General features: G+C 60.5%; 429 protein-coding genes, 7 tRNA genes, 1 other RNA gene and 9 pseudogenes (1 of these 446 running past the window's edge). 157 read left to right on the top strand and 289 right to left on the bottom strand.

Annotated features, from left to right (window positions below):
* The 13 genes and pseudogenes from WIN67_RS10550 to WIN67_RS10490 all read left to right on the top strand — a co-directional run.
* Positions 1–201 carry the 3' portion of a GPO family capsid scaffolding protein gene (locus WIN67_RS10550; protein ID WP_339071190.1) on the top strand. Its footprint begins 678 nt before the window's first position, so only the last 201 of its 879 coding nucleotides appear in the window; its start codon lies off the left edge, out of view; its stop codon occupies positions 199–201.
* 44 nt (positions 202–245) lie between these two features.
* Entirely contained in the window at positions 246–1,253 is a 1,008-nt protein-coding gene (locus tag WIN67_RS10545; protein WP_339071188.1) for a phage major capsid protein, P2 family, read from the top strand.
* Positions 1,254–1,264: 11 nt separating this feature from the next.
* Positions 1,265–1,972, top strand: coding sequence for a terminase endonuclease subunit (locus WIN67_RS10540; protein ID WP_339071187.1), 708 nt, complete (start codon positions 1,265–1,267; stop codon positions 1,970–1,972).
* A gap of 115 nt (positions 1,973–2,087) precedes the next feature.
* Positions 2,088–2,549 (top strand): head completion/stabilization protein, encoded by a 462-nt coding sequence (locus WIN67_RS10535; RefSeq protein ID WP_110596781.1) that lies wholly within the window; start codon positions 2,088–2,090, stop codon positions 2,547–2,549.
* Entirely contained in the window at positions 2,549–2,761 is a 213-nt protein-coding gene (locus tag WIN67_RS10530; protein WP_015634862.1) for a tail protein X, read from the top strand. The genes WIN67_RS10535 and WIN67_RS10530 overlap by 1 nt, the downstream gene beginning before the upstream one ends.
* 45 nt (positions 2,762–2,806) lie before the next feature.
* On the top strand, positions 2,807–3,130 hold the full coding sequence (locus WIN67_RS10525) for a phage holin, lambda family (protein WP_194237263.1): 324 nt from the start codon (positions 2,807–2,809) through the stop codon (positions 3,128–3,130).
* Positions 3,127–3,969, top strand: a complete 843-nt coding sequence (locus WIN67_RS10520; protein ID WP_339071186.1) for an N-acetylmuramidase family protein — start codon at positions 3,127–3,129, stop codon at positions 3,967–3,969. Before WIN67_RS10525 ends, WIN67_RS10520 begins: the two co-directional genes overlap by 4 nt.
* Positions 3,966–4,172: a hypothetical protein gene (locus tag WIN67_RS10515; RefSeq protein WP_194237261.1), complete on the top strand. Its 207-nt coding sequence runs from the start codon at positions 3,966–3,968 to the stop codon at positions 4,170–4,172. Before WIN67_RS10520 ends, WIN67_RS10515 begins: the two co-directional genes overlap by 4 nt.
* Positions 4,169–4,648, top strand: coding sequence for a hypothetical protein (locus tag WIN67_RS10510; RefSeq protein ID WP_339071184.1), 480 nt, complete (start codon positions 4,169–4,171; stop codon positions 4,646–4,648). The genes WIN67_RS10515 and WIN67_RS10510 overlap by 4 nt, the downstream gene beginning before the upstream one ends.
* Positions 4,645–5,088, top strand: a complete 444-nt coding sequence (gene lysB, locus WIN67_RS10505) for an Rz-like lysis system protein LysB (protein ID WP_422394677.1) — start codon at positions 4,645–4,647, stop codon at positions 5,086–5,088. The genes WIN67_RS10510 and lysB overlap by 4 nt, the downstream gene beginning before the upstream one ends.
* Positions 5,003–5,188: pseudogene (gene lysC / locus WIN67_RS10500) on the top strand (Rz1-like lysis system protein LysC); the annotation flags it as partial. The gene lysB and the pseudogene lysC, both read left to right, overlap by 86 nt.
* On the top strand, positions 5,185–5,637 hold the full coding sequence (locus tag WIN67_RS10495) for a phage tail protein (RefSeq protein ID WP_339071182.1): 453 nt from the start codon (positions 5,185–5,187) through the stop codon (positions 5,635–5,637). The pseudogene lysC and the gene WIN67_RS10495, both read left to right, overlap by 4 nt.
* The gene (locus tag WIN67_RS10490) at positions 5,630–6,082 is read left to right on the top strand and encodes a phage virion morphogenesis protein (protein WP_339071181.1); all 453 of its coding nucleotides are present in this window, start codon (positions 5,630–5,632) and stop codon (positions 6,080–6,082) included. Before WIN67_RS10495 ends, WIN67_RS10490 begins: the two co-directional genes overlap by 8 nt.
* Here the strand turns inward: WIN67_RS10490 and WIN67_RS10485 are convergent.
* Positions 6,079–6,834, bottom strand: coding sequence for a DUF2971 domain-containing protein (locus WIN67_RS10485; protein WP_339071180.1), 756 nt, complete (start codon positions 6,832–6,834; stop codon positions 6,079–6,081). The genes WIN67_RS10490 and WIN67_RS10485 overlap by 4 nt on opposite strands.
* Before the next feature lie 54 nt (positions 6,835–6,888).
* On the opposite strand from WIN67_RS10485, the gene WIN67_RS10480 reads away from it, so the two are divergent.
* The 13 genes from WIN67_RS10480 (at position 6,889) to WIN67_RS10420 (ending at position 18,399) form a co-directional block, all read left to right on the top strand.
* Entirely contained in the window at positions 6,889–7,461 is a 573-nt protein-coding gene (locus WIN67_RS10480; RefSeq protein ID WP_339071179.1) for a phage baseplate assembly protein V, read from the top strand.
* Positions 7,458–7,802 (top strand): GPW/gp25 family protein, encoded by a 345-nt coding sequence (locus WIN67_RS10475; RefSeq protein ID WP_339071178.1) that lies wholly within the window; start codon positions 7,458–7,460, stop codon positions 7,800–7,802. Before WIN67_RS10480 ends, WIN67_RS10475 begins: the two co-directional genes overlap by 4 nt.
* Positions 7,799–8,710, top strand: coding sequence for a baseplate J/gp47 family protein (locus WIN67_RS10470; RefSeq protein ID WP_339071177.1), 912 nt, complete (start codon positions 7,799–7,801; stop codon positions 8,708–8,710). The genes WIN67_RS10475 and WIN67_RS10470 overlap by 4 nt, the downstream gene beginning before the upstream one ends.
* Positions 8,710–9,333 carry a phage tail protein I gene (locus tag WIN67_RS10465; protein ID WP_339071176.1) on the top strand — a complete coding sequence of 208 codons (624 nt, stop codon included), beginning with the start codon at positions 8,710–8,712 and terminating at the stop codon, positions 9,331–9,333. The genes WIN67_RS10470 and WIN67_RS10465 overlap by 1 nt, the downstream gene beginning before the upstream one ends.
* A complete protein-coding gene (locus tag WIN67_RS10460) occupies positions 9,326–11,122 on the top strand; it encodes a phage tail protein (RefSeq protein ID WP_339071174.1) in 1,797 nt (598 codons plus the stop codon). Before WIN67_RS10465 ends, WIN67_RS10460 begins: the two co-directional genes overlap by 8 nt.
* Positions 11,123–11,132: 10 nt before the next feature.
* Positions 11,133–11,552, top strand: a complete 420-nt coding sequence (locus WIN67_RS10455) for a phage tail assembly chaperone (RefSeq protein WP_339071173.1) — start codon at positions 11,133–11,135, stop codon at positions 11,550–11,552.
* Positions 11,553–11,669: 117 nt separating this feature from the next.
* A complete protein-coding gene (locus tag WIN67_RS10450; protein WP_339071172.1) occupies positions 11,670–12,839 on the top strand; it encodes a phage tail sheath protein in 1,170 nt (389 codons plus the stop codon).
* Between the two features lie 57 nt (positions 12,840–12,896).
* The gene (locus WIN67_RS10445) at positions 12,897–13,412 is read left to right on the top strand and encodes a phage major tail tube protein (protein WP_339071171.1); all 516 of its coding nucleotides are present in this window, start codon (positions 12,897–12,899) and stop codon (positions 13,410–13,412) included.
* Positions 13,413–13,465: 53 nt separating this feature from the next.
* Positions 13,466–13,795, top strand: a complete 330-nt coding sequence (locus tag WIN67_RS10440; protein ID WP_339071170.1) for a phage tail assembly protein — start codon at positions 13,466–13,468, stop codon at positions 13,793–13,795.
* Between the two features lie 8 nt (positions 13,796–13,803).
* Entirely contained in the window at positions 13,804–13,923 is a 120-nt protein-coding gene (locus tag WIN67_RS10435; protein WP_081002092.1) for a GpE family phage tail protein, read from the top strand.
* On the top strand, positions 13,913–16,651 hold the full coding sequence (locus WIN67_RS10430; protein WP_339071169.1) for a phage tail tape measure protein: 2,739 nt from the start codon (positions 13,913–13,915) through the stop codon (positions 16,649–16,651). The genes WIN67_RS10435 and WIN67_RS10430 overlap by 11 nt, the downstream gene beginning before the upstream one ends.
* A gap of 6 nt (positions 16,652–16,657) precedes the next feature.
* Positions 16,658–17,098 carry a phage tail protein gene (locus WIN67_RS10425; RefSeq protein ID WP_339071168.1) on the top strand — a complete coding sequence of 147 codons (441 nt, stop codon included), beginning with the start codon at positions 16,658–16,660 and terminating at the stop codon, positions 17,096–17,098.
* The gene (locus WIN67_RS10420) at positions 17,095–18,399 is read left to right on the top strand and encodes a phage late control D family protein (RefSeq protein WP_339071167.1); all 1,305 of its coding nucleotides are present in this window, start codon (positions 17,095–17,097) and stop codon (positions 18,397–18,399) included. The genes WIN67_RS10425 and WIN67_RS10420 overlap by 4 nt, the downstream gene beginning before the upstream one ends.
* A 9-nt stretch (positions 18,400–18,408) precedes the next feature.
* Here WIN67_RS10420 and WIN67_RS10415 read toward each other — a convergent pair whose 3' ends face one another.
* Both WIN67_RS10415 and WIN67_RS10410 read right to left on the bottom strand, forming a co-directional pair.
* On the bottom strand, positions 18,409–18,867 hold the full coding sequence (locus tag WIN67_RS10415) for a hypothetical protein (protein WP_339071166.1): 459 nt from the start codon (positions 18,865–18,867) through the stop codon (positions 18,409–18,411).
* Between the two features lie 83 nt (positions 18,868–18,950).
* Complete coding sequence (locus WIN67_RS10410; RefSeq protein ID WP_053157208.1) at positions 18,951–19,358, bottom strand: helix-turn-helix domain-containing protein; 408 nt, start codon at positions 19,356–19,358, stop codon at positions 18,951–18,953.
* Between the two features lie 101 nt (positions 19,359–19,459).
* Between WIN67_RS10410 and WIN67_RS10405 the strand changes: the two genes are divergently transcribed.
* Positions 19,460–19,708, top strand: a complete 249-nt coding sequence (locus tag WIN67_RS10405) for a hypothetical protein (RefSeq protein WP_339071699.1) — start codon at positions 19,460–19,462, stop codon at positions 19,706–19,708.
* Positions 19,709–19,748: 40 nt separating this feature from the next.
* Positions 19,749–20,222, top strand: coding sequence for a YmfL family putative regulatory protein (locus WIN67_RS10400; protein WP_339071165.1), 474 nt, complete (start codon positions 19,749–19,751; stop codon positions 20,220–20,222).
* A gap of 13 nt (positions 20,223–20,235) precedes the next feature.
* Here WIN67_RS10400 and WIN67_RS10395 read toward each other — a convergent pair whose 3' ends face one another.
* Complete coding sequence (locus tag WIN67_RS10395) at positions 20,236–20,457, bottom strand: hypothetical protein (protein WP_053157205.1); 222 nt, start codon at positions 20,455–20,457, stop codon at positions 20,236–20,238.
* On the opposite strand from WIN67_RS10395, the gene WIN67_RS10390 reads away from it, so the two are divergent.
* The 12 genes from WIN67_RS10390 to WIN67_RS10335 all read left to right on the top strand — a co-directional run bounded on the left by WIN67_RS10390 (position 20,456) and on the right by WIN67_RS10335 (position 27,683).
* Positions 20,456–20,647: a hypothetical protein gene (locus WIN67_RS10390; RefSeq protein ID WP_339071164.1), complete on the top strand. Its 192-nt coding sequence runs from the start codon at positions 20,456–20,458 to the stop codon at positions 20,645–20,647. The genes WIN67_RS10395 and WIN67_RS10390 overlap by 2 nt on opposite strands.
* Positions 20,648–20,649: 2 nt before the next feature.
* Positions 20,650–20,940 carry an ogr/Delta-like zinc finger family protein gene (locus WIN67_RS10385; protein ID WP_339071163.1) on the top strand — a complete coding sequence of 97 codons (291 nt, stop codon included), beginning with the start codon at positions 20,650–20,652 and terminating at the stop codon, positions 20,938–20,940.
* Complete coding sequence (locus tag WIN67_RS10380; protein ID WP_339071162.1) at positions 20,937–21,308, top strand: hypothetical protein; 372 nt, start codon at positions 20,937–20,939, stop codon at positions 21,306–21,308. The genes WIN67_RS10385 and WIN67_RS10380 overlap by 4 nt, the downstream gene beginning before the upstream one ends.
* Before the next feature lie 76 nt (positions 21,309–21,384).
* A complete protein-coding gene (locus tag WIN67_RS10375; RefSeq protein ID WP_339071161.1) occupies positions 21,385–21,618 on the top strand; it encodes a hypothetical protein in 234 nt (77 codons plus the stop codon).
* 12 nt (positions 21,619–21,630) lie between these two features.
* Complete coding sequence (locus tag WIN67_RS10370; RefSeq protein WP_339071160.1) at positions 21,631–24,351, top strand: bifunctional DNA primase/helicase; 2,721 nt, start codon at positions 21,631–21,633, stop codon at positions 24,349–24,351.
* 51 nt (positions 24,352–24,402) lie between these two features.
* Complete coding sequence (locus WIN67_RS10365) at positions 24,403–24,531, top strand: hypothetical protein (RefSeq protein WP_256674751.1); 129 nt, start codon at positions 24,403–24,405, stop codon at positions 24,529–24,531.
* 51 nt (positions 24,532–24,582) lie between these two features.
* A complete protein-coding gene (locus WIN67_RS10360) occupies positions 24,583–24,879 on the top strand; it encodes a hypothetical protein (protein WP_339071158.1) in 297 nt (98 codons plus the stop codon).
* Positions 24,880–24,948: 69 nt separating this feature from the next.
* Positions 24,949–25,536 (top strand): hypothetical protein, encoded by a 588-nt coding sequence (locus tag WIN67_RS10355; protein ID WP_339071157.1) that lies wholly within the window; start codon positions 24,949–24,951, stop codon positions 25,534–25,536.
* Positions 25,533–26,522: a phosphoadenosine phosphosulfate reductase family protein gene (locus WIN67_RS10350; protein WP_339071156.1), complete on the top strand. Its 990-nt coding sequence runs from the start codon at positions 25,533–25,535 to the stop codon at positions 26,520–26,522. The genes WIN67_RS10355 and WIN67_RS10350 overlap by 4 nt, the downstream gene beginning before the upstream one ends.
* Complete coding sequence (locus tag WIN67_RS10345) at positions 26,519–26,770, top strand: hypothetical protein (RefSeq protein WP_339071155.1); 252 nt, start codon at positions 26,519–26,521, stop codon at positions 26,768–26,770. Before WIN67_RS10350 ends, WIN67_RS10345 begins: the two co-directional genes overlap by 4 nt.
* A gap of 14 nt (positions 26,771–26,784) precedes the next feature.
* Complete coding sequence (locus WIN67_RS10340) at positions 26,785–27,411, top strand: hypothetical protein (RefSeq protein WP_339071154.1); 627 nt, start codon at positions 26,785–26,787, stop codon at positions 27,409–27,411.
* On the top strand, positions 27,408–27,683 hold the full coding sequence (locus WIN67_RS10335) for a pyocin activator PrtN family protein (RefSeq protein WP_339071153.1): 276 nt from the start codon (positions 27,408–27,410) through the stop codon (positions 27,681–27,683). Before WIN67_RS10340 ends, WIN67_RS10335 begins: the two co-directional genes overlap by 4 nt.
* Here WIN67_RS10335 and WIN67_RS10330 read toward each other — a convergent pair.
* On the bottom strand, positions 27,658–28,809 hold the full coding sequence (locus WIN67_RS10330; RefSeq protein WP_339071152.1) for a site-specific integrase: 1,152 nt from the start codon (positions 28,807–28,809) through the stop codon (positions 27,658–27,660). The two genes, WIN67_RS10335 and WIN67_RS10330, sit on opposite strands and share 26 nt — an antisense overlap.
* Positions 28,810–28,912: 103 nt before the next feature.
* On the opposite strand from WIN67_RS10330, the gene dusA reads away from it, so the two are divergent.
* Both dusA and tal read left to right on the top strand, forming a co-directional pair.
* Positions 28,913–29,923 carry a tRNA dihydrouridine(20/20a) synthase DusA gene (gene dusA / locus WIN67_RS10325; protein WP_339071151.1) on the top strand — a complete coding sequence of 337 codons (1,011 nt, stop codon included), beginning with the start codon at positions 28,913–28,915 and terminating at the stop codon, positions 29,921–29,923.
* 178 nt (positions 29,924–30,101) lie between these two features.
* Positions 30,102–31,028, top strand: a complete 927-nt coding sequence (tal, locus tag WIN67_RS10320) for a transaldolase (protein WP_102863751.1) — start codon at positions 30,102–30,104, stop codon at positions 31,026–31,028.
* 72 nt (positions 31,029–31,100) lie between these two features.
* Here the strand turns inward: tal and rssC are convergent, their stop codons facing one another.
* Both rssC and rssB read right to left on the bottom strand, forming a co-directional pair.
* The gene (gene rssC, locus WIN67_RS10315) at positions 31,101–31,583 is read right to left on the bottom strand and encodes an anti-sigma factor antagonist RssC (protein WP_102863752.1); all 483 of its coding nucleotides are present in this window, start codon (positions 31,581–31,583) and stop codon (positions 31,101–31,103) included.
* Positions 31,583–32,764, bottom strand: coding sequence for a two-component system response regulator RssB (rssB, locus tag WIN67_RS10310; protein ID WP_102864100.1), 1,182 nt, complete (start codon positions 32,762–32,764; stop codon positions 31,583–31,585). Before rssB ends, rssC begins: the two co-directional genes overlap by 1 nt.
* Positions 32,765–33,039: 275 nt before the next feature.
* Here rssB and WIN67_RS10305 point away from each other — a divergent pair, with 275 nt between their 5' ends.
* The gene (locus tag WIN67_RS10305) at positions 33,040–33,339 is read left to right on the top strand and encodes a PilZ domain-containing protein (protein ID WP_110652579.1); all 300 of its coding nucleotides are present in this window, start codon (positions 33,040–33,042) and stop codon (positions 33,337–33,339) included.
* Positions 33,340–33,405: 66 nt separating this feature from the next.
* On the opposite strand, the gene WIN67_RS10300 is transcribed toward WIN67_RS10305, so the two are convergent.
* Entirely contained in the window at positions 33,406–34,092 is a 687-nt protein-coding gene (locus tag WIN67_RS10300) for a VacJ family lipoprotein (protein ID WP_339071150.1), read from the bottom strand.
* A 204-nt stretch (positions 34,093–34,296) separates the two neighbouring features.
* Between WIN67_RS10300 and WIN67_RS10295 the strand changes: the two genes are divergently transcribed.
* Together WIN67_RS10295 and WIN67_RS10290 are read left to right on the top strand one after the other, a co-directional pair.
* Positions 34,297–34,917: a phosphatase gene (locus WIN67_RS10295; RefSeq protein ID WP_102879032.1), complete on the top strand. Its 621-nt coding sequence runs from the start codon at positions 34,297–34,299 to the stop codon at positions 34,915–34,917.
* A 122-nt stretch (positions 34,918–35,039) separates the two neighbouring features.
* Positions 35,040–35,303, top strand: coding sequence for a DUF4404 family protein (locus tag WIN67_RS10290; protein ID WP_102863756.1), 264 nt, complete (start codon positions 35,040–35,042; stop codon positions 35,301–35,303).
* 60 nt (positions 35,304–35,363) lie between these two features.
* Here the strand turns inward: WIN67_RS10290 and queF are convergent, their stop codons facing one another.
* Together queF and WIN67_RS10280 are read right to left on the bottom strand one after the other, a co-directional pair.
* Complete coding sequence (gene queF, locus WIN67_RS10285; protein ID WP_110596750.1) at positions 35,364–36,194, bottom strand: NADPH-dependent 7-cyano-7-deazaguanine reductase QueF; 831 nt, start codon at positions 36,192–36,194, stop codon at positions 35,364–35,366.
* 68 nt (positions 36,195–36,262) lie between these two features.
* The gene (locus WIN67_RS10280) at positions 36,263–36,814 is read right to left on the bottom strand and encodes a cupredoxin domain-containing protein (RefSeq protein ID WP_110652577.1); all 552 of its coding nucleotides are present in this window, start codon (positions 36,812–36,814) and stop codon (positions 36,263–36,265) included.
* A gap of 157 nt (positions 36,815–36,971) precedes the next feature.
* Between WIN67_RS10280 and WIN67_RS10275 the strand changes: the two genes are divergently transcribed.
* Complete coding sequence (locus tag WIN67_RS10275; RefSeq protein ID WP_102879031.1) at positions 36,972–37,652, top strand: heavy metal response regulator transcription factor; 681 nt, start codon at positions 36,972–36,974, stop codon at positions 37,650–37,652.
* Positions 37,652–39,013, top strand: a complete 1,362-nt coding sequence (locus WIN67_RS10270) for a heavy metal sensor histidine kinase (protein WP_339071149.1) — start codon at positions 37,652–37,654, stop codon at positions 39,011–39,013. Before WIN67_RS10275 ends, WIN67_RS10270 begins: the two co-directional genes overlap by 1 nt.
* A 70-nt stretch (positions 39,014–39,083) precedes the next feature.
* Here the strand turns inward: WIN67_RS10270 and WIN67_RS10265 are convergent, their stop codons facing one another.
* The 3 genes from WIN67_RS10265 to WIN67_RS10255 form a co-directional block, all read right to left on the bottom strand.
* Positions 39,084–40,328, bottom strand: coding sequence for a lipoprotein-releasing ABC transporter permease subunit (locus tag WIN67_RS10265; protein WP_102863761.1), 1,245 nt, complete (start codon positions 40,326–40,328; stop codon positions 39,084–39,086).
* Between the two features lie 71 nt (positions 40,329–40,399).
* On the bottom strand, positions 40,400–41,083 hold the full coding sequence (lolD, locus tag WIN67_RS10260) for a lipoprotein-releasing ABC transporter ATP-binding protein LolD (protein WP_162884123.1): 684 nt from the start codon (positions 41,081–41,083) through the stop codon (positions 40,400–40,402).
* Between the two features lie 7 nt (positions 41,084–41,090).
* Positions 41,091–42,341 (bottom strand): lipoprotein-releasing ABC transporter permease subunit, encoded by a 1,251-nt coding sequence (locus tag WIN67_RS10255; protein WP_102863763.1) that lies wholly within the window; start codon positions 42,339–42,341, stop codon positions 41,091–41,093.
* Positions 42,342–42,435: 94 nt separating this feature from the next.
* Between WIN67_RS10255 and WIN67_RS10250 the strand changes: the two genes are divergently transcribed.
* Entirely contained in the window at positions 42,436–43,023 is a 588-nt protein-coding gene (locus WIN67_RS10250; RefSeq protein WP_102879029.1) for a PilZ domain-containing protein, read from the top strand.
* Between the two features lie 50 nt (positions 43,024–43,073).
* Positions 43,074–43,796, top strand: coding sequence for a glycerophosphodiester phosphodiesterase (locus tag WIN67_RS10245; RefSeq protein WP_016967735.1), 723 nt, complete (start codon positions 43,074–43,076; stop codon positions 43,794–43,796).
* A gap of 42 nt (positions 43,797–43,838) precedes the next feature.
* Here the strand turns inward: WIN67_RS10245 and sthA are convergent, their stop codons facing one another.
* Together sthA and WIN67_RS10235 are read right to left on the bottom strand one after the other, a co-directional pair.
* Positions 43,839–45,233 (bottom strand): Si-specific NAD(P)(+) transhydrogenase, encoded by a 1,395-nt coding sequence (sthA, locus tag WIN67_RS10240; protein WP_016967736.1) that lies wholly within the window; start codon positions 45,231–45,233, stop codon positions 43,839–43,841.
* Between the two features lie 201 nt (positions 45,234–45,434).
* On the bottom strand, positions 45,435–46,412 hold the full coding sequence (locus WIN67_RS10235) for an FAD:protein FMN transferase (RefSeq protein WP_110652575.1): 978 nt from the start codon (positions 46,410–46,412) through the stop codon (positions 45,435–45,437).
* A gap of 322 nt (positions 46,413–46,734) precedes the next feature.
* Here WIN67_RS10235 and WIN67_RS10230 point away from each other — a divergent pair, with 322 nt between their 5' ends.
* Entirely contained in the window at positions 46,735–48,027 is a 1,293-nt protein-coding gene (locus WIN67_RS10230; RefSeq protein ID WP_339071147.1) for an MFS transporter, read from the top strand.
* A 110-nt stretch (positions 48,028–48,137) separates the two neighbouring features.
* On the opposite strand, the gene WIN67_RS10225 is transcribed toward WIN67_RS10230, so the two are convergent.
* Positions 48,138–49,601, bottom strand: a complete 1,464-nt coding sequence (locus WIN67_RS10225) for a glyceraldehyde-3-phosphate dehydrogenase (protein WP_102863767.1) — start codon at positions 49,599–49,601, stop codon at positions 48,138–48,140.
* Positions 49,602–49,955: 354 nt separating this feature from the next.
* Here WIN67_RS10225 and mfd point away from each other — a divergent pair, with 354 nt between their 5' ends.
* The 3 genes from mfd to WIN67_RS10210 are packed head-to-tail and all read left to right on the top strand — an operon-like array spanning position 49,956 to position 56,684.
* On the top strand, positions 49,956–53,405 hold the full coding sequence (mfd, locus tag WIN67_RS10220) for a transcription-repair coupling factor (RefSeq protein ID WP_213665007.1): 3,450 nt from the start codon (positions 49,956–49,958) through the stop codon (positions 53,403–53,405).
* 10 nt (positions 53,406–53,415) lie between these two features.
* Positions 53,416–53,982 carry a CsiV family protein gene (locus WIN67_RS10215; RefSeq protein WP_339071146.1) on the top strand — a complete coding sequence of 189 codons (567 nt, stop codon included), beginning with the start codon at positions 53,416–53,418 and terminating at the stop codon, positions 53,980–53,982.
* An 11-nt stretch (positions 53,983–53,993) separates the two neighbouring features.
* Positions 53,994–56,684, top strand: coding sequence for a DEAD/DEAH box helicase (locus tag WIN67_RS10210; protein ID WP_253084528.1), 2,691 nt, complete (start codon positions 53,994–53,996; stop codon positions 56,682–56,684).
* Between the two features lie 51 nt (positions 56,685–56,735).
* On the opposite strand, the gene nagZ is transcribed toward WIN67_RS10210, so the two are convergent.
* Positions 56,736–57,734, bottom strand: coding sequence for a beta-N-acetylhexosaminidase (nagZ, locus tag WIN67_RS10205; RefSeq protein WP_339071698.1), 999 nt, complete (start codon positions 57,732–57,734; stop codon positions 56,736–56,738).
* Between the two features lie 199 nt (positions 57,735–57,933).
* Entirely contained in the window at positions 57,934–58,641 is a 708-nt protein-coding gene (locus WIN67_RS10200; protein ID WP_339071145.1) for a TetR/AcrR family transcriptional regulator, read from the bottom strand.
* 251 nt (positions 58,642–58,892) lie between these two features.
* Here WIN67_RS10200 and lexA point away from each other — a divergent pair, with 251 nt between their 5' ends.
* A complete protein-coding gene (lexA, locus tag WIN67_RS10195; RefSeq protein WP_102863772.1) occupies positions 58,893–59,498 on the top strand; it encodes a transcriptional repressor LexA in 606 nt (201 codons plus the stop codon).
* 10 nt (positions 59,499–59,508) lie between these two features.
* Entirely contained in the window at positions 59,509–59,982 is a 474-nt protein-coding gene (gene sulA / locus WIN67_RS10190) for an SOS-induced cell division inhibitor SulA (protein ID WP_102863773.1), read from the top strand.
* Positions 59,983–60,088: 106 nt separating this feature from the next.
* Here the strand turns inward: sulA and WIN67_RS10185 are convergent, their stop codons facing one another.
* The 10 genes from WIN67_RS10185 to WIN67_RS10140 all read right to left on the bottom strand — a co-directional run bounded on the left by WIN67_RS10185 (position 60,089) and on the right by WIN67_RS10140 (position 71,249).
* Positions 60,089–60,322 carry a hypothetical protein gene (locus WIN67_RS10185; protein ID WP_102864101.1) on the bottom strand — a complete coding sequence of 78 codons (234 nt, stop codon included), beginning with the start codon at positions 60,320–60,322 and terminating at the stop codon, positions 60,089–60,091.
* A gap of 157 nt (positions 60,323–60,479) precedes the next feature.
* Entirely contained in the window at positions 60,480–61,037 is a 558-nt protein-coding gene (locus tag WIN67_RS10180) for a LemA family protein (protein WP_339071144.1), read from the bottom strand.
* 3 nt (positions 61,038–61,040) lie between these two features.
* A complete protein-coding gene (locus WIN67_RS10175; RefSeq protein WP_339071143.1) occupies positions 61,041–62,057 on the bottom strand; it encodes a hypothetical protein in 1,017 nt (338 codons plus the stop codon).
* On the bottom strand, positions 62,057–63,100 hold the full coding sequence (locus tag WIN67_RS10170; RefSeq protein ID WP_339071142.1) for a hypothetical protein: 1,044 nt from the start codon (positions 63,098–63,100) through the stop codon (positions 62,057–62,059). Before WIN67_RS10170 ends, WIN67_RS10175 begins: the two co-directional genes overlap by 1 nt.
* 50 nt (positions 63,101–63,150) lie before the next feature.
* Positions 63,151–63,675 carry a DUF6586 family protein gene (locus WIN67_RS10165; RefSeq protein WP_102879018.1) on the bottom strand — a complete coding sequence of 175 codons (525 nt, stop codon included), beginning with the start codon at positions 63,673–63,675 and terminating at the stop codon, positions 63,151–63,153.
* A gap of 165 nt (positions 63,676–63,840) precedes the next feature.
* Positions 63,841–66,453, bottom strand: coding sequence for a type I DNA topoisomerase (gene topA / locus WIN67_RS10160; RefSeq protein WP_339071141.1), 2,613 nt, complete (start codon positions 66,451–66,453; stop codon positions 63,841–63,843).
* A 114-nt stretch (positions 66,454–66,567) separates the two neighbouring features.
* Complete coding sequence (locus WIN67_RS10155; RefSeq protein ID WP_102864102.1) at positions 66,568–66,804, bottom strand: DUF1653 domain-containing protein; 237 nt, start codon at positions 66,802–66,804, stop codon at positions 66,568–66,570.
* Positions 66,805–66,903: 99 nt separating this feature from the next.
* Positions 66,904–68,079, bottom strand: coding sequence for an acetyl-CoA C-acyltransferase FadA (gene fadA, locus WIN67_RS10150; protein WP_102879017.1), 1,176 nt, complete (start codon positions 68,077–68,079; stop codon positions 66,904–66,906).
* Positions 68,080–68,107: 28 nt separating this feature from the next.
* The gene (fadB, locus tag WIN67_RS10145; protein WP_339071140.1) at positions 68,108–70,255 is read right to left on the bottom strand and encodes a fatty acid oxidation complex subunit alpha FadB; all 2,148 of its coding nucleotides are present in this window, start codon (positions 70,253–70,255) and stop codon (positions 68,108–68,110) included.
* 556 nt (positions 70,256–70,811) lie between these two features.
* Positions 70,812–71,249 carry a hypothetical protein gene (locus WIN67_RS10140; RefSeq protein WP_102879015.1) on the bottom strand — a complete coding sequence of 146 codons (438 nt, stop codon included), beginning with the start codon at positions 71,247–71,249 and terminating at the stop codon, positions 70,812–70,814.
* A gap of 101 nt (positions 71,250–71,350) precedes the next feature.
* Between WIN67_RS10140 and WIN67_RS10135 the strand changes: the two genes are divergently transcribed.
* Positions 71,351–71,788: a universal stress protein gene (locus WIN67_RS10135; protein ID WP_047302975.1), complete on the top strand. Its 438-nt coding sequence runs from the start codon at positions 71,351–71,353 to the stop codon at positions 71,786–71,788.
* Between the two features lie 87 nt (positions 71,789–71,875).
* Here WIN67_RS10135 and WIN67_RS10130 read toward each other — a convergent pair whose 3' ends face one another.
* Positions 71,876–73,795, bottom strand: coding sequence for an ATP-binding cassette domain-containing protein (locus WIN67_RS10130; RefSeq protein ID WP_102863783.1), 1,920 nt, complete (start codon positions 73,793–73,795; stop codon positions 71,876–71,878).
* Positions 73,796–74,008: 213 nt separating this feature from the next.
* Between WIN67_RS10130 and WIN67_RS10125 the strand changes: the two genes are divergently transcribed.
* On the top strand, positions 74,009–75,937 hold the full coding sequence (locus WIN67_RS10125) for a transglycosylase SLT domain-containing protein (protein WP_110596935.1): 1,929 nt from the start codon (positions 74,009–74,011) through the stop codon (positions 75,935–75,937).
* Positions 75,938–76,072: 135 nt separating this feature from the next.
* Here the strand turns inward: WIN67_RS10125 and WIN67_RS10120 are convergent, their stop codons facing one another.
* Positions 76,073–77,851 carry an ABC transporter transmembrane domain-containing protein gene (locus tag WIN67_RS10120; protein ID WP_273924317.1) on the bottom strand — a complete coding sequence of 593 codons (1,779 nt, stop codon included), beginning with the start codon at positions 77,849–77,851 and terminating at the stop codon, positions 76,073–76,075.
* Between the two features lie 259 nt (positions 77,852–78,110).
* Between WIN67_RS10120 and WIN67_RS10115 the strand changes: the two genes are divergently transcribed.
* A complete protein-coding gene (locus WIN67_RS10115) occupies positions 78,111–78,290 on the top strand; it encodes a PA1571 family protein (protein WP_102863786.1) in 180 nt (59 codons plus the stop codon).
* Between the two features lie 75 nt (positions 78,291–78,365).
* Here the strand turns inward: WIN67_RS10115 and pdxB are convergent, their stop codons facing one another.
* Entirely contained in the window at positions 78,366–79,508 is a 1,143-nt protein-coding gene (gene pdxB / locus WIN67_RS10110; RefSeq protein ID WP_306398594.1) for a 4-phosphoerythronate dehydrogenase PdxB, read from the bottom strand.
* 188 nt (positions 79,509–79,696) lie between these two features.
* Between pdxB and WIN67_RS10105 the strand changes: the two genes are divergently transcribed.
* The gene (locus WIN67_RS10105) at positions 79,697–81,106 is read left to right on the top strand and encodes an MATE family efflux transporter (protein WP_102879011.1); all 1,410 of its coding nucleotides are present in this window, start codon (positions 79,697–79,699) and stop codon (positions 81,104–81,106) included.
* On the opposite strand, the gene tusA is transcribed toward WIN67_RS10105, so the two are convergent.
* Together tusA and rlmM are read right to left on the bottom strand one after the other, a co-directional pair.
* Positions 81,103–81,354, bottom strand: a complete 252-nt coding sequence (gene tusA, locus WIN67_RS10100; protein WP_047302965.1) for a sulfurtransferase TusA — start codon at positions 81,352–81,354, stop codon at positions 81,103–81,105. The two genes, WIN67_RS10105 and tusA, sit on opposite strands and share 4 nt — an antisense overlap.
* A 194-nt stretch (positions 81,355–81,548) precedes the next feature.
* A complete protein-coding gene (gene rlmM / locus WIN67_RS10095) occupies positions 81,549–82,622 on the bottom strand; it encodes a 23S rRNA (cytidine(2498)-2'-O)-methyltransferase RlmM (protein WP_265074432.1) in 1,074 nt (357 codons plus the stop codon).
* A 208-nt stretch (positions 82,623–82,830) separates the two neighbouring features.
* Between rlmM and acnA the strand changes: the two genes are divergently transcribed.
* Positions 82,831–85,572 (top strand): aconitate hydratase AcnA, encoded by a 2,742-nt coding sequence (gene acnA, locus WIN67_RS10090; protein WP_339071137.1) that lies wholly within the window; start codon positions 82,831–82,833, stop codon positions 85,570–85,572.
* Between the two features lie 64 nt (positions 85,573–85,636).
* Here acnA and WIN67_RS10085 read toward each other — a convergent pair.
* From WIN67_RS10085 to WIN67_RS09980, 22 genes and pseudogenes are all read right to left on the bottom strand, one after another.
* Positions 85,637–86,206, bottom strand: a pseudogene (locus WIN67_RS10085) (IS256 family transposase); the annotation flags it as partial.
* 46 nt (positions 86,207–86,252) lie between these two features.
* Positions 86,253–87,764 (bottom strand): annotated as a pseudogene (tnpC, locus tag WIN67_RS10080) (IS66 family transposase).
* Positions 87,765–87,782: 18 nt separating this feature from the next.
* Positions 87,783–88,142 carry an IS66 family insertion sequence element accessory protein TnpB gene (tnpB, locus tag WIN67_RS10075; protein ID WP_339071136.1) on the bottom strand — a complete coding sequence of 120 codons (360 nt, stop codon included), beginning with the start codon at positions 88,140–88,142 and terminating at the stop codon, positions 87,783–87,785.
* A gap of 80 nt (positions 88,143–88,222) precedes the next feature.
* Positions 88,223–88,678: pseudogene (locus WIN67_RS10070) on the bottom strand (transposase); the annotation flags it as partial.
* Positions 88,679–89,305: 627 nt separating this feature from the next.
* Entirely contained in the window at positions 89,306–90,412 is a 1,107-nt protein-coding gene (locus WIN67_RS10065) for a glycosyltransferase (protein ID WP_339071135.1), read from the bottom strand.
* Between the two features lie 83 nt (positions 90,413–90,495).
* Positions 90,496–90,939 (bottom strand): hypothetical protein, encoded by a 444-nt coding sequence (locus WIN67_RS10060; RefSeq protein WP_339071134.1) that lies wholly within the window; start codon positions 90,937–90,939, stop codon positions 90,496–90,498.
* A 1-nt stretch (position 90,940) separates the two neighbouring features.
* Positions 90,941–92,128 carry a glycosyltransferase family 1 protein gene (locus WIN67_RS10055; RefSeq protein WP_339071133.1) on the bottom strand — a complete coding sequence of 396 codons (1,188 nt, stop codon included), beginning with the start codon at positions 92,126–92,128 and terminating at the stop codon, positions 90,941–90,943.
* 8 nt (positions 92,129–92,136) lie between these two features.
* On the bottom strand, positions 92,137–93,093 hold the full coding sequence (locus WIN67_RS10050) for a GDP-mannose 4,6-dehydratase (RefSeq protein ID WP_339071132.1): 957 nt from the start codon (positions 93,091–93,093) through the stop codon (positions 92,137–92,139).
* Positions 93,094–93,188: 95 nt separating this feature from the next.
* A complete protein-coding gene (gene gmd / locus WIN67_RS10045) occupies positions 93,189–94,223 on the bottom strand; it encodes a GDP-mannose 4,6-dehydratase (protein ID WP_339071131.1) in 1,035 nt (344 codons plus the stop codon).
* Between the two features lie 25 nt (positions 94,224–94,248).
* A complete protein-coding gene (locus tag WIN67_RS10040) occupies positions 94,249–95,610 on the bottom strand; it encodes a hypothetical protein (RefSeq protein WP_339071129.1) in 1,362 nt (453 codons plus the stop codon).
* An 11-nt stretch (positions 95,611–95,621) separates the two neighbouring features.
* On the bottom strand, positions 95,622–97,220 hold the full coding sequence (gene yidC, locus WIN67_RS10035) for a membrane protein insertase YidC (RefSeq protein WP_339071128.1): 1,599 nt from the start codon (positions 97,218–97,220) through the stop codon (positions 95,622–95,624).
* Between the two features lie 127 nt (positions 97,221–97,347).
* Positions 97,348–97,584 carry a hypothetical protein gene (locus tag WIN67_RS10030; RefSeq protein ID WP_339071127.1) on the bottom strand — a complete coding sequence of 79 codons (237 nt, stop codon included), beginning with the start codon at positions 97,582–97,584 and terminating at the stop codon, positions 97,348–97,350.
* Positions 97,585–97,599: 15 nt separating this feature from the next.
* A complete protein-coding gene (locus WIN67_RS10025; protein ID WP_339071126.1) occupies positions 97,600–98,748 on the bottom strand; it encodes a CDP-glycerol glycerophosphotransferase family protein in 1,149 nt (382 codons plus the stop codon).
* A 2-nt stretch (positions 98,749–98,750) separates the two neighbouring features.
* The gene (locus WIN67_RS10020) at positions 98,751–99,530 is read right to left on the bottom strand and encodes a phosphocholine cytidylyltransferase family protein (protein WP_339071125.1); all 780 of its coding nucleotides are present in this window, start codon (positions 99,528–99,530) and stop codon (positions 98,751–98,753) included.
* Positions 99,530–100,168: a gamma-glutamyl-gamma-aminobutyrate hydrolase family protein gene (locus WIN67_RS10015; RefSeq protein ID WP_339071124.1), complete on the bottom strand. Its 639-nt coding sequence runs from the start codon at positions 100,166–100,168 to the stop codon at positions 99,530–99,532. Before WIN67_RS10015 ends, WIN67_RS10020 begins: the two co-directional genes overlap by 1 nt.
* Complete coding sequence (locus WIN67_RS10010; protein WP_339071123.1) at positions 100,168–103,143, bottom strand: PEP-utilizing enzyme; 2,976 nt, start codon at positions 103,141–103,143, stop codon at positions 100,168–100,170. Before WIN67_RS10010 ends, WIN67_RS10015 begins: the two co-directional genes overlap by 1 nt.
* Positions 103,144–103,232: 89 nt before the next feature.
* Positions 103,233–105,407 (bottom strand): sulfatase-like hydrolase/transferase, encoded by a 2,175-nt coding sequence (locus tag WIN67_RS10005; RefSeq protein WP_339071122.1) that lies wholly within the window; start codon positions 105,405–105,407, stop codon positions 103,233–103,235.
* A 62-nt stretch (positions 105,408–105,469) separates the two neighbouring features.
* On the bottom strand, positions 105,470–109,480 hold the full coding sequence (locus WIN67_RS10000; RefSeq protein WP_339071121.1) for a glycosyltransferase: 4,011 nt from the start codon (positions 109,478–109,480) through the stop codon (positions 105,470–105,472).
* Between the two features lie 7 nt (positions 109,481–109,487).
* Positions 109,488–111,689: a methyltransferase domain-containing protein gene (locus tag WIN67_RS31085; protein WP_422394673.1), complete on the bottom strand. Its 2,202-nt coding sequence runs from the start codon at positions 111,687–111,689 to the stop codon at positions 109,488–109,490.
* A complete protein-coding gene (locus WIN67_RS09990; protein WP_339071120.1) occupies positions 111,686–112,903 on the bottom strand; it encodes an ABC transporter ATP-binding protein in 1,218 nt (405 codons plus the stop codon). Before WIN67_RS09990 ends, WIN67_RS31085 begins: the two co-directional genes overlap by 4 nt.
* Positions 112,900–113,694, bottom strand: a complete 795-nt coding sequence (locus tag WIN67_RS09985) for an ABC transporter permease (RefSeq protein WP_339071119.1) — start codon at positions 113,692–113,694, stop codon at positions 112,900–112,902. The genes WIN67_RS09990 and WIN67_RS09985 overlap by 4 nt, the downstream gene beginning before the upstream one ends.
* 132 nt (positions 113,695–113,826) lie before the next feature.
* Positions 113,827–115,263, bottom strand: a complete 1,437-nt coding sequence (locus WIN67_RS09980) for a mannose-1-phosphate guanylyltransferase/mannose-6-phosphate isomerase (RefSeq protein WP_339071117.1) — start codon at positions 115,261–115,263, stop codon at positions 113,827–113,829.
* Positions 115,264–115,880: 617 nt separating this feature from the next.
* On the opposite strand from WIN67_RS09980, the gene WIN67_RS09975 reads away from it, so the two are divergent.
* On the top strand, positions 115,881–116,672 hold the full coding sequence (locus WIN67_RS09975; protein ID WP_110652567.1) for a CPBP family intramembrane glutamic endopeptidase: 792 nt from the start codon (positions 115,881–115,883) through the stop codon (positions 116,670–116,672).
* 218 nt (positions 116,673–116,890) lie between these two features.
* On the top strand, positions 116,891–118,456 hold the full coding sequence (locus WIN67_RS09970) for a methyl-accepting chemotaxis protein (protein WP_102863792.1): 1,566 nt from the start codon (positions 116,891–116,893) through the stop codon (positions 118,454–118,456).
* Positions 118,457–118,623: 167 nt separating this feature from the next.
* On the opposite strand, the gene WIN67_RS09965 is transcribed toward WIN67_RS09970, so the two are convergent.
* Positions 118,624–119,319, bottom strand: coding sequence for an alpha/beta family hydrolase (locus WIN67_RS09965; protein WP_339071115.1), 696 nt, complete (start codon positions 119,317–119,319; stop codon positions 118,624–118,626).
* 99 nt (positions 119,320–119,418) lie between these two features.
* On the opposite strand from WIN67_RS09965, the gene ccoN (WIN67_RS09960) reads away from it, so the two are divergent.
* The 14 genes from ccoN (WIN67_RS09960) to hemN all read left to right on the top strand — a co-directional run bounded on the left by ccoN (WIN67_RS09960) (position 119,419) and on the right by hemN (position 133,726).
* The gene (gene ccoN / locus WIN67_RS09960) at positions 119,419–120,843 is read left to right on the top strand and encodes a cytochrome-c oxidase, cbb3-type subunit I (RefSeq protein ID WP_102863794.1); all 1,425 of its coding nucleotides are present in this window, start codon (positions 119,419–119,421) and stop codon (positions 120,841–120,843) included.
* Between the two features lie 10 nt (positions 120,844–120,853).
* Positions 120,854–121,462, top strand: a complete 609-nt coding sequence (ccoO, locus tag WIN67_RS09955; RefSeq protein ID WP_102863795.1) for a cytochrome-c oxidase, cbb3-type subunit II — start codon at positions 120,854–120,856, stop codon at positions 121,460–121,462.
* A gap of 3 nt (positions 121,463–121,465) precedes the next feature.
* Positions 121,466–121,696 (top strand): cbb3-type cytochrome oxidase subunit 3, encoded by a 231-nt coding sequence (locus tag WIN67_RS09950; protein ID WP_102879007.1) that lies wholly within the window; start codon positions 121,466–121,468, stop codon positions 121,694–121,696.
* Positions 121,693–122,640 carry a cytochrome-c oxidase, cbb3-type subunit III gene (gene ccoP / locus WIN67_RS09945; protein ID WP_339071112.1) on the top strand — a complete coding sequence of 316 codons (948 nt, stop codon included), beginning with the start codon at positions 121,693–121,695 and terminating at the stop codon, positions 122,638–122,640. The genes WIN67_RS09950 and ccoP (WIN67_RS09945) overlap by 4 nt, the downstream gene beginning before the upstream one ends.
* 496 nt (positions 122,641–123,136) lie before the next feature.
* Entirely contained in the window at positions 123,137–124,579 is a 1,443-nt protein-coding gene (gene ccoN, locus WIN67_RS09940) for a cytochrome-c oxidase, cbb3-type subunit I (RefSeq protein WP_102863797.1), read from the top strand.
* Positions 124,579–125,187 carry a cytochrome-c oxidase, cbb3-type subunit II gene (ccoO, locus tag WIN67_RS09935; protein ID WP_102863798.1) on the top strand — a complete coding sequence of 203 codons (609 nt, stop codon included), beginning with the start codon at positions 124,579–124,581 and terminating at the stop codon, positions 125,185–125,187. The genes ccoN (WIN67_RS09940) and ccoO (WIN67_RS09935) overlap by 1 nt, the downstream gene beginning before the upstream one ends.
* A 5-nt stretch (positions 125,188–125,192) precedes the next feature.
* The gene (locus tag WIN67_RS09930; RefSeq protein WP_011060239.1) at positions 125,193–125,378 is read left to right on the top strand and encodes a CcoQ/FixQ family Cbb3-type cytochrome c oxidase assembly chaperone; all 186 of its coding nucleotides are present in this window, start codon (positions 125,193–125,195) and stop codon (positions 125,376–125,378) included.
* Entirely contained in the window at positions 125,375–126,352 is a 978-nt protein-coding gene (ccoP, locus tag WIN67_RS09925) for a cytochrome-c oxidase, cbb3-type subunit III (RefSeq protein WP_102863799.1), read from the top strand. The genes WIN67_RS09930 and ccoP (WIN67_RS09925) overlap by 4 nt, the downstream gene beginning before the upstream one ends.
* Before the next feature lie 393 nt (positions 126,353–126,745).
* Complete coding sequence (gene ccoG, locus WIN67_RS09920) at positions 126,746–128,161, top strand: cytochrome c oxidase accessory protein CcoG (protein WP_102879006.1); 1,416 nt, start codon at positions 126,746–126,748, stop codon at positions 128,159–128,161.
* An 18-nt stretch (positions 128,162–128,179) separates the two neighbouring features.
* Entirely contained in the window at positions 128,180–128,716 is a 537-nt protein-coding gene (locus WIN67_RS09915) for a FixH family protein (protein ID WP_102863801.1), read from the top strand.
* 100 nt (positions 128,717–128,816) lie between these two features.
* The gene (locus tag WIN67_RS09910; protein WP_213665000.1) at positions 128,817–131,267 is read left to right on the top strand and encodes a heavy metal translocating P-type ATPase; all 2,451 of its coding nucleotides are present in this window, start codon (positions 128,817–128,819) and stop codon (positions 131,265–131,267) included.
* A 21-nt stretch (positions 131,268–131,288) separates the two neighbouring features.
* A complete protein-coding gene (gene ccoS / locus WIN67_RS09905; RefSeq protein ID WP_102863803.1) occupies positions 131,289–131,519 on the top strand; it encodes a cbb3-type cytochrome oxidase assembly protein CcoS in 231 nt (76 codons plus the stop codon).
* Positions 131,512–132,195, top strand: a complete 684-nt coding sequence (locus WIN67_RS09900) for a sulfite exporter TauE/SafE family protein (protein ID WP_102863804.1) — start codon at positions 131,512–131,514, stop codon at positions 132,193–132,195. The genes ccoS and WIN67_RS09900 overlap by 8 nt, the downstream gene beginning before the upstream one ends.
* A gap of 148 nt (positions 132,196–132,343) precedes the next feature.
* Positions 132,344–133,726, top strand: a complete 1,383-nt coding sequence (gene hemN / locus WIN67_RS09895) for an oxygen-independent coproporphyrinogen III oxidase (RefSeq protein WP_102879004.1) — start codon at positions 132,344–132,346, stop codon at positions 133,724–133,726.
* Here the strand turns inward: hemN and WIN67_RS09890 are convergent.
* Positions 133,723–134,202, bottom strand: coding sequence for a hypothetical protein (locus tag WIN67_RS09890; protein WP_339071111.1), 480 nt, complete (start codon positions 134,200–134,202; stop codon positions 133,723–133,725). The two genes, hemN and WIN67_RS09890, sit on opposite strands and share 4 nt — an antisense overlap.
* 153 nt (positions 134,203–134,355) lie before the next feature.
* On the opposite strand from WIN67_RS09890, the gene fnr reads away from it, so the two are divergent.
* A complete protein-coding gene (fnr, locus tag WIN67_RS09885; protein ID WP_102863807.1) occupies positions 134,356–135,090 on the top strand; it encodes a fumarate/nitrate reduction transcriptional regulator Fnr in 735 nt (244 codons plus the stop codon).
* 81 nt (positions 135,091–135,171) lie between these two features.
* The gene (locus WIN67_RS09880) at positions 135,172–135,720 is read left to right on the top strand and encodes an adenine phosphoribosyltransferase (RefSeq protein WP_339071110.1); all 549 of its coding nucleotides are present in this window, start codon (positions 135,172–135,174) and stop codon (positions 135,718–135,720) included.
* Positions 135,721–135,753: 33 nt separating this feature from the next.
* Here WIN67_RS09880 and WIN67_RS09875 read toward each other — a convergent pair whose 3' ends face one another.
* The 5 genes from WIN67_RS09875 to dnaX form a co-directional block, all read right to left on the bottom strand.
* Positions 135,754–136,902 (bottom strand): acyl-CoA dehydrogenase family protein, encoded by a 1,149-nt coding sequence (locus tag WIN67_RS09875; protein WP_102879002.1) that lies wholly within the window; start codon positions 136,900–136,902, stop codon positions 135,754–135,756.
* Positions 136,903–137,004: 102 nt separating this feature from the next.
* Entirely contained in the window at positions 137,005–137,607 is a 603-nt protein-coding gene (recR, locus tag WIN67_RS09870) for a recombination mediator RecR (protein WP_102863810.1), read from the bottom strand.
* Positions 137,608–137,664: 57 nt separating this feature from the next.
* Positions 137,665–138,708, bottom strand: a complete 1,044-nt coding sequence (locus WIN67_RS09865; RefSeq protein ID WP_102879001.1) for an NADP-dependent oxidoreductase — start codon at positions 138,706–138,708, stop codon at positions 137,665–137,667.
* Positions 138,709–138,916: 208 nt separating this feature from the next.
* Positions 138,917–139,255, bottom strand: a complete 339-nt coding sequence (locus tag WIN67_RS09860; RefSeq protein ID WP_015634779.1) for a YbaB/EbfC family nucleoid-associated protein — start codon at positions 139,253–139,255, stop codon at positions 138,917–138,919.
* A 66-nt stretch (positions 139,256–139,321) separates the two neighbouring features.
* The gene (gene dnaX, locus WIN67_RS09855) at positions 139,322–141,433 is read right to left on the bottom strand and encodes a DNA polymerase III subunit gamma/tau (protein ID WP_253084515.1); all 2,112 of its coding nucleotides are present in this window, start codon (positions 141,431–141,433) and stop codon (positions 139,322–139,324) included.
* Positions 141,434–141,572: 139 nt separating this feature from the next.
* Here dnaX and WIN67_RS09850 point away from each other — a divergent pair, with 139 nt between their 5' ends.
* A complete protein-coding gene (locus WIN67_RS09850; RefSeq protein WP_110652561.1) occupies positions 141,573–142,343 on the top strand; it encodes a substrate-binding periplasmic protein in 771 nt (256 codons plus the stop codon).
* On the opposite strand, the gene WIN67_RS09845 is transcribed toward WIN67_RS09850, so the two are convergent.
* Positions 142,316–144,034 (bottom strand): putative bifunctional diguanylate cyclase/phosphodiesterase, encoded by a 1,719-nt coding sequence (locus WIN67_RS09845; RefSeq protein WP_339071107.1) that lies wholly within the window; start codon positions 144,032–144,034, stop codon positions 142,316–142,318. The genes WIN67_RS09850 and WIN67_RS09845 overlap by 28 nt on opposite strands.
* A gap of 18 nt (positions 144,035–144,052) precedes the next feature.
* Positions 144,053–145,618: a methyl-accepting chemotaxis protein gene (locus WIN67_RS09840; protein ID WP_102863815.1), complete on the bottom strand. Its 1,566-nt coding sequence runs from the start codon at positions 145,616–145,618 to the stop codon at positions 144,053–144,055.
* A 445-nt stretch (positions 145,619–146,063) separates the two neighbouring features.
* On the opposite strand from WIN67_RS09840, the gene WIN67_RS09835 reads away from it, so the two are divergent.
* From WIN67_RS09835 to WIN67_RS09825, 3 genes are all read left to right on the top strand, one after another.
* Positions 146,064–146,378: a helix-turn-helix domain-containing protein gene (locus tag WIN67_RS09835; protein WP_011060220.1), complete on the top strand. Its 315-nt coding sequence runs from the start codon at positions 146,064–146,066 to the stop codon at positions 146,376–146,378.
* 146 nt (positions 146,379–146,524) lie between these two features.
* Positions 146,525–146,896: a VOC family protein gene (locus WIN67_RS09830; protein ID WP_339071106.1), complete on the top strand. Its 372-nt coding sequence runs from the start codon at positions 146,525–146,527 to the stop codon at positions 146,894–146,896.
* A 136-nt stretch (positions 146,897–147,032) separates the two neighbouring features.
* Entirely contained in the window at positions 147,033–147,926 is an 894-nt protein-coding gene (locus WIN67_RS09825; protein WP_265074425.1) for a DUF2167 domain-containing protein, read from the top strand.
* Positions 147,927–147,972: 46 nt separating this feature from the next.
* Here the strand turns inward: WIN67_RS09825 and WIN67_RS09820 are convergent, their stop codons facing one another.
* Positions 147,973–148,899 carry a DMT family transporter gene (locus WIN67_RS09820; protein ID WP_123392359.1) on the bottom strand — a complete coding sequence of 309 codons (927 nt, stop codon included), beginning with the start codon at positions 148,897–148,899 and terminating at the stop codon, positions 147,973–147,975.
* Positions 148,900–148,999: 100 nt separating this feature from the next.
* On the opposite strand from WIN67_RS09820, the gene WIN67_RS09815 reads away from it, so the two are divergent.
* The 3 genes from WIN67_RS09815 to WIN67_RS09805 all read left to right on the top strand — a co-directional run bounded on the left by WIN67_RS09815 (position 149,000) and on the right by WIN67_RS09805 (position 151,361).
* Complete coding sequence (locus WIN67_RS09815; RefSeq protein ID WP_339071105.1) at positions 149,000–149,866, top strand: LysR family transcriptional regulator; 867 nt, start codon at positions 149,000–149,002, stop codon at positions 149,864–149,866.
* Positions 149,867–149,985: 119 nt separating this feature from the next.
* Positions 149,986–150,537 carry a kinase inhibitor gene (locus WIN67_RS09810; RefSeq protein ID WP_110652557.1) on the top strand — a complete coding sequence of 184 codons (552 nt, stop codon included), beginning with the start codon at positions 149,986–149,988 and terminating at the stop codon, positions 150,535–150,537.
* 5 nt (positions 150,538–150,542) lie between these two features.
* Positions 150,543–151,361: a helix-turn-helix transcriptional regulator gene (locus WIN67_RS09805; protein ID WP_102878992.1), complete on the top strand. Its 819-nt coding sequence runs from the start codon at positions 150,543–150,545 to the stop codon at positions 151,359–151,361.
* 10 nt (positions 151,362–151,371) lie between these two features.
* Here WIN67_RS09805 and WIN67_RS09800 read toward each other — a convergent pair whose 3' ends face one another.
* From WIN67_RS09800 to WIN67_RS09770, 7 genes are all read right to left on the bottom strand, one after another.
* Entirely contained in the window at positions 151,372–151,875 is a 504-nt protein-coding gene (locus WIN67_RS09800; protein ID WP_339071104.1) for a GrpB family protein, read from the bottom strand.
* 200 nt (positions 151,876–152,075) lie between these two features.
* An RNA gene (ffs, locus tag WIN67_RS09795) (signal recognition particle sRNA small type) lies at positions 152,076–152,172 on the bottom strand.
* A 162-nt stretch (positions 152,173–152,334) separates the two neighbouring features.
* Positions 152,335–153,501, bottom strand: a complete 1,167-nt coding sequence (locus WIN67_RS09790) for a zinc-binding metallopeptidase family protein (RefSeq protein WP_339071103.1) — start codon at positions 153,499–153,501, stop codon at positions 152,335–152,337.
* 118 nt (positions 153,502–153,619) lie between these two features.
* Complete coding sequence (gene ligA, locus WIN67_RS09785; protein WP_115581944.1) at positions 153,620–155,992, bottom strand: NAD-dependent DNA ligase LigA; 2,373 nt, start codon at positions 155,990–155,992, stop codon at positions 153,620–153,622.
* A 124-nt stretch (positions 155,993–156,116) separates the two neighbouring features.
* Complete coding sequence (zipA, locus tag WIN67_RS09780) at positions 156,117–156,971, bottom strand: cell division protein ZipA (protein WP_102878987.1); 855 nt, start codon at positions 156,969–156,971, stop codon at positions 156,117–156,119.
* A gap of 257 nt (positions 156,972–157,228) precedes the next feature.
* Entirely contained in the window at positions 157,229–160,717 is a 3,489-nt protein-coding gene (smc, locus tag WIN67_RS09775; RefSeq protein WP_110596957.1) for a chromosome segregation protein SMC, read from the bottom strand.
* 2 nt (positions 160,718–160,719) lie between these two features.
* Positions 160,720–161,379 (bottom strand): GntR family transcriptional regulator, encoded by a 660-nt coding sequence (locus tag WIN67_RS09770; protein ID WP_102863827.1) that lies wholly within the window; start codon positions 161,377–161,379, stop codon positions 160,720–160,722.
* A 266-nt stretch (positions 161,380–161,645) separates the two neighbouring features.
* Between WIN67_RS09770 and xdhA the strand changes: the two genes are divergently transcribed.
* The 4 genes from xdhA (at position 161,646) to guaD (ending at position 167,759) form a co-directional block, all read left to right on the top strand.
* Positions 161,646–163,100, top strand: coding sequence for a xanthine dehydrogenase small subunit (gene xdhA, locus WIN67_RS09765; RefSeq protein ID WP_102863828.1), 1,455 nt, complete (start codon positions 161,646–161,648; stop codon positions 163,098–163,100).
* On the top strand, positions 163,093–165,492 hold the full coding sequence (gene xdhB / locus WIN67_RS09760) for a xanthine dehydrogenase molybdopterin binding subunit (protein WP_123392345.1): 2,400 nt from the start codon (positions 163,093–163,095) through the stop codon (positions 165,490–165,492). Before xdhA ends, xdhB begins: the two co-directional genes overlap by 8 nt.
* Positions 165,493–165,588: 96 nt before the next feature.
* Entirely contained in the window at positions 165,589–166,431 is an 843-nt protein-coding gene (gene xdhC / locus WIN67_RS09755; RefSeq protein WP_102878984.1) for a xanthine dehydrogenase accessory protein XdhC, read from the top strand.
* Between the two features lie 23 nt (positions 166,432–166,454).
* Positions 166,455–167,759 carry a guanine deaminase gene (guaD, locus tag WIN67_RS09750; RefSeq protein WP_102878983.1) on the top strand — a complete coding sequence of 435 codons (1,305 nt, stop codon included), beginning with the start codon at positions 166,455–166,457 and terminating at the stop codon, positions 167,757–167,759.
* Between the two features lie 82 nt (positions 167,760–167,841).
* On the opposite strand, the gene WIN67_RS09745 is transcribed toward guaD, so the two are convergent.
* The 3 genes from WIN67_RS09745 to WIN67_RS09735 form a co-directional block, all read right to left on the bottom strand.
* Positions 167,842–168,675 (bottom strand): nucleoside-binding protein, encoded by an 834-nt coding sequence (locus WIN67_RS09745; protein WP_102878982.1) that lies wholly within the window; start codon positions 168,673–168,675, stop codon positions 167,842–167,844.
* 148 nt (positions 168,676–168,823) lie between these two features.
* On the bottom strand, positions 168,824–169,774 hold the full coding sequence (locus tag WIN67_RS09740) for a LysR family transcriptional regulator (protein WP_102878981.1): 951 nt from the start codon (positions 169,772–169,774) through the stop codon (positions 168,824–168,826).
* A gap of 187 nt (positions 169,775–169,961) precedes the next feature.
* Complete coding sequence (locus WIN67_RS09735; protein WP_025128787.1) at positions 169,962–170,726, bottom strand: GntR family transcriptional regulator; 765 nt, start codon at positions 170,724–170,726, stop codon at positions 169,962–169,964.
* Positions 170,727–171,044: 318 nt separating this feature from the next.
* Here WIN67_RS09735 and WIN67_RS09730 point away from each other — a divergent pair, with 318 nt between their 5' ends.
* Positions 171,045–172,235: a benzoate/H(+) symporter BenE family transporter gene (locus tag WIN67_RS09730; RefSeq protein ID WP_123392323.1), complete on the top strand. Its 1,191-nt coding sequence runs from the start codon at positions 171,045–171,047 to the stop codon at positions 172,233–172,235.
* Between the two features lie 182 nt (positions 172,236–172,417).
* Here WIN67_RS09730 and WIN67_RS09725 read toward each other — a convergent pair whose 3' ends face one another.
* Complete coding sequence (locus WIN67_RS09725; protein WP_102863834.1) at positions 172,418–172,762, bottom strand: YggL family protein; 345 nt, start codon at positions 172,760–172,762, stop codon at positions 172,418–172,420.
* A gap of 234 nt (positions 172,763–172,996) precedes the next feature.
* Between WIN67_RS09725 and dacB the strand changes: the two genes are divergently transcribed.
* Complete coding sequence (gene dacB, locus WIN67_RS09720) at positions 172,997–174,457, top strand: D-alanyl-D-alanine carboxypeptidase/D-alanyl-D-alanine endopeptidase (RefSeq protein WP_102863835.1); 1,461 nt, start codon at positions 172,997–172,999, stop codon at positions 174,455–174,457.
* A 45-nt stretch (positions 174,458–174,502) separates the two neighbouring features.
* Here the strand turns inward: dacB and WIN67_RS09715 are convergent, their stop codons facing one another.
* Both WIN67_RS09715 and rlmKL read right to left on the bottom strand, forming a co-directional pair.
* Positions 174,503–176,902 carry a sensor domain-containing diguanylate cyclase gene (locus WIN67_RS09715; RefSeq protein WP_300245249.1) on the bottom strand — a complete coding sequence of 800 codons (2,400 nt, stop codon included), beginning with the start codon at positions 176,900–176,902 and terminating at the stop codon, positions 174,503–174,505.
* 136 nt (positions 176,903–177,038) lie between these two features.
* On the bottom strand, positions 177,039–179,303 hold the full coding sequence (gene rlmKL / locus WIN67_RS09710; protein WP_102878978.1) for a bifunctional 23S rRNA (guanine(2069)-N(7))-methyltransferase RlmK/23S rRNA (guanine(2445)-N(2))-methyltransferase RlmL: 2,265 nt from the start codon (positions 179,301–179,303) through the stop codon (positions 177,039–177,041).
* 546 nt (positions 179,304–179,849) lie between these two features.
* Between rlmKL and rmf the strand changes: the two genes are divergently transcribed.
* The gene (gene rmf, locus WIN67_RS09705) at positions 179,850–180,065 is read left to right on the top strand and encodes a ribosome modulation factor (protein WP_016965693.1); all 216 of its coding nucleotides are present in this window, start codon (positions 179,850–179,852) and stop codon (positions 180,063–180,065) included.
* Between the two features lie 131 nt (positions 180,066–180,196).
* On the opposite strand, the gene WIN67_RS09700 is transcribed toward rmf, so the two are convergent.
* Positions 180,197–181,219 carry a quinone-dependent dihydroorotate dehydrogenase gene (locus tag WIN67_RS09700; protein ID WP_102863838.1) on the bottom strand — a complete coding sequence of 341 codons (1,023 nt, stop codon included), beginning with the start codon at positions 181,217–181,219 and terminating at the stop codon, positions 180,197–180,199.
* Between the two features lie 229 nt (positions 181,220–181,448).
* Here WIN67_RS09700 and WIN67_RS09695 point away from each other — a divergent pair, with 229 nt between their 5' ends.
* The 8 genes from WIN67_RS09695 (at position 181,449) to cobA (ending at position 193,176) form a co-directional block, all read left to right on the top strand.
* Positions 181,449–182,660: a CmpA/NrtA family ABC transporter substrate-binding protein gene (locus tag WIN67_RS09695; protein ID WP_339071101.1), complete on the top strand. Its 1,212-nt coding sequence runs from the start codon at positions 181,449–181,451 to the stop codon at positions 182,658–182,660.
* A gap of 15 nt (positions 182,661–182,675) precedes the next feature.
* Entirely contained in the window at positions 182,676–183,251 is a 576-nt protein-coding gene (locus WIN67_RS09690) for an ANTAR domain-containing response regulator (RefSeq protein WP_102863840.1), read from the top strand.
* Between the two features lie 343 nt (positions 183,252–183,594).
* Positions 183,595–184,806, top strand: a complete 1,212-nt coding sequence (locus WIN67_RS09685) for a nitrate/nitrite transporter (RefSeq protein ID WP_339071100.1) — start codon at positions 183,595–183,597, stop codon at positions 184,804–184,806.
* A 7-nt stretch (positions 184,807–184,813) separates the two neighbouring features.
* Positions 184,814–186,484 (top strand): bifunctional protein-serine/threonine kinase/phosphatase, encoded by a 1,671-nt coding sequence (locus WIN67_RS09680; RefSeq protein ID WP_339071099.1) that lies wholly within the window; start codon positions 184,814–184,816, stop codon positions 186,482–186,484.
* Positions 186,485–186,938: 454 nt separating this feature from the next.
* The gene (gene nirB, locus WIN67_RS09675; RefSeq protein WP_306382695.1) at positions 186,939–189,392 is read left to right on the top strand and encodes a nitrite reductase large subunit NirB; all 2,454 of its coding nucleotides are present in this window, start codon (positions 186,939–186,941) and stop codon (positions 189,390–189,392) included.
* Positions 189,389–189,706 carry a nitrite reductase small subunit NirD gene (gene nirD / locus WIN67_RS09670; protein WP_102863844.1) on the top strand — a complete coding sequence of 106 codons (318 nt, stop codon included), beginning with the start codon at positions 189,389–189,391 and terminating at the stop codon, positions 189,704–189,706. The genes nirB and nirD overlap by 4 nt, the downstream gene beginning before the upstream one ends.
* Positions 189,706–192,426 (top strand): molybdopterin-dependent oxidoreductase, encoded by a 2,721-nt coding sequence (locus WIN67_RS09665; RefSeq protein WP_339071098.1) that lies wholly within the window; start codon positions 189,706–189,708, stop codon positions 192,424–192,426. Before nirD ends, WIN67_RS09665 begins: the two co-directional genes overlap by 1 nt.
* A 9-nt stretch (positions 192,427–192,435) precedes the next feature.
* The gene (gene cobA / locus WIN67_RS09660) at positions 192,436–193,176 is read left to right on the top strand and encodes a uroporphyrinogen-III C-methyltransferase (protein ID WP_339071097.1); all 741 of its coding nucleotides are present in this window, start codon (positions 192,436–192,438) and stop codon (positions 193,174–193,176) included.
* Positions 193,177–193,254: 78 nt separating this feature from the next.
* Here the strand turns inward: cobA and WIN67_RS09655 are convergent, their stop codons facing one another.
* The 8 genes from WIN67_RS09655 to ppsA all read right to left on the bottom strand — a co-directional run bounded on the left by WIN67_RS09655 (position 193,255) and on the right by ppsA (position 201,389).
* A complete protein-coding gene (locus WIN67_RS09655; protein WP_025128772.1) occupies positions 193,255–194,232 on the bottom strand; it encodes an OmpA family protein in 978 nt (325 codons plus the stop codon).
* 107 nt (positions 194,233–194,339) lie between these two features.
* Positions 194,340–194,930: an RNA polymerase sigma factor SigX gene (gene sigX / locus WIN67_RS09650; protein WP_011060195.1), complete on the bottom strand. Its 591-nt coding sequence runs from the start codon at positions 194,928–194,930 to the stop codon at positions 194,340–194,342.
* An 87-nt stretch (positions 194,931–195,017) separates the two neighbouring features.
* Positions 195,018–195,842: a mechanosensitive ion channel family protein gene (locus WIN67_RS09645; RefSeq protein WP_016964357.1), complete on the bottom strand. Its 825-nt coding sequence runs from the start codon at positions 195,840–195,842 to the stop codon at positions 195,018–195,020.
* Positions 195,843–195,844: 2 nt separating this feature from the next.
* The gene (locus WIN67_RS09640) at positions 195,845–196,090 is read right to left on the bottom strand and encodes a hypothetical protein (RefSeq protein ID WP_011060193.1); all 246 of its coding nucleotides are present in this window, start codon (positions 196,088–196,090) and stop codon (positions 195,845–195,847) included.
* 63 nt (positions 196,091–196,153) lie between these two features.
* Positions 196,154–197,149, bottom strand: a complete 996-nt coding sequence (locus tag WIN67_RS09635; protein WP_102863847.1) for a zinc transporter ZntB — start codon at positions 197,147–197,149, stop codon at positions 196,154–196,156.
* Between the two features lie 25 nt (positions 197,150–197,174).
* On the bottom strand, positions 197,175–197,666 hold the full coding sequence (gene rraA / locus WIN67_RS09630; protein ID WP_102863848.1) for a ribonuclease E activity regulator RraA: 492 nt from the start codon (positions 197,664–197,666) through the stop codon (positions 197,175–197,177).
* Between the two features lie 255 nt (positions 197,667–197,921).
* Positions 197,922–198,911, bottom strand: coding sequence for an alpha/beta fold hydrolase (locus tag WIN67_RS09625; RefSeq protein ID WP_102878971.1), 990 nt, complete (start codon positions 198,909–198,911; stop codon positions 197,922–197,924).
* Positions 198,912–199,013: 102 nt separating this feature from the next.
* Complete coding sequence (ppsA, locus tag WIN67_RS09620) at positions 199,014–201,389, bottom strand: phosphoenolpyruvate synthase (RefSeq protein ID WP_102878970.1); 2,376 nt, start codon at positions 201,387–201,389, stop codon at positions 199,014–199,016.
* 174 nt (positions 201,390–201,563) lie between these two features.
* Between ppsA and ppsR the strand changes: the two genes are divergently transcribed.
* Entirely contained in the window at positions 201,564–202,382 is an 819-nt protein-coding gene (ppsR, locus tag WIN67_RS09615) for a posphoenolpyruvate synthetase regulatory kinase/phosphorylase PpsR (RefSeq protein WP_102863851.1), read from the top strand.
* Positions 202,383–202,455: 73 nt separating this feature from the next.
* Here the strand turns inward: ppsR and WIN67_RS09610 are convergent, their stop codons facing one another.
* Positions 202,456–203,877: a PLP-dependent aminotransferase family protein gene (locus WIN67_RS09610; protein ID WP_339071096.1), complete on the bottom strand. Its 1,422-nt coding sequence runs from the start codon at positions 203,875–203,877 to the stop codon at positions 202,456–202,458.
* Positions 203,878–203,970: 93 nt separating this feature from the next.
* On the opposite strand from WIN67_RS09610, the gene WIN67_RS09605 reads away from it, so the two are divergent.
* A complete protein-coding gene (locus WIN67_RS09605; RefSeq protein ID WP_170003335.1) occupies positions 203,971–204,924 on the top strand; it encodes a DMT family transporter in 954 nt (317 codons plus the stop codon).
* 124 nt (positions 204,925–205,048) lie between these two features.
* Here WIN67_RS09605 and prpD read toward each other — a convergent pair whose 3' ends face one another.
* The 6 genes from prpD to WIN67_RS09575 form a co-directional block, all read right to left on the bottom strand.
* Positions 205,049–206,533 (bottom strand): 2-methylcitrate dehydratase, encoded by a 1,485-nt coding sequence (gene prpD, locus WIN67_RS09600; RefSeq protein WP_339071095.1) that lies wholly within the window; start codon positions 206,531–206,533, stop codon positions 205,049–205,051.
* Between the two features lie 164 nt (positions 206,534–206,697).
* Entirely contained in the window at positions 206,698–207,888 is a 1,191-nt protein-coding gene (gene prpF / locus WIN67_RS09595; RefSeq protein ID WP_110652110.1) for a 2-methylaconitate cis-trans isomerase PrpF, read from the bottom strand.
* A 61-nt stretch (positions 207,889–207,949) separates the two neighbouring features.
* A complete protein-coding gene (acnD, locus tag WIN67_RS09590; protein WP_339071093.1) occupies positions 207,950–210,544 on the bottom strand; it encodes a Fe/S-dependent 2-methylisocitrate dehydratase AcnD in 2,595 nt (864 codons plus the stop codon).
* Between the two features lie 202 nt (positions 210,545–210,746).
* The gene (gene prpC / locus WIN67_RS09585; RefSeq protein ID WP_213664979.1) at positions 210,747–211,874 is read right to left on the bottom strand and encodes a bifunctional 2-methylcitrate synthase/citrate synthase; all 1,128 of its coding nucleotides are present in this window, start codon (positions 211,872–211,874) and stop codon (positions 210,747–210,749) included.
* 69 nt (positions 211,875–211,943) lie between these two features.
* Positions 211,944–212,837, bottom strand: coding sequence for a methylisocitrate lyase (gene prpB / locus WIN67_RS09580; RefSeq protein WP_011060181.1), 894 nt, complete (start codon positions 212,835–212,837; stop codon positions 211,944–211,946).
* Positions 212,834–213,556, bottom strand: coding sequence for a GntR family transcriptional regulator (locus WIN67_RS09575; protein ID WP_102863858.1), 723 nt, complete (start codon positions 213,554–213,556; stop codon positions 212,834–212,836). Before WIN67_RS09575 ends, prpB begins: the two co-directional genes overlap by 4 nt.
* A 267-nt stretch (positions 213,557–213,823) precedes the next feature.
* On the opposite strand from WIN67_RS09575, the gene WIN67_RS09570 reads away from it, so the two are divergent.
* The 4 genes from WIN67_RS09570 (at position 213,824) to pabB (ending at position 218,391) form a co-directional block, all read left to right on the top strand.
* Positions 213,824–214,360: an ATP-dependent zinc protease gene (locus WIN67_RS09570; protein WP_102863859.1), complete on the top strand. Its 537-nt coding sequence runs from the start codon at positions 213,824–213,826 to the stop codon at positions 214,358–214,360.
* A gap of 5 nt (positions 214,361–214,365) precedes the next feature.
* Positions 214,366–215,898, top strand: a complete 1,533-nt coding sequence (locus WIN67_RS09565; protein ID WP_102863860.1) for an inactive transglutaminase family protein — start codon at positions 214,366–214,368, stop codon at positions 215,896–215,898.
* Positions 215,898–216,884: an alpha-L-glutamate ligase-like protein gene (locus WIN67_RS09560; RefSeq protein ID WP_102878964.1), complete on the top strand. Its 987-nt coding sequence runs from the start codon at positions 215,898–215,900 to the stop codon at positions 216,882–216,884. The genes WIN67_RS09565 and WIN67_RS09560 overlap by 1 nt, the downstream gene beginning before the upstream one ends.
* Before the next feature lie 163 nt (positions 216,885–217,047).
* Positions 217,048–218,391, top strand: coding sequence for an aminodeoxychorismate synthase component I (gene pabB, locus WIN67_RS09555; protein ID WP_339071092.1), 1,344 nt, complete (start codon positions 217,048–217,050; stop codon positions 218,389–218,391).
* 114 nt (positions 218,392–218,505) lie between these two features.
* Here pabB and thrH read toward each other — a convergent pair whose 3' ends face one another.
* The gene (gene thrH / locus WIN67_RS09550; protein WP_015634738.1) at positions 218,506–219,123 is read right to left on the bottom strand and encodes a bifunctional phosphoserine phosphatase/homoserine phosphotransferase ThrH; all 618 of its coding nucleotides are present in this window, start codon (positions 219,121–219,123) and stop codon (positions 218,506–218,508) included.
* 175 nt (positions 219,124–219,298) lie between these two features.
* Between thrH and WIN67_RS09545 the strand changes: the two genes are divergently transcribed.
* From WIN67_RS09545 to WIN67_RS09535, 3 genes are all read left to right on the top strand, one after another.
* Positions 219,299–220,033, top strand: coding sequence for a phosphoadenylyl-sulfate reductase (locus tag WIN67_RS09545; RefSeq protein ID WP_102863863.1), 735 nt, complete (start codon positions 219,299–219,301; stop codon positions 220,031–220,033).
* Between the two features lie 526 nt (positions 220,034–220,559).
* Positions 220,560–222,107, top strand: coding sequence for an NCS1 family nucleobase:cation symporter-1 (locus WIN67_RS09540; RefSeq protein ID WP_339071091.1), 1,548 nt, complete (start codon positions 220,560–220,562; stop codon positions 222,105–222,107).
* A 55-nt stretch (positions 222,108–222,162) separates the two neighbouring features.
* Positions 222,163–222,891 carry an aspartate/glutamate racemase family protein gene (locus WIN67_RS09535; protein ID WP_016964340.1) on the top strand — a complete coding sequence of 243 codons (729 nt, stop codon included), beginning with the start codon at positions 222,163–222,165 and terminating at the stop codon, positions 222,889–222,891.
* A 36-nt stretch (positions 222,892–222,927) separates the two neighbouring features.
* Here the strand turns inward: WIN67_RS09535 and WIN67_RS09530 are convergent, their stop codons facing one another.
* Positions 222,928–223,851 carry a LysR family transcriptional regulator gene (locus tag WIN67_RS09530; protein WP_110595224.1) on the bottom strand — a complete coding sequence of 308 codons (924 nt, stop codon included), beginning with the start codon at positions 223,849–223,851 and terminating at the stop codon, positions 222,928–222,930.
* A 126-nt stretch (positions 223,852–223,977) separates the two neighbouring features.
* On the opposite strand from WIN67_RS09530, the gene WIN67_RS09525 reads away from it, so the two are divergent.
* Entirely contained in the window at positions 223,978–224,724 is a 747-nt protein-coding gene (locus WIN67_RS09525; RefSeq protein ID WP_110595223.1) for a 3-oxoacyl-ACP reductase family protein, read from the top strand.
* Between the two features lie 133 nt (positions 224,725–224,857).
* On the opposite strand, the gene WIN67_RS09520 is transcribed toward WIN67_RS09525, so the two are convergent.
* The 4 genes from WIN67_RS09520 to WIN67_RS09505 form a co-directional block, all read right to left on the bottom strand.
* Entirely contained in the window at positions 224,858–225,553 is a 696-nt protein-coding gene (locus WIN67_RS09520; RefSeq protein ID WP_339071090.1) for an HAD-IA family hydrolase, read from the bottom strand.
* A gap of 159 nt (positions 225,554–225,712) precedes the next feature.
* Positions 225,713–225,874, bottom strand: coding sequence for a hypothetical protein (locus WIN67_RS09515; RefSeq protein ID WP_339071089.1), 162 nt, complete (start codon positions 225,872–225,874; stop codon positions 225,713–225,715).
* A 109-nt stretch (positions 225,875–225,983) separates the two neighbouring features.
* Positions 225,984–226,349 carry a glycine zipper domain-containing protein gene (locus WIN67_RS09510; RefSeq protein WP_102863869.1) on the bottom strand — a complete coding sequence of 122 codons (366 nt, stop codon included), beginning with the start codon at positions 226,347–226,349 and terminating at the stop codon, positions 225,984–225,986.
* A gap of 397 nt (positions 226,350–226,746) precedes the next feature.
* Positions 226,747–227,211: a hypothetical protein gene (locus WIN67_RS09505; protein ID WP_422394670.1), complete on the bottom strand. Its 465-nt coding sequence runs from the start codon at positions 227,209–227,211 to the stop codon at positions 226,747–226,749.
* A gap of 1,186 nt (positions 227,212–228,397) precedes the next feature.
* On the opposite strand from WIN67_RS09505, the gene WIN67_RS09500 reads away from it, so the two are divergent.
* Complete coding sequence (locus WIN67_RS09500) at positions 228,398–228,667, top strand: hypothetical protein (protein WP_339071088.1); 270 nt, start codon at positions 228,398–228,400, stop codon at positions 228,665–228,667.
* Positions 228,668–229,105: 438 nt separating this feature from the next.
* On the opposite strand, the gene WIN67_RS09495 is transcribed toward WIN67_RS09500, so the two are convergent.
* Positions 229,106–229,195 (bottom strand) — tRNA-Ser (locus tag WIN67_RS09495).
* A 319-nt stretch (positions 229,196–229,514) separates the two neighbouring features.
* Here WIN67_RS09495 and WIN67_RS09490 point away from each other — a divergent pair.
* The 3 genes from WIN67_RS09490 to WIN67_RS09480 all read left to right on the top strand — a co-directional run bounded on the left by WIN67_RS09490 (position 229,515) and on the right by WIN67_RS09480 (position 232,269).
* On the top strand, positions 229,515–230,204 hold the full coding sequence (locus tag WIN67_RS09490; protein WP_339071087.1) for a crotonase/enoyl-CoA hydratase family protein: 690 nt from the start codon (positions 229,515–229,517) through the stop codon (positions 230,202–230,204).
* A 212-nt stretch (positions 230,205–230,416) separates the two neighbouring features.
* The gene (locus WIN67_RS09485) at positions 230,417–231,139 is read left to right on the top strand and encodes a lysophospholipid acyltransferase family protein (protein WP_102878955.1); all 723 of its coding nucleotides are present in this window, start codon (positions 230,417–230,419) and stop codon (positions 231,137–231,139) included.
* A 158-nt stretch (positions 231,140–231,297) separates the two neighbouring features.
* Positions 231,298–232,269, top strand: coding sequence for a magnesium and cobalt transport protein CorA (locus tag WIN67_RS09480; protein WP_102878954.1), 972 nt, complete (start codon positions 231,298–231,300; stop codon positions 232,267–232,269).
* Between the two features lie 41 nt (positions 232,270–232,310).
* Here the strand turns inward: WIN67_RS09480 and WIN67_RS09475 are convergent, their stop codons facing one another.
* The 3 genes from WIN67_RS09475 to WIN67_RS09465 all read right to left on the bottom strand — a co-directional run bounded on the left by WIN67_RS09475 (position 232,311) and on the right by WIN67_RS09465 (position 236,514).
* A complete protein-coding gene (locus WIN67_RS09475) occupies positions 232,311–233,033 on the bottom strand; it encodes an amidotransferase (protein ID WP_102878953.1) in 723 nt (240 codons plus the stop codon).
* A gap of 105 nt (positions 233,034–233,138) precedes the next feature.
* A complete protein-coding gene (locus WIN67_RS09470; protein ID WP_339071086.1) occupies positions 233,139–235,283 on the bottom strand; it encodes a 3-hydroxyacyl-CoA dehydrogenase NAD-binding domain-containing protein in 2,145 nt (714 codons plus the stop codon).
* 25 nt (positions 235,284–235,308) lie between these two features.
* Positions 235,309–236,514: an acetyl-CoA C-acetyltransferase gene (locus WIN67_RS09465; RefSeq protein ID WP_102863878.1), complete on the bottom strand. Its 1,206-nt coding sequence runs from the start codon at positions 236,512–236,514 to the stop codon at positions 235,309–235,311.
* Positions 236,515–237,183: 669 nt separating this feature from the next.
* On the opposite strand from WIN67_RS09465, the gene WIN67_RS09460 reads away from it, so the two are divergent.
* Positions 237,184–237,375 carry a hypothetical protein gene (locus WIN67_RS09460; protein WP_339071084.1) on the top strand — a complete coding sequence of 64 codons (192 nt, stop codon included), beginning with the start codon at positions 237,184–237,186 and terminating at the stop codon, positions 237,373–237,375.
* Positions 237,372–238,178 carry a cytochrome c gene (locus WIN67_RS09455; RefSeq protein WP_339071083.1) on the top strand — a complete coding sequence of 269 codons (807 nt, stop codon included), beginning with the start codon at positions 237,372–237,374 and terminating at the stop codon, positions 238,176–238,178. Before WIN67_RS09460 ends, WIN67_RS09455 begins: the two co-directional genes overlap by 4 nt.
* 29 nt (positions 238,179–238,207) lie before the next feature.
* Here the strand turns inward: WIN67_RS09455 and WIN67_RS09450 are convergent.
* The 15 genes and pseudogenes from WIN67_RS09450 to WIN67_RS09380 all read right to left on the bottom strand — a co-directional run.
* A pseudogene (locus tag WIN67_RS09450) lies at positions 238,208–238,538 on the bottom strand (transglutaminase N-terminal domain-containing protein); the annotation flags it as partial.
* Entirely contained in the window at positions 238,535–239,485 is a 951-nt protein-coding gene (locus WIN67_RS09445) for an alpha-E domain-containing protein (RefSeq protein ID WP_123392214.1), read from the bottom strand. The pseudogene WIN67_RS09450 and the gene WIN67_RS09445, both read right to left, overlap by 4 nt.
* Before the next feature lie 11 nt (positions 239,486–239,496).
* Positions 239,497–239,604 (bottom strand): annotated as a pseudogene (locus WIN67_RS09440) (hypothetical protein); the annotation flags it as partial.
* A gap of 385 nt (positions 239,605–239,989) precedes the next feature.
* Positions 239,990–240,331 (bottom strand): ribonuclease E inhibitor RraB, encoded by a 342-nt coding sequence (locus WIN67_RS09435; protein ID WP_102878950.1) that lies wholly within the window; start codon positions 240,329–240,331, stop codon positions 239,990–239,992.
* A 214-nt stretch (positions 240,332–240,545) separates the two neighbouring features.
* Positions 240,546–240,779 carry a hypothetical protein gene (locus WIN67_RS09430; RefSeq protein WP_102878949.1) on the bottom strand — a complete coding sequence of 78 codons (234 nt, stop codon included), beginning with the start codon at positions 240,777–240,779 and terminating at the stop codon, positions 240,546–240,548.
* A 145-nt stretch (positions 240,780–240,924) separates the two neighbouring features.
* Positions 240,925–241,533, bottom strand: coding sequence for an START domain-containing protein (locus tag WIN67_RS09425; RefSeq protein WP_339071082.1), 609 nt, complete (start codon positions 241,531–241,533; stop codon positions 240,925–240,927).
* Positions 241,534–241,571: 38 nt separating this feature from the next.
* A complete protein-coding gene (locus WIN67_RS09420; RefSeq protein ID WP_102863885.1) occupies positions 241,572–241,826 on the bottom strand; it encodes a YkgJ family cysteine cluster protein in 255 nt (84 codons plus the stop codon).
* A gap of 169 nt (positions 241,827–241,995) precedes the next feature.
* Positions 241,996–242,499 (bottom strand): translation initiation factor 2, encoded by a 504-nt coding sequence (locus tag WIN67_RS09415; RefSeq protein ID WP_123392209.1) that lies wholly within the window; start codon positions 242,497–242,499, stop codon positions 241,996–241,998.
* Between the two features lie 76 nt (positions 242,500–242,575).
* Positions 242,576–244,015, bottom strand: a complete 1,440-nt coding sequence (locus WIN67_RS09410) for a PLP-dependent aminotransferase family protein (RefSeq protein WP_110652120.1) — start codon at positions 244,013–244,015, stop codon at positions 242,576–242,578.
* A 205-nt stretch (positions 244,016–244,220) separates the two neighbouring features.
* Positions 244,221–245,033 (bottom strand): OmpA family protein, encoded by an 813-nt coding sequence (locus tag WIN67_RS09405; protein ID WP_102863888.1) that lies wholly within the window; start codon positions 245,031–245,033, stop codon positions 244,221–244,223.
* The gene (locus WIN67_RS09400; protein WP_102863889.1) at positions 245,030–245,386 is read right to left on the bottom strand and encodes a DUF4398 domain-containing protein; all 357 of its coding nucleotides are present in this window, start codon (positions 245,384–245,386) and stop codon (positions 245,030–245,032) included. Before WIN67_RS09400 ends, WIN67_RS09405 begins: the two co-directional genes overlap by 4 nt.
* A 9-nt stretch (positions 245,387–245,395) precedes the next feature.
* The gene (locus WIN67_RS09395; RefSeq protein ID WP_339071081.1) at positions 245,396–246,220 is read right to left on the bottom strand and encodes a substrate-binding periplasmic protein; all 825 of its coding nucleotides are present in this window, start codon (positions 246,218–246,220) and stop codon (positions 245,396–245,398) included.
* 79 nt (positions 246,221–246,299) lie between these two features.
* Entirely contained in the window at positions 246,300–247,229 is a 930-nt protein-coding gene (locus tag WIN67_RS09390; protein ID WP_025128724.1) for an electron transfer flavoprotein subunit alpha/FixB family protein, read from the bottom strand.
* Between the two features lie 2 nt (positions 247,230–247,231).
* On the bottom strand, positions 247,232–247,981 hold the full coding sequence (locus WIN67_RS09385; RefSeq protein WP_015634720.1) for an electron transfer flavoprotein subunit beta/FixA family protein: 750 nt from the start codon (positions 247,979–247,981) through the stop codon (positions 247,232–247,234).
* A gap of 257 nt (positions 247,982–248,238) precedes the next feature.
* Positions 248,239–248,430 carry a hypothetical protein gene (locus tag WIN67_RS09380; protein ID WP_102863892.1) on the bottom strand — a complete coding sequence of 64 codons (192 nt, stop codon included), beginning with the start codon at positions 248,428–248,430 and terminating at the stop codon, positions 248,239–248,241.
* A gap of 99 nt (positions 248,431–248,529) precedes the next feature.
* On the opposite strand from WIN67_RS09380, the gene WIN67_RS09375 reads away from it, so the two are divergent.
* On the top strand, positions 248,530–250,194 hold the full coding sequence (locus tag WIN67_RS09375) for an electron transfer flavoprotein-ubiquinone oxidoreductase (protein ID WP_110652122.1): 1,665 nt from the start codon (positions 248,530–248,532) through the stop codon (positions 250,192–250,194).
* 147 nt (positions 250,195–250,341) lie between these two features.
* Here WIN67_RS09375 and WIN67_RS09370 read toward each other — a convergent pair whose 3' ends face one another.
* Complete coding sequence (locus WIN67_RS09370; protein ID WP_102878943.1) at positions 250,342–251,238, bottom strand: AraC family transcriptional regulator; 897 nt, start codon at positions 251,236–251,238, stop codon at positions 250,342–250,344.
* 180 nt (positions 251,239–251,418) lie between these two features.
* Between WIN67_RS09370 and WIN67_RS09365 the strand changes: the two genes are divergently transcribed.
* Positions 251,419–252,471, top strand: a complete 1,053-nt coding sequence (locus tag WIN67_RS09365; protein WP_339071080.1) for an NAD(P)-dependent alcohol dehydrogenase — start codon at positions 251,419–251,421, stop codon at positions 252,469–252,471.
* 87 nt (positions 252,472–252,558) lie between these two features.
* On the opposite strand, the gene WIN67_RS09360 is transcribed toward WIN67_RS09365, so the two are convergent.
* From WIN67_RS09360 to WIN67_RS09315, 10 genes are all read right to left on the bottom strand, one after another.
* The gene (locus tag WIN67_RS09360) at positions 252,559–253,032 is read right to left on the bottom strand and encodes a RidA family protein (RefSeq protein WP_339071079.1); all 474 of its coding nucleotides are present in this window, start codon (positions 253,030–253,032) and stop codon (positions 252,559–252,561) included.
* Positions 253,033–253,113: 81 nt separating this feature from the next.
* A complete protein-coding gene (locus WIN67_RS09355) occupies positions 253,114–256,302 on the bottom strand; it encodes a multidrug efflux RND transporter permease subunit (protein ID WP_339071078.1) in 3,189 nt (1,062 codons plus the stop codon).
* A 23-nt stretch (positions 256,303–256,325) separates the two neighbouring features.
* Positions 256,326–257,561 (bottom strand): efflux RND transporter periplasmic adaptor subunit, encoded by a 1,236-nt coding sequence (locus WIN67_RS09350; RefSeq protein WP_339071076.1) that lies wholly within the window; start codon positions 257,559–257,561, stop codon positions 256,326–256,328.
* Between the two features lie 72 nt (positions 257,562–257,633).
* Positions 257,634–258,296: a hypothetical protein gene (locus tag WIN67_RS09345; protein ID WP_339071075.1), complete on the bottom strand. Its 663-nt coding sequence runs from the start codon at positions 258,294–258,296 to the stop codon at positions 257,634–257,636.
* A gap of 24 nt (positions 258,297–258,320) precedes the next feature.
* Positions 258,321–258,863 carry a DUF2165 family protein gene (locus WIN67_RS09340; protein WP_339071074.1) on the bottom strand — a complete coding sequence of 181 codons (543 nt, stop codon included), beginning with the start codon at positions 258,861–258,863 and terminating at the stop codon, positions 258,321–258,323.
* 14 nt (positions 258,864–258,877) lie between these two features.
* Positions 258,878–259,561 carry an HAD family hydrolase gene (locus WIN67_RS09335; RefSeq protein WP_306403960.1) on the bottom strand — a complete coding sequence of 228 codons (684 nt, stop codon included), beginning with the start codon at positions 259,559–259,561 and terminating at the stop codon, positions 258,878–258,880.
* 65 nt (positions 259,562–259,626) lie between these two features.
* A complete protein-coding gene (locus tag WIN67_RS09330; RefSeq protein WP_339071072.1) occupies positions 259,627–260,451 on the bottom strand; it encodes an AfsA-related hotdog domain-containing protein in 825 nt (274 codons plus the stop codon).
* A gap of 117 nt (positions 260,452–260,568) precedes the next feature.
* A complete protein-coding gene (locus WIN67_RS09325) occupies positions 260,569–261,783 on the bottom strand; it encodes an MFS transporter (protein ID WP_339071071.1) in 1,215 nt (404 codons plus the stop codon).
* A 67-nt stretch (positions 261,784–261,850) separates the two neighbouring features.
* Entirely contained in the window at positions 261,851–262,345 is a 495-nt protein-coding gene (locus WIN67_RS09320) for a MarR family winged helix-turn-helix transcriptional regulator (RefSeq protein ID WP_306403957.1), read from the bottom strand.
* Positions 262,346–262,499: 154 nt separating this feature from the next.
* A complete protein-coding gene (locus WIN67_RS09315; protein WP_016964463.1) occupies positions 262,500–262,979 on the bottom strand; it encodes a GNAT family N-acetyltransferase in 480 nt (159 codons plus the stop codon).
* A gap of 128 nt (positions 262,980–263,107) precedes the next feature.
* On the opposite strand from WIN67_RS09315, the gene WIN67_RS09310 reads away from it, so the two are divergent.
* The 3 genes and pseudogenes from WIN67_RS09310 (at position 263,108) to WIN67_RS09300 (ending at position 264,623) form a co-directional block, all read left to right on the top strand.
* Positions 263,108–263,749: an HD domain-containing protein gene (locus WIN67_RS09310; protein WP_199009519.1), complete on the top strand. Its 642-nt coding sequence runs from the start codon at positions 263,108–263,110 to the stop codon at positions 263,747–263,749.
* A gap of 115 nt (positions 263,750–263,864) precedes the next feature.
* Positions 263,865–264,062 (top strand): annotated as a pseudogene (locus WIN67_RS09305) (MFS transporter); the annotation flags it as partial.
* Positions 264,063–264,299: 237 nt separating this feature from the next.
* Positions 264,300–264,623: a hypothetical protein gene (locus WIN67_RS09300; RefSeq protein WP_339071067.1), complete on the top strand. Its 324-nt coding sequence runs from the start codon at positions 264,300–264,302 to the stop codon at positions 264,621–264,623.
* Positions 264,624–264,697: 74 nt separating this feature from the next.
* Here WIN67_RS09300 and WIN67_RS09295 read toward each other — a convergent pair whose 3' ends face one another.
* The 20 genes from WIN67_RS09295 to WIN67_RS09200 all read right to left on the bottom strand — a co-directional run bounded on the left by WIN67_RS09295 (position 264,698) and on the right by WIN67_RS09200 (position 282,670).
* Entirely contained in the window at positions 264,698–265,627 is a 930-nt protein-coding gene (locus WIN67_RS09295) for a PfkB family carbohydrate kinase (protein ID WP_339071064.1), read from the bottom strand.
* The gene (locus WIN67_RS09290) at positions 265,620–267,086 is read right to left on the bottom strand and encodes a purine-cytosine permease family protein (protein ID WP_339071062.1); all 1,467 of its coding nucleotides are present in this window, start codon (positions 267,084–267,086) and stop codon (positions 265,620–265,622) included. The genes WIN67_RS09295 and WIN67_RS09290 overlap by 8 nt, the downstream gene beginning before the upstream one ends.
* A 123-nt stretch (positions 267,087–267,209) precedes the next feature.
* On the bottom strand, positions 267,210–268,208 hold the full coding sequence (locus WIN67_RS09285; RefSeq protein ID WP_339071060.1) for an ADP-ribosylglycohydrolase family protein: 999 nt from the start codon (positions 268,206–268,208) through the stop codon (positions 267,210–267,212).
* The gene (locus WIN67_RS09280; RefSeq protein WP_102864106.1) at positions 268,205–268,918 is read right to left on the bottom strand and encodes a GntR family transcriptional regulator; all 714 of its coding nucleotides are present in this window, start codon (positions 268,916–268,918) and stop codon (positions 268,205–268,207) included. The genes WIN67_RS09285 and WIN67_RS09280 overlap by 4 nt, the downstream gene beginning before the upstream one ends.
* Positions 268,919–268,988: 70 nt before the next feature.
* The gene (locus WIN67_RS09275) at positions 268,989–269,552 is read right to left on the bottom strand and encodes a DUF1285 domain-containing protein (protein ID WP_102878938.1); all 564 of its coding nucleotides are present in this window, start codon (positions 269,550–269,552) and stop codon (positions 268,989–268,991) included.
* An 18-nt stretch (positions 269,553–269,570) separates the two neighbouring features.
* The gene (locus WIN67_RS09270) at positions 269,571–270,173 is read right to left on the bottom strand and encodes a DUF4823 domain-containing protein (protein WP_102863903.1); all 603 of its coding nucleotides are present in this window, start codon (positions 270,171–270,173) and stop codon (positions 269,571–269,573) included.
* Positions 270,174–270,273: 100 nt separating this feature from the next.
* A complete protein-coding gene (locus WIN67_RS09265) occupies positions 270,274–271,242 on the bottom strand; it encodes a GTP 3',8-cyclase MoaA (protein WP_102878937.1) in 969 nt (322 codons plus the stop codon).
* A gap of 138 nt (positions 271,243–271,380) precedes the next feature.
* A complete protein-coding gene (locus tag WIN67_RS09260) occupies positions 271,381–272,019 on the bottom strand; it encodes a TetR/AcrR family transcriptional regulator (RefSeq protein WP_011060125.1) in 639 nt (212 codons plus the stop codon).
* Between the two features lie 802 nt (positions 272,020–272,821).
* Positions 272,822–273,613, bottom strand: coding sequence for a TatD family hydrolase (locus tag WIN67_RS09255; RefSeq protein WP_102878936.1), 792 nt, complete (start codon positions 273,611–273,613; stop codon positions 272,822–272,824).
* An 84-nt stretch (positions 273,614–273,697) separates the two neighbouring features.
* Positions 273,698–274,684: a DNA polymerase III subunit delta' gene (locus WIN67_RS09250; protein WP_102878935.1), complete on the bottom strand. Its 987-nt coding sequence runs from the start codon at positions 274,682–274,684 to the stop codon at positions 273,698–273,700.
* The gene (tmk, locus tag WIN67_RS09245) at positions 274,677–275,309 is read right to left on the bottom strand and encodes a dTMP kinase (RefSeq protein WP_102863907.1); all 633 of its coding nucleotides are present in this window, start codon (positions 275,307–275,309) and stop codon (positions 274,677–274,679) included. Before tmk ends, WIN67_RS09250 begins: the two co-directional genes overlap by 8 nt.
* A gap of 19 nt (positions 275,310–275,328) precedes the next feature.
* On the bottom strand, positions 275,329–276,504 hold the full coding sequence (gene mltG / locus WIN67_RS09240) for an endolytic transglycosylase MltG (protein ID WP_339071052.1): 1,176 nt from the start codon (positions 276,502–276,504) through the stop codon (positions 275,329–275,331).
* Between the two features lie 3 nt (positions 276,505–276,507).
* Positions 276,508–277,323 carry an aminodeoxychorismate lyase gene (pabC, locus tag WIN67_RS09235; protein WP_339071050.1) on the bottom strand — a complete coding sequence of 272 codons (816 nt, stop codon included), beginning with the start codon at positions 277,321–277,323 and terminating at the stop codon, positions 276,508–276,510.
* Positions 277,323–278,567, bottom strand: coding sequence for a beta-ketoacyl-ACP synthase II (fabF, locus tag WIN67_RS09230; RefSeq protein ID WP_102863910.1), 1,245 nt, complete (start codon positions 278,565–278,567; stop codon positions 277,323–277,325). The genes pabC and fabF overlap by 1 nt, the downstream gene beginning before the upstream one ends.
* 110 nt (positions 278,568–278,677) lie before the next feature.
* Positions 278,678–278,914 carry an acyl carrier protein gene (gene acpP, locus WIN67_RS09225; RefSeq protein ID WP_003175607.1) on the bottom strand — a complete coding sequence of 79 codons (237 nt, stop codon included), beginning with the start codon at positions 278,912–278,914 and terminating at the stop codon, positions 278,678–278,680.
* Positions 278,915–279,110: 196 nt separating this feature from the next.
* Positions 279,111–279,851 carry a 3-oxoacyl-ACP reductase FabG gene (gene fabG / locus WIN67_RS09220; protein ID WP_011060118.1) on the bottom strand — a complete coding sequence of 247 codons (741 nt, stop codon included), beginning with the start codon at positions 279,849–279,851 and terminating at the stop codon, positions 279,111–279,113.
* 16 nt (positions 279,852–279,867) lie between these two features.
* The gene (fabD, locus tag WIN67_RS09215) at positions 279,868–280,806 is read right to left on the bottom strand and encodes an ACP S-malonyltransferase (protein ID WP_102863911.1); all 939 of its coding nucleotides are present in this window, start codon (positions 280,804–280,806) and stop codon (positions 279,868–279,870) included.
* A gap of 126 nt (positions 280,807–280,932) precedes the next feature.
* Positions 280,933–281,943, bottom strand: a complete 1,011-nt coding sequence (plsX, locus tag WIN67_RS09210; protein WP_102863912.1) for a phosphate acyltransferase PlsX — start codon at positions 281,941–281,943, stop codon at positions 280,933–280,935.
* A gap of 3 nt (positions 281,944–281,946) precedes the next feature.
* A complete protein-coding gene (rpmF, locus tag WIN67_RS09205) occupies positions 281,947–282,129 on the bottom strand; it encodes a 50S ribosomal protein L32 (RefSeq protein WP_003179396.1) in 183 nt (60 codons plus the stop codon).
* 13 nt (positions 282,130–282,142) lie between these two features.
* Positions 282,143–282,670, bottom strand: a complete 528-nt coding sequence (locus WIN67_RS09200; RefSeq protein WP_011060115.1) for a YceD family protein — start codon at positions 282,668–282,670, stop codon at positions 282,143–282,145.
* A 105-nt stretch (positions 282,671–282,775) separates the two neighbouring features.
* Between WIN67_RS09200 and WIN67_RS09195 the strand changes: the two genes are divergently transcribed.
* A complete protein-coding gene (locus WIN67_RS09195) occupies positions 282,776–283,354 on the top strand; it encodes a Maf family protein (protein ID WP_102878931.1) in 579 nt (192 codons plus the stop codon).
* A gap of 51 nt (positions 283,355–283,405) precedes the next feature.
* Here the strand turns inward: WIN67_RS09195 and sppA are convergent, their stop codons facing one another.
* The 3 genes from sppA to rluC are packed head-to-tail and all read right to left on the bottom strand — an operon-like array spanning position 283,406 to position 286,025.
* Positions 283,406–284,395 carry a signal peptide peptidase SppA gene (gene sppA, locus WIN67_RS09190; RefSeq protein WP_102863914.1) on the bottom strand — a complete coding sequence of 330 codons (990 nt, stop codon included), beginning with the start codon at positions 284,393–284,395 and terminating at the stop codon, positions 283,406–283,408.
* Between the two features lie 21 nt (positions 284,396–284,416).
* Entirely contained in the window at positions 284,417–285,079 is a 663-nt protein-coding gene (locus WIN67_RS09185; RefSeq protein ID WP_110652130.1) for an HAD-IA family hydrolase, read from the bottom strand.
* Entirely contained in the window at positions 285,069–286,025 is a 957-nt protein-coding gene (gene rluC / locus WIN67_RS09180) for a 23S rRNA pseudouridine(955/2504/2580) synthase RluC (RefSeq protein WP_102863916.1), read from the bottom strand. The genes WIN67_RS09185 and rluC overlap by 11 nt, the downstream gene beginning before the upstream one ends.
* A 715-nt stretch (positions 286,026–286,740) precedes the next feature.
* On the opposite strand from rluC, the gene rne reads away from it, so the two are divergent.
* On the top strand, positions 286,741–289,977 hold the full coding sequence (gene rne / locus WIN67_RS09175; RefSeq protein ID WP_339071042.1) for a ribonuclease E: 3,237 nt from the start codon (positions 286,741–286,743) through the stop codon (positions 289,975–289,977).
* Positions 289,978–290,039: 62 nt separating this feature from the next.
* Here the strand turns inward: rne and WIN67_RS09170 are convergent, their stop codons facing one another.
* The 12 genes from WIN67_RS09170 to WIN67_RS09115 form a co-directional block, all read right to left on the bottom strand.
* Entirely contained in the window at positions 290,040–290,636 is a 597-nt protein-coding gene (locus tag WIN67_RS09170) for a nucleotidyltransferase family protein (protein WP_170003429.1), read from the bottom strand.
* On the bottom strand, positions 290,633–291,628 hold the full coding sequence (locus WIN67_RS09165) for an XdhC family protein (protein ID WP_102863919.1): 996 nt from the start codon (positions 291,626–291,628) through the stop codon (positions 290,633–290,635). Before WIN67_RS09165 ends, WIN67_RS09170 begins: the two co-directional genes overlap by 4 nt.
* On the bottom strand, positions 291,628–293,943 hold the full coding sequence (locus WIN67_RS09160) for a xanthine dehydrogenase family protein molybdopterin-binding subunit (protein ID WP_339071039.1): 2,316 nt from the start codon (positions 293,941–293,943) through the stop codon (positions 291,628–291,630). Before WIN67_RS09160 ends, WIN67_RS09165 begins: the two co-directional genes overlap by 1 nt.
* Complete coding sequence (locus WIN67_RS09155) at positions 293,940–294,410, bottom strand: (2Fe-2S)-binding protein (protein WP_102878924.1); 471 nt, start codon at positions 294,408–294,410, stop codon at positions 293,940–293,942. Before WIN67_RS09155 ends, WIN67_RS09160 begins: the two co-directional genes overlap by 4 nt.
* A 251-nt stretch (positions 294,411–294,661) precedes the next feature.
* Positions 294,662–295,681, bottom strand: coding sequence for a UDP-N-acetylmuramate dehydrogenase (gene murB, locus WIN67_RS09150; protein WP_102878923.1), 1,020 nt, complete (start codon positions 295,679–295,681; stop codon positions 294,662–294,664).
* The gene (locus WIN67_RS09145; protein ID WP_110595198.1) at positions 295,678–296,142 is read right to left on the bottom strand and encodes a low molecular weight protein-tyrosine-phosphatase; all 465 of its coding nucleotides are present in this window, start codon (positions 296,140–296,142) and stop codon (positions 295,678–295,680) included. Before WIN67_RS09145 ends, murB begins: the two co-directional genes overlap by 4 nt.
* On the bottom strand, positions 296,142–296,906 hold the full coding sequence (kdsB, locus tag WIN67_RS09140; protein WP_170003433.1) for a 3-deoxy-manno-octulosonate cytidylyltransferase: 765 nt from the start codon (positions 296,904–296,906) through the stop codon (positions 296,142–296,144). Before kdsB ends, WIN67_RS09145 begins: the two co-directional genes overlap by 1 nt.
* The gene (locus tag WIN67_RS09135) at positions 296,903–297,088 is read right to left on the bottom strand and encodes a Trm112 family protein (protein WP_011060103.1); all 186 of its coding nucleotides are present in this window, start codon (positions 297,086–297,088) and stop codon (positions 296,903–296,905) included. The genes kdsB and WIN67_RS09135 overlap by 4 nt, the downstream gene beginning before the upstream one ends.
* A 23-nt stretch (positions 297,089–297,111) precedes the next feature.
* Entirely contained in the window at positions 297,112–298,122 is a 1,011-nt protein-coding gene (gene lpxK / locus WIN67_RS09130; RefSeq protein WP_102878921.1) for a tetraacyldisaccharide 4'-kinase, read from the bottom strand.
* Positions 298,122–298,550, bottom strand: coding sequence for an ExbD/TolR family protein (locus WIN67_RS09125; RefSeq protein ID WP_102863926.1), 429 nt, complete (start codon positions 298,548–298,550; stop codon positions 298,122–298,124). The genes lpxK and WIN67_RS09125 overlap by 1 nt, the downstream gene beginning before the upstream one ends.
* Positions 298,547–299,182, bottom strand: coding sequence for a MotA/TolQ/ExbB proton channel family protein (locus WIN67_RS09120; protein ID WP_162884118.1), 636 nt, complete (start codon positions 299,180–299,182; stop codon positions 298,547–298,549). The genes WIN67_RS09125 and WIN67_RS09120 overlap by 4 nt, the downstream gene beginning before the upstream one ends.
* A 102-nt stretch (positions 299,183–299,284) precedes the next feature.
* Positions 299,285–301,516 carry a DNA internalization-related competence protein ComEC/Rec2 gene (locus WIN67_RS09115; protein WP_123392183.1) on the bottom strand — a complete coding sequence of 744 codons (2,232 nt, stop codon included), beginning with the start codon at positions 301,514–301,516 and terminating at the stop codon, positions 299,285–299,287.
* 139 nt (positions 301,517–301,655) lie between these two features.
* Between WIN67_RS09115 and WIN67_RS09110 the strand changes: the two genes are divergently transcribed.
* Positions 301,656–302,171, top strand: coding sequence for a DUF2062 domain-containing protein (locus WIN67_RS09110; RefSeq protein WP_102863929.1), 516 nt, complete (start codon positions 301,656–301,658; stop codon positions 302,169–302,171).
* Positions 302,172–302,224: 53 nt separating this feature from the next.
* Here WIN67_RS09110 and WIN67_RS09105 read toward each other — a convergent pair whose 3' ends face one another.
* From WIN67_RS09105 to WIN67_RS09090, 4 genes are all read right to left on the bottom strand, one after another.
* A complete protein-coding gene (locus tag WIN67_RS09105) occupies positions 302,225–303,004 on the bottom strand; it encodes an ABC transporter permease (RefSeq protein ID WP_102863930.1) in 780 nt (259 codons plus the stop codon).
* Complete coding sequence (locus WIN67_RS09100; RefSeq protein ID WP_102863931.1) at positions 303,001–303,933, bottom strand: ABC transporter ATP-binding protein; 933 nt, start codon at positions 303,931–303,933, stop codon at positions 303,001–303,003. The genes WIN67_RS09105 and WIN67_RS09100 overlap by 4 nt, the downstream gene beginning before the upstream one ends.
* A 132-nt stretch (positions 303,934–304,065) precedes the next feature.
* A complete protein-coding gene (locus tag WIN67_RS09095) occupies positions 304,066–304,689 on the bottom strand; it encodes a glutathione S-transferase family protein (protein WP_273924412.1) in 624 nt (207 codons plus the stop codon).
* Positions 304,690–304,731: 42 nt separating this feature from the next.
* Positions 304,732–305,391 (bottom strand): transglutaminase-like domain-containing protein, encoded by a 660-nt coding sequence (locus WIN67_RS09090; protein WP_110595193.1) that lies wholly within the window; start codon positions 305,389–305,391, stop codon positions 304,732–304,734.
* Between the two features lie 228 nt (positions 305,392–305,619).
* On the opposite strand from WIN67_RS09090, the gene WIN67_RS09085 reads away from it, so the two are divergent.
* Both WIN67_RS09085 and WIN67_RS09080 read left to right on the top strand, forming a co-directional pair.
* Positions 305,620–308,067: an acyl-CoA dehydrogenase gene (locus tag WIN67_RS09085; protein ID WP_253084465.1), complete on the top strand. Its 2,448-nt coding sequence runs from the start codon at positions 305,620–305,622 to the stop codon at positions 308,065–308,067.
* Between the two features lie 85 nt (positions 308,068–308,152).
* Positions 308,153–308,560, top strand: a complete 408-nt coding sequence (locus tag WIN67_RS09080; protein ID WP_016968255.1) for a PA2817 family protein — start codon at positions 308,153–308,155, stop codon at positions 308,558–308,560.
* Between the two features lie 161 nt (positions 308,561–308,721).
* On the opposite strand, the gene WIN67_RS09075 is transcribed toward WIN67_RS09080, so the two are convergent.
* Positions 308,722–309,675: a LysR family transcriptional regulator gene (locus WIN67_RS09075; protein ID WP_102863935.1), complete on the bottom strand. Its 954-nt coding sequence runs from the start codon at positions 309,673–309,675 to the stop codon at positions 308,722–308,724.
* Between the two features lie 89 nt (positions 309,676–309,764).
* Here WIN67_RS09075 and WIN67_RS09070 point away from each other — a divergent pair, with 89 nt between their 5' ends.
* Together WIN67_RS09070 and WIN67_RS09065 are read left to right on the top strand one after the other, a co-directional pair.
* The gene (locus WIN67_RS09070; protein WP_170003439.1) at positions 309,765–310,391 is read left to right on the top strand and encodes an alanyl-tRNA editing protein; all 627 of its coding nucleotides are present in this window, start codon (positions 309,765–309,767) and stop codon (positions 310,389–310,391) included.
* Between the two features lie 43 nt (positions 310,392–310,434).
* The gene (locus WIN67_RS09065; protein ID WP_102863937.1) at positions 310,435–311,067 is read left to right on the top strand and encodes a LysE family translocator; all 633 of its coding nucleotides are present in this window, start codon (positions 310,435–310,437) and stop codon (positions 311,065–311,067) included.
* A gap of 123 nt (positions 311,068–311,190) precedes the next feature.
* Here WIN67_RS09065 and WIN67_RS09060 read toward each other — a convergent pair.
* From WIN67_RS09060 to WIN67_RS09035, 6 genes are all read right to left on the bottom strand, one after another.
* Positions 311,191–311,266 (bottom strand) — tRNA-Gly (locus tag WIN67_RS09060).
* 3 nt (positions 311,267–311,269) lie between these two features.
* Positions 311,270–311,345: transfer RNA gene (locus tag WIN67_RS09055), tRNA-Glu, on the bottom strand.
* Between the two features lie 104 nt (positions 311,346–311,449).
* A tRNA-Gly gene (locus tag WIN67_RS09050) sits at positions 311,450–311,525 on the bottom strand.
* A 3-nt stretch (positions 311,526–311,528) separates the two neighbouring features.
* Positions 311,529–311,604 (bottom strand) — tRNA-Glu (locus tag WIN67_RS09045).
* A gap of 104 nt (positions 311,605–311,708) precedes the next feature.
* A tRNA-Gly gene (locus WIN67_RS09040) sits at positions 311,709–311,784 on the bottom strand.
* 2 nt (positions 311,785–311,786) lie between these two features.
* Positions 311,787–311,862, bottom strand: a tRNA-Glu gene (locus tag WIN67_RS09035).
* Positions 311,863–312,241: 379 nt separating this feature from the next.
* Between WIN67_RS09035 and WIN67_RS09030 the strand changes: the two genes are divergently transcribed.
* Positions 312,242–313,000 carry a hypothetical protein gene (locus tag WIN67_RS09030; protein ID WP_170001250.1) on the top strand — a complete coding sequence of 253 codons (759 nt, stop codon included), beginning with the start codon at positions 312,242–312,244 and terminating at the stop codon, positions 312,998–313,000.
* 69 nt (positions 313,001–313,069) lie between these two features.
* Here the strand turns inward: WIN67_RS09030 and WIN67_RS31080 are convergent, their stop codons facing one another.
* From WIN67_RS31080 to WIN67_RS09020, 3 genes and pseudogenes are all read right to left on the bottom strand, one after another.
* Entirely contained in the window at positions 313,070–313,933 is an 864-nt protein-coding gene (locus WIN67_RS31080) for a methyl-accepting chemotaxis protein (RefSeq protein WP_422394723.1), read from the bottom strand.
* Positions 313,931–314,155, bottom strand: a pseudogene (locus WIN67_RS31075) (HAMP domain-containing protein); the annotation flags it as partial. The pseudogene WIN67_RS31075 and the gene WIN67_RS31080, both read right to left, overlap by 3 nt.
* 1,082 nt (positions 314,156–315,237) lie before the next feature.
* Positions 315,238–315,999, bottom strand: a complete 762-nt coding sequence (locus WIN67_RS09020) for an SDR family oxidoreductase (protein WP_102863940.1) — start codon at positions 315,997–315,999, stop codon at positions 315,238–315,240.
* A 237-nt stretch (positions 316,000–316,236) separates the two neighbouring features.
* On the opposite strand from WIN67_RS09020, the gene WIN67_RS09015 reads away from it, so the two are divergent.
* On the top strand, positions 316,237–317,241 hold the full coding sequence (locus WIN67_RS09015) for an NADP-dependent oxidoreductase (RefSeq protein ID WP_123392174.1): 1,005 nt from the start codon (positions 316,237–316,239) through the stop codon (positions 317,239–317,241).
* A gap of 42 nt (positions 317,242–317,283) precedes the next feature.
* Here the strand turns inward: WIN67_RS09015 and pyrF are convergent, their stop codons facing one another.
* Positions 317,284–317,985: an orotidine-5'-phosphate decarboxylase gene (gene pyrF / locus WIN67_RS09010; protein WP_162884117.1), complete on the bottom strand. Its 702-nt coding sequence runs from the start codon at positions 317,983–317,985 to the stop codon at positions 317,284–317,286.
* Between the two features lie 316 nt (positions 317,986–318,301).
* On the opposite strand from pyrF, the gene WIN67_RS09005 reads away from it, so the two are divergent.
* Both WIN67_RS09005 and WIN67_RS09000 read left to right on the top strand, forming a co-directional pair.
* Complete coding sequence (locus WIN67_RS09005) at positions 318,302–319,063, top strand: response regulator (protein ID WP_102878909.1); 762 nt, start codon at positions 318,302–318,304, stop codon at positions 319,061–319,063.
* Entirely contained in the window at positions 319,063–320,112 is a 1,050-nt protein-coding gene (locus tag WIN67_RS09000; protein WP_102878908.1) for a sensor histidine kinase, read from the top strand. The genes WIN67_RS09005 and WIN67_RS09000 overlap by 1 nt, the downstream gene beginning before the upstream one ends.
* Before the next feature lie 197 nt (positions 320,113–320,309).
* Here the strand turns inward: WIN67_RS09000 and WIN67_RS08995 are convergent, their stop codons facing one another.
* The 10 genes from WIN67_RS08995 to WIN67_RS08950 all read right to left on the bottom strand — a co-directional run bounded on the left by WIN67_RS08995 (position 320,310) and on the right by WIN67_RS08950 (position 328,880).
* Positions 320,310–321,362, bottom strand: a complete 1,053-nt coding sequence (locus WIN67_RS08995) for an AI-2E family transporter (protein WP_102863944.1) — start codon at positions 321,360–321,362, stop codon at positions 320,310–320,312.
* A 69-nt stretch (positions 321,363–321,431) separates the two neighbouring features.
* Entirely contained in the window at positions 321,432–322,235 is an 804-nt protein-coding gene (locus tag WIN67_RS08990) for a DUF4892 domain-containing protein (protein WP_180988369.1), read from the bottom strand.
* Between the two features lie 8 nt (positions 322,236–322,243).
* Positions 322,244–322,903 (bottom strand): glutathione S-transferase family protein, encoded by a 660-nt coding sequence (locus WIN67_RS08985; RefSeq protein WP_102878906.1) that lies wholly within the window; start codon positions 322,901–322,903, stop codon positions 322,244–322,246.
* A gap of 50 nt (positions 322,904–322,953) precedes the next feature.
* A complete protein-coding gene (locus WIN67_RS08980) occupies positions 322,954–323,808 on the bottom strand; it encodes an alpha/beta hydrolase (protein WP_339071018.1) in 855 nt (284 codons plus the stop codon).
* Entirely contained in the window at positions 323,805–324,611 is an 807-nt protein-coding gene (locus tag WIN67_RS08975; protein WP_102863948.1) for an alpha/beta fold hydrolase, read from the bottom strand. Before WIN67_RS08975 ends, WIN67_RS08980 begins: the two co-directional genes overlap by 4 nt.
* Before the next feature lie 114 nt (positions 324,612–324,725).
* Positions 324,726–325,169: a hotdog fold thioesterase gene (locus WIN67_RS08970; protein WP_102863949.1), complete on the bottom strand. Its 444-nt coding sequence runs from the start codon at positions 325,167–325,169 to the stop codon at positions 324,726–324,728.
* Between the two features lie 33 nt (positions 325,170–325,202).
* Complete coding sequence (locus tag WIN67_RS08965) at positions 325,203–326,870, bottom strand: AMP-binding protein (RefSeq protein WP_110652143.1); 1,668 nt, start codon at positions 326,868–326,870, stop codon at positions 325,203–325,205.
* Between the two features lie 172 nt (positions 326,871–327,042).
* Positions 327,043–327,492: a phosphohistidine phosphatase SixA gene (gene sixA, locus WIN67_RS08960; RefSeq protein ID WP_170001254.1), complete on the bottom strand. Its 450-nt coding sequence runs from the start codon at positions 327,490–327,492 to the stop codon at positions 327,043–327,045.
* Positions 327,489–327,836: a DUF4389 domain-containing protein gene (locus tag WIN67_RS08955; RefSeq protein WP_110652144.1), complete on the bottom strand. Its 348-nt coding sequence runs from the start codon at positions 327,834–327,836 to the stop codon at positions 327,489–327,491. The genes sixA and WIN67_RS08955 overlap by 4 nt, the downstream gene beginning before the upstream one ends.
* An 18-nt stretch (positions 327,837–327,854) precedes the next feature.
* Positions 327,855–328,880, bottom strand: coding sequence for an NAD(P)H-dependent glycerol-3-phosphate dehydrogenase (locus tag WIN67_RS08950; RefSeq protein ID WP_102878901.1), 1,026 nt, complete (start codon positions 328,878–328,880; stop codon positions 327,855–327,857).
* A gap of 195 nt (positions 328,881–329,075) precedes the next feature.
* On the opposite strand from WIN67_RS08950, the gene WIN67_RS08945 reads away from it, so the two are divergent.
* From WIN67_RS08945 to fabB, 5 genes are all read left to right on the top strand, one after another.
* A complete protein-coding gene (locus tag WIN67_RS08945) occupies positions 329,076–331,202 on the top strand; it encodes a TonB-dependent receptor plug domain-containing protein (RefSeq protein ID WP_207167277.1) in 2,127 nt (708 codons plus the stop codon).
* A 1-nt stretch (position 331,203) separates the two neighbouring features.
* The gene (locus WIN67_RS08940; RefSeq protein WP_123392167.1) at positions 331,204–332,133 is read left to right on the top strand and encodes an ABC transporter substrate-binding protein; all 930 of its coding nucleotides are present in this window, start codon (positions 331,204–331,206) and stop codon (positions 332,131–332,133) included.
* Positions 332,130–334,031 carry an ATP-binding protein gene (locus WIN67_RS08935; protein ID WP_102878898.1) on the top strand — a complete coding sequence of 634 codons (1,902 nt, stop codon included), beginning with the start codon at positions 332,130–332,132 and terminating at the stop codon, positions 334,029–334,031. The genes WIN67_RS08940 and WIN67_RS08935 overlap by 4 nt, the downstream gene beginning before the upstream one ends.
* A gap of 246 nt (positions 334,032–334,277) precedes the next feature.
* Complete coding sequence (gene fabA / locus WIN67_RS08930; RefSeq protein WP_011060067.1) at positions 334,278–334,793, top strand: 3-hydroxyacyl-[acyl-carrier-protein] dehydratase FabA; 516 nt, start codon at positions 334,278–334,280, stop codon at positions 334,791–334,793.
* A gap of 11 nt (positions 334,794–334,804) precedes the next feature.
* A complete protein-coding gene (fabB, locus tag WIN67_RS08925) occupies positions 334,805–336,025 on the top strand; it encodes a beta-ketoacyl-ACP synthase I (protein WP_047302756.1) in 1,221 nt (406 codons plus the stop codon).
* A gap of 120 nt (positions 336,026–336,145) precedes the next feature.
* Here the strand turns inward: fabB and WIN67_RS31070 are convergent, their stop codons facing one another.
* The 4 genes and pseudogenes from WIN67_RS31070 to WIN67_RS08910 form a co-directional block, all read right to left on the bottom strand.
* Positions 336,146–337,009 carry a methyl-accepting chemotaxis protein gene (locus WIN67_RS31070; protein WP_372342471.1) on the bottom strand — a complete coding sequence of 288 codons (864 nt, stop codon included), beginning with the start codon at positions 337,007–337,009 and terminating at the stop codon, positions 336,146–336,148.
* Positions 337,001–337,771 (bottom strand): annotated as a pseudogene (locus WIN67_RS31065) (MCP four helix bundle domain-containing protein); the annotation flags it as partial. The gene WIN67_RS31070 and the pseudogene WIN67_RS31065, both read right to left, overlap by 9 nt.
* Before the next feature lie 139 nt (positions 337,772–337,910).
* A complete protein-coding gene (locus tag WIN67_RS08915; protein ID WP_102863958.1) occupies positions 337,911–338,375 on the bottom strand; it encodes a DUF3859 domain-containing protein in 465 nt (154 codons plus the stop codon).
* Between the two features lie 72 nt (positions 338,376–338,447).
* Entirely contained in the window at positions 338,448–339,425 is a 978-nt protein-coding gene (locus WIN67_RS08910; protein ID WP_110595180.1) for an amidohydrolase family protein, read from the bottom strand.
* A gap of 193 nt (positions 339,426–339,618) precedes the next feature.
* Here WIN67_RS08910 and WIN67_RS08905 point away from each other — a divergent pair, with 193 nt between their 5' ends.
* Positions 339,619–340,035, top strand: a complete 417-nt coding sequence (locus WIN67_RS08905; RefSeq protein WP_102878895.1) for an OsmC family protein — start codon at positions 339,619–339,621, stop codon at positions 340,033–340,035.
* A 62-nt stretch (positions 340,036–340,097) separates the two neighbouring features.
* Positions 340,098–340,970, top strand: a complete 873-nt coding sequence (locus tag WIN67_RS08900) for a pirin family protein (RefSeq protein WP_110595179.1) — start codon at positions 340,098–340,100, stop codon at positions 340,968–340,970.
* 103 nt (positions 340,971–341,073) lie between these two features.
* Here WIN67_RS08900 and WIN67_RS08895 read toward each other — a convergent pair whose 3' ends face one another.
* The 4 genes from WIN67_RS08895 to WIN67_RS08880 form a co-directional block, all read right to left on the bottom strand.
* Positions 341,074–341,802, bottom strand: a complete 729-nt coding sequence (locus WIN67_RS08895; protein ID WP_339071003.1) for a dienelactone hydrolase family protein — start codon at positions 341,800–341,802, stop codon at positions 341,074–341,076.
* A gap of 71 nt (positions 341,803–341,873) precedes the next feature.
* Positions 341,874–343,778 (bottom strand): molecular chaperone HtpG, encoded by a 1,905-nt coding sequence (gene htpG, locus WIN67_RS08890; protein WP_102879089.1) that lies wholly within the window; start codon positions 343,776–343,778, stop codon positions 341,874–341,876.
* A gap of 90 nt (positions 343,779–343,868) precedes the next feature.
* Positions 343,869–344,321, bottom strand: coding sequence for a PaaI family thioesterase (locus WIN67_RS08885; protein WP_102878892.1), 453 nt, complete (start codon positions 344,319–344,321; stop codon positions 343,869–343,871).
* Entirely contained in the window at positions 344,318–344,794 is a 477-nt protein-coding gene (locus tag WIN67_RS08880; protein WP_102863964.1) for a PaaI family thioesterase, read from the bottom strand. Before WIN67_RS08880 ends, WIN67_RS08885 begins: the two co-directional genes overlap by 4 nt.
* A 158-nt stretch (positions 344,795–344,952) precedes the next feature.
* On the opposite strand from WIN67_RS08880, the gene WIN67_RS08875 reads away from it, so the two are divergent.
* On the top strand, positions 344,953–345,204 hold the full coding sequence (locus WIN67_RS08875) for a hypothetical protein (RefSeq protein ID WP_016968094.1): 252 nt from the start codon (positions 344,953–344,955) through the stop codon (positions 345,202–345,204).
* 115 nt (positions 345,205–345,319) lie between these two features.
* On the opposite strand, the gene WIN67_RS08870 is transcribed toward WIN67_RS08875, so the two are convergent.
* The 12 genes from WIN67_RS08870 to sdhC form a co-directional block, all read right to left on the bottom strand.
* Complete coding sequence (locus WIN67_RS08870) at positions 345,320–345,790, bottom strand: hypothetical protein (RefSeq protein WP_339070999.1); 471 nt, start codon at positions 345,788–345,790, stop codon at positions 345,320–345,322.
* A 51-nt stretch (positions 345,791–345,841) separates the two neighbouring features.
* Positions 345,842–346,579, bottom strand: a complete 738-nt coding sequence (locus tag WIN67_RS08865) for a DUF599 domain-containing protein (RefSeq protein ID WP_102878890.1) — start codon at positions 346,577–346,579, stop codon at positions 345,842–345,844.
* A 169-nt stretch (positions 346,580–346,748) separates the two neighbouring features.
* Complete coding sequence (brnQ, locus tag WIN67_RS08860) at positions 346,749–348,062, bottom strand: branched-chain amino acid transport system II carrier protein (RefSeq protein WP_102878889.1); 1,314 nt, start codon at positions 348,060–348,062, stop codon at positions 346,749–346,751.
* Positions 348,063–348,525: 463 nt separating this feature from the next.
* Positions 348,526–349,407, bottom strand: a complete 882-nt coding sequence (sucD, locus tag WIN67_RS08855; protein ID WP_068587916.1) for a succinate--CoA ligase subunit alpha — start codon at positions 349,405–349,407, stop codon at positions 348,526–348,528.
* Entirely contained in the window at positions 349,407–350,573 is a 1,167-nt protein-coding gene (sucC, locus tag WIN67_RS08850; RefSeq protein ID WP_009047768.1) for an ADP-forming succinate--CoA ligase subunit beta, read from the bottom strand. The genes sucD and sucC overlap by 1 nt, the downstream gene beginning before the upstream one ends.
* Positions 350,574–350,802: 229 nt before the next feature.
* Positions 350,803–352,239 carry a dihydrolipoyl dehydrogenase gene (gene lpdA / locus WIN67_RS08845; protein WP_102878888.1) on the bottom strand — a complete coding sequence of 479 codons (1,437 nt, stop codon included), beginning with the start codon at positions 352,237–352,239 and terminating at the stop codon, positions 350,803–350,805.
* 103 nt (positions 352,240–352,342) lie between these two features.
* Entirely contained in the window at positions 352,343–353,560 is a 1,218-nt protein-coding gene (gene odhB, locus WIN67_RS08840) for a 2-oxoglutarate dehydrogenase complex dihydrolipoyllysine-residue succinyltransferase (protein WP_253084453.1), read from the bottom strand.
* Positions 353,561–353,602: 42 nt separating this feature from the next.
* Positions 353,603–356,434, bottom strand: coding sequence for a 2-oxoglutarate dehydrogenase E1 component (locus WIN67_RS08835; RefSeq protein ID WP_339070990.1), 2,832 nt, complete (start codon positions 356,432–356,434; stop codon positions 353,603–353,605).
* Positions 356,435–356,697: 263 nt separating this feature from the next.
* Positions 356,698–357,402, bottom strand: a complete 705-nt coding sequence (locus WIN67_RS08830; RefSeq protein WP_011060051.1) for a succinate dehydrogenase iron-sulfur subunit — start codon at positions 357,400–357,402, stop codon at positions 356,698–356,700.
* A 12-nt stretch (positions 357,403–357,414) separates the two neighbouring features.
* Complete coding sequence (sdhA, locus tag WIN67_RS08825) at positions 357,415–359,187, bottom strand: succinate dehydrogenase flavoprotein subunit (RefSeq protein ID WP_102878886.1); 1,773 nt, start codon at positions 359,185–359,187, stop codon at positions 357,415–357,417.
* A 3-nt stretch (positions 359,188–359,190) separates the two neighbouring features.
* Positions 359,191–359,559 carry a succinate dehydrogenase, hydrophobic membrane anchor protein gene (gene sdhD, locus WIN67_RS08820; protein WP_011060049.1) on the bottom strand — a complete coding sequence of 123 codons (369 nt, stop codon included), beginning with the start codon at positions 359,557–359,559 and terminating at the stop codon, positions 359,191–359,193.
* The gene (gene sdhC / locus WIN67_RS08815) at positions 359,553–359,939 is read right to left on the bottom strand and encodes a succinate dehydrogenase, cytochrome b556 subunit (RefSeq protein ID WP_015634665.1); all 387 of its coding nucleotides are present in this window, start codon (positions 359,937–359,939) and stop codon (positions 359,553–359,555) included. The genes sdhD and sdhC overlap by 7 nt, the downstream gene beginning before the upstream one ends.
* Before the next feature lie 350 nt (positions 359,940–360,289).
* Between sdhC and gltA the strand changes: the two genes are divergently transcribed.
* Positions 360,290–361,579, top strand: a complete 1,290-nt coding sequence (gltA, locus tag WIN67_RS08810; protein ID WP_011060047.1) for a citrate synthase — start codon at positions 360,290–360,292, stop codon at positions 361,577–361,579.
* A gap of 309 nt (positions 361,580–361,888) precedes the next feature.
* Here the strand turns inward: gltA and WIN67_RS08805 are convergent, their stop codons facing one another.
* The 3 genes from WIN67_RS08805 to WIN67_RS08795 form a co-directional block, all read right to left on the bottom strand.
* Positions 361,889–363,547 (bottom strand): cation acetate symporter, encoded by a 1,659-nt coding sequence (locus WIN67_RS08805; protein ID WP_102878885.1) that lies wholly within the window; start codon positions 363,545–363,547, stop codon positions 361,889–361,891.
* Entirely contained in the window at positions 363,544–363,855 is a 312-nt protein-coding gene (locus tag WIN67_RS08800) for a DUF485 domain-containing protein (protein ID WP_102863973.1), read from the bottom strand. The genes WIN67_RS08805 and WIN67_RS08800 overlap by 4 nt, the downstream gene beginning before the upstream one ends.
* A gap of 191 nt (positions 363,856–364,046) precedes the next feature.
* A complete protein-coding gene (locus WIN67_RS08795; protein ID WP_102863974.1) occupies positions 364,047–364,898 on the bottom strand; it encodes a glycine betaine ABC transporter substrate-binding protein in 852 nt (283 codons plus the stop codon).
* A gap of 330 nt (positions 364,899–365,228) precedes the next feature.
* Between WIN67_RS08795 and WIN67_RS08790 the strand changes: the two genes are divergently transcribed.
* On the top strand, positions 365,229–366,782 hold the full coding sequence (locus tag WIN67_RS08790; protein WP_339070984.1) for a beta (1-6) glucans synthase: 1,554 nt from the start codon (positions 365,229–365,231) through the stop codon (positions 366,780–366,782).
* A 31-nt stretch (positions 366,783–366,813) separates the two neighbouring features.
* Here the strand turns inward: WIN67_RS08790 and WIN67_RS08785 are convergent, their stop codons facing one another.
* Positions 366,814–367,179 carry a hypothetical protein gene (locus WIN67_RS08785; protein WP_102863975.1) on the bottom strand — a complete coding sequence of 122 codons (366 nt, stop codon included), beginning with the start codon at positions 367,177–367,179 and terminating at the stop codon, positions 366,814–366,816.
* A 234-nt stretch (positions 367,180–367,413) separates the two neighbouring features.
* Here WIN67_RS08785 and WIN67_RS08780 point away from each other — a divergent pair, with 234 nt between their 5' ends.
* Together WIN67_RS08780 and WIN67_RS08775 are read left to right on the top strand one after the other, a co-directional pair.
* Complete coding sequence (locus tag WIN67_RS08780; protein WP_102863976.1) at positions 367,414–368,712, top strand: serine/threonine protein kinase; 1,299 nt, start codon at positions 367,414–367,416, stop codon at positions 368,710–368,712.
* Entirely contained in the window at positions 368,705–369,493 is a 789-nt protein-coding gene (locus WIN67_RS08775) for an MlaA family lipoprotein (protein WP_102878883.1), read from the top strand. Before WIN67_RS08780 ends, WIN67_RS08775 begins: the two co-directional genes overlap by 8 nt.
* A 51-nt stretch (positions 369,494–369,544) precedes the next feature.
* Here WIN67_RS08775 and WIN67_RS08770 read toward each other — a convergent pair whose 3' ends face one another.
* Positions 369,545–370,468: a DUF808 domain-containing protein gene (locus WIN67_RS08770; protein ID WP_110595173.1), complete on the bottom strand. Its 924-nt coding sequence runs from the start codon at positions 370,466–370,468 to the stop codon at positions 369,545–369,547.
* A gap of 168 nt (positions 370,469–370,636) precedes the next feature.
* Between WIN67_RS08770 and WIN67_RS08765 the strand changes: the two genes are divergently transcribed.
* On the top strand, positions 370,637–371,245 hold the full coding sequence (locus WIN67_RS08765; protein WP_123392155.1) for a TetR/AcrR family transcriptional regulator: 609 nt from the start codon (positions 370,637–370,639) through the stop codon (positions 371,243–371,245).
* Positions 371,246–371,396: 151 nt separating this feature from the next.
* Here WIN67_RS08765 and WIN67_RS08760 read toward each other — a convergent pair whose 3' ends face one another.
* A complete protein-coding gene (locus tag WIN67_RS08760; RefSeq protein ID WP_102863980.1) occupies positions 371,397–371,837 on the bottom strand; it encodes a GlcG/HbpS family heme-binding protein in 441 nt (146 codons plus the stop codon).
* 268 nt (positions 371,838–372,105) lie between these two features.
* Between WIN67_RS08760 and gcl the strand changes: the two genes are divergently transcribed.
* The 8 genes from gcl to WIN67_RS08720 all read left to right on the top strand — a co-directional run bounded on the left by gcl (position 372,106) and on the right by WIN67_RS08720 (position 381,614).
* Positions 372,106–373,881, top strand: coding sequence for a glyoxylate carboligase (gene gcl, locus WIN67_RS08755; protein WP_102863981.1), 1,776 nt, complete (start codon positions 372,106–372,108; stop codon positions 373,879–373,881).
* Between the two features lie 147 nt (positions 373,882–374,028).
* Positions 374,029–374,811 (top strand): hydroxypyruvate isomerase, encoded by a 783-nt coding sequence (gene hyi / locus WIN67_RS08750; RefSeq protein WP_110595172.1) that lies wholly within the window; start codon positions 374,029–374,031, stop codon positions 374,809–374,811.
* 111 nt (positions 374,812–374,922) lie between these two features.
* Positions 374,923–375,816 (top strand): 2-hydroxy-3-oxopropionate reductase, encoded by an 894-nt coding sequence (locus WIN67_RS08745; protein ID WP_102878880.1) that lies wholly within the window; start codon positions 374,923–374,925, stop codon positions 375,814–375,816.
* 153 nt (positions 375,817–375,969) lie between these two features.
* The gene (locus WIN67_RS08740; RefSeq protein ID WP_102878879.1) at positions 375,970–377,250 is read left to right on the top strand and encodes a glycerate kinase type-2 family protein; all 1,281 of its coding nucleotides are present in this window, start codon (positions 375,970–375,972) and stop codon (positions 377,248–377,250) included.
* Positions 377,240–378,655 carry a pyruvate kinase gene (gene pyk / locus WIN67_RS08735; RefSeq protein WP_102878878.1) on the top strand — a complete coding sequence of 472 codons (1,416 nt, stop codon included), beginning with the start codon at positions 377,240–377,242 and terminating at the stop codon, positions 378,653–378,655. The genes WIN67_RS08740 and pyk overlap by 11 nt, the downstream gene beginning before the upstream one ends.
* A gap of 100 nt (positions 378,656–378,755) precedes the next feature.
* Positions 378,756–379,676 carry an urea transporter gene (locus tag WIN67_RS08730; protein ID WP_339070976.1) on the top strand — a complete coding sequence of 307 codons (921 nt, stop codon included), beginning with the start codon at positions 378,756–378,758 and terminating at the stop codon, positions 379,674–379,676.
* 21 nt (positions 379,677–379,697) lie between these two features.
* Complete coding sequence (locus WIN67_RS08725) at positions 379,698–380,522, top strand: ion transporter (protein ID WP_102878876.1); 825 nt, start codon at positions 379,698–379,700, stop codon at positions 380,520–380,522.
* A gap of 90 nt (positions 380,523–380,612) precedes the next feature.
* Complete coding sequence (locus tag WIN67_RS08720) at positions 380,613–381,614, top strand: sulfate ABC transporter substrate-binding protein (RefSeq protein WP_058433729.1); 1,002 nt, start codon at positions 380,613–380,615, stop codon at positions 381,612–381,614.
* Positions 381,615–381,678: 64 nt separating this feature from the next.
* Here WIN67_RS08720 and WIN67_RS08715 read toward each other — a convergent pair whose 3' ends face one another.
* Positions 381,679–382,128: a RidA family protein gene (locus WIN67_RS08715; protein WP_102863988.1), complete on the bottom strand. Its 450-nt coding sequence runs from the start codon at positions 382,126–382,128 to the stop codon at positions 381,679–381,681.
* Positions 382,129–382,474: 346 nt separating this feature from the next.
* Between WIN67_RS08715 and WIN67_RS08710 the strand changes: the two genes are divergently transcribed.
* Positions 382,475–383,683: an MFS transporter gene (locus WIN67_RS08710; RefSeq protein WP_306382656.1), complete on the top strand. Its 1,209-nt coding sequence runs from the start codon at positions 382,475–382,477 to the stop codon at positions 383,681–383,683.
* A gap of 78 nt (positions 383,684–383,761) precedes the next feature.
* Entirely contained in the window at positions 383,762–384,646 is an 885-nt protein-coding gene (locus tag WIN67_RS08705; protein ID WP_102863990.1) for a LysR family transcriptional regulator, read from the top strand.
* Between the two features lie 10 nt (positions 384,647–384,656).
* Here WIN67_RS08705 and WIN67_RS08700 read toward each other — a convergent pair whose 3' ends face one another.
* From WIN67_RS08700 to ccmA, 11 genes are all read right to left on the bottom strand, one after another.
* Positions 384,657–385,799 (bottom strand): hypothetical protein, encoded by a 1,143-nt coding sequence (locus tag WIN67_RS08700; RefSeq protein WP_110652159.1) that lies wholly within the window; start codon positions 385,797–385,799, stop codon positions 384,657–384,659.
* A 138-nt stretch (positions 385,800–385,937) separates the two neighbouring features.
* Positions 385,938–386,345 (bottom strand): hypothetical protein, encoded by a 408-nt coding sequence (locus WIN67_RS08695; protein ID WP_102863992.1) that lies wholly within the window; start codon positions 386,343–386,345, stop codon positions 385,938–385,940.
* A 14-nt stretch (positions 386,346–386,359) separates the two neighbouring features.
* A complete protein-coding gene (ccmI, locus tag WIN67_RS08690) occupies positions 386,360–387,565 on the bottom strand; it encodes a c-type cytochrome biogenesis protein CcmI (RefSeq protein ID WP_102863993.1) in 1,206 nt (401 codons plus the stop codon).
* Positions 387,558–388,031 carry a cytochrome c-type biogenesis protein gene (locus WIN67_RS08685; RefSeq protein ID WP_102863994.1) on the bottom strand — a complete coding sequence of 158 codons (474 nt, stop codon included), beginning with the start codon at positions 388,029–388,031 and terminating at the stop codon, positions 387,558–387,560. The genes ccmI and WIN67_RS08685 overlap by 8 nt, the downstream gene beginning before the upstream one ends.
* The gene (locus tag WIN67_RS08680) at positions 388,028–388,564 is read right to left on the bottom strand and encodes a DsbE family thiol:disulfide interchange protein (RefSeq protein WP_060838164.1); all 537 of its coding nucleotides are present in this window, start codon (positions 388,562–388,564) and stop codon (positions 388,028–388,030) included. Before WIN67_RS08680 ends, WIN67_RS08685 begins: the two co-directional genes overlap by 4 nt.
* Complete coding sequence (locus WIN67_RS08675) at positions 388,561–390,549, bottom strand: heme lyase CcmF/NrfE family subunit (RefSeq protein WP_110595165.1); 1,989 nt, start codon at positions 390,547–390,549, stop codon at positions 388,561–388,563. The genes WIN67_RS08680 and WIN67_RS08675 overlap by 4 nt, the downstream gene beginning before the upstream one ends.
* A 3-nt stretch (positions 390,550–390,552) precedes the next feature.
* Positions 390,553–391,008 (bottom strand): cytochrome c maturation protein CcmE, encoded by a 456-nt coding sequence (ccmE, locus tag WIN67_RS08670; RefSeq protein ID WP_102863996.1) that lies wholly within the window; start codon positions 391,006–391,008, stop codon positions 390,553–390,555.
* Positions 391,005–391,181 (bottom strand): heme exporter protein CcmD, encoded by a 177-nt coding sequence (ccmD, locus tag WIN67_RS08665; protein WP_011060018.1) that lies wholly within the window; start codon positions 391,179–391,181, stop codon positions 391,005–391,007. The genes ccmE and ccmD overlap by 4 nt, the downstream gene beginning before the upstream one ends.
* Positions 391,178–391,933 carry a heme ABC transporter permease gene (locus WIN67_RS08660; protein ID WP_102863997.1) on the bottom strand — a complete coding sequence of 252 codons (756 nt, stop codon included), beginning with the start codon at positions 391,931–391,933 and terminating at the stop codon, positions 391,178–391,180. Before WIN67_RS08660 ends, ccmD begins: the two co-directional genes overlap by 4 nt.
* A gap of 78 nt (positions 391,934–392,011) precedes the next feature.
* Entirely contained in the window at positions 392,012–392,680 is a 669-nt protein-coding gene (gene ccmB, locus WIN67_RS08655; protein ID WP_102864110.1) for a heme exporter protein CcmB, read from the bottom strand.
* Complete coding sequence (gene ccmA / locus WIN67_RS08650) at positions 392,677–393,312, bottom strand: cytochrome c biogenesis heme-transporting ATPase CcmA (protein ID WP_102878871.1); 636 nt, start codon at positions 393,310–393,312, stop codon at positions 392,677–392,679. The genes ccmB and ccmA overlap by 4 nt, the downstream gene beginning before the upstream one ends.
* Before the next feature lie 196 nt (positions 393,313–393,508).
* Here ccmA and WIN67_RS08645 point away from each other — a divergent pair, with 196 nt between their 5' ends.
* Both WIN67_RS08645 and WIN67_RS08640 read left to right on the top strand, forming a co-directional pair.
* The gene (locus WIN67_RS08645) at positions 393,509–395,092 is read left to right on the top strand and encodes a flagellar hook-length control protein FliK (protein ID WP_102878870.1); all 1,584 of its coding nucleotides are present in this window, start codon (positions 393,509–393,511) and stop codon (positions 395,090–395,092) included.
* Positions 395,089–395,418, top strand: coding sequence for an EscU/YscU/HrcU family type III secretion system export apparatus switch protein (locus WIN67_RS08640; RefSeq protein WP_102878869.1), 330 nt, complete (start codon positions 395,089–395,091; stop codon positions 395,416–395,418). The genes WIN67_RS08645 and WIN67_RS08640 overlap by 4 nt, the downstream gene beginning before the upstream one ends.
* A 59-nt stretch (positions 395,419–395,477) precedes the next feature.
* Here the strand turns inward: WIN67_RS08640 and WIN67_RS08635 are convergent, their stop codons facing one another.
* From WIN67_RS08635 to flgH, 61 genes are all read right to left on the bottom strand, one after another.
* Positions 395,478–395,870, bottom strand: coding sequence for a DUF2802 domain-containing protein (locus WIN67_RS08635; RefSeq protein WP_102864001.1), 393 nt, complete (start codon positions 395,868–395,870; stop codon positions 395,478–395,480).
* Entirely contained in the window at positions 395,871–396,353 is a 483-nt protein-coding gene (locus WIN67_RS08630) for a chemotaxis protein CheW (RefSeq protein ID WP_011060011.1), read from the bottom strand.
* Positions 396,354–396,432: 79 nt separating this feature from the next.
* Positions 396,433–397,317, bottom strand: coding sequence for a CheW domain-containing protein (locus WIN67_RS08625; RefSeq protein ID WP_170001269.1), 885 nt, complete (start codon positions 397,315–397,317; stop codon positions 396,433–396,435).
* Positions 397,318–397,401: 84 nt separating this feature from the next.
* Positions 397,402–398,190 carry a ParA family protein gene (locus tag WIN67_RS08620; protein ID WP_102864003.1) on the bottom strand — a complete coding sequence of 263 codons (789 nt, stop codon included), beginning with the start codon at positions 398,188–398,190 and terminating at the stop codon, positions 397,402–397,404.
* A gap of 50 nt (positions 398,191–398,240) precedes the next feature.
* On the bottom strand, positions 398,241–399,128 hold the full coding sequence (gene motD, locus WIN67_RS08615; RefSeq protein ID WP_371826159.1) for a flagellar motor protein MotD: 888 nt from the start codon (positions 399,126–399,128) through the stop codon (positions 398,241–398,243).
* On the bottom strand, positions 399,128–399,868 hold the full coding sequence (locus WIN67_RS08610) for a flagellar motor protein (RefSeq protein WP_102864005.1): 741 nt from the start codon (positions 399,866–399,868) through the stop codon (positions 399,128–399,130). Before WIN67_RS08610 ends, motD begins: the two co-directional genes overlap by 1 nt.
* A complete protein-coding gene (locus tag WIN67_RS08605; protein WP_102864006.1) occupies positions 399,868–400,983 on the bottom strand; it encodes a protein-glutamate methylesterase/protein-glutamine glutaminase in 1,116 nt (371 codons plus the stop codon). Before WIN67_RS08605 ends, WIN67_RS08610 begins: the two co-directional genes overlap by 1 nt.
* Before the next feature lie 47 nt (positions 400,984–401,030).
* Positions 401,031–403,298, bottom strand: a complete 2,268-nt coding sequence (locus WIN67_RS08600; RefSeq protein ID WP_110595162.1) for a chemotaxis protein CheA — start codon at positions 403,296–403,298, stop codon at positions 401,031–401,033.
* 12 nt (positions 403,299–403,310) lie between these two features.
* Positions 403,311–404,099 (bottom strand): protein phosphatase CheZ, encoded by a 789-nt coding sequence (locus WIN67_RS08595; protein WP_102864008.1) that lies wholly within the window; start codon positions 404,097–404,099, stop codon positions 403,311–403,313.
* A gap of 30 nt (positions 404,100–404,129) precedes the next feature.
* The gene (locus WIN67_RS08590; protein ID WP_003183998.1) at positions 404,130–404,501 is read right to left on the bottom strand and encodes a chemotaxis response regulator CheY; all 372 of its coding nucleotides are present in this window, start codon (positions 404,499–404,501) and stop codon (positions 404,130–404,132) included.
* Between the two features lie 165 nt (positions 404,502–404,666).
* The gene (fliA, locus tag WIN67_RS08585; protein WP_011060003.1) at positions 404,667–405,407 is read right to left on the bottom strand and encodes an RNA polymerase sigma factor FliA; all 741 of its coding nucleotides are present in this window, start codon (positions 405,405–405,407) and stop codon (positions 404,667–404,669) included.
* Positions 405,404–406,234 carry a flagellar synthesis regulator FleN gene (fleN, locus tag WIN67_RS08580; RefSeq protein WP_016963180.1) on the bottom strand — a complete coding sequence of 277 codons (831 nt, stop codon included), beginning with the start codon at positions 406,232–406,234 and terminating at the stop codon, positions 405,404–405,406. The genes fliA and fleN overlap by 4 nt, the downstream gene beginning before the upstream one ends.
* A gap of 118 nt (positions 406,235–406,352) precedes the next feature.
* Positions 406,353–407,675: a flagellar biosynthesis protein FlhF gene (flhF, locus tag WIN67_RS08575; RefSeq protein WP_102864009.1), complete on the bottom strand. Its 1,323-nt coding sequence runs from the start codon at positions 407,673–407,675 to the stop codon at positions 406,353–406,355.
* An 11-nt stretch (positions 407,676–407,686) separates the two neighbouring features.
* On the bottom strand, positions 407,687–409,816 hold the full coding sequence (flhA, locus tag WIN67_RS08570; RefSeq protein WP_102864010.1) for a flagellar biosynthesis protein FlhA: 2,130 nt from the start codon (positions 409,814–409,816) through the stop codon (positions 407,687–407,689).
* A 282-nt stretch (positions 409,817–410,098) separates the two neighbouring features.
* Complete coding sequence (flhB, locus tag WIN67_RS08565) at positions 410,099–411,274, bottom strand: flagellar biosynthesis protein FlhB (RefSeq protein ID WP_110595161.1); 1,176 nt, start codon at positions 411,272–411,274, stop codon at positions 410,099–410,101.
* A gap of 3 nt (positions 411,275–411,277) precedes the next feature.
* A complete protein-coding gene (gene fliR / locus WIN67_RS08560) occupies positions 411,278–412,060 on the bottom strand; it encodes a flagellar biosynthetic protein FliR (RefSeq protein WP_102878865.1) in 783 nt (260 codons plus the stop codon).
* A gap of 4 nt (positions 412,061–412,064) precedes the next feature.
* Complete coding sequence (fliQ, locus tag WIN67_RS08555) at positions 412,065–412,334, bottom strand: flagellar biosynthesis protein FliQ (protein WP_102864013.1); 270 nt, start codon at positions 412,332–412,334, stop codon at positions 412,065–412,067.
* Between the two features lie 24 nt (positions 412,335–412,358).
* Positions 412,359–413,108: a flagellar type III secretion system pore protein FliP gene (gene fliP / locus WIN67_RS08550; RefSeq protein WP_102864014.1), complete on the bottom strand. Its 750-nt coding sequence runs from the start codon at positions 413,106–413,108 to the stop codon at positions 412,359–412,361.
* A complete protein-coding gene (fliO, locus tag WIN67_RS08545; RefSeq protein WP_102878864.1) occupies positions 413,108–413,548 on the bottom strand; it encodes a flagellar biosynthetic protein FliO in 441 nt (146 codons plus the stop codon). Before fliO ends, fliP begins: the two co-directional genes overlap by 1 nt.
* The gene (gene fliN, locus WIN67_RS08540) at positions 413,549–414,010 is read right to left on the bottom strand and encodes a flagellar motor switch protein FliN (protein WP_102864016.1); all 462 of its coding nucleotides are present in this window, start codon (positions 414,008–414,010) and stop codon (positions 413,549–413,551) included.
* 55 nt (positions 414,011–414,065) lie between these two features.
* Positions 414,066–415,034, bottom strand: a complete 969-nt coding sequence (gene fliM, locus WIN67_RS08535) for a flagellar motor switch protein FliM (RefSeq protein ID WP_011059984.1) — start codon at positions 415,032–415,034, stop codon at positions 414,066–414,068.
* Positions 415,035–415,043: 9 nt separating this feature from the next.
* Complete coding sequence (fliL, locus tag WIN67_RS08530) at positions 415,044–415,544, bottom strand: flagellar basal body-associated protein FliL (protein WP_102864017.1); 501 nt, start codon at positions 415,542–415,544, stop codon at positions 415,044–415,046.
* Positions 415,545–415,699: 155 nt separating this feature from the next.
* Complete coding sequence (locus WIN67_RS08525) at positions 415,700–417,103, bottom strand: flagellar hook-length control protein FliK (RefSeq protein ID WP_300245033.1); 1,404 nt, start codon at positions 417,101–417,103, stop codon at positions 415,700–415,702.
* A gap of 98 nt (positions 417,104–417,201) precedes the next feature.
* Positions 417,202–417,546, bottom strand: a complete 345-nt coding sequence (locus WIN67_RS08520) for an Hpt domain-containing protein (protein ID WP_102864019.1) — start codon at positions 417,544–417,546, stop codon at positions 417,202–417,204.
* 30 nt (positions 417,547–417,576) lie between these two features.
* Positions 417,577–419,283 carry an ATP-binding SpoIIE family protein phosphatase gene (locus WIN67_RS08515; RefSeq protein ID WP_110595159.1) on the bottom strand — a complete coding sequence of 569 codons (1,707 nt, stop codon included), beginning with the start codon at positions 419,281–419,283 and terminating at the stop codon, positions 417,577–417,579.
* A gap of 5 nt (positions 419,284–419,288) precedes the next feature.
* Complete coding sequence (locus WIN67_RS08510; protein ID WP_011059979.1) at positions 419,289–419,594, bottom strand: STAS domain-containing protein; 306 nt, start codon at positions 419,592–419,594, stop codon at positions 419,289–419,291.
* Positions 419,595–419,681: 87 nt separating this feature from the next.
* Positions 419,682–420,131 (bottom strand): flagellar export protein FliJ, encoded by a 450-nt coding sequence (fliJ, locus tag WIN67_RS08505; RefSeq protein ID WP_102864021.1) that lies wholly within the window; start codon positions 420,129–420,131, stop codon positions 419,682–419,684.
* Positions 420,132–420,137: 6 nt separating this feature from the next.
* A complete protein-coding gene (gene fliI / locus WIN67_RS08500) occupies positions 420,138–421,496 on the bottom strand; it encodes a flagellar protein export ATPase FliI (protein WP_102878860.1) in 1,359 nt (452 codons plus the stop codon).
* Positions 421,486–422,322, bottom strand: a complete 837-nt coding sequence (fliH, locus tag WIN67_RS08495; RefSeq protein ID WP_102864023.1) for a flagellar assembly protein FliH — start codon at positions 422,320–422,322, stop codon at positions 421,486–421,488. Before fliH ends, fliI begins: the two co-directional genes overlap by 11 nt.
* Positions 422,323–422,331: 9 nt before the next feature.
* Positions 422,332–423,351: a flagellar motor switch protein FliG gene (gene fliG, locus WIN67_RS08490; protein WP_011059975.1), complete on the bottom strand. Its 1,020-nt coding sequence runs from the start codon at positions 423,349–423,351 to the stop codon at positions 422,332–422,334.
* A complete protein-coding gene (gene fliF, locus WIN67_RS08485; RefSeq protein ID WP_102864024.1) occupies positions 423,344–425,131 on the bottom strand; it encodes a flagellar basal-body MS-ring/collar protein FliF in 1,788 nt (595 codons plus the stop codon). Before fliF ends, fliG begins: the two co-directional genes overlap by 8 nt.
* Before the next feature lie 15 nt (positions 425,132–425,146).
* Positions 425,147–425,473, bottom strand: a complete 327-nt coding sequence (gene fliE, locus WIN67_RS08480) for a flagellar hook-basal body complex protein FliE (RefSeq protein ID WP_102864025.1) — start codon at positions 425,471–425,473, stop codon at positions 425,147–425,149.
* 129 nt (positions 425,474–425,602) lie between these two features.
* The gene (locus WIN67_RS08475) at positions 425,603–427,009 is read right to left on the bottom strand and encodes a sigma-54-dependent transcriptional regulator (protein ID WP_102878859.1); all 1,407 of its coding nucleotides are present in this window, start codon (positions 427,007–427,009) and stop codon (positions 425,603–425,605) included.
* A gap of 5 nt (positions 427,010–427,014) precedes the next feature.
* On the bottom strand, positions 427,015–428,208 hold the full coding sequence (locus WIN67_RS08470) for a sensor histidine kinase (RefSeq protein ID WP_170001274.1): 1,194 nt from the start codon (positions 428,206–428,208) through the stop codon (positions 427,015–427,017).
* A 128-nt stretch (positions 428,209–428,336) separates the two neighbouring features.
* The gene (locus WIN67_RS08465) at positions 428,337–429,815 is read right to left on the bottom strand and encodes a sigma-54 dependent transcriptional regulator (RefSeq protein ID WP_339070937.1); all 1,479 of its coding nucleotides are present in this window, start codon (positions 429,813–429,815) and stop codon (positions 428,337–428,339) included.
* A 170-nt stretch (positions 429,816–429,985) separates the two neighbouring features.
* On the bottom strand, positions 429,986–430,282 hold the full coding sequence (locus WIN67_RS08460; RefSeq protein ID WP_102864028.1) for a flagellar protein FliT: 297 nt from the start codon (positions 430,280–430,282) through the stop codon (positions 429,986–429,988).
* Positions 430,283–430,293: 11 nt separating this feature from the next.
* Positions 430,294–430,689, bottom strand: coding sequence for a flagellar export chaperone FliS (gene fliS, locus WIN67_RS08455; RefSeq protein ID WP_102878857.1), 396 nt, complete (start codon positions 430,687–430,689; stop codon positions 430,294–430,296).
* A 129-nt stretch (positions 430,690–430,818) separates the two neighbouring features.
* Positions 430,819–432,279 (bottom strand): flagellar filament capping protein FliD, encoded by a 1,461-nt coding sequence (fliD, locus tag WIN67_RS08450; RefSeq protein WP_273924445.1) that lies wholly within the window; start codon positions 432,277–432,279, stop codon positions 430,819–430,821.
* An 82-nt stretch (positions 432,280–432,361) separates the two neighbouring features.
* Positions 432,362–432,733: a flagellar protein FlaG gene (locus WIN67_RS08445; RefSeq protein ID WP_273924446.1), complete on the bottom strand. Its 372-nt coding sequence runs from the start codon at positions 432,731–432,733 to the stop codon at positions 432,362–432,364.
* 73 nt (positions 432,734–432,806) lie between these two features.
* Complete coding sequence (locus WIN67_RS08440; RefSeq protein WP_273924447.1) at positions 432,807–433,658, bottom strand: flagellin domain-containing protein; 852 nt, start codon at positions 433,656–433,658, stop codon at positions 432,807–432,809.
* 243 nt (positions 433,659–433,901) lie between these two features.
* A complete protein-coding gene (locus tag WIN67_RS08435) occupies positions 433,902–434,171 on the bottom strand; it encodes a hypothetical protein (RefSeq protein WP_102878854.1) in 270 nt (89 codons plus the stop codon).
* A complete protein-coding gene (locus WIN67_RS08430) occupies positions 434,168–435,457 on the bottom strand; it encodes a motility associated factor glycosyltransferase family protein (protein WP_339070933.1) in 1,290 nt (429 codons plus the stop codon). Before WIN67_RS08430 ends, WIN67_RS08435 begins: the two co-directional genes overlap by 4 nt.
* 82 nt (positions 435,458–435,539) lie before the next feature.
* Positions 435,540–436,466 carry a ketoacyl-ACP synthase III gene (locus WIN67_RS08425; protein ID WP_102864035.1) on the bottom strand — a complete coding sequence of 309 codons (927 nt, stop codon included), beginning with the start codon at positions 436,464–436,466 and terminating at the stop codon, positions 435,540–435,542.
* 231 nt (positions 436,467–436,697) lie between these two features.
* Positions 436,698–437,750: a pseudaminic acid synthase gene (pseI, locus tag WIN67_RS08420; protein ID WP_339070932.1), complete on the bottom strand. Its 1,053-nt coding sequence runs from the start codon at positions 437,748–437,750 to the stop codon at positions 436,698–436,700.
* Positions 437,743–439,248 carry a UDP-2,4-diacetamido-2,4,6-trideoxy-beta-L-altropyranose hydrolase gene (gene pseG, locus WIN67_RS08415; protein ID WP_339070931.1) on the bottom strand — a complete coding sequence of 502 codons (1,506 nt, stop codon included), beginning with the start codon at positions 439,246–439,248 and terminating at the stop codon, positions 437,743–437,745. Before pseG ends, pseI begins: the two co-directional genes overlap by 8 nt.
* Positions 439,245–439,952 carry a pseudaminic acid cytidylyltransferase gene (gene pseF, locus WIN67_RS08410; protein WP_221808991.1) on the bottom strand — a complete coding sequence of 236 codons (708 nt, stop codon included), beginning with the start codon at positions 439,950–439,952 and terminating at the stop codon, positions 439,245–439,247. The genes pseG and pseF overlap by 4 nt, the downstream gene beginning before the upstream one ends.
* A gap of 110 nt (positions 439,953–440,062) precedes the next feature.
* Positions 440,063–441,232: a UDP-4-amino-4,6-dideoxy-N-acetyl-beta-L-altrosamine transaminase gene (gene pseC, locus WIN67_RS08405; RefSeq protein WP_339070929.1), complete on the bottom strand. Its 1,170-nt coding sequence runs from the start codon at positions 441,230–441,232 to the stop codon at positions 440,063–440,065.
* Positions 441,233–441,326: 94 nt separating this feature from the next.
* On the bottom strand, positions 441,327–444,263 hold the full coding sequence (locus WIN67_RS08400; RefSeq protein ID WP_339070928.1) for a TIGR00180 family glycosyltransferase: 2,937 nt from the start codon (positions 444,261–444,263) through the stop codon (positions 441,327–441,329).
* Positions 444,264–444,314: 51 nt separating this feature from the next.
* Positions 444,315–445,052 carry a cephalosporin hydroxylase family protein gene (locus WIN67_RS08395; RefSeq protein ID WP_102878847.1) on the bottom strand — a complete coding sequence of 246 codons (738 nt, stop codon included), beginning with the start codon at positions 445,050–445,052 and terminating at the stop codon, positions 444,315–444,317.
* A 20-nt stretch (positions 445,053–445,072) separates the two neighbouring features.
* On the bottom strand, positions 445,073–446,143 hold the full coding sequence (locus WIN67_RS08390) for a class I SAM-dependent methyltransferase (protein ID WP_339070927.1): 1,071 nt from the start codon (positions 446,141–446,143) through the stop codon (positions 445,073–445,075).
* Positions 446,133–446,990, bottom strand: coding sequence for an NAD-dependent epimerase/dehydratase family protein (locus WIN67_RS08385; RefSeq protein ID WP_110595248.1), 858 nt, complete (start codon positions 446,988–446,990; stop codon positions 446,133–446,135). The genes WIN67_RS08390 and WIN67_RS08385 overlap by 11 nt, the downstream gene beginning before the upstream one ends.
* Before the next feature lie 5 nt (positions 446,991–446,995).
* Positions 446,996–448,222: a class I SAM-dependent methyltransferase gene (locus WIN67_RS08380; protein WP_102878845.1), complete on the bottom strand. Its 1,227-nt coding sequence runs from the start codon at positions 448,220–448,222 to the stop codon at positions 446,996–446,998.
* Positions 448,219–448,779, bottom strand: coding sequence for a dTDP-4-dehydrorhamnose 3,5-epimerase family protein (locus WIN67_RS08375; protein ID WP_102878844.1), 561 nt, complete (start codon positions 448,777–448,779; stop codon positions 448,219–448,221). Before WIN67_RS08375 ends, WIN67_RS08380 begins: the two co-directional genes overlap by 4 nt.
* Positions 448,776–449,858, bottom strand: a complete 1,083-nt coding sequence (rfbG, locus tag WIN67_RS08370; protein WP_102864046.1) for a CDP-glucose 4,6-dehydratase — start codon at positions 449,856–449,858, stop codon at positions 448,776–448,778. Before rfbG ends, WIN67_RS08375 begins: the two co-directional genes overlap by 4 nt.
* Positions 449,840–450,613, bottom strand: a complete 774-nt coding sequence (gene rfbF, locus WIN67_RS08365) for a glucose-1-phosphate cytidylyltransferase (RefSeq protein ID WP_221808997.1) — start codon at positions 450,611–450,613, stop codon at positions 449,840–449,842. The genes rfbG and rfbF overlap by 19 nt, the downstream gene beginning before the upstream one ends.
* 269 nt (positions 450,614–450,882) lie before the next feature.
* Positions 450,883–454,452: a glycosyltransferase gene (locus tag WIN67_RS08360; protein WP_339070926.1), complete on the bottom strand. Its 3,570-nt coding sequence runs from the start codon at positions 454,450–454,452 to the stop codon at positions 450,883–450,885.
* A gap of 121 nt (positions 454,453–454,573) precedes the next feature.
* Complete coding sequence (locus WIN67_RS08355) at positions 454,574–456,142, bottom strand: flagellar hook-associated protein 3 (protein WP_339070925.1); 1,569 nt, start codon at positions 456,140–456,142, stop codon at positions 454,574–454,576.
* A gap of 13 nt (positions 456,143–456,155) precedes the next feature.
* Positions 456,156–458,207, bottom strand: a complete 2,052-nt coding sequence (gene flgK / locus WIN67_RS08350) for a flagellar hook-associated protein FlgK (RefSeq protein WP_339070923.1) — start codon at positions 458,205–458,207, stop codon at positions 456,156–456,158.
* A gap of 10 nt (positions 458,208–458,217) precedes the next feature.
* Entirely contained in the window at positions 458,218–459,483 is a 1,266-nt protein-coding gene (flgJ, locus tag WIN67_RS08345) for a flagellar assembly peptidoglycan hydrolase FlgJ (protein ID WP_339070922.1), read from the bottom strand.
* 10 nt (positions 459,484–459,493) lie between these two features.
* Positions 459,494–460,603, bottom strand: coding sequence for a flagellar basal body P-ring protein FlgI (locus tag WIN67_RS08340; protein ID WP_016963126.1), 1,110 nt, complete (start codon positions 460,601–460,603; stop codon positions 459,494–459,496).
* 15 nt (positions 460,604–460,618) lie between these two features.
* Complete coding sequence (gene flgH / locus WIN67_RS08335) at positions 460,619–461,314, bottom strand: flagellar basal body L-ring protein FlgH (protein ID WP_102864052.1); 696 nt, start codon at positions 461,312–461,314, stop codon at positions 460,619–460,621.
* Between the last annotated feature and the right edge of the window lie 59 nt (positions 461,315–461,373).

Here is a 461,373-nt window from a genome sequence, read left to right as displayed (position 1 = left end):
GTCGCCGGCCAGGGCCAGGCCTTCGCCGCCGAGAAAGCTGCCCGCGAAAGCCTGCTGGCCAAGCACGAGAAACTGGCTGCCGACTTTTCGGCGCTGGTGGAAAAACTCGAAAAGACGCCGGCCGGTACCAGCCAGCAACCGCAGTTCACCGCTCGCCCCGCGGCTACGGGTGGTGACGGGGCTCTCGTCACCGACTGCTGATCCCAACACGGACAACACCAAGCCAAGGAACATCGGAGAACACCATGCGTAACGATACCCGCGTCCTTTTCAACGCCTACCTGCAACAACTTGCGCAGCTGCACGGCGTGAGCGACGTCACCACCAAATTCACGGCCGCCCCCAGCGTTGCCCAGACCCTGGAAACCCGCATTCAGGAGTCCAGCGCGTTCCTCAGTGCCATCAACGTTTACGGCGTCTCAGAACAGTCGGGCGAGAAGATCGGCATCGGCATCGACGGGACCATTGCCAGCACCACCGACACCACCGTCAAGGACCGCGAGCCCCGAGACCCGAGCGGCCTGGATAACCGCGGGTACACCTGCACTCAGACCAACTTCGACACTGGGATTCGCTACCAGAAGCTCGACCAGTGGGCCAAGTTCAAGGACTTTCAGGCGCGCATTCGTGACGCCATCATCAAGGCCCAGGCCCTCAACCGGATCATGATCGGCTGGAACGGCACCAGCCGCGCCGCGACCTCCAACCCATCCACCAACCCGCTGTTGCAGGACGTGAACATTGGCTGGCTGCAGAAAATGCGTCTGGAAAACGCCGCTCGCGTGTTGCAAGAAGTGGTCGACGGCAGCGGCAAGATCCAGATCGGCGCGGGCAAGGATTTCGAAAACATCGACGCCCTGGTCGTCAGCATGGTCAACGAGTTCATTGAGCCCTGGTACCAGGAAGATACCGAGCTGGTGGTGATCTGCGGTCGCCAACTTCTGGCCGACAAGTACTTCCCGATCATCAACAAAACCCAGGCGCCGACCGAGATGCTCGCGGCCGACATCGTCACCAGCCAGAAGCGCTTGGGCAACCTGCCAGCCGTCCGGGTACCGCACTTCCCGGCCAACGGCCTGATGGTGACCCGACTCGACAACCTGTCGCTGTACTGGCAGGAAGGCACCCGCCGCCGAACCGTCGTCGACAACGCCAAACGCGACCGCATCGAGAACTTCGAATCGGTCAATGAAAGCTATGTGATCGAAGACCTGGGCTGCGCTGCCATGGCCGAAAACATCACCCTGAGCTGAGGCCGGCGATCATGACCAATCCCTGCCGCCGTCACTTCCAGCGCGTTACAGCAGCCGTTGCAGCGGCTGCTGTCGCCGGGCCGACCCTGACCATGGAAGGCGCCACCATTTACGAGCTGCACCTCGCCAAGCTCCAACAGGACTACCTGCGGCTGAAACAGGTGCAGTCCACCGAGGGCAAGGCAGAGCTCAAGCGACAATTGCTGCCGGAGTACGAGCCCTACGTCGAAGGCATGCTCGCCGAGGGCAAAGGCGCCCAAGACCAGGTGCTGACCACCCTCATGGTCTGGCGCATGGACGCCGGCGACTTCAAAGGTGCCCTGGACATCGCCGCCTACGTGATCGAGCACCAGCTGCTGATGCCGGATCGCTTCGAGCGCACCAACGGCACCATCGTCGCCGAAGAGATCGCCGAAGCCGCGTTGAAGGCCCAGAAATCCGGCGGCAGCTTTGACCTGGAATTGCTGCTGCGCACCGAGCAGATCACCACCAAAGAAGACATGCCGGACCAGGCCCGGGCCAAGCTGCACCTGGCCATCGGCAAGGCGCTTTCTGCTCAGATCGCTGATGACGCCCCCGCAGACACTGCCCTGCAGCCCCTGGAGCAGGCCAAGACACACCTGGCCCGCGCCATCCAACTGCACAGCAACTGCGGCGGCAAAAAGGATCTGGAGCGCGTCGAGCGCCTCCTCAAGAAACACACTGCGCCCGCCCCTTAAAGGCACGCAGTTAACCGAGCGTCCCCACGCACCCCGCCGGCTCGGGGCGGATCGGCCAGACCGCTCCGCCTGAACGTGAAGCCCCGACCACCGGCGACTTATTGAGCGCAGCACCATGAGCGGATTCGTAGCCGGCGGCACAACGCCAAGTGGCCACATCAACACCGACCCATTCTGGCCCTCGATCGATCTGGACCAGCTGCGCGCCACCTTGCGCATCGACAGCAGCGTCACCCCGGCTCGTTTGGAAACAGCGGTGATCAACGCCGCGATCAGCGTCAACCGGGAGCTCGATGACTGGCGCATAGCCCAGCAAGCTGCCGGCTATGCCGAACTGAAAGACGTCCCCAGCCCCCTGGTCAAGGATGAATCCGCCCAGGTCCACCTGTACCGCCGAGCGATCGAGGCCGGCGTTGGCGCTGAGGTCTGTGAACGCTACCGCTCCTATGACAGCACCAACACGGGCAACCGCAAGGCCGAAGAACTGGCCCCGAACATCGATGACTACCACCGCGACCAGCGCTGGGCCATCCGCGATTTCCTGGGTACCAAGCGCACCACCGTGGAGCTGATCTGATGGCCGTCACCCTTCGCGCCCTGCAAAACGACACCGTAGACGCCCTCTGCTGGCGTCACTACGGCCGCACCGCCGGCGTCACCGAGGCGGTGCTTGAAGCCAACCCCGGGCTGGCTGATCACGGCCCCACCCTGCCGCAAGGCCTCGCCGTTCAAATGCCCGAAGCCCAGACCACAGCCCCGCAGCGGCAGATGGTGAACCTATGGGACTGATCCACTTGAGCCGCCTCCTTGAGACCTACCACCCTGGACCCTGGAATGAAGCGAATGCCTGACCGTCCCGACACCTGGGCCTGGCTCGCCGCCTGGCTCGAACAGAACTGGCCGACCCTGTATGCCGGCCTCTTGGCGCTGATCATTGCTGCCCTGCGGATCATCTACGGCGGTGGTACCTGGCGCCGAATGCTGGTCGAGGCGCCGCTCTGCGGGGCACTGGCCTTGGCCGGCAGCCATGGTCTGGCGTTGCTCGGCATCCCGGCATCGACCGCCCCGTTTTTCGGTGGCGTGATCGGCCTGCTCGGCGTCGAGGGCACCCGCGCCGCGGCGCGCAAGTTTTTCAACCGCAAGGTAGAGCAGCTATGAACACACTCCGGCACGGCGATCGCTCGCAGATGGTTCGCATCCTGCAGAAGAACCTCAACAATCACGGCATTACCGTGGCAGTAGACGGCGACTACGGCGACGCCACCGAAATGGCCGTTCGCGCCTACCAGCTCAAGGCCGGCCTGGTGGTGGACGGCATCGCCGGCGAGAAAACCCAAACCAGCCTGGCCGGAGGCGATTGCGCTCTGCTGCTGAAGAACGCCGACCTGGTCAGCGCCGCCCAGCGCCTGGATCTGCCCCTCGCCAGTGTCTACGCGGTCAATGAGGTCGAATCGAACGGCAAGGGCTTCTTCGCCAACGGCAAGCCGGCGATCCTGTTTGAACGGCACATCATGTACCGCCAGTTGCAGACACCACGCCACCCAGGCGACGACCCGGCAGAACTGAAGCGTCACGCCGACGAGCTCGCGGCGCAGTACCCGGCCATCATCAATCCGAACCCCGGTGGCTATGCCGGCGGCCCTGCTGAGCATCAGCGCCTGGCCACGGCCCGCCTCATCGATGACACAGCGGCCCTCGAATCCGCTTCCTGGGGCGCCTTCCAGATCATGGGCTTTCACTGGAAGCGCCTGGGCTATGCCAGCGTGCAGGACTTCGTGACGGCCATGAGCGCGAGCGAGTCCCGCCAGTTCGACACCTTCGTCCGCTTCATCGAGACCGATCCGGCCCTCCACAAAGCGCTGAAGGCCCGCAAGTGGGCCGACTTCGCCAGGCAGTACAACGGGCCGAACTACCAGCGCAACCTGTACGACACCAAGCTCCAGCGCGCCTATGAGCGGCACAGCGCCTGCAGCTGCGGTCAGGAGGTGCCGGCATGATCGATCTCGAAGCGGTGCACAAGCTGAAGGTAGAGGACGGTGACGTGCTGGTCGTGCCTGAAAACACCGAGCCAGAAGCCATGGAGCTGCTGGCCGAGGCGCTGCAATTTGTCGATCCTGGTTGTCGGGCGATTGTGATTCGCGGCCCGCTCGAACACCTGGACGTCGGCGCCATGAACAAACTGGGCTGGTACCGCGCATGACCGCCAAGATCGCCTACCTCGAAATCTCCGGTCGCCAGACAGGGAAGACCACCCGCCTGGTGAAAATCGCAAACGACCTCACCGCCCAGGGGGAGACGGTGATTTTCGTCACCCTGCAAGCAGAGGATTTACTCGGGCGCCTGCCAGGGGTCGTCGTACTTTCGGACCATCAGGCCCCTCCTGATGACCTCGACCTGGAACAAGCTATCTGGATCTACGACGAGCTCGACTGGCTCAAGTCGGCCAAGGTCCGCAACGGTGGGTACTACGCAACAACGGCGAGCCGAGTCCGCGACTTGGGGATCGATACCCCGGAAACGGATCTGCTGTTGCAACTGATCGAGCTCAACGGCGGCAGCTATCAGCGCCATCTTCTGACACCGGGGGTAATCGATGAGGCCTACTTCAATGAGGCCCGCGCGTTCTATACCGACGAGCAGTACCGCCAGATGGTCCTGGGGGAGTTCCTCAAATGAGCACCATCCGCCAGATCCTGCTGGGCCTGGCCCTGGTCGGCGTGCTGGGCCTGCTGGCCTGGAATCAGGAACAACGCATTGAGGTCGCCGACAAGAACCGAGCACTGGCAGAGAAAAACACCCAGGACGCGCTGGCCGCGGCCGGACGCAGCGAGGGCAAAGCCAACGCCCTGGAGGCTGCTCTTTCCAGCGAACGCGAGGCCCAAGCCCGTCTGCGCACCGAACAGGACCTGCTACGCCAGGGGCTCGCCAAACGACAACTCACCATCGAGGGGCTGAAACGTGAAAACGCTGATTTGCGCGCTTGGGCTGACCAACCCTTGCCTGATATTGCTCGCCGGTTGCGCGAGCGCCCCGCCCTCACCGGCGCCGACGCTTATCGTCAGTGGCTGTCCGACCGTGGTGCCCTGCAGCCTGCCGGCGACCAGCCCCAGCAATAACGGCGACCTGATCACCGACCAGGATCGTAGCGAGGCCGCCTGGGCCGAATGCGCGGGCCAGGTCGACATGATCTACCGCTACCAGCAGGCCAAACCATGAACAAACCCGACAGCCTGCGGGTGTTCCTGCTGGAACGGGTCCCGGAACTGCGCCACAGCCCCGACCGGCTGCTGATCTTCATCGATAACGGCAAGGTCCGCTGCACCGCGGCCCCCAGCCTCTCGTTCGAATACAGCTACGACCTGCAGGTGATCCTGACCGACTTCGCCGGCCATCCGGACAGTGTCATGCTGCCGCTGCTGGAGTGGCTCCGCGTGAACCAGTCCGAGCTACTGGAGAACCTCGACAAGTCCGCCGACGGCATTAAGTTCGAGGCCGACCTCATCGACAAGAGCAAGGTCGACATGAGCTTGACCCTTCCCCTCACCGAGCGCGTGGTCGTTCGTACCGATGATGCGGGCAACACCACCATCAGCCACCCAGGTGAGCCACAGCGCAACCCCACATGGCCCGAGAGAGGCCCGGAATGGATAGTGCCCAATGGCTGATCTTGAAGCGCTGGAGGACTGGGCCGCAGGCCTGCTGGGGCAGTTGCAGCCCGCTGCACGCAATCAGCTTGCCCGAAGCATCGGCCAAGCCCTGCGCCGCAGCCAGCAACAGCGGATCATTGCCCAGCGCAACCCGGACGGGAGCAAGTACGCCCCTCGCAAACAGCGGAACCTGCGGGGCAAACAGGGACGCATCAAGCGCAAGGTGAATATGTTCAAGAAGCTGCGCACAGCGAGCTTCTTGAAGGTTCAGGGGGATGGCAATGCGATCAGCGTTGGGTTTACTGGGCGGGTAGCCCGTATTGCGCGCGTGCATCAATACGGGCTGAAGGATCGGGCCGAGCGTGGGGCGCCGGAGGTGCAGTATGAACAGCGAGAGATTCTTGGTTTTACAGAGTCGGACATTTCACTCATCAAAGATTTTTTACTAAGCCACTTAGCTTAACCATCTAAATCCCCTATCAAATCCTCATAAACCTTAAGTGGCTTAGGCGACTTATACAGAACAGACCTCACGACTTGACCTTCAAATCCAATTTTTTCTTTAAAGTAAAACTTGAATGCCTCAACTAGCTCTTCTGGCGCACGAGGGTCAAGTAATATCCGATCAACCAACGCATGTGGATCAATCGGAATCGAAATCCCCTTTTTTTTAACTGTTCTCTTTTGATCTGGGCAAAATATGGTTGCTCGCCATTCATTTTCATGACGAAACGCCTCTCGCTTCATGTAGATTGCATCAATAGCTCGCGAGATCTCGAACTTCTCACTAAGCTCAGTTCTGATTTTCCTAGCCTCAGAATTGAAATCAGTTTGAGAAAGGTAGTCAACTTCACCGACACGAAAATGGTAACCCGCTTTTTCAGCAGCCAACTTAAGAGCTTGCCTAAGTTTTCTAGTCGTAGTAGAGAGCCTAACTCCCATTCCGTTATTTGAGTAAATTCGCCACATAGCATCAGAGATTCCATGCTGACACCAACATTGCGAATAGATCGCATGATCTCGCGCGTGGCTTATTCTTCGCTCATAGGGGTCATCCCACGAAGCAGGGCTTGCAAAGTACAGTTCCCTTTTTTCAAAAATTTGAACTGCCCGAGAAAAGTCTAATATCCGATACAACGGTTTAGGCTTAAAACTTAGTTCCATAAAAATCCCTTTAGATTTGAGCAGATGTAGTAAATCACTTGTGGCGCTCAAGCATACAAACACCCGAGGCTGCACGCACGCACTCGTAGCTCCAACATCGGGGCCATGAAAGACTTAGCCACCCTCGCCCGCCTGATTGAAAACCTCATCCGCTTCGGCGTTGTCGCCCAAGTCCAGATGACGCCCCCGCGCGTGCGTGTGAAAACCGGTGAACTGACCACCACCTGGCTGCCATGGCTGACCCTACGGGCCGGATCCGACAAGGAGTGGGACCCGCCCACCACCGGCGAGCAGGTCCTGCTGATCAGCCCCTCCGGTCAGCTGGGCAACGGCGTAGCCTTGACCGGCCTGTTCAGCGACAGCGCCCCGGCCAACGGTGACCGCGCAGGCCTCCACCGCCGCACCTACAGCGACGGCACGGTGATCGAGTACGACAGCGTCGCCCATCACCTGAATGCCACCCTGGCCCCTGGCGGCACCACCAATTTGGTCAGCGACGGCGGTATCACTATCGTCGGCCCGATCACCCACCAGGGCGACTACACCCAGACCGGCAATCAGACCATAACCGGCAAGGTCACCGTTTCAGATGACGTTGTCGCGGCCGGCATCAGCCTGATCAAACACCTGCATGGCGGCGTGCTGCCTGGTGGAGCCAAGACGGGAGTTCCGGAATGAACCGAGAAACCGGCGCCGCGCTCAGCACCGAAGAACATATCGTCCAGTCCTGCACCGATATCCTGACCACGCGCCTCGGTACCCGGGTGATGCGCCGTGAATACGGCAGCGTCCTGGCCGAGCTGGTGGACCACCCGTTCAACGACGCGACCCGCCTTCGCGCTTACGCGGCCACCGTGATGGCCCTGATGCGCTGGGAGCCACGGATTACCCTGAGCCGAGTGAAGTTCGTCGGCGCGACGCTCCAGGGCCAGTCGGTGATGGACATTGAATGCAGCCGCGTTGACACCAACGAGCCGCTGAACCTGAGCGTACCGCTGCAACTGGGGGCAAACGTATGAGCACCTTTGTCGCTATCGACCTGGGCCAGCTGCCAGCGCCGCAGATCGTCGAGCAGATCGATTACGAGCAGATCCTCGCCGAACGCAAGGCCTACGCCATCAGCCTCTGGCCTGCGGAGGAGCAAGCCGAGATCGCCGCCCGCCTGGCGCTGGAATCCGAGCCGCTGACCAAGCTGCTGCAGGAGAACGCCTACCGGGAAACCATCTGGCGTCATCGGGTCAATGAGGCCTCTGTCGCCAACATGCTGGCCCTGGCCAAGAACTCCGACCTGGACAACCTCGCGGCAAACTACAACGTCGCCCGCCTGGTGGTGCAAGAAGCCAACCCCGCGGCCGTGCCACCGATTGCCCGCATCATGGAGAACGACGACAGCCTCCGCGAGCGTGCCCAGATGGCCTGGGAAGGCCTGAGCACCGCGGGGCCGCGCAACAGCTACATCTTTCACGCGCGCTCCGCTGATGGCCAGGTTGCCGACGCCACGGCAGAAAGCCCGGCGCCGGCCGAGGCCGTGATCACCGTGCAATCCCTGCTCGGCGACGGTACGGCCTCAACAGCCCTGCTCGCAGCGGTCAAGACCTACCTCAGCGACGACGACCGCCGGCCCGTCGCCGACCGGCTGACCGTCCAGGGCGCCGAGATCATCAATTATCAGGTCAATGCCACGCTCTACATGCTAAGCAATGGCCCTGAAAACGAACTGGCTCTCGCCGCCGCCCAGGCCAACCTTCAGGCATTTGTGCACCAGCGCCGGCGGCTGGGCCTTGAAGTGTCCGAATCGGTGGTGCATGCCCGGCTGCATGTTGAAGGCGTGCGCAAAGTCGTGCTGCAGGACTGGGCGGATATTGTTGCAACGCCCTATCAGGCGCCGTTCTGCACCGCCATCACCCTGGCGCTGGGGGTTGAGTGATGACCGACCAACCCCTGCTGCCGCGCAATTCCACGCCGCTGGAACGTCAGGCCGCCCAGGCCCTGGCCCAGATCCAGCGCGTACCGATTCCACTGCGCCAGCTGTACAACCCGGATCTGTGCCCGGCTCACCTGCTGCCGTACCTGGCCTGGGCCTTCTCTGTCGATCGCTGGTCCAGCCAGTGGACGGAAGCAGCCAAGCGCGCTGCGATCCGTGCGGCGTACTACATCCATTCACGCAAGGGCACCATCGGCGCCCTGCGCCGGGTGGTGGAGCCGCTGGGCTACCTGATCGAGGTTGTTGAGTGGTGGCAGAAGGTGCCCAACGGACCGAGGGCGACCTTTGCACTCAAGGTCGGCGTGCTCGACACCGGTATCACCGAGGAGATGCACCAGGAGCTGACCTGGCTGATCGACGATGCCAAGCCCCTCACCCGCCACCTGATCGGCCTCGATATCACCCTTGAAACCCGCCTGAACGCCTACACCGGCGTCACCGTTTTCGACGGTGACGAGATCGACGCCTACCCCTGGACCAACCCGGACCTCGACATCGTGATCCAGGGCTATAACGGCGTCAGCGAATACACCCTCGACGAACTGGACGTGTACCCCCATGGTTAATCAGAACTCCATTTTCGGCGGCATGCTCACCAGCCTCGGCGCCGCCAAGAAAACCAACTGCGACGCCCTGGGTATCCCGTGGGAGCCCAGCTACATGCTCATCGGTGACGCCAATGACACCGACCCGGTGCCAAGCCCTGGGCAAACGCAGCTGATCCGCCAGGTCTACCGTGCGCCGCTCAATGCGCTGTACGTCTCGCCGACCGATGACAAGGTGCTGATCGCCGAGCTCGTGCTACCGCCGGAAGTCGGCGGCTGGTGGATTCGGGAGCTGGCGATCGAGGACAAGGACGGCGTGTTCTGTGCGGTCGCCAACGTGGCCCCCAGCTACAAGCCGCTGCTCGCCCAGGGCTCCGGGCGGAATCAGGTCGTGCGGATGCACATCATCACCAACAGCACGACCAACATTCAGTTGAAGATTGACCCGAGCGTGGTCCTGGCGACGCGCTCCTACGTCGATCAGCGCATTTTGGAAGAGCTGAACAAGCAGGACTTCAAGCATTCGGTGCTGGTTGCAACTACAGGAGTCATTACCCTCAGTGGCCTGCAGACGGTTGACTCTGTAGCACTGGCCGCCGGCAACCGTGTCCTGGTCAAGAACCAGGCCCAGGCCAAGGATAACGGACTCTACGTTGCAGCTGCGGGCGCATGGTCGCGAACTCAAGACGCCGATACCAGCCTTGAAGTTACCCCCGGGCTGTTCGTCAGCATCGAGACCGGCACGGTCAATGGCGACAGCGTCTGGCAGTTGGTCACCGACGGGCCGATTGTCCTGGGTACTACACCGCTGGCCTTCGAGATGGCGACGGGGCGAAGCGGTGTCAGTGCCGGCTCCTATACCAATGTCACGGTCGACAAGTACGGCCGGGTGATCGCCGGGACCAACCCTAGCACCTTGGCCGGGCATGGCATTACTGATACGTACACCAAGCCCGAAACCGCTGCCGCGATCCAGCAGGCAATAGCAAGTTTGGTGGCATCGTCACCTGCGGCGCTCGACACGCTGAAGGAGCTGGCCGACGCGCTGGGCAATGATCCGAATTTCGCTACCACGATGACCAATGCGCTTGCCGGTAAAGCCGGCAAGGCGACCACTCTTGCCGGCTATGGCATCGCAGATGCCTTCACCAAGCCCGAAACCACTGCTGCGATTCAGCAAGCAATAGCAAGCTTGGTAGCGTCGTCACCTGCAGCACTCGACACGTTGAAGGAGCTGGCTGCTGCGCTGGGCAATGATCCGAATTTCGCTACCACGATGACCAATGCGCTTGCCGGTAAAGCCGGCAAGGCGACCACTCTGGGCGGCTATAACATCAATGACGCTTACACGAAGGTCGAGGTTGAAGCGATTGTTAAGGCTCAAGCTACAGAAACAGTCCGCGGCGCGGTAAGGATCGGAACAATAGATGATGTGAATGCTGGAAACGATGACACTGCTGCAGTCACGTCGAAGAAGCTCCGCTGGGGGATTACGCTAATTCTTGGTCCTAATGGCGCTGTGGCTTTCCCGTCCTGGCTGGGCGGCTTGGTGATTCAGTGGGGGACCGTATCCGGCATCGCTCCCGATACTTCGCTGAACGTTTCTTTTCCGATGGCGTTCACCACGGCTTGCTACTCATTAACGTCCTCTGTGCGCAACGCGCCCGGGACTACATGGATTGACGAGCACAGCACTTTGCAATGGCGATCAGTGACAAATTCGGGGTTCCTCGCCTGCAGACAGCAAATCAATGATGCAGGGTCCGCTGCAGCGAACTGGGCCGCGAATTACATCGCCATCGGCAAATGAGGGCCACGACATGAAGGCAGTTTTTCAAAATGATGTTCAGCGTTGGGCGTTCGGCTTGGACGGCCCTGGAGCTATTGAACTCACGAAAGAGGAATATGCAGCACTGCTGGCTGCGCCGTCCCGAGGCATGGAAGTTTCAGCGGGGCCGGATGGTCGCCCGGTCCTTGTCGCGCCTGTCCAGTCGCTGCCAGAGCGTCTTCAGGATAACGAGCGCGCTTGGCGTGATCAGGCGCTTGCAATTGCTTCGGGCATCCGCGACAGGCACCGGGATGAGCTTGAGCTTGAGCGGCCCACGACGCTGACGGGGGAGCAGTTCAAGGAGCTGCTTGTGTACGTCCAGGCGCTCCGGGATTGGCCGCAGTCACCAGACTTTCCCAATACCCAGCACCGCCCCAATGCTCCAGAGTGGATTGCAGAGCAAGTCGAGTAGCCCGGCTCCGCACGTTCTCCCTGTATCTCTATCCCCTACAACCCGCCGTGCTCGCCGATCCGGCGCGCGCGCGGCAGCCTGTGCACTGTCACCCCATTCACTGCGCAGGCAAAACCCATGGCCGATTATCTACACGGCGTGCGGGTCCTCGAACTCAACGACGGCACCCGCCCCATTCGCACCATCCCCACCGCTGTTATCGGACTGGTCTGCACTGCCGACGACGCTGATCCGCTGGCTTTCCCGCTTGATACCCCGGTCCTGCTGACCAACGTTCAGACCGCGGTCGGTAAAGCCGGCACCAAGGGCACCCTGGGTGCCAGCCTGCAGGCCATTGCTGACCAGACCAAGCCCTACGTCATCGTTGTACGCGTCAAGGCCGGCGAAACCGAAGCCGCAACCACCAGCGCCCTGATCGGCACCACCACCGCCGACGGCAAATACACCGGCATGAAAGCCCTGCTCGCCGCCAAGGCCCGCGTTGGAATGGTGCCGCGCATTCTTGGCGTACCAGGCCTCGACAGCCTGCCGGTGGCCACCGCCCTGGTCTCCATCGGCCAGCAGTTGCGGGCGTTCTGCTATGTCAGCGCCTGGGACAGCAAGACCAAAGAGGAAGCCGTCGCCTACCGTGAAAACTTCGGCGCTCGGGAGGCAATGGTGATCTGGCCAGACTTCCAAAACTGGGACACCACCACCAACGCAACAGCGAAAGCATCCGCCGTCGCTCGCGCCCTGGGCCTGCGGGCAAAGATCGATCAGGAAACGGGTTGGCACAAGACCCTGTCCAACGTCGCGGTCAACGGGGTTACCGGCATCAGCGCCGACGTGTTCTGGGACCTGCAGAACCCAGCCACCGACGCCAACTACCTCAACTCCAACGAGGTGACCACCCTGATCAACGAGGGCGGGTTCCGCTTCTGGGGCAGCCGGACTTGCAGCGACGATCCGCTATTCGCCTTCGAGAACTACACCCGTACCGCGCAGATCCTCGCCGACACCATGGCCGAGGCGCACATGTGGGCCGTGGACAGGCCGATGACTCCGTCCCTGGTCAAAGACATCATCAACGGGGTCAACGCCAAGTTTCGCGAGATGGTCACGGCCGGCTACCTGATTGGGGGTAGTTGCTGGTACCAGGAAGACGCCAACGACAAGGACACCCTCAAGGCCGGCAAGCTGTTCCTTGACTACGACTACACGCCGGTACCACCGCTGGAAGACCTCACCCTGCGGCAGCGGATCACCGACCGCTACCTCATGGAATTCGCCAGCAAGATCAACAGCTAACCAGGGGCTCCCCCGCGAAGGGAGTCACCCAGCGCCAGGACACCGGAGAACACCGCCATGGCCATGCCTCGCAAACTGAAAAACCTCAACTTGTTCAATGACGGCAACAGCTACCTGGGCGTGGTCAAGTCGGTCACCCTGCCGCCCCTCGGCCGCAAGATGGAGTCCTACCGGGGCGGCGGCATGAACGGCTCGGTCAAGGCAGACCTGGGCTTCTCCGACGACGGCATCCAGTTCGAGTGGAAGACCGGCGGCCTGGATCTGATCGCCCTGCGCCAGTTCGGCTCGGTGAATGCCTCCGGGATCATGCTGCGCTTCTCCGGCGCTTTTCAGCAGGACGACACCGGCGACGTCAGCACCGTCGAGGTGGTGGTGCGTGGTCGGCACGAGTCCATCGAAATGGGCGACGCCAAGCCCGGTGAAGACACCGAACACAGCATCAAAACTACTTGCAGCTACTACAAGCTCACCGTGGACAACGAAGAGATCGTCGAAATCGACCTGCTCAACTTCATCGAGAAGGTCAACGGCGTCGACATGCTGGAAAAACAGCGCCAAGCCCTGGGCATCTGACCTGCTCAACGCTTGATCACCGAGCAAATTAACATCCTCACTTGGAATACATCATGAGCACTGAAGAAACTCTCGAAACCCCAATCGCCGCCGACGACAACAGCGTAACCCTCGACAGCCCGATCAAGCGCGGCAAAACCGAGATTACCCAGATCAGCCTGCGCAAACCTCAGTCCGGCGAGCTTCGCGGTGTGCAGTTGATCGAACTGCTGAACATGGATGTCGCCAGCCTGATCAAGGTCATTCCACGCATCAGTACCCCCAGTATCACCGCTCCTGAAGCCGCAGCAATGGACCCGGCCGACCTGTTGGCGTGCGGCAGCAAGATCACCGATTTTTTGTTGCAGAAGTCGGTGAAGAAGGAAGCATCCCTCATTGCGTAGAAGACGCCATGGCCGATCTGGCTGTGGTTTTTCACTGGGCGCCGGCTGACATGGACCAGTTGGGCCTGCAAGAACTGATGGACTGGCGCGAGCGCGCCAGGGTAAGGAGCTCCGCCGATGTCGAATGATTTGAAACTGCGGGTTTTGCTCAATGCCATCGACAAGGCCAGCGGGCCTCTGAAGAAGATCAGCGCGGGCGGCTTGGAGAGCGCACGCGCGCTCAAGACCGCACGCGATCGCCTGAAGGAGCTCAACGCCCAACAGAAAGATGTCAGCGCCTGGCGCGCCCAACGCACCGCTGCCGATCAGACCAAGCAGTCTCTCGATGCCGCTCGGGAACGGGTCAAGGCCCTAAGCCAACAGTTTGCGTCCACCGGCGTTCCGACCAAAGCCATGACCCGGGACTTTCGTGCAGCCGTGCGCGAAGCCCAGCGGCTGAAGCAAGAGCATCAGCAACAAGGAGTACAGCTGCAGGGGCTGCGCTCGAAGCTCCACAGTGCCGGGATCAGCACGAAGAATCTCAGTAGTCACGAGCGCCAACTGCGCGAGCAAATTGGCGCCACCAACACCACCATCAACGACCAGACCCGGCGTCTTCGACTTCTCAGCGCACAACAGGCACACGCCGCCAAATCACGGGCCGCACTCAAACAAACCTATGACCGCCGTAAACAGTTTGCCGGCGACGCCGCAATGAGCGGCGCAACAGGCATGGGTGTCAGCTATGGGATAGGTCGTGGTCTGTATGCCCCCTTGCAAGAGGGCAAACACTTCGCGTTGGAGGAACAGCGCGTCGCGGCTTTGGGGCTTGGCAAAGAAGACACCAGCAAGGCAATCCAGTTTGCCAAGGAGATGAAAACCTACGGCACCAGCGTGACCGAGAACCTGACCCTTGTTCGGGATGCCATGACCGTGTTCGCGGATGAACATGAAGCCGAGATGGTTACCCCAACCCTGGCGAAAATGAAGTTCGCCAACCACGCCATGTACGGCGAAGAACAAGGATCTGACAACGAACGCAAGTTCATGGACATGCTCAAGGTGATTGAGCTGCGCGGTGGACTCGCCAGCAAGGAAGCCTTCATCAATCAGGCCGACATCGTGCAACGTGTGCTCACGGCCACCGGGGGCCGCGTCGGCCCGAACGAATGGCTGAACGTGATCAAGACCGGTGGTGTAGCGGCCAAAGGCATCAAAGACGATGCGTTTTATTACCAACTGGAACCGCTCGTACAGGAGATGGGCGGGCACCGTGTCGGTACGGCGATGATGAGCGCCTACTCCAACATCTACCAGGGGCGCACCACCAAGCGCGCGGCCAACAACCTGGAGAAACTGGGGCTGGTAGATCCGACGAAGGTCAAACACGACAAGGCCGGTCAGATTGCCTTTCTCGATGTCGGTGCGATCAAGGGCAGCAAGATTTTCCGGGAGAACCAGTTCGAGTGGCTGGAAAAAGTGCTGCTGCCACAGCTGAAAGCCAAAGGCATCACCGAGAAAAGCCAGGTGCTGGACACCATCGGCAGCATCTTCTCCAACCGCACAGCCTCGAACCTGTTCGCCCAGATGTACCTGCAGCGTGAGCAGATCCATAAAAACGCCAAACTCAACGCCGGCGCGGACGGCATTGATCAGCTGTATGCAAAAGGCCTAGATAGCACCCAAGGACAGGAATTGGAACTGCTGGCACAGCGGGCAAACGCTTACAGAGAAATGAGCGCTGCGATTCTGCCAACCTATGTCGCGGCACTGAAAACCATCACCAATGCGATAAAGGAAATCACTGCCTGGATGAAGGAAAATCCGGCTGCAGCGTCCGCCATGATGAAAACCCTGATGGTGGTCGGAGTGCTGGCGGCGACCTTCGGGGCGCTGGCTCTGACATTGGCCAGCTTGATCGGCCCATTTGCAGTCATCAATTATGGCCTGGGCTTGTTCGGGCTCAAGGCTGCTGGTACCGGTGGCGTCATTCAACGACTTTTTCCAACGCTGGCCGGGCTCGCTCGCAACGCCCTACCGATGCTGGGCCAAGGTATAAGAGTGCTCGCCAGCCTGATGGGCGGCGTGCTGATGACAGCGATACGCACTGTTGGCATCGCGCTGTGGGGGCTCGCTGCCAACCCAATAGCGCTGGCCATCGCTGCTGTAGTGGTTGCTCTGGCTGGAGCCGCGTACCTGATCTACAAAAACTGGGATGCAGTGAAGCTGTATGTCATTGGCCTTTGGAACGAAATCAAAGCGGGGTTCTCTGGCGGGATCGGTGGCATCGTTACGGTGCTGACCAACTTCACCCCTATCGGCATCCTCTATCGAGCCTTCGCCGAGGTGTTGAATTACCTGGGGCTCGACTTGCCCACTCGATTTACCGAGTTCGGCAGCATGATCATCAACGGCCTGGTGAACGGGCTTTATGCCGGCATGGGACAAATCAAAACAGCCATCACCTCGATCGGCGACTCCACCATCAACTGGTTCAAGGAAAAGCTGGACATCCATAGTCCCTCGCGAGTTTTTGCCGAACTTGGGAGCTTCACTATGGCCGGCCTAACACTGGGCCTGGAAGGCGGTGCAAAAGGGCCGATCAGCGCGATGACCAGCACGGCAAAACAACTCACTGCTGCCGGGAGCCTAGCCCGGGGCTCAACATCAACCTCCGCTCTGACCGTGGACAGCAGAGGCCCGATCAGCGGCAGTGCACCGGTGATCTACGACAGCCACGACCAATACGTCATCAACATTCCCACTGCCCCTGGTATGGACTCGCAGGCGGTAGCCAGAGCTGTGCGCGCCGAGATGGCTCGAATCCAGAGTGAAAAAAGCGCCCGCCAGCGCAGCAAACTGTCCGATCTGGAGTAACTGGCCATGATGCTTGCCCTTGGCATGTTCGTTTTCAGCCTGCACACGCTGGCCTACCAGGAGCTGCAACGCCAGACCGACTGGCGTCACGCCAGCAACAATCGTTTCGGCGCACCACCCGCCCGGCAATTCCTCGGACGCGGAGAGGACACCATCACCCTTCCGGGGATACTGCTTCCTGAGCTGGCCGGCACGGTGCTCAGCCTCGACGCACTAAGGCACATGGCAAATACGGGCAAGGCATGGCCGGTGATTGAGGGCAGCGGACGAATCTACGGCCTCTGGATCATTGAAAGTCTGAGTGAAACCAAGACCATTTTCTTCAGCGACGGTACACCGCGGCGAATTGAGTTCAGCCTCACGCTCAAGCGTATCGACGATGACCGGATCGACCTGTTGGGCGCAGCTACCAGCACGGGCGTCAACATTCTCCGAGCTCTCCTATGATCGATGCTGCGATTGCCCGCGTAACGGCTTACCTTCGAGATACCACCGAGCAGTACCAGCGCGACGCGATCTATGCCGTTCCTGCGTTCCGCATGACCGTGAACGGCAATGACATTGCTCAGCTGATCAGTCCCCGACTGTTGAGCCTGGACCTGACCGACAACCGAGGAATCGAAGCCGATCAACTCAGCATCACCCTCAGCGATCACGACGGTCTATTAGCGATCCCCCCAAAAGGCGCAGTGGTGCGCCTCTGGCTTGGCTGGAGCGACACAGGCCTGGTTGACAAAGGTACCTACACCGTCGACGAAACCGAACACAGCGGCGCCCCGGATGTACTGAGCATCCGCGCTCGATCAGCGGACCTGCGCAAAGGGCTGAAGACCAAGCGCGAGCGCAGCTGGAGCAACAAAACCCTGGGGGATATCCTCGGCGATATCGCCGTAGGCAACGGCCTTACAGCGACAATCGCCGGCGCACTCGATGGACTCCCCATCCCTCACCTGATTCAAGCCAATGAGTCCGACGCCAACTTGATCAGCCGCCTGGGTGAAGACTTCGACGCGGTGATCAGCGTCAAGGCCGGCTGCCTGCTGTGCATTCCAGCGGGTGGAGGCAAGACAGCCAGCGGCCTGGATCTGCCACACATCACGCTGACTCGCTCCGACGGAGACTCACATCGTTATCTGCAAGCCGAACGCGACAGCTATGACGGGGTTCGGGCGTACTTCTACGACGTGAACAGCGCGAAAAAACAGGAAGCCATTGCCGGAGGAGGTGAAAACCTAAAGGATCTCCGTCACACCTACAGCGACAGGCAATCCGCGCTACGTGCTGCCCGAGCCGAGCTCAATCGACTGCAACGCGGAAGCGCAACACTCAGCTACACCCTGGCCAGAGGTAGGCCGGATCTGATACCCGAACTCACCTACACCCTCCAGGGCGTGAAAGCCGAAATTGACGAAATCATCTGGTATGGCGGCAACGTGCAGCACACCCTCAGCGCAGACAGTGGCTACACCGTGAGCCTGGACCTGGAAAGCAAGCTGCCAGAGGACACGGTCGAAGGCTTGGCCGAAGAAAACCAACAGGACTACACAGGAATCATCGCCTACTACCGCGACGAGAAAACCGGAAAAGAGAAGACCAGGACGGCCGGTGACCAGAAGAAACCCAAGCGTCTGCTGTGGCTTTACGCCAACAAATACACTGCAAAACGTGCAGTTGATCGGGAGTGGAAGCGGCTGCAGGCGGCGAAAGAGGAATCAAAAAAACCCGCAAAAGGCGGGTCCGCGTCTTAGACAACTGCGTTATTCGGCGAACACAGAAATGGTCGTGCTGCCCCCGTCACGGACGAATGCCTGACATTCAAGAGCGAGATCGTCTTCCTCGATCGTTGCAATTTCCCCATCGTCCTTGAGGGCCCTACTACGGCATTGCTTCGATGCTTTGACGATACCAGTGGCAGACCGAGAGGAAACCAGACTGCCAGCCCGACCGACCAGGTCGTAATACTGCGAATCAGGTTCGGGACCATCCCAAGTGATCGCGAGGTTAGGTTTTCCGACACCACAGCTAACTGACAGGGTAATGTTCGGGCCGTCCCGATATTCAGTAGTGCGATTGCCTTCGGTTTGCCTGACTTGGGTCAGGTGACGTTCTTGCTTGAGCGCCACCAGGATACTGTCACAGGTAGCCGCGGATGCAGATGCAGAGAAAGTCAGCACCGCCAGACAGACGCCCGCATTTAAAAAAAGACTCACTTTCATAACCGTCCTTAGCTTTATCGCCGACTGCTGCAACTGGTGCCCCGAGCGTCCCCTCTGACTGATCCGAACTTAATGGATGCAGACTATGCCGGCCGTTTAGTGTCAGCAAGAGATTCAGTCAATTCCTTGAGGCGCTGCTCGACATCCATTAAACGTTTCTTTTCCTCAGCAGCGCTTTGTATCTCTCTTTTTCCGGCCTCTCCAAGCGAACGAAACAGCTCGAGAATGGCCTCCTCCTGCATGGTCGTGGTTTGAACGCCAGATGCCTCACCACCTTGGCCCGGGAACATTGACCCCTCCCCAGTAAGCAGCCAGTCAAGACTTATACCCAAATGAGTGCGAAACGCTGTCATAGCCTTTGCATTGGGCTCGCGCTCGTCCAAAAGATAGTTTTGGAGCGTCCTGTAAGGGATGCCTACGACCTGAGAAGCCTCCTTTATGGAGAGGCCTTTCTCGTCGAGAACATTGCGCAGGCGCTTAGCTATACTCATTTTTTCATATAATCCGTTTGACATACCCATTTAGGTGCATATACTGCGAACAAACAGGTACATCTTAACCAACTAGGAACACTCCAACCATGAGCGAAGCCATGGAAAAGCGCCAGATTCAGGCACGACTGATCGAGCGAGGCAGCAACTTCCGCCAGTTCGCCCTCAGCCATGGCTACGAGGTGCGAACCGTGACGCAAGTAGTTCAACGCTGGGCGGGCCACAAAACGTTGCCTCGTGGACGGCTGACCTTCCAGATACTGCGGGACCTGTCCCGAGTGATTGGCAAAGAGGTTTTACCCGGAATCCTCGCTGAAAACGCCGAACCCCCCTCCGTACCGGCTCTGTAAATGCACTGTAGGGGCGATGACTTCAAGGAGAAACCAGAAGATGAAACGCCCGGTTCTAGTGACCAAACGACAGGTGATGAGTGCGGTGATCTGCGATTACCCCGGCGGTCGTGAGTGTGCAGCCGCACGTCTCGGCTACGAACTCAAGAAGTTCGACAACCACGTTTACGAGAACGCCGGCAGCCGTCCGCTCAGCGATGAACAGATACACCTGCTGGAACAAGACTCCCGCACTACTCATCTGCCCGAGTACATCGCAAGCCTCTACGGCGGCATGTTTGTGCCCCTAGCCAAGCCCGAAACTCTGGACAACATCGACCTTTACAGCCGCTCCGTGAATGCCGCTGCCAAGCGCGGCTATGTCGACCAGATCATCGCCAAGGCCCTGGACGACGGCGTTATCGAGCCTGGGGAGGCCGAGGCCATCCTAGCCGCACATCAGCGCTATATGTCGGCACGACATGCCGAGGTGCTGGCCACGATTCAACTACACAGCAAGGCAGGTGCACGTTGAAGACGGTAAGGCATCAGCCCTTTCCCAACTGGGATTTGATTTCCTTCAAAGCGGTAGACACATCGTCGACAGCGAAACGTATGTCTTGGCCCTTAATGGCCCGTCCGGGTTCGGAGCCAGTCAAAGTGGTGTGTGTTGCCTCTCGGAAGCCTTTCATGACTTTCAACAGAGCCTCACACCGCTCGTTCAATCGACGCTCCAGCTCTTCAACTGTCCTGTTTGGATGAATTGCCATGAATGATCTCCTTGAAAATGAACGTGAAAATCTGCTCCAGCTTTTGGCAAAAGCCCAGCAGCGGCTAGACACCCTAAAGGAAACCGTAAAGACGGCCAACGGAGGCCTTGCGGGTACGGAAATCCGTATCGCAATTGGCGACGCAATCACACCGTTGAGTGTTGCCTTCGAAATTGCCGAGCCCCTCTGAGCATGAGCACCTACAAGCTTGTCTGCCCGCACTGCCTCAGCCGCATGCGCATTCGTACCAGCGAGGGCACCCACATTTTCCTGCGGGTGGCCTACCTGCAGTGCACCAACGAGGCCTGTGGTTGGTCAGTACGCGCTGAATTCGAGATGACCCACGAGATGAGCCCCAGCGGCATGGCTAACCCATCCGTGCACCTTCCCGTCGCCGACATCGCCTTACGCCGTGCGGCAATGAAGACGGCCAACGATCAACCCGATCTGCTCGACCAAATGGAAATGGAGTGTGCGCCATGAATCACGAACACCTACCCCATGACTACCGCAGCAGCATGCAACGTGCGGCGTTTGCCTATCTACAACGACATGAAGCGCAGTACCTGGTGGATTCCGACAGGCTCTACGACAACTGTGTCCGACACCTGACGACCGCCCTGGAAGTGCCGCTATTCATGGCTGAACAGCTGGTGCACAACGCCTGGACTGAGCTGCAGGTAATCAAGCAGCGCAAATGGATTGGTGTCGATTGGGGCTCCGTTCCTGGCTGCAAGGTCGTGCATCTGATCGATACCCGAGCCGATCTGCGCTACCCAGTCCCGGCAAGGCTTCTGCCACAGACTCTGCTCACCCAGCGCGACTCTGCTCTCAAGCCGCACCCTCGATAACGCCCTTTTAAAACACCCCGCCCAGCCCCGTTTCCCGTGGGTTTGGGTGAGCTTTGCCCGAAATCTGAGGTGGACCATGGAAATCGACATCGCCATCACCGCAAAACTGCCCCGCGACCAGGCGGAAGCCCTGCTTCAAGCGCTCCGAGCTGACTATAGCGCCCAGTTCAACGAGCACTGGTATGACGACCGCTTTCGCATGATCCCCGAAGGCCTGCGGCACGGCTCGCTGCTCGTGGCCTTTCCGGTCATGGCTGCGCAAAAACGCCTGATTGGCGCCCTGAAACATAGTCTCGACGAAGCGAAGTAAGCCACGATGGAAATGGAACATAGGCTGCGAGCCGAAGTCATCCAGCGCATTGAGCGGGATTACCAGCTCAAGCACATGCCCGGCACCAACTACATGCGCAAGGGTGTTTGCCCTGCGCCAAGTTGCGGCCAGAAGACCCTGTACACCTTCTACGACTCGCCCTGGACGTTGATATGCGGACGGCCAGAAAAGTGCGACCACCGCGTCCACGTAAAGGACATCTACGACGATCTGTTCAACGACTGGAGCAAGACCGCTCCGTCGACACCGGATAACCCGATTGCGACGGCACGCGCCTACCTTGAGTTTGCACGGGGCTTTAAGTTTGAGCTGATCGCCGGTTGGTTCACTCAAGAAAACTACTGGGACAGCCGCCTCAACATCGGCAGCGCCACAGTGCGCTTCCCACTTGAGAAGGGCGGCTACTGGGAGCGCCTGATCGATCGGCCTGAACGATTCGGCAAGATGAAGGCGCGCTTCCGCCCCACCGGCGAGGGCCAGCCAGGTTATAAGGGCGTCTGGTGGTGCCCACCAAACCTGGATCTGCTGGAAGTCGACGAGCTCTGGATTAACGAAGGGATATTTGACGCCATTGCCCTGGGACACAACGACGTCTCGGCCGTGTCCATGATGTCCAGCGCCCCCTGCCCTATCGATTCCCTCAAGGCGTTGGTCAAACTGCGCCGCGACGCTGACAGACCCCTTCCGCGCCTAGTGTGGGCGCTCGATAACGAGCCAGTCGCCAAGGCCAACATGCGCCGCTGGGCGAAGGATGCGCGCGACCTGGGCTTCACCTGTAAGGCAGCAGTGATCCCCCAGCCCAATGGCAAAAAAGTCGATTGGAACGACCTGCACCTGCGCTGGAAATCTATCGAGGGTGAGGACGAACGAGCCGAACGTATCCAGCAAGACCTGGAAGAGGCCCTTCACCAGGGCGACCTGCTGCTTGCCGATTCCGCTGAAGAAAAGGGCTTTCTCATCTACCTGCGCGACGAGCGCAAGGAATTCCACTTTTCGTTCCGCAAGCGCCTGTATTGGTTTCGTCTGGACCTTGAGCGGTATGACCGCGCCATGAGCGATCTGGAGAGTTCAGAGCGCCATGAAGACCAGTTGCTCAGTGATCAACAGCGTCGCTACAAGGCGCTGCGCCAGTCTGGCTCCGTGACCAGCATCGCCAACTGCAATTTCCAAGCGCTGTACTACATGCGCAACGACCTTACCGATGAGGCCTGGTACTACTTCCGCATCGAGCGCCCTCAAGGGGCAGTCATCAAAAGCACTTTCACGGCCAAGCAGCTCACCTCAGCGCCTGAGTTCGCCAATCGCCTGCTCAACGTCTCCAACGGTGCAATGTTTGAGGGCAGCGCCCAACAGCTGAAGCGGATTCTCGCGCCCCAGCTCGATTGCCTGAAAACCGTGAACACCATCGAATGGATCGGCTACAGCCGCGAGCACGGAGCCTACGTCTTCAACGACCTCGCCTTCTTCGGCGGAAAGATCCAGATGCGCAACAAGGAAGACTTTTTCGACCTCGGAAAGTTGAGCATCAAGTCCCAGAGCCAGTCGCCGGTGCTGCACATCAATACCGACCTCAACACCTACAACGAAGGTTGGTTCGATATCTACTGGCGCTGCTTTGGCGTGCAGGGTCTGGTAGTGCTGGCCTGGTGGCTGGGAGCCTTGCACGCCGAGCAGATCCGCCAGATCCATAAATCACTGATGTTCTTGGAGCTGGTAGGGGAAGCCGGTTCGGGTAAAACCACCCTGGTGGAGCTGTTGTGGAAACTGGTCGGCCGTACCGACTACGAAGGTTTCGACCCATCCAAAGCGACCGCCGCAAGCCGTGCGCGCAACTTCTCGCAGGTCAGCAACTTACCGGTAGTGCTGATTGAGTCAGAGCGTGAGCAAAAGGAAGGCCAGCCAGTGAAGCACTTCGACTGGGACGAACTGAAAACCGCCTACAACGGCCGCAGCGTTCGCTCTACCGGCGTCAAAAACAACGGCAACGACACCCACGAACCGCCCTTCCGCGCCGCCCTGCTGATCGCGCAGAACAACCCGGTGAACGCTTCGGAGCCGATCCTGCAGCGACTCTGCCACGTCCACCTGACCCGGGAGCACCACACCCCGGAAACCAAGCAGTTCGCCGAGCAACTGGAGCGCATGCCGATGGAAAACATCAGCGGCTTCCTGATCAAGGCACTGCAACGCGAAGCCAACACCATGCGCCTGATGGAGGAAAACACCTCCGGCTACGAGCAAGAACTGCTGGCCCAGCCCGGCGTCCGTACCGTTCGTATCGCAAAGAACCACGCCCAACTGCGCAGCCTGGTGGATGCATTGGCAGACGTGGTGCCCCTCGGCGAACACCGGAAGGCCCTAGCACACGCCGAGGTCAACCGCATGGCCCTGGAGCGCCAGCAGGCCATCAACGCCGATCACCCGACCGTGCGCGAGTTTTGGGACCTGTACGACTTCCTCAACGGCATGGATGAGAAAGGCGCGCTCAACCATGCGCGCAAGGACGGGTTAATCGCCGTGAACCTCAATGAATTCGTCGAGATGGCTGCCAACAAGCGCCAGCAGGTGCCTGCGCTCAGCGATCTGAAGCGCCTGCTGAAAACGAGCAAGTCACCCAAGTTTCTGGAGTCGAACAAGGGCGTCAACTCAGCCCGGTTGCTGGACGCGTTCGACAAACCGAAAACCGTTCGCTGCTGGGTATTCCAGCCCTGAACCCCATCACCGAAGCGCTGCAACGCTTCGGCACCCCAAAGGAGAAGCACCATGCAAGACGACAACGAACCGACCTTGAGTGACAACGCGATCACGTTGACCTGCAGCGCCGCGGCGCTGGCTGTCCTGATCGTCCTGGGCAACCTCGCGCCGGACGTACTGCTGGCCATCGTCCGCTAACCCAACCGCCCAGGTGCTGCAACGCCTGGGCACCCCCAAAGGAGAAGCACCATGCATATCAAGGTCATCAAAGGCGCTAGGGCGACGGGAAAGACCCGCCAACTAAGGCAGATCGAGGAGCAGCGAAACGCGCAAGGAAAGCCCACCAGCATCATCCACGCGGATGCATACGCCCAGGCGGGCCTGCTTTCGATCATGGAAGTAAGGATTGAGCGCGGAGAACGCACATTGCTCGTGGATGACTGCTCCCGCCAGCAAATCGACGAAGTATTGAAGTGGCAGACAGCTCACGACGAGAACGATGGATTGAAGGACCTGGAAATTTTCCTTGTTCGCATCGCCGGCTGAATTATTTCGAAAGAGTGGTGCCGAGGGGCTGCAACCCCTCGACACCGACCACCCCAAAGGAGAAGCACCATGCAAGTGAATCAACCCGAAGGCGGCACCGCAGAGGCTACCACACCGCGCTACGACACCATCGTCATCTGTCGATCCACTGGTCAAACCATCCCGCAGGAAGTCGAGGGCGGTGAAGTAGTCGCCTGGAGCCTTGGTCACGGCCTGGCAGCCATGGATGCCCTGGAGGAGTTCGTCGATGACCTGGCGGCCGGCAATTGTCGCCAACCTGCGCACCTCACCCAGGGCGCCGCCGACGCACTTAATCTAATGCGTCGCCGGCGTGCCATTGGCTGGGAGGCTGACGAACCTAACAAACAGTCGCCAGCAGACTGGCGTGCAGCCGTAGCTCTAGCAGAAGCGACAGCCCGCAGGGTGTTCGGCGAAAACAACGACGACACAATGCAGGCCATCGACTACATGGCAGGACTGCTGCTGGCATGTGAGCCGCAAGCACAAACGACAGTGCAACAGAAGCCGTTCATGTTCACTCAAATGCAGGCTGGCGACGTGCTGGATTGGACACAAGACGCGGACCTGGCCGAAGCATGGGAGCAAGAAGGCCATACGGTTGCCAAGCTCTACATTAGCCAGGGAGGTGCAGCATGACCACCCACAACATCGTCAGCCTCAGCGGTGGCAAAGACAGCACCGCGACCCTGCTTGTCGCGATTGCCCTAGAGACGCCAAACCTCCAAGCAGTGTTTGCTGACACCGGCAACGAGCATGAGTTGACCTATGCGTATCTGGACTACCTGGAAAAAGCCACGGGAATCAGGCTCACTCGGGTTCGGGCCGACTTTACCAAGCGCATCGAGGGCAAGCGTCGTTTCATCGAAACCAAATGGCGCGAGCAAGGCATTTCAGAAAGCGTTGTCCTGGCGGCTCTTGACGTGCTCCAACCCACTGGAAACCCTTTCCTAGATCTGTGCATCTGGAAAGGCCGCTTCCCGAGCCGCAAGGCCCAATTCTGCACTATGGAACTGAAGCGGGACCCGATGCTTGAACAGGTCATCATGCCCCTGATGGGCAAGGGGGACATGCTCATAAGCTGGCAAGGGGTACGTGCGGACGAATCGCTAAACCGCCGCTACCTGCCCGAGTGCGACGAAGTGGGAGGCGGTCTCTTCAACTACCGACCGATTTTGAAGTGGGACATCCCAGCAGTATTCGAAGCCCATCGATACATGGGCATCAAACCAAACCCGCTGTACTCCCAGGGTATGGGACGAGTTGGCTGCATGCCCTGCATAAACTGCCGCAAGGATGAACTTCGCGAGATCGCCTTGCGGTTCCCCGAGGTGATAGACCGCATTGAGCGGTGGGAGAGCATCACGCAACTAGCCAGCAAATACGGTGCGGCAACCTTCTTTGCTGGATCAAACGCAAAGCACCCCAGGGGCTCGATCGCGGGACTGAGCGCTGCCGAGATAATGGAAATTGCCTGCATCCGCCAGGCCGTGGAGTGGTCCAAGACGGCCCGAGGCGGAATCCAATTTGATCTGCTCATAGAAACCGATTCATCCGCCTGCTCCAGCGCCTACGGGCTCTGCGAGTCCACCTGGGAACCCGTCAACATTAAGGGGGCCGCATGAACGTCTTCCTTTTGCTGTACCTGTGCACCAGTGCCGCCCGCACGGATTGTCAGGTGATCCCGGTTCAACGCTGGATTGGGCCTGACTCCTATCAGCAGTGCGGCACCGCCGCCGGACAACTTACGGCCAGCCTCACCGACAAGAACCGCAAACGGCTCTATTTCATATGTGACATCCAGGATGCTGGCGACGTGGGTGCAGCTCAACGAATCGAACTGCGGCTGACACGCCAATCGTTTCTGCTTTGAACTGGAGGCCCACAATGTCTGATCTTTTCTATCTACAGGACAGCCGCAGCAACGTCGGCAGCCGCGCCATGTTCTGGAAGTCCGGCGGCGGATACACCTCGAACCTGGACGAAGCCGAGCAATTCACTAGCGAGCGCGCGGTGAAGCAGTTCGAGAGCCGCGACACCGACCTGCCCTGGCCCGCAGCGTATGTTCGGGCACGGGCGGAAATCGGAGTTGACTGCCAGTACCTGACCCGGTCTGAAGCCGAGGCCTACCGTAACGATGACGGCCGTGTGTATGTGGCCTACGCACGCACCTGGGACGGGAACGACCTCGTCTGGCTCGGCGGGAAAGGGCCAACCGCCGACCTGGAACAGGCGATTCACCCAGGGGCATCAGATGCTGTCGGGTATCGGTCGAAGGAATTTGAGCTATGGCCATGCGGCTACATAGTTGAGCGTTCGCGCCCCGTCGTTCGGGCCTCGCTGCTCGATCACAAACAGGCGCTCCGGGCTGCTGGCCTGCGGTTGCCCAAGATCAAGGTCCAGCGCACAAGGAAATACAGCAACCTCACCAACTGCGACGGCTGCGGCCGCTTCCTCAGCGAGGATCAGCGATTCGACGACTGCCCGAACTGCGGTGCGAGGAATGCACCATGAACACAGCCTTTATTCTGATGGCCCAATACGACGGTCAAGCGATAATCTCGCTGGAACAGGTTTGCCGGGATTACTTCACACACCTAACGCCGGAAATGTTCCAGCGCAAGGTGCTGAATGGTCAGATCAAACTACCAATCACCCGCCTAGAACCGAGCCAGAAGTCGGCCAAGGGCATCCACCTCACCGACCTCGCCGCTTACCTAGATCTACAGCGCGCGGCCGCGGTTAAAGAGCACAACCAGCTCAACGGGATAAAACCCGCCTACTGAGCCACTTCATTGATGCGGCGCCCAGTTGGACGGGCGCCCTCAACATCTTCTCGTGCCATTCCCATCCCACATAACGATCACCCTTCCCGCGCAGGTGGGTGTAGCGCCTCATCGAGTTCCAATCCCTATGCCCTGAAACGCTCGCAACACGTGGGATATCCCAGTCCATTTCGAAAAGACGACTGATGCCTTCGTGGCGAAGGTCATGGAAGTGCAGATCTGCGATGTTCAAGAACTTGCAGGCTTTGGTCCAGGAAGTGGAGATAGATTCAGGGCTGTAGGGGAATATGTCGTCGCCGGCCTTTGGCATCGTCTGGAGAATCTGCCACGCCTCGTCCGGCAGGTAACACCAGACATCGTTGCCGATCTTCTGCCCGGGGTTCTTCATGTCGCGCACCAAAACTCGCTGACCATGCTCGTCGACGTCGGCCCAGCGAATACGGGTTATTTCATCCAGCCGGCGCGTAGAGAACAGGGCAAAGCCCACGACTTTCAGCATATTGATGACAGTTGGGCGCCTCGCCTGCATGTCTTGGTAGTGCGTCAGCACCCTTCCCAACTCGTCCAAAGTCGGCCGGCGGTCGCGCTCACGGCTTTTCAGGTTGTAGCCCAGCTTGCGTAATACGCGCCGGGCGCCGCCCATGGCGAGCGGGTCTACTTGGTACCCCCACGCATCCTTGGCAATTGCCAGAACAGCGCCGAGGTGCGCCAGGTCATTGCCGGCGGTTTGAGGTTGAACCCCACCGCCCTCCTTGCTCATCCGCCACAGTGCGAAATCGACCAAGCACTGGGTATTGATGTCCGTGTCGGTCAGCCCGCCGAGGTACGTCTCACCGATGGCATTGAGGGTCGCGCGCTTGGTCTTACCCAACGGCCGGGCTTTCTCGACCTCTACCAGGTAGCGTTCGGTCATATCTTTGAGCGTGGCGCCCTTGCGGCTTGCCCGCTCGATCGCGCCAGGTTCATCGAGCTCCGACTCGCGCTTACGCGCCCAGGCCTGAGCGGCCTGTTTTCGGGCGAAGGTCTGGCTCTCTTGGTAAACTTGCACTCCGTCGCGCTTGATGCGGATCTGAGCCGTGTAGCTCACACTCCCATCTGCCAGTTTTCTTGCCCTGATAGTCGCCATATCGAAAGTGGTACGCGTCAGTTTTTGAGTGGTACATCGTACCACCGAGCCTTAAAAAACGCCTGAAAACGCCCGAAAAAACGCCTTAAACACGTAGAGCAAAATGGTCCAGAATTCAGCTACAGCCCCAGTAAACTCAAGCCCTACGCTGTCTCGGCGGTTTAGCGTTGCACCTATGATGGATTGGACTGACCGTCACTGCCGATTCTTCCTGCGTCTACTGTCCAAACACACCCTGCTCTACACCGAGATGGTTACCACCGGTGCGTTGCTCAACGGTGATCATGAACGCTTCCTGCGCTATCACCAGTCCGAACATCCTCTGGCGCTGCAACTGGGCGGCAGTACTCCAGCGGATCTGGCGGCCTGCGCGCGCATGGCCCAGGAGCACGGTTATGACGAGGTCAACCTGAATGTCGGTTGCCCCAGCGATCGGGTGCAGAACAATATGATCGGCGCCTGCCTGATGGGGCATCCGGCGCTGGTGGCCGATTGCGTGAAGGCCATGCGCGATGCGGTGTCGATTCCGGTGACGGTCAAGCATCGAATCGGGATCAACGGTCGCGACAGTTATGCCGAACTGTGTGATTTCGTCGGCCAGGTCCAGGATGCCGGCTGCACCAGTTTTACCGTGCATGCGCGGATCGCGATTCTCGAAGGGCTCTCGCCCAAGGAGAACCGGGATATTCCACCACTGCGCTATGACGTGGCGGCACAGTTGAAAGCGGATTTCCCGCAGTTGGAAGTCATCCTTAACGGTGGAATCAAGACCCTGGAGGCCTGCCATGAACATCTGCAGACCTTTGATGGGGTGATGTTGGGTCGTGAGGCCTATCACAATCCCTATCTGCTGGCCGAGGTGGACCAACAGCTGTTCGGCAGCACCGCACCGGTCATTTCCCGGGCCGAGGCCCTGACACAACTGCGACCTTATATTGCCGAGCATCTGGCATGCGGTGGCGCGATGCACCACATCACTCGCCATGTGCTGGGACTGGGGACGGGCTTCCCTGGGGCTCGCAAATTTCGCCAGTTGTTGTCGGTGGATATTCACAAGACCAAGGACCCACTGGGCCTGCTGGATCAGGCCGGGCAACTGCTTGAAGGGCGTTAACCATCAGCCGGGTTGAACCTGATCTGGCTTTTGGTATCTCAATTACCTGAATCACGCCCCAGCATTCAAACACCTGTTTTCAGGCCGCCGCCCTTGGGGCCGTTGTAAGCCTTCCGCGCCCTTGAGCGCCTGACAGCGCTCGGGTAATGTCATCAGACCCATAGGACAGAGCACGCTCATGACTTCCAAGCTGGAACAACTGAAGAAAATCACTACCGTGGTAGCTGATACCGGCGACTTCGACGCTATCGCCCGGGTCAAGCCGGTGGATGCCACCACCAACCCTTCGCTGCTGCTCAAGGCTGCCGCCATTCCTGGCTATGCCGACCTGTTGAACGCTTGCGTCAGCGACTGCAAGGGTGATGTCGGTCTGGCCAGCGATCGCTTTGGCGTAGCTGTCGGCCAAGAGATTCTCAAGGTCATTCCCGGTCGTATTTCCACTGAAGTGGACGCCCGGCTGTCGTTCGACACTGACGCGATGCTCAAACGCGCCCATCGCCTGGTCGAACTTTATGAAAAGGCTGGCGTAGGACGCGATCGAGTGCTGATCAAAATCGCTTCCACCTGGGAAGGCATTCGTGCCGCCGAGAAGCTGGAGCGTGAAGGCATCCAGACCAACCTGACCCTGCTGTTTTCCTTCGCTCAGGCCGTGGCCTGCGCCGAGGCCGGAGTCTTCCTGATCTCGCCATTTGTGGGTCGGATCTACGATTGGTACAAAAAAGCCAACGGCAGCGACTACACCGGCGCCGATGATCCGGGCGTACAGTCGGTCACACGCATCTACAACTACTACAAGGCCAACGACTACAAGACCGTGGTCATGGGTGCCAGCTTCCGCAACCTGAACCAGATCGAGCAACTGGCCGGCTGTGACCGCCTTACCATCAGCCCAGACCTGATCGAGAAGCTGGCAGCCGACACTGGCCAGCTAGAGCGCAAGCTGAGCCCGGGCAAGACCGGCGAAGCCCGTCAGAGCCTGAACGAATCGCAGTTCCGCTGGGCCTCCAATGAAGACGCCATGGCCACTGAGAAACTGGCTGAAGGCATTCGTCAGTTTGCCCGTGACCAGGAAAAACTCGAAGCCCTGCTGGCTGCCAAGCTCTGATTGCTCAGTACCAACGCAAAAAGGGCGAACCCTCACAGGTTCGCCCTTTTTTATGCCGTGCGTTTCAGCGAATCAGTGACGCTCCAGAGCGTTCACCAGATCATGGAAGGCTTCGCGGTTGGAGTCGTTGAGCCCCATCAGAATCTTGTGAGCCTCCAGGACCTTAATCCGCACCACTTCTTCCGACTGGTCCTGGGAAGGCAAGTCGGCCAGGCATTCCGGGCAAGGAATCGGACGATCGACGATGTTGAACACCTGATCGAAGCCCATGGACTGCAACAGCCGGGTAATGTCTTCGTGGGTGGTGACGACGGTGGGCAATAGACCTACCTTCTGCCGCGATAGGATCGACAACTTGGCCAGCAGGCCCAGAGTAGTGCTGTCGATGCTGCGGGTTTCAGTGAGGTCGATCACGATCGCCGAGAAATTCAGCGCAGTGAAAATCCGCTCAATAGTCGCATCCAACGCCGAACACAGGGTCAGGCGCACTTCACCGATGAACTTCAGGACAAAAGTGCCGTCCTGCTCGGCGAACTGGATTCTACCGGTACTCATTAAAGGTTCCTGCTCAACACTAACAGGGCGATATCATCCGGCATCTCCCCTAGCGTGGCCAATCCAAAAACTTGCCGCAGGCCATCCAGGCTGCCGCCCGCAGCTCTCACCCGTTCAGGCAAGGCCGCTTCTTTTTCTTTGAGTGTAGGTTCGGGCAAAAGGTCCAGAATGCCATCGGACATCAGCGTCAAGCTGAACACTGGGGGCAGTTCCAGAATGTGGTCTTCATAGGTAGCCTCGTTGAACAGGCCTACCGGCAAACCACGCCCTTCCAGATAACGCACACTGTCTGGTGTGTACAACACCGGCAACGGCAAGTGCCCGCCAATGCTATAGGTCAACAAACCAGTCTCCTCGTCGATAACTCCACCGACCATCGTGACGTGTTTGCCCAGCTTACAACTGATCAGGCCACGGTTGATATGGCCCAGTACTTCCGAAGGCTTGAATTCCGGCAAGGTACCGTTGCGCTTGGATTCGAACAGCAGGCGCGTGGTCATGAACTTCAACAGCACGGTGACGAAGGCTGATGACGCACCATGGCCGGAAACATCAGCCAGGTAGAAGGCAACCCGACGCTCGTCGACGCGGAAGTAGTCGACGAAATCCCCCGACAGGTAGAGCGAAGGGATGATCTGGTGCGCGAAATTAAACTCATCGATCGACCAGGGACTGGTGGGCAGCATGTTCATCTGCACCTGGCGACCGGCGTTCTGATCTTCCTGAAGCAGATTGAGGCTGGCCTCGAGTTCGCGGTTGGCGGCTTCGAGCTTTTCTCGATAACGCTGGTTTTCCAGCAACAAGCGCGCTCGATCCAGGGCTCGACGCACTGAGTGCTCGAGCACGGCCAGATCTTCCAGAGGCTTGATCAGGTAGTCCGCCGCACCCAGGCGCAGCGCTTCAACCGCGTCGTTCATCACGCCCGCCCCCGAAACCACTATCACCGGGGTCTGCGGCGACAACTCGGTCACTTGACGGATAAGTTCGAGACCGCCCATCTGCGGCATGCGCAGATCGCAGATCACCAGATCGGGGTTGTCGCGCTGGAATACCTGAAGACCCTGCTGGCCGTTAGCAGCCTGCAGTACGCTGAAGCCACTGTCTTCCAAATAGGCCGCGAGACTCGCGCGTACTACTTCGTCGTCATCGATTATCAGCAGCGTGGCACTGGTTTTTTGCATGTGGGCAAACGGCGCCAGAATTAGGTTGGCGTAGGTGGCTTGGCCCAAGGCCTGGCGCACGCTACTGGATTCGCTTTCTAGCCACTCTGAAGTGGAGCCAGGACCTTCAGCCCTGCACGCCCGCTCATCAGAGGTGCCCTTCTAAGGCGCAGACGGTACTCCCATCCGCGGGGCGTTTCAAGCTCATGCCGATGGTCGCCTGACGTCTTTACACCGCAAATCACCGGGAGTTATAAAAACCGCTAAAACCGCAACTCAATCGCAGGATGGAACCCATGAATCAAAACCAGCGTGACTACAGTGAAAAGCGCGATTACATCCGTATGCGGGTGGATGCCGAGGTCACGCTGATCCACCAGGGACAGGTGATAGAAGCGGTCTGCATTGACCTTTCCAGCAGCGGCATGCAGGTCCAGGCACCCCGTTCATTTCAGGTCGGCGACCTACTGAGTGTGCGTATCGACTCGGAGCATGCAGCCCTCAGAGGCCTGGAAGCGGAGACCGAAGTGGTCTGGGTCAACTCACAGGAGGGTGGCAGCCAGAAACTTGGGCTTACAATCCTTAAGATGAAGTAAAACTTACTCCCATGAAAAAGGCGGCCTGATGGCCGCCTTTTCAGTTTCTGCAAGACCGTCGCCCGATCAGAAGTCGTCTTCGACCTGACCATCCTTGACCTTGAATTCACGATTCTGCAGATAGGCATTGCGCACAAAGGTGTAGCGATCACCGCGAATCAGCTTGTCCGCAGCCAGCAGGCTGGCACGAGTATCAACCACGTTCACGCCCATGGTGATGTTGCGCGCAGGGATGTCGTTCATGTAGCGATAAGGCAAGGTGTAGCTGTCCACATACTTGGCCGGCGCGTCACGCAGGGTGCTAGGGCCCAGCAACGGCAGCATCACGTAAGGACCGCTGCCCACGCCCCAATAGCCGAGAGTCTGGCCAAAGTCTTCGTCATTGCGCTGCAGACCCATCTGGGTACCGACGTCAAAGAAGCCCGCCAGCCCCAATGTGGTGTTCATCAGCAGGCGCGCAGTATCCACACCGGCGGCACGAGGCTTGGCCTGGAGGATGTCGTTGGCCAGGTTGCCGACGTCACCAAGGTTGCGGAACATGTTGTGGATACCGTCTTCCAAAAACTGCGGCGTCACGGCCTGGTAGCCTTGGGCCAGCGGCTTCAGGGCATAGGTATCAAGGGTATCGTTGAACATGAAGATGGGACGGTTGATGCTTTCCCACGGGTCCTCTTCGGCCGCCTGGGCGACCAGGGGAGCCAGCGTCACACCGGCACTCATACATAGCGGAACTAGATAACGGCTCCAGCGCATAGCAGGAAACTCCTTGGATTGTTCTCTCGTGGGGCTATGCCCTGAGGTTAGGTCGAGGAGTATAAAGCGGATAGGCCTGTTTAGGCAGCATCACTGCAAGCAGCCTGGAGGCATCAGTCAATCAATCCTGTTCGCATTCACCTCACTGTCACCTGCATGTCATCTTCCCCGGCTAGCCTCGAGAAGAATTTCAAGGACGTTGATATGCCCCACGCCGATGCCTTAGCCCAGACAGCAGCGCCATTGACCGCGGTGCTCTTCGGCCTCAGTGGCTGCCTGGTGGATTTCGGTGCGCGCACGCGCCTGCAAACCACCACGCGCCCTGGCCCGGAACAGGTCCGGACCACTCCAGGAGCTTTGGACACCTTGCGTCATCTGCAACAACTGGGCATTCCCTGCGCCTGGCTCGAGCAACTACCCTGCGCCAGCAGCAGCCACCTGGCCGCCGCCCTGCCCGACTGGATCAAACCCACCCCCGCCGCTCCCGCTCCCTGGCCCGCTCCCGACGCCTGCTGGCAGGCGCTGATGACCCTCAAGGTGTCCCGCCTCGAGGGTTGTGTACTGGTCAGCGGTGAACCGCAACTTCTGCAGTCAGGGCTCAACGCCGGACTCTGGACCATAGGCCTGGCCTCCTGCGGGTCCCTGTGCGGCCTGACACCAAGTGAATGGCAGGCTCTGAGCCAGCAGGAGCGCGAACTCAAGCGCGGCAAGGCCACCCTGCAACTCTTCGGTCTGGGGGTGCACTCGGTCATCGACCACCTGGGGGACCTGAACACCTGCCTGGCGGACATCGAACTGCGCCGGCTCAAAGGTGAAAAACCCTGACATAAGCCTGTTGATCAGGATCATGCACAGTGCCCGGGAGTGGATTACTCTAAGCCGTGGGCATGGACCTTTGCCTCAAACGCGCGGTCCATCCCTGTGCCTATCAATAAAGGGAGAACGCCATGCCTGCCCGCGAACTGCAAGAACAACTCGATACCCTGCGCGAGCAATTGGAGCAGAACCCACCGCTTTCGGAAGCCGAGCGCGCCAATCTGCAGGAACTGATGCAGCAGATCGAACTGCAACTCAAGCTGGAGACCAGCACCCACGACGCCAGCCTCGCCGACGGTGTCAACCTGGCAGTGGAACGCTTCGAACTGGAACATCCGGCCATCGCCGGAACCCTGCGCAATATCGTCCAGACCCTGGGCAACATCGGTATCTGATAGCGCCCGATAACACCGTCCCATAAAAACAAAGCCCCGCATCATTTGCGGGGCTTCTGCTTACTGGCGAACCAATCGCTGATTGGCGAACTCCGCCGTTTCGGTACTGCGGTACGGATTGATATCCAGCCCGCCGCGACGCACATAGCGAGCGTAGACGGTGAGTTTCTCGGGTTTGAGCAACCGCTGCAGATCAAGGAAAATCCGCTCCACGCATTGCTCATGGAAGTCCGAGTGCTGACGGAAACTCACCAGATAGGCCAGCAGGCTGGCGTGATCCAGCGCCGCGCCACGGTACTCCACCACGACACTGCCCCAGTCCGGCTGGCTGGTCACAGGGCAATTGGATTTGAGCAAGTGGCTGTGCACACTTTCCTCCACCACTTGCGAATCATCGCAACGCAGCAGCTCAGGTCGCGGATGCTCATAGCTGTCGACACTGATATCCAGCTCGTCGATGCAGATGCCTGGCAGTGCCACCACACCTTGCGCCTCGACCTCACCAAGGCTGCGAATACGCACCCCTACGGGCTTGCCTGCGGCGGCCGAGAGATCCTGACGCAAAGTCGCCTCAAGCGTCGCTCGATCAGCGAAGGGGGTCTGGTTCAACGAGTTGAGGTACAGCTTGAAAGACTTGGACTCGATGATGTTCGGCGAATCTGCAGGAATGCTGAATTCACCAATGGCCACCACCGGCTTGCCTGAAGGCAGCAGCCAGGACAATTCGAAGCAGTTCCAGAAATCCACTCCCTTATACGGCAGGGTATCGGCACTCAAGCCCAGCTCGGCCCATTTTGCTGCCCGGGGAATCGGGAACAGCAGGGATGGCGTGTAAGTGGAAACGTATTCACTGGACTTGCCCAGCGGCGAATGTTCGGCTGCGGGATGCATGGCGGAAACCTGACTGAAGAATCAGCCGATTCTACCAGCCTTTGCTCCCGCCTTTGAGCCCCGAACGCTTACGGGCTGACTGTCAGCTTGCCGACCATGCCGGCCTGGTAGTGCCCGGGAACATTGCAGGCGAACTCCAGGCTGCCGCTTTTGCTGAAAGTCCAGGTCAGGTCGGCCTGCTTGCCAGGCTCCACCAGCACACTGTTGGGATCGTCATGCTGCATGCCGTGATCCATGCCTGCCATGGAGCCGTGGCCCATGGCTGGGTGATCCATGGGTTTCATTGCGGTGGGCGTGAGCATCCCGCTTTGCTGCATCTTGAGCATTTCCTGCTGGTGCTCGGCATGCATCGCCGCGTTACCCAGGTTGAATTCGTGGAGCAGTTGCCCCTTGTTGATCAACACAAAACGCACAGTCTCGCCGGCCTTGATCTCCAGGACCTTGGGATTGAAAGACATATCGCCCATCACCACCTCGACCACCCGAGTGGCCTTGGCGGCCGCGGCCGGCTGGCCGAAGTCATAAGAGGCCGCCGGTGAAGCCCAGAGCGGTACGCTCAACAGCATCAGACAGCCTCCCAGGGCCGAGCGGCGTCGCAACAACAGGTTTTGCAGATTCATCGTCAGGCTCCAACAAGATCAGGATTGAGCATGTGGCAAACTCTAACGGCCCAGCGCTGCCAGCCAGCTGACGGCTAGATTACAACTTTGTCAGCTTGATCTGCCCTGCCCCTCGGCAAGGTATAAAGCCCGGGTTACACAAGCCACGAGTACCATCATGAAACTGTTGATCGTCGAAGACCAGCCGAAAACCGGCCAGTACCTGCGCCAAGGCTTGAGCGAAGCCGGCTTCAATGCCGAGCTGGTAGCGGATGGCAATACCGGCCAGCACCTGGCGCTGACCGGTGACTACGCCCTGTTGATTCTCGACGTGATGCTCCCGGGGCGCGATGGTTGGCAGATCCTCCAGGCCGTACGCAGCGCCGGCCTGGACATCCCTGTGTTGTTCCTCACCGCCAGGGACGCCGTAGAGGACCGAGTCCACGGCCTGGAACTGGGAGCCGACGACTATCTGGTCAAGCCCTTTGCCTTCTCCGAACTGCTGGCCCGGGTTCGCAGCCTGCTGCGCCGGGGTAGCGTGATGACCCAGGAAACCAGCCTGCAACTGGCTGACCTGCGCCTGGACCTGATCCGCCGCCGGGTAGAACGCAGCGGCCAGCGCATTGATCTGACCGCCAAGGAGTTCGCCTTGCTGGAAATGCTCCTGCGACGCCAGGGAGAAGTCCTGCCCAAATCGCTGATCGCCTCCCAGGTCTGGGACATGAACTTCGACAGCGACACCAACGTCATCGAAGTAGCAATCCGCCGCCTGCGCCTGAAAATCGATGACGAATACCCGAACAAGCTGATCCATACCGTACGCGGCATGGGGTATGTGCTCGAAGAGCGTCCGGCCTGATGCGCCGCCTGTCACTCAGCGCACGCCTGGCGCTGCTGTTCGCCGCCTGCACCGCCGTGGTTTCGCTATTTGCAGGGGTGCTGTTCAGTCGCGCCAGCGAAGCCCACTTCATCGAACTGGACCAGCAACTGCTGGACGGCAAGCTGATCGCCCTGCGCAGCGTCTTGCAGGATGTGACCGAGGCCCGAGATTTTGCCCGGTATCAGGCACGGCTGCAGGACGAGCTGAGCCATCAACCGGACCTGGCCCTGCGGATAATCGGCAGTGACGGCCGACTCTGGTTCGACAGTGCCCCCGCCCTGCCCGCCTCCTTGCCCAGCGAAGCCGGCCTGCACAATCTGAATCTGAACAGTGCTGCCTACCGGATCTACTCCGCGCCGCTCAAGCCAGGTCAAACCGACTCGCCACAGCTGGCCCTGCTGCTGAATATCACCCATCACCAGCACTTTCTGCAGCGCATGCAGCACCTGATCTGGTTCACAGTAGGGCTCTCGGCCCTGGCCACTGCCCTGCTTGGTGCCTGGGCCGCCCGCAGCGGCCTGCGCCCCTTGCGACGCATGAGCGCAGTGGCCGCAGGAGTCTCCGCCAGTTCCCTGACCCAGCGCCTGCCCCAGGAACAGATGCCCGTCGAACTGGCCGACCTGGCCAGCAGCTTCAACGCCATGCTCGGCCGCCTTGAGGAATCCTTCCAACGCCTTTCGGCCTTTTCCGCTGATATTGCCCACGAGTTGCGCACGCCCCTGTCGAACCTGCTGACCCACACCCAAGTCACCCTGACCCGCCCGAGAGCGATCGAGGACTACCGCGAAGCCCTGCACAGCAACCTCGAGGAACTGCAATGGATGGCGCAACTGGTCAACGACATGCTGTACCTGGCCAAGGCCGACCATGGGCTGCTGACCCCGAAATGCGAAGCACTGGAGCTGGCCGAGGAAACCGACATGCTGTTGGAGTTCTATGGCCCCCTGGCGGAAGACGCGAACGTCAGCCTGAGCCGTGAAGGCCATGCCGGCTTTATCGGCGATCGCAGCATGCTGCGCCGAGCGCTGTCCAACCTGCTGGACAATGCCCTGCGCTTCACACCTCCTGGAGGATCGGTCCAGGTACGGATCAGCGACAGCCTACAGGGCTTGAACCTGAGCATCGAAAACAGCGGAGAGGGTATCGCCAGGGAGGTACTGCCGCGGTTGTTCGACCGTTTCTACCGGGTAGATCCGGCGCGACGCGAGGGCAGCAGTGAACATGCAGGATTGGGACTGGCGATCACGCAGTCGATCATTCGCGCCCATGGCGGACAGATACGTTGCGAATCGGAAGCGGGCTGGACACGCTTCGTGATCGAGATGCCGAGCAAGCGTTGAGAGCCTGTTCACCGGCAAGCCGGCTCCTTCACCAATCAGGCAGGAGCCGGCTTGCCGGCGAGAGCGGATCTCAGGAATACCGCAAAGCGTGAGCCGGCTCGACCTTGGACGCGCGCCAGGCCGGATACACAGTGGCCAGGAAGCTGAGGATGAACCCAGCGCTACAAATCAGCGCCACATCCCCACCCTGCAGTTCGGAAGGCAGGTTGCTGACAAAGTACACATCCGAACTGAAAATCTGCTGGCCGCTGATCCGCTCCAGCCAGCCCACCAGTTCGCTCACGTTCAACGCCGCAATGACCCCTAGCACCCCACCGATCAGGGTGCCGACAATCCCGATCACCGTGCCCTGGACCATGAAGATCGCCATGATCTGCCGCGGCGTGGCGCCGATGGTGCGCAGGATTGCGATGTCCGCGCCCTTGTCGTTCACCACCATGATCAGGGTGGCGATGATGTTGAACGCCGCCACCGCGACGATCATCAGCAGCAACAGGCCGATCATGGTCTTTTCCATCTTCATTGCGCTGAACAGGCTGCCCTGGGTGTGGGTCCAGTCATCGGCGCGGAAGTCCGCACCCAGCCCCTTGGCGATATCCACCGCCACCTGTGGCGCGGCATACAGATCCTTGACCGCCAGGCGCACGCTCTGCACCTGATTGGGCTGCCAGCGCTGCATCTCTGCGGCGTCGGCCATATGGATCAGGCCCATGGAGCCATCCAGCTCGGCGCCCACCTTGAACACCCCCACCACGTTCAGGCGCTGCATACGCGGGGTGATACCCCCTGGCGCCGTACTCACTTCAGGCACGATCAGGGTCAGCTTGTCGCCGACATTCAAGCGGAAACGCCGGGCCGTGATCTCGCCGATCACCACGCCGAACTCGCCGGGTTTCAGGTCTTGCAGGCTGCCCTGGACAATATGCTGGGCAACGATGGACACCTTGCCCTCCTGCGCCGGATCGATGCCGCTGATCTGGATCGGCTGCATCGCCCCCTTGTAGGAGAGCATGCCTTCCATCTCGGTGAAGGGCACTGCAGCAGTGACTTCCGGATTCTTCAACGCCGCAGCGGCCACTGGCTGCCAATCATCAATGGGCTTGACCCCAACGATGGTGGCGTGGGGCACCATACCGAGGATGCGCGAGCTCATTTCCCGCTGGAAGCCGTTCATCACCGACAGCACCACGATCATCGCCAAAACGCCCAGGGCGAGGCCGATCATCGAGGTCATGGAAATGAACGAGACAAAACGATTGCGCCGCTTGGCGCGGGTGTAGCGCGTGCCGATAAAGATCGATAAGGGTCTGAACATGGGCAAGGCACCCTGGAAAAATTAATGACCCGGTGTCGACGGGCCAGCCGCCGACACCGCGTGCGGCCGCATCAGATGGCGACCAGGTGACCTTCTTGCAGGTGCAGTACGCGATCCATCTGCCGGGCCAGGTTCATATCGTGCGTCACCACCAGGAAGGCGGTACGCATCGAAGTGCTGAGTTCCAGCATCAGGTCCTGAATGCCCTGGGCCGTGTGCGAGTCGAGGTTGCCGGTGGGCTCATCGAGCATCACCAGCCCCGGCTGGTTCACCAGGGCCCGGGCGATGGCTACCCGCTGACGCTCACCGCCGGACAGTTCGGCCGGCTTGTGCTCCAGGCGATGACCCAGGCCAACCCGCTCCAGCAGCGCAGTAGCACGCTGACGGGCTTCAGGAATCGGTGTACGGCCGATCAGCAGCGGCATGCAGACGTTCTCCAGCGCGGTGAACTCCGGCAGCAGGTGGTGGAACTGGTAAACGAAGCCCAGGGCGCGATTACGCAATTGACCGCGAGCCTTCTCACCCAGCGCCGAGAGTTCTTCGCCGGCCAGCCAGACGCTGCCCTTGGAGGGCGTATCCAGGCCGCCCAGCAAGTTGAGCAAGGTACTCTTGCCGGAGCCCGACGTACCGACGATGGCCACTCGCTCCCCCGGATGCAGTTCCAGTTGCAGGCCGGACAGGACCACCACCGATTCCGGACCTTCCTCGTAGGACTTGCCCAGGTCACGGCAGCTCAGGATTGCTTTTTCACTCATGCCCAACTCACTCATAACGTAGCGCCTCCGCAGGCTGGGTGCGCGCCGCACGCCAGGCTGGATACAGGGTGGCGAGGAAACTCAGGACCAATGCCGCGCCGCAGACCATCAACACGTCCTCGGCCATCAGTTGCGACGGCAGGTAGTCGATGAAGTACACGTCGGCATTCAGGAATTTATGGCCGATCAGGCCTTCGAGGGCGGAGATCGCAGCACTGACATTCAAGGCTGCGAGCATCCCCAGCACCGCACCGATCAGGGTGCCGACCACACCGATCACCGTGCCCTGGACCATGAAGATCGCCATGATGGTGCCCGGCGTAGCGCCCAGGGTGCGCAGAATAGCGATGTCGCCCTTTTTGTCGTTCACCACCATCACCAGGGTCGAGATGATGTTGAACGCAGCCACCGCGACGATCAGCAGCAAGAGCAGGCCGATCATGGCTTTTTCCATGCGGATGGCCTGGTACAGGTTGCCATGAGTACGGGTCCAGTCACGGGCGTAGAAATGGTTCTCGCCCAACTGCTGGGCGATTTCCCAAGCGGTGCGCGGGGCCTGGAACAGGTCGTCGAACTTCAGCCGCAGGCCCTGGACCTGATCCGGCTTCCAGCGGTGCAAGCGGCCCAGGTCTTCCAGGTTGGTCAGGCCCAGGTAGCCGTCGATCTCGCCGGCGCCGACATGAAAGATGCCCACCACGGTAAAGCGCTTCATCCGCGGGAACATGCCAGCGGGGGTCACCGTGACTTCCGGGGCAACGAAGGTCAGCTTGTCCCCCAGGCCAACACCCAGCTTGGCGGCCGCCTTGTCGCCGATGACGATACCGAAGCTGCCGGGAGCCAGAGCATCCAGCTGCCCCTGCTGCATGAAGTGGTCGATGATCGACACCTGCCGCTCTTTGCCAGGATCTATGGCATTGAGCAGCACCTTCTGCACCTGGCCATTGTTGGTCAGCAGGCCCTGCATCTGGGTGAATGGCGCCACCGCCAGCACTTTCGGGTTCTGCTTGACCTTGTCGGCCAGGCTTTGCCAGTCGCTGATGGGTTCACCGGACTCGATGGTGGCGTGGGGCACCATGCCCAGCACGCGGGTGCGCATCTCATGATCGAAGCCGTTCATCACCGACAGCACCACGATCATCACGATCACGCCGAGGGCGAGTCCGATCATCGAGGTCAGGGAAATGAATGACACAAAATGATTGCGACGCTTTGCACGGGTGTAACGCGTGCCGATAAAAGCAAACAGAGGTCTGAACATGTCGGGGCTTGTGCAGAGGAAAAGAAGACGTCCTTGTGGCGGGGCCTGGTAAGCAGCTTTACACTCAGACCACTGCCTCTACCATGGGTTCGCCATGTCGACATTAGATGAAGAAGATCGCCGCGAATACTACCGTATCGAGGACACGATCGCACTGGAAATTAGCCCCTTGTCCGCCCACGACGCGGCGAGCAAGGAAGTGTTGCAGGATGAGTCTCCGCTGTTCAATTTGCTCAGCGAGCTGCACCTGAGCGAATTCGAATCCCAGCACCTGCTGCGTCAGGTCAACGAGCGCGATCGCACCCTGGCCAGCTACCTCAAGGCCATGAACAAGCGCATCGACCTGCTCAGCCAGGTGGTGGCGCAGACCGTGTTCGGCAAGTTCGGCGAGCCGCAGCGGGTCACCCTTTCCGAAGGCGGCATCGAGTTCAACCACCATCTGAGCTATCCCAGCGGCAGCCACCTGGCGGTGAAACTGCTGTTGATGCCGCAAGCCCTGGGCCTGCTGCTGCGAGCCCGGGTCATCCACTGTGAGCCACAGAGCTTCGGCACCTTCGAGATCGGCACCGAATTCGAAGCATTGACCGATGCCCAGCGCCAACTGCTGGCGCGCTACATCCTGCAAAAACAGGCTCAGCAACGCCGCATGGCCCGGGACCAGACAGACCCCGCCGCTGGTTGAGCCGCAAGCCTGACCCCCTCTTAAGGAACAACATCCGTGAAGGAGCAATTGTGACCCTGATCTATGGCCATCGCGGCGCTAAAGGCGAAGCACCGGAAAACACCCTGACCAGCTTTCAGGAATGTCTCAAGCACGGCGTGCGCCGCTGCGAGCTCGACCTGCACCTGTCCATGGACGGCGAGCTGATGGTGATTCACGACCCGACCCTCAAGCGCACCACTGACCGGCGCGGCAAGGTGGTGGAGCATTCCGCCGCCGAACTGGTGACCTACGACGCACGCAAAGGCGGCCCGGGCTGGGTCAGCCCCTGCCCTATTCCGCGCCTGGAAGAGCTGTTCGAGAAATGTGACTTCGAGCACTGGCAGCTGGAAGTCAAGAGCGCCTCACGCACCCGCGCCGCTACGACGGTGCTGGCGATTCGGGAAATGGCCCAACGCTTCGGCCTGCTGGACAAGGTCACCGTGACCTCAAGCTCGCGGGAAGTGCTGAAAGCCGCAGTCGAACTGACCCCGGACCTGTCTCGCGGACTGGTAGCCGAATACGCCTGGCTCGACCCATTGAAGGTCGCCCAGAGCTATGGCTGCGAGATTCTTGCGCTGAACTGGACCCTGTGCACCCCGGAGCGACTGCAAAGGGCGCAGCGTCAGGGCTTGCATGTGTCAGTGTGGACGGTCAACGAGCCCGCGCTGATGCGCAGGCTCGCCGACTTCGGCGTAGATAGCCTGATTACAGACTTTCCCGGTTTGGCCAGCGCCACCCTCGAGAATTACTGAAATCGGTCTCCCCGGCCGGCTCAGGCCACCGGCCGGAGCCGCTCAAAAAAGCCGGTTGAGGCCGTCGTACGCTGCTACCCGATAGGCTTCGGCCATGGTCGGGTAGTTGAAGGTGGTGTTGACGAAGTACTTCAGGGTGTTGTGCTCACCCGGCTGGCTCATGATCGCCTGACCAATGTGGACGATTTCCGAAGCCTGGTAACCGAAGCAATGCACGCCGAGGACCTCCAGGGTTTCCCGATGGAACAGGATCTTCAGCATGCCTTGCGGCTCGCCGGCGATCTGCGCACGGGCCATGCCCTTGAAGAACGCCTTGCCCACTTCGTAAGGCACCTTGGCCTGGGTCAGCTCCTGCTCGTTCTTGCCGATCGAGCTGATCTCCGGAATGGTGTAGATCCCGGTCGGTACATCGTTGACGAAGCGCCAGCTGCCGTTGTCGACAATGCTGCCGGCGGCGGAACGACCCTGGTCGTGGGCGGCACTGGCCAGACTCGGCCAGCCGATCACGTCACCGGCGCCGTAGATGTTCGGCACGCAGGTGCGGTAGTTCTCGTCGACTTCGATCTGGCCACGACTATTGACCTTGACCCCGATATTCTCCATGCCCAGCTTGTCGGTGTTGCCGGTACGGCCGTTGCACCAGAGCAAGGCGTCAGCCTTGATCTTCTTGCCGGATTTCAGGTGCAGGATCACCCCGTTGTCCACACCTTCAACGCGGTCGTATTCCTCGTTGTGGCGCACAGTGATGTTGTTGTTGCTGAAGTGGTAGCTCAAGGCCTGGGAAATCTCCGAGTCCAGGAAGCTCAGCAACTGGCCGCGGTTATCCACCAGTTCCACCAACACCCCAAGACCACTGAAGATCGAGGCGTACTCGCAGCCAATGACCCCGGCGCCGTAAACGATGAGTTTGCGTGGGGTGTGGCCGAGGCTGAGGATGGTGTCGCTATCGTAGATACGCGGGTGACTGAAATCGATGTCCGCCGGGCGATAAGGACGCGAACCGGTGGCGATGATGATGTGCTTGGCTACCAGTTTTTCCACCACGCCATTGGCGCAAACCACTTCCACGGTCTGCTCGTCGGCAAAACTGCCAGTGCCGAAGAACACATCCACCCGGTTGCGGGCGTAGTAGCCGGTGCGCGAGGCCACCTGCTTGGAAATCACCTTCTCGGCGCTCTTGAGCACGTCCGGAAAGGAAAACCAGCGCGGCTCGCCAATGGCCCGGAACATCGGATTGGTGTTGAACTGCATGATCTGCCGGACCGAGTGACGCAGGGCCTTGGACGGAATGGTACCCAGGTGGGTGCAGTTACCGCCGACCTGGCGACGGCTATCGACCATCGCCACTTTGCGTCCTGCTTTCGCGGCGTTCATTGCCGCACCTTCTCCAGCGGGGCCCGAGCCCAGCACCACTACGTCGTAGTTGTAGACAGCCATGCGTACTCCTCAGAACAGGCCGAGATGCCCTTCTGGCATCTCCGGCTAAATCATGCCGCGGCCAGCGACATGAAGGATCAATTTGGCTCGGTTACGAACCCGGGCACAGTCTATAGAAGCGTCAACGCCGCGCACATTAACCCTTGGTCGCGTCGTAGGCTACTTTTGCCTGCACTACAGCATTCGCAACAGCGTGCCTGGTTATTGTTTTGGTCCGGCCAACAGCGCATCGAACGCCGGATTGCTACGTGTGACGAAGCCTTTATCGGCACGCATCACAAAAAATGCGCCGATACGGTGTTTTTGCGCGTAGTCCCAGCCTGCTTCGGGACCAAGAATCAGTAACAGCGTAGAGAGGCCATCGGCCATGAGTGCCGAAGGATGAATCACGGTCACCGACGCCAGCCTGTGAGTGATGGGCTTGCCAAGCCTGGCATCGAAGGTATGGGAATAGCGCTGGCCGTCCTGCTCGAAGTAATTACGGTAGTCGCCAGACGTGGATACACCATAGCCGTCCAGTGCGATCACCCGCTGGGCCACCTGCTGGTCGTCCCGCGGTTCCTCCAGGGCGATACGCCAGGGCGCGCCGTCCGGTTTGCGGCCCACGGCCTTGAGCTCGCCAGTGACTTCAGCGAGAAAACTGTCGATCCCCAACTGCGCAAGCCGCGCGGCAATGCGATCCACTGCGTAACCGGCGGCAAGGCTGTTGAAGTCCACTTCCACCGGCGCATCCTTGCACAGCTCCTGGCCTTCGATATGCAAGTGCCCATGTCCGACCCGCTGCCGAACCTCGGCCAGGGCTGACGCGCTGGGAATTTTTTCCTCTCGCCCCTGAGGCCCAAAGCCCCAGAGGTCGAGCAGCGGCTCCACCGTCAGATCAAAGGCGCCGCCACTGTCCCGGGACAGCTGCTCGCCAACTCGCACCAAGTGCAGCACCGATTCAGGCATCGGTTGGCAGCTGTTGCCGGGCAAGGCGTTGAAACGCTCGATATCCGAGTCACTGCGGTAGGTGGACATCTGCCGATCAACCTCAGCCAGGATTTGCTCGACCTCGGCCTTGACCCGCGACTCATCCGGCACGCCGGTGCGCTGCACGTACTGAACGGAGTAAGTGCTGCCCATGGTCGGCCCGGAGACGCTGTGCAGGCGATCGCCACCACAGCCCGCCAACAGCGCCATCGCGCCCCACAATGCGTTCCACCACCATCGCCTTCCCGACAAGATTCCCCTCCAGATCAATTGCCCCAGAGGGCGAGCTGACAACGCGAATGGCCATTATGCGACAGACGGATGCGGCATGCGCGCCAGGCCTGCCAGCCTGGCCGGCACCAGAAGCTTGACCCAGAGCCATCGCGCAGCACCCAAGAGTTTTTGTTGCCTGACGCCACCAGCACACATATTGTTACAAAACTGTTCAGCGTGCCGCCTCGCGCCCCACCTTTGCAGTGAGGACGAGTACTGACCAGGGATTGCTAACAAAACAGCCAAAGTGAGTGAAAAAATGTCCACGACCACGGGCAAAGGCAAGGCGATCTTTCGCGTTGTCAGCGGCAACTTTCTCGAGATGTTCGACTTCATGGTCTATGGCTTCTACGCCACGGCAATCGCCAAGACCTTCTTTCCGGCCGACAGCGCCTTCGCTTCATTGATGCTGTCCCTGGCCACTTTCGGCGCCGGCTTCCTGATGCGTCCACTGGGAGCAATCTTCCTCGGCGCCTACATCGACCGTCACGGCCGCCGCCAGGGCCTGATCATTACCCTGGTGCTGATGGCCGCGGGCACTGTGCTGATTGCCTGCGTGCCGGGCTACGCCACTCTCGGCGTCGCCGCTCCGCTGCTGGTGCTGCTGGGTCGCTTGCTGCAGGGCTTCTCCGCTGGCGTGGAACTGGGTGGCGTGTCGGTGTACCTGGCCGAGATCTCGACACCGGGCCGCAAGGGCTTCTTCGTCAGCTGGCAATCGGCAAGCCAACAGGCGGCCGTGGTGTTTGCCGGCTTACTGGGGGTGGGTCTGAACCACTGGCTGAGCCCCCAACAAATGGGTGACTGGGGCTGGCGCGTGCCGTTCCTGGTGGGCTGCATGATTGTTCCGGCCATCTTCATGATCCGCCGTTCTCTCGAGGAAACACCCGAGTTCCAGGCCCGCAAACATCGCCCCACCCTGCAGGAAGTCATCCGCTCCATCAGTCAGAACTTCGGAGTCGTCATTGCCGGCATGGCCTTGGTGGTGATGACCACCGTGTCCTTCTACCTGATCACCGCCTACACCCCGACCTTTGGCAAGGCCGAGCTGCACTTGTCGGACTTCGACGCCCTGCTGGTGACTGTGTGCATCGGCCTGTCGAACTTCTTCTGGCTGCCGGTCATGGGCTCGCTGTCGGACCGCATCGGTCGTAAACCGCTGCTGCTGGGCGCCACCATCCTGGCCATCTTCACCGCTTACCCGGCGCTGTCATGGCTGGTGGCCAACGCCAGCTTCAGCCACCTGCTGATCGTCGAGCTGTGGCTGTCCTTCCTCTATGGCTCGTACAACGGCGCGATGGTGGTGGCCCTGACTGAAATCATGCCGGTGGAAGTGCGCACCACCGGCTTCTCGCTGGCCTACAGCCTGGCAACCGCAACCTTCGGCGGCTTTACCCCGGCGGCCTGCACCTACCTGATCCACGTTCTGGGCAACCAGGCCGCACCGGGCATCTGGCTCAGCGGCGCGGCGGTGCTGGGGCTGATTGCGACACTGGTGCTGTTCCGTGGCGACCGCCACGAACTGCGTACAGCGCAGGCGGCTGGCAGCGCCTGACAGCCAACAGCGCGGACAAGTTGGCACCTACAAATGACGCCGGCCTCGTAGGCGAAAGCCACAAACAAAAACGCCCCGACAAGTCGGGGCGTTTTCATTTCAGCAGTCGCTTAGCGTGGGAATGCTGGCGGGTTGACCCCGGCCATGTCTTCCATCACGCGCACAACCTGGCAGCTGTAACCGAACTCGTTGTCGTACCAGACGTACAGAACAACGCGGTTGTCCTGAACGATGGTCGCTTCAGCGTCGACAACACCGGCGTGACGCGAACCCACGAAGTCAGTGGACACCACTTCCTGCGAATTGACGAAGTCGATTTGCTTATGCAGATCGGAGTGCAGCGCCATGTAGCGCAGGTACTCGTTCATCTCTTCACGGGTGGCGGCTTTCTCAAGGTTCAGATTGAGAATGGCCATCGACACGTTTGGCGTTGGAACGCGGATCGCGTTACCGGTCAGCTTGCCGGCCAGCTCAGGCAAGGCCTTGGCAGCAGCGGTAGCAGCACCCGTCTCGGTGATCACCATGTTCAGCGCGGCGCTACGGCCACGGCGATCGCCCTTGTGGAAGTTGTCGATCAAGTTCTGGTCGTTGGTGTACGAGTGAACGGTTTCAACGTGACCGTTGATGATGCCGAACTTGTCATTCACAGCCTTGAGCACCGGCACGATGGCGTTGGTGGTGCAGGAAGCGGCGGACACGATCTTGTCGTCAGCAGTGATTTCGTTGTGGTTGATACCGTGAACGATGTTCTTCAGCTTGCCTTTGCCAGGCGCGGTCAGGACCACGCGGTCGATACCCGGGCAGGTCAGGTGCTGGCCCAGGCCGTCGGCATCACGCCATACACCGGTGTTGTCCACCAGCAGCGCGTTCTTGATCCCGTACTGGGTGTAGTCCACCTCGGTCGGGTTCTTCGCGTAGATCACCTGGATCAGGTTGCCGTTGGCGGTGATGGTGTTGTTTTCTTCGTCGATGGTGATGGTGCCGTTGAACGAACCGTGTACCGAATCGCGACGCAGCAGGCTGGCGCGCTTGGTCAGGTCGTTTTCGGCGCCTTTGCGCACCACGATGGCGCGCAGACGCAGGCCGTCGCCACCACCGGTTTTCTCGATCAGGATGCGCGCCAGCAGACGGCCGATACGACCGAAGCCGTACAGGACAACGTCAGTGCCTTTGCGGGCCGAAGCGTTTTGCTGGCCAACCACGTCAGCCATTTCTTCACGCACGAACTGCTCGGCGCTGCGGCCATTGCCTTCGTTACGGAATTTGAACGCCAACTTGCCCAGGTCTACCGAAGCTGCGCCGAGCTTGAGCTCGCTCATTGCTTTGAGCAGAGGGAATGTTTCGTGGACGGAGAGTTCGCTGTCGTCGGAGGAGCGATGGCGAGCAAAGCGATGAGCTTTGAGAATCGCGATGACAGACTGGTTGATCAGGCTGCGGCCATAGATCGAGCTCACCACATTGTTATTGCGGTAGAGCTGACCGATAAGCGGAATCATCGCTTCTGCGAGTGCTTCACGGTCGATCCATTCACCAAGACACTGGTCGGGCTTCTGAGTCACGGGAACCTTCCACATGTAGGGGCAGAAAAAAGGGGCTACATTATGACGCCGAGTCCCTCTCGTAGCAATGCGCGCCTGTCGTGCGGAACGCAACAAAAAGCCCTTGCAAAAAAACACCACTATGCTGGAGGCCAGTAAAACCGCGGCTTCCAGCCGCGTCAATTTTTTGGACAGCCAAGCAACCTGTATGTAACCCTCCGTAACACCAAGCAAATTCGGCACTACATTTCCGCCAAAAAAGCACATTTTGTTGTCATAGCCACTACATTTGCCCTGACCGGCGTAATAGACGCATCAGCCACTGACAGTGGCCACCCGGGGCCGTTACAATTACCGACTTTCGTCGCAACGCTTGGAGCTTGACCGTCCGTGCCCGTCCTGCGTCTACCGCTACTCCCTGCCGCCGCCGGTAAACAGCATTGGGGCAACCTGCCCGGTGCCGCCCTGAGCCTGGCCATCGCCGAAGCCGCCAGCGCCGCCAAGCGCTTTACCCTCCTGCTGACCGCCGACAGCCAAAGCGCTGACCGGCTGGAACAGGAGCTGGGCTTCTTCGCCCCGGATCTGCCGGTGCTGCATTTCCCCGACTGGGAAACCCTGCCCTACGACCTGTTCTCGCCGCACCAGGACATCATTTCCCAGCGCATCGCCAGCCTCTACCGGCTGCCGGAGCTGGAGCACGGCGTACTGGTGGTGCCGATCACCACCGCCCTGCACCGCCTGGCGCCGACCCAGTTCCTGCTGGGCAGCAGCCTGGTACTGGACGTTGGCCAGAAGCTCGATGTGGAACAGATGCGCACGCGCCTGGAGGCCAGCGGCTATCGCTACGTCGATACAGTCTATGAGCACGGCGAATTCACCGTGCGCGGCGCCTTGATCGACCTGTTCCCCATGGGCAGCAAGTTGCCTTACCGCATCGACCTGTTCGACGACGAAATCGAGACCCTGCGCACCTTCGACCCAGAGAACCAGCGCTCCATCGACAAGGTCGACTCGGTGCGCCTGCTGCCGGCCAAGGAATTCCCTCTGCAGAAAGAAGCGGTGACCCGCTTCAAGGCGCGCTTTCGCGAACGCTTCGACGTGGACTTCCGCCGCTGCCCGATCTTCCAGGACCTGAGCAGCGGGATTACCCCGGCCGGTATCGAGTACTACCTGCCGCTGTTCTTCGAAGAGACTTCGACCCTGTTCGACTACCTGCCCCAGGACACCCAAGTGTTCTCCCTGCCGGGCATCGAACAGGCCGCGGAAAACTTCTGGAACGATGTACGCAACCGCTATGAAGAGCGCCGCGTCGATCCATCGCGCCCGCTCCTGCCTCCGGCGGAACTGTTCCTGCCGGTGGAAGACTGCTTCGCCCGCCTGAAAAACTGGCCACGGGTGGTGGCCAGCCAGCAGGACATCGAAACCGGCGTCGGCCGCGAGCGTTTCCCGGCCCACGAATTGCCCAACCTGGCCATCGAGGCCAAGGCCAACCAGCCGCTGGCGGCGCTCTCGGGCTTCCTCGACGAGTTCCCCGGCCGGGTGTTGTTCACCGCCGAATCCGCCGGCCGCCGGGAAGTGCTGCTGGAGCTGCTGGAACGCCTCAAGCTGCGGCCGAAGACCGTCGACAGCTGGCCGGATTTCGTCGCCAGCAAGGAGCGCCTGGCGATCACCATTGCCCCTCTGGACGAGGGACTGGTATTGGACGATCCAGCCCTGGCCCTGGTGGCGGAAAGCCCACTGTTCGGCCAGCGGGTGATGCAGCGTCGGCGCCGGGAAAAACGCGCCGACGCCAATAACGATGCAGTGATCAAGAACCTCACCGAGCTGCGCGAAGGCGCGCCGGTGGTGCACATCGACCACGGTGTCGGCCGCTACCTGGGTCTGGCGACCCTGGAGATCGACAACCAGGCCGCCGAGTTCCTGACCCTGGAATACGCAGAGGGCGCCAAGCTCTATGTGCCAGTGGCCAACCTGCACCTGATCGCCCGCTACACCGGCAGCGACGACGCCCTGGCGCCGTTGCACCGCCTGGGCTCGGAAGCCTGGCAGAAAGCCAAGCGCAAGGCCGCCGAGCAAGTGCGCGATGTGGCCGCCGAGCTGCTGGACATCTATGCCCGGCGCGCCGCCCGCGAAGGTTACGCCTTCGCCGATCCGAAGGCCGACTACGCCACCTTCAGCGCCGGCTTCCCCTTCGAGGAAACCCCGGACCAGCAGAGCACCATCGAAGCGGTGCGCGAGGACATGCTCTCGGGCAAACCGATGGACCGCCTGGTCTGTGGCGACGTCGGCTTCGGCAAGACCGAAGTGGCCATGCGCGCCGCTTTCATTGCGGTCCACGGCGGCAAGCAAGTGGCCATCCTGGTGCCCACCACCCTGCTCGCCCAACAGCACTACAACAGCTTCCGCGACCGCTTCGCCGACTGGCCGGTGACCGTGGAGGTGATGAGCCGCTTCAAGTCGGCCAAGGAAGTGAACGCCGCGGTGGCGGACCTGGCCGAAGGCAAGATCGACATCGTCATCGGCACCCACAAGCTGCTGCAGGACGATGTGAAGATCAAGAACCTGGGGCTGGTGATCATCGACGAAGAACACCGCTTCGGGGTGCGCCAGAAGGAACAGCTCAAGGCCCTGCGCAGTGAAGTCGACATCCTCACCCTGACCGCCACGCCGATCCCGCGAACCCTGAACATGGCCGTCTCGGGCATGCGCGACTTGTCGATCATCGCCACGCCGCCGGCGCGACGCCTGTCGGTCCGCACCTTTGTCATGGAGCAGAACAAGAGCACGGTCAAAGAGGCCCTGCTGCGTGAACTGCTGCGTGGCGGCCAGGTGTACTACCTGCACAACGACGTGAAAACCATCGAGAAATGCGCCGCCGACCTGGCCGAACTGGTGCCCGAAGCACGGATCGGCATCGGCCATGGGCAGATGCGCGAACGCGAACTCGAACAGGTGATGAGCGACTTCTACCACAAGCGCTTCAACGTGCTGATCGCCTCGACCATCATCGAGACCGGGATCGACGTGCCGAGCGCCAACACCATCATCATCGAGCGCGCCGACAAGTTCGGCCTGGCCCAGTTGCACCAGTTGCGCGGTCGGGTCGGGCGCAGCCACCACCAGGCCTACGCATACCTCTTGACGCCACCGCGTCAGCAAATCACCCCGGACGCTGAAAAGCGCCTGGAAGCCATCGCCAATACCCAGGACCTGGGGGCCGGTTTCGTCCTGGCCACCAACGACCTGGAAATTCGCGGCGCCGGCGAGCTGCTGGGCGACGGCCAGAGCGGGCAGATCCAGGCTGTGGGCTTCACCCTTTATATGGAGATGCTCGAGCGCGCGGTGAAGGCCATCCGCAAGGGCGAACAGCCGAACCTCGACCAGCCCCTGGGCGGCGGCCCGGAAATCAACCTGCGCCTGCCGGCGTTGATTCCCGAGGACTACCTACCGGATGTCCACGCCCGCCTGATCCTCTACAAGCGCATCGCCTCGGCAACCGACGAAGACGGCTTGAAGGACCTGCAAGTGGAGATGATCGACCGCTTCGGCCTGCTGCCCGAGCCCACCAAGAACCTGGTCCGCCTGACACTGCTGAAACTCCAGGCCGAAACCCTGGGAATCAAGAAGGTCGACGGCGGCCCGCAAGGCGGGCGCATCGAATTTGCCGCGGATACGCCGGTGGACCCATTGGCACTGATCAAACTGATTCAGAGCCAGCCCAAACGCTACAAATTCGAAGGCGCAACCCTGTTCAAGTTCATGGTGCCTATGGAGCGCCCGGAAGAGCGCTTTAATACATTGGAGGCACTGTTTGAACGCCTCACCCCGAAAACTGCTTGAAGGACGCCCCATGCGCCTGTTCCGCTCCCTGACCCTGCTCCTGACCCTGGTCGCGCCCATGGCGCTTGCCGACGATCTGTACCAGGTGGAAATGATCCTTGTCCGGCAGAATGCCGAGCCGCAGATCATAAGCCGCGCCGCTCCGGAAGACTGGGCCGCCGGCGCTCAACGCCTGAGCCCGGAAAGCCAGCGCACGCCCGCCCTGGGCGGGATCGTCGAGAAGCTCAATGCCAGTGGCAACTACAGCGTGCTGCTGCACAAGGCCTGGCAGCAGACCCTGGGGGAAACCCCGGTCAAGGTGGCCCTCAGCGACGGGCCGGAACTGTTCGGCCAGTTCCCCATCGAAGGCACCCTGAACCTCAAGCTCGGGCGCTTCACCGATGTGGACGCAGACTTCTGGATCAACCAGATCGACAGCAATGGCCTGGTTACCCGCAGCGAACGCCTGAAGCAGCAAAGCCACACCAAAAACGGTCAGCTCAACTACCTGGACAACGGCCACCTGGCGCTGCTGATCAAGATCACCTCGCTCACCGCACCGGCGCCGCGCCCTGCTCCAACTGAAATACCGGACTGATCGAAGTCCCTATGACCCCGCCCCTGACCAAACCCCTGGCCCCGTCCTGGGTCAATCGCTTCAAGGAACAAACCTTGGAGCGCGGCCGGCGTTACGCCCTGGAAAGACGTGTACGCATCGTTACCGCTGCAGACAGCGCTATCACTGCCAGCTGCGAAGGCTCCGGTGGCAATGTCTATCGGCAGCACATCAGCCTGCGAGAATCGAGCAAGGGCAACCTGCTGCTGATCGACGCCCATTGCACCTGCCCGGTCCGCAGCAACTGCAAACACATCGCCGCCGTGCTGTTGCAAGTGGAAGAAACCCTGGCCTATCCCGCCGCAGCCAAGGATGCCGAGCTGCTGGAAAAGCTCTCCGCGGTACTCGACAGCCGCCGCCCCGCAGCGCTGCCACAGCACTTGCTGGAGGATGTGCAACCCGTGCCGCGCCTGTGGCTGGCAAGCATCGAATTCAGCGCTTTCGAACCACGCAACGGCAAGATGCAGCGCTATATCCAGCACCGCGCCGCACTGTCATTCAACTACATGGGCGAACACGTCAGCGGCCAGAAGAATGCCGATGTGATCATCCGCCAGGAACATCAGACCCTGCGTATAAAGCGCCACCCCGAGCGTGAGCAAGGCTGGCGCGAGCAACTGCGAAACCTGGGTTTCAAGATCGCCACCCGGCAGAGCAAGGCGTTACCGGAAAGCGCCGGCGAGCTGTTCGAGATGGTCAACGACAGCGCCTGGCTGACCTTCACCCTCAATGAGCTGCCCAAGCTGCGCAACCAGGGCTGGGAGCTGCAGATCGACGAAGGCTTCGGCTTCGACCTGACAGCCGTGGACGACTGGTACGCCAGCGTCGACGAAGCCCCAGGGCGCGACTGGTTCGACCTGGAACTGGGGATCATCGTCAATGGCGAGCGCCTGAGCCTGCTGCCGATCCTACTTAACCTGATGCGCTCCCACACCGAACTCCTCAACCCGGAACGCCTGGCCAGGCGCCGTGACGATGAGTTGATCCTGGTGAACATTCCCAACCGACCCAATTCCTTGCACGGCCCGCTGCAAGTGGCACTGCCCTACGGCCGCCTGAAACCGGTGCTGGCAACCCTGGGGGAGTTCTATCTGCAGGAGCCCGGAGAAACCGCCCTGCGCCTGAGCAGTGCCGATGCCACACGCCTGAACCCACTGCAGGACCTGCCACTGCTCTGGGAAGGTGGCGAGCATATCCGCACCTTTGCCCAGCGCCTGCGCGACATCAAGGACTACTCGGCGCCGGTGCCAGAAGGGTTGAATGCCACCCTGCGCCCCTATCAGCAGGAAGGCTTGAGCTGGATGCAGTCCCTGCGCCAGCTGGAAGTGGGCGGCATCCTCGCCGATGACATGGGCCTGGGCAAAACCCTGCAGACCCTGGCGCACATCCTCAGCGAGAAAAACGCCGGCCGCCTGGACCGCCCTTGCATGGTGGTCATGCCCACCAGCCTGATTCCCAACTGGCTGGACGAAGCGGCGCACTTCACCCCGCAACTCAAGGTTCTGGCGCTGTATGGCGCGGGACGCAAGAAACACTTCGCGCAACTGGCCGACTACGACCTGCTGCTGACCACCTATGCACTGCTGCCCAAGGATGTTGAACTGCTGGCCGCGCAGCCCTTGCACGTACTGATCCTCGACGAGGCGCAGTACATCAAGAACCCGTCGAGCAAGGCCGCCCAAGCCGCACGCGAACTCAACGCCCGGCAGCGCCTGTGCCTGTCTGGCACGCCCCTGGAAAACCACCTTGGAGAACTCTGGTCGCTGTTCCACTTCCTGTTGCCGGGCTGGCTTGGCGATGCCAGGAGCTTCAACCGCGACTACCGGGTGCCGATCGAAAAGCACGCCAGCGAAGTGCGCCTGCAGCACCTCAACGGCCGGATCAAACCCTTCCTGCTACGCCGCACCAAGGAGCAAGTGGCCACTGAGCTGCCACCCAAGACCGAGATCATCCATTGGGTCGAACTCAATGAGGCGCAACGGGACGTCTACGAAACCATGCGCCTGGCCATGGACAAGAAAGTCCGCGACGAGATCACCCGCAAGGGCGTGGCGCGCAGCCAGATCATCATCCTCGAAGCCCTGCTCAAACTGCGCCAGGTGTGCTGCGACCTGCGCCTGGTCAACGACTCGCCCCCGGCGCGGGGCAGCTCGTCGGGCAAACTCGACAGCCTGATGGAGATGCTTGAGGAGTTGTTCGAAGAAGGCCGGCGCATTCTGCTGTTTTCGCAGTTCACCTCGATGCTGAGCCTGATCGAAGCCGAGCTCAAACGACGCAAAATCGCCTACGCCCTGCTCACCGGCCAGACCCGGGATCGGCGCACGCCGGTGCGGGATTTCCAGAGCGGCAAGCTGCAGATCTTTTTGATCAGCCTCAAAGCGGGCGGCGTGGGCCTGAATCTGACCGAGGCCGACACCGTGATCCACTACGATCCGTGGTGGAACCCGGCGACCGAGAGCCAGGCTACCGACCGCGCCTACCGCATCGGCCAGGAAAAGCCGGTGTTCGTCTACAAGCTGATTGCCCGGGGCACCGTGGAGGAGAAGATCCAGCTCCTGCAACAAGAGAAGTCGGACCTGGCGGCAGGCGTACTGGACGGGCGCAAGGCCGGCGACTGGAAGCTGCAGAGTGAAGACATCGAAGCCCTGTTCGCACCGTTGCCGGACAACAAAGCCGGCCGCTGACCCGATATGGGCACCCGGGAATTGCTCCTGGTGCCCATTAGTCAGGCGTCCTCAGTCAATCAGTTGGGCAGCCCTCAACGCCTCCAGGGCCTTGAGCCAGCGAGGGTCCTGCTTGTACTCGACATTGGCAAACGCCTGACCACGCATCCGTGCAATGCGCGGCGGCGGCTGCACTTTCAGGCGCTGCGCCGCGCTCAATGCCAGCTCGGCCGCAGCACGGTCATTGCACACCAGGCCCATGTCACAACCGGCACCAAGAGCGGCTTCGATCCGGCTCGCGGCATCCCCCACCACGTGAGCGCCGGCCATGGACAAGTCATCACTGAAGATCACCCCGTCAAATTGCAGTTCGCCACGCAGGATGTCCTGCAACCAGCGCCGAGAGAAACCGGCCGGCTGGGGGTCGACTTGCGGGTAGATCACATGAGCCGGCATCACTGCCGCCAGTTGCTTGCTCAGGCGCGCAAATGGCAGCAGGTCCTTGGCACGAATCTCCTCCAGACTCCGCTCGTCATTGGGGATCGCCACATGGGAATCGGCCTCGGCCCAGCCATGCCCGGGAAAATGCTTGCCCGTGGCCGCCATCCCGGCGCTGTTCATGCCTCGGATAAAGGCACCGGCCAACAGCGCCGCGCGCTCCGCATCTCCCTCGAAAGCCCGGCTACCCACCACCGCACTGCGCTGATGATCAAGGTCCAGGACCGGAGCGAAGCTCAGATCCAGGCCCACAGCCAGCACTTCGGTGGCCATGATCCAGCCACACTGTTCAGCCAGGTATTCGGCATTCGGGTTATCCGCGAGGGCGCGCATGGCCGGCAGACGAACAAAGCCCTGGCGTAGCCGCTGTACCCGGCCACCTTCCTGATCCACCGCCAATAGCAGATCAGGACGGATGGCGCGGATCGCCGCACTGAGCTCACGCACCTGGCGCGGATGCTCGATATTGCGAGCAAAGATGATCAATCCACCCACTTGCGGCTGGCGCAGGAGTTGGCGATCTTCAGCCGTCAGCCAAGTACCGGCGACGTCCACCATCAAGGAGCCTTGCAGGCCAACGGTCATAAAATTTCCTTAATCACAAATACGCGCGCCATCTGCGATGGCTTCCTGGCGACGCAGACAAGGCCGTATCCACGAGGGACACAGCCGAGCCGATCGACATCGACGAGAGGAAAGCACAGGGGTAAAAACGGGAATCGGCATGGGCGGCTAGCTTAGCGGATGTAAGCTGTCGCGCCCACCCGTGAGGTCAAGCCTTGGCGACTGCCGGGGCCGACTTGCTACGCGGCTTGAGCTGAGCGCTAGCCATGGCTTCGTCCGTGACCCCGGTTTCGGCACGCATGCCGGCGGCGAGGAACGGCACCATCAGCCGCATCACCTGCTCGATGGAAGTACTGACCCCGAAATCGGTCTCGGCGATGGCGCGCAATGCCTTGATCCCGGACATGCTGAAGGCCGCAGCACCCAGCATGAAGTGCACACGCCAGAACAACTCGATGGGCGGAATACGCGGCGCCGCTTCGTTAACCAGCAACATATAACGGCGGAATACCTTGCCGTACATGTCTTCCAGATAACGCCGCAAATGGCCCTGGCTCTGACTAAAGGCCAGTCCCAGCAGACGCATGAAGATCGACAGGTCGTTACCACTACGAGGCTGCACCACCAGCGCCTGTTCGACGAGGATTTCCAACAGTTCCTCAAGACTAGGCTTGCTGTCCGGTTTTGACTGCCGCCGCTCCAGCTCGCGATCAAGACTGATGCAGAAAGGTCCAAGGAAGCGCGAGAACACTGCCTGGATCAACGCCTTCTTGGAACCGAAATGATAGTTGACTGCCGCCAGGTTGACCCCGGCCTTGCTGGTGATCAGCCGCAACGAGGTTTCGGCAAAACCTTTTTCCGCGAACAACTGCTCGGCAGCATCGAGAATGCGTTCAACGGTTTCCGACTGGGCCATGGCTACTCCGCCTGACAAACACTTGTTTGAAACATACGTTTCAGGCTCTGCAATGTCAAGCCTGCCGGCCTCTGCAGAGGCCGTACGGCGCGCTATTTAATCATACCTACCGACCTCTGTAGCCAGCCTTCGGCAACGGATTCCAGCATCAGGATGATGACCGCCCGGTAGCCCCCAGAAAAAGGAGGATTGCCAAGTGACACTCACTGTATATAATCCCAGTCACTGTATAAAAAGACAGAGCGATCGACATGCTAAAACTGACGCCACGCCAAGCTGAGATTCTGGCTTTTATCAAACGCTGCCTCGAAGACAACGGGTATCCCCCCACCCGTGCCGAAATTGCCCAGGAGCTGGGCTTCAAGTCACCCAATGCCGCCGAAGAACACCTCAAGGCTCTGGCCCGCAAAGGCGCTATCGAGATGACTCCGGGAGCCTCTCGCGGCATTCGCATCCCCGGTTTTGAAGCCAAAACCGACGACTCGCTACCCATCATTGGTCGTGTCGCCGCCGGCGCCCCCATTCTCGCCCAACAGCACATCGAAGAGTCCTGCAACATTAACCCGACCTTCTTTAATCCTCGCGCCGACTACTTGCTTCGGGTCCAAGGCATGAGCATGAAAGACATCGGCATCTTCGACGGCGACCTGCTCGCGGTGCATACCACCCGCGAAGCTCGTAATGGCCAGATTGTAGTCGCGCGCATCGGCGATGAAGTCACGGTCAAGCGCTTCAAGCGCGAAGGCAGCAAGGTCTGGCTGATCGCCGAGAATCCGGAATTTGCCCCTATCGAAGTCAACCTGAAAGATCAGGAACTGGTGATCGAAGGCTTGAGTGTCGGCGTCATTCGCCGCTAAAGGAGGCTCCATGCAGTTCCCCCAGACACCACAGCAAGCACAACTACCACTGTTCGAAGCGTTCCTGGCCCAGCCACTGGCGCCCGTACTCAAGGAAGCGGTCGAATCGCCCTGGAACAACGATCCAGAAGCCTTCAGTGAACTGTCGCTCCGCGGCGCCACCGGGAACTGCCTGAACCTTCTGGCCCCCATCCTCAGGGAGCTGAGCCAGGATCAGGACGCCCGCTGGCTGACCCTGATCGCCCCTCCATCCAGCCTGACCCAAAGCTGGTTGCGGGAGGCTGGACTGAATCGCGAGCGCATCCTGCTGCTGCATCCACGGGGTAATCAAAGCCCGCAGCAGCTCGCTTGTGAAGCCTTAAGACTGGGCCGCAGCCATACCGTGGTCAGTTGGCTGAACCCGCTAAGCGGCAGTGCTCGGCAACAATTGATCAGTGCCGCACGCACGGGTGATGCGCAAAGCCTGAATATTCGCCTGGGATAAATACCGGGAAGTCACAGTAAATGCGCTTGAATGACGCAAGGCTTCTCCAGGATTGAGAAGCCGAAACAAATATGACGAATAACCGGAAGAAAACCGATAAACGGGTTTAGTGGAGAACCCGCGGACCGTCTTCCTTGTCGATTTCACCTTCAACCAAGCGTCCGGCCATCTGCACGCCGACGCTCAACATGGCCTTGGCAACTTCCACATGCTGACCTTGCAAAAAGACTTTGGCATCTTCGGAAAAATCCAAAGTAACCAGAGAACCCTCGTCCTCAGCTCTGCGCAGCTCAATACGACCGTCTGGCAATTCGACAATTTCTAGAAAGGACGTTGGCATAAAAGTCTGGTCTCCACGAAAGGCGGGGATTATATCAGTCATAACCCCCACCTCGCTCAGGATCTTGCATGGCAGCAGCTACTGCTCGACGCGCCACCTTCCCTTCTCCACCGATGTCCCCTAAGCCGAACCCGCCACAGAGGCGCAGCAGAGCCCCTCAGAAATTCGGCTTGTATTCAAAACCCGCCGACGCCTGGCTGTCGGAAAACGGCGTGACCAGTGACTTTTTCAGGGTCAACCGATTAACCAGCGAGCCGGGAAACAACTGAATGCTGTTATTGAAATGCTCCACATTCAGATTGAACAGGGTAATGGCGCCGCTGACATTGCCCTCCTGCTCGGCTACCTCACGCATCAGGTTGTTCATCAGCTCCGCAGACTTGAGCTCGGGATAGGCTTCAAACGCCAGGTTCAACCCTCCCAGCAACGCCTTGGTCTCCCGATCCACCGACTTCAACGCCTCACCATCCGCCACAGATGGCAAGCTGGTGATGGCGCTACGGAGCCCGACTATTTTCTCCAGCAACTGGCTTTCGTAATCCTGAAAACCGGCCACTTGCGGCTCAAGCACATCCAGCACCTTGATCCTCTGCCTCTGGTAGGTGAGCACATCCGACCAGGCCCGTTGCACGCGGTTATAAGCGCTGACGATCTTGTTGTAATGCACATAGGCAAGAACACCCAAGACAATCGCAATCACTAACAACAATTCCATACCCTACTGCTCCATATCATCGGTGACTGTCAGCGGAAGCTCGAAATTGTTGTCCTGCAACTCCGCCAACTCATGCACGAGGGCCATAACCGGAAAAAGGTTCGGCAATTTAAGCCCCTGCTTGATCTTTGCGTAGAAGCCCGGAAGGTCCTCAAGGGTTCCCGGGTCCTGATAGGCCATGACTTCGGCATCATCGAAGCTCAGACACAAGCGCCCCTGACTGGAAAACTCCAGATTCACATTCTTCAGCCGCCGACAAAGACCCAGCAAGAAAACCAGGGTGGTGGGCGTTGCGAACCTTGCGCAAGCCAGCTCACTCTCGCCACAAAACATGAAAGTCCTGTTGAAGTCATCGAAGGTAGTCTCGAAGACCTTGCGCTTGGTAATTTTTTTATCCGGGAGATTGCTGCGCACTTCCACGCCCCTCACCCAGGGGAACTCCACCACCAGGCTGAAGCGATCGAAGCTCTCATACACCCGCTCGGACTCGCCATCGGATTTTTTCTTGATATGAGAGTTCACATAACGCAGGTGGTGAAAGACAAAAGACAGCTCGTGCCGAGCTCCCTGATAGACCCCCTTGGCCGAAGCCTCAATACGACGACTGTCATTGCCACGGTCATAGTCATCAAACTCACCGCTCAATTGCCTGAAACGCTCATCAGCTGATCCACCCGGGTCCCACAGACCATTACTGAGGAACGAACATTTACGGGCTATCTTCTTCGGTAGCTCGTCAAAGGCCGCCTTACGGCTCATCCAGATGTACAGACTGGCAAAACCCAGGCACGCCGCGACAAACACCATCGGGATCACACCAGCCATGGCAGGCACGGCCGCAGCAATAGCCAGCATCAACAGCACCAGGGGCTGGGCATGATCGAATTTCAACCCACCTTTGAAGGTGCGGAGCTTGTCGATAACCTTCAGCAAATCCTCGTTTGACCTGGCGCGCGCAACTTCCGCGTCGCAGCTGGCCAACAAGCGGACCAGCTCGGCATCATGCTTGAGAAACTGCATCATTCTTCCTTGCTCAATTCGCCGGATTCGGAAGTCTGTGGAACGACAGCAGTAACAACATGACCGTCGTGCTGCTGGGCCAACCGCTCTATCTGTGCGAACAACGGATCCAACTTCGGCAACTCGATGCCAGCCTCGATCCGCTCACGAAAGACCGCCAGATCACTCAGCAACCCCGGATCGGCATAAGCCATGATGTCTTCATTGTTGAAGCTCAGGCAGAGCCGTCCCTGGCTGGAGAACTCCAGATTGACCCCATGGAGCTGGCGCGAAAGCTCCATCAACAGATCCAGCGTCGCAGGCGTGGCGAAGCGCTCGCAACAGGCGGGGTCAATGCCGCGCAGCACAAAGGTCTGATTGAAATCGTCGCGGTCGGTCTTGAAGGGCTGTCCAGACAGCGGTATTTCCAAGGGGCTGGATCGAACCGCAATCTCTCTCACCCAAGGGAAATCCACCACCAGACTGTAGCGGTGGTAGTTCGTGTAAACCGTCCTGAAGCCTCCGCTGGCCTCACGCTCGCGACTGGAGATCACATATCGTAGATGGTGATACTCGAATGCCAGCGAATGCCGCTCTCCTCGATACCCCCCCTGGAGCGAGTCCAGGATACGGCGCTGCTCAATCTCGCTGCCCCGCTGGTAATCAGTGAACTCGTTGTCCAGTCTCTTCAGACGCCAGTCGGCACTGCTGTCGAATTCGCTCAAGTCGTTGCCCAACATCATGCACTTGCGGGTAATGCTCGCCGCCAGATCCGTCAACGCCCCAGAGACGCCCTTGCTGACCCGGTAGCTGAAGAAACAAAGAGCCACAAACACCCAGAACATCCCGCCCATGCCATCCATCAACAACCCAGCCGCGAGCGCGGCAAACGCCAGCACCAGGAGCGTTATTGACTGCATATGATCGAATTCCAGGCCACCGGGGAATATCTCCAGCCGGTCGAGCACCTCCAGCAGATCCGCCTTGGACTGAGCGTTGATGACTCGCATCTGGCAATCGCTCAGCAGGCGAACTAGCGCTTGGTCACGCAAGAAGAACAACATAAATCTTCCTTGATCAATTAAACGCGTCGCGTATCAAGCGACGCTCAGGCTCAACACTCGTTCAAGCCATCTCGAAAACGAATGGCCAGGGCCTTGAGATTCTGCCGCCAACTTTCCAGCTCTTCCCGGCTCAGTTCCTGCTCCGACTCTTCCTCATCCAGATTGACCGCCACGATCAGCGGCTGGGTCACATCGCCCTTGGGCTTGTGCGGCGCTCGCGGTGGTTGAAAGAGTTCGCTGTAAGCGGATAGCAGTTGCGCCAGCCAGGTCTGCGGGCTCTGCGCCAATTCCACCAGCTCCGCCAGCTCGGGAATCGCAATGCTATCCAGCACTTCACGGCTAAGGATCTGCTCGACCCGCGCAGCATTGGCCTGCGGCAGCCGGTAGAACCCTGCAATTTCGTGGCATAGCCCCAGCAAGGCACCGTACAGGTGGAACAGCACCGATTCGCGCCCGGCCTGAACCTGTGCCTGGGCATTCATCGCCCGCCCCTCTTCGGCCCGGGCCAGGGACTCGAGGGCCAGGCCGGCAAAGTAGATTTTCTGATTGGTACGGGTATAGAGCTCGTGGGCCATGTAGGCAGCCTCCACTACAAGAAGAGAACCGGATGCGGACGGCACAGTTTCAAGGATCACTCCCGCGCACCGCAAGGCAAAAGAAAGGCCGCATGACTCCCAACGGAATCATGCGGCCCTGTACAGCGCTACATCGAGGAGCAAGCCCCTCGACACAAACAGTGCTTAGCGCTTGTCTTCGACCTTCCAGGTACCACCGTCGTAGAACGCACGCCAGCCGGTCGGCTTGCCATCAACCTCGGTCTGCACATACTGCTCCTTGGTCTTGCGGCTATAGCGCACCACCGCCGGACGACCGTCCGGGTCCTTTTTCGGCGCTTCGCAAAGGAAGTGGTACTTCGGATCAATTTCGTCCTTGTGCGGGATCAGCTCCAGCACCAGCGGAGCGCGGGTTTCACGGTTTTTCGGGAACTGACTGGCGGCCAGGAACAGACCCGAAGCACCATCGCGCAGGATGTAAGTGTCGTTGACCTTCTCGCATTTGAGCTCAGGCATCTTCACCGGGTCCATCTTCGGCGGCGCCGCGTCGCCGCTTTTCAGCAGCTTGCGAGTGTTCTTGCAGGTCGGATTGGTGCAACCGAAGAACTTGCCGAAACGACCTGTCTTGAGCTGCATCTCGCTCCCGCACTTGTCGCATTCCAGGCTCGGGCCTTCATAGCCCTTGATCCGGTAGCTGCCCTCTTCGATCTCGTAACCGGCGCAATCCGGGTTGTTACCGCAGATGTGCAGCTTGCGCTTTTCATCCAGCAGGTAAGCGTCCATCGCCGTGCTGCAGATCGGGCAACGGTGCTTGCCGCGCAGTACCAGGGATTCAGACTCGCCCTCGTCGTCCGCAGCGATCTCATCGCCCGGCACCAGGTTGACGGTGGCCTTGCATCGCTCCTTCGGAGGCAGGCTGTAGCCCGAGCAACCCAGGAACACGCCGGTGGAAGCGGTACGAATCTGCATCGGCCGACCGCAGGTCTGGCAGGGAATATCGGTCATCACCGGCTGGTTGGCGCGCATGCCGGTGTCAGCACCCTCGGCCACTTCGAGTTTCTTCTTGAAGTCGCCGTAGAACTCGTCAAGGACGCTCTTCCAGTCGCGCTCGCCCTGGGCCACGTCATCGAGGTTCTCTTCCATGCCGGCGGTGAAGCCGTAGTCCATGAGGTTGGAGAAGCTTTCGGAGAGACGCTCAGTGACGATGTCACCCATCTTTTCCGAATAGAACCGACGGTTGTGCAGGGTTACGTAGCCGCGATCCTGAATGGTCGAAATGATCGCCGCATAGGTCGAAGGACGACCGATGCCGCGTTTTTCCATTTCCTTCACCAGGCTGGCTTCGGAATAGCGCGCCGGCGGCTTGGTGAAGTGCTGGCTTGGGTCGAGCTTGATCAACTTCAGCACTTCGCCCTGCGCCATGTCCGGCAGCACATCGTCATCACCTGGCTTGCTGATCTGCGGCATGACCCGGGTGTAGCCGTCGAACTTGAGGATGCGGCCCTTGGCGCGCAGCTCGAAGTCGCCAGCGGCCACGCTGACGGTAGTGGACAGGTATTGCGCCGGCAGCATCTGGCAAGCAACGAACTGACGCCAGATCAGCTCGTAGAGCCGCTCAGCGTCACGTTCCATGCCCGACAGTTTGCTTGGATGGGTGTTCACGTCGGACGGACGAATCGCTTCGTGCGCCTCTTGGGCCCCTTCCTTGCTGCTGTAGACGTTGGGCGAGGCCGGCAGGTACTTGTTGCCGAACTCGTCTTCGATATAGGTCCGCGCCATCGCCACGGCATCAGCCGAGAGGTTGGTGGAGTCGGTACGCATATAGGTGATGTAGCCAGCTTCATACAGACGCTGGGCCATCATCATGGTCTTCTTCACCCCGAAGCCCAGGCGGTTGCTCGCGGCCTGCTGCAGGGTGGAGGTAATAAATGGCGCCGACGGCTTGCTGCTGGTGGGTTTGTCTTCGCGCTTGGCGACGCTATAGGCCGAAGCCTTGAGCTTCTCCAGGGCAGCCATGGCCTGTGTTTCATTGAGCGGCTTGAAGGCCTCGCCGTTTTCACGGGCCACTTCAAAACGCACATTCGAACCCTTGGCGGTGCCCAGATCAGCGTGTACTTCCCAGTATTCTTCAGGGATGAAGGCACGAATCTCGCGCTCGCGCTCCACCACCAGCTTCACGGCAACCGACTGCACACGACCGGCGGACAGGCCACGGGCAATCTTCGCCCACAGCAGCGGCGAGACCATGTAGCCCACCACGCGATCAAGAAAGCGACGGGCCTGCTGAGCGTTGACCCGATGAATATCCAGCTCGCCGGGCTGGGAGAAGGCTTCCTGGATCGCCTTCTTGGTGATTTCGTTGAACACCACGCGCTTGTAGCGGCTGTCGTCACCGCCGATGGCTTCCCGCAGGTGCCAGGCGATGGCTTCCCCTTCGCGGTCCAAGTCCGTTGCGAGATAGATGGTGTCGGCATCCTTGGCAAGGCGGCGCAGCTCTTCAATGACCTTTTCCTTGCCGGGAAGGATTTCGTACTTGGCCTTCCAGCCGTGCTCGGGGTCGACGCCCATGCGTGAAACCAGCTGCTTGCGCGCTTTTTCCTTCGGCGACAAGGCCGGGGCTTCGCCCGCAGCGGCCTTGCCACGCTTGGCGGCTGGCTCTTTGGCGGCGCTCGCCGAACCGCTGGTGGGCAGGTCTCGGATATGGCCGATACTCGACTTCACCACGTATTGGTTGCCCAAGTACTTGTTGATGGTCTTGGCCTTAGCCGGGGATTCCACAATGACCAGCGATTTGCCCATGGATCAGAAAATTCCTGAATTCGAGAAGTGAAAGGCGGTTGGCGCCTGACGCGGCCCCGCTATATATAGTGGCAACAAGGTGAGGTCAAGCGCAGGGTACTGCGCGACCTGCACTTACGTCGGTGAAAAAAGACTGGGTTCGGCCTGCACCAAAGCAAAGCGTGGGACCTGCTCGCCGTCAACTTCGACCGACTCCAGGAACATGCTCAAGGGTCGCACCCAAAAACCGTAATCCCCATACAGGGCTTGGTAAAACACTACTTCTTCTTCCGTTTCCGAGTGCCGCGCCACGCTGAAAACGCGGTACTGCGGCCCCTTGTAATGCTGATAGAGCCCGGGTTGTAACTGCATGCTCTGGCCCTCGTGCAATTTTTTTCAAAATAAAAACAAATAAATCTTCAGAAAAACAAAAACCGGGGCACAGGGCCCCGGCTTCCATCAACCCAACGCTTAAACGCGTTCGAAGACGGTCGAGATGCCCTGGCCAAGGCCGATGCACATGGTGGACACACCGAAGGTGCCGCCATTTTGCTTCATGACGTTGAGCAGGGTCCCGGAGATACGCGCACCGGAGCAACCGAACGGGTGACCCAAGGCGATCGCGCCGCCGTGCAGGTTAACCTTCTCATTCATCTTGTCGAGCACTTTCAGATCTTTCAGCACTGGCAGGGCCTGTGCGGCGAAAGCTTCGTTGAGCTCGAAGAAGTCGATGTCGTTGATGCCCAGGCCTGCGCGCTTCAAGGCTTTCTGCGTGGCCGGTACTGGACCATAGCCCATGATCGCCGGGTCCACACCCGCCACCGCCATGGAACGGATCACTGCCAGCGGCTGGATGCCCAGATCCTGGGCACGCTGGGCCGACATCACAATCATGCACGAAGCGCCGTCGGTGATCTGCGACGAAGTACCGGCAGTCACGGTGCCACCCTTGGGGTTGAACGCCGGCTTCAAGGCCGCCAGGCTTTCCAGGGTGGTTTCGGGACGAATGGTTTCGTCGTAGTCGAACAGTTTCAGGAAACCGTTCTCGTCATAGCCCTGCATCGGGATGATTTCGTCCTTGAACTTGCCTTCCACGGTCGCCTTGTGGGCGAGCTGGTGGGAACGCACGCCAAAGGCGTCCTGCTGCTCACGGGTGATGCCGTGCATCTTGCCCAGCATCTCGGCGGTCAGGCCCATCATGCCCGAGGCTTTCGCCGCGTACAGGGACATGTGCGGGTTCGGATCGACACCGTGCATCATGCTCACGTGCCCCATGTGCTCGACGCCGCCCACCACGAACACGTCACCGTTACCGGTCATGATCGCTTGCGCAGCGGTATGCAGTGCGCTCATGGAGGAGCCGCACAGGCGGCTGACGGTCTGGCCGGCCGAGGTGTGCGGGATCTGGGTCATCAGCGACGCCATGCGCGCGATGTTCCAGCCCTGTTCCAGGGTCTGGTTGACGCAGCCCCAGATCACGTCCTCGACTTCCGCCGGGTCGACCTTGGTGTTGCGTTCCAGCAGTTTGCTGATCAGGTGCGCCGACATGTCTTCGGCGCGGGTGTTGCGGTGCATGCCGCCCTTGGAGCGGCCCATCGGAGTACGACCGAAGTCGACAATCACGACGTCTCTAGGATTCAAGCTCATATGTTCACTCTCGCTCTAGTGTGGGCGCTTAACCGAAGAAGCTCTGGCCGTTCTTGGCCATTTCACGCAGCTTCGCGGTCGGGTGGTACAGCGCGCCCAGATCGGCGTACTGGTCGGCCAGGGCAACGAACTGGGCAACACCGATGGAATCGATGTAGCGCAGCGCACCACCACGGAATGGAGGGAAACCAATACCGTAGACCAGGCCCATGTCAGCTTCGGCAGCAGTTTCGACGATGCCGTCTTCCAGGCAACGAACGGTTTCCAGGCACAGCGGGATCATCATCCAGTTAATGATGTCTTCGTCAGTGACTTCACGCTGCTCGTAGACGATTGGCTTGAGCACTTCCAGCACCGACGGATCGGCGACCTTCTTCTGCTTGCCCTTCTTGTCGGTTTCGTAGGCGTAGAAACCCTTGCCGTTCTTCTGGCCCAGGCGCTTGGCTTCGTAGAGTACGTCCACGGCCGAACGACGATCGTCCTTCATGCGATCCGGGAAGCCTTCAGCCATCACGTCACGACCGTGGTGACCGGTGTCGATGCCGACCACGTCCATCAGGTACGCCGGGCCCATTGGCCAGCCGAATTTTTCCATGATCTTGTCGATGCGCACGAAGTCCACACCAGCGCTAACCAGCTTGGCGAAACCGCCGAAGTACGGGAACAGAACGCGGTTGACCAAAAAGCCCGGGCAGTCGTTGACCACGATCGGGTTCTTGCCCATTTTCTTGGCGTAGGCAACGGTGGTGGCAACGGCCAGCTCGCTGGACTTCTCGCCACGGATCACTTCCACCAGAGGCATCATGTGCACCGGGTTGAAGAAGTGCATGCCGACGAAGTTTTCCGGACGCTTGAGGGCCTTGGCCAACAGGCTGATGGAGATGGTCGAAGTGTTGGACGCCAGAATGGTGTCCTCTTTGACCTGACCTTCGACTTCAGCCAATACCGCTTGCTTGACCTTAGGGTTCTCGACCACCGCCTCGACCACCAGGTCGACGTGACCGAAGTCCCCGTAAGACAGGGTTGGACGAATGCCGTTGAGCACCTCAGCCATTTTCGCGGCAGTCATGCGGCCTTTATCAACGCGACCGACCAGCAGTTTCGCAGCTTCCGCCAAACCCTGCTCGATACCGTGTTCGTTGATGTCCTTCATCAGGATCGGCGTGCCTTTAGAGGCCGACTGGTAGGCAATGCCACCACCCATGATGCCGGCGCCGAGTACTGCGGCCTGCTTCACGTCCTTGGCGATCTCATCGTAGGCCTTGGCCTTTTTCTTCAGTTCCTGATCATTCAGGAACAGACCGATCAGGCTTTGTGCGGCAGAGGTCTTGGCCAGTTTGACGAAGCCGGCGGCTTCCACTTCCAGAGCCTTGTCGCGGCCGAAGTTGGCGGCCTTCTGGATGATCTTGATCGCTTCAACAGGCGCCGGGTAGTTCGGGCCTGCCTGACCGGCGACGAAACCTTTGGCGGTTTCGAAAGCCATCATCTGCTCAATGGCGTTGAGCTTGAGTTTTTCCAGCTTCGGCTGACGCTTGGCCTTGTAGTCGAACTCGCCGGAAATAGCGCGCTTAACCAGGGCCAGAGCGGCGTCCTTGAGTTTATCGGGAGCAACCACAGCATCGACGGCACCGACTTTCAGCGCGTCTTCAGCACGGTTTTCCTTGCCGGCGGCAATCCACTCGATGGCGTTGTCGGCACCGATGATGCGCGGCAGACGCACGGTACCGCCGAAGCCCGGGTAGATGCCCAGCTTGACTTCCGGCAGGCCGATCTTGGCGCTGGCCGCCATGACGCGGTAGTCCGCCGCCAGGCACATTTCCAGGCCGCCGCCCAGGGCGATGCCATTGATCGCGGCAACGGTCGGCACGTTGAGGTCTTCGAAATCGCTGAAGATCTTGTTGGCTTCGAGGTTACCTGCCACCAGCTCGGCATCCGGCAGCTTGAAGTTATCGACAAACTCGGTGATGTCGGCGCCGACGATGAATACGTCCTTGCCACTGCTGACGATCACGCCCTTGATCGAAGCATCTGCCTTGATGGTGTCAACAGCCTGACGCAATTCATTCAGGGTTAGACGGTTGAACTTGTTGACGGACTCACCCTTGAGGTCGAAATTCAATTCGACGATGCCACTTTCAAGAGCCTTAACCGTGATGGCTTTACCTTCGTAAATCATCAACTGATCTCCACGATATGGAAGCTGAACAGTACACGTCGGACGCTGACTTCTGGCTTGGCACTAACGTCACCGTCGATGCTAACGCCAATCCGCCAGGCACACCCGCCAACGCGATAGTCGGGATTCTGTATAGAGCCGCCTGAGATACAAACGCTCATTTCATACGCCCGTTTGATTTGGGTACGCCACATTCAGGGAAAATCCGGCAATTGTCAATCGTACAAAACGCTGTTTGAAACGCGACTTTGCGGTCACTTCACTGCTCCCCAGATGATCAACACACCCCTGCATTCATCGCCATTCATAGGATCAATATTTAGAAAAATCGCCCTAAATCGTCAGCCCACAGGGAACGATAGCGACTAAGCTGGAGATATATCTGAAGAAAAGGTCAGAAAGTTTTATCAAATAGGGGCACAGCCCAGACAGCAAGAAGCCACCCCAGGGTGGCTCAAACGAGATTACCGGCCTGCCTGGCCATCCCGCCCGATGCTGAGTCGGGCTTTTTATTGCCAAACGCCCACGATTGCCGCGGGCGCCCTCCCCCATGACTTCAGGCCAAGGCCTTGAGCACCGAGGCGATATCCTGCAAGACACTGGCCTCGCCGCGCTCGCTCCAGTACAGGGCGATCAGTTGCTTGTCCGCTTCAACCTTGAAGACCCCTGGCGGCAAGGTCTGCAGATGCTGGAGCAGCGCCTCATCGACACAGGGTTCACGCCACTGGTTGACCCAGCTACCAGGGGCTATCTGCCAGTAACTCCAGCAAGCAGATTGTGCGCTGCGCCTCGGCCGGTGGTATTGCGGGCAAGGATTGGGCGGCTCCTGCCCCAACCAGTGCGGCCATTCCTGGGGCGCCAGCTGCATGGCCAACCCCATGCGCCGCGCTTCCAGGCGCAGGGCGATCAAGCCGCTCTGGCGGCGCGAGGGCCGCAGCCACGCCAACGGGCTCAGAACCACCGCAAGGATTGACACCACTATCCAGACCGTCATATCAGTACTCTCGATTTTTAGATGAGCGGGGCCTGGGTGGAACCAACCCGCTTGAAACCAGCCATACTTGAAGCTATTGCAATCCTCAGGAGGAGCGCCTCATGTCCTACCACCATATTCTGGTCGCCGTAGATTTAACCGAAGAGTGCGATCCTGTTATCCACCGCGCTCGCGAGCTGTCGGTGAGCAATGGAGCCAAGCTGTCCCTGGTGCACATCGTCGAACCCATGGCCATGGCCTTCGGCGGTGACGTGCCCATGGATCTTTCGCAGCTGCAGCAGCAACAGTTCGATCAGGCCAGGGAACGCCTGGACCGGCTGATCCACAAGTACCCGGAGCTGACCAAGGAATACAGTCACCTGACCTATGGACAACCGCGCCAGGAAATACATCACCTGGCCAAGGAACAGGAATGCGATCTGATTGTGGTGGGCAGCCACGGCCGTCACGGCCTGGCCCTGCTGCTGGGCTCCACCGCCAATGACGTCCTGCACGGCGCACCGTGTGACGTGTTGGCTGTGCACCTGGCCAAACGCTAAGCCCTCACCCGACAGTTACCAGACCGGTCACTGCTCCGAAAAAAAGCCCGACGCTAAAGTCGGGCTTTTTTATCAAACACCGGTCACTCAGGCATCCAGCTCGGCCCAGCGCTCGACCATCTGCTCCAGCTCGGCATTCAACTGCTCCAGCCGGGCAATGACCGCAGCGGTTTCAGCCGCCGGGCGCTGATAGAAACCGGCATCGGCCATCTCCGCCTCGACCCCGGCAATCTGTTGTTCCATCGCATCGATCTGCCCCGGCAGCGCCTCAAGCTCACGCTGCAATTTGTAGCTGAGCTTCTTCTTCGCCGGAGCCTCTTGCACAGGGGCTGGCGCTGCGGCTTGCACCGGCGCAACCACGGCGGAATTCAGTTCGGCCTTGCCGGACTTGTTCTCGGTAACCCCCAGCAGCCGCGGCGAGCCACCCTGGCGCAACCAGTCCTGATAACCGCCAACGTACTCGCGAACCTTGCCTTCGCCTTCAAAGACCAGGGTGCTGGTCACCACGTTGTCGAGGAAGGCCCGGTCGTGGCTGACCATCAGCACGGTGCCCTGGAAGGTCAGCAACACTTCTTCCAGCAGCTCGAGGGTTTCCACATCGAGGTCGTTGGTCGGCTCGTCGAGCACCAGCAGGTTGGCCGGTTTGCTGAACAACTTGGCCAGCAACAGACGGGCACGCTCACCGCCAGACAGGGCCTTGACTGGCGTACGGGCACGTTGCGGACTGAACAGGAAATCACCGAGGTAGCTCAGCACGTGACGGCTCTGGCCATCGATCTCGATGAAGTCGCGACCTTCGGCAACGTTGTCGATCACGGTCTTTTCCAGGTCCAACTGGTGGCGCAACTGGTCGAAGTAGGCCACGTCGATCCGCGTGCCCTCTTCCACCTTGCCGCTGCTCGGCACCAGACCGCCGAGCATCAGCTTGAGCAAGGTGGTCTTGCCGGTGCCGTTGGCGCCCAGAAGGCCAATGCGGTCGCCACGCTGCAGGACCATGGAAAAGTCCTTGACCAGGAACGGGCCGTCCGGGTGAGCGAAGCTGACATTCTCCAGCACCATTACCTGCTTGCCAGACTTGTCGGCGGTTTCCAGCTGAATGTTGGCCTTGCCGGTACGCTCGCGACGCTCACTGCGCTCCACGCGCAGCGCCTTGAGCGCACGCACGCGGCCTTCGTTACGGGTACGCCGGGCCTTGATGCCCTGGCGAATCCACACTTCTTCCTGGGCCAGGCGCTTGTCGAACAGCGCATTGGCGGTTTCTTCCGCCGCCAGCATGGCTTCCTTGTGCACCAGGAAACTGGCGTAGTCGCCGTTCCAATCGATCAGGCCGCCACGATCCAGTTCGAGGATGCGGGTGGCCAGGTTCTGCAGGAAGGAACGGTCGTGGGTAATAAAGAGAACCGCGCCCTGGAAATCCTTCAGCGCCTCTTCCAGCCAGGCAATGGCGCCGATATCCAGGTGGTTGGTCGGCTCGTCGAGGAGCAGCAGATCCGGCTCGGATACCAGGGCCTGCGCCAACAGCACGCGACGCCGCCAGCCACCGGACAACTCGGCGAGGGTCTTGTCGGCTGGCAGTTGCAGGCGGCTCAGGGTGCTGTCCACCAGTTGCTGCAGGCGCCAGCCGTCACGGGCTTCGAGGTCGTGCTGGACGTGCATCAGTTTTTCCAGATCGGCGTCGGTGACGATGTTCTGGCTCAGGTGGTGGTACTGGGCCAGCAGCTCGCCGACACCGTCCAGGCCCTGGGCAACCACGTCGAACACGGTCCGCTCGTCGGCCACAGGCAGTTCCTGAGGCAATTCGCCGATCTTCAGACCGGGTGCGCGCCATACGGAGCCGTCGTCGGGCTTCTGATCGCCCTTGACCAGCTTCATCATGCTGGATTTGCCAGTACCGTTACGGCCGATGATGCACACCCGCTCACCACGGGCGATCTGCCAGGACACCTTGTCCAACAACGGCATGGCGCCGAAAGCAAGGGACACATCGCTGAATTTGAGCAGGGTCATGTTCTTCTCCAAAAACCGGGCGCGCATTCTACCTGACTTGCGCCCTCAGAAGGCCCGCTATTTCGCCACCGGCAACCCCGAAGGCACTTTTGTTGCCAACTGATGCCAAGGGCTCGGCAAAGCTTTCACCGGTTGCTGGCAAAAGGCTAAGCTAGTGAACAATCAGTGTTGGCCTTGTCGGCACTTGTCATGATTTCTCTGCCCGGATGTCTCATGCGCAGTCGCCTTTTCAGCCTTTTATCCTGTCTGCTTCTTTCCGCCACTGCCGTCCAATCCGCCCAGGCGGCGGACCTGACCCAGCAACGCCGATATTACGACGAGGCCAAACGCGCTCTGGCCAAGGGCGATTCAGGCCCTTATTTCCGTTATGCCGATGCCCTGCGCGACTACCCACTGGAACCGTACCTGGCCTATGACGAACTCACGGCCCGCCTGAAGAGCGCCAGCAACGCCGAGATCGAGAAATTCCTCGCCGAACATGGCGACCTGCCTCAAGCCAACTGGATGAAACTGCGCTGGCTGCGCTGGCTGGCGGAACGCGGCGACTGGGCCACCTTCACCCGGTATTACGACCCGAAACTCAACTTCACCGAACTGGACTGCCTCAATGGCCAGTACCAACTGGGCCATAACCTCAAGGCGCAAGGCTATGCCGCTACCGAAAAGCTCTGGCTGACCGGCAAATCCCAACCGGCCGCCTGTGACGCGCTGTTCGCCCAATGGGCCGCTGAAGGCCAACTGACCGAACAGAAGCGCTGGCAGCGGGCCAAGCTGGCGGCCGAAGCCCGCAACTACCCCCTGGCCAACAGCCTGGTCAAGAGCATGACCACCCTCGCGCCCCAGGGCCGTCTGCTGGTGGATGTGGCGCAAAAGCCGGAGCTGCTGAGCCAGCCTTCGCGCTTCCAGCCCGCCGATGAGGCGATGTCCGACGTGGTCGGCCTCGGCTTGCGCCGACTGGCTCGCCAGGACCCGGACAAGGCCATGGCCCTGCTGGACGGCTATGCCAGCAGCATGCACTTCTCACGCGACGAAAAAGTGGCCATTGCCCGCGAAATCGGCCTGACCCTGGCCCGACGCTTCGACAGCCGCGCCCTGGACGTCATGACCAAGTACGACCCAGAGCTGCGGGACAACACCGTCTCCGAATGGCGCCTGCGCCTGCTGCTGCGTCTGGCGCGCTGGGAAGATGCCTACCAGCTGACCCGCAAGCTGCCTCAGGACCTGGCCAGCACCAACCGCTGGCGCTACTGGCAGGCGCGCAGCCTGGAGCTGGCCCAGCCGAAGAACCCCCAGGCCCTGGCGCTGTTCAAAGGCCTGGCCCGGGAGCGTGATTTCTACGGATTCCTCGCCGCGGATCACGCCAAGGCCCCCTATCAGTTGAACAACCAACCGCTGATGCTGAGCCAGGCAGTCATCAACAAAGTGCGCAACACTCCGGGCGTGCGTCGCGCCCTGGAATTCCATGCCCGGGGCCAGATCGTCGATGGTCGCCGTGAGTGGTACCACGTCAGCCGGCACTTCAACCGTGACGAAATGGTGGCCCAGGCCAGGCTGGCCTACGACCTGAAATGGTACTTCCCGGCCATTCGCACCATCAGCCAGGCCCAGTACTGGGATGACCTGGACATCCGCTTCCCCATGGCTCACCGCGACACCCTGGTGCGCGAAGCCAAGGTCCGCGGCCTGCATTCGAGCTGGGTGTTCGCCATCACCCGCCAGGAAAGCGCCTTCATGGACGATGCCCGTTCCCACGTGGGCGCCAGCGGCCTGATGCAACTGATGCCTGGTACCGCCAAGGAAACCGCGCGCAAGTTCAGCATTCCCCTGGCCTCTCCCCAGCAAGTGCTGGACCCGGACAAGAACATCCAATTGGGTGCGGCGTACCTGAGCCAGGTCCACAGCCAGTTCAACGGCAACCGGGTATTGGCATCTGCTGCCTATAACGCGGGTCCTGGACGGGTGCGGCAATGGCTCAAGGGCGCCGACCACCTGAGTTTCGACGTGTGGGTGGAAAGCATTCCCTTCGACGAAACCCGCCAGTATGTTCAGAACGTACTGTCCTACTCGGTGATCTACGGCCAGAAGCTCAACTCACCGCAGCCGCTGGTGGACTGGCATGAGCGCTACTTCGACGATCAGTGAAGCCAGCCTTCTACAAGCCCGCAGCGATGCGGGCTTTTTATTGGGCGGCCACCCATTGCGGGAGCTGGCATACCGGCAAAGAGGCCTTCGGACTCGGCGCCAGCCTGATGGCCGCTTTAGCCAGCAAGCCGGCTCCTACACAGGCGCCTGAGGACCTTCGCTGAACTGCAGGGCCGCCAGACGCGCATACAGCGGACTGTTGGCGATCAGTTGCTGATGAGTACCCACCGCCACCAGCCTGCCCTGATCCATGACCGCAATCCGGTCGGCATTCTTCACCGTGGCCAGGCGATGGGCGATCACCAGGGTGGTGCGGTTCTTCATCAGGCTGGGCAAGGCTTGCTGAATCAAATGCTCACTCTGCGCATCCAGGGCACTGGTGGCCTCGTCCAGTAACAGGATCGGCGCATCCACCAACAACGCGCGAGCAATTGCCAGGCGTTGCCGCTGTCCGCCAGAAAGTCCCAGCCCGCCATCCCCCAGATGAGTCTGATACCCCTCTGGCATCTGCTCGATGAACTCGTGGGCATAGGCGATCTTCGCCGCCTCCTGGACCTGGGCCAGGGTGGCACCAGGATTGCCATAGCGGATGTTCTCTTCGATGCTGCCGTAGAACAGCGCCGGGCTTTGCGACACCAGAGCAAAACAGCGCCGCAGATCCAGCGGATCGAGCTGGGTCAGGGGCACCCCATCCAGCAATATCCGCCCCTGCTGCGGGTCGTAGAAACGCAGCAGCAGATCGTAGAGGGTGGATTTGCCTGCCCCCGACGGCCCGACCAACGCCAGGGTTTCTCCGGCCTGAACCTTCAGGCTCAGGCCATCGACGGCGTAGCGGTCCGGCCTTGACGGATAGGAAAAGCTCAGGCCGTCCAACTCCAGATCGCCCTGCACACGTGCCGGCAAGCTCACCAGACCGCTACTGGGCGCCTGGATAATGTTCTCCGCCCGCAGCAGTTCGGCGATCCGCTCCGCAGCTCCGGCAGCGCGCTGCAGTTCGCCAATGACCTCACTCAAGGTGCCAAAAGCGCTACCGACAATCAGGCTGTAGAACACGAAAGCCGCCAGCTCACCGCCGGAAATACGCCCGGCGATCACATCCATGCCTCCTACCCAGAGCATCACCCCCACCGCGCCCAAGACCAGGACGATCACCAGGGTGATCAGCCAGGCGCGCTGGACAATACGCTTGCGCGCGGTATCGAAGGCCTGCTCCACCGTCACGGCAAAGCGCTGCTCGTCCTGGGCCTGGTGGTTGTAGGCCTGGACCGTCTTGATCTGCCCCAGCGTCTCGGACACATAGCTGCCGACATCGGCGATCCGGTCCTGACTCAAGCGCGACAGGCTGCGCACCCGGCGGCCGAAAATCAGGATCGGCACCAGCACCAGCGGCAAGGCCACCACCACGATGCTGGTGAGCTTGGGGTTGGTGACGAACAGCAGGACGATCCCTCCCAACACCATCAGCGCATTCCGCAGGAACAACGACAGCGAAGAACCGATCACCGACTGCAGCAAGGTGGTGTCCGCCGTGAGTCGCGACTGGATCTCCGAGCTGCGATTGTTCTCGTAGAAGCCGGGATGCAGGTAGATCAGGTGATTGAACACCTGGCGCCGGATGTCCGCCACGCAGCGCTCGCCGATCCAGGACACCAGATAGAAACGCACGAACGTGCCTACCGCCAGGGCCAGGACCAGCAGCAGGAACAGGCCAATGGACTGGTTCAGCAAATGCGGGGACTGGGTCATGAACCCCTGGTCCACCAACAGGCGAATCCCCTGCCCCATGGACAAGGTGATGCCCGCAGTAACAATCAATGCCAACAGGGCGCCGAGCGCCTGCCAACGGTAGGGAGCGATAAAACGGCTGGCCAGATGCAACGCCCGGCGGTGACGAGAAGAGAGCATGCAGTTCATCCATTGACGCGCCGGCGACTGACCCGTTGCAGCGGCGGCAACGAGAGGAATTCGCAGGAACTTTGCTAAATCACAATGAGTCAGGTTGATTATGACCGCTGACACTAGCGCCTAGAGATTATCGGTCTAATCCGTGGCTGGCACTCCCCGGGCATTTCTGTTGGAGTGAAGTCGCCGGGCCAGCCCTTGCGGCGGTCTGTAACAGCTTGGTCACCCGGCCATTCTAGAGTAAGCACACAACCTGATGAGGAGACAGGCCATGTCCTTGCAACACAGCAGCAATGACAAGATTCAAGTAATCCGTACCCAGCCGAACCAGTCTCTGGGGTGTGCCATCATCGACGCCCAGGGTCGCGAAGTACCTATTACTGAAGAAATGATCCAGAACGCCTGCCGCGAACTGGAAAAGCGACTGGTCAAGCCTGCTCGGCAAGATTGACACTCAGCCTCATGTCCTCTTGACCCGGCCTGGTGGCCGGGTTTTTTATGGGCGCGCTTTACTGTCTGAACGACTTCAGACTTCGCTGGCGCCCAGGGCCCGAACGATCTGGCTCAGGGCTGGCGAATCACCCTGAATCCGCACTTGCAGCCCGTCGATCTCGCGACGCTCCGGATAATGCTTGCGCAGGCCGTCGAAGGCGTTGCGTTGCTGGGCGACATCATCCGCCAGGCTACGGCGAAAATCCGCATCATCACGGCGCGGGTCATACACCGCCCGGCAGATCATCGCCAGGGCCCAGGCCGGATCGGCATTGGCATTCAGGCTGACTTGCGGCACCCACGGCGCCGGCAGCAAGGTGGCCAGGCTGACCTGTTCGGCCTGACCGAGGAAGCGGCAGTAGGCCTGGTAGATCTGCGCCGTGCCACGCTGTTTGCCATCCAGGCTGTAGCCGGCGATATGGGGCGTGGCCAGCACGCACAGGTCCGCCAGCTCGCGATCCACTGTCGGCTCCTCTTCCCAGACATCCAGCACCGCCTGCAAATCCTCACGCTGCAGCAACACTTCACGCAGTGCCTGGTTATCCACCACCGGGCCACGGGCTGCATTGATCAGCCAGGTACCTTGCTTGAGCTGGTTCAAGCGCTGGCGATCCAGCAGGTGCCAGGTGGAATGCTCGCCATGCCGAGCCAGTGGCGTATGCAGGCTGATGACGTCGCAACGTTCGATCAATTGCTCCAGGCTGACGTAGTCGCCGCCTTCCGCCGCCTGTCGCTGCGGATCACAGACCAGGACTTGCCAACCCAGACCGCGCAGGACCTTGATCAAGCGTCCGCCGACTTCACCAGCCCCCACCACGCCGTAACAGCGTTGAGCCAGATCCGCCCCTTCGATCTCGGCCAGGGTCAACAGGCTGCCCAGCACATAATCCACCACGCCACGGGCATTGCAGCCCGGCGCACTGGACCAACTGATACCTGCCTGCTGGAAGTAATCCAGGTCCAGATGATCGGTGCCGATGGTGCAGGTGCCGACAAACCGCACCGGACTGCCTTCCAGCAATTGGCGATCGACTTGAGTCACCGAGCGCACCAGCAACACATCCGCCTGCTCCACGGTCGCCCGATCAATGGCACGCCCGGGGAAACGCCGGATCTCGCCGAAGCCGGCAAAGAACTCTTCGATCAGGGGAATATTTTCGTCGGCAACAATCAACATGGCTGGCTCCTCGTGGGGAGCCGCAGTGTAGGCGCAGATGACAGGCCGAGCCAGCGCGGCTTGAGGTCGAGCACTCATTTCCCCGCGACCGGCCATTACAAATCCACAACACTGGATTTTTTCCTGACCAGAGTGTCAACGCGTAGACTGTCGCGTCCCGCGCAACACGCCTATGGACGCTACGCCCCGTGAATTCCGTGACCGACACTCCCATCACCCCAGCCACCAGCCGCCCTGCACGGGTTGGCCGCGAACTGCGCGACCTGCTGCGACTGGCCCTGCCCATCATGATTGCCCAGGTGGCCACCACCGCCATGGGCTTTGTCGATGCCGTCATGGCCGGTCGGGTCAGTCCGCGGGATCTCGCGGCCGTAGCCCTGGGCAACTCAATCTGGATTCCAGTGTTCCTGCTGATGACCGGCACCCTGCTGGCCACCACACCCAAAGTGGCCCAGCGCTTTGGTGCCGGCAAGCTGCACGAGATCAGTCCGGTGGTGCGCCAGGCCCTGTGGCTGGCGGTAGTGACGGGCCTCTCGGCCACGCTGATATTGATCAGCGCCGAACCGATACTGCACCTGATGAAGGTTGATCCGGAACTGATCAAGCCCTGCATGGGTTATCTGCACGGCATCGCCAGCGGCCTGCCGGCTGTAGCGCTGTACTACGTGCTGCGCTGCTTGAGCGACGGGCTGGGCCGCACAGTGCCGAGCATGGTCATCGGGCTTTGTGGCCTGGCCCTCAACATCCCCATCAACTACATCTTCATTTATGGCCACTTCGGTGTGCCGGCCATGGGCGGCGTCGGCTGTGGCTGGGCCACGGCGATCGTGATGTGGGCCATGATGCTAGGCATGGCCGGCTGGGTTCACTGGGCACCGGCCTATCGCAAGATCCAGCTGTTCAGCCGGTTCGACTGGCCACAATGGGCGGTGATCAAGCGCCTGGTGAGTGTCGGCCTGCCCATCGGCATCGCGGTGTTCGCCGAGTCGAGCATCTTCGCGGTCATCGCCCTGTTGATCGGCAGCCTGGGTGCCACGGTAGTGGCCGGACACCAGATTGCCCTCAACGTCAGCGCCCTGATGTTCATGATCCCCTACTCCCTGGCCATGGCCGTAACGGTGCGGGTCGGCCAGTCTCTGGGCCGTCAGCAACCGCGCGACGCACGCTTCAGCGCCGGAGTCGGCATGGGCGCGGCACTGGCCTACGCCTGCCTGTCGGCAAGCCTGATGTACCTGCTGCGCGAACCCATCGCCTCGATCTACACCAACGACCCGATGGTGATCCAGGTAGCCTCGATGCTCATCGTGTACTCGGCATTGTTCCAGTTTTCCGATGGCATTCAGGTCACCGCCGCCGGCGCACTGCGCGGCTATCAGGACACTCGGGTGACCATGATCCTGACCCTGTTCGCTTACTGGGGGATTGGTTTGCCGGTGGGCTACGCCCTGGGCCTGACCGATTGGTTCGGAGCGGCACGGGGCCCGAGCGGTCTGTGGGAGGGGTTGATTGCCGGCTTGACCTGCGCCGCGCTGATGCTGTTGATCCGCCTGACACGCAGTGCGCGCAAGCAGATCCGCATCGGCCGTTCGGCGGGTTAATCGAGCTTCTTGCGAATCCAGTAGAGGTAGGTGCCGGCCTCTTCCTGCTGCGCCACCAGTTCGTGGTCGAGGAACACGCAGAACTTGGGAATGTCGCGGCGGGTGGAAGGGTCGGTGGCGATCACTTTCAGCAGCCCGCCTGCGGGCAGGTCGCGAATGTGCTGGTGCAGCATCATCACCGGCTCGGGGCAATTGAGGCCGGTGGCGTCGAGGGTGCCGTCAACCGGCGTATCGATGATTTGACTCATGGTTCACTCCTGAAACAGGCGGCCATTGTCGCGCAATGGTGCCATCGGGTCATCAGTTGCCGTCGTTCCACGGCCCCGGTCCTGCCGTAGGAGCTGGCTTGCCAGCGAAGGCATCCTCACGCCTTGCACTGCTGTGGGGGGCCTGTTTCGCCGGCAAGCCGGCTCCTACATGGAAGCGGGCGGTGTTGCGGGTACTACGCCGATTTGGGCTTTTTCACATCCAGGCGACGCAGGTGGCAGGTCACTTCCTCGCGGTCGTGATACAGCTGCTTGCAGCCGATCGCCACCCGAACTCCCCGCGCCTTGAAGCCCTCTTCAATCCGCTCCAGCAAACGCTTCACTTCGGCGTAACGCTGCTTCATCGGCAGCTTCAGGTTGACCACGGCCTCGCGGCAATGGCCCTCGCCGATCCAAGTTTCCAGAAGTGCGGCGTTGCGCGCCGGCTTCTCGACGATGTCGCAGACCATCCAGTCCACCGGCTGTCGCGGCTTGAAGGTAAAACCGTCCGCCATCAGGTGTTGCACCAGGCCAGTGTCCATCAGGCTTTCAGCCATAGGGCCGTTATCGACGGCGGTCACCAGCATGCCGCGATTGACCAACTGCCAGGTCCAGCCTCCTGGCGCCGCACCCAGGTCGACCCCGGTCATGTCGCTATGCAAGCGCTCATCCCACTGATCCCGGGGGATGAAGTGGTGCCAGGCCTCTTCCAGTTTCAGGGTCGAACGGCTTGGCGCTTCCCGGGGGAACTTCAAGCGTGGAATGCCCATCGGCCACATGGCCGAGTTGCCGGCATCCGCCAGGCCGACAAAGACTTCACGCCCACTCTTGAAGGTCAACAGCAAGCGCGGCTTGGCGGCATCCTCCACCAGCTTGCCGGCAGCGCTCAGGGCCTTGCGCAACGGACCTTCGAACTTTTTGCAGAAGTTCGACAGTTCCTTGCCGTCATTGGTATCCACCACCTCCAGCCACAGGCTGCCGCACTGGGGAAAGCCGGCCAGGTAGGCCAGGATCACGCTAATGCGGTCGGTTTCCGGCAACTCGATGAAGCCGCCGCGGGCCCACTGCCGGGGGAAGATCAGTTCGGCAAAGCGCAGCCCCTGCATCAGGCGCTGGGCGCCGTCGTCCTCGGTGCAGATGAACTCGGCGCAGGCAGTGCTGGGCTTGGCCTTGGCGTAGCCGGCGACATTCAGCCGAGCCGCGTGGTCGGCGATCTCGGAGCAGACTTCGCCCTCGAAACCGGGCCGGCAATGGATAAACAGGGTGTTCATTGAATCTCCTGGGCAAATGGCGACGAATCGATGCGCAAACCTGCCCTGTAGCAAAGCCTGTCACGAAAACCGGCGCATCATAACCGAGTTCGGAACCTTGGACTGAACCCAGGAGTCCAGTGATTAGCTATAAGCCCCAAACAGAGCTAGGTTAACCCTCTGTCCGTATCACAGGCCCGTAGCCGTGCGGGCCACAAGGAGTCATTCAATGCCATCCCTCGATAGCCTGAAAACCCTTAAAACCCTAAAAGTCGACGACAAGACTTATCACTATTTCAGCCTGCCGGACGCCGCCAAGAGCCTGGGCGATATCGACGCCCTGCCCATGTCGCTGAAAGTCCTGCTGGAAAACCTGCTGCGCTGGGAAGACGACAAGACCGTCACCGGCGCCGACCTCAAGGCCCTCGCCGCCTGGCTCAAGGAGCGTCGCTCCGACCGGGAGATCCAATACCGACCCGCTCGCGTCCTGATGCAGGACTTTACCGGTGTGCCCGCCGTGGTCGACCTGGCCGCCATGCGCGCTGCCATGGCCAAGGCCGGTGGCGATCCACAACGGATCAACCCGCTGTCCCCGGTGGATCTGGTGATCGACCACTCGGTGATGGTGGACAAGTTCGCCAGCAGTAGCGCCTTCGAACAAAACGTCGACATCGAAATGCAGCGCAACGGCGAACGCTATGCCTTCCTGCGCTGGGGCCAGAGCGCCTTCGACAACTTCAGCGTGGTGCCGCCGGGCACAGGCATCTGTCACCAGGTCAACCTGGAATACCTGGGGCGCACGGTCTGGACCAAGGACGAGGATGGCCGCACCTACGCCTTCCCCGACACCCTGGTGGGCACCGACTCCCACACCACCATGATCAACGGCCTCGGCGTGCTGGGCTGGGGCGTGGGCGGGATCGAGGCAGAAGCGGCAATGCTGGGCCAGCCGGTGTCGATGCTGATTCCGGAAGTCATCGGCTTCAAACTCACCGGCAAGCTCAAGGAGGGCATTACCGCCACCGATCTGGTGCTGACGGTGACCCAGATGCTGCGCAAGAAGGGCGTAGTGGGCAAGTTCGTCGAGTTCTATGGCGATGGCCTGGCCGACCTGCCCCTGGCAGACCGCGCCACCATTGCCAACATGGCCCCGGAATATGGCGCCACCTGCGGCTTCTTCCCAGTGGACGACATCACCCTGGATTACCTGCACCTGTCCGGGCGCCCTGCCGAGTTGGTGAAACTGGTGGAGGCCTATAGCAAGGCCCAGGGCCTGTGGCGCCTGCCGGGCAAGGAGCCGGTATTCACCGACAGCCTGGCCTTGGACATGGGCACCGTGGAGGCCAGTCTCGCCGGACCCAAACGGCCACAAGACCGGGTCGCGCTGCCCAATGTGGCCCAAGCCTTCACTGACTTCCTCGACCTGCAGTTCAAACCCACCAGCAAGGAAGAAGGTCGCCTGGAAAGCGAGGGCGGCGGCGGTGTCGCCGTGGGCAATGCCGACCTGGTGGGCGAAGCCGACTACCAGGACGCAGGCCAGACCTATCGCCTGAAAAACGGCGCGGTGGTGATCGCCGCCATCACCTCCTGCACCAACACCTCCAACCCTAGCGTGATGATGGCGGCAGGCCTGGTGGCCAAGAAAGCCGTGGAAAAGGGCCTGCGGCGCAAGCCCTGGGTCAAGAGTTCGCTGGCTCCAGGCTCCAAGGTGGTGACTGACTACTATAAAGCCGCCGGACTTACGCCTTACCTGGACCAACTGGGCTTCGATCTGGTGGGCTATGGCTGCACCACCTGCATCGGCAACTCAGGTCCGCTACAGGAACCGATCGAGAAAGCCATCCAGCAAGCCGACCTCACCGTGGCTTCGGTGCTGTCGGGCAACCGCAACTTCGAAGGCCGGGTGCATCCCCTGGTCAAAACCAACTGGCTGGCTTCCCCGCCCCTGGTGGTGGCCTATGCCCTGGCCGGCACGGTACGTATCGACATCAGCAGCGAACCGCTGGGTCAAGGTAAGGATGGCCAGCCGGTGTACCTGCGGGACATCTGGCCCAGCAGCCAGGAAATCGCCGAGGCCGTGGCCCAGGTCAACACACGGATGTTCCACAAGGAATACGCCGAGGTGTTTGCCGGTGACGCCCAATGGCAAGCCATTGAAGTGCCACAGGCGGCCACTTATGTCTGGCAGGACGACTCCACCTATATCCAGCACCCTCCCTTCTTCGACGACATTGCCGGCCCCCTGCCAGAAATCAAGGACGTCAACGGCGCACGGGTGCTGGCGCTGCTGGGGGACTCGGTGACCACCGACCACATCTCTCCCGCCGGCAATATCAAGGCCGACAGCCCGGCCGGACGCTACCTGCGGGACGAGGGCGTGGAACCCCGGGACTTCAACTCCTACGGCTCGCGTCGGGGTAATCACCAAGTGATGATGCGCGGCACCTTTGCCAACATCCGCATCCGCAACGAAATGCTCGGCGGCGAAGAAGGCGGCAATACGCTCTACATCCCCAGCGGCGAGAAAATGTCGATCTACGACGCGGCCATGAAATATCAGGCCTCGGGCACGCCGCTGGTGGTCATCGCCGGTCAGGAATACGGCACCGGTTCCAGCCGTGACTGGGCCGCCAAGGGCACCAACCTGCTGGGGGTCAAGGCGGTGATCGCCGAAAGCTTCGAGCGCATCCACCGCTCCAATCTGGTGGGCATGGGGGTCCTGCCCTTGCAGTTCAAGCTCGACCAGAACCGCAAGAGCCTGAAACTCACCGGCAAGGAGACCCTGGACATCCTCGGCCTGAGCGACGTGGAACTGACCCCGCGGATGAACCTGCCCCTGGTGATCACCCGTGAGGATGGCAGCCAGGAGAAAATCGAGGTGCTGTGCCGCATCGATACCTTGAATGAAGTGGAATACTTCAAGTCCGGCGGGATCTTGCATTACGTGTTGCGGCAGTTGATTGCGTCGTAATAGGGGAGTATCAGATTTTTTGTGTTCGGGCCGTTAATGGCCTGCCGTCAGGCAGTCCTTCATTTCACCAGGTCGGCCTGATAAATCGATCTCCGTAGAGAATCGCAAATTGATTCATGGCGCTTTTCCAGTTATCAGCGGCGCTACCCCCAGTTAGCCGTGATGTTGCGCAAGCCTAACCAGATCAACTTCGTCGGCGCATCGTCGGTTGGAAAGTGCCCTCGGGTCTTGATGATCTTGCGCAGCTGAGCTGCGTTGCTTTCGATGGCGTTGGTGGTGTAGATCATTTTTCGGATGGCCGGCGGCAAGAAAAAAAATGGGATCACTCGATCCCAGGCTCGTCGCCAAGCGGCCACCACCGTCGGATATTGCTGGCCCCAAGGCACCGCTTCGAAGGCGTTCAAAGCATTCTCGACGGCTTCGGAATTCAGTGCCTGACAAATCGGCTTGAGGTCTTTGGCCAGTGCGCGACGCATGTCCCAGGCAGCGTAATCAAGGCTGTTGCGGATCAGATGCACGATGCAGGTCTTCAAGGTCGTCGCAGGAAACACAGCACTCAAGGACTCGACATACCCTTGAGACCGTCGGTTACGGCGATCAGTACATCTTCAACGCCACTAATCTTGAGGTCGTTAGTATGCGATCCATAAACCCCACCTACCCAACAGTGGGTCAGCGGTTTACTGTGGCATTTCGGGCGAGCAGTTCCACGGCAGTAGCGCCTCGTAGTCCTTTACTGACGAGGCATGCGGCAGCCGCTCTAGTACGTGGCGTAGCCACGTATAAGGCTCTTGGCCGTTGACCTTGGCGGTCTCGACCAGGCTCTAGATCTTCGCGCTGGCACTGGCGCCGTTGACGGTATCGCTGAACAGCCAGGCCTTGCGCCCGATGACAAGCGGCTTGATCGCTCTTTCAGCCGCGTTGTTGTCGATGGGCAAATAACCCGCTTCGACATAGCGCTCCAACCGGCTCCAGTTGTTCGCCAGATAATGCACGGCCTTGCCCAACGCACTTTGGGCCGTCACCTGAGCCTGGGTTTTCTCCAGCCAGCTTTTCAGTTGGGCCAGGATCGGCAGGCTTTTCTCCTGTCGACGGGCAAACCGCTGTTCATCGCTGACGCCCTTGAGCTCGCGCTCGATGCCGTACAGTCTGTTGATCATCGTCAGCGCGATATCGGCCCGTCCGGTTTTACCCTTGGGCTGCACTTTTTGCGCGTCCACGAACTTGCGTCGTGCATGGGCCATGCACGCCAGACGTTCCACACCGGGTTGCAACGCCAACGCGTTATAGCCAGCGTAATCGTCGGTCATGACATAGCCACGGTAATTTTCCAGCAGACGCAGTGGCTCTTCCTGAGTACGGCTGGAGGTGTAATCAAACAGCACGACTTTACGATCTGGCGGGCCGGTGGCTTGCACCCACATCCAGGATTGGCGGGTCGGGTCTCGATCCGGTTCTTTCAACACCTGGACACGGGTTTCATCGCAGTGGATGACCGGACTTTCCAGCAGGCGGTCACGCATCAAATTCAGCAGTGGCTGGAAGTGCTCGCTGCACTGGATCACCCAGCGAGCCGGCGTTTGCCGAGGGATCTCGACACCGTGGCGAGCGAGGACTTTTTCGAAGCGGTGCAGCGGCAGACCATCGACGTATTTAGTCGTTAACAGCATGGCCAGTACGCTTGGGCTGGCCATGCTCTTTTCGATCAGTTGCGCAGGTTTGCCAGCCGTGACCGGGGCTGCTTCGCAGCCCCTACACCCGTAGACCTTGCGGATGTGTTTGATGACTCGGATCTGCATCGGCACGATGTCCAGCTGCTCGCTGGTTTCTTCGCCGATGGCATGTTTGCGGCAACCACAAGCACAGGTCAGTTCGTGCTCGGGCAGTTCATGGATGACTTCGATGCGTGGCAAGTCAGCCGACAATGGCTTGCGTTTGCCACGGCGCTTGATCGGGGCGACAACTTCTTCGTCAGCTTCAACGGGCGCTGGCGTGTCGATACTTTCGGCTTCATTAAACAGCAGCAACTGTGGCGTCGCCGGATCTGCGGTTTGCTCTGACTTACGCCCGAACAGACGCTGACGAAGCAGCGCATTCTCTTCTTCAAGAAGAACGACCTTCGACTGTATCTGAGCAAGTAATTGCTTGAGCGCAGTTAGGTCATCGGGAAGGTTGTCGGGTATGGAAATCATGGCCCGGATTATACCCAGTCAAGCGACGAATCGCGGCGTCAAAACCTGATGCGGACGGTTGCGCCACAGGTCAAAACCGTCGAGCAACCAGTTCAGTTCCTGAACCGTCAGCACCATGGCTTCGTTGGTGACGTCGGGCGAAGTTTTGAAGCGTTCGGCTTCCAGACGCTTGAGCCACAGACAGAAACCGTTGCGCTCCCAATACAACACTTTGATGCGGTTACGGGCTTTGTTGAGGAAGACAAAAAGTACCGGATCGAACAAGGCGACTTTGATATCCAGCTCGACCAGCGCGGTCAGACCGTCTATGGATTTTCGAAAGTCTACGGGCTTGGGGTAGAGGTAGACTTTTTCCACTTTGGCATCGGGTCGCATCATGAGGTGCTGGCTCCTGAAAGAGTTGGGGAGCACAGCTTCGAGCATCAGATTTCGACTTGGAATGTGGGCTTTATGGGGCGCTTACGGTCGTTAAAGACCTTCATCCAGAACTTCGCGCCGTCAGTGGTCTCGGTCCAAATGGCCAAAATATCTCTAGTACTGTCGGGTAATACCCCCAACACCATATAGATGGCCTTGTTGCGAACCAGACCTTCGTAACGGTTTTTGACCCGCAAGGCATCGAAGAAAATAACTGGATACATCGGTTCGAGTGGGCGTTGTTGCCAGGCGTTGACTTCTTCCAGAACACCATCGGTCACCGAGTTGATGAAGTCATGAGAAACGTCTGTCCCGTACTGCTCCGAGAGGAATGCACGGAACTCGTCATAGAAGCTGGTGAAACGACGTTCATGCTTGCAGCTCAGGATTGAAACGAAGCTGCCGTCACGGTCCCTACGGTTGTCCAGGCGAAGCGGACCATCATCGGACAACACTGTTTTGCCGCTTTTCCCGTTACGCTGGATGCTCGAATCCTCATAGAGCCACACCATACAAAACACCGTCCTTTGTGACGGTGTTTTCGCTTTATAACGTTAAACACCGGCTACATTGGCTTCTTTGTTAAAACTCTTCATCGTGATCCACAAATTTTAAAGCAAGAACTCTGTTTGCATCAGCGCTCACTCTGTTGACTGTTTGCAGCCCTTTAACCAAGACTAATGAAGTTGGTCGCCCTCTCGTCCTACTATTGATCATAAAATCCCTCCTAAAAAAGCCCCTTCAATTTAATTCTTGCCCATCCATTTTATAACTTCAAGCAAAAGGTCATAACAAAAGTTACTGAAGCTTCCGGATTTATTGAGGCGGAACAGCATGGGCTAAATAACCATCCTGCTGCTTGACCATGGATATTTCCAACCATCAGCATGTTTTGGCAGGCACCCTGTGTTTCGAGCGTGCTCTTAAATCAAAACCCGAAAAATTGGCAGCCTTATAAACCAAAAGAAAGAACTGGACTAGAGCAGTTCCTCGCGTACAAGCCGTGGATGTATACGGACAATACTAAGCTTGCTCGCTGCCAATAGAAGGTTAGGTGGTCGAACTGCGACCGCAAAGAGTCTCCTGGGTAGTTACTAAATAAATTTAGCCCACCACCAAGACGCTCAAGAATTAATCAGGCGAGAATAAAGCTTTATGTAAGCTTCTCCCATGGAGCGGGAAGTAAAAATCTGCAGATAACGCTCTCGGGCAGCCTCGCCATAGCGACTAGCCAAGGCCGGGGAGTCCCAGAGCGTTGCCATCGCCAAACGCATCGCCAGCGCATCTCGGGGGGGAACTACCAGGCCCGAAACCTCATGCTGATTAATAAAACTGGTTCCGGTACCAATCTCACTACAGATCATAGGTTTACCAAACATTGCAGCCTCAAGCAGACTTATCCCAAACGCCTCAGAACGTAAATGAGAAGGAAAAACAACAGCATAGCAAGCTTGGAGCAGATTGACTTTTTGTTGCTCGGAAACCTGACCGATAAAATGCACGTTATGCAACTTTCGTTCAATCGCCATCTGCATCAACTCTTGCTCTAGCGGGCCTGCGCCGACAATAAATAATGGCCAATCACTATTTTCTATAGCCTGCAGTAAAAACTCCAACCCTTTGTAATAACGCAACACACCAATAAACAGGAAGAATCGACCATGTTGCTTTCTGAGCTCAGAGACTTTATCGTCCTCGTACTCGGGGTACATTGATTGATCTAGGCCAATAGGTATTGCAATTGACTTGTCACGGAAATTGGCAAGAACGGGAGAGCTCTCAAGATAATTAGGACTTGTAGCGACAATAGCACCGACACTATTCAGAAACGTATTTTGCAAAGGGCTATAAAAATACTTCAGCACCTTTTGACGCACCACATCTGAATGATAAGTTACAACTGTTGGCTTTTTTACTCGAGTTGCAAAATGAACCAAGTCCATAAATGGCCATGGAAAATGATAATGAACTATATCTGCTGACCTAGTGAGCTGTTTGAAAATCTTGAATGACGAGAGAGAGATACCCGTCGATGCTAGATTGAAATCTTCTTTTGCCTGAACTAACTGATAGTCGGCTTCTTGGGCCGAGGAAGTTCCCTCCTTGGCCAGCGAAAGCACTACGTTTTCGCATCCTTGACGGCTTGTAACATGTGTCAAATGGCGAATGAACATCTCCACGCCACCATGCTGGTCTGCTGCAAAAGTTTTGTAAAAATGTAGAATCTTCAAACAGCACCTATTTTAAAACGGTGGCCTCTTCTAGTTATAAAACAAGAGAAGCCGTCCGCCGTTACTAGAATAAACCTATAAAATCACTTGACCTTTACATTTATCTCTAGTGGCTTGACATCTTTCGAATCAAACCAGGAGATATTTTCCTGAACAAGGCTAACTTGAAGAATGTAATTCCCAGGAGCCGTGGGCGCTGCAACCCCTAGTTGAATAGCCACTTCTGATTCGGGTTTGACTGGAGCTGAAAACGAGGTCCGGTTACCATCTACCAGAAACATTTTTCTATCAGACCCAAGCCAATGATAGGCGGCCAAAACCGGACCTGTTGCAGCCTTAGAATCCCAAGCAGTTGTACTGGTATTCTTAACCGTTAACGGCACAATGAATGTGCTGCCAGGCATCACTTCAAAGCTAGTCTGTGTCGTACTGTACTGCGCTGAGAAAATGTTTTCCGGCTTACTATTATCGCAGGCGCTGAGCATAGCTACACATGATGCGGCCAATAATAATTTGCTAAGTTTCATTTTAACTACCCTGTGTGTATGAGTTTTTTTCAGCATTGCGATACACCTGCACAGTCTCCTGTGCACAGCGTTTCCATGAAAAATCTTCTGCCCGCCCCCCCCCGACTCTCGAAAGGTGCGCCCTCTGATGCGGGTCCTCAAGCAGTTCTAAGATTGCCTGGGTCAGGCTCATGGAGTCATTCAAATCAAACAGTTTGCAGGCCCCATCGGAAAATTCGGCCATTGAAGTGCCTTCACCACAAATAACTGGCACACCGCTGGCCATCGCTTCCAACACGGGTAAGCCAAAGCCTTCATACACCGAGGGATAGACAAAAGTAGCCGCCCCGGCATAAATAAAAGGCAGATCATGAGCGTTGAGAAACTGAAGAAATCTCACATCACCTTTGGCCTGCAATACCTGTATCCGATTCAATAACTCCACGTTTCGCCAACCAGGTGCGCCTGCAATTACCAGAGGCCATGCTTGACGTACCTTTGCAGGCAAACATTGCCACGCATCCAACAACACCGAAAGACCTTTCCGAGGCTCAATAGTGCCAACGAACGCAAGGTAACGCCCATGGGCAAGGCCATACTTGGCCAACACCGATGCAGTGGCGCTTGCCGAACGCGGCATAAATCGAGCATCGGCCCCTAGGTAAATTGACCGAACTCGATCAGGTTTGACACCAAACTGCTCGATCAGCTCTGTGCGTACCACGTCTGAATCTGTAATCACAGCGTCTGCCCGATCAAGAGTTTGGGGCAGTTGCTGATTCAACCATGCGACTCGTTCCGGCGGATGGAACTCTGGATATCGGATAAATGACAGATCATGTACCGTCGTCACACTTGGCCCGTCACAGGGCTTGAGAATGAAGTTCGGCTCATGATAGATCACGTTCTGACGGCACTTGAGTCCATGCTTGAATCGAGCACTCGACCAAGCTGACTTGAGGCGATAAGCCAGTGGCAAGGCTCTCAAGGTACTACGCAACTGAGACATCAACAGTCGTGGAGGAGCGCCAGCGTCGGCTGGAAGTTGTGGCAGATCAAAACTGCTCAGCACTCGCTCTGCGGATAGAAACTGGTCGCCATCGAAACAGTCAGTCGCCTCGATATCTGACAGAGCCTGAAACTCTCGCAAAAGATTCAACGTGTAGTTGCCGATACCGGTCAATGGCGGGCGCAGAGACTCGGTCCCCATCAGTACCTTCACCGTTCGGTTACGACGCGCAGACGCCACTCTGCCAACAATAACGCCAACGTTTCTTTCAGTGAAATTTTCGGCTGCCAGCTCAAGACATCGTGAATACGATCACAGTTACCAGCGGCAACCGGAATATCCGAAGGCCTTAAGCGCTGGGGGTCCAACTCCACACTGATAGATGCGCTGCTCTGGCTGATTAACTCGTCCAAAACTTCGCGAATTTTGCATGCATGACCGGAAGCAACATTAAAAATACGTGGATACGTTTGAACTTCGCTGAATTCTAGCAACTGCAAGTAGGCCGCACACACGTCATGTACATCAAGAAAATCGCGACAGGCCTCAAGATTTCCCACTTGCATGATCGGAGCTTGTTTTCCGCACTCGATCAAGGCAATTTGCCTGGCAAAAGAGGCTGTGACGAAATCAGGGGATTGGCCAACTCCGATATGATTAAACGGACGCACAATTACGCCACGAATACCCTGTTTGAAATACTGTTCAAATGCGAGCTCGGCAGCCAGTTTACTCGCGGCATAAGGATTCATCGGAAGGCATGGACTGTTTTCATCCAGAGCAATACCGGCTTTGAATGCCTCACCATAAACCTCCGAAGAGCTAGCAAATACTACAAAAGCGTCCGAAGCTTGCTGCTTGATCGCCTCCAGCAGATTCAAGCTCCCCAGAACGTTGGTATTCCAAGTCAGCAAGGGATCGCGAAAACTGGTCGGCACATGAGAAATGGCTGCCAAATGAATAATATGGGTCGGTTTGGTCCGCTCTAGAGCCGCGACGCAGGCCATGGCATCACGAATGTCCAACTTGATTTGTTCGAAATCTGCACGAGGAGACGGGTGAGGCGCTGTACTAGCACAACTCACGCGATAACCTGCGGCTAACAACGTTTCAAGCAGCACTTTACCGACAAAGCCATTAGCTCCGGTCAACAGAACATGTTTCACGGCTATTCACCTTTGGCCAGAACAATATTAGTAGGACGAACGGGCTCAGAAAAATGGCCCATTCGCTCGGAACGCAAAAAGCGGCCCTATTGGCCTCAGAACGAAAAACCTTGCTCATTACGACGCAGGTCGGCCTGAACCATCATTCGGCAGAGATCTTCCAGGCTGGTTTTCGGCTCCCAGCCTAGCTTTGCCTTGGCTTTCGCTGGGTCGCCAATCAACAGCTCGACTTCGGCTGGACGATAGAACTTCGGATTGACCTGTACCACCGTCTTACCGCTGGCAGCATCAATGCCGTGCTCTTGGTCACCCTCGCCCTTCCAGTCCAGGTTGATATCAACGGCCTTGAACGCCAATGATACGAAGTCACGTACGGTTTCGGTCCGGTTGGTGGCCAGGACGAAGGTTTCCGGCTCGTCGACCTGCAGCATGCGCCACATGCCCTCAACGTATTCCTTGGCAAAGCCCCAATCGCGCTTGGCGTCCATATTGCCCAGCTCCAGAACATCCAGCTTGCCCTGAGTGATTTTAGCCACGGAGTCGGTAATTTTGCGGGTCACGAACTCACGACCACGCAGTGGCGATTCATGGTTAAACAAGATACCGCTAGCACCGAAGATCCCGTAGGACTCACGATAGTTGATAGTCATCCAGTGTGCGTAAAGCTTGGCAACACCATAGGGGCTGCGCGGATAGAACGGCGTGCTTTCGACCTGCGGGATTGCCTGTACTTTGCCGAACATTTCCGAGGTGGATGCCTGGTAGTAACGAACCTTAGGATTGACGATGCGGATGGCTTCCAACAGATTGACAGCGCCAAGACCTGTAATCTCGGCAGTAGTCACCGGCTGGTCGAAAGACACGCCTACAAAGCTCTGCGCAGCAAGGTTATAGACTTCGGTCGCTTCAGTGGTCTGCAGCAAACGGATACTGGAAGAAAGGTCGGTCAGATCATATTCAACCAAGTGCAGATTAGGGTGCTGGGTGACACCGAGCTCATCCATGCGCCAGAAATTGACCGAGCTGGTGCGGCGATAGGTGCCATAGACCACGTAGCCTTTTTCCAGCAGAATCTGAGCAAGATAGGCACCGTCTTGGCCGGTGATGCCGGTAATAATTGCTTTTTTCACGTGTAACTCCCTAAACAAACCGCGCTTACTCTATAAAGATTCTATCCAGAGATACTTTCTGAATCTTTTCATGCATAAAGTGATAAGTCGTACTCAACGACTCATCTTGTTCAAATGCTTTATGGTTTTCAAAGCCATTAGTCGCATTTATAGCCTCCCTCAATACATATGCCCTAACCCATGGATCAAAAAATGCATAAGTGGCGCGATACAGCATTTTCGAAGGTATCGCCGATGAGTTGAATCGAACCTCAACCTTCGGCAGATAACATGGAAAAATAACATCACCGTCATCAATACCTTGGCCCATGTAAAAACAACTGGCCGAGGTACGCCCCTTGATGAGCTGTGACCACAGTACACAATCTGCTCCGCGGACATCTGGCAGATAGCCAGGATGCACATGGATGAATTTCAAAGGTGCAAGCTGCAGGTAACGAGCCGGTACGATACCTCCTCCCGTGAATAAAAGGGTAGTTTCCGGCAATGCAGCCAGGTGATTGTATAGCCGGTCATCCGCCAGACTATTCACCATGAGGGGTTCGACATTTGGGCAATACGTGCGCAAATCTGTCAACGACAGCGCATTGTCCAATACCTCGGAACTAAAACCCAGTGTGTTCGCCACAGACAGACGGACAGCTTCACACAGGGCGGGCTCTTTTCTTATTAACGTAGAAGGCCAAAAATGAATGCTGTTTTTCTGCCTCCCCTGAGCATATCCCTGACGCAAAAAAGCGGGCAGATAGCGCCCTACGGGCTTTTTGCTGACCAGATCTACCGCTGATATCAGATGAATGATCTTTTGCGGCCGATACCCCATGCTTTTCAAGGTGGCCAGATATGCGCGGGCAATTGGCCCCTCCCAAAACAGCACAGTAAGAGGCAGTGTTCTTTGCTCTCGCGAGGGCGTACGAGCGCCCCCCTGGGTAACACTTTCAGGCGTCGCGCTGGCGGAATACTGATCAAGGAACCGTTGCGCACGAATCTCGATAGGCTCACGTAAATCGGCAGATACTCCCAACTGTAGAGCCATGGAGTCCATCAATTTGAACATGGCATTCAAGCGTTTGAAGGCCAGATGCTCCCTCCCTGCCACGTCACACAATTGTAAGAAGTCGGCAAATAATACGGTAAGGGCAACTTCATTCCAGTGAGGATCCAGAAGGCGATCAGTGACTCTCTTGCCATCAGTCCCATACGCACAAAACAGCCGGCCAGCGATTTCTATACGCATGCATAGAAAGCTGAGCAGCCGGGCTTGCTCGCTGGGCGGCACCATTTTTCCAGCCAATCGGTACAGTTCAAAGACAGTATCGATATGCACACTCACATCTTTCGTTGGAGTATGCTCTGACATGGCTTTCAACAACAGGGTATCTATCATCCGCCCCTCAATCATTTACGTGCTACCAAACGCTGATGAATGAACTGCAAAATATTAGCCATGGTCCAATACATTACCATTCCCGAAGGAAAGGAATAAAACAACAAGAAAAACACCAACGCCATTAACCATAGGAAAAAGCGCTGGCGAAATGCCTCTGTTGCATTGGTACTGGAAGCCGAGGAAAACTTGATACTCAACAACGTACTTAGTGCCATCAGTACCGGCAGTAGGTTGAAGTACTTACCGAAAAACGGAATATCAATATCAAAGGAAAACAACTGGTCAGGCTGCGCAAGAGTCTTCATCCATAAAAACGGTTCGTTACGTAACTCAAATACCTGCCCAAGCAGATGGTACAGCGCTACAAAAATCGGAATTTGTATCAATACGATCAACAGAGGTTTCAATCCCGCCAATGGACTGACCTTATGCGCCTCATAGAGTTCCAGAATCCGCTCGCTCTGCTCTCCGCCTTTGTAATTGCGACGTATTTCCTGCAGCTCTGGCTGCAGACGCTCTTGAATAGCAGCGAATTTCTTCTGGGCCGCCATGGCATTCTTAGCGATTGGGTACATCACCAATCGAACTAGAACAGCTAGCAGGATAATAGAAAGCCCCCAACTGCCAGCGGCTTGGTGAATAAAACCCAGCACGAACATGATGCCTAGGATCAGTGCCCGCATCCATTCCCAGAGTCCCGCGAATAGAACGCCAGAAAGCGCAGGCTCTTGAGCCGACAACACCGTGTATGACTTACCACCTCCATACACGTCCCAGCGAAAGACCTGTGGCCCTTCGCTACGATCATCGGCCAATGGAATCTCGACCTGAAGAGCGGTTTCAAACGCAGGGTGCTGCGGATACCAAAGCCCAACTTTCGGTGCTTGGACTTGCCACGCAAGGTGATTCTCGACATTTCCCTGAGGAATCAGGAGCAACGCAAAATAACGACTTTGCAGGCCAACCCATTCCGTTGCACCCAGCTCTGCAGGCGCAGTGAACTCGTAGAGATCATCATGGCCCAGACGCTTGGTCTCGACGCCTTCAGCGTTACGATAAACCAGCTCGGTAAACGAATAGATCGCTTGCCCCATGCCCAATCCCTGAGTGGGCTCCTCACCCAACCCTGGCCCCAGTTGCAGCCATACGCCATCTCCCGCCTGCTTGCTCGCCCCTTTCAGTTGAATGCTGAGCTCGAATCCGATGCGCGAGGGCTTGTCAGTCAGGCTCCATACCTTACGGATCGTGAAGGGCAAATCACCGTCTTCTAGCCCAAGAGCGACGGTTCCTGATTTGCTTTGGAGCACTCTCCAACCGCCGGCAAGAGCCTCCCACTCTTCAAGAGTCTTACCCTTGAGTACACCTTTCAGTGCAAACAACTTTCCGCCTGGAGCTGCAAGATCCTGTGCTTGGCCCTGAGCGTTCAGGACATCGGGCAAGCGCCAGTGCTTGACTGTTCCCTCCTTCAAATCGAACGCTAACTCCACGCTGGAGTTTGCGATGGTGAGAGGTGATGGCGAGGCGGCATCCGCATATGCAAACGGAGCAATAAGTATCAGCAACCAGAGGCACAAAAGACTCTGAATACTCTTTTTCTGAATAGACATTGGGCAACTTTATAATCAGCCCCGCCAACTCAGATTGGACGAAGGCATTAAGCGTTTCACTGCCTGAAAATGGAGTGACCTAAACCCCATGGCGACACAGGGTTCAAACCATCCAACAGACGACGTTTCACTTCTCGGTTGTTTTACTGACGTTAGAATCTTTTTTCACCGAGTCCTTACGTAAACCCAACATCCGCAAAAAACGGTGCCAGTACAGCTTGAGCACGACAACAACCGCCGCCAATGCGCCAAGAATGCCTTGCAAAACAGCGCTGCCAGTGCCTGGATCCAGATAAGCAAATGCATTAATTGGCAAAACGACCAGACAAATAAGCGCTACAAGGGAGAAACGACTTTTTTTCATGCAAAATACTCCTTATCAATCCAGCAAAGAAAACAGATGAGCCGCAGCAACGCTGCCACTTTTACCCGAGTTGAAAATCCAACGATCACGCGCAGTGCAAATATCAACTTGCCATTGGCGCGCGTTTTTTATCAATTCAGCGGCCTTACCCCCCAAGCCTGCCAACTCTTGCGGGGAAATAATTACCCCAATCTGCTCACGAATACGAGCTTCCAGGGGCTCTCGATCAAGTGACTCATACGCAGGATTCAGGATTTTACGCGCAACATCAACAAAAAGGGTGGGTCTTTCAAGCCCAAGCGAAAACTCCAAGGCAGCTCCCGACCAGTCGCTGACCATGATATCGGACTCGAGCAAGGATTTTCGAGCATCGCCATCCTCGTCCAAGCAGAACAGCGGTTCATCACGATAATGCTCGACGATGCGATCCAGTACATCCGGGCGCAATTTACGAGTTCGCGGATGAGGTCGCAGAATCACACGCAAACCTGCCTCGATAAGAGGGCTGATGGCATCCAGCCCGTGCAACTCCAACAGGCCGTTCTCACCCCAGGTTGGGGCGACCAGCACTTGCCCGGGCAAGTCTGGTGTTCGCAACAGCGGTCCTGAATGCCCTTCATGCAGAATGGCATCCAACCGGCCGTAGCCATGCTCAATCAGGATCTTGGGCGGAAGTCCTGCCAACTGTTCGCGAGCCCGTGTTTCATCGACATGGTGCGGCCCTACGCACAGGATCGAGTCGAAATGGTCAAACGCCGCTTGGCGATACACCATATGGGTACTGACTATGGAATGATGAAGGTAGGCATAATGCACAGGATGGGGAGAACGTTTGATATGGAAACTCTGCAGGTCCGGCATCGTCATGAGTAGGACTTGCACATCCAGCGTCGAAAAAAACAGCGTGCGCATGCTGCCATCCCCCACATAAAAGGTCTGTAAACCCTCTCGTGGAGCCAACAGTAGAGGGTCGTCCTCAGCCGAAGTCACATAGACTACAGGCAGCGCATACTCATCCAGCAACGCTTTGAATACAGCCTCAAAATATGTCCAGTAGCCGCACCCCTCTGAATAGAACACCAGGCGCCGCTGTTCTTTGGGCAGTTGCTTGAATGCTTGCAGGCCCTTCCATTCTCGGTAGATCTTGCGTAGTGAATTGAACATGCTCAAACCGACAATTGAATAAACGATGCCAACTGACCGGCCTTGTGCATCTGATGGTACTGATCAAGGTCTTCGACCGTATCCACTTCCAGCCAACCATTGCGGGTAAATGCCGCCTTCGCTTGCCAACCTGAGTTGATCAGGTATTGAAGGAAACTGGTCATGTACATATTGTCAAAGTCCTTGCCATCATAACTGACTTGACGGTCCAGAGCGTGCCAAGCAGATCGGAATGCGGCCACCTGGTCACCGCGTACTTTTATCAATCCCATGTACTGGCCCTGGATCTCGCTGTAATCGTTGGGCTTCTTGCCCAACTCAAGAATACAGTCATGCTCGTCCAGCTTCAGCGTTTCGGCATCGGCCAGGGGATTTTCCATCCGGACTTCCCAGAAGCGACGCCATTCAAGATCGACGGCAACAGACAAGGGTGCCTGGCTATGCAGTACAGCATCCAGAACTCGAGGCTCATAGACGATATCACCATAGGCGATAAGCAGATCCTCGCCTTCTTGCATCAGGGCCTCGGCGCAGAACAATGTGGCAACCATATTGGTCTCGGCATAACGAGGATTGAGTACCACTTCAGTGCCGTCAGCTTGCAGGCCTGTAGAACAGTAGCCTCCCACCAAGACTATGTCGCTCACACCAGCCCCACGCAACACTTCGAGCTGGCGATGTAACATAGGCTTACCGAGCAACTCAACCATGCACTTGGGGCGGTCATTGGTATAAGGCCGCAAACGAGTACCCTGGCCTGCTGCAAGAATTATTGCTCGCATTAGATATTTCCTGATTCAAAAAGCTGGCGAACGAGTTGAGTATCGAGCGGACTGAACGGTGCCTCGCGTTCGGGATGCCACATCAGCCCTATCCAGGGCAGATGATTATGAGTGAATGCCTCGACGGTGCCATCCTCCGCACAGACTTGTGCTAGCAACTCAGGCGCAAGATCGACCGTCCTCATTCCCCACCCATGAAAGCTGTTGACCACACGGTAAGCACTGAATCGGGGATCATCCCTCAACGCCGTGACTGCATGTCGAGCACCAATGTGCCCGGCCACAGGTGTCAAACTACCGCCCAGAAAGTGATTCAGCATTTGCATGCCTCGACAGACCCCCAGCACTGGCAGCCGTGTACGAACAGCCCATGCAAGCAATGCCGCCTCCGTTGCGTCACGCTCCGGCGCCGACCGGGATGCACTCGGCAGGCAGTCCAAGTCATTGCCCCCCGTCAGGACAAGACCCGCCACCTGCTGGCGCGCCACCCATCCTTGAGGGTCATGTAAACCATTGGGCACAGCCACTGCATCAGCCGCAAACTGCTCCAGTAAGACCGCCCATTGCTGATCAAGACAATCACGGCGCTCGTTATAGTCCTGAACCCATTCAACTCGCTGAGTAACGGCAATACGCATCAGCGCATGATCCTGATCAGGCGGTTGGCCGCATTAAGCTCAAGTACATGGGCTACCGAAAGGCTCTGATAATGGGTTTCACCCACTCCTATCGCTGCCGGCAACCCAAATTCAGCCGCACGAATAGCCATGTGTGAATTAGCCCCGCCGTACATAGTGATCAAACCGACAATCTGCCGGCCAAAAAGCCAGTCATACCCCGGGTCCGCCTGGGGTATAAGGGCGATTTTTCCTGCCAGGTCAATATCGTCATTGACCTTGCTCAGCTCGACACAGGCAGCAGTAATCTGGCCGCTACCAATGAAGTTGGCTTGATTGGATGGATAGAGAAAAACCGAAAAGTCCTCTTCTCGACACAAGAGAGGCGGGAGTTCGGCCGCCGACATCAAGTCATTCATCGCCTTGCCCTCGGTAGCTCGCTGCAACAGCCACACCCCTGGTATAGCGGTGGCAACTGAACCGGTACGCAACGCCAAGATATCCTCCAGGCTCACGTGAGCCAAAGCCTCCCGGGACAACCCTAGAGGCTGCGCCCATCGAGCAAGCTCATCCAACGCCAGGGACAGATTGCGAGTGAAAGCGAACTTGGCATATTCACGCCCCTCAACGGCATTACGCAAAAACGCCTCGAGGCTCTCACCGTCGCACCGTAAGCCTTTAGCTTGAAGGGCCTCGACAAAACGCTGTCGTGCCTCTCGCCATAAACCACCCGCCTCGTGCCCTTCCGTTGCCGCGGTGACATCTAGATGCCCAGCACTGGCCACGATAGGTCTCAGGTAATGTTCCGGATCAGCGGAATAGGCAAGGGAGGCAATATCATAGGTGCCGGGCCGCAAATGCCCGTACATCTCGACAAAGTTCTCCCAACTCAGATCCCCGCAAGCACAGGCCCTGGCATCATGGGTCAATTGATGACTGACCGTACGGATCGTGCCGAGAAAGTCCTCGACTTCCGCCTCGCTCAGGACTCCGATACTGACCGCCGAGCGCAGCAAGGTAATCGCAACGAACGCGCTACGTGCCAGATGCGCAAAAGGCAATGTGCCGTATTTTCGGCAATCGTGCAGCAGCGCCCAGGCTTTCTCCAACGGTGGTAGTGATGATTGGCGCAAGCGTTCAAAGCGCTGCTCGAGCCTTTCAAGCTGCGCCAGGTCATCAGGATTGCGCAACATCGCCTTGGCACTGATTTCACGTAGTGCGCTACGCAGTTCACCCAACTCCTGGACACTGAAACCACCTTCCTCGACCAGACGCGTTTCCCAGCGCTGGAAGTCAAGCGCAAAGCATGTCGGCACGACATCAAACTCAACTTTGTCATGCAAGTGTGGATGACGCGTAAGCCAATCCAGGTAGAAGTTCACCAAGCGAGCCGCCAATTCGTCATCCAGCGCCGCAGGAACGAATGAATTGAAACTGGCCCGCACATCGACATAAGGATGCCCGGCAAAGGCAACAAGCAATGGCTGAGGCCGCACATCACGATAACCGTACTCGGCGCGCTGAGTCGCCCAGGTCTGATCCATGATCAAAAAACGATACAGGCTGAAAGCCAGCAAACTCGGTTTGGTGCCGATAATCTCCGCGGGATTCCAATCCGGCATGATGCCAAATATGCCTCTCTGCCCCACAACAAAGGGCGATGGAGTTTGCAACACTTCAAAACGCTGACGAGCTTCGTTGAGCAGCGCCATCAGCTCATTGTCATTCCCGCTCCATCCGGAATGGTCAACGGCGATGGGGCGAACTTGCAGGATATGTACCCCTCCCTTCGCAGTGATCGCGAACTCAATATCCAATGAGTCATAACCCAGCAGACCTTCAATTTCTCGCAGTGCTGGCAGCAACGCATTGAGATGCTCTGGGATGTTGGGATTGTGTTCATCAGCATCACGCCGTATCACCAAAGTCTTATGTTCACGGCTACTGCCGCTGGTGATCGACTCGGTGCTGCCACTGACGTCGTCATAATTTGCTACGTAGTAAGGCGCACCACTGCTCAGACTCCGAGTGAATACAACACCACTGACCAGAACCTGATCCAGCATCGGCTGAACCAAAACCTGATCTTCGGGATTGAAATCCGGATAAGACGCAACAACCTGCTCGACCGCCGAATGCAACGCGACAAGGTCCCCACCATCGACATTCAAGAGACTCGTATAAGCCCCGGCGTTGGAGTTGATGAAGCCATCTTCAGAAAGCGCGCTGCTGCGAATAACTAGCTTCTGATCCGGGAAATGACGCTGGATCGTCAGCAACAAAGCCTCAGCGTCCTCCCGCCACTCGGCGACAGTGAAGCTGACCTGGTCTTCGATACGACTCGACGTCACCATGCCGTAAAGACGTTGCAGGGTCTGAGCCTTGGTGCCCAGCACGAAGTGCGCCAGATCCCGGGGCTCGTTCAACTCTGCCCAGTCACCGTGGACATCCACTGCCTGCACATCGAACCCCTGCATCCTTAAAACTTCGACCAAGTCCGACAAGTTTCCCTGACGCAGACGTGCACGCAGGTCATCCTTCGCCGCGCTTAGCGCAGCTGCAACCCTGGGCCCAAAGCGAACGCAGCCAACAAACTCTGCAGATGCGATGTCAGGCGCAATATCAGCACCGAGGCGAGTCACCATCTCTTCGTGCAAGCAGACTTTTTCACAACGAGCCAAATCGTCCAGAGTGCGTCCGGAAAATCGTTTGCGCCAATGGCTGTCAACGGCAACTACTACATCCGTGTCGACCGCAGAAAGTGCAGTCACCAAACTCTTTCGTATCAGAATGTCGGAATAGGATACCAGGCAGTGGCTAAAGGAAGGTAACTCAACTTGCAATAGCGAAAAGGCGGCGCGAGTCCGCTGCCACTCACTGTTTATCCAATAAGTGAACTCCGGGTAGCGCTCTTGAATAGTCTCAACTTGATAACCACCGACGAAATGTACAACCGGCTGAATGGAACCTGCGGCTTGCAGCAACCAGTCCAGCACTCGTGATGCTCCCAAAGCGCTACGCAGGGCGACATGCTCCTCACCTCGATGAGGCCGCCCTGCGCCAAGGATAATGAAGGCTGGCTGCATCAGTGAGTTGCCCCCTGCTCGGTAATCACAAATGACTGCACAGATACGCCCAGTTTTCGACAATCCTTGGAGTCCATGACGTCGCAGGGGGCAACCGCCTCATTAAAATGAAGCTCGACGTTGAGCAGCCCCTTACCAACAACGGCGGCCGGAACTCCAATTTCATACCAGCCTAAACCCGAAACTTTCCACGAACCAATTTTCTTGCCATTAACTACAACATCAACATCCTGAGACGAAACTCCCGGCGCAAGAAAAGCACTGCCGTAGAATTTAAGAGTCAAATCCTTACCGACGACACCATCAATATCAAAGGCAGAATAACTCGCATCACCATCGGTCCAGCGATGGTCAGGCTCTTGATAGCTCCACCCATGCTTAAAATAGCCAGCAGCATTTCCATTTTCAACAAAAGAAAGATACTCACCCAACTTATATTTATTTACCCTAGGCAGAGCATGATAATTACCCTCTGTATAGAGCATGTAATCATTGTTCCAAGAGGACACATCACGAATATCGCCCTTCACTGTATACTTATACATAGGAGGCATAAACTCTTTGCTTCCATCAAAGTATTCCTTAGTCCAATGATAGTAGAAAAAAGTACGTGCATCTTGAGGGCGCCCACCCACCCCGAACAAGGCACTGCCACATCCAAAAGCAGCATTATTCTCGGAAAAAATACAAGCAGCATTACGTAGCTGCATAGGAGCTTCAGATACTTTTAATGCGTCAACCGAATGAGCTGGCTTATACAGAAACAGAGGCCGCGAAGAGGCCAACACGTTATCTGATATTTCATCAAAATTAGAAGTCTTACTACCATACATATCATTAGGCACTATGTAGTGACTACCATGATCACCCACAACCAAGATCTCAGAACTATCATATACGCCCAAGCTTTTAAGCTTCTCCAGCTTTCGACGTAGCAGTGTCAATACACCACGTGACTGTTGAATGTATGAAGCTCGCTCTTCCGGCATTCCCGCCTTATAGTTAAAGTGCTCATCGAGCTGTAACGGCCAGTGCGCCCCTGCGTAGTGATAAAACTTGAATTCCCCTGTGTTTTTTGACCCTACTATAGCTTGTTTCTCGAAAGCCTCTAAAAAACTCAAATCTTGGCCATGAATTCCCGGTAACGTGTTTTCATCAAAATTTAATTTTGAAAAAAACCAATTACCCTCACCATAAAACTCAGGCTTCCATCTGGTGGGCAATGTTCTGAAAACACCACCATCTAGAACCAACAAGTCATTTTGCAACAATGCTTTCCACCCAGCACGCCCCAGAGTGCTTATATGAAAAACAGAATTACGCACTCCCTCGAGAGTGGAAGGAAGTATAGTGACAAGGCTTACACCGTACTTTTGACCGACAAAGTAGTCAGCTATATTTTTCTTTTCATTCTCCTTTCGCGTCCACTCTTTAATCGGAAGCTCATTCTTATATTGTTCCCCCGTCATAATCAAAGGAACTGATGCTACTGTGGTTGGAAACCCGCCAGCTGTGTCTGGATAAAAAGTAAAACCCTTTAAAAAACTAATCTCTTCTGGCCATTTCCTAGAAATCTCCAAAAAAATATCAGATTGAAAGGTATCCAATATAATTAGAATTTTATTGTTGCTTGCATGCAAGACAAATGGACTGCTTCCGTCGCCCTCATTCTCAACCCCATTAGATTGATAACCTGATATCACTCCAGAACTGACCAAGGTCAAAAATCCAAGAAACGTAGTTCCTTGCGCTATCAAATGCAAGTTCTTAAGAGATCTGAACGCCAAACTCACTGCAGCTATTATAATTACAGCCCATACCAACAGTTCCCAGTGAGCATGCTTATCCCATTTTGCCCATTCTACTCCCCGTCCATCCAGAGCCCCAAAATCCCAGGAGAAAATCTGACTCTGAACCCAGGCAGCAATCGCGATGCCTACAAATAGCCCACTGAGCAATTTAAAAAAAATCGGAATGCGACGCACCATCAACAGTAAAATAGCGCTCACAAAAAAGATGCCGAGCGTTATAATACAAAGAAATAGCAGCACTGAGGACAATGTCGAAACATACTCAGAGGCATTACCAAAATAAAATGCCAGAGGAGCAACCATAAATGTAATAAACGGAAAAACCCAAGCCACTATAGCAATTTTTTTATTATATTCGCTCACACAACACCCCAAGCAGAAGTAAAAAACACTGCAATTACCTCACAACCCCAAAAGATTATACTTTAAACACAGGCTAACTGCCTGCACTCCTCTAGAAACCTGTTACCAACTTCATGCCAACCATACTTCAAAGCTGTTTCTCGCCCAGAGCTAGCAAGCCTTGACTGCAAATCTTCATCCTCTAGGAGCTGCACAATTGCGCATTCGAGCTCAGAAGGTGCAACCATCAAGGAGTTTTCACCATCAACGGCCATGTCGTGAAATGCAGCACAGTTCTTATTAACAATAATCGGCTTTCCAGCAAGCCAAGCCTCTAGCAAAACAATACCAAAACTTTCACTCGTGCTCATGTTTATCAACGCAACACACGACATCAATGCACCACGCACGACATTACGTGGCTGGCGACCCAGGTAACTGGCACAGTTTGCAGTGACCGCCAGGCCATCATCATCCGGCCCTATCAACACGACCCTAAGAGGCAGTTTTTGGTTAATTGCCGAAACAGCATCAATGACACCACGATACCCCTTGGCGGAAGCCTTTCGACCAAGTACGAGAACAAATGGCTCATCGCATTTATAGGCATCACGGAATGCCGCGACATCTCCAGCCTGAAACGCCTCGTTGATATCTATGCCAGCTGCCAGGTAACGGGCTGTAGCACCCCGAGAGTTGTAAAAATCACAAGCTGCATGTGGCGCTGCCAATACCAGGGTCGCATTCAATGCACTGTCTAATACATCAGGAAAATGATAGAAATCATCGTCCAAATGTGCATGTGGAATCATGATAACCGGAACGTTTTTCCTGTTTGCATATTCCACGGCCATTACTGCTGGTCTAAAGATATTATTATGCGTTACGACCAGATCATATTTTTCAATTGCTCCCTCAAGAAAGGCCTCAAGTTCGGAAGAAAATGGGCCTCTCATATCACTCAATCTGAGTGACATCGAGCGTCTTACTTCGTCGGCAGCCGTTGCCAAGGAATTAAAGCCAAGCTTGGGGTTCAATCCAGAAATGCTAGATAAAATCGTGCTTGCAAAATCAAGCTCTTCTCCATTCACAATGACCTTTGTAAGAATGAAAGCAAGTGGCCTGACATCCGAACTGTTATTTTTTATTCTCGAAGATAAAATCTCCACCTGCCCCGCAGCAGCTGAAAAGCTAATTTCAAAACTACCGGAAACATTACTATTGAATAGCAAGCAGCCTTCATTATCTTGAATCAAGAGCGCCAAAGGATCTACGGCGTAGGCATTTATAATGACGTCTGATCGAGAGTTAAGGTGTAAAGCACAAGCAGTATAAGCCCATCGAAACACGCTTCCGCAACCATCGGTCTCGGCATTACCCCACCCCCAGGCCAAGGCATCCTGATCAACCAAAGCACTTAGCTGCTGATAAACTCTACGCTCAAACTCTGGCTGGATAGACCACGCTTTACACAGCTCATTTCTGACTTCGTCTGAGGGTCTATCAAGGATAGGAAATCTCGCAAACCGAGTATTCTTCATCTCGACAAATACGCCCAGGGACTCATCAAAACTATAAGCTTCAGAAAAGCGCGAGTTATTCGTAATACTACTAACTTCTGGAGCTATGACATCGATGTCAAACTCATCAGAGGCATCCAAACTCCTCAGAAGGTTCTCGATCATGAACTCGGCCCCCCCAAGACAAGGAGACACATAGCGGTACGTCACAAAAAGAACACGTTTCTTCGGCAATTCCAGTGCTTTCAAGTGTGATACAAAATCTCCTGCCAAAGCGTGCATCGACAGATATCGATCAAAAATGAGCCTACGTTTATTTTTAATCTCAACCGGCTCGTTACAAAGCTTATCGACTGCCTCACGCGTTGCACTGGCAAATAGACTTAAGGGCGCTGACTTAATATGTGGCTCAACAACCGAAGGATAACCACGCTGCCCAAACTCGGTGGTCACTACAAACAGACCATTACCCAAGTAATCTGCGAGTTTGACGTTAGACCCACTTCCTTCCATCATGGGATTGATTGCAACTGCGCAGCTCTGCATAACTGCTGCTTTTTCAGCCTCTTCCAGCACCCCCCAAAGGACTATATTTTTCTTACTTTCGAGAGTTACAGCACTGCATACTGAACCAATGATATGAAATTCAATATCAAGACAACCTGGAGCCAGAACATCAATAATAAAGCGCGCCGCGTCCACGTTGGGCATATGTGCCGACCCCAAAAACACTACAGATCTATGCTGTATTAGTTTTTGGGTTTTCACCAATAATTCTGGCTCAGGTATAACAGCTTTATCTGCGCCATTCCTGATTACCAGCACCGGGCCTGCAGTTGAAGCACCTTGTACTAGCGAGTCAGCATCATCCTTAGAAACCGCCACAATCGACATAGCCCGCCTTACTGCCCCTTTTTCCAAAAGGGCCACACTCGTAGATAGGCGATCAAATTCTGGGTGGTATTGAAGCAGACGAGTCTTTAGTATTGTTTCATTATTTTGCGAAGAATAAACAAACCTATCGCCATAAGCCATAGGCAGAGCGGTCAAGTAAGGATGCTCTACAACTACCGCACGGGAAGACGCTGCTAGAATCTTATAAACATCTACCAGAGCACGATTCGAAAGAGCAAACTCCCCAGCTACAATGTCATCACTACCAACATGAAACAGCGAATTAAGCCTGTTTAGCTCGCTCCAGTGCTCTGTAGTTTTAGGAACAGAGATAACGGTTATCCGCGCGCCCTCGTTGCGAACTTTAAAATCTTCACCACTTGAAAAACAAAGAAAAATAACAGGTGACCATTCACTAACGGCCGCACATATCCCTCTGGTTCTAGTCGCCCCCCCCCCCACACTAGAAAAAGAGTCATAGTCATTCAAAAACAGAACGTACTTATCCAAAGCCTGTTTTTCTTCAAGTACACTCTCTATGTGTCTCGTGAAACGAAGAACTATAGCATCCCAGGTATATTCTTTTTTAGCGACGCGATAACCTTGCTCGCCGACTTCCCGCAGTGAGCTGAGGTTTTTTAGTTGTGCTTGCAGATTATCTGAAAAAAATTCAAGATCCGAACTTATGTAACTCTCAGCGTGAATTAGATTAATGCCACGCACCCCAACTGGCGTTGACAATAGCGGTAAGCCAATAGAAAGATAGTCAAAAACCTTGATATTGGATCCGCTCCCTCCAGCCATAGGATTAAGAGCAATCGTTGCCTGTGATAGTAATTTGCTTTTTTGCACATTATCAACAAAACCATGTCTGATCAGATTTGCAGGATAGCGGCTCTCAGGCAAACACCCACCCACGACATGGAACATTACATTTGGACAATTCGGCGCCAACTTTTCAACGATAAATTTTGCCGCATCAACATTTGGTGGATGACCACTCCCAATAAATATCGCAGAGTTTTTTTGTACTCCATCAGTATTTCGTAAAGGCTGAGCAATTGTTCCATTCGGAGTGAACAGTGACTTGTTCACGACTCCTGCAACCAATCGCTCGAATTCCTTGAGGTCTGCCTCACCGCAATACAGAACACAATCCGCAAAGGTCAGCAAACGCACTTCTTCCGACTCAATTAAGTCATGGATCGGAAGTGATTTTTTTCCAGGATGTAGCAGCCTATAAAGCACAGACTCACAATTATAAGAGTTATACACTCTTACCTTATCATCCACGCCAAGGAAAGTGTCATAACTTGCAGTAAAAGGTGAATCATGAATAATAATATCTGCTTCAGCATACTCCTCCAAATACGCAGAGTGGAGGGGTGTAACGTATTTCCCGCATGCGGCGAGACAGGGACCAGAAAGATCTCCGCCACTTCCAATAGACTCCCAACCCGCCCACTCACGGACAAAATTAGAGTCTTTCGGAATTCGACGCTCAACAAAATTCGCGCCGTGCTCTATTATCTCTTCAGCAACCCCCATATGACTGGAAGTCAGAAGCGTGACATGATGATAACGACTAAGTGAACGGTAAAAATTAAACAACCTAACTTCCCCACCATTAGATGGTGGAACAAATGCAGGAAAAAAGCTGAACGCTAGAATCTTTCTCATAATTTATTCACTTAAAAAACCAGGACTCAAGAGGCCCCTTCATATCCGTATGCGCTTTATCTTTAGGAAGATGAAAGTGCTGAGACTGCATTTGCGTCACAACACGCTCGCTTTCTGTAGTTACTACAGTATGCACGTGCTGCACCAAACTTTGTACATCATCACTACCACTAGAGGAATGAGAAAGATCTGATTCCAGCAGAATACTCAAATCTGAAAAATCCGGCGAACTTGGCGCAACATTAGATGCTACAGAGAAGAACGCAGAATCTTGGGGAAGAATACCTTGGTGCACTGAAAACCTTTTCAAGTGCGCATGCAGTCGCGGATATTGCTTGATCCGCACGTTCAACCGCCTACGTAGCTCGGGGCGAGCTAAGATGATATTGATAACTGGCTTCAATACTGACCTGAGTACGGTCTTGGTTAAAGTGAAAGGCGTTTTTAGTATGACACCAGCGCCCAGCCTCAATCCTCGTAAAGGTAAAGTAAGACGCCAAGACGTACTGTTGAGGATAGAACTCACCCTCGCCTCATGGTTCTTGGCATGTATTTGCCAATGGTGAGCCGCACCCAAGGTGTCACTCAAGCGAGCCTTAAGCACATCAACTTGAGCAGTCAAGTCCTGGGAGTGGCTAATAGCCGCATCGCGCTCGACTTCAAGAAGAACCTGAGAATTCTGATTCTCAACAATAATTGATTGAAGCTCTTCCAGCTTTTTATAGACCCGATGCAAACCAGAGGGCATTGCTTGAGCATTCAACTGACAGCTTTTACCTTCAAGCAATGCCAACAAGAGCATTTCGCCATCGCGCAAGGTCGTCAAGCATAGGTCCCGCTCAGCTAGCTGCTCTTGCAGTAGCTTAATATCTTCATCCGCCTCATAGCTCATGGACTCCAGGCTTTTGATTCGCTCCTCAGCTTTACTAAGATCATCACTGCTGGTGAGCAGGTCTCCCTCAAGTAAGTCCTTGCGCTCCTCAGCCTCCTCTAGGAGTTGCATGAGTCGAGCGAGCTCCGCATTTTGAGCCGGTTGTTCCAAAGCTACTTTTTGATACTCAGCCTCTAGCTCTATCAACTCAGTTTCAAGACGAGAAACATGAGATGTCTGCTCGGCCAACGAGCCCTTCAGATTATTAACTTGTGTCTCGAGTAATATGACTCGATCCGATGCAGTATTGAGCTGCGCCTGGAAAACCTCGCTAATTGCCTGAACTGCGCTCAATCGAGCTCCGGCCTCACTCGCGTAGTCAGCGACATCCTTGATCCGCTGATTGACTTGATCAGAACAGATTTCAAGTCGGGTCAAACGGGATTCGCTATTGTCAGTGCGCTCACACAAAGCGTGAACCGTTGACTCCAGAAGATTATTTTTCTGCTGAATCTCCTCAACTTTGTGAACAACCACACCTAGGCTCTCATTTAACTCATTTGCACAGTTTTCATGCTGGCTATTGCGCCATTGTGCTTCTGCATCGTATCGATGAGCCAAAACTTCAAGCGACAGGCCATATTCTTTTTGGAACACTGCATCAAAATGTTCCAGTATGTCTGGGAGTGCTTGTTTCTGGGCCACAATTGCATAATCAGGGCTCGCTCCACCCAAGACACTCATCAAAGTCATTGAGGGGGCTGTGACGACTTCTGAAGACTCTTGTAAACGCAGCAGTTTAGATCGAAAAAAGCCACTGTATTCGGTAAGAAAACTCAACAAAAGATGCGGAATTGGACGCTCATGAGTAGGATCGAGATAGAAGCTCTGAGTTCCAACAACAATATTCTCAGCATTCGGAGTTTCCAAAATCAAAAGCCCTGCTGGCTTGAGGACGCGCAATGCTTGCGCCACTAGCTCTTTTAAATCATTAAAAGGAATATGCTCGGCAATGTGAAAGCCAGAGATAATAACCTGGCTCTCATCTGGCAAGTTCTTAAGAAATTCTAGAGCATCACCTTGAATAGCGGGCAAATTTAAAGCCTTACACCCTTCAAGCATTCCCTCGTCTAGATCAACGCCCATAGGAGAAAATCCATTTTGCAAAAGAGCCTGTAACCACTCCCCGCGCCCACACCCAAGATCCAGCGCGAAACGCTCATCATAAATCTGCTGCAGAGGCGCGATAAAAGGTAAATAAACATCTAGTCGTCCGAGAATCAGATCGCGTGAGCCACGATGGCGATCTTCAAAGGCACGATAAAACGGCATAGTCATCTTATGCACTCCACATTAGGTGGTATCCAAGCTAGCCCTACGAACTCCGACTTTGAGATATTTACTACATTAAAGACCAGCGCCAAATCAAGCCACTCAAAGTTTTTTGAAAGATGGGTTTCTGTGCTGTGCAAAGCTACAGCTATGGAATAGGACCCAACCCCAAGATTGGCCGGAAAAGAAAAGCTGTACTGAATTAGCTCGCCAGCCTGAAGTTTCTCTAGCTTGCATCCGAGATAGTGAGTATTTGTACCAAAAACCGGCTGCCCTAGCCGATCCTTGATTACATAACCAACCACCAACTCTGGCACTTCAGAGTTGACATGAATCTTGACTTTTAATGAAACATCTTCTGCCACTGGCACGTACTCAACCGGCTCTCCCGCAACATTATGCAGGCTGACTGACTGAATACTGACCTCTCCAGTTCCTGAGCGAGTCTGAACAGAACCATCGTCCAGCTCACACACCTTAACCGTATTATTTTCTTTCTCTGCAATCAATGCATTATAGAAATCCATTACTTCTTCAGGGTTCCCGTCCTTTATTACCGTCCCCCTCTCCAAAAGCAAGGCGCGGCTACATAAAGCCTGAATAGACGCCTTGTCATGGGACACGATCAACAGCGTTGTACCCCGCCGCTGAAACTCCCTAATTCGTTCAAAACTTTTATGTTGAAAGTAAGTGTCTCCGACGGACAAAGCTTCATCAACAATAAGAATTTCAGGACGAATCGCGGTTGCAACTGAAAATGCAACCCGCATTTGCATACCGCTGGAATAGGTTCTTACCGGCTCATCAAAATAGTGACCGACTTCTGCAAACTCTTCAACATCTTTAATAACCTGATGTGTTTGTTCGACGGTGAAGCCCATTAAACCAGCGGCATGATAAACATTCTGTCGGCCCGTCAAATCGGGACTGAAGCCCATTCCCAATTCCAGAATAGCGGCAATCCGTCCATTGACCCGGACACTCCCCTCAGTGGGCTGTAGTGTTCCTGTAATCATTTTGAGAAGAGTTGATTTACCTGCGCCATTCTGCCCCACAATGCCGATGGCTTCGCCTGGCTGAATTGAGAAACTGACGTGTTTGATTACCCAATGCTCTTCGCTAGGCCTTGTCGGCAATCCAAACCAGCGCCCAATCCGTTGAAACTCTGACGCATAAACTCTGTAAGCCTTACCCAAGTTATTTACGGTCAAAAGGCTCATAGAACGTCCACCATCTCAGGCGCTGCCCGTCTAAACATGAATATGCCTAATAGCATTAATACTGCAGCCACAACTAACGCGCCAATGAGACTCTGAAGGTCTGGCATCTGAGCATATACCAGAGCATTATGATAAGCCGAGACAATTGGATACATGGGATTGAAAGCCATCACCCCCTTGAAATCATCAGGAATGATATTTACCGGATAGATAATAGGAGTAAACCAGAACCATGCCTGGAGGACAATCGGCACTACTTGGCCGACATCACGAACAAAAACATTTAAAACCCCTAGAATCAACCCCATGCCAACCGCCAGCGCGGCCACAATAAAAGTTAGCGGCACGACCCAAAGCATTTGAATACTGGGTAACTGCCCAAGGAGCGCAAAAACAAAAAGTAATGCACCAAAGAGCAAGGCATAATTAAGCAGGCACGACCCTACGACAATCACAGGCAAGGTAATTCGGGGAAATCTCATTTTTTTCATCAGGTTTCCCTGATCAATAAATAGAGTTAGACAACGCCCCATAATTTCGGAAAACAAGCTCCAAGCTAAAATCCCTGCCATCAAATACAGAGCGTAGGCATACTTGTTATCAATTCCAGGTAATTTCGCTGCCAGCACATTGGACAGCACCAGCGCATAGATCGCGACTTGTGCCAATGGGTTAATAATCATCCATAGCCCACCCAATCGACTACGCGCAAAGCGGGCAACGAATTCATTACGAATGGACGACCAGACGAAGCCCCGGTAATCCCAAAGGCTTCTAAACAACCCCAACATCGCTGACTCCTGAAAAAAGTCAGGCAAATGCCTGACTTATTGTGATACCTACTTTCAAACTCTCGGTCGCTCACATGTAGACCAAGAAATCAAAAAGCGGGCCATTTACCCCTTTCGAAAAAGGTCCATTACTCAGCTTCTGCCGTAGATATCTTCGAACCTTACGATGTCGTCTTCTCCGAGATAGTCACCACTTTGCACCTCAATCAGCACCAAATCGATCAAACCTGGGTTTTCAAGGCGATGGGTATGGCCTGCAGGAATGAAAGTTGATTCATTGGTATTCAACAGAAACGCACGATCATTGTTGACTACACGCGCCATGCCGCTGACCACGATCCAGTGCTCGCTGCGGTGGTAATGCATTTGCAACGACAATGAGCCACCAGGCTTGACTTCAATACGCTTGATCTTGAAGCGCTGTTCTTCTTCCAGCGTTGTGTAAGTACCCCAAGGACGACGGACCGTCGTATGATCCAGGTGCGCACAGTGACCGCTTTTCTTCAAGCGGGCAGTAATTGCCTTGATTTCCTGAGCATGATCCTTATGGGCAACTAATAGAGCATCAGGCGTATCGACAATAATCAGGTTCTCAACACCAACCAGCGCAGCGAGCCGGCGACGACTTTGTACATAATTATTGTTCGACTCATGCAGCACTACCTCACCATCGATCCGATTGCCGAATTCATCTGCCGAGGAAAGCTCGCTCATGGAGTTCCAGGAGCCAATATCACTCCAACCAATATCACAAGGTACCGTAACAACTTTCTGGGATCGCTCCATCAATGCATAGTCGATAGAAACGTCCGGAACCCTGGCAAAGCTATCTGAATCAAGGTGCAAACTGTTATGGCTGGCCCCTTTCATTTCACCAGACTCAGTCAGGCATGACTCTACGGCATCGAAAACATCCGGTGCGCACAACTTCATTTCATCAATTAATGTACCGGCTCTAAAGCAGAACATTCCCGAATTCCAGAAATACTCTCTCGTCTCCAGGTAGCTTTTCGCGATTTCCAGGTCAGGCTTCTCGACAAATCGCTTAACCTTGAAACCTCCCCCCAATGGCTTATCGATATCCTTTTGAATATAGCCATACCCCGTTTCAGGGTACTCCGGCTGTACTCCGAAAGTTACCAGCCAACCTTGTGCTGCCAATTCCCGAGCAGAGTCGACAGCGGCTGTAAATGCCGCTTGCTTTTCGATCAGATGGTCAGCGGGAAGCACTAGCATGACTGCATCTGGTCCATGAACTCTGGTAATTTCCTGAGCAGCCAAGGCCACAGCCGCAGCAGTATTGCGACCGAAGGGCTCTAGGACGAAACTCAGGTTAGTAAACTCAGGAGCAGCAGCGCCATATTCATCAAGGGTCTTGAAATAGAGATCACGATTAGTGATCGTCACAACCTGCTCAACCCCATTCAGCGCAAGGGCTCGCGAAAAGGTCTTGCTAATAAGATTGCTGCCGTCGGGCAATTGAATAAACGGCTTGGGATGTGCAGAACGCGATACAGGCCAGAGACGACTCCCCGAGCCACCACAGATAATGACGGGAACGAACTTCACACAGTACTCCTTTACGTGGCGTCGCCTCCTGCGCGACCCAAAAGTTCGGCCACCTGAAGCCAACAACCAAAATATGAAAAAACCAACCCTTTCTTCGTGAAAAGAGCCTACTTAGTTGCAGAAAGTTGGAAAATAAATCTTGAATTTATAAAAAAACGAGTAATCATTCTTTCATGCCGAAGCGTTTTTTGTCTAGAGCCCCCCCCCGCCTTGCCCTTCGTCTATCGCGGAAAAACCCTTGTAATCCAAATACTTGAGAGCTTTCGAAGCACTCAGATGCCGACAACGCAAACGCACCTATAAGTAAAAAAGCGGCTTGCCCCACGCAAAGACGTTACTGCCTGCAAACCTCCTTCCTCAGCCCCCAAACGAACTCGCCGTTCTAGACATATACCAGCGAATTTAAGCCTTCGTGGTTAGCAGTACAATGCCGAGCCCAGCAGCGACACCCCCAGAGCAACTCCAACGCTAAACCAACGGATTTACAGCCCCCCCCCTTCAGGCCAGACATTGAAGACATATAGCCGCCCAAAACACCTAAAGCTCGCCCTGAACTACAGATCCGATACAAAATTGCGTCTTTATAGTACCTCTCCACTTCGCACCAAGGATTCCACATGACCGCTTTGCCATGGATGTATCTGGCACTCCTTTCTATCGGCTACGCACTGGCTCTGAGCTACGGGCAACTGGGGCTGCTGGCCGCCCTCTCGATCTTCCTGCTGCTCTGCGCCGGATTTGCCGTACGCCAGCAACGCAGCCGCATCGGCCAATACCTGGGCCACGGCCTGTTCGTGGTGCTCGCCCTGGCTCTGGCCATGCACTGGCTGCCAGGCTTCTACAACGGCCGGGCCATCGACCCACAGCGCTTTACCGACGACGCCGTGCCCTTCTCCATGTACCTGAATCAGGACAAACCGCTGATCGGCTTCTGGCTGCTCTTGGTCTGCCCCTGGATCGTCGGTCGGCGCTCGCTACGTCTGTCGCTCTACGCAACGGTTCTGGCCCTGACGTTGTGCGCAATCGCCGCATTGGGCGGGGCATTGCTGCTGGGAATCATCAGTTGGGCGCCGAAATGGCCGGATCAGGCCTGGTTGTGGGTGCTGAACAATCTGCTGCTGGTCACCCTGGTGGAGGAAGCGCTGTTCCGGGGTTACATCCAGGGCGGCCTGAGCCGGAAATTCAAGGCCCTTCCCTATGGTGAGAACCTGGCACTGCTGTGTGCGGCCCTGTTATTTGGCCTGGTACACCTGGGTGCTGGCTGGCAATGGACCCTACTGGCAACCATCGCCGGGGTCGGCTACGGTCTGGCCTATCGCTTTGGAGGCCTGGGTGCGGCAATTGCTACGCACTTCGGTCTCAATCTGCTGCATTTCGGCCTGTTCAGCTATCCGATGCTCGCCGGATAGCCCAGCGAAAAGTTGCCAAAACCAGTACTTCAGGACAATTGACTATCAAGGAAGAAGGTCAATGATTAACGCCTCGCCAAAGCCATCGGAACCGCGGTGGCGCATTTTGCAAGCGACAGCTTCTGCCTAATGAGACCCAGCGCCGATTATTGAAAAATAATTTCAATAATCGGCTGAAGCGGCCGACAACCCATCAAAGCCTTGCGGATTGAAAAACCATGCGTAATAACCAGCCTGTCACTCAGCGCGAACGTACCTTCCCGGCTCAACAACGGTTGATTTCCACCACCGACGCCAAAGGCGTGATCACCTACTGCAACGATGCCTTTGTCGAGATCAGTGGGTTCTCCCGTGAAGAACTGGTTCGCGCGCCGCACAACCTGGTCCGTCACCCTGATGTCCCAGCGGCAGTGTTCGCGCACATGTGGGGCACCTTGAAACAAGGCTTGCCATGGATGGGGATCGTCAAGAACCGCTGCAAGACCGGCGACCACTACTGGGTCAACGCTTATGTGACTCCGGTGTTCGAAGGCAACCAGGTGGTGGGTTACGAATCGGTACGGGTCAAGCCCACCGCCGAACAGGTGCGCCGCGCCGAAGCGCTTTACCAGCGTATCAACTCCGGCAAGTCGGCCATTCCCAAGCGTGACAAGTGGCTACCGGTGCTGCAGGACTGGCTGCCCTTCATTCTGGTCAGCCAACTGAGCTTCATGATCGGCGCCTGGCTCAACTCCCATTGGGGCTTCGCCCTGGCTGCCGCGCTCTCGGTGCCGCTGGGCCTGCTGGGCCTGAGCTGGCAGCAACGCGGCCTCAAGCGCCTGTTGCGCCTGGCCGAGCAGACCACCTCCGACCCGCTGATCGCCCAGATGTACACCGACAGCCGCGGCGCCCAGGCACGTCTGGAAATGTCGATCCTGAGCCAGGAAGCACGCCTGAAGACCTGCCTGACCCGCCTGCAGGACACGGCCGAGCACCTCAACGAGCAGGCTCGCCAGTCCGACACCCTGGCCCACAACAGCTCCAGCGGCCTGGAGCGTCAGCGGGTCGAAACCGAGCAGGTGGCCACCGCGGTCAACCAGATGGCCGCCACTACCCAGGAAGTGGCCAGCCACGTACAACGCACCGCCGACGCCACCCAGGAAGCCAATCGCCTTACCGGCCGTGGCCGGGACATCGCCGGGGAAACCCGCGAAGCCATCCAGCGCCTGTCAGTGGTGGTGGGCGAAACCGGCCTGACCGTGACCCAGCTGGCCAAGGACAGCGACGAGATCGGCGGCGTGGTGGATGTGATCAAGGGCATCGCCGACCAGACCAACCTGCTGGCCTTGAACGCGGCCATCGAAGCGGCACGCGCCGGGGAAATGGGCCGCGGCTTTGCCGTGGTCGCCGATGAAGTGCGCCAGCTGGCGCAACGCACCAGCGAGTCCACCGGGCAGATCCACACCCTGATCGCCAAGCTGCAACAAACCGCCGCCACCGCCGTGCAAACCATGGACGCCGGTCACCGTCAGGCCGAAGAAGGCGTGGCGCGGGTGCTGGAAGCCGACCAGGCGCTGGTGGGCATCAGTGAAGCGGTGGCCAACATCACCGACATGACCACCCAGATCGCTGCCGCCACCGAAGAGCAAAGCTCGGTGGCCGAAGAGATCAGCCGCAACATCAGCACCATCGCGCAACTGGCGGACCAGACTTCGGAGCAGGCCCAGCACTCGGCCGAACTCAGCGAAGCCCTGACCCGCACCGCCCACACCCAGTACTCGCTGGTGGAGCGTTTCAACCGCTAAGCCCCCGGGCCGGCGACAAAAAAACCGCAAGCACCGGCTTGCGGTTTTTTTATGCCTGCGAACTCGCCCAACAGCCGCAAGAGCGAGCTTGCTCGCGACAGATCTACGCCGCGATCCCCATTCGAGGGCCGGGTGAGCGCTTCGCGAGCAAGCTCGCTCCTACAGGATCAGGCCAGTGTTTGCAGGAACGCAGCGACCTTGGCCGCCGCTGACTCCAGGTGCTGCTCATGGGTGCAACCGGAGGCCTTCAGGGGCTTGAGATCGTGATCAGCGGCCGTCAGCCAATACAGCTCGATACTCGGTGCCAGTGAGTAGGCTTCGACCGCCTGGCGATTGCCCAGGGCGTCACGCTCGCCCTGCACGATCAGGGTCGGCGTCGCCAGTTCGGCCAGGTGCGCCACTCGCGGTTTTTCCGGCTTGCCAACGGCATAGAAGGGATAGCCCAGGCACACCAAGGCATCGGCAGCCAATTCATCGGCCAGCAAACTGGCCATGCGTCCGCCCATGGACTTGCCGCCCACCGCCAGAACCCCAGTGACATAAGGTCGCACCAAGGCATGCACCTCGCGCCAGCACTCCAGGAGTTTGGGTGCCGGGTTGGGCGGGCGCTTGCCGCCATCCAGGCGCCGCTGGGCCATGTAGGGAAACTCGAAGCGCAAGACGTTCACCCCATGCCCGGCAAGGCGTACAGCGATGTCGTTCATGAAGCCGCTGTCCATCGGCGCGCCGGCACCATGGGCCAGGATCAGGGTCGGAGCCTGCAACGGGCTGGCAACAGCGGCGACCTCCCATAACCAGCCCCGTTTCCGCACGCACCGCGCCCATTGATCCCCGTCAATACTGGCCTTGTGCTCATTGCTCATGCTTGCCTCGCTTTTAGTCTGCCTATAACTCCAGACGAAGTGAGCGCGCCTTGCCGTGCGCAGTCGCTTTCACTTCAGCTGAACCGTGGATGGGGAACCATGAACACTTCTATCAGTACCGCCTACAACTACAAGGTGGTCCGCCAATTCGCCATTATGACGGTGGTGTGGGGCATCGTCGGCATGGGGCTCGGGGTTTTTCTCGCTGCCCAGTTGGTCTGGCCTGAACTCAACTTCGACCTACCGTGGACCAGCTTCGGCCGTCTACGTCCGCTGCACACCAACGCGGTGATCTTCGCCTTTGGCGGCTGCGCACTGTTTGCCAGCTCGTTCTACTCGGTGCAACGCACCTGTCAGACTCAGTTGTTCGCGCCGAAAATCGCCGCGTTCTGCTTCTGGGGCTGGCAGCTGGTCATCCTCTTGGCAGCTATCAGCCTGCCACTGGGCTACACCAGCTCCAAGGAATACGCCGAACTGGAATGGCCGATCGATATCCTGATCACCATTGTCTGGGTGGCCTACGCCATTGTGTTCTTCGGCACCGTGATGCAGCGCAAGACCAAACACATCTATGTGGGTAACTGGTTCTTCGGCTCCTTCATCATCACCGTGGCCATCCTGCACATCGTCAACAACCTGGAACTGCCGGTCAGCTTCACCAAGTCCTACTCGGTATATGCCGGTGCGACCGATGCGATGGTGCAGTGGTGGTACGGCCACAACGCTGTGGGCTTCTTCCTGACCGCGGGCTTCCTGGGGATGATGTACTACTTCGTACCCAAGCAGGCCGAGCGTCCGGTGTATTCCTATCGCTTGTCCATCGTGCACTTCTGGGCACTGATCACCCTGTACATCTGGGCCGGTCCGCACCACCTGCACTACACCGCACTGCCGGACTGGGCTCAGTCCCTGGGGATGGTGATGTCCCTGGTACTGCTGGCGCCAAGCTGGGGCGGCATGATCAACGGGATGATGACCCTCTCGGGTGCCTGGCATAAGTTGCGTAGCGACCCGATCCTGCGCTTCTTGGTGGTGTCCCTGGCGTTCTACGGCATGTCGACCTTCGAAGGTCCGATGATGGCGATCAAGACCGTCAACGCCCTGTCCCACTACACCGACTGGACCATCGGCCACGTTCACGCCGGCGCTCTGGGCTGGGTGGCGATGATCTCCATCGGCGCCCTGTACCACCTGATCCCGAAAGTCTTCGGTCGCGAGCAGATGTACAGCACCGGCCTGATCAACACCCACTTCTGGCTGGCCACCATCGGAACCGTGCTCTACATCGCCTCGATGTGGGTCAACGGTATCGCCCAGGGCCTGATGTGGCGTGCAGTCAACGAAGACGGCACCCTCACCTACTCCTTCGTCGAAACCCTGGTGGCCAGCCACCCAGGCTTCATCGTGCGACTGGTCGGTGGTGCGATCTTCCTCAGCGGCATGTTCCTGATGGCTTACAACACCTGGCGCACCGTGCGTGCCGCCGTGCCAGCCGAAGTCAACGCCGCTGCGCAGATGGCCTGAGGAGTCCGCCATGAAACACGAAACGATTGAAAAAAACGTCGGCCTGCTGATGCTGCTGATGGTCTTCGCGGTGAGCATCGGCGGTCTGACCCAGATCGTCCCGCTGTTCTTCCAGGACGTCACCAACAAGCCGGTGGAAGGCATGAAGCCCTACACCGCCCTGCAACTGGAAGGCCGTGACATCTACATCCGCGAAGGCTGCGTACAGTGCCACTCGCAGATGATCCGTCCGTTCCGCGCTGAAACCGAACGTTACGGTCACTACTCGGTGGCTGGTGAAAGCGTCTGGGACCACCCGTTCCTGTGGGGCTCCAAGCGTACCGGTCCGGACCTGGCCCGTGTCGGCGGCCGCTACTCCGATGACTGGCACCGTGCGCACTTGTACAACCCGCGTAACGTCGTGCCCGAGTCGAAGATGCCGGCCTACCCGTGGCTGGTGACAGCAGCGGTGGACAGCAGCCATACCGAAACCAAGCTCAAGGTCATGCGCACCCTCGGCGTGCCCTACACCGACGACGACATCGCCGGGGCCACCGCCTCGCTCAAGGGCAAGACCGAGATGGACGCCCTGGTGTCCTACCTGCAAGTGCTTGGCACTGCGATCAAGAGCAAGAGGTGAGCCATGGGTTTTGAACTCGATAGCGGCATGATCCGCGGGCTCGGGACCCTGGTGGTGATGATCGCCTTCGTCGGTCTATCGATCTGGGTGTTCAACTCAAAACGCAATCCCGAGTTTGCCCAGGCACGCCTGCTGCCCTTCGCCGACGACCCGATGCCGGGTGCGGCACCGGCCGGTAATACAACTGATGACGCTCAACCTCAAGAGCCTGTAACAAGGAGCATTCGGCCATGACCACCTTCTGGAGTACGTGGATCTGCGTACTGACCATCGGCAGCCTGATCGGCCTGACCTGGCTGCTGGTCGGCACCCGCAAGGGTGAAACCAAGGGCAGCGTGGACCAGACCATGGGCCACGCTTTCGATGGCATCGAGGAGTACGACAACCCCCTGCCGCAATGGTGGTTCCTGCTGTTCGCCGGGACCCTGGTGTTTTCCGTGGGCTACCTGATCCTCTACCCGGGCCTGGGCAACTGGAAAGGCATTCTGCCGGGCTATGAAGACGGCTGGACCCAGACCAAGGAATGGGAAAAGGAAATGGCCAAGGCGGATGTGAAATTTGGGCCGATCTTCGCCAAATTCGCAGCCATGCCCGTAGAAAAAGTGGCCAAGGACCCACAAGCACTGAAGATGGGCGGACGCCTGTTCGCGTCCAACTGCTCGGTGTGCCACGGCTCTGACGCCAAGGGTGCCTTCGGCTTCCCCAACCTGGCGGACGACAACTGGCGGTGGGGCGGCAGCGCCGACACCATCAAGGCCACCATCATGGGCGGCCGCATGGCGGCCATGCCGGCCTGGGGTGAAGTGCTCAAGGAAGCAGGCGTGAAGAACGTAGCGGCTTATGTCCGTCACGAACTGGCCGGCCTGCCCCTGCCAGCGGACAGCGACGCCGACCTGGTGGCCGGGCAGCAAGCGTTCAGCACCACCTGCGTGGCCTGTCACGGCGCCGACGGCAAGGGCACTCAGATCATGGGCGCGCCCGACCTGACCCAGCCTGCCGGTTTCATCTACGGCACCAGCCTGGCACAACTGCAGCAGACCATCCGCCACGGTCGCCAGGGCCATATGCCGGCGCAGAGCGAACTGCTCGGCAACGACAAGGTGCAACTGCTGGCCGCCTACGTGTACAGCCTCTCCCACCACAACAGCAACAAGCCACAAGCTGAAAGCGACCAGTAAAAGATCAACGGCAAGCTGCGAGGTTTCACTTGCAGCTTGCCGCTTGAAGCTTTCCCTCCTGCCTCTTTGCGACCAAGTGTCGCACCCCTCTCCCCCACCGCCTTTGCACTGATCCGAATCAGGTCTAAGCTTGCCCCGAAGTGGACTGGCAATGACCAGTCACAGGCCATCGGTATCCTTGACGTTCGAAGCTTTCGCTCGATGACAGGCCGCAAAGGCTGGTTTATACCGGCTGTCGACTGGCTTACCACCTGTCAGCTGATCCGCGGACTTCCACACACCCGGTTACAACTGACCTGACACCCCAAGTTTTTTGTCCACTGCGACATTTTGTCCGAGGGCAATTTTTGTCCCTACTCGGCATAGGGAAAGGCCGCAGAATCAGGCATGGAACGCATTGACCCAGGTCATGGCGCGTTGCAATGACCCCCTGCTTTCTCCATACTTGCGGCCGATTTTTATCCCTAATAAAACACCCAAACCGTGGAACCTTAGAATGAGCACAGCAATCAGTCCGACTGCTTATAACTATAAGGTAGTCCGCCAGTTCGCCATCATGACGGTGGTCTGGGGGATCCTTGGCATGGGGCTCGGTGTCTTCATCGCCTCGCAACTGGTCTGGCCGGAGTTGAACTTCGATCTGCCATGGACGACCTTTGGACGCCTGCGCCCGCTGCACACCAACCTGGTGATCTTCGCCTTCGGTGGATGTGCATTGTTTGCCACCTCTTACTATGTCGTGCAGCGAACCTGCCAGACGCGACTGATTTCCGACAGCCTTGCGGCCTTCACCTTCTGGGGTTGGCAAGCGGTGATCGTCGGCGCGATCGTGACCCTGCCACTGGGTTACACCACCACCAAGGAATACGCCGAACTGGAATGGCCCCTGGCTATCCTGCTGGCGATCGTCTGGGTCACCTATGGCCTGGTGTTCTTTGGCACCATCACCAAGCGCAAGACCAAGCACATCTACGTCGGTAACTGGTTCTACGGTGCCTTCATCGTGGTGACCGCGATGCTGCACATCGTCAACCACGCCTCCCTGCCGGTCAGCTTCTTCAAGTCCTATTCGGCCTATGCCGGTGCGACTGACGCCATGATCCAGTGGTGGTACGGCCACAACGCCGTGGGCTTCTTCCTGACCACCGGTTTCCTGGGGATGATGTACTACTTCGTACCCAAGCAGGCCGAGCGTCCGATCTACTCCTATCGCCTGTCCATCGTGCACTTCTGGGCGCTGATCACCCTGTACATCTGGGCCGGTCCGCACCACCTGCACTACACCGCACTGCCGGACTGGGCCCAGTCCCTGGGCATGGCCATGTCGATCATCCTACTGGCACCCAGCTGGGGCGGCATGATCAACGGCATGATGACCCTGTCGGGTGCCTGGCATAAGCTGCGCACCGACCCGATCCTGCGCTTCTTGGTGGTGTCCCTGGCGTTCTACGGCATGTCGACCTTCGAAGGTCCGATGATGGCGATCAAGACCGTCAACTCGCTCTCGCACTACACCGACTGGACCATCGGCCACGTACACGCCGGAGCTCTGGGCTGGGTGGCGATGATCTCCATCGGCGCCCTGTACCACCTGATCCCGAAAGTCTTCGGTCGTCAGCAGATGCACAGCACCGGCCTGATCAACACCCACTTCTGGCTGGCCACCATCGGTACCGTGCTCTACATCGCCTCGATGTGGGTCAACGGCATTACCCAGGGCCTGATGTGGCGTGCAATCAACGATGACGGCACCCTCACCTACTCCTTCGTCGAAGCGCTGCAAGCCAGTCACCCGGGCTTTATCGTCCGCGCTCTGGGCGGTGCGTTCTTCGCCGCCGGCATGCTGATCATGGCGTACAACGTGTTCCGCACCGTTCGCGCCTCGAACCCGGCTGAAGCTGAAGCCGCCGCTCAGATCGCTGTAGTTGGAGCTCACTGATGAAGCACGAAGTAGTCGAGAAGAACATTGGCCTACTGGCCTTCTTCATGGTCATCGCCGTCAGCATCGGCGGCCTGACCCAGATCGTTCCGCTGTTCTTCCAGGACGTTACCAACAAGCCGGTGGAGGGCATGAAGCCGCGCACCGCGTTGGAACTGGAAGGCCGCGACGTGTACATCGCCAACGGCTGTGTCGGCTGCCACTCGCAGATGATCCGTCCGTTCCGCGCCGAAACCGAACGCTATGGCCACTACTCGGTGGCCGGTGAAAGCGTCTGGGACCACCCGTTCCTGTGGGGCTCCAAGCGTACCGGCCCGGACCTGGCCCGTGTCGGCGGCCGCTACTCCGATGACTGGCAGCGTGCGCACTTGTACAACCCGCGCAACGTGGTCCCCGAGTCGAAGATGCCGGCTTATCCGTTCCTCGTAGAAAACAAGCTCGACGGCAAAGACACCGCGAAGAAAATGGAAGTCTTGCGCACACTCGGCGTCCCTTACACCGACGAAGACATCGCCGGCGCTCAGGATGCTGTGAAGGGCAAAACCGAAATGGACGCGCTGGTGGCCTATCTGCAAGGCCTGGGCACCATCATCAAAAGCAAACGGTGATCTAGATGGATATCGGGATGATTCGTGGCCTGGGCACCCTTGTTGTGATGGTGGCCTTCATCGGCTTGGCGCTCTGGGTGTTCAGCCCCAAGCGCAAGTCCGAGTTTGAAGACGCGACCTTGCTGCCGTTCGCGGATGATCCCGACGCCATCAAGCACGTCGAGCAAGCTTCTAGGAGTAACAAAGAATGACTACGTTCTGGAGTCTGTACGTCACAGTCCTCAGTCTGGGTACCATCTTCGCCCTGACCTGGCTGCTGCTGTCGACCCGCAAGGGCCAGCGCACCGAGCAGACCGACGAGACGGTCGGCCACTCCTTCGACGGGATCGAGGAGTACGACAACCCGCTGCCACAGTGGTGGTTCATGCTGTTTGTCGGCACCATCGTCTTCGCCCTGGGTTACCTGGTGCTGTACCCGGGCCTGGGCAACTGGAAAGGCGTCCTGCCGGGCTACAACTACCTCGATAACGAGAAGCAGACCCCGTTTGCCAACGGCCAGCCGGGCTGGACCGGTGTGCATGAGTGGGAAAAGGAAATGGCCAAGTCGGACGCCAAGTTCGGCCCGATCTTCGCCAAGTACGCCGCCATGCCGATCGAAGAAGTGGCCAAGGACCCGCAAGCCCTGAAAATGGGCGGTCGCCTGTTCGCGTCCAACTGCTCGGTCTGCCACGGTTCCGACGCCAAGGGCGCCTATGGCTTCCCTAACCTGACTGACGCCGACTGGCGTTGGGGCGGCGAGCCGGAAACCATCAAGGCCTCCATCATGGGCGGTCGCCACGCGGTGATGCCGGCCTGGGTGGACGTGATCAAGGAACAGGGCGTCAGTGACGTTGCCGCTTATGTCCTGACCAACCTCGACGGCCGCAAGTTGCCGGAAGGCATCAAGGCCGACCCGGTCAATGGTCAGAAGCTGTTCGCCGCCAACTGCGCGGTCTGCCACGGTCCGGAAGGCAAAGGCACACCAGCCATGGGCGCCCCGAACCTGACTCACCCGGCAGCCTTCATCTACGGCTCGAGCTTCGCCCAACTGCAGCAGACCATTCGTCATGGCCGTCAGGGCGTGATGCCTGCTCAGGAACAACTGCAAGGCAATGACAAGGTTCACCTGCTGGCGGCCTATGTCTACAGCCTGTCCCACGGCAACAAGCAGGCCGACGCCGAGTAAGACCGACGCCTGAAAGCAATACCCGACGGCCCCGCCAATGAAAATTGACGGGGCCGTTTTGTTTGCGCCTTGCATCGGCTGGTGCTCGAAGGTGGATCACCCTTCCAGGCAACCCGGTAGTAGCATCTCTAGAACAAGGAGGACTTTGAGGCCTGCGGAGTCCGCCTGATCATTCCCTGGAAGAATTGAACGGCGCCGCCTGCAAATGGGTCCATAATTCATAAGTCAATTGATTCAAGTCATTACACCATCAGTTGATTTCCCCCAACGCGACCAAAGGTCGCACCCTTGCGCTAGAGCTACAGGCGTATCATTGCGCCACTGCAACACCCCTTTTGACCCCGGCCGGCATGTACTGGCCGAGGCATTTTTCCACTGCCGTGGGATGCAATGATGAGCAACCAGATTCCCGTACAAGACGTTACCCCGCCTGCCAAAAACGCGACCAACAGCGTCGACCTCTACGCCTCCAGGGAAAAAATCTACACCCGCGCCTTCACTGGCCTGTTCCGCAATCTGCGCATGCTGGGCGGCGCCGGATTATTCCTGCTGTACTTCGGCACCGTGTGGCTCAACTGGGGTGGTCACCAGGCTGTCTGGTGGAACCTGCCGGAACGTAAATTCTTTATCTTTGGCGCCACGTTCTGGCCCCAGGACTTCATCCTGCTCTCGGGCCTATTGATCATTGCCGCTTTCGGCCTGTTCTTCATCACCGTCTATGCCGGACGCGTCTGGTGCGGCTACACCTGCCCGCAGAGCGTCTGGACCTGGATTTTCATGTGGTGCGAGAAAGTCACCGAAGGCGACCGCAATCAGCGCATCAAGCTGGACAAGGCGCCCATGAGCGCCAACAAGTTCCTGCGCAAACTCAGCAAACACAGTCTCTGGCTGTTGATTGGCTTCGTCACCGGCATGACCTTCGTCGGCTACTTCTCGCCCATCCGCGAACTGGTCATCGAGTTCTTCACGGGCCAGGCCGATGGCTGGTCGTACTTCTGGGTCGGTTTCTTCACCCTGGCCACCTACGGCAACGCTGGTTGGCTGCGCGAGCAAGTGTGCATCTACATGTGCCCCTATGCGCGCTTCCAGAGCGTGATGTTCGACAAGGACACCCTGATCGTGTCCTACGATCCACGCCGTGGCGAAAGCCGTGGTCCACGCAAGAAAGGCGCCGACTACAAGGCCCAGGGTCTGGGCGACTGCATCGATTGCACCATGTGCGTCCAGGTCTGCCCCACCGGCATCGATATCCGAGATGGCCTGCAGATCGAATGCATCGGCTGCGCTGCCTGCATCGACGCCTGTGACAGCATCATGGACAAGATGGAGTACCCACGCGGACTCATCAGCTACACCACCGAACACAACCTCTCCGGACAGAAAACCCATAAACTGCGTCCGCGCCTGATCGGTTACGCCCTGGTGTTGCTGGCCATGATCAGCCTGCTGGTCACCGCGTTCTTCATGCGCTCGCTGGTGGGCTTCGATGTCAGCAAGGACCGGGTGCTGTACCGCGAAAACTCAGAAGGCCGGATCGAAAACGTCTACAGCCTGAAGATCATGAACAAGGACCAGCGCGACCACACCTACGTGCTCGATGCCGCTGGCCTGCCGGACCTGAAACTGCAAGGCAAGCGTGAGATCCACGTGGAGGCCGGCGATATCGTCAGCATGCCAGTGGAACTGTCCATCGCTCCAGAGCAACTGCCATCGACCACCAACGAGGTGAAGTTCATCCTCAAGGATGCCGACGATGACAGCGTCCACGTTGAAGCCAAGAGCCGGTTCATCGGCCCACAAATTCGTTAAGAGCCAAGAGAAGTGATCATGCCCGCAGCTACCACCACCAGCCCCTGGTACAAACACCTCTGGCCCTGGATCATCATTGGCATCCTCGCCTGCTCGGTGACCCTGACCCTGTCCATGGTGACCATTGCCGTGAACAACCCGGACAACCTAGTCAACGACAACTACTACGAGGCCGGCAAGGGCATCAACCGCTCCCTGGACCGTGAACTGCTGGCCCAGACCCTGAAGATGCGCGCCAACGTGCACCTCGACGAACTGACCGGCGAAGTGGAACTGCGCCTGAGCGGTAACAGCCAGCCCAAGACCCTGGAGCTGAACCTGATCTCGCCGACCCAGCCCGAGAAAGACCGCAAGATCGCCCTCACCCGCAGCGAAACCGAACAAGGTCGCTACATTGGCCAGCTGAGCGATCAGGTCGAAGGCCGGCGCTTCGTCGAGCTGCTGGGAGTCGAAGGCGACAAGACCTGGCGCATGTTCGAAGAGGAACAAGTCAGCCACGACAAGGACCTGCTGCTGGGCGATGAGCCGCTGCAAGGGGCGGAAGACCTGAACTGAACAACACCTGTCGTCCATCGCCGGCCCGCCGCCCTCCCCGTCACCCGGGTTGCAGGCGACTGGCCGGCGATGAGTTTTTTCCCGACCACAAAGACCGCCGATGACCACGCCACTGCCCTGCTACCACTGCGCCCTGCCGGTTCCCACTGGCAGCCGGTTCACCGCCGTCGTGCTCGGCGAGCCTCGGGAGTTCTGCTGCCCGGGCTGCCAGGCGGTGGCCGAAGCCATTGTTGCTGGCGGCCTGGAGCATTACTACAGCCACCGCAGTGAAGCCTCGGCCAACCCCGAAGCCTTGCCTGTGCAGTTGCTGGACGAATTGGCACTGTACGATCGTGCCGACGTGCAACAACCCTTTGTCCGCCACGAAGGCGAGCTGGCGGAAACCACTCTGCTCATGGAAGGCATCAGTTGCGCCGCCTGTGGCTGGCTGATCGAAAAACACCTGCGCAGCCTGCCAGCAGTGGTCGAGGCCCGCCTCAACCTTTCCAACCACCGCCTGCATGTGCGCTGGGCCGATAGCCAACTGCCCCTGAGCCAGGTTCTCAGCGAACTGCGGCACATCGGCTACGCCGCCCACCCCTACCAGCCGGACCGCGCCTCCGAGCAACTGGCCAGCGAAAACCGCCTGGCCCTGCGCCAGCTGGGGGTCGCCGGACTGCTGTGGTTCCAGGCCATGATGGCGACCATGGCCACCTGGCCGGAATTCAATATCGACCTGAGCCCGGAGTTGCACACCATCCTGCGCTGGGTCGCACTGTTCCTCACCACTCCCATCGTGTTCTACAGCTGCGCACCTTTCTTCAAGGGCGCCATGCGCGACTTGCGCACCCGTCACCTGACCATGGATGTCTCGGTGTCCCTGGCCATTGGCGGGGCCTACCTGGCGGGAATCTGGACCGCCATCAGCGGTGTCGGCGAACTGTACTTCGACGCTGTGGGCATGTTCGCGCTGTTCCTTCTCGCCGGCCGCTACCTGGAGCGTCGGGCCCGGGAACGCACCGCGGCGGCCACAGCGCAGTTGGTCAACCTGTTGCCTGCCTCCTGCCTGCGCCTGGGCCAGGATGGCCAGAGTGAACGCATCCTGCTCACCGAACTGCGCCTGGGCGACCGGGTACTGGTGCATCCCGGCGCGGTGCTGCCGGCCGATGGCAAGATCCTCGACGGCCAGTCGAGCATCGACGAATCCCTGCTCACCGGCGAGTACCTGCCGCAACCACGCAGCCTGGGAGATAGCGTCACTGCCGGCACCCTGAACGTCGAAGGCGCGCTGACGGTGGAGGTTCAGGCCCTGGGCCAGGACACCCGGCTGTCCGCCATCGTCCGCCTGCTGGATCGGGCTCAGGCAGAGAAACCGCGGCTCGCGGAGGTCGCCGACCGCGCGGCCCAGTGGTTCCTGCTGTTTTCATTGATCGCTGCAGCGGCCATCGGCCTGCTGTGGTGGCAACTGGATGCCTCGCGCGCCTTCTGGATCGTCCTGGCCATGCTGGTTGCCACCTGCCCTTGCGCGCTGTCCCTGGCCACCCCAACGGCCCTGACCGCCGCCACCGGCACTCTGCACAAGCTCGGTCTGCTGTTGACCCGCGGCCATGTGCTCGAAGGCCTGAACCAGATCGACACGGTGATTTTCGACAAGACCGGCACCCTCACCGAAGGACGCCTGGCACTGCGCGCCATTCGCCCCTTGGGGCCGCTGTCCAGCGATGACTGCCTGAGCCTCGCGGCCGCCCTGGAGAACCGCTCCGAGCACCCTATTGCCCGGGCTTTTGGCCGTGCTCCAGTGGCGGCCGAAGAGGTCACCAGCAGCCCGGGGCTGGGCCTGGAAGGCCTGGTGGGCACACAGCGCTTGCGCATCGGCCAGCCGGCATTCGTCTGCGAACTCAGCGGTTGCCCGGTGCCCTCGATGCCCGATGAAGCCGGCCAGTGGCTGTTGTTGGGTGACAGCCAGGGCGCCCTCGCCTGGCTGGTGCTCGATGACCGGCTGCGCAGCGACGCCCCAGCCCTCCTGGCCGCCTGCAAGGCTCGCGGCTGGCATACCCTGCTCCTGTCCGGGGACAGCTCACCGATGGTGGCCAGCGTCGCAGCCGAACTGCAGATCGACGAGGCCCGTGGTGGCCTGCGCCCGGATGACAAGCTGCAGGTACTGCAACAGCTGCATCAACAGGGCCGCAAAGTGCTGATGCTCGGCGACGGGGTCAACGATGTGCCGGTGCTGGCCGCCGCCGACATCAGCGTGGCCATGGGTTCGGCCACCGACCTGGCCAAGACCAGCGCCGATGCAGTGCTCCTGTCCAACCGCCTGGACGCACTGGTGCAGGCCTTCAGCCTGGCCCGCCGGACCCGCCGGGTAATCATCGAGAACCTGCTTTGGGCCGGGCTGTACAATGGCCTGATGCTGCCGTTCGCTGCCCTGGGCTGGATCACTCCGGTCTGGGCTGCAATCGGCATGTCCATCAGTTCCCTGACCGTGGTGCTCAATGCCCTGCGCCTGACCCGCATGCCGCGGTCAGCCGACAGCGCCAGCGCCCCCGAAACCCGCCTGTTGCCGGCCTGAGCCGCCGGGCCTGGAGTCCAGATGCCAGCTCTATATGTGATGATTCCGGCCGCCCTGCTGATCGTGGCCATCGCCATCTATATCTTCTTCTGGGCCGTCGACAGCGGTCAGTACGACGACCTCGACGGCCCGGCCCACAGCATCCTGTTCGACGATCAAGACCCTAGCCACACCGCAGCGGTGGACGAAGCCAAGGGCCAGCCAGGCAACGACGCCGAGCCGGTCAAGAAAGCGGAACCACCTCATGCTTGAGCTGGCTCCCCTATTGGTTTCGGCGGTGATCCTTGGCTTGCTGGGTGGAGGGCATTGCCTGGGCATGTGTGGCGGCCTGATGGGCGCTCTGACCCTGGCCATTCCCCAGGAGCAACGCAGCCGGCGTTTCCGCCTGCTACTGGCCTACAACCTGGGGCGCATCCTCAGTTATGCCCTGGCCGGCCTGCTGCTGGGCCTGGCTGGCTGGGCCGTGGCCAGCAGCCCGGTGGCGCTGTTCATGCGGGTACTGGCTGGCTTGCTGTTGATCGCCATGGGCCTGTACCTGGCCGGCTGGTGGAGCGGCCTGACCCGCATCGAAGGCCTTGGACGGGGCCTGTGGCGGCATATCCAGCCTGTCGCCAACCGCCTGCTGCCAGTTTCCAGCCTGCCTCGTGCACTGCTCCTGGGTGCGCTCTGGGGCTGGCTGCCTTGCGGCTTGGTGTACAGCACCCTGCTGTGGTCGGCGAGCCAGGGCAACGCTCTGGACAGCGCTCTGCTGATGCTGGCATTCGGCCTCGGCACCTGGCCTGTGCTATTGGCCACGGGCCTCGCGGCAGAACGGGTTACCGCCCTGCTGCGCCGTCGCAGCGTGCGCATGGCCGGAGGGCTGCTGGTCATGCTGTTCGGCATCTGGACCCTGCCCGGTCCTCACCAGCACTGGCTGATGGGCCACTGATCCCAGGAAAGTGCCCGGCTACAGGGCTTGCACGCCCCGTCGGCGCTACCTCAGCGGCTCCCGAACACCCTTGATACAAATCAAGATGGCCGCAGCCCTAACCCCCTAGACTCGCGAACACTGCCAGCCTATCCGGGGGAATTCCCGCATGCTCGACGCCATTCGTTGGGACACAGATCTGATCCGCCGCTATGACCTGGCGGGACCACGCTACACCTCATACCCGACCGCGGTGCAATTCAACAGCCAGGTCGGCGCCTTCGATCTGCTGCACGCCCTGCGCGACAGCCGCAAGGCCCAGCGTCCGTTGTCGCTGTACGTGCACATCCCGTTCTGCGCCAACATCTGCTACTACTGCGCCTGCAACAAGGTCATCACCAAGGATCGCAGCCGCGCCCTGCCCTACCTGCAACGCCTGGAACAGGAGATGCAACTGATCGCCTGCCACCTGGCGCCCAACCAGCGGGTCGAGCAGTTGCACTTCGGCGGCGGCACCCCGACCTTTCTCAATCACGATGAGCTGCGCCAACTGATGGCGCTGCTGCGCAAGCACTTCAACCTGCTGGACGATGACTCCGGGGACTACGGTATCGAGATCGACCCCCGGGAAGCCGACTGGTCCACCATGGGCCTGCTCCGGGAGCTGGGCTTCAATCGGGTCAGCATTGGCCTGCAGGATCTGGACCCGGCGGTACAACGGGCGGTCAATCGCCTGCAGAGCCTGGAGGAAACACGGGCCGTGATCGAAGCGGCCCGCACCCTGCAATTTCGCTCCATCAACATCGACCTGATCTACGGCCTGCCCAAGCAGACACCAGAGCACTTCGCCCGCACCGTGGAAGAAGTGATCAGCCTGCAACCGGATCGCCTCTCAGTCTTCAACTATGCCCATCTGCCCGAGCGCTTCATGCCGCAACGACGGATCAATGGCAATGAGCTGCCGGCTCCGGCAGAGAAACTGGAAATGCTGCAACGCACCATCGAGCAATTGACCGCCGCTGGTTATCGCTACATCGGCATGGACCATTTCGCCTTGCCCGATGACGAGCTGGCAATCGCCCAGGAGGAGTCGACCCTGCAACGCAACTTCCAGGGTTACACCACACATGGTCATTGCGACTTGATTGGGCTGGGAGTATCGGCCATCAGTCAGATCGGGGATCTCTACTGCCAGAACAGCAGTGACTTGACCCAGTATCAAAATGCTTTGGCGGGTGCACAACTGGCCACTAGTCGTGGCTTGGTATGCAACACCGACGACCGTCTGCGCCGTGAAGTTATTCAACAACTGATCTGCAACTTTAGTCTTAAGTTCGAAGATATAGAAAAGGCATTCAATATCGACTTTCGTGGCTACTTCAACGAACTATGGCCGGATCTGCAGGAGATGGCCGACGATGGCCTGATTCAACTCAGCGCCGAGGCGATTACCGTACTTCCAGCAGGACGCCTGTTGGTGCGCTCGGTGTGCATGATCTTCGATGCATACCTGGGCCAACAGAATCGCCAGCGTTTTTCCCGGGTGATCTAGGACTTCATGATCAGGGAAGTGGCCTTCATCACCTGCTCGGGGCTCAGACCTGCCTCTTTCATCGCCTTGGCCAGGGAGGCATTGGCGGTCAGCAAACCGCTGTTCAGGCTCGCCAGGGCAGACTGCAAGCTGCCAACCTTCGCCTTGGCCTCTTCAGGGCTCAGGCGTTTGTCGGCCATGACTGCCTGAAGCCGGGCAAGCTTTTCAGCAATCTGTTGTTGCAATTTTCTGATCATTTTGAGGAGTTGTTGAATATTTTCGGGCAGGCCGCTTTCCTCGATGTCACGGTCATCGCCCGCAGCACTGGAGGATTTCTGCAATCCAACACCCGACAGCGACACTTTGACGCCCTCTCCGATCACCGATTCAGCAACTAATGGAGAGCTCCTTAGTTCATCGTCATCACGGCCTTTCGAGGTCTCGGAAAGTAACTGCAAGTTGTTGCTGCCATTAGTAATACCGCCAACAGAGGACATAGTTGCAGCTCTCCAAGTTAACTTTGTTAACTGGTTATCGACTCATAAAAGGAATGCTTTACGACTAACAATCAATACGGCACGGACTGGCCGGAACCTCCTCCCGTGAGTTACCCTTACGGCCTATGTGTGTTTTCCCACAAGGATTCTAGAATGTCCGAGCCAGTTAAACTGCGCGCTCATAACCAGGCCCATTGCAAGGATTGCAGCCTGGCCCCTCTGTGCCTGCCACTTTCCTTGAATTTGGAAGACATGGACGCGCTGGACGAAATCGTCAAACGTGGCCGCCCATTGAAAAAAGGCGAATTCCTGTTCCGTCAGGGTGACGGCTTCGACTCGGTGTATGCCGTGCGTTCAGGTGCCCTGAAAACCTTCAGCCTCAGTGACGGCGGCGAAGAACAGATCACCGGCTTCCACCTCCCCAGCGAGCTGGTGGGGCTGTCCGGCATGGATACCGAAAGCCATCCGGTTTCGGCACAAGCCCTGGAAACCACCTCGGTGTGCGAGATTCCCTTCGAACGCCTCGACGAACTGGCTCTGCAATTGCCGCAACTGCGCCGTCAGTTAATGCGGGTCATGAGCCGTGAAATCCGTGACGATCAGCAGATGATGCTGCTGCTGTCGAAAAAGACCGCAGACGAGCGCATCGCTACCTTCCTGGTCAACCTCTCCGCACGTTTCCGCGCACGGGGCTTCTCGGCCAACCAGTTCCGCTTGAGCATGTCGCGCAACGAAATTGGCAACTACCTGGGCCTGGCGGTGGAAACCGTATCCCGGGTGTTCACCCGTTTCCAGCAGAACGAACTGATTGCCGCTGAAGGCAAGGAAGTGCACATCCTCGATCCGATCCAGCTCTGCGCCCTGGCCGGCGGCTCGGTAGACGGCTGAACCACAGCACTTGCGACTGAGCCAAGCCGCTCGGTCGCGGGTATACTGGCGCGGCCTATTTGCCCGCCAGGACACCTGAAGATGGCCTTCGATTCCTTCGACATCAAATCCCTGATCCGCCCTGTCATCGACTTCCCGAAACCGGGCGTGATCTTCCGCGACATTACCCCTCTGTTCCAGTCTCCCCGGGCCTTGCGCCTGGTGGCCGACAGTTTCGCCCAGCGTTATGTCGAAGAAGACTTCAGCCACATCGGTGCCATGGATGCCCGGGGCTTCCTGATCGGCTCGATCATCGCCCACCAACTGAATAAGCCGCTGATCCTGTTTCGCAAACAGGGCAAGCTGCCTGCGGACGTGCTCACCGAGGGCTATCAGACCGAATACGGCGAAGCCTTTCTCGAAGTCCACGCCGACAGTCTGTGCGAAGGCGATTCAGTACTGATGTTCGATGACCTGATCGCCACCGGCGGTACCCTGATCGCCGCGGCCAATCTGGTACGGCGCATGGGGGCGAAGATCTACGAGGCCGCCGCCATCATCGACCTGCCGGAGCTGGGCGGCTCGCAGAAACTGGAAGACATGGGCATCCCAACCTTCTGCTTGACGCAGTTCTCGCTGACTGAGCGCTAGGATCTACCCGCGTATTCACCAGCAAGCAGGTTTCTACAGGCCCATCTGCTTGCTGATGATTTCGTTCATCACCTCGCGAGTGCCGCCGCCGATCGAGAGAATACGGTTGTCGCGATACAGGCGCTCCACCAGGCTCTCGCGCATGTAGCCCATGCCACCGAGTATCTGCACCGCATCATGGGTAATACGGTCGGCGGTATCGGTGGCAACGTTCTTGGCCATGGAAATCTCCTTGATCACACTCTTGCCCGCGGCCATCTTCGCCGCCTGGCGATAGGTGAACTCCCGCGAGACTTCCAGAGCCGTAGCCATCTCCGCCAGACGATGCTTGAGCACCTGGAACTTGCCGATGGGCTTGCCGAACGCCTCGCGCTCGCGAGCCCACTTCAGGCTTTCCTCCAGGGCCATCTGCGCCGTCATGTTGGCCATCAGCGCCAGGGCCAGGCGTTCGCTCTGGAAATTGCCCATGATGCAGGCAAAACCCATGTTCTCGGCACCGATCAGATTGCCCACCGGTATCCGGCAATCGTCAAAGAACAGCTCGGCAGTGTCCGAGGCCCACCAGCCCATCTTTTTCAGCTGTCGCCCCACGGTGAAGCCCGGCGTGCCCTTTTCGATCAGCAGCAAGCTGATGCCGCCGTAACCGGGCTCACCGGTACGCACCGCAACGGTGTAGAAGTCGGCGCGTACGCCGCTGGTGATAAAGGTCTTGCTGCCGCTGACCCGATAATGATCGCCGTCACGCACGGCGCGGGTTTGCAGGTTGGCCACGTCAGAGCCGCCACTGGGCTCCGTCACCGCCAGAGCGCAGATTTTCTCGCCGCACAGCACTTGGGGCGCCACTCGCTCCCGCACTTCGGGTCGAGCCCATTTGACGATGGGCGGCAGGCCGATATCCAGCGAGCCCAGCCCTGCCACCAGGCCGCCGGAACCGCTGCGCATCAGCTCTTCACTGGCGGCGATCTTGGCGAACAGGTCACCTTCGTGACTGCCCCCCAGGGCTTCGGGATAACCGATCCCCAGAATCCCTGCCGCACCGGCCTTGAGATACAGCTCGCGGGGGAAGCTTTCAGCCTCCTCCCACTGATCGATCTCGGGGAGAATTTCCCGTTCGACGAAACGTCGCACGCTGTCACGGACCAACTGGTGGCTGGGGTCGAAGTATTCCTGGCAGGCAGACATCGGCAAGCTCCTCTGAAGGGTCGAGGGAACTTACCAAGCGCTTGCTTGGTTTTCAAGAAAATGTGTGGCGGGTCTTTCGCCGGCAAGCCGGCTCCTACCGCATTAAAGCGCTATGGGTTTGCGACCGGCGAAGGAATGGGCCAGGGTGCCGCCGTCCACCAACTCCAGCTCGCCACCCAGAGGCACGCCGTGGGCGATACGCGAAGTGATCAGGCCTTTGTTGGTCAGCAGTTGGGCGATGTAGTGCGCCGTAGCCTCGCCTTCCACGGTCGGGTTGGTGGCCAGGATCACTTCGCTGAAGCTGCCTTGCTCCTCGATCCGTGCCAGCAACTGCGGAATACCGATCGCTTCGGGCCCTAGACCGTCCAGCGGTGACAAGTGCCCCTTGAGCACGAAATATCGACCGCGATAGCCGGTCTGTTCCACCGCGTACACATCCATCGGTCCTTCCACCACGCAGAGCAAGCTGTCGTCGCGACGCGGGTCGGCACACTGCGGGCACAGCTCGTCTTCAGTCAGAGTCCGGCATTGACGGCAATGCCCCACCCCTTCCATGGCCTGGCTCAAGGCCTGGGCCAGGCGCAAACCACCACTGCGATCACGTTCAAGCAGCTGCAAGGCCATGCGCTGGGCGGTTTTCTGACCCACGCCCGGCAAGGTGCGCAGGGCATCGATCAGTTGGCGAATCAGGGGGCTGAAGCTCATGGGCAAAGGTCCGACAAAACGACGAGACGCGGTTTATACCCGCGCCTCAGGGTAGCGTCAAATACTCGCGTGCGCGGCAACCTTGACCACCAGCTTGCCGAAGTTGCGCCCCTCCAGCAGGCCGATGAAGGCTTCAGGCGCCTGCTCCAGGCCTTCGACCACATCTTCCTTGAACTTGACCTTGCCTTCGCGCACCCAGGGCGCCATGGCCTTGATGAATTCTGGATGCCGGTCACCATAGTCGTCGAAGACGATAAAGCCCTGGATCCGCACCCGCTTGGTCAACAAGGCGCGCTGCAACAGCGGCAGACGGTCCGGGCCTGGCGGCAGTTCCTGAGCATTGTACTGAGCGATCAACCCGCACAGGGGAATGCGCGCCTTGGGATTGAGCAAGGGCAGCACGGCATCGAACACCTTGCCACCGACGTTCTCGAAATAGATGTCCACGCCCTTGAAGCAGGCCTGGGCCAGCTCAGCGGCAAAATCGGCGCTCTTGTGATCGATGCAGGCGTCGAAACCCAGTTCCTCGACCACGTAGCGGCACTTGTCCGCGCCACCGGCCACACCCACCACCCGCAGCCCCTTGAGTTTGGCCACCTGCCCTACCACCGAGCCCACAGCGCCGGACGCCGCAGCCACCACCAGGGTTTCCCCGGCCTTGGGCTGACCGATGTCCATCAGCCCCATGTAGGCAGTCATCCCGGGCATGCCCAGCACGCCCAAGGCCATGGAGGGGCTGGGCAGGCCGGAAGGCACCGGAATCAGGTTACGACCATCACTGATGCAGTGGCTCTGCCAGCCAGTGGCCCCCACGACCAGATCGCCTTCCTGGAACTTCGGATTCAGCGAACGCTCGACCCGACTCACCGCGCCACCGGTCATGACTTCATTGATTTCCACCGGTGCGGCGTAGGACGGCGCGTCACTCATGCGGCCGCGCATGTAGGGGTCCAGGGACAGGTAGAGGGTCTGCAGCAGGACTTGGCCGTCCGCCAGCTCCGGCAAGGCGACCCGCTCCAGACGGAAGTTCTCAGGGACCGGTGCACCCTGGGGACGAGAGACCAGCACCACACGCTGGTTGAGGGTCAATGTTTGCGACATCACAGACACTCCTGTATCGAGGGTTGGAAAGGACTGTATAGGGTGCAGACCCCACGAGGGCCGTGGCGTTCGATGTTTCTACAGACGGATCGGCGGCGGCCTTCGCCCGCAATCCAGCTCCCACGAACAGCGCAGTGCTTATCGACAGGATAAAAAAAGCCAGGCTCAAGGCCTGGCTTTTTGCGTCCATCCGAAGCGCCTGGGCGACTCAGAACGGCAGTTTCATGCCTGGAGGCAGTTGCATGCCGGCAGTCATGCCGGACATTTTTTCCTGGCTATTGGACTCGATCTTGCGCACGGCATCATTGACCGCAGCGGCGAACAGGTCTTCCAGCACTTCACGGTCATCTTCGCTGACGCCTTCCAGCAGGCTCGGGTCGATGCTCACACGCTTGATGTCGTGACGACCGGTCATGACCACAGTGACCATGTCGCCGCCAGCCTTGCCGGTGACTTCAGCGTTGGCCAGCTCTTCCTGCATCTTGGCCATTTTTTCTTGCATTTGCTGTGCCTGCTTCATCAGGCCGGCCATGCCACCTTTCATCATGGGAATTACCTCAAAGTACGGGGATTGAAACAGCGCCCGACCCAGGGTCCGGCGCCCTTTAAGTGATCAACCCTGAGCGGCCAGGGCCTCGACAGGTTCAATAGTATCCTGGCGCACCACGGCGCCGAACTCCTGGACCATCTGCTGGATGAACGGATCGCCGTGGATCGAGTCCTCCGCCTCGCGCTGACGGTCGGCCCGACGCCTCGAAGCGGCCTGGGCCGGGGTTTCCTGCTCGGGCTTGATCAGCTCGATGGTCAGGGTCAGGGTACGTCCGTGGTACTGGTTCAGCGCGTCATTGAGCCGGCGCTGCTGAGTGGCGTTGAACAGTGCGCTGTGGGCCGGGTCCAGGTGCAACAGCCAGTTGTCGCCCTCTACGGCCATCAGGGTGCAGTTGGCGGCGATGCTGCCGGTCATGCCGGAGATCGGCAGTTTCGGGAACAGTTGCAGCCACTCCAGAGCCAGGCCAGTGGCCGGCTTGGCAGCAGGTTCCGGTTCGGGCTCCGGGGCCGGATCGGCGGCGTGCTCGCTGGCCAGCTCGTCCAGGTAGCTGTAGGCCGAATCCATGTCCGGCTCGATGTAGTCCTCGTCCAGGGGCGGCTCGTCGTCCAGATCAATGCCCGGGGTGGCAGCGTCGACCTCGGCCACGCTCGGCTCGGGCACCGGCGCACTGACCCACTCCGGCGCATCCGGCACCACGCTGTCGGGCGTTGGAGTTGGCATTGGCGTCAGCTCGGGCTGTTCGGCCACCACGTCCAGCACCGGTTCAACAGCTGGTTGCTGCTCGATCTGCGGCGCTACCGGATCGTTCCAAGGCAGGTCGACCACCTCCTCGGCGGCCACCGGCCCAGGCTCGACGTCAACCGCTTCGACGGCAAGCGCTTCGGCAACCGGCGGCGCGACAGGTACAGGCGCGACCGGCGGAGCTGGAATCGGAGCCGGAGCGGCAGCCGGTGCGACCGGCGCGCTGGCAATAGGAGTAACGGGAGCCACAGGCACAGCAGGTGCTGGTACCGCCACGGCTTGGGCGGAATCAACTGTGGCCTGGCTGATCCCCACTGGCTTTAGCGGCTGTCTCGGTGCATCCGCGGTGTCCGCCGGGCGGAAGGCCAGCATCCGCAGCAGGACCATTTCGAAGCCCCCTCGCGGGTCCGGCGCCAACGGCAGGTCGCGACGGCCGATCAGGCCCATCTGGTAATAAAACTGTACGTCTTCGGCCGGCAGTGCCTGGGCCAGAGCCAGTACCCGGTCACGATCGCCATGACCGTTGTCGACCCCTTCGGGCAACGCCTGGGCAATCGCGACCCGGTGCAGCACGTTGAGAATTTCCGAGAGCACGCCGTTCCAGTCCGGGCCCTGCTCCGCCAGATGGCGCACAGCCTCCAGCAACGCCTTGGCGTCACCATTGATCAGGGCATGGAGAACGTCATAGACCTGGCCGTGATCGAGGGTGCCGAGCATCGCTCGCACGTCGGCGGCCATGACCTTGCCTTCACCGAAGGCGATGGCCTGATCGGTCAGGCTCATGGCGTCACGCATCGAGCCGTCGGCGGCGCGGCCCAGCAGCCACAATGCGTCGTCTTCGAACGGCACGTTCTCTACACCCAGCACATGGCTCAGGTGCTCGACCACCCGTTCGGGGGTCATGTTCTTCAGGGAGAACTGCAGGCAACGGGACAAAATGGTCGCCGGCAGCTTCTGCGGGTCGGTGGTTGCGAGGATGAACTTGACGTAGGGTGGCGGCTCTTCAAGGGTCTTGAGCAAGGCGTTGAACGAGTGACTGGAAAGCATGTGCACTTCGTCGATCAGGTAGACCTTGAAGCGTCCGCGGCTCGGCGCGTATTGCACGTTATCCAGCAGCTCACGAGTGTCCTCGACCTTGGTCCGGCTCGCGGCGTCGATCTCGATCAGGTCGACGAAGCGTCCTTCGTCGATCTCGCAGCACACCGAACAGGTGCCGCACGGCGTGGAAGTGATGCCTGTTTCACAATTCAGACATTTGGCAATGATCCGCGCGATGGTGGTCTTGCCCACCCCGCGGGTGCCGGTAAACAGATAGGCGTGGTGCAGCCGCTGGCTGTCCAAGGCATTGATCAGAGCCTTGAGCACATGGGTCTGGCCGACCATTTCGCGGAACGAGCGCGGACGCCATTTACGTGCAAGAACCTGATAACTCATCGAAAACCGTCGCAACTGGAAAGCGGAAGCCGGTAATGCTAGCGGAGCAAGGGCGAAATTGCATCCGGCGCGCTCGTCTAATCTGTCTAAGCTGCATTTCGCAAAGGATTGCTCGGTCGTTAGAACCGTGGGAGACCGTATGCATTTGACCTGGGGCGCCCTGCTGCTCTTGAGCACCAGCCTGGAAGCCGCCGAAGCGCCTTTACGCTTTGTCATCGCCGACAGCTGGGCCATGCCGACCATCGAGGTCGATGGCGAGCAACCCACCGCCGGCATCCTTTACGACACCATGAACAGCCTCGCCCGGCATATGGGCACCCGTGCCGAGTTCCACGTCCTGGCCCGCGCCCGGGTGCAGAACGCCATGGCCCAGGGCGAAGTCGACGTGCGCTGCTTCGCCGCACAAGCCTGGCTGCCGAACCTGTCCGGGGATTACCTGTGGAGCGTGCCGCTGTTCGTGCAACGCAACCTGCTGGTCAGTAACCGCTACCATCATGAGCCGATCAACCCGCAACAGTTGCCCACTCAGCACATCGGCACCGTACTGAGCTACACCTACACCTCGCTGCAACCCCTGTTCGAGAGCGCCCAGCTGATTCGTGACGATGCCCGCAACGAGGAGCAAGTCCTGCAAAAGCTCCAGGTAGGACGCTACCAGTACGCTATCGCCAGCCAGTGGACCCTGGACTGGTTCAACAAGACCCAGTCCTCCGGCAAACCCTTGCACCGCGTCGCGCTGCTGCAGGAGCAAGCCGTGGGCTGCTACGTGCGCAATGACCCGGCAGTGCCGGCCCAGCGAATTCTGCGGACCCTGCTGAAGATGAAGATGTCCGGCGAGATCGATGCCATCGTCCAGCGCTACGTCGACCCGCAGACCGGCGCTCAGGCCTCCGACACCGTGTCGCCATGAAGCGTGCCGCACCGCCACGGCAGCGGCGGCTCGAAGTTGCTTACCCACTCCAGCACGGCGTCAGCGGGCATGGGTGCAGCAATGAACTCACCCTGGGCCACCTCACATCCGAGGGCCATCAATCGCTCGCCATGGGCCAGGCTTTCCAGGCCCTCGGCCACAACTTGGCGGCCAAACGCCCGGGCCAGCCCGACCAGAGCCTGAATCAGGGCCTGGTCATCCTGGTCGTGAAGCATGTCGCGGACAAACAATCGATCGATCTTGATGGTCTGGGTACGCAGACGTTTGAGGTAGCTCAGGGACGAATGCCCAGTACCGAAGTCCCCCAGGGAAAACTGCACACCAAAGCCCTGGCAGGCATCGAGGCAATCGCTGACTCGCTGAATATTGTCGATGGCCACCGACTCGACGATCTCCAGATCCAGCAAGACGGGTGACACATCCGGGTAGCGATCGAGCATCCCCTTGAGCCGCTCGACAAAATCCGTGCGCTGGAAATGCCGGGCCGCGACGTTCAGGCTCACCGGCCAGACATGGCCCGCCGCCTGCCAGCGTTGCAGCTGACTCATCACCTGATCCATGACCCACTCGCCGATATCGACGATGAGGTCGGTCTCTTCCACCTGAGGCAGGAAATCCTGGGAACCCAGCATCCCGCGCTGCGGGTGCTGCCAGCGCAACATGGCTTCAAACCCCACCACCGCGCCGCTGCGCATGTTGACCTTGGGCTGGAAATACAGCTGCAGCTCGCCGCTGTTCAGCGCCTGGCGCACGTGCTCCACCGTCTGGTAGGTGACCATCACTTCACGATCACGCAGGACATCGAACAGGTGGAAGCGATTGCGTCCGCTTTGCTTGGCCACGTACATCGCCTGGTCGGCGTGGCGCAGCAAGGTATCGGCATCATGGTTATCGGTGGGAAACAGGGTCACCCCAATGCTGGCAAACACATTGATGTCCTTGCCCTGGATCGAATACGGCTGGGAAATGGTCGCCAACACCCGCTGCAGTGCCGCCCGCAGCTCCAGCATGTCCCTGACGTAACGCAGGATCAGCACGAACTCGTCTCCGGCCAGGCGTGCCACCACATCTTCGCCCCTGATGATCGAACGCAGGCGGGCAGCCACTTCCACCAGCAGCAGGTCACCACAGGCGTGACCGTAACCATCATTGACTGCCTTGAAACCATCCAGATCGAGCATGCATACCGCCAGGGGAATATTCTCCTGGCGGGAGAAATCCAGCGCCTGATGCAGCAGATCGGAAAGGAAGGCTCGATTGGGCAGGCCAGTGAGCACGTCATGCCCAACCCGCCATTGCAGCGAATGCAGCAACTGGCGCTTCTCGCTGACATCGAAGCGGATCGATACATAGCGCATCACCTTGCCGGAGCGCTGATCCACCAGGGGCACCATGGTGCTGTCGACCCAGTACAGGCTGCCGTCCTTGGCACGGTTGCAGATCTCACCTTTCCACACCCGCCCCTGGATGATGGTCTGCCACAGCTCGGTAAAGAACTCCGGTGGATGCAGCCCCGAACTGAGCATCCGGTGGTTGGCTCCGATCAGCTCTTCACGGCTGTAGCCCGAGATCTGGCAGAACAGGTCGTTGACATAGGTGATGCAACCGCCGAGATCTGTCTCGGAGAAAATGGCGGCGGCATCGACGGCCCTGCGGTATTTCTCATCCATGAGTCGAACTCACTGTCGCTAGCGGTTGAACCGCTCGACCAAGGCACGCAGCCCGGAAGAGATGTTTTCCAGCTCCGCGCCGCGAACGACTCCGGCGCTGGCATTCTCGGCAGTGCGCTGCACCGTGGCGGCGACACTGTTGATCTGTTCGGAAACCGATTCCGCTACATGGGACTGCTCCTGGGACGCCGCAGCCATCTGCTGACTCATGTCGGTGATACGCTCCACCGCGGCGCCTATGCCCTGCAAGGCTTGCTGCGCCTGCAAGACCTGCTGCACCCCTTGCTCGGCTTCCTCGATGCCCAGGCTGGCGATCTGCACCGCCTCATCGGCACCGGCCCGCAGGCTCTGGATGATGCCCTGGATCTGCTGGGTGGACTCACGAGTCTTACCGGCCAGGGCGCGCACCTCATCGGCCACCACGGCAAACCCGCGCCCCTGCTCTCCGGCCCGAGCGGCTTCGATGGCTGCGTTCAAGGCCAGCAGGTTGGTCTGGTCGGCAATCGCCTGGATCATGCTCGCTGCCACCATGATGTCCTGGGTCTGCCCGGCCAGGTCACCCACCGCCTGATTGATCTGGGTAACAGTGCGGGCCAGCAACTGGATGGCGTCACGGGAAGTGCCCGCCACCTGGCTGCCTTGCTGGGCCAGCAGGTTGGCAGTGTGAGCCTCACTGGCGGTGTGCTGTACGTGTTCGGCAACCTCGGTGATCGAAGCGGCCATCTGGGTCATGGCAGCGGCCGTCATGTCGGTCTCCGCTCGCTGTTCCAGCAGCGCCGACTCAGTGCGGCTGGACAACTGACTGGAGTCGGCCGCCGCCGTAGCCATCTGTCGAGCCAGGTCGCTGAGTCGGGTCAAGGCGGTTTTCAGCCGCGCCTCTTCACTGGCCAGGATCAGTTGCAACTGCGCCGCCGGCCCCAGCGCGTCGCTGTAAGCCAGGGCACAGATCGGATCGGCAAAGGTGTTTGGAGTGCTACGGACAATCTGCTTGAGCTGCTGCCCCAAACGGCGCTGGGCCATCAGCCCGACCCCCACGAACCCCGTGACCGTCAGCCCCTGGGCCAGCAGCGTCGGCAACCAGGTGAATGCCGCCAGGCAACCCACCGCTACCGCTACCGGCAACAGCAATGGCCTGGCTGCTGCCTCCAGGTGCCGCCAGGCCGAGACCGGTGCCTTGTCAGCACGCAATCGCGCATAGAGGATTTCAGCGCGGTTCACTTGCTCCCGGGTCGGCTTGACCCGCACCGACTCATAACCCACCAGTCGACCCTCTTCGAGGATGGGCGTGACATAGGCGCTGACCCAGTAGAAATTGCCGTTTTTGCAGCGGTTCTTCACCACGCCCATCCAGCTCTGCCCTGCCTTGAGATACCCCCACATCGACTCGAACACCGCCGCCGGCATATCCGGGTGACGCACCAGGTTATGGGTGCTGCCAATCAGCTCGGCCTGGCTGAAACCACTCATCGCGGCGAATTCGGCATTGCAGTAGGTGATGTGGCTGTTGGTATCGGTGGCGGATATGAGCCGCTGCTGGTCGGGAAAGGTCTGCTCAACAGAGGTGACCGGCAAATTGAGACGCACTTTAGAACTCCATAGACAGCCTGCGATCAACAGCACCGGGAAGCCGGCAACAGGTTGATTCGAAATGTACTTTCCTGGCGGTACGACTCAATCGAAAGGATCGCCCTGATTGCAGCCGTACAGCGGTTTGCGCGGCAGTTGACCGTCGATTCGACGAAGATCAACTAGGATCAGATAAGGCGTCAGGTGGGGGACGGCGGACGGTGCGTTGGCGGGATTTACGAGACGGTCGAGCCTCTGCCAAGTCCTCGGTTTAGGTGAACAAGGGAAATGCAATGATTTCTTGTTTCATAAACCTGCCCTCTGAAACTAGATCACCAAATACCTGTCCGAAGCGCCGATTCTACGAAATGCATCACATTTTGCAAAGCAAGGTGATGAATCATGGTGTTGTCTAATGCCAATATTTATCGTTAAGTTCTTGATTCTAAATGGGAATTGAGCGATGCAAATTTCAAGTTTGGGTGCAGCCATCAAGCGTTATCGAAAGGTAGCGGGGCTTACTCAGGCTGAACTAGGTGAAAAAACCGGTTTTGACCCAAAAACCATCAGCCGCTTCGAAACCGGCACCTACACCCCCAGCGTTGAAGCTCTATTTCTGCTAGCCGAAGTACTGGGAGTGAAGCTGAAAGCCTTCTTCGCCGATCTGGGCGACGAAGAGGAACAGCGGGCTTATTTGTTCGGTGTCATTCACAAAGCCACCCCGAAGGATCTGGGAAAGCTGATAGCAGCGGTAGACCAGGCCTTGTCCAAGCCTTGAGCCCCGCAACAAATCAACGAGAAGAGGCACGCTTATCACCCCTGATAAGTTGGCCTCTTTTTTAATCCACGACTCCTGACAGGAACTGACAGACCCAGCCCATAAGCTTGTGCCCACAGCACAGCCCAAAGGCCCCTGGAGTCGTCATGATCAGTAACACCTACTTCCTGCTTTATGTGGACAGCCCGCCCCTCAGTGCAGAGTTCTACAGCCGCCTGCTGGACAAACAGCCGGTGGAATCATCCCCATCCTTCGCCCTGTTCATCCTCGACTCGGGGATCAAGCTCGGCCTCTGGTCCCGGCACACGGTTGAACCGAGCGCCCAATCAACCGGTGGTGGCGGCGAACTGGGCTGGGCCGTGGACAGTCGAGAAGCCGTGGACGAATTGCATCGCCACTGGCAGGCGCTGGACATGACCATCGCCCAGCCCCCCACCCGGATGGACTTCGGCTACACCCTGCTCGCCCTTGATCCGGACGGACATCGCTTGCGCGTGCTCTATCTCACTGTCGACTGAATCCATGCCCCAACAGAGGCGCTATACCAGCGCCTTCCCCGCCAGCGCTGAGAGATTACTAGAAACACCTCATTGAGCCCTCCAACACTCATCGCTATCCTCCCCGCCGACTTGTCACAATTTGTAAGGGAATACGATGAAGTACCTGCGCCTCCTCATGGCGATGGCCGTCCTCTGCGCCACGCCCCTCCTTGCCTTTGCCGCCGCGCCGAACGAGAGCAAGGACGCCGAACCCCAGACCGCCGAACAGTTTCTCGCCTCGCTCTCCCCACACCACGGCAACGTCAAGCTGCCCGGTGATATCGCCAGCCTCGACCTGAGCCAGGAGTTCTACTACCTCAACCCCAAGGACACCGAGAAGCTGCTGACCGAGGGCTGGGGCAACCCACCCGGCTTCACCACCCTGGGCATGATCGTGCCCAGCGCAGTCAGCCCGCTGTCCGCCGAAGGCTGGGGCGTGATCATCAGCTACAAGAATGACGGCCACATTTCCGATGACGACGCGGCGAAAATCGATTATCAGGACCTGCTCAAGCAAATGCAGGAAGCGGACGAGGAAGACAATAAGCAACGCAAGGAACAGGGCTACGGCGCCATCCACTTGCTGGGCTGGGCCGAACAGCCAAGCTATGACGCGCAATCCCACAAAATGTACTGGGCCCGCGAACTCAAGGCTGAAGGCGCCGAGAGCCACACCCTGAACTACAGCATCCGCGTACTGGGGCGCGAAGGCGTGCTGGAACTCAACGCGGTCGCCTCCATGGACGACCTGGCAACTATCAAGCGCGAAATTCCCAAGGTCCTGGCCTTCACCAACTTCACCGATGGCAACCGCTACGCCGACTACAATCCCAGCACCGACAAACTGGCCTCCTATGGCCTGGCCGCCCTGGTGGCCGGAGGCCTGGCCAGCAAGGCTGGCTTGTTCGCCAAGCTGGGGGTACTGCTCCTGGCCGGCAAGAAGTTCATTGTCATCGGCGTGCTCGCACTTGCCGCGTTCGCCGGCCGGCTGTTCAAGAAAAAAGGCTGACTGCAAGGTGCAACGCCCCCGCATGATGAGGGGGCGTTGCAGCTTATCAACCACCCTGTTTTACCTGCACATCTCGCTCCTTCGCCGGCAAGGCCCGCAGCCGCCAACGCCCTTCCAGTTGCATGGCCATCACACTGCCCAGCACCACGGCCGCCCCCAGCACCACAGAAGATTGCACCCGCTCTCCCAGGACCATCGCAGCCAGCAGCATCGCCGTCGGTGGAATCAGATACATGGCGATCGACGCCCGACTGACCTCCACCCGCTCCAATACGTAAGCCCAGGCCAGATAGGCCAAAGCACTGGGAAACAACCCCAGCAACAGCACCGCCAGATTCACCCGCCACGACGCCTGTGCCACCGCCTCGGGCAACCCGGGTGCGTACACCGACAACAGCAACGTACCGCCCCAAACCATGTAGCACACCGTGGTCAACACGCCGTAGCGCCCGGAAAAGCGCCGTTGCAAAACGAAGTACAAGCCCCAGGAAAACGCCGCCAACAACACCAGCAATCCACGCGGCTCGATCGACCCCAGCCCCTTGTCGGCGGCAACCACCAGCACCGCTCCAAGCAACCCCACCACCACGCAGCCCCAGCGCCAACCACTGACCGGTTCCTTGAGCCAGAAGAAGGCGATCAGCGTGCTGAAGATCGGTGCCGACTGCGCCAGCACGCTGGACGCGCCGGCACTCAAGCCCTGCTGACCATAATTGAGGCTGACGTGATGCAGGGTGATGGCAAAGAACCCCAGCACCAGCAGCCAAGGCAGATCACACCAGCGCGGCAGGGATATTTTCAACGCCACTGCCATTGCCGCCATGAACAGCGAAGCGATCAGGAAGCGCAGCAGCGCCAGATGCCCCGGACTGTAGCCCTCAAGGCCAATATGGATACCCACCGGCGAATAGGCCCAGCACAGAATGACCGCAGCGGTAGCCAGCAATAACTTGAACCCAGGTAAGCGCTTCACGGCACAGGCATCCAGACAATAAGAAGAAACGCAGTCTCTCGCCCCCCATAACTCACCACAACTAACCGATACTAAGGCTACCCCTCACTGGAAATGAGCAATGGAACTGACCCAACTGAAGATGGTGAAAGCCGTGGCCCGCTCCGGCAGCATTGCCCGCGCGGCCGAGCAATTGCATTGCGTGCCCTCTAATATCACCAACCGCCTCAAGCAGCTGGAGAGCGAACTCGGTACCCCGCTGTTTACCCGGGTCGGGCGCGGGCTGAAGATCAGCCCGGCCGGGGAAATATTCCTCGGCTACAGCGAGCGAATCCTGGCTCTGGTCGACGAAGCCAAACGCGCCGTGGACAGCCAGGCGGAGCCCAGCGGATTGCTGCGCCTGGGCTCGATCGAGTCCTGCGCTGGCGGCCGCCTGCCACCGCTGCTGGCGCAATACCACCGACGCTACCCCAAAGTGAACGTGGAACTGGTAACCGGCACCTGGTCGCAACTCTTTGAAGAACTGCAACACCAGCGTATCGACGGTGCCCTGGTGGCCATCGATACCTTGCCGCCCAAGCTTCAGCAAACCGTGCTCTACCACGAGCCACTGGTGCTGATTTCCAGTGCAGGCACCGCCCCCATCCGCAGCGCCAGCGATTTGCAGGGGCAGAATCTGTTCATGTGGCCACCGGGCTGCCCCTATCGCCGTGCCCTGGAAAACTGGCTGGCCAGGCACGGCCTGAACCTGCCCATTACCGGGTATGCCAGCTGGGGCACCATTATCGGCTGCGTCAGTGTCGGTGCCGGCGTCTCGCTGATACCGGAAGGTGTGCTGGAACGCTATTCGCAGTCGGCGACCCTGAACGTGCAGCGTTTCAGCGACCTGCTGCCGGTGGACAACCGCTTTGTCTGGCACCAGGACGTGAAGCGCCACAGTGCACGGGATGCGTTTGCCCAGTTGTTGCGGGAACAGCTGGGAGCATGACGCCCTTTCCCGGCAAGCCGGCGAGCGTTTCGGCACAATGCACGAGCGCCCCGGCACAACAACGGACTCAGCCTGCCAATAGACTCGTCTTTCATCACCAACACCCAGACGAGCCCCTCATGAAAAACCGACTTTTACTCAGCGTGCTTTCCTTGGGTCTGAGCCTTGGCGCCCAAGCCGCCGAGTTCAGCATCAGCAGCCACGACATCAGCGACGGCCACCCCTTGAGCCCTCGTGAAGTGTTCCAGGGCTTTGGCTGCGAAGGCGGCAACACCTCTCCCGAACTGTCCTGGAAAAATGCCCCACCGGGCACCAAAAGCTTTGCCATCACTGTTTATGATCCGGACGCCCCCACCGGCAGCGGCTGGTGGCACTGGACCCTGGTCAACCTCCCGACTTCCACCCAGCAATTGCCCAGAGGTGCCGGTAGCGCCAACGGCGAGCAACTGCCGCCCGGCGCCATTCAGGGGCGTACCGATTACGGCCAACCCGGCTTTGGCGGCGCCTGCCCGCCAGTGGGCGATAAACCGCATCGCTATCAGTTCACCGTCTGGGCATTGAAGGTGGATAAACTGCCCCTCGATGCCCAGGCCAGCGGTGCATTGGTGGGCTACATGCTCAACGCCAACGCCTTGGCCAAGACCACACTGACCGCTACTTACGGACGCTAGTAACGATGAATGCCCCTGCTGGCCTGCAGCATCATGAAAGCCGTATCGACACCTGCGTCATCCGCGCCCGGCAAGCCCATGCCCTGCAACGGGTACCGATTTTCGTCAGTGCTCTGTGCCGGGTGCGCCAGGGCGAGAAACGCATGGAGTGGGACGACCGCCAGATGCGCGTGGGCGGCCAGCACCTGATCCTGCTGCCGGCGGGACGCGAAGTGGGCATCAGCAACTATCCGGGCGCGCAGGGTCACTACATCGCCGATGTCGTGACCTTTCCTGCCCCGGCCTTGCGGGCGTTCAGCCTGCGCTACCGCCAGCAGATCATTACCCGTCCCGGGCGCAGCGGCGCGGAGCTCTGCGTCCCCCTGGAGCGGCACACCGCCCTGGCCTGGGACAACCTGCTGGAGTGCATTGCCAGCGATGCACCGGACGCCCTGCGCAGCCACTACGGCGAAGCGGTGCTGCTGGCCCTGGCCCTTGGCGGCTGGGCCGGCCCATTGCTGCTGGATCGTCACGACCCACTGTGCGAACGGGTGCAACAGATCCTCATGAGCAACCCGGCGCGGGACTGGACAGTAGCCTGCGTCGCCGAGCGCCTGAACCTTGGGGCTTCCACATTGCGTCGCCAGCTGGCGAACGAGAACGACAGCTTCAGCAACATCCTCGAGAACGTCAGGCTGGGCCTGGCCCTGCAGTGGCTGCAAACCACGCCACGCCCCATCGGTGAAATCGCCGCAGCCAGCGGCTACGCCTCGGCATCACGTTTTGCGGTGCGCTTTCGCAAGCATTACGGGCTTTCGCCCCGAGAACTGCGGGCAGCTATCTAGCCAGCGCGCATCACTGCGACAGGCCATCCATCACCGCATCGATGAAGGGCGCCTTTTGCGCGAGATACTCGCCAATGCCCTCGCGATTGCCGGCTTCAAGCCGAAGCTTAAGATCCTGATATTGCTGACGGATGCCGCTGTCCTGACGCAACAGATCACGAAAACGCAGCATGCGCCCGATCTGCTCATGACCACAGATGCAGACATGCACTTTGTGGGTGCGCACGCCTTCAACATCGCGGCGGTAAAAGTGATGCCCCGGGGACAGATCACTGCCCCGGACATAGCCCAAGGTCGCCATGAAGGCATTGCGCGCAGCCTCATCCCGGTGCTCCACGACCACGGCCAAAAGATCGATTTCCGGCTTGGCCGCCAGCCCTGGAACAGCCGTGCTGCCCACGTGATGTACCTCTATCAGTTCGCAACCGAAACCTTTGGCTATGCGCCCCTTCTCAGCGCTGAATGCACCAGGCCACTGATCGTCATAGAGGGAAATCTTACTGGTAAGCGCCATGACCACTCCTTGATGCAAAGGCGTTGGATATTCCAGAAACGAACCGCACGGGCTGGCTGGACAAGGGATTCGCGAGCCAGAAACCGGGCGCACGACAAAAAACACGCCAACAGGAACGCTGCGCGCTTCGAAGACTTTCAATTGCTTTAAGAATTTTGATCAATCTCGTTGAGGACCAACGAGAAGCGTTATGGAGGCAACCCCACCAGCCACACCCCGGCACACAATGTTCCCGCTGTGGCTGCTGCCTTCCGGCTCTGACCAGGTTCACGGGTAATCGTTGCGGGGGGACCGATGGGGTCACCATAACGACGTTCGCCTGACGGCGAGCCGCGCCATTGTACCTATCTGAGTTGAACTTACAACCGCTCGTTGCAGATTAAAAAATCCGATGAGCTTCAAGCACTTGGATACACCTCTGGGTAAAAGCCCTCCCCCATCGCCTGAAGGACGGTGGAGTCAGTCCAGGGACAGCACTTCGTCGGCACGGCCGCCTTCTTGCTGGATCACCAAGTGAATGAAATGCAGCTTGGCAATCACCGCCGGCGGCAGGATGAAGGGGTAGAAATCCGGCTGGCCCATGCTGCGGGACAGTTCGTTGAGCATGCCAGCCAATTCGATCCAAGCGTTGACGAAGGCCAGGAACGCCGGTCCGCCAGGATGCTGCGGGTCGTACAGGCTGCTCAGGGGAAACGGCTGGTAGTCGAGATCGACGTCGCGGGCACTCATGCCAAAGCCCAGGGCGGTGTCCACCGCGTCCATCATGTGCAGGTAGTGAGCCCAGGTTTCCGCCCAGTCCTCCCAGGGGTGCATGGTGGCGTAGGCGCTGACGTGGCTTTGCTGCCAGCCGTTTGGCGCACCCTGCTGATAGTGCTGCTCCAGAGCCTCGGCGTAGCTGTAGCGCTCGTCGCCGAACAAGCTGCGAAACGGCTCCAGCCAGGGGCTGTTGGCAATCAGCCGATCCCAGTAGTAGTGCCCCACTTCATGGCGAAAGTGCCCAAGCAGGGTGCGGTAAGGTTCATGCATCTGCGCCCGCACCCGCTCGCGATGGGCATCATCGGCTTCCTTGATATCCAGGGTGACCAGGCCATTGGCATGTCCGGTAATGGGCGTCCTTCCCTCAAGATCAACACCAAGGAAGTCGAAAGCCAGGCCCCGCGCTTCGTCGTCGCTCTTGGGGATCACTTGCAGCCCGAGGGCGATCAGTTGGGCGACCAGGCGGCGCTTGGCGATTTCCACTTTGCGCCAGCGCTCAGGATTCTCCGGCACGGACAAGTCGGGGATGGTGCGGTTGAGGCTGCAGGCTACGCACAGATTACCGGTCAGGTGGGCCGGCAACATCCAGTTACAAGCGGCGGGCGTATCGAGGTTGGCGCAGCGCTTGAACGCCCCCGCCTCAGGCTCGGCATCCAACACCCAGGTCCCGGCGGCTGGCCCTGGCTGCAGGGACGACAGACAGCCTGATTGCGGCGCATAACCGAGCAAGGCAGAGCACGCCAGGCACTGGCTGTTGCGAAAGAACAGCGACTGCCCACAACGGCATGACCAGAGTTTGCTGTTGCGTGAGCGGTCGCCGACGAAGGGCGCGGCGATCCGGGAACTGAGCTGCTCGAAGAAACGGTACATGACGCATCCTCCCTGGGGCTTGCCAAGACTAGATCATCCTGGCTGCCTCATCGTTCCCTCGGCCTGTCAGGAGCCGGCTTACTGGCGAAACCATCGCTGCCCAGCCGGCTCCCAAGGATCACGCGGGGATGGGGATGCCGTGGTCGACAAGAAAGGCGACAAAGGCCGCTTCATCCAGGACCTTGAGCCCCAGCTCATTGGCCTTGGCCAGTTTGGAACCGGCTCCGGGCCCGGCGACGACGCAGTGGGTTTTCGCCGAAACGGACCCCGCCACCTTGGCCCCCAGGCTTTCCAGCTTTTCCTTGGCCACATCGCGACTCATCAACTCCAGGGAGCCGGTGAGCACCCAGGTCTTGCCAGCCAACGGCAGGCCTTCGACCACCTTCTTTTCGCTCTGCCAATGCATGCCAAAGGCCTTGAGCTGCTCTTCGATGGCCTGGGCCAACCGGGCATTGGCCGGGTTGTCGAAGAACTCCCGCACCGACTTGGCCTGCTTCTCCGGCAGGGCCTGGCGCATATCCAGCCAGTCAGCCGCAATCACGCCCTGCAGGGAACCGAACTTGTCTGCCAGTTTCTGCGCCGCACCCGGCCCCACCGAGGGGATATTGAGCTTGTCGAGCATGCCGCCCAACGTGGTGCTGGCGGCAAACTCTGCCCCCAGCTCGCCCTGATCCTGCAACACCAGGCCGCATTGATCCTCGGCCAGCAAGGCACCAATCACGCTCTGGTTATGACTGTCTTCGAAGAAGCTGTGAATCTCGTGGGCCACTTCCAGCCCCACATCCGGCAGGTAGGTCAGCACCTGGGGCAAAGCCTGCTGGACCCGCTCCAGGGTTCCCAGGGAACGGGCCAGGACCTTGGCGGTTTCCTCACCCACATCAGGAATGCCCAAGGCATAAATGAAGCGAGCCAGGGCCGGACGCTTGCTGTCCTCGATAGCCTTGAGCAGCTTGTTGCTGGAAACCTCGGCAAAACCTTCCAGATCGATGATCTGTTCGTACTTGAGCTGATAGAGATCCGCAGGCGAAGCAATGAGCTTTTCGTCCACCAGTTGCTCGATGGTCTTGTCCCCCAGGCCTTCGATGTCCATGGCTCGACGGGAAACGAAGTGGATGATCGCCTGCTTGAGCTGGGCACCGCAGGCCAGGCGACCGACGCAGCGATACACCGCGCCTTCGCTGACGGTTTCCCGGCCCTTGCTGCGCTTGACCAGTTGCGTGCGCTCGACATGAGAGCCACAGACCGGGCAGCTTTGCGGAATCTGTACCGGCCGGGCGTTTTCAGGGCGACGCTCAACGACCACCTGCACCACTTGCGGGATCACGTCACCGGCGCGGCGGATGATCACCGTGTCGCCAATCATCAGCCCCAGGCGCGCCACCTCATCCATATTGTGCAAAGTAGCGTTGGACACAGTGACTCCCGCCACCTTGACGGGCTTCAGGCGCGCCACTGGCGTCACCGCGCCAGTGCGGCCGACCTGGAATTCCACATCCAGCAACTCGGTGAGTTCTTCCATGGCCGGGAATTTATGGGCAATGGCCCAACGCGGCTCCCGGGCACGGAAGCCCAGTTCACGCTGAGAGGCGATGCTGTTGACCTTGAACACCACACCGTCGATCTCATAGGGCAGCGCATTGCGCCGCTCGCCGATCTCACGGTAATAGTCCAGGCATTCATCAACCCCTTTGGCCAGGCGCAGCTCACGACTGATGGGCATGCCCCACTGCTTGAGTTGCTCCAGGTTGCCGATATGCGTGTCAGCAATGTCGGCACTGACTTGGCCCAGGCCGTAGCAGCAGAACTCCAGCGGCCGGCTGGCAGTGATCTTCGAGTCCAGCTGGCGCAAGCTACCCGCCGCCGCATTGCGCGGGTTGGCGAAGGTCTTGCCGCCCGACTCCAGTTGCGCCGCGTTCAGGCGCTCGAAACCGGCCTTGGACATGAAGACTTCGCCGCGCACTTCCAGGGTCGCCGGCCAGCCGCTGCCTTGCAGCTTGAGCGGAATGTTGCGCACGGTACGCACGTTGACACTGATGTCTTCACCGGTGGTGCCGTCGCCACGGGTGGCGCCACGGACCAGCACACCATCCTGATACAGCAGGCTGACCGCCAGGCCGTCGAGCTTGGGCTCGCAGCTGTACTCCACCGCCGCACCGCCACCAAACAGATCGCCCGCCGGCAGGTCCAGGCCTTCGTTGACCCGGCGATCAAACTCGCGCATGTCGACTTCTTCAAAGGCGTTACCCAGGCTGAGCATGGGGATTTCATGGCGCACCTGGGTGAAGGCCGAGAGCGCCGCGCTGCCCACACGCTGGGTTGGAGAGTCACTGGTGACCAGCTCTGGGTGCTCGGCCTCCAGGGCCTTGAGTTCGTGGTACAGGCGGTCGTACTCGACGTCCGGAATGCTCGGTTCGTCCAGTACGTGGTAACGGTAGTTGTGTTGGTCCAGCTCGGCGCGCAGCTCAAGAATGCGGGTTTCAGCGGCGGTCATGGGGGTTCTCTCATAAAGCAAAAGAGCAGCCTAGGCTGCTCGATCTGAAGATGGGGGCGTGGGCTTCGCTGGCAAGCCAGTTCCTGCACAGTCAGCTCCTGCGAGAGGAGCTGACTGTGGAAGCTTAGCGCTTCTGGGTCAGAGCGCGGCGTTCGAATTCGACGATACGCTGGCGGTAGTGCTCGATGGTCTGGGCAGTCAGCACGCTGCGCTGGTCGTCCTTGAGTTCGCCATTGAGCTCCTGGGACAGCTTGCGCGCCGCCGCCACCATCACGTCGAAGGCTTGCTTCGGATGACGCGGGCCAGGCAAGCCGAGGAAGAAGCTCACCGCCGGAGTGCTGAAGTGATCGATATCATCCAGATCGAACACGCCGGGCTTGACCGCATTGGCCATGGAGAACAGCACTTCGCCATTGCCCGCCATGCTTTCGTGGCGGTGGAAGATATCCATCTCGCCAAAACGCAGGCCACTTTCAAGGATGTTCTGCAACAGTGCCGGGCCTTTGAAACCAGCGCTGTCGCGGCAGATCACACTGATCACCAGCACTTCTTCGGCCTGCGGCTGTTCCTTGTCGCTGTGACCGGCAGCCTTGCCTTCATCCGCCGGGAAGTCATCGTCGCGGCTACTGAAGCTTGGGCCGCTATCCAGATCCAGGTCCAGATTGAGGTCACCCTGATGAGGCTCGCCCCCACGCTTGCCGCGCTTGGACGAAGAACTATCCCGAGGCTCGCGGGCAGGCATGCTCACCGACGGCAGATCGTGCTCGTCCAGTTGCGGTTCTTTATGAGTATCCAGCACCCGAGGCGGACCCAGGAGTTCGGCACTGCCTTCATCGTCCGGCAGATTGGAAAGACTTCGATCAAGACGGAACTTCAACTTCCCCTTGCCGCCGCGCATACGCCGCCAGCCATCAAAAAGAATACCGGCGATAACAATAATGCCGATGACGATCAGCCACTCGCGCAGACCGATTTCCATGTAATCCCGTGCCTCTATAAAAAATGCTGAAAAATAAGGGGTTTACAATCTGCAAACCGCTTTAAAACGTGGCGCCAACTCTATGTTCTGAATGGCGTTTTGCCCACGCATAGGAAAAATTGACATTAAACTAGCACGACCAAAGGCAACTTTACACCGTCTGTCGCAACGGTTACGGCCAATATGTCGATTGGCCAGCTTGGTAATGGGAAAAATCCCCCGACTTGCCGTCCAATAGTCGCCTTAGTCGCCCGGACTCAAGCGTCCACCATCGCCATCGCCTCCTCGACATCCACGGCTACCAGGCGCGAACAACCGGGTTCGTGCATCGTCACCCCCATCAACTGATCGGCCATTTCCATGGCGATCTTGTTGTGGGTGATATAGATGAACTGCACAGTCTGCGACATCTCTTTAACCAATCTTGCATAGCGTCCAACGTTAGCGTCATCCAGCGGCGCGTCAACTTCATCGAGCATGCAGAACGGCGCCGGATTCAACTTGAAGATGGCGAATACCAGGGCCAAGGCAGTCAATGCCTTTTCGCCCCCCGAGAGCAAATGAATGGTGCTGTTCTTCTTCCCGGGAGGACGCGCCATGATCGTTACCCCTGTATCGAGTAGATCTTCGCCCGTCAGTTCCAAATAAGCGCTGCCGCCACCGAAAACTTTTGGAAAGAGTGCCTGCAAACCGCCGTTGATCTGATCAAAGGTATCTTTGAATCGATTGCGGGTTTCCTTGTCGATCTTGCGAATCACGTTTTCCAGGGTTTCCAGGGCCTCCACCAGATCGGCGTCCTGGGCATCCAGATAGCGCTTGCGCTCTGACTGCTGCTGATACTCGTCGATGGCCGCAAGGTTGATTGCGCCCAAGCGTTGAATTCTTGCCGCAATGCGCTCCAGCTCTTCCTCCGCGGCCTGCTCGCTGGCCTCCCCGGTCAGGGTCGCCAGCACGCCGTCCAGGTCGTAGCCATCGGCCAGCAACTGCTCCTGCAAGGTCTTGCGACGCACGGTCAGGGCTTGCCATTCCATGCGTTGCTGTTCGAGCTGGCCGCGGATCAGTTGGGATTGCTGCTCGGCCTGGTTACGGCGCTTCTCGGCATCACGCAGTTCGCGATCGGCATCTTCTAGGGCGATCTGCGCGGTCTTGAGCTCGACATCAACGGTCATGCGCTTTTCCAGCAGTTCTTCGAGCTTGAGGCGCAGTTCTTCCAGCGGCGCCTCGCCCTCCTCCAGGTTGAGGCTGAGCTGTTCGCGCTTCTCGGTCAGGCGCTCGGACTGCAGCTCCAGACGCTCCAGGGCCTGACGGGTAGAGTCATGTTGGGCCTTAAGGGAGCCCATGCGCACCGCCAATTGATGAGCGTGATCCTTGTGCTGGCGTGCTTCCTGGCGCACCCGATCAAGGCGCTCGCGCAAGCTGTCGCGCTGGGCCAACAGCAGCTCACGCTGCTCGGTGTCCAGGGCCATGCTGTCGAGGGCCTCCTGCAATTGCAGACGCGCCTCGCCCACTTGTTCATGCTCCAGCTCACGCTGCTCGCCGACCTCTACCAGCTCCTCATCGAGGCGGGTACGACGCAGATTCAACTGCTCGGCCTTGGCCTTGCCGGCGGACAGCTTGGCTTTCAACTCTCCCTGCTGGCGAGCCTCATCCTGCAACAGGCGACGCAAGTGTTCGCGACCGTTCTCCTGCTGACGTTGCTGGGCCCGTAGGTTGAGCAATTGACTCTCCAGGGCTTCGACACTGGCTTCGCGCTCATCGCGCTCCAGGGTCAGTTGCTGGATTTCCTGGCCTCGCGCCAGCACGCCGCTTTCCGCTTCGCTGGCCCGCCGCACCCGCAGGAAATGCCGGCCGACCCAGTAGCCGTCGCGACTGATCAGGCTCTGCCCGGCTGCCAGTTGCCCACGCAAGGCCAGGGCCTGTTCGAGGTTTTCCACCGGTTTGACCTGCCCCAGCCAGGGCGACAGATCGACCGTGGATTCCACCTTGTCCAGCAAGCTGCCGGGCATGCGCAGCGCATCGCCTTGCAGGCTCAGCAGACGCAGGTCGCCTTGCTGGAAACCGGCCAGATCAATACCGGTGAAATCATCCACCAGCACCGCTTGCAGATCGGCGCCAAGCACGGTTTCCACCGCCAGCTCCCAGCCCGCTTCCACGTGCATGCCATCGGCCAGGCGCGGACGCTCGGCCAACTGCTGTTCACGCAGCCACTGTGCAGTACCGGTGCCCGGGTCCAACGCGGCTTGCTGCAGGGCCTCCAGAGACGCCAAGCGGCCATTGAGCCGCTGCAATTCACCCTGGGCCTGCTGCTGGGCCTGGGTCGCCTGCTGCAATTGCTGGCGCAGTTGCTCCAGGCGCTCGACCTGGGATTCCTCACTGGCTTGCAGGTCTTCCAGAGTTGCCTCGCTGGCGGCCAATTGTTCGTTGAGTTCGAGGATCGCCGCGTCTTCCGGGTCGGCCGAGAGCAACTCACGCTCCTCCCCCAGGCGTCGCTGACGCTCGGCCAGCCGCTCCATGCTGCTTTCGAGCTGCTGGATGCGCGACTGCTGCACTTCCGCCTGGCGCCGCGGCTCGGCAGAACTCAGGTTGAAGGCGTCCCACTGCTCCTGCCAGCCGTGCATGGTGGTTTCGGCTTCTTCCAGGGTCGCGGCGGCTTCCTCGGCGGCGGCTGCAGTGACCTCCTGCTCAGGTTCGAGCATGGCCAGCTCTTCCCCCAGGGTTGCCAGCAAAGTGCGGTCGTGGCCCAGGTGTGACTCGGTCTCCAGACGCGCACGTTCGGCTTCCTTGAGATCATCCTGCAATTGCCGCAGGCGCTGCTGGCCGTGCTGGATGCTTTGCTCGACCCGGGCGATATCACCACCCACCGAATAGAAGCGCCCCTGCACCAGATTGAAGCGCTCGGACAATTCATGGTGACCGTCACGCAAGCGTTCGATAGCAGCATCGGCATTGCGCTGCTCAGCCACCAGGGCCTCGAAGCTGACTTCCTGGCTACCGATCACCGACTCGCGCTGGCCGACTTGCTCATTCAATGCCTGCCAGCGCAGAGCCGACAGTTGCGCCTTGAGCTGGCGCTCCTCGGCCTTGTATTCCTGGTACTTCTCGGCGGCCTGGGCCTGGCGATGCAGGCGTTCCAGCTGACGCTCCAGCTCTTCGCGCAGGTCGGTCAGGCGGGCGAGGTTCTCATGGGTGCGGCGGATGCGGTTTTCCGTCTCGCGCCGGCGCTCCTTGTACTTGGAAATGCCCGCGGCTTCTTCAATGAAGTTGCGCAGGTCCTCGGGCTTGGCCTCGATCAGCTTGGAGATCATGCCCTGCTCGATGATCGAGTAGCTGCGTGGCCCCAGGCCGGTGCCAAGGAAGATGTCGGTGATGTCCCGACGGCGGCACTTGGCGCCGTTGAGGAAATAGCTGTTCTGGCTGTCGCGTGTGACCTTGCGGCGAATGGAGATCTCAGCGTAGGCCGCGTATTCGCCCACCAGGGTGCCGTCGGAGTTGTCGAACACCAGTTCGATACTGGCCTGGCTCACTGGCTTGCGACTGGTGGAGCCATTGAAGATGACATCGGTCATCGACTCGCCACGCAGGTTTTTCGCCGAGCTTTCGCCCATCACCCAGCGCACGGCGTCGATGATATTCGACTTGCCGCAGCCATTGGGGCCCACCACCGCCGCCATGTTGCTGGGGAAGTTCACCGTGGTCGGATCGACGAAGGACTTGAACCCCGCCAGCTTGATGCACTTGAGTCGCACGCTTAAGCATCCGCCAACGCAGACACCACCAGATCGCTGCTGCGCTGGGCGTAGGCCGTCAACACCTGGCGGATCTGCTCCAGATCACGGGCCAACACAGCGGCCAGCAACTGCTCGAACAACTCCAGGTACTCGCTCATCGACGCCTTGCGCTGCTCCAGTGCCAGGTAATAGGCACGGCTCATGGCCGGCTGCAGATTCTCGACGGTTTCCTGCAGGTAAGGGTTGTTGGCAAAAGGATAGGCCGCGCGCATCACGCTGAAGCTGTCCTCGACGAAGGCGCGGATGTCCTGGCGCTCGTAGGCACCCTCCAGACGCTGCTGGATCTGCAGGAACGGCGTCATGTCGCTCTGCTGCACCCAGCCGCTGGCCACGCAGTTGCCCAGCAGGATGTACAACTCGCTCATCAGGGTGCAAAGACTGCGGACCTTGTGCTCGGTGAGCTCGGTCACGTGGGCACCACGGCGCGGCAGGATGGCAATCAGATGGCGGCGCTCAAGAATCAGCAAGGCCTCGCGGACCGAACCACGACTGACATTGAGGGCCAAGGTGACCTTCTGTTCCTGAATGCGCTCTCCAGGCTTGAGATCCCCGCGAATGATACGTTCGGCGAGGTGGTGAGCAATCTGCTCGGCGAGGCTGTCCGGCGCCTTGAACGTCATGGTTTTCCTTCAAAATCTTTAATCGGCACAAGCGGCGCAGTGTAGCGCAATTGCTACCCCATCGCGGAGTGCTCCGACAGGGGAATTTGGCATGAAACAAGCAGATTGATGTTGATTCAAGGGTTTCTCAAATGCCGTTCATACTTGAAATGTTGAGCACAGAAATTTCCTGACCCAAAGGTCAGAAAATCATTGACCGAAAAGTCAGACATGACTAAATTCGGCTCAGTTCGCTTAACAACAATAAAGAGTCTGCGAGGCCTTCCGTGATCCAGTTTTTACTCAACCAGGAACTCCGTAGCGAGCACGCCCTGGACCCAAACCTGACCGTGCTCAACTATCTGCGCGAGCACCTGGGCAAACCCGGCACCAAGGAAGGCTGCGCCAGCGGCGACTGCGGCGCCTGCACCGTGGTGGTGGGCGAGTTGCAGGTGGATGCCCAGGGCGGCGAATCCATTCGCTATCGCAGCCTCAACTCGTGCCTGACCTTCGTCTCCTCCTTGCACGGCAAACAGCTGATCAGCGTCGAAGGCCTCAAGCATCAGGGCCAACTGCACAGCGTGCAGCAGGCCATGGTCGAGTGCCACGGTTCACAATGCGGCTTTTGCACCCCAGGATTCGTCATGTCGCTGTTCGCCCTGCAAAAGAACAGCAGTGAACCCGACGCCCACAAGGCCCATGAGGCCCTGGCCGGCAACCTGTGCCGTTGCACCGGCTACCGGCCGATCCTCGCTGCTGCCGAGCAGGCCTGCTGCGGCCAGCAGAGCGATCAGTTCGACGCCCGCCAGACCGAGACCATCAGTCGCCTCAAGGCCATCGCCCCCAAGGACACCGGTGAACTCAACAGCGGCGACAAGCGCTGCCTGGTGCCGCTGACCGTGGCCGACCTGGCCGACCTCTACGACGCCTACCCCCAGGCACGGCTGCTGGCCGGTGGCACCGACCTGGCCCTGGAAGTCACCCAGTTCCACCGCACCCTGCCCGTGATGATCTACGTCGGTAACATTGCCGAGATGAAGCGCGTCGAACGCTTCGACGATCGCCTGGAGATCGGCGCGGCCACGGCCCTCACCGACTGCTACGACGCACTGCGCGCCGAGTACCCGGACTTCGGCGAATTGCTGCAGCGCTTCGCCTCGTTGCAGATCCGCAACCAGGGCACCCTGGGGGGCAATATCGGCAATGCCTCGCCCATCGGCGACTCACCGCCCCTGCTGATCGCCCTGGGTGCGCAGATCGTACTGTGCAAGGGCGAAGTACGCCGCACCCTGGCCCTGGAAGACTATTTCATCGATTACCGGGTCACGGCCCGCCAGGACAGCGAGTTCATCGAGAAGATCATCGTGCCCCGGGCCAGCGCCGAACGGCTGTTCCGTGCGTACAAGGTCTCCAAGCGCCTGGACGACGATATCTCTGCGGTCTGCGCGGCCTTCAACCTGCAGATTGAAAACGGCGTGGTCAGCGATGCGCGCATTGCCTTCGGCGGTATGGCGGCAATCCCGAAACGAGCCAAGAGCTGTGAAACCGCACTGATTGGCGCGCCCTGGAACCTGTCCACGGTGGAGCGCGCCTGCGCCGCCCTGGCGGAGGATTTCACCCCGCTTTCGGATTTCCGTGCGAGCAAGGAATACCGCCTGCTGAGTGCGCAGAACCTGCTGCGCAAGTACTTCATCGAACTGCAAACACCGCACATCGAGACCCGGGTGACCGCTTATGTCTAATCATCACAAAGTCGAGAAGACTCAAGCCGAACTGACGGCCCTGTTTCACCAGGACCTGACCACGGGCGTTGGCCGCAGCGTCAAGCACGACAGCGCCGACAAACACGTGTCCGGCGAGGCGCTGTACATCGACGACCGCCTGGAATTCCCCAACCAGTTGCATGTCTACGCGCGACTGTCGGACCGAGCCCACGCCAAAGTCATCAGCATTGACACCGGCCCCTGCTACGCCTTCGAAGGCGTGCGCATCGCCATTACTCATGAAGACATTCCCGGCCTGAAGGACATCGGCCCACTGCTGCCCGGCGACCCGCTGCTGGCCATCGATACCGTGCAGTTCGTCGGCCAGCCGGTGCTGGCGGTGGCCGCCAAGGATCTGGAAACCGCGCGCAAGGCGGCCATGGCCGCGATCATCGAGTACGAGGACCTGGAGCCGGTGCTGGACGTGGTGGAAGCCCTGCGCAAGCGCCACTTCGTGCTGGACAGCCACACTCACCAGCGCGGCGATTCCGCCGGCGCCCTGGCCAGCGCCGAACACCGCATCCAGGGCACGCTACATATCGGCGGCCAGGAGCATTTCTACCTGGAAACCCAGATTTCCTCGGTGATGCCCACCGAAGACGGCGGCATGATCGTCTACTGCTCGACCCAGAACCCCACCGAAGTGCAGAAACTGGTGGCGGAGGTGCTCGACGTGTCGATGAACAAGATAGTGGTCGACATGCGGCGCATGGGCGGCGGCTTCGGCGGCAAGGAAACCCAGGCCGCCAGCCCTGCCTGCCTGTGCGCGGTGATTGCCCGCCTCACCGGCCAGCCCACCAAGATGCGCCTGCCCCGGGTCGAAGACATGCTCATGACCGGCAAGCGTCACCCGTTCTACATCGAATACGACGTGGGCTTCGACAGCAACGGCCGCCTGCACGGCATCCAGCTGGAACTGGCGGGCAACTGCGGCTGCTCACCGGACCTCTCGGCGTCCATCGTCGACCGGGCGATGTTCCACTCCGACAACGCCTACTACCTGGGCGACGCCACCATCAACGGCCACCGCTGCAAGACCAACACCGCCTCCAACACCGCCTACCGCGGTTTCGGCGGCCCGCAAGGCATGGTCGCCATTGAAGAGGTGATGGACGCCATCGCCCGCCACCTGCACCTGGACCCGCTGGCGGTGCGCAAGGCCAACTACTACGGCAAGACCGAACGCAACGTCACCCATTACTACCAGACCGTCGAGCACAACATGCTCGAAGAGATGACGGCCGAACTGGAAGCCAGCAGCCAGTATGCCGAGCGTCGCGAAGCCATCCGGCTGTACAACGCCAACAGCCCGATCCTGAAAAAGGGCCTGGCACTGACCCCGGTGAAGTTCGGCATCTCCTTCACCGCCAGCTTCCTCAACCAGGCCGGCGCGCTGATCCACATCTACACCGACGGCAGCATCCACCTGAACCACGGCGGCACCGAAATGGGCCAGGGCCTGAACGTCAAGGTGGCCCAGGTAGTGGCCGAGGTGTTCCAGGTGGACATCGAGCGGGTACAGATCACTGCCACCAACACCGACAAAGTACCCAACACCTCACCCACCGCGGCATCCAGTGGCGCCGACCTCAACGGCAAGGCCGCGCAGAACGCAGCGCAGACCATCAAGTCGCGCCTGGTGGAGTTTGCCGCGCGCAAGTACCAGGTCAGCGAAGAGGATGTGGAATTCCACAACGGCCACGTACGGGTCCGCGACCATATCCTGACCTTCGAGGAACTGATCCAGCAGGCGTATTTCGCCCAGGTGTCGCTGTCCAGCACAGGTTTCTACAAGACCCCGAAGATCTACTACGACCGCAGCCAGGCTCGGGGTCGGCCGTTCTACTACTTCGCCTTTGGCGCAGCCTGCGCCGAGGTGATAGTCGATACCCTGACCGGCGAGTACAAGATGCTGCGTACCGACATCCTGCACGACGTCGGTGCCTCGCTGAACCCGGCCATCGACATCGGCCAGGTGGAAGGCGGTTACATCCAGGGCATGGGCTGGCTGACCACCGAGGAACTGGTGTGGAACGCCAAGGGCAAACTGATGACCAATGGCCCCGCCAGCTACAAGATCCCGGCGGTGGCCGACATGCCCCTGGACCTGCGGGTCAAGCTGGTGGAGAACCGCAAGAACCCGGAAGACACGGTGTTCCACTCCAAGGCCGTGGGCGAACCGCCGTTCATGCTTGGCATCGCTGCCTGGTGCGCCATCAAGGACGCAGTAGCGAGCCTGGGCGACTACCGCCATCAACCGCAGATCGATGCCCCGGCGACACCGGAGCGAGTGTTGTGGGGCTGCGAGCAGATGCGTCGCTTGCAGGTGACCAGGGCCGTGGATCAGCAAGTCGAGCTGGCGCCGCTGTAACGGCCTTCACGGGCAAGCCCGCTCCTGCACCGCGCCCGTAGGAGCTGGCTTGCCGGCGAAGCAGCCCGAACAGACCACCAAGATGTCGAGGTAAACATGAACAACTGGATCAGCGCCCTCGCCGACCTGCAGAACCAGGGTGAGCCCTGCGTGCTGGTGACCATCATCGAGGAGCTCGGCTCAACGCCGCGTAATGCCGGTTCGAAAATGGTTGTCAGCGCCACCCAGGCCTTCGACACCATCGGCGGCGGGCACCTGGAGTACAAGGCCATGCAAATTGCCCGGAACCTGCTCGCCAGCGGCCAGCAGGCCACACACCTGGAGCGCTTCAGCCTCGGTGCCAGCCTCGGCCAGTGCTGCGGCGGCGCCACCGTGCTGCTGTTCGAACCCATGGGCCAGGTGCAAGCGCAAATCGCCGTGTTCGGTGCCGGCCACGTCGGCCGCGCCCTGGTGCCACTCCTGGCCAGTCTGCCGTGCCGAGTACGCTGGATCGATTCCCGGGAACAGGAATTCCCGGAACAGATTCCCCAGGGCGTGAGCAAGATCGTCAGCGAAGAACCGGTGGAGGAAATCGATAACCTGCCACCTGGCAGCTATTGCATCGTCATGACCCATAATCACCAGCTGGACCTGGAGTTGACCGCCGCCCTGCTCAAGCGCAACGACTTTGCCTATTTCGGCCTGATCGGCTCGAAGACCAAGCGGGTGAAGTTCGAGCACCGCTTGCGCGATCGCGGTTTCGACGCAACCACCTTGCAGCGCATGCGTTGCCCGATGGGGCTCGCTGAAGTCAAAGGCAAGTTGCCCGTGGAAATCGCCATCTCCATTGCCGGTGAGATCATCGCTACCTACAACGCCCATTTCGGCCAGTCCAGCGCCAGCGCCGAACCCATTGCCAAGCTGCTGCCGGCCTCGCGCCGCAGCCAGACTTCGAACTGACACGCCACACACTGAGAACGACCATGCCTTTGACTCGCAAAGCCTACCGTGCCGCCATCCTGCACAGCATCGCCGACCCGGCCGAAGTCGGAATCGAAGCCTCCTACGAGTATTTCGAAGACGGCCTGCTGGTGGTCGAGGACGGCCGGATCAGCGCCCTCGGCCACGCCAGTGAACTGCTTGCCGGCCTGCCCGCCGATGTAGAGATCAATCATTACCCCGATGCCCTGATCACCCCGGGCTTCATCGACACCCACATCCACCTGCCCCAGACCGGCATGGTCGGTGCCTATGGCGAACAGTTGCTGGACTGGCTGAACACCTACACCTTCCCCTGTGAACGCCAGTTCGCCGATCAGGCCCACGCCGATGAAGTGGCGGACATCTTCATCAAGGAATTGCTGCGCAACGGCACCACCACCGCGCTGGTGTTCGGCAGCGTGCACCCACAGTCGGTCAATGCCTTCTTCGCCGCCGCCGAGAAACTCGATCTGCGGATGATCGCCGGCAAGGTGATGATGGACCGCAACGCTCCGGACTACCTGACCGACACCGCAGAATCCGGCTACCTGGAAAGCAAGGCGCTGATCGAGCGCTGGCACGGCAAGGGCCGCCTGCACTACGCGGTGACCCCGCGTTTCGCCCCGACCAGCACCCCGGAACAACTGACCCTGGCCGGCAAACTGCTGACCGAGTACCCCGATCTCTACATGCAGACTCACATCAGTGAAAACCTGCAGGAGATCGAATGGGTCAAGGAACTGTTCCCGGAGCGCAAGGGTTACCTGGACGTTTATGACCACTATCAACTGCTGGGGGAACGCTCGGTGTTCGCCCACGGCGTGCACCTGTGCGATGACGAATGCGCGCGCCTGGCGGAAACCGGTTCGGCCGTGGCCTTCTGCCCAACCTCGAACTTCTTCCTCGGCAGTGGTCTGTTCAACCTGCCCATGGCGGAAAAACACAAACTCAATGTCGGCCTGGGCACCGACGTCGGTGGCGGCACCAGTTTCTCGCTGCTGCAGACCCTGAACGAAGCCTACAAAGTCATGCAGCTACAGGGCGCACGCCTGAGCCCGTTCAAGTCCCTGTACCTGGCAACCCTGGGCGGCGCCCGCGCCCTGCGCCTGGAAGATCGGATCGGCACTCTGCACCCTGGCACCGACGCCGACTTCGTGGTCCTCGACTACCACGCCACTCCCTTGCTCAGCTATCGCCTGAAGCAGGCCAACAGCATCGCTGAAACCCTGTTTGTACTGATGACCCTGGGGGACGATCGCACCGTGCTGCAGACCTACGCCGCCGGCCAGCCAGTCCACCAGCGCTAACCCCGCAAACGAAAAATCCCCCGCTCGCGAAACATCGAACGGGGGATTTTTCATGCCTGAGTCCCAGGCGATCAGGTGCAGACTAGAACGTCACTTCCATGTTCAAGGTCGGCGCCGTGGTCCGCGTACCCCGTCCACCGTCCACCCCGAACTTGTTGTGCCAGTACTCGTAGCCAACACCCAGGTACAGGTTGGGCTTGACGTTCTTGCCGGGCAACACGGCCACCATCAGCGACGTCCGCACCAGGGTTTCCGCTGCGGTGTCACGATAGTTGTAGTCGTGGCCCTTTTCCCCGGTGTAGTTGACGAAGCCCTGGAACTTGGCGGCGTGACTGCCAACTTCGAACGGACGCATCCAGGCCAGGTTGAGCATGTAAGTATCGTCGAAGGTGTGATCCGGGTCCTTGGCTCCGGGGATGCCGGAATGGTTGTTTTCCTTGTAGTACAGCAAGCTCAGGTCCAGCACCCCGACGGTGTTGAATTTCAGGGTCGGACCGAAGACCAGGGCGCGTTTCTTGGCCGAGCCCAGGTTGTTGTTGCGACTGGCATCGAAGCCCAGGGTCAGCGCGTAGTCCTTGACGAGGCCGGTGCCCAAGGGCGTATCGAACACCCGGGACGCGAAGAGCTGGTGACGATAGACGCCATAGACTTCGCTGCTGCCCTTGTGGGTGCCCTTGCGCGGATCGTCGCTGTCGGAGAGCAGCAGATCCAGGTGCAGGTAGTTGCTGCCGTACTGGTAGCCACTGGCGTGGGTGAAACTGTAGATGCGCTTGCTGATGTAGTGCGGATTGTTCGGGTTGGTGAACTCCTTGCCGTACCGAAAGCCGACGCTGTTGTTCATCCACTCCAGGGCGGCTGCTTCCCCTGCTCCGATCAGTGTCATCAGCAGGGTTGCGCCTTGTAATGCCTTTTTCATTTTTATTATGTCCTGTGGCGGTGTGGCGTAAGGCAGCTTCGCTGGCTGCCGTCCGCACGCAGTATCGGCACAAGCGCCACAGGCCCCAAAGCACAGAATATCGATCAGCGCGCTGCCAAAACGGCAACAGCCGCCCACAGCCATGGACTCAGAGCGTTAGCTGGCCGAAAGCGCGCTCGGCCCGCTCGCGAATGGCGATCTCCTCGCCAAGCAGATGCGCCAGCGCCTCCACCGCGCTGGGCAGATCACGACCGCTGCGGGCATAGAGCCCCAGGTCGCTATAGATCCCCCCCTGATCGCTCAGCGGGATATGCACCAGTTCCCCCTTGCTCAGGTCGCCCTCGACCCCGACCCGGGTCTGGAAGGCCACCCCCATGTTGTGCCGAGCCATCTGCCGCGCCAGCTCCATGGAGTTACTCTGCAAGGGCGGCTTGTCCAACAGCCCCAAGCGCTTGTGCAACGGCGCCAGCAAGTGATGGATCGACAGCTCGCTCTTGGCCAGGATCAGCCCGTGCTCGGCGCAAGTGGCGAAATTGACGCTGCCCCGCTCGGCCAAGGGATGATCGGGACTGACCAGCGCCCCCAGGCGAAAATGACCGACGCTCAAGGGGCGGATCTCCGGCGCCCTGGGCAAGGCGAACGCCAGGCCCAGGTCCGCACGACTGTTGATCAAGGCCTGGGGAATGGATTGCGAGCCCTGCACCGTGACGCCGATGGTCACCTGTGGATACAGATCGCGCATGCGCTTGAGCACCGAGGGCAGCAGATCCACCGTCGCGCCTTCCACCGCGGCAATCTCCACATGCCCGCTCTTGAGGCCACGCAGAGCATCGAACTCCAGGCGCACCCGCTCCAGGTCCTGCAGCACCAGATTGACATGACGGCTCATGACCTCACCCGCCAGGGTCAGGCGCAGGCCGCCCGGCAGGCGTTCGAACAAGGGCGCGCCGATTTCATCCTCGATCTTCAGGATCTGCCGGTTCACCGCCGAAGACGCGACATTCAAGCGCCGAGCAGCCTCGCGGATCGAATGACAGCGACGAACCATATCGAAGTAATGGATGGCGGGAGAATGAATGCGTAGCGTTCTGCCGATCATGCCGCGGGCTCCTTTCGCAGGACCAGAGGCGCACGGATTGCCGGCCGTGAGCCTCGAAGCAGGCACTGTATACAATCTTAATTGAAATTTAAAACAATCTTCCTGATCAGCAGGCAGACCCGCCGCCAAACAAAAATCCCCCGCTGCATAGGGCTACGCAGCGAGGGATTTTCAGTCTGATCGAGGCTTACAGCTTGGCCGTCGGCCGCCCCGGCTTCTTAGTCTGCAGCAGGTGCGAGAACACCGCATGCAGGTCGTCCGAGGCGCTTTCCTCGTCGAGATTGAGCTTGCTGTCGATGTGATCCATGTGATGCATCATCAGGTTCACCGCCAGCTCGCCGTCCCGGGCCTCGATGGCGTCGATCAGTTGGGTGTGCTCATCGTAGGAGCAGTGGGAGCGGTTGCCGCTTTCATACTGGGCAATGATCAGCGACGTCTGGGACACCAGGCTGCGCTGGAAGCTGATCAGCGGTGCATTCTTCGCAGCTTCCGCCAGCTTCAGGTGAAACTCCCCGGACAGGCGGATACCGGCACCACGATCGCCTCGGGAAAAGCTGTCGCGCTCCTCGTTGACCATCTGCCGCAACTCCAGCAGCTGTTCGGCGGTGGCATGCTGGACCGCCAGCTCGGTAATGGCTCGCTCCACCAGACGCCGGGCGAGAAAGACCTGACGGGCTTCCTCGACGCTCGGACTGGCAACCACCGCCCCCCGATTGGGCCGCAACAGGACTACGCCTTCATGGGCCAGCCGCGACAATGCACGACGGATGATGGTCCGACTGACTCCGAATATTTCCCCAAGCGCCTCTTCACTCAACTTGGTGCCGGGCGCCAGGCGCTGCTCGAGGATGGCCTCAAAGATGTGCGCGTAGACAATATCGTCCTGGGTTCCGCTGCGACCGGCTTTGCCTGCTCGCGGTTGTTTCTTGAGAGGTTGCAACTGTTCGTTCATGGGCACTCGGGTCGGGAGGACTGCGGCGATTTCGGCGTGACTTTAATACGCCACGGTGGGTCGCTGGCAAGTATCGCGTTAAAACAGGGGCACATTGTACACAACCGCTGGGGATCATTAGCAAAAAGTGTTACCGGCCCCACCACTTATTCAACGACTGTACGGCTATTTGTAGTCACGGCTGTATTGCAATGCAAAGTTGCTTTTAAGTTTAGGCTTGAACCTTGAACCCTATTACCGGCTCGTTGCTTGCGCAGGCTGCAAGCAGCGTTCGCCGGGTATGGGTTTTGCGTCTTTCAAGAACAAGGAACAGCAGTAATGTCCGATGCCACCCCCGCGCAATTACGCCCCCTCGCGGACACTTCGCCCTCCGCCATCGTTGCCGGCTTTATCGCCATGATGACCGGCTACACCAGTTCCCTGGTGCTGATGTTCCAGGCTGGGCAAGCCGCCGGCCTGACCAGCGGTCAGATCTCCTCCTGGATCTGGGCCATCTCCATTGGCATGGCGGTGTGCAGCATCGGCCTGTCTCTGCGCTATCGCACCCCCATCACCATCGCCTGGTCCACACCCGGCGCTGCCCTGCTGATCACCAGCCTGTCGGGAGTGACCTATGGCGAAGCCATTGGCGCCTACATCACTTGCGCGGTCCTGGTGACCATTTGCGGACTCACCGGCAGCTTCGAGCGCCTGGTGAAAAAGATCCCGGCATCCCTGGCAGCCGCCTTGCTGGCGGGAATCCTGTTCAAGATCGGCAGTGAAATCTTTGTGGCGGCCCAACACCGTACCGGTCTGGTACTGGGGATGTTCTTCACCTACCTGGTGGTCAAGCGCCTGTCGCCACGTTATGCCGTTCTCGCGGCCCTGCTGATCGGCACTGCACTGTCCGGGCTGATGGGCTTGCTGGACTTCAGTGGCTTCCACCTGGAAGTGGCGACGCCGGTCTGGACCACGCCGCACTTTTCCCTGGCGGCCACCATCAGCATCGGTATTCCACTGTTCGTGGTCGCCATGACCTCGCAGAACATGCCCGGGATCGCGGTGCTGCGCGCCGACGGCTACAACGTCCCGGCCTCGCCACTGATCACCGCCACCGGGCTGGCTTCGTTGCTGCTGGCGCCATTTGGTTCCCACGGCATCAACCTGGCGGCCATCAGCGCTGCGATCTGCACCGGCCCCCACGCCCACGAAGATCGCAGCAAGCGTTACACCGCCGCAGTGTGGTGCGGGGTTTTCTATGGCATTGCAGGGGTCTTCGGCGCCACCCTGGCGGCGCTGTTCGCGGCCTTGCCCAAGGAACTGGTGCTGTCCATCGCCGCCCTGGCGCTGTTCGGCTCGATCATCAACGGCTTGAGCATCGCCATGAGTGAAGTGAAGGAGCGAGAAGCGGCGCTGATCACCTTTATGGTGACAGCCTCGGGGCTGACGCTGTTCTCCATTGGCTCGGCGTTCTGGGGAATTGTCGCTGGGGTGGTGACCTTGATGATTCTGAATTGGCGCAGCGCCTGAAGGGCTTCGCTGGCCTACACAGACCGGCGCCCACTGCAGGAGCCAGCCTGCCGGCGAATAGCGCCCACGACAAAACCCGGGGCTGGCCCGTGGCAGATGCAAGGATACAAAGGGGGAAATCGACAGGTTGCCCTGGGGGCAACATCGCATGAGCGGCCCGGACGGGCCGCTCATGCATGACATCACGCGACTGGGTTGATCGCGTTGTCCGGGTACCAGACGTCCAGCAGCGGGCTGACTTCAACGCTGGTCAGCTCGGTACGGCCTTTGAGCCAAGCTTCAACAGCTGCACGCTGTGCTTCGCTGACGGAACCGCGCTTGCTCAGGCAAACCAGACCGAAGTCATCGCCGCCAACATAGCCCAGACCGTTGGCTTCCATCGCTTCTTTGAGGAACGCGTCGAGGAAAGCGTCAATAGCTTCTTCAGCCAGATCTTCTTTGAAATCCAGGTTCAGCTCAAAACCCAGCTCCTGAAATTCATCTACGCAGAGTTTTTTGCGCAGACGGCGGGAACGGTTAGTGGCCATGGAACAATCCTCATAAGTAATAACGGGCGGCACTTTACCAGTTTAGGCGGGCGATTGCCTGACTCTATGAGGATGCAGGACCGCCATTGGTAAAAAAAATACCGCCACGGCGGCCCGTGGCACGGCACAAGCCGCTATACCTTGGGGCATAATGCCGACACTTTCATGATCACTGAGGGATTTTATCTGCATGCCCTCGCCTTTTTTCCCCTCGACTGCAGGGTTCCACTTCATATGATCAAATCGTTGCGTCCTCTGTTGCTTGCCAGTGTTTTTCTTCCCCTGGCATTTCCTGTCTCTGCGGCTCCGGTCAACACCACCCTGACCCCCAAGGTTCAACAAGCCCTCAAAGCCAGCAAGCTCCCGAACAACGCCCTGTCGCTGGTGATGATTCCCCTGAACGGCCCTGGCACGCCGACGGTTTTCAACGCCGATGTCTCGGTCAACCCGGCCTCCACCATGAAGCTGGTCACCACCTACGCGGCCCTGGAAATGCTTGGCCCGACCCACCAGTGGAAGACCGAGTTCTATACCGATGGCACCCTCAGCGGTGGCATTCTCAACGGCAATCTCTATCTCAAGGGCGGCGGCGATCCCAAGCTGAACATGGAGAAGCTCTGGCTGCTGATGCGTGACCTGCGGGCCAATGGCGTGCAGCAAGTCACCGGCGATCTGGTACTGGACCGCAACTACTTCGTGCAACCGCAGTTGCCTGAGTTCAATGACGACGGCAACGACGAGAACAAGCCGTTCCTGGTCAAGCCCGACGCGCTGATGGTCAACCTCAAGGCCCTGCGCTTCGTCGCCCGCAATGATTCCGGCCGGGTACTGGTTTCGGTAGAGCCGCCGATTGCCAAGATCCGCATCGACAATCAGGTCAAGGCAGTCAACACCAAGCAGTGCACCGGCGACGTTCGCTACAACCCCGTGCCCCAGGCCGATGGCAGCGTGATCGTCACCGTTGGTGGCCAGTTGGGTGATGGCTGCAGTTCCCAGACCTATCTGTCGCTGCTGGACCACGCCACCTACACCGCCGGTGCGGTGCGGGCGATCTGGAGCGAACTGGGCGGCAGCATCCAGGGCAAGGACCGCCTCGCGGTAGTCCCCAAGGATGCCAAGGTTCTGGCCCGTGCCTTCTCTCCGGACCTCGCGGAGGTCATTCGCGACATCAACAAATACAGTAACAACACCATGGCCCAGCAGCTGTTCCTGAGCCTGGGCGCCAAGTACCGCAATGAAGCCGACGGCGATGACGCCAAGGCGGCCCAGCGTGTGGTGCGCCAGTGGCTGGCGAAAAAAGGCATCACCGCGCCGCATCTGGTGATGGAAAACGGCTCTGGCCTGTCCCGTGCCGAACGGGTCAGCGCCCGGGAACTGGCCGGTCTGCTGCAAGCTGCCTGGAAGAGCCCCTACGCCGCCGAGTTCATCAGCTCCATGCCGATTGCCGGCATGGACGGCACCATGCGCAAGCGCCTGAAACGTACCGCCATGTCCGGTGAGGCCCACATCAAGACCGGCACTCTGAACACCGTGCGCGCCATCGCCGGCTATAGCCGCGATGACAACGGCAACACCTGGGCGGTGGTGGCGATCCTCAACGATCCGCGACCCTTCGGCGCCTCTTCGGTGCTGGATCAGGTGCTGCTGGATCTGTATCGCCAGCCAAAACTGGCCACCAGCGCATCCGTTCTGTAGCTCGCTGTTGCGACAGTGGCGGACCCGCTCCGCCGCTGTCAGCGATCAGGGCAGCTCTGGCTGGACTCGATCGCGTCCGGCCTGCTTGGCGGCATAGACCCCGGAGTCGGCCCGCAACAACAAACCGTCCGCCCCCTCGCCTTCGCGCCAGCTGGCAATGCCGAAACTGGCGGTGACACTGCCCACCGGCTCGATCGGCGAACTGCGCAGCCCCTGCCACAGTTCCTGAGCCAGGATCAGCGCCTGCTGGGCGTTGGTGCCCGGACACAGCACCATGAACTCCTCGCCGCCGAGACGGCAGAACACATCGGTACGCCGCAGACGCCCACCAATGCGGACACAGAGCCCCCGCAAGACCTGATCCCCGACGCCGTGTCCGTACTGATCGTTGATCCGCTTGAAATGATCGATATCCAGCATGATCACCGCCATATCGCCCCCAACACGTTCAAGACGCTGCATTTCGTTCTGCAACTGCTCCTGGAAATAGCGCCGGTTGTGAATGCCGGTCAGGGAGTCGGTCACTGACAACGCACGCAACTCTTCCTCGACCCGCTTGAGGTCGGAAATGTCCGAGATATAGCCGTGCCAGAGCACGCCGCCGCCCTGCAGGCTTTCCGGGGTCGCCGCGCCACGCATCCAGCGCAGCCCCCGTTGCGGCAGGCAGACCCGATACTCCTCGCGCCACGGACTGAGCTGCTTGGCGGAAACCTGGATCGACTTGCGCACCCGCTGCACATCCTCAGGATGGATACGCTCGAACACTGCCTCGGCATCCTCCTGCAACACCTGCGGCTCGATCTCGTAGATTTCGCGAATGCCATCGCTGGCATAGGTGAAGCTCGCGTGCCCCTCGGCATCCAGCTTGAACTGGTAGATCCCTCCGGGAACATGGGCACTGAGCCTTTTCAACAGGCGGTCCCGGGCCGCCAGGGCCTCGTGCACCCGCTTGCGCTCGGTGATGTCGATGCAGATGGCTAGGTGGCCGATCCACAGCCCCTGATCATCCAGCACCGGGGTCGCCAGCATGTTCACTTGCAGGTGGCTGCCGTCACGCCTGACCAACGTCCACTCCCGCGCCTCATGGCCACCGGCCAGGCCTTCTTCCACCAGCATGGCCCGGGACACTGGAATGGCCTTGCCATAGCGCTGGGTAAGGCTCTGAGCCCAGCTTTCCAGCTCCCGGGGCAGGTGCAGGCTTTCCAGGGTCAGGTGGCCTACCGCTTCACTGCTGCTGTAGCCGAGCATCTGCTCGGCCCCGGCATTGAAGGTACTGATGACACCACGCAGGTCCGTGGCGATGATCGCCACCTGGGTCGCGGCATTGAGCACGCAGCGCAACTGACTGTGAGTGCCGCGCAATTCCTGCTCGCGACTGCGCAGCTCCCCCGTGCGTTGCTCCACCAGGGCCAAGGCCCGTTGCCGCTGACTCACCAGCACATAGAGCAAGGCGCTGAGCAGCAGACTGAGCAAGCCACCGAGAATCACCAGGCTGCTCAGGGAAGATTGGTTGGCGTGCAGGAACGCCGCGCTGGGGCGGATATCAACCTGATAATCCCGGTCCGCCAGGCGCAGCAAACGGCTGGCCGTCAGGTGACTGGCGATCGGCGGGTTGTTCGATTCATAGAGCACCTCGTGCTGGCCCTCGGTGGACAGATCGAGAATGCGCACCGACAAATTGTCGCTGGCCGGCACCGGCAAGCCGTCCGCCACCAGTTGCCGCAGGCTGATCACCGCCAGCACATAACCGTAAGGCCTGGCCTCGGGCAAGGGGCTGTCCTGGGGCCGCCTGACCGGCGCCGCCAGCAGCACGCCCCGGGCATAGGCCGGGTCCACGGCAACCAGGTGCAAAGGCGGCGAAACCGCCAGGCCGTTGAGCTCCCTGGCCCGCTCCAGAGTAGCCCGGCGCTGAGGCTGGGCCAGCAAGTCGTGCCCCAGGGGCGACCCCAGGGGGCTTTGAGTCTGGCTGTACAGAATCGGCGCAAAGTCTTCTTGCTCACCAGCGGGCTCCATCTGGCCGCTGGCGTTCAATTGCAGGATGGTAAACCCCGCCACCCCCTGATCCCGCACCGCCTGTTCGAACGCCGGCCGCTGGGCACGACTCACCAGAGGCGCCCAGGCATAGGCCTGAGTGTGGCGTAACAGAGGCTTGGCGTAACCATCGAAGTCCTGGCGGGTCACCAGGTCGGAATTGACAAAGAAACGCCGCAGACCGTCCAGGCGTTGCTCCTGGTCTTGAAAGCGCTCTTCGATACGGCTGTAGCGTTCACTGGCGAGCAATTGGAAGCGCTGGCGCAGTTGCTGTTTGTTCGAGTTGTAAGTGGACCAGGCCAGCAGCCCGGTGAGAATGCCGCCCGCAAGCAACACCAGCACAGCTACTAGCCAGGCAGAGACTTCTTCACTAATGAAACCCAGGATCTTCGGGCGTACCACATGCAACGGCATAAGTAGAACTCATCACGCCAGCGAGTTTGGGTGTCATCCGGACTTGGTGTGAGTTATAGCTATTAGCCACTAATTTGACCAGCGCTAAACAGCCCCCAAAGCCCGAAAAAACGGGCGTTGGGGACTTATCCGGCCATCAGCGGGCGCTGATTTTCCAAGCACGGTGAATTTTGCTGTTACGGGCAAAATCCGGGTCGATGGTTTTCGCCGTGATCTCCTCGACCTGATAGCGCGCGGCGAGGTTCTCGTCCAACTGGAACTTGCGGAAGTTGTTGGAGAAGTACAGCACGCCACCCGGCGCCAGACGGGCCATGGCCAGGTCCAGCAACTGCACCTGGTCACGCTGCACGTCGAACACCCCTTCCATGCGCTTGGAGTTGGAGAAGGTCGGCGGGTCGATGAAGATCAGGTCGAACTCGTCACGGCAGCTGTCCAGCCAGGCCATCACATCACCCTGCTCCAGACGGTTCTTGTCGGAGAAACCGTTGAGGGAGAAGTTGCGTCGCGCCCAGTCCAGGTAGGTTTTCGACAAGTCGACGCTGGTCGTACTGCGGGCTCCACCCTTGGCCGCGTGCACACTGGCGGTGGCGGTGTAGCAGAACAGGTTGAGGAAACGCTTGCCAGCCGCCTCTTTCTGGATGCGCATGCGCATCGGCCGATGGTCGAGGAACAGCCCGGTGTCCAGGTAGTCGGTCAGGTTCACCAGCAGCTTGACCCCGCCTTCGCGAACTTCGGTGAACTGGCCCTGGGCGCTCTGGCGCTCGTATTGCTTGGTGCCGCTCTGGCGCTCGCGACGCTTGATCACCACCCGGCTCTTATCCACGTTCAGTGCCTGGGGAATCGCTGCCAGGGCATCGAACAGACGCGCCTGGGCCTTCTCCGGGTCCACCGACTTGGGCGCCGCGTATTCCTGGACGTGCACCCAATCCTGGTACAGGTCGATGGCCAGGGAGTATTCCGGCATGTCCGCGTCATAGACCCGATAGCACTCGACACCTTCGCGCTTGGCCCATTTGCCCAGCAGCTTGAGGTTCTTTTGCAGGCGGTTGGCAAACATCTGCCCGCCCTCGCTCAGACGGGCCTGCTCGACCACCGGCGCCGGCGCAGGAGCCGGCTTGATCGGGTTGCCATTCTTGTTGTACTGGCGCACTGGCGGCTCGTCTGCAGCGGCCTGAGCCTGCTCGCGTTCCACCTGGCGCTGCTCGGCAGTGCGTCGCTCACCGGTGACGAACTGGTCCGGCAGCACCTTGATCAGCAGCAGCTTGCACGGCAAGGCGCCGTTCCAGAACGAGTACTGCTTGTGGCTGCGAATGCCCATGCGCTTGCCCAGGTCCGGGGCGCCGGTGAACACCGCCGCTTCCCAGTTCAAGCAGGCCTGACGCAGGCGCTCGCCGAGGTTCTGATAGAGGTACAGCAGGCTGGCCTCGTCACCCAGGCGCTCGCCGTAGGGCGGGTTGCAGATCACCAGGCCCTTCTGGTTCTGGTCCGGACGCGGTTCAAAAGTCCCCACTTCGCCCTGGTAGATCTTGATCCAGTCGCTCAAGCCCGCGCGCTCGACGTTGTTGCGACCCGGCTGGATCAATCGTGGATCGGCCTCGTAGCCGCGAATCCACAGCGGTGGCTTGGCCAGTCCGGCCTGGGCCCGAGCCAGGGCTTCATCATGCAGTTTGCGCCACAGCGCCGGCACATGGCCGAGCCAGGCGGTAAAGCCCCACTGCTCACGCTTGAGGTTGGGAGCGATGTCCGCGGCAATCATCGCCGCTTCCACCAGGAAGGTGCCGACACCGCACATTGGGTCAGCCAAGGCCCCGCCTTCAGCGGCGATGCGCGGCCAGCCGGAACGGATCAGGATCGCGGCCGCCAGGTTTTCCTTGAGCGGCGCGGCGCCTTGCTGCAGGCGATAGCCGCGCTGGTGCAGGCTGTGGCCGGACAGGTCCAGGGACAGGATGGCTTCGCCGCGATCCAGGCGCAGGTGGATGCGCAGGTCCGGATTGAGCTTGTCCACCGAAGGACGCTCGCCGGTAGGTGTACGCAGTTTGTCGACAATGGCGTCCTTGACCTTCAGGGCACCAAAGTGGGTGTTGTCGATGCCCGAACCGTGACCGCTGAACTCCACCGCCAGGGTGCCATCGGCCAGCATGTGGTCCTGCCAGTCGACGTCGAGCACGCCGTGGTAGAGGTCCTCGGCGTCCTTCATTGGAAAACGCTTGAGGACCAGCAGCACCCGGTTGGCCAGGCGCGACCACAGACACAGCCGATAGGCCGTCTCCATGTCGGCCATGCCGCGCACGGCAGAAGTGTGCTCACGCGCTTGCTCAAGGCCAAGCCCGACGGCTTCCTCGATCAGCAGGCCTTCAAGGCCTTTGGGACAGGTGAGGAAGAGTTCGTAACGATCCGACATGGGAGTACCAGGGCCTTTGGCAATAAGTGAACGGACAACGCATCGCCCGTTCGGTTTTCAATCAAGCGCTTTTCTTCAAGAGCGCTCGTGTGGCACGAAACTGTGCCGTCCCACCCCGGCAGACAGGCTTTCTTGCAGGGCAAAAAAGCTTAGAGGCCGGGACAGATAAAAAAGTCAGGGCAACAAAATGACATAAGTCGACCCTTCGTCGAATAGTAGTTGAGTGCAACCGTTCGACATTCTCACTAAAGCATTAACCTCATCATCTAGTGAGAGGCTGATCACAGCGGGCTTTGCCTGGCAAACAAGCTAAAAAACCCGTCCCGGCTTATGGCCTGGACAGCATTATCGTTACGTCCTTATGACAAAACGATCATTCACTTGCTGTGACCTATTGGTTAGAACTCAACACAGGTTGGCGCCGCAATGGCGTCAACATCAAGGCTCGCCACGCCGGCAGCGAGCACCAACGGCAGAGACAATCTGCCCGACCTCAGAAGAAGGTCGACGGGACATAAGACAGTCAACAAGTGAGGGAAACACCCTATGAGAAGACTAAAGCGTGATCCGTTGGAAAGAGCATTTTTACGCGGATATCAGTATGGCGTTAATGGCAAGTCCCGTGAGCTTTGCCCATTTACTCTACCGTCGGTACGCCAAGCCTGGATTAACGGCTGGCGAGAAGGACGCGGCGACAACTGGGACGGTATGACTGGCACTGCGGGCATCCACAGACTCAACGAACTTCGCGCTGTCGGCTGATCAGGGCACATTCCGACACCTACAACTTGAATAGATGACGACTTAACCACGCACGCCCCATCCGGGCGGCGGGCTTCGGCCCAGGGGCTCCTTCGAGGAGCCCTTTTTTATGGCCGCGCTGGCGCCCGTTCTTATCGGCCCATGGCCGCGATGGCATCCACCGACTCGCGAATCAACGCCGGCCCCTTATAGATGAAGCCCGAATACAGCTGTACCAGGCTGGCGCCCGCGGCGATCTTCTCAGCCGCGTGCTTGCCTTCCGTGATGCCGCCCACGGCAATGATCGGCAAGCGACCGGCCAGTTCGGCGGCCAGGACCTTGACTGTGTGGGTGCTCTTGTCGCGCACCGGCGCGCCGGACAGGCCGCCTGCCTCATCGCCGTGTTCCATGCCTTCGACGCCTTCGCGACTCAAGGTGGTGTTGGTGGCGATCACCGCGTCCATGCCGGTTTCCAGCAAGGCCCGAGCCACTTCAACGGTTTCCTCATCGCTCATGTCCGGCGCGATCTTGATCGCCAGGGGCACGCGTTTGCCATGAATGCTCGCCAGCTCCTGCTGACGCTGGCTCAGAGCCGACAGCAGCTGCTTGAGGGACTCGCCAAACTGCAGGCTGCGCAAGCCCGGGGTATTGGGCGAGCTGACATTGACCGTGACATAACTGGCATGGGCATAGACCTTGTCCAGGCAGATCAGGTAGTCATCCACCGCCCGCTCCACCGGGGTGTCGAAGTTCTTGCCGATATTGATCCCCAGCACGCCCTTGTATTGGGAGGCGGCCACACGCGCCAGCAGGTTGTCGACCCCCAGGTTGTTGAAGCCCATGCGGTTGATGATGGCTTCGGCCTGAGGCAGGCGGAAGATCCGCGGCTTGGGGTTGCCCGGCTGCGGACGCGGAGTGACGGTGCCGATCTCGACAAAGCCGAAGCCCAGTTGAGCGAAGCCATCGATGGCGGCGCCGTTCTTGTCCAGACCGGCAGCCAGGCCCACCGGGTTCGGAAACTCCAGGCCCATGACCTGCACCGGCAACTGCGCCGGCGCCTTGCACAACAGACCGTTAAGGCCCAAACGCCCGCCCGCACCGATCAGGTCCAGGGACAGATCGTGGGAGGTTTCCGGGGAGAGTTTGAACAACAGCTGGCGGGCCAGGGTATACATGGGCGGGATGAACTCGGTTGGCGGCGAAATAAGGCACCGATTATAGCCGCGCCCAGGGCTTGCAGGCGAGGCGCAGAATGAAATCCCCGACAATGGCATATGCCTTGCACCCACTTGCTCATCAGACCTGGGCCAATGGCGGCCCAGGTTCAAGGACAACGGCGTCGTCACCCACACAGGCTTTGCCTGGCCAGTGGGTACGACGCTTTTTTATGCAAGGTGCCAAGCCATGACTGAACACCCCAACTGCGCACTGGCCTGGGTCAACGGCAGCGATGCCCCGGAAAAGTCCGCCATCAACCTGGGCTTCATGGCCCTGACCGATTGCGCCTCGGTGGTGGTCGCCGCCACCCAGGGCTTTGCCCAGCCCTACGGCCTGACCCTGAACCTCACGCGCCAGAGTTCCTGGGCCGGGCTGCGGGACAAGCTGGTGAGTGGCGAACTGGACGCTGCCCACAGCCTGTACGGCCTGATCTACGCCGTGCACCTGGGCATCGGCGGGACCCATCCCTGCGACATGGCGGTGCTCATGGGCCTGAACCAGAATGGCCAGAGCATCAACCTGTCCCGGGAACTGCAAGCCCTCAAAGTGACCAGCCCTGAAGCATTGGACCGCCATGTGCACCAAAGCCGGGCACGACTGACCTTCGCCCAGACCTTCCCCACCGGTACTCACGCCATGTGGTTGTACTACTGGCTGGCCAGCCAGGGCATCCACCCGCTGCAGGATGTCGACAGCGTGGTGGTGCCGCCGCCGCAGATGGTGGCTCACCTGCAGGCCGGGCGCATCGACGGGTTCTGCGTCGGCGAACCCTGGAGCGCCAGTGCAGTGCAGCAGGATCAGGGCTTCACCCTGGCCACCAGCCAGGCAATCTGGCCGGATCACCCGGAAAAAGTCCTCGGCTGCACCCGCGCCTTCGTCGAGCAATACCCCAACACCGCCCGGGTCCTGGTCATGGCGATCCTCGAGGCCAGCCGCTTTATCGAACAAAGCCCGGAAAACCGCCGCAGCACTGCCCAGTTGCTGAGCGCCGCCGATTACCTGAATACACCGCTGGACTGCATCGAGCCGCGGCTGCTGGGGGCTTACGCCGACGGCCTGGGCAATCGCTGGCAGGACCCCCACGCCCTGCGCTTTCACCACCATGGCGCCGTCAACCTGCCCTACCTGTCCGACGGCATGTGGTTCATGACCCAGTTCCGGCGCTGGGGCCTGCTGCGGGAAGACCCGGACTACCTGGGCGTCGCTCGCCACGTGCAGCAGCTTGAACTGTATCGCGAAGCCGCCAGCGCGCTGGGCATCACCGCCTGGGGCCAGGACATGCGCAGCAGCCAGTTGATCGATGGCAAGGTGTGGGACGGCTCTGAGCCTGCCGCCTATGCCCGCAGCTTCCGCCTGCATGCGATGAACGACACCCCTCCCCTTGTTGCCCAGCGCTGACCGGAGCCCGCGAACATGCTGCGTATCCTGCTGATCAACGACACCGCGAAAAAAGTCGGAAGGCTCAAGGCCGCCCTCAGCGAAGCCGGTTTCGAGGTGATTGACGAATCCGGCCTGACCATCGACCTGCCGGGCCGCGTCGAAACGGTGCGCCCGGACGTGATCCTGATCGATACCGAGTCACCCAGCCGTGATGTGATGGAGCAAGTAGTGCTGGTCAGCCGCGATCAACCGCGGCCCATCGTGATGTTCACCGATGAACACGATCCGGGGGTGATGCGCCAGGCGATCAAGTCCGGGGTCAGCGCCTACATCGTCGAGGGCATCCAGGTCCAGCGCCTGCAACCGATCCTCGACGTGGCCATGGCGCGCTTCGAAAGCGACCAGGCCCTGCGCGCGCAACTCCAGGCCCGCGACCAGCAACTGGCCGAGCGCAAGCGCATCGAGCTGGCCAAGGGCCTGTTGATGAAGATGAAGGACTGCGACGAAGAACAGGCCTACACCCTGATGCGCCGTCAGGCCATGGGCAAACAGCAGAAGCTGATCCAGGTCGCGGAACAGATCATCGCCATGCAGGAACTACTCGGCTGACCTGCGCCCCGTAGGAGCCGGCTTGCCGGCGAACAGACCTCTGAACCTTGTGCCAGTGTTGAGGGCGCCTTCGCTGGCAAGCCAGCTCCTACAGCGAGCCTGCCCATGCGAGCCTGCATCGGCCGCCGGTTGGCGCGGCTCTTGCTATCAAATCCACAACGGTAACCAACGGCGGTTGCCCCACCTACGACAAAGACGTCGCGCACCCTGCTCGCCACAACGAGCCGGATGCCGACGTTTTTTCGTTTTGGCCCCACTGACCGGGGTCGGTGGCGCGGCCGTGGCGGCGCTCCACCTGCAAGCTCATGACGACTCCAACGACTCTTATCAGCTGAGGTGCGCGATGAATTCAAGCTTCTGGAAATCCGGCCACACCCCGACCCTGTTCGCAGCCTTTCTGTATTTCGACCTGAGCTTCATGGTCTGGTACCTGCTGGGCCCCCTGGCGGTACAGATTGCTGCCGACCTGCACCTGAGCCCCCAGCAACGCGGGCTGATGGTGGCCACACCGATCCTCGCCGGTGCAGTGCTGCGTTTCATCATGGGCCTGCTGGCCGATCGCCTGTCGCCCAAGACCGCCGGCCTGATCGGCCAGGTGATTGTCATCGGCGCTCTGTTCGGCGCCTGGAAGCTGGGCATCCACAGCTATGAGCAAGCCTTGCTACTGGGGGTATTCCTCGGCATGGCCGGCGCCTCTTTCGCTGTGGCCCTGCCCCTGGCCTCCCAATGGTATCCGCCGCAACACCAGGGCAAGGCCATGGGCATCGCCGGTGCCGGCAACTCCGGCACGGTGTTCGCCGCGCTGCTCGCTCCGGTGCTGGCAGCGGCTTTCGGCTGGAGCAATGTCTTCGGCTTCGCCCTGATCCCGCTGCTCCTGACACTGGTGCTGTTCGCCTGGCTGGCGAAGAACGCCCCTGAGCGGCCGCAGGCCAAATCCATGGGCGACTACTTCAAGGCCCTGGGGGACCGCGACAGCTGGTGGTTCATGTTCTTCTACAGCGTGACCTTTGGCGGTTTCATCGGCCTGGCCAGCGCCCTGCCCGGCTATTTCAATGACCAGTACGGCCTGAGCCCGGTGACGGCTGGCTACTACACCGCCGCCTGTGTCTTCGGCGGCAGCCTGATGCGCCCTCTGGGCGGCGCCCTGGCGGACCGTTTCGGCGGTATCCGCACTTTGCTGGCGATGTACAGCGTGGCGGTGGTCTGCATCGCCGCCGTGGGTTTCAACCTGCCCAGTTCCTACGCTGCCCTGGCCCTGTTCGTCTGCACCATGCTGGGCCTCGGCGCCGGCAATGGCGCGGTGTTCCAGCTGGTACCGCAACGTTTTCGCCGGGAAATCGGGGTCATGACCGGGCTGATCGGCATGGCCGGAGGCATCGGCGGTTTTGCCCTGGCCGCAGGCATGGGCGCGATCAAGCAGAGCACCGGCAGCTATCAACTGGCACTGTGGCTGTTCGCCAGTCTCGGGATCCTGGCCTGGTTCGGCCTGCACGGGGTCAAGCGCCGCTGGAGAACCACCTGGGGCTCCGCCGCCGTGACTGCGGCACGGGTCTGAGCGCACCATGGGCCTGCAACTGAGCCATGCCGAGGCCAGCGCCACCGGACCGCGGACGGAAAATCAGGACGCCTTGCGCCGGGTCACCCCGGCGCCGGATCTGGCGGCGAGCAAGGGCCTGCTGTTCGCCATCGCCGATGGCGTCAGTCAGTGCGCCGACGGCGGCCTGGCAGCGCGTTCGAGCCTTCAGGCCCTGGCCCTGGATTACTACGCCACCCCGGAAACCTGGGCCGTGGCCCAGGCCCTGGAACGCCTGCTGACCGCCCAGAACCGCTGGCTCCAGGCCAACGGCGGCGGCCAGCCCCTGCTCACCACCCTCAGCGCCCTGGTACTGCGGGGCCGGCGCTTTACCCTGGCCCATGTCGGCGACTGCCGGGTCTACCGTTGGCACCAACAGCAGTTGCAACGCATCAGCGAGGACCATGTCTGGGACCAGCCGGGCATGCAGCATGTGCTCAAGCGCGCCCTGGGCCTGGACCAGCATCTGGTACTGGACTTCCTCGATGGCGAACTGCGCCAGGGCGAAAGCTTCCTGATGCTCAGCGACGGGGTCTGGGCCACCCTGGGCGACAGCGCCATCGCCGCCATTCTGCGGGACCAGCCCGACCTGGACAGCGCGACACAGACCTTGGTCAGCGCGGCGCACCTGGCCGGTAGTCAGGACAATGCCAGCGCGCTGCTGGTGCGGGTCGACGCGCTTGGCGAAAGCAGCCTCGGCGATGCCCTGCTGCACTTGCAGCAATGGCCCCTGCCGCCGTTGCTGAAACCCGGGCAACGCTTCGAAGGCTGGCAGGTGGAGAGCCTGGTCAGCCAGAGCCAGCAATCGCTGCTGTACCGCGTGCGTGACGAACAGCACCAGGCCTGGCTGCTGAAAACCCTGCCGGCAGCCCTGCACAACGACCTGGCGGCCTGCCAGGGGCTGCTGTCCGAGGAATGGCTGCTGCGCCGCGTTGCCGGGCGGTATTTTCCCCAGGTGCACGGTGGCACTGCGCGCCAGCATCTGTATTACCTGATGCGCGAATACCCCGGTCGCACCCTGCAACAGCTGTTTCGCTACAACGGCCCCCTGCCCCTGGACCAGTGGCAGTCCCTGGCCGAGCGCCTGCTGCGGGCCGTTGGCCTGCTGCACCGCCGGCAGATCCTGCACCGCGACATCAAGCCGGACAACCTGCTGCTGGGGGACGACGGCGAACTGCGGATTCTGGATTTCGGCCTGGCCTACTGCCCGGGCTTGTCGGCGGACCTGGCGCACCTGCTGCCCGGCACCCCGAGCTATATCGCCCCGGAAGCCTTCGCCGGCGAACCTCCCAGCCCGCAACAGGATCTCTATGCGGTGGGTGTCAGCCTGTATTACCTGCTGACCGGGCACTACCCCCATGGCGAGGTCGAAGCCTTCCAACGCCCGCGCTTCACCGCTGCTGTTCCCCCCAGCCGCTACCGCCCGGATCTGCCGCAATGGCTGGAGCAAAGCCTGGAACGCGGGGTCTGTGCCGACCCGGCCCAGCGCTATGAAACCGCCGAAGAATGGCTGTTGGTGCTGGAACAGGGTGAACGCCGCAGCCTGAGCCTGCGGCCGCGCCCCTTGCTGGAACGGGAGCCGCTGAAGGTCTGGCGCGGCCTCGCCCTGCTCGCCCTGCTGCTCAACCTGATATTGCTGCTGGCACTGCTGCATCGTTAGCGCCCCGCGTCCCTACGGGCCGTTCGCAGCCTGCGGCAGCGGCTACACAACCCTCGGCTGCCTTGGGCCTGTAGCCGCTGCCGAGCCATAGCGAGGCTGCGATAAGGTCCGCAGGACCTTGCTTGACGCCCCCCAGACCGCCCATCGCCCCCCCACAGCCCCCAAGCGCCGAAACAGGGCGCAGCGCCTCAATCAGGTGCAACGGCCACACCCGACATCCCCGGAAACCTGACCCAGGCCCCATAAAACCGCGCCCTCGGCAACTTGGCACAAGCGCTGCATGAGAGCGGACAACAGACATAAAGCCCGGCCTTCAACGACGAAGGCAGGCTTCCCGAGAGAACGGGATCGGACAAAGGCGTCCTCGTCAGGCCACTGACGGGACGCCTTTTTTGTTTGCGCGCAGTTTTTCGAGCCAGGCCGCACTGAACCTGCCTGAGCTCCGGAGAAGCCCATGAAAAGACTCAAACTGGTAATGATCGGCAACGGCATGGCCGGGGTCCGCACCCTGGAAGAGTTGCTCAAACTCAGCGACGAGCTGTACGACATCACCGTGTTCGGTGCCGAACCCCACACCAACTACAACCGCATCCTGCTCTCGCCGGTGCTGGCCGGAGAACAGACGTTCGAGGACATCGTCCTCAACGACCTGGACTGGTACCTGAACCACAACATCAAGCTGCTGCTCAATCGCAAGGTGGTGGAAATCGACCGCATCAAGCGCCGGGTGATCGCCGAGGACGGCAGCGAAGCCGAGTACGACCGCCTGCTGATCGCCACCGGCTCCACACCCTTTATCCTGCCGATTCCCGGCAAGGACCTGCAGGGGGTGATCGGCTATCGCGACATTGCCGACACCCAGGCGATGATCGACACGGCCAAGACTCACACCCATGCGGTGGTGATCGGCGGCGGCCTGCTGGGCCTGGAAGCTGCCAACGGCCTCAAGCTGCGGGGCATGGACGTGACCGTGGTGCATATCGGCGAATGGCTGCTGGAACGGCAACTGGACCAGACCAGCGGCCAGTTGCTGCAAGGCGCCCTGGAAAGCCGTGGCCTGAAGTTTCGCCTGTGTGAACAGACCCAGGCACTGATCGATGCCGGCAATGGCCGGGTCGGCTCGGTGCAGTTCAAGAATGGCGAGATCATCCCCGCCGATCTGGTGGTGATGGCCGCCGGCATCCGCCCCAACACCGAGCTGGCGGAACGGGCCGGCCTGCCCTGCAACCGTGGGATTCTGGTCAACGACACCCTGCAAACCTTCGACCCGCGTATCTACGCCATCGGTGAGTGCGCCAGTCACCGCGGTATCGCCTACGGTCTGGTGGCGCCGCTGTTCGAACAGGCCAAGGTTTGCGCCAACCACTTGGCTCAACTGGGCTTTGCCCGCTACCAAGGCTCGGTGACGTCCACCAAGTTGAAGGTCACGGGCATCGATCTGTTTTCCGCCGGGGATTTCATGGGCGGCGACGGCACCGAGACCATCACCCTCTCCGACCCCATTGGCGGGGTCTACAAGAAGCTGGTGATCAAGGACGACGTACTGGTCGGCGCCTGCCTGTACGGCGACACCGCGGACGGCGGCTGGTACTTCCGCCAAATCCGCGAGCAGCAGGCCATCGGCGAGATTCGCGACCACCTGATGTTCGGTGAGAACGCCCTGGGCGACGTCGGCCATCAGGGCCAGGACAAGGCCATGAGCATGGCCGACACTGCCGAGGTCTGCGGCTGCAATGGGGTGTGCAAGGGCACCATCGTCAAGGCCATCCAGGAACAGGGGCTGTTCAGCGTCGACGAGGTCAAGAAGCACACCAAGGCCGCCAGCTCCTGCGGTTCCTGCGCCGGCCTGGTGGAGCAGATCCTGATCAACACCGTGGGCGGCGCGGCGGACGTCAAGCCGAAAAGCGAAAAAGCCATCTGCGCCTGCAGCGACCTGAACCACGGGCAGATCCGCCAGGCCATTCGCGACCAGCATCTGCTGACCATCGCCGGCACCATGAGCTACCTCAACTGGCGCACCCCCAACGGTTGCGCCACGTGCCGCCCGGCGCTGAACTACTACCTGATCTCCACCTGGCCGGGAGAAGCCAAGGACGATCCGCAATCGCGGCTGATCAACGAGCGCGCCCACGCCAACATCCAGAAGGATGGGACCTACTCGGTGGTGCCGCGGATGTGGGGCGGCGTGACCAATCCGTCCGAGCTGCGACGCATCGCCGATGTCGCCGACAAGTACCAGGTGCCCATGGTCAAGGTCACCGGCGGCCAGCGCATCGACCTGCTGGGCATCCGCAAGGAAGACTTGCCCGGAGTCTGGAAAGACCTGGACATGCCGTCCGGCCACGCCTACGGCAAATCCATCCGCACGGTGAAGACCTGTGTCGGCAGCGAGTTCTGCCGCTTCGGCACGCAGAACTCCACCCAGCTGGGGATCGAGCTGGAGCACGACCTGTTCAACATGTGGTCACCGCACAAGGTCAAGCTGGCGGTCTCCGGTTGCCCGCGCAACTGCTCGGAAGCCGGGATCAAGGACGTGGGCATCATCGGCGTCGATTCGGGCTGGGAGATGTACATCGGCGGCAACGGCGGGATCAAGACCGAGGTGGCGGAGTTTTTCGTCAAGCTCAAGACCGCCGAAGAAGTCCGCGAATACAACGGCGCCTTCCTCCAGCTGTACCGCGAAGAGGCCTTCTACCTCGAACGCACGGTGCACTACCTGCAACGTGTCGGCCTGGAGCACGTGAAAAAGGCCGTGCTGGAAGACCCGCAGCGGCGCAAGGCGCTGAACGAGCGCCTGCAGTTCTCCCTGTCCTTCGAGCAAGACCCGTGGCAGCAGCGCCTGGCCGAGCCGCAGCTGAAAAAAGAGTACGAGTCGATCCCCGTGAAACAACTGGAGGTGCCGGCATGAACTGGCTGGATATCTGCGCCCTGGAAGAGATCAATGCCCTGGGCTCGCGCATCATCAAGGGCCCCAAGGGCGATATCGCGATTTTTCGTACCAGCGACGATCAGGTCTTCGCCCTCGACGATCGTTGTCCGCACAAGGGCGGCCCCCTGTCCCAGGGATTGATCTACGGCAAGCGCGTGGCCTGCCCGCTGCACAACTGGCAGATCGACCTGGAATCCGGCGAAGCCCAGGCCCCGGACACCGGCTGCGCCCATCACCATCCGGCGCGGGTGGCAAGTGGCCGGGTGCAGTTGGCCCTGCGGGATGCCGGCTGATGAAGCCGCAGAGCACGGCCTCGACCTGTTGCTACTGCGGGGTTGGCTGCGGTGTGCTGATCGAGCATGACGGCCGGCAGATCCTCGGGGTCAGCGGCGATCCGGCGCACCCGGCCAACTTCGGCAAGCTGTGCAGCAAGGGCGCCAGCCTGCATTTGACCGGCGACCGCAACGCCCGCGCCCTGTACCCGGAACTGCGCCTGGGCAAGGACCTGGCTCGTAGCCGCTGCGACTGGGACAGCGCCCTGGAGCATGCCGCCGGGGTATTCGCCCAGACCATCGCCGAGCATGGCCCGGACAGCGTGGCGTTCTATGTCTCCGGGCAACTGCTGACCGAGGACTACTACGCCTTCAACAAGCTGGCCCGGGCCCTGGTGGGCACCAACAATATCGACAGCAACTCACGGCTGTGCATGTCCTCGGCGGTGGTGGGCTACAAGCGCAGCCTGGGGGCCGATGCGCCGCCTTGCAGTTATGAGGACCTGGAGCACAGCGATTGCGTGGTGATCGTCGGCAGTAACATGGCCTACGCCCATCCCGTGCTGTTTCGGCGCCTGGAACACGCGAAAAGCCAGCGTCCGGACATGAAAGTCATCGTCATCGACCCGCGTCGTACCGACACCTGCGATCTGGCCGACCTGCATCTGGCGATTCTGCCGGGCACCGATGTCGCACTGTTCCACGGGATTCTCCACCTGTTGCTGTGGGAGGACTGGGTCGATCGGGACTTCATCCGCGAACACACCGAGGGCCTGGCCGAGCTGAAGCTCCTGGTCCGCGACTACACCCCGGCGATGGTGGCGCAACTCTGCGGTATCAGTCTTGAGCAACTGCAGCTGTGCGCCCAATGGATAGGGACGGCGCCCAGTTTCCTGTCGTTGTGGTGCATGGGCTTGAATCAGTCCAGCGCCGGCAGCGCAAAAAACAGTGCGCTGATCAATCTGCACCTGGCCACCGGGCAAATCGGCCGAAAGGGTGCGGGGCCCTTCTCCCTCACCGGTCAGCCCAATGCCATGGGCGGGCGCGAAACCGGCAGCCTGAGCAATCTGCTCCCCGGGCACCGGGAAGCTGCCGATCCCCAACATCGCGCTGAGGTCGCCGCTTATTGGGGGGTGGAACAGTTGCCAGCCAGCCCCGGACTGAGCGCTATCGAGTTGTTTGAACAGCTGCAAAGCGGTCGCATCAAGGCCTTGTGGATCGCCTGTACCAACCCGGCGCAGTCCCTGCCGGACCAGAACGCGGTGCGTGCGGCCCTGCAGCACTGCCCGTTCGTGGTCCTGCAAGAAGCCTTCGTCACCACGGAAACCGCGGCCTTTGCCGACCTGCTGCTACCTGCCGCCAGTTGGGGCGAGAAGCAAGGCACGGTGACCAACTCGGAACGGCGGGTTTCTCATGTGCGTCAGGCGGTAATCGCACCCGGTGAGGCACGGCCTGATTGGGCCATTACCGTGGATTTCGCTCAACGTCTGGAGCGACGCCTGCGGCCCGGGCAGCCGAGCCTGTTTGACTTCGATTCCCCAGCCCAGCTGTTCGATGAGTACAAAGGCCTGACCCAGGACCGCGATCTGGACCTGTCCGGCCTCAGTCACCAGTTGATCGACCGTCTCGGCCCACAGCAGTGGCCCTTCCCCAGCGGCGCGACACAGGGCACGCCGCGCTTGTATGGGGATGGGCGTTTTCCCACCGCCACTGGCCGCGCGCACTTTGTCTGCGACCCTTACCTGCCCGCCAAGGAACAGCGCGATGCCCGCTTTCCCCTGACCCTGATCACCGGTCGGCTGCGGGACCAATGGCACGGCATGAGTCGCACCGGCACCGCGGCGCAGCTGTTCGGCCATGTCAGCGAAGCACTGCTGAGCCTGCATCCGGACGAACTGCGGCGCCAGCGGCTACGGGAGGGAGATCTGGTCAACCTGAAAAGCCGCCGTGGCAGTGTGATCGTCGCCGTCAGCAGCGATGACAGCGTGCGTCCCGGCCAGGCCTTTGTGCCGATGCACTGGGGGGATCGCTTCCTCAAGGGCGGGATCAATATCGTCACTCAGCCGGCCTTTGACCCTCTGTCCAAACAGCCGGAACTCAAACACAGCGGCGTGCGCCTGGAGCCGGTGCAACTGCCTTGGCAATTGTTTGCCCTGATCGAAGGCGACGTGCAGGCGCACTTCAGGGCTCTGCGCCCCCTGTGCGAAGCCTTTGCCTATGTCAGCCTGAGCCTGACCGGTCGCGAACGTCCGGCCCTGGTGATTCGGGCCGCTCACCAGGAGGCGCCGCAGCCGGCATTGCTCAAGCTCATCGATCAGCACTTGGGGCTCGAAACTGGGCCGGTACTGGCTTATGACGATCCGCGTCGGGCCATCGGCAAGCGGGTGCGCATCGAACAAGGGCGGATCACCGCAATTCGCCTGGCCGGGGAAACCCTGGCCCAGCACTGGCTGCAGGAACTGTGGCTCGAGGGACGCGCCGATGAGCAGCTACGACGCTGGTTGCTGGCGCCGATGAGCAGCCCGCCGGGGGCCAGCGGCCTGGGCGGGGAACGGGAGCGGACCCTGTGTAACTGCAAGAACGTCAGCTACCGGGCGGTCTGTGCCGGTATCGCTGAAGGCCTGAATCTCGACCAACTGAAACAACAACTGGGTTGCGGTAGCCAATGTGGCTCCTGCGTGCCGGAGATCAAGCGCCTGCTGGCGACTCCGGTGCAACCTGTCGCCGCCATCCCTGTGTGAGGAAAACGTATGAGCGCAAAAGTCTGGCTGGTAGGTGCAGGGCCTGGAGACCCCGAGCTGTTGACCCTCAAGGCCGTACGCGCCCTTGGCGAAGCCGATGTGGTGTTGATCGATGATCTGGTGAACAGCGCGGTGCTGGACCATTGCCCCACAGCGCGGGTCATCCCGGTGGGCAAGCGCGGTGGCTGTCGCTCCACGCCCCAGGCCTTCATTCATCGCCTGATGCTGCGCTATGCCCGGCAAGGGCGCTGCGTGGTGCGCCTCAAGGGTGGCGATCCATGCATTTTCGGGCGAGGTGGCGAGGAAGCTCAGTGGCTGAAGGAGCGTGGGATCGAGGTGGAGCTGGTCAATGGCATCACCGCCGGGCTGGCGGGTGCAACCCGTTGTGATATTCCCCTGACCCTGCGAGGCGTGGCTCGGGGCGTGACCCTGGTGACCGCCCACACTCAAGATGACAGCAGCCTGAACTGGCAGGCTCTGGCTCAAAGCGGTACGACCCTGGTGATCTACATGGGGGTGGCGAAGCTGGCAGAGATTGCCGGGCACTTGCGTGACGGCGGTCTGGCAGCCGATACGCCGGTGGCGATGATTGAAAATGCCTCGCTGCCTGAACAGCGGGAATGCCGCAGCGATCTGGCGGGGATGGAGCGCGATGCCCTGCGCTTCGAGTTGAAGAGCCCGGCGATCCTGGTGATCGGTGCAGTGGCGGGCACAGAGTCCGCTGTCCAAGCCTCTGCGTGCCAAGCCTGAGTCGCGCCTCTGGGCCAGGTAAATCGCAGACAAAGAAAAACCCGGCCTAGGCCGGGTTTTTCCAAGCTACAAGGCTAATTACTTAGCTTGAGCTTCAACCGATGCTTCTACGCGACGGTTAACTGCGCGACCAGCTTCAGTTGCGTTGTCGGCAACTGGGCGGGACTCACCGTAACCAACGGATTGAACGCGGTTAGCGCCAACGCCGTACTGGTTGACCAGAACTTGTTTAACGGCGTTTGCACGACGCTCAGACAGCTTCTGGTTGTAAGCGTCAGGACCGACGGAGTCAGTGTGACCTTCAACAACGGTGGTGGTCTGTGGGTACTGATTCATGAAATCAGCCAGGTTCTTGATGTCAGCGTAGCTGTTAGGCTTAACGACCGACTTGTCGAAGTCGAACTTAACGTCCAGCTCAACACGAACAACTTCAGCAACTGGAGCTTCTGGAGCTGGCTCAGGAGCTGGAGCTGGAGCAACTGGAGCTGGAGCAACTTTGCCGCCGCTGCCACCGAAGTTCACACCCAGACCGATAGTAGGAGCGTAGTCCCACTTGCCGTTGTCCAGCTTGTAGTCAGCTTCAACGCCGGCACGGGCGAACAGGTTGTCGGTGAAGTAGTACTTAACACCAGCGCCTGCAGTCAGGAAAGTCGACTGGTCGCGGCCGCTGTGACCGTCAGCGATCACGTTGGTCATGCTCTTGTGAGCAACACCGCCGGAAACGTATGGACGCAGAGCGTCACCCACGGTACCAAAGTGGTACTGAGCGTTCAGGCCGAAGTTGTCGCCTTTGATTTTCTGGTTACCAGTACCGTCGTTAGAACGGGTGTGGTTGGTCTTGTCGTAGGTGGCGTTCAACGACAGATCGTCGGTCAGGAAGTAACCGATCGATGCGCCTGGGTTGAAGCCGTCTTCAACGTGATTAACGCTGTCGTTGTACTGTTTTTTGTAAAACAGTTCACCCTCGACCGCGCCTTGGCCTTGCGCCAGAACGCCGAACGAAGTCACGGCAACAATAGAACCAATGGCAATGCCCAAGGTGTTTTTCAGTTTCATCCGTTAAATCCCCATCTGGTGATTGTAAAGCAGTCCCACATACCGGGGGACAACTCGGCGGTAAGTCTATCAGAACTCACCTAGACGTAAGAGATATTTGCGCCGAACTAAGTTTCAGCAATGCCTGCAAATTTCTCACGCAATTTATCAAGAGCACGTTTGTAACGCATTTTTGTAGCACTCAACCCCATGTGCATGATGTCCGCGATCTCCTGAAACTCCAGTTCTGCGACAAATCGTAGCACCAGAATTTCTCGATCAATCGGGTTCACATGCACTAGCCATCGGTCAAGTCCGCCCTTCTCCTCAGGTTTCGGCGCCTTCTCTTCAGAGGCCTCCTCGAGGGGGTCAAGACTTAAAGCGTCCATCAACCGACGCTTGCGCCGCTCCTTGCGATACTGCGTGATGCATTCGTTGTACGTGATGCTATATAGCCATGTCTTGAACTTCGATTTGCCCTCAAAGTTCTTAAGGCCATACAGCACCTTCAACATCACCTCCTGACAGACATCATCCGCATCACGATCGTTCCCTAGATAACGCGCACAAACATTAAATAGGGTCCGCTGATAGCGTCGCATCAACTCTTCATAGGCGCGTGTTACGTGAAACAGCTCCGTATGTGAGCGCGCAACCAACTCCTCATCAGAGAGCTCACGGGGGTCATAGCGCGTGGATAGCGATTGGGTTTTATTCAAAACGAGTCGTGCCGACAGTCAGGTCAATGTCCGCCGCAGCCCGATGAGGGCATTTTGCGGCGGCATACATTAGCAGGGTTTGCCGGGTTAGCGGCTACTTACATGCTGCTCCAGCAGGATCCGATTGGACAGAGAGACTAGCTCACCCTCCTCGGTCAGCAATGTAGTTTTAACCGTGCCGATCTCTTCGATCTGGCCTTCGACCTCACCAACACGTACTTGTTGCCCAACCTGGTACAACTCACGCACATAGATTCCCGCAAGAATCTGTCCGGCAATTTCCCGGCTTCCCAAACCCATCGCCAGCGCAACGGCCAGACCAACGGTAATCAATACGATCACGATCACATGGTTGAGCAGGTCGGTTTTGACCTCCAACTGACTGATCGCAACGGAAATACTGATGATGATCACCAGCCCCTGGGCAATCCGTCCCAGGCCACTGGCGTAATCGAGGCCTACACCTTCCGCCGCTCCGCGCACCAGACCGTTGGCCAATTGCGCCAGCAGAACCCCCACCAACAGCACCAGCGCAGCACCGAAAACCTTCGGCAAATACAGCGCAAGCATGTCGAGCGTAGCCGAAACTCGCTCAAGGCCAAGGGATTCAGCAGCAGAAACCAGAAAAATAAGCAGAACGAACCAATAGACGATCTTGCCGATCAAGGTCGAGATCGGTACTTGCAAGCCCGCGCGGGACAGCAATTTGGTCAAGCCGGTACCGCCCATCAGGCGATCCAGGCCCAGCTTGGCCAGCAATTTCGACAACAGGGTATCCAGCAGCTTGGCCACCACGAAGCCCAGCAACAGCACCACCAGCGCGCCGAACAGGTTCGGAATGAAGTTCGCTACCTTGGTCCACAAGGCAGTCATCGCCGTGACGAGGCTCTGCGTCCAGAGATCAAGTTCCATATTCAATCAGCCTTATCAGCAGTGCGAGCAGAAGATTTACGACGGGAAACCGGCGCGATATGGGCCGATCCGTTATTCAAGGCGATCATCAGCGCCGGCAGCCAGCGGCCCAGCAGGCTGAACAGATCCCCCGCACCAACCTGGCGGTTGGCGGTTTTCAGTACGCGGCCCAGGCAGGCATCGTCATCGCGGCTCGATGGCGAAGCTTTGAGCATGTCACGCAAAGACTGTTCAAACGGATCGTGCATACGCACCTCGGGTGATGTCTGGAAAAGACGCGATCAGATTTATTCGGGTCACATGACGCATCATCACACCCAGCGCAAACGGCGAAACAACCACCATTGTCCCAAGGCCACCGACACCAGCAGCAGGCAGGCAATGATGAATCCGTAAGGGCTGGCGGAGAACGGAATGCCGCCGACGTTGATCCCCAGAAGACCGGTGAGAAAACTCATGGGCAGGAAGATCCCGGTGATGATCCCGAAGCGATACATGGTTCGATTCATGCGTACGCTCAAGCGCCGGTCTTCGGCCTCCAGCACAAGCCCCACGCGCTCTCGAGTCAATTCCAGCTCTTCCAGGTAACGGGTAAGGCTGTTGTGCAGTTCATTCCAATAATCACCATCATCGACGGCGAACCAGGGCAGTTTTATCCGACTCAGTTGGGAGAAAATATCCCGCTGCGGTGCCAGGAAACGCTTCAGTCCGGCAGCCCGGCGACGGATCTGCAAAATACTCCCATGCTCCGGGGTATACCGTTCGTCGGCATCTAGCTTTTCTTCCTCAGCATCGACCACTTCAGAGAGATCGCTGACCAGATCCTGCACTTTATGGGTCAGGTATTCGGCCATATAGAGGAGGAGCTCGGCGGCGGTTTTCGGCCCCTTGCCCTCGGCCAGCTGCACCAACAGCTCATCGGTGGCCCGCAAAGGCCGCAAGCGCAGAGAAATCACCCGCTGCGCGGACGCAAAGATGCGCACCGAGACCATGTCTTCAGGCTCGGCTCCCGGATTGAGATTGATGCCCCGCAGAAACAGCAGCAGTTCCGACTCCGGCAAGGCCAGCAAGCGCGGCCGGGTATTTTCCTCCAGCAGCAGATCACAGCTGAATTCGCTCAAGCCGCTGGAGCGGCGCAACCAGGTCTGGGTTTGCGGATGACTGCGATCCCAATGCAGCCACAGGCTTTCATGGGCCTGTAGCTGCAGATCGTCAAGCTCAGTCCGGGCTATCGAACGCGCACCACCTTCACCATCCAGCACCAGGGCATGCACCAGCCCCCATTGCGCGTTTTCTTCCTCGAACATCCTCATCCCTTGTCAGGCCAACTACTTATTCAGGCATTTTCAGCGGGCTCGGCGACACGATCACGCCGTTGTTATCGGCGTAGACATACTGGCCCGGACGGAAAGTCACACCGGCAAAGGTCACTGCCACATTGAGATCACCAATGCCACGCTTGTCGGTCTTCATCGGGTGGCTGGCCAGGGCCTGGACACCGAGGTCAGTCTGCGCGATGACATCCACATCGCGGATGCAACCGTAGATCACCAGACCTTCCCAGCCATTTTTCGCCGCCTTCTCGGCCAGCAGGTCGCCCAGCAGCGCGCGACGCAGGGAACCACCGCCATCAACCACCAGTACCTTGCCGTGCCCCTTGAGTTCGACTTGCTCCTTGACCAGCGAATTGTCTTCGAAGCACTTGATGGTGACGATTTCCCCACCAAAGGAATCGCGACCACCAAAGTTGCTGAACATGGGCTCAACCACCTGTACCAGGTCCGGGTAGGCGTCGCACAGGTCGGGAGTGAGGTAATGGTTCATCGAGAAACTCCTGTAGCAGAAAGAACACGATCGAAGGTATCGGCAAATTCCAGGGGCTGCCTTGGAAATACGAGCTCAAGCGGCAGATGTTTAACCCACAGTGCCTGAGAAGCTGATCGGCCTGTCGCGTATTTTGCAGCCGCCTCACTGGAACGGAAAGTCGACCCAATAACTGAATGTGACCAAAACAGCACAATGCGTCATATCTTAGCCGCAAGCGTTATCGAGCGAAATGCCCTTCTCAGAGCCCTCGCATCAGACCGCAGCCACCTGCTCGGGCGCTGAAACCAGCAACGGCGTGTGCTGATCCTTGAGCCAGCGCTCCACTAACGGCCAGACCTCAGTCTGCGCCGGCTTGCTCACCAACATCTCGACATGACCGAAATTGCTACTGAACCCTAGCTCACGCCCCAGGCAGACAAATTGTTTCTGCTCGCTGGCCAACTGATCGAACAACTTGCGACAGGCCCAGGTCGGGTCCTGATGATCCCCAGTTGCGCTGACCGCCAGCACCGGCACTGAAACCTCCGCTAGCCCCGCCCACCAATCCTTATCGGCATCACCAAAACGACCGAACAGGCCATGCCAGCGCATGCTTTCCAAGGCCAGGCCAATGGGCTCGTCTTCCGGACCGCGCTTGAGCCGGGAACCGGAGAGTTGGGCAAAACGCTTGATGACCAGGCGCCCGCCCCACTCCACCATAGGAATTTTCAGCGGCCAGTAGGTGCGACTGACCTGGGTGCCGAAAAACGCCGCCGAAGCCACCCCCGCATCCCCCAGATACTGCCCACCCAAAGCCGCCGCCAGGGTGGTACCCCCCAGGGAATGGCCAATCCAATGCGGTATTTGCGCACTTTGCTCACGAACGAAGGCAGCAATCGCCGGCAGATCGTAACGCGCGTAGTCAGCCACCCGATTCTTGCGGTAATCGGCATTGCGTCGCGACAGACCGTGACCGCGCATCTCGGGAATCCACACATCAAAGCCCGCTCGGGCCAGATAGGCCCCGAGGCCAATGCCCTTGGGCGAGTACCAGAAACGCCGGTTGGAAAAACTGCCGTGAAGCAAGACCACAGGCACACCCCGGGCCTCGGGCTCATCGGCCAGCCCCAGGCGGGTCACCGCCAGCTCTACGGAGCTGTCCGGACTGTTGCCGGGTTTCAAGCGATAGACATCTTCGCTGAGGTCGCCTCGACGCTCGGCACTGATCAAGGCGACGGGAAATAGATTGCTGCTGCTTTGCATATTCTTCTTGCACAAAAAAGGGCGGCATCCAGAAGAAGCACGCCCTGCTTGAATCTTCAAGAGCCGGCCAGCCTCACGAGCGACCGACTCTTCGTTCACCGATTACGCCGCGCCCTGGCCTTCAGCCAGGAAGAACCAGGTTTCCAGCACCGAGTCCGGGTTCAACGAAACGCTTTCAATGCCCTGCTCCATCAGCCACTTGGCCAGATCCGGATGGTCCGAAGGCCCCTGGCCGCAAATGCCGATGTACTTGCCAGCCTTGTTACAGGCGGCAATGGCATTGGCCAGCAGTTTCTTGACCGCAGGATTACGCTCGTCGAACAGGTGGGCGATGATCCCGGAGTCGCGGTCCAGGCCCAGGGTCAGCTGGGTCAGGTCGTTGGAACCGATGGAGAAACCATCGAAGTACTCGAGGAACTCGTCAGCCAGGATGGCGTTGGATGGCAGTTCGCACATCATGATCACGCGCAGGCCGTTTTCGCCACGCTTGAGGCCGTTTTCAGCCAGCAGATCAACCACTTGGCTGGCTTCGCCCAAGGTACGCACGAACGGCACCATGATTTCGACGTTGGTCAGGCCCATCTCGTTGCGCACGCGTTTCAGCGCGCGGCACTCGAGCTCGAAGCAGTCACGGAAGGATTCGCTGATGTAACGCGAAGCACCGCGGAAGCCCAGCATCGGGTTTTCTTCTTCCGGCTCGTAGAGCTTGCCGCCGATCAGGTTCGCATATTCGTTGGACTTGAAGTCCGACAGACGCACGATGACCTTCTTCGGCGTGAACGCTGCCGCCAGGGTGCTGATGCCCTCGACCAGCTTATCGACATAGAAGTCCACCGGATCGTGGTAACCGGCGATGCGCTTGTCGACGCTGTCCTTGATCTCCTGCGGCAGCCCGGCGTAATTCAACAGCGCCTTGGGGTGCACGCCGATCATGCGGTTAATGATGAATTCCAGGCGAGCCAGGCCCACGCCGGCATTGGGCAGTTGGGCGAAGTCGAAGGCGCGATCCGGGTTACCGACGTTCATCATGATCTTGAACGGCAGCTCCGGCATGGCATCCACCGAGTTCTTCTTGATGTCGAAGCCCAGTTCGCCTTCAAAGATGAATCCGGTGTCGCCCTCGGCGCAGGAAACGGTCACGCCCTGGCCATCTTTCAGCAGCTCGGTGGCGTTGCCGCAACCGACCACCGCAGGAATACCCAGCTCGCGAGCGATGATCGCCGCGTGGCAGGTACGGCCGCCACGGTTGGTGACAATGGCGCTGGCGCGCTTCATCACCGGTTCCCAGTCCGGGTCGGTCATGTCGGAGACCAGCACGTCACCCGGCTGGACCTTGTCCATCTCGGAAACGTCCTTGATGATCCGCACCTTGCCGGCGCCGATGCGCTGGCCAATGGCACGGCCTTCCACCAGCACGGTGCCGGTTTCCTTGAGCAGGTAGCGCTCCATGACATTGGCCTGGGTGCGGCTCTTCACGGTTTCCGGACGAGCCTGGACGATGTACAGCTTGCCGTCGTCGCCGTCCTTGGCCCATTCGATGTCCATCGGGCACTGGTAGTGCTTCTCGATGATCATCGCCTGCTTGGCCAGCTCACTGACTTCCGCATCGGTCAGGCAGAAACGCGCGCGATCGGCCGCGTCCACGTCGACGGTCTTCACCGAACGCCCGGCCTTGGCTTCATCGCCGTAAATCATCTTGATCGCCTTGCTGCCCAGGTTGCGGCGCAGAATGGCCGGACGACCGGCTTCAAGGGTGTTCTTGTGGACGTAGAACTCGTCCGGATTGACCGCACCCTGAACCACGGTTTCACCCAGGCCGTAGGCGCCGGTGATGAATACCACGTCACGGAAGCCCGACTCAGTGTCGAGGGTGAACATCACGCCGGCGGTGCCGGTTTCCGAACGGACCATGCGCTGCACACCCGCAGACAAGGCCACCAGCTTGTGGTCGAAACCCTGGTGCACGCGGTAAGAAATGGCGCGATCGTTGAACAGAGAAGCAAACACTTCCTTGGCCGCGCGAATCACGTTATCCACGCCACGGATGTTGAGGAAGGTTTCCTGCTGGCCGGCGAAGGAGGCGTCCGGCAAGTCTTCAGCGGTAGCCGAGGAACGTACGGCTACGGCGATGTCCGGGTTGCCCGCCGACAAAGCGGCGAAAGCGGTGCGGATTTCGGTGTTCAGGCGCTCGGGAAACTCGGCTTCCATGATCCATTGACGGATCTGCGCGCCGGTCTTGGCCAGGGCGTTGACGTCATCGACATCCAGCGCATCGAGGGCGGCATGGATCTGGTCGTTCAGACCGCTCAACTCAAGAAAATCACGATAAGCCTGAGCTGTCGTGGCGAAGCCACCAGGGACCGATACGCCCGCACCTGCGAGGTTGCTGATCATCTCGCCCAGGGATGCGTTCTTGCCCCCCACATGCTCAACATCGTGTTTGCCGAGCTTATCGAGGGAAACTACGTACTCTACCAAGGTGATCTCTCCACTAACTGTGTTGGAAAAGCTCAGAAGCCGGCTGCTCTTTGGAGCGTTTGCCCGCTATATGGCCTGGACCTGGAAAATAAGTGAGAATGCGGGCCATTCCCGGCCGACAAATCGCGCCTATCATATCCAAGAATCGTCACTAGCTTAAGGCCCAAGCCGCAAATGAAACGATCTGCTTTCTTTATCTCCGACGGTACCGGCATCACAGCGGAAACCCTCGGCCAGAGCCTGTTGGCGCAGTTCGAAAACGTTACCTTCAGCAAATTCACGCGGCCGTATATCGACAGCATGGAAAAAGCGCGGGCCATGGTACAACAAATCAATATAGCCGCCGAAAAAGACGGCTATCGGCCGATTATCTTCGACACCATCGTCAATCAGGACATTCGTGAGATCCTCGCCACCTCCAATGGTTTCATGATCGACATCTTCTCGACCTTCCTCGCCCCCCTGGAACAGGAGCTCAGCGAGCACTCGTCCTACTCCGTCGGCAAGTCCCATTCCATTGGCCACAACTCCAACTACATGGAGCGGATCGAGGCGGTGAACTTCGCCCTGGACAACGACGACGGTGCCCGCACTCACTATTACGACAAGGCCGACCTGATCCTGGTGGGCGTGTCGCGCTGTGGCAAGACCCCGACCTGCCTGTACATGGCCATGCAATTCGGCATCCGTGCGGCCAACTACCCGCTGACCGAAGAAGACATGGAGCGCCTGCAACTGCCCAACGCCCTGCGCGCCCACAAGCACAAGCTGTTCGGCCTGACCATCGACCCGGACCGGCTCACCGCGATCCGCAACGAGCGTAAGCCCAACAGTCGCTATTCCAGCTACGCCCAGTGCGAGTTCGAAGTGCGTGAGGTGGAAAACCTGTTCCGCCGCGAAAACATTCCCCACATCAACTCCACGCATTTCTCGGTGGAAGAGATCTCGGCCAAGATCCTCGTGGAAAAAGGCGTGGAACGGCGCTTCAAGTAAGCATCGACGCCACTTCAGCCGATCCGATGTGGCAAGCACGCGCCCTTGCCACATCCGCCACACCTTCAGCGCCTCACCACCCCGGCAATCCAGGCTCCTGGCTTAACGCCGCAGCCAGCGCAGCAAAACCCTCAGTCAGTTTCCGATCATCGGCCGTGGTATTGCAGACACTGGCACGAATGAACTGCGGCACCCCTGCCTGGCCGACGGCAAAGGCCTCGGCCGTGGCCACCAGATAGTGCTGCTTCAGATGCGCTTCGATCTCCGAGGCCCGCCAGGGCTCGGGAACCTGAATCCAGAAATGCGGGCATGCCTGCGGACTGCGCCACTCCAACCCTTGCAGCAAACCCGCCACCAGCCCCTTGCGACGAGTGATCTCGGCCATTTGCTGCTGACGCAGGCGTTCGGCAATACCGTCGTCGATCCACCCGGCAGCCAGCTCCAGGGCCAACGGCGTGGCCATCCAGCAGGTTGCCCGCAGCGCTGCGGCCAATCGTCCCACCAGAGGCTGCGGCCCATGCACGAAGCCGACCCGCAACCCAGCCGCCACAGCCTTGCTCAGGCTGCTGATCAACACCGTGCGCTCCGGGGCAAAATGCGCCAACGGCGCTGGGCGCCGATCCATCAGCACGGCATGGGTTTCGTCTTCAAGAATCAATAGATTGTGTCGCCGACAGACCTCGGCAATGGCCTCCCGCCGCGTCGGGGACTGCACCGCCGTGCTGGGATTCTGCAAGGTCGGCGTGCAATACAGGGCCGCCAGCCGGTGATGCCGGCACGCCTCCTCCAGCGCCTCGGGCAAAAGCCCCTGCTCATCCATGGGCAACCCCAGCAACTTGATCCCCAGCATCCGTGCAGTGCTGATCAGACCCGGATAGGTCAGGTGTTCGGTAGCCAGGGTATCCCCGGCCTTGAGCAGCGCCAGCAAGGCGACATGCAAGCCGTGCTGCGCCCCGTTGACGCAAATGACCTGCTGGGGATCAACCTGCAATCCCTCTTGGCTCAGCCAGCGGGCGCCGGCCTCGCGATAGCGCGCCAGCCCGGCTTCCGGGCTGTAGCGAGCCACCTCCAGCAACCCCTGGGGATCTTCCGCCAGCGCCCGCAGGCTCTGGGCGATGTAACGACTCTCCGAACCGGGGATATGGGTATTGCGACTCATGTCGAACAGCGCGGGCGACTCGTCTCCGACAGTGCGGAACCCCGAATCACGCTGACGCTGCAAACCGTCCTGGCGCACATAAGTGCCATCACCGACTCGCGCCACCACCTGCCCCAGGCGCTCCAGCTCGGCATAGGCACGGCTGATGGTGCCGATGGTCACGCCCAGTTGATCGGCCAGCAGCCGGTGGGGAGACAGTTTGCTACCGGGCGCCAGCAGACATTGCTCAATGCCCTGGTCCAGGGCCTCTGCCAGCCGCTTGTACTTGGGCCCCGAGCCCTCCTGCAACGCGGAACGCAACATTGACACCATGTCAATACTTACTTTGACAGCCATCATTTACCCCAATAACGTGCTTTACAGGTTCAATCACCGGAAATGACTCGCCAAATATAGGGGTCAATTGCCAATCACGAAAGGAATGTCAGTGTGAACACCCTCACGGCAGCACCTACCACGCCTGTGTCATCGCGCCAGTGGCTCGCCACGCTGGTGACCTGCACCCTGTTCCTGATTGTCTGCCTGAGCTGGGGCACCACCTGGCTGGGCATCAAGATTGCCGTGGAGAGCGTGCCGCCGCTGACCGCCGCCGGGCTGCGCTTTCTGATCGCCTTCCCGCTGTTTGCCTGCTTTGCCTGGCTGCGCCGCGAACCACTGATGTTTCCCAAAGGCAGCCGGGGTTTCTTGCTGTTCGTCACCTTGTGCTACTTCAGCCTGCCCTACACCTTGCTCAACTACGGCGAGGTCCACGTCTCCTCGGGCCTGACCGCGCTGCTGTTCAGCTGCATGCCGGTGTTCATCCTGATTTTTTCCGCCTTGCTGTTGCGCGAGAAGATTCATCTGGCACAACTGCTGGGCATCGCTGTCGGCTTCGCCAGCCTGTTCCAGATCATCCGCGGCCAGGGCCTGCTCAGCGATCACAACGAACTGTCGGGGGTACTGGCGATTCTCGGCGCGGCGCTGCTGCATGCACTGTGCTACGTGGTCACCAAGAAACACGGCAGCGCCATCAGTGTCATCACCTACAACACCTTGCCAATCGGCATCGCCGGTTTGCTGCTGTGCCTGGCGGGGCTGGGGATTGAGCAACCGGACTTTGCCGCCATCAGCCCGCGTTCCTGGGGCGCCTTGCTGTATCTGGGGCTGGCCGCTTCGGTGGGCGGGTTCATTGTCTACTTCTTCCTGCTCAAGCGACTGAACCCGGTGATCCTGTCCTTCGTGTTCATCATTTTCCCGGTGTTCGCGGTGATCATCGGCGCCTGGTACGAAGGACAGAGCCTGTCCCGGGACTTGTTGCTGTACTCCGCCACCCTGCTCGGCGGCTTTGCCATCACCAAATTGCCATTGGATAAATGGCTGTCCAGAACACCTGCCCAAGACTAAAGGAACTCAGTAGCGGCGAGTTTGCTCACCAACCCCATCGGAACGCCGGGTTCGCCCGGCGAACCGGTGTCATCACTGACATTCATCGCGAGCAAGCTCGTCCCTACAAAGGGAGAAGGTTGCCTCAGATCACCAGCAAATCGACGAACCTATGCACCGGTGTTGCCTCCAGGCGCGCCGGGTCCTTGCACAGTTGGAAAATCTGCGTCGAACGCTGGGCGGTGAAGCGCGTGGCCAGATTGGCCTTGAACTTGTCCTCCAGCAATGGAATGCCTTCGGCGCGGCGACGACGGTGACCGATGGGATATTCCACCGCCACCTGCTCGGTACTGGAGCCGTCCTTGAAGAACAACTGCACGGCATTGGCGATGGAGCGCTTGTCGGCCTCCAGGTATTCACGGGTGTAACGCGGGTCTTCGACGATCTCCATCTTGCCCCGCAACTGATCGATGATCGGATGCGCTGCGTGGAAATCATCTTCGTAGTGCTCGGCCACCAAGGTGCCGAACGCCAGGGGCACAGCGGTCATGTATTGCAGGCAATGATCACGATCGGCGGCATTGGCCAAGGGGCCGACCTTGGAAATGATACGGATCGCCGATTCATGGGTGGTGATGACGATCCGGTCGATCTCGGGCAAGCGATTGCGCACCAGGGGATGCAAAGTCACCGCCGCTTCACAGGCGGTCTGCGCGTGGAACTCCGCTGGGAAGCTGATCTTGAACAGGACGTTTTCCATCACGTAACTGGCGTACTTCTGCGACAGGCTGAAACAGCGCTGCGCCTCGGGCTTCAACGCCAGGTCCTTGTTGGTGTGACTGAACAGCACGTCATAGAAGCCCCATTGCGGCGCCGTCAGGACACCGGGAATCCCCATCTCGCCACGCAGGGCGATGTCCGCCAGACGCACCCCACGGCTTGAAGCATCGCCCGCCGCCCAGGATTTGCGCGAACCGGCATTCGGCGCATGACGATAAGTCCGCAACGCCTGGCCGTCGACAAAGGCATGGGACAGCGCCGCCAGCAACTGCTCGCGGTTGGCGCCCATCAACTTGGCGCAGACCGCTGTGGAGGCAACCTTTACCAACAGCACATGATCGAGACCGACCCGGTTGAAGGAGTTTTCCAGGGCAATCACTCCCTGGATCTCATGGGCCATGACCATCGCTCGCAACACATCGCCCATGGTCAACGGTGCTTCACCATTGGCCACACGCTTTTGCGAGAGATGGTCGGCCACCGCGAGAATGCCGCCGAGGTTGTCCGAGGGATGCCCCCATTCGGCCGCCAGCCAGGTGTCGTTGTAATCCAGCCAACGCACGATGCAGCCGATGTCCCAGGCCGCCTTCACCGGGTCCAGGCGATAGCTGGTGCCGGGAACCCGGGCACCGAAGGGCACCACCGTGCCTTCGACGATCGGTCCCAGGTGCTTGGTGCATTCAGGGAAACGCAGGGCCAGCAAGCCGCAGCCCAAGGTATCCATCAGGCAATTGCGGGCGGTATCGAGGGCTTCCCGGGAGTCGATGACGTAGTCCAGGACATAGTCGGCAATGTCCTGCAAAACCGGGTCGTAATCGGGACGGTTGTTCAGGTCAACGTTGGCGCTCATGAGTGCTTCACTCCTGTTGCAAGGTTGTGGGTAGCGGTGATTCCTCAGGTACAGGTCAATAACGGCATCGCAGGTCTGCGCCTGCTCAGCGATTCAATAACAACATCACGACTGGCGGTGGTGGCGAGGGAGCAAGCCCCACCGCCACGCCAACGTGGCTCTGCTTAGAAACTGTCGCCGGGCACTCGCACCCAGCCTTCCATCAGCACTCGGGCGCTACGGCTCATGATGGCCTTGACCACCGTCCAGTCACCGCCGCTTTGAGTGGCTTCGGCGCCGACGCGCAAGGTGCCCGAAGGGTGACCAAAACGTACCGCGCTGCGCGCGCCGCCACCGGCCGCCAGATTGACCAGGGTCCCGGGAATTGCCGCCGCGGTGCCGATGGCCACCGCGGCGGTGCCCATCATCGCGTGATGCAGCTTGCCCATGGACATGGCCCGCACCAGCAGGTCGACGTCACCGGCCTTGATCGCCTTGCCGCTGGAAGCCTGGTAATCCGCCGGCGGCGCCACAAAGGCCACTTTCGGCGTGTGCTGACGCTGGGCGGCTTGGTCCAGGTGCTGAATCAGGCCCATGCGCAGGGCGCCGTGGGCGCGGATGGTCTCGAACATCGCCAGGGCCTTGGGGTCGCCATTGATGTCGCCCTGCAGCTCGGTGCCGCGATAACCGATGTCCGCCGCGTTGACGAAGATCGTCGGAATCCCGGCATTGATCAGAGTCGCCTTGAAGGTGCCGACACCGGGGACTTCCAAGTCGTCCACCAGGTTGCCGGTGGGGAACATCGAACCACCGGCGCCCTCTTCCTCGGCCGCCGGATCGAGGAATTCCAGCTGCACTTCGGCCGCCGGGAAGGTCACCCCATCCAGCTCGAAATCACCGGTTTCCTGAACCTCGCCATTGGTGATCGGCACGTGGGCGATGATGCTCTTGCCGATATTGGCCTGCCAGATGCGCACCACCGCCACGCCGTTCTGCGGAATGCGCGCCGGGTCCACCAGGCCGCTGCTGATGGCGAACGAGCCGACCGCCGCCGAGAGATTGCCGCAGTTGCCGCTCCAGTCGACGAAGGCCTTGTCGATGGCCACCTGCCCGAACAGGTAATCGACGTCGTGATCGGCCTTGATGCTCTTGGACAGAATCACCGTCTTGCTGGTGCTGGAGGTGGCACCGCCCATGCCGTCGATCTGCTTGTCATAGGGATCGGGGCTGCCGATCACCCGCAGCAGCAGGGCATCGCGGGCCGCGCCCGGCAACTGCGCGGCCTCGGGCAGGTCCTGCAGGTTGAAGAACACACCCTTGCTGGTGCCGCCACGCATGTAGGTGGCCGGAATCTTGATTTGCGCTACAAATGCCATGGATTTCTGGTCCTGATAAAGACCGGGGGCGGCGCCTTGCGGCCCGCCCCCGGTACGTCATTTAGCTGGCGACTGCCGATTCCAGGAAGTCCTGGGCGAAGCGTTGCAGCACCCCGCCCGCCTCGTAGATCGACACCTCTTCGGCGGTGTCGAGGCGGCAGGTTACCGGCACCTCCAACCGCTCGCCGTTGCGGCGATTGATCACCAGGGTCAACTGCGCCCGTGGTGTGCGTTCGCCGATCACGTCGTAGGTTTCGGTGCCGTCGATGCCCAGGGTCTTGCGGTCGGTGCCCGCCAGGAACTCCAGGGGCAGCACGCCCATGCCCACCAGGTTGGTGCGGTGGATGCGCTCGAAGCCTTCGGCGACGATCGCCTCCACACCCGCCAGGCGCACGCCCTTGGCCGCCCAGTCGCGGGACGAGCCCTGGCCGTAGTCGGCGCCGGCAATGATGATCAGCGGCTGCTTGCGCTGCATGTAGGTTTCGATGGCTTCCCACATCCGCGTCACTTTGCCTTCCGGCTCGATGCGCGCCAGGGAACCCTGCTTGACCTTGCCGTTTTCCTCGACCATTTCGTTGAACAGTTTCGGGTTGGCAAAGGTCGCGCGCTGAGCGGTCAGGTGGTCGCCACGGTGGGTCGCGTAGGAGTTGAAGTCCTCCTCCGGCAGGCCCATTTTCGCCAGGTACTCACCGGCCGCACTGTCGAGCATGATGGCGTTGGACGGCGACAGGTGGTCGGTGGTGATGTTGTCCGGCAGCACCGCCAGCGGCCGCATGCCCTTGAGGCTGCGCTCGCCGGCCAGGGCCCCTTCCCAGTAAGGCGGACGGCGGATGTAGGTGCTCTGCGGACGCCAGTCGTACAGCGGCTCGACTTTCGGGCCGGTGTCCTCGTGGATGGCGAACATCGGGATGTAGACCTTGCGGAACTGCTCCGGCTTCACCGCGGCCTTGACCACGGCGTCGATTTCTTCGTCGCTCGGCCAGATGTCCTTGAGGCGGATTTCCCGGCCGTTGGCGTCCAGGCCCAGCACGTCCTTCTCGATATCGAAACGGATGGTGCCGGCAATCGCGTAGGCCACCACCAGCGGCGGCGAAGCCAGGAACGCCTGCTTGGCATAGGGGTGGATACGCCCGTCGAAGTTGCGGTTGCCCGAGAGCACGGCGGTGGCGTACAGGTCGCGATCGATGATCTCTTTCTGGATCACCGGGTCCAGGGCGCCGGACATGCCGTTGCAAGTGGTGCAGGCAAAAGCCACCACGCCAAAGCCCAGCTGTTCCAGTTCATGGCCCAGGCCGGCTTCTTCCAGGTACATGGCCACGGTTTTCGAACCCGGAGCCAGGGACGATTTGACCCACGGCTTGCGGGTCAGCCCCAGCTTGTTGGCATTGCGCGCCAGCAGGCCGGCAGCAATCACGTTGCGCGGGTTGCTGGTGTTGGTGCAACTGGTGATGGCGGCGATGATCACCGCGCCGTCGGGCATCTGCCCCGGCACTTCGGACCACTGCCCGGCGATGCCCTTGGCCGCCAGGTCGCTGGTGGCGACCCGCGCGTGGGGGTTGCTCGGCCCGGCCATGTTGCGCACCACCGACGACAGGTCGAACTGCAGGCCACGCTCGTAACGCGCGCGCTTCAGGCTGTCGGCCCACAGGCCGGTGTGCTTGGCGTAGCTCTCTACCAGGCGCACTTGTTCGTCTTCACGGCCGGTGAGCTTGAGGTAGTCGATGGTCTGCTGGTCGATGTAGAACATCGCCGCGGTGGCGCCGTATTCCGGGGCCATGTTGGAGATGGTGGCGCGGTCGCCCAGGGTCAGTGCCGCGGCGCCTGCGCCGAAGAACTCCAGCCAGGCACCCACCACTTTCTGTTTGCGCAGGAACTCGGTCAGCGCCAGCACCATGTCGGTGGCGGTGATCCCGGGCTGCAACTTGCCAGTGAGCTCGACACCGATGATTTCCGGCAAGCGCATCCACGAAGCGCGACCGAGCATGACGTTCTCGGCTTCCAGGCCGCCCACGCCGATGGCGATCACACCCAGGGCATCCACGTGCGGGGTGTGGCTGTCGGTGCCGACGCAGGTATCAGGGAAGGCCACCCCGTCGCGCACCTGGATCACCGGGGACATTTTCTCCAGGTTGATCTGGTGCATGATGCCGTTGCCCGGCGGGATCACGTCGACGTTCTTGAAGGCTTTCTTGGTCCAGTTGATGAAGTGGAAACGGTCTTCGTTGCGCCGGTCTTCGATGGCGCGGTTCTTGTCGAAGGCATCCGGGTCGAAGCCGCCGCACTCCACGGCCAGGGAGTGGTCGACGATCAACTGGGTCGGCACTACCGGGTTGACCAGCACCGGATCACCGCCCTGGTCGGCGATGGCGTCGCGTAGGCCGGCCAGGTCCACCAACGCAGTCTGGCCAAGGATGTCATGGCACACCACGCGGGCTGGGAACCAGGGAAAGTCCAGGTCGTCACGACGTTCGATCAACTGGCCCAGGGACGCCTTGAGGGTCGCCGGATCACAGCGACGCACCAGGTTCTCCGCCAGCACGCGGGAGGTATAGGGCAGGCTGTCGTAAGCGCCTGGCTGAAGCGCATCGACCGCCGCACGGGCGTCGAAGTAGTCCAGCTGGCTGCCAGGCAGCGTCTTGCGAAATTCAGTGTTCATGGTCAGGGGACTCGATCACGGTAGTTTCAAAGGGAGCGCCTGGCACCGTGTTGAATGGACATCTATCCCTTGTCGGAGCGACCTGGCTCGCGATGACTGAAGCAGATCCGACATGGCTGTCGGCTGATCCATCGCTATGGCGAGCAAGTTCGCTCCTACAGGTTTGTGGTTCATTCAAGCCACAGTGCCGACACCCTCCCGGTCAGCGGCGTTCGATTGGCACGAACTTGCGCTGTTCAACGCCGATGTACTCGGCGCTTGGACGGATGATGCGGTTGTTGCCACGCTGTTCGAACACATGAGCAGCCCAGCCGGTCAGGCGCGAACACACGAAGATTGGCGTGAACAGCTTGGTGGGGATGCCCATGAAGTGGTACGCCGAGGCGTGGTAGAAGTCGGCGTTGGGGAAGAGTTTCTTCTGCTCCCACATGGTCTTGTCGATGGCTTCGGATACCGGGAACAGCACCTTGTCGCCCACTTCGTCGGCGAGCTTCTTCGACCAGCCCTTGATCACCTCGTTGCGCGGGTCGTTGTCTTTGTAGATCGCGTGACCGAAGCCCATGATCTTGTCCTTGCGCTCCAGCATCCGCAGCAACTCGGCAGTCGCCTCCTCGGGGCTCTGGAAGCGCTCGATCAGCTCCATGGCTGCCTCGTTGGCACCACCGTGCAGCGGGCCGCGTAGCGAACCGATGGCTGCAGTAATGCACGAGTACAGGTCCGACAGGGTCGAGGCACAGACCCGGGCGGTGAAGGTGGAAGCGTTGAATTCGTGCTCGGCATAAAGGATCAGCGAGACGTTCATCACCTTGACGTGCAACTCGCTGGGCTTCTTGCCGTGCAACAAGTGCAGGAAGTGGCCGCCGATGGTCTGCTCGTCGCTGACACAGCTGATGCGCACGCCTTCGTGGCTGAAGCGGTACCAGTAGCACATGATCGCCGGGAAAGCCGCCAGCAGACGGTCGGTGACGTCATGCTGCTGGGAGAAGTCCGCCTCCGGCTCGATATTGCCGAGGAACGAGCAGCCCGTACGCATCACGTCCATCGGATGGGCCTGGGCCGGAATCCGCTCCAGCACTTCCTTGAGCGCCTGAGGCAGGTCCCGCAGCTTGCTCAGCCTGGCGCTGTAAGCGGCCAGTTGCTCCTGGGTCGGCAGATCGCCGTACAACAGCAGGTAGGCCACTTCCTCGAACTGCGCATCGGCCGCCAGTTCGCGCACGTCATAGCCGCGATAGGTCAACCCGGCACCGGCCTGGCCCACGGTGGACAGCGCGGTTTGCCCGGCCACCTGTCCGCGCAGACCTGCGCCACTCAATACTTTTGCTTCGGCCATTGCTCTCTCCAATCTTGAATTTGTTAGGGACTTGGCAACTTCATCAACGGTTTGTTCGTGGTTCGCGAATCAACCTTTCTTCTGCGCGAACAGCGCGTCGAGCTTCTGCTCGAAGCTGTGGTAGTCGATACGCTCGTAGAGCTCCATGCGGGTCTGCATGGTGTCGATCACGTTCTGCTGGGTGCCATCGCGACGGATCGCGGTGTAGACGTTTTCCGCCGCCTTGTTCATGGCACGGAACGCCGACAGCGGGTACAGCACCAGGGAAACATCCACGGATTTCAACTGTTCGGTGGTGTACAGCGGAGTCGCGCCGAATTCGGTGATGTTGGCCAGGATCGGCGCTTTCACCCGGTCGGCGAAGATCTTGTACATCTCAAGCTCGGTGATGGCTTCCGGGAACACCATGTCGGCACCGGCCTCGATGCACGCCGCGGCGCGCTCCAGGGCCGACTCCAGGCCTTCCACCGCCAGGGCGTCGGTACGCGCCATGATCACGAAACTGTCGTCGGTGCGGGCATCCACCGCGGCCTTGATGCGGTCGACCATTTCCTGCTGGGACACGATCTCTTTATTAGGACGGTGACCGCAGCGCTTGGCGCCGACCTGGTCCTCGATGTGGATCGCCGCCGCGCCGAACTTGATCATCGACTTGACGGTGCGGGCCACGTTGAAGGCCGAGGAACCGAAACCGGTGTCCACGTCCACCAGCAGTGGCAGGTCGCAGACGTCGGTGATGCGGCGCACGTCGGTAAGGACGTCGTCGAGGCCGGTGATGCCCAGGTCAGGCACCCCGAGGGAACCGGCGGCGACCCCGCCGCCAGACAGGTAGATCGCCTTGAAGCCAGCGCGCTTGGCCAGCAGGGCGTGGTTGGCGTTGATCGCGCCCACCACTTGCAATGGCTGTTCGCTGGCGACCGCATCGCGGAAACGCTGGCCTGGAGTGCTCTTGTTGGAACTCATGACTCACCTCGTGGAGTGGCTGTCTGATGGGCGCTGTCCTGGTAGTGACGCGCGATGTTGCGTTTCGAGGCGCCGATGTGGCGGCGCATCAGTAGCTCGGCCAGTTCGCCGTCGCGATCGGCAATGGCGTCGAGAATCCGGTGGTGTTCGGCAAAGGCCTGGTGCGGGCGGTTGGGGGTCGCGGAGAACTGGATGCGATACATGCGCACCAACTGATACAGCTCGCCACAGAGCATTTGCGTGAGGGTACGGTTGCCCGCGCCCTGGATGATCCGGTAGTGGAAGTCGAAATCCCCTTCCTGCTGGTAGTAGCCGACCCCGGCCTGGAACGCCGCATCGCGCTCATGGGTATCGAGCACCCGGCGCAATTCGTCGATTTCCTCGCTGGTCATGCGCTCCGCCGCCAGGCGACAGGCCATGCCCTCCAGGGATTCGCGAATTTCGTAGAGTTCGATCAGCTCGGCGTGGCTCAGGGATACCACCCGGGCCCCGACATGCGGCACCCGCACCAACAGGCGCTGGCCTTCCAGGCGGTGGATGGCTTCGCGCAGCGGGCCGCGACTGATGCCGTAGGTTCGGGCCAGCTCAGGCTCGGAGATCTTGCTGCCCGGGGCGATCTCGCCCTTGACGATGGCGGCCTGGATGCGCCGGAAGACGTTTTCGGACAGGGTCTCAGAATCGTCCTGTGTCGGCAGCGGATGTTCCAGTTGATCCAACATATTGTCGACACCTTTAAAATCAATGAGGCAAAAACTAGCCAATACCCCCTAAACAGTCAAAGGAAAAATTGAGATTGTCGACAATCGTCTAATAAGCCTTTGCACCCAAACGAGACAAAAGGCCCGCCCCCGACGCTGGCGCCATAAAACCAGCATGCTAGAATGCTGCCCGCATTGGCCTGTCATCTTTTTATGACACGCATACGAGGGAGCTTGCGCAGCAATGCCGGTCGCCTTGAACTGAAGAACCCAAGCCCATCAGGATCTATGAGACTCAAGGCCCTTCCCCTACTCCTCTGTCTGCCTGCCCTGCCCGGCCTCAGTGCCGCCGCCGGCAAGACGGTCTACGGTTTGAACGAGTACGCGCATCTATCAGGTATCGACCTGGAAGTTGCTGCCAAGCTCGACACCGGCGCCAAGACTGCGTCCTTAAGTGCCCGCGACATCAAGCGCTTCAAGCGCAATGGCGAGTCCTGGGTGCGTTTCTACCTGGCCATCGACACCGCCCATTCCCACCCCATCGAACGGCCCCTGGCCCGGGTCAGCAAGATCAAGCGCCGCGCCGGCGACTATGATCCCGATGAGGACAAGAATTACACCGCGCGTCCGGTGATCGCTCTGGATGTCTGCATGGGCAGTGCCTTGCGCAGCATCGAAGTGAACCTGACCGACCGCAGCACTTTCCAATACCCGCTGCTGATTGGCTCCGAAGCGCTGAAACGCTTCGACGCGCTGGTCGACCCCAGTCTTAAATACGCTGCTGGCAAACCCGCCTGCGCCACCGACGCTCATACCGCAGAGTAATTCCAATGCGCTCTCTTACCCTTCATCTGAAAGTCCTGATCGCCATCCTGGTGGTGCTGGGCATTTCGATCACGGCCTATCAGATCTTCGTGCTCGGCATTCCGGTGACCGAAGACGCCACCGACGATCTGTGGAACATCGACGCCAAGGTCGAGTTCGTCGCCAACGGCAAGGACCCGATCAAGATCCAGATGTTCGTGCCGCCCCTGAGCCGCGACTACGTGAGCCTCAACGAGAGCTTCATTTCCAACAACTACGGGGTGGCGGTCAACCGCGTCGACGGCAACCGCAAGGTCACCTGGTCGGCACGCCGGGCCAAGGGCAACCAGACCCTGTACTACCGCCTGGTGCTGACCAAGCGCTACAGCGCCGAGAAATCCAAGGTCAAGGGCCCGACCTTCCGCGACAGCATGGCCGTGGAAGGCGCGGAAAAGATCGCCGCCGAAGCCCTGCTGGCGCCAATCCGCCAGCACTCGGCGGACGTCGAGACCTTCATCAGCGAAGCCATCAAGCGCGTCAACAACGCCAATGACGACAACGCCAAGCTGCTGCTGGCCGGCGACCCCTCCAGCGCCAACAAGGCCAGGATCGTCGAGCTGCTGCTGTCCATCGCCCACGTGCCGATGGAGAAGGTCCACACCATCCGCCTGGTGGCCGATCAGCCGCAGACCCCGGAACTCTGGCTGCGCAGCTTCAACGGCACCGACTGGCTGTACTTCAACCCGGAAACCGGCGAACAGGGCATGCCCAGCGACCGCCTGCTGTGGTGGACTGGCGATGACAACCTGATCACCGTCGATGGCGGCAAGAAGGCCAACGTCACCTTCAGCCTCAACAACAGCGAAATGAACGCCATTCGCCTGGCCAAGCTGACCGACGAGAACACCGACGCCAACTTCCTCGAATACTCGCTGTACGGCCTGCCGCTACAGACCCAACAGACCTTCATGATCATGGTGATGATCCCCATCGGCGTGCTGGTGATCCTGGTGTTGCGCAACCTGATCGGCCTGCAGACCCTGGGCACCTTCACCCCGGTGCTGATCGCCCTGGCATTCCGCGAGACCCAGTTGGGCTTCGGTATCGTGCTGTTCACGGTGATTACCGCGCTGGGCCTTTCATTGCGCTCGTACCTGGAACACTTGAAGTTGCAGATGCTGCCGCGGCTGTCGGTGGTGCTGACCTTCGTCGTGGTGCTGATCGCCGCCATCAGCCTGTTCAGCCACAAGCTGGGCCTGGAGCGCGGGCTGTCGGTGGCACTGTTCCCGATGGTGATCCTGACCATGACCATCGAACGCCTGTCCATCACCTGGGAAGAACGTGGCGGCGGCCACGCGATGAAAGTCGCCATTGGCACCCTGTTTGCCGCGTCCCTGGCGCACCTGATCATGAGCGTGCCGGAGCTGACGTACTTCGTCTTCACCTTCCCGGCGATGCTGCTGATCCTGGTGGGCTTCATGCTGGCGATGGGTCGCTACCGCGGCTACCGCCTGACGGAGCTCGTGCGTTTCAAAGCCTTCGTCAAGGCTGACTCCTGATGTTCGGCCTGTGGAAAACCTGGAAAGCCCTGGAAGCGCGGGGAATCATGGGCATCAACCGGCGTAATGCCGACTACGTGCTCAAGTACAACAAGCGCAGCCTGTACCCCATCGTCGATGACAAGATCATCACCAAGGAGCGGGCGATCAAGGCCGGCATCCATGTGCCGGAACTGTACGGGGTGATCTCCACCGAGAAGGAAATCGACAAGCTCGACGAGATCATCGGTGGGCGTAACGACTTCGTGATCAAGCCGGCGCAAGGCGCCGGTGGTGACGGCATCCTGGTGATCGCCGACCGCTTCGAAGGCCGTTACCGCACGGTGTCCGGGAAGATCATCAGCCATGAGGAGATCGAGCATCAGATCTCCAGCATCCTCACCGGCCTGTATTCCCTGGGCGGCCACCGCGACCGGGCACTGATCGAGTACCGGGTGACCCCGGACCAGATCTTCAAGAGCATCAGCTACGAAGGCGTGCCGGACATCCGCATCATCGTGCTCATGGGCTACCCGGTGATGGCCATGCTGCGCCTGCCAACCCGCCAGTCCGGGGGCAAGGCCAACCTGCACCAGGGCGCCATTGGCGTCGGTGTCGATCTGGCTACCGGCCTGACTCTGCGCGGCACCTGGCTGAACAACATCATCACCAAGCACCCAGATACCACCAACGCCGTGGACGGTGTGCAACTGCCCTACTGGGACGGTTTCATGAAGCTGGCAGCCGGCTGCTACGAGCTCTGTGGCCTGGGCTACATCGGCGTGGACATGGTGCTGGACCAGGACAAGGGCCCGCTGATTCTCGAGCTCAACGCCCGGCCCGGGCTGAATATCCAGATCGCCAACGACTGCGGCCTGACCCAGCGTACCCACGCTATTGAAGCCCACCTTGAGCAACTCAAGGCCCGGGGCATCGAGGAAACCGTCGAAGAGCGGGTGCGCTTCGCCCAGGAGCTGTTCGGCCACATTCCGCCGGTGGAAGGCTGATAACGGCTGCCGCGGGGTGCGAAGGCAATTTTCGCAGCCTGCGGCAGCGGCTACAGGTCGGTGAATGCGCCCTGAATCAGGCAATCGCCGACATACCCTCTAGGAGCAATTCCTGCACAGGCATACAATCGCCAACCGCGCTCCGATGGCTGATTTGCCCCGCATGTTGACCTGTTCCGTACACCCGCTTCCTTATCGCGCCAACCCCGCCGAGTATTTCGCGGCAATCGAACACGCCCCCGGTGCCGTGCTGCTGGACAGCGGCCGGCCCGCTGCCGAGCGCGGTCGCTATGACCTGCTCAGTGCCTGGCCGCTGGCCGAGCTGACGGTGGCCGCCGACGAACGTGGCGGCGACTTCCTCCAGCGTCTGCGGCACAACCTGCAGCAACTGGGCCCGGCCGAGGTCCCGGCGCCCTATGAACTGCCCTTCGCCGGCGGCCTGATCGGCTACCTCAGCTACGACTTCGGCCGCCACCTGGAACGCCTGCCGAGCCTGGCCCGGGATGACCTGCACCTGCCGGACGCGCGCTTTGGCCTGTATGGCTGGGCGCTGATCAATGACCACCAGACCGGCACCAGCCAACTGCTGTTCCACCCCAGCCTGGACGCCGCCGAACGCCAGCGCCTGATCCAGCTGTTCAACCAGCCACTGCCCGCGTCGCAGTCGGCATTCAAGCTGACCAGCGCCATGCAGCCTGATCTGAGCGCCGAGGATTACCACCAGGCCTTCCAGCGCATCCAGCACTACATCCAGGCCGGCGACTGCTATCAGGTGAACTTCGCCCAGCGCTTTCGCGGCCAGTACCAGGGCGATCCCTGGGTCGCCTACTGCGCGTTGCGCGCGGCCTGTCCGACGCCCTTCTCCGGTTTTCAGCGCCTGCCGGACGGTGGCGCGGTGCTCAGCCTGTCGCCGGAGCGCTTCGTTCATGTCAGCCAGGGCCGGGTGGAAACCCGGCCGATCAAGGGCACTCGTCCCCGGGGCCGGGACGCCGCAGAAGACGCCGCCAACGCCGCCGAGCTGCTGGCCAGCCCCAAGGACCGCGCGGAAAACCTGATGATCGTCGACCTGCTGCGCAACGACCTGGGGCGCACTTGCCGCACCGGCTCGGTGCGCGTGCCGGAGCTGTTCAGCCTGGAAAGCTACCCCAACGTGCACCATCTGGTGAGCAGCGTGACCGGCGAGCTGGCGCACGACAAGGACGCCCTGGACCTGATCGCCGGCAGCTTCCCCGGCGGCTCGATCACCGGCGCGCCGAAGATCCGCTCGATGCAGATCATCGACGAACTGGAGCCCACGCGACGGGCGCTGTACTGCGGCTCGCTGCTGTACCTGGACGTGCGTGGGGAAATGGACAGCTCGATCGCCATCCGCAGCCTGTTGGCCAAGGACGGGCAGATCTGTTGCTGGGGCGGTGGCGGAATCGTCGCGGATTCGGACTGGCAGGCGGAGTACCAGGAATCCATCACCAAGGTGCGGGTGCTGCTGGAAACGCTGCAGGGGCTCTGAACCCCTGTAGCCGCTGCCGCAGGCTGCGACAAGCCCCGCAGGGGCTTCAAGACCTCAAGAGCGACGCCTGCTTCGGAGTCGATCGCAGCCTGCGGCAGTGACTACAGGTGCTGCTTACAGGCTCAAGGTGCGGTTGGAAGCCTTGATGAACTCCTGCTTCAGCTCGGCAAAACTGTGCACCGCGGGGAACTGCGGGAACTCGCGGATCACGTTGTCCGGGGCATGGAACAGGATGCCGGCATCGGCCTCGCCGAGCATGGTCGTGTCGTTGTAGGAATCCCCCGCCGCGATCACCCGGTAGTACAGGCTCTTGAAGGCCAGCACCGATTGACGCTTGGGGTCCTTCTGGCGCAGCTGGTAACCGGTGACCCGACCGCCGTCATCGGTGATCAGGCGGTGACACAGCAAGGTCGGGAAACCCAGCTGGCGCATCAAGGGCTGGGAAAACTCATAGAAGGTGTCGGAGAGGATCACCACCTGGAAACGTTCGCGCAGCCAGTTGACGAACTCCACCGCGCCGTCCAGGGGCTTGAGGGTGGCGATCACTTCCTGGATGTCGGACAGCTTCAGGCCATGCTCGTCGAGAATCCGCAGGCGCTGCTTCATCAATACGTCGTAGTCGGGAATATCCCGGGTGGTTGCCTTGAGGGATTCAATCCCGGTTTTTTCGGCAAAGGCGATCCAGATTTCCGGGACCAAGACACCTTCCAGATCGAGACAGGCAATTTCCACAAGACACTCCCATTGGTTCTGATTATTGAAGTTGAGCGAGCAAAAGGACTGCCGAACTCTAGCGATTCGCCTGCGCAGGCGCAACGCAGAGGAGCGCGCCAGGGCCGGGTGGATTTTGTTAAGATCGCCCCCCTATAGAGCGCACAGCGCCACCGACCTGTAGGAAACCGCCCTGATGACCCCATCGTTCGACGTCGCTGAACTCGCCGCGACCTATGCCAACAAATCCGCCCAGGACATTCTCAAGCTGGCCTTCGCCCAGTTCGGTGACGACCTGTGGATCTCCTTCAGCGGCGCCGAGGATGTGGTGCTGGTGGACATGGCCTGGAAGCTCAACAAGAACGTCAAGGTGTTCAGCCTGGACACCGGGCGCCTGCACCCGGAAACCTACCGTTTCATCGATCAGGTGCGTGAACACTACAAGATCGACATCGAACTGATCTCGCCGGACCACAGCAAGCTCGAACCCTTCGTCAAGGAAAAGGGCCTGTTCAGCTTCTACAAGGACGGCCACGGCGAATGCTGCGGCATCCGCAAGATCGAACCGCTGCGACGCAAACTGTCCACCGTCAGCGCCTGGGCCACCGGCCAGCGCCGCGACCAGAGCCCGGGCACCCGCAGCCAGGTGGCGGTGCTGGAGATCGACAGCGCCTTCTCCACCCCGGAACGTCCCCTGTACAAGTTCAACCCGCTGGCGCAGATGAGCAGCGAAGAGATCTGGGGCTACATCCGCATGCTGGAACTGCCGTACAACAGCCTGCATGAGCGCGGCTTCATCAGCATCGGCTGCGAGCCCTGCACCCGCCCGGTACTGCCCAACCAGCACGAGCGCGAAGGCCGCTGGTGGTGGGAAGAAGCCACCCAGAAGGAATGCGGCCTGCACGCCGGCAACCTCATCAGCAAAGCCTGACCCTCCCCCTTCTCCCCTGGAACCGGCTTGCCGGCGAAAGCCCCTCGCCCTGAGGACGCGTTCGCCGGCAAACGGAACGCCAACCGACGCACCCGCAAAACCTGTACACATAAATGTCACCAAGGGTGCCATTTATGTGTGCACTTTCAGCACCCTCCGCCCCAAAAAGTGACATGCCTTTCTGCCGTCAGCATTCATACGACAGCCAATCGCGTCCGCCGAAAAATAAATACCTGTTCAAACGGTCAATTTTTAATCCATCTATTTCATACAGTTAGTGGCAGCCCATAACAAAACGAAATCAGCAGCCGATTTCATAGTTTCAAAACTGGCACAGAAGTGGCTTTAGTCGACCTATGTTTTGTATACAAAAACAGCAAAACATACATACACTAACCGTCCGCACGCCTGATCCACGACTCAAGCTGCAGATGCCCAGAACCCAGTGATTCCGCCCCTGCGACGAAGATTGTCGAGCCTTGCGCTCAAGCACAGTCATCCGGGGCCGGAATCAGGAGCCGCCGGAATGCACACCAGCCCTTCCAACAACATCGCACTGGATCTGCCCTCCTCGCCGCACTCGCACCACCTGCAACAGCCCATCGCCACAACCGACCCGGACAGGGTCATCCTCAGCCCGCGCCTGCACAACCGCGACCTGGCGCCAACCAAGGTCGAAGGCCGGCGCTGGGGTGGCTACAGCATCTTTGCCCTGTGGACCAACGATGTGCACAACATCGCCAACTACTCCTTTGCCATCGGCCTCTACGCCCTGGGCCTGGGTGGCTGGCAGATCCTCCTGTCGCTGGGAATAGGCGCGGCGCTGGTGTACTTCTTCATGAACCTGTCCGGCTACATGGGACAGAAGACCGGGGTGCCGTTCCCGGTGATCAGCCGCATCAGCTTCGGCATCCATGGTGCACAGATACCGGCACTGATCCGCGCGGTGATCGCCATCGCCTGGTTCGGCATCCAGACCTACCTGGCCTCGGTGGTATTTCGCGTGTTGCTCACGGCCATTCATCCGGGGTTCGCCGACTACGACCACAACTCGATCCTCGGCCTCTCGACACTGGGCTGGGCCTGTTTCGTGCTGATCTGGCTGGTGCAGTTGGTGATCCTCGCCTACGGCATGGAGATGATCCGCCGCTACGAAGCCTTCGCCGGGCCGATCATTCTGCTGACCGTGGCCTGCCTCGCCGGGTGGATGTACACCCAGGCCGACGGGCAGATTGCCTGGTCGATCCGCGAACCTTTGACCGGCGGAGAAATGTGGCGGCAGATCTTCGCCGGCGGCGCCTTGTGGCTGGCGATCTACGGCACGCTGATCCTCAATTTCTGCGACTTCGCCCGCTCCTCGCCGTGCCGCAAGACCATCAAGGTCGGCAACTTCTGGGGCCTGCCGGTGAACATCCTGGTGTTCGCCACCATCACCGTGCTGCTGTGCGGAGCGCAGTTCCAGATCAACGGCCAGGTCATCGAAAGTCCGACCCAGATCATCGCCTCGATCCCCAACACCCTGTTCCTGGTCCTGGGTTGCCTGGCCTTCCTGATCGTCACCGTGGCGGTGAACATCATGGCCAACTTCGTCGCACCGGCCTTCGTCCTCAGCAACCTGGCCCCCAAGTACCTGACCTTCCGCCGCGCCGGGCTGATCAGTGCGGCGCTGGCGGTGCTGATCCTGCCGTGGAACCTGTACAACAGCCCGCTGGTGATCGTGTACTTCCTCTCCGGCCTCGGTGCCCTGCTAGGCCCGTTGTACGGGGTGATCATGGTGGACTACTGGATCCTGCGCAAAGCCCAGATCCACGTGCCACAGCTGTACAGCGAAGACCCGCAAGGCGCGTACTTCTACAGCCGCGGGGTCAATCTGCGAGCGGTGGCGGCCTTCGTGCCCGCGGCGCTGATTGCCATCGTGCTGGCCCTGGTGCCGGGCTTTGCCAGCGTCTCGCCCTTTTCCTGGCTGATCGGCGCCGGCATCGCCGGCCTGCTGTACCTGATCATCGCCAAGCGCCAGCCCAATTACGCGGACGTCAGCGGCGAATCCATCGCCGTGGAAAACGTCAGTCATTGAAACTGAACGGCCCGGTGCGCCGGGCCTTGAACTGCCCAACCTGCAAGGAACCCCCATGCGCATTCTCGTGGTCAACGTCAACACCACCGACAGCATCACCCAGGCCATCGCCCGCCAGGCACAAAGCGTGGCAGCGCCGGGTACGGAAATCGTCGGCCTGACTCCCTACTTCGGCGCCGAATCGGTGGAAGGCAACTTCGAAAGCTACCTGGCGGCCATCGCCGTCATGGATCGGGTGCTGGCCTACGACCAGCCCTATGACGCAGTGATCCAGGCCGGTTACGGCGAGCACGGCCGCGAAGGGCTGCAGGAGCTGCTGAATGTGCCGGTGGTGGACATCACCGACGCCGCCGCCAGCACGGCGATGTTCCTCGGCCACGCCTACTCGGTGGTGACCACCCTGGATCGAACCGTGCCGCTGATCGAGGACCGGCTCAAGCTGTCCGGCCTCTATGAGCGCTGCGCCTCGGTACGGGCCAGCGGCCTCGCGGTGCTGGAGCTGGAGGAAGACCCGCTGCGGGCGGTGGAATCCATCGTGCGCCAGGCCGAACTGGCGGTGACCCAGGACAAGGCCGAGGTCATCTGTCTGGGCTGTGGCGGCATGGCCGGACTGGATGAACAGATCCGCCAGCGCACCGGGGTGCCGGTGGTGGATGGGGTCACGGCGGCGGTGACCATTGCCGAATCGCTGGTACGCCTGGGGCTGTCCACCTCGAAGGTGCGCACCTACGCGACGCCACGGCCAAAAAAGGTGCTTGGCTGGCCGCTGCGTTCAGGGCGCTGAGTCAGGCAACTGCCGGGTTCGCCGGCAAGCCGGCGCCTACAGGGCGCTGAAGGTTTGCGCCAGGCCCTGTTCGGCGAACTGCTCGATGACGAAGTCGACGAACGCCCGGGTCTTGCCCGGGAGCATCTTGTGCTCGGCGTAGTAGATCGAGGTGTAGCCATCATCGACGTACCAATCCGGCAAGACCCGTTGCAGCGCGCCGGAACGCAGGTAGTTGACGGCAAACGGCATGCTCACCAGGGCCAACCCCAGGTCCTGGGCGGCCGCCACGCAGGCGGCTTCGGAATCGCTCATGGTCATGCTGGCCTTGAGCTCCAGCGGGCGCACACCGCCTGCGCGGCCAGTCAGTTGCCAGGGACGGATGCGGCCGGTCTGCGGAGAACGGATCAGGATCCCCCGGCAATGCTGCAGGTCCTCCGGATCACGGATCGGCGCTCGCCCCGCGAGATAGGCCGGGCTGGCCACCAGCACCCGATGGGCCGGTGCCAGGCGCCGGGCGACCACCCCTTGTGGCAACTCGAAACCGCCACCGATGGCGGCATCGAAGCCCTGGCCGATCAGGTCCACCTGGCGATTGTCGAAATGCCAGTCCGGCTGGATGTCCGGGTAACGCTGCAGGAAGCTTGCGAGCATCGGCACGATGTAAAAACAGCCAAATACCGTTCCCATGCTGACCTTGAGCGTGCCTGCCGGGCGCCCCTGGACGGTGGACAGGCTGCTCACGGCATTCTGGATGGTCTGTAGGCTGTCGCTGACTTCTGCCAGGAACAAGCGTCCGGCCTCGGTCAGGGTCAAACGCCGGGTACTGCGCTGGAATAGACGCACACCCACCCGCGCCTCCAGCTTGGCTACGCTCTTCCCCACCGCGGCCGGGGTCAATCCCAGGCGTCGCGCCGCCTCGGCAAAGCTGCCGACTTCAGCGCTGCGGACAAAACATTCGATACTGCCGAAAGCTTCCATCACTGACCATTCCATACTTTTGGTTTACACAGAGTATAGGAATTACCCGCTACACAGCGGCCAATCAGCAGTCGATACTCGACGCCAAGCACAAGGCAACCCGACCTTGAATCTCTGGAGAAACACATGAGCAAGCACAACCTCAGCGGCAAAGTGGCCTTGATCCAAGGCGGTTCCCGCGGTATCGGCGCCGCCATCGTCGAGCGCCTGGCCGCCGAAGGCGCCAGCGTCGCCTTCACCTATGTCAGCTCCGCGAGCAAGGCCAAGGCCCTGCAGGACAGCATCATCGCCAAGGGCGGCAAGGCCCTGGCCATTCAGGCCGACAGCGCCGACGCCGACGCCATTCGAGAGGCCGTGCAACGTACCGCCCAGGCCTTCGGCCGCCTCGACATCCTGGTCAACAATGCTGGCGTGCTGGCAATGGCCCCGCTGGACGAATTCAAGCTGGAAGACTTTGACCAGACCCTGGCCATCAACGTACGCAGTGTGTTCATCGCTACCCAGGAGGCTGCGCGGCACATGGGCGAAGGCGGACGCATCATCAATATCGGCAGCACCAATGCCGAGCGCATGCCCTTCGCCGGTGGCGGTCCCTACGCCATGAGCAAGGCCGCGCTGGTAGGCCTGACCAAAGGCCTGGCGCGGGACTTGGGACCACGGGGCATCACCATCAACAACGTACAGCCCGGCCCAGTGGACACAGACATGAACCCGGCCGACGGCGCCTTTGCCGAAAGCCTGCTGGATCTCATGGCCGTGCGTCGCTATGGCCGCGCCGAAGAAATCGCTGGCTTCGTGGCCTATCTCGCCGGGCCCGAAGCGGCCTACATCACTGGCGCCAGCTTGAGCATCGACGGCGGTTTCAGCGCCTGATCCGTCAACGCAAAAAAACCGGGCCACCTGTAGCAGGTGGCCCGGTTGCTTGCGCGGCATCCGCCAACGGCTGCCGCAGGGGGCGAACCGGCTGGCAACGCCCTCCTTTCTCCCTACCCGTTTCCTTGCGACCTCAGGCCCACACCAGATGCGGCAAACCACAGGCGGCGGGCTGAAACCCCTTGAGCGAGCGCAGAATCCCGTCAGCGTGGGCGAACTTGCTATCCGCCATGGCCGGATCGGGCACCGCAAGCACCCGCATCCCTGCGGCCTTGGCGGCCGTCACGCCGAAGGGCGAGTCCTCGAACACCAGGCACTCCCCTGGGGCTATCCCCAGGCGCCGGGCCGCGGTGAGGAAGATATCCGGCGCCGGCTTGGCCGCCGTCACTTCCGGGTCATCGGCGGTGACGATGGTGTCGAACAGCGCAAACCAATCGCCATGGCGGGTGATTTTCTCGCCGAAGGACATCTGCGACGAGCTGGTGCCCACTGCGATTGGCACCTGGTGCTGCTTCAAATGGCGTACCAGTTGCTGAGCCCCCGGCATGGCCTCGGCCCGAGGAAAGCGCTCACGCATCAAGGGCTCGCGCATGACCAGGAACTCTTCGGCGCTGATGGGCAGGTCCAGGGCCTCGACCACGTAACGCGCCAGATCGGCGGCACCACGTCCGATGATGTTTTGCTTGATGGTCCAATCGTAGGTACGGCCATAACGCTCGGCGATCAACTGCGTGATCTCGGTGTAGATACCTTCGGTATCCAGGAGCAGACCGTCCATATCGAAAATGACCGCCTTGATCGGTCCCAAATCATTCAACTGTGCATTCATCGCATCTGATCCGTTAGCAAAAGTACATTCCAGGGAGCGGCTCAGGTACGGCCCGTTATGTTCGGCAACGCGTCAATTAAAGGATTCAGCAGCATAGCGGCGGGGCTGGGTCAGGAGCAACCGAGGGGCAAGGTACAGAGTGCGAGAGGCGGGATAGTTTCAGTCGCCAGGATCGAGCTCGCTCTCTCCTTCTTCAGGCCCTTCCTGCAGTGGCACCAGCGCATCATCCATCAAGGAGCCGGGATCTTCATTCCCCGGGTCGTTGATCACCAACGGTGACGCTGAGCCTGGCTCGACATTAGCAGGCATTTCACGGGGCATGATCCTCTCCTTAAACAGCGGGACGGGCTGCATCAAGTATGGCGAAGCCCTGGGCAACGCGCACAAAAAACCCGGCGCGGGGCCGGGCTATTTTGAACGAGAGCCTAAATCAATGACGCTTCTTGTGCCCCATGCTGCTCCCCAGGGCACCACCCGCCGCACCACCAATGCCGGCACCCACGGTGGACCCAGTGCTGCCGCCCAGGCGATTGCCGATCAGCGAGCCACCGGCCGAACCCAGGCCACCGCCAATCGCAGCCTTGGTCCGGCTGCCCTTGCGCGCACCCGCCGCACTACCGGCCGCCCCGGCCACACCCGCACCAATAGCCGCCCCGGTGCTGCCGCCGAGCTGTTGCCCGACCACGTTGCCCAGCGCACCGCCGAGCCCACCACCAATGGCGGCAGTGCCATCTCCAGCCATCGCACCTTGAGCCAGCAGAAGTCCTACAACCAGGGCAGGTAAAGTTGAACGCATGACTTGAACCTCAAAAAAAGACTGTCGAACTGACACAAAAGCCCAGCGCGCGCCACCCGCTGCGGAGCGTAACGGCAACACCCGGTTGCTCTCCGGTGGGTTGGACCGCGGATTCTAAAAGAGTTTTATCGTCGCGCAAAAAAAAGCCCGCTGGGGAACGGGCTAGGGGTACTGCTTTTAACGGATGGTTTGAGCGTACGCAGGCAGATGTGAAGATTCTGTGAAAAGTACCCGCGACTGGGAGCAACAGACGCGGATCACACAATTTCCCATCCTGCCAACATCTTCAGTTCACCTTCTGAAGATGCTCGAAGCCGATCAATACAGGCCAGCCCCTTGGTTGGCTACCCCGCCACTGCTTCGATAAAGGCCTGATCGCTCACTGGCAACAGTGATCTCAGCGAATGCTGCGAATGCTGCCCTTGTTGCCTTTGACAGTGACCGAGACTTTCTTGAAGACGAAGTAGTTTTCTTCGCTGACTTCATAGCGTGGAGCCACGATCAGGTCGGCACCGGAAGACTTGACTGCCTTGAAGGCAGCAGCCGACTTGACCGCACTCACTGGATCCAGGCCCAAACCGCCCAGACCGCCGCCAGTATCGCCACCGTAGGTCACGCCATCAGCAAACTGGTTATCGCCACCAAACTGCAGGAAACCAAAGAGGATGTTCACCGACGACTGGCCCGAGATTGCCTCGCCCACTGCTACATCTGCCTTCAGGTCAGCCTTGACCTGGCTATCGATGGGCGACGATGGCTGGCTGATGTTGTAGCTGGTGCAACCAGTGGCTGCGGCTACGAGAGTGGACAGTGCGAGGAGTTTGAAAATAGCTTTCACGTTTATTTCCTTATTACTTTTCATATAAAGGCATCATCGCTGGATGCGCAGCCCCGTTTGAATCGGGATAAGGAACATATCCCCAGTTATAGCCAATTGAGATAAGAAAATTCCTAAAAGCACAAAGGATGCCTCTTCAATTACCCCCTCTCACTGGCGATAAACTATTAATACGACTACCAAAAAAAATCGGAAAAAAATAATACGCAAACAACGGCAAGAACGTTATGCCCCCAACCAACCACCGAAAATGAACCCGCCTACTTCGTGACCAGCCTTCACGCTTGGCAGCACGATAAAGCCCCATTACAGATGCATCGCTCGGCGCAAACAGGGATCTCTATTGCCAGCAGGACTATTGGCAACATCAGGCCTTTTCTCAAACTACTCATTTCTTCCAATTACAACTATCAATCCTGATAGACATCCAGATTTAACATTTTGCGGACAATAAAAAGCCCCGCATCTAACGGGGCACTCAAAACTTAAGATTACTTTCTCTTTGGCATTGCCTTGGGAAAGAACATCGTGCTACTGGCTACCGGCAGCGGCGCAGTTTTCTTTCTGCTACTGACTCGGGATTGTTCTTCGACTTCAAATGCGGCCTGACCGCAACGCACCAAGTTGTTGATTGGGAACTCATCCCCGTTGTCTTCGATATAGGCAAGACTCCTCATATTCCAGCTCCCTCCAACAACCGATCAGTACCGGCAAGCTCCTGATTGCCTGGAAAATACTGACCGTCACGGCGCTTCAGACTAGCCAGTCATTTGTCGACCTGCCGTCCAAACCAGACAAGTGCCGACGAGTGGCAAGGCATCAGAGGAAAAAATGATCCAGAGCACATTTCCGGGCCCATGAACCCGACGACCGCTTGATATGGCAGCACGTCCATTCAGAAATTAGCGGGGGCTTGGCATCCAATTGCCTTATGAAGTGGTGCTGTACATGTCTAGGAATGGAGACATTTTCAGGGAGAGCATCAACACCAGGCTCGTCAAAATTCGAACCCTTGGGCAGCTCTTTCCATGAAAAAACCCAGACCATTATCAGCTTGTCAATAGTGCTGTTGAGCGACTGAGCGGGAGGTCGCGCGGTGGTAGGCTTTCATGGCGTCACATTACGCGCGTGCCCGATCTGTTCGGATTACTGATAAAGGCAGGTCAGGCTATGCATAAGCCTCATATCAGCTAACTGAAAGGATTCGAACATGAAAAATTCCATAACTGTTCTGGCCGTTTCCGCGACGCTCGCTTTCACTGCAACTGTCGCGAACGCCTCCGCGCATCAGGCCCCCATCAAGGCTCCCCAGACCGTCAATCAGATGACAGCCTCTGTTGACACTCCTTTCAGATCCCATCAGACAACTGGCGAAATCCAGATGGCCAGCCTGGCCAGTAGTTGCTCCGATGATCGATATTCCTGGTGGGAATACAGCGGCTGGGAAATCGTCGGCTGTCTCATAAGCGGCCAGTGGTAACTATTCTGACAGGCCTGGTGCGCAACTTACGCAGTCAGCACGCACCAGAGCCTTTTAGCCCAGCCACACACGACTTCGAAGATACAGACGCCCTCATACTTTTTACCCGGCAATAGCCCTCGCCAGCAGACAATTGCTTCTGGTTTAGAGGCACCCCTTGTTGCCTCTTCGAAATGGGACTAGAGCAACAAAATACCTTTCCATGTGTATGCTGCCGCGGACATCGCTCGGCGAATTCGACCTCGGCCATTTCGCCGAGATATATACAGCTCATTCACTGCGCAAAGGGGGTAACGCTTAACCAGTTGTTATCCACCCAACGCCACCGAAAAACACCCACCGGCCCCATGCGGGTCCCAAAGGGAGATTTTTCAGACGCCAAAAACCACAAACCCCCGACTTTCTCTAGGAAAATCAGGGGTTTGTGTTTGTAGAATGTGGCGGTGAAGGAGAGATTCGAACTCTCGATACAGTTTCCTGTATACACACTTTCCAGGCGTGCTCCTTAAGCCACTCGGACACTTCACCGTATCTCTTCAAACCGATTCAGTCTGTCGAGGCGCGCTAATGTAGTCGATAGCTTTTCAGATGGCAAACTTTTTTTTCAGAATTTTCATGCGCTTAAGGCCGATCCCTGCTTGAAGGGGATTCGCCCTCCATCGACGACAAGGCAAACCGGCCATTCTCCAGCCTTGCCTACAGCTATATAGAAGAAACCACCCGTTACCCGCAGCGCCATACAGGCCGATGTCAGGTCCCAAGCCTGACTCACCAGTCAGTCACGGCGCTTTACCAGATCTATCGTGGTGGGTAACTTCTGCTGCACTTCAATACAAGGAATTGCGTCATGAGTGAGTTGATTTCCTACCATCTCGAAGACGGTATCGCGACCCTGACCTTGAGCAATGGCAAGGTCAATGCCATCTCCCCGGACGTGATTGCCGCTTTCAATGCCGCGCTGGATCAAGCAACGGCCGATCGCGCAGTGGTGATCATTACCGGTCAGCCAGGGATTCTTTCCGGTGGCTACGATCTCAAAGTGATGACTGCCGGCCCTAAAGAAGCCGTGGCGCTGGTGACCCTGGGTTCGACCCTGGCTCGCCGCCTGCTGTCCCACCCCTTCCCGGTGATCGTCGCCTGCCCCGGCCATGCTGTGGCCAAGGGCGCGTTCCTGCTGCTGTCGGCGGACTACCGTATCGGCGTCGACGGGCCGTTCAGCATCGGCCTCAATGAAGTACAGATCGGCATGACCATGCACCACGCGGGGATCGAACTGGCCCGTGACCGTCTGCGGCGCTCGGCCTTTCATCGCTCGGTGATCAATGGCGAGATGTTCGATCCCCAGAGTGCTGTGGATGCCGGCTTCCTCGACAAGGTGGTGAGCGCCGAGGAACTGCAAGGCGCCGCCCTGGCTGCCGCGCGTCAACTGAAGAAAATCAACATGCTGGCCCACAAGAACACCAAGCTGAAAGTGCGCAAGGGACTGCTGGAGACTTTGGACAACGCCATCATCCAGGACCAGGAACACCTGGGCTAAAACACCTGCCTTCCCCGATCCAGCCCGACCTGCGTGTCGGGCTTTTTGCATTGGCCTGAACACCCAGCGCCCACCGCTCTAGACCGCTGCCGGCCATCGCAGCCGGAAACATGCCCTTAAACATCGCCCATCTCCCGGCTGAGAACGGTAATTGCCGAAAACAGTGCACATCCGTACACTGCGCCACCTTTTGTCCCCGGTGAGCCGTTTAGATGCTGTATCTGTTTCGTATGTCGTTGATGGGCCTGCACTTTATCCTGGCCGGCAGCCTGGGCCTGCTGCTGGGGCTGTGCCGCCCGTTCAACCCCGACAACAGCCGCCTGTGCGCCCGCCTCTACGCCTGGCCGGCCATGTGCATTCTGCGCCTGCGGGTCAAAGCCGAAGTCGGGCCACTGATGGACAAGCCCGAGAGCTGCGTGATCATCGCCAACCACCAGTCCAACTACGACCTGTTCGTGTTCGGCAACGTGGTGCCACGGCGCACCGTGTGCATCGGCAAGAAGAGCCTGAAATGGGTGCCTTTGTTCGGCCAACTGTTCTGGTTGGCGGGCAATGTTCTGATCGATCGCGGCAACCCGCTTAAGGCCCGACGCTCGATGCTCACCACCACCCACACCCTGCAGCACAAGAACACCTCGATCTGGGTCTTCCCGGAGGGCACGCGCAACTTCGGCGAAGACCTGCTGCCCTTCAAGAAAGGCGCCTTCCAGATGGCCATCGCCGCCGGTGTGCCGATCGTGCCGGTGTGCGTCAGCAGCTACATCAAGCACATGCACCTGAACCGCTGGAACGGTGGCAAGATCCTTATCCGTTCGCTGCCGGCTATTCCCACGGCCGGGCTGACCATGGAAGACATGCCCTTGCTGATTGCCCAGTGCCGCGAGCAGATGCGCGAGTGCATTGCCAACATGGATCGCCAACTGCAAGCGGCCTGAAGCTGCCGCCCCATCTGTGACGCCACCAAGCCCGCCTCGTGCGGGCTTTTATTTATCGCCGAACTCAAGCTGCACCAGTGACTCTGATGCTGCATTGCAGGCTAAGCTGCTGCTGATCTGTCATCGCCACCATTGATAAGAAGAAGTGAACCGCAACCATGGGTAGAGTTGTTGCTGCCGCCGTTTATAGCGGCGGGAAGAAAGTCGCTGATATCAGCCTCGACGAAGGGGCTGCCTGGGCCGCGAAACCCGGCCACTTCGTCTGGATCGGTCTGGAAGAACCCAACGCCCACGAGCTGGCCAATCTGCAGCGCCAGTTCAACCTGCACGAGCTGGCCATTGAGGACGCTCTGGAGAAACACAGTCGGCCCAAGCTGGAAACCTTCGGCGACGCACTGTTCATCGTCACCTACTCCCCCGTGCGGACCGAAGGCAAGCTGGAGTTCATCGAAACCCACATCTTTGCCGGCAACGGTTACATCATCACCGCCCGCAATGGCCAATCGGCTTCCTACGGCTATGTCCGCCAGCGCTGTGAGGCGCGCCCACTGTTGCTCGAGCACGGCGAAGACTTCGTCCTCTATGCCTTGCTGGACTTCGTCACCGAGAACTACCAGCCGGTCAGCGAGGCCATCCACGGGGAAATCGACGAGCTGGAACGCAATGTGCTGAGCAACTCACTGAACGAGCGCGATATCCAGAACCTCCACGGCCTGCGCCGCGACGTGCTGCGCCTGCGCCGTTATGTGGCGCCCATGGTGGAGATCAGCGAGGAGTTGCAGAAGCTCAGCTTTCCGTTCATCGACAAGAACATGCGCCCGTACTTCCGTGATGTGCAGATTCATGTCACTCGGCAGATGGAAGACCTGTCGACCCTGCGCGACATCGCCAGCCAGACCATCGAGATCGGCGTGCTGCTGGAGGCTTCTCGGCAAAGCATCGTGCAACGCAAGTTCGCCGCCTGGGCAGCGATCCTGGCGTTTCCAACAGCGGTAGCCGGGATCTACGGGATGAACTTCCAGAACATGCCGGAACTGAGCTGGCACTACGGCTACTTTGGGGTATTGGGCTTCATCAGTGTCGGCTGTGTCGGTCTCTGGGCCAGCTTCAAGCGCTCAGGCTGGCTCTGAGTGACGATGGCCCTGCCCTTGCGGCAGGGCCACAGGCGCACTCAGGCCGCTTCAGGCTTGTGAGCGACGAAGCGCATCATCCACTCCGCAACGGTGGTGCCGTGATGATCGTGCTCAAGGCTGGCCACGCCTTTCTGGTAGATCTGCTCGCCGAGAAACTCCTGGCGCAGATCCAGCAGGGCCCGGGAGTAATCGTGGATGAACTCGGGATGCCCCTGGAAGCACAGCACCTGGTCGTTGATGTGGTAGGCCGCGAAGGGGCAGAAATCACTGGAGGCAATCACCGTGGCATTTTCCGGCAACGCGGTGACCTGGTCCTGATGGCTGATCAACAGGGTCAGTTCCTCCACCACCGGGCTCATCCACGGCGCCTTGGCCGCCAACTTGTAGCTGTGGGTTCCCACGCCCCAGCCCTGACTCGCCCGCTCGCTCTTGCCCCCCAGGAGCAACGCCAGCAACTGATGACCAAAGCAGATGCCCAACAGCTTGTCGCCGCGCTCGTAGCGACCCAAAAGGTAGGTCCTGAGGGTTTCGATCCAGGGATCGGTACCGAAGGAATCGGCCTTGCTGCCCGTCACCAGATAGGCATCGAACTCCAGCTCATCGCCGGGATACTCGCCCTGGACCACGTTGTAGACACTGAACTGGGCGGCGATGGGCTGCTGGGAAAACAGACGCTGGAACATCTGCCCGTAACCCTGATATTGATCGACCAGTTCGGGACGCAGGATATCGGTTTCAAGAATGCAGATGCGTAGCGACATAAAAAATTCCTGACAAGGCGATGGCAATAATGAACACCCCAGAGCCTGCCTTGAAATACCACGGCAAGGCAAGCCCCGGGGCGGGTCATTTACTGCCCGCTTGTGTCAGAACAACTGGCCCTGGCGGGCCTTTTCCAGGAGCAGCGTCGGCGGGGTGAAACGCTCGCCGTACTGCTCCGCCAGGTACTGCGCGCGAGCGACGAAATCCTGCACCCCGTACTGGTTGATGAACTGCAGGGCGCCACCGCTCCAGGCCGCAAAACCGATACCAAAGATCGAGCCGATATTGGCGTCAGCGGTGGACTGCAACACGCCCTCCTCCACACAGCGCACGGTTTCGATGGCCTGGATAAACAGCAGGCGGTCGCGCACATCCTGGGGCGAGATCTGCCCGTCGGCCTTGTAGAAGCGCGTGCGCAATTGCGGCCACAGGTGCTTCTGGCCGCCGGCCGGGTAGTCGTAGAAGCCGCCTCCGGCAGCCTTGCCCGCTCGCTTGTATTCGTTGAGCAACAAATCGATCACGGCAAATGCCGGATGCTCGATGGCAGGCCGGCCTTCGGCCTGCAAGTCCTTGGTGGTCTGCTGGCGAATATGGCTCATCAGGCTCAGGGAAACCTCATCGGAGATTGCCAGCGGTCCGACGGGCATCCCGGCCTTGCGCGCCTCGGCTTCGATCATCGGTGCCGCGATGCCTTCGCCCAGCATGGCGATGCCTTCGTTGGTAAACGTACCGAACACCCGGGAGGTGAAGAAACCGCGGCTGTCATTGACCACAATCGGGGTCTTCTTGATCTGCAGGACAAAGTCGAAACCTCGAGCCAGGGTTTCATCGCTGGTCTTCGCCCCTTTGATGATTTCCACCAGAGGCATTTTCTCCACCGGGCTGAAGAAATGCAGACCGATGAACTTGTCCGGATTGGGTACTGCGGTGGCTAGCCCGGTAATGGGCAAGGTGGAGGTGTTGGAGGCAATCACGGCGTCCACGCCGACCACCTGCTGGGCAGCCCTGGACACCTTGGCCTTGAGTTCTCGATCCTCGAACACGGCTTCGATGATCAGGTCGCAGCCGGCCAGGTCGGTCTCTTCAGCCGTGGTGAGAATCCGCGCCAAGATTGCCTCACGCTGCTCGTTGCTCATGTGTCCGCGCGCGACTTTTTTCTCCAGCAGCGCCGCCGCGTGAGCCTTGCCCTTCTCCGCCGCTTCGCGGCTTATATCCTTGAGCACCACCTCGATGCCTGCGACGGCACTGACGTAGGCAATCCCCGCGCCCATCATCCCGGCACCGAGTACCCCGAGTTTTTTCGTGGTCTGCGGCGCTATGCCTTGAGGACGTGAACCGCCGGCATTGATCTCGTTGAGCTGGAACCAGAAGGTGCCGATCATGTTCTTCGCCACCTGGCCGGTGGTCAGCTCGGTGAAGTAGCGGGTCTCGATCAGTTGCGCGGTGTCGAAGTCCACCTGGGCGCCTTCAACGGCGGCGCAGAGGATCTTCTCCGGTGCCGGGAAGCAACCCTGGGTCTTGTTCCGCAGGATCGACGGGGCAATGGCCAGCATTTGCGCCACTTTCGGGTTCGCCGGCGTACCTCCAGGAATCTGATGGCCGCGCACATCCCAAGGTTGCCTGGCTGCCGGGTTGGCCTGAATCCAGGCCCGGGCCTTGGCCAGCAGGTCGTCGCGATCTGTCGCCAGTTCGTCGATCAGGCCGGCCTGCAGCGCCTGCTGCGGACGCACTTTCTTGCCCTCCAGCAGATAAGGCAAGGCCTTCTCCAGGCCCAGCATGCGCACCATGCGCACCACGCCACCGCCACCGGGCAGCAGGCCCAGGGTCACTTCCGGCAGACCGATCTGTAGCGACTTGTCGTCCAGTGCAATTCGGCGATGGCAGGCCAGACAGATCTCCCAGCCACCGCCCAGAGCGGCACCGTTGATCGCGGCGACCACGGGCTTGCCCAGGGTCTCCAGGGCACGCAACTGGCCCTTGAGGGTCAGCACCATGTCGTAAAAGGCCTTGGCCTGCGGCTTGCCGACCTTGATCAGCTCATTGAGGTCTCCACCGGCAAAGAAGGTTTTTTTCGCCGAGGTAATGATCACCCCGGCAATGGAATCCTGTTCGGCCTGCAGCCGGGCCACTGCAGCGGCCATGGCATCGCGGTACACCGCGTTCATGGTATTGGCGCTCTGGCCCGGCATATCGATGGTCAGGACGACGATCTGGTCCTGGCCCTTTTCGTAACGGATGGCATCGGTCATGAAGGAAATTCCTTGAAGTCGGGGCTCAGAGGCGTTCGATGATGGTGGCGATACCCATACCGCCGCCGACACAGAGGGTGGCCAGGCCATAGCGCTGGCGCCGGACTTCCAGCTCGTCGAGCAAGGTGCCGAGAATTGCGCAACCGGTGGCGCCCAGTGGATGGCCCATGGCGATGGAGCCGCCGTTGACGTTGACCTTGGCCGGATCGATGGCCATGTCCTTGATGAACTTGAGCACCACCGAGGCAAAGGCTTCGTTGACCTCGAACAGGTCGATGTCCTCGACTCGCAGCCCGGCCTTGGCCAGGGCCTTGCGAGTGGCCGGTGCCGGGCCGGTAAGCATGATGGTGGGATCGGTGCTGGTCACCGCAGTGGCAACGATCCGCGCCCGGGGCTTGAGTCCCAGCTCCCGGCCCTTGGCTTGCGAGCCGATGAGCATCAGCGCCGCACCGTCGACGATTCCTGAGCTGTTGCCCGGGGTGTGCACATGGTTGATGCGTTCCACATGGCTGTAGACCCGCAGCGCAGTGGCGTCGAAGCCCATCTGCCCCATCATCTCGAAACTCGGCTTGAGGTTGCCCAGGCCTTCCAGGGTTGAATCGGCACGAATGAATTCGTCGTGGTCCAGCAGCACGATGCCGTTCTGGTCCTGAACCGGCACCAGGGACTTGCCGAAGGCACCGCTGGAGCGCGCACGGGCAGCCTTCTGCTGGGATTGCAGGGCAAAGCGGTCGACGTCCTCGCGGGAGAAACCTTCCAGGGTCGCAATCAGGTCGGCACCTATCCCCTGGGGCGTGAAATGACTGTGCATGTTGGTCTCGGGGTCCAGTACCCAGGCGCCGCCATCACTGCCCATGGGAACCCGCGACATGGACTCGACGCCACCGACCACCACCAGTTCCTCGAAGCCCGAGAGCACCTTCATCGCGCCCAGATTGACCGCCTCCAGCCCCGAGGCGCAGAAGCGATTGATCTGCACCCCCGCCACGCTCACATCCCAGTCCGCTGCCTGGACGGCGGTCTTGGCGATATCGGCCCCTTGATCGCCGATGGGGGTCACGCAGCCCAGGACCACGTCGTCCACCTGGCTGGTGTCCAGCTCGCAACGTTGTTGCAGGGCCCGCAACAGGCCGGCAACCAGATTCACCGGTTTCACACTGTGCAAGGCGCCATCAGCCTTGCCTTTGCCACGGGGCGTGCGTAACGCATCGAATATCAAAGCTTGGGTCATGACGTCCTCGAACCGCTATCCAGGGGGGGAAATGTCGAGCTCCCACATTAGGCGCGGCAGCGACGGATTCAATGACCGATGCGCTCAGCCGCCTTGACGGTGACGCTCAGACGAACGGTAGGCAGCTAAGCGATCCACCGATGAAGGGTCGCGAGCTGTCTAGCCAAAGGGCGGCCACCCGGTATTCGGGCGGATTTATAGCTTTTTAAGGAAGTGCAGCTATAACTTCATACGAATTGGATCTAAGCCAGAGGATTCAAGGCCCCTAAGGTAGAAACTGTAGGAAGTCCCAGACGGATTCTGCGCCGGGACAGATCAGAAAAAGGACACATAGCCGGCTCATCGTAAAAAAAACAGCGACCGGCGTGCATAGATGCTCAGGAATAACAACAAAAGGCATTCAGCCATGTTCAAACATTCGAAAGTACGCCAGGCGGGGCTCATTCTCTTTGCAACCACACTGCTGCTGATCTTGCCGAACCTCACCAAAGTGATCGGCTGATCTGTGGCTGCTCGACCAACGAGATAGAAAATCGCCCCCCGGCTCCTACCGGGGGACAGTTTTGCGTGCCAGTCTTCCCGAGGAACTGGAGGACGTTATCGGCATCAGTGCCGAGGGTGTGGCCCAGCAGTTGCGCAACGTGGTGCTGGCCCCCAAACGCCACGGTGGTGAGCTACAGCGACACTGGCCAGCATGCCCTGGAAGCCGAAGACACCCTGGTCAAACGCGGCCATTTCGGTATCGTCAACGGCGGTAACCATGAAAAACTCCGGGCTGCCCTGTTCGACCATGTGTCGCAACCTGAGGATGTACTCCCCGGCGACGAACCCACTGACGACGATCCGATGGACATCAATTGAAAGCTCTCATCCTTTGCGCTGCTCTGTTGTCGAGCAGTCCGCTATACGCTGCGCAACTGCTGATCGACCTGGGCTCAGACAGCCGCACCTGGCAAACCGAAGAACTGCTCAAGCACCCCGAAGCCCGGGACATCCGCATCAAGGACGATGTGTCCTACAAGCGCGAGATGCAGTACCGAGCCGTGCCCATGGCGGCCCTGCTCAAGGGCCTCAAGGCCGAGGACCATCTGCAGGCCGTGGCCCTGGACGGCTTTGCCGCAGAGTTGAACGCCGCGCCCCTGCTCAATCGCAAGGGCGCCCAGGCCTGGCTGGCCATTGAGGACCCTGACAAACCCTGGCCGACACTGGCAGCGGACAAGCCCAGCGCCGGACCTTTCTACCTGGTATGGAGCAACCCCGCGGCCGGGCATATCAGCCCCGAGCAATGGCCGTTCCAGGTTGCGCGCATTCAGCGCCTGGCGCCGGTGGCGGAGCGTTTCCCGGCCCTGGGCCCGGACCCGAAGCTGGCGGTCGATGATCCAGTCAACCAGGGGTTCGCCCTGTTCCAGAAGAACTGCCTGGCCTGCCACCGACTCAATGGCGCTGGCGACTCTCAGTTCGGACCGGACCTGAACATTCCCTATAACCCCACCGAGTATTTCGGCAGTGATTTTCTCAAGCGCTATATCCGCGATCCGCAAAGCCTGAGGCGCTGGCCCCAGGCGAAAATGCCTGGGTTCAGCAACAGCGTCCTGCCGGATGGGGAGCTGGAATTGTTGCTGGAGTACCTCCGGCATATGGCGGGGCGCAAGCAGATTCCTTGAGTCCCTTTCGCCAGCGAGCCGGCGCTTGCAGAAGTGACTGCTGCTTGCACAATCCTGGTATGCATCTGTTCGCCGGCACCGCCCCGGCGAAAAGCGTCGGCCGCGCTGGTAGCCACATCCGTTGCCCTCAATGTGTAGGCCATGAGCTGGTGAAGCCCTGCATCAGCTCGACCAGAGCGGCACGATCACAGCGCCTTGCGGATTGCTGACTGGCAAACTCACGCAACGCTTCATCAGCCTCGGTCAGGCGAGCACCTGCTGGCGCTCACTGTCGTGGGGCGTCAGGCTCAAGTACTGGATGCTGGTTCGTACCGGGTGCTGGTAGCGATAGGCGGTTGCGTGGCTGATGGAGAGTCTCACGCAGCCTCCAGGTAGGCACGGTGAATGGCATCGCCCAACTGGCGCACCAGGGGAATGAAGTCGGTCAGCCAGGCATGCAGGCCCTCGTCGAGAATTTCATCAATGCCGATGCAGCGCAGACGCGCATTCATCTGCGCCGCCAGACGCTGGGCCGGAAGCCCGTTGTCCCCTGGCAGGCTGGCGAGGATCTGGTCGATCTCTTCGGTGCAGGCGCGCAACGAGCGCGGCACGTCGGCATGCAACAGCAGCAACTGGGCGACATGCCGGGCTCCGGGAGCTTCGCGGTAGATCTCGGTATAGGCCTCGAAGGACGACAGGGCGCGAAGCAAGGCGCTCCATTGGTAATACGCACGGGCGGTACCGTCACCGACCGCATCAACCTGGTCGCCAGTCATCTCGTAGCGGGCATCCAGCAGGCGCAGGGTGTTGTCGGCCCGTTCGATAAAGGTGCCCAGGCGGATAAACCGGAAGGCATCGTTGCGCATGATGGTGCCGTAGGAGGCTCCGCGAAACAGGTGGGAGCGCTCCTTGATCCATTCGCAAAAGCGGTTCATGCCGTAGGTACTGAGACCTTGGCGGGCAATCTGTTGAATATCCAGCCAGGTGGCGTTGACGTTTTCCCACATATCGGCGGTGATCCGCCCGCGTACCGCGTGGGCACAGGCCCGGGCCGAACCCAGGCAACTATAAATGCTGGCCGGATTGGCGGCATCCAGGGCAAAGAACTGCAACAGCCGCTCGGCATGCAGCGTCTCATGGCGAGCCCGGTAGTCCTCAAGGGTGCCGGTGATCAACAGCGGCATGGCCAGTTCATGCAGACCGTCACCGTGCCCATCCTGGGGCATCAGCGACAGCGAATAGCTGACGTCGAGCATCCGCGCGAGGTTTTCCGCGCGCTCCAGATAACGGGACATCCAGTACAGGTCTGAAGCGGTTCGACTCAACATGGCAGGCGTCCTTAATCCTCCACTACCCAGGTGTCCTTGGTGCCGCCAACCTGGGAGGAGTTCACCACCAGGGAGCCTTCACGCAGGACCACACGAGTAAGACCACCGGACACCACACGGGTTTCGCGATCGGCGAGGACAAGCAGCAACCTGGCGTGCCTACCCTCGCTGCGCGAAGCCGCTGCCGCTCCCTTGTACGTAATGGCCAGGCGCAGGTTTTGGCTATCACCAGCATAGTCAGAGTTGATTTCACCGCTGGGGGACACACGGGGATAATCGCCCCATCGAGCAAACACTTCACCAAGCCTGATGAAGTTGCTGCTGCAACCTTGATGACGCCGATGACAACCGGGTCCGGGCTCTCCCGACCGGTTCCCTCTCCTGACCGGTCTTCCCTTTTAGCCACCCTGTCGGGTGGCTTTTTTTTGCCTTTGCGGCCCCTGAAAACACAATTGGCCGACCCGCAGGCCAGCCAATTGTCAGTCTCGATGCACACAACCTTAGCTATACCAGACGCCCACGGATCTCCTGTTTCACCCCCCAGCCTTCAATGATGCCGCCCAGGGGTTCGACCACTGCCTCGAAGTCCTGTTCAAAATCCCCGATGCCGCCATGGGTGGCGTACATCACCTTGCTCAACTCCAGATACCAGGCGCCGTCGTCACGCACGCTGACCTGGGCATTCAAGGATTCACCGCGAAACTGTCCTGCCGCCCTGCGTGCCCGCTCCTCATCCGGGAAAATGGCGTAGAACTCGATGGGATGGAATCGTGAAAAGTCAAAACCGCCTTCTTTCATGCGGCGCAACACACTGCTGCTGAGGTCTTCTTGAAAGGCTGTGCTCATGAAACGTCCTCCTCAAACCGATGGATAGACTTTCCGTGCTTCCCGACCCACCGGCCAAAAGTGACCGGCATCACGACCCGGGGCGGGTCGTCAGGAAACAAGCATGGAGCTGACAAGATCAGAGCTTAGCGAAGAATTCGCTGATCTCGTTTGCAGATTAGCGCCAACACCTGGACGACGCCAGAAATTGCTGTCGGAGCCCTCTCTGCTCTCATTACATCGGCGTAATGCTGAGAATCTGAATGCTGTTCTGCTCTTTCAAGCTCTTGAGGGTAGGGGAATCGGTGCGCCCATCCAGATCATTGAGATCCAGTTCGGCACTCACTGGCAGCAACCTGGCCCGGACCAATTGTGCGGCGCGTTCCAACGTCGGTTGCTGCTCGCAATCGAACTGCTCGACGGACTGGACGCCATGATCATCCACGAAAGTGACTTGCCACTTTTGCATCAACGCCTCCTTGATAGCCCCATGAGTGGACCTACAGCATCTCGACCTTGAGTGCGAGGCAAACGTTCCACAGTGCTGGCGGGGACAAACCAATAAAAAGACCGCCCGGAGGCGGCCTTGATGAATCCCGTGGACAATCAGCCGATTACGGCTTTTCGGCACGGGCCTTGAGCGCCTTCAAAGTGTTGAAGGGCGCGTCCACCACGAACTTGTTGGCCAGCCAGGACGGCACGCTGCCACCCGGCTCGGTATGCACCTGGTAGGTCACTTCCACCTGATCGGCCCCTTTGGGCACAAACTTCCAGTAACCCTCAACCTGGGACACACGCACGAAGCCTTTCTCTTCGGGAATGTAGGTGGGCACGCCTTCCAGCTTACGGATCAGGCTGCCATCGGCGGCCTCGCTGGAGGTAATGTGCAGCACCGAGTCACGGGCAGTCACTGGCCAGGGGGTATTGAACTGAGTGTAGGTCCAGCTTTGATCACCCTCATGCTTGAGCAGCTTCTGGCTCTTGCACTCATGAATCCAGGAGCAGGCACCGGCCACGTCTTCCTGCAGCGCGCGAAGCTTGGCGATGGAGGTCTTCATGGTGGTGACGCCGCGATAGGCCTTGTATTTGGAACCGGCCACTTCACTCAAGGAAATCTTGATGCCGTCTTCATCCTTGGCCGTTTGCCAGTCTTCGGCGTGGGCCGTTGCCGACAGCAGCACGGTTAAACCACAGAGCACAGCAATTCGATGCAGCAAACCCATTGTCTTATTCCTTATTGTTGAAGTTCCGTTCATTAAAACTAAGCAGCCGTCACTTGCTCCCACCAACCGAGCAAACGGATGGCGTCTTCTCGGCTTTCGCCACACACCTCAGGATCCGCCTGAAATGCCCCACAAACCGCTGGCCGCTCCGGCCTGCCGAAAAGACCGCACAGGTGTTCGACAGAAAGGTGCAGGCAACGTTCTCCCGCCGGCTTGCCATTGGGCATTCCAGGAATCGGCGTACTGATAGAAGGGGCAATGCAGCAAGCGCCACAACCTTCACGGCAGTTCATGACGAAAAGCTCCTCGCGACAAGCATAGTGTTGAATGAGGCCGGACAAGAGTAACCGCTAAAACAGCCGTTTAAAATTACTCAAAGAACGGATTTGACGCACAACCGTGCGTGACTGATCAGTCTCCGACAAAGTGCCGGTCAACTCGGTCACAGAGAGGTTGATGAATTTACTGTTTGAACTCGAAATCCAGGGCAGCGCCCTCGATATCCCGACGCTCCTCGTTGCGTAACTGCAACTGCATTTCGTTGCTGAGCAATCGACCGTTGAGTTGGAACGGACTGCTGTCCTTGGGCTTCTCGCCAAACATCTGCGGCAGCAGAGGCTCGCGCTTGGGCAGCGGCAGCGCTCCCACAGGCTGCAAGTGCTTGACCATTTCCGGTGGCAGGCTCAAGTCGAGCTTGGGACTGGCCAGAGGTGTGTTGATATCTTGATAGGCCCACTTGGACTTGGCCTTCTTGGGCGCAGGCTTGGCCTTTTTCTTGGGCTGGGCTTTGCTGGCATTGGCGGACGGTTTGGTCTTGCTCGCTGGAGCCTGCTTGGTGCTGGAGGCCTTGCTTGAATGAGTAACGCTGGCAGCCGGTTTATCCGGGGTCGAGGCCGCCTGGACAGGCGCCGCAACGACTCCCAAGAGGCAGGCACTCAACCAGATGACAGGAAAAAAGGCTTTCATAAAGGCAGGTAGATCGACAAAAGGTGCCCTATGCTCGCTTGTTGCAAGCCCCATGACAAGCATGGGACCGCACTGTCTAGAATCCGCCGGCCGCTTCTTGGCATAACTGACTGGCGAGCATGCCCAGGGTCATCAAGGCTCGCTCGGCCTCGCGGTTCCAAGGTGTCCCGCAATTCAGGCGCACGCAGTGGTTGAACTGTTCGGTGTTACTGAAGATCAACCCCGGAGCGATACTGATGCCCTGCTGCAAAGCCCGCACGTGCAGTTCCTGGGTGTTGACCCGTCCCGGCAGGCTGACCCAGAGAATGAACCCGCCGTTGGGCCGGGTAATCTGCGTACCTTCCGGAAAATGCTGCTGCACCGCCAGTTGAAAGGCGCTGAGGTTCTTGCGGTATTCCTGGCGGATGTAGCGCAGATGACGGTCATAACCACCGTTCTCCAGATACGCCGCAACCCCCATCTGCGTCACGCTGCATGCGGAATGGGTACTGAAGGTCTGCAGGCGCTGGATCTCCTGCTGATACTTGCCAGCAATCATCCAGCCGATACGCACTCCCGGCGATAGGGTCTTGGAGAAGCTTGAGCAGTAGATCACCCGGTCCAGGCGGTCATAGGCCTTGAGGGCCTTGGTGCGCCCCACTTCGAACATCAACTCGCCGTAGATATCGTCCTCGACCACCTGGATATCGAAGTCCGAAGCCAGGCGCAGCAGTTGCTTCTGCCGCTCCTCCGGCATGGTTCCACCCAGGGGGTTGCTCAGGCGCGTAGTCAGTACCAAGGCCTTGATCGACCATTGGTTGGCCGCCAGCTGCAGGGCCTCAAGGCTCATGCCCGTAGAGGGGTCGCTGGGAATCTCGATGACCTTGAGCCCCAGCAGGTCCGCCAGTTGCAGCAGCCCGTAATAGGTCGGCGATTCCGCGGCGATCAGATCACCCGGCCGGGTCAGGACCCGTAGGGACATCTGCAAGGCATCGACGCATCCGTGGGTAATCACCACTTCCGAAGGGTCGACCACGACCCCGGCATCGCGCATGCGAATCGCCACCTGACGCCGCAAGGGCTCGAATCCCGGGCTGAACATATAGCTGAACGCCCGCGGACTGTGAAAACGCGTGACCTTGGCCAATTGCTGGTGCAGCGCCCGCACCGGCAAATAGTCAACGCTGGGCACTGCCGCACCCAGGGGAAACACGCCCTCGCGACGGGACTCCACCAGCACCTGCTGAATAATGCTGCTGCGCGTGACCAGTCCTGGACGTTCGACCCGGGCAATATCCGGGGTCGGCGCGGTCAGAGCCGGGGTCTGGTGCACGTAGTAACCCGATTGGGGACGCGCGCGGATCAGCCCCTGATCTTCCAGATTGGCGTAGGCCTGGAGCACCGTGGCGTGGCTGACATTGAGCTGCGAGCTCATCTTGCGCACCGACGGTACGCGCTCCCCCGGCTGGTAGACACCACGGCGAATATCCTCAGCCAGTTGCTGAGCGATACGTTGATAGAGCAAGAGATTGGTCATGGCGCAGCACTCGATTTCACGGCGTTTTATTCTTGTGTGAAACAATACCGGCACAGTTTAGAAGTGTACTGGGACAGTTTCTACAATAGTCGAGGACACAGGCCAGTGAAAAGTAGAACTGTCGAGTTTTTGCGACACCCTCAGACATAAAAAAACCCAACGCTTGCGAGGCGTCGGGCTTTTCAGGGGCAAAGGGATCAGTGTTTCAGCGAGCAGCGCCGAGCTGGCCCTTGTCGTCGGAGAAGACGATTTCCACCCGACGGTTCTGCGCCCGGCCCCGTTCGGAGGCATTGGCTTCCACTGGGTACTCGTCACCATAGCCCTGGACATGGACACGCTTTTCGTCGATTCCCAGGTCCACCAGCACATCGGCCACCGCCTGGGCACGATCGCGAGACAGCTGCAGGTTGCTCTGACGCTCCCCGGTGTTATCGGTGTAGCCCTCGATGCGTACCACGCGCTTAGGGTTCAGCTGGAGGAACTGCACCACCTTGAGCACCGTGCGGTTCGCCGAACTCTTCAACTCAGCTTCACCGGTGTCGAACAGCACGTCTCCCAGCGTCATCACCAGACCACGATCGGTCTGGGTGGTGGCCAGGCTGATGATCTGCTCTTCGAGCCATTTGCCCTGCTGCTGCACGCTCAGCAACTTGGCCTCACGCAGGGCCAGTTGCAGACGTTGACGCTCCAGCTCGAGCTTGGCCGCACGCTCCTGATTCAGCGCCTGTTCGGTGTGCTCACGGGCGATTTCGCTGTAACGACGGCTCAGGTAGGCATAGTGCTCCACGTCGCCGCCGCTGCCCCAGTAGGTCGACAGACGATCGGCGCGAGCCAGGGACTCACCCGCACGTATCACGTCCTTAGGCGCGATACGCAGCACATTGGAGTCTTCCTTGACCTTCTGGAAGTCGTTGCCGGCTTGCTGCAAGGCTTCCTCACTGTGCTGGCCGGCGCAGCCATAGAGACCGGCGCAGGCCAACAGCACAGCGCCGCCGAAGATACGGATAGAGAGGCTCATTGGGCGTCTCCCAACTGCTTGCGCAGGCGCGTAATGCGGGTATTGAGCACATTCACCTGCTCCTGGCTTTTCTGAGTCAGGACCTTGGCTTCTGCCAGACGCGCATCCAGCTCGGCCTGCTCGGCGCGCATCCGCGCCTTCTTGTACGACTCATCCTGCATATTGCCCTGGGCACGGGCGAACTTGTCTTCGGCCAGTTTCAACTCAGGCATGTCCTCGGCCGAAGCCCCCACGGCCTTGGCTTGTTCCAGGGCCTGGGCAGTAAGGCGCATCTGCTCGTTGGGCGCCGGATCGGTTGCACAACCCGCCAGGGCCAACAGGGCCAGGGCAGCGAAAAGAGGTCGAATAGTCACACGTGATTCCTACGGTTTTGGGCTGCTGACGGGTTGCTGCAACTGGGCCTTCCAGCGCTCCAGATTGCGCTGCAGCAAGGCCTCCGTCAGACCGGACGCGGGCAATTCTGTCATCTTTTTTGCCAACTGTCCGCGCAACCATGGATCATTGCAGGCGGAGTTGTGGGACAAGGCCAGGAACAGCCCCGGTTTGTCGACAGGCTGGGGAAAGGTCACCAGATCCGCCGCCATCCCCAAGGACTGGGCCATGGCCATGCCCGCGTAACGCGGCGCCAGAACATAGTCCACTTCCCCCAGGAGCAAGGTCTGGAAGACTTGGGTCAGATTCGGCAAACGCTTGAGTTGCAGATGCTCCTTGGCCATGGCCTGAAAGGGCTGGGTCAGCCTGGCCTTTTCCGATACCGCGCCGGGATGACCGGCAAGATCCAACGGCTGGGCATAACTCAGGGTGGAGTCCTTGCGGGTCCACACCAGGTAGTCGTTCTGCACCAGGGCCGGATGGATGTAGTCCAGGGACTCCAGTTCGTTCAAGGTCAGGGGCGCGTCGGCTAGCAGATCCATGCGCCCACTGCGCACTTCGTCCAGGGCCTCGGAACGTTTGCCGGCGTACAGCAACTCGATCTTGAGCCCCAACTCTCCCGCCACCTGCTGCAATAGATCGGCACTGGCCCCTATCAGGTGCTTGGGGTTCTGCGGATCGCGCCACAGGTAGGGTGGTGCATCCGGGCTGCCGGTGACCACCAGGCGTTCGCACTTGCCCGCAGCCATCGACAGCGATGGCAACAACGCCAGACCCAACAGCGCTGACCAGCCCCTCATGCGGCGCAGATCCATGGCGAAATTCTCCCCAACAAAAAACAGACAAAAAAAGCCCGGCCAAAGGGCCGGGCTCTTTATAAGTGAAGCCGCCGGATTAGACCAGCTTCTCCAACTCAGGTACGGCTTCGAACAAGTCCGCCACCAGACCGTAGTCGGCCACCTGGAAGATCGGAGCTTCTTCGTCCTTGTTGATCGCAACGATCACCTTGGAATCCTTCATGCCTGCCAGGTGCTGGATCGCGCCGGAGATACCGACGGCGATGTACAGCTGTGGCGCGACGATCTTGCCGGTCTGGCCGACCTGCATGTCGTTGGGCACGAAGCCTGCGTCCACGGCTGCGCGGGAGGCGCCGACCGCTGCGCCAAGCTTGTCGGCCAGGGCGTACAGGTGCTTGAAGTTGTCACCGTTCTGCATGCCACGGCCGCCGGAAACGACGATCTTGGCAGCGGTCAGTTCAGGACGATCGGACTTGGCCAGCTCTTCGCCAACGAAGCTCGACTTGCCGGCATCGTGAGCGGCGCCAACGGCTTCAACCGCAGCCGAACCACCTTCAGCAGCAACGGCGTCGAAGCCGGTAGCACGCACGGTGATGACCTTCACGGCAGCCGAGGACTGCACGGTAGCGATGGCATTACCGGCATAGATCGGACGCTTGAAGGTGTCAGCGCTTTCTACCGAGATGATCTCGGAGATCTGGTCAACGTCCAGCTGAGCGGCAACCCGCGGCAGGATGTTCTTACCGTTGGAGGTAGCGGCAGCCAGGATGTGGCTGTAGCCAGCACCCAGCTCGGCCACCAGCGGCGCAACGTTTTCCGGCAGTTGGTGAGCGTAGGCGGCATTGTCTGCCACCAGCACTTTGGCCACGCCAGCGATTTTTGCAGCGGCTTCAGCCACAGCGCCAACGCCCTGGCCGGCTACCAGTACATGGACGTCACCACCGATTTTGGCGGCGGCGGCAACGGTGTTCAGGGTGGCCGGAGCCAGCGCCTTGTTATCGTGTTCGGCGATTACCAAGATAGTCATGATCAGATTACCTTCGCTTCGTTTTTCAGTTTCTCGACCAGTTCAGCCACCGACTTGACCTTGATACCTGCGCTGCGTGCAGCTGGCGCTTCGACTTTCAGGGTCTTGTTGGTGGAGGCGGTGGAAACGCCCAAAGCATCAGGAGTCAGCGTTTCAAGCGGCTTCTTCTTGGCTTTCATGATGTTTGGCAGAGACGCATAGCGCGGCTCGTTCAGACGCAGGTCGGTGGTGACGATGGCTGGCAGGTTCAGCGCAACGGTCTGCAGGCCGCCGTCGATTTCGCGAGTGACATTGACCTTGTCGCCGGACACTTCGACCTTGGAGGCGAAGGTGCCTTGAGCATAACCGCTCAGGGCCGCCAGCATCTGGCCGGTCTGATTGTTGTCGCTATCGATGGCCTGTTTGCCCAGGATAACCAGCTGTGGCTGTTCCTTGTCGACCACAGCCTTGAGCAGCTTGGCCACAGCCAGGGAGTTCAACTCTTCAGCGGACTCGACGAGGATTGCGCGATCGGCACCCAGTGCCAGGGCGGTACGCAGTTGCTCTTGAGCAGTAGCAGGACCGATGGAGACGACGACGATTTCAGTCGCTACACCTTTCTCTTTAAGGCGTACGGCTTCTTCCACTGCGATTTCGCAGAAAGGGTTCATCGACATCTTGACGTTGGCGAGGTCGACGCCGGAGTTGTCCGCTTTGACGCGAACCTTGACGTTATAGTCGACCACTCGTTTGACAGCTACAAGAACCTTCATGGATTCCTCGTTACTCTCCGGTGAAAAGAAAGTCGCCTAGGCGAGAACCTGGCGGTTGATGCTCATCGGCACAAGGGCACCTCCAAAAACGCTGGCGCATATCAGGTTGACCTTGCTCACGGGGTGATGACCGTTCGTCAGTGGTGACCGACGAGTCATTCATTATCGCGGCGTGTAAACTGCGCACTTTCAAGCTGCGCGGTGCGTCACCTTTATTGCCTTTGCCCTGTCTTTAGAGGTGCTCTTGAAACCAACAGTCAGCCTACGGCGAGCGCAAAACCGACCGTATCTTGACCGGAACGCCTTTTCCGGTCAATACGGCAAAATAGCCGTTTATAAGCCGCGCTTCTTTGATTTATCTGGGCTGCGGCAAATTCAAACAAACGTTTGTATTGGACGCTGAGAGTGGTGTAGATATAATGCGCCGCCCAGAGAGAAAGGTCGGCCATCCTCCCCTTCTCCCCCCATTTGTAATGGGAGAAAGCGCGGATGCAACGCCAAACCTCCAATTAGAAAAAACCGTTGAGCCTTGAGTAGGAGATAGCCTAGTGGAACGCGAATACATGGAATTCGACGTGGTCATCGTCGGTGCCGGCCCCGCAGGCTTGTCCGCCGCTTGCCGCCTTAAGCAGAAGGCCGCTGAAGCCGGTAAGGAAATCAGCGTCTGCGTGGTTGAAAAAGGCTCCGAAGTCGGTGCTCACATCCTTTCCGGTGCCGTGTTCGAGCCTCGGGCCCTGAATGAACTATTCCCGGACTGGAAGGAACTGGGCGCCCCGCTCAACACCCCGGTCACCCGCGACGACATTTATGTCCTGCGTAGCGGCGACACTTCCACCAAGGTTCCAGACTTCTTTGTGCCCAAGACCATGCACAACGAAGGCAACTACATCATTTCCCTGGGCAACCTGTGCCGCTGGCTGGCCCAGCAGGCCGAGAACCTGGGCGTGGAAATCTACCCGGGCTTCGCCGCCCAGGAAGCCCTGATCGACGAAAACGGCGTGGTCCGCGGGATCATCACCGGTGACCTGGGTGTCGACCGTGAAGGACAGCCGAAAGATGGCCTCTACACCCCAGGCATGGAACTGCGCGGCAAGTACACCCTGTTCGCCGAAGGCTGCCGCGGCCATATCGGCAAGCAACTGATCAAGCGCTTCAACCTGGACACCGACGCCGACGCCCAGCACTACGGCATCGGCCTCAAGGAAATCTGGGAAATCGATCCGGCCAAGCACCAACCGGGCCTGGTGGTCCACACCGCCGGCTGGCCGCTGGACATCATGAGCAACGAGAACACCGGCGGTTCCTTCCTCTATCACCTGGAAAACAACCAGGTCGTGGTGGGCCTGATCGTCGACCTGTCCTATGCCAACACCTACCTGTCGCCGTTCGACGAATTCCAGCGCCTCAAGCATCACCCGGTGCTCAAGCAGTACCTGGAAGGCGGCAAACGCATCAGCTACGGCGCCCGTGCACTGGCCAAGGGCGGTATCAATTCGCTGCCGAAGATGGTCTTCAAGGGCGGCGCGCTGATCGGCTGCGACCTGGGCACCATGAACGTCGCCAAGATCAAGGGCAGCCACACCGCCATGAAGTCCGGCATGCTCGCCGCCGATGCCGTGGCCGACTCGCTGTTCGCCGGTTCCGAAGGGGCTGACGAGCTGAAGAGCTACGTCGACTCCTTCAAATCCAGCTGGCTGTATGAAGAGCTGTTCGCCAGCCGCAACTTCGGCCCGGCCATGCACAAGTTCGGTCCGATCATCGGCGCCGGCTTCAACTGGATGGATCAGAACATCTTCGGTGGCAAGCTGCCCTTCACCCTGCACGACACCAAGCCGGACTACGCCAGCCTGAAGCTGGCCAAGGACTGCGCGAAGATCGACTACCCCAAACCCGACGGCAAAATCAGCTTCGACAAACTGAGCTCGGTATTCATCTCCGGTACCAACCATGAAGAAGAGCAGCCTTGCCACCTCAAGCTGACCGACCCGAGCATCCCTCTGGGCCGCAACCTGCCGCTGTACGACGAGCCTGCTCAGCGTTACTGCCCGGCCGGCGTGTATGAAGTGATCACCCAGGAAGACGGCGAGAAGCGCTTCCAGATCAACGCCCAGAACTGCGTGCACTGCAAGACCTGCGATATCAAGGACCCGGCCCAGAACATCACATGGGTCACTCCGGAAGGTGCCGGCGGCCCGACTTACCCGAACATGTAAGTCGCCGCGGTACACAAGAGGCCCCCTTTATGGGGGCCTTTTTCATGCCCGGGTTTTGCTGGCACAGTCTCCGGTAGAAACCGACTTGTCGGCGAAGAACCCCTCAAGCCTTGTAGCGGCCCAAAGGCGTTCGCCTACGAACAGCATCTACAGAGCAACGGCCCGCTCATCCCCGGGATTACGCTCAAAGTAGCGCTTGTACTCGCGACTGAATTGCGAGGTGCTCTGGTAACCCACCCGATGCGCTACCTGGGCCACACCCAGCCCTTCTCCCACCAGCAACTGCTGGGCCTTGAGCAACCGCAGGCGCTTGAGGTACTGCACTGGCGACAGCAGGGTGCTGCGCTTGAAATGCTCGTGGAAGGTCGAAGTGCTCATGTTGGCGCAGCGGGCCAGGGTCTCGACGTTCAACGGCTCGGTGTAATGCTCGTGCAGATGATTGAGCGAAGCCGCGACCCGCGCGAACTGCCCCTGCTGCTCCACCAGCGCCCGCAGCGCATCGGCCTGAGGCCCGCGCAGGGCAGCAAAGAGCAGCTCGCGCACCCTGGACGCCCCCATTACCTTGCACTCCAGAGGATCGTGCAGGCAACGCAGCAGGCGCTCCACGCAACCACGCATGACGTCGTCGAGCACCGCCGAGGTCATCGATTCCAGGGTTTGCGCCGAAGCCGCCCGGCCTTCGGCGATCCCCATGGCCAGCACCAGCTCGCTCAGGACTGCCCGGTCGATGGCAATGGAAATCCCCAGCAGCGGTGCGTCGGGCAAGGCGAAGGTTTCGCACTCGAAGGGCACCGACAAGGCCTGGATCAGGTAGTGCCCGGCGCCGTATTCCAGGGTCCGCGTGCCCAGGTAGGCCAGTTTGCTGCCCTGGACAATGATCATCAGGCTCGGTTCATAGATCTGTGGACCTCGCGCCACATCACAGCTGGCCCGCAGCACCTGGACCCCAGGCAAGGCGGTGGCAACAAAACCATCTCGGCTGGCAAGGGGCTGGATCAGCGAAACCAGGGTGGCATTGGCGTCAAGGTGACGGGTCAGCAGCATGCAGAAAACTTCACGAAAAAAGGGATGAAAACATCATCGCAGGTCTGCTGGCCAATGCCGCGCAAAAACCGCCAATACCGGAGGAATAGGCATGACATGCCGAGGAATCGCCATGGCCGCCCTCAGGCTCGACGCCGAGAATGCACCGCCTCACTTGTCAGCGCTTTTGCGAGGTTCTTCATGTACACCGCCATCGGTTATGCCGCCCAATCGGCCACCACTCCCCTCGCCCCCATGAGCTTCCAGCGCCGCAGCCCACGCGCGGACGACGTCGCCATCGAGATCCTTTACTGCGGCGTCTGCCACTCCGACATCCACCAGGCCCGCAACGAATGGGGCATCGCCGTGTACCCGCTGATGCCGGGCCACGAGATCGTCGGCAAGGTCACCGCCGTCGGCGCCAACGTCAGCAAGCACAAGGTCGGCGACTTGGTGGGCGTCGGCTGCATGGTGGACTCCTGTCGCCATTGCGAAGCCTGTGCTGCGAACCTGGAACAGTACTGCCTGGAAGGTCCGACCATGACCTACGCCACCCCGGATCGGGTCGATGGCAGCAACACCATGGGCGGCTACTCCGACAGCATCGTGGTCAGCGAGCACTTTGTCGTGCGCATCCCGGAGAAACTCGACCTGGCCAGCGCTGCACCGATTCTCTGTGCCGGCATCACCACCTACTCGCCCCTCAAGCACTATGGCGTCAAGGCTGGCGACAAGGTGGGGATTCTCGGCATGGGCGGCCTGGGCCACATGGGCATCAAGTTCGCCAAGGCCCTGGGGGCCGAAGTGACCCTGTTCACCCGCTCGGCGAGCAAGGCCGAAGAAGCCCGCCGCCAAGGCGCGGACCATGTGATCGTATCCACCGATGCGGCGCAGATGCAGTCGGTAGCCGGGCATTTCGACTTCCTCCTGGACACCATCCCGGTGCCCCACGACCTCAATCCCTACCTCGACACCCTGCGCTTTGACGGCGTGCACATCCTGGTGGGCCTGATCGAGCCGGTGGACCCGGCACTGCACGCCGGCAAGCTGGTGATGAGCCGTCGCGTACTGGCCGGATCGCTGATCGGCGGCATTGCCGAGACCCAGGAGGTGCTGGATTTCTGCGCCGAGCACGGCATCACCTGCGATATCGAAATGCTCGACATCCGCCAGATCAATGAAGCTTACGAGCGCATGATCAAGGGCGATGTGAAATACCGCTTCGTGATCGACATGGCGACCCTCAAGGCCTGATTCAGTCCTGGGCGGGTCGACAGAGCGTCAACCCGCCTCTAAGCGCTATCACAGGCTGATCTAAACGCAGGCAGGCTAGGGTTTGAGCTACAACGGAAGCGCAAACAACGCCTCTATCTCGATATTCACCTCTGGAGAAAACAGCCCAGCCACCTGAACTAGGGAGCTGGCCGGATAGGCCCCTTGATAGTTTCGGGAAAGCACCTCCCGTAGCGCGTCAAGGTCCTCCAAGGATGTGACGAAGACCGTCACCTTGATCAGATAATGAAGGCCAATACCTTCAGCTTCGGCAACCTGCTTAAGCTGCTGAAAGATTGCCTCAGCCTGCTCCGCCATGGATTGACCCTGGGCCTTGCTGCCAAAGGCGGTCAACCCAGAAAGGTACAAGGTCCCCTGGTGCCTGACCGATGCGGAATAAGGACCGGCGGGGGCGCCAAGGGCCTGGTAGTTTTTGCGTGACAACATGATATCGCTCTCCTGGGTAGCCTCCGGTGCCGCCGCGCCTGCCTGAAACGACGTGAACAGGGCGCTCAGCAACCATGCTGTAGTAATGGTTTTCATCGGGCAATTTCCTTGAGTGCAAGGCAAGGCCCCACTCCCCTGGGCCTTGCGTCTTGCTAGAAGATGGAAAGCGGAGTGTTCTCAGTTTGGATGACCGAGTGCGGCTCTACGCCCAGCAACAGCGGCGGACCTGATTTGGCGGCGCTCGACGAGACGACGGCTGAGCAGGTAGAACACCGGTGTCAGCAACAAACCGAAGATGGTCACACCGATCATTCCGGAGAACACCGCCACCCCCATGGCTCGACGCATTTCAGCGCCGGCGCCGCTGGAGAGAATCAGCGGTACCACTCCCATGATGAACGCCAGTGAGGTCATCAGAATCGGCCGCAAGCGTAGTCGACAGGCCTCCAGCACTGCTGTCCTGGAGTCCATTCCCTCCTGCTGTCGCTCCTTGGCGAATTCGACGATGAGAATCGCGTTCTTGCAGGCCAATCCCACCAGAACGATCAGCCCGATCTGGGTGAACATATTGATGTCCCCAGAAATGCTCAGAACGCCGACCAACGCAGAGAGCAGGGTCATCGGCACGATCAGGATCACTGCCATGGGCAGACTCCAACTCTCGTACTGCGCCGCCAGCACCAGAAAAGCCAGGAGCACACACAAAGGAAACACGAACAACGCGGTATTGCCGGCCAGAATCTGCTGGTACGCCAGCTCGGTCCACTCGTAGGCCATGCCACTGGACAGCTCGGCCTTCAACAGGCGCTCAATGGCCGCCTGGGCCTGGCCCGAGCTGTAGCCCGGCGCCGGGGCGCCATTGATCTCCGCCGACAGAAAACCGTTGTAATGCATGGTGCGCTCCGGCCCGGCGCTACTACTGATCCTGACGAAAGCCGCCAGAGGAATCATATCGCCTCGCTGATTGCGCACCTTCAACTGGCCAATCTGCTGAGGCTCCAGGCGAAACTGTTGTTCCGCCTGGACGCTGACGCGGTAAGTACGTCCAAAGCGATTGAAGTCGTTGGCGTACATCGAGCCCAGATATACCTGCAAGGTATCGAAGACATCACTGATGGAAACGCCATGACTCTTGGCCTTATCGCGGTCGATGTCGGCTTCCAGTTGCGGCGCATTGATTTGATAGCTAGAGAATACCCCCGCCAACTCCGGTATCTGCTGCGCCTTGGCGATGATGTTCTGAGTCTGCTTGAACAACTCCTCATGACCGAGATTGCCCCGATCCTCTATCTGCAGGCGAAAACCGCCAATGCTCCCCAGGCTCTCCACGGGGGGCGGTGGCACTATCGCGACAAAGGCTTCCTGAATAGCCCCAAACTCCGCTGACAGCGACTCGACAATCCGCGTATGAGACAGATCAGGGTGTTTGCGCTCAGAAAATGACTTCAAGGGAATGAACATCAGCCCGCTGTTGGAACTGTTGACGAAACCGTTGATGGACAGCCCCGAGAAACTCACAGTGTTCTCAACCCCGGGATGTGCCAAAGCAAGCTCCGATATCCTTTGGATCACCGCCTCCGTCCGATCCAGGCTGGCGCCTTCCGGAAGCTGGGCGAACGCCACCAGGTATTGCTTATCCTGCTCCGGCACAAAGCCGCTCGGAGTGTTGCTGAACCCCAGGTAGGTCAGGCCGATCAAGCCGGCATACAACAACAGGGCAATGCCACTGCGACGCAGGATGCGGCTCACACATCGCACGTACCCTAGGCTCAACCAGTCGAAGAAACGGTTGAAGGGCCTGAAAAGCCATCCTCCTAGCACCCGCTCCAGGCCACGGGTCACAGGATCCTGCGGCACCTTCTTATCCCTGAGCAGCAGCGCTGCCAAGGCCGGCGACAACGTCAGCGAATTGAATGCCGATATCACCGTGGAAATGGCAATGGTCACCGCGAACTGCTGGTAGAACTGCCCGCTGAGACCGGCAATAAAGGCGGTCGGTATAAACACCGAGCACAACACCAGGGCCGTGGCGATGATCGGCCTGCTGACTTCTCGCATGGCCCGCTGGGTGGCCTCGAGTGGCGAGTAGCCGAGGGCGATATTGCGCTCCACGTTCTCCACCACCACGATGGCGTCATCCACTACGATGCCAATGGCCAGTACCAAGCCAAACAACGACAGGGTATTCAAGGAAAAACCCAGCAGATGCATCACCGCAAAGGTACCGATCAGCGAGACCGGAACCGCTGCCAGGGGAATGATCGATGCACGCCAGGTCTGCAGGAACACCACCACCACTAGCACCACCAGGGCAATGGCTTCGAACAGGGTGTAAACCACCGCACTGATGGAGTTACGCACAAAGACCGTCGGGTCGTAACCGATGGAGTACTCGATACCGGATGGAAAATCCGTCGCCAGCTCTGCCATCCGCTGACGAATTCGATTGGACAATTCGATGGAGTTGGCACCAGGAGTTTGGAACACCTGAAGTGCGGCTGACGGTTGGTTGTCCAGATGGGCGCGCAGGGCATATTGGCTGGAGCCCAACTCGACACGCGCCAGGTCCCGCAGGCGGGTGATTTCACCATCGGCACCAGCCCGGACAATGATGTTTTCGAACTCTTCTTCTGTCACCAGCCGCCCGCGAGCGTTGATCGGCAACTCGAAGGCGCTGTCCCCTGCCACCGGCGGTGTGCCCAGGGAACCGGCGGCAATCTGCCGGTTCTGTTCACGGATTGCATCAATGATATCGCTGGCAGTGAGGTTACGCGAAGCAACCTTGTGCGGATCCAGCCAAACCCGTAAGGCATAATCGCCCATGCCCAACAGACGGATATCGCCCACGCCATCGATCTTGTACAACTCATCGATCACATTGATCGACATGTAGTTGGACAAGTGCAAGCGGTCGTATTGCTCATTCGGCGAGACCAGATGCACCACCAGGGCCAGAGCCGGCGAGGTCTTGTCCACCGTCACCCCCAGGCGCTGGACCTCAACCGGCAGCAGCGACAGAGTGCGATTGACCCGGCTCTGCACCTGGATCTGAGCACCATCGAGGTCGGTGCCAAGACGGAAGGTCAACGTCAGGGTCATGACCCCGTCGGCAGTGGATTGCGAGGACATGTACAGCATGCTCTCAACACCACTGAGGGCTTGCTCCAGAGGCGAGGCCACGGTTTCCCCGATGACGCTGGAACTGGCCCCGGGAAAGCTGGCCCGTACCACTATGGTCGGAGGCACCACCTCAGGGTATTCACTGACCGGCAACTGATAGAGGGAAATGGCTCCGCCAATCAGGATCAACAAAGAAAGGACCATGGCAAAGACCGGCCGCTGTATGAAGTACTGAGAAAAATTCATCGATGCACTCTCCTGTGCCGATTTCAGCTGCGGGGCCCAAAACCATGGGACACGACCTCGGCCATCGCCTGAGGCGCTGCTGGCTCAACCGCATCGTTGAGCCGGGTCAAGCCGGCCAGCGTCTCGACGCTGGCCATGTCCTGAGCATCAGGAGTGACGCGCATGCCGGGACGCACCCGCTGCAAACCATTGATCACCACCCGCTCTCCTTGCTCCAGGCCACTGCGCACGACCCGCAATCCCTCCAGCTTGGGGCCCAGCTCAATCGCGCGATATCGGGTCTGGTCCTGATCGTCAACCACCATCACGAATTTACTGTTGAGGTCGGTGCCTACAGCTTCATCCTTGATCAGGACGGCCGGATAACGGGCACTGCCTAGCAGTTTCAGGCGCACATAGAGGCCTGGGGTGAAAACTCCCTGGCTGTTGTCGATCACAGCCCGCCCACGCAAGGTACCTGTGCGCGGATCGACCTGATTGTCGAGAAAATCCAAGTGCCCCAGATGCGGTGTGCCGACTTCGTTGCTCAGCCCCAGATACACCGGACTTCGTCCGCGGGCATCACGCCCCTCCTGACGCGCCAGTTGCATGTACTTGAGATACAGCCGTTCATCCATGTCGAAATAGGCATAAAGCTCCCGAGTGCTGACCAAAGTCGTGAGCAAGGTATCGCCGCTACGCACCAGGTTGCCGGCACTGACCTGTGCCCGACTCACCCGCCCGCTAATGGGGGCAGTCACCCGGGTGAAACTGAGGTTCAGGCGCGCCGCATCCAACTGCGCCTGGATCGAAACCGCATTGGCCCTTGCCTCTTCGGCGGCAGAACTGCGAGCCTCGGCAAGCTCCGCAGAGATCGCGCTACTGGCTCGCAGGCGCTCTCCCCGACGCGCCTCACTCAAACTACGCGACTGCACAGCGCGAGCCTGCTGCAATTGTGCTTCCAGAGCTCTGACTTGGGCCTCGAAGGGGCGGGGATCAATCTGAAACAGCAGATCGCCGGCCTTGACCAAAGCACCGTCACGCAAAGCGACGCGATCGACATGACCGGAAACCCGAGGCCGGATCTCGACGGTTTGCGGCGCTTCGAGCCGGCCACTGAGCTCATCCCAATCGCCGACTGACTGCTCGATGGCCCGGGCCACAGTCACCTGCGGAGCCAGCGTCGCCTGCGGGCCGGGTTCAACCTGACCGCACGCAGCCAGCAGCGTACCGGCAAACAAGGTCAAGGCCTGTTTGCCAGTGAAACGAAAGTCATCCATTACGCACCTCAAATGGGCAGAGAAACAGGCTCAGCCAGCACCCTGTGCCGCTGAGCCACCCTGTTTGGCGCTTTATCGCGTCGCGGTCACAGGGTTGTTCTGACGCCAACTGTCATGCAGCCACTTCTCGGTCTGGCGATGCCCGGGAAACCTCACCCAGACGATATCGCGTTCGAAAACCATGGCTTTTTCGTCAGCGCCGACAATCACCCAGAACCAGCGGCCATCGGTCAGATTGCGTGCCTTGACCTTCATGCCGGTCAGGGTAACGGTACGTAAACGGCCGTCTTCTACGACCTGGATCGGCTCATCGTGGGGGTCGATCCAACTGATCTTCATATTCTCCAGCAGGTCAGGTGCCCTGCGCTGAAGAAAGTCCCGGGCCACCTGCTCACTGCGCGAGCGATCGGGTAGCGGACGGTTCACCAGATCCAGGGACAGGTGAGCGAAACCCTTCAGCCCCGCCTGCCCATCCACAAGGATGCTGAAGTGTTCACCACCCAGACCGCGGTTGCGCTGGTCGGCACGCTCGTACCGGGTCAACACCGCGCTGTCGCCATCCACCTGGACTGGCACGCTTTCGACCTGCTGGTGAGTTAGCGGCACCGCTAATCCTCCAAGGCTGACTTGATGCATGACACTGCCCTCCTGTTGAGCCGGGATCTGTGCGGCGCTCGCCACTGTCGAGAGCGTGGCTATTGCCACGACCAGTAGACGGTGCTTGATACCTTTCATGATGTTGCTCCTGTTTGAACATCCCTAGATTTCACGACGGCCTGGGTCAGCGCTGACGCTGTTCACGGACACCAGGGACGAGCCCTGTACCAGCACTATTGATCCAATGCCGATGACGATCAGGGCCAGGTGTACCGATTGAATCGCCCCTTGCTTGATCCAATAGCCGAACCACAGACCACCGCAAATAAAGCCAAGCCACAGCAACACAAAACAAGCCAGGGCGATCATTGCCCGGTCGCGTGCGACCTTGAGCCGGCGCAGATCCGGACGCAGCCAGGTGTGTACATAAGCCAGGACTGCACGCCACAACAGGCAGGCGATCGATAATTGGCAAAAGACAACGCCGTACAGCAGCCGAGGCACCCACTCGGCCGGCCAAGAGCGCCAAACCAGGCCACTACCCAGCAACTCTTCAGCCCGGACCAGCTCCATGGACAGCATGGTGCCCAGATGGAAATGATTGGTACCGGGGTCGTACAGGTTGTTGAGCACGGCAATGCTCATCCACAGCGCCAGGCCGGCAGTGATCACCAAATGGCTGAATGCAGTAATACGAATGGACATGACAACGCTCCTCGTCAGGTCAGTGGCGTGGCCGGCAACAAGGGCCAGCCTCGTGCGTTGGCCAATGCCAGCATCGCCGGATCGTGAACCACCACATGGGGGTGGCCTAGGTACTCGAGCATCGGGACATCAGAAAGGTGATCGCCGTAGCCATGGCAGGCTGCCGGATCGATACGCAGTTCCGTCAGTAATCGCGACACCACCTCACGCTTGCCGGCACCAATGGTCTGCGGCTCGATCAACTGCCCGGTGTATCGGTCATCCTTGACCTCCATCTGATTGGCCAACAAGTAGCTCACTCCCAGGTCATCCGCCAGAGGCTGCAGGAAATCCATCGCGGAACCGGAAACGAACGCCACCGAATGACCCGCTTCCTGATGCTGCCTGAGCGCCGTCAGAGCCGCGTCGATGAAAAAACCCGGGGCCGTCGCCAACTGGTGATACCAAACATGCGCCGTCTCCCGGAGCGGGCCCGGTCGATGTCCGTTGAAAACCTCATAGAAACGCCGATTGATAGTGGTGCGGTCCACACCGTCGGCTTGCCATTGGCGCATGCGTCGGGTAGCAGATTGATGCGCCCTCTCGCCTTGTGCCTTCCCCAATTTCCGCTGCAAGTAGAAACGTTGAAAACTGAACATGCTCTTGATACTGATGAGGGTCTCATCGACATCGAAGAACGCAATTGTCGCCGGTGTCATGGCACTACTCCTTCAATGGACCATGCAGCGCATCAAAGCGCTGCACGGCCTCTGGCAGGACTCGATTAACTGTGTGATAACTCACCGAGCAACTCGGCCCTGGCCCCTGGAGCAATGGATATTCGAGGTTCTATACCCAAGCCCTGACGCAATCTCTCGACCTGTGCGGCAATGGCATCACTCGCCAGGCGAGCTTCGCGCTGGACCAGTACATTCGCATCCATCACCACAAACTTGACCTCCATCGCGGACACTGGCTGATCGCTCTGCCACACCTCCAGTTGGGCGTGTATGTACACACGCCCAGCGCCCTTCTGCTTCTGCTCTATCACCCGGTAGCGAATTTCAGCCGGCAACGGAAAGGCGAACGCCAGGTAGCGCAGGTTCATCTCGTTGATGACGAAATAGCGATTTTTCGGCTCGTAGTGTTCGAGACAAAAACGCTCGGTAACCGCCAGGAACATCTGCCGGCAAGCTTCAGTGAGCACCATGCCCTGGACGTGCTGACCGGTAAGGTGGTCCAGCATCAACTCGTTGCCAGCAGGCAGCAGCAGATTCGCGACGAAGGTGCCGTCCTCACGCTGTTCCGGCACCGTGATAAGCACATTCTCGATCTTGCGTTTATGGGACAGTTGCTGACCCGCAGGCGGACTGTTCATCCACACGTACCAATGTTCGAACTCCTCACTCAATCCCAGCTTGAGGGCTGTCTGATAGGCCTCCTCCATATCCAAGCTGCTGAGGCCCTGACCGGCGATCAGTTTTTTGCCAATCAACGAGGACCCTGCCGATCCCAGACGCAGGCCTTCCAACAGCTCGTCATAGGTAATAACGTTGTCCTGCTGAGCAAACTGCTCGAATTGACTCGCGACGACGACAAAAACGCCCATGTACAACCTCCTTGGAAAATACAAAGTGGGTGGTTGATCCACCGTTTACTCACACCAAAAGCGATTGCTGTGATTGCGTTGGCGAGTACCTGTCCCGTCGAACAGCTCGCGAAACTCTTATCTGGCCCCCAACACTGTGGAGCAACGTGCGGAGCTCACCGGCCACGCGCTGTAAAGGGCTGCCAGGCCAATGCCTGCAGCCAGCACGAGAAAGAACACCGAGTCGGACCAGGTCGCAGAGCGACTGGCCAAGAGAGGCCCAAGACTGGCCCCGATAAACAGAACAAAGGTGTACAAGGACACCGCCAGGCCTCGCACAGATGGCTCGGCAACACTGGCGACCCTGGAGATCAGGCTGGGAACACTGATGCAGACACCTGCTACGAACAGCACACTGGCGGCCAGTAGCGAGTAGGCCGAGCGGTTCACAAGCACCGCGCACAACGCCAGCCCCACAGCGGTAACCAGCAGGCCAGCAGTAGCCAATCGCAAGGCGCCCCAGCGAGGAGTCAGCAGAGCCACCAGTAGAGGCAACAGGAACGCCGGCAAAGCGATGGCTCGCGCAGCCAGGAGGCTAACGCCCTGTTGCTCGAGCTCGGCACCCAGGCGCACATCCAAACTGATGTAGAACGCCACGAAAACCATCAGCAACAGCAGAGCGCAGACATAGACGCGACGCAGTTTCGGGTCCTTAAGCACCCTGCCCGTTCCTTCATAAGCCGCCCACCATGAGGTACCTGCAGAGCCTCGAGAAACCCTTGTCTGTTTAAGCAAAGCGATACGCAACGCCGTCGCCAAATAGATCACCATCAAGGGCAATAGCGCCCAGGCAAACCCCCAGCGCCCGGCCACCATCACTCCGTAGATCTGCCCCAGTAAGCCGGCGGACAAAAACGCAGTGCTCATCCATGCCACTCCCCAGATCCGTTGCCGCGCCGTGCCGCACTCGGTGATATATGCCAGGGCAACCGGGGGAAACGAGGCCGCGGCAAACCCTTGCAGCCCACGCCCGAGGAGAAACAACCCGGGACTCGAGACCAGCATCAGGCCTAGCGATACCAGCGCCAGCACCACTAGCCCTACCACCAGCACCGGACGACGACCGACTCTGTCCGACAACGGACCGAACACCAGAAAGCCCAAGGCATAGGCCAGGCTAAAAGCCTGCAGGGCATAAGCGCTCGTTGACGGTGAGAGCCGGTAGGTTTGTGTCAGCGACGGGAGAATCGGCAGAGGAATGTAAAGCAGCGAAACCACTGACAGAGCACACGCAACCAGCAACGCAAGGGGCAAGGATGCTGAAGAATAAAATTCATCTGATATTTTGTTCATGGCTGTTTTGTAGTCGCCTACATATTAACGTTAAAAAACCGCCACTTCTCAGTGACGGCACTGTGTACTATTTGGCCAGCGCAGGCCCGACCTTGAGCATGACCTTCACCAAAAGCTCCCGCTCCTGCGGGCTGAAGTGACTCATGAAATCCGCCACCCAGGCATAATGATCAGGTAGAACCCTCCCAAGAATTTCATCACCCTCAGGGGTCAAACGCACAATCCACAAACGACGATCATCCGGGTCCGAGTGCTTGGTACACATGCCGGCGGCCATCATCCGATCCACTACCCGAGTCATGGTCTGGGACGTGACGGCCACTCCGGCCGCCAAGGCCCCGACCGTCAAACCATCCGGGTTGCGCTTGAGCAACAGCAACACGAAAAACTGCGCCTGTGACAGGCCGTTACGCGCAAGGTTGCTCTCGAATGCCGAGAGCATCTCATTGGTCGCCGAAGCCCAGATCAACCAAGTCTGTAATCCAGGGACATCAGGATTACCGTACTTCTTGCCAAATCGCTCCAATGTCTCGTAACTCGGCAGATCTTTGAGTTCAAACATTATTCAGCCAACTGTTATGTAGTCAGCTACAGATGATAGCGAGCAGAATACGTTTGTCAACCGTCTTGGGCTTTCGCCCCAGGCTTCCAGGCTGACAAGCACCCTGATTTCGCAATCCCTGCAAGGCGCGACGCCGCTCTAGCGAATCGCTGCTTCAGCCGCGGGCGAAAGCCCGCAGCACTTCACCGTCCATGCGGTACTTGACCCACTCCTCCTGAGGCTGGGCGCCCAGGGACTTGTAGAACTGGATTGCTGGTTCGTTCCACTCCAGCACGCTCCATTCGAAGCGTCCGCAATCGTTGTCACAGGCAATCTGTGCCAGATGCCGCAGCAGTTGCTTGCCCGCCCCGCCACCCCGTTGTTCCGGGGTGATGTAAAGGTCTTCCAGGTACAGGCAGTTGCTGCCCAACCACGTCGAGTAACTGAAGAAAAACACCGCGAAGCCGATCGGCTGTCCGTCCCGCAGGCAAATCAGGCCGTGGGCCGTGGCGCCCTCGCTGAACAGGCTGCGCTCGATGTCGGCGACACTGGCAATCACCTCATGACGCGCTCGCTCGTAGTCGGCGAGTTCAGTAATGAAGGCAAGAATCTGCGGGGCATCGCTGGGCAGCGCGGGACGGATTTCGACGGACATCGACGGTTCTCATGGCGGAATCAGGCGGCCATATTAGAACGACAGTCGAAAGACTTGCACGGGCATTTATAGGAATCGGCCAATCACCGATCATGCGCGACGCCGAACTGGATAACCTGGACCGCCGAATGCACTTTGCTCCCCTGCACGCCCTGGCAGAAACCTTGCTGCCCCACGCTCTCGAACCGACCAAAGACGGCTCCCATGACCTGTCCCACCTGCAACGGGTCTGGCACAACGTGCGACGCATAGTCGACGAAGAAGGCGGCGACCTCAGAGTGCTGCTGGCCGCTACCCTGCTCCACGATTGTGTGAGCGTGGAAAAAAACTCACCCTTGCGCGCCCAGGCCTCACGCCTGTCGGCGGACAAGGCCCAGGGGATTCTCGCCGCGCTGGGCTGGAACGACGCCGAGATCGAAGCAGTGGCTCACGCCATCGCCGCCCACAGTTTTTCCGCCGCCCTGGCCCCGGCCACCCTGGAAGCCAGGATCCTGCAGGACGCCGACCGTCTCGATGCCCTGGGCGCCCTGGGCGTGGCGCGGACTTTCTACGTCTCCGGCCGCCTGGGCCGGGCCCTCTACGACCCCGCCGACCCCACGGCCCAGCAGCGCGAGCTCGATGATGCGCGCTTCACCCTGGATCACTTCCAGACCAAGCTGCTGCATTTGGCCGAAGGTTTTCAGACCTCCTGCGGCGCCCGTCTGGCGCAGATCCGCCATGCGCGCCTGCAACGCTTCAGGCAGGAATTGCTGGAGGAAATCGGCGAGTGAGCCGGAAGACTTACTCCGCTGGCGGCTAACCCTGAAACCACCAGGAACACAACCAACCGGCGGCGTCGCCATGTTAGAAAGCCCGGCATCAGTTTCAGCATGACGAGGCGTTTTCATGTCCACCCAGGCCAAGCCGCAATCCGAGGTGTCGGGCCCCTTGTTCGGGCTGTTGTGCCTGGGCAGTTATCTGTTGTCGCTGTCCTACGGCGCGACCTTTCTCCTGTCCCTGCTGATCAGCAGCCGCGGCGGCGATGAGCACGACGCCGGCCGCGTGATTGCAGCGGCAATGCTCAGCACCTTTGTCGCGGTGATCGGCTTTCCCTGGCTGGCAGGATCATCGTCGAGGCCGGTATCCAGGCGCTGCTGCTCAGCGTGCTGGCCATTGCCGTGCTGAACTGGCTGATCAGCCTCGCGCGCCTGGGGTGGCGCCACTTGCAGACACCCCAGGTGGCCCACCGGGGGCTGACGCCGTTCGTCGGTGGTCAGGCACCAACCGCCCAGCAGCACAGACCAATATCAGGTAACGACTCAGACGAATGGAGGCGACACCATGATCAAGCTTCAACTGGCTGTACTGACCCTGGCCGGACTGCTGTCCACCGGCGCACTGGCCGGCGCCACCGGGCCGGACGATCCCGCACATGGACCGACCTCCCCCGCGCCCAAGATCACCCCCAAGATCAACATCAACCCGGCGCCCATGGATGAGGGTTCGCTGCCACCGGCCACCGGCACCGACCCGCGTACCCAGGGCAACGACAATGGTCGCCAAGGTGGCGCTGGCACGTTGCAGTCCACCCCGGACAACGGCAAGACCGGCACCGGCTCGAAAACCACCAGCGGTGGCTCCGGCTCTGAAGGCAGCAGCCAGTAAGGCTGGGCTGGGGGTTGGTTCTACCTCGCCACGATGAGGCGTTGCGCAAGCCGAGCCCGGCTTGCGCCAGGCACTCAGCGGGGCTCCTGGGCCTGCAGCAAGGCATCCACTTCAGCGCGGCCAGGTGCCGTGGCCGGACCACGGCGTGTCACCGCAATGGCTGCTGCGGCATTGGCTCGGCGGGCGGCCGCCAGAGGCTCAAGCCCTGCCGCCAGCCCGGCGACAAAGACCCCGGCATGGGCGTCGCCGGCACCATTGCTGTCCAGCGCCTGGACCTTGAATCCGTCCACCTGCGCCAGCTGCCCCTGGCGTCCGATCCAACAGCCCCGGGCGCCGTCGCGCAGCACCAGCAGGGCCGTGGGTGACAGCCATTCGCCAAGGCGCTGCAAGGCCGTCTCGATGCTCGAACTGGCGGTAAAGGCCATGGCTTCGGCGCGGTTACTGCTCCAGATATCGATCCGCGGCAACAAGGCCAGCATCAGGGGGGCGTCGGGCGAGTCCACCAGAGGGCCCGGGTCGAACATCAAGGGCACCGAGCGCGGCAATGCCAGCAGCCAGTCGACCAGCGCCTGAGCCTTGCTCGCCTGCAGCAGGCTGTAGCCGCTGACATACAGATAGTCATCCGCCTGGACCCTGACCTCTGCCAGATCCTCGGCCGACAGTTCACCCTCGGCGCCGATATGGGAGATGAAGGTACGCTCCGCCGAGGCATCGATCAGGGCCACGCAGACACCGGTATCGACACCCGGACTGGGCGCCAGACTCAGGCCAATGCCCTCTGCCTGCATCGCCGCTCGGGCCAGATCGCCAAAGCGCCCCTGGCCGTGGCGCCCCAGGTAGAGCACGGGCAAGCCATTGCGCGCCGCCGCGGCCATGACATTGAAGCCGCCGCCGGCCTCGAAGCTCGCCGACTGGGCCAGGACATCACCGCCGGCCGCCGGCAGCCGGTCCACGGCCATCACCAGATCGACGATCACCTGGCCGCTGTGCAGCAACCTAGGCATTGGCATTCTCGACAAAGGCCCCACGCCGATCGCGGGCACCGCCCAGCAGAGCGTACCCACCGCCTGCCACCAGGAAGGTGACGACCCAGCCCAGGCCGTTATGCCCCAGCCAGGAATCGGCCAGCGGCCCGGTGAACCAGACATCTTCAGCGGTGGTGCCGATGCTGGTGAAACAGAACCCCAGAATGATCGCCAGCACCCAGGCGCCGAACGCCCGCCACTCGATCCCGCCCTGGTACCAGTAGGCGCTGCCGGGCCCGACATTCAGCAAATCATCGGCGCTGTAGTAATGACGATGGATCAAGTCCACCACGAAGATTCCCACCCAGGCCGTGATCGGCACCGCCAGCAGGGAAATGAAGCTGATGAAGGGGCCGTAGAAACTGTCAGCGATCAACATGAAGTAGATCGACCCCATGAAGATCGCCACGATGTCCACCAGTACCGCGTAGACCCGCTTGACCTTGAGGCCCAGGGTCAGCGCGGTGAGACCGGCGGAATACACCGACAGGTTGTTGGACAACAGCAGACCGCCGAAGGCAGCGATCAGGTAAGGCACGGCCATCCAGGTTGGCAGCATGTCGCGGATCGCAATGATCGGGTCCACCGCTGAGGCCAGATGATCGTTACCGACCGACAGCAAGCCTCCCAGGGTGATCAGCAGCACCAGCGGAATACCGGCACCGAAGGCCGCCGAGGCCACCAGGCGCCCGGCAGTGACCGAACGTTGCTGATAACGGGACATGTCCGCCCCAGAGCTGGCCCAGCCGATCCCGGTGCCTGCGGCCATGGTGCCGACGCCGATGATCATCGCGCTCATAGGCGCGGGGGAGGCATTGAACACTGCGGTCCAGTCGATGGTGGCACAGAGAAAGCCGCCCACCAGGACGTTCAGCGCGCCGAATCCGTAGGTGGCCCACTTCTGGATCACCAGCAACGTGGCGTGACCCAGACCGGACACACTCAGCGTCATGAGCACAAAGATAGCGATGAACAGCAGGGTCAACAGTGGCGCGTCCTTGGCCGAGGCCGGGGTGTGGAACAGGATCGAACTCAAGGACAGGAGAACAAAGGCTGCGGTGGTGGTATTGACCGTTTCCCAACCGACTCGCGACAGCATGGACACCAGGGTCGGGCCGATATTGCCGCGCACACCGAAAATGGCCCGAGACAGGGTCAGGCTCGGCGCCCGGCCACGACGGCCGGCCACGGATATCAGCCCGACCACGGCGAACGATCCCACCGAGCCCAGGACCGCCACCAGCAGCACCTGCCAGATCGACAGGCCGCGAAACGCCACCAGGGTCGCCCCCAGGGGCAACCCGAGGATGCTGATATTGGCCGCAAACCAGACCCAGAACAGCTGCAAAGGATGACCGTTGCACTCCGCTTCCGGGACCGGCTCGATGCCACGGGTTTCCAGTTGTCCGACACCTGGCCCGGCGGTCGATGAACTCATGAATAAGGCTCCTGTTGCCATCGTTGTGGTTATTGGCAATTTCGGAAGTCGCTGAACATCCCGGCATTCCTGGCCGTGTTTTTTAGCTTTCCATAGCCATAGGTGTTCTCAGAGCAAGCTGGCTCAGCGCAGAGCCAGCAGCTCTTGTACCAGGGGCTGCAAATCCAGTTCATTGACCTGCTGCACCCGGTCGATCAAATCCCTGGGCCACGCCTCGAGCCCAAGGCAGGCGCCGAGCATGGCCCCGAGAATCGCGGCGATTGTGTCGGTATCGCCCCCCAGGCTGGCAGCCATGCACAAGGCCTCGAAGGCTTCCAGATGACCAAGCGCCACTTGCCCGGCCAGGGCAAAGCTCGTTACCACCGACTCTTGGGACGCCACCGAGGTCCCCACCAGCTCATAGAGCATCCGGGCAAACCCCTGCTTGTCGCCATCCACGCTCAGAGTGGCAGCCCACTCCAGGCGCGCGGCAATACTGGCACCGGCGACCCAGTAACCTTGCGCCTGTGCCTGCCAGGCAACCTGCCTCCCAAGGGGCAAAGCGTCCGCCAGGCAAGCGCCATTGACACCTGCGGACACGACTGCCGCCACCGCTGCCGCACTGGCAATGCCCAGGCTGGTGTTGTGGGTGACCTGGCAGGCCTGGACCACCGCCTGGATAAAACGATCGGAGTGGGCAACATCGCTGGCGATGCCCACTGGCGTGATACGCATCGCGGCGCCATTGGTGGTGCCGTAGCGGCCGGCCTCTTCCACCGAGTGACCGGCGAGGATCAGTTCAATCGCGTGTTTGGTGGAAGGCCCGAGCAGGTCCTGGGAGCCTTTGGCCTGCATCGCGGCCTCCCATTCAATCAGGCTGCTGGCCAGCGCGGTCGGAACGATACGGCCTTGGCCCTGGACCAGCAGGCGGCCCACCAGGATCGCCTGTTCGGTGTCGTCGGTAATGGAGCCGGCAGGCATGTTCGCCGCGATCGGCTGGTCCGGGCCGGCATCTTCCAGGGCACCGATGGCGCCGAAGCGCTGCTGGATCTGTGCACGACTCAGGGACTGGGTCGGCATGCCCAGGGCGTCGCCCAAGGCCAATCCATAAAAAGCGCCAAGCGCCCGCCGGAGCTGGCTCACCCTGACTCTCCAAATTGCAGGTGCAGGCGAAAATGCTGCGGGTCCAACAGGCTCTCCACCTGCTCCATGAAGCGTCCCTGGCGGTCATAGGTAGTGCGCAGGGCCTTGAGGAACACTTCTCCGGGAGCACGGCCCAGCAGCTCGGCGTCTTCGGCATTCAAGGGTTCGGCGCCGATCCACTGATCGCCACGCTCGCCGATATAGCCGTAGGCGGCCAGGGTAATGGTCAGGGAATCATCGATCAGGCCAACCCGGGGCAGGCCTTCAAGTTCGCCGGATGCAGGGATCAGGGAGCGCTCAAGAGACAGCACCCGCCCCTCGGTGCTGCGGCGACGGCGGTCCAGGGCAATGAATTGGTCAGTGCCCAGGCGGTGCTTGAGCTCGGGACGGCAGATCGCCTCCAGGCGCAACACCTCGGTATTGACCAGCGCTCCACTGTCGGCCAGCGCCTGGGCCCAACCGTGATGCTGGTCCAGGGCCACGCCATCGAAGGTGACAATGGAGCCGACGCCGCTCTGTGTGGCGATGTAGTTGCGACGCTTGAGCTCGGCCAGGGCCTCACGCAAGGTGCCGCGACTGACACCGAACTCCTCGGCCAACTGATGCTCCCCCGGAAGCTGGAAGCCGTCTTCCATGAGACCGCTTTCAATGCGCCGGATCAGCTCGTCGACCACTCTTGTTTTCTTATCGAATCGGACATGTTTGATCATGTCCGGTTGATACATGAAAGATCGAATCAAGAGCAAGAAATATCTTCTTACACCGGCTGGAAACGTCCGTCTAAGGCTCAAGACCTATGGGGAAAAACGTTCCGCCGCTCCACACTCCCAGCCAATTCTGGCCTTCAAGGGTGCGCGTCTGCGCCAGTTCCACCAGTTGGTAGAAGACGTTGCGATGGATCAGCGCCTCAAGATTGTGTCGAACCAGGATATAGGGCGCAGGCTCCTGGGTCTGAGGATCGATCACCACGCGCAGGGGATGCTCAGCGCCGGCAACCACCTGTTCATCGACATGGGTGGTGAAGCGCAACACCTGGTTTTCGCCCTGCCCTTCGACCTCCAGGGTCACGGCAACGAAAGGTGCGTCATCAACCTTGATCCCCACTTTCTCAACCGGAGTGATGAGAAAGTACTGGTCGCCATCGCGGCGGATGATCGTGGAGAACAGCTTGACCATGGGCTTGCGGCCGATGGGTGTGCCCAGGTAATACCAGGTACCGTCACGAGCGATGCGCATGTCGATATCGCCGCAGAAATCGGGGTTCCACAAGTGGACCGGCGGCAGGCCCTTCTCAGCCTTGGGAATCTGCGCCAACAGGTCGTTGGCCTTGCCTGGACCACTCATACCGCTCTCCTCAATCAATCAGTCACTCAAGCCCAGCAAACCGCGCGCGTATTGCTGCAAGGGCGGGCCGAGCAGATCCTGGGGCTTGTTGTCGTGGAACGTCAGTAAACCGCCACGACTGCGAATACGTGCCGAATCGATCAGATACTGGGTACTGGTTTCGATCAGCATGATCTGGATGGTACTGGTATCGACCCCCAGGCGGTCGACGGCTTCCTGATCCAGCCACTCATCGGAGTTGCCGATGCGGTCATCCGCCTTGGCAAAACGGGCGTAAAGCAGATAGTGCGCGCCTAGCTCCCGGGCTTCGGCCATGGCTTCGTTGAGGCCTTCGGCTGCTCGGGCGCGACGCACCATGGGGAAATACTCGATAAAGCCGTTGAAGGCTTCCTCCGCCACCACGTTGGGCCGCGGGTACGCGCTGCCTGGCGGAGCGAAAGGCCCCTGGGCGATGAAAATGAACGAATCCGGCTGAATGCGGAATGAGCTGGTACGGCGGGTATCACTGTGGTCGAGCACCCCGGCGTCACTCAGGTGATAACGCACCCCTTCGCCCATATCACTGACATTCATGCAGCCGCCAAGTGCCAAAAAGGCCAGCAGCAAAACCAGGCTACGCATCCTACCCTCCAAAATCCGGTGACGGAAAACCGGCGAATGGCCACGGGATGCAGCTTCCGCGCCAGCTACGCGATTGAAGGAAACTCACGGAAAATCAGCATCAGCCACCGATGATCTTCATCACCGTGGCTCCGCCGGAGAAGGCCACATCCTGCTTGTCTCCCAAGGCCTTGACCAACAGGCGCTGCAGGGCCGGCAAAGCTTGATGGCGCGGCTTGTCCAGCAGATCGCCAACATAGTGACGATTGCTCGAAGACAGGCAGCCGTGCAACCAGCCAGTGGAAGACAGTCGCAGGCGCGAGCAAGTCCGGCAGAACGGCACACTCTCGTTGGCAATCACTCCGAAATGGCCAAGCCCGGGAATCTCGTAGCGTACGGCCGTGGCATCCAGTGGCGCGTCGGCCTGCAGGTAGTCGTAGCGCTGGCCGATCAGGTCCAGCAACTGCTGCAGGCTGACAAACTGCTGCAGGAAAGCATTGCCGTCGCTAGCCAGGTGACCCATGCGCATCAACTCGATGAAACGCAATTCATAGCCCTGCTGCAGACAGTAATCGAGCAACGGCATGACCTGGTCCAGGTTCTGTCCGCGCAACGGCACCATGTTGACCTTGATCTTCAACCCCGCGGCACGGGCTTGCTGCATGCCATCGAGCACAGTGGCCAGATCCCCGCCGCGGGCGATGCTGCGAAAGGCCTTGGCATCCAGAGTGTCGAGAGAAACGTTGATTCGACGGATCCCTGCTTCCAGCAACAATGGCAGCTTGCGCGCCAGCAACTGACCGTTGGTGGTCAGACTGATGTCTTCCAGATCCATGCGCCCCACCGCTTCCATGAAAGCTTCCAGCTTGGGGCTGACCAGAGGCTCACCGCCGGTGATGCGCAAACGCTCGATGCCAGCCGCTTCGATCAGATACGCCACGCCCCGGGCCATCGCCTGGGCCGACAACTCATCCTGGGCAGCCACCAGCCGCTTGCCGTTGGGCACGCAGTAGGTACAGGCGTAGTTGCAGGCAGACGTCAGGCTGATCCGCAAGTTGCGAAAGCGCCTGCCTTGACGATCAACGATCATGGATGACTCCGGCGTAAGAAGGGAGAACCGGCAAAACCTGACTCAAAAATCAGGTTTTAGCAAGTCCCATGCCTGAGTATATTCCTCGGACACCGCGCCATACAGTTACCCGATGGCGCAATACAACGGGCGAATGCCTCAGCTGTTGGAAGTGTCGGGGTCGCGCTTGCGCTTGTTGCCCATGCGCACGCCGATGTCCATCAGGAACTGGAAGAAACCTTCCTGATCCTCGAGCACATTGCTCCAGAATGGCGAGTGATAGAGCGCCACGGCACCGTGCACCAGCGCCCAGGAAGCGCAGTAGTGGAAGTAAGGCGGCACGTCTTCCAGCTTGCCTTCGCTGATGCGGCCCTTGATCAGCAGGGTCAGGCGCTCGAAGTTGGAAGCACGGATCTTGTGCAGTTCCTCGACCATCTCCGGCACCTGATTGCCCTTGACCACCTTCTCTTCCAGGCGGTCGAACAACCGGTAGCGCTGCGGATCGCGCATGCGGAACTCGAAGTAGGCCCGAGACAGAGCCTCCTTGTCCTTGTCGACATCGGCAGAGTGCAGCAACTCGTTCAGATCCCGCTCATAGTCGAGCATCAGGCGCAGGTAGATCTCCGCCTTGGACTTGAAATGCTTGTAGATGGTCCCTTTGCCGATACCCACGGCATCCGCAATCATCTCGACGGTGACGCTGTCTTCACCTTGTTCGAGGAACAGCTTGAGCGCGGTATCGAGAATTTCTTGCTCACGGCGACGAAACTCACGGACCTTACGAGGTTCTTTTTGCATAAGAAAAGGTCTGTTCGGGGTCAAAATCGAAGCCGCGTATTATGCCTAACTTGCGCCAAAATGCACGGATCATCCGTCGTTGCCACTGTTTCTGACGTAAAAGCCCTCGAGACGAAAAGACCCAGATGAGTCGCAAACGTCCGGAAAATCCAGTGAATACGGGGCCGGCAAGCGGTTCAAATAGAAAACATCGACAGCTGTAAAGCCTCGTATCAGACCGTAAAGTCTCGATTTTTCTGTAATCGGGTCTCGATACCGGCCTCAGCCCCACACTCGACGAAAATACCGCAATGAGTCGCAATTGCTTCACTGCTTCGCAGGAGTGTTGCCTTTATCAGCATCAGGAAATATTACCGATGAGCCTCGAAAGCTCCATTCAGGACAGGTGAAAGGTCTGAATGTATCGATACCATTGATGGGGATCAGGCTTCTCGGGAAACTAAACTGCAACAGCTTATGTGTTTACCGAAGGGGGAAAATCGTCGAATTCGTGCAAAATTTGCGAAAACAGACTGATTTTTTGGGATTTTCAACGAAATAAGCCCCAAAACACCGCAAATGAGAACTCAACCGAAGCGCTCGTATTCCAAATTTGTTTAAAAAACGAGCAGGAGCAACTGGACTGAATGCAATAGTGATCAATACTTGAACTGTCGGCGGGACATCTCCCCCAAGTGAAACGCCGATCAAGGTACCGAAGGACCGCGTGCCTTAGTTTTACTCCTAATGGTCTTAACCCGGATTCACCCCCCAGAACCCGGGTTTTTTTTGCCTGAAATTTGCTCTTCCACACACCGACGACTCAGGCCTCGCCCTTGACTCGCGCCAGGGGAAACAGACGCTTGAAGTTGGCTGTGGTCTGTTCGGCAAAGGCGTCATAGGCTTCGCCCCGCAACATCGCCAGGAACTCCGCCACTTCACGTACGTACTGCGGCAGGTTGGGCTTGCCGCGATAGGGGATAGGCGCCAGATAAGGTGAATCGGTTTCCACCAGCAAGCGATCGGCAGGCACCTGCCGCGCCACATCGCGCAAAGCGTCGGCATTGCGGAAGGTGACAATGCCCGACAGAGAAATATAGAACCCCAGGTCCAGAGCTGCCTTGGCCATGTCCCAGTCCTCGGTAAAGCAATGCAACACGCCGGCATTGGGCAATGCAGCTTCACGCAACAGCGCCAGCGTATCGGCCCGGGCACCGCGGGTATGCACGACCACCGGCTTGCCAGTCTGCTGCGCGGCCTGCAGGTGCAAACGGAAGGACTCCTGCTGCAACTCGGCCGCTTCCGGCTCGTAGTGATAGTCCAGTCCGGTTTCGCCGATGGCCACCACTCGCGGATGGTTCAATTCATCCAGCAACCAGTCCAGCGCCGGAGCCGCCCCCGGCTGCACATCCAGCGGATGCACCCCCACCGAACAATCGACGTCGTCATAACGCTCGGCCAGCGCTTTGACGTCCGCCGCGTTGTCGGCACTGACGCCAATGCACAGAAAATGCCCGACACCGCGCTGACGGGCGGCATCGAGCGCGGCATCCAGTGAGCCGTCATGGGCGGCAAGGTCGAGACGATCAAGGTGGCAATGGGAATCTACGAGCATAAGAGACTGCAACTACATCCGATAAATGAAAGGGCCGGACTGCACAGTCCGGCCGGATACAGGCTTGATTCTAGGCGCTGCCTGTCAGCGCTGGGTAGGCAACGCCGACCATTGCACCAACAGCGCTTCCAGCAGCAACACGCGATTGAGGTTGGCCTTGCTCAGAACCTTTTGCCGCTGGGCCAGGATCCAGTCCTGGATCGCCAGCACCTTGTCCTGGCCGGACTTTTGCGCCAGGTACTGCAGCACCTTGCGCATGTCCTGCAACCCCAGTCCGTCTTCGTCCTGGGTCAGTTGGTAGCGCAGGATCAGGTTCGACCAGTCACAGAACCAATCGAACAGCAGCAACAAGGGGATGGCATTCCAGGCCTCGGCCAACTGGGTTGGCGACTGTTGCTGCTTGAGCAACTTCTTCACCCCCTCCACCACCAACGCCCGCTGCTCACGCACCCCTTGCGCCTGCAAGCCGACGGCAGCCAGCGGCGATCCCGCCGCGAGGGTCAGCAGCTCCAACCGCTCCTCCTCGGTGCATTCAGGCAAGGCCTGGGACAGCCACTGCTGACTCATTGCCGCGCTGGGCAATGGGCACGCCTGCTGCACACAACGGCTCTTGATGGTGGGCAACAGCCGGCTGGGCTGATGGCTCACCAGCAACAGCACGGTGTCGCCTGAAGGCTCCTCAAGGCTTTTCAAAAGGGCGTTGGAGGCGTTGATGTTCATCGACTCCACAGGCTCGATCAGCACCACCTTGCGTCCGCCCAGCTGCGCAGTCTGGACCACGAAACTCACCAACTCGCGAACCTGGTCGACCTTGATCGCCTTGTCCGCTTCTTCGGGTTCCAGCACGTAATTGTCTGGATGACTACCCGCCTGCAACAACAGACAAGACTTGCACTGACCGCAGGCATCCAGCCCGTCGGGGCGCTGGCACAACAGGCGCGCCATCAGGCGCTCGGCCAGGGCCCGCTTGCCAATTCCCGCCGGACCGTGCAGCAGGTAGGCGTGAGCATGCTGCGCGCGCCCCGCCAACTGTTGCCAGAGGCCGTCCTGCCAGGGAAAGACCTCAGCCACGGGCGCGCTCCAGCAATTGTGGCAGCAAGGCATCCAGGGATTGCTGGACCTGCGCCAGTGGCTGCGCCGCATCCACCAGGAAATAACGCTGCGGAGCAGCTTCAGCACGCTTCAGGTAAGCCTCACGCACCTTCTGGAAAAACGCCTGGCCTTCCTGCTCGAAGCGATCCAGCCGGCCACGGGCACTGGCCCGGGCCAGGCCAACGTCCACTGGCAGGTCAAACACCAGGGTCAGGTCCGGGCGCAGCTGGCCCTGGACGAAATCCTCAAGGGCAGCGATGCGCGCAAGGCTCAGGCCACGACCAGCCCCCTGATAGGCGTAGGTCGAGTCGGTGAAGCGGTCGCACAACACTACCGCGCCCCGGGCCAGTGCCGGGCGAATCACCGAGGCCAGGTGCTGGGCGCGGGCCGCGAATACCAACAGCAGCTCGGTATCGGCGCTCATGACTTCCTCCCCCGGAGTCAGCAACACTTCGCGAATCCGTTCAGCCAGGGGCGTGCCACCAGGCTCGCGGGTCAACAACACTTCGATGCCTGCAGCGCGCAAACGCTCGGCGAGGTACTCGCGGTTGGTGCTTTTGCCGGCACCTTCCGGGCCTTCCAGGGTAATAAACAAGCCAGTCACAGGCAGTCCTTAATCAAAGTCATTGCGGGCGTTTCGGCGCGGGTTCGGGCTCCACCGGAGCCACAGCCGGCGCGGGTGACGCTGGCGGCGAGCTGTCCGGCGCCGCCTGAGGCGCAACTGCCGGCGCCGAACTCTCGGCTTCGGGAGCGGCCGGAGCAGTTACTGGCGCCGGGCTGGAACGATAGTCGGCGCGACGCTTGAGCTGGAACTCGCGCACGGCGCTGTTATGGGCATCCAGATCATCGGAGAACACATGGCTGCCGTCACCCCGGGCAACAAAATACAGGCTCTTGCCCGGCACCGGATTGAGAGCGGCATGAATCGCCTCGCGCCCGACCATAGCAATCGGCGTGGGTGGCAACCCGGCAATCACATAGGTGTTATAGGGCGTGGCTTCCTTGAGATGCGCCCGGGTCAGCTTGCCGGTGTAGCGCTCGCCCAGACCATAGATCACGGTAGGATCGGTCTGCAGCAGCATGCCGATCTGCATGCGCCGTACAAAGACCCCGGCGATCTGTCCACGCTCATGGGGCACGCCGGTTTCCTTTTCCACCAGCGACGCCATGATCAGCGCCTGATAGGGATCACTGTAAGGCGCATCATCAGCCCGCCTGCTCCACTCCTTGGCCAGTACATCGTCCAGGCGGTCGTAGGCTTTTTCCAGAAGTTCGGCATCGGTCATGCCGCGCACAAAACGATAGGTATCGGGGAAGAAACGCCCCTCGGGAAACACGCCGCCGTGTCCGAGCTTCTCCATCACCTGGCTGTCGCTGAGACCGGTCAGGGTCTGTTGCAATTTGTCGCTCTTGGCCAGGGCACTGCGCACCTGACGGAAGGTCCAGCCCTCCACCAGGGTCAGGCTGTACTGCACCACCTCGCCTCGCTGCCAGAGACCGATCAGGCCTTCGGCAGTCATGCCCGGTGTCATGCGGTACTCGCCGCTGTGCAAAGGCTGCCCCGCCAAGTTGAAGCGCCAGTAAAGGCGCAGCCAGAACGCGTCCTGGATCACGCCATCAGCCTGCAGACGATTGAAGGTTCCGGTGGGCGTAGAACCGGCGGGAACATCGAGCAGTTGCTCCTGACTCAGGTTCAGCGGTTGTTCCAGGGCCGAGTGCAATTTCCAGGCACTCGCGCCCAGCAGCAGACCTGCCAGGACCAGTCCGGTTTCCAGCAGGAGCAGAAATTTACGTCTCACGAATCAAGCATCCAGTAGTGCGCGGGTAATGCCCTGCAGTTTACGGGTGAGCGCACCCGCCGACCAGCTCATCCCGGCGCAGCCAAGCACTGGCCAAATGCCGTAGACACTGTTGCAGACGAAGACCTCGTCCGCCTGTTGCAGTTGATCAAGGCTGATATCCGCCACTTCAAAGGGAATGCCTTCTGACTCGGCCTGAAACAAAATTTCAGCGCGCATCACTCCAGCCACACCGCAGCGACTCAGATCAGCCGTCAGGAGACGCCCCTGACTGACCAGAAACAGATTGCTGAATACACCTTCGATCACCCGTCCGGCACCGTCGAGCATCAAGCCTTCAGCGTGCTCGAGATCGCGCCATTCAGCGCGAGCCAGAACCTGTTCAAGGCGATTGAGATGCTTGAGGCCAGCCAACAGCGGCTGCTCGGATAAACGCGTGACACAAGGGAACAGCACAACCCCCTGATCGGCATGAGCCGCCGGATAAGCCGGCAAGGCCCCGCCCTGGAGAATCCGCCGCGCAGCGCCTGCAGGATCGGCGGCATATCCTCGCAGGCTGTCGCCCCGGGTCAGGATCAGCTTGAGCACACCCTCCCCCAGGGCCGCCGCATAGGCCAGCACTTCGTCGCGAATCAGCGCCTGATCCGCGCTCAGCGCCAGACGTCGGCAGCCTTCGGCCAGACGCTGCAAGTGCCGCTCCAGCAGTTGCGGTTGCCCGGATCGGACAGCGATGGTCTCGAACAGACCATCGCCATAGGCCAGGCCGCGGTCCCTGAGCGACAGCGCGTCAGCTGGCCGACCGTCGACCCAGCTTTGCATCACTCGGAGAACCGGCGGAACACCAGGGAGCCGTTGGTGCCACCAAAGCCGAAGGAGTTGGACAGCACCACATCGATGTCCATGCTGCGCGCAGTGTGCGGCACGAAATCGAGGTCGCAACCCTCATCCGGTTCATCCAGGTTGATGGTGGGCGGCGCGGCCTGACTGTTGATTGCCAGTACGCTGAAGATCGCCTCGATCGCCCCGGCGGCACCCAGCAGGTGACCGGTCATGGACTTGGTGGAACTGACCGCGAGCTTGTAGGCATGGTCGCCGAACACGCTCTTGATCGCTTCGGCTTCCGCCAGGTCACCGGCCGGAGTCGAAGTACCGTGGGCGTTGATGTACTGCACTTGATCGACATTGAGCTTGGCGTCACGCAAAGCGTTGGCGATGCAGCGAGCGGCACCGGCGCCATCGGCGGGTGGCGACGTCATGTGATAGGCATCACCGCTCATGCCGAAGCCGATCAGCTCAGCGTAGATGGTGGCGCCACGAGCCTTGGCGTGCTCCAGTTCCTCAAGAACCAGGGCACCCGCACCGTCGGCCAGCACGAAGCCATCACGCCCCTTGTCCCACGGACGGCTGGCACGGGTCGGCTCGTCATTGCGAGTCGACAGCGCACGGGACGCACCGAAGCCCCCCATACCCAGGCCACAGGCGGCCATTTCGGCGCCACCGGCAATCATCACGTCGGCTTCGCCGTAGGCAATGTTGCGCGCGGCCATGCCGATGCAGTGGGTACCAGTGGTACAGGCAGTAGAAATGGCATAGTTCGGCCCCTGGGCACCCAGATGGATAGACAGGAAGCCGGAAATCATATTGATGATCGAACCGGGCACGAAGAACGGAGAAATCCGCCGTGGGCCGGAATCGTGCAGGATGCGGCTGGTTTCTTCGATATTGGTCAAACCGCCAATACCCGACCCCATGGCCACGCCGATGCGCTCACGGTTGGCATCGGTGACTTCCAGGCCGGCGTTACGCACCGCCTGAAACCCGGCCGCCAGACCGTATTGAATGAACAGGTCGAGTTTGCGGGCCTCTTTGGCCGACAGGTACTCCTCGACATTGAAGCCCTTTACCGAGCCGCCAAAACGGGTGGAATAGGCAGAAAGGTCGGTGTGTTCGATCAGACCAATGCCACTTTGGCCAGCCAGAATGCCCTGCCAGCTACTCGGTACATCCGTACCCAGTGGCGACAACATACCCATACCGGTGACTACGACGCGTCTACGCGACACAGCACTCTCCTTTTTCTAATGACGACACTTTGTATCAGGCCTAAAGAAAAAACCGCACGCCGTAACGGCAGTGCGGTTTTTCCATGACAGCAAAAGACGACTACAAACGATTAAGCCTGGTGGCTAGTAACGTAGTCGATAGCTGCTTGAACGGTAGTGATCTTTTCAGCTTCTTCGTCAGGGATTTCGGTCTCGAATTCCTCTTCCAGAGCCATCACCAGCTCAACGGTGTCAAGGGAGTCGGCACCCAGGTCTTCAACGAAGGAAGCGGTGTTCACAACTTCTTCTTCTTTAACGCCCAGTTGCTCAGCAACGATTTTCTTGACGCGCTCTTCGATGGTGCTCATACCTTGTTTTCACTCCTAATGGACAAATTCAGGCAGCTGGCCAGTGGGTAAGTGTATAGAAAGGCTTTTCAGCTTTTCAACTGAAAGCTTCATCCCTCAAACCCTTTGGCCATCTGCCTATAAATTGATTGCAGCTTTATAACGGATTTTAGACAGCTCGTATGACATTTTTTTGAAGCAATCCGTCACATGTGACTCACATATACATCCCGCCGTTGACCGGGATTGTAGCCCCAGTAACGTATGCCGCACCGTCGGATGCCAGAAAAGCGACCACTTGCGCGATCTCTTGAGCCTGACCCAGACGACCCAGCGGAATTTGCGTCAGCAGGGCTTCACGTTGTGCTTCCGGCAACTCGCGGGTCATATCGGTATCGATAAAACCTGGAGCAACCGAGTTCACAGTGATCGACCGCGAACCCACTTCACGCGCCAGGGCACGGCTGAAACCTTCCAGACCGGCTTTGGCGGCGGCGTAGTTTACTTGGCCTGCGTTGCCCATGGCACCCACAACCGAGCCAATACTGATAATTCGCCCCCAACGAGCCTTGGTCATGCCACGCAAAACACCCTTGGACAGGCGATACAGACTATTCAAGTTGGTATCGACCACGTCGTACCACTCGTCATCTTTCATGCGCATCATCAGGTTGTCGCGAGTGATACCGGCATTGTTCACCAGGATCGCCGGCGCACCGAACTGTTCGGTGATGCTGGCCAGAACCGCAGCCACGGACTCGTCGCTGGTGACATTGAGCTCAAGGCCGGTGCCTTGAATGCCATTTTCCTTGAGGGTAGCGGCGATGCGCTCGGCCCCCGAAGCGGAAGTGGCAGTCCCCACCACGGTGGCGCCCATACGCCCCAGCTCAAGCGCGATGGCCTGGCCGATCCCACGGCTAGCGCCGGTCACCAGTGCAACTTTACCTTGCAGACTCATGCAAGCTTCTCCTAGTTCAGGCCAACGCTGCACGAGCGGCAGCGAAAGCATCTGGGGTATTCAGGTTAGAGGTCGACACGCCTTCGGCGCAGCGCTTGTTGAGACCGGCCAGGACCTTGCCCGGACCGCATTCCACCAGCTGGGTGGCGCCCTGGTTCGCCAGGGTCTGCACCGACTCGACCCAGCGCACAGGCTTGTACAGCTGCTCCAGCAAGTCGCGCTTGAGAGTATCGAGGTCGGCCGCCACGGCGGCGCTGACATTCTGTACCAGCGGAATCTGCGGTGCCTGCCAGTTGATCGCAGCAATCGATTCAGCGAAACGCTCAGCCGCAGGGCGCATCAGCTCGCAATGGGACGGCACGCTGACCGGCAATGGCATGGCGCGCTTGGCTCCGCGCGCCTTGCAACCCTCGATAGCACGGTCCACCGCCGCCTTGGCACCGGCGATCACCACCTGGCCCGGGGAGTTGTAGTTCACCGCACTGACCACTTCACCTTGCGCCGCTTCTGCACAGGCCGCCACGACATCGGCGTCGTCCAGACCAAGAATTGCCGCCATGCCGCCTTGACCTGCCGGCACGGCTTCCTGCATCAGCTGACCACGACGCTCGACCAGCTTGACCGCTTCGGCCAGAGTCAGACTGCCAGCGGCCACCAGGGCGCTGTATTCACCCAGACTGTGACCCGCGACGAAGGCCGGACGCGCACCACCCTCAGCCAACCAGACACGCCACAGGGCGATGGAGGCGGTGAGGATGGCCGGTTGAGTCTTGTCGGTTTGATTGAGCAGCTCTTCGGGACCTTGCTGGGTCAGCGCCCAGAGGTCGTAGCCCAGAGCATCGGAGGCTTCCTTGAAGGTATCGAGGATCAGTGGGTACTGCGCGCCCAACTCGGCCAACATGCCGAGGGACTGCGAGCCCTGTCCTGGAAAGACGAATGCGAGGGATGCAGACATGTAACAAGCCCCTAATGATCTTGTCGTCGGAGAATTGACGTCACACCGCGGTGGACGCAAGAAACTGACAGTTGGATGGCCAATTGAACTGAGCGGTCACATTTAAGCACTCCACAGGATAAACGCCTAAAGCAACAGATCTTCAAGGCGCCCATGCAGGCGTCGCGGCAGGTCTTCCTGGATTTCGATCAATGCACGCTGAATCGCACTCTGGAACCCCTGAACGCCCGCAGAACCGTGGCTTTTCACCACTATTCCCTGCAACCCGAGAAAGCTCGCACCATTGTGCCGAGCCGGCGCTAGGTCCGCCTGTAATCGCCGCATCAGCGGCAAGGCCAGCACACCTACGGCCCGGGATAGCAGATTGCGCCTGAACAATGCCTCGATACGAGCAGCAATCATGGTGGCCAGCCCCTCGCTGGACTTGAGCAGGATGTTGCCGACAAAACCGTCGCACACCACCACATCCGCCTCGCCGCGATACAACCCGTCACCTTCAACGAAGCCTATGTAGTTCAGCCCTCGCGCCTGCTGAAGCAGACTCGCCGCCAGCTTGACCTGCTGATTACCCTTGATGTCTTCGGTACCGATATTCAGCAAGGCCACTCTTGGTCGCACGATGCCCAGGCTTTGTGCCGCAACCGACCCCATGATTGCGAACTGCAACAGGTGCTCGGCACTGCAATCGACGTTGGCCCCCAGGTCCAGCAACTGGCAATAGCCGCGCTGAGTGGGAATGGCAGCCACCATCGCCGGACGATCGATGCCGGGCAGGGTCTTGAGTACGTAACGCGACAGAGCCATCAGCGCCCCGGTATTACCTGCACTGACGCAAGCCTGGACCTTTTCATCCCGCAACAACTCAAGCGCCACCCGCATCGACGAATCAGGCTTGCCACGCAATGCCTGGGCAGGCTTCTCGTCCATGGCAATCACTTCGCTTGCCGGAGTAATCGTCAGGCGCGCGCGATCCACGGCCGAATGACCGGAGAGCAGCTCTTCAAGTAGGGAGGGTTGACCGACCAGGGTCAGATGCAGCGAGGGGGTAGCAGACAGGCAAGCAATACTGGCCTGAACAATGCTGCGGGGACCGAAGTCCCCGCCCATTGCGTCAATCGCGATGACTTGAGCGGACAAGGATTACTCGTCAGCGCCCTTGTCGATCACTTTACGACCACGGTATACGCCTTCTGGCGATACGTGGTGACGCAGGTGAACTTCACCGGTGGTCTTTTCTACGGACAGGGTGCTAGCCTCGAGAGCATCGTGGGAGCGACGCATGTCACGGGCAGAGCGGGATTTTTTGTTCTGCTGAACAGCCATAATTGATTAACTCCTAAACGTTTGGGTCACGCTTTAACTGCGCCAATACACTGAACGGGTTGGACCGCGTTACCTCGTCCTCGCTCGGTTCGGGCTCATCGAGCCCCGCCGGCTGCTGGCATTCTTCCGGATGATGAGCAGGCACGATGGGCAAGGCAAGCAAAAGCTCTTCCTCGACCAACGCCTGCAGATCCAAAGGATCTTCGCCCAGTTCCAGCACGTCATAACCTTTCGGCAACGACTGGGTATTCGCACCCTCCTTCACCACGGCATAACTGCACTCGCTGTGGATCGGCAGGGTGACCAGCTCAAGACAACGCTGGCAAACCATTTTGACTTCGACGTCGATGGAGCTGTGGATAACTACAGCTTTACGCTCGTCACGCTCGAAAACGAATTTAGCCTGCACCGTACCGACATTGTCGGAAAGCGGGTCGCAGAGTCTCTCCAAATCGGCCAGCAGCAGTTCACCTTGAAGGGTGGTGCCACGGTCAGCCAATTTGCGCGGGTCAACGTGAGGTGGAATCGGGTCATTCAACATAGGCGCAGCATTATAGGGATGCCCCCGGCCATGTCAAAGGAAATTCAGCCCTGTCCGTCACTTGCGAGCCCCGCTAGAATTCCCGCCCCACCCCAGGAGATGCGCATGCTGCCTTTATTACTAGCTTCGAGCTCGGTGTACCGCCGAGAATTGCTCTCTCGCCTGCAACTCCCCTTCACTTGCAGCTCTCCTGACATTGACGAAAGCCACCGCCCCGGCGAGCACGCCATAGAGCTGGTGAAGCGCCTGGCGGAGGAAAAGGCCCGCGCCCTCGCAACCACCCACCCAGCACACCTGATCATCGGCTCGGATCAGGTGGCGGTACTGGGAGAGCGCATCATCGGCAAGCCTCACACCTTCGACAAGGCCCGCCAGCAGTTGCTGGACGCCAGCGGCGCGAGCGTGACCTTCCTCACCGGCCTGGCCCTGCTCAACAGCAAGAGCGGCCAATGCCAAGTGGACTGCATCCCCTTTACGGTCAACATGCGCCACCTCGACAGCGCCCGCATCGAACGCTACCTACACGCAGAGCAGCCCTTCGACTGCGCCGGCAGCTTCAAGGCCGAAGGCCTGGGTGTCAGCCTGTTCCAGAGCACCGCCGGCAGCGATGCCACCAGCCTCATAGGACTGCCACTGATCCGCCTGGTGGACATGCTACTGGCCGAAGGCGTGGAACTGCCCTGAGCAGACACTAAAAAGCCGGCACTGCGGCCGGCTTTTTTACCCCCCCCGAAGTCAACGCAAGGTTGGCCCCTGAAAGCCCATCCACATGGCGATCTGCTCAGCCACGCTGGCGCCTAGCTTCTTCGAGAAACGATCGAAAGGCGATTCCTGAACAGTAAAATCCACCACTTCCTTCTCGCCGATCACATCCCGCGCCACCGAACTGGTGCTGCCCAGGCCGTCAATCAAGCCCAACTGCAGTGCCTGCTCACCAGACCAGACCAACCCGGAGAACAGCTCAGGATGCTCCTTATCCTTGAGACGCTCACCACGCCCCTGCTTGACGCTGGCGATGAACTGACGATGAGTTGTATCCAGCACACCTTGCCAGAACTGGGTCTCTTCAGGCTTTTGCGGCTGAAACGGATCAAGGAACGACTTGTGCTCGCCAGAGGTGTAGGTACGGCGCTCGACCCCCAGCTTCTCCATGGCACCGACAAAACCGTAACCGGCAGCCGTAACCCCAATGGAGCCCACCAGACTCGCCTTGTCGGCATAGATCTGATCAGCAGCACTGGCAATGTAATAAGCGCCAGAAGCACCGAGATCAGAAATCACCGCATAAACCTTGGTGTCCTTGTGCAGAGCCCGTAAACGGCGAATCTCGTCATAAACATAGCCAGACTGCACCGGACTGCCGCCAGGACTGTTGATACGTAAAACAATGCCCTTGACCTTGGGATCATCAAAGGCCGTGCGCAAGCTACCGACGATATTGTCTGCACTTGCAGACTCCTTGTCGGCAATCACCCCCGTGACATCGATCACTGCGGTGTAGCTACCACCACGAGCGGCGCTCTTCTCCATGGTCATCAACGGAGTAAACAACGCCAGCGCGACAAACAGGTACACAAAGGTCAGCAGCTTGAAGAAAATCCCCCAACGCCGCGAACGACGCTGCTCCTGAACACTGGCCAGGAGGGTCTTTTCCAACAACTGCCAGCTTTTATCGTCACCACCTTCAGCGCCGGCCTTGCTTGGCGCCTTCCATTCATCAGACATGCTTGCTACCCCAACGAAAACTTAATCGACACCCTGACTGAGCCAGGTGTGCAACTCAGGAAAACGGTCGATGGACAGGCGCGGCTCAAACGCCTGCAAGGCCTCAATGGACTGAGCACCGTAGCTAACCGCCACCGAATCCATGCCAGCATTACGCGCCATCAACAGATCGAAGGACGAATCCCCGACCATCAATGCCTGCCGAGGCCCAACACCGCAATGAGCAAGAATCTCCTCCAGCATCAAGGGATGGGGCTTGCTGGCAGTCTCATCGGCGGCCCGGGTGATATCGAAATACTCTTCCCAGCCATGAGACTTCAGCACCCGATCCAAGCCCCGGCGCGCCTTGCCCGTAGCGACCGCCAACCGATAACCCTCAGCCCGAAAGGCCTCAAGAGACGACACCACTCCAGCAAACAACGGTGAAGGCTCAGCCTCAAGCGCGATGTAGTGTTCCGCGTAATGCTGACGAAAGGCGACCAACTGGCCGTCGTCGATTTCCGGATACAAGGTACGAATCGCCTCCGGCAACCCAAGCCCGATGATGCCCTTGACGGCAAAATCATCACGCCGAGGAAAACCGGATCGATCGGCAGATACGTGCATCGACTCAACAATCCGACCAATGGAGTCAGCCAGAGTGCCGTCCCAATCGAAGATCAGCAGTTGGTAATCAGGGTGCACTCAAGCGCTCCACGGTTTTGGCCCACATGTCGTCCACTGGGGCCTGCAACTTCAGCTCACCACCATCCGGCAGCGGCACCGTCAACATATAGGCATGGAGAAACAGGCGCTTACCGCCCAACTCGCGAATCTCACGAGTGAAATCATCGTCGCCGTACTTGCTGTCGCCGGCGATGCAGTGCCCGGCGTGCAGGGTGTGCACACGAATCTGATGCGTACGCCCGGTGACCGGCTTGGCCTCGACCATAGTGGCGAACTCACCGAAGCGGCGCAGCACCTTGAACACCGTCAAGGCCTCCTTGCCCTCCTCGTTCACTTCCACCATGCGCTCGCCTGAGCGCAGATTGCTCTTGAGCAACGGCGCCCGCACCTGCTTCAGCGCAGTAGCCCAGTGACCACGAACCAGAGCCATATAGCGCTTATCCACACCATCACCGCGCAAAGCGGCATGCAGGTGGCGCAACATGCTGCGCTTCTTCGCGATCATCAACAGGCCAGAAGTATCGCGATCAAGGCGATGCACCAGCTCCAGTTCCTTGGCATCCGGACGCAACTGACGAAAGGCTTCGATCACCCCGAAATTCAGGCCGCTTCCGCCATGCACAGCAATGCCTGCAGGCTTGTTGATCACAATCAGGGCCTTGTCTTCGAAGACGATCGACGCCTCAAGACGCTGCAGCAAACCTTGCGCCAGCGGCACCGGCTCGTCGCGCTCAGGCACGCGCACCGGCGGCACGCGCACCACATCACCCGCCTGCAGCTTGTATTCGGGCTTGATCCGCCCCTTGTTCACCCGCACTTCGCCTTTGCGCAAGATGCGATAAATCAAGGTCTTGGGCACGCCTTTGAGCCGAGCGAGAAGGAAGTTATCAATTCGTTGGCCGGCATATTCCGGCGAGACCTCAAGCATTTGAACGCCTGGGGTCGAGGGGGCAGTAGTCGTCATGGCGCGAATGATAACAATTTTTTATGGATTTGAAGCACTTAATGATTGCTGCTATAGTCGCGAACGCCGCCAAAAGCGGCTGGACAGCGGAACAGCGGCAACTAGCCGGCCCTGACCAACGCAATTCATAAGGACGCAAGGCCGTCCTACGCAGCTTTCGCTACATACCGGAAGAGTTTGACGTTGTAACAAGCGCAGGTGACATGAGGCCTGAAACCCGTAGAAAGCAGAGTTATCACTCGCCTTTTACGCAGCGATTAACGGCCAGTTCACAAAGTGCAGTCGGCGACAGACAACCCCGAGCGAAGGTTACGGAAACAACGCCTTTAGCCATGATGCGTGACCTCCCCTTTCGGAGTTCACGGTAAATGCCAACCCGCTGCGGATTCTGCGCGCGGCAGCACCCGAATTATCAGGGATACGTGTAGGGTGGAGATGCACAACCGTCGGACTGTGTAGCATTAGGCTTTATTCAAGACGCTTCATCTCGTCCACAGTCGCCGGTTGATTCCTCCTCCTGACAGACTTTTGCTTAAGCGGTGCCTTAGTCACCACAGCAAGCAGGACGCGTGAGTCGCGACTTCGTTCTTAGTTATTCGGACGAACCTCGCTAGACACTCGAGTGGTCAACCACTCCTGACGCACCTGACACCGACCGTGAGAAGTCGTGTGTGCCGAACGCCGTTTCCGGCAGCCCGGAAACCGACGGTACTACATGAAAAGAATGCTGATTAACGCAACTCAACCCGAAGAGTTGCGTGTTGCCCTGGTAGACGGCCAGCGCCTCTACGATCTGGACATCGAGTCCGGTGCACGCGAGCAGAAAAAGGCCAACATCTATAAAGGCCGCATCACTCGTATCGAACCAAGCCTTGAGGCTGCCTTTGTCGATTTCGGCTCTGAGCGCCACGGCTTCCTGCCCCTCAAAGAAATCTCCCGCGAATACTTCAAGAAAGCCCCTGAAGGCCGCGTCAACATCAAGGACGTCCTGAGCGAAGGCCAGGAAGTCATCGTCCAGGTCGAAAAAGAAGAGCGTGGCAACAAGGGCGCCGCCCTGACCACCTTCATCAGCCTGGCGGGCCGTTACCTGGTACTGATGCCGAACAACCCACGTGCCGGTGGCATCTCCCGTCGCATCGAAGGCGAAGAACGCAACGAACTGCGTGAAGCGTTGAACGGCCTGGTAGCTCCTGCCGACATGGGCCTGATCGTGCGCACTGCCGGCCTGGGCCGCAGCAGCGAAGAGATGCAGTGGGACCTCGACTACCTGCTGCAACTCTGGACCGCCATCAAAGAAGCATCGCTGGATCGCTCCGCGCCATTCCTGATCTACCAGGAAAGCAACGTGATCATCCGCGCGATTCGCGACTACCTGCGCCAGGACATCGGCGAAGTGCTGATCGACAGCGTTGAAGCCCAGGACGAAGCCCTGACCTTCATCCGCCAGGTGATGCCGCAGTACGCCAGCAAGATCAAGCTGTACGAAGACAGCGTGCCGCTGTTCAACCGTTTCCAGATCGAAAGCCAGATCGAGACCGCCTTCCAGCGCGTGGTTGAACTGCCTTCCGGCGGCTCCATCGTCATCGACCCAACCGAAGCCCTGGTGTCCATCGACATCAACTCGGCCCGCGCCACCAAAGGCAGCGACATCGAAGAAACCGCCCTGCAGACCAACCTGGAAGCAGCGGAAGAAATCGCTCGCCAGTTGCGCCTGCGTGACATCGGCGGTCTGATCGTCATCGACTTCATCGACATGACCCCGGCCAAGAACCAGCGCGCAGTGGAAGAGAAAGTCCGCGAATGCCTGGAAGCCGACCGCGCCCGTGTGCAGATCGGTCGCATCTCGCGCTTCGGCCTACTGGAAATGTCCCGTCAGCGCCTGCGCCCATCCCTGGGTGAAAGCAGCGGCATCGTCTGCCCACGCTGCAACGGCACCGGCATCATCCGTGACGTCGAGTCGCTGTCCCTGGCGATCCTGCGCCTGATCGAAGAAGAAGCCCTGAAAGACCGCACCGCCGAAGTTCGCGCCCAAGTGCCGATTCCGGTCGCGGCTTTCCTGCTCAACGAGAAACGCAACTCGATCACCAAGATCGAACTGCGCACCCGTGCCCGCATCGTCATCCTGCCGAACGATCACCTCGAAACGCCGCACTTCGAAGTTCAGCGCCTGCGCGATGACAGCCCGGAAGCCAACACCAACCAGTCCAGCTACGAAATCGCCGCTGCCGCTGCCGAAGCCGAAGAAGTTCAGCCAACCGCCGCCACCCGTACCCTGGTTCGCCAGGAAGCCGCGGTGAAGACCGCTCCGGCCCGCGCCAACGCACCAGTGCCAACCGAAGCCCCTGCACCGGTTGCCGCTCCAGCTCCGGTTGTTGCCGAACCGAGCCTGTTCAAAGGCCTGGTGAAGTCCCTGGTCAGCCTGTTCGCCACCAAGGAAGAGCCAGCGGCTCCAGTTGTGGTCGAGAAGCCAGTGACCGAACGTCCTGCGCGCAGCAACGAAGAACAACGTCGCAATGGCCGCCAACAGAGCCGCAACCGTAATGGTCGCCGCGATGAAGAACGCAAGCCGCGCGAAGAACGTGCTCCGCGTGAAGAACGCGCACCACGGGAAGAGCGTCAGCCACGGGAAGTTCGTGAAGCCCGTGAAGAAGTACAAGGCGTAGCCCGCGAAGAACGCGCTCCACGCGCACCTCGTGAAGAACGTCAACCACGCGCCCCTCGCGAGGACCGCAAGCCACGTGGCGAACGTGAAGAGCGTGTTCGCGAGCTGCGTGAACCGCTGGATGCCGCTCCGGCTGCAGCCGCCGCTACCGCCGCTGTGACTGAAGAGCGTCCAGCTCGCCAGCCACGTGAAGAGCGCCAGCCGCGTCAACCACGTGAAGAGCGCCAACCACGCGCCGAGCAGGCTCAAGCCGCTGCCGCCAGCGAAGAAGAAGTGCTGCCTAACGAAGAGCAACTGCAGGAAGAGGGCCAGGACAACGCCGAAGGCGAACGTCCACGTCGTCGCTCCCGCGGCCAGCGTCGTCGCAGCAACCGTCGTGAACGTCAGCGCGATGCCAACGGCAATGTGATCGAAGGCTCGGAAGAGAACGGCGAAGAGCCGAGCAGCGCCGACCTGGCTGCCGGCCTCGCGGTTACCGCTGCCGTTGCCAGCACCGCCATCAGCGCCAACGCTGAAGCCGAAGCGCATCAGCAAGCCGAACGTGCTACGGCCGCGGTTGAAGAAAAGGCTCCGCAAGCGCCTGTTGTTGAAGCCAACACTGCAGTGGAAGCTCCAGCAGCTCCAGCGGTTGAAGTTGCTCCATTAGCCGAAGCGGCTCCGGTTGTTGCAGAACCCGCCCAGGTTGAAGTTGCCGCCGAACCGGCCGTGGTTGTGGAAGCACAGCCAGTGGTTGCCCAGCAGCCTGTGGCAGAACCTGTAGCCCCAGCGCCAGTGACTGCAGAAAAGGCCAGCGAGCCGGCTCAGGAAACTCCAGTGCCTGCAACCGAGCCTGTAGCTGTCGAGCAGCCAGTGGTTGCTCAGCAGCCAGCCCAGGCTGAAGAGCCTGCTCCGGTTGTCGCCCCTGTGGTTGCCGAAGCACCCGCTCCAGTGATCGAGGCCGCTCCTGCCAGCGCCCTGACCAGCAACGGTCGCGCACCAAACGATCCGCGCGAAGTGCGTCGTCGCAAGCGTGAAGCCGAGCGTCTGCAGAAGGAGGCCGAACTGGCTGCCGCAGCTGCCCCGGCTGAAGCCGTGGTCGCTGCCGAACCCGCTCCGGTAGAAGCGCCAGTGGTCGTCGAGGCCGCTCCAGCGCCTGTCGAAGCAGCCGAAGCAGCACCTGCGCCTGTCGCCGAACCTGCGGTCGAGCAAGCTGCCCCAGCCGTGGAAGAGGCTCCGCACAACGTCGAACACGCCGTTGAGCACGTAGCCCACACCGAGGAGAAACAGCACGAGCATAAACCTCTCGTCTGACTCCATCGGCAATGAAAAAGCCCCGCCCGGTTAACCGAGCGGGGCTTTTTCATGCCTGCCATTCAGCGTTCCCGATAGACCAGCGCCTCGGGTCGATCCACATCCCATACCACTCCCGGGTCGGTCACTGCCACCTCGACCACCTTGCCCGAGGTAAACAGGCACTTGGCACCGCGATCACCGGACAAGCCTTGCAATGCAGCGCCATAAGCCCGACCAAACCCCACCGGATGCCCCAGATCGTCACCCAGCCGAGGCACGCTGATGCCCTCCTCGGTCAACGCCTCGATTACCCGCGTTATGGTGCCAGGCAAGATAAAGGGCATATCCCCCAGCAAAATCACCCAACCACCGGCATCGGCACTAGCAGCCACTGCCGCCGCCAGACTCTGGCCCATGCCAAGGGAATCCAGCAACAGCACCTGGCAGCCATAAGCCTGCGCCAGTTCCGCCACCTGCGGCCGACCCGGCGTCGTGACCAGTACCCGCCGATGCATTTCCACCGGCAGATTGACCAGCACCTGTTCCAGCACCGGTCGCAATACACCATCGCGACCTCTGCAAGGTGCCAGCAACTTATCCTGATCGCTCCCTGCCACCTCTCGATAACGACTGCCCTGCCCCGCCGCCAGGATGACGGCGCAAGGCGGGGCAATCATGTGGTCGCCTCGGCCACTCGGGCCAACGGCTTCTTCTGCAAGGGCTCAATGCCATTCTTGATCGCGACGATCTCCGCCATCAGCGACAGGGCAATCTCCGCCGGCGTATGACTGCCGATGTGCAACCCCACCGGGCCATGCAAACGCTCGATGGCCGGCGCTGACAATCCCAAGAGCGCCAGATTGTCCCGACGTTTCTGGCTGTTGACCCGAGACCCCAGGGCTCCGACATAAAACGCCGGGGAATCGAGCGCCGTCAGCAGGGCCATGTCATCCAGACGCGGATCGTGAGTCAGCGCCACCACCGCCGTGCGCTCATCGGGCTTAATACTCAGCACCGCATCGTCGGGCATGCCGGCGACAAAGCGCCCATCCTGATCCTCCCACCCTTGCACGAACTCCTGGCGCGGATCACAGACCAGCACCTCGAAGTCCAGCAGACGGGCCATTTGCGCCACATAACGGGAAAGCTGCCCGGCGCCGATCAGCAACAGACGCCAGCGCGGCCCATAGATCGCCCGCAGAGTGAGCCCGTCGAACGCCAGCTCATCCGTCTTGCTCGCCGCCTTGAGCAGCACCTGTCCACTGCTCAGGTTCAACTCCCGAGCCACGATCTGGTGCGCCTCGCAGCGCTCCAGCAACTCGGCGACCCAGGAAGGATCGCCGACCCGCTCCTCGGTCAGGCGCAAGGTGCCGCCACAGGGCAGGCCAAAACGTGCCGCCTCCTCCAGGGTCACACCATAGGTCAGCAACTGCACCGGCGGCCCGGACAGGGACAAGCGCCCATCCGCCAGGCGCGTGATCAAGTCGTCCTCGATACAACCACCGGATACCGAGCCAATCACCACCCCATCGTCGCGCAAGGCCAACATGGCACCCGGCAACCGGGGCGCACTGCCCCAGGTCTGCACCACGCTATAGAGCACCACCGTGCGCCCGGCGCGGCGCCACTCCAGAACACTGCGCAGGACATTCAGGTCGACGCTGTCCATCAGGCACCCGCCTGCTGCCAACCCTGCAGCTGGTAGCGCACGGGCAGATTGCGGATGCGCTTGCCGGTGGCGGCGAAGATGGCGTTGCACAGGGCCGGCGCAATCGGTGGTACACCCGGCTCACCAACACCTCCCAGCGGCACCTCGCCCGGCGGAGTCAGCAAATGCACCTGCACCTCTTTCGGCGCCAGGGACATCCGTGCCACCTCATACATATGGAAATTGTCCTGCTGCACCTTACCGTCCTTGAAGCTGATCTCCCCCAGCACCGCATTGCCCAGGCCCATGACACAAGCCCCCTCGAACTGCGAGCGAATACGCTCGGGGTTGATCTGCGGACCGCAATCCACGGCGATATCAGCCTTGTGCACAATCAGCGTGCCATCCTCCTTCACCTCCACTTCGATCACCGCTGCCACGTAGGTCACGAAGCTGTAGTGCACCGCCAACCCCAGGCCACGCCCCTTGGGCAGCGAGCGCCCCCACCCGGCGGCCTTGGCCGCGGTTTCCAGCACCGCGCGCATGCGCCCGGTATCGATCGGGTAACGCTCAGGGGACTCGCCGTAATTCCATTCTTCGCTCAGGGTTCGCGGATCGATCTGACGGTCCGGCCCCAACAGCTTGAGCTGGTACTTCAGTGGGTCCTGGCCCGCCTTGTGGGCCAGTTCGTCGACAAAACTCTGAATGGCAAAACCGTGGGGAATATTCGACACCGAGCGATACCAACCCACCCGGGTATGGGCCGCCGCTTCGGGGTTTTCCAGGCGCACATTGGGAATCGCATAGGCCATGTTGGTGAAGCCCATGCCCAGCTCGAAGGCGCCTTCATGGTTCATCCCCGGGGCAAACAACGCGGTAATGCTCGGCGCCACGGTGCGATGCAGCCAGGCGGCGGGCATGCCGTCCTCGCTTAACCCGGCCTTGAGGTACTCCGCCGACACCGTATGGAAGTAGGAGTGGTGGATATCATCCTCCCGGGTCCACTGCACCCGCACCGCCTTACCGGGAAATGCCTTGGCCAGGATGGCCGCTTCAAGAATGAAGTCCGGCTTGGATTTGCGTCCGAAGCCGCCGCCCAGCAGGGTGACGTTGACCGTGACCTGGTCAAAGCCGATGCCCAGGCGCTCGGCAATCCGCTCACGGGTCACCTGAGGCGCCTGACTCGGCGCCCAGGCCTCGCAACGGCCATCCACGAAGCGCGCCACGGCCACCATCGGCTCCATGGGTGCCTGGGCCAGGTGCGGCAGGTAATAGGTGGCTTCCAGGCTGCTCTGCGCACCACTCAGGGCTTCATCCAGGTTGCCGGTGCTGCGCACCACCTTGCCCGGCTTTTGCGCCGCCGCCTCCAACTCCTTGCGATATTCGATGGAGTTGTACCCGGCATTGACTCCATCGTCCCACTCGATCTTCAAGGCATCGCGGCCCTTGATCGCGGCCCAGGTGTTGCTCGCCACCACCGCCACACCGCCCAGGGGCTGGAACTCGGAAGGCAACGGACGGCCATCGATGGGCATGACCTTGATCACCCCAGGCACCTTCAGCGCTGCACTGTCATCCACGGACTTGACCTTGCCGCCATAGACTCGAGGCCGCGCCACCGCCGCAAACAGCATGCCTTCAAAGTGCACATCGGCGCCGTACACCGCACGACCATTGACGATGTCCTCGCCGTCGATGGCCCGGGTCGCCTCTTTACCGATATAGCGAAACTCCGACGTCTGCTTCAGCCGCAGGCTGTCCCGGGCCGGCACCGCCAGAGCCCCCGCCGCTGCGGCCAGAGCGCCATAGCCCAGTTCGCGCCCGCTGGGTTGGTGAACCACTTTGTGCAACTGCGCCCGGCACTCGCTCAGCGGTACTTGCCATTGCTCGGCGGCGGCCTGTTCCAGCATGGTTCGCGCAGCGGCGCCGCAACGACGCATGGGCTCGTACCAATGGCGCATGCTGCGCGAACCGTCGGTGTCCTGGTTGCCAAAGCGCGCCTCGTCCCCGGGCGCCTGCTTGACCTTGACCTGAGCCCAATCGGCCTCCAGCTCATCAGCCACCACCATGCTCAGGCTGGTCCGCACCCCCTGGCCCATCTCCGAACGGTTGCAGATCACCGTCACGCTGCCGTCACTGGCGATGCTCACATAGACCTTGGGATCGTCGACCCAGCCATGGGGCATGCCGTCGGCACCGAACTTCTGGTCTTCGGCAAACGCCTGCTGCCAGCCCCAACTGGCCGCCAGCACCAGGGCTCCGGTTGCACCCACGCCCTTGAGAAAACTCCGGCGGCTGAGGTTGCTCAGGGCAAAATCACTGGGTAGGTGGTTCATGCCTTGGCCTCCTGCAGATGGTTGGCTGCCTGGCGAATCGCGGTCTTGATCCGGTTGTAGGTACCGCAGCGACAGATATTGCCGAGCATCGCCTCCTCGATCTGCTCGTCGCTGGGATTGGGATGGGTCTTGAGCAATGCAGTGGCGGACATGATCTGTCCGCCCTGGCAATAACCGCACTGGGCCACCGCTGTATCCAGCCAGGCCTGCTGCACCACCTGCCCGACCGGATCGTTGTGCAGGTTATCGATGGTGCTGATGTTCTTGCCCAGCACCGAGCCGGCCGGGGTGATGCAACTGCGCGCCGGATCACCGTCGATATGAACGGTGCAGGCGCCGCACAGGCCCATGCCGCAGCCGAATTTGGTGCCGCTGTAACCCGCCACATCGCGGATGGCCCACAACAGTGGCATGTCCTCGGTGACGTCCAGTGGATGATCTTGACCGTTGAGCTTCAGGGTAATCATGGGCACGCCCGCATTCTATGAGGTGATGGGGTCGAGCCATCTGCCACGCAGCAGCGCGGCTGCGGTGCGCGCAGATCGGCTCAGGCTAATCGGGCTCTCTTGTGAAGACGGGGCTTCACCGGGCCTTTGGCGACGACAAATACTCACATTGTTAGCAAGCTAAGTTAAGTCGTCATGCATAAAAAAGCCTTGCAGGGTGTAAACCGTGCAAGGCTTTGGACTCAAGCGCTGAGCTTAGTTCAAGAGCTGCCTCAATACAGATTCGGCTCCATCTCCAGCTCGACACCGAAGCGCTCGGCGATATCGCGCTGGATTCGTCGGGCCAACTCCAACAGCTGCAAGCCTGTGGCCGTACCGTAGTTCACCAGCACCAGGGACTGCAGGCGATGCACGCCAGCATCGGCATCGCGAAAGCCTTTCCAGCCCGCCTGCTCGATCAGCCAGCCGGCCGCCAGCTTGACCTGCCCGTCGGCCTGGGGATAACCCACCAGCCCCGGATGCGACTGCTTGATCTGCGCCGCCAGCACCGCCGATACCACCGGGTTCTTGAAAAAGCTGCCGGCATTGCCAAGCACCGCCGGGTCCGGAAGTTTCTCGCTGCGGATACTGCAAATCGCCCGGCTGACATCCCTGGCGGTCGGCTGTTCGATGCCCTGCTCACTCAAGCGCTGACGCACCGGACCGTATTCAAGATGCAAATGATCGACACGGTTCAAGGCAAAACGCACCCGCAGGATCAGCCAGCGGCCGGCCTGATGCTTGAACAGGCTGTCACGGTAGGCGAACTGGCACTGATCCAGATCGAAGTCCCGCAGTTCGCCGGTCTGCCGATCAAGGGCGGTGAGACCGACGAACACGTCCTTGATCTCGACACCATAGGCACCGATGTTCTGCATCGGCGCGGCGCCGACGGTGCCGGGGATCAGGCTGAGGTTCTCCAGCCCGGACAAGCCCTGGTCCAGGGTCCATTGCACGAAGGGATGCCAGGTTTCGCCAGCCTCGGCTTCCACCACCACCCGCTGCCCATCATCGCTAAGCAAGCGAATCCCACGGGTGGCCATGCGCAACACCAGTGCCTGGATATCCGTCGTCAGCAGCAGGTTGCTGCCGCCGCCGATCACCAGCAGTGGCAACTGCTGATCGGCGCAATAGGCCAGGGCCTCGCGTACGTCGTCATCGCTGTGGGCCTGGGCGAACCGCTGCGCCTTGACCTCGACCCCGAAACTGTTGAACGGCTTGAGGGACACATCGGATTGAATGTCCAGGCTCATAACCGCCCCTTCAGTTCGATCACCAACCGATCACAGGCATCCTCGATCAGGTCCAGCACCTGCTCGAAGCCCTGCTCACCGTCGTAATACGGGTCCGGCACTTCATCCAGCGGCGCCTCGTAGCGGCGCAGGAACAGATCCAGCTCGGCCTTGCCCAAAGCCGGCTGCAGAGCCTTGAGGTTGCGCAGGTTGCTCTGATCCATGGCGAAAATCAGGTCATATACGGCGAAATCGGCACTGCCAACCTGCTGCGCCCGTTGCGCAGAAAGGTCGTAGCCACGCCGCAAGGCCGCCTGCTGGCTGCGCTTGTCCGGCGCCTTGCCAACGTGCCAGTCGCTGGTGCCGGCGGACGCGACCTGAACCTGATGACCCATGCCGGCTTCATTCAACTTATGGCGCAGCACGCCTTCGGCGGTGGGCGAGCGGCAGATGTTGCCCAGGCAGACGAACAGAACCCGCATCACGCCTCCAGCAGGCGCCGAACGCGCTCAAGGTCTTCGGCGGTATCGACGCCAGTGGGAGGTGCTTCCAGGGCATCGGCAACGTGGATGCGCACGCCGTGCCACAGGGCACGCAACTGCTCCAGGGACTCGGTGTTTTCCAGCCAGCACGGCCCCCAACTGACGAAGTCATGGAGAAAACCTGCACGGTAGGCGTAGATACCGATGTGTCGGCGATAAGGCACGCCTTCCGGCAACTGATCATGACTCTTGGCAAAGGCATCCCGGGCCCAGGGCAAGGTGGCGCGACTGAAGGTCAGGGCCAGGCCGTTGAGATCAGTGACCACCTTGACCACGTTCGGATTGAACAGAGTCTCTGCGTCCTCGATCGGCTCGGCCAGGGTAGCCATGCGCGCTTCGGTATGGGCCGCCAGGTTGGCCGCCACCTGATCGATCACCGAAGGCGGAATCAGCGGCTCATCACCCTGGACGTTGACCACAATGGCATCCGCCGCCAGGCCGAGCTTGCCCGCGACTTCCGCCAAACGATCGGTACCCGAATTGTGGTCTTCCCGAGTCAGCAGCGCTTGCGCGCCAAAGCCCTGGCAGGCCTCGACGATACGCTGATCATCGGTGGCCACCACCACTCGCTCGGCGCTGCTCTTGCAGGCCTGCTCCCAGACCCACTGGATCATCGGCTTGCCGGCGATCAGTTGCAGGGGTTTGCCTGGCAGGCGGGTGGAGGCGAAACGCGCCGGGATGACCACGGTGAAAGCGCTGCTCATTTGTCCAGACGCTCTTCGGTGGTCAGGGTACGGGCCTCGCTTTCCAGCATCACCGGGATGCCGTCGCGAATCGGGTAGGCCAGGCCGGCGCCCTTGCTGATCAGCTCGGTCTTGTCGGCGCTGAGTTTGAGAGGGCCTTTGCAGATCGGGCAGGCCAGGATGTCGAGCAGTTTGGTGTCCATGAGGTTTCCCTGGATAAAAGCGATTAAGGCAACAGACGATCAGGCAGCAGGCGCATCAGCTGGGTATCGAACCAGGCGACGAAGGCCGCGGACGGCACGGCGTCCACCGCCAGGTACCACCAGTCGGCTGCCGCGAAGTCACGGCACTTGACCGCATCTTTTTCGGTCATGACCAGCGGCAATGACGGGGTGAAGGCCAAGGCCTGCGCACTGTATTGGGCGTGATCGGCAAATGCATGGGGGACAGGCCGCCAGTGTAGCGTTTCAAGGGTATTGAAGAAACGCTGGGGGTTGCCGATACCGGCCACCGCGTGCACCGCCTGCCCTGGCGCGAAGTGTTCCACCGGGCGACGCTCGCCGCTCTGCAGATTGACCAGCGCCGAAGGCTTGAGATGGAAGGCAAAACCGTCGGCGCGATCATCAAAGGCGCCGTTGTAGAGCAGGGCATCGACACTGTGCAGACGCTCCACCGGCTCACGCAGCGGGCCGGCCGGCAAACAGCGACGATTGCCCAGGCCGCGGGCCGCGTCGATCAGAACCAACTCCAGATCACGGGCCAGACGGTAATGCTGCAGGCCATCGTCGGAAAGAATCAGATCCAGCGGTTCGGCAGCCAGCAAGGCCTGCACCGCGCGGCTACGATCCGGGTCGATCATCAGCGGCACGCCACAGCGCTGAACGATCAGCAGCGGTTCATCACCAGCCACGGTGGCGCTGTCGTCGGCCGTCACTCGCCAGGGCAATTGCGGCGGCTTGGCGCCATAGCCACGGCTGACCACCCCGACCCGCAGGCCAAGGCGCTGGCAGTGCTCCACCAACCACAGGATCAACGGCGTCTTGCCAGTGCCTCCGACGGTGATGTTGCCCACCACGATCAAGGGCACCGGTGGTTGATAGATCGCCCCCTCGCCTGCCAGGAAACGCTGGCGCTTGCCCACCACCACACGGCGGTACAGCCATTCCAGGGGCTGCAGCAGTTTCAGCGCAGGATGGCCGTTGTACCAGGCGGCGAGCAGACGATCAGAAAGTGCCATCAGGGTGCCGGCGCCGCCTCGACGGTGGTCATGCGCAAATGGCTGAAGCCGAGCTTGCCGGCCGCGTCCATGGCAGTGATCACCGCTTGATGTTGAGTCTTGCCGTCGGCACTGATGGACAGCGGCAGGTTGGTGTCTCCCGCCGACTCCTTCTGCAAGGCGTCCATCAGGGTCGCCAGGTCATTCTTCGGCAGCACCTGATTGTTGACCGAGAACACGCCATCAGCGCTGATGGCGATATCCAGCTGCTTGACCTGCTGGTCTTCGGCGGGCGAGCCGCTGACCGCTTCCGGCAGATCGACCCGCAATTGGGTCTCCCGGGTAAAGGTGGTGGTGACGACGAAAAACAGCAGCAGGATGAACACCACGTCAATCAACGAAGCAAGGTTGATGTCCACGGTTTCCCGGGGTTTGCGACGGAATTTCACGCTTTGCCCTCAGCCAGGTCGACATCGCGGTCGCCCTGGATCACTTCCACCAGCTTGATCGCTTCCTGTTCCATGCCCACCACCAGCTCATCGACCCGGCGTTGCAGGAAACGGTGGAAGAACACCGAAGGAATGCCCACCATCAAACCGGCGGCAGTGGTGATCAGTGCCTTGGAAATACCACCGGCAAGCACTGCAGCGTTGCTGGTCATGCCCGATCCCATGAACGAACTGAAGATATCGATCATGCCCAGCACCGTACCCAGCAGGCCCAGCAGGGGCGCCATGGCGGCGATGGTGCCGAGGGCGTTGAGGTAGCGCTCCAGTTCGTGAATGACCCGGGCGGCGGCTTCCTCGATGCATTCCTTCATGATCTCGCGACCATGCTTGGAGTTGGCCAGGCCCGCTGCCAGGATCTCTCCCAGGGGCGAATCGGCACGCAGTTCCTTGAGTTTCTCCTTATTGAGTTGCTTGTCCTTGATCCAGCGCCAGACCTGGCCCAGCAAATGGGGCGGGGTGACTCGGCTGGCCCGCAGGGTCCACAAACGCTCGGCGATGATGCCCACAGCCGCGATGGAACTCAGAATGATCGGCAACATCATCCAGCCGCCGGATTTGACCAATTCCCACACAGTGACAGTCCCCTCGAAAAAGTGCGCCACTCTAACATAGGGGCTGGACGCACCGAAGACCGTGATGTCGCATGCTCAGGGGCTTTAATAACCCACGGTTATTTAAGGCATTGCTGGCCAGTCGCGCCAGAAGCGCCGCTGTTGGCGCAGGCTTTCAGGCTGGCCGAAAGTCCCCAGCCGCAGCTTCAGTGCGCCTTGCTCGGCACTGTCATGAATCACCATGCCCAATTGCCGGTAGCGCGCCACCACCTGGGGATGAGGATGGCCAAAGGCATTGCCCTGCCCCCGGGAAATCAGCACCGCCTTCGGCGTCAACCGCCGGAGCAAGGCCATGGACGATGAGGTACGGCTGCCATGATGGGGCGCCTGCAACCAGTGAATGCGAACCGCCAGCGGACTGCCGAGCAAAGCCCGCTCAGCATGGACATCGATATCGCCGGTGAGCAGCAGGCGTTCGCCGCCGGCCTCGACCAGCAGCACACAGGAAGCCTGGTTGCCGTCTGCCGCCCCCGTCCACTGCCACAGCGTGAAGCGGGCGCCATTCCAGTGCCAGCTCAGCCCGCTATCACAGGAGGCCGACTGCAGGGCAGCCGGCAAGGCCTCAGGCTCGCCGCTGCGCACCTGGCTCACCGGTATCCCGCGCTGGACTGCCAGGGCGCCTCCGGCATGATCGTTATCGGCGTGGCTGAGCAGCATCAAGTCCAACCGTCGAATGCCAAGTTTATGCAGCGTCGGCAGCACCACTCGCTCCCCCAGGTCGAAATCCGCGACTCGCGCACCGGCGTCATACAACATCGCGTGATCACGGGTACGCAGAATGAACGACAACCCCTGCCCCACATCCAACTGCCAGATCTCCACCTCGCCCTCGGGTACCGGGTCCTGGGGAGGCCAGACGGCCAACAGCAACAGCGGCCAACCCAGCACCCGCAGTGGCACGCCCTTGGGCAACAGCAACAACAGCGCGCCCAGGCTGCTCAGGCCCCAAACCCAAAGGGGGATCAACGGCGCCACCCAGGCTGGCCATAATCCGGCCATCGCCCCCAGTAAGCGGAACAGCCCATCCAGCAGGCCACCCGCCAGCCATAACAGCCCTTCACCCACATAAGGCACAGGCAACAACAGACAGCCCAGCAAGGCCGGGGGCAGGACCAGCAGACTGATCCAGGGCACCGCCAGCAGATTGGCCAGCGGACCACTGAGACTGATGGGCAAGCCAAGGGCCAGCAAGGGTGGCAACAGGCCAATACCCATCAACCACTGGGCGCGGGTCCAACTCTGCCACCAACGCCAGGAACCCAGGCGCCCGGCAAAGGTGAAGATGAGCACCGCCACCGCGGCATAGGACAGCCAGAACCCTGGCTGCAAGCTGGCCAGGGGCTCGAACAACAGCACTGCATTCAACGCCAGCAACAAGGGCCACCAAGCCCGCAGGTGACGAAAGCGCCAGCGCCAGAGCAGCACCAGCGCAACCATCACGCAGGCCCTCTGTACCGGCACATCGAACCCTGCCAGCAGGCCGTAGCCCAGCGCCCCGACAAAGGCCAGGGCGCAGGCCCAGGGCAGCCAGGGCCAACGCGCGGGCCAAAGCCCGTAACGAGCCAGCCCTGCCACTGCAAGGTAGATCACTGCGGCCAGCAGACTGATGTGCTGTCCGGATATCACCATCAGGTGCACCGTGCCGGTGTCCTGCAACAGTTGCCAATCTTCCCGCGTCAGCCCCGAACCGTCGCCCATCACCAATGCCGCCAGGCCTGCGGCGCGGCCGTGGGCCTCGACCGCGAGTAAACGCTGGCGCAGACCGTCACGCCAGGCTTGGCGTGCCGGCGCCAGCAGTTGCCCATCCTTGACTGTGCCGGTGGCCCCAATGCGCCGGGCCAGCAGCCAGGCTTCGTAATCGAAACCGTGAAGATTGAGCAGACCGGCAGGACGCCGCAGCTTGACCGCCAGGCGCCAGCGTTCGCCGCTATTGACAGGTGGCCCACCGTGCCAGGCCAGGCGAATTCGCCGCGGCAGGCGCTCTCGTCGGGACTGGGCATCCTTGAGCTCAAAGCGCACCACGCCCGCCCCCGGTTCCGGCAAGCCGACCACCCGCCCTTCCAGCCAGCGGGTTTGCCCATCCAGGGACTGAGGCAGGCGATCATCCAGCGCCCATTGCCCGGATGCACAGGCCCAGGCCAAACCGAACAAAAAAAATGCCACCGGATGTGTACGAAAAGGCAGCAACATCAGCCCCCCTATCGCCATCAGCAGCAACAACCAGCCGGGCGGCAGCACCGGCATGAAACCCAGCGCCAGCAGTCCTGCGGCCAGGGCCAGCATCCCTGTAACCATCCATCAGCCCATCCTTGGCAGTTCCTAGTCTTGGCTTAGCCGAGGATCGCAGGCGCGGCTTTATCATTTGTCACAATGTCTGAATTTGCGCTGGCTAGAATCCAGTCATAATCCTCGTCTGACCTGACCGAGAAGCCTTATGCCCCGGCACTTATTCAAACGTTACATGCCAGATCCGGTCAGCATCCGGGAACACAAGTCCTTACGCTTTCTTGGCACCCTGTTGCATGACGCCAACCTCTGGCACCTCAATCGGCACTCGGTAGCCCGAGCCATGGCTGTAGGCCTGTTCGCCGCCTTTATCCCGATCCCGATGCAGATGCTGCTGGCCGCGGTACTGGCCATCTGGCTGCGGAGCAACATGCCCATCAGCGTCAGCCTGGTCTGGCTGACCAACCCCATTACCATGCCGCCGGTGTTCTTCTGCACCTATCAACTGGGCGCCTGGCTGATGAATGTGCCGACGCGTACCTTGCCCGACGAACTGACCTGGGAATGGATCAGCAGCCAGCTCAGTACCCTGTGGCAACCCTTCCTTCTCGGCTCGGTGGTGGCCGGATTGGTGCTGGGAGCCCTGGCCTATTGCCTGACCATGCTCTACTGGCGCTGGTGGGTCGGCCGCCAATGGCACAGACGCAAGCAACAGCGGCGATGACAAACGAAAACGGCCTCCCAAAGGAGGCCGTTTTCAGTACACCATCACGGCGTTTACTGACGCATGCCGCGGCCGCTGACCAGCAGTCGGGCACAACCGATATAAAGCACCACGGTGGCCACCAGCATGAAGGTGATGGCCACACTGATCTTGATGTCCGAAACCCCGAGAATGCCGAAACGGAAGGCGTTGACCATGTGCAGCACCGGGTTGGCCAGGGACACGGTCTGCCAGAACGGCGGCAGCAGATTGATCGAGTAGAACACGCCGCCCAGGTAGGTCAGGGGCGTCAGCACGAAGGTCGGGATAATCGAGATATCGTCGAAGTTGCGCGCAAACACCGCGTTGATAAAGCCCAGCAGCGAGAAGATGGTTGCCGTCAGCACCACCACCAGCACGGTCACACCCAAGTGATGCACCTGCAGCTTGGTGAAGAACAACGACAACAGGGTCACGATGATTCCCACCATCAAGCCCCGCAGGACCCCACCCAGGGTGTAGCCGATGAGAATGGTGTGGGGCGATACCGGCGACACCATCAATTCCTCGATGGAGCGCTGGAACTTGCTGCCGAAGAAGCTCGACACCACGTTGCCGTAGGAGTTGGTGATCACCGACATCATGATCAGCCCCGGCACGATGTACTCCATGTAGGTGAAACCACCCATGTCGCCAATCTGCCGACCGATCAGATTACCGAAGATGACGAAGTACAGAACCATGGTAATGGCCGGCGGCAGCAGGGTCTGTGGCCAGATCCGGGTAAAGCGTCGGACCTCGCGATAGACAATGGTGTTGAGCGCCACCAGATTGGGTTTCAACTCAGAACTCATACCGCCACCTTCGACAGATTCTTCTCCACCAAGGACACGAACAACTCCTCAAGTCGGTTGGTTTTGTTACGCAGGCTCAAGACCTCGATGTTCTGCAGGGCCAGTTGACCGAACAGCGCCGTAATCCCAACAGCCTTGTCCACCTGGACTTCCAGGGTGTGGCTGTCCACCAGCCGGGTCGGGTAGCCCGCCAGTTGCGGCGCCACACTGAGATCGTGCTTGAGATCGAGAAGGAAGGTTTCCACATGCAACTGGCCCAGCAACTGCCGCATGCTGGTGTTCTCGACGATGGTGCCGTGGTCGATGATGCCGATGTTGCGGCACAGCTGCTCAGCCTCTTCCAGGTAATGGGTGGTGAGGATGATGGTGATGCCTTTCTGATTGAGCTCGGTGAGGAAGCTCCACATCGAACGGCGCAGCTCGATATCGACCCCGGCAGTGGGTTCGTCGAGGATCAGCAGGCGCGGCTCATGCACCAGCGCACGAGCGATCATCAGGCGGCGCTTCATGCCGCCGGACAGGGAGCGCGAAGGCACATCGCGCTTGTCCCAGAGGCCGAGCTGGGTCAGGTACTGCTCGGCCCGCTCCTTGGCGATCTTCGCCGGAATGCCGTAATAGCCGGCCTGAGTGACGACGATGTCGAAGGTCTTCTCGAACTGGTTGAAGTTGAACTCCTGCGGCACCACGCCGATGCAGCGCTTGAGCGCCGCAGGCTCACGATCCAGGTCGTGACCGAAGACATTCACGGTGCCGCTGGTCTTGTTCACCAGGGTCGAAAGAATGCCGATGGTGGTGGATTTACCGGCCCCGTTAGGACCAAGCAGGGCGAAAAAGTCACCTTCGGCGACATCCAGATCGATACCACTCAGGGCCTGGAAACCGTTGCCGTAGGTTTTGGTTAGCTGCCGGATGGACAGAGCGGAACTCATATCGGATTCATGCACCAAGAAGAGGGAATTGTATAAGTGAGGGCAGCCTGGCTGGATTGCAACGACGCCAGGCGCTCGCCATGTTGCGGGTCGAGGCCACGCAAGTACAGTCACGCGTATCGATAGTGGGTATTAAGTCAACGCGGTCATCACCGCCTGACGATAGGCCGGACGCTGCTTCAAGCGCTGGTACCAGGCCTCAAGATGGGGCATCGAAGGCCGCTCGATGGGCATCTCGAACCAGGCATAGATGAAGCTGCCCAGCGGGATATCGCCCACGCCGATTTCTTCTCCCGACAGATAGGGCTGCCCAGCCAACGCCTGATCGACCCGGGACAGCAACTCGGCGCAAGTGGCCTTGGCGGCATTGATCTGTTGCCAGTCCTGCTGCGCCTCGGGGGTACGCAACACGCCCCAGAACAACTGCCGGAACGGTTCGGCGAAGGTCGAGGTGGTCCAGTCCATCCACTTCTCGGCACTGGCCCGGGCCTGCACATCGGCCGGATACCAGTGGCTATTGGCGGCATGCCGGGCCGCCAGGTAACGCACGATGCTGTTGGACTCCCAGAGCACGAAGCCATCGTCTTCAATCATTGGGATGCGCCCATTGGGGTTCAGCGCCCGATATTCCGGGGTGTCCACTAGGCCGAAGGCACCGCCGGCATCCAGGGACTCATAGGCCAGCGCCAATTCTTCAGCGCACCACAACGCCTTCCTGACGTTCGACGAGTTCTTGCGACCCCAGATCTTCAGCATGACCATCCCTCAGTAATGAATGCCGGGGCAGTCTACGCCTGATCAGCCGCGACTCAAATCGCCGTGCATGTCCCCCAGCGACACAGGGTTCTGCTCATTGAACAGATGGGGGTAGCACTTTTCCAGGTGGCTAAAGAACAGGCTTTGCGGCACATCGGCGAAGCGCCCATGGTCCACCAGGTACTCCATGGATTGGTCACCCTGGCGGTTGAAGGGGTGGAAAACACTGTCCTGCACACCGTCAAAATCCAGCGGCGCCACGTCGAACAACTCGCACAGACTCTGATTGAACGCCGGCGTCGCCTTGACCCAGCGTCCGTGCAGGTACAACTCGGTGTAGCCGTGCATGGCGAACACATCGCTGCGCAGCAACTCCAGCAGACGGGGCGTCGACAGATGATTGCGCACATCCGCCAGACCGATACGCGCCGGAATCCCGCAATGCCGGGCGCAGCCGGCGAGCAAAGTGGCCTTGGGCACGCAATAGCTTTCGCCGCTGGCCAGGGCATGGCTGCCTCGCAAGGTCTCGGGGTCGCGGCTGAAGGAATAGAAGTTGTAGCGCACGGCCTCACGCACGGCGTAGTACAGGCTCACCGCCTGCTGTCGCGGATCACCACTGGCACCGCGATGAGATTCGGCGAACTCCACCACTGCAGGGTGGTCACTATCGATGAAGCGGCTGGGACGCAGGTACTCGTGCATGGGCAAAACCTCCGAGCGAAGCCTGGAGTCTATCGAGGCGTGCGTCCCAGCAATAACGACGTTTCGGCCAAAGGTCAGGGTCGGCTCGATCCAATCGGACCGGTTTTGCCAGCCTTGGCTCGACGGCAAAGTCGACCGCTGTACTCGCACCGCACCGATCACCCGCTTTGTCGGAGGCCGACTAAGCTCTGATGGTGATTTGGCCCCTGGTTTCATGGAGGATTGAATATGCTGTTGTTGTGGATACTGGTTCTGCTGGTTGGAGTGGCCTACCTGGCGCACCGCCGCACTGCCCCTCTGCCCGCCCTGGGCGCAGTGGCCGTTTTCCTGCTGGCCATGGGCGCCTTCAGCCGAGCACCCGGCTGGTTGTTGCTGGTTTTCTGGGTAGTGCTGGCGGCCGTCGCCGCGCCTTTGCTGCTGCCGGACCTGCGACGCAAGTACTTCAGCGCACCGCTGTTCGCCTGGTTCCAGAAAGTCCTGCCGCCGATGTCGCAGACCGAGCGCGACGCCATCGACGCCGGCACCGTGTGGTGGGACGGCGAGCTGTTCAGCGGCCGTCCGGACTGGAACACCTTGCTGGCCTACCCCAAGGCCCAGTTGACCGATGAAGAACAAGCCTTTATCGACGGTCCCACCGAGGAACTCTGCGCCATGGTCAGTGACTGGCAGATTGGCCAGCACATGGACCTGCCGCCCGCGGCCTGGACCCATATCAAGGAACATGGCTTCTTTGCCCTGATCATTCCCAAGGAGTACGGCGGCAAGGGTTTTTCCGCCTACGCCCACTCTCAGGTAGCGATGAAGCTGGCGACCCGCAGCGGCGACCTGGCCTCCACGGTCATGGTCCCCAACTCCCTGGGCCCGGCGGAACTGCTGCTGCATTACGGCACCGAAGAACAACGCAACCACTACCTGCCGCGCCTGGCTCGTGGCGACGACATCCCCTGCTTCGCCCTCACCGGCCCATTGGCAGGCTCCGACGCAGGAGCCATGCCCGACACCGGCATCATCTGCAAGGGCCAATGGCAAGGCGAGGAAACCCTCGGCCTGCGCCTGAACTGGGAAAAGCGCTACATCACCCTGGGCCCGGTGGCCACCCTGCTGGGGCTGGCCTTCAAGGCCCACGACCCGGATCACCTGCTGGGGGACGAGGAAGACCTGGGCATCAGCCTGGCGCTGATCCCTACCGATACCCCGGGGGTCGAGATCGGCCGCCGCCACCTGCCCCTGGGCGCGGCCTTCATGAACGGCCCCAATTCCGGCAAGGACGTGTTCATTCCCCTGGACTACCTGATCGGCGGCCGGGAAATGCTCGGCAAAGGCTGGATGATGCTGATGAACTGCCTGTCGGTGGGACGCTCGATCTCCCTACCGGCGGTGGGCACCGGCGCCGCCAAGTTCACCAGCCTGGTGACCGGCCAGTACGCCCAGGTACGGGAGCAGTTCAATGTGCCCCTCAGCGCCTTCGAGGGGATTCAGGAGGCCCTGGCCCGCCTCGGCGGCAATGCCTGGCTGATGGACAGCGCGCGCATGCTGACCGCCAACGCCGTGGACCTGGGAGAGAAACCCTCGGTGCTGTCGGCCATTCTCAAGTACCACCTCACTGAGCGCGGACGCGAGTGCATCAGCCACGCCATGGACGTGCACGGTGGCAAGGGCATCATCATGGGGCCCAACAACTACCTGGGCCGCAGTTGGCAGGGCGCGCCGATCTTCATCACCGTGGAAGGCGCCAATATCCTCTCGCGCAACCTGATGATCTTTGGCCAGGGGGCCATCCGCTGCCATCCGTTCGTGCTCAAGGAAATGGCCCTGGCCGGACGCGAGGACCATGACCAGGCCCTGCAGGAATTCGATGCCCTGCTGCTGCAGCACATTGGTTTTGCCGTGAGCAACGCCGCCAGCACCCTGGTGCTGAACCTGGGCCTGGGCCACTTCGAACAAACCCCGGGAGACAAGCTCAGCCAAGGCTACTTCCGCGCCCTGAACCGCCAGGCTGCGGCCTTCGCTCTGCTGGCCGACGTGTCCATGATGCTGCTGGGGGGCGAGCTCAAGCGCCGCGAGCGCCTGTCGGCTCGCCTGGGCGACGTGCTCAGCCACCTGTACCTGGCCTCGGCGGCGCTCAAGCGCTACCACGATCTGGATTCACCGGAGTACCTGCGGCCCCTGCTGGCCTGGGCCCTGGAAGAAAGCCTTGGCCACTCCGAACGTGCCCTGGACGAGTTGCTCAGCAACTTCCCCAGCCGAGTGTTCGGCTGCCTGCTACGGGTATTGGTGTTCCCCTTCGGCCGTCGCCATACCGGGCCGTCGGACCGCCTGGATGCCGAAGTGGCGGCGATCATTGGCCGCGCCCAGGGCGACCCGGCCCTGGAAGCTGTGCTCGCCGGCTGCTATCGCCCGCAATCCACGGACGATCCGGTAGGCGCCCTGCAGCACGCCTGCGACCTGCTGAGCGCGACCCATCCGCTGCAGAAAAAACTCCACGAAGCGCTGAAAAGCGGCCAAGTCAAACCGGCGGCGGGCGAGTCGCCCATCGATGCGGCCCTGGACGCCGGCGTGCTGCAAGCGGCCGAAGCCCAGAGCCTGCGGGACGCCGAAGCGGCGCGACGCAAAGTCATCGATGTGGATGATTTCGCCAAGGAGGAACTGACCTTGAGCGAGGGCAAGACCCGCTAAACGGGCCCCTTGGGACAGGTCGATTATGAAACCGGGCGCGAGGGCTATATACTCCCGCGCCCGTTTTGCTCTTGAGGACCCTGTCATGTCCAACGTCGTCGCCGATCATCTCGTCCTCCTGGACCACCTGCGCAGCATCCTGGTGGCGGTGGGAGAAGCCGAACAGGTTCCCGAAGAAAGCCATGCGCTGTTCCTGGAGCGCTTCGATGAACTGCGCGCCTCGCTGCCGATCGACCCGATCGAAAGCCAGTACCTGGGCCAGGACCTGCTGTGCCAGATCATGCAGCGCTATCCGCAGATCGCTCATCTGGTGCCTCGCGACCTGCTGTGGTTCTTCGCCGGTGACTGCCTGCACTACATGCCCGATGAAGAAATCGACCTGTACCAGGCCCTGGAAGAACGCCGTTTCGAAGCCGAGCAGAACGACGAGCCCTTCGACTGGAACCAGGAAAAACAGCTGCTGGCGCTCTCCGCCCAGGACAGCAAGCACTGATTGCCGCGCCTCGCGCAGCCAAGGCCCGCCCGGCTTTTCCGGCGGGCCTTTTTTATGTCCGCCTTATCGCGTCGTCCTCGTAGGAGCCGGCTTGCCGGCGAAGAGGCCCTTGGGTTTTTGCATCGCCCTCAAAGGCATCTTCGCTGGCAAGCCGACAGTTTCTACAAGATGCGTTCGGCTTTGCCGGGGCGGTTCAAGGTCGGCTCCCGAGCCAGGCACTCCACCAGATAGTCGATGAAGACCCGCAGCTTGGGCGGCAGGTAGCGGGTTGGCGAATGCAGGAGCCAGGCACCGCCGTGATAGGACGCAAGAAAGGTCCACTCCGGCAACACCTGGACAATCAGCCCCTGTTCCAGAGCATGCCGCGCGGTGAAATACGGCAGGCTGCCAATGCCCAGATGCTGCAGCACCGCATCCAGGCGCACCCCTGTGTGGTTGGCGGCATAACGCCCGCGCACACCGACAGTCACCGCCTTGCCGCCTTGAGTGAACTTCCACCGCGCATCGCTGGGGGTTTCGCCAAGATAGATGCAACTGTGCTGGCGCAGGTCCTGAGGATGCTGCGGCGTGCCCTGCTGCGCCAGGTACTGCGGGGTGGCACACAGCAGGTGATCAATGCGCAACAACTGACGACCAATCAAACCTGGCGGCGGGCGATCGGTGATGCGAATCGCCAGGTCGACATTGTCTTCAATCAGGTCGATATCCCTGTCTTCATGCAGCAGTTCGACATCCACCTTCGGGTAGCGCCGAAGAAACTCCGGCATATGGGGATGCACCACGAAGCGCCCCACTGCCTTGGGCACACTGACCCGCACCACGCCCTCGGCCTCGTGGGTGAACTGACCGCTGATCTCCATGACCGAACGGGCCGCACTGACCATCTCGCTGCAGCGCTTGAAAACCTCTTCGCCGCCGTCGCTCAAGCGCAACTTGCGGGTGGTGCGTTGCAGCAGGCGCGTGGCCAGGGCCTTCTCCAGCCGCGAGATGCTGCGGCTTACCGCCGACGGCGAGGAACCCAGCTGACGCGCTGCTTCGGAAAAGCTGCCGGTTTCTACGACCCTGACGAAGATGGCCATTTCTGCCAGTAAAGGCAGGGGGAGATTTATGCTCATGACGCAATAGTCCATTGAGTTTTGAACGGATTATCACGCAATTACCCAAGCCTCATAATAAAAAAACACTTGGTTCCAGGGTTTGAGAAATGACGCTTCGCCTGTACTTCGAACACGACCTGCTGACTGCCCCGGTAGAACTGCTGACCTGCGTGCCCCGGGACGATCTGTTCGCCGCGACCTTGCACGCCACGCCCTTTCATCCCCAGGGTGGCGGCCAACCCAGCGACACGGGCTGGATTGGCGAGGCCCGCGTGCTGCGAGTCACCCAGGAAGGCGAGCAGATCGTGCATTACCTGACCCAGCCGCTGACGCCGGGAAGCCATGAAGCTCGCGTCGATGAAGAGCAGCGCCTGTTCAACAGCCGCATGCACTCCGCCGGACACTTGATTGGCCACTTCGTGCAGAGCCTGGGCTGGATTCCGATCAAGGCTCATCACTGGCCGAACGAGGGACGGGTGTCGTTCAAGCCCGGCGAACAGCCTCAGGCAATCGACTGCGCCCGAGTGCAGAACGCCCTCGCACAATGGATCAGCGAGGATTTTCCCCGGCATATTTCCCTGGCCGCCGGATCGCGCCAGATCAGCTTCGGCCAGTTGCCCGCCTACGGTTGCGGCGGCACTCACGTCCAGCACCTGCAACAGCTGGGACGGGTGCTCATCGACTCGGTCGCGGAGAAAAAAGGCACCCTTTCAGTCAGCTACAGCCTCGGCTGAGCCACCCACGCTTTTACCCACCTTCCTGCCTTGCGGAGTCCGCATGCTGTCCAATTATCTTGGGGAATTTCTTGCCCTGGCCGTCGTTCACTTTCTTGCCGTGGTCGCCCCGGGCCCGGACTTTGCAGTCACCATTCGCCAGAGCGTGCGCTTTGGCCGAATGACCGGTGTCTGTACCGCCCTGGGAATCGGCGCCGGCATTTCGGTGCATGTGCTCTACACCCTGCTGGGGGTCGGCGCACTGATGCACGCGACGCCCTGGCTGCTGAGCGCCGCCAAACTGCTGGGCGCGGCCTACATTCTGTACTTGGGCGTCAGCCTGTTGCGCAGCAAGGCCAAGACCAGCATCCCAGGCGACACCGCGCCGGATGAACCGCAGCAGACGTTGCTGCGGGCCTTTATCACCGGTTTTCTGACCAACGCCACCAACCCCAAGGCGACCCTGTTTTTCCTGGCGATCTTCACCACCCTGGTCAGCGCCACCACGCCGTTGAGCATTCAGGCGCTGTATGGCGCCTGGATGTGCCTGGTGAACGCGCTGTGGTTCGTCATCGTCGCGCTGTTCTTTTCCAGCACCCGGGTCCGCCTGCTGTTCATGCGCCTGGGCCACTGGTTCGAGCGCTGCATGGGGCTGATCCTGCTGCTGTTCGCCGGACGCCTGCTGCTGTCGCTGTAAGCGACCCACGACAAAGGCCCGCACAGTCGTCTGACTGGCGGGCCTTTTTTTGTCCATGGCAGGACGAAGCGTTGAATCGCAGACAAAAAAAACGCCGCTCAGTGAGCGGCGTTTTTGTGAAATTGGAGCGGGAAACGAGACTCGAACTCGCGACCCCGACCTTGGCAAGGTCGTGCTCTACCAACTGAGCTATTCCCGCAAATGGCGTCCCCTAGGGGACTCGAACCCCTGTTACCGCCGTGAAAGGGCGGTGTCCTAGGCCACTAGACGAAGGGGACACGCTACCCGGAACACATGGTGTGTGTTTCGGTGTCCAGACCCGCATCCGAAGACTTGGTTCTGGTTTCACTCGACCCCGCCCGAAAGCAGTGCCGTTTAAAATTGGAGCGGGAAACGAGACTCGAACTCGCGACCCCGACCTTGGCAAGGTCGTGCTCTACCAACTGAGCTATTCCCGCAAATGGCGTCCCCTAGGGGACTCGAACCCCTGTTACCGCCGTGAAAGGGCGGTGTCCTAGGCCACTAGACGAAGGGGACACGCTACCCGGAACACATGGTGTGTGTTTCGGTGTCCAGATCCGCATCCGAAGACTTGGTTCTGGTTTCACTCGACCCCGCCCGAAAGCAGTGCCGTTTAAAATTGGAGCGGGAAACGAGACTCGAACTCGCGACCCCGACCTTGGCAAGGTCGTGCTCTACCAACTGAGCTATTCCCGCATTGGCGTCCCCTAGGGGACTCGAACCCCTGTTACCGCCGTGAAAGGGCGGTGTCCTAGGCCACTAGACGAAGGGGACACGCTACAACATTCACTACCTTCAACGTTTCGCGCTTTGCTTTCCGTTGAAAGTGGCGCGCATTCTATGGATGCTTTGGGAGGCCGTCAACCCCCAGATATAATTTTATTTAAATCAATGACTTCGGAGTGGTTTTAGGCTCACTTCGGGCTTTTCTGCCGTCCGCGCTTTGACGCCTATATTCTGGCACTCGACAAGACGCTATAGTCCCCCGCAGCCGGTGATGGCAATTTGAACCTGGGGCTCACCCTGGTGGTTCTATACCTATATAAGCAGCACAACTCATGCCCGGCTCGTCGAGCGGCGCTATGCGTCTAAATGCCAAGCCACTACACTCGCACGCGAATCCTATAACGAGGTTTTAACGGTGACACCACTCATGATCACCCTGCTGGTAATAGCCGGGATCGCACTATTGATCGCCATTGGCTACATGAACCATGTGGTGGAAAACAACAAACTGGAAAAGGCCCGCACCAAAGTCGAACTCAATGATCGCCTGCGTCGCTGCGGCGAGATCACCGAAACCTTCCCCGGCCAGTTCATGTCACCGGCCCTCAAGCTGCTGCTGACACGCCTGGAACTCAACGTTGTGCAGCGCATGCTCAACCTCGACAAGGCAGATAGCGCTCTCAAGGCGCGTCTGGCCGAGCTCAATACCTTGGTGGGACAGGGCGAATCGATTCCGGTGAACAATCCACCGTCGCCGATCCAGACCGAAGCCAAGGCCAAGGATGTTCGCTTCCTGCTGGAGGCCATGCACGGCCAGGTCACCCGTGCCGCCCACGATGGCTTCCTGCAACCCAATGAAGCCAAGCGCTGGATCAAGGAGATCCGCCATATCCTGGTGTTGCTGCATATCGAGTTCTTCAACAACCTGGGGCAATACGCCCTGCAACAGAACCAGCCGGGCCAGGCCCGCCTGGCCTTCGAACGCGGCGTGCAATACCTGCGCAAGCAACCGGACCCGGCGGTCTACAAGGAACAGCTGGAATACCTGGATAAGCTCCTGGCCCGTGCCAACGCCATGGTGCTGTCGACCCTGGAGCCCGCGCCAGACGAGGACAACGAGCTGACCCAAGGCCTGAAGACCGTGGAAGCCGACGCCGACTGGAAGAAGAAAGCCATCTACGACTGATATGAAAAACCCCCGCCTGGCGCATCCAGCGCCAGGCAGGGGTTCGATGCAACAGCGCCCTCTTCGCCGCTACAAGCGGAAATGCCCCACCATCCCCTTCAACTCCACACCCAACTGCGCCAGCTCGATGCTCGACGCAGCATTGCCTTGCATGGCCAGGGAAGACTGGTCGGCACTGGCACGAATGCTGGTGACACTGCGATTGATCTCTTCAGCCACCGAACTCTGCTGTTCGGCGGCAGCGGCAATCTGCTGGTTCATCTGCTGAATCAACGACACCGCCGCGGCAATGCTGCCCAGGGCACTTTCAGTCTGCAGGGCATCGCTGACCGCCAGCTTCACCAGCTCGCCGCTGCTCTGGATCTGCTGCACGGAAGAGTCGGCAGCGGCATGCAATGCCGTCACCAGACGCGTGATCTCCTCGGTGGACTGCTGGGTACGTTTGGCCAAGGCCCGCACTTCATCGGCCACCACCGCAAAGCCCCTGCCCTGCTCCCCCGCCCTTGCCGCCTCGATGGCGGCATTGAGGGCCAGCAGGTTGGTCTGCTCGGCAACGCTCTTGATGACATCCAGCACGCTGCCGATGTTGTCGATCTCTGCGCTCAGGCTCTCGATGCCGCTGCTGGCCCGGGTCGCGGAATCCGCCAACTGCTCGATGCGTTGCATGCTCTGGCGCACGACCTGCTGGCCACTCTCCACCTTGTCATCCGCCGCCTGGGCGGCCTGGGCCGCTTGCTCGGCATTGCGCGCCACATCGTGCACCGTGGCGGTCATCTGATTCATGGCGGTGGCCACCTGCTCGGTTTCTTCCTTCTGGGTACTGACTTCAAGGTTGGTCTGCTCGGTCACCGAGGACAGTGACTGGGCCGAACTGGCCAGTTGCTCGATCCCGGCCTGCAGGCCACTGACGATACCGCTCAGGCCACTGCCCATCTGCTGCATCGCCTGCATCAACTGGCCGATCTCGTCACGCCGGGTGACCACCACCGTGGCACTCAGGTCCCCCGCCGCGATCTGCTGGGCCACATGCATCACACTGCGTAGCGGACGAACGATCAGGCGAGTGATGCTCAAGGCCGCCAGCAGTCCCACCAGCAATGCCAAGGCAGAGGAGCCGATGATCAGCAGGGTGTTTTTCTCCAGCTCCCCCTGCATCGACAGATCTTCAGCGGCATAAGCCTGGTCGACCCGTGCCATCACCTGGGCGGCGCGCTCATGCAACGTCTGATAGACCTGCTTCTCCTGAGCCAACAGGCCGGTGTATTCGTTGAGTTTTTCGCTGAAGTTGCCGATGTGCCCAGCGACCTCGTTGAGCACCGTCTGGTAGCCCCCATCCTTGACTGCGCTCTTCAACTGCTCGGCTTGAGCCAGGGCCTGCTCGGCCTGCTCGATATTGCCCTGCTCGGCACTGCCTTGCTCATCCCCCTTGCGATTCTGGTCCAGGCGCACCCGAGCTTCGTTCATGGCTTGCAGCATCAGGCGCGAAACCTGGCTGATCTGATTGGCCTGTTCGATGAACTCCGCGCCCTCCTTGCCCTGGGAATCCTTGAGCGTATAGGCGCCGTCATCCGCCAGACCGGCCTGCAGCACATCAAGGTTGTTGGCCACACTGGACACCGACCAACTGGCCATTTCCAGGGCCAGGTCCTTGGCCTGGGTCAGCTCGACGAATTCATCGAAGGCCTTGCGGTAGTCCGCCAGCGCCAGCTCGACCTCCCCCATCACTGACTGGTTGGCGGTCGACTGCCCCTTGAGCTGCTGGGCCAGGAGCAACAGTGCATCCAGGCTTTCATGCAGGCTGTCCACCGTCTTGCTGTCGCCGTGCAAGGCATAGTCCTGCTCCAGCAGTCGCACCTTGAGCACGCCACTGTTGAGCTGGGACATCTGCTTGAGGCCATCGAAACGCTGGCTGACGGTTTGCAGGGACCAAACGCCGATGCCGGCCACCAGGGCCGTCAAGAGCAACACCAGGGCAAAACCGATACCCAGTTTCTTTGCCATGCCCAGGTTGGCAAAACGTCCACTCGCGGCCGAAGTCATGGTGCGCAGTCCCCTTCCAATCCCCAATGGCAATCAGGCCATTTTGTCTTTGCGAAGGGTCGCAACGGCGTGCACCGGCGCACAAGTCTCTGACGTCGGAATAATGGCAAAAAGCTACGCCGAGGTCGTTTTCAGGACACTGGAGGTCGATTCCATCGGGCCCCGGCGGGCTGTTGCGCCAAGGCCCGAGCCTGCAGTCAGATGGCCGTGGCGCCGCCGTCGACGGTCAAGGCGTGTCCAGTGGTGAAAGCGGCGCCATCACTGCACAGATAGAGCACCGCACTGGCAATCTCCTCGACTTTGCCGATACGCCCCACCGGGTGCATCGCCGCGGCAAATTCGGCCTTCTTCGGGTCAGCCTCATAGGCACGGCGGAACATGTCGGTATCGATCACTGCCGGGCAGACGGCATTCACCCGAATCTTCTTTTTGGCGTACTCGATGGCCGCTGACTTGGTCAGGCCGATCACGGCATGCTTGGACGCCGCATAGATGCTCATCTTCGGAGCGGCGCCCAGGCCAGCCACCGAAGCGGTGTTGACGATCGCGCCACCGCCCTGGGCAAGCAGCAGAGGCAGCTGGTACTTCATGCACAACCAGACCCCTTTGACGTTGACCCCCATGATGGCGTCGAACTCATCCAGGGAGCCTTCCGCCAACCGCCCCTTCTCGATCTCGATCCCGGCATTGTTGAAGGCATAGTCCAAACGGCCATAAGCCTCGATTGTCCGGGCCATGAGGTTCTGCACATCCGCCTCCCGGGTGACGTTGCAAGACACGAACAGCGCCTCGCCTCCAGCCGCCTGGATAAGCGCCACCGTCTCTTCGCCTCCGAGCACATCCAGATCCGCCACCACCACTTTCAAACCTTCTGCGGCGAACGCCTGGGCAGTCGCCCGGCCAATACCGTTGGCTGCGCCGGTCACCAGGGCCACCTGGCCGGAAAACGTCATGCTCATTGCAAAGATCCTCGATCAAGTACGGGTCAGCTACCCAATCCAATCTAGCCACAGCCGGCCATGGTCGCGTCAGCACTATCAAAAGGCCGGTTGAGCTCTTATGCCTGCTGGTGATGAACGCCCCCCTCTCTACATCACCACACTGGATTGGCTCCCATTCGCTGGACTGGCAAACCTTGCGACAACGTCCTTGAGGGTCTATCAACTAGAGCTTCATTCACCCCTTGAGTGCCTGTCATGACCACCCTGACCAATCGCCAGTTCCTGCTTGCCAAACGTCCCGTCGGGGCAGCCACCCGCGAGACCTTTACCTACCAGCAGGTCGCCGTCGGCGAACCGGCAGCGGGGCAGATTCTGGTGAAGAACCAATACCTGTCCCTGGACCCGGCGATGCGCGGCTGGATGAATGAAGGCAAGTCCTATATCCCGCCGGTGGCGATTGGCGAGGTCATGCGCGCCCTTGGGGTGGGCCAGGTGATTGCCTCGAACAACCCGGGATTCGCAGTCGGCGACTACGTCAATGGTGCCCTGGGTGTGCAGGACTATTTCCTGGGCGAGCCCCGGGGCTTCTACAAGGTCGACCCCAAGCTGGCCCCTCTGCCGCGCTACCTTTCAGCCCTGGGCATGACCGGCATGACGGCCTATTTCGCCCTGCTGGATGTCGGCGCGCCCAAGGCCGGTGACACCGTGGTGCTGTCCGGTGCGGCAGGCGCGGTGGGCAGCATCGCCGGGCAGATCGCCAAGATCAAAGGCTGCCGGGTGGTGGGCATCGCCGGCGGCCAGGACAAGTGCAAGTTCCTCATCGAGGAACTGGGTTTTGACGGCGCCATCGACTACAAGAGCGAAGACGTGCACGCTGGGCTCAAGCGTGAGTGCCCCAAAGGCGTCGATGTGTATTTCGACAACGTCGGCGGCGACATTCTCGATGCCGTGCTCAGCCGCCTGAACCTCAAGGCCCGGGTGGTGATCTGTGGCGCCATCAGCCAGTACAACAACAAGGAAGCGGTCAAGGGACCGGCCAACTACCTGTCGCTGCTGGTCAACCGTGCGCGCATGGAGGGGTTCGTGGTGATGGACTACGCCTCGCAGTTCGCCGCCGCCGGACAGGAAATGGCCGGCTGGATGGCCAAGGGGCAGCTCAAGAGCAAGGAGGATATTGTCGAAGGACTGGAGACCTTTCCGGAAACGCTGACCAAGCTGTTCAGCGGCGAGAACTTCGGCAAGCTGGTACTGAAGGTCTGACCTGCAGGAGCCGGCAAGCCGGCTCCTGCAAGAGGAGGCGTGTTACAGGGCCAGTTCGGCCACTACGTCGGCCAGGGCCTTGGCCGGATCGGCCGCCTGGCTGATGGGACGACCAATCACCAGGTAATCGGAGCCTGCGTCCAGAGCCTGACGCGGGGTGAGAATCCGCCGCTGGTCGTCCTGGGCGCTGCCCGCCGGACGAATCCCCGGGGTCACCAGTTGCAGAGTCGGATGGGCGCTCTTCAGTGCCTGGGCTTCCAGGGCCGAGCACACCAGGCCGTCCATGCCGGCCTTCTGCGCCAGGGCGGCCAGGCGCAGGACCTGCTCCTGGGGCTCGATATCCAAGCCGATACCGGCCAGGTCTTCACGCTCCATGCTGGTGAGCACGGTGACGCCGATCAACAGCGGTTTGGGACCTGTGCGCTGATCCAGCACCTCGCGGCAGGCAGCCATCATGCGCAGGCCGCCGGAGCAATGCACGTTGACCATCCACACGCCCATTTCCGCAGCAGCCTTGACCGCCATGGCGGTGGTGTTGGGAATGTCGTGGAACTTCAGGTCCAGGAACACTTCGAAACCCTTGTCACGCAAGGTCCCGACAATCTCGGCGGCACAGCTGGTGAACAGTTCCTTGCCGACTTTGACCCGGCACAGTTTCGGGTCCAGTTGATCGGCCAGTTTCAGTGCGGCGTCACGGGTGGGGAAATCCAGGGCGACGATGATAGGAGTCTGGCAGGCGGACATGAAGGGGCTCTCAGGCAAGTCGAAATCGGCGCGGATTGTAGCGCAAGCCGTGGCGCTCCGGGACCCGATGAAAGGTAAAACATCCTCAACGGTGGTCGCGAATGCCGATCCGGCCGACAAATCCCCCGGGAGACGCGGACTTTGTATCAAGCCGGATACACTGACGACACGTCAGCAACAATCCCCGACGCTACCCTCCCCAGCCGCAATACCCTCGAACAGCACTTCCAGCCCCCGGGCCGGACGCCTATGCTGAAGCCACAACCCCGCCGTCACCTTCTAGTGGCGGCAAGCCTACCTGGCAGATGAACGCCCCATGCACAACACTCCAGCCCCTCTCAACGACTCCAAAGCAGCAGTCAATGCCGATGACAAGCGCTGGAACACCCGGGCCCTGATCGTCGACGACGACGTACCGATCCGCGAACTGCTGATCGACTACCTGGCGCGCTTCAACATCCATGCCAGTGGCGTCACCGACGGAACAGCAATGCGCCAGGCCCTGCAGGCCGAACACTTTGACGTGGTGGTACTGGATCTGATGCTGCCCGGGGAGGACGGCCTGTCCCTGTGCCGCTGGCTGCGCACCGAATCGGATATTCCGATCCTCATGCTCACCGCCCGCTGCGAACCCACCGACCGCATCATCGGCCTGGAACTGGGGGCCGACGACTACATGGCCAAGCCCTTCGAACCCCGAGAGCTGGTGGCGCGAATCCAGACCATCCTGCGCCGGGTCCGTGATGATCGCAGCGAACAGCGAGCCAATATCCGCTTCGACAGCTGGCGCCTGAACAGCGTCCTGCGCCAACTGATCTCGGCCGATGGGCTGGTGGTGCCGCTGTCCAATGCCGAGTTCCGCCTGCTGTGGGTATTCATCGAGCGCCCGCGCCGGGTGTTGAGCCGCGAACAACTACTGGACGCCGCCCGCGGACGCTCCATCGAAGCCTTTGATCGCAGCATCGACCTGCTGGTCTCGCGTCTGCGGCAGAAGCTCGGGGATGATCCGAAATCGCCGCAGTTGATCAAGACCGTGCGCGGAGAGGGCTACCTGTTCGACGCCCGAGATATCGGCTGATGCGTGGGCGTTTCGATACGCTGTTCGGCCGCCTGTTCGGCGTCCTGCTGATCGCGATCGTACTCGCCCACCTGCTGGCGTTCTTCTGGTTTCACCATTACGGGCCGCCGCCCCCACCGCCGCCGCCCCATTCGGCGACGTTCAACAATGGCCAGCCTCCAGTTCAGCCACCGCATTTCCCGAGACGCCCGCCACGGCCCTGGTTCGGTGGCCCGCTGGTGCCCCTGACTTTCCAGTTCATTTCCTTGATCATCGCCGCCTGGTACGGCGCCAAGCTGCTATCGCGCCCCATCCAGCGCCTCAGCGATGCCGCGGAACGCCTGAGTGAAAATCTCGACAGCCCGCCCCTGGAAGAAGTCGGCCCCCGGGAAGCGCGACAAGCGGCCAGCGCCTTCAACCAGATGCAAAAACGCATACAGGAACAGGTTCAGCAGCGGGGGCGCATGCTCGGCGCCGTGTCCCATGACCTGCGCACGCCACTGTCACGCCTCAAGCTGCGCCTGGAACAGATCGAGGACAGCAAGCTGCAAGGGCAGATGCGCCAGGACCTGGACGACATGATCAAGATGCTCGATGCCACCCTCAGCTATCTACATGAACAGCGCACCAGCGAGGCGGCGCAATGGATGGATGTGCAGGCGCTGGTGGAGTCGCTGTGCGAGAACGCCCAGGACCAGGGCGCCGACGTACAGGCCCAAGGCCATTGCGCGCCCCTGCTGGTGCAGCCGATGGCCCTGCAGTCCTGCCTCAACAACCTGCTGGACAACGCCTTGCGCTATGCCGGGCAGGCCACCCTGACCCTGGAAGACAACCGTGAGCAGCTGCTGATCCGGGTCATCGATCATGGGCCGGGGATTGCCGCCGACAAGCGTGAGGCCGTGTTCGAGCCCTTCTTCCGCCTCGAAGGCTCACGCAACCGCAACTCCGGCGGCGTTGGCCTGGGCATGACCATTGCCCGCGAGGCGGCGGAGCGCATGGGTGGGCAATTGCTGCTGGACGAAACCCCGGGCGGCGGCCTGACTGCAGTGTTGCACCTGCCCCGCCCCTGAGCGCCTTGTGTAGCGACGGGGACAAAACTCAAATACCCAGGACAGCGACGCCCAGAGCCAGCAGGCCACCATCGCCGAAGCCTTGGGCAAGATGATCGCCAACCTCAGCAAGCAGTATCAGTTGAACCCCGGCAGCAGCGTCAACGTCGCCGCCTGTTGGCCCCTTGCCGCTCCCTCGGGGAGCGGCAATCCGCACGTCAGCGCGGTTCCTGGGCCCGGGCCTGGCTGGCACTCCAGTCCAGCAGCAGGCTGTAGGCCACCGCCAGCAGGGTCGGCCCGATAAACAGGCCGATAAAGCCAAAGGCGATCAGGCCGCCGAACACGCCCAGCAGCACGATCACCAGGGGCAGATTGCCGCCGCGACTGATCAGATACGGCTTGAGCACGTTGTCGACGCCGCTGATGATGAAGGTGCCCCAGATTCCCAGGAACACCGCCATGCCGTATTCGCCCTTCCAGGCCAGCCAGGCCGTAGCCGGAATCCATACCAAGGGTGGTCCCATGGGAATCAGGCTGAGCAGGAAGGTGACGATACCCAGCACCAGCGCCCCGGGAACGCCGGCAATCAGGAACCCGATCAGCGCCAGCACGCCTTGGGCCGCTGCGGTGCCTATGACTCCGTTGACCACCCGTTGCACCGTGCCGGCCACCAGTTCGATGTAATACCCGGCCCGGTCACCGATCAGGCGTTCCAGCAGCTTGTGCACGAATAGCGCCAGGCGCGGACCGTCGCGGTAGAAGAAAAACACGAAGACAATACTCAGGGTCAGCTCAAGAATGCCCCCACCAATCTGCGCACTGCGGGCCAGCAACCAGTTGCCGACCTGCCCCAGGTACGGCTTGACCGCCAGCATCAGGGCCGCGCCCTGCTGATCGATGCTGTCCCACAACGCCACCAAGCGCTCCCCGACCAATGGCAAGCCGCCGAGCCAGGCGGGAGCCTCGGGCAACCCGTCCACCTGCACGTCCTTGATAAAGGCCGTGGCATCGCGCACATGGTCCGCCAGATTGAGGCCCAGCCAGACCAGGGGCGCCGCCACCAGGACCATCCAGCCCAGGGTCAGCAGCGCTGCGGCCAGGGATTCGCGGCCATTGAGCCAACGGGTCAGCAATCGCATCAGAGGCCAGCTGGCAAAGGCCAGCACCGCGCCCCAGAACAGCGCCGACCAGAAAGGCGCCATCACCCAGAAGCTGGCACCGAACAACACCAGGAGCAGGATCTGCACCAGCAGGCGATCGTTATTGGGCATGAAATGTCTCGCGCAAGAAGAATCAGAGAAGAGTAGGCGAACCCGCGAATGCGGGCCGCCTGAAACAGCTTAACGCAGCCGTTCGACGTGCAAGCCGGTCACTTCGGTGTTGCCGGTCTCCATGCGCGTGGCCAGCACGCCCTGGCTGATCAGGGCCTGGCGCCAGGCTTCAGCCTGCTTGCCGGACAGGCTGATCCGCATCGTGGTGTCCAGATTCAAGCCACGAGAGAGCAGATTGAGCCAGACGGGCTGGGGGTCCGCGAGTTTTGGCAGATCCAGTTTTCCCGTGTCCTTCAGCTGCCGTAGCAAGGTCGCCGAGGTGGGCAGCAGGTCGCCCAGAGGCGCTGCAGCATCAAACTGTTCCACATGGAGGTAGGCCCGGCGATTACCCCGGGTGATGCTATACAAGGCCACCAGGGTGTTCTCCTGGGGCTCCGCCAGGCGCAACAGCAGATAGGCCTGCTGCTCATCGGCGCCGTACAGCTTGGCGTTGCCGAACACTTGATTGGCCCACAGGCTGCTCTCGCCGCAATCCCTGGCCTGGCACCAGAACAACAGCTCGGCCCCTTGCTTCTGCAGGGCCTCCCGGGCCAGGGTGAAGGCCTCGTTGGAGGTGCGCTCGGCGGGTAATTGGTAGGTAATGGCGGTGAGTTTGCCCCTGGCATTGACCTGTCCGTCAAAACGCAGCTGGCCGCTGATCCTGCGGACCGACCCCAAGGGGTAGACGCGCTCCTGCTCCACTTCGGGGCGGTAGTCGACGATTTGTGCGTCGGTCAGACGGGGAACCAAAGGCAGGTCATGACTGCCCGGCAGATCGGCGGCAAGCGCCAGCGAGCTTAACAAGGCCAAGCTCAAAGCACTGATTGAACGCATGAACACTCTCATCGGATAAGCATGGCCTGGGCGCCTTTGACGACGCTGGCGTCATCATTGCGCTGCGGAACCTGCAAGCCGCGCTGGACCGCAGGCCGGGCCTCCAGGGCCGCCATCCAGCGTTGCAGGGCCGGCAATCCCTGTACCGAGACACCGGACCATTCATGACCGCGCACCCAGGGGAAGGTGGCGATATCGGCAATGCTGTAGTCCCCGGCCAGGTATTCGACCTGCTGCAGACGAGTATCGAGCACCTCGTACAGGCGCCGGGTTTCATGCTGGTAGCGGTCGATGGCGCCCTGGAGCTTTTCCGGGAAATAACGGAAGAATACGTTGGCCTGGCCCTGCATGGGCCCCACCCCGCCCATCTGGAACATCAGCCATTGCATGACGATGGAGCGGCCCTTGGGGTCGGCGGGCAGCAACTGGCCACTGCGCTCGGCCAGGTACACCAGGATCGCGCCAGATTCGAATACGGGGAAATCACCATTGTCGCGATCGACGATGGCCGGAATACGTCCATTGGGATTGATCTTCAAAAACGCTGGCGCCTTTTGCTCCCGCTTGTCGAAACTCAGGGCGTGCACGGTATAGGGCAGGCCGAGCTCTTCGAGCAGGATGGAAACCTTGTGGCCATTGGGGGTCGCAGCGGTGTACAGATCTATCATGGTTGTCTCCCATTTCAACCCGCCCAGCCTCGACAGTTGACCCCGTCAAGTCAAGGAACGGCGAAAAACCGATTGAAACAGTCTGCGACAAAGCGGGCACCGGTCTCATCGTTGAGATGCAGATGGTGGCCGCCTGGCAGCTGCTCACGGCTAAAGGGTAGACGCTGCAACAGCGCTTCATGCCTGGCCAACATGCCATCGGCCGCTACCACCAGTTGAGTTGGACAACTGACACGCTGGACGAAGGACATGGCCTGTTCCTCGGTCAGCCGCAGCGGCGAGGCTAGGGTCAGGCGACTGTCACTGCGCCAGGTGTAGCCACCGGCAACCGGCATCAGGCCACGCTGGGCCAGCAGTTCGGCAGCCTCGCGACTGACCGCGACCAGTCCCTTCATCCGTGCTTCGATGGCCCGTTCCAGAGTGCGATAGACCGGTTTGCTCTTGTCCTGCAGGTTGATTTGCGCCTGCAGGGCCATGCCCAGGCGTTCGGCGGCGTCCTCGCCTTTGGCGGTCGGTGGAATGACCCCGTCGATCAAGGCCAGGTGGCTGACCCGCTCCGGCAGCGCGGCCGCCAGCACCAGGGATACGATCGCCCCCAGGGAATGGCCCATCAGGGCGAAACGCTTCCAGCCCAGCTGTTCAGCGACTTGCAGCACGTCGTACACGTAGTCCCACAAGGCATAGCCGGCCCCCAGGGGGCGATGCCCGGAATGACCATGGCCGGCCAGGTCCAGGGCAACGATACGCAGACCGTTGAGCTTGGGCGCCAGCCGGGCAAAGCTGTTGGCGTTGTCCAGCCAGCCGTGCAGGGCGATGACCGGTAAACCGTCCTCGGGCCCGAACAGATGAGCCGCCAGTTCGATGTGGGGCAGACTCAGGCGCACTTCCTCGACGGTATGGCTCATGCACAACTCCGTTGCTGGCGATCGTCCCAGCGGCTGAACAGCTCCTTGAGCAAGGCCGCCGTGGCAGTGGGCCGCTCAAGAGGAAACATGTGGCCGCCGGGCATGGTCAGCGATTCCCCATGGGGCATGCGCCCCACTGCACTGGTGTGATGACGCATCACTACCCGGCTCTGCTGCCCCCGCACCACCGCCAGGGGCACCTTTAGCTGGCGGGCGCTGCCAGGGCTGGTATGGGGCACGCCGCGATAGATGCTGATCTCGGTAGCCGGATCGAAGCGCAACCGCAGGCGGTCGCCCACTTGCTGCAGGCCATGCTGCAAATACGCGTCCAGACAGTCCGGATCGAACGCGCGAAACAGGGTCTTGCGCGAGAAGTAGCTGCGGGCCGCTTCGATATCGGCAAATTCCTCACGACGTCCCAGGGTGCGCCCGGCGGGAGTCAAGCGGTCGATGAAACCAAACCGCTTGGCGGCGCGGATCACCCATTGATCGGCACGGGTCAGCACCGGGGAATCGAGCATGACCACGCCCCGATACAGTTCCGGACAACGCAAGGCCGCATGCAAGTGCAACACCCCGCCCAATGAATGTCCGACGCCCCATACCGGCTGGGCCTGCTGTTGCAGGTGGTGAATCAATTCGTCCACCAGGCTGCGCCAGTTATCGTCCACCGGAAAACGCGGGTCATGGGCGTGCTGCTGCAAGTGGCTGACCTGGAATTCAGGCGCCAAGGCAGCGAACAACTTGCCGTAAGTCCCGGAGGGAAACCCATTGGCGTGAGCGAAAAAAACCTGTTGCGACATACCGACTCATCCATCCACCAAACCAACAACGATTGTCCGCAAGGCCCCGTACCAGGGCAATGACCGTAACGGACAGGAATGCTGACACCCGGGCTCAGCCTATGACCCGTTGTTTCAAGCCACCGGCGGTTTCTGTCCCAGTGGCACCACGGCCATGGTCAGGCGCGAGACGCAACTGGCCTTGCCTTCATCACTGCTCAAGCGGATGTCCCAGACATGGGTGGTGCGCCCGATATGAATGGCCCTGGCTACCGCTGTCACCCGACCGCTGCGCAAGCCCCGCAGGTGGTTGGCGTTGATCTCCAGGCCCACGCAATAGAACTGGCTGGCATCGATGCACAGATAGCTGGCCATGGAGCCGACGCTTTCCGCCAGCACCACCGACGCGCCGCCATGCAACAGGCCATAGGGCTGGTGGGTGCGATGGTCGATGACCATGCTCGCCGTCAACGACTCCTCGTCGTAGGACTCGAAGCGAATATCCAGCACTTCGCCGATGGTGTTCTTCTGGATTGCGTTCAGTTGTTCGATGTTCGGAGTGGTACGCCACAGACTCATCGCCGCTTCCTTCTCTCGGGTTGTTCTTGTCGATCAATCCTGCCACAGCACGGCTTCGCCACGCTCGCTCCAGGTTTGAAAACTCCCGCCATAGGTGGCTTCGATCACATTGCGCTTGATCTTCAGGGTCGGGGTCAGAAAGCCGTTCTCCACGGCCCAGTTGTCCTTGACCACCACTAGCCGATGCAAACGCTCGTGTTTGTCCAGACTGCCGTTGACCTGAACCAGGAGACTTTCCAGGCTGCTGTGCAGCCCTTCCCGGGAGCTGCCGCCAGCAGCCTGCAAGCCGGCCGCCGAAAGCACACACAACCCCAGGGGCGCGCTCAAGCCATCGCCCACCACACACACCTGCTCGATATGGGCATGCACCGCCAGGCGATTCTCGATGGGGGCCGGGGCCACATACTTGCCCTTGCTGGTCTTGAAGATTTCCTTGAGCCGGCCAGTCAGGCGCAAATTGCCGGCAGCATCCTGCTCCCCCTTGTCCCCCGTGCGCAAAAAACCATCCTCGGTGATGGTTTCCGCCGTTTTCTGCGGGTCCTTGTAATACCCCAGCATGGTGGCCCCGCTGCGCACCTGGACCTCCCCTGCCTCATCGATACGCACTTCGACCTCCGGACAGGGCCGGCCGATCCAGCCCGGAACATGCTCCCCGGACCGCCCGATATGGGAATAACCGCAGCTTTCGGTCATGCCGTAGACCTCCAGCACGTCCAGGCCCAGGCGGCGATACCAATGCAATAGGGTCTGGGGTACCGGCGCCGCGCCCGACAAGGCCACGCGCAATGCATCTAGCCCCAATCCGGCCAGCACCTTGTGACCGACGCGCCTGCCGATAAAAGGCAGGCCCAAAAGAAAATCCAGACGCTTGGCCGGCACCTTGCTGTACACCCCCATCTGGAACTTGGTCCAGATCCGCGGCACGCCAAACAGTGCAGTGGGCCGGGCCCGCTGCAGGTCAACCAGGAAAGTGTCGAGGCTTTCGGCAAAGAACACAGTCTGCCCGGTGTAGATCGCCGCCATCTCGACGAACATGCGTTCGGCCACATGACACAACGGCAGGTAGGACAGCAACCGATCCTCGGGGCCCAGGCCGAAAAGCCCGACGCCGTGGCTGGCGGCAAAGCCCAGGTTGCCGAAACTGTGCATCACGCCCTTGGGCAGGCCGGTGGTGCCGGAGGTGTAGATGATGGTGGCCAGTTGATCCGCAGGCGGGCAAGGGCTATCCGCCAGGGGCTCGCTACGCTGCACCTGTTCCCAGTCGAAATCGAAATGCCCCTCGGGGCCCAGCGGCAGACGGATGGTGGGCAACCCGGGCTTCAACCCCGGGGCCATGCCCGGCCAGTCATCAAGCTTGCCGATGAATGCCAGGGCCGACTCGGAGTGCTCCAGCACCTGGGCCACCGAATCGGCTGTGAGGTTGGGATACAGCGGCACCGACACATGCCCCGCCATCCAGATCGCCAGGTCGCTGATGATCCAGTGCGCGGAGTTCTTGCCAATGATTGCAATGTGGCTGCCAGGAGCCAGCTGCCGTTCCCGCAGCCACTGGGCGGCACGACGGGCCTGCTGGCCGACGTCGAACCAGCTCAACGCCTGCACCTGCCCTCCGGCGCTGGGCTGCACCAGGAAACGTTGCTGGGGATGACGAGCTTCGCGCTCGTAGAACACTTGCAGCGGCAAACGAAAAGCAGCAGCCATGACTCGCTCCTTTGTTTTTATTCTGTTCGCGACACCAACCAAGCACTTGCTTGGCTGACTATTCCACGCACAAAGGAGCGCTGCAAGTTAAGAAATGTAGCGGATCACGACCCGATACCGAGCGGAGGCAAAAGGTCATGACGGCCAGGGGATTCCCTGGCCGCCGCCAGCATCAAGGGTGCTTGACGCCGTTAAGGATCATCAGCCCCGCCAGAGGCCAGTCGCCTTCCAGCTCCGCCAGGCTGGCGGTGTTCATGGGCTGGGGATCACGCAGATGGCCATGCTGCAACAGGCCGATCAGGCTACCCACCAGGGGTTGATGGCTGACCAGCAGCAGATTGTCCGCACCGTCCAGTTGCTGCAGCACCTGCAGCGGATTGGCCTCCGGCGTCAGCCAGGGCACGGTACGGATCTCTGCTTCGAACCCCAGAGCCTCGCGTACCAGCTGGGCCGTTTGCTGGGCTCGTACATAAGGGCTGGCGATGATTGCGCTGATGGGCTGGCCAATCAGTTGCGCGGCGCTGCCCAGCACTTCCTCACGGCCGTGGGCGGTAAGATTGCGCTGGGCATCGGTGGGCGCGTGGGATTCGGCCTGGCCATGGCGCAGGACCCAAAGTTTCACAGCTTGGGCTCCTCATCGCGCACCGGATGGGGGGCTGGCGGCACGCTATGGGGAGCCTCCCCCTCAGGTGCTCGTGGGGCTGGCCAATCCGAGAACGGCCAGGGTTTCTGTTCGGTATGGAAGCTGCCGAAACGGCCGATCTGAGCCAGGAACTGACTCAGGCTGTCACCGAAGTTCATCAGGCCGGCATTGGGAGCGCCGTAGATCAACCGATAAACAAGCTGCACCAGGACCAGGGCACCAAGGAGAAACTGCGCCACCTGCCACACCATCACGAACACCAGCATCCACAGCACGCGCAGGAGGATGGATTCGTATTTGGCTTCGGAATTCGTATCGTTCATGTCTGGCTCCTGTGCTACTCAGTTGAATCCGCTGGTGGAGATAAAGTCGACGTCGGTTTTCGGCTCGCCGCGCATCAAGAGCTCGATCACCTGATTCAGCGTACGCCCTTCGAACAGGATCGCGTGCAGCCCGGCTACCAGCGGCATGTAGACCCCCAACTCCTGAGCCTTGACCTTGAGCACCTTGAGGGTATTGACGCCCTCCGCCACTTCGCCAAGACGCGTCACCGCCTCTTCCAGGCTCAGGCCCTGGCCCAGGGCAAAGCCCACCTGATAGTTGCGGCTCTTGGGCGAGGAACAGGTGACGATCAGGTCACCGACACCCGCCAGACCGAGAAAGGTCATGGGATTGGCACCCTGGCTCACGGCAAAGCGGGTCATTTCCGCCAGCGCGCGAGTAATCAGCATGCTCTTGGTGTTTTCCCCCATGCCCAGGGCCACCGCCATGCCGGCGATGATCGCGTAGACGTTCTTCAGCGCTCCGCCCAGCTCCACGCCAAAGCGGTCGGCACTGGCATAGACGCGGAACGTCCGGCCATGCAACACCGCCTGGACCTGCTGGCACAGTTCTTCGTCTTCGCTGGCGACCACGGTGGCGGTCAGGGCGTGCTCGGCCACTTCGCGGGCCAGATTAGGCCCAGAGAGCACGCCGATCCGCGCTTGCGGGGCGATATCCTCGAGGATCTCGCTCATCAGTTTGAAGGTCTGGGCCTCGATGCCCTTGGTCAGGCTGACCAGCATCTTGCCGCTCAACAGTTGTGCGTGGGGGGCCAGTACCGAGCGCAGGGCGCTGGAAGGCAAGGCGACAAAGCACAGGTCACTGTCATTCAGGGTGGCCAGCAGATCGGTGACCGGCTCCACCGCCGGATGAATCTTGATGCCCTTGAGATAGCGCGGATTCTCGCGATTGACCCGAATGGCCTCGGCCTGTTCGGGGTCACGCATCCACTGCCGCACCGGGTGACCGTTCTCGGCCAGCAGATTGGCCACGGCGGTACCAAAACTTCCGCCTCCCAGGACCGCAATAGGGCGCTGTTGTGTCATATGCAATCCGTTTATCCATAGCAGTGGCGATGGCGGCATTATACGGGGCGGTTTTCCCACCACCAGCCCCAGCGGCCATTCAGACGATCTGTCGGGAACGGGTGGACTCATTCGGGGAATGTCGGGCTTATCGACTGGAAAACTCGACTGTCTCGGTTAACATGCGCGCCATCTTTCAAGATTCAAGGCTGTGCCGTGTCCATTGGCCCCTCACCTCTTCGTCTGTCACTGCTGCTGGGCATGTTGTTCGGCTACCCAGCGCTGGCCGACGATTTGTTCATGGATGGCAGCGCCCTGCCCGAGGTCCTCACCGCCACGCGCCTGAAGCAATCCCCAGCCGCCGTCCCCGGCAGCATGACGGTGCTCGACAATGAACTGATCAAGGCCAGCGGCGCGCGGGACATCAGCGAACTGCTGCGCCTGGTGCCGGGGATGATGGTCGGCGCCATCAGCGGCAATCAGGCCACGGTCAACTACCACGGCACCAACGCCAGCGAAGCCCGGCGCATGCAGGTACTGATCGATGGGCGCTCGGTGTATCGCGCAGGTCTGGCCACGGTGGACTGGAGCGATATTCCGGTAGCCATGGAAGACATCGAGCGCATCGAAGTGTTTCGCGGCCCCAACACCGTCAGCTACGGCGCCAACGCACTGATGGCGGTGGTCAACATCATTACCCGCTCCCCCGCCAACAGCCACGGCACGCGCTTCAAGGTGACCAGGGGCCAGCGCGGTATCAACGACTGGTACGCCAGCCAGGGCACCGGCTGGGAAAGCGGCGACCTGCGGCTGTCGTTGTCGGGGCAGGAAGACGATGGCTTCGACAGCCGCCTCGACGGTTCCGACTACCGCGACAGCAGGCGCTTGAATCGCGTCAGTCTGTCGGTGAGCCAGATGCTCAATGAACAGCAGAGCATCGATTGGCAATTGAATGCCAAGGAAGGCACCAACCAGCGACCTTATACCTACAAGCCGGTGTTCTATGGCGTGTCCCAACAGGGCAACAACTCCGATGTGGTGGCCAAGGACTACGCCGGGTCACTGCGCTGGAACCTGGAGCTCAATCCGCAGCACAGCCTTTATGTCCAGGGCTCGGCCCAGCACTGGGATCGCCAGCAGACTTGGCGCGCCTGTGACGCGGCGATTTCCTTCAGCCCCGAGCTGACCCGCCTGTGGCAAATCAATCCGAATTACGCCGAGCGCCTGGCGCGCGGCATCAAAGGTTTCAGCGATGCCGGTGCCCCGCCCCCGGGATCTCCCGCCGAGCAGGCCATAGCCCAGCAGGTCCTCACCCAGTGGAGCGCCGGCGGCAAGCAAACCGTCTGCGGCAATATCGACCAGAGCGCCCGGGAGACCCGCTACGACCTGGAGTTGCAGGACACCCTGAGCCTCAGCGATAACCTGCGGCTGGTCAGCGGCATGAACTATCGTTACGACCGGGCCGACTCCGAAACCTACTTCAACGGCACCCTCGACGACACCACCTGGCGCCTGTTCGGCCAGTTGGAGTGGCGGGCCAGCGAACACTGGCTGATCCAGGGCGGGGCTATGTACGAAGACACCCAGCTGACCGGCAACTCGCTGACGCCACGGATCGCCGTCAACTACCTGATCAACCCGCGCCACGGGCTGCGCGCGGTGTATTCGGAAGCCATCCGCTCTGCGGACATGTTCGAGAACAACGTCAACTGGAGCTACCGGGTCACCGGTCTGAGCGCTCCGGTCTACGGCCAGAACAGCGCCCAGTACTTCGTCAGGACCCGTGGCCCCGGCAATCTTGACCAAGAGCACATGCGCTCTCGGGAGCTGGGCTACAACGGCTATTTCAGCGACCAGGCACTGAATCTGGACATCAAGCTGTTCTATGACGAAATCAGCGGAATGATCAGCGAACCGCTGCGCAACAACCAGTACATCGCCAGCAACAACAACTCGGCGCGCTTCTCCGGCACCGAGGGCCAGCTGGACTGGCAACTGAGCCGCGCCGACCGCCTGCGCCTGACCTACGCCTATGTCCACGCGCAAGCCAGCAATCGCCTGGACCAGCACCTGACCGCCAGCAACAGCGGTTCTGCCGGCTGGCTGCGCAATTGGGGCCAGGGCTGGTCCAGCGCCCTCTTCTACTATGGTGACAACGCCCTCAACGGCTACCGCTTCCAGCGCATCGACACCCGCATCGCCAAGCGCCTGGCCCTGGGCAAGGCCAGCCTGGAACTGGCAGGCACGCTGCAACAGCGGCTTGACCATGAGCCCACCACCTTCGCCGACAACCTCTACGACTCACGGCACGTGGCCTACCTCAGTGCCGAGCTGGAGTTCTAGCATGGGCCAGCGCGGGCCCTGGAAGGCCCTGGGCATTCATCGCTGTCTCGGTATCTGCCTGATCCTCCTGGGCATGCTGCTGGCGACTCCGCTGCGGGCAGCCGACGTGTTGCTGACCGCCAGTGAAGGCAGCGACAGCGTGCGCACCTTCACCGAGGAACTGGCCACCCAGCGGCCTCAGGACCAGGTGCGCTTCGTGCCCTTGGCACAACTGCCGGCACCGAGCCAACTGCCCGCAGCCACGCGCCTGATCCTGCTGGACCCGCAAAGCCTCGACTGGCGCCTGCAAGACCCGCAAGGGCCGGCCACCCTGGTCCTGCGGATCAGCCGCCTGCAGGCCCAGCAGCGCCTGCAAGGCGCGCCTCACCCCAAACTCAGCCTGCTCTGGAGCGACCCGCCCTTGAGCCGCCAACTGCGGCTGATCCACAAGGTGCTGCCCCAGGTGCGCCGGGTCGGCGTGCTGTACAGCGAGGACAGCCAGTTCCTGCTCAGGGAACTGCGCGACGCAGCGCAATCCATGGAAATGGAAATCGTCGCCGAACCCTGGGACAGCACCAATGACAGCCGCCCGCTGCAGAACCTGTTGCGCAACAGCCAGGTGCTGCTGGGCCTGGACGACCCCAAGCTGTACAACCCGAAAACCGTGAAGAACCTGCTGCTGAGCAGCTACGCCCGGCAACAGGCGCTGATCGGGCCCAATGCCGGCTTCGTCAGGGCCGGCAGCCTGGCCAGCACCTACAGCGACCAGCAGGACTGGCTGCAGACCCTGGACAGCCTGCTGGATCAGGCACCAGCCCACTGGCCCAGGGAGCTGTACCCGGCGGCCTTCAAAGTACTGAGCAATCCACAGGTGGCACGCTCCCTGGGCATCGAGGAAATCGACCCGCAAGCCGTCGCGCACCAGTTGAGTGAAGGAGAGAAACGCCCATGACATTGCGTCGCCGGTGGGATATCCAGACCCGCACTCAGCTCATCAGCCTGGGCCCGGCCCTGCTCCTGACTCTGCTGCTGATCAGCTTTTTCACCTTCGTGCGCCTCCAGGATCTGCGCCAGGAGTTGAACCATACCGGCCAACTGATCGCCAACCAGTTGGCCCCGGCCACTGAGTACGGGGTGATCTCCGGCAACAACGAGGGCCTGGAAAGCCTGTTGCAAGCCACTCTGGCCACGCCTCATGTGCACTTTCTGGAAGTCCAGGACAGTGCCAACAACATCCTGGTGTATGTCGAGCAGCCGTCCGCCAGTCACAACCATGCCCAGCAGATCAAGGTCTTCCAGGCACCGGTGCGCTTGCAGCGCATTCAGGTGCACAACGACTTTCTGCAGAATGATCCCGCCAGCCTGAGCCCCCAGGGCGACGGTTACCTGGGGCGGGTTATTGTCGGCATGTCCAATGACGCCTTCAGCCAGCGTCAACAGGAAATCCTCCTCAAGGCCGGGATTCTCGCCCTGTTCGCCCTGCTCTTCACCTTCTTCCTGGCCCGACGCCTGGCGGCCGGCCTGGCGCAACCCATCAGCGCCATGGGCCACGCGGTGAAGGCGATTCAGGAAGGCGACTTCAAGACGCCGCTGCCGATTGTCGACGACGGCGAGCTGGGCAATCTGGCGCGACATATCAACAACCTCGCCGCCGGCCTGGAACTGGCCAGCCGTGAGCAGCAACAGGCAATGTCACAACTGATCCAGACCCGGGAAGATGCTGAGCGGGCGAACAAGGCCAAATCGGACTTTCTGGCGATGATGAGCCATGAGCTGCGTACCCCGATGAACGGCGTACTGGGGATGCTGCAATTGCTGGAAACCACCGAGATGACCCAAGAGCAGAGCGAGTACGCGGCACTGGCCTCGGAGTCCACCGAGCACCTGCTGAAGGTGATCAATGACATCCTCGACTTCTCGCGCATCGAACGCTCGGCCCTGGAGCTGGAACACATTCCGTTCAACCTCGCCGAGTTGATCAGCAGCTGCGCCCAGGCCTTCCAGCACAGCGCATTGCAACGAGGCCTGGACCTGCAACTGCGGCTGCCGCCGGGCATGGAGTCGCTGCAGGTCAAGGGCGACCCGACGCGAATCCGCCAGATCCTGGTCAACCTGATCGGCAACGCGCTGAAGTTCACCGAACAAGGCAGCGTCACCATCGAACCCCAGTGGCAGGCCCTGGATCACGAACTCCTGTGGTTCACCTGCTCGGTGCGCGACAGCGGGATCGGCATCAGCCCGGCCAGCCTGGAGCTGATGTTCGATGCATTCCAGCAGGCCGACAGCTCGATTTCCCGACGCTACGGCGGCACGGGCCTCGGCCTGCCTATCGCCCGGACCCTGGCTGAACGCATGGGCGGCACCCTGCGGGCCCAGAGCGAGGAAGGCCAGGGCTCGGTGTTCACCCTGGAAATCCCCCTGGCGCTGTTTCAGCAAAGCCTGCCCGTGCTGGCGCCGCGAGTGAACACCGCCGCTCACCAGGGCGAAGGCCGCAACGTGCTACTGGTGGAGGACAACCCGGTGAACCAGACCGTGATCCAGGCCATGTTGCGCAGCCTGGGCTTCACCGTCAGCATCGTCACCGACGGCGCCCAGGCGGTACGCAGCGCCGAAAGCCTGATTTTCGAGGCCATTCTGATGGACTGCCGACTGCCACTGGTCGACGGCTACGAAGCCACCCGGCAGATCCGCCAACTGCCCGGCTGCGCTGATTTACCGATCATCGCCCTGACCGCCAACGCCTTGCAGGGCGACCGTGAGGCCTGCCTGGCGGCGGGCATGAACGACTACCTGGCCAAGCCGTTCAAGCGGGCTGATCTGCAGCAAATTCTCCAACGTTGGGTGCAGTAACAGGCTATTTTCCAACAGGTGCGACTGGCGTGACGGGCGAAAGTGCGGCAGTCTTAGGCACCCGACGGGCCCCGAAAAGGCCCTCAAAAAAAATTTCAGTGCACAAGTGTACATTCATGCCCTTTGCGCTGTGACTTTCACTACAACGCAATAGTCTATGAGTAGGCTGCCGGCTCGAGGCATGAACGCTTCGATCGGCCGGGAAGATTGCCCAACCCTGCCGCACGGGACTATTGAGGAGCTCGCATGACCAAACAAAACGCCTTTACTCGGGAAGACCTGCTGCGCTGCAGTCGCGGTGAGCTGTTCGGCCCAGGTAACGCGCAACTGCCCGCCCCCAACATGCTGATGGTGGATCGCATCACCCATATCAGCGAAGAGGGTGGCAAGTACGGTAAAGGTGAATTGGTCGCTGAGCTGGATATCACTCCAGACCTGTGGTTCTTCGCTTGCCACTTCGAAGGCGATCCGGTGATGCCGGGCTGCCTGGGCCTGGATGCCATGTGGCAACTGGTCGGTTTTTTCCTCGGCTGGCAAGGCCTGCCGGGCCGCGGCCGCGCCCTGGGTTCGGGGGAAGTGAAATTCTTCGGCCAGGTACTGCCGACCGCGAAAAAAGTCACCTATAACATTCACATCAAGCGCGTGCTCAAGGGCAAGCTGAACATGGCCATCGCCGATGGCTCGGTCAGCGTTGACGGCCGCGAAATCTATACCGCCGAAGGCCTCCGGGTCGGCGTGTTTACCTCAACTGACAACTTCTAAGGGTTATCCGCATGCGCCGCGTCGTTATCACTGGTCTGGGCATTGTTTCGTGCCTGGGCAATGACAAAGAGACCGTCTCCGCTAACCTGCGTGCAAGTCGCCCTGGCATCCGCTTCAACCCGGAATATGCCGAAATGGGTCTGCGTAGCCAGGTTTCCGGCTCCATTGACCTGAATCTTGAAGAACTGATCGATCGCAAGATCTATCGCTTCGTCGGCCACGCAGCGGCTTACGCCTACCTGGCCATGAAAGACGCCATCGCCGACTCCGGCCTGAGCGAAGAGCAAGTGTCCAACCCCCGTACCGGCCTGATCGCCGGCTCCGGCGGCGCTTCGACCCTGAACCAGATGGAAGCACTGGACATCCTGCGCGAGAAAGGCGTCAAGCGCGTTGGCCCGTACCGTGTAACGCGGACCATGAGCAGCACCGTTTCCGCCTGCCTGGCCACGCCGTTCAAGATCAAGGGCCTGAACTACTCCATCGCTTCTGCCTGCGCCACCAGTGCTCACTGCATCGGTACCGCCATGGAACAGATCCAGATGGGCAAGCAGGACATCGTCTTCGCCGGTGGCGGTGAAGAAGAGCACTGGACCCAGTCGTTCCTGTTCGACGCCATGGGCGCCCTGTCCACCCAGTACAACGAAACCCCGGAAAAAGCCTCCCGCGCCTATGACGCCAAGCGTGACGGTTTCGTCATCGCCGGCGGTGGCGGCATGGTGGTGGTCGAGGAGCTGGAACACGCTCTGGCCCGTGGCGCGAAGATCTACGCGGAAATCGTCGGCTACGGCGCCACTTCCGATGGCTACGACATGGTGGCTCCAAGCGGTGAAGGCGCAATCCGCTGCATGCAGATGGCCATGTCCACCGTCGACGCACCGATCGACTACCTGAACACCCACGGCACCTCGACTCCGGTCGGCGACGTTGCCGAGATGAAGGGCGTGCGTGAAGTGTTCGGCGACAAGGCTCCAGCCATCAGTTCCACCAAGAGCCTGTCGGGTCACTCCCTGGGCGCCGCCGGCGTTCACGAAGCGATCTACTGCATGCTGATGATGGAAGGCAACTTCATGGCCGGTTCGGCCAACATCGACGAGCTGGACCCGGAAGTGGCCGACATGCCGATCCTGACCAAGACTCGCGAAGACGCCACCATCAACACCGTGATGAGCAACAGCTTCGGCTTCGGTGGCACCAACGCTACCCTGGTGCTGAAACGCTGGCAGGGCAAGTAAGCCCCGCCGCTTCGCCGAATGAAAAAGCCCCGACTGGTTCGGGGCTTTTTTTCGCCTGGCGTTCGCCGGTAAGCCGCCCCCCAAGCAACCTGCACGAGCCTGCTTGCCGGCGAAGGCGCCTCACACCGAGAAGCGCGCCACCATGGTGTTCAGATCCACCGCCAGCCGTGACAGCTCCTGGCTGGCGGCGCTGGTCTGGTTGGCCCCCGCCGAGGTCTGCAGCGCCAGATCGCGGATGTTCATCAGATTGCGATCCACTTCCCGCGCCACCGCGGCCTGCTGCTCCGAGGCACTGGCAATCACGATATTGCGCTCGTTGATCAGGGTGAAGGCCGAAGCGATTTCCTCCAGCGCCTGACCTGCCGCCTTGGCCACTTCCAGGGTCGAGCGGGCCCGGCTGTTGCTGTGCTGCATGGAACTGACCGCCTGGTCGGTGCCTTGCTGGATCCCGCCAATCATCTGCTCGATTTCCTGGGTCGACTGCTGAGTCCGATGGGCCAGGGCCCGCACTTCGTCCGCCACCACGGCAAACCCGCGCCCGGCATCCCCGGCTCGCGCAGCCTCGATGGCCGCGTTCAGTGCCAGCAGGTTGGTCTGTTCGGCGATGGAGCGGATCACATCCAGCACCTTGCTGATGCCATAGACCTTCTGTGCCAGGTCTTCCACCTGGCTGGCATTGGTCGTCACATCCTCGGCCAGCAACTCGATGGAGAGCACCGTCTGATGCACCTGCTCACGCCCATGCTGGGCGATCCGGTCCGACTCCCGAGAGGCTTCGGAGGTAGCCACGGCATTGCTGGCCACCTCCTCCACCGCGGCGGTCATCTGATTCACCGCAGTGGCCGCCTGCTCGATTTCCAGGCTCTGCTGATGCAGGCCCCGGGTCGCATCCTCGGTCACGCAACTGAGCTCTTCCGAGGCGGAGGCCAACTGGCTGGAGGAGTCGGAAATGCGCCGGATGGTTTCCCGCAGGCTGTGCTGCATGGCCTTGAGCGCCTGCAACAGTCGCGCCGGTTCATCCTTGCCAACCACCGTGATGTCACCCGTCAGGTCGCCGCCGGCCACCACCTCGGCGACACTCAGGGACTGGGCCAGGGGCAGGACGATGCTGCGGGTCAGCAACAATGCCAGGCCAATGGTCACCAGCGCCGCCACCGCGATCATGCCCACCACCCAGACCCGCGACTTGCTGAACACGGCCTGGGCCAGGTCCGTGGCCTGGGTCGCGCGCTGCTTGTTCAACTCGACCAGTTCATGCAGGGTCGCCGCCATGTCATCGGCCAATTGATTCATCTCGCCATTGACCACCTTGATCGCCTCTTCCAGCTGGTTCTGGCTGGAAAAGGCCATGACCTGGGCCTGGCGCTGCAGGTACTGCTTCTCAATGGCCTTGAAACGATCGAACAGGACCCGTTCCTGGGGCAGCACGATCAATGACTCATAGCGCCCCTGGGCAACCCCCAGGCCAGTCTTGATGTCGTTGATCTTTTTTTCGTTCTGGACAATCGCTTGCGGGTCGCGATTGATCAGCAGACGCAGGGTCAGGGCACGGATGCGCAGCAGGTCCTGACTCATGTCACCGACGAACATGACGCTGGGCAGCCAATTGCTTTCCACTTCATCGGACTGCTGGCGCATATTGGCCATCTGCATCAGGGCGAATGCCCCGAGGGCAAACACCATCAGCGCCAGCAAGCCGAAACCCAGGCCTGCGCGCGGCGCGATATTGAGACTTCTAAGGCTCATTCCTCTGGCTCCTTCCTAGAGCGCTGCAAGAACTTGCAGCAGGGTGCTCTTAGACGGTATCGGGCCGTTGGAAAATTGCGTAAGACAAAAACGTGATATCAAAACGCCCTAGCACTCCAATACTTGGGCGTAAAACGATTCAGCGCACAGAAAATCGCTGTTCTGCCAACAAACGGTCGCCCTGAAAGACCATGAAGTGCCATTCGCCGGGCACCACTTCATGGTTCTCCGTGAATTCGTAGGCCATCACATCCTGAGGAGCATTGGGCACCAGTTTCTGAGTGATCTCGAACTTGTCGTGGCGCGCCCCGTCCGGGGTACGGATGCCCGGAGTCAGGTAGAGCAGAGTCAGAGGCTGATCCTCGGCCACCTTGCCCAGCAACTGGTAACGCATACCGAACTTGGTCCCCAGCTTGGCGGGCACCACCGAGGTTTGCTGGATCTTCTCGTTGCTGCGGCGCAGCACCCGCTCCCCCGATTGCAGCTCGGCCTTGGGCCCTTCGAACACGCCGTATTCCACCGGTCCTTCAACACGGACTTCGGCACTGGCCAGGCCAGTGAAGATCATCAGCGCCGCCAATGCGCTTAAACGAGTGAGGTGCATATCGCGCTCCTTGATTGAGATGGCGCGAGCTTATGAAGCAGGCGTGACAGGCTGATGACAGACTGGGGCCTGCTAAGGGCGACTTTTGGCGGGAAGGATGGCGAGGAAATTGTCATGGGCCACCTTGCGCGCCACCTCCTCCGGCAAGGCATCGAGGAAGACATCGAAGCTGTGCAGCTCGCGCCCCAGCTTGTTGAAGCGCCCGACCACATCCGAACCGAGCATGAAGCGCTCCGGGAAGCGCTCCACCAACTGCAGCCAGGCCTGGCTGGGGTTGCCCTGCTCATCCAGCAGATAGGGCGTGAGCAGGCTCCAGGACAGGTCGATGTACAGATTGGGGTAGCTCTCCAGCAGCCGCGTCAGTGTCGGCAGCAAGAATTCCAGGCGGGTCTGGTGACGATGGATCTCGGCGCTGGTGCCAGCGTGGGCCCAAATAAAGCGCGTATGGGGGTGATTGCGCAGCGGCTCTTCGATTTCTGCCAGGTACAGCGGGTTGCGTTCGCGCTTGGAGGTGATGTTGGAATGCAGCATGACCGGCAGGTCGTTCTCCGCCGCCAGGTGATAGACCTTGGTCATCGCCTCGTTGTTGGCCCGTGGCGTGTCTCCGGCAGTCAAGGCCGTGAGGTCGTCATGGCGGGTGAAGACCTCACCGATGCCCTGCCACAGCCCCGGATCGAGGTCGAGCATGCGCTGGATATGCGCCGCGGAGTTCTTGTCATTGGGATTGAAACCGGACAGGAAGGGATGAAAACGCTGACGCTGCTCAGGGGGCAGTTGCTTAACCGCAGCCGCCACCAGCACGTCGGTGGCGCTGTACCAATAGGCATCAGCATCATCACCGGCGTAATAGCGTGGACGCTTGGGTTCATCCTCGTGCCATTTCTTGGCCACCGGAATTCCGGAAATCATCACCTGTTCAATACGGTTGTCAGCCATGGCCTTGAGCAACGCATCCATGCCCGCGGATTCCTGGAAGAAGTCCACGTAATGCAAGTGAGCATCGCTGTAGCGGTAATCCCGTGCCTGGGCCGCCACGCCGGGCAGCAGCATCAGCAACGCTCCAAGGCAGGTTCCGTATAAATGATTCCAGTACACCGCAGCGTCTCCAAAGGGTTGCAGCCGGGTAGACCCTGCGCCCAAGCAGCAGGTTCAGAAAAAAGGGGAACGCCTGTGCCTCCCCATGCTCTATAACTTCAGCACCTTTACAGCCTGATCCGACATTCATCACTGCCTGAGGTTTGCCATGACCATTACCGTCAATACCGAGTCCAGCGAAGGTTTCCGCCACAGCATCCAGGTGGATGACCACCAGTTGTTCACCGACCTGCCCCAGTACGCCGGTGGCGAAGGCACCGCCCCCGAGCCCCATGACTACTTCGATGCCGCCCTGGGGGCCTGCAAGGCCCTGACCCTGAAGCTCTATGCGCAGAAGAAGAACATCCCGCTGACCGGGGTCACGGTGGAGCTCAAGCACGACAACAGCCAGGAGCCGCAAGGCAAATACGCCCTGCATGTAAAGCTGACCCTCAAGGGCGTGCTCACCGATGCCCAGCGTGATGAGCTGCACCGGGTGGCCGACCGTTGCCCGATCCACAAGCTGATGACCACCAGCGAAGTCAGCATCGAGACCCACCTCTCCGAAGGCGCCTTCAGCCAATAGCGGCAAGGCTGGCACACGCGGGTTATGCTCCCGGGCATAACCCGATCAGCCTGGAATCCGCCATGAACTCACCCCTCGTGATCCGTCCCCGTGCCGAGGACGTTGAAGGCCAGCCCATCCTGCGCCCCCTGCCTTCGGCCCAGTGCCGCAGTGTCGGGCCTTTCGTGTTCTTCGACCATATGCTGGAAACCCGCTACCCGCCGGGCAAGGGCATGAATATCCGCCAACATCCGCATATCGGCCTGTCCACCCTGACCTACCTGTTCGCCGGGCAGATCCAGCACAAGGACAGCCTGGGCTCCGACCAGATCGTGGAGGCCGGAGACGTCAGCTGGATGACCGCCGGCAGCGCCATCGCCCATGTCGAACGCACGCCAGCCCCCTTGCTGGCCCAGGGGTTCGCCATGCACGGCCTGCAGGTCTGGCTGGCCTCGCCCCAAGAGCAGGAGCAAGGCCCGGGGCATTACAGCCATCACCCGGCCAGCAGCCTGCCGGTGAGCGACAACCTGGGGGTAAGCATCCGCATGATCGCCGGCAGCGGCTTCTGCCTGGAATCGCCGGTGCCGGTACTCTCCCCCACCCTGTACGCCGAGCTGCGACTGCAGACCGCCACCAGCCTGCTGATTCCCACCGAGCACCCGCAGCGCGCGCTGTATGTACTGGACGGCGAGGCACAACTGGACGGCGAGCCTTTGCCCGTGCACGCGCTAGTGGTATTGCCGGAGGGGGAGAACGCCACGCTGTTCGCCGAAAGCGATTGTCACGCAGTGCTGATCGGCGGCGCGCCCCTGGACGGTCCGCGCCGGATCAATTGGAACTTCGTGGCCAGCGATCCGGCGCGTATCGAGGAGGCGCGCCAACGCTGGGCGGCCGGTGATTGGCCGCAGGTGCCAGGAGAAAGCGAGCGCATCGAATTGCCACCCGCCCGCCACTGATCGCTAGGAGCCGGCTTGCCGGCGAACAGGCCCGTGAGTCTGGCGTTGCTCTCACTGATGCCTTCGCTGGCAAGCCAGCTCCTACGGGATCAGGGTCGGAGGGTCAGCCGCTAAAGACTTCGTCCAGCAGGTAATGCATGGTGGCGAAGGCCCGCGCCGAGGTCTTGGCGTCGTACATCATCTTGCCCGGTACATTGGCGTGGGTATCGGTGAAGGAATGCACCGCACCGCCATAGCTGACCAGTTGCCAGTCCACACCCGCCGCATCCATTTCCGCCTCGAAGACCGGCAGTTGCTCCTTGGCCACTAACGGGTCCGCCGCACCGTGCAGTACCAGTACCGAACCCTTGATATTGTTCGCGTCGCTAGGGTTGGGGGTGTCCAGGGTGCCGTGGAACGACACCGCCGCCTTCACTGGCGCGCCACTGCGGGCCAGCTCCAGGGCGCAGCAGCCGCCAAAGCAGAAACCGAAGGTAGCCAGCCTGGAAGTGTCCACCGCTGCTTCGCCCTGACTCTGCAAGGCCGCAAAGGCCGCCTGCATGCGCTTGCGCAACAACGCCCGGTCATCCTTGAGCGGCATCATCGCGGCACCGGCCTCACTGGCATCGCTGGGACGCAGCGACTGGCCATACAGATCAGCGATCAGTACCACGTAGCCCTTGGCCGCCACCGCCTCGGCGATCTTCTCCGCGCCGGCGCTGACGCCCATCCAGTTCGGCGCCATCAGCAACCCCGGACGCGCGCCTTGATGGGCGGCATCGAAGGCCAGTCGACCTTCATAGGGCTGGCCATCGATCTGATAGACCACGGAACGCACTGTGATTTGACTCATGACTCAGCTTCTCCAGTAGAGGGACACCAGAATGAAAAAACCCGCCGAAGCGGGTTTTTCTTGCAACGTGGTTAAACCGACAGTTCAACCAGCAGCTTGTTCAGTCGGCGCACATAGGCCGCCGGGTCTTTCAAGCTGTCACCGGCCGCCAGGGCCGCCTGATCGAAGAGGATGTGCGACAGGTCGCCAAAGCGCTCTTCGCTCTGCTCACCGTCGAGTTTCTCGATCAGCGGGTGAGTCGGGTTGAACTCGAAGATCGGCTTGGAATCCGGAACCTTCTGCCCGCTGGCTTCAAGGATCTGGCGCATTTGCAGCCCCAGGTCCTGCTCGCCGATGGCCAGGATCGCCGGGGAGTCGGTCAGGCGGTGGGAAACCCGCACTTCGCTGACGCTCTCGCCCAGGGCGGTCTTGATCCGCTCCACCAGGCCTTCCTTGGTCTTGGCGACTTCCTCGGCAGCCTTCTTGTCCTCTTCCGAGTCCAGGTTGCCCAGGTCCAGGTCACCACGCGCCACGTCGACAAAGCTCTTGCCGTCGAATTCGTTGAGGTAGCTCATCAGCCACTCGTCGATACGGTCGGTGAGCAGCAGCACTTCGATGCCTTTCTTGCGGAAGACTTCCAGATGCGGGCTGTTCTTCACCTGAGCGTAGGATTCGCCGGTGAGGAAGTAGATCTTGTCCTGACCTTCCTTGGCGCGAGCCAGGTAGTCGGCCAGGGATACTGTCTGCTCGCCGTCGTCGCCCTGAGTGGAAGCGAAGCGCAGCAGGCCGGCGATCTTTTCCTTGTTGGCGAAGTCTTCGGCCGGGCCTTCCTTCATCACCTGGCCAAAATTCTTCCAGAAGCCCTTGTATTGCTCTGGCTCGTTCTTCGCCAGTTTTTCCAGCATGTCGAGGACGCGCTTGGTCAGTGCCGATTTCATCGAATCGATGATCGGGTCTTTCTGCAGGATTTCCCGCGAGACGTTCAGCGACAGGTCGTTGGAATCCACCACGCCCTTGATGAAGCGCAGGTACAGCGGCAGGAAGGACTCAGCCTGATCCATGACGAACACGCGCTGCACGTAGAGCTTGAGGCCCTTCGGCGCTTCACGCTGGTACAGGTCGAACGGTGCACGGGCCGGCACGTAGAGCAGCGAGCTGTACTCCAGCTTGCCTTCGACCTTGTTGTGGCTCCAGCTCAGCGGGTTCTCGAAGTCATGGGCGATGTGCTTGTAGAACTCCTGGTATTCCTCGTCCTTGATCTCGGTACGCGGACGGGTCCACAGGGCACTGGCGCGGTTGACGGTTTCCCACTCCAACGCCGGTTTCTCTTCGCCTTCGGCGGCAGCGGCTTCTTTGGGCAACTCGATCGGCAGCGCGATGTGGTCGGAGTACTTCTTGATGATGTTGCGCAGGCGCCAGCCATCGGCGAACTCGTCTTCACCGGATTTGAGGTGCAGGACGATGCGGGTACCGCGCTCGGCCTTGTCGAGGGTCGCCACTTCGAACTCGCCTTCACCCTTGGACGACCAGTGCACGCCTTCGCTGGCCGGCAGGCCGGCACGACGGCTGAACACTTCGACCTGGTCGGCAACGATGAACGCGGAGTAGAAACCCACGCCGAACTGACCGATCAGGTGCGAGTCCTTCTTCTGGTCGCCGGTGAGGTTCTTCATGAAATCGGCAGTGCCGGACTTGGCGATGGTCCCCAGGTGAGTGATGACATCTTCACGGCTCATGCCGATACCGTTGTCTTCGAGGGTGACGGTTTTCGCGTCCTTGTCGAAGCTCACACGGATTTTCAGTTCGGCGCCACCTTCCAGCAACTCAGGCTTGGACAGGGCTTCGAAACGCAATTTGTCGACGGCGTCAGAGGCGTTCGAGATCAATTCGCGAAGGAAGATTTCCTTGTTGGAATACAACGAATGGATCATGAGGTGCAGCAGTTGCTTCACCTCGGTCTGGAAGCCCAGGGTTTCCTTTTGAGTTTCCACACTCATGGTCATCAAACTCCAATCAGATGGCTGTGGTCGCGCTCCGGAAGCGGAGAGCGGCGGGATGACATGGAAGTGGGGGTAGCTGACTGGATTTCAAGGGGCGAGACTCTCTTCAATCTTGAAATGTGCCCGGGCGGTAGCAATTGGCTCGTCGGCGGTGCTCTGCCAGGCCGTGATGGCGACGTTGGCCACCCTCCTCCCCTGCCGCCACACCTGGCAGCGAGCGAAGGTGTCACGAAACTGTCCGGCACGCAGGTAGTCGAGGGAAAAATCGATGATCTTCGGCACGCCGGGCGAGCCGGTGAGAATCAGCAAATGCAGGGCTGCCGCCAGCTCCATGAAACCGGCGATCACTCCACCGTGCAGGGCCGGCAGCAGAGGATTGCCGATATTGTCCTTATTGGCCGGCAGGCGAAACAGCAGCTCATCCCCCAGCGGCGTGCACTCGATGCCGATCAGTCTGGCGTAGGGAATCTGCTCCAGCAACGCGGCGTAATCGCCCTGCTGACGAGCCTGCTCCAACAACCCTGCAAGCCCCCCGCTCATGCCCGCTCTCCCTTGATGGAGCCGGCAAACCCACGACTGCCCTTGAGCCCCTTGCCCATGCGCATGAAGGTACCGACCACGTGGGCCACGGGGCGTTCGGGATCGTCCTGATAGGCAAAGCCACGGGTGAAGATCACGTCAGTGGTGACCCGGTAACACTGGGCAAAGCCGTGCACATCATGATGAGGCATCGCCGGATGCATATAGTCTATGCGCAGGTCCAGGGTCGGACACACTTCGAACTCCGGCAGCACACAAAGCGTGGCCATGCCGCAGGCGCTGTCCATCAGCGTGGTCAGGGCGCCGCCATGAATGATCCCGGTTTGCGGGTCACCGACAATCTGCGGGCTGTAGGGCAAGGTCAGAGTCATGCCTTCCACCGAGGCGCTGTGTACCCTGATATCCAGCACCTGACAGTGGCGCAGAGCGGAAAGAAAGCGCGTCGCACGCTCGAAAATTGGGTTCTGCACCATGGCTTATGCCTCTTGTTATTGTCAGGAATGTGCATTGAATGAAGCAGACAAAAGTTCCGTGAAACGAATACTTAATATATCTGTGAGCCTCAAGGAACTTAAATCACAAGGCCATGATCGAAAGGCCAGTAGATATCTTCACTAAGGAGAAACACCCCATGCGTAAGACTTTAGCTATTGCCCTGATGCTGACCGCTTCCCTCGGTCTGGCTGCCTGCGACAAAAAATCCGAGGACAAAGCTCAAGATGCCAACCAACATGCTGAGCAAGCTCAACAAAAAATGAACGAAGCTCAGGATAAAGTGAACGAGGCAGCGAAAGAAAACGCCGAAGCCGCCAAAGATCAGGCTGAATCCAACAAGGCCGCTGCTGAAGAAAGCGCCAAAGAAGCAGCACCTAAAACCAACTAAGTCGGTTTTAGCGCAACACCAAAAAGCCCGCCAAGTGCGGGCTTTTTCTTGTCTGCAAAACAGCAGCTCAATACAACGGTGTTTAGTTGTCGAATAGGTAACTAAGCACTGAAGCTCAATACCCTGACTCCAGGAACAACTCATCCTGGAGCGGCTCTGCCTGCAACGGGTGTCCAGACACTCCACTGGCTGAAGACTCCAACGCATAGTGCGAGGAACTGGATACGGGCAATAGCCTGATGGGAAAGTCGTAGTGGGCGGTAAAGGGTGCCAACCACTGGCGAGTCTGGTAATCGACCGCGGTAATACTCATGTAGCAAGGGTGCGGGGTGTCCTGGGGCGCGCGGCCGGCCAGCACCATCACCAGTTCCCAGTCGGTTGCCTGCTCGACCTGGAAGCGTCCGTCCTCGCCAGTCAGGAACTGCGCCCCACACAAGGTGCCCCTGGCCCCGGCGATCGGCATGCCGCTCAATGCATCCACCACCTGGCCACGGGCGTCGCCATTCAGATACAGGGTTTGCACCCGGCAACCGGACAACAAAATGAATGAAAGGCACAGGCACATCAGGGCACGCAGCTTACTCATTGGCCAACTCCTTTTAACCGGGCAACAGATCAATCGATCAGCCCTCCCCGCTCAGACTGCGTCTTTGGGGCTATCGGCCAAAGGCTGTTCAGTCGGGGTATAGACCATGACGTCAAGTACGTCGGAATGAAACTCCCGCCGGTACAGGACAAACACCACGCCTGCACTCATCAGCATGAACAACCAGGGGCTGACGAACCAGGCCAGCATGGTCATGCCGAAATAGTAGGAACGCAGCCCGAAGTTGAACTGGTTGGCCGCCATGGAAATCACCCGGGCTGCCCGCAAAGCAAACGCCTTGCGCTCCTGCTCGGAGACATGTCGCTCGCCGATCATCGGCGCCGACCCCACCAGCACCGCCGCAAAGTTGTACTGGCGCATGCACCAGCTGAAGGTGAAAAAGGCATATACGAACACCAGCGCCAGGCACAGCAACTTGATCTCCGACATGCCCTGGGACGCCTGCTGCACCAGCGGAATGTCCGCCAGCAGCGACACCGCGCGCTCCGATGCACCGAGCACTGTGAGGATGCCTGCCAGGATGATCAGGGTACTGGAAGCGAAGAACGAAGCGTTGCGCTCCAGGTTGCCGATCACACTGGCGTCGGCGATACGGTTGTCCCGCAGCAGCATGCGACGCATCCAGTCCTCGCGGTACAGGTGCAGGACGCTGGCCAGGCATGCCGTGTCCCGGCCCTTCCAGGTGGCATAGCGGGTATAGCCGCCCCAGCAGACGACGAACCACAGAGCGGCCAGTAGATGAATCAGGTTGGCTTGGACAAACGACATGCAAATTCCTGTAAGGCGTTGGCAAAAGACAAGGACACTGCTTCGACGCCACGCCGAGGAAAAAGACACCGCCCAAGCCCCATAAAAAATGCCCCGTATCGATGGATACGAGGCATTTTCCTTGGCGCTCATGGATCGCTTGTGGCGATCCAGAGCCATCAGCGGCAGATCAAGCCAGGGCTTGGGCCGGCTTGCCCAGAATACGGTCGAAAACCACCGCAACCGCCAGGACGATCACCGAAGGCACCAGCCAGGCCAGGCCTTGCTCGCTCAACGGCAAGTGGGCCAGCTGGCTAGGCAAACCATCGGCCAGGCCGGCCCCCTTGAGCGCATCGATCAGACCGAACACGAAAGACACCAGCATCACCGGGCCAACGATACGCCGCTGGTCCTGCCAGAAGTCCTTGCAGAAGCTCAGGGCCACCAGGGCAATGCACGGTGGATAGATGGCAGTCAGTACCGGGATCGAGAAGGCGATCAGCTTGGTCAGGCCAAGGTTGGACACCAACAGCGAGAAGACCGCGAGGATCACCACCAGAGTCTTATAGGACAACGGTGTTACGCGGCTGAAATACTCGGCGCAGGCACAGGTCAGGCCCACGGCGGTCACCAGGCAAGCCAGGGAGATCAGTACCGCGAGGAAGCCGCTGCCCAGGGAGCCAAAGGTGTGTTGGACATAGGCATGCAGCACCGCCGCGCCATTGGTGGCCCCGGCGGCCACTTCATGGCTGCCCGAACCGAGACGGAACAGACTGACATAGACCAGCGCCAGACCAACCCCGGCGATCAGGCCGGCGATCACCGCGTAACGGGTGATCAGTTGAGGCGACTCGACTCCTCGCGAGCGAATGGCGTTGACGATAACGATACCGAACACCAGAGCGCCCAAGGTATCCATGGTCAGGTAACCATTGATGAAACCTTGAGAAAACGGCGCTGCCACATATTCGGGCGTGGCCTCGCCAACAGTACCCGCTGGCAGCGCGACCGCTGCAATACCCAGAACCGCCAGCGCGATGATCTTCAACGGCGCCAGGAAACGGCCAACGGTATCCAACAAGCGGCCCGGATACAGGGAGATGAAGAACACCAGCAGGAAGTAGGCCGAGCTGTAGAGGAACAGCGCCAGCGGGCTCTCGCCCGTCAGTGGCGCCAGGCCCACTTCAAAGGACACAGTAGCCGTCCGCGGCGTGGCGAACAGCGGGCCAACCGCCAGGTAGCAGACCGCCGCCAACAGACCGCCAGCGACTTTACCGATGGGGCTGCTCAGGGCATCCATGGCGCCACCGACCTTGGCCAGGGCAACCACGGTGATCACTGGCAGGCCGACCGCCGTGATCAGAAAACCCAACGCCGCCATCCAGACATGGGGTCCGGACTGCAAACCGACGATAGGAGGGAAGATGATGTTGCCAGCCCCGACGAACAGGGCAAAAGTCATGAAGCCGAGTGCCAGAATGTCCTGGCCTTTCAACACTTTCATTAAGGAAATACCACACTACTGAATCGGAATTTAGAGAGGGATTTCCCTTATGGGTGAGGGAAATGCTGTCAATCCGTATAAGACTGACCCGTTTAGCGCGCAGTTACCTTGTGGGCAGCAGACGCAAAAAGAGGCGGCTAGCCTACCGAATCTGCAAGACGAACGCACCGGCGCAATGAGAATTTTCTGATATGCGACATTGGGATGTCGCATTTTCGAAATTATATTTCCATCGGGCTTAATCCTATCCCCGCACACCAGCCAGCATGCTGGGAGCCGAACCGTATAGAAGCCGAATTAGGTAAGCGCGGCTTGTATAGGAGCTGGCTTGCCAGCGAAGCCCTCCCCCAGGGCAGCAACTGAACTGAAGGCCTCTACGCCGGCAAGTCGGCTGCTGGGGCAGAAAGCACAAAGGCCACCCGAAGGTGGCCTTTGTGGTTGAAGCGTCAGTTAAGCGCGAGGCTTACTTGACAGCCCAACCGGTCAGCTCGGCCAGGGCCTTGCCGATGTCTGCCAGCGAACGCACGGTTTTCACGCCTGCGTCTTGCAGCGCAGCGAATTTCTCGTCTGCAGTGCCTTTGCCGCCAGAGATGATTGCGCCAGCATGGCCCATGCGCTTGCCCGGAGGAGCAGTCACACCAGCGATGTAGGAAACAACCGGCTTGGTCACGTGAGCCTTGATGTAGGCAGCCGCCTCTTCTTCAGCCGAACCGCCGATCTCGCCGATCATCACGATCGCTTCGGTCTTCGGGTCTTCCTGGAACAGCTTCAGGATGTCGATGAAGTTGGAGCCTGGGATCGGGTCACCACCGATGCCGACGCAGGTGGACTGACCGAAACCGGCGTCAGTGGTCTGCTTAACGGCTTCGTAAGTCAGGGTGCCGGAACGGGAAACGATACCGACCTTGCCTGGCAAGTGAATGTGACCTGGCATGATGCCGATCTTGCATTCGCCTGGAGTGATCACGCCTGGGCAGTTAGGGCCGATCAGGGTAACACCCAGCTCGTCGCACTTAACTTTAGCGTCCAGCATGTCCAGGGTAGGGATGCCTTCGGTGATGCAGACGATCAGCTTGATGCCGCCGAACGCTGCTTCCAGGATCGAGTCCTTGCAGAAAGGAGCTGGAACGTAGATCACGCTGGCGGTGGCGCCAGTGGCAGCTACAGCGTCTTTCACGGTGTTGAACACTGGCAGACCCAGGTGCTCGGTACCGCCTTTGCCTGGAGTTACGCCACCCACCATCTGGGTGCCGTATTCGATGGCTTGCTGGGTGTGGAAACTACCTTGCGAACCGGTAATACCCTGGCAGATAACTTTGGTGTCTTTATTGATCAGGACGCTCATTATTTGCCCTCCGCAGCTTTGACAACTTGTTGAGCAGCGTCGGTCAGGCTGGTAGCAGCGATGATGTTCAAGCCGCTTTCTGCCAGTACTTTAGCGCCCAGTTCAGCGTTGTTGCCTTCAAGGCGAACAACAACCGGGATTTTCACGCCGACTTCTTTCACAGCGCCGATGATGCCTTCGGCAATCATGTCGCAGCGAACGATGCCGCCAAAGATGTTGACCAGTACTGCAGCGACGTTGGTGTCGGACAGGATGATCTTGAAAGCTTCGGTCACGCGCTCTTTGGTAGCACCACCGCCCACGTCGAGGAAGTTGGCTGGCTTACCGCCGTGCAGGTTGACGATGTCCATGGTACCCATGGCCAGGCCGGCACCGTTGACCATGCAGCCAATGTTGCCTTCCAGGGCTACGTAGTTCAGTTCGAACTTGGCAGCGTGCGCTTCGCGCGGATCGTCCTGCGACGGATCGTGGAAGGTCTTCAGCTTAGGCTGACGGTACATGGCGTTGGCGTCGATGTTGATCTTGGCGTCCAGGCAGTGCAGATCGCCGTCAGCCTTGATCACCAGCGGGTTCACTTCCAGCAGGGCCAGATCGTGATCCTGGAACAGTTTGGCCAGACCCACGAAGATCTTGGCGAACTGGGCAACTTGCTTGCCTTCCAGACCCAGCTGGAAAGCCAGCTCGCGACCCTGGAATGGCTGAGCGCCAACCAGTGGGTCGATAGTGGCTTTCAGAATTTTTTCTGGAGTGTCGTGAGCGATTTTCTCGATGTCCACGCCACCTTCGGTGGAAGCCATGAACACGATGCGACGGCTCGAACGGTCAACGACAGCGCCCAGGTACAGCTCTTTAGCGATATCAGTGCACGATTCAACCAGGATCTTGGTGACAGGCTGGCCATTGGCGTCAGTCTGATAGGTCACCAGACGCTTGCCCAACCACTGCTGAGCGAATGCCTTAGCGTCTTCTTTGCTGCGAACCAGCTTAACGCCGCCCGCTTTACCGCGACCACCGGCGTGAACCTGGGCTTTGACAACCCACTCGGAGCCGCCGATTTTGTCGCAAGCTTCTGCTGCTTCTTCCGGGGTGTCTACCGCGTAGCCTTTGGATACTGGCAGGCCGTATTCAGCGAACAGCTGCTTACCCTGATACTCGTGAAGATTCATGCTTTTTACCGTCTTCGTTAGGTACTGCGCATTCGGCGCTGCGCTCAAGATTGAGTGCCGCACCACCTGTGACCGCTACTCTCAAACCAGCGCCACACCTGAACCCGGAGCCTGGGCCCCGATCCAGTGTGTGGCGCTACCTCAAGAGGTCGAGTCCAGCGGATATTCCGCGGTGAGTCTTGCGCACAAGGCTCACGACGGGCCAACCGCCGTGGTTTCTTATTATTGCTTAGCGTTTCTTGCGGTTGGCAATGTGGATGGCAGTGCCATTCACAGCCAGAGCTGCTTCGTGCAGGGCTTCGGACAGGGTCGGATGAGAGAAAACCATCATGCCCAGGTCTTCGGCGCTGGTGCCGAATTCCATGCCGATTGCACCTTGCTGAACCAGTTCCGCAGCGCTTGGGCCAATCACGTGGACGCCCAATACGCGGTCAGTCTTGGCATCGGCGATGACTTTGACGAAACCACCGGTGTCGTTGGCTGCCATGGCACGGCCGCTGGCGGCAAACGGAAAGGTGCCGACGTTAACTTCAACGCCTTCAGCTTTCAAGGCCTGCTCGGTTTTACCGACCCATGCAATTTCCGGGTGAGTATAGATAACCGAAGGGATCAGGTCATAGTTCATCTGGGCCTTGTGGCCCTTGATGCGCTCGGCAACCATGATGCCCTCTTCCGAGGCCTTGTGAGCCAGCATCATGCCGCGCACCACGTCACCAATGGCGTAGACGCCCGGTACGGTAGTAGCGCAGTGATCGTCAACGTGCACGAAACCGCGCTCGTCGAGGGTCACGCCGCAGTCGGCAGCCAGCAGATCGGTGGTCACCGGACGGCGACCAACGGCGACAATCAGCTTGTCGAAAGTGATGGTCTGTTCGCCGTTGGCGTCGGTGTAGGTCACCACGACTTCTTCGCCGTTGACCTTGGAGCCGGTCACGCGAGCGCCCAGCTTGATGTCCAGACCCTGCTTGGTCAGGGTTTTCAGCGCTTCCTTGGAAACAGCGGTGTCAGCTGCCATCAGGAAGGTGTCCAGGGCTTCCAGGACAGTCACTTGCGCGCCCAGACGCGACCAGACCGAGCCCAGTTCCAGACCAATAACGCCAGCGCCGATCACGCCCAGACGTTTTGGTACGGCCTGGAATTCCAGCGCGCCGGTGGAGTCGACGATGACATTCTGATCGACCGGGGCCGGTGGAATGTCGATTGGACGCGAACCTGGAGCCAGGATCACGTTTTCAGCTTCGATGACTTCAACCGAACCGTCCGGCTTGGTGACTTCGACTTTCTTGCCTGCCAGCAGTTTGCCGTGGCCTTGGATCGAGGTTACGCCGTTGGCTTTGAACAGGGTGGCAACACCGCTGGTCAGGCCTTTGACGATGTTGGCCTTGCGACCGACCATGGCCGGTACGTCCATGGTCACGCCAGCGTGGCTGATACCGTGGATGGCGAAACCGTCCTGAGCCTCATGGAATTTCCAGGAGCTGTCCAGCAGCGCCTTGGAAGGAATGCAACCGACGTTCAGGCAAGTACCACCGAGGGCCAGCTTGCCCTCTTTGTCGGTGTACTTCTCGATGCAAGCGGTGGTGAAACCGAGTTGTGCGGCCTTGATTGCGGCGACATAACCGCCTGGGCCCGCGCCAATCACTACCACGTCGAATTTCTGAGTCATAAAAAGGTTCCTTTTAACGGCAAGCTAGAAGCCGCAAGCCGCAAGCTTGAAGCCCCTCGCCTTAAGGGCTCGGAACTTGTCGCTTGCAGCTTGCAACTGCTTTTTAGATGTCCAGGAGCAGACGCGCCGGGTCTTCCAGCAGGTTCTTGATGGTCACCAGGAACGTCACAGCTTCTTTACCGTCGATCAGACGGTGATCGTAGGACAGCGCCAGGTACATCATCGGACGGATTACTACCTGACCGTTGATCGCCATAGGACGTTGCAGGATGTTGTGCATGCCCAGGATAGCGGCTTGCGGTGGGTTGACGATCGGGGTCGACATCATCGAGCCGAAAGTACCACCGTTGGTGATGGTGAAAGTACCACCGGTCATCTCTTCCATCGACAGCTTGCCGTCGCGGGCCTTCTTGCCGAAGGTGGCGATGCCGCCTTCGATTTCGGCCAGGCTCATCAGCTCGGCGTTACGCAGGACCGGAACCACCAGGCCACGGTCGCTGGACACCGCAACACCGATGTCGGCGTAGCCGTGGTAGACGATGTCGGAACCGTCGATCGAAGCGTTGACTGCCGGGAAGCGCTTCAGCGCTTCGGTGGCGGCCTTGACGAAGAACGACATGAAGCCCAGGCGCACGCCGTTGTGGGACTTCTCGAACAGGTCCTTGTACTTCGAACGCAGAGCCATGACTTCGGTCATGTCGACTTCGTTGAAGGTGGTCAGCATGGCCATGTTCGACTGTGCTTCAACCAGACGCTCGGCAACCTTGGCCCGCAGGCGGGTCATAGGTACGCGCTTCTCGACGCGATCGCCGGCAGCGAAGACTGGAGCAGCAGCGGCTGGAGCCGGAGCCTTGGCAGGCGCGGCAGCCGGAGCGGCTTTCTTGGCGGCAACAGCAGCCACCACGTCTTCCTTGGTCACACGACCGCCTTTGCCGGTACCGGCAACGGAGGCGATGTTGATGCCGTTCTCTTCAGCCAGCTTGCGCGCGGCAGGAGCGGCGATTGGATCGTCTTCGCCGTCAGCGGCAGCAGGGGCAGCAGCGGCCGGAGCAGCGGCGGCAGCAGGAGCAGCGGCAGCAGCTGCGCCTTCAACGATGGAGCCCAGAACTTCGTCGGACAGAACGGTGTCGCCTTCGTTCTTGACGATAGCGCCCAGCACGCCATCAGCGGTGGCCAGCACTTCCAGCACAACCTTGTCGGTCTCGATGTCGACGATCAGCTCGTCGCGCTTGACGGCTTCGCCCGGTTGCTTGTGCCAGGTGGCAACGGTGCCATCGGCAACCGATTCCGGGAAAGTGGGGGCTTTGATCTCGATAGCCATTATCAGTGGTTCCTTAAATTCGGTTTCAGGTGCGCGAAGGCGTTAAACAGTGAAGGCATCTTGCAGCAGTTTTTCCTGCTGCTCGGCGTGCATCGACGCGTAGCCACAAGCTGGCGCAGCAGAGGCGTCACGGCCCGCGTACTCGAGTACGAGCGACTTGTCGTGATTGCCTACGATGCGACGCATGTGGTGCTGGCTGCAGTACCAGGCGCCCTGGTTCATCGGCTCTTCCTGACACCAAACCACATGCTTGAGGTTGGTGTACGGAGCCAGGACTTCGTTCAGATCGTCCTCAGGGAACGGGTACAGCTGCTCAATACGCACGACGGCGATGTCTTCACGACCTTCGGCACGGCGTTTTTCCAACAGGTCGTAGTAGACCTTGCCGCTACACAGAATCAGGCGCTCGACCTTTTTCGGGTCCAGTACGTCGATTTCCGGAATCACGGTCTGGAACGAACCTTCGGCCAGATCTTCCAGAGTCGAGATGGCCAGCTTGTGGCGCAGCAGCGACTTCGGAGTCAGAACCACCAGTGGTTTGCGCAGAGGACGGATCACCTGACGGCGCAGCAAGTGGTAGATCTGTGCCGGAGTGGTCGGCATGCACACCTGAATGTTGTGCTCGGCACACAGTTGCAGGTAACGCTCCAGACGCGCCGAGGAGTGCTCAGGGCCCTGACCTTCGTAACCGTGAGGCAGCAGCATGGTCAGACCGCAGAGACGGCCCCACTTGTGCTCGCCGCTGGTGATGAACTGGTCGATCACCACTTGTGCACCGTTGGCGAAGTCGCCGAACTGGGCTTCCCAGATCACCAGCGCGTTTGGCGTGGTGGTCGAGTAGCCGTATTCGAATGCCAGTACCGCCTCTTCCGACAGGAAGGAGTCGTACAGGTCAAAGCGCGGCTGACGTTCGAACAGATGCTTGAGCGGCACATAAGTGCTGGCATCTTTCTGGTTGTGCAGAACGGCGTGGCGGTGCGAGAAGGTGCCGCGGCCGATGTCCTGGCCGGTCATGCGGATCGGGTGACCTTCGAACGCCAGGGTCGCGTACGCCATGGTTTCAGCGTAACCCCAGTTGATCGGCAGGCCGCCGGCTTGCATCTTCTGACGGTCTTCGTAGATCTTCGCAACCTGACGCTGAACCACGAAGCCTTCCGGCAGCTCCAGCAACTTGGCGGACAGTTCCTGCAGGGTCTTGAGATCGAAGGTGGTGTCGTGACGTGCGGTCCAGGTGTGGCCCAGGTATGGACGCCAATCCACGAACAACTCTTTGTTCGGTTCCTTGACCAGGCTCTTCACTACGTGCAGACCGTTGTCCAGCGCATTGCGGTACTCATCGACTTTCGCCTGAACACGCTCTGCGTCGAGCACACCGCTCTGGATCAGGCGATCGGCATACAGCTCACGGGTGGTGCGCTGTTTGGTGATCTGCTGATACATCAGTGGCTGGGTGCCGCTTGGCTCGTCGGCCTCGTTGTGGCCGCGACGACGGTAGCAGACCAGGTCGATCACCACGTCGCGCTTGTACTGCATGCGGTAGTCGATGGCCATCTGGGTCACGAACAACACGGCTTCCGGATCATCACCATTCACATGGAGGATCGGCGCCTGGATCATCTTCGCAACGTCAGTAGCGTACTCGGTGGAGCGCGAGTCCAGCGGGTTGCTGATGGTGAAACCTACCTGGTTGTTGATCACGATGTGCACAGTGCCGCCGGTACGGAAACCGCGGGTCTGGGACATCTGGAAGGTTTCCATCACCACGCCCTGACCGGCAAACGCCGCGTCACCGTGGATCGAGATCGGCAGAACCTTGTCGCCGGTCTGGTCGTTGCGACGATCCTGACGGGCGCGCACCGAACCCTCGACCACTGGAGAAACGATTTCCAGGTGGGACGGGTTGAACGCCATGGCCAGGTGAACTTCGCCGCCGGCGGTCATCACGTTGGACGAGAAGCCCTGGTGATACTTAACGTCACCGGAGCCCAGCTCGACCTTCTTCTTGCCTTCGAACTCGTCGAACAGCTCGCGCGGGTTCTTGCCGAAGGTGTTGACCAGGACGTTGAGACGGCCACGGTGAGCCATGCCGATCACGACTTCCTTGGTGCCGTAGGAACCGGAACGCTGGATCAGCTCGTCGAGCATTGGAATCAGGCTTTCACCACCTTCCAGACCGAAACGCTTGGTGCCCGGGTATTTGGTACCCAGGTATTTTTCCAGGCCTTCGCCGGCGGTGACGCGCTCGAGCAAGTGGCTCTTGATGTCGGCGGAATAGGTCGGACGGCCGCGTACGCTTTCCAGACGCTGCTGGAACCACTGACGCTGTTCAGAATCGGTGATGTGCGTGAATTCAGCGCCGATGGTGCGGCAATATGTCTGCTGCAACGCTTCGTGAATTTCGCGTAGGCTCGCTTCCTCTTTGCCGATGAACAGGTCGCCGGCACGGAAGGTCGTATCAAGATCGGCATTGGTCAAGCCGTAATGATTGATCGACAGGTCTGCAGGTGCAGGACGCTGCCACAGCCCCAGCGGGTCCAGCTGGGCTGCCTGGTGGCCACGCATCCGATAGGCCTGGATCAATCGCAGCACTTCAACTTGCTTCTTCTCGTGCTCACTGCTCACGCTGCCGGCGGATACCGGTTGGGCGCGGCGCTGGTTCTTTGCCAGCAAGACGAAATGATCGCGGATTGTCGAGTGCGAAACATCGATGGCAGTGCTGCCGTCGGTAGGCAACTTCTGAAAGTAAGTGCGCCACTCTTCTGGCACAGCGTTAGGGTCGTGCAGGTAGAGCTCGTAGAGCTCTTCCACATAGGCAGCGTTACTACCGGATAGGTAGGCGCTGTTCCACATGCGCTGCATCACGCTTTCTTGCATGCTTGGTCACCCTCGGTTAGGGGAACACCACCGGCGAAGACACCGAGCAAGCTTGCAGAAGTCCGAATGCAGCGACCAAAACAAGCCACTTAGGATCACGCTGATAGTCCGGGTACCAGCCCGGATGCCCCTGCTTGTCTCATTTCTTCAAAAATAAAAGCAGCCACTTTGTGAGCTGCTGCTCAGGTTAGAGCCATGACGCGGGTTGAAGCCCGCGCCTTGGCTTTTACGGGTACAGCGGTCCTACGGGTACAACAGCTGAATCACACGCCACTCTGCAGCAACATGTTACGAATGTGACCGATGGCCTTAGTCGGGTTCAGGCCCTTCGGACAAACGTTGACGCAGTTCATGATCCCCCGGCAGCGGAATACGCTGAACGGGTCATCAAGAGAAGCCAGACGCTCGGAAGTCTTGGTGTCACGGCTGTCTGCCAGGAAGCGATAGGCTTGCAGCAGAGCAGCCGGGCCCAGGAACTTGTCCGGGTTCCACCAGAAGGACGGGCAGGAGGTCGAGCAGCAAGCGCACAGGATACACTCGTACAGACCGTCGAGCTTTTCGCGCTCTTCCGGGGACTGCAGACGCTCGATGGCCGGAGCCGGCGTGTCGTTCTGCAGGAATGGCTTCACCTTCTCGTATTGCTTGTAGAAGATGCTCATATCGACGACCAGGTCACGGATAACCGGCAGACCTGGCAGCGGACGAACAACCAGCTTGTTCTTCTTGACCACGGCGGACAGCGGCGTGATGCACGCCAGGCCATTCTTGCCGTTGATGTTCATGCCATCGGAACCGCAAACGCCTTCACGGCAGGAACGACGATAGGAGAACCCCTCGTCCTGCTCTTTGATCAGCGCCAGCACGTCCAGCACCATCAAGTCCTTGCCACCGGTGTCGACCTGGAAAACCTGGGTTTTCGGAGCCGAGTCGGTGTCAGGGTTGTAACGATAAACTTCAACTTGCAACATATCGATCACCCTTTAGTAAGTCCGGACTTTTGGTTCAAAAGTCGGAACAGTCTTCGGCGAGAAGTTGACCGCACGCTTGGCAACGCGCTTCTCACCCGGGAAGTACAGGGTGTGGCACAGCCAGTTTTCGTCGTCACGGTCTTCGAAGTCTTCACGGGCGTGAGCGCCGCGGGACTCTTTACGCACTTCGGCAGCGATGGCAGTGGCTTCAGCCACTTCCAGCAGGTTCTGCAGCTCAAGTGCTTCGATACGCGCAGTGTTGAAAGCTTGAGACTTGTCGTTGATCTTGACGTTGGCGATACGCTCGCGCAGCTCAGCCAGCTGAGCAATACCCTTCTGCATGTACTCGCCGGTACGGAATACACCGAAGTAGTTCTGCATGCAGTTCTGCAGCTCGCGGCGCAGGGTTGCAACGTCTTCACCGGTGGTGCGCTCGTTGAGCTTGGCCAGGCGGTTCAGGGCAACGTCAACGTCGGTGTCGCTGGCATCGCGGTATTCGATACCGTCGGTCAGCGCTTTTTCCAGGTGCAGGCCAGCTGCACGACCGAACACCACCAGGTCCAGCAGCGAGTTGCCGCCCAGACGGTTGGCGCCGTGTACCGATACGCAAGCCACTTCACCCACTGCGAACAGACCAGGGATGATGGTGTCTTCGCCAGCAGCGTTCTGAGTGATCGCCTGACCATGAATGTTGGTGGCAACGCCGCCCATCATGTAGTGGCAGGTTGGAACGACCGGAACCGGAGCAACCACCGGGTCAACGTGGGCAAAGGTCTTGGACAGCTCGCAGATGCCAGGCAGGCGGCTGTGCAGTACTTCTTCGCCCAGGTGATCAAGCTTGAGCATCACGTGGTCGCCATTCGGGCCACAGCCGTTGCCGGCGATGATTTCCTTGACCATGGAGCGCGCAACAACGTCGCGACCTGCCAGGTCCTTGGCGTTCGGAGCATAACGCTCCATGAAACGCTCGCCATGCTTGTTGATCAGGTAACCGCCCTCACCGCGGCAGCCTTCAGTCACCAGTACACCAGCGCCGGCGATACCGGTCGGGTGGAACTGCCACATTTCGATGTCTTGCACCGGAACGCCGGCACGCAGCGCCATGCCTACACCGTCACCGGTGTTGATCAGGGCGTTGGTGGTGGAAGCATAGATACGACCTGCACCGCCGGTAGCCAGAACGGTGGCCTTGGAGCGGATGTAGGTAGTTTCGCCGGTTTCGATGCAGATCGCGATCACGCCGACAAAAGCGCCGTCCTGGTTCTTCACCAGATCGACCGCGTACCACTCGTTGAGGAAGGTGGTACCGGCTTTCAGGTTGCCCTGATAAAGGGTGTGCAGCAGTGCGTGACCGGTACGGTCGGACGCCGCGCAGGTACGAGCAGCCTGGCCGCCCTTGCCGTAGTCCTTGGACTGACCACCGAAAGGACGCTGATAGATGCGACCGGTTTCGGTACGGGAGAACGGCAGACCCATGTGGTCCAGTTCGAAGACCGCAGCCGGGCCTTCCTGACACATGTATTCGATAGCGTCCTGGTCACCGATGTAGTCGGAACCCTTGACGGTATCGTACATGTGCCAGCGCCAGTCATCGTTCGGGTCCGCCGAGGCGATCGCGCAAGTGATGCCGCCTTGGGCAGACACAGTGTGCGAACGGGTCGGGAACACCTTGGTGATCACGGCAGTCTTGTGGCCGCCCTGGGCCAGCTGCAGTGCGGCACGCATGCCGGCGCCGCCGCCGCCAATGATGATGGCGTCGAAAGAAATGGTTGGAATGTTAGCCATGAATCAGATACCCCAGAGAATCTGCACACCCCAGACGAAGTAAGCGAACATCGCAACGCCGCATACTGCCTGGAAAAGGAAACGCACTGCTGTCGCCGACTTGCCCAGCGCCATCGGCGTCAGGTAGTCAGTCGAGATGGTCCACATGCCGACCCAGGCGTGAGCGCCCAGGGCCACCATGGCCAGCAGACTGAAGATACGCATCCAGTTGTTTGCGAACAGGCCATGCCACTGGGTGTAGTCAATGCCCGGATTCGCTACGAGGTATCCGATCAGGAAAATGAAATAAGCCGCGAGAACGACCGCAGACACACGCTGTGCCATCCAGTCATAAAGGCCCGAACGCGACAGGTTCGTAACGCTGGTTACCATATCCAAACTCCCGCCAGAACGATTACCACCACGGATACGGCGATAACGATTTTCGAGCCCAGCTTGCCGCCTTCCAGCGTCTCACCGATGCCCATGTCCATAATCAGATGGCGTACACCGGCCACCAAGTGATACAGCAAGGCGGACAGGAGGCCCCACGCAACGAATTTGGCCAGCGGACTGGTCAAGCACGCCTTCACCTCGGCATAGCCTTCCTCGGAGCCCAGGGATTTGCTCAATGCATAAAGCATGATGCCGATGCCCAGGAAGAGGATGATGCCGGAAACACGGTGAAGAAACGACGTAACGCCGGTGATGGGGAGTTTGATGGTCCTTAGGTCTAGGTTTACAGGTCGTTGGCTATTCACGGCTTTTTTCACACTGAAGAGCCCCTAACAATCAGGGCAAAGTTGTTGGGGAGTGCACTGGTCAGGTAACCACTACCCAGGGAGTGCGACCCCCAATAAAGCGGGCCCAGAAGCCTACGGAGGTCGGTGGCCGAGTATAGACAGTTAGGCTACTAATGACAACGCAAACACCTTCCCCTAATAGCTGATTGCGTTAGCCTTATAAAAGGCGTAAATGGCGCTGAATTTCGCTAAAAAATCCCTCCCAAAGCCTTCTGGGACAAGACTTTAGGCAAATTGACATTCAGATTTATCTCACTATAGTGGTGCGGGCCCTGCGTGGGGGGTCTGTCTGATGATTTCAAGCATAAATAGGAGGCCACATGGCTGACAAAAAAGCGCAGTTGATCATCGAGGGCGCAGCCCCCGTCGAGCTGCCCATTTTAACCGGCACCGTTGGTCCCGATGTAATTGATGTTCGGGGCCTGACGGCCACGGGCCGCTTCACTTTTGACCCGGGTTTCATGTCGACCGCCTCCTGCGAGTCGAAAATCACCTATATCGACGGCGACAACGGCATTCTGCTACACCGCGGCTACCCGATCGAACAGCTGGCTGAAAAGTCGGACTACCTGGAAACCTGCTACCTGCTGCTCAACGGTGAATTGCCTACCGCCGAACAGAAGGCCCAGTTCGTCAGCACCGTGAAAAACCACACCATGGTTCACGAGCAGCTGAAGAGCTTCTTCAACGGTTTCCGCCGCGACGCCCACCCAATGGCGGTAATGTGCGGCGTAGTGGGTGCACTCTCGGCGTTCTACCACGACTCCCTGGACATCAATAACCCGCAGCACCGCGAAATTTCCGCCGTGCGCCTGGTCGCCAAGATGCCGACCCTGGCAGCGATGGTTTACAAGTACTCCATGGGCCAGCCGATGATGTATCCGCGCAACGACCTGTCGTACGCGGAAAACTTCCTGCACATGATGTTCAACACCCCGTGCGAGATCAAACCGATCAGCCCGGTGCTGGCCAAGGCGATGGACCGGATCTTCATCCTCCACGCCGACCACGAACAGAACGCCTCGACTTCCACCGTACGCCTTGCCGGTTCCTCGGGCGCCAACCCGTTCGCCTGTATCGCCGCCGGTATCGCCGCGCTCTGGGGCCCTGCCCACGGCGGCGCCAACGAAGCCGTACTGACCATGCTCGACGAAATTGGCGATGTCTCGAACATCGACAAGTTCATCGCCAAGGCCAAGGACAAGAACGATCCGTTCAAACTCATGGGCTTCGGTCACCGCGTGTATAAGAACCGCGACCCGCGCGCCACCGTAATGAAGCAGACCTGCGACGAAGTCCTGAAAGAACTGGGCATCAACAACGATCCTCAGCTCGAACTGGCCATGCGCCTGGAAGAGATCGCCCTGACCGATCCGTACTTCATCGAACGCTCCCTGTACCCGAACGTCGACTTCTACTCGGGGATCATCCTCAAGGCGATCGGCATTCCGACCAGCATGTTCACCGTGATCTTCGCCCTGGCGCGGACCGTCGGCTGGATCTCCCACTGGAAAGAAATGCTCTCCAGCCCTTACAAGATCGGCCGTCCTCGTCAGCTGTACACCGGCTACGAATCGCGCGACATCACCAAGCTGGAAGACCGCAAATAAGACCTGCCTTGCGCACACGTCTTAGCTGCACCGGATACGGCCTCTAACAGAGGTCGTATTTGTTTCTGCCCCCCCCTCCCCTCACCTACCCCCTGCCGGAACCGACTTGCCGGCGAAGAACCCCGCAGCCCTGCCTCCCCCTCGAATAAGCCTTCGCTGGCACGCCAGCTCCTTGCATCTCGACTATCGCTGCGCCCGCAGTCGAGGGTATCTGAACAGAGCGAGCAGACAAAAAAATGCCCCGATCTTTCGATCGAGGCATTTTGCTATTACACAGCTTCTATATAGAAGCCGATACACAGGCCGAGCTTAGTGCGACACCGCGCCACTGGCGCCCAGGCCGGTCTGCGAACGCACGAACTGCGGGAAGAACAAAGCCCGCTCATTGGCCGCCGAAGCCGACTTGTCAGTGATGGAGAAGAACCAGATACCGACAAAGGCAATGATCATCGAGAACAGCGCCGGGTACTCGTACGGGAAGATTGCCTTCTCGTGGTGCAGGATCTGCACCCAGATGGTCGGACCGAGAACCATCAATGCCACCGCACTGACCAGGCCCAACCAGCCGCCAATCATGGCGCCACGCGTGGTGAGCTTCTTCCAGTACATGGAAAGCAGCAGCACCGGGAAGTTGCAACTGGCAGCGATGGAGAACGCCAGGCCCACCATGAACGCAATGTTCTGACTCTCGAAGAGAATACCCAGGCCGATGGCCAGCACGCCCAAGGCCACGGTAGTGATCTTGGAAACGCGAATCTCATCCTTCTCGTTGGCCTTGCCCTTCTTGACCACACTGGCATACAGGTCATGGGACACCGCCGAAGCACCTGCCAGGGTCAGGCCCGCTACTACCGCCAGAATGGTGGCGAAAGCCACCGCCGAGATGAAGCCGAGGAACACGCTGCCGCCCACCGCATTGGCCAGGTGCACTGCCGCCATGTTGTTGCCACCCAGCAAGGCGCCTGCGGCATCCTTGAAGGCCGGATTGGTGCTCACCAGCAGGATCGCGCCAAAACCGATGATGAAGGTCAGGATGTAGAAGTAACCGATGAAGCCAGTGGCGTAGAGCACGCTCTTACGGGCTTCCTTGGCATCGCTCACGGTGAAGAAGCGCATCAGGATATGCGGCAGGCCGGCAGTACCGAACATCAGCGCAAGCCCCAGGGAGAATGCCGAGATCGGGTCCTTCACCAGACCGCCAGGGCTCATGATCGCCTCACCTTTGGGGTGAACCTTGATCGCCTCGGAGAACAGGGTGTTGAAATCGAAGTTGACGTGCTTCATCACCATCAGCGCCATGAAGGACGCACCGGACAGCAGCAGCACTGCCTTGATGATCTGTACCCAAGTGGTGGCCAGCATGCCGCCGAACAGCACATACAGGCACATCAGGATCCCCACCAGGATCACCGCCACATGGTAGTCGAGGCCGAACAGCAGCTGGATCAGCTTGCCGGCACCCACCATCTGCGCGATCAGGTAGAACGCCACCACCACCAGCGAACCACAGGCCGACAGAGTGCGGATCTGAGTCTGCCCGAGGCGATAGGACGCCACGTCGGCAAAGGTGTACTTGCCCAGGTTGCGCAGGCGCTCGGCGATCAGGAACAGAATGATCGGCCAGCCCACCAGGAAGCCGATGGAGTAGATCAGGCCGTCATAGCCGGAAGTGAACACCAGCGCGGAAATCCCCAGGAAGGACGCCGCCGACATGTAGTCACCGGCAATCGCCAGGCCGTTCTGGAAGCCGGTGATCTTGCCACCCGCGGCGTAATAGTCGGCAGCCGACTTGTTACGCTTGGAAGCCCAGTAAGTGATGCACAGGGTGGCCCCGACGAAGACCACGAACATCACGATCGCCGAGACGTTGAGGGGTTGCTTGTGGACTTCGCCAGTCAAAGCGTCTGCGGCCCACAGGGCAGGAGCGAAAGCGGCAAGACCGAGTGCTGCGAATAGACGTCGGATCATTGCTGAGCCTCCTTCAGGATCGCATTGTTCAGGTCATCGAACTCGCCGTTGGCGCGTCGCACATAGATACCGGTCAGGATGAAGGCCGAGACAATCAAGCCGACACCAATGGGAATGCCCCAGGTGATGGATGAAGTTGGACTGAGTTTGGCGCCCAGGATCTGCGGACCGTAAGCGATCAACAGAATGAAGCCCGAGTAAAGCCCAAGCATGATCGCCGAGAGAATCCAGGCGAACCGCTCTCGCTTACTGACCAGCTCCTTGAAACGCGGGCTGTTTTGAATCGAGAGGTAAATGCTGTCGTTCATTGTTTTTATCCTCGCAGCACAGATTTTAGGTAGAACCTAATCCACTCTATGCGGCTGTGAGGCAGGTTCCAGACGACCTTAGTATTAGAACGACATTAGCCACCTCGCCAACTTCCCCCCCCAAAAAAACACAAGGCCGGCCGCTGATATCAGCGGCCGGCCTCACAACCCTCGTTCTAGACGCCTGACGGCTATTTAGCAGTCCACTCGGCAACCCGCTCCGGGTGCTTGCTCACCCAGTCCTTGGCTGCCACATCCGGTTTTGCGCCATCTTGAATGGCCAGCATGACCTCGCCGATTTCATCCTTCGACGCCCACTGGAACTTCTTCAGGAACGCTGCCACCTCTGGCGCCTTCTTCTCCAGGCCCTTGCTGCCGATGCTGTTGACGGTTTCAGCGGCGCCATACACCCCTTTCGGATCTTCGAGGAAGCGCAGTTTCCACTTGGCGAACATCCAGTGCGGTACCCAGCCGGTCACGGCGATGGATTCCTGCTTATCCTCGGCCCGGGTCAGTTCGGCGATCATCGCCGCACCGGAACTGGCCTGCAGCTTGTAGTCCAGGCCGTAGTCCTTGATCGCCTGGTCGGTCTTGAGCATCACCCCTGAACCGGCGTCGATGCCGACAATCTTGTTCTTGAAGCTGGTATCGGTCTTGAGGTCCTCAATGGTCTTGGCCTTGACGTACTCCGGCACGATCAGACCGATCTTGGCGTCCTTGAAGTTGGGACCGTAGTCGACAACCTTGTCCTTGTTCTTGGTCCAGTATTCGCCGTGAGTCACCGGCAACCAGGCCGAGAGCATGGCGTCGAGCTTGCCGGTGGCTACGCCCTGCCACATGATCCCGGTCGCCACCGCTTGCAGTTTGACGTCGTAACCGAGCTTCTGCTTGATCACCTCCGCCGCCACATAGGTAGTCGCCACGCTGTCGGACCAGCCGTCGACGTAGCCGATGCTCAGGGTTTTGCTGTCGGCACTGGCCAGAGTGGAGCTGATGGCAAGTACCAGTGCGGCACCTGCGCCTAAGAGTCGTCGCATCTTCATCGTTACTTCCCCGAAAAGTGCAGTGCCAGGCGGCTGCCGGGCACGTCAACGTATGGTTATGGTGCTCAGCGCCCCCATCACGCCTCACCGCGAACGCGTTCGATCATCAGCGGAGTACTGATGCTTCGATCATCAACCCGCCACCGCCCGCGACCTGCTCTGCCTGCGACCTCAAGGCAACCAGCAACGACATCAGATAGCCAGTAACCAGGTGCTGCGACCTCCTCGGCTCAGGGCCCGCCCAAACTTTGCATGTCAAAATCATGCAGGCCACCAAGCTGTGGACAAATGCGGGTAAGATGCCCCGCTTTGTTCCACTACGGCCTGACCATGCCCGCCACAGCCCGCTTCCCCACCCTCGCTTATCTGTTTGCCTGCCTGCTCGGCCTGCTGGCCCTTGGTAGTTACTGGTACGGCCTTGGCCGGCCGGTGTCGCTGCCGGACGTCGCCAGCGCCAGCCACAAACTGCAATGCGCCTCCTATACGCCGTTCGACAAGGACCAATCGCCCTTCGACCAGCCGTTCAAACTGCGCCCCGAACGCATGGACGCCGACCTGGCATTGCTGGCCACCCGCTTCGAATGCATCCGCACCTATTCCATGACCGGCCTCGAAGCCCTGCCCGAGCTGGCGCGCAAGCACGGCCTGAAGCTGATGATCGGCGCGTGGGTCAATAGCAACCCAGTAGACACCGAGAAAGAAGTCGACCTGCTGATCGCCTCGGCCAATGCCAACCCGGATGTCGTCAGCGCGGTGATCGTCGGCAACGAGGCGCTGCTGCGCAAGGAAGTCACCGGCCCGCAACTGGCGCGCCTGATCCTCAAGGTCAAGGCCGGGGTCAAGCAGCCGGTCACCTATGCCGATGTCTGGGAATTCTGGCTCAAGCACCCGGAGATCGCGCCAGCGGTGGACTTCCTCACCATTCACCTGCTGCCGTACTGGGAAGACGACCCCTCGAACATCGACGCGGCCCTGAACCACGTGGCCGAGGTACGCCAGGTATTCGGCAACCGCTTTGCCCCCAAGGACGTGATGATCGGTGAAACCGGCTGGCCCAGCGAAGGCCGTCAGCGAGAAACGGCGCTGCCGAGCCGAGTCAACGAGGCCAAGTTCATTCGTGGCTTCGTTGCCATGGCGGAACACAACGGCTGGCACTACAACCTGATCGAAGCCTTCGACCAGCCCTGGAAACGCGCCAGCGAAGGCGCAGTCGGCGGTTACTGGGGGCTGTTCGATGCCGATCGCCAGGACAAGGGCATCCTCGCAGGCCCGGTGTCCAACCTGCCTTACTGGCCACAATGGCTGGGGGCGGGCGCAGTGATATTCCTCGGCACCCTGATCCTGGGTGGCCGGGTTCGCGGTCGACGCGCTGCGCTGCTCTTGCCGCTGCTGGGCGCGCTGGCGGCGTGCACCATCGGCACCTGGGGCGAACTGGCGCGGGTCACCAGCCGCTTCACTGGCGAATGGTGCTGGGCCGGACTGCTACTGGGCCTGAACCTGCTGATTCTGGCCCATGCCGCCCTGGCCTTGAGCCCTCGCGAAGGCTGGCGTCTGCGGGCCTTCAATGCCCTGGAAAAGCGTGCAGGCTGGTTGCTGGCAACGGCAGGATTCGCCGCCGCGGTGATGATGCTGGAGCTGGTGTTCGACCCGCGCTACCGCAGCTTCCCGAGCGCGGCCCTGCTGCTGCCGGCGCTGGTCTACCTGTGCCGCCCGGTGCGCGTGCCACGCCGCGAAATCGCCTTGCTGACCTTTATCCTGGGTGCCGGCATCGCTCCGCAGCTGTATCAGGAAGGCCTGGCCAACCAGCAGGCCTGGGGCTGGGCCCTGGTCAGCCTGCTGATGGTGGCCGCGCTGTGGCGCAGCCTGCGGGCCCGCATCGCCTGAAAACAGCCCTAGCCGCAGGTTTCGCCTGCGGCTAGGGCTTGGCGGCGCGCACCAGGCGCAAGGCCGCAATCACCACCGCAAACACCGCCAGCGTGGTGTTGTACAACGCCAGGGCCGGAATGCCCGCCAGCAAGGCCAGCACCGCCAGCCACCAGCCGGCACGACCCGGCACGACAAACCCCAGCAGCGCTGCGCCCAAGGCACTCCAGCCCAGCACCTTGAAGTGGATCATCCAGCCCAGGCTGGAACGTAGCGAACACTCCCAGCGACCGGCCTCATCAACACAGACGCCCACCCACCGAGCATCCTCCATAAAGCCATAGCGCAGGCCATAACTGGCGGCCAGCCACAGCGGCAGGACAACGAGCAGCACAATCACGGGAAGGCGGCGGGACATGAAACACTCCGAACAATCAAAACGGCGCCCAGCATAATCGCCCACGGACGCTTGGCAAGCACGACGCACAGATAACTGTTCAGCAAATAGCGGCAAAGTGTATCGTCCGGCTACTATCACCCCCCAGCAGGCCTGTGGCCGGGGTTATTTGTGCCCACCCATGGCACTTCGGCAGCAGCGCGGTGGTCATAGCCTGCGAACCTCATTCGGTACCTTCCTTCTAGGGATACAGTCATGCTTCGTTCCTTGCGCCTCGCTGCCCTGTTCGGCGGCCTTATCCTGAGTGCGTCCGCACTGGCGGTGGATGTCGACCCGGCCAGCTATGGCTACCCGTTGACCAACCCCTTTGAAGCCACCATCGCCACCACCCCCCCGGAGCTGCGCCCGGAACTGCCCGCCAACGATGACATCCGTCAGTCCGACTACAGCCTGAACCTGCGGCCGGAGCGCGAGTTCATCCTCCCGGACAATTTCTGGGCGGTGAAGAAGCTCACCTACCGCATCGCCACCCAGGACCACGCCGCGCCACTGATCTTCCTGATCGCCGGCACCGGCGCGCGCTACGACAGCAGCCTCAACGAGTACCTGAAGAAGCTCTACTACAAGGCCGGCTACCATGTGGTGCAACTATCCTCGCCCACCAGCTTCGACTTCATCACTGCCGCCTCGCGCTTCGCCACCCCCGGGGTGAGCCAGGAAGACGCCGAAGACATGTACCGGGTCATGCAGGCCGTACGGGCCCAGCACCCCAAGCTGCCGATCACCGAGTTCTACCTCACCGGCTACAGCCTCGGCGCCCTGGACGCGGCGTTCATCAGCAAACTGGATGAGACCCGACGCAGCTTCAACTTCAAGAAAGTGCTGCTGCTCAACCCGCCGGTCAACCTCTACACCTCGATCACCAACCTCGACAAACTGGTACAGACCGAGGTCAAGGGCATCAACAACAGCACCACTTTCTATGAACTGGTGCTGGGCAAGCTGACCCGCTACTTCCAGCAGAAGGGCTACATCGACCTCAACGACGCCCTGCTCTACGACTTCCAGCAGTCCAAGCAACACCTGACCAACGAACAGATGGCCATGCTGATCGGTACCTCCTTCCGCTTCTCGGCAGCGGACATCGCCTTCACCTCGGACCTGATCAACCGCCGCGGCCTGATCACCCCGCCCAAGTACCCGATCCGCGAAGGCACCAGCCTTACCCCGTTTCTCAAGCGTGCCCTGCAGTGCGACTTCGACTGTTACCTGACCGAACAGGTGATCCCGATGTGGCGCGCCCGCACCGACGGCGGCAGCCTGCTGCAACTGATCGACCAGGTAAGCCTCTACGCCCTGCAGGACTACCTCAAGGCCAGCCCGAAGATTGCCGTGATGCACAACGCCGATGACGTGATCCTCGGCCCCGGCGACCTGGGTTTCCTGCGCAAAACCTTTGGCGACCGCCTGACCGTCTACCCCCATGGCGGGCATTGCGGCAACCTCAACTACCGCGTCAACAGCGACGCCATGCTGGAGTTCTTCCGTGGCTAAACATCTCCTGCTTATCGCTGCGTTGCTCTGCGCAGGCTATGCCCAAGCCGACAACAGCAAGGCCCACGCCCCCACGGTTCAGGACCCCGACGGCTTCACCGAGCCGTTGAAGAAACTCAAGTTCAACCCGGGGCTGGACCAGCGCGAGTTCGAGCGTTCGACCCTCAATGCACTGAATATCTATGACCCGCTGGAGTCGTGGAACCGCCGGGTCTACCACTTCAACTACCGCTTCGATCAGTGGGTGTTCCTGCCGGTGGTGGACGGTTATCGCTATGTGACCCCGAGCTTCCTGCGCAGCGGGGTCAGCAACTTCTTCAATAACCTCGGCGACGTCCCGAACCTGATGAACAGTCTTTTGCAGTTCAAGGGCCATCGGTCGATGGAAACCACGGCGCGCCTGCTGCTCAATACCACCATCGGCGTTGCCGGCCTGTGGGACCCGGCCACCAAGATGGGCCTGCAACGCCATAGCGAAGACTTCGGCCAGACCCTCGGATTCTATGGCGTGCCCGGCGGCGCCTATCTGGTGCTGCCGATCCTCGGCCCGTCGAACCTGAGGGATACAGCCGGGCTGGCGGTGGACTACACCGCCGAATCGGCGATCAACTTCCTCAACGTCTCGGAAGTCAGCAGCAATCACCCCGAGATCTGGGCGCTGCGTGGTGTCGACAAGCGCTACCAGACCAGCTTTCGCTATGGCCAGCTGAACTCGCCGTTTGAATACGAGAAGGTGCGCTACGTGTACACCGAATCGCGCAAACTGCAGATCGCCGAGTAACCCGCTGTACCGGTTGCCGACCGCAAGAGCGGCAACCGGCTGACTCGTATCTCAGCCGCGCAAGGCCCGCCAGCCTTTGCCCAGTAGCGTCACGGCCAGCAGTACCAGCCCACCGGCAATGATCCCGGCCACGGCATTGAGCAGGGTCGGCATGATCACCGACACCGGGCCCATGACGGCGGCACTACGCTCGGCCAGGCTCTCGATCAGATGGTGCACGGCAGGGACGCCGTGGGTGAGGATGCCGCCACCCACCATGAACATCGCCGCCGTGCCGATCACCGACAGACTCTTCATCATCCACGGCGCCGCTCGCAGGATGGCACCACCGATGCGTTTGGCCAGGGCGCCCGGTTTCTGCGCCAGCCACAACCCCAGGTCATCGAGCTTGACGATGCCCCCCACCAGACCGTAGACGCCAACGGTCATGACAATCGCAATCCCCGAGAGCACCACCACCTGCTGGCTCAGGGAGGCGCCTGCCACCGTGCCCAGGGTAATAGCGATGATTTCCGCGGAAAGGATAAAGTCGGTACGAATCGCGCCCTTGATCTTGTCCTTCTCAAAGGCCACCAGATCCACCTGAGGGTCTGCCAGCGCCCGCAAGGTCTGCTCATGTTCGGCCGCATCGTCGCCGTGGGGCAGGTACTTGTGCGCCAGCTTCTCGAAGCCTTCGAAACACAGGTAGGCCCCGCCGATCATCAGCAACGGCGTCACCAGCCAGGGCGCCAGGGCACTGATGGCCAGCGCCGCCGGCACCAGGATCAATTTGTTGCGAAACGAGCCCTTGGCCACGGCCCAGACCACGGGAATTTCCCGCTCGGCGCGAACCCCGGAAACCTGCTGGGCATTGAGCGCCAGATCGTCGCCCAATACCCCGGCGGTCTTCTTCGCCGCCATCTTGGTCATCAAGGCTACGTCATCGAGAACTGCGGCGATGTCGTCGATCAAAACCAGCAAACTGCTTCCTGCCATGGGCCAGGCTTCCCTGCGTTAAATAAGGCGCGCAGCATACCGCGTCAAAGGCCGGACAAGCGAGATGTCAGAAGCAGGAAAACCGCGGCCAACGGGCATTCTTGAGCCCCTCGCGACCCCGGTGCTACCATGCGCAACCGCCCGAACAGGCAAGGAATCCCCCGGTTTATGAGCACCATCCGCGAGCGCAATAAAGAACTGATCCTGCGGGCCGCCAGTGAAGAGTTTGCCGACAAGGGCTTTGCAGCGACCAAGACCAGCGACATCGCCGCCAAGGCCGGGTTGCCCAAGCCCAACGTCTACTACTACTTCAAGTCCAAGGAAAACCTCTACCGCGAGGTGCTGGAAAGCATCATCGAACCGATCCTCCAGGCTTCCACTCCGTTCAATGCCGACGGCGTACCCAGTGAAGTGCTCAGCGGCTACATCCGCTCGAAGATCCGCATCTCCCGCGACCTGCCTTTTGCCTCCAAGGTGTTCGCCAGCGAAATCATGCACGGTGCGCCGCACCTGAGCCCGGACCAGGTGGAACAGCTCAACGCCCAGGCCAAGCACAACATCGAATGCATCCAGACCTGGATCGATCGCGGCCTGATCGCCCCGCTCGACCCCAACCACCTGATGTTCAGCATCTGGGCCGCGACCCAGACCTACGCCGACTTCGACTGGCAGATCTCGGTGGTCACCGGCAAGAGCAAACTTGACGAAGACGACTACGAAGCTGCCGCGCAGACCATCATCCGCCTGGTGCTCAAAGGCTGTGAACTGGATCACTGATCGCGTTTCGGCCCCTTCCCGTGCATTTGTGTTGTTGCTGCAAACTGCGCACAGGAATATCAAGACACCAGGCAAGGTCCTGCGGACCTTTTCGCAGCCTCGCGGGCTCGGCAGCGGCTACAGGCCAGGGCCGGGCCCGCAAGGTTAAGGGCTAAGCGCTGACGCCGGCGTCCGCCGCCAGGCCCTGAGCCTCGATCGCGCTGATCGCGCATTGCTCATCGATGTCCGAGGTATCGCCACTGATGCCGATCGCTCCCAGCACCGCCCCCGCCTGATCCCGAATCAACACCCCGCCCGGCGCGGGCACCACGCTGCCCTGTCCCAGGCCATTCAACGCACCGATGAACGCCGGGCGCTGCTGCGCATCCAGCGCCAGCAGGCGCGAGCCCTTGCCCAGGGCTACCGCGCCCCAGGCCTTGCCGATGGCGATCTGCGGACGCAACAGGCTGGCGCCATCCTCCCGTTGCAGGGTCACCAGATGCCCGCCGGCATCCAGCACCGCAATGGTCAGCGGGGCCGCGTTGATCTTGCGCCCCGCATTGATGGCCTGATTGGCCAGGTTGACTGCGACTTTCAAGGTTAAAGCGCTCATGGGTGCCGTCCTTATCTTGTTATTGGGAAAGCCTGGTGGAAGCTTCTTGCAGGAGAAGTCCGATGAAGCAAATAGAACACAATAAATTTATTTTTTGTATACAATAATTCGAGAAAGGTAGCTCATGCGACAAAAGGACGCCGGTTTATAGGGCCCCATCGAAAGCCGCTACCGTTCAAGAAAATGGATTGACCTGCGCCATCCGCCGTGAATACACTTTGCGCAAAACAACTTGTATACAATTACAAAACGCAAGAGGCACAAAACCATGAGCAAAATGAGAGCAATCGAAGCCGCCGTTCTGGTGATGCGCCGTGAAGGGGTCGATACCGCTTTTGGCATCCCGGGTGCCGCCATCAACCCGCTGTATTCCGCGCTGCAGAAGGTCGGAGGCATCGATCACGTCCTCGCTCGCCACGTCGAAGGCGCCTCGCACATGGCCGAGGGCTACACCCGCACCAAGGCCGGTAACATCGGCGTGTGCATCGGCACTTCCGGCCCGGCCGGCACCGACATGGTCACCGGCCTGTACAGCGCCTCGGCCGACTCGATCCCGATTCTCTGCATCACCGGCCAGGCGCCCCGGGCCCGCCTGCACAAGGAAGACTTCCAGGCCGTGGACATCACCAGCATCGTCAAGCCGGTGACCAAGTGGGCCACCACCGTGCTGGAACCGGGCCAGGTGCCCTACGCCTTCCAGAAAGCCTTCTATGAAATGCGCTCCGGCCGTCCTGGTCCGGTGTTGATCGACCTGCCATTCGACGTGCAGATGGCGGAAATCGAATTCGACATCGACGCCTACCAGCCACTGCCCCTGGCCAAACCGGCGGCCACCCGGCTGCAGGCGGAAAAGGTTCTGGCCCTGCTGGACCAGGCCGAACGCCCGTTGCTGGTAGCCGGTGGCGGTGTGATCAACGCCGATGCCAGCGACCTGCTGGTGGAGTTCGCCGAACTGACCGGCATTCCAGTGATCCCGACCCTGATGGGCTGGGGCACCATCCCTGACGATCACCCACAGATGGTGGGCATGGTCGGCCTGCAGACCTCCCATCGCTACGGCAACGCCACCCTGCTCAAATCCGACACGGTGCTGGGCATCGGCAACCGCTGGGCCAACCGCCACACCGGCTCGGTGGACGTCTACACCGAAGGCCGCAAGTTCATTCACGTGGACATCGAGCCAACCCAGATCGGCCGGGTATTCACTCCGGACCTGGGCATCGTCTCCGACGCTGGCAGCGCCCTGACCGTACTGCTGGAAGTGGCTCGTGAATGGCAGACCGCCGGTAAGTTGAAAGATCGCAGCGCCTGGCTGCATGACTGCCAGCAGCGCAAGGCCAGCCTGCATCGCAAGACCCACTTCGACAACGTGCCGGTCAAGCCGCAACGGGTCTACGAAGAGATGAACCAGGTCTTCGGCAAGGACACCTGCTACGTCAGCACCATCGGCCTGTCGCAGATTGCCGGTGCGCAATTCCTCCACGTCTACAAGCCACGCCACTGGATCAACTGCGGTCAGGCCGGCCCATTGGGCTGGACCATCCCCGCCGCCCTCGGCGTGGTCAAGGCCGATCCGAACCGCCAGGTGGTGGCCCTGTCCGGCGACTACGACTTCCAGTTCATGATCGAAGAGCTGGCAGTAGGGGCACAGTTCAACCTGCCGTACATCCACGTGGTGGTGAACAACTCCTACCTGGGACTGATCCGCCAGGCCCAGCGCGGCTTCGAGATGGACTACTGCGTGCAGCTGTCCTTCGACAACCTCAACGCGCCGGAGCTCAACGGCTACGGCGTGGACCACGTCGCGGTCGCCGAAGGCCTGGGCTGCAAGGCCCTGCGGGTGTTCGAACCCAAGGACATCCAGCCGGCCCTGCGCCAGGCCCAGGAAATGCTCCAGACCTTCAAGGTACCGGTGGTCGTGGAGATCATCCTGGAGCGCGTGACCAACATTTCCATGGGCACCGAAATCAACGCGGTCAACGAGTTCGAAGACCTGGCGCTGGTGGGCAACGACGCCCCGACCGCCATTTCCCTGCTCGACTAAACCCTGTAGCCGCGCCCCCAGGCTGCCATCAGGTTCGCAGAACCTGGCCGGGATCTGCCCCGCACCCTCTTCAAGAGGCACTGCCGGGGCAGCTCGACTGCAGCCTTCGCCCGCTCTACAGGCTTCACCGATTCACAGGAGACCACCATGCCGCGTTTTGCCGCCAACCTGTCCATGCTGTTCACCGAACAGGACTTCCTCGCTCGCTTCAAGGCCGCCGCCGATGCCGGTTTCAGCGGCGTCGAATACCTGTTCCCCTACGAATTCAGCTCCGCCGAGATCAAGGCGCAACTCGATGCCCACGGCCTGACCCAGGTGCTGTTCAACCTGCCCGCCGGCGACTGGGGCAAGGGTGAGCGCGGAATCGCCTGCCTGCCCGACCGGGTCGAGGAATTCCGTGCCGGCGTCGACTTGGCCATCGCCTACGCCCAGGTCCTGGGCAATACCCAGATCAACTGCCTGGCCGGCATCCGTCCCCAGGGGGCTGATGCCGCGTTGCTGGAAAAGACCTTCGTCGCCAACCTCAAGTACGCCGCCGACAAACTGCAGGCGGTCGGTATCAAGCTGGTGATGGAAGCCATCAACACCCGCGACATTCCCGGCTTCTACCTCAACAACACCGCCCAGGCGCTGTCGATCCGCGAACAAGTAGGCAGTGCCAACCTGTTCCTGCAGTACGACATCTATCACATGCAAATCATGGAAGGTGACCTGGCGCGGACCATGGCCAACCACCTCAACCAGATCAACCACATCCAGCTGGCAGACAACCCAGGACGCAACGAACCCGGCACCGGCGAGATCAACTATCGCTTCCTCTTCGAGCACCTGGACAGCATCGGCTACCAGGGCTGGGTCGGCTGCGAATACAAGCCGCTGACCACCACCGAAGCGGGCCTCGGCTGGCTGAAAACCCACAACGCAATCTGAAACCGCCCCCCTGTAGGAGCCGGCTTGCCGGCGAACAGGCCCGCAAGCCGTGCTGCGCCTTCGCTGGCCAGCCAGCTCCTACAAGGTCCCGTTGAATAGAGGATTTTTATCATGGCTAAAATCGGATTTATCGGCACCGGCATCATGGGTCATCCCATGGCGGCAAACCTGCAGAAAGCCGGTCACTCCCTGCTGCTCTCGGAACACCACGGCAAGGCCCCGGCCGACCTGATCGCCGCCGGCGCGGTGGCCCTGGCCTCGCCCAAAGAAGTGGCCCAGGAAGCCGAGTTCGTCATTATCATGGTGCCCGATACCCCTCAGGTCGAAGACGTGCTGCTGCGTGCCGACGGCGTTGCCGCCGGGATCGGCAAGGGCAAGATCGTCATCGATATGAGTTCCATCTCCCCCACCGCGACCAAGGCCTTCGCCGCCAAGATCAACGAGAAAGGCGCGCAGTACCTGGACGCACCGGTGTCCGGCGGTGAAGTCGGGGCCAAGGCCGCGACCCTGAGCATCATGGTCGGTGGCGACAGCCAGGCCTTTGAGCGCGCCCTGCCGCTGTTCCAGAGCATGGGCAAGAACATCACCCTGGTGGGGGGCAACGGTGACGGTCAGACCGCCAAGGTGGCCAACCAGATCATCGTCGCCCTGAACATCCAGGCCGTGGCCGAAGCCCTGCTGTTCGCCTCGAAGAACGGTGCCGATCCGGCCAAGGTGCGTGAAGCGCTGATGGGCGGTTTTGCCTCCTCGAAGATCCTCGAAGTGCACGGTGAACGCATGATCAAGGGCACCTTCGATCCAGGCTTCCGCATCAACCTGCACCAGAAGGACCTGAACCTGGCCCTCAGTGGCGCCCGCGAGCTGGGGATCAACCTGCCCAACACCGCCAATACCCAGCAAGTGTTCAGCACCTGCACCGCTATTGGTGGCGGCAACTGGGACCACTCGGCCCTGATCAAGGGCCTGGAACACATGGCCAACTTCTCGATCCGCGATAAGAAATAAGCAGCGTCCGTAGCCGCTACCCCAAGCAGCGCCAAGGTTTGCAGGAAACGCCTCACGGCGGGCCAGGGACAGGCCCTGCTGACCTTGTCGCCGCCTGAGGTGGCGGCTACACCCGTTTCAAGCCCCCCATAACAAGAAATCCGGGAGCCCGCCATGTCGGTCGATCCGCAACAATTCCTCCGAGAGCTGTTCGCCACAGCCATCGACGCCGCCCATCCGCAACAGGTTCTCGAAGCCCATCTCCCCAGCGACCGCAGCGGCCGCGTCATCGTCATCGGTGCCGGCAAGGCAGCGGCGGCCATGGCCCAAGTCGTGGAACGCAGCTGGCAGGGCGACGTCTCCGGGCTGGTGGTTACCCGCTACGGCCACGGCGCCCCGTGCACCAAGATCGAAGTGGTCGAGGCCGCTCACCCGGTGCCCGACGCGGCTGGCCTGGCCGTGGCCAAGCGGGTACTGGAGCTGGTCAGCAACCTGTCAGAACAGGATCGGGTGATTTTCCTGCTGTCCGGCGGCGGTTCGGCGCTGCTGGCCCTGCCCGCCACGGGCATCACCCTGGCCGACAAGCAGGCCATCAACAAGGCCCTGCTGAAATCCGGCGCCACCATCGGCGAGATGAACTGCGTGCGCAAGCACCTCTCGGCGATCAAGGGCGGACGCCTGGCCAAGGCCTGCTGGCCGGCCACGGTCTACACCTATGCCATTTCCGACGTCCCCGGCGACCTGGCCACGGTCATCGCTTCCGGCCCCACAGTGGCCGATCCGAGTACCTCGGCCGAAGCCCTGGCGATTCTCAAGCGCTATGCCATTGAAGTACCCGCAGCAGTACGCAACTGGTTGCAGAACCCCGACTCGGAAACCGTCAAGCCCGGCGACCCGTGCCTGGAACGCAGCCACTTCCAGTTGATCGCCCGCCCCCAGCAATCCCTGGAAGCCGCCGCGGTCAAAGCCCGCCAGGCCGGCTACAGCCCGCTGATCCTCGGCGACCTGGAAGGCGAATCCCGGGAGGTGGCCAAGGTTCACGCCGGCATCGCCCGCCAAGTAGCCTTGCACGGCCAGCCCCTGGCGGCGCCCTGCGTAATCCTTTCCGGTGGTGAAACCACGGTTACCGTGCGCGGCAAAGGTCGCGGCGGCCGCAACGCCGAGTTCCTCCTGAGCCTCACCGACAGCCTCAAGGGGCATCCCGGGATCTACGCCCTGGCCGGCGATACCGACGGCATCGACGGCTCCGAAGACAATGCCGGGGCGATCATGACCCCGGACAGCTACGCTCGGGCTGCGGCCCTGGGCCTGAGCGCCAGCGACGAGCTGGACAACAACAATGGCTATGGCTACTTCGCAGCCCTGGGCGACCTGATCGTCACCGAGCCGACCCGTACCAACGTCAACGACTTCCGCGCCATCCTGATCCTCGAGAACCCCAAACATGACGCCTGACAAGAAAGTCAAAATCCTCGCCACCCTGGGGCCGGCCACCGACAGCATCGAGGACATCCGCGAACTGGTGCAGGCCGGCGTAAACATCTTCCGACTCAACTTCAGCCACGGCAGCCATGCCGACCATGCTCAGCGATATGAGTGGATTCGCCAGATCGAACGCGAGCTGAACTACCCCCTGGGCATCCTCATGGACCTGCAAGGACCGAAACTGCGGGTTGGCACCTTCGCCGAGGGCAAGGCGCAGTTGGTACGCGGCCAGGCCCTGCGCCTGGACCTGGACCCTACGCCGGGGACCGCCCAGCGGGTCAACCTGCCGCACCCGGAAATCATCGCGGCCCTGGAGCCCGGAATGGACCTGCTGCTGGACGACGGCAAGCTGCGCCTGCGGGTCATCGCCAAGCACGCGGACGCCATCGAGACCACCGTGCTCAATGGCGGCGAACTGTCGGACCGCAAGGGCGTCAATGTGCCCCAGGCAGTGCTCGACCTCAGCCCGCTGACCGCCAAGGACCGCCGCGACCTGAGCTTCGGCCTGGAATTGGGCGTGGATTGGGTGGCGCTGTCCTTCGTGCAACGTCCGGAAGACATCCGTGAAGCCCGTACCCTGATTGGCGACAAGGCCTACCTGATGGCCAAGATCGAAAAGCCTTCCGCGGTGGCCCAACTGCGGGAAATCGCCGAACTGAGCGACGCGATCATGGTGGCCAGAGGTGACCTGGGGGTGGAAGTCCCGGCGGAAAGCGTGCCGCAGATCCAGAAGAACATCATCAGTACCTGCCGTCAGCTGGGCAAACCCGTGGTGGTCGCCACCCAGATGCTGGAGTCCATGCGTTTCTCCCCGGCGCCCACCCGAGCCGAGGTGACCGACGTCGCCAATGCCGTGGCCGAAGGCAGCGATGCGGTGATGCTCTCGGCGGAAACCGCCTCCGGGGAATACCCGCTGGAAGCGGTGCAGATGATGAGCAAGATCATTCGCCAGGTGGAAACCGGCCCCGACTACCAGACTCAACTGGACGTCAGCCGCCCCCAGGCCGAAGCCACGGTATCCGACGCCATCAGCTGCGCGATCCGCCGGGTGTGCAGCATCCTGCCCGTGGCGGTGCTGGTGAACTACAGCGAGTCCGGCAGTTCCACCCTGCGTGCCGCCCGGGAACGTCCTTCGGTACCTATCCTCAACCTGACGCCGAACCTGCAGACAGCGCGCCGCTTGAGCCTGGCCTGGGGTGTGCACTCGGTGGTCAATGACCGCTTGCGCCAGGTGGACGAGGTCTGTGCCACGGCCCTGGAAATCGCCCAGGCCCAGGGCCTGGCCAAACGCGGGGATACCGTGGTGATCACCACCGGCGTGCCGTTCGGCCAGCCGGGAACCACCAACTCCCTGCGCGTCGAAACCCTTCTCTGACCCGCCGTAGCGCCCACGACCTGCAGCGAGCCTCCCAAAGAGGATGCCGCTGGGGTCGAACGCTGCGGTACGACAACCACCGCATTCGCCGACTCTCGTCATGCCTGCACAGTCTTTCAATGCCTTCTGCCCCGACTGGGCCACTGCCTTGCTCAACGGTTTCAGTCAGATTTTCCTCCAGCGCCACCCGCTGTGCGGCCTGCTGTGCCTGCTGGCGATCCTGATCAGCGCCCCGGCCCTGCTCGGGGGCGCCCTGCTGGGTGCCCTGGCCGGCCTGCTCACCGCCCAGCAACGGGGCTATGCCAAGGCCGACCGGCAAGCCGGACTCTTCAGCTATAACGGCGTGCTCCTGGGCCTGCTGCTGAGCCTGTACCTGCCCTGGTCGGTGCTGCTGCCGCCGCTGATCATCGCCGCCGCCGGCCTCAGCGCGATCATCACCCAGCAATGGCTGAAACGGGCCCGCAGCCCCGCCAGCCTGCCGGCCTACACCGCGCCCTTCGTGGGCCTGGGCTGGCTGTTGCTGAGCCTGATGGAACCCATGCAATCCATGCCCCAGGCGATGCCCGGCCTGTCCCTGTGGAGCCTGCTGAGCGGAGTGTTCCAGGGCCTGGGCCAGATCATGTTCCTCGGTCAGCCTCTGGCCGGATTGTTGATTCTCCTCGGCCTGCTGCTGGCCAACCGCCGCGCAGCGACCTGGGCCCTGATCGGTTCCGCCAGCGGCCTGGCCTTGACACTGCTGCTGCATGAGCCCGGCCGTGCCCTGCTGGGCCTGGGCGGCTATAACTGCGCACTGGTGGCCCTGGCCCTGGGCCAAGGAGCCCGACGTCCGTGGCGGCCACTGGCAGGAATGTGCCTGGCGCTGCTGATCACCCCAGGCATTGTCGCCCTGGGGCTAGCGCCCCTCACCGCCCCCTTCGTCCTGGCCTGCTGGCTGATGCATGTCGCCACCCGGGTCCTGGGGCCTGCGCCTGGGGACCACGCACCTTGCGCTCCCCCGGCAACTCCCCCTAGGCTTCGCTGATCTTTGATTCAGGCGATTCCCATGGTTAACCGCGACAACTGGCGCCAGCGCCTCTACGTGATGATCTTCCAGACCGATACGGTGGCCGGAAGACGCTTCGATACGACCCTGCTGCTGATCATCCTCGCCAGCCTGGTGATCGTGATTCTCGACAGCATCGACGAGGTGCACAGCAACTACGCCGACGTCCTGGCGTACATCGAATGGGGCTTCACCCTGATCTTCCTCATCGAGTACGGACTGCGCCTGTATTGCTCCCCCAAACCCCTGCGCTATGCCTTCAGCTTCTATGGCCTGGTGGACCTGCTGGCGATCGTCCCCGGCATCCTCGCCCTGTACTACAGCGACGCCCAGTACCTGTTGATCATTCGGATCATCCGCATGCTGCGGATCTTCCGCGTGCTCAAGCTGTCGCCCTACCTGAAACAGGCCCATTACCTGCTCGATGCCCTGCGCGGCAGCAAGCAGAAGATCCTGGTGTTCCTGCTCAGCGTCTGCACCCTGGTCACGGTATTCGGCACCCTGATGTACGTGGTGGAAGGCCCGGAACATGGCTTTACCAGTATCCCCAAGGGCATCTACTGGGCCATCGTCACCCTGACCACCGTGGGCTATGGCGATATCGTGCCCAAGACCGTAATCGGCCAGATTATTTCGTCGATGGTGATGATCACCGGTTACTCGATCATTGCCGTGCCTACCGGGATCTTCACCGCGGAGCTGGCCAGCGCCATGCGCGGCGAACAGCTCAAGCACGACTGCCCGGTGTGCCGCAAGAACAGTCACGAACCGGCCGCGGCCTTCTGCTCCCGCTGTGGCAACGCGCTGTTCAAGAAAATGGAATAAGCAAAGTACTTTTTAATCTTTAAAGAGATATAGCGCCCCGGCTATAGTCGGCGGCAAATTGCCTTCACTCTCGAACAAAAGGAATGCGCAGTGAAAAAACTCTTCAGCGCCTCGCTTCTGGCCGCCGGCCTGGCCCTGGGCAGCGTCGCCCAGGCCGCACCGACCCTGCTCAACGTGTCCTACGACGTGATGCGCGACTTCTACAAGGACTACAACACCGCCTTCCAGAAACACTGGAAAGCCGAGCACAACGAAAACATCACCCTGCAGATGTCCTTCGGCGGCTCCAGCAAGCAGGCGCGCTCGGTGATCGACGGCCTGCCGGCGGATGTCATCACCATGAACATGGCCACCGACATCAACGCCCTGGCGGACAACGGCAAACTGGTGCCGGACAACTGGGTAACGCGCCTGCCGAACAACAGTGCGCCCTTCACTTCGGCCACCGTGTTCATCGTCCGCAAGGGCAACCCCAAGGCCCTGAAAGACTGGCCAGACCTGCTCAAGGATGGCGTGCAAGTGATAGTGCCCAACCCCAAGACCTCGGGTAACGGCCGCTACACCTACCTCTCGGCCTGGGGCTACGTGCTGAAGAACGGCGGCGACGAGAACAAGGCCAAGGACTTCGTCGGCAAACTCTTCAAGCAGGCCCCGGTACTGGACACCGGTGGCCGCGCCGCCACCACCACCTTCATGACCAACCAGATCGGCGACGTGCTGGTGACCTTCGAGAACGAAGCGGAAATGATCGCCCGCGAATTCGGCCGCGATCAGTTCGAAGTGATCTACCCAAGCGTCTCCGCTGAAGCCGAGCCGCCGGTGTCGGTGGTGGACAAGGTGGTGGAGAAGAAAGGCACCCGCGCTGCGGCCGAGGAATACCTGAAGTACCTGTGGTCGCCGGAAGGCCAGGAAATCGCCGCCAACAACTACCTGCGCCCACGGGACCCGAAAGTCCTGGCCAAGTACACCGACCGTTTCCCGAAAGTCGACTTCCTGTCGGTGGAGAAGACCTTCGGCGACTGGCGCAGCGTGCAGAAGACCCACTTCAACGACGGCGGGGTCTTCGATCAGATCTATACCAACGCCAAGTGACGCTGGTAGCCCGATAAAAAAAGCGACCGTGAAGGTCGCTTTTTTTATGCCGCCGATCAGGGAGTCACAGAGCCCGCGCCGAACTGAACTGCGCGGCTTCGGCTGCCTGATAACGCTCATCCAGCACCGCCTCCGCCTCGACTTCGATCAACCACTCCGGCAACGACAGCCCGCTGACGATGATCCATGAGGACGCCGGTGGCTGGCTGGCAAAACGCTCGAGCAATACCGCGCTGATGTGCTCCTGCTGATCCCGCGCCGCTTCGGCGATGTAGATCCGCAACATCACCACATCCGCCAGTTGGCCTCCCGCCTCGGCCAGGACCTTCTCGATATTGTCGAAGGCCTGCTCGGTCTGCTGCCGCAGGCCCGGTCCTACGGTACGCTCCTGCTCATCCACACCCACCTGACCGGACAGCAGCAGGCGTCGACCGCCGCGCACCTCCACCGCCTGGCTGAAACCGTATTGCAGGGAATTGAACACACTGGCTGGGTTGAACGTTGACTTTTCCATAAGGGACTCCCACCGCACTGAACGACCGGAAACCCTAAACCAAGGCCTCAGCGACTTCCACTGCAAGCGCAGCGCAGCAACATTTGGCAACGCAAGCTTCAGCGCGGGGTTGCCAGCCTTGAGCAGGCTGCCCCCAGGGCCCTGAAGACCATGAGCATGCTATCGAACAAGATGTAAGTAAATGTATCATCAGGCCTCGGCAGCGGCACGCCCCGGCAATCTCCAGAGCCTCATGACTCAGAGATTTATTCCCAACAGGAATGAATGCTATCGCCCCGCCCTCTCTACTGCGTTACTGCGCGGTCTCTTAACCTCGTTCCATCCTTTCGCCGCCAAGAGAAACCTGATGACTTCCACGACCCAGGTGCTGCCCGCCAGCAACGTGACAATGACCCGAGGCATGGTGCTGCTGTTCGCCTTCTGCTGCGGCGCCATCGTCGCCAACATCTACTACGCACAACCGATCATCGAGCTGATCGCCCCGGACCTGGGCCTGTCCAGCTCCCTGGCCAGCCTGATCGTGTCCCTGACCCAGATCGGCTATGCCCTGGGCCTGTTCTTCCTGGTGCCCCTGGGAGACCTGCTGGAAAACCGTCGGTTGATGATCACCACCACCCTGGTGGCCATCGCCAGCCTGCTGGGGGCTGCGTATACCCAGCAGCCCAACGCCTTCCTCCTGGTATCGCTGCTGATCGGCTTCAGCTCGGTGTCGGTACAGATCCTCATTCCCCTGGCTGCGCACCTGGCCCCCGAGGAGTCCCGAGGACGAGTGGTGGGCGGCATCATGGGCGGCCTGCTGCTGGGGATTCTCCTGGCCCGTCCGGTGTCCAGCGTGGTGACCGATCTCTTCGGCTGGCGCGCAATGTTCATCGCCGCCGCCGTGCTGATGGCCGCCATCAGCCTGGTATTGATGCTGACCATACCCAAGCGCCAGCCGGCCCACAGCGCCACCTACGGCCAACTGCTGCGCTCCCTGGGCGGCCTGCTGCGCCAGCAGCCGGTCCTGCGCCAGCGAGCCTTCTACCAGGGCTGCATGTTCGCCACCTTCAGCCTGTTCTGGACCGCCGCGCCCCTGGAACTGGCACGGCATCACGGCCTGTCACAAAGCCAGATTGCGATCTTTGCCCTGGTGGGCGCCATCGGCGCCATCGCCGCCCCCATCAGCGGACGTCTCGCGGATGCCGGCCATACCCGCATCGCCTCGCTGCTGGCCATGCTCCTGGCAGCCCTGAGCTTTATCCCGACACTGATCCATCCCGCCTACAGCGTCATCGGCCTGGCAGTGACCGGGGTGGTCCTGGATTTCTGTGTACAGATGAACATGGTGCTCGGCCAACGGGCGGTGTATGCCCTGGACGCCCACAGTCGCAGTCGCCTCAACGCGCTGTACATGACCAGCATCTTCATCGGTGGCGCCTTCGGCTCGTCGATTGCCAGTGCGGTGTACGAACACGGCGGCTGGCTGGGAGTGGTGCTGGTGGGCAGTGGGTTTCCACTGCTGGCCCTGCTGCGCTTCCTGCTGGTGGCGGACAACCGCCGCGCGGCCCGCGCCTAGGCCGTGCGCCCAGGACTCGGTGAACGTTTTGGCGCACACTCCCCGATTCCCCCCTTCTCAACCCAGCAAGGACAACCGATGGACCGCCTGGCCGCGATGGAAACCTTTGTACATGTGGTGGAAAGCGGCTCCTTCTCCGCTGCCGCCCGGCGTCTGAACCTGGGTCAGCCCGCCGTATCGAAAAGCATCGCCCAACTGGAGGCCTATCTGCAGGTGCGGCTGTTGCTGCGCTCCACCCGCGGCCTGAGCCCCACCGAAGCCGGCCTGGCCTTCTTCGAACGGGCCAAACGCACCCTGGAGGAAGCCAGCGAAGCGGAAAATGCCGCCCGGGGCTCGGCCTCCCAGTTGCGTGGCACCTTGCGCATCTGTGCGGCGGTGACCTTCGCCCGCCTGCATATCATTCCTCACCTGGGGCCCTTTCTGGAGCAGCACCCCGAGTTGCAGATCGACGTGGTGATGGATGATCACACCATCAATCTGGTGGAGGCGGGAGTCGATGTCGCCCTGCGCATGGGCAGCCTCGCCGACTCGACCCTCATCGCCCGCCAGATCGCCGAGTGCCCGCGCCTGCTGCTGGCCACTCCCGAGTACTTCGCCGAGCACGGCGAGCCGCAGCATCCCGGTGAACTGACCGGGCATCAAGCGGTGATCTATAGCCGGGGGCCCGGCAATCTCTGGCACTTTTCCCAAGGCGACGACGAGCAACGGGTAAGTGTCAGTGGCAGGGTTCGAGTGAATGCCGCAGAAGGCTTGCGCGAATCGGTACTGGCCCATCAGGGGCTGGCAATGGCCTCGCAATGGATGTTTGCCCCGGAGCTGGCCAAGGGTGCGGTCAAGGCCGTGCTCACGGATTGGCAACTGCCCCGGCAGCAGCTGTGGGCTGTGTTTCCCGGCGGGCGCCTGGTGAGTGCCAAGGCCCGGGCGTTCGTGGATTATGTGGAGCAGTTGCTGGAGCGTCTGTGAAACCCCGGCCTCAGATCCGCTCGCGCACCAGCACTTCGATATTCGCCGCCTCACCCCAGCGCCGCAGCCGGTCGATCAGGCTCAGGTCGGTTTCACCCACCAGATACAGGACGTCGATGGTCTGGATCGCGGCCCACTGGACGAACTCACTGCTGTCGAACTCGCCAAGACTGGCGAGCTGGAACTCGTTCTCGTAGAAACCTGGGATCACCGGGACCGGGGTGTCCTGGGGGCTGGCTCCGGCAATGAACGGGCAGGACAGGTGCACCACGCCCCATTGCGCCACACGCCAGTTCCTCAGGGCTTCGTCCAGGCGCGCGCGGGCACCGCGGACAAAGCCCAGGCCGTCGATCACTACCCGCCGGTTGACGATCAGCCACAACTTGCGCCGGCGCGGCGCCTTGAGCAGTACCTCGCCGGTCACCTTGGACGCCCGCAGCGCCAGGGCGATCACCAGCAGCAAAGGTGCGCAGTAGCCATAGAGCCTCTCGGCCTGACTGGCCTCGGTCAGGCCATGCAGACGGTGTACCTCGGCCCGCTGGTGCTCCAGCTCACTGAAGGTGTCCCCCAGACGCTGCAGCCATTGCTGCACCAGAGGCGCTGAATACTCACCACGAAGGTCGCCCAGGGCCTGCTGCACCTTGATCACGGCCAAAGCCGAAAGACGCCCATCGGCAGAACGCTCCAATGTGCCAAAGCGCTCGCACAGGTTGCTGACCTGGGCAGCATCCCGGGGCTCATGCAGCTCCAGCGCTGCCTTGCAGTGAGCGCTGCCGAGCATGTCATCGATCTCGGCCAGCACTCTGCGCTGCGCTGCGTCCCGGGCGCTTTGTGCCAGTTGGTAGTCACTCTGGAACCAGTCCACCCGCACTGCCTGGGTGGCGCTGATCAGGGCCAGGGCAGCCAGCAGCAACCAGCCGTAGTCGACTTTCTTCCAGCCGACCTCCCCCAAGCGGAAAACCGAGATCAGGCTCCAGCAGAAGAAGTAGTACATGAAGGCGAAGGCCACCAGCAGGTACACCGGTGCCAGGGACAGATAGATCAGCTCCGGCACGTCCGCCGGCCCCAGGCCGTACAACAGCAACAGGACGCAGACCACGGCCAGCCAGAACACCATCGGCGCGACATAGGGTTTGTTCAGGTCTTTCTTCATCGGGCGCTCAACGGCTGATACTCAGGAACACCCCGCTGTATCGGCCAGCCTGGGCAGGGCTTAAATAATCCGCTGACCATGGCAAGGCCGGCGCCGGCTCTGGCCCGCGCCTGTGCAGTCAGTCAATGGTGTTGGAAATTACTGGAACTGACGCCCCAGCCCTGCGGGTACACCATGGATGTCGGTGTCTTCCCAGGGACCGTCGGGGCTGATGGAGCGGCTCCAGCCGTTGTTCCAACGGTAATAGGTGCGTTGGCGATAGAAGGTGTTGCTCTGGTTATCCAGCACATAGACCCCCAGCCGCGCATCCCAGTGGCTGTGCCCGCCGGGTGGCGGAGCAAAGCTGGCGGAGGTGCGTGGCAGGGGCTTGGCGGCGGGAATCGGCGCCCCGGGCTTGCCTGGCGCGGGAGCCGTAGACGGGGCCGGGCGCGTGCTCGGCCCCGCAGGCGGGATGGGTTCAGAGGAGGTCGGCGCCGGCCGGTGGACCGTACAAGCACTCAACCCCAGGACCAGTGACAACAGGGTGATACGAGCGATGGCGGTCATGGCGGCTTCTCTGATTATTGATCCGGACTGTCGATGGTCAGCTGTTGCGCGGCCGTGGTGCTGCTGGGCAGGGGCTGGCTCTGCCCGATCCACTCACCGGCCGTTGGCTGGCCGGCACGGGAAATGCGCGCAACCAATTGGACTTCAGGGAAGTTCGACAGTTTCAACTGCGGCATCATCGCGTCGCTATCCCCCAGCTCCACAGTGGCCGGCAGATCGGCGACGGTCAGGCGCTTGGCCGCCAACGGCGCGGGCGGGCCCTGGGTGGCACGGGCGAAGATGAATACGCTGTCACCCGGCTGGACCTTGGCCTTGAGCTCCGCCGCCAGATCGACCCGGACCTTGAGCAAGGCGCCCTTGGCCTTGACCGCAGGCTCGGCCGCGACCTTGCCACCGGCTGCCAGCAGTTTCTCGCTGGCGCGATCAATGCCTCCCTGCAGCGCGGCACGGGAATTGTCCTGCGGCGGCAGTTGCGCCTGCAGGCGCTTCCAGTAATCGATGGCCTCCTGGAAACGTCCGCCTTCGAAAGCGGCGATACCCAGCAACCCGAGACTGGTGACTTCGTTGGGATCGGCCTTCAACGCTTCATCGGTCAAGCCCTGGACCTTGTCCGACCATTGCTTGTTATCGGCGAAGTACTGAGCCTGGGCCCACTGCCCCAACAGCTCGGGCTGGCGTCCGGCCAGAGCCACGGTACGCTCGAAGATCTTCGCCGCGTCCGCTGGACGGTCCTGGGCCATGTAGGTACGCCCAAGGAAGTACAGGCCCTCGGCAGAATCCGGCTGGGCCGCCACTGCGCGCTCCAGGCGCCGGGTCATTTCTTCCATGGACTGCGGCGCCTGGGCGAACTCCCGGGTCAGCTCGACCTTGTCGCTGGCACCAAAATGCAGGTACAGACCCAAGCCCAGCACCGGCACCAGCAGCGCCGCCAGCAGCGGCAGCGGTTTGCCCAGACGCGAGGTCCGCACTGGGCCGCTGCCTTCGGTGTCCGCCAAGAGTTCCCGGGCCGCTTCCGCACGCCCCGCGTCCATCTGCTCGGCACTGAGCACGCCTTGCGCTTGCTGGCCATGCAGCTCGGCCACGCGCTCTTCATAAAGCGCCACGTTCAGCGCGGTACGATCCTCCTCACGTTGGGCACGACGCTCACGCAATACCGGGATCAACAGGAAACTCAGGGCGATCAGGAGCAGCAGACCTGCTGCAAGCCAGAAATCAATCATGGGGGGTTTTATCCAGCAGTTGGTCGAGGCGCTGACGCTCTTCGACGGAAAGCGTGTTCGGGCTGTCGCTGCGCTCGACGCGACGACGCCGGACTATCACGGCAATGATCACCAACCCGCCCAGCAACAGGCCGGCAGGACCGAACCAGAGCAAGGCGGTCTTGCCGGTCAGGGCCGGCTTGTAACGCACGAAGTCACCGTAGCGATCCACCATGAAGTCGATGATCTGCTGATTGTCCTTGCCCTCGCCGAGCATGCGGAAAATCTCCTTGCGCAGGTCGGCGGCAATCGGTGCATTGGAATCGGCGATGTCCTGGTTCTGGCACTTGGGGCAGCGCAGTTCCTTGGTCAGCTCGCGAAACCTTTCGCGGTCGGTGTCATTGGCGAACTGGTAGGTATCAATGGCAGCGTGGGCCACGCCAGCGATGCTCAGGCCCAGGATGGCGGCGGCTAACCAGCGCTTCATGGCTTGGCCTCGTCGACCAGGGCCTGGTACTTGGCCGCCAGCTGTTCGCGCCACACCACTTCGTCGATCACCCCGACGAACTTGTCACGGATGATGCCCTTGGCATCGATGAAGAAGGTTTCCGGGGCACCGTAGACACCCAGATTCAGCCCCAGGGAGCCCTCCTCGTCCCGCACATCCAGCAGGTAGGGATTGTGGAACTCGGCCAGCCACTTCAGGGCGTCGGCATTGACGTCCTTGTAGTTGATGCCGTAGATCACCACGCCCTTCTCGGCCAGCTTGTTCAGCACCGGATGCTCGACCCGGCAGGAAATGCACCAGGTGCCCCAGACGTTGACCAAAGCCGGCTTGCCCAGCAGGTCCGCGCGGGTCAGGGTCTTGTCGCCCTGCACCGACGGCAGGGAGAACTCCGGGAACGGCTTGCCGATCATCGCCGACGGCAGCTCGGCCGGGTCCAGATACAACCCGCGATAGAGGAACACCGCCACCACCAGGAACACCGCCAGGGGCAACATCATCATCCAGCGTCTCATGCGGCGGCTCCTGTCATGCCCAGCGCTTCGCGCACGCGGCTTTTAACCTTGACCCGATAACGCCGATCCATCGCCGCCAGCAAGCCACCGAACCCGGTGAGCAGGCCGCCGAACCAGATCCAGCGCACGAACGGCTTAACGTGTACCCGCACCGCCCAGGCGCCATCCCCCAGGGATTCGCCCAGGGCGACATACAGGTCACGGGTGAAACCGGCATCGATGCCGGCTTCGGTCATCATCGAGCTCTGCACGGTGTACAGGCGTTTTTCCGGGTGCAGCACCGCCACTTCCTTGCCGTTGCGCACCACACGCACAGTGCCCTTGTCGGAAGTGAAGTTCGGCCCTTCGAAATGCTTGGCGCCTTCGAAGATGAACTGATAACCGGCCAGTTCCATGGACTCGCCTGGCTCCAGGCGCAGGTCGCGCTCGGCGCTGTTCTGGCTCGACAGCACCACGCCCAGGGCGCAGATCGCAATGCCCAGGTGCGCCAGCTGCATGCCCCAATAACTGCGAGTCAGGCTTGGCAGGCCCTTGATCAGGCCCTTGTGGCGGGTCTTGTCGAAGATGTCACGCACCCCGGCCAGCAGCACCCAGGCCGCCAGCAAGAAGGTCGCCAGCACCGCCCAGTTGAAGTCGCCGTAGGCAATGCCGGCCACCACGGCCAGGGCCACGCTGCCCAGCAGCACCGGACCGAGCATGCCCAGCAGCCATTTCACCGGGGTGTCTTTCCAGCGCACCAGCACGCCCACCGCCATCACCACCATCAGCAGGGCCATCAGCGGAATGAACAGCGCATTGAAATACGGCGGGCCCACCGACAGCTTGGCCCCGGTCAGAGCGTCCAGCACCAGCGGATACAGGGTGCCCAGCAGGATCATCGAGGACGCCACCACCAGCACCAGGTTGTTGCCCAACAGCAGGGTTTCCCGGGACCACAGGTTGAAGCCCACATGGCTCTTGACCACCGGCGCTCGCAGGGCAAACAGGGTCAGGGAGCCCCCCACCACGAACAGCAGGAAGATCAGGATGAACACGCCGCGCTCAGGGTCCGAGGCGAAGGCGTGCACTGAAGTCAGGACCCCGGAACGCACCAGGAAGGTCCCCAGCAGGCTCAGGGAAAACGCGGCAATGGCCAGCAGCACGGTCCAGCTCTTGAATACACCGCGCTTTTCCGTCACCGCCAGGGAGTGGATCAAGGCCGTACCCACCAGCCAGGGCATGAAGGAAGCGTTTTCCACCGGGTCCCAGAACCACCAGCCGCCCCAGCCCAGTTCGTAGTAGGCCCACCAGGAACCCAGGGTGATACCGATGCCAAGGAAGGCCCAGGCGACAATGGTCCAGGGCCGCGACCAACGCGCCCAGGCAGCGTCCAGGCGACCGCCGAGCAGCGCGGCGATGGCAAAGGCGAAGGCCACCGAGAAACCGACGTAACCCATGTACAGCATGGGCGGGTGGACGATCAGGCCGATGTCCTGCAACAGCGGGTTGAGGTCGCGACCGTCCGCCGGCACCTGGGGCAGGATCCGCGAAAACGGGTTGGAGGTCATGATCAGGAACAGCAGGAAGCCGGTGCTGATCATGCCCATCACCGCCAGCACCCGGGCCAGCATCACTTGTGGCAACTGGCGCGAGAACACCGACACAGCGAAGGTCCAGCCCCCGAGGATCAGCGCCCAGAGCAGCAGCGAACCTTCGTGGGCGCCCCACACCGCGCTGAACTTGTAGTACCAGGGCAAGGCGCTGTTGGAGTTGCTGGCGACATAGGCCACCGAGAAATCGTCACTCATGAAGGCGTAGGTCAGGCAGCCGAAGGCGAATACCAGGAACGCGAACTGACCCCAGGCTGCTGGCTGGGCCAGGCTCATCCACAGGCGGTCGCCGCGCCAGGCGCCCAGCAATGGCACCACGGCCTGGACCAGGGCAAAGCACAAGGCGAGGATCATCGCCAGATGACCGAGTTCGGGAACGAACAGTGCGGAACTCATGGCTTAACCCTCTTTCGCTGGTGTCGGTGCCGACTGGCCGCTGTCTTGCAACGCCTTGGTGACTTCCGGCGGCATGTATTTCTCGTCGTGCTTGGCCAGCACTTCATCGGCCACCACCACGCCATCGGCGTTGAGCTTGCCCAGGGCGACGATGCCCTGCCCTTCGCGGAACAGGTCCGGAAGAATGCCGCGGTAGGTGATGGTCACCGATTTGTTGAAGTCGGTGACCACGAATTTCACGTCCAGGGAGTCGGCGGAACGTTGCAGGGAGCCGGCCTCGACCATGCCGCCAGCGCGAATCCGCGTGTCCAGCGGTGCTTCACCATTGGCAATTTGGGTCGGGGTGTAGAACAGGTTGATGTTTTCCTTCAGCGCGCTGAGGGCCAGGCCGACGGCAATGCCGACGCCCACCAGGATCGCCAGGATGATCAAAAGACGCTTTTTACGCAGCGGATTCACTTACCGTTCTCCCGGCGCAGACGACGCGCCTCTTGTTGCAGATAACGCTTGCGCGCCAGGATCGGCGCCACCAGCTCACGAGCCAGGACGACCAGGCAAATGCCATAGGCCGACCAGACGTAGAGGCCGTGATGGCCCATGGCGAGAAAATCGCTGAAGGATGCAAAGCTCATTGTGCGGTCTCCAGGCTGCGTTGGACTTCGGCCTTGACCCAACTGGTGCGGGCTTCGCGCTTGAGCACCTCAAGGCGCATGCGCAGCAACAGCAGCACGCCAAAGAAACAATAGAAACCCAAGGACGTCAGCAGCAGCGGCAGCCACATTTCCACCGGCATGGCGGGCTTTTCGGTGAGGGTGAAAGTCGCCCCCTGGTGCAGGGTATTCCACCACTCCACCGAGTATTTGATGATCGGGATATTCACCACGCCGACAATCGCCAGCACCGCGCAGGCCTTGGCGGCGCTGTCACGATTGCTGATGGCGGCATTGAGCGCAATCAGACCTGCGTACAGAAACAGCAGGATCAGCATCGACGTTAGTCGCGCATCCCAGACCCACCAGGAACCCCAGGTCGGCTTGCCCCAGATCGCCCCGGTTACCAGGGCCAGGAAGGTGATCGAATGCCCGATGGGCGCCGCGCATTGCAGGGCAACGTCGGCCAGTTTCATTTTCCACACCAGCCCGACCACACCGCACACGGCCAGCATGACGTAGCAGGACTGGGCCAGCATCGCCATTGGCACATGGATATAGATGATGCGAAAGCTGTTGCCCTGCTGGTAATCCGGTGGCGCAAAGGCCAGGCCCCAGACCACGCCGATACCGATCAGCAACACGGCGGCGACGCTCAGCCAGGGCAGCAGCTTGCCGCTGATGCCGTAAAACCATTTAGGCGAGCCGAGCTTATGAAACCAAGTCCAGTTCATTCATTGCTTCCATCACGGTTGCTCTTCGCTCTCACGAACAGCCAGGGTCTTTACTGGTCAAAAAACAACCAGACCTCATTATTCGCCGACGCTGATCTTCAGGCCAGCAGCTATTGCAAAGGGTGTAAGGGTTACTGCCAGGGCGGTCAGGCTCCCAAGCCACAGCAGATAACCTGTCGCCGGCATGCCCTGCAGTGCCGCCTGCAGGGCGCCACTGCCGAGAATCAATACCGGGATGTACAGAGGCAGGATCAGTAACGCCAGCAGCAAGCCTCCACGCTTCAACCCCACCGTCAGTGCTGCGCCCACTGCGCCCAGCAGGCTCAGCACCGGAGTGCCCAGCATCAATGAAGCCAGCAACACCGGCAGGCAGGCGGCAGGCAAGCCGAGCATCAAGGCCAGCAAGGGTGCAAGCAATACCAGTGCCAGGCCGGAAAAGGCCCAGTGTGCCAGCACCTTGGCCAAAACCAGAAGAGGCAGGGGGTGCGACGAAAGGACCCACTGTTCAAGGGATCCGTCCTCGAAATCACTGCGAAAAAGCCCGTCCAGCGAGAGCAGGACGGACAATAAGGCCGCTACCCAGACCAGCCCGGGAGACAAGGTTTGCAACAGATTTGTCTCAGGTCCCACGGCCAATGGGAACAGAGCAACGACGATGGCGAAGAACACCAGAGGATTGGCCAGCTCCGCCGGGCGTCGGAACAGCAAGCGCGCTTCACGGGCCAGCAATTGGGCAAAGACGCTCATGCCGCCCACCGCCCCAGATCCAGATCGCGGTAGCCGGAGGGCATACGGGTCAGCGTGTGGTGAGTGGTCAGGACCACCATGCCACCACGTTCACAATGATTGGCCAGGTGCTCCTCGAGCTGGGCCACCCCCTGTTTGTCCAGGGCGGTAAAGGGCTCGTCGAGGATCCACAGCGGCGGGCCGTCCAGATACAGCCGGGCCAGGGCCACACGACGCTGCTGGCCGGCAGACAGGGTGTGACAGGCAACGTCCTCGAAGCCGCGCAGGCCGACGGCCGCCAGAGCCTGCCAGATAGCGTCGCGCGTTGCCGGCTGGTGCAAGGCACAGAGCCAGTTGAGGTTTTCCTCGGGGGTCAGGACATCCTTGATTCCGGCGGCATGGCCAATCCACAGCAGGTTGCGCGCCAGTTCGGCGCGCTGGGCATGCAAGGGCTGGCCATTGAGCAGCACCTGACCGCTGGTGGGTTGCATCAGGCCGGCGAGCAAACGCAGCAGGCTGGTCTTGCCACTGCCGTTGGGGCCACTGATCTGCACCATGTCTCCGCCGGTCAGACGCAACTCCAGGTGTTCAAACAGCATCCGCCAGTCGCGCTCACAGGCGAGTGCTACGGCTTCGAGAAGAGGGCTGGTCAAGGGATGGTGGGCCTTTACGGGTTCAAGTCGGCAGTGGAGCGGCCGTTAAAGGGATGCAGGATAAATGCATTGGCGGCCTGTTCTAGAGAGCTGCGTCAAACATTTGCAATGTTTTCCCCACTCCCCCAAAGACGGGCGGCATTATACATGCGAAGCCCTACTCTCAAGAGGGCTAATTTCCACAGGTTGTGTCCGAATGACTGGCGAAATAAACATCCTGCCACTGCCCCAGGCGCCGGCTCCCGGCCCCTCGCGCCCTCAGCCGATCAGCGGCGAACTGCTCAAGCTGGTGCCGCCACTGGAAGGCTTGATTGCCGCCGGTCAGAGCGCCAAGGCTGAAGTGCTGTCGCTCAAGCAGACCGACCAGACCTTCCAGCTGTTGCTCAAGGTGACCCTGGACAACGGCCGGCAAACCACCGTGCAAGCCACCAGCAGCCAACCCTTGCCCCAGGGCACCAGCCTGGCGGTGATCCAACCTTCGGCCGGCAACCTGGCGATCACCGTGCAGCAGGCCATTGCCTCCAGCGTCGCCGCCCTGACGCGCCTGGATACCAGCCAACTGCCCGCCGGCACCCTGCTCCAGGGCAAGGTGCTGACTACCCAGCTCCTGCCCCAGGGCAGCAATCAGCCGGCGATCTACCGTTCCCTGGTGAGCCTGCTCAACACCGCGCAAAGTGGCGCCACCTTGAGCATCGACAGCCCGCAGCCGCTGCGTATCGGCAGCCTGCTCAGCGCCCAGGTCGCGGATGCACAGACCCTGAACTTCGTCCCTCTGGGCAACCGCCAGGAACAACTGGCCATCGCCGCACAACTGGCCAGCCAGCAAAGCCGCCAGGGTTCCCTGAACGGACTGATCAACCTTCTGCAGAACCTGCCCGCCGACAGCGAACTGGCCACTTCCTCCGCCGACCTGCGGGCCGCCGTGGAGCGCTTGCTGGCCGGCCTGCCGGACCATCAGCAGCTGAGCACCTCGCGCGGCGTGGCCCAGGCTCTGCTGGGCAGCGGCCTGTTTCTGGAAGCCAAGCTGCTGGCCGGCACCAATCCCGGTCAGACGCCAGACCTGAAGGGCGACCTGCTGCGCCTGATCGCCCAGTTGACCCCGGGACTGCCCTCCTCCAGCAGCTTCAATGCGATCATCGCCGCCAACACCCTGGCGCAATCGCTGCCGAGCTTCGTGCGCAGCGCCCTGGGCACCCTCGGCCAGGTCAGCGCCAAGACCTCACCCAGCGGCTTCCCGCTGCCGGCACGGCTGCTGCAAAGCCTGGAGGGCGAAGGCGATCTGGAACACTTGCTGCGCCTGGCCGCCGCTGCGGTATCACGCCTGCAGAGCCATCAACTGGCGAGCCTGGAACAAAGCGGCCAGACCGACGATGGCCGGCAACTGACCACCTGGCAGCTGGAAATTCCCATGCGCAACCTGCAGGACATCGTGCCCTTGCAGGTCAAAATGCAGCGCGAAGAAGCGCCGGAGCCTGAGCCGCAACAAAAACGTGAAGAGCGAGAATCCAAGCAGGCCTTGTGGCGGCTCGATCTGGCCTTCGACCTGGAGCCCCTGGGCCCGCTGCAGGTCCAGGCTCAACTGATTCAAGGTCGGCTGTCCAGCCAGCTGTGGGCCGAACGCCCCTACACCGCGAGCCTGATCGAAAGCCACCTGGGCAACCTGCGCGAACGCCTGCTGGCTTCAGGGCTGGATGTCGGTGACCTGGACTGCCACCTGGGCATCCCGCCCCAGGGCCCGCAAACCCGATTGGAACAACGCTGGGTCGACGAAACCGCATGAAGCACACACCTCCTCCACGCCAGGCCATTGCCCTCAAGTACGACGGCCAGCAAGCCCCGACCCTGACCGCCAAGGGTGACGATGAACTGGCCGAAGCCATCCTGAAGATCGCCCGGGACTATGAAGTGCCGATCTATGAGAACGCCGAGCTGGTGAAGCTGTTGGCGCGCCTGGAGTTGGGCGAGAGCATTCCACCGGAGCTGTACCGGACCATCGCCGAAATCATCGCCTTCGCCTGGAACCTCAAGGGCAAGTTTCCGGCCGGGCATGATCCGCATCAGGTGGAACTGGAGAAAGACATCACCGAGCGCGGTGACGATTATTGAAGAGAAGCCGCGGTAAGCGCTAAGTCGCAAGCCTCCCTCGGGAAGCTTGCGACTTGTGGCTAGCCTTTGTGCAGCTTGCTGACCAGCTCCGCCTCGGCCTGGGTCAGGCCGCAGGACTGGGTCAGCTCGTCGACACTGGCGCCCATGCCCACCAGGCGCGCGGCCTGGGCGAAGGACAGGCTGGAGGGGTCACGCTGCTCCAGTTGGGCCAGTTTGTCCGGCAACGGCGCCACCACCGCTCGCAGCTCGTGCAGATCCTCGCCCATGCGCACCGTACCGCTCTGGTAATGATCGACGCGCTTGGCCAGCTCCTTGATCCGCTGGTCGCGCACGGCATCGCCTTCGGCCTGCTGGGCAGCGATCTGCCGCTGATTGCGGGTGTACGACAGGAATAGCGCCACAGTGGCGACCCAAAGGATCGCCAGGACAATCACCGCTACCTCGAGGATCAATCAGATACTCTCCAGTTCCGACCATTCCTCTTCGCTCATCATCTTGTCCAGTTCAACCAGAATCAGCAGTTCGCCGTTCTTGTTGCAGACACCCTGAATGAACTTGGCCGACTCTTCGTTACCGACATTCGGCGCGGTCTCGACTTCCGACTGACGCAGGTAAACCACTTCCGCCACGCTGTCGACCATGATCCCGACCACTTGCTTGTCGGCTTCGATGATGACGATCCGGGTGTTGTCGTTGACTTCGGTCGGCACCAGGCCGAAACGCTGACGGGTGTCGATCACGGTGACCACATTGCCCCGCAGGTTGATGATCCCCAGAACATAGCTGGGAGCACCCGGTACCGGAGCGATCTCGGTGTAGCGCAGGACTTCCTGGACGCGCATCACGTTGATGCCGTAGGACTCGTTATCCAGCTTGAAGGTGACCCATTGCAGGATCGGATCTTCGGAACCCTGTGCAGACGACGACTTATTCATACCCTGACCCCTCAAAAAACCGTTGAAAACGGCGTGTGTTCTGTGTGGCCACGTCCGACGGACATAGCCTGTTGTTGGTTTACTTCGGCTTGTGGGCCGCTTGACTGATAGCCATCTGCTTGGCGCCACCGGTGGCAATCAACTCGGCCAGTTCAGCAACGTCAAGCAAGGCGCACATATGCTCAATCACCGTGCCGGCCAGCCACGGACGCTGGCCACGATGACTGCGCCACTTGATTTCGTTGGGGTCCAGGCGCAGGGAGCGACTGACCTGATGCACTGCCAGCCCCCACTCGTAGCCCTGGACCGAGATCACATACTGCAAGCCCTGGCGAAAATCATCACGGTAGCGATCCGGCATGACCCAGCGAGCGGTATCCAGGACTTTCAGATTACCGGCCTGGCTCGGCAGGATGCCGAGGAACCATTCCGGCTGGCCGAACAGCGGTGTCAGTTCCTGCCCTGCCAGGGAGTAGATCGACCCCAGGCACACCAACGGCACTGCCAGGGTCAGGCCGGCGACATCGAACAACAGGCACTCGAAAGGTTCGGCCGCCCAGCTGGGACGGTCGCTACCGGAAACCGGAGGCGGTGTATTGTTCGGCGGCAGATGAACTTCCACCAGTGGCGGCACCAGGGCCTGGAGCATCGGCACCACCGGCGAGATCGAACTCGGCAAGGGTTCCGGCGCCTCCATTACCGCAGGTGCAGGTGCAGCATCCCGGACAGCAGGTGCCGCCTGGTGCTGGGCCTGTGCGTCCCGCGCCTGCTCTTCCAACACTGCAGCCTGGAACTCATCCAGCACTTCGCTGGAAGCCGGGGACATTACCGGCGGGACCGGCGGAGCAACCTGGACCGGAGGCTCCGGTAGCTGTTCCTCTTCGGTAGCATCCTGCAGCAAAGCGTCCAGGTACGACTGCAGCGCCAGCTGAGGCCGGCTCTTGATATCCAGAGGACGGTTCATGAGGATGCCCACGCAAAAACCCCGATACAGTGATCTGTAGGGGTTATCGGCCGAGCGGTCGAGTGACTTGAATAGCGCTTCACGTCAAGCCACCTGCGCCACGAGTTGTTGGGCCAGCAGATGCTTGAGCAAGGCCTTGTAGGCCAGTACACCGCGGCTCTTGCCATCGAACTGAGATGGGGTGACCCCTGCCCGGCTGGCATCCCGCAAGCGGGTATCCACCGGGATATAGCCCTGCCAGATTTCGTCGGGAAACTTGTCCCGCAGAATGCGCAGAGTGCCCAGGGAAGCCTGGGTCCGGCGGTCGAACAGGGTCGGCACAATGGTGAACGGCAGCGGCTGCTTGCGCGAGCGATTGACCATCGCCAGGGTGTTGACCATGCGCTCCAGCCCCTTGACCGCCAAGTGCTCGGTCTGCACCGGGATCACCAGCTGCTGGCTGGCCGCCAGGGCGTTGACCATCAACACACCGAGCAGCGGCGGGCTGTCGATCACCGCGTAATCGAAGTCCTGCCACAGCTGTGCCAGGCTCTTGGCGATCACCAGGCCCAAACCACTCTGCCCCGGTGACTGACGCTCAAGGGTGGCCAGGGCGGTGCTCGACGGCAACAATGAAATGCGCTCATGGCTGGTACCCAGCAACAACTGGCCCGGCAGGTCCTGGGGCACATTGCCCTTGTGCAGGAACAGGTCGTAGCTGCTGTGCTCCAGGCTGTCCGGGTCATAGCCGAAGTAGCTGGTCATGGAACCGTGGGGGTCGAGATCGACCACGACCACGCGCTTGCCCGCCTCGGCCAGCAAACCGGCTAAAGCGATGGAACTGGTGGTTTTACCGACACCACCCTTTTGATTGGCAACTGCCCAGACTCTCATTCGGTTTGTTCCTCCCGCCCGGCCACAGCGGGGCGAGACATAGCGCTAAGTTATAAAGCGGGTGACGGAGAATTGACGGCGCTTCCCTGTACCGGCGTTTTCACTGGGGTTGGTGCAGTTTGTGTGCCAGCACGCTTGAGTGCCGCATCCGGTGTCGCGTTGGCGGTTCCGGTACCGGTCAGGCTGCGACGCACATCCAGGTTGCGCGACACCACCAGCACCACCCGGCGATTGCGCGCCCGGCCTTCGGCGGTGGCATTGTTGGCCACCGGCTGGAATTCGCCATACCCCACCGAAGCCATTCGCGCGGGGTTCACCCCCTGCATCGCCAGCATCCGCACGATGCTCGCCGAGCGGGCCGAAGACAACTCCCAGTTGGTCGGGTACTGCGCGGTCTGGATCGGCAGGTTGTCGGTGAAGCCTTCGACATGAATCGGGTTGTCGAAGGGTTTGAGGATCTTCGCCACCTTGTCGATGATGGTGAACGCCTGATCGCTGGGCATGGCATCGCCGCTGCCGAACAACAGGCTGGAGTTGAGTTCGATCTCCACCCACAACTCATTGCCACGCACAGTCATCTGGTTGGAGCTGATCAGGTCGCCAAAAGCGGCGCTGATGTCATCGGCGATGCTTTTCAGCGGATCACTGCCACCGGAGATGCCGGCGTCGGTCTGTTCGCTGTCCTTGACCAGCGGCTTGGCCGGGGTCACGGTCTTGGGCCGCTCGTCACCGATGGGAATCGGCTTGAGACTGCGATCGGAGTCGGTGAAGACCCCGATCAAGGCTTCGGAAATCACCTTGTACTTGCCCTCGTTGATCGAGGAGATGGAGTACATGACCACGAAAAACGCGAACAGCAAGGTGATGAAGTCGGCGTAGGAAACCAACCAGCGTTCGTGGTTGACGTGTTCTTCTTGCTGGCGACGACGAGCCATAATCAGTCCATGAAGCCTTGCAGCTTCAACTCGATGGAGCGAGGGTTTTCGCCTTCGGCAATCGACAGAATGCCTTCGAGCAACATTTCCCGGTAACGGGACTGGCGCAAGGCAATGGCCTTGAGCTTGGCCGCGATCGGCAACAGCACCAGGTTGGCGCTAGCCACACCGTAGATGGTGGCGACGAAGGCCACGGCGATACCACTGCCCAACTGCGATGGATCAGCCAGGTTGCCCATCACGTGGATCAGGCCCATCACCGCACCGATGATGCCGATGGTCGGCGCATAGCCGCCCATGCTTTCGAAGACCTTGGCAGCCTCAATATCGCGGCTCTCCTGAGTGTAGAAGTCCACCTCAAGGATGCTGCGGATGGCTTCCGGTTCGGCACCATCGACCAACAGCTGCAAGCCTTTGCGCGAATAGGTGTCAGGCTCGGCGTCCGCCACGCCTTCCAGGCCCAGCAGGCCCTCCTTGCGTGCGGTCAGGCTCCAGTTGACCACCCGATCGATGCCCCCGGGCAGGTCCACCCGAGGCGGAAACAGAATCCACACCAGGATCTGCATGGCTCGCTTGAAGGCACTCAAAGGCGACTGCAGCAAGGCCGCGCCGATGGTCCCGCCGAGCACGATCAGTGCCGCCGGGCCATTGGCCAGGGCCGACAGGTGCCCCCCTTCCAGGTAGTTGCCGCCAATGATGGCGACAAACGCCATGATGATCCCGATAAGGCTGAGCACATCCATCAGAGACAGGCCTCGACCAGATGCCGGCCGATGTCGTCCAGGCTGTACACCGCGTCCGCCAGATTGGCTTTGACGATGGCCATGGGCATGCCGTAGATCACGCAGCTGGCTTCATCCTGGGCCCAGACCGCGCTGCCGCCCTGCTTGAGCAGACGCGCGCCTTCACGACCGTCAGCGCCCATACCGGTCAGCACCACCGCCAGAACTTTGTCGCTGTAGGATTTGGCTGCAGAGCCGAAGGTGATGTCCACGCACGGCTTGTAGTTCAGGCGCTCGTCGCCAGGAAGAATCTTCACCGCGCCACGACCGTCGATCATCATCTGCTTGCCGCCCGGCGCCAGCAGCGCCAGGCCTGGACGCAGGATGTCGCCATCCTCCGCTTCCTTGACGCTGATCCGGCACAGCTTGTCCAAACGCTCGGCAAAGGCCTTGGTGAAGGCCGCGGGCATATGCTGAATCAGCACGATAGGTGCCGGGAAGTTGGCCGGCAGTTGGGTCAGGACCCGCTGCAGCGCCACCGGGCCACCGGTGGAAGTACCGATCGCCACCAGCTTGTAGGCCTTGCGCTTGGGCGCTGGCGATGCCGGGCCGGCAGCCGGTGCAGGAGCACGGACTGGAGCAGGCGCAGGCGCCGGACGACTGCCGCCAAAACTCGACGGCGCCGGAGCCGGTGCAGCCGGTTGCGGCGCCGGGGCGCTGTAGCTGCTGAAACGGCGATTACTGCGCGAAATGCTGTGGACTTTCTCGCACAGCAGTTGCTTGACCTTCTCCGGATTGCGCGAGATGTCTTCGAAATTCTTCGGCAGGAAATCCACAGCCCCGGCATCCAGCGCATCGAGGGTCACTCGAGCGCCTTCGTGGGTCAGGGAAGAGAACATCAGGACCGGCGTCGGGCAGCGCTGCATGATATGCCGCACTGCGGTGATGCCATCCATCATCGGCATCTCGTAGTCCATGGTGATCACGTCCGGCTTGAGGGCCAGGGCCTGATCGATCGCCTCTTTACCATTGGTCGCCGTACCGACGACCTGGATATTCGAATCCGCTGAAAGAATTTCCGAGACGCGGCGGCGGAAAAAACCCGAATCGTCCACCACCAGGACTTTGACTGCCATAAACACTCCGTTAGGTGGGGCGAGGCCAACCGCCCCTCCCCGCCGAATCAAATACGCCGTGCGGCGTAACGCTTGAGCATGCTCGGAACATCGAGAATCAGAGCGATGCGGCCGTCACCGGTAATGGTGGCGCCGGACATGCCCGGGGTTCCCTGAAGCATTTTGCCCAAGGGCTTGATGACCACTTCTTCCTGGCCGACCAGTTGATCGACGACAAAACCGATCCGCTGGGTGCCCACCGAAAGGATCACTACGTGGCCTTCACGCTGCTCTTCATGAGCGGCGGAACTGACCAGCCAGCGCTTGAGGTAGAACAGGGGCAATGCCTTGTCACGCACGATCACCACTTCCTGGCCATCCACCACATTGGTGCGGGACAGATCGAGGTGGAAAATCTCGTTGACGTTGACCAGAGGGAAAGCGAACGCCTGGTTGCCCAGCATCACCATCAGGGTCGGCATGATCGCCAGGGTCAACGGCACCTTGATGACGATCTTCGAGCCCTGGCCCTTGGTCGAGTAGATGTTGATCGAACCATTGAGCTGGGAAATCTTGGTCTTCACCACGTCCATGCCCACACCACGGCCGGAGACGTCGGAGATCTCGGTCTTGGTGGAGAAGCCCGGGGCGAAGATCAGGTTGTAGCACTCGGTGTCGCTCAGGCGGTCGGCCGCGTCCTTGTCCATCACGCCGCGCTTGACGGCAATGGCTCGCAGAACGTTGGGGTCCATGCCCTTGCCGTCGTCGGAAATCGACAGGAGGATGTGGTCACCTTCCTGCTCCGCCGCCAGCACCACTTTGCCGCCGCGGGCCTTGCCCGAGGCTTCGCGCTCTTCAGGCGACTCGATGCCATGGTCTACCGCGTTGCGCACCAAGTGCACCAGCGGATCGGCCAGGGCCTCGACCAGGTTCTTGTCGAGGTCGGTTTCTTCCCCCACCAGCTCCAGGTTGATCTCTTTCTTGAGCTGTCGGGCCAAGTCGCGAACCAGACGCGGGAAGCGCCCGAACACCTTCTTGATCGGCTGCATGCGGGTCTTCATCACCGCGGTCTGCAGGTCGGCCGTCACCACGTCCAGGTTCGACACGGCCTTGGACATGGCTTCGTCGCCGCTGTTGAGCCCCAGGCGCACCAGACGGTTACGCACCAGAACCAGCTCGCCCACCATGTTCATGATTTCGTCCAGGCGCGCGGTATCGACCCGCACCGTGGTTTCTGCTTCGCTGGCAGGCTTTTCCGCTGGTGGCGCAGCTGCGGCACGAGCCGGTGCCGGTGCTGCAGCCGCTGCCGGTTTTGGCGCCTCGGCCTTGGCTTCGGGCTTCTTCGCCACGGGCTTGGCGACGGCTGTGCTGGTTGCAGCAGCCGGTGCCGCGGCAACAGCCGCTGCCGGTTTGGCCGCACCCGGAGCTTCAGAGAACTTGCCCTTGCCGTGCAGCTCATCGAGCAGGGATTCGAATTCGTGATCGGTGATCAGGTCGCTGCCGGCTGCGGCGGCGCTTGGCGCCGGCGCGGCAGGCACCGCGGCCACTGCTGACTCCAGTGCGTCCACGGCAAAGTTGCCCTTGCCATGCAACTGGTCCAGCAGGGCTTCGAATTCGTCATCGGTGATTTCGTCGCCCGCCGCGGCAGCACCAGCGGCAGCAGGAGGCGCTGCGGTGGCTACGGCATCGGGTGCGAACTGCCCCTTGCCATGCAGTTGGTCCAGCAGGGACTCAAACTCAGCATCGGTGATCTCGTCGCTGGCGGGCTCGCCCTCGGCCACCGGTGCGGCAGCAGGTGCGGCTTCGGCGTCGGCCTTGGCGGCATTCAGCGAGTCGAGCAAGAGTTCGAATTCGTTATCGGTGATGTCCCCTGACGGAGCCTGCGCTTCAGGCTCGACAACGGCTTCGGCCACTTCTTCAACCACCGGCGCTGCAGGTTCGGCACCGGCAGGCTCAGCCAGGCGCGCCAAGGCGGCCAGCAGCTCAGGTGTCGCGGCAGTAATTTCGGTGCGCTCACGGACCTGGCCAAACATGCCGTTCACCGCGTCCAGAGCCTCAAGCACCACGTCCATCAGTTCCGAGTCGACCCGCCGCTCACCCTTGCGCAGGATGTCGAAGACGTTCTCGGCGATGTGACAGCACTCCACCAGCTCATTGAGCTGGAGGAAGCCGGCGCCCCCTTTAACAGTGTGAAAACCGCGAAAAATTGCATTGAGCAAGTCCGCATCATCTGGCCGGCTTTCCAGCTCGACCAGTTGTTCGGACAGTTGCTCTAGAATCTCGCCGGCCTCAACCAGGAAATCCTGAAGGATCTCTTCATCGGCGCCGAAGCTCATTAATGGGTGCTCCTAGAATCCAAGGCTGGAAAGCAAATCGTCTACATCGTCCTGACCGGACATAACGTCTTCCCGTTTATCGGCATGAATCTGCGGACCTTCACCCTTGGCGAGATGTTTTTGCGGATCTTTTTCAGCGAGGATCGATTCACGGTCATGTTCGATGCCAGCGAAACGATCGACCTGACTGGCCATCAAGACGAGTTTGAGCAGATTGCTTTCGACTTCCGTGACCAACTGGGTCACACGCTTGATCACCTGACCGGTCAGGTCCTGGTAATCCTGCGCCAGCAGAATGTCGTTGAGGTGGCCCGAGACGGTGCGGGTTTCCTGCTCGCTACGCGTCAGGAAACTGTCGACCCGGCGTGCCAGTTCGCGAAACTCTTCAGCGCCGACCTCGCGCCGCATAAAGCGCCCCCAGTCTGCGCTCAAGGCCTGGGCTTCAGTGCTCAGGCCATTGACCAACGGAGTGCTGATCTCTACCAGATCCATGGTGCGGTTGGCGGCGGCTTCCGTGAGCCGGACCACATAGGACAGGCGCTCAGTGGCATCCGTGATCTGTGAAACTTCCTCGGCTTGCGGCATGTGCGGGTCAATCTGGAAATTGACGATCGCGCTATGCAGCTCGCGGGTGAGCTTGCCCACTTCCTGATACAGGCCGCGGTCACGGGTCTGATTGAGCTCATGGATCAATTGCACCGCTTCGCCAAACCTGCCCTTTTCAAGGCTTTCGACCAGTTCCAGCGCATGTTTTTTCAGGGTCGACTCAAAGTCGCCCAGTGAAGATTCGTTATGCTCCATAGCTCCCCCGTGGCGGAATGGCTACGTACATCAACCGATGCGTTCGAAGATCTTTTCGATCTTCTCTTTCAACGCCTGAGCCGTGAATGGTTTGACGACATAGCCGTTTACGCCGGCCTGGGCCGCTTCGATGATCTGCTCGCGCTTGGCTTCAGCAGTCACCATCAATACCGGCAGGTGCTTGAGTTTTTCATCGGCACGCACGTGGCGCAGCAGGTCGATACCGGTCATGCCCGGCATGTTCCAGTCCGTTACCAGAAAGTCGATGCTCCCGCTGTTGAGTACCGGAATGGCGGTAGTGCCATCGTCGGCCTCGACCGTGTTGGTGAAACCCAGATCACGCAACAGGTTTTTTATGATCCGCCGCATCGTTGAAAAGTCATCAACGATGAGGATTTTCATGTTCTTGTCCAATTCGACCTCCAAGCAGTCTTAAACGCATCCAGCACCTGAACGCGCCATTCAATCAATTCGGCATAACACACAACGACTGCATGGAGCACATACTGCAAGACCGGTGCAGCGCTTGCTTCACCGGTCCTGATCGCAGTGTCCCCACACTGCCTGTCAGCGCGCTCGCCACTCCCCCAAACGCCCCCGCAAGCGGGCTGCGCACTGGCTGTGTAACTGGCTGACCCGCGACTCGCTGACCCCCAGGACCTCACCGATTTCCTTGAGGTTCAGCTCTTCGTCGTAGTACAGCGCCAACACCAGTCGCTCGCGCTCCGGCAAATTGGCAATCGCATCCGCCAACGCAGCCTGGAAGCGTTCATCCTCCAGGTCCCGTGACGGCTCGAGATGAGCACTGGCGCCATCCTCATGCAGCCCTTCATGTTCGCCGTCCTGCAACAGATCGTCGAAACTGAACAGGCGGCTGCCCAAGGTGTCGTTCAAAATCCCGTAATAATCGTCGAGACTCAATTGAAGTTCGGCCGCAACTTCGTGATCTTTAGCGTCGCGACCGGTTTTAGCTTCAATTGCGCGAATGGCATCACTGACCATGCGCGTATTACGGTGCACCGAACGCGGTGCCCAATCGCCTTTGCGAACCTCGTCGAGCATCGCCCCGCGGATACGGATACCCGCGTAGGTTTCGAAACTCGCCCCCTTGCTCGCGTCGTACTTGGTCGACACTTCGAGCAAACCGATCATTCCGGCCTGAATCAGGTCTTCCACCTGAACACTGGCCGGCAACCGCGCCAGCAGGTGATAGGCAATACGCTTGACCAGGGGCGCATAGCGCTCGATCAATTCGTATTGGCTGTCACGTGCCGACTTCTTGTAGAGGTTGTAGCCGCTGGCAGTCATAGCACCGGTCCCGCTGTTTGATGCACTAGGCGCTCGACAAAAAACTCCAGATGCCCGCGTGGGTTCGCCGGCAACGGCCAGGTATCGACTTTTTGCGCGATGGCCTTGAACGCCAATGCACACTTCGAACGAGGAAAGGCTTCATAGACCGCACGCTGCTTTTGCACGGCCTTGCGTACGCTTTCGTCGTAGGGAACTGCGCCGACGTATTGTAAGGCCACGTCCAGGAAACGATCCGTGACCTTGGTCAATTTTGCAAACAGGTTGCGCCCTTCCTGAGGACTCTGGGCCATGTTGGCCAAGACCCGGAAACGGTTCATGCCGTAGTCGCGGTTGAGCAACTTGATCAGCGCGTAGGCGTCGGTGATGGAGGTCGGTTCGTCGCAGACCACCAGCAACACTTCCTGGGCAGCGCGGACGAAACTGACTACCGAGTCACCAATGCCCGCAGCGGTGTCAATCACCAGCACATCGAGATTGTCGCCGATGTCGCTGAAGGCCTGGATCAGGCCCGCATGCTGGGCAGGACTCAGGTGCACCATGCTTTGGGTGCCCGAGGCGGCCGGAACGATGCGAATGCCGCCAGGCCCCTGGAGCAGCACGTCGCGCAGCTCACAGCGCCCTTCGATGACATCCGCCAGGGTGCGTTTGGGGGTCAGACCCAGTAGGACATCGACGTTGGCCAGTCCCAGATCGGCGTCCAGCAGCAAGACCCGCCGACCGAGCTCAGCCAGAGCCAGGGACAAGTTCACTGACACATTAGTCTTGCCGACGCCACCTTTGCCGCCGGTCACCGCAATCACCTGTACGGGATGCATGCTGCCCATGTTCTTTCTTTACCTTGTCTTACTTAGACGGGGCCACATAACTGGCTGCGCGTTCACCATTGGAACAATGCATGGCAGACCATCGATGTAGATACACTGCAATCTATTCATGTCTACCTCAGCCGACCCGCTTGGTCGGGCTGTGATAGAGGTCAGCGAACATGTCGGCCATGGCTTCTTCGCTGGGTTCTTCCTGCATCTGCACACTGACAGCACGACTCACCAACTGGTGACGGCGAGGCAGATGCAAATCGTCGGGAATCCGTGGGCCATCGGTGAGATAGGCCACTGGCAATTCGTGACTGATGGCCAGGCTCAAGACCTCGCCAAGACTAGCTGTTTCATCCAGTTTCGTGAGGATGCAACCGGCCAGACCGCAGCGCTTGTAGCTGTGGTAGGCAGCCGTCAGCACCTGCTTCTGGCTGGTGGTGGCCAGCACCAGGTAATTCTTCGCCCGAATCCCACGACCGGCCAGGCTTTCCAGTTGCATGCGCAACGCCGGGTCGCTGGCTTGCAGGCCGGCGGTGTCGATCAACACCACGCGCTTGCGCAGCAGCGGGTCCAGGGCTTGAGCCAGGGACTGACCAGGATCGACATGGGTCACCGACACATTAAGGATGCGCCCCAGGGTCTTGAGCTGCTCCTGGGCGCCAATACGGAAGCTGTCCATGCTCACCAGAGCAATGTTCTGTGCGCCGTACTTGAGTACATAGCGCGCTGCCAGCTTGGCCAGGGTGGTGGTCTTGCCCATGCCGGCAGGACCGACCATGGCAATCACGCCCCCCTCTTCGAGCGGCTCGACTTCCGGGGTCTGGATCATCCGCGCCAGGTGCGCCAGCAACATGCGCCAGGCCTGGCGGGGCTCGTCGATTTCGCTGATCAGTGCCAGCAGGTCGCGCGCCAGCGGGCCGGACAGGCCGATGCGCTGCAGGCGACGCCAGAGGTTGGCCTGCTCCGGGCGACTGCCCTGCAACTGGCTCCAGGCCAGGGAGCCCAACTGCACTTCCAGCAGCTCACGCAGACCGTTGAGTTCGAAACGCATGGAGTCCAAGGCCCGGTTATCGGGCGCCGGAGCAACAGGAGCCGGGGCCGGACGCGGACGCTCGGTCAGGGTCGGCTCGATCAGCGGCTCGGCGGCAGTCAACGGCAGACCGGCGAACAACTGGCGATTGGTGATCGAGGCACTGTCGCCCTCGCCCCGCAGGCTCAGTTCGGCCTGGGCAGTGACGATACGCGACTGGGTCTTGCGCAACTCGTCTTCAAGTTCCATGTTCGGAACCCGCGGCGACAAGGCTGACAACTTGTAATCCAGGGCAGCCGTCAACTCGACGCCCCCGGCAATCCGCCGGTTGCCGATAATGGCGGCTTCAGCGCCCAACTCATCACGAACCAGTTTCATGGCCTGACGCATATCGGCGGCGAAAAAACGCTTAACTTGCATAACCCACTACCTCAGCCGTTGGGCCCTACTGTCGCAACGATGGTCACTTGCTTGTTGTCGGGAATTTCCTGGTACGCCAGCACATGCAACCCGGGAACGGCGAGACGCCCGAACCGCGAGAGCATGGCGCGGACCGGACCCGCTACCAACAGAATCACCGGTTGACCTTGCATCTCTTGACGCTGCGCCGCTTCGATCAGCGAACGTTGCAGCTTTTCAGCCATGCTTGGCTCCAGCAGAACGCCTTCTTCCTGGCCTTGTCCTGCCTTCTGCAAACTGCTGAGCAAAATTTGTTCCAACCTTGGCTCCAAGGTAATCACAGGCAGCTCAGACTCAGTACCTACAATGCTTTGGACGATGGCGCGAGACAAGCCGACCCGAACCGCGGCAACCAAAGCGGCAGTATCTTGACTCTTGGCGGCATTGTTGGCGATCGCCTCGGCAATGCTGCGGATGTCCCGTACCGGCACCTGTTCGGCCAGCAGCGCCTGCAACACCTTGAGCAACTGCGACAACGACAGCACACCCGGCACCAACTCCTCGGCCAGTTTCGGCGAACTCTTGGCCAGCACTTGCAGCAACTGCTGCACCTCCTCGTGACCAATCAGCTCGCTGGAGTGCTTGTACAGAATCTGGTTCAAGTGGGTGGCGACCACGGTACTGGCGTCCACCACGGTGTAGCCCAGGGACTGCGCCTGAGGCCGCTGGCTGATTTCGATCCACACCGCCTCCAGGCCAAAGGCCGGGTCACGGGCCGAGATACCGTTGAGGGTGCCGTAGACCTGCCCGGGGTTGATCGCCAGTTCGCGATCCGGATAGATCTCGGCCTCCGCCAGGATCACCCCCATCAGGGTCAGGCGATAGGCACTGGGGGCCAGGTCCAGGTTGTCACGGATATGCACAGTGGGCATAAGGAAGCCCAGGTCCTGGGACAGCTTCTTGCGCACACCCTTGATCCGCGCCAGCAGTTGCCCGCCCTGGTTGCGATCCACCAAAGGAATCAGGCGGTAGCCAACTTCCAGGCCGATCATGTCGATTGGAGTCACATCGTCCCAACCCAGCTCCTTGGTCTCCATGGCCCGAGCCGGAGAAGGCAGCAAGTCTTGCTGACGCTGGACTTCTTCCTGAGCCTTGACCTTGACCAGGTTCTGCTTTCTCCAGAGCAGATAAGCTGCACCACCGGCCACTGCCGCCAGGCTGAGGAAGGAGAAGTGCGGCATGCCCGGCACCAGCCCCATCACCGCCATCAGGCCAGCAGCCACTGCCAGCGCCTTGGGCGAAGCGAACATCTGCCGGTTGATCTGCTTGCCCATATCTTCGGAGCCCGAAGCACGAGTCACCATGATGGCGGCCGCGGTGGACAGCAGCAGCGATGGCAACTGCGCCACCAAACCGTCACCGATGGTCAGCAAGGCATAGACCTTGCCGGCGTCGGCAAAGGTCATGTTGTGCTGGAAGATACCGACCGCCATGCCGCCGATCAGGTTGATAAAGAGGATCAGCAGGCCGGCGATGGCGTCGCCGCGAACGAATTTGCTGGCACCGTCCATGGAGCCGTAGAACTCGGCCTCCTGAGCCACTTCCAGACGGCGCAGCTTGGCCTGATTCTGATCGATCAGGCCAGCGTTGAGGTCGGCGTCGATGGCCATCTGTTTGCCGGGCATGGCATCCAGGGTGAAGCGCGCGCTCACCTCGGAGATCCGCCCGGCACCCTTGGTCACCACCACGAAGTTGATGATCATGAGGATCGCGAAGACCACGATACCCACGACATAGTTACCGCCGATCACCACCTCACCAAAGGCCTGGATCACCTTACCAGCGGCGGCATGGCCTTCCTGACCGTGGAGCATCACCACCCGGGTCGAGGCCACGTTGAGTGCCAACCGCAACAAGGTGGCTACCAGCAGAATGGTGGGGAACACCGCGAAATCCAGTGGTCGCAGGGCGTACACACAGACCAGCAGGACTACGATCGACAGGGCAATGTTGAAGGTGAAGAACACATCCAGCAGGAACGCCGGCACTGGCAGCATCATCATGGCCAGCATGACCAACAGCAGCACAGGTACACCCAGGTTGCCTCGACCGAGGTCAACCAGGTTACTGCGAGCCGTGTTGATTAACTGAGAGCGATCCACCGATTTACCCCGTTCCGTAAAGCAAACTTTTGACGCCTGAAGCGGCTCGGGGCTGCTACTGCAAGAAGCCTTCCAACTTTGCCAAAGCGGCGCAATCCCATCCTTGACCAGGAAGAACCGGGCTACCGGCGAACAAGACCGCAGGACCACCATTGTCGGCTAGCGAAGCGCCCTGGGTCAGCTGCAAGAAACAAGGTTACAAGGCGAAATAATGGCAATTAGCCATTTTTCTGACGAAAGCAGGACGCACTCGTTGGCAAGCCAGGCCCTGCATGCCTGCAGCTACACAGGCTCGATGGGGCCGCCCGAGGATTGCTTGCCGCCAGTGTCACGCCGCAGATCCGCCGGAATCGGCAAGTCCTTGAGCGGGTCCGGACGCTTGCCCTTGCCCGCGCGGTGCTGGCGGATCTGATAGACGTAGGCCAGGACCTGGGCCACCGCCAGGTACAGGCCCGCAGGGATTTCTTCTTCAAGCTCAGTGGAGTAATAGATGGAACGCGCCAAAGCCGGCGACTCCAGCAGCATCACTTCATGGGCCACGGCAATCTCGCGGATTTTCAGGGCCAAGAAATCACTGCCCTTGGCCAGCAACACCGGAGCCCCACCCTTCTCGGCGTCATACTTGAGGGCAACGGCGTAGTGAGTCGGGTTGGTGATCACCACGTCAGCCTCGGGGATTGCCGCCATCATCCGCCGCTGAGACATCTCGCGCTGGGTCTGGCGAATCCGCTGTTTGACCTCAGGACGACCTTCCTGGTCCTTGTGCTCGTCACGCACCTCCTGCTTGGTCATCAACAACTTCTTATGGGCCTGGTAAATCTGCACCGGCACATCCACCGCCGCGATCAGGATCAGCCCGCACGCCATCCACAACGTGCTCCAGCCCACCACCTGGACGCTGTGGATGATCGCCAGTTCAAGCGGTTCGTGGGCAATGCGCAGCAGATCATCAATGTCCGCCGACAGCACCGAAAGCGCCACGAACAGCACCAGGCCGAATTTGGCCAGGGCCTTGAGCAGCTCGATCAACGCATTGGTGGAAAACATCCGCTTAAGACCACTAGCCGGATTCATCCGACTGAACTTGGGCGCCAGACTCTTGCCCGCGAACAACCAGCCCCCGAGGGAAATCGGCCCGATGATGGCCGCCAGCAGCAAGGTCAGCAGCACCGGCTGCACCGCCAGGATGGCGATCTTGCCCGAGTGCAGCAGGTACTGCCCCATGGCTCCCGGGCTGAGCAGCACCTCCCGGGGCAAGGAGAAATTCAGACGCATGATTTCCAGCAGGTCCTGGGCCAGACCACCGCCATACACCAGCAGACCGCCCGCCCCTGCCAACATGACGGCCAGGGTATTGAGCTCCTTGGAACGGGCAATCTCACCCTTTTCCCGGGAGTCCTTCTTGCGTTTCTCCGTGGGGTCTTCTGTCTTGTCCTGACCGCTCTCGCTTTCTGCCATGGCTCAACGCGCCTTTGCCAGTTCGCGTAAAAACTGCAGGGCCTCGGAGGCCAGCGGTTGATACTGATTGAGAATGTCAGCCAGGCTGACCCAGACAATGCCCATGCCGAGCACCAGCGTCAGGGGAAAGCCGATGGAGAAGATATTCAATTGCGGGGCGGCTCGGGTCATCACGCCAAAGGCGATGTTGACCACCAGCAGCGCGGTGATCGCCGGCAGTACCAGCAACAGCGCAGCCCCCATGACCCAACCGAGCTTGCCCGCCAGCTCCCAGTAGTGGTTGACCATCAGGCCACCGCCCACTGGCAGGGTGGTGAAGCTTTCGGTAAGGACTTCAAAGACCACCAGATGGCCGTTCATGGCCAGGAACAGCAGGGTCACCAGCATGGTGAAAAACTGCCCGATCACCGCCACCGAGACGCCGTTGGTAGGGTCGACCATGGAAGCGAAGCCCATGCCCATCTGGATCGCCACGATCTGCCCGGCGATCACAAAGGACTGGAAGAACAGCTGCAGGGAAAACCCCAGCACCGCACCGATCAGAATCTGCTCGGCAATCAGCAGCAGGCCGCTGAGATCCAAGGCACGCACTTCGGGCATGGGCGGCAGGCCCGGGACTATGACCACGGTAATCGCCAGGGCGAAATACAAACGCACGCGACGCGGCACCAGAGTGGTACCGAATATCGGCATCACCATCAGCAGCGAGGTGACCCGGAACAGCGGCAACATGAAGCTCGCCACCCAGGTACTGATCTGAGTGTCGGTCAGCGCCAACAGGGACATCGGCTCAGCCGATCAGCTGAGGAATACTGCCGTACAACTGACGGATGTATTCCATGAAGGTTTGCACCAGCCAGGGACCGGCGACAATCAGGGTCACCAGCATCACCAGCAAGCGCGGCAGAAAGCTCAGGGTCTGTTCGTTGATCTGGGTGGCCGCCTGGAACATGGCCACCATCAAGCCCACCAGCAGGCTGGGCACCACCAGCACTGCCACCATCAGAGTGGTCAGCCAGAGGGCTTCGCGAAACAGGTCTACCGCGACTTCAGGAGTCATTGTCGAGCACCCGCAAACAAGGTTTTAAACACCGCCGAAACTGCCCGCCAAGGTGCCGATGATCAGGGCCCAGCCATCCACCAGAACAAACAGCATGATCTTGAACGGCAAGGAAATGATCAGCGGTGACAGCATCATCATGCCCATGGCCATCAGCACACTGGCCACCACCAGGTCGATGATCAGGAACGGGATAAAGATCATGAAGCCGATCTGGAAGGCCGTCTTGAGCTCCGAGGTGACGAAGGCCGGCACCAGGATGGTCAGCGGTGCCTGGTCGGGGCTGGCAATGTCGGTGCGCTTGGACAGGCGCATGAACAACTCCAGGTCACTGCTGCGAGTCTGCGCCAGCATAAAGTCCTTGATCGGCACCTGGGCCTTGGCCACCGCCTCCTGGGACGTGAGTTTTTCCGCCAGGTAAGGCTGCAAGGCATCCTGGTTCACCCGGTCGAACACCGGAGCCATGATGAACATGGTGAGGAACAGCGCCATGCCGGTGAGGATCTGGTTGGACGGCGTCTGCTGCAGACCCAGGGCCTGACGCAGGATCGAGAAAACGATGATGATCCGGGTGAAGCTGGTCATCAGCATGACGAACGCCGGGATGAAACTCAGCGCGGTCATGATCAGCAGGATCTGCAGGCTGACCGAGTATTCCTGCTGACCGTCGGCATTGGTGCCCAGGGTAATCGCCGGGATCGACAACGGGTCGGCCGCCAGCGCCAGCGGCGCCACCAACATCAGTGCCAACGTCAAGATGATGCGCAACGGCATTACTTCTTATCCTTATGATCCTTGCCCAACAGCTCCATCAGGCGCTGGGCAAACTCGGGCGTCGCCTGCTCGGCACTGGGCACCTGCACCGGTTCTTTGAGTACATGCAGCGGGGTGATGGTGCCCGGGGTCAGGCCCAGCAGAATCTGCTCGCTGCCCACTTGCACCAGCACCAGGCGATCGCGCGGCCCCAGGGCCCGGGAGCCGATCAACTCGATCACCTGCCCCTTCCCGGCGGGACCGGCCTGCTGCACCCGGCGCAGCAGCCAGGCGAGGAAGAAAATCAGCCCGATCACCAGCAGCAGGCCCAGCACCAGCTGGGTCAACTGCCCGCTGACACTGCCCACTGCCGGGGCTGCAGCCGCAGCTGTCGCCGCCGACTCTGCAGCCAGGGCGCCCAGGGGCAAACCGAGCACGACCACGCCAAGCAGCTTGTTCACTTAGCGCAGCTTCTTGATGCGTTCGCTGGGGCTGATCACGTCAGTCAGGCGAATACCGAACTTCTCGTTGACCACCACCACCTCGCCATGGGCGATCAGGGTGCCGTTGACCAGCACATCCAGCGGCTCGCCGGCCAGGCGATCAAGCTCGATCACCGACCCCTGGTTGAGCTGCAGCAGGTTGCGGATGTTGATGTCGGTGCTGCCCACTTCCATGGAGATCGATACCGGGATATCGAGAATCACGTCCAGGTTGGGACCGTCGAGCGTGACCGGCTCATGGCTCTTGGGCATGCTGCCGAACTCTTCCATCTGCAAACGCCCGGAGCCGGATGCGGCGCCTGCATCGGCGGCCAGCAAGGCGTCGATATCGGCCTGGCCGGCATCACCGGTTTCTTCCAGTGCAGCAGCCCATTCATCGGCCAGTGCCTGGTCGTCCTGGGAGTTAATTTCGTCAGCCATCTTGGGTCCTCGACGGGCAAAAATTCATTGAACAGCAAACAGGTTGGAGCGCCGCTCAACGGCGCTCGATCGGCTCGATCACTTGCAGCGCCAGGTTGCCCTTGTGGGAACCCAGCTTGACCTTGAACGACGGTACGCCGTTGGCACGCATGATCATGTCTTCCGGCAGTTCCACCGGGATCACATCGCCCGGCTGCATGTGCAGGATGTCCCGCAGGCGCAACTGACGACGGGCCACGGTGGCGCTCAGCGGCACTGCCACATCCAGCACGTCCTCGCGCAGTGCCTTGCTCCAGCGCTCGTCCTGGTCATCCAGGTCAGACTGGAAGCCGGCGTCGAGCATTTCGCGGATTGGCTCGATCATCGAGTACGGCATGGTCACGTGCAGGTCGCCGCCACCGCCATCGAGTTCGATGTGGAAGGTCGACACCACGATGGCTTCGCTGGGGCCGACGATGTTGGCCATGGCCGGGTTCACTTCCGAGTTTATGTACTCGAAGTTGACCGGCATGATCGCCTGCCAGGCTTCCTTCAGATCGACGAAGGCCTGCTCCAGCACCATGCGCACCACCCGCAGCTCGGTAGGCGTGAATTCACGCCCTTCGATCTTCGCGTGGCGGCCGTCGCCGCCGAAGAAGTTGTCCACCAGTTTGAACACCAGCTTGGCGTCGAGAATGAACAGCGCCGTGCCACGCAGCGGCTTGATCTTCACCAGGTTGAGGCTGGTGGGCACATACAGCGAGTGCACGTACTCACCAAACTTCATGACCTGCACGCCACCCACCGCCACATCGGCGGAACGACGCAGCATGTTGAACATGCTGATCCGGGTATAGCGGGCGAAACGCTCGTTGATCATTTCCAGGGTCGGCATGCGTCCGCGGACGATGCGATCCTGGCTGGTCAGGTCGTAGCTTTTGACACTGCCGGGCTCGGCAGCGTGTTCGGTCTGTACCAGACCGTCGTCGACGCCATGGAGCAGCGCATCGATCTCATCCTGGGACAGCAGGTCCTGCACGGCCATGTCGTGTTCCTACTGCAGTACGAAGTTAGTAAAGAGCAACTGCTCGACCACCACTTTGCCCACCTCTTTCTGCGCCACTTCCTGGACGCTGGCAGTGGCCTTCTGGCGGAGCATTTCCTGGCCAACCGGAGTCGCCAGGGTGTCGAAACTCTGTCCTGAGAACAGCATCACCAGGTTGTTGCGGATCACCGGCATGTGCACTTTCAGCGCATCCAGGTCGGCCTGGTTGCGCGCCAGCAGGGTAATGCTCACCTGCATGTAGCGCTGACGACCGTTCTGCGTGAAGTTGACGACGAAGGCCGGGGCCATGGGCTCGTAGATCGCTGCCGGCTTGACGTTGCTGGCGGTTTCCGCAACCGGCGCAGGCTTGCTCTGAGCACTGTGCATGAAGTACCAGGTGGCGCCGACCGACAAGCCGATGGCCAGCAACAACGCCAGAACAATCAAGAGGATAAGCTTGAGTTTGCTTTTCCCTGCGGTGGGTTTTTCTGCTGCTTCGCTCTTCGCCATGCCAATAATCCGTCACTATTCGGGGGTTCACAGTCGCACGGCAAGGCAAGAGCAAGTGTTATGCCAGATTTGTCCGAAATGGGGGGATAAGCAGCGGGGAAGGAGAAGCAAGGGGCATGGCGAGCTCTCTCGGCCACGCCCCCTCTGTCACTCAATCAGGCGTAATAGTCCACAGCGCTGGTGCCAATCACGGTCTGCACCGGGGCAGCCACTTCAGCCACGCCATGGGGCAACTCTTCGTCGCCACCGTCCAGGCGCGTGCCACTGGTGCTGGAACCACTCCTGCGGTTCTGCTCCTGCTGCGCCTGTTCCTGACCCTGCCAGCCGCGGGACTGGTCGGAAACGTTGACGTCCACCTGCCCCAACCCCTGCTGGCTGAACATGTCTCGCATACGGTGCATCTGCCCTTCCAGGGCTTCACGGACACCGGCATGGGCACTCATGAAGGTCACCTGGGTCTGCTGATCAGGAATCATGTGTACGCGAATATCCAGGCGTCCCAGCTCCGCAGGTTGCAACTGAATGTCCGCCGACCTGAGGTTGGCGCTGGACAGGTACATCACCCGATTGACCACTTCATCGGTCCAACCGCTCTGGTGCATGGCCAGCGGCTGGTTGACCGGCACCGCATTGGCGGTCTTCGGCGTCGCGGCCTGAGTCAGGGCCGCCAGACGATTGGCGAAATCATCCACCCGGGTATCGCTGGAAGCCCCCTTGAGGTCTTTCAGGCCGTCGGCAATCAGGCCAGTGAAGGCCTTTTCGCCGCCCTGCTCGGTGCTGTTCTTGCTGGTGTGCTGCTCAAGCATGCCAGCCATGCCATTGGCGAAGTTCTGCACCGACGTCAACTGACCGTCGGCATCGGCATTCGCGGGTGCAGCCTTGGGCTGAGACTGACTGGAAGCCGAGACATGCCCACCTTGCTCCATGGCCAGACGCAGCGCTGGCAAGGCATCCAGCGGATCGGCCTCAGGATCGAAGGCCTCCTTGGGCGGCTCCGCCACAGGTGCCACCGTCGGCACTACCGCTGCCACCACCCCAGCGGGCGGCGCCACGGGCACTTCCACCTGAGGTTGCGCAGCCACTACCGGCGGCGGCACTTCAGCGACCTGGGGTTGCGGCTGGATCGCCGGCAACAGACTCGGGTCCACCGGCGCCGGATCCACCGAGGCGTCGGCCTGCGTGGTATCAGCCGGCTTGCTGTCATCACTGGCGGCAGTGGCGGGCTTGCTGTCGCTGCTCACCGGCTTATCGGCAGGCAAGGTTTTGCCGCTATCGGCAACCGCCGGCTGCGGCGCGGCAGACTGATCGCTGGCAACATCCTTCTTCGGACTGTTGTCGACGCTCTTGTCCCGTACGGGCTTGGGCGAGTTGTCGGCGAGGGCCGGCGACTTGTTCTGCGGCTTGCTCTGAGACTCCTTGGCATAGAGCTGCGCGAAGCTGGACGCCTTGTCCCCAGGCTCGGCAACGCTTGCCAGAGGGCTGGCAGGGGCCGCTTGAGTCTTGGACTTAGCGTTGGCCTGAGCTGTGGCCTGAAGAAGCGAATTAGGGGTAACAGCCATGGGACAGTCTCCGCTGCACGGGGATCAAAGGTACAGTTCAGAGACTTGACTGCAAAGGTCGAGCCAGCTTTATCAACCTGCTGACAAAAGGTCGTTTCTCAGCAGTGGAAGCGCTGCAATTCCTGCTCGCACAAGCGCCGGACAATGGCGAACTCGCCATCGATCTCCCCCACCAGCTGGCGAATGCCATCAACGGCAGACTGTCCGGCCCGCACCTCAAGCTCATGACAGAGCTCAGCCAGGCGGATCGCCCCCATATTGCTGCTACTGCCCTTGAGACTGTGGGCGGTCGCCACTAGCTGCAGAGCATCCTCGGACTTGCGCAACAGCCGCACTCGTTCCTCGGAGTCGCAGACGAAAGTGTCCAGCAGGACGGGGTATTCATCCTCCATGACTTCCTGCAATGCGTTGAGCACCGTGTGGTCCAGATGTATCTCAGCCACTTGTTCACTCCTTGATCAAGAACCCCAGGATTATGCCAGAGCCTCCCAGGAAAACTCCACGCAGACACTGCGCCCATCGTCCGCCCACACCGCCTGGCGGCTCATCTGTCGGATCAGGCTCACGCCGCGCCCCGACAAGCGCTCGGTATCGTTGGGCCGAGCCAGGATCGCCGCGACATCGAACCCCTCGCCACTGTCTTCGATACGCACTATCAGGCGCCCTCCCGTCTCCAGGGGCTGCACCTGCAAATGCACCCGCACAAAGCCATCCTCTAGCTCCGCCAGCCTCACGGATCGCTCGCGGTAATAGCGGCTGAAGCCCTCGGCATCCCGTTTAAGCCGGGAGTCGAGCTTGAGCACACCGTGCTCCAAGGCATTGGAATAGAGTTCGGCCAGCACGCTGTACAGAGCCCCGCTCTGGGAGCGCAGGCCGTGCACCTCCAGCAACAACTGCAACAGATACGGCAAAGGATTGAAGCGCTTGAGGGTAGCGGCGCGGAACTCGAAGCTCACCGACCAATCCAGCGGACAGGACTGGCCGCTGTCGGAGTACACCGGGGCCGGCGGCGCCAGCCTGGGAAATTCTGGCAAGCCGACTTCGACCATGCTCACATCGTCCCGGGCACTGCCACCAAAGTCCTCCAGGGCCTGCTGAATCTCCTCGAACAGTCGCTCCTGCTCGCGGTTGGCGGCAAACACCCGGTGCAACCGCTCCACACCAAACAACTCATCGGCGGTGTTGCAGGTGTCGATCACCCCGTCGGACAGCAGGAATACCCGATCCCCCGGCGCCATGGGGAACACTTCAGTGCGATCTTCGAAAGCCTCGGCACTCAGCACCCCGAGGGGCAGATGTCGCGCCACCAGGGGCGTACGCGCACTGCCGGCATGACGATACAGATACCCCTCGGGCATGCCGCCATTCCACACCTCCACTGACCGTCGCTGGTTACTCAGGCACAGCAGGGTCGCACAACAGAACATATCCACCGGCAGGATGCGCTTGAGCTTGGCATTCATCTCCCGCAGGGTTTCCGGCAGTCCGTAACCCTTGGCGGTCATGCCATAAAACACCTCGGCCAGGGGCATGGCCCCAACCGCCGCTGGCAAGCCATGACCAGTGAAGTCCCCCAACAGCACATGCATGTCACCCGCCGGGGTGTAGGCCGCCAGCAGCAAATCGCCATTGAACAGCGCGTAAGGCGACTGCAGGTAGCGGATGTTCGGCGCATCCAGGCAACCGGAATGGGCGACCTTGTCGAACACCGCCTTGGCCACCCGCTGCTCGTTGAGCAAGTAATCGTGGTGACGAGTGATCTGGTCCCGCTGCGCCAGCACGGTTTCCTGCAGGCGCCGCAAACGGTCCATGGCGTTGATCTTGGCCCCCAGAATCACCGGGTTATAGGGCTTGGCCAGAAAGTCGTCGCCACCTGCCTCCAGACAGCGAGCCAGCGCCTCCCCTTCGCTCAGGGAGGTGAGGAAGATGATCGGCACCAGGGTCTCGCCCGCCAGGGTCTTGATCCGTCGCGCGGCCTCAAAGCCGTCCATCACCGGCATCATCGCGTCCATCAGCACTATGTGCGGACGCCGCTGCTCGAACAACGCAAGGGCCTCGGCCCCATTACTGGCCGCCAGCACCTGATGCCCCTGGCGCCGGATAATGCCAGACAGCAGCAAGCGGTCCGCCGCGCCATCTTCGGCGATCAGCACACACAGGGGCTCGGTCATCGAGCGCATACCGCTCAACTGATGTCGAAAAGCTTGTCGAAATTGGAGATGGCAAGGATCTTGCGCACATCCGAGTTGCTGTTGATCACCCGGACATCGGCATTGTCGCCACCGGCGTGATCACGCAACAGCAACAGCATGCCCAGGGCCGAGCTGTCGAGGTAGGTGGCTTCCTTGAGGTCCACCACGATGGACTCTGGCGTCCGGTTCAGGCGCTCATAGGATTCACGAAACTCCTGGTGGCGTCCAAAATCGAAGCGCCCCCTGATGGAAATCGTGAGTTTTTGTCCGTCCGGGGATATTTCTGTAACGACCGACATGTGACTGCTTCCTTGTCATTGACGACGTTTAAAAGGTTTAGCACCCACTGACCCGGCGAACAACCTGCAGACGAAAAATGAGCGCTCTCAATAAGGGTTCTGACGGGGCAGACGCTGGGAAAGTTCATCCAGCAGCTTCTGTTCGCGCTTGTCCTCAAGCGCTCGAGCCTCATCAATGTAACGCTGCACCAGCTTGCGCAGCCCTTCCACCCGGGCATAAGCCTGCTGCCAGGCCTCGCGCGCGCGATCGAGGTTGTTCTGATGCCAGGCAAGGCTTTGCCGCTGCTGGGCCACGGCGGTATCCAGCTGACTGAGAAAATACTGGTAGTTCATCAACCAGTGACCACTGACGCCGAGCTTGCCGCGCTCGACCCACTGTTCCTGGTAGTCGCCACGAAAACGCTCCAGGTCCCCGAGCTTGCTCTGGGCCACACGCACCTGGCCGTGAAAGTACTCCAGACGCTGGGCAGCGGTACGCTCGGCGTTTTCCGCCATGTCCACCACCGGCGCCAGACGCGCTGCACGGCTGTCGGCCATGGCCGGTTAGCCCCCCGTCGCTGGAGCGAAAAGCATTTCCAGGTGGGTCTGGCTATGACCCAGGCTGACGTTGTCGTTAAGGCCCTGGCGCAGGTAGGCAACCATCGCCGGCTGCAGGGAGATTGCGGTGTCGGTATCGCGATCGCCACCGGCGACGTAAGCGCCAACGCTGATCAAGTCCCGAGCCTGTTGATAACGCGACCACAACTGCTTGAAGTATTGCGCCCGAGCCATGTTGTCGGGGCTGATCACCGCCGGCATGACCCGGCTGATGGAGGCCTCGATATCGATGGCGGGATAATGCCCTTCTTCGGCCAGGCGCCGGGACAGCACAATATGCCCGTCGAGCACGCCCCGAGCCGAGTCGGCGATCGGGTCCTGCTGATCGTCACCCTCGGACAGCACGGTATAGAACGCGGTAATTGAGCCACCACCGGCCTCGGCATTACCGGCCCGCTCCACCAGCTTGGGCAGCTTGGCGAACACCGAAGGCGGGTAACCCTTGGTGGCCGGCGGCTCGCCAATGGCCAGAGCGATTTCCCGCTGGGCCTGGGCGAAACGGGTCAGGGAATCCATCAGCAACAGGACGTTCTTGCCCTTGTCGCGAAAATACTCGGCGATCCGCGTGCAGTACATCGCCGCCCGCAAACGCATCAACGGCGCATCGTCCGCTGGCGAAGCCACCACCACTGAACGCTTGAGACCTTCTTCACCGAGAATGTGCTCGATGAACTCCTTGACCTCACGGCCCCGCTCGCCGATCAGCCCGACCACGATGATGTCGGCCTCGGTGAAGCGAGTCATCATGCCCAGCAGCACACTCTTGCCCACGCCGGTACCAGCGAACAGACCGAGGCGCTGGCCGCGACCTACCGTCAATAAACCGTTGATACTGCGAATGCCCACATCCAGCGGCTGGCTGATGGGGTCACGCTTGAGGGGGTTGATGGTAGGACCGTCCATCGGCACCCAGTCCTCGGCACGCATGCCGCCCTTGCCATCCAGAGCGCGTCCGGCGCCATCCAGCACACGCCCGAGCATGCCCATGCCCATGGGCAAGCGCCCGGTATCAGCCAGAGGGACAACCCGAGCACCAGGAGCAATCCCGGCCACGCTACCGACCGGCATCAGGAACACCTTGCTCCCGGAAAAGCCCATGACTTCCGCCTCGACCTGAACCGGGTGATAACTGTCATCGTTGATCACCAGGCAGCGGGTGCCCATGGCGGCACGCAGGCCCTCGGCTTCAAGAGTAAGGCCGACCATGCGCAGCAGGCGGCCTTCAAGAATCGGCTGACCTGGTAGCTTGACGGCCTCGGCGTAACCTTCCAGGCGCTTGCCGAAACTGGTGCGTTCAAGGCGCATCGGGGTGTTCCGCAGGCTCGGCCTGCTCTGGAACGCTGGACTCTGCGGCGTCGACATCCGGCGCCGACGGAGTCCTTGGGCCGAGGTCCAGGCTCAGGTCAGCAGCCGCCGGGTGCAGCGACTGCTCATGCAACTGATCGGACAGTTGATCCAAGGCCTGGGTGATCCGGGTTTCGATGCTGGCATCGATGCGGCTGTGCTCGGTCTCGACCCGGCAACCACCGGGCAGCAGCGCCTCGTCCTCGACGATGCGCCAGCTTTCCTCGTGCCGCTCGCGCAGGCTCTTGACCTGCTCGAAGTCCTGCGGATTGACATAAAGACGTACATTGCCAACCCCCAGCGGCAATAGCTTGAGGGCCTCGCGCATGACGTGTTCGATCTGACTGGAATCCATCACCAGCTCACGCTGGATCACCTGCCGGGTGACGTGCTTGACCAGATCCACCAGGGTTTGTTCGATCTGCGTATCTTGCTCGGCGATGGGCTCGAACAAATTGACCATCAACTGTTCGAGCGCCTGCAACTTGGCGACCAGGGCGACTTCAGCCTCCTGGCGAACCTTGAGCGTGGTGCTGTGGAAGCCTTCCTTCTCGCCGGTGGCGAAACCTTCGTTATAGGCTTCCTGGCGAATGCTCTCGAGCTCTTCCAGGGTCAGTGGCTGGACTTCTTCCAGCGGCACTTCCTCGATTTCTTCCGGCACCTCTTCAGGCTCCGGCTCAGGCTCGGGCGGCTCGGGATCGAAACTGGGCAGTGCCCAGACGTCAAAACCCTCGACGTCCCGGGCACGAATCAGTTCGCTTTGGGACTCATCACTGCTGGACGACATAAAGCGACCTTAGATCATTTCTTCGCCGCCCTTCCCACCGAGAACAATCTCTCCGGCTTCGGCCATACGGCGGGCAATAGTGAGGATTTCCTTCTGCGCAGTTTCCACGTCGCTGACGCGAACCGGGCCCTTGGCTTCCAGGTCATCGCGCAGCAGCTCCGCCGCACGCTTGGACATGTTCTTGAAGATCTTTTCCTTGACCCCTTCGTCCGACCCCTTGAGGGCCAGAACCAGGACATCGGAAGACACTTCGCGCAACAGGGCCTGGATACCGCGGTCATCGACATCGGCCAGGTTGTTGAACACGAACATCAGGTCTTCGATCTGACCAGACAGGTCTTCGTCGACTTCGCGGATCGAGTCCATGAGCTGGCCTTCAATCGAGCTGTCGAGGAAGTTCATGATGTCGGCTGCGCGCTTGATACCGCCCAAGGTGGTACGGGACGCGTTGGAGTTGCCGGAGAATTGCTTCTCGAGAATCTGGTTCAGCTCTTTCAGGGCCGCTGGCTGCACAGTATTGAGCGAGGAAACCCGCAGAATGATGTCCAGGCGCGCCTTGTGGTCGAAGTTGCCCAGCACTTCACCGGCCTGATCCGGATCGAGGTAAGCCACCACGATGGCCTGGATCTGCGGGTGCTCGTAACGGATCACGTCGGCCACGGCCCGTGGTTCCATCCACTTCAGGCTGTCGAGGCCACTGGTGTTGCCACCCAGGAGGATACGGTCGATCAGGCCATTGGCCTTGTCTTCGCCCAGGGCCTGAGTAAGCATTTTGCGCACGTAGTCATCGGAACCGACGCCGAGACTGGTTTGATCGCCGACAATGTCGACGAACTCGCTCATCACCTGCTCGACCTGCTCACGGTGCACGTTGCCCATTTGCGCCATGGCCACACCCACACGCTGAACCTCTTTGGGCCCCATGTGGCGCAGCACTTGCGCAGCATCGGTGGAACCCAGGGACAGCAGCAGAATCGCGGCTTTGTCGACCCGGGTCAGTTTGGCGGTAGCGGCTCGGTTATCACTCATCTGCGTTAATCCACTCTTTCACGACCTGAGCCACACGACCCGGGTCTTCAGCCACCAGACTCTTGATTGCGTTCAACTGAGCGTCATAACCCTCGCTCGGGCTCGGCAGCAGAATGCTTTGCGGACCGCCCAGGCTGACGCGGTCGTTGGCCAGCTCGCCGTCCAGGCCGCCCATGCCGCCCAGCTCGACGTCGCTGCCCAGCCCTGCCAGTTCCTTGTTCTTGCCGCCGCCAGTGATGTTGTTGAGCACCGGGCGCAGCACGCCGAACACCAGCACCAGGATGAACAACACGCCCAGCACTTGCTTGACGATGTCCCAGAACCACGGCTGCGAGTAGAACGGAATGTCGGCGATCACTTCCCCACGCTCGGCGGAGAACGGCACATTGATTACGCTGACACTGTCGCCACGGCTGGCATCGAAGCCCACTGCGTCCTGCACCAGGCGAGTGAAGCGCGCCAATTCATCGGCGCTCCAGGGAGCGCGACTGGTTTCGCCGTTGGCCGGGTTGACCTTGACCTGATCATCCACCACCACCGCTACCGACAGGCGATTGAGACGCCCCTGCTGTTGCTTGGTGTGGCTGATGGAACGATCGAGTTCGAAGTTCTTGGTGGATTGTTGACGCTTGTCCGACGGGTACGGTGCCAGCATCGGCTGGCCGGTAGCCGGATCCATGATCTGCTGACCGTTGGCGTCCAACAGCGGCTGACCTGGCTGCACCATGCCCGCGGCGGCGGTAGCGCCACCGGTGGTTTGCGGCGCCGAAGCCGGCGAAGGCGGCTGGTTGCTCAGAGCACCCGGAACGCCTTGCGGACCATTGCTGCTGGAACGCTGCTCGTTGACCGACTGCTCACTGCGCAAGGCCGGCTGGTCTGGGTTGAACTGTTCGGAAGTGGATTCAACGGCGCTGAAGTCGACATCCGCCGAGACCTCAGCCTTGTAACGATCGTTGCCCAGCACTGGCTGCAGGATGTTGTGCACCCGCTGGGTCAGCATGCCCTCCAGGCGACGACTGTAGTCGAACTGCTTGCCGGCCATGGTCAGCGCGGAGTTTTCCGCTTGATCGGAGAGCAGGTTGCCCTTCTGGTCGACCACTGTGACTTGGGACTTGCTCAATTCGGGGACGCTGGTAGCCACCAGGTTAACGATGGCCATGACCTGGCCTGGCTCCAGGGAGCGGCCGGAGTACAGTTCTACCAGTACCGAAGCACTGGGCTTGCGCTCGTCGCGCACGAACACCGAGCTTTTGGGAATCGCCAGGTGCACCCGGGCGCCCTTGACATTGTTCAGGCTGGAGATGGTACGGGCCAGCTCGCCTTCCAGGCCGCGACGATAACGGGTCGCTTCCATGAACTGGCTGGTGCCCAGGCCTTGCTCTTTATCAAGGATCTCGAAGCCGACGTTGCCGTCACCCGGCGCCACACCGGCGGCAGCCAGTTTCAGGCGAGCACGAGACAGGTCATCAGCCTTGACCAGCAAGGCACCGGAGTTGGGCTCGACGGTGTAAGGAATGTCGGCAGAGGCCAGGGTGTCCATGACTTGCTTGGCGTCCATCCCGGCCAGGCTGCCGTACAGCGGCCGGTAATCGGGCTGCTGGGACCACAGCACCACGGCAAAGCCGATCGCCACGCTGGCGGCCAGGCCTACCAACAGGCCAACCTGACGCAGCATGGTCATCTGGGACAGGTTTTCCAGGAAGGACAAACCGAACAGCGGCGGTTTACCGTCTATCGGGGTGGCCTTGGCCGGTACGTTATCGGCGACTGCTTCTGCCATGACTCAATCTCGTCCTTAAACCGGCATCTGCATGATGTCTTGATACGCTTGAACCAGCTTGTTACGAACCTGGGTCAAGGCTTGAAAAGACACGCTGGCCTTTTGCGAGGAAATCATCACATCCGTCAGGTCCACACCGCTTTTGCCGATCTCGAAGGCACTGGCCAACTGATTGGACGCCTTCTGGGTGTCGTTGACCTTGTTCACGGCCTGGCCAAGCATGTCAGCGAAACTGCTGCCGCTGACCTCTGCCACTGCGGCGGATTTAGGCTGCGACATCGCGTCCATTTGCATGGCCCGCATATCCAGCATCAACCGATTAAATTCAACACCTTGGCTCATGGTCTACTCTCTCTGACGACCCGCAATTTTTTGACGCTCACCGTGCGGTTAGTGAGGTGTTAGCAACAAGGGTGCCAGCTCCATGGCCCAACTCGACAAAAGCCCATCCAGGACTTTGCATATCAGTAATCAGGTCGCAAACAGATAGGCCTCGACGTCCATTCCGGCGTCACGCATCTGCGCCAATTTGTAACGCAGGGTGCGCGGACTGATCCCCAGACGCTCCGCCGCCTCTTTGCGCCGCCCACGCTCGGAACGCAGGGTATCGATGATCATCTGAAATTCCCGGCGCCGCAGATCATCCCCCAGCCCCCCCGACTCCTGAGGCACGCCCTCATCCTCGCCGACCACGCCGCGCAACGCCGACTGACCGGCAGGAGCCAGAGCCGGCAGGGGTGCACAGGCCACCGGCCCGGCCAGGCAGAAATCTTCCGGCTGGATCAGGCCGCCCTGCTGCAGGATCAATGCCCGCTGCAAAGCGTTATCCAACTCCCGGACGTTGCCCGGCCATGGATAGGCCAACAGACACGCTTGCGCCTCAGCCGAGAGCCTGGCGGCGGCATGTTTCATTTTATTGACGTGTTTGGCCAGCAGACGCTCGGCCAGCGGCAAGATATCGGCGGTACGCTCGCGCAATGGTCTCCAGGCCAGAGGGAACACCGAAAGACGGTAATACAGATCCTCGCGGAAGCGTCCGGCCGCCACCTCTCCTGCCAAGTCGCGGTTCGTGGTGGCCACTACCCGGATATCCAGAGCGATAGGTTTACGCGCCCCCACCCGCTCCACTTCACGCTCCTGCAACACCCGCAGCAACTTCGCCTGCAGCCCCAGGGGCATTTCGGAAATTTCGTCCAGGAGAATAGTGCCGCCGTCGGCCTGCTCGAACTTGCCGGGCTGCGCGGCGATAGCCCCCGTGAAAGAACCCTTCTCATGCCCGAACAGGGTGGCTTCAAGCATGTTGTCGGGAATCGCCGCACAGTTGATGGCGATAAAGGGCTGGTTACTTCGATGGGAATGCTGGTGGATGTAACGCGCCAACACTTCCTTGCCCGTGCCGGACTCGCCGGAAATCAGCACAGTGGAATCACTACGGGCCACGCGCGCGGCCAGTTCCAGCAATTGCGCACTGGCCGGCTCAAAGGCTACAGGCCCCTCATCCTCGCCCGCCCCCAGGCAACCCAGGGCATGGCGCGCCACCAATTCCAGCAGGGCACGAGGCTCAAAGGGCTTGACCAGATAATCGGCAGCGCCTTGACGCATGGCCTCCACGGCTCGTTCGACGGCGCCATGGGCAGTCATCAGCAATACCGGCAACTGCGGTTGGCGGGCACGCAACAGACCCAACAACTGATGACCATCCATGCCAGGCATGTTGACATCGCTGACCACCAGGCTGAAGGACTCCACGGCGACCGCTTCCAGCGCCTCTTCCGCACTGCCGACCGCCTTGTAGTCATGACCGGCCAGCAGCAGAGTGTCCGCCAGGGCCTCGCGCAACGCGCGATCGTCTTCAACCAGTAGAACCTTGATTGCCATTACCTTCACTCCACTCCATGAGCACTGGAGAACAGAGGCAATGTCACCAGCGCACAAGTACCGCGCCCAGGACGGGAACGCAGCGACAATTCTCCCTGATGCGCACGGGCCACCGCCTTGACCACCGTCAGGCCAAGTCCGGTCCCATTGGCCTTGGTGGTGAAAAACGGCTCTCCCAGACGCTCCAGCACCGCCGCATCGATGCCACTACCGCTGTCACTGATGCACAGCCGCAAGGTGTCACCACGACTGTACAGGTGCACCTTGAGCCGCGCCGCGCCGGCACTGGCTTGCACGGCATTCTCGATCAGGTTGAGCAAGGCCCCCACCAGGGTGTCGCGATTGCACAGCAACTCTCCCTGATGACTGTCGCACTGCCAGCGCACGGCAACATCCTGGACATGGGTCAGGGCCGCGGCCTGCAGTGATTGCAGCAGCGACTTGGGAGTCAGGCGATCAGTGAGGGGCAGCTCACCACGAGCGAACACCAGCATGTCGCGCACCTGGTGCTCCAGCTCGTGCAGTCGCTCCTTGAGGCGCCCAGCGAAACGCTGATGAGTGGCCACTGGCAGTTCATGCTCGGTGAGGTGACTGGCATACAACAGGGCCGCCGAGAGCGGCGTGCGAATCTGATGCGCCAGAGAAGCGACCATCTTGCCCAGGGAGGACAGGCGCTCGTGACGGGCCAGTTGATCCTGCAGATGACGGGTTTCAGTCAAATCGTTAAGCAGCACCAGTTGCCCGGGTTCGGCATCCAGTGAACGGGTAGCGATCGATAGGCGCCGGCCATCGCGCAGGGATATTTCATGACCGTCATCCTCGCGGGGCGCAAAGCTGCGGGCGATGATGTTGCGCCACAACTGCCCTTCCAGCGGCAGCCCCAACAGATCACACGCCGCCGGGTTGGCCTCGCTGACGATACCCTGGCCATCGATGACGATGACGCCACCGGGCAACAGGTCGAGAAGGTTTTGCAGACGGTTGGCCAGACGTTCTTTTTCCGCCAGCTCCTGCATCCGCTGGGCACTGACCACAGCCAACTCGCCCTTGAGCTCAGTCACCCGAGCCTCAAGCATGCTGTAGGAGTCAGTAAGTTGGCTCGACATCTGGTTGAACAAGGCGAAGGCCTGCTCAAGACCCAGCCGGCTTGCCTGCTCTACGGACGACGATTGCCCCGAAGTATCAGGGGCAGGAGACATCTGGGCGGCTTGGGGCATCGTGCTTTCTCGCGTGGCTGACCGTCAGTTAAACGGAACGTTGCAAGAGACTTAGCAATACCCGTGCCTAAAAAAAACCGCCCTTTTTTCAACAACTTGAAAAACAGGCGTCAATCATCCGCCTGTTCATCACCTTCACGACGACTCATGCCGTACTTGCGCATCTTCTCCACCAGGGTGGTGCGACGAATGCGCAGGCGTTCTGCGGCCCGAGCCACAATGCCATTGGCATCGTCCAGCGCTTGCTGGATCAGACCCTGCTCCAGGCTACCGAGGTAATCCTTCAGATCCAGGCCTTCCGGCGGCAGCATGGCGGTGGCAGCAAAGTCCGGCGCATGGCCATTGATCGCCACGCGCTCTTCCAGGTCGCTGCGCAGGCTGTCCACCACCAACTGCTCGTCTTCATCATCGACGTAGCGAAACTTCTTGGGCAGCTCGACCACACCGATCACGCCGTACGGATGCATGATCGCCATGCGTTCCACCAGGTTGGCCAGTTCGCGGACGTTACCCGGCCAGCCATGCCGGCACAGGGACATGATGGCCGCGGAGTTGAAGCGGATCGAACCGCGTTTCTCATGCTCCATGCGCGAGATCAACTCGTTCATCAGCAGCGGAATGTCTTCCACTCGCTCACGCAACGGCGCCATCTCGATGGGGAACACGTTGAGGCGGTAGTACAGATCCTCACGGAAACTGCCCACTTCAATCATGCTTTCAAGGTTTTTATGGGTGGCTGCGATGATTCGCACATCGACACCCTGGGTCTTGTTGCTACCTACGCGCTCGAAGGTCCGCTCCTGCAGCACCCGCAACAGCTTGACCTGCATTGGCAGCGGCATATCACCGATTTCGTCAAGGAACAGGGTGCCACCGTTGGCCAGCTCAAAGCGCCCGGCACGACTGGTAATGGCCCCGGTAAATGCGCCCTTCTCATGGCCGAACAGCTCGCTTTCCAGCAACTCTGCAGGAATGGCTCCGCAATTGACCGGAACGAATGGCGCGTCACGACGCTTGGAGTGGTAGTGCAGGTTACGAGCTACCACTTCCTTGCCGGTCCCGGACTCACCAAGGATCAGCACGCTGGCATCGGTATCCGCCACTTGCTGCATCATCTGCCGCACGTGCTGGATCGCACGACTGGTGCCTACCAGGCTGCGAAACAGGTTGGGTTCGCGGTGACGACCGCGCTCGCGGGCCTGATCGTACATTTCACGATAGACCTGGGCACGGTGCAGGGAGTCAAGCAACTTGCTGTAGCTAGGAGGCATTTCCAGAGTGGAAAGCACTCGACGACGCTGGTCTTCTGGCAAGTCGATGGAAGAATTTTCGCCCATTAACAAAACCGGAAGGAACTCATCCCAGGTTGAGAGTGTCTTTAACAGGCCCAAAAGCGCACCAGGAGCATTTACAGTCCCGATGAGGACGCAAATTACTTCACGACTTGACGACAAAGAGCCGACAGCCTGCTGCCAGTCATGGCTACCGCAGGGTAAATTTTCTTCACCGAGAAAATTTAAAATCACCGCCAAGTCGCGGCGGCGCACGCTATCGTCATCGATCAGCAGAATTTTGGTTTCACGCCACATGCAATAGCAACTTCCCTAGTCAACTCAATGCCCAGAATGAGGGGCAAGCTAGACGCGCTTTAGGCATTTTCTACCTTATAGACGCCTGAAATCTGAAAACAGCCACTAGTTAAGTCAAAAATGCGGGCACAGTCAAATTTATGGCGCGCAACGTTCGGATTAACTCAACATTAACCGAACAAATGGTAAACCTTTGCTGCGTTCTGTGCTTGGGTGATCTGCGACATCTCGTCGACTATTGCCTGACGCTCACCGGTTGCCACCTCAAGCAGCTGCCGGTAAACACCCAGCAACTCCTCCAGATTGTCCCGCAAGGCGACCTCGTCAACCTGAGCCTCACCAAGCACATCTTCCATGCACGAACGGCAGGCAAGATCCAACTCGCCAATGGCTTGCCAGTTGCGCTCAGCCAAGGCACCAACCAGGGCTTCGCGGGTTTCTTCGATGCGTTGCAGGACAGCACTCATGGTGTTCCTCCTTAGAACTGCGGACCCGGTGCAGCGATGGCATCCCAGCCTTCCTTGACCGTACGCAGCAGATCAGCGACCTCATCGAGAATCTTCGGATCGGTCTTGATATTGGCTTCAGCCAGACGCTTCATCATGTAGGTATAAAGACTGTCCAGATCCCCCAGAGTATCCATGGAGTTTTCCAGGTCCAGCCCCTCACGCAAGCCACCGATAATGCCAATGGCCTTGCCGATGAACACGCCCTTGTTGGCGACATCCTTGCGCTCCATCGCGCCCTTGGCCTGCGCAATACGATCCAGACCGCCTTCCATCAGCATCTGTACCAGACGATGCGGACTGGCTTCTGAGGTCTGTGCCTGTGCACCCACCTTCTGGTACTGCCGAAGGGCTAACATCGGATTCATGTGATACCTCTTCAAAAATCAAGGGTTCGTATAAGCAATGTATCGACGCAACGTCAAAAAACTTTAGATCAAATGCAAAAGCCCGGAGCGCTGAAAAAACGCTGCCGGGCTTTTGGCGCAGGCTAGATATTAGCCCTTTTTCTGTGCGTTCAACGCTTCGAACATCGACGTGATGTTACTGGCGGTGGCCTTCAACTTGCCCACCAAAGTATCCATGTCGTTGTACTTCTTGGTCAGTACCGCGGTCAGCGTCGCCACTCGACGGTCAAGAGCATCCTGCTGATCGCTGAGCTTTTTCTTGGTGATATCCAGGGTCTTGGTCCGAGTGGTGAGAATCCCCTCGGTCATACTGCCTACGCCCTGAGTGAACGGCTTGATAGCGGAAGTCATGCGATCAAGCAGGCCCGGATTGGTGCCATCACCGGAAAACAGCTTCTGCACCTCGCCACCGAGCTTTTTATCGGTCATGGCGGCAGTGAACTTCTTATCATCGAAGTCCAGGGCGCCAGTCTTCTGGTTGGTGGTAATCCCCAACTGCGCCAGAACGGTGAGCTTGTCGCCCGCCCCGACTTGCGACAAAGGCTCACGAATGGCTGCCAGAATCGAACGTGGCAATGGGTCACCCGTCAACTGAGCGGGCACTGTCGGCTTGCCATCGTCGTCCAGAGAGGGCTTGGTCAGCGTGCTGATGCCATTGGCCACCGCGTTGTAGGCGTCGACAAACTTCTGAATGGAGGTCTTGAGACCCTCGGTATTGGTAGCAACAGTCACAGTGATAGGCGCGGTAGTCGCTGCCACCAGATTGAGCTTGAGGCCGGAAATGGCCTGCGTGACCGTGTTGCTTTTACTGGTCAGCTGCATGCCATCGACGCTGAACGAAGCGTCCTTGGCCAAACCGCCAATGGAGCCTGAAGAGGTTGCGCTGACGGGATTGGTATCAGAGCCATTAGGCATCACCTGACTGCCGTCGATTTCCAGGCCGGCAATGCCGCTGACGGAAATATCAGAGCCCGCCCCGCTCTTCTCGGAGCCCACCACCAGCCGCGAACCAAAGGAGTCGGTCACGATGTTGGCACTCAACCCGGAAGTCGACATCTTGGAGTCAGCGTTGATCGCATCACGCACGGACTGCAAGGTCGCGTTCGCACCAATAGTCAACGGATAATTAATGCCATTTTGAGTGATGGTCAGGGTACCACTCGGAATAGCACTGGAAGCGCCCCCGGAGAAAGCCGCACTTGCCACTTTCGACGAGGTTGCAAGATTCTTCACCTCAACCTTGTACTTACCTGCTACTGCATCGTTACCCGCAGTGGCATCGACGAACTTGCTGTCGCTGGAAGTTGCCGCAAAGCCGGTAAAGGCAGGATTGACCGAGCTTCCGAGCCCAGCAACCCCCAGAGTGCTCTGAAAGGACGACAGCAACGACTGCAAGGTCCCGATACCAGAAATACTGGCGCTATTAGTGCTGGTCGCACGATCGATCTGACCCTGCTTGGCCGCTTTGTCAGCCGCCACGAGCGCCTTGACGATAGCACCCGTATCGAGACCAGAACCCAAACCAGTACCCGGTAGAATTGGACTTGCCATGTGTGTCTCCCTTCATAGTGCCGCCAGTCTTTTGACCACTAAAGCGCCCAAAAGAACACAGCAACAAATTTCATGCCAGCTATCAGACTTTCGCGCTGAACAGCAGGCTACTGGCGTCATTCAAGCTATTGGCCAATCTCAGCACTTCTTCGTTGGGGATCTGCCGAACCACCTCTCCCGAATCACTGGCGATCACTTTGACCACAACTTGGCCGGAGGGCTCATCGATCGAGAACTCCAGATTACGCTTGACCGACTGGACGAATTTTTCAATTTCCTGGACGGCCATCTTCAACTTTTCCTGCTCGGTCTGAGCGTCTTTCTTACTGTCCTGCCTGGCGGTTTCGACCACGGCCGGGACCACCTCTCGAGGCTTTTCCACGGCCTTGTCAGCAACGTGCGTCACCGGCTTGGCCGCTGGATAAGACAAGTTCAGCTTCACGCTCATATCCATGTCCATCACCTCTTAAAGTAAAAAAGCGAGAGAGCACGACCAGCGCACTCCCCCGCCAAAGCTTAGCCAGCTATTACTGAAGCAGTTTCAGTACAGCGGATGGCAGTTGGTTGGCCTGGGCCAGAACTGCGGTCGAAGCTTGTTGCAGAGTTTGCTGCTTGGTCAGCTGGGCAGTTTCAGCAGCGAAGTCGGTATCTTGTACGCGACCCAGTGCAGCACTGGCGTTTTCGTTGATGTTCTGCAGGTTGGAGATGGTGCTGGTCAGACGGTTCTGTGCAGCACCGAGGTCGGCACGGGCGGAGTTGATGGTCTGCAGCGCTTTGTCGATCGCGTTGATCGCGGCGCTGGTGTTGGTTTCAGCCTGGCCGCTGGAGTTGGCGCTGATGGAGATGGCGGCCGAATCCACGCTCAGGGTCGCAGCGTCGAAGCCGCTGGCCAGAGTGATGGTGATCTGGTTGGTAGCACCAGTGTTGGAACCAACCTGGAAAGTCATGGTGCCAGCAGTACCGTCGATCAGGTTCTTGCCGTTCAGGTTGGTCGACTTGGCGATACGAGTCAGCTCAGCCGACATCTGGGAGAATTCTTTGTCCAGAGCGGTGCGGTCAGCAGTACCGTTGGAGTCGTTTCGCGACTGAACAGCCAGTTCACGCATACGCTGCAGGATGTTGGTGGATTCTTGCATCGCGCCTTCAGCGGTCTGGGCGATGGAGATACCGTCGTTGGCGTTCTTGATCGCCATGGTCTGACCACGGATCTGCGAAGTCATACGGGTAGCGATCTGCAGGCCGGCGGCGTCGTCTTTTGCACTGTTGATTTTCAGGCCGGAAGACAGGCGAGTCATCGAAGTCGACAGAGCGTCGGAAGCACGGTTCAGGTTTTTCTGAACGTTCAGCGACGTGACGTTAGTGTTTACTGTTAAAGCCATGACGAATTCCTCGTTGGTTGGGTACTGCGGCTTCCGGCCCTGGCAACCGCCGGGTAATGGCCTAGAGAACCTTCGTAATAGTTATCGTCGCCAATGCAAGTTGCTTTAGGGCTTTTTCAAAAATATTTGCCATCACCCTGCCACCCCTTGGAAAACAAGGGGTTAAGCCCATCAACAAGCGAAAAAATGACGCCAGAAAACCCACGCAAAAACCAACTTTGAGCCCTCAGATGGGATACCTCGTCAACCGTCGAGCCCAACCTGCAGCCAATCCAACATTTCATATTCAAGATAATCAGCCAGACCCAACCAGTTCTGCATTTCCTGGCAGGCCAGCATCAGGCCCAGCAGCCGAGCCCAGTCCTGCTGAACCGAAACCGGCGCACTGTCCACCCACAACTGTATGGGCTCGAACAACTCCACCATGCCCCCTACAGCTTCTACATCCCGGCCCAGCCGGAACAGATCGGCAACTTCCCGCGCACGATCAAACACAGGCTCAAGTCGCGTCATTGAACAAAGTCCCCATGGAAGGTGGTGCCCAGGATCATCGCGCCACTGCGACTGGTATTGAAGAACGCCACTTCAGGCCGACTCGCGATGTAACGCTCCAGCTCGCACAGATAGCTGCGAAAGTTGAGCTGAGTCTTGACCCGCTGCCCGTAACCGTCCATCACCCAATGCCGGGCCACGCCGGCCTGAGGCCCGAGATCACCGTCCTGCCAACCGGCGTGAGTACGATTCTGAGGAAAAGCGAAATCAGCACCAAACAGAGTGATCCGCCTCCCTCCCATCTTCACCGCGAGGTCCACGGCCGGATGAATCACGCTGCCTCCGGCATGCAACTGCGCCCGCGGCAACCGCTGGCGCAACGCCTGGAATACTGGACTGGAGGAATAGCCCACATACCGCGGCCCTTGCCAACCTTCAAGAACCAGCGGGTCCGCCAGGGGCATATAGACCAGGACGACGCCTTCACTGCCCTGGCCCGGCAGGTGCCGCGTGGAGATTCGCTGATCGATACTGACCACCAGGTCCACCCGGATGCCTTGCTTGAGCAGGGGCAGATAGGCTGTATCCACACAGATCAACAACGGCCGCTCAGGTTGTTCGGCCACGACCCGCAATGCCGAGTAATGCTGTTCCAGACTTGGCCCCGTAGCGATCACGAACACCTCGCGCCCAGGGTGAAGATCAAACAGTTCGGCAACATCTCGATCCGCCCCAACCCAGGGCTCGATGGCAGCCAGGCGCGCGGCGATATCCGGCGTATCGGCCGAAAACAAACGATTGTTGAAGGACAGATGGGTCTCGCTGATCAGCCGATCACGAATCTTCGCGTTGTAGTCATCGGCCAGCACCAACTCGGCCGGCAGGGCAAAGAACGGCAGTTGAATCTCCGGCAGATCGCCGGCATACAGCAACTCGACCCGCGGATCGGCCAGCCAGTCCTGCTGATCAAGCAGTTGCAGCACCAGCCTGAACACCGCGCCATTGAGGATGTGCACGTACAAGCGCTTCAGTTCCGGCCGCTGGAGCAACGCCAGTTGCAGATCCCCCAAGCCACAGCCGTACAGATGCAGGACCGGCGCCTCAGGCAGGCTGGCGGCCTGGGTATGCGCCTCACGGGTACGATCATGACGACTGGTGAGCTGAATACCTGCAATGCTCAGGGTCGAGCCCAGCCCCTCAACCAGATCGGCCTGCAGCGCACCACTGTCTTCAGCCAGCAGCCGCTCCAGCAGCACCGGCCAGCGCTCGCCCAAGATCCGGGCATTGTGTTCCAAGCTGTCGCTCATGCTGCCTCGCTTATCACTCGCGCAAAAAAATAGCGCTCAAGATTACACCTTGAGCGCTAAGTGTGCCGCCGGAAGCTGAGCGTCAGGAGCGATAGATAATCGCCGACCCCCAGGACAAGCCAACGCCGAAACCACTCAAGGCCACGCGCTTCCAGCTGGAGTCGAACATGTGCTTTTCCAGCAGCAGCGGAATGCTCGAGGAAACCGTGTTACCGGTTTCCACCATGTCCTTGATGAACTTGTCCGGATCGCCCTCGAAACGCCGGGCCACGGCGTCGACAATCGCGGCACTGCCCTGGTGAATGCAGAAGGCATCGATATCGTCAGGCTGCAAGCCCGACTCGGCCAGCAACTCGTGCAAGTGGGCAGGTACCTTGAGCAGCGCGAAGTTGAACACCTGGCGGCCATTCATGAAGAACACGCCGTCGCTGACTTTCAGGTGCGGAGCACCGGAGCCATCGGTGCCGAACTTGGCCTTGCCCAACTGCCAGGTAGCGCCCTCGCCCAGCCAGGTGGCGGTGGCGGCATCGCCGAACAGCATGGTGGTGTTGCGGTCTTCAGGATCGACGATCTTCGAATAAGGATCGGCGGTGACCAACAGGCCGTTCTTCAGGCCCGCAGCTTCCATGAAGCCCTTGATGGCATAGATACCGTAGACATACCCGGAACAGCCCAGCGAAATATCGAAGGCCGCCACTGTGGTCGGCAGACCCAGCTTGTCCTGAACGATCGCGGCAGTGTGAGGCAGCCCCTCCTCGTCACCGTTCTGGGTGACCACGATCAATACGTCGATAGCTTCACGCTTGAGTTCCGGGTTGCTGGCGAACAGGGCATTGACCGCTTCGACACACAGATCGGAAGTCTCTTGCCCGTCGTCTTTGCGCGGCAAAAAAGCAGAACCGATCTTGCCCAGGATGAAATCTTCATCCTTGGCGAATTTTGCACCTTGTGCGTAATTGTCCACGCCGGCTACAGGCACGTAGCTCGCAATGCTTTTTATGCCAATCATTACGGCTTCCCAATAATAAACAGCTCAATACCCCCGCTCAGTCACTGAGCAGGGGCTGCCGAAAGAAACACAGATACTTGCGCCGAACACAACGGCATCGGGAAGAACCAAGGGCTATCACGGGTCCTGTCACGCAGGGCTGGCGCCATCTTCCCGGGCAATACAATACAGTGAAGATGCACGTTATGACTCACAGGTCACGCTATTTTGCCGAATCAGCCACACAAAGGCCTATTCGATGAGCGCCCAGTCCAGTGCCGTGCCGCGCTTGAGGGCCTGACGCGCACGACGGCCGAGCAGCGCATCGTAGTGCTTGGGAGCCAGCCCCAGCCCGGGACGGATTGCCCGCACGTTGTCGGCACTGAACAGCTCCCCGGCCTGCATGTCCCGGGTGACATACAACGACCGACGGTACATCAGCGACTTGCTCTCGGCCTGAGTAGCGCCATAGCGCACTTGCCCCATGGCCTGCCAGGCCCGCTCGGTTTCCACCACCAGGCTGGCCAACTCCCCTGGCTCCAGGGAAAAACTGGCGTCGACCCCACCGACCGAACGGTCCAGGGTGAAGTGCTTTTCGATCACCGTGGCGCCCAGGGCCACAGCAGCCACCGAGACCCCAACCCCCATGCTGTGATCGGACAAGCCCACCTCACAGCCGAACAGTTCCCGCAGATGAGGAATAGTCAGCAGGTTGCTGTTGGCCGGTGAAGCCGGATAGGTGCTGGTGCACTTGAGCAATACCAGATCCCGGCAGCCGGCCTGCCTGGCGGCCTGCACGCTTTCGTCCAGCTCGGCGATGCTGGCCATGCCGGTGGAAATGATCAGCGGCTTGCCGGTGGCGGCGACCCGGCGAATCAGCGGCAGATCGGTGTTTTCAAAACTGGCGATCTTGTAGGCCGGAACGTCGAGGCTCTCGAGAAAGTCCACCGCGCTCTCGTCGAACGGCGTGGAAAACGCCAGCATGCCCAACTCACGTGCCCGAGCGAAGATCGGCTCGTGCCACTCCCATGGCGTATGGGCACGCTGGTACAGGTCGTAAAGCGATGAACCGGCCCAAAGGCTGTCCGGGTCCTTGATGAAAAACTCCCCCTGATCCAGGTCCAGGGTCATGGTGTCGGCGGTGTAGGTCTGCAACTTCAGGGCATGGGCACCGGCCCTGGCTGCGGCCTCGACAATCTGCAGGGCCACATCCAGCGACTGATTATGGTTGCCGCTCATCTCGGCGATGATCAACGGCGCCGCACCCGCGCCCACGCAGCGCGAGCCGATCTTGAAACTAGTCATCCAGATGTTCCTTCAACACACGGGTGAATTCGCAGGGCGCCTGGCAATAGCCGGCCCGGCGAAACAATGTCAGCGAAACCTGATTCTCTGCCAGCACCCTAGCCCCCAGACGCTGCACATCGGGCCAATGGCGCATCAGCCAAGCCTCGCCCTGCTCCAGCAGCGTCCGCCCCCAGCCCAAGCCCAGGTGCTCGGCAAACAGGTAGATCGACACATCCGCCTGAATGCCTTGGCGGTCATAGCGCAGCACCCCTACCGCCCCCGAGGCTATTTCCGCTATCAGCAACAGCCGCTGCGGATCATTCACAGCGGCCTCCAGCCAGCGCACATGGTCCGGCCACTCAAGCGTCTCAGACTGCTGGGACCAACGCCTGACAGGCTCAGCATTGCGCCCCTCGAACAGTAGCCGGGCATCCTCCATAGTCGCCGGACGCAAGCGCAGTACCGCAGTGAACAACGCCGCCGCCACTCGCTGCACGCCCCGACCATCCACCAGCTCGCGGGCCCGGCGAGACAGGCTATGCCGCAGCTCCGGATTGCCCAGCAACAGGCTCAGGGCCTGGCGCACCTGCTCCACGCTGACCTGCTCACAGGCCCCCAGGTACAAGTGGGCACCCGCCTCGGCCAGCAACCGGGCATTGGCCTCCTGGTTAGCGGCCACGGTGATGCACAGCGTAGGCACGCCCAATACCGCCCGCTCCCAGCTGGTACCGCCTCCCGCGCCCAGGCACAGGTCGGCCTCGGCCAACAGCCCGGCAAAATCCTTCACATAGCTGTGCAGTCGCCAGTGCGGCCGTTCGGCAGCCAGGGCCTGCATGGCCTGCCAGTCCGGATTGCCGCTGCCGGCGACGAAGTCCACCTGCAGATCGTGAAAATCCAGCAGTGCCAACATGGCCTTGTGGGTCTGACCGGCGGCATCGAAGCCGCCGAAGTTCACCAGCAAGCGCCGCGCCTGTGGCCGGATCGATATCGGTGGACGGCGGAACTCTTCGCGCAGCAAGGCGTAGTGCGGACCGAACAGGGTCCGGCACGACACATCGTGCAATCCGGAATAAGCCTGGGCACTGCCGCTGAAATTCTGGTCCAGCAACAGGTCCACGGCATGCTTGCGGTTGGCCAGATCATCGATCGCGGCAATCCTCGGCGCCCATTGGCGAGCGGCGCTCTGCCATTGATGATCAAGGCCGTAATGATCCACCAGCACCCAGTCGAAGGCCGGCTGAGAGGCCAATGCCAGCTGCAGCGCGGCAATGTCCGCCTGCCAGGGCAAGGGCGCCTCGATCCCCAGCTCTGGATGCTCGCCGACGTAGCACTCCGGCAATTCAAAGGCCTGGAAGCCCTCGGCCCGCAGCGCCTCCAGGCGATGGCCGGGCAGACGCCGACAGGCGAACGCCACATCAGCACCCTGACGGCGCAGTTCCTGGGCCAGGGTCAGGCAGCGGGCCACGTGGCCACTGCCGATGGCCGGCGACGCGTCGGCGCGGATCAGCACCCTCACTCCAGCTCTCCTGCGGCCTTCAGCGCGGCATACAGGTATTCAGCTCGCTGCCAGTCCTCTTCGGTATCGATGTCCTGCACCAGATGACGGGGCAGGATCACCGGCAGGCTGCGGGGCGAGAACAGCACCTCCCCCTCCAGCCAGGCCTGGCTCCTGCCCCAGTAGAACTGCCCGGCATCCTGATAGGCCGGTGGCAGATCCTGGGAACGGCTCTGGCGAAATTCCGGGTACAGGGCATTGAGCGCCCCTTGCTCATCGAGAGTCAGCGCCCGCTGCACGGGAAAGCCGAAGCTGCACACCGAGAAGGCGAACGCCTTGTCCGGGTGCTGCACCAGCGTCTCCAGACCCTGGCGCAGATAACGCACCTGCAGCAAGGGCGCGGTGGCGTAGATGCAACACGCGTACTCAAACACTTGCCCCTGCTCCTGCAACACCTGCAGGGCATGGACAATCACCGCTGCCGTGCCGGTGAAGTCATCTGCCAGGGACTGTGGCCGAATAAACGGCACCTCGGCGCCACAGGCGAGCGCCAGTTCGGCGATCTCTGGATCGTCGGTGCTGACCACCACTCGCTGGAACAATCCGCAACTCAAGGCCTTGTCGATGGAGCGAGCGAGCATCGGCACCCCATCAAAGGCCCTGAGGTTCTTGCGCGCGATACGCTTGCTGCCGCCTCGGGCAGGAATCAACGCCACACAACTCACAGGCCTGACTCCAACTTGCACACCCCTGACTCAGGCAGGCAGCCTGGAGCCGTCGCATCCGCGCGGACGCAGCGCATCCCAGGCCAGGAAAAAACCATCATCAATACCTCTCAGTCCAGAATCCGCTGCAGGTGCGTCACCACTTCGTCTTGCAACTCATCGGTCAACTCTGGATAAAGGGGCAGACTGAGGGCTTCCTGGAAGTAACGTTCGGCCTCGGGGTAATCACCCTCGGCAAAGCCCTGTTCTTGGTAATACGGCTGCAGATGCACGGGAATGTAATGCAGGTTCACCCCCAGCCCCGCCGCACGCAATTCGTCAAAGACTTGCTTCTGGGTCAGCCGGATACGGCTCAGATCCAGACGCACCACATACAGATGCCAAGCCGAGTCGGACCCGCTCTGCGCCACCGGCAAGGTCAGCGGCAAGTCGGCCAGCAACATCTGGTAGCGCGCCGCCAGCTCCCGGCGCCGAGCCACGAACTCGTCGAGCCGGGACATTTGAGATAGTCCCAGTGCTGCATGCAAATCGGTCATCCGATAGTTGAAACCAAGCTCCAGTTGCTGGTAGTACCACAGGCCGGTATCCGGGATCTGCATCAGTGCCGGGTCGCTGGTAATGCCATGACTGCGCAAACGGCGCAGGCGTTCGGCAAACTCAGGCCGGTTGGTCAGCACCATTCCGCCTTCGGCACTGGTGATGATTTTCACCGGGTGAAAGCTGAAGATGGTCATTGCCGCATAGGTTCCGCAACCCACTGGAAGCCCCAGGTAGGAGGCCCCCACGGCATGTGCCGCGTCTTCGATCAAGACAAATCCGTAGCGCTCGGCAAGCTCGGCAATGGCCTGCATATCGGCACTCTGTCCGGCGAATGCGACAACCACCACCACCTTCGGCAGGGTGCCGTTGCGTTCGGCTAACTCGAGCTTCTGCGCCAGCAGAGCAGCATCCATGTTCCAGGTATGGGGATCGATATCGACAAAATCGACCTCGGCACCGCAGTAACGCCCACAGTTGGCCGATGCGACGAAGGTATTGGGGCTGGTCCACAGAAAGTCGCCCGGCCCCAACCCCGCCGTCAGACAGGCAATATGCAGCGCCGCCGTGGCATTGCACACGGCAACCGCATGCCCGGCCTGACAATAGTCGGCCAGGGCCTGCTCAAAACGCTCGATAGTCGGCCCTTGGGTCAGCCAGGGAGACTTGAGCACCTGCAGCACCGCATCGATGTCCGCCTGATTGATGCTCTGGCAGCCATAAGGAATCCTGTAGGGAGTCATGGCCGTCTCCCACCGCAAGCAGGTGTCAAGCCATGATGCGCAGAGCGGACAATCAAAAGCTTATTGAGCATGTTTGGGTCCCTCTAAACAGCAATCAATTGGCAATCATCTGCAGCCAATCCACACCACTGGCGGTACCGAGCGAAAAACCCTTGCCGCTCAACGCCAGGTTCTGGTTATAGGCATTATCCTGGGCAAAGCGTGCCGCCCATTTGTCTTGCAGGGCCGCGGCCGCCTGTGGGTGTTGCGGCAACGTCCCCGGATGCTGCACCTGGGCCTGGGGCGTCAGTACCGTGAGGTAACCGGCATCGGCCACTTTCAGGCACAGGTCGACATCGGCGAAAGCCTGATCGAAATGCTCTTCATCCAGCCCGCCCACCGCCTCGAACAGCGCTTTGCCGATCATCAGACAGGCACCGGACACCGCTGAATAATTCTTCTCCACCCACAGGCTATTCATGTAGCCCGCAGCCTCCTTGGTCTCACCGGCGAAGGCCGCACCCAGGTGGCCGTCGAACCCCAGGATCAGCCCGGCCTGGGTGGTCACGCCGTTTTCGTTCACCAGCTTGGCGCCAACAATCCCGACTTCCGGGCGTTGAGCCTGGTTGAGCAAGCTCTCGATCCAGTTGGCGTTGACCACCTCAGCATCGGCCGCAAGCAGCACCAGGTACTCGCCCCGAGCTTCCCGGCACGCCATGTTGAACAAGGCCGAAGCGCTCAGGCGTTGGCCGCTGCGCAACACACGAATGCGCTCGCCGCGGCCTTCCAGGCTGGTCAGCCAGCTGTCGAGCTCGGCACTCTGGTTGTGGTTTTCGGCGATCAGCACTTCATAGCGCTGGTAGCGGGTGCGCTGCAGCACGCTGACCAGGCAGCGTTGCAACTCGGCGAAGTTGTCCTGGCTGGGCAGGATGATCGACACCAGAGGGCGCTCGGCGTGCTGGTAGTCGATCTGATAGGCACCTGGTTGCGGCGAACCGACCTGAGCGCGATAGCCTCGTGCGGCCAGGTGCCGGGTCAGCACCTGCCGCTCTTCGGCGTCAGCCTTGTCCCCCGGAGCCTGACAAATCAGCAAGGGCTCGGCCAGGTGGGCCAGACCGGCCAGGCCGCCGTCCTGGATCAGGCGCAGCAGCAGGTCCAGCTCCAGCGCCTGCTTGAGCTCACGGGAGAAACCACCAGCCTGCAGCGCCGTCTCGCGGTCCAGCAGCCAATGCCGGGCCATCAGCCCCGGTGTGCCTTGCAATTGATCGAGGTTGACCCCGGGGCGGAACACCGAAGTCAAAGTGGCATCGGCACGGCGCTGGATCTCGTCCATGGCCACGGCACGAATGCCTTCGGCGCCGAGCAATTCCAGGCTCGCCCGCAGCAGGCCGCTGGCGGTGAACTGATCACCGGCCTCGGCCAACAGCACCCAGTCGGCACGGGACTGGGCCATGGCCTGATTGATGCGCTCGACGTAGTTGTTTTCCGTGACCTTGACGAAATGCAAGGTGTCCTGGGCCGTGGTGGTGGCCGGCAGCTCGCCCGTGGTGAACACCACCAGTTTGAACGCCTTGTAATGACCGGCCAGCAGGCTGTCGAGCGTGGCCTGCAACTTGACCAGGTCAGCGTCCAGGTCCAGCAGCAGGATCTGCACTTGCGGGCCACCGGCATGGCGGGCCAGGTGCGCAGCGATGACACTCAACTGTGCCGGCTCCGGAGCACGGGCCTCGAGCCATTTGAGCAAGCGTCCCGACTCGGTCGCGTTGAACAGCGCACGGCTGTCCGACCCCGGTACCGACGCCAGGCGCTCGGCCCAGGCCTGCAGCTTGCGCGCCTCCTCGGGCTCGTCGCTGTCTTGCATCGACTCGGCCAGGCGCTTGACCACCTCGCGGTTGAACAGGTTCAGGGTCAGCGCTTCCCACAACCGGGCGCGCAGGCTCTCTGGTGTGTCGTTGGGATGAACCCGCATCAACTCTTCCTGACGCAGCAACACACCCTCCAGCTCTTTGAGCTGCAGACGCCCGGTGGGCATGGCATGCATGAGGAATTCCAACTCGGTCAGCAGATCGAACATCGGCTGGTTGTAGAACGGCATCTCGACGAACTGCTCGGGACCGAAAGAGCGTACCGGCTCGGCTCCGACCTCGACCCAGGCCGAACGAAAGATCGCCGTGCCCTTGAGGGAACGGCCGCTGAGCAGGCAGTCGGCCATGGCGGTGAAACTGTCCAGGGCGATCTGCTTCACCTGCTCGGGGTCCCGACCACTGAAACCGGTGGGCAGCGAGGCGAGGAACTCGGCGAACGCCTCACGCTGGGCCACCGATTGCGCGTCCTTGTAGGTCAGCACCGTCAGCACATTGGTGTTGTGTTCTGAGGCCCCGTAGTTGGCCTCACGCACGGCAAACGGAATCGGCAGGATCCGCGCCTTGGCACAGGCCAGCAGGAAGAAGGAGTGACCGATTTCCTGCCATTCGAAACTCACTCCCGGCGGCAGCAGCTCATACCACTGGCGCAGCAGGTCGGTGCGGGTTACCGCATAGAACGGCGGCAGGAAATGCCCCATGAAGTTCATCACCCGATCCTGGGCATCATGGGAGTCATAGTCCTCCATGACCCGGCGATCACGGCGGTAGTAATTGGTTTCCGAAGCCCGGGCCAGATACATCATCCCGTAGCCATGGCACAGCCCGTAGTCGGGATGGGCCTCAAGAAACTCCAGGGAGCTGGTCAGCGCATCATGAAGAAGAAAATCGTCATCGGCAGCGAACGCCATGTAGGGCGTGCTCACCAGGCTCATGCCGTAGGTCAGCTTGTCCTGCAGGCCCTTGTAGCCGAACTGCGGCAGATGCCGATAGTCGACCTGGGGATAGAGCTGCGCCAGGGACTCATCCGCCTCCAGCGACGAATCCAGTACCAGGATCGAGCACGGATAGGTGCTGTAATACTGCAAGGTGCGCCGCATGAACGCTTTGCGGTTGTGGGACAACAGCACAAGGGTGAAACGCTCACTCAGGGGTGCTTTGTCATTCATTACTTTATCTCCAACCCACATAGGTACTTCCCCACAACCGGCCAAACGCCTTAAATTTGCAACCATTGATAGTTAACGAACCCGACGCAGGTAACCGTCCGGCGCCACGGTGATCAGCAGCTTGTTCTGCATCTGGTAGTCGATCTCGAAATCGCGGTTCTCCTCCAGATAGGCCCAGACCGCGGTTTTCGGGTTGTCACCCGGGCCCCACGGACGATCCGGGAAGAAGCTTTCCGGCATGTCCTCGACCACGGTGTCCATGACCACGCAGTAGCTGTCCACCGACACCAGCGGCGCATACAGACGCAGCTCTTCGAGCACGTGCTCGTGGGTATGGTTGGAGTCCAGGACCAGAATCACCTTCTTGCCGGCGGCTGCAGCCCGTACCTGCTCGGCGATGGCCGGGTCGATGCTCGAACCTTCGATCATGCGGATACGCTTGCTCATCGGATGCTGCTCGATGGCTTCGCGGTTGTGCGGGCGGATATCCAGGTCGATGCCCAGCACTTCGCCATGGCCCTGCAACTCCAGCAGCGAGGCGTAGTAGATGATCGAGCCGCCGTGGGCGATACCGCATTCGATCACCAGGTCCGGCTTGACCTGCCAGATGATTTCCTGCATCGCCATCATGTCCTGGGGCAGCTGGATGATCGGCCGGCCCATCCAGGAAAAGTGATAGCTGTACTTGTGGGTCGCCGACTCGTTGAAAAAGTCACGGGCCAGGCCCTTGAGTTTCTCATCCTGGCCCTGGGCACTGATCTGCGCCTGGCATTCTTGTTCAAAGGCTTGAATGACGTTGTGCTCGGTCATGTTCGGTTCTCAATGGCAAATTAGCTGAACGAAGCGCTATCGACGGCGTGATAGACATAACGGCCGTCGGTCATGCGCTTGATTTCTTCGAGGTAGTTGGAATTCATCACGAACAGGTTGGCGCCTGCCGGCAGTGCCTCCATGGCTTCTTGTGGCGATGACACACGCATGCCACTGAGCGGCAGGTACCGGCCCTGTTTGGCCGGGTTGATATCGACGACCTGATCCACCGCCACACCCGCGCGTTGCAGGAACAGCGAATAGATCACGCCCTTGGACGACGCGCCCCAGATCCCGGCAGCGGTGTGCGGCGCCGAGCCGATGATGCGTTTGGCGCACTCGATGCTGGCGGTGAAATCCGCCGGCATCTGCAAGGGCTGGATCGGCGCCGGCAACGACGACGTCAAGCTGCCCAGGTCCGCCACCACGTACAGGTACTGGCCGCCGAACAGGTGCCCGGCCTCGTGCACGGTGCCGAACATGCGCTGCAGGTCCTCGAGGCGGAAGTAGTTGACGTGCTCATAGAACACGTCGAACCAGGCGCGATGCTCGAGAATCCAGTCGAAACACGGCACTTCGATATAGATCTGCCCGCCCTGGTTGGCATCGGCAATCTCTGCCAGAAAGGCCAGCGGATCAGCAATATGCTCCAGCACATGACGCAGCACGATGGCCTCGGCAGCCAGCCCCAGGCCTCGGGTGAAAGGCGCCTTGATAACCTCGGGGTTGGTCCCCTCGTAGGCCGGGTCGATGCCGGTGATGGCATAGCCCTCACTGCGCAGCAGTTCGAGGAAATAGCCCTTGCCGCAACCGACCTCGATCAGCTCGCGCCCCTTGAAGTGCCGGGCGATGATGCCCTCCACATCCATCAGGTGCCGCTGGAACTGCGCCGAATGGGCCTGTTCGTTCTGGTAGTCGCTGTCGTAGCTGAGCTTGTCGGCATCGAAGGCCTGATTGAAGATCAGCCCGCTCTTGAGATCCTGCACCAGCACGATGTCCGCAGACGCCGAGGCGCGGGCACTCTGGGCATCGGCGAAGGTGCGGTTCTGCAGCACCGGCAAGTCGGCGACCCGATACAACTCATGCGCCATGTTCGGCTCCTGTTATTTGCAGCAAGCGCTGGTTCAAGCCCCAGAACGCCATGGGTTCGTAGTCCGGGTATGGGTAATGCCCCAGGTTCAGGCGAATCGCCGAACCGCGCTGGGCGATGCGCTGCTCCACCAGGGAACGCACGGCTATCGGCCTGCCACTAGAGCAATTGACCACCCCGGAAAATTCTCGCTGCTCGAGCAGCGCCGCCAGGTAGCCGGTAGCCGCCTCGATGTCCAGGTAGTCCCGCAGTTGTTCGCCGCCGGACATATTGAAAACCTCGTCACCGGCATCGATCGCTCGGTCCAGTGCCGCCAGCAGGCTCTTGGGATTCTGTCCGGGGCCATGCAGGTAGAACAGCCGCGCCCACTGCAAGCTGAAGGGCAACTGCTGCTGCAGGGCCTGGAGGAACAGGTGCAGGCTGTGCTTGGCCAAGCCGTAGGGATTGCCTGGACGAGCCTCGGTCTGTTCTGTCAAAGGTCCGCTCTGCATGCCGTACTCGAAGCAGGTGCCGGTGACCAGCACCTGGCTCACCCCCGCCTCGACCACCGCCTTGATAAAGCGATAGTCGGCCATCAGGTTGTGCTCCAGGTGAAACAGCGCCTGGTAGTTCGGCAATCCGGGCCAGGCCAGATGGGCCAAGGCATCGACCCCGTCCACCAGGGCCGCGACATCCAGCTGCGGGTCATGCACATCCAGCGCGCGAAACTCTACCGCGTCGAACCAGGGCATCTGCCGCGCCTTGTCCAGATCCCGGGCCAGCGCACGGACCCGGCAACCCCGGGCCAACAAGGCCGCGACCAGATGCCGGCCGACAAAGCCGGTGGCGCCGGTGACCAGCACCGTCATGCCCTTCACAGCAGCTTCAACTCAGGCACGGCAATCACGAAACGCCCGCCCCATTGCCGCACCTGGGCCAGTTGCTCGCTGACTTCGCCCAACAGGTTCCAGGGCAACACCAGCACATAGTCCGGCTGCTCCTGGTCGATGCGCTCGGGGGCCACCACCGGGATGCGACTGCCCGGCAGGAACTTGCCCTGCTTGTGCGGGCTGGCGTCGGCGACCCAGGCCAGCAAGTCGGCCTTGACCCCAGCGTAGTTGAGCAAGGTATTGCCCTTGGCTGCCGCGCCGTAGCCCACCACGCGCTTGCCTTCGGCCTTGGCCTGGAGCAGGAAGCGCAGCAGCTCGTGCTTGATCCGCTCAGCGGCTGGCGCCAGGGTCTGGTAGTACTCGGGCGTGTTCACCCCGGCACGCTGTTCCAACAGCAACTGCTGCGCCACGCTGTCTTGCACCGGCCGGCGCGAGCCGTCGATGCGCTGCACGAAGACCCGTAGCGAACCGCCATGGGTGGCCAGGGTCTGGACGTCGAAAACTTCCAGGCCGTTGCGCTGGCACAGGCTAAGGACGGCGGTCAGCGACAGGTAGGAATAATGTTCGTGGTACAGGGTGTCGAACTGCTGCCCGGCCATCAGGGTCAGCAGCTGGGGAAACTCGAAAGTCGCCACGCCCGTCGGCTTGAGCAACGTAGCGAAACCACAGAGGAAATCGTTGATGTCCGGCACATGGGCCAGCACATTGTTGGCCGCCATCAGGTCGGCGGCCCAGCCCTCCTCCAGCAACTGCGCGGCAGTGCCACGGCCGAAGAACAACTCACGGATCTGCAGGCCCTTGGCCCGCGCCGCCTGGGCGGTGCTGCGGGTCGGCTCGACCCCCAGGCAGGGAATGTCACGCTGGGCCACGTACTGCAGCAGGTAGCCGTCGTTGGCCGCCACTTCCACCACCCGGCTCCGGGCGTCCAGGCCGAAACGCTCGACCATCTGCGCCACGTAGTCCCGGGCATGCTGCAACCAGGTGCTGGAGAACGAACTGAAGTAGGCATAGTCGGCGTCGAACAGGTGGTCGGCGCGGGTGTAGTCCTCGGTCTGCACCAGCCAGCATTGCTGGCACACCTGGACCTTGAGCGGCACCCACTGCTCGGCCTGATCCAATTGCTCGGCCCGCAGGTAGGCGTTGGATGGCGGCGAGGTGCCCAGGTCGATCAGAGGCAGGCTCAGGCATGCGCCACAACCGCGGCAATTCATAGTCTCACTCCAGCGAAGGCAGCATCGAGCAAGGGGTGGCTGGCATCCCGGGTCGACAGATTATTGACAGGCAACGGCCAGTTGATCGCCAGTCGCGGGTCCAGCACCGACAACCCGGCCTCGTGCTCGGGGGCGTAGTCGGCGCTGTGCAGGTAGAGCAACTCGGCATCGTCGCTCAGGGCCTGGAAGCCATGGGCGAAACCCGCCGGCAGCAACAGGCTGCGTCCATCGCCGCCACGCAGGTGCTCGGCATGCCAATGCAAAAAGGTCGGCGACTCGGGGCGCAGGTCCACCGCCACGTCCCAGACTTCGCCGCGCAAGCAACTGATGAGTTTGGCTTCGGGCCGGGCGGCGGTCTGATAGTGCAAGCCACGCACGCTGCCCCGTTCGCGGGTGCAGGAGTGGTTGATCTGGCGAATATGGAAGGGCTGGCCAAAGGCGCTAAGGCTGCCTTCGCAGAACAGCCGGGAGAAATGCCCGCGCTGATCTTCGAAGCGTTTGTGGCGCACCTCGAACAACCCGGCCATTGGTAGAGCCAGGACCTGGAACTCGCTCACAGCGCCCCCCGGTACAGGTTCAACTGCCCAAGGGTCACGGCACGCATGTCCGCGCCGCTCTTCCAGGCCAGGTGCCAGTCCAGGGTCTGCGCCAGGCACTGTTGCAGCGTCCAGCGAGGTTTCCAGCCCAACAGCTGGCGCGCACGACTGCTGTCCAGACGCAGCAGGCCGGCTTCGTGCAGCTCACTGGGTTCGATTCGCAGGCCCGGGGCCTCGGGCCATTGCCGGGCCAGCAACTCCACCACTTCACCGACGCTGCACATGTCCTGTTCACCGGGCCCGAAGTTCCAGGCACCAGCGTATTGCGGGCCGTTCACGTACAGGCCGGCTGCCAGTTGCAGGTAACCGGCCAGGGGCTCCAGGGCGTGCTGCCAGGGGCGTACCGCCTGGGGATAACGCAAGGTCACCGGCTCGTCGGCCGACCAGGCCTTGAGCACGTCGGGAATCAACCGCTCGGGGGCGAAATCGCCACCGCCCAGCACGTTGCCGGCCCGGGCCGTGGCCAGGGCCAGGCCGTGCTCGGCATAACGCTCGGCAGCAAAGAAGGATGAGGCATAGGACTGGGCCAGCAACTCGCAACAAGCCTTGCTGCTGCTGTAGGGGTCATGGCCGCCCAGGGCTTCGTTTTCCCGATAGGGCCACAGCCATTCCTGATTGGCGTAGACCTTGTCAGTGGTCACCAGGACGCAGGCACGGACCCCACCGACCTGACGGATCGCTTCCAACAGGTTGAGGGTGCCCATGACGTTGCTTGAGTAGGTCCCCAGCGGATCACGGTAAGCCTCGCGCACCAGGGGCTGGGCCGCCAGGTGCAGGACGATTTCCGGCTGCACCTGGGCGATCAGCTCCAGCAGGCTGCCCAGGTCTCGCAGGTCGCCACGATGATCGTCGACACCTTCGGCCACCCGGGCCAGTTCGAACAGACTCGGCTCGGTCCCCGGGTCCAGGGCGAATCCGCTGACCTGGGCCCCCAGGCTTTGCAGCCACAGGCTCAGCCAACTGCCCTTGAAACCGGTATGGCCGGTCAGCAGGACCCGCTTGCCACGCCAGAACTCCTGGCTCAGTCCCATTGCTTCCACGGGGCCTCCCCGCTTTGCCAGAGCTGCTCCAGATGATTCTTGTCCCGCAGGGTATCCATGGACTGCCAGAATCCCGAATGCTCGTAGGCGCTCAGTTGCTGATCCTTGGCCAACTGGATCAGCGGCTCGGCCTCCCAGGTGGTGCTATCGCCATCGATGTAGGACAGCACCTTGGGCGACAACACGAAGAACCCGCCGTTGATCCAGCCACCATCACCACGGGGTTTCTCGGTGAAGCCCAGGACCTGGTCGCCATCGCGATCCAGGGCGCCATAGCGGCCCGGAGGCTGCACGGCCGTGACCGTGGCCAGCTTGCCGTGGGACCTGTGGAAGTCCACCAATGCACTGATATCCAGATCGGAGACGCCATCGCCATAGGTGAAGCAAAAAGCCTCGTCTTCCTGCAAGTAGCGCCCGGCCCGGCGCAAGCGTCCGCCGGTCATGGTTTCCTCGCCGGTGTCGATGAGTGTCACGCTCCACGGCTCGCTGTAATTCTGATGCACGTCCATGCGGTTGTTGCGCATGTCGAAGGTCACATCCGAAGTGTGCAGGAAGTAGTTGGCGAAGAAGTCCTTGATCGCGTAGCCCTTGTAGCCCAGGCAAATCACGAAGTCATGAATCCCGTGGGCGGAATACTGCTTCATGATGTGCCAAAGAATTGGCTTGCCACCGATCTCGATCATGGGCTTGGGCTTGAGGTGGGACTCTTCGCTGATTCGCGTACCCAGTCCACCTGCCAGAATTACTGCCTTCATCGCTGTCCTCTTGCTCTTCGTGGGCCGTGCCAGCCCTTTCAGGACTGGCACGGCGCCAGATGCAGATCATTCATCGCAACCAAAGGGTCCCTTGCACCGCGCGCAGTGAAGGATTTATGGCGATTTGCCGAGGACTTGCAGGAAGTGCGCCAATTGCGTGCGCGGCGCCCGCAGGCGCCGCAGAAGACAGCGAGAGCAACCACCCGAACGGAGGATCGCCCCACATCCCGGCCAACGACAATGGCAATCGCCGGCCCGGGGGAGGACGATCAGTCCGCCAACCATCCCCACAGCCAGTGCCGCAGGTTGTCGTCGCGCAGCATGAAGTCGCGATGCACCGCTTCTCGCAGCTCATCCCCCATGCGGTAGCTGGCTGCCGGGTCGGACAGGTGCATGCGGATCGCCTGCAACCATTCCTCGGTGCTGTTGCTGCGGACCTTGGTGCAAGGCAGGAAACCGCGATAGGCCTCGGTGTCGGTGCAGATCACCGGGTAACCGCAGGCACCGTATTCAAGGAGCCGCAGGTTGCTCTTGCAGTCGTTGAAGATATGAAATTCCAGAGGCGCCAGCGCCAGGTCCAGGTTCAGGCTGGCCAGCTTGAACGGGTAGCTTTGCAGGCTGGTGGCCGAGTGAAACTCATGCACGTAGGGACGCAGAGCATCGGGGCACATGCCGAAGAACACCCACTCGACCTCATTGGCCAACTCGCGCACCACCTCGGCGATGATCTCCAGGTCGCCGGTATGGCTGGTACCGCCACCCCAGCCCACCCGCGGCTTGCTGGATGTGCCACGACGACTGGTCAAACGAGCCCAAGGCTCAAGCGTCAGCATATTGGGCACCACACGAATATCGCTGTGCATGCTCGATAGGGCATCAGCCAGTGGCTGGGTGGTCACCACCACACGATCGCACAGGGCAATCCCCTCGCGCAGCATCTGCTCGGTGTTCACCGGCTTGTTGCGGGCGTGGGTGTTTTTCTTCGGGGCGCTGACGACGTAGTCATCAAGCTCAAAAACCCGCAAAGCGTTGGAGTATTTTTTCATCCGTAAAATATCACTGGCCGCACCATCACTGTAACGACACTGAAGGATGATGGTATCGGGCGACAGGCGCTCGATTTCCGCCGCGGACGGCGACTCGTACGCCACCCTGGCAATCACTCGCCCCGCCTCTTCAAGTGCAGCCAGGGGAGCCGTCACCCGGTAATGCCCGACCGCAGAACTGTTGACCGGCAAGCCCAGAATCAGAGGCAAGGCGCGACTGCAGAACGGATTCCAGTTATTGCGCAAGGAAGGCTCCAGGCTGAAGCTGGAGTAACCGAGACTCAGGGCCGGGTTATAGGCAGGATCACGAGCAACCTTGCTCATCCAACGCTGATAGAAGCGCTCATGCTCGGCCTCGCGGGCCTCCTGTTGCTGACTATCGTCACTGACTGACAGCGCCTGCTGCATCAAGGTCGCATGCGGCGTCCAGACCACCAGGTAACCGTTGCGGTCGGCTCGCAGGCACAGGTCGGTTTCCCCCAACTCGTCGGCGAAGGCGTGCTCATCCAGGCCACCCATGCTATCGAAGACTTCCTTGCGCACCATCAGGCAATCGCCGCTAACCGCGCTCCAGTTCTGCACCACCTGCAACCGCTGCATATAGCCCCGAGCGTCCATGGCCTCGCCAATAAAGGGCGAGGTCGCCGGACCAGCCATGCCCAGCACCTGACCGGCCTGCAGAATGCAGCCATGGGTATCCAGGATTCGCGCGCCGACCACACCCACCTCGGGACGCTGGGCATGATTGAGCAACTCATCCAGCCAGTCGCCGCTGCAGATCAGCGCCCCCGGATTGAGCAGCAACAGGTAGTCGCCACGCGCCCGGCTCGCCGCACTGTTGATCAGCGCAGCCTGGCTGTGCGGACCGACATAAGGCAGAACCCGCAGCATCGCACCACCCAGCTGGGCCATGGCTGTCAGCCATTCGGCCATGGCCGGGTCGCGACTGCCGGCATCCACCAGCACAATTTCGTAGTGGTTGTAGGCCGTCTGCTCGATCAGGCTTTCCACACAGCGCTGCAAGGTCGCCAGGGAGTCACCGCACGGCAGGATGATCGACACCAGTGGCCGGCTGCCATGCAGGTAATCGATGCGATTGAGCAGGGGCAGGTCATCGTGAACAATCCGGTGTTCCACACCGATCCGCTGCAGATGCGCGGCCACCAGCCCTTCACTGGCCTCGATCATCTGGGGGCGGGACAACCACTGGGCGAAGCTGAACTCGGACTCCAGCTGGATATCGGCAATGTGCTCGATGGTCCGGGGCCCCGCCGCCTCCACCATCCGCCATAGAAGATCATGGGGCGCCAGTTCGCCATGGCGCGGATCGAACCCGCCTTCGGCCATGAAGCGCTCGCGGGAAAAAGCCAGGGCACGACCGACATAGGGATAGGAGCGCATCAGGTCGAGGTTGAAGTCAGGCTTGAACACCGGCTCCGACGACTCACCCTCTACCAGCGCGCCTTCATCACTGTAGGCACAGAGCATGGCCGGGGTATTGGCGATGCGCTCGGCAAGGATCAACAGTGCCGACTCCTGCAGGCGATCACCGGCCTGCAGCAGATAGAACCAGTCGCAACCTTCCAGCTGCGGCACCAGCTCATTGAGCTGCTGCACCCAGTCGCCTCGCAGAGGCTGGTGCAGAACCCGGTCACGCACCTGCTCCTCGCCCACCGACAACACCAGCACCGCGGCAGGCGCGAACAGCTGGCCATCAATGCTGTCCAGAGTCCGGGCAAGCGCTTCGCCATCGCCCTCGAAGTCAAGGACCACCGGCACCAGCTGCACCCGCCGCGGCCAGCTGTCGATGCGCTGAGGCATCAGCCGCTGCTCCACCGCCGAGAACTTGCGTACCGACAGCCACTCTCGATAGAAATCCTCGTAACTGATGCTCTCGCCACCCACCCGGCCATCGACCACGGTACTGCGGTTGCCCAGCACCCGGGTCACGCACAGCTCCTGCCAGTTGCGCGGCTGCTCGGCCTCCTGAGCCATATCGACATACCGCACCCAGCCTGCCGCCGGCGCCAACTCGCCACTGCGGGCGGCCAGCATCTGCACCAGCCACTCCCACTCACTGCGTGCCTGCTTGAGCATTTCCGGGGTAGCGCTCAGGCGCCCCGGGTACAGGCGTTCGCAACTGAGCACCGTCACCAGCGCCGCGAGATTGCCACGGCGCATCAGGCAGATGAACAGGGCGAAATCCAGCAGCGCGACAAAACCCGCGCCCTCCTGGATCAATGCCGGCAGCAGCTCCAGCACATCGGCACGACGCATCAGCGCCGAGCTGAAGTTGCCGAGAAAATTGCGCGGCGTGCTCTCGAAGATCGCCAGCATATCCTCGCCCTTGAGCACGGCATCGTTGTAGGTAAAGCGGCAGTTGTCGACCCGCGGCGGCAGGATGAAATTCCCAGCGTCACCGAATAACCGTAGCGCACACACCAGATTGATATCCGGATTGTCGATCAGCACCGGCGCCTGCAGGGCGATGCTGGGTGCAAACAGCCGATCGTCGTCACACAACACCTTGATCAGCTCGCCACGCGCCTCTTCAACACAGCGCAGAACGTTCTTCTGCAACCCAAGGCGTTGCGGGTTGCGCAGGTAACGCACAGGGTGCGCAGGCTCGGCCACGGCTTCAACGATACGCTGGATCTGATCGTCGGCGCTGTCGTCGCAAATGACGATTTCCAGAGGCTGGTAGGTTTGGGCCAAGGCACTGTCGAGGGCCTGGCTGAAGAAGCGCGGGTTGAAGGCGGGGATAACGATACTGACTAGAGGGGCTTGGTTCACGGTTGCAAACTCTCGAGCGGCGAGCCCTGGCCAGAAAGACCAGGGCTGCAGAACCGCTTAAAAAAGACGGCTGACGGCTCGACGCTCATGGCGTTCGAGCCGCAGCTCGAACGCCATGTTCTCAGACCTTGTTGAACAGGCCGAGCTGAGTGATCTTGCTGAAGGCCAACTGCGAGGCCTGCAACATGGTCTGCTGCAGGGTCAGGCGGGTCATGACTTCGGCCGGATCGGAATCACTGATGGCAGAACGGGTGGTGACGTTGGCTGCCGCCAGACTTTCGTTGATTTCGTTCTGGGTGGCCAAAGCCGAACCACGACCACCGATGGAGCTGATGCCGATGGACAGCTGATCGACACCACTGGCCAGGTTGGCCATGCCCGACGCGAGGTCGGCCAACTGCTTCTGGGTTGCCAGGACGTCACCGTCAGTGGGTGTGTTCAACGCGTTTTTCAACTGACTCACGGTGTCCAGGATGTTCTGGGTTTCGTGGGTGTTAACCGCCACGCTGAACTGATCGTTGGCGGCCGGCGAAGGAGCGCCCGTCAGGGTGAAGCTCACGCCTGCCGCAGTGGCGATATTGCCCGGCCCTACCACACCCGAAGACACCGGTTTGCTGTCTGCCGTCAGCGGCGCGGCATACAGATCGAAGTTGGTGGCGCTGGTGAACTTGAGCACGGCAGAGCCACTCGGGAACGTCGAGTTGTAGACCACCGGATCAGTCACGCTGGCGGCCGAGACCTGAGTCATGCTCGGGTTGCCCGGAGAACGCGCAACGTTGAAGGTGTCCGGCTTCGACGCCAATGTAAAACTGTGCCCTGGCAGCACCGTGCCTGCGACATCGCCGGACTTGAGATTGATGTTCAGGTTCAGATCGACACCACGGAAACTCACCGTCTGATTCGGCGAAGTACCGATCACGCCGCCCTTGCTGGCCTCGGCCGTCACATCGTTGCCGCTGCCATCGAGGATCTGCAACTGGGTACCGCTGACGAACGACACGGTATAAGGCTCGCCACCGCGGAACTGGCTGTTGTAGGTGCCGCTGTTGGTCATCTGGCCATTGGACAGGGAAACCCGCCCATCATCCACCACCGGCGAGGTCATGGTGACCTGGCTACGACTGGTGTTGAGCGCCTGCTGGAACACATCCCAACCGGTGCTGTTGGCAGCCATCATCATGGTGTCACCCACCGGCAGCTTCAGGCTGCTCTGGTCACCGTTGTAGCTGTAGGTGCCATCGGAGTTGCGGCTGAACGGCGGAACGTCGTCCTTGGAGCCGCCAAAGAGGTACTTGCCGTTTTCGTCCTGAGAGTTCATCAGGCTCAGCAGCTGCTCTTCGATCTGCCCCAGCTCGGCAGCATTGGCCTGCCGGTCGGCATTGGTGTAACCGGCGCTGCCGGCGCCGACGGCCAGTTGCTTGGCCCGGTCCAGAACGTTGTTGATGCTGGTCATCACCGACTCGGCCTGGCCCAGGGAAGCCTTGATCGAGTTGCTGTTGGCCTTGTACTGATCAAGCAGGGAAGCCTGCTGACCCAGCTGCAGCAAACGGGCAGCGCCCACCGGATCGTCGGCGGCGGTCTTGACCCGGACCAGACTGCTGGACTCTTCGCCGCTCTTGATCGCGTTGGAGAAGTTCTTCTGATAGTTGGCAGCCGAAGTCTCGTAAAACTGGGCGGTGGAAATGCGCATGGGCTACGACTCCTTAAAGGCTGTTGATCAGCGTGCTGAAGGTTTCCTGCGCAGCCTTGATGATCTGCGAAGACGCGGTGTAGTACTGCTGAAACTTGACCAGGTTGCCGGTCTCATCGTCCAGGTTGACCCCGGACAGCGAGTCACGGGCACCCTTGGCGTTGGCCAGGATGGAACCGTTGGCAGCACTGTCGAGCTTGGCCTGGCTGGCCTTGGCGCCGACGTTCTCGATCAGCTTGCCGTAGGCATCCACCAGGGTGATGCCCTTGCTCGCCGAACCGGTGTCCACGGTCTGCTTGGTCTGCAGCCCCGACAGCGCCAGGCCGTTGCGGTTATCCGAAGAACCGGCGCCATTCACCGAAATGTTCATGTTGTCGCCAGCATTGGGCGAACCGGCAACGGTCATTTGCACCGTGAAGGTCTTGGTCACAGGTGGCATGCCGCCATCGGTGATCGGGTTGCCGCTGGCATCGAGCATCTTGATCTGCAGGTTCAGGACATTGCTCTGCCCCGGCACGATAGAGCCGCTGCCCATCTTGACGCCCTTGGCGTCAAAGTAATCGTAGGTCTGGCTGCCGCCGGACGCCGCATTGAACACCACCTTGACCGGGCCGGAGTTCTTCAGGGCGGTCTGCATTTCCAGCTTGCTGGCTGCATCGTAGTTGTTGATCGGCACCGCCAGGGACGGCTGCGCAGAGATGCTCAGGGAGCTCTTGACCCCGGCACCGATCTCGGCCTTCAGCGGCGCAGCCAGAGCCAGGCGCTTGGCGTCGGTCATTTCCGTCTGGATGGTGGCTGCGGCATTGCGGGTCGGGGTGATCTTGAAGCTGTCACCGGCGGCCACCGTACCATTGAGATTCAGCGAAAAGCCGTCGATCACGGGTGCCGGGCTGGCCGTGGTGCTGAACGTGCCCATGTCCTTGCCGTCGGAACGCTTGACGCTGTAATTCGTGGCACTGCTGAAGGTCACGGTGTAGTCGCCGGTGCTCAGCTTACCGGTGTCCTTGATGGTCACATCGAAGTTGCCCGAGCCCGCGCTGTTGGCGGCGCTGGCCATACTGCGCTGACTGATCATCCGCAGGCTGTTGATGTCGTTGAACAGGTTGCCGCCGAACTCACCGTTCTTGTCGATACCCTGGGCCATCTGGCTGTTCATCTGGTCGGCAACCACCAGGGCCACGCGCCCCAGTTCATTCATTGCCGGGTCCAGCACTTCACTGCGGTAGCGCAACAGGCCACCAATCTCGCCACCGGTGGTGACGTTAGTGATGTCCACGGTGCTGGTGCCGCGATTGAGCTGCAGCATGGAGCGCGTCGGGTCGTTCTTGCCCTGCACCACTTCCAGGGTGTTGGCGGAGTTGCCCATCACCAGCGGCTGGCCACTGCCCAGGTACAAGTCGAGGCTGGAACCACGCTCCGACACCTGGACGCCGATAAAGGTCGAAAGCTGGCGCACGGTTTCGTTACGGGCATCCAACAGGTCGTTGGGCATGCCGTTGCCATTGGTCGACAGCTCGGAAATCTTCTGGTTGAGCTGGGCGACGGTATTGGCCAGCTTGTTGACCTGGTCGGCCATGCTCGCCATGTTGCCGTTGATGTTGCTGTTCTGTTCGTTGAGCTGGCTGGACACCGAGTTGAAACGGTTGCTCAAGGCCTGGGTGTCGCTGAGCAGCAACTGCCGGGAGGCCTCATCGGTAGGCTTGGCGTTGAGGTTCTGCAGCGAGGCGAAGAACTTGGTCAGAGCGCCATTCATGCCGGTGCCGTTGTCCGACAGCAACTGGTCGACCGGGCTGATCTGGCCCTGGTAGGCCGCGACGTCACTGTTCAAGGACGTGGCGGTGCGCAACTGGGCATCGAGGAAGCTGTTGTACACCCGGCGTACGTCCGCCAGGGTGGTACCGGTGCCGATGAAGACATTGCCGAATTGAGCGGAGGCCTTGGTGCCCTGCACGGTCTGCTGGCGCGAGTACCCGGCGGTGTCGGCGTTGGCAATGTTGTTACCTGTAGTCACCAACGACGTTTGGCTGGCGGCCAGCCCCGACATCCCAATATTGAGCAAACTCATGATTCAGACCTTATAAATTCGTGGAAACGCCCGCCGCAGCGTAGCTCTCGTAGTTCTTCATCTGCTTGGCTATCTGCGAAATCTTGCTAGCGTAATCCGGGTCCGTTGCATACCCGGCTTTTTGCAACTCGCGAACAAACTGTTCTGGTTTATCGGCAACCTTCAGCACTTCTTGATAGCGATTATTGCTCTGCAACAAGGTCACCAGATCGTGGAAGCTGTCCTGGTAGGAATCATAGGAACGGAACGCCGCCGTCTCCTTGACCATCTGCCCATCGCGGAACTCGCTGGTGATCGCTCGGGCCTGAGCGCCCTGCCAACTTTTGTTGGCCTTGATGCCGAACAGGTTGTGACTGCTGCTGCCATCCTGCTGACGCATGACCGATTTACCCCAGCCGGTTTCCAGCGCGGCCTGGGCTACCAGATAACGCGGATCGATACCGATGCGCTGGGCCGCCTGCTGCGCCATCGGCAACATGGTGGCGACAAAATCATCTGCGGAACTGAAGGCGCGCTTGGCCGGCGCCAGCGGCGGCTGAGCCATGGCCCGGCCATACACGCGCATCTTGCCCTGGGACTCGGCGTAGCCCTGGTTGACCCGCCACTCGCCACGCAGCACCGCATCGGCGGCTGCGCTATTGCGGGTAGGCGCAACGTTCTGGGTAGAGGCGTCAGCAGTCGCACCGGCCGAAGGCACGATACCGGTCAACAGGCGATCGGTAAGCTTGCTCGGCAACGACAGGCGCCGTTGATTGAGCAACGCCATATCGTTATGCGACACCGTGCTGCGCAACGGGTCCTGGGCACGCGAGGCCCACATTGGACGCTGACCATTGACCCGGCTCAACGGACCATCCTGGGCGGTGGTACCGGCGGCAATCGGGGTCGGACTCGCCACCGGCGCCGCGGCTGTCAAGGCCGTATGGGTCGCGCCCGGGTTGGCCGGCTTGTTCTTCATCATCTGGCGCATCAGCACATTGGCCAGGCCGATACCGCCACCCTCACGAGACAGGGACACCGCCAGCTGCTGGTCGTACATGTCCTGGTACTGCTTGGCGGCCGGGGTATTGAGCGGGTTGTCCTGGGCAATGACATCGGTGGCCTTGCGCATGGACTTGAGCATTTCATTGAGGAACAGCGACTCGAACTCCTGCGCCACCTTGCGCACGTTGGCTTCGCCGTTCTTGTCGCCGACCTTGAGTTGCTGCAGGCGATTGAGGTCGGAGTAAGACCCGGAATCGCCGCTGCCAATCAGTCCGCTCTTACGAATATCCATGGCGCTCACCTCAAATCACGATCAGGTCGGCCTGCAAGGCGCCGGCCTGTTTCAAGGCTTCGAGGATCGCCATCAAGTCACCTGGCGCAGCCCCGACCTGGTTCACCGCACGGACGATCTCATCCAGGGTGGTGCCCGGGCCGAACTTGAACATCGGCTTGGCTTCCTGCTGGGCGTTGACCCGCGAACGCGGCACCACAGCGGTCTGGCCATTGGACAGAGGGCCAGGCTGGCTGACGATCGGGTCTTCGGTAATGGTCACGGTCAGGCTGCCGTGGGTCACCGCCGCCGGCGACACCTTGACGTTCTGGCCAATGACGATGGTGCCGGTACGGGAGTTGATGATGACCTTCGCCACCGCCTGCCCCGGATCGACTTCCAGATTCTCCAGGATCGACAAGTAGTCCACGCGCTGGCTTGGGTCCAGAGGCGCGGTGACCCGGATCGAACCGCCATCGATGGCCTGGGCCACGCCCGGGCCGAGCATGTCATTGATCTTGTCGACAATGCGCTTGGCGGTGGTGAAGTCCGAACGATTGAGGTTCAGGGTCAGGCTGTTGCCCTGATTGAAACCGCTGGGCACGGCGCGCTCCACCGAAGCACCACCGGGAATCCGTCCGGCAGATGGCACGTTGACGGTGATCTTCGAACCGTCACGCCCCTCGGCATCGAAACCGCCCACCACCAGGTTGCCCTGGGCAATGGCGTAGACGTTGCCGTCGATCCCCTTGAGCGGGGTCAGCAGCAAGGTGCCGCCACGCAGGCTCTTGGAGTTACCGATGGAGGACACGGTGATATCCACCTGCTGACCCGGCTTGGCGAATGCCGGCAGATCGGCGCTGACCGACACCGCCGCGACGTTCTTCAACTGCACGTTGCCGGAGCCGGCCGGCACCTTGATGCCAAACTGCGACAGCATGTTGTTGAACGTCTGCAGAGTGAACGGGGTCTGGGTCGTCTGGTCGCCGGTGCCGTTAAGCCCGACCACCAGGCCGTAACCGATCAATTGGTTGGAACGCACGCCGGAAATACTGGCAATGTCCTTCAACCGCTCGGCCTGGACGCCAAGGGAAGTGGACAGCAACAACGCCGCCGCCATCAGGTGCTTGAAGTTGAACATGAGGCTTCTCATCACCTAGAAAGGGAACAGCGGACTGAGGAAGAAACGATCGAACCAGCCAGGCTGGTTAGCATCGGCAAACGAGCCGGTACCCGAATAGGTAATGCGGGCATCTGCCACCCGGGTCGAGGAGACGGTGTTGTCGGTAGCGATATCGTCTGCCCGTACCAGACCGGCGATCCGCACCAGTTCGTCGCCGGTGTTGAGCGTCATCCACTTCTCGCCGCGCACCGCGATGATGCCGTTGGGCAATACATCGGCCACGGTGACGGTGATCGAACCGGTCAGGCTGTTGCTCTGCGCGGCCTTACTGTCGCCCTTGGTGGCGCGATTACCGCTGTAGCCGGCATTCAACGTCAGGTCGCCATCGCTCAACGGGTTGTTGACATTGGGCACAGCGCCAAACAACGAGGTCAGGCCGATGCTGTTGGAGCTGGTCTTGTTCAGGGCCGAGTTGGCGCCCTTGCTGGCGCTGGTCCGCTCGTTCAGGGTGATGGTAATGATGTCACCCACCCGGAACGCCTTGCGGTCGCTGTACAGGTTCTGCTCAAAACCGGCCTGGTAGATCGAGCCGTTGTTGGACGCGGAAGGCAGCGGCGTGCGCGGCAACACCGGGGCGTAATAAGGGTCATTGGGCTTGGGCGGCGGAGCAACACAGCCCGCGAGCACGGCACTCCCACTCAGCGCTAGAACACACATAAACCGATTCATGACCCTTCCTCACGATGTTGCCGGTGCGCCACTTCAGACCCGTGGCGACCTCAAGACTT

The sequence above is a fragment of the Pseudomonas idahonensis genome (assembly GCF_037903935.1).
Lineage (GTDB): Bacteria > Pseudomonadota > Gammaproteobacteria > Pseudomonadales > Pseudomonadaceae > Aquipseudomonas > Aquipseudomonas danubii.
Note: the sequence above shows the minus strand (reverse complement) of the source record. Positions and strands in the feature narration are given on the sequence as shown.

Coding starts and splice junctions, on each gene's coding strand:
- WIN67_RS10055 (WP_339071133.1), bottom strand. CDS start 92,128: ATGGGGACCGAGTCTCTGCGCCCGCCATTGACCGGTATCGGCAACTAC.
- WIN67_RS10390 (WP_339071164.1), top strand. CDS start 20,456: ATGAATGATCTCCTTGAAAATGAACGTGAAAATCTGCTCCAGCTTTTG.
- WIN67_RS10370 (WP_339071160.1), top strand. CDS start 21,631: ATGGAACATAGGCTGCGAGCCGAAGTCATCCAGCGCATTGAGCGGGAT.
- WIN67_RS10135 (WP_047302975.1), top strand. CDS start 71,351: ATGTCCTACCACCATATTCTGGTCGCCGTAGATTTAACCGAAGAGTGC.
- fnr (WP_102863807.1), top strand. CDS start 134,356: ATGTCCGAGCCAGTTAAACTGCGCGCTCATAACCAGGCCCATTGCAAG.
- WIN67_RS09890 (WP_339071111.1), bottom strand. CDS start 134,202: ATGTCCTCTGTTGGCGGTATTACTAATGGCAGCAACAACTTGCAGTTA.
- kdsB (WP_170003433.1), bottom strand. CDS start 296,906: ATGAGCAGCGCTTTCACCGTGGTCATCCCGGCGCGTTTCGCCTCCACC.
- WIN67_RS08645 (WP_102878870.1), top strand. CDS start 393,509: ATGACTGGCGAAATAAACATCCTGCCACTGCCCCAGGCGCCGGCTCCC.
- WIN67_RS08700 (WP_110652159.1), bottom strand. CDS start 385,799: ATGAAGAAAGACCTGAACAAACCCTATGTCGCGCCGATGGTGTTCTGG.
- WIN67_RS08880 (WP_102863964.1), bottom strand. CDS start 344,794: ATGGTGCAGAACCCAATTTTCGAGCGTGCGACGCGCTTTCTTTCCGCT.
- WIN67_RS09390 (WP_025128724.1), bottom strand. CDS start 247,229: ATGACTATCTTGGTAATCGCCGAACACGATAACAAGGCGCTGGCTCCG.
- pseC (WP_339070929.1), bottom strand. CDS start 441,232: ATGACTCCCTACAGGATTCCTTATGGCTGCCAGAGCATCAATCAGGCG.
- WIN67_RS08900 (WP_110595179.1), top strand. CDS start 340,098: ATGAACTCACCCCTCGTGATCCGTCCCCGTGCCGAGGACGTTGAAGGC.
- WIN67_RS08660 (WP_102863997.1), bottom strand. CDS start 391,933: ATGAACTGGACTTGGTTTCATAAGCTCGGCTCGCCTAAATGGTTTTAC.
- WIN67_RS09700 (WP_102863838.1), bottom strand. CDS start 181,219: ATGTATACCCTGGCCCGCCAGCTGTTGTTCAAACTCTCCCCGGAAACC.
- WIN67_RS10525 (WP_194237263.1), top strand. CDS start 2,807: ATGAAGCGAATGCCTGACCGTCCCGACACCTGGGCCTGGCTCGCCGCC.
- WIN67_RS09445 (WP_123392214.1), bottom strand. CDS start 239,485: ATGTTGAGTCGAACCGCTTCAGACCTGTACTGGATGTCCCGTTATCTG.
- WIN67_RS10265 (WP_102863761.1), bottom strand. CDS start 40,328: ATGTTCAGACCCTTATCGATCTTTATCGGCACGCGCTACACCCGCGCC.
- prpF (WP_110652110.1), bottom strand. CDS start 207,888: ATGGCATTTGTAGCGCAAATCAAGATTCCGGCCACCTACATGCGTGGC.
- prpB (WP_011060181.1), bottom strand. CDS start 212,837: ATGAGTTCCAACAAGAGCACTCCAGGCCAGCGTTTCCGCGATGCGGTC.
- WIN67_RS08965 (WP_110652143.1), bottom strand. CDS start 326,870: ATGGCTGCTGCTTTTCGTTTGCCGCTGCAAGTGTTCTACGAGCGCGAA.
- WIN67_RS10385 (WP_339071163.1), top strand. CDS start 20,650: ATGAGCACCTACAAGCTTGTCTGCCCGCACTGCCTCAGCCGCATGCGC.
- fliJ (WP_102864021.1), bottom strand. CDS start 420,131: ATGGCCGACAGCCGTGCAGCGCGTCTGGCGCCGGTGGTGGACATGGCG.
- WIN67_RS10340 (WP_339071154.1), top strand. CDS start 26,785: ATGTCTGATCTTTTCTATCTACAGGACAGCCGCAGCAACGTCGGCAGC.
- WIN67_RS10330 (WP_339071152.1), bottom strand. CDS start 28,809: ATGGCGACTATCAGGGCAAGAAAACTGGCAGATGGGAGTGTGAGCTAC.
- WIN67_RS08625 (WP_170001269.1), bottom strand. CDS start 397,317: ATGAACCGTCCTCTGGATATCAAGAGCCGGCCTCAGCTGGCGCTGCAG.
- WIN67_RS10175 (WP_339071143.1), bottom strand. CDS start 62,057: ATGCAGTTTCTCAAGCATGATGCCGAGCTGGTCCGCTTGTTGGCCAGC.
- WIN67_RS09805 (WP_102878992.1), top strand. CDS start 150,543: ATGAATGCCCCTGCTGGCCTGCAGCATCATGAAAGCCGTATCGACACC.
- rpmF (WP_003179396.1), bottom strand. CDS start 282,129: ATGGCTGTTCAGCAGAACAAAAAATCCCGCTCTGCCCGTGACATGCGT.
- WIN67_RS09875 (WP_102879002.1), bottom strand. CDS start 136,902: ATGTCTGCCTGCCAGGAATACTTCGACCCCAGCCACCAGTTGGTCCGT.
- WIN67_RS08465 (WP_339070937.1), bottom strand. CDS start 429,815: ATGTGGCGTGAAACCAAAATTCTGCTGATCGATGACGATAGCGTGCGC.
- WIN67_RS09505 (WP_422394670.1), bottom strand. CDS start 227,211: ATGAAAAGTAATAAGGAAATAAACGTGAAAGCTATTTTCAAACTCCTC.
- WIN67_RS08725 (WP_102878876.1), top strand. CDS start 379,698: ATGGTTAACCGCGACAACTGGCGCCAGCGCCTCTACGTGATGATCTTC.
- WIN67_RS08975 (WP_102863948.1), bottom strand. CDS start 324,611: ATGTCGCAACAGGTTTTTTTCGCTCACGCCAATGGGTTTCCCTCCGGG.
- WIN67_RS08935 (WP_102878898.1), top strand. CDS start 332,130: ATGACATTGCGTCGCCGGTGGGATATCCAGACCCGCACTCAGCTCATC.
- WIN67_RS09930 (WP_011060239.1), top strand. CDS start 125,193: ATGGATATCGGGATGATTCGTGGCCTGGGCACCCTTGTTGTGATGGTG.
- WIN67_RS09745 (WP_102878982.1), bottom strand. CDS start 168,675: ATGAAAAAGGCATTACAAGGCGCAACCCTGCTGATGACACTGATCGGA.
- WIN67_RS08795 (WP_102863974.1), bottom strand. CDS start 364,898: ATGAAGATGCGACGACTCTTAGGCGCAGGTGCCGCACTGGTACTTGCC.
- WIN67_RS08805 (WP_102878885.1), bottom strand. CDS start 363,547: ATGATCCGACGTCTATTCGCAGCACTCGGTCTTGCCGCTTTCGCTCCT.
- pabC (WP_339071050.1), bottom strand. CDS start 277,323: ATGCAAAGCTGGGTCGACGGTCGGCCAGCTGACGCGCTGTCGCTCAGG.
- WIN67_RS10130 (WP_102863783.1), bottom strand. CDS start 73,795: ATGACCCTGCTCAAATTCAGCGATGTGTCCCTTGCTTTCGGCGCCATG.
- WIN67_RS10355 (WP_339071157.1), top strand. CDS start 24,949: ATGCAAGTGAATCAACCCGAAGGCGGCACCGCAGAGGCTACCACACCG.
- WIN67_RS09030 (WP_170001250.1), top strand. CDS start 312,242: ATGATCACCCTGCTGGTAATAGCCGGGATCGCACTATTGATCGCCATT.
- WIN67_RS09355 (WP_339071078.1), bottom strand. CDS start 256,302: ATGAATTTTTCTCAGTACTTCATACAGCGGCCGGTCTTTGCCATGGTC.
- WIN67_RS09510 (WP_102863869.1), bottom strand. CDS start 226,349: ATGCGTTCAACTTTACCTGCCCTGGTTGTAGGACTTCTGCTGGCTCAA.
- WIN67_RS09275 (WP_102878938.1), bottom strand. CDS start 269,552: ATGAGTGGTCCAGGCAAGGCCAACGACCTGTTGGCGCAGATTCCCAAG.
- WIN67_RS08865 (WP_102878890.1), bottom strand. CDS start 346,579: ATGTCGTTTGTCCAAGCCAACCTGATTCATCTACTGGCCGCTCTGTGG.
- sdhD (WP_011060049.1), bottom strand. CDS start 359,559: ATGGTAACCAGCGTTACGAACCTGTCGCGTTCGGGCCTTTATGACTGG.
- WIN67_RS08915 (WP_102863958.1), bottom strand. CDS start 338,375: ATGCACCTCACTCGTTTAAGCGCATTGGCGGCGCTGATGATCTTCACT.
- WIN67_RS08475 (WP_102878859.1), bottom strand. CDS start 427,009: ATGGCAATCAAGGTTCTACTGGTTGAAGACGATCGCGCGTTGCGCGAG.
- WIN67_RS08595 (WP_102864008.1), bottom strand. CDS start 404,099: ATGGAGCATAACGAATCTTCACTGGGCGACTTTGAGTCGACCCTGAAA.
- fleN (WP_016963180.1), bottom strand. CDS start 406,234: ATGGGCAGCATGCATCCCGTACAGGTGATTGCGGTGACCGGCGGCAAA.
- WIN67_RS09070 (WP_170003439.1), top strand. CDS start 309,765: ATGACGCTTCGCCTGTACTTCGAACACGACCTGCTGACTGCCCCGGTA.
- WIN67_RS09475 (WP_102878953.1), bottom strand. CDS start 233,033: ATGTCGCTACGCATCTGCATTCTTGAAACCGATATCCTGCGTCCCGAA.
- WIN67_RS08620 (WP_102864003.1), bottom strand. CDS start 398,190: ATGAGAGTCTGGGCAGTTGCCAATCAAAAGGGTGGTGTCGGTAAAACC.
- WIN67_RS09300 (WP_339071067.1), top strand. CDS start 264,300: ATGATCAAGCTTCAACTGGCTGTACTGACCCTGGCCGGACTGCTGTCC.
- rlmM (WP_265074432.1), bottom strand. CDS start 82,622: ATGAACACCCTGTTTATCCATTGCCGGCCCGGTTTCGAGGGCGAAGTC.
- tal (WP_102863751.1), top strand. CDS start 30,102: ATGACTTCCAAGCTGGAACAACTGAAGAAAATCACTACCGTGGTAGCT.
- WIN67_RS09910 (WP_213665000.1), top strand. CDS start 128,817: ATGACCACGCCACTGCCCTGCTACCACTGCGCCCTGCCGGTTCCCACT.
- WIN67_RS08990 (WP_180988369.1), bottom strand. CDS start 322,235: ATGCGTTCAATCAGTGCTTTGAGCTTGGCCTTGTTAAGCTCGCTGGCG.
- prpD (WP_339071095.1), bottom strand. CDS start 206,533: ATGAGCGCCAACGTTGACCTGAACAACCGTCCCGATTACGACCCGGTT.
- WIN67_RS09965 (WP_339071115.1), bottom strand. CDS start 119,319: ATGAGCAATGAGCACAAGGCCAGTATTGACGGGGATCAATGGGCGCGG.
- WIN67_RS10495 (WP_339071182.1), top strand. CDS start 5,185: ATGAACAAACCCGACAGCCTGCGGGTGTTCCTGCTGGAACGGGTCCCG.
- WIN67_RS08445 (WP_273924446.1), bottom strand. CDS start 432,733: ATGGATATGAGCGTGAAGCTGAACTTGTCTTATCCAGCGGCCAAGCCG.
- WIN67_RS08875 (WP_016968094.1), top strand. CDS start 344,953: ATGCGTAAGACTTTAGCTATTGCCCTGATGCTGACCGCTTCCCTCGGT.
- WIN67_RS10170 (WP_339071142.1), bottom strand. CDS start 63,100: ATGTTGTTCTTCTTGCGTGACCAAGCGCTAGTTCGCCTGCTGAGCGAT.
- WIN67_RS09165 (WP_102863919.1), bottom strand. CDS start 291,628: ATGGACAGCGTCGACCTGAATGTCCTGCGCAGTGTTCTGGAGTGGCGC.
- WIN67_RS09100 (WP_102863931.1), bottom strand. CDS start 303,933: ATGAGTTCCGCTCTGTCCATCCGGCAGCTAACCAAAACCTACGGCAAC.
- WIN67_RS09065 (WP_102863937.1), top strand. CDS start 310,435: ATGCTGTCCAATTATCTTGGGGAATTTCTTGCCCTGGCCGTCGTTCAC.
- WIN67_RS09295 (WP_339071064.1), bottom strand. CDS start 265,627: ATGCCTAGGTTGCTGCACAGCGGCCAGGTGATCGTCGATCTGGTGATG.
- WIN67_RS10365 (WP_256674751.1), top strand. CDS start 24,403: ATGCAAGACGACAACGAACCGACCTTGAGTGACAACGCGATCACGTTG.
- WIN67_RS08705 (WP_102863990.1), top strand. CDS start 383,762: ATGGACCGCCTGGCCGCGATGGAAACCTTTGTACATGTGGTGGAAAGC.
- WIN67_RS10155 (WP_102864102.1), bottom strand. CDS start 66,804: ATGCAGTTACAACCCGGGCTCTATCAGCATTACAAGGGGCCGCAGTAC.
- WIN67_RS09915 (WP_102863801.1), top strand. CDS start 128,180: ATGCCCGCAGCTACCACCACCAGCCCCTGGTACAAACACCTCTGGCCC.
- WIN67_RS10290 (WP_102863756.1), top strand. CDS start 35,040: ATGCCTGCCCGCGAACTGCAAGAACAACTCGATACCCTGCGCGAGCAA.
- ccmI (WP_102863993.1), bottom strand. CDS start 387,565: ATGATTGATTTCTGGCTTGCAGCAGGTCTGCTGCTCCTGATCGCCCTG.
- lexA (WP_102863772.1), top strand. CDS start 58,893: ATGCTAAAACTGACGCCACGCCAAGCTGAGATTCTGGCTTTTATCAAA.
- WIN67_RS09970 (WP_102863792.1), top strand. CDS start 116,891: ATGCGTAATAACCAGCCTGTCACTCAGCGCGAACGTACCTTCCCGGCT.
- WIN67_RS09715 (WP_300245249.1), bottom strand. CDS start 176,902: ATGCCGTTGCATGTGGTACGCCCGAAGATCCTGGGTTTCATTAGTGAA.
- WIN67_RS10425 (WP_339071168.1), top strand. CDS start 16,658: ATGATGCTTGCCCTTGGCATGTTCGTTTTCAGCCTGCACACGCTGGCC.
- fadA (WP_102879017.1), bottom strand. CDS start 68,079: ATGAGCTTGAATCCTAGAGACGTCGTGATTGTCGACTTCGGTCGTACT.
- fliN (WP_102864016.1), bottom strand. CDS start 414,010: ATGGCTGACGAAATTAACTCCCAGGACGACCAGGCACTGGCCGATGAA.
- WIN67_RS08435 (WP_102878854.1), bottom strand. CDS start 434,171: ATGACGCGACTTGAGCCTGTGTTTGATCGTGCGCGGGAAGTTGCCGAT.
- flgJ (WP_339070922.1), bottom strand. CDS start 459,483: ATGGATATTCGTAAGAGCGGACTGATTGGCAGCGGCGATTCCGGGTCT.
- WIN67_RS10460 (WP_339071174.1), top strand. CDS start 9,326: ATGGTTAATCAGAACTCCATTTTCGGCGGCATGCTCACCAGCCTCGGC.
- WIN67_RS10200 (WP_339071145.1), bottom strand. CDS start 58,641: ATGGCCCAGTCGGAAACCGTTGAACGCATTCTCGATGCTGCCGAGCAG.
- WIN67_RS09325 (WP_339071071.1), bottom strand. CDS start 261,783: ATGAACAAAATATCAGATGAATTTTATTCTTCAGCATCCTTGCCCCTT.
- WIN67_RS31070 (WP_372342471.1), bottom strand. CDS start 337,009: ATGCAGCACAGCCTGCGGGAAACCATCCGGCGCATTTCCGACTCCTCC.
- lpxK (WP_102878921.1), bottom strand. CDS start 298,122: ATGGCACTTTCTGATCGTCTGCTCGCCGCCTGGTACAACGGCCATCCT.
- WIN67_RS09195 (WP_102878931.1), top strand. CDS start 282,776: ATGCTGCCTTTATTACTAGCTTCGAGCTCGGTGTACCGCCGAGAATTG.
- WIN67_RS08685 (WP_102863994.1), bottom strand. CDS start 388,031: ATGAAGCGCTGGTTAGCCGCCGCCATCCTGGGCCTGAGCATCGCTGGC.
- WIN67_RS08340 (WP_016963126.1), bottom strand. CDS start 460,603: ATGTTCAACTTCAAGCACCTGATGGCGGCGGCGTTGTTGCTGTCCACT.
- WIN67_RS10455 (WP_339071173.1), top strand. CDS start 11,133: ATGAAGGCAGTTTTTCAAAATGATGTTCAGCGTTGGGCGTTCGGCTTG.
- WIN67_RS08355 (WP_339070925.1), bottom strand. CDS start 456,142: ATGCGCATTTCCACCGCCCAGTTTTACGAGACTTCGGCTGCCAACTAT.
- WIN67_RS10210 (WP_253084528.1), top strand. CDS start 53,994: ATGACCCCGCCCCTGACCAAACCCCTGGCCCCGTCCTGGGTCAATCGC.
- WIN67_RS09085 (WP_253084465.1), top strand. CDS start 305,620: ATGCTGTTGTTGTGGATACTGGTTCTGCTGGTTGGAGTGGCCTACCTG.
- WIN67_RS09835 (WP_011060220.1), top strand. CDS start 146,064: ATGCAAATTTCAAGTTTGGGTGCAGCCATCAAGCGTTATCGAAAGGTA.
- WIN67_RS08630 (WP_011060011.1), bottom strand. CDS start 396,353: ATGAATAAGTCGTCGTCTGCACAGGGTTCCGAAGATCCGATCCTGCAA.
- WIN67_RS09790 (WP_339071103.1), bottom strand. CDS start 153,501: ATGTACCGTTTCTTCGAGCAGCTCAGTTCCCGGATCGCCGCGCCCTTC.
- pyrF (WP_162884117.1), bottom strand. CDS start 317,985: ATGTCCGCCTGCCAGACTCCTATCATCGTCGCCCTGGATTTCCCCACC.
- WIN67_RS10530 (WP_015634862.1), top strand. CDS start 2,549: ATGGCCGTCACCCTTCGCGCCCTGCAAAACGACACCGTAGACGCCCTC.
- WIN67_RS09535 (WP_016964340.1), top strand. CDS start 222,163: ATGCGCATTCTCGTGGTCAACGTCAACACCACCGACAGCATCACCCAG.
- ppsR (WP_102863851.1), top strand. CDS start 201,564: ATGAAACGATCTGCTTTCTTTATCTCCGACGGTACCGGCATCACAGCG.
- acnA (WP_339071137.1), top strand. CDS start 82,831: ATGCCATCCCTCGATAGCCTGAAAACCCTTAAAACCCTAAAAGTCGAC.
- WIN67_RS10435 (WP_081002092.1), top strand. CDS start 13,804: ATGGCCGATCTGGCTGTGGTTTTTCACTGGGCGCCGGCTGACATGGAC.
- WIN67_RS10465 (WP_339071176.1), top strand. CDS start 8,710: ATGACCGACCAACCCCTGCTGCCGCGCAATTCCACGCCGCTGGAACGT.
- WIN67_RS09800 (WP_339071104.1), bottom strand. CDS start 151,875: ATGGCGCTTACCAGTAAGATTTCCCTCTATGACGATCAGTGGCCTGGT.
- WIN67_RS09255 (WP_102878936.1), bottom strand. CDS start 273,613: ATGCTCGTAGATTCCCATTGCCACCTTGATCGTCTCGACCTTGCCGCC.
- WIN67_RS10520 (WP_339071186.1), top strand. CDS start 3,127: ATGAACACACTCCGGCACGGCGATCGCTCGCAGATGGTTCGCATCCTG.
- WIN67_RS10230 (WP_339071147.1), top strand. CDS start 46,735: ATGTCCACGACCACGGGCAAAGGCAAGGCGATCTTTCGCGTTGTCAGC.
- WIN67_RS10165 (WP_102879018.1), bottom strand. CDS start 63,675: ATGGCCCACGAGCTCTATACCCGTACCAATCAGAAAATCTACTTTGCC.
- WIN67_RS10535 (WP_110596781.1), top strand. CDS start 2,088: ATGAGCGGATTCGTAGCCGGCGGCACAACGCCAAGTGGCCACATCAAC.
- WIN67_RS08950 (WP_102878901.1), bottom strand. CDS start 328,880: ATGACACAACAGCGCCCTATTGCGGTCCTGGGAGGCGGAAGTTTTGGT.
- WIN67_RS10030 (WP_339071127.1), bottom strand. CDS start 97,584: ATGAAAAAAAGTCGTTTCTCCCTTGTAGCGCTTATTTGTCTGGTCGTT.
- WIN67_RS10540 (WP_339071187.1), top strand. CDS start 1,265: ATGACCAATCCCTGCCGCCGTCACTTCCAGCGCGTTACAGCAGCCGTT.
- WIN67_RS08800 (WP_102863973.1), bottom strand. CDS start 363,855: ATGAACGACAGCATTTACCTCTCGATTCAAAACAGCCCGCGTTTCAAG.
- fliH (WP_102864023.1), bottom strand. CDS start 422,322: ATGTCGTCCAGCAGTGATGAGTCCCAAAGCGAACTGATTCGTGCCCGG.
- dnaX (WP_253084515.1), bottom strand. CDS start 141,433: ATGAGTTATCAGGTTCTTGCACGTAAATGGCGTCCGCGCTCGTTCCGC.
- WIN67_RS10410 (WP_053157208.1), bottom strand. CDS start 19,358: ATGAGTATAGCTAAGCGCCTGCGCAATGTTCTCGACGAGAAAGGCCTC.
- WIN67_RS08385 (WP_110595248.1), bottom strand. CDS start 446,990: ATGACGGTGCTGGTCACCGGCGCCACCGGCTTTGTCGGCCGGCATCTG.
- WIN67_RS08770 (WP_110595173.1), bottom strand. CDS start 370,468: ATGGCAGGAAGCAGTTTGCTGGTTTTGATCGACGACATCGCCGCAGTT.
- murB (WP_102878923.1), bottom strand. CDS start 295,681: ATGAGCCTGGACATTCAATCCGATGTGTCCCTCAAGCCGTTCAACAGT.
- ccoP (WP_339071112.1), top strand. CDS start 121,693: ATGACCACCTTCTGGAGTACGTGGATCTGCGTACTGACCATCGGCAGC.
- brnQ (WP_102878889.1), bottom strand. CDS start 348,062: ATGAAAGTGTTGAAAGGCCAGGACATTCTGGCACTCGGCTTCATGACT.
- recR (WP_102863810.1), bottom strand. CDS start 137,607: ATGAGCTTCAGCCCCCTGATTCGCCAACTGATCGATGCCCTGCGCACC.
- WIN67_RS09385 (WP_015634720.1), bottom strand. CDS start 247,981: ATGAAGGTTCTTGTAGCTGTCAAACGAGTGGTCGACTATAACGTCAAG.
- WIN67_RS10470 (WP_339071177.1), top strand. CDS start 7,799: ATGAGCACCTTTGTCGCTATCGACCTGGGCCAGCTGCCAGCGCCGCAG.
- WIN67_RS10490 (WP_339071181.1), top strand. CDS start 5,630: ATGGCTGATCTTGAAGCGCTGGAGGACTGGGCCGCAGGCCTGCTGGGG.
- WIN67_RS09730 (WP_123392323.1), top strand. CDS start 171,045: ATGTCCGATGCCACCCCCGCGCAATTACGCCCCCTCGCGGACACTTCG.
- fliM (WP_011059984.1), bottom strand. CDS start 415,034: ATGGCCGTGCAGGACCTGCTGTCCCAGGATGAGATCGATGCGCTGCTC.
- WIN67_RS08980 (WP_339071018.1), bottom strand. CDS start 323,808: ATGAGCCATACCGTCGAGGAAGTGCGCCTGAGTCTGCCCCACATCGAA.
- cobA (WP_339071097.1), top strand. CDS start 192,436: ATGAGCGCAAAAGTCTGGCTGGTAGGTGCAGGGCCTGGAGACCCCGAG.
- acnD (WP_339071093.1), bottom strand. CDS start 210,544: ATGAACACTGAATTTCGCAAGACGCTGCCTGGCAGCCAGCTGGACTAC.
- WIN67_RS08745 (WP_102878880.1), top strand. CDS start 374,923: ATGGCTAAAATCGGATTTATCGGCACCGGCATCATGGGTCATCCCATG.
- WIN67_RS09260 (WP_011060125.1), bottom strand. CDS start 272,019: ATGCAAAAAGAACCTCGTAAGGTCCGTGAGTTTCGTCGCCGTGAGCAA.
- WIN67_RS09900 (WP_102863804.1), top strand. CDS start 131,512: ATGCTTGAGCTGGCTCCCCTATTGGTTTCGGCGGTGATCCTTGGCTTG.
- WIN67_RS08785 (WP_102863975.1), bottom strand. CDS start 367,179: ATGTCCCGCCGCCTTCCCGTGATTGTGCTGCTCGTTGTCCTGCCGCTG.
- fliF (WP_102864024.1), bottom strand. CDS start 425,131: ATGGCAGAAGCAGTCGCCGATAACGTACCGGCCAAGGCCACCCCGATA.
- gltA (WP_011060047.1), top strand. CDS start 360,290: ATGGCTGACAAAAAAGCGCAGTTGATCATCGAGGGCGCAGCCCCCGTC.
- ccmD (WP_011060018.1), bottom strand. CDS start 391,181: ATGAGCTTTGCATCCTTCAGCGATTTTCTCGCCATGGGCCATCACGGC.
- WIN67_RS09350 (WP_339071076.1), bottom strand. CDS start 257,561: ATGGATGACTTTCGTTTCACTGGCAAACAGGCCTTGACCTTGTTTGCC.
- WIN67_RS08510 (WP_011059979.1), bottom strand. CDS start 419,594: ATGTCGGTCGTTACAGAAATATCCCCGGACGGACAAAAACTCACGATT.
- WIN67_RS09360 (WP_339071079.1), bottom strand. CDS start 253,032: ATGAAAACCATTACTACAGCATGGTTGCTGAGCGCCCTGTTCACGTCG.
- WIN67_RS09975 (WP_110652567.1), top strand. CDS start 115,881: ATGACCGCTTTGCCATGGATGTATCTGGCACTCCTTTCTATCGGCTAC.
- WIN67_RS08765 (WP_123392155.1), top strand. CDS start 370,637: ATGAGCACCATCCGCGAGCGCAATAAAGAACTGATCCTGCGGGCCGCC.
- WIN67_RS09485 (WP_102878955.1), top strand. CDS start 230,417: ATGCTGTATCTGTTTCGTATGTCGTTGATGGGCCTGCACTTTATCCTG.
- sucD (WP_068587916.1), bottom strand. CDS start 349,407: ATGAGCGTCCTGATCAATAAAGACACCAAAGTTATCTGCCAGGGTATT.
- WIN67_RS10380 (WP_339071162.1), top strand. CDS start 20,937: ATGAATCACGAACACCTACCCCATGACTACCGCAGCAGCATGCAACGT.
- WIN67_RS08430 (WP_339070933.1), bottom strand. CDS start 435,457: ATGAGCGACAGCTTGGAACACAATGCCCGGATCTTGGGCGAGCGCTGG.
- WIN67_RS10400 (WP_339071165.1), top strand. CDS start 19,749: ATGAAACGCCCGGTTCTAGTGACCAAACGACAGGTGATGAGTGCGGTG.
- sppA (WP_102863914.1), bottom strand. CDS start 284,395: ATGTCTGATGAATGGAAGGCGCCAAGCAAGGCCGGCGCTGAAGGTGGT.
- rfbF (WP_221808997.1), bottom strand. CDS start 450,613: ATGAAGGCAGTAATTCTGGCAGGTGGACTGGGTACGCGAATCAGCGAA.
- WIN67_RS09335 (WP_306403960.1), bottom strand. CDS start 259,561: ATGACACCGGCGACAATTGCGTTCTTCGATGTCGATGAGACCCTCATC.
- lysB (WP_422394677.1), top strand. CDS start 4,645: ATGAGCACCATCCGCCAGATCCTGCTGGGCCTGGCCCTGGTCGGCGTG.
- WIN67_RS09950 (WP_102879007.1), top strand. CDS start 121,466: ATGGGTTTTGAACTCGATAGCGGCATGATCCGCGGGCTCGGGACCCTG.
- WIN67_RS09135 (WP_011060103.1), bottom strand. CDS start 297,088: ATGGACACCAAACTGCTCGACATCCTGGCCTGCCCGATCTGCAAAGGC.
- gcl (WP_102863981.1), top strand. CDS start 372,106: ATGAGCAAAATGAGAGCAATCGAAGCCGCCGTTCTGGTGATGCGCCGT.
- WIN67_RS09290 (WP_339071062.1), bottom strand. CDS start 267,086: ATGAGTTCATCGACCGCCGGGCCAGGTGTCGGACAACTGGAAACCCGT.
- WIN67_RS08395 (WP_102878847.1), bottom strand. CDS start 445,052: ATGACCGAGCACAACGTCATTCAAGCCTTTGAACAAGAATGCCAGGCG.
- WIN67_RS09395 (WP_339071081.1), bottom strand. CDS start 246,220: ATGGATCTGCGCCGCATGAGGGGCTGGTCAGCGCTGTTGGGTCTGGCG.
- ccoN (WP_102863797.1), top strand. CDS start 123,137: ATGAGCACAGCAATCAGTCCGACTGCTTATAACTATAAGGTAGTCCGC.
- tusA (WP_047302965.1), bottom strand. CDS start 81,354: ATGAGTCAAATCATCGATACGCCGGTTGACGGCACCCTCGACGCCACC.
- sdhA (WP_102878886.1), bottom strand. CDS start 359,187: ATGGCTAACATTCCAACCATTTCTTTCGACGCCATCATCATTGGCGGC.
- WIN67_RS10375 (WP_339071161.1), top strand. CDS start 21,385: ATGGAAATCGACATCGCCATCACCGCAAAACTGCCCCGCGACCAGGCG.
- WIN67_RS09610 (WP_339071096.1), bottom strand. CDS start 203,877: ATGGCTGTCAAAGTAAGTATTGACATGGTGTCAATGTTGCGTTCCGCG.
- nirB (WP_306382695.1), top strand. CDS start 186,939: ATGAAAAGACTCAAACTGGTAATGATCGGCAACGGCATGGCCGGGGTC.
- WIN67_RS10125 (WP_110596935.1), top strand. CDS start 74,009: ATGCGCAGTCGCCTTTTCAGCCTTTTATCCTGTCTGCTTCTTTCCGCC.
- rluC (WP_102863916.1), bottom strand. CDS start 286,025: ATGACGACTACTGCCCCCTCGACCCCAGGCGTTCAAATGCTTGAGGTC.
- hyi (WP_110595172.1), top strand. CDS start 374,029: ATGCCGCGTTTTGCCGCCAACCTGTCCATGCTGTTCACCGAACAGGAC.
- WIN67_RS10040 (WP_339071129.1), bottom strand. CDS start 95,610: ATGATAGATACCCTGTTGTTGAAAGCCATGTCAGAGCATACTCCAACG.
- WIN67_RS08680 (WP_060838164.1), bottom strand. CDS start 388,564: ATGAGACGCTGGATGATGATGTTGCCCCTGGCGGTGTTCCTGGTGGTG.
- WIN67_RS08830 (WP_011060051.1), bottom strand. CDS start 357,402: ATGTTGCAAGTTGAAGTTTATCGTTACAACCCTGACACCGACTCGGCT.
- WIN67_RS08460 (WP_102864028.1), bottom strand. CDS start 430,282: ATGAGTGCTGTCCTGCAACGCATCGAAGAAACCCGCGAAGCCCTGGTT.
- WIN67_RS08675 (WP_110595165.1), bottom strand. CDS start 390,549: ATGAGTTCCGCACTGTTCGTTCCCGAACTCGGTCATCTGGCGATGATC.
- WIN67_RS09160 (WP_339071039.1), bottom strand. CDS start 293,943: ATGAACCACCTACCCAGTGATTTTGCCCTGAGCAACCTCAGCCGCCGG.
- WIN67_RS09345 (WP_339071075.1), bottom strand. CDS start 258,296: ATGAAAGGTATCAAGCACCGTCTACTGGTCGTGGCAATAGCCACGCTC.
- fadB (WP_339071140.1), bottom strand. CDS start 70,255: ATGATTTACGAAGGTAAAGCCATCACGGTTAAGGCTCTTGAAAGTGGC.
- fliS (WP_102878857.1), bottom strand. CDS start 430,689: ATGAATCCGATGTTAGCCCTTCGGCAGTACCAGAAGGTGGGTGCACAG.
- WIN67_RS08760 (WP_102863980.1), bottom strand. CDS start 371,837: ATGAGCGCTTTAACCTTGAAAGTCGCAGTCAACCTGGCCAATCAGGCC.
- WIN67_RS09340 (WP_339071074.1), bottom strand. CDS start 258,863: ATGTCCATTCGTATTACTGCATTCAGCCATTTGGTGATCACTGCCGGC.
- WIN67_RS09020 (WP_102863940.1), bottom strand. CDS start 315,999: ATGAGCATGACGTTTTCCGGCCAGGTGGCCCTGGTGACCGGCGCAGCC.
- lpdA (WP_102878888.1), bottom strand. CDS start 352,239: ATGACTCAGAAATTCGACGTGGTAGTGATTGGCGCGGGCCCAGGCGGT.
- fliD (WP_273924445.1), bottom strand. CDS start 432,279: ATGGCAAGTCCAATTCTACCGGGTACTGGTTTGGGTTCTGGTCTCGAT.
- WIN67_RS10280 (WP_110652577.1), bottom strand. CDS start 36,814: ATGAATCTGCAAAACCTGTTGTTGCGACGCCGCTCGGCCCTGGGAGGC.
- WIN67_RS09435 (WP_102878950.1), bottom strand. CDS start 240,331: ATGAGCACAGCCTTTCAAGAAGACCTCAGCAGCAGTGTGTTGCGCCGC.
- flhB (WP_110595161.1), bottom strand. CDS start 411,274: ATGGCAGAAAGCGAGAGCGGTCAGGACAAGACAGAAGACCCCACGGAG.
- WIN67_RS09860 (WP_015634779.1), bottom strand. CDS start 139,255: ATGATGAAAGGTGGCATGGCCGGCCTGATGAAGCAGGCACAGCAAATG.
- WIN67_RS08515 (WP_110595159.1), bottom strand. CDS start 419,283: ATGCGCTCGATGACCGAGCCCCTGTGTGTGCTGATCGCCGAAGATGGC.
- WIN67_RS09115 (WP_123392183.1), bottom strand. CDS start 301,516: ATGGTTACAGGGATGCTGGCCCTGGCCGCAGGACTGCTGGCGCTGGGT.
- rlmKL (WP_102878978.1), bottom strand. CDS start 179,303: ATGTCGGATCGTTACGAACTCTTCCTCACCTGTCCCAAAGGCCTTGAA.
- WIN67_RS10350 (WP_339071156.1), top strand. CDS start 25,533: ATGACCACCCACAACATCGTCAGCCTCAGCGGTGGCAAAGACAGCACC.
- WIN67_RS10445 (WP_339071171.1), top strand. CDS start 12,897: ATGGCCATGCCTCGCAAACTGAAAAACCTCAACTTGTTCAATGACGGC.
- WIN67_RS09380 (WP_102863892.1), bottom strand. CDS start 248,430: ATGGCCGACCTTTCTCTCTGGGCGGCGCATTATATCTACACCACTCTC.
- WIN67_RS09420 (WP_102863885.1), bottom strand. CDS start 241,826: ATGAACTGCCGTGAAGGTTGTGGCGCTTGCTGCATTGCCCCTTCTATC.
- WIN67_RS09480 (WP_102878954.1), top strand. CDS start 231,298: ATGGGTAGAGTTGTTGCTGCCGCCGTTTATAGCGGCGGGAAGAAAGTC.
- WIN67_RS10430 (WP_339071169.1), top strand. CDS start 13,913: ATGTCGAATGATTTGAAACTGCGGGTTTTGCTCAATGCCATCGACAAG.
- flgK (WP_339070923.1), bottom strand. CDS start 458,207: ATGAGTTTGCTCAATATTGGGATGTCGGGGCTGGCCGCCAGCCAAACG.
- queF (WP_110596750.1), bottom strand. CDS start 36,194: ATGCATCCCGCAGCCGAACATTCGCCGCTGGGCAAGTCCAGTGAATAC.
- sucC (WP_009047768.1), bottom strand. CDS start 350,573: ATGAATCTTCACGAGTATCAGGGTAAGCAGCTGTTCGCTGAATACGGC.
- WIN67_RS10420 (WP_339071167.1), top strand. CDS start 17,095: ATGATCGATGCTGCGATTGCCCGCGTAACGGCTTACCTTCGAGATACC.
- WIN67_RS10415 (WP_339071166.1), bottom strand. CDS start 18,867: ATGAAAGTGAGTCTTTTTTTAAATGCGGGCGTCTGTCTGGCGGTGCTG.
- WIN67_RS09560 (WP_102878964.1), top strand. CDS start 215,898: ATGTTCGGCCTGTGGAAAACCTGGAAAGCCCTGGAAGCGCGGGGAATC.
- WIN67_RS09825 (WP_265074425.1), top strand. CDS start 147,033: ATGAAGTACCTGCGCCTCCTCATGGCGATGGCCGTCCTCTGCGCCACG.
- WIN67_RS10215 (WP_339071146.1), top strand. CDS start 53,416: ATGCGCCTGTTCCGCTCCCTGACCCTGCTCCTGACCCTGGTCGCGCCC.
- ccoS (WP_102863803.1), top strand. CDS start 131,289: ATGCCAGCTCTATATGTGATGATTCCGGCCGCCCTGCTGATCGTGGCC.
- guaD (WP_102878983.1), top strand. CDS start 166,455: ATGCCTTTGACTCGCAAAGCCTACCGTGCCGCCATCCTGCACAGCATC.
- WIN67_RS09545 (WP_102863863.1), top strand. CDS start 219,299: ATGACCCCATCGTTCGACGTCGCTGAACTCGCCGCGACCTATGCCAAC.
- flgH (WP_102864052.1), bottom strand. CDS start 461,314: ATGAATCGGTTTATGTGTGTTCTAGCGCTGAGTGGGAGTGCCGTGCTC.
- WIN67_RS09005 (WP_102878909.1), top strand. CDS start 318,302: ATGCACAACACTCCAGCCCCTCTCAACGACTCCAAAGCAGCAGTCAAT.
- WIN67_RS09850 (WP_110652561.1), top strand. CDS start 141,573: ATGCATTTGACCTGGGGCGCCCTGCTGCTCTTGAGCACCAGCCTGGAA.
- WIN67_RS10480 (WP_339071179.1), top strand. CDS start 6,889: ATGAAAGACTTAGCCACCCTCGCCCGCCTGATTGAAAACCTCATCCGC.
- WIN67_RS10335 (WP_339071153.1), top strand. CDS start 27,408: ATGAACACAGCCTTTATTCTGATGGCCCAATACGACGGTCAAGCGATA.
- WIN67_RS09080 (WP_016968255.1), top strand. CDS start 308,153: ATGTCCAACGTCGTCGCCGATCATCTCGTCCTCCTGGACCACCTGCGC.
- topA (WP_339071141.1), bottom strand. CDS start 66,453: ATGGGCAAATCGCTGGTCATTGTGGAATCCCCGGCTAAGGCCAAGACC.
- WIN67_RS09415 (WP_123392209.1), bottom strand. CDS start 242,499: ATGAAAGCCTTTTTTCCTGTCATCTGGTTGAGTGCCTGCCTCTTGGGA.
- WIN67_RS08970 (WP_102863949.1), bottom strand. CDS start 325,169: ATGAGTCTGTGGCGTACCACTCCGAACATCGAACAACTGAACGCAATC.
- WIN67_RS08870 (WP_339070999.1), bottom strand. CDS start 345,790: ATGAGTAAGCTGCGTGCCCTGATGTGCCTGTGCCTTTCATTCATTTTG.
- hemN (WP_102879004.1), top strand. CDS start 132,344: ATGCTCGACGCCATTCGTTGGGACACAGATCTGATCCGCCGCTATGAC.
- WIN67_RS08715 (WP_102863988.1), bottom strand. CDS start 382,128: ATGGAAAAGTCAACGTTCAACCCAGCCAGTGTGTTCAATTCCCTGCAA.
- WIN67_RS10360 (WP_339071158.1), top strand. CDS start 24,583: ATGCATATCAAGGTCATCAAAGGCGCTAGGGCGACGGGAAAGACCCGC.
- WIN67_RS10300 (WP_339071150.1), bottom strand. CDS start 34,092: ATGCGCTGGAGCCGTTATCTAGTTCCGCTATGTATGAGTGCCGGTGTG.
- ccoO (WP_102863795.1), top strand. CDS start 120,854: ATGAAACACGAAACGATTGAAAAAAACGTCGGCCTGCTGATGCTGCTG.
- zipA (WP_102878987.1), bottom strand. CDS start 156,971: ATGGAAATCGGTCTGCGCGAGTGGCTGATCGTCATCGGCATTATTGTT.
- WIN67_RS09000 (WP_102878908.1), top strand. CDS start 319,063: ATGCGTGGGCGTTTCGATACGCTGTTCGGCCGCCTGTTCGGCGTCCTG.
- fliP (WP_102864014.1), bottom strand. CDS start 413,108: ATGCCGTTGCGCATCATCTTGACGTTGGCACTGATGTTGGTGGCGCCG.
- fabB (WP_047302756.1), top strand. CDS start 334,805: ATGCGCCGCGTCGTTATCACTGGTCTGGGCATTGTTTCGTGCCTGGGC.
- WIN67_RS09685 (WP_339071100.1), top strand. CDS start 183,595: ATGAATTCAAGCTTCTGGAAATCCGGCCACACCCCGACCCTGTTCGCA.
- ccmB (WP_102864110.1), bottom strand. CDS start 392,680: ATGAGCGTCTTTGCCCAATTGCTGGCCCGTGAAGCGCGCTTGCTGTTC.
- WIN67_RS09465 (WP_102863878.1), bottom strand. CDS start 236,514: ATGACCCAAGCTTTGATATTCGATGCGTTACGCACGCCCCGTGGCAAA.
- fabG (WP_011060118.1), bottom strand. CDS start 279,851: ATGAGTCTGCAAGGTAAAGTTGCACTGGTGACCGGCGCTAGCCGTGGG.
- WIN67_RS08740 (WP_102878879.1), top strand. CDS start 375,970: ATGTCGGTCGATCCGCAACAATTCCTCCGAGAGCTGTTCGCCACAGCC.
- WIN67_RS09315 (WP_016964463.1), bottom strand. CDS start 262,979: ATGTCCGTCGAAATCCGTCCCGCGCTGCCCAGCGATGCCCCGCAGATT.
- WIN67_RS08400 (WP_339070928.1), bottom strand. CDS start 444,263: ATGTGGGTTGGAGATAAAGTAATGAATGACAAAGCACCCCTGAGTGAG.
- WIN67_RS09470 (WP_339071086.1), bottom strand. CDS start 235,283: ATGACCGATGCCATCCGTTACGAAAAGGGCCAGGACCAGATCGTCGTC.
- fliE (WP_102864025.1), bottom strand. CDS start 425,473: ATGAGCCAAGGTGTTGAATTTAATCGGTTGATGCTGGATATGCGGGCC.
- rraA (WP_102863848.1), bottom strand. CDS start 197,666: ATGAACCATTACCTCACTCCCGACCTGTGCGACGCCTACCCGGACCTG.
- WIN67_RS08390 (WP_339070927.1), bottom strand. CDS start 446,143: ATGGCGCATGAGTTGTATCGGGTCGCCGACTTGCCGGTGCTGCAGAAC.
- WIN67_RS09430 (WP_102878949.1), bottom strand. CDS start 240,779: ATGCAAAAGTGGCAAGTCACTTTCGTGGATGATCATGGCGTCCAGTCC.
- WIN67_RS09410 (WP_110652120.1), bottom strand. CDS start 244,015: ATGACCAATCTCTTGCTCTATCAACGTATCGCTCAGCAACTGGCTGAG.
- ccoP (WP_102863799.1), top strand. CDS start 125,375: ATGACTACGTTCTGGAGTCTGTACGTCACAGTCCTCAGTCTGGGTACC.
- xdhC (WP_102878984.1), top strand. CDS start 165,589: ATGAACAACTGGATCAGCGCCCTCGCCGACCTGCAGAACCAGGGTGAG.
- fliL (WP_102864017.1), bottom strand. CDS start 415,544: ATGGCGAAGAGCGAAGCAGCAGAAAAACCCACCGCAGGGAAAAGCAAA.
- WIN67_RS31080 (WP_422394723.1), bottom strand. CDS start 313,933: ATGGGCAGTGGCCTGAGCGGTATCGTCAGTGGCCTGCAGGCCGGGATC.
- sulA (WP_102863773.1), top strand. CDS start 59,509: ATGCAGTTCCCCCAGACACCACAGCAAGCACAACTACCACTGTTCGAA.
- pdxB (WP_306398594.1), bottom strand. CDS start 79,508: ATGTTGATTGTTGCCGACGAAAATATTCCCCTGATCGAAGAGTTCTTT.
- WIN67_RS09830 (WP_339071106.1), top strand. CDS start 146,525: ATGATCAGTAACACCTACTTCCTGCTTTATGTGGACAGCCCGCCCCTC.
- WIN67_RS10140 (WP_102879015.1), bottom strand. CDS start 71,249: ATGACGGTCTGGATAGTGGTGTCAATCCTTGCGGTGGTTCTGAGCCCG.
- fliA (WP_011060003.1), bottom strand. CDS start 405,407: ATGACTGCCAGCGGCTACAACCTCTACAAGAAGTCGGCACGTGACAGC.
- WIN67_RS10515 (WP_194237261.1), top strand. CDS start 3,966: ATGATCGATCTCGAAGCGGTGCACAAGCTGAAGGTAGAGGACGGTGAC.
- WIN67_RS08940 (WP_123392167.1), top strand. CDS start 331,204: ATGGGCCAGCGCGGGCCCTGGAAGGCCCTGGGCATTCATCGCTGTCTC.
- yidC (WP_339071128.1), bottom strand. CDS start 97,220: ATGTCTATTCAGAAAAAGAGTATTCAGAGTCTTTTGTGCCTCTGGTTG.
- ccoO (WP_102863798.1), top strand. CDS start 124,579: ATGAAGCACGAAGTAGTCGAGAAGAACATTGGCCTACTGGCCTTCTTC.
- WIN67_RS10020 (WP_339071125.1), bottom strand. CDS start 99,530: ATGCGAGCAATAATTCTTGCAGCAGGCCAGGGTACTCGTTTGCGGCCT.
- WIN67_RS09680 (WP_339071099.1), top strand. CDS start 184,814: ATGGGCCTGCAACTGAGCCATGCCGAGGCCAGCGCCACCGGACCGCGG.
- WIN67_RS10305 (WP_110652579.1), top strand. CDS start 33,040: ATGAATCAAAACCAGCGTGACTACAGTGAAAAGCGCGATTACATCCGT.
- WIN67_RS08600 (WP_110595162.1), bottom strand. CDS start 403,298: ATGAGCTTCGGCGCCGATGAAGAGATCCTTCAGGATTTCCTGGTTGAG.
- WIN67_RS08895 (WP_339071003.1), bottom strand. CDS start 341,802: ATGAGTCAAATCACAGTGCGTTCCGTGGTCTATCAGATCGATGGCCAG.
- pseI (WP_339070932.1), bottom strand. CDS start 437,750: ATGACTAGTTTCAAGATCGGCTCGCGCTGCGTGGGCGCGGGTGCGGCG.
- WIN67_RS08730 (WP_339070976.1), top strand. CDS start 378,756: ATGCCTGCACAGTCTTTCAATGCCTTCTGCCCCGACTGGGCCACTGCC.
- WIN67_RS10115 (WP_102863786.1), top strand. CDS start 78,111: ATGTCCTTGCAACACAGCAGCAATGACAAGATTCAAGTAATCCGTACC.
- WIN67_RS09310 (WP_199009519.1), top strand. CDS start 263,108: ATGCACTTTGCTCCCCTGCACGCCCTGGCAGAAACCTTGCTGCCCCAC.
- xdhB (WP_123392345.1), top strand. CDS start 163,093: ATGTCTAATCATCACAAAGTCGAGAAGACTCAAGCCGAACTGACGGCC.
- sthA (WP_016967736.1), bottom strand. CDS start 45,233: ATGGCTGTCTACAACTACGACGTAGTGGTGCTGGGCTCGGGCCCCGCT.
- WIN67_RS09095 (WP_273924412.1), bottom strand. CDS start 304,689: ATGCTGAAGATCTGGGGTCGCAAGAACTCGTCGAACGTCAGGAAGGCG.
- WIN67_RS09575 (WP_102863858.1), bottom strand. CDS start 213,556: ATGTTGGATCAACTGGAACATCCGCTGCCGACACAGGACGATTCTGAG.
- WIN67_RS09565 (WP_102863860.1), top strand. CDS start 214,366: ATGCGCTCTCTTACCCTTCATCTGAAAGTCCTGATCGCCATCCTGGTG.
- WIN67_RS10120 (WP_273924317.1), bottom strand. CDS start 77,851: ATGAACTGCATGCTCTCTTCTCGTCACCGCCGGGCGTTGCATCTGGCC.
- WIN67_RS10545 (WP_339071188.1), top strand. CDS start 246: ATGCGTAACGATACCCGCGTCCTTTTCAACGCCTACCTGCAACAACTT.
- WIN67_RS08440 (WP_273924447.1), bottom strand. CDS start 433,658: ATGGCTTTAACAGTAAACACTAACGTCACGTCGCTGAACGTTCAGAAA.
- WIN67_RS09015 (WP_123392174.1), top strand. CDS start 316,237: ATGACCACCCTGACCAATCGCCAGTTCCTGCTTGCCAAACGTCCCGTC.
- WIN67_RS10225 (WP_102863767.1), bottom strand. CDS start 49,601: ATGTGGAAGGTTCCCGTGACTCAGAAGCCCGACCAGTGTCTTGGTGAA.
- WIN67_RS09270 (WP_102863903.1), bottom strand. CDS start 270,173: ATGCGTAGCCTGGTTTTGCTGCTGGCCTTTTTGGCACTTGGCGGCTGC.
- WIN67_RS10270 (WP_339071149.1), top strand. CDS start 37,652: ATGCGCCGCCTGTCACTCAGCGCACGCCTGGCGCTGCTGTTCGCCGCC.
- WIN67_RS10510 (WP_339071184.1), top strand. CDS start 4,169: ATGACCGCCAAGATCGCCTACCTCGAAATCTCCGGTCGCCAGACAGGG.
- WIN67_RS09075 (WP_102863935.1), bottom strand. CDS start 309,675: ATGAGCATAAATCTCCCCCTGCCTTTACTGGCAGAAATGGCCATCTTC.
- rmf (WP_016965693.1), top strand. CDS start 179,850: ATGAGAAGACTAAAGCGTGATCCGTTGGAAAGAGCATTTTTACGCGGA.
- WIN67_RS09655 (WP_025128772.1), bottom strand. CDS start 194,232: ATGAAACTGAAAAACACCTTGGGCATTGCCATTGGTTCTATTGTTGCC.
- WIN67_RS08780 (WP_102863976.1), top strand. CDS start 367,414: ATGCTTCGTTCCTTGCGCCTCGCTGCCCTGTTCGGCGGCCTTATCCTG.
- WIN67_RS10405 (WP_339071699.1), top strand. CDS start 19,460: ATGGAAAAGCGCCAGATTCAGGCACGACTGATCGAGCGAGGCAGCAAC.
- WIN67_RS08995 (WP_102863944.1), bottom strand. CDS start 321,362: ATGCCCAATAACGATCGCCTGCTGGTGCAGATCCTGCTCCTGGTGTTG.
- ligA (WP_115581944.1), bottom strand. CDS start 155,992: ATGACCGCCGCTGAAACCCGCATTCTTGAGCTGCGCGCCGAGCTGGAC.
- WIN67_RS09570 (WP_102863859.1), top strand. CDS start 213,824: ATGAGACTCAAGGCCCTTCCCCTACTCCTCTGTCTGCCTGCCCTGCCC.
- WIN67_RS09280 (WP_102864106.1), bottom strand. CDS start 268,918: ATGATCAAACATGTCCGATTCGATAAGAAAACAAGAGTGGTCGACGAG.
- WIN67_RS09985 (WP_339071119.1), bottom strand. CDS start 113,694: ATGTTGGGGTTGTTTAGAAGCCTTTGGGATTACCGGGGCTTCGTCTGG.
- WIN67_RS08985 (WP_102878906.1), bottom strand. CDS start 322,903: ATGATAGATCTGTACACCGCTGCGACCCCCAATGGCCACAAGGTTTCC.
- pyk (WP_102878878.1), top strand. CDS start 377,240: ATGACGCCTGACAAGAAAGTCAAAATCCTCGCCACCCTGGGGCCGGCC.
- WIN67_RS09265 (WP_102878937.1), bottom strand. CDS start 271,242: ATGATCGTTGATCGTCAAGGCAGGCGCTTTCGCAACTTGCGGATCAGC.
- WIN67_RS09770 (WP_102863827.1), bottom strand. CDS start 161,379: ATGACGTTCAAGGCGCCGGACAGCCTCGCCGAGCAGATTGCTCACCAC.
- WIN67_RS09990 (WP_339071120.1), bottom strand. CDS start 112,903: ATGAGCCTTTTGACCGTAAATAACTTGGGTAAGGCTTACAGAGTTTAT.
- WIN67_RS09725 (WP_102863834.1), bottom strand. CDS start 172,762: ATGGCCACTAACCGTTCCCGCCGTCTGCGCAAAAAACTCTGCGTAGAT.
- WIN67_RS09640 (WP_011060193.1), bottom strand. CDS start 196,090: ATGCACGATCCGTTTGAACAGTCTTTGCGTGACATGCTCAAAGCTTCG.
- WIN67_RS09540 (WP_339071091.1), top strand. CDS start 220,560: ATGCACACCAGCCCTTCCAACAACATCGCACTGGATCTGCCCTCCTCG.
- WIN67_RS08835 (WP_339070990.1), bottom strand. CDS start 356,434: ATGCAAGAAAGCGTGATGCAGCGCATGTGGAACAGCGCCTACCTATCC.
- WIN67_RS08885 (WP_102878892.1), bottom strand. CDS start 344,321: ATGAGCGGGGGGCTTGCAGGGTTGTTGGAGCAGGCTCGTCAGCAGGGC.
- WIN67_RS09105 (WP_102863930.1), bottom strand. CDS start 303,004: ATGAGTTCTGAGTTGAAACCCAATCTGGTGGCGCTCAACACCATTGTC.
- WIN67_RS09515 (WP_339071089.1), bottom strand. CDS start 225,874: ATGCCCCGTGAAATGCCTGCTAATGTCGAGCCAGGCTCAGCGTCACCG.
- WIN67_RS31085 (WP_422394673.1), bottom strand. CDS start 111,689: ATGACTATGCCGTTTTATCGTGCCTTTGAAGATCGCCATCGTGGCTCA.
- WIN67_RS08640 (WP_102878869.1), top strand. CDS start 395,089: ATGAAGCACACACCTCCTCCACGCCAGGCCATTGCCCTCAAGTACGAC.
- WIN67_RS09865 (WP_102879001.1), bottom strand. CDS start 138,708: ATGTCGCAAACATTGACCCTCAACCAGCGTGTGGTGCTGGTCTCTCGT.
- acpP (WP_003175607.1), bottom strand. CDS start 278,914: ATGAGCACCATCGAAGAGCGCGTCAAGAAAATCGTTGCTGAGCAACTG.
- WIN67_RS09530 (WP_110595224.1), bottom strand. CDS start 223,851: ATGGAAGCTTTCGGCAGTATCGAATGTTTTGTCCGCAGCGCTGAAGTC.
- WIN67_RS08905 (WP_102878895.1), top strand. CDS start 339,619: ATGACCATTACCGTCAATACCGAGTCCAGCGAAGGTTTCCGCCACAGC.
- WIN67_RS08470 (WP_170001274.1), bottom strand. CDS start 428,208: ATGTCTCCTGCCCCTGATACTTCGGGGCAATCGTCGTCCGTAGAGCAG.
- fliR (WP_102878865.1), bottom strand. CDS start 412,060: ATGTCCCTGTTGGCGCTGACCGACACTCAGATCAGTACCTGGGTGGCG.
- WIN67_RS10015 (WP_339071124.1), bottom strand. CDS start 100,168: ATGCGTATTGCCGTTACTCAGCGAGTTGAATGGGTTCAGGACTATAAC.
- WIN67_RS09490 (WP_339071087.1), top strand. CDS start 229,515: ATGAGTGAGTTGATTTCCTACCATCTCGAAGACGGTATCGCGACCCTG.
- lolD (WP_162884123.1), bottom strand. CDS start 41,083: ATGAGTGAAAAAGCAATCCTGAGCTGCCGTGACCTGGGCAAGTCCTAC.
- WIN67_RS10060 (WP_339071134.1), bottom strand. CDS start 90,939: ATGAAACTTAGCAAATTATTATTGGCCGCATCATGTGTAGCTATGCTC.
- WIN67_RS09155 (WP_102878924.1), bottom strand. CDS start 294,410: ATGATTACCCTGAAGCTCAACGGTCAAGATCATCCACTGGACGTCACC.
- WIN67_RS08710 (WP_306382656.1), top strand. CDS start 382,475: ATGACTTCCACGACCCAGGTGCTGCCCGCCAGCAACGTGACAATGACC.
- WIN67_RS10255 (WP_102863763.1), bottom strand. CDS start 42,341: ATGTTCAGACCTCTGTTTGCTTTTATCGGCACGCGTTACACCCGTGCA.
- WIN67_RS09880 (WP_339071110.1), top strand. CDS start 135,172: ATGGCCTTCGATTCCTTCGACATCAAATCCCTGATCCGCCCTGTCATC.
- WIN67_RS10025 (WP_339071126.1), bottom strand. CDS start 98,748: ATGTTCAATTCACTACGCAAGATCTACCGAGAATGGAAGGGCCTGCAA.
- odhB (WP_253084453.1), bottom strand. CDS start 353,560: ATGGCTATCGAGATCAAAGCCCCCACTTTCCCGGAATCGGTTGCCGAT.
- WIN67_RS10250 (WP_102879029.1), top strand. CDS start 42,436: ATGTCGACATTAGATGAAGAAGATCGCCGCGAATACTACCGTATCGAG.
- WIN67_RS09110 (WP_102863929.1), top strand. CDS start 301,656: ATGCCCCGGCACTTATTCAAACGTTACATGCCAGATCCGGTCAGCATC.
- rne (WP_339071042.1), top strand. CDS start 286,741: ATGAAAAGAATGCTGATTAACGCAACTCAACCCGAAGAGTTGCGTGTT.
- flhF (WP_102864009.1), bottom strand. CDS start 407,675: ATGCAAGTTAAGCGTTTTTTCGCCGCCGATATGCGTCAGGCCATGAAA.
- WIN67_RS09735 (WP_025128787.1), bottom strand. CDS start 170,726: ATGAACGAACAGTTGCAACCTCTCAAGAAACAACCGCGAGCAGGCAAA.
- dusA (WP_339071151.1), top strand. CDS start 28,913: ATGGTCCAGAATTCAGCTACAGCCCCAGTAAACTCAAGCCCTACGCTG.
- fliQ (WP_102864013.1), bottom strand. CDS start 412,334: ATGACTCCTGAAGTCGCGGTAGACCTGTTTCGCGAAGCCCTCTGGCTG.
- fabD (WP_102863911.1), bottom strand. CDS start 280,806: ATGTCTGCATCCCTCGCATTCGTCTTTCCAGGACAGGGCTCGCAGTCC.
- WIN67_RS08790 (WP_339070984.1), top strand. CDS start 365,229: ATGCCCGCCACAGCCCGCTTCCCCACCCTCGCTTATCTGTTTGCCTGC.
- WIN67_RS10000 (WP_339071121.1), bottom strand. CDS start 109,480: ATGAGAAAGATTCTAGCGTTCAGCTTTTTTCCTGCATTTGTTCCACCA.
- WIN67_RS09320 (WP_306403957.1), bottom strand. CDS start 262,345: ATGTTTGAACTCAAAGATCTGCCGAGTTACGAGACATTGGAGCGATTT.
- WIN67_RS10275 (WP_102879031.1), top strand. CDS start 36,972: ATGAAACTGTTGATCGTCGAAGACCAGCCGAAAACCGGCCAGTACCTG.
- WIN67_RS08910 (WP_110595180.1), bottom strand. CDS start 339,425: ATGCTGCTGCCCGGCGTGGCGGCCCAGGCACGGGATTACCGCTACAGC.
- WIN67_RS09425 (WP_339071082.1), bottom strand. CDS start 241,533: ATGGGTTTGCTGCATCGAATTGCTGTGCTCTGTGGTTTAACCGTGCTG.
- WIN67_RS09810 (WP_110652557.1), top strand. CDS start 149,986: ATGAAAAACCGACTTTTACTCAGCGTGCTTTCCTTGGGTCTGAGCCTT.
- WIN67_RS09330 (WP_339071072.1), bottom strand. CDS start 260,451: ATGGGCGTTTTTGTCGTCGTCGCGAGTCAATTCGAGCAGTTTGCTCAG.
- WIN67_RS09645 (WP_016964357.1), bottom strand. CDS start 195,842: ATGGAACTTGATCTCTGGACGCAGAGCCTCGTCACGGCGATGACTGCC.
- WIN67_RS09625 (WP_102878971.1), bottom strand. CDS start 198,911: ATGCAAAGCAGCAGCAATCTATTTCCCGTCGCCTTGATCAGTGCCGAG.
- prpC (WP_213664979.1), bottom strand. CDS start 211,874: ATGGCCGAAGCAAAAGTATTGAGTGGCGCAGGTCTGCGCGGACAGGTG.
- WIN67_RS09815 (WP_339071105.1), top strand. CDS start 149,000: ATGGAACTGACCCAACTGAAGATGGTGAAAGCCGTGGCCCGCTCCGGC.
- rssB (WP_102864100.1), bottom strand. CDS start 32,764: ATGCAAAAAACCAGTGCCACGCTGCTGATAATCGATGACGACGAAGTA.
- WIN67_RS08380 (WP_102878845.1), bottom strand. CDS start 448,222: ATGAATTGCCGCGGTTGTGGCGCATGCCTGAGCCTGCCTCTGATCGAC.
- fliI (WP_102878860.1), bottom strand. CDS start 421,496: ATGCGCCTTGAACGCACCAGTTTCGGCAAGCGCCTGGAAGGTTACGCC.
- dacB (WP_102863835.1), top strand. CDS start 172,997: ATGATCAAATCGTTGCGTCCTCTGTTGCTTGCCAGTGTTTTTCTTCCC.
- WIN67_RS09370 (WP_102878943.1), bottom strand. CDS start 251,238: ATGCTGCTGACCCGTCACCTTGACGCCAATGCCACCCTGGTTTCGCTG.
- htpG (WP_102879089.1), bottom strand. CDS start 343,778: ATGAGTGTGGAAACTCAAAAGGAAACCCTGGGCTTCCAGACCGAGGTG.
- WIN67_RS09635 (WP_102863847.1), bottom strand. CDS start 197,149: ATGTTCGAGGAAGAAAACGCGCAATGGGGGCTGGTGCATGCCCTGGTG.
- WIN67_RS09200 (WP_011060115.1), bottom strand. CDS start 282,670: ATGTTGAATGACCCGATTCCACCTCACGTTGACCCGCGCAAATTGGCT.
- WIN67_RS09525 (WP_110595223.1), top strand. CDS start 223,978: ATGAGCAAGCACAACCTCAGCGGCAAAGTGGCCTTGATCCAAGGCGGT.
- WIN67_RS09090 (WP_110595193.1), bottom strand. CDS start 305,391: ATGCACGAGTACCTGCGTCCCAGCCGCTTCATCGATAGTGACCACCCT.
- nirD (WP_102863844.1), top strand. CDS start 189,389: ATGAACTGGCTGGATATCTGCGCCCTGGAAGAGATCAATGCCCTGGGC.
- WIN67_RS10395 (WP_053157205.1), bottom strand. CDS start 20,457: ATGGCAATTCATCCAAACAGGACAGTTGAAGAGCTGGAGCGTCGATTG.
- WIN67_RS10440 (WP_339071170.1), top strand. CDS start 13,466: ATGAGCACTGAAGAAACTCTCGAAACCCCAATCGCCGCCGACGACAAC.
- WIN67_RS10475 (WP_339071178.1), top strand. CDS start 7,458: ATGAACCGAGAAACCGGCGCCGCGCTCAGCACCGAAGAACATATCGTC.
- WIN67_RS10295 (WP_102879032.1), top strand. CDS start 34,297: ATGCCCCACGCCGATGCCTTAGCCCAGACAGCAGCGCCATTGACCGCG.
- fabA (WP_011060067.1), top strand. CDS start 334,278: ATGACCAAACAAAACGCCTTTACTCGGGAAGACCTGCTGCGCTGCAGT.
- ccoG (WP_102879006.1), top strand. CDS start 126,746: ATGAGCAACCAGATTCCCGTACAAGACGTTACCCCGCCTGCCAAAAAC.
- WIN67_RS09145 (WP_110595198.1), bottom strand. CDS start 296,142: ATGCGGGTTCTGTTCGTCTGCCTGGGCAACATCTGCCGCTCGCCCACC.
- ccoN (WP_102863794.1), top strand. CDS start 119,419: ATGAACACTTCTATCAGTACCGCCTACAACTACAAGGTGGTCCGCCAA.
- tnpB (WP_339071136.1), bottom strand. CDS start 88,142: ATGATGCGACCCGATGCCAAAGTGGAAAAAGTCTACCTCTACCCCAAG.
- WIN67_RS08610 (WP_102864005.1), bottom strand. CDS start 399,868: ATGGATGTGCTCAGCCTTATCGGGATCATCATGGCGTTTGTCGCCATC.
- WIN67_RS09690 (WP_102863840.1), top strand. CDS start 182,676: ATGCTGCGTATCCTGCTGATCAACGACACCGCGAAAAAAGTCGGAAGG.
- WIN67_RS09845 (WP_339071107.1), bottom strand. CDS start 144,034: ATGGATGAGAAATACCGCAGGGCCGTCGATGCCGCCGCCATTTTCTCC.
- WIN67_RS08425 (WP_102864035.1), bottom strand. CDS start 436,466: ATGATTGGCATAAAAAGCATTGCGAGCTACGTGCCTGTAGCCGGCGTG.
- fliG (WP_011059975.1), bottom strand. CDS start 423,351: ATGAGTGATAACCGAGCCGCTACCGCCAAACTGACCCGGGTCGACAAA.
- WIN67_RS09365 (WP_339071080.1), top strand. CDS start 251,419: ATGTACACCGCCATCGGTTATGCCGCCCAATCGGCCACCACTCCCCTC.
- WIN67_RS09695 (WP_339071101.1), top strand. CDS start 181,449: ATGACTGAACACCCCAACTGCGCACTGGCCTGGGTCAACGGCAGCGAT.
- WIN67_RS09740 (WP_102878981.1), bottom strand. CDS start 169,774: ATGATCGGCAGAACGCTACGCATTCATTCTCCCGCCATCCATTACTTC.
- WIN67_RS09170 (WP_170003429.1), bottom strand. CDS start 290,636: ATGATTGCCCCGCCTTGCGCCGTCATCCTGGCGGCGGGGCAGGGCAGT.
- WIN67_RS10450 (WP_339071172.1), top strand. CDS start 11,670: ATGGCCGATTATCTACACGGCGTGCGGGTCCTCGAACTCAACGACGGC.
- WIN67_RS08605 (WP_102864006.1), bottom strand. CDS start 400,983: ATGGCAGTCAAAGTCCTGGTGGTGGACGATTCGGGTTTTTTCCGCCGC.
- WIN67_RS08695 (WP_102863992.1), bottom strand. CDS start 386,345: ATGACCGCCATCGCTCGTATCACCCTGTTGTCACTGGTCCTGGGGTTG.
- WIN67_RS08525 (WP_300245033.1), bottom strand. CDS start 417,103: ATGGCTGTTACCCCTAATTCGCTTCTTCAGGCCACAGCTCAGGCCAAC.
- WIN67_RS09665 (WP_339071098.1), top strand. CDS start 189,706: ATGAAGCCGCAGAGCACGGCCTCGACCTGTTGCTACTGCGGGGTTGGC.
- rssC (WP_102863752.1), bottom strand. CDS start 31,583: ATGAGTACCGGTAGAATCCAGTTCGCCGAGCAGGACGGCACTTTTGTC.
- WIN67_RS10180 (WP_339071144.1), bottom strand. CDS start 61,037: ATGGAATTGTTGTTAGTGATTGCGATTGTCTTGGGTGTTCTTGCCTAT.
- WIN67_RS10235 (WP_110652575.1), bottom strand. CDS start 46,412: ATGGCGCTGTTGGCGGGCTGTGGTGGCGATCGCCTGCACAGCGTCTCC.
- WIN67_RS10185 (WP_102864101.1), bottom strand. CDS start 60,322: ATGCCAACGTCCTTTCTAGAAATTGTCGAATTGCCAGACGGTCGTATT.
- WIN67_RS09500 (WP_339071088.1), top strand. CDS start 228,398: ATGAAAAATTCCATAACTGTTCTGGCCGTTTCCGCGACGCTCGCTTTC.
- WIN67_RS08955 (WP_110652144.1), bottom strand. CDS start 327,836: ATGAACGATACGAATTCCGAAGCCAAATACGAATCCATCCTCCTGCGC.
- WIN67_RS09405 (WP_102863888.1), bottom strand. CDS start 245,033: ATGAGCCTCTCTATCCGTATCTTCGGCGGCGCTGTGCTGTTGGCCTGC.
- pabB (WP_339071092.1), top strand. CDS start 217,048: ATGTTGACCTGTTCCGTACACCCGCTTCCTTATCGCGCCAACCCCGCC.
- WIN67_RS10345 (WP_339071155.1), top strand. CDS start 26,519: ATGAACGTCTTCCTTTTGCTGTACCTGTGCACCAGTGCCGCCCGCACG.
- WIN67_RS09520 (WP_339071090.1), bottom strand. CDS start 225,553: ATGAATGCACAGTTGAATGATTTGGGACCGATCAAGGCGGTCATTTTC.
- WIN67_RS08590 (WP_003183998.1), bottom strand. CDS start 404,501: ATGAAAATCCTCATCGTTGATGACTTTTCAACGATGCGGCGGATCATA.